This window comes from Robiginitalea rubriflava (assembly GCF_052540725.1).
In genome coordinates this window covers 713,457-1,174,829 of the sequence record NZ_CP199309.1, presented here as the reverse complement: position 1 = coordinate 1,174,829, position 461,373 = coordinate 713,457, and the positions used below count along the sequence as shown (strand labels likewise).

At 46.8% G+C, this 461,373-nt stretch carries 416 protein-coding genes and 8 tRNA genes (1 of these 424 cut by a window edge); 204 read left to right on the top strand and 220 right to left on the bottom strand.

Going from position 1 to position 461,373, the window contains the following annotated elements; all coding sequences use genetic code 11:
• Positions 1-20: 20 nt before the first annotated feature.
• From ACT6NU_RS05410 to ACT6NU_RS05390, 5 genes are all read left to right on the top strand, one after another.
• Complete coding sequence (locus ACT6NU_RS05410) at positions 21-560, top strand: CopD family protein (protein WP_445383444.1); 540 nt, start codon at positions 21-23, stop codon at positions 558-560.
• A gap of 132 nt (positions 561-692) precedes the next feature.
• Positions 693-2,108: a sensor histidine kinase gene (locus ACT6NU_RS05405; RefSeq protein ID WP_445383832.1), complete on the top strand. Its 1,416-nt coding sequence runs from the start codon at positions 693-695 to the stop codon at positions 2,106-2,108.
• Positions 2,109-2,114: 6 nt separating this feature from the next.
• Positions 2,115-2,897, top strand: coding sequence for an enoyl-CoA hydratase/isomerase family protein (locus ACT6NU_RS05400; protein ID WP_445383443.1), 783 nt, complete (start codon positions 2,115-2,117; stop codon positions 2,895-2,897).
• A gap of 18 nt (positions 2,898-2,915) precedes the next feature.
• Positions 2,916-4,466, top strand: a complete 1,551-nt coding sequence (locus ACT6NU_RS05395; protein ID WP_445383442.1) for a hypothetical protein — start codon at positions 2,916-2,918, stop codon at positions 4,464-4,466.
• Positions 4,467-4,516: 50 nt separating this feature from the next.
• Positions 4,517-5,593, top strand: a complete 1,077-nt coding sequence (locus ACT6NU_RS05390) for a PA0069 family radical SAM protein (protein ID WP_445383441.1) — start codon at positions 4,517-4,519, stop codon at positions 5,591-5,593.
• Here ACT6NU_RS05390 and ACT6NU_RS05385 read toward each other — a convergent pair.
• The 4 genes from ACT6NU_RS05385 to ACT6NU_RS05370 form a co-directional block, all read right to left on the bottom strand.
• Entirely contained in the window at positions 5,586-7,004 is a 1,419-nt protein-coding gene (locus ACT6NU_RS05385) for a Gfo/Idh/MocA family protein (protein ID WP_445383440.1), read from the bottom strand. The genes ACT6NU_RS05390 and ACT6NU_RS05385 overlap by 8 nt on opposite strands.
• Positions 7,005-7,085: 81 nt before the next feature.
• A complete protein-coding gene (locus ACT6NU_RS05380) occupies positions 7,086-7,745 on the bottom strand; it encodes an HD domain-containing protein (RefSeq protein ID WP_445383439.1) in 660 nt (219 codons plus the stop codon).
• Positions 7,742-8,482, bottom strand: a complete 741-nt coding sequence (locus ACT6NU_RS05375; protein ID WP_445383438.1) for a lysophospholipid acyltransferase family protein — start codon at positions 8,480-8,482, stop codon at positions 7,742-7,744. Before ACT6NU_RS05375 ends, ACT6NU_RS05380 begins: the two co-directional genes overlap by 4 nt.
• 62 nt (positions 8,483-8,544) lie before the next feature.
• Positions 8,545-8,958, bottom strand: coding sequence for a BrxA/BrxB family bacilliredoxin (locus ACT6NU_RS05370; RefSeq protein WP_445383437.1), 414 nt, complete (start codon positions 8,956-8,958; stop codon positions 8,545-8,547).
• 124 nt (positions 8,959-9,082) lie between these two features.
• Between ACT6NU_RS05370 and ACT6NU_RS05365 the strand changes: the two genes are divergently transcribed.
• The 4 genes from ACT6NU_RS05365 to ACT6NU_RS05350 all read left to right on the top strand — a co-directional run bounded on the left by ACT6NU_RS05365 (position 9,083) and on the right by ACT6NU_RS05350 (position 12,570).
• Positions 9,083-9,808, top strand: coding sequence for a TerB family tellurite resistance protein (locus tag ACT6NU_RS05365; protein WP_445383436.1), 726 nt, complete (start codon positions 9,083-9,085; stop codon positions 9,806-9,808).
• A gap of 10 nt (positions 9,809-9,818) precedes the next feature.
• The gene (locus ACT6NU_RS05360; protein WP_445383435.1) at positions 9,819-10,403 is read left to right on the top strand and encodes a HupE/UreJ family protein; all 585 of its coding nucleotides are present in this window, start codon (positions 9,819-9,821) and stop codon (positions 10,401-10,403) included.
• Positions 10,404-10,508: 105 nt separating this feature from the next.
• Complete coding sequence (locus tag ACT6NU_RS05355; RefSeq protein WP_445383434.1) at positions 10,509-10,961, top strand: deoxycytidylate deaminase; 453 nt, start codon at positions 10,509-10,511, stop codon at positions 10,959-10,961.
• Between the two features lies 1 nt (position 10,962).
• Positions 10,963-12,570, top strand: a complete 1,608-nt coding sequence (locus ACT6NU_RS05350) for a S41 family peptidase (protein WP_445383433.1) — start codon at positions 10,963-10,965, stop codon at positions 12,568-12,570.
• Positions 12,571-12,583: 13 nt separating this feature from the next.
• Here the strand turns inward: ACT6NU_RS05350 and ACT6NU_RS05345 are convergent, their stop codons facing one another.
• Both ACT6NU_RS05345 and ACT6NU_RS05340 read right to left on the bottom strand, forming a co-directional pair.
• Positions 12,584-12,787 carry a hypothetical protein gene (locus tag ACT6NU_RS05345; protein ID WP_445383432.1) on the bottom strand — a complete coding sequence of 68 codons (204 nt, stop codon included), beginning with the start codon at positions 12,785-12,787 and terminating at the stop codon, positions 12,584-12,586.
• A 34-nt stretch (positions 12,788-12,821) separates the two neighbouring features.
• Positions 12,822-13,394 carry a MarC family protein gene (locus ACT6NU_RS05340; RefSeq protein WP_445383431.1) on the bottom strand — a complete coding sequence of 191 codons (573 nt, stop codon included), beginning with the start codon at positions 13,392-13,394 and terminating at the stop codon, positions 12,822-12,824.
• Between the two features lie 120 nt (positions 13,395-13,514).
• Here ACT6NU_RS05340 and ACT6NU_RS05335 point away from each other — a divergent pair, with 120 nt between their 5' ends.
• Positions 13,515-14,087, top strand: coding sequence for a DUF3109 family protein (locus ACT6NU_RS05335; RefSeq protein ID WP_445383430.1), 573 nt, complete (start codon positions 13,515-13,517; stop codon positions 14,085-14,087).
• Here the strand turns inward: ACT6NU_RS05335 and ACT6NU_RS05330 are convergent.
• A complete protein-coding gene (locus ACT6NU_RS05330; RefSeq protein WP_445383429.1) occupies positions 14,084-16,012 on the bottom strand; it encodes a tetratricopeptide repeat-containing sensor histidine kinase in 1,929 nt (642 codons plus the stop codon). The genes ACT6NU_RS05335 and ACT6NU_RS05330 overlap by 4 nt on opposite strands.
• 12 nt (positions 16,013-16,024) lie before the next feature.
• On the bottom strand, positions 16,025-16,759 hold the full coding sequence (locus ACT6NU_RS05325) for a LytR/AlgR family response regulator transcription factor (RefSeq protein WP_445383428.1): 735 nt from the start codon (positions 16,757-16,759) through the stop codon (positions 16,025-16,027).
• Between the two features lie 461 nt (positions 16,760-17,220).
• On the opposite strand from ACT6NU_RS05325, the gene ACT6NU_RS05320 reads away from it, so the two are divergent.
• From ACT6NU_RS05320 to ACT6NU_RS05310, 3 genes are all read left to right on the top strand, one after another.
• On the top strand, positions 17,221-17,796 hold the full coding sequence (locus tag ACT6NU_RS05320; RefSeq protein WP_445383427.1) for a hypothetical protein: 576 nt from the start codon (positions 17,221-17,223) through the stop codon (positions 17,794-17,796).
• Between the two features lie 498 nt (positions 17,797-18,294).
• Positions 18,295-19,281 (top strand): ribonucleotide-diphosphate reductase subunit beta, encoded by a 987-nt coding sequence (locus ACT6NU_RS05315; protein WP_445383426.1) that lies wholly within the window; start codon positions 18,295-18,297, stop codon positions 19,279-19,281.
• 117 nt (positions 19,282-19,398) lie between these two features.
• Positions 19,399-21,873: a ribonucleoside-diphosphate reductase subunit alpha gene (locus ACT6NU_RS05310; protein WP_445383425.1), complete on the top strand. Its 2,475-nt coding sequence runs from the start codon at positions 19,399-19,401 to the stop codon at positions 21,871-21,873.
• A gap of 324 nt (positions 21,874-22,197) precedes the next feature.
• On the opposite strand, the gene ACT6NU_RS05305 is transcribed toward ACT6NU_RS05310, so the two are convergent.
• The 3 genes from ACT6NU_RS05305 to ACT6NU_RS05295 are packed head-to-tail and all read right to left on the bottom strand — an operon-like array spanning position 22,198 to position 25,485.
• Positions 22,198-23,106, bottom strand: a complete 909-nt coding sequence (locus ACT6NU_RS05305; protein WP_445383424.1) for a hydroxypyruvate isomerase family protein — start codon at positions 23,104-23,106, stop codon at positions 22,198-22,200.
• A gap of 10 nt (positions 23,107-23,116) precedes the next feature.
• Positions 23,117-23,773: a gluconate 2-dehydrogenase subunit 3 family protein gene (locus ACT6NU_RS05300; protein WP_445383423.1), complete on the bottom strand. Its 657-nt coding sequence runs from the start codon at positions 23,771-23,773 to the stop codon at positions 23,117-23,119.
• A complete protein-coding gene (locus tag ACT6NU_RS05295; RefSeq protein ID WP_445383422.1) occupies positions 23,773-25,485 on the bottom strand; it encodes a GMC oxidoreductase in 1,713 nt (570 codons plus the stop codon). The genes ACT6NU_RS05300 and ACT6NU_RS05295 overlap by 1 nt, the downstream gene beginning before the upstream one ends.
• Before the next feature lie 204 nt (positions 25,486-25,689).
• On the opposite strand from ACT6NU_RS05295, the gene ACT6NU_RS05290 reads away from it, so the two are divergent.
• The 4 genes from ACT6NU_RS05290 (at position 25,690) to ACT6NU_RS05275 (ending at position 29,538) form a co-directional block, all read left to right on the top strand.
• A complete protein-coding gene (locus tag ACT6NU_RS05290; RefSeq protein ID WP_445383421.1) occupies positions 25,690-26,685 on the top strand; it encodes a sugar phosphate isomerase/epimerase family protein in 996 nt (331 codons plus the stop codon).
• 93 nt (positions 26,686-26,778) lie between these two features.
• Positions 26,779-27,147 (top strand): DinB family protein, encoded by a 369-nt coding sequence (locus ACT6NU_RS05285; protein ID WP_445383420.1) that lies wholly within the window; start codon positions 26,779-26,781, stop codon positions 27,145-27,147.
• A 13-nt stretch (positions 27,148-27,160) separates the two neighbouring features.
• Entirely contained in the window at positions 27,161-28,390 is a 1,230-nt protein-coding gene (locus tag ACT6NU_RS05280) for a nucleoside permease (protein ID WP_445383419.1), read from the top strand.
• A gap of 11 nt (positions 28,391-28,401) precedes the next feature.
• Positions 28,402-29,538: a Gfo/Idh/MocA family protein gene (locus ACT6NU_RS05275; RefSeq protein ID WP_445383418.1), complete on the top strand. Its 1,137-nt coding sequence runs from the start codon at positions 28,402-28,404 to the stop codon at positions 29,536-29,538.
• Between the two features lie 3 nt (positions 29,539-29,541).
• On the opposite strand, the gene ACT6NU_RS05270 is transcribed toward ACT6NU_RS05275, so the two are convergent.
• Together ACT6NU_RS05270 and ACT6NU_RS05265 are read right to left on the bottom strand one after the other, a co-directional pair.
• Positions 29,542-30,006, bottom strand: coding sequence for an ASCH domain-containing protein (locus tag ACT6NU_RS05270; RefSeq protein ID WP_445383417.1), 465 nt, complete (start codon positions 30,004-30,006; stop codon positions 29,542-29,544).
• Positions 30,007-30,020: 14 nt separating this feature from the next.
• The gene (locus ACT6NU_RS05265) at positions 30,021-31,724 is read right to left on the bottom strand and encodes a GMC oxidoreductase (RefSeq protein WP_445383416.1); all 1,704 of its coding nucleotides are present in this window, start codon (positions 31,722-31,724) and stop codon (positions 30,021-30,023) included.
• Positions 31,725-31,948: 224 nt separating this feature from the next.
• Here ACT6NU_RS05265 and ACT6NU_RS05260 point away from each other — a divergent pair, with 224 nt between their 5' ends.
• The 6 genes from ACT6NU_RS05260 to nadD all read left to right on the top strand — a co-directional run bounded on the left by ACT6NU_RS05260 (position 31,949) and on the right by nadD (position 36,763).
• Positions 31,949-33,001 (top strand): sugar phosphate isomerase/epimerase family protein, encoded by a 1,053-nt coding sequence (locus ACT6NU_RS05260; protein ID WP_445383415.1) that lies wholly within the window; start codon positions 31,949-31,951, stop codon positions 32,999-33,001.
• A 4-nt stretch (positions 33,002-33,005) separates the two neighbouring features.
• Complete coding sequence (locus tag ACT6NU_RS05255; protein ID WP_445383414.1) at positions 33,006-33,764, top strand: 3-keto-disaccharide hydrolase; 759 nt, start codon at positions 33,006-33,008, stop codon at positions 33,762-33,764.
• 1 nt (position 33,765) lies between these two features.
• Positions 33,766-34,572 (top strand): 3-keto-disaccharide hydrolase, encoded by an 807-nt coding sequence (locus ACT6NU_RS05250; RefSeq protein ID WP_445383413.1) that lies wholly within the window; start codon positions 33,766-33,768, stop codon positions 34,570-34,572.
• A gap of 118 nt (positions 34,573-34,690) precedes the next feature.
• Positions 34,691-35,548 (top strand): YicC/YloC family endoribonuclease, encoded by an 858-nt coding sequence (locus tag ACT6NU_RS05245; protein ID WP_445383412.1) that lies wholly within the window; start codon positions 34,691-34,693, stop codon positions 35,546-35,548.
• Positions 35,549-36,151, top strand: coding sequence for a guanylate kinase (gmk, locus tag ACT6NU_RS05240; RefSeq protein ID WP_445383411.1), 603 nt, complete (start codon positions 35,549-35,551; stop codon positions 36,149-36,151). It begins immediately after the preceding gene.
• Positions 36,152-36,178: 27 nt separating this feature from the next.
• Positions 36,179-36,763: a nicotinate (nicotinamide) nucleotide adenylyltransferase gene (nadD, locus tag ACT6NU_RS05235; protein ID WP_445383410.1), complete on the top strand. Its 585-nt coding sequence runs from the start codon at positions 36,179-36,181 to the stop codon at positions 36,761-36,763.
• Between the two features lie 2 nt (positions 36,764-36,765).
• Here nadD and ACT6NU_RS05230 read toward each other — a convergent pair whose 3' ends face one another.
• Positions 36,766-37,176, bottom strand: a complete 411-nt coding sequence (locus ACT6NU_RS05230; protein ID WP_445383409.1) for a hypothetical protein — start codon at positions 37,174-37,176, stop codon at positions 36,766-36,768.
• 299 nt (positions 37,177-37,475) lie between these two features.
• Here ACT6NU_RS05230 and ACT6NU_RS05225 point away from each other — a divergent pair, with 299 nt between their 5' ends.
• A complete protein-coding gene (locus ACT6NU_RS05225) occupies positions 37,476-39,953 on the top strand; it encodes a zinc-dependent metalloprotease (RefSeq protein ID WP_445383408.1) in 2,478 nt (825 codons plus the stop codon).
• Positions 39,954-39,956: 3 nt separating this feature from the next.
• On the opposite strand, the gene ACT6NU_RS05220 is transcribed toward ACT6NU_RS05225, so the two are convergent.
• Positions 39,957-40,691, bottom strand: coding sequence for a DUF6503 family protein (locus tag ACT6NU_RS05220; protein WP_445383407.1), 735 nt, complete (start codon positions 40,689-40,691; stop codon positions 39,957-39,959).
• A 100-nt stretch (positions 40,692-40,791) separates the two neighbouring features.
• Here ACT6NU_RS05220 and ACT6NU_RS05215 point away from each other — a divergent pair, with 100 nt between their 5' ends.
• A complete protein-coding gene (locus ACT6NU_RS05215; protein ID WP_445383406.1) occupies positions 40,792-42,147 on the top strand; it encodes a transglutaminase-like domain-containing protein in 1,356 nt (451 codons plus the stop codon).
• A 50-nt stretch (positions 42,148-42,197) separates the two neighbouring features.
• On the opposite strand, the gene ACT6NU_RS05210 is transcribed toward ACT6NU_RS05215, so the two are convergent.
• The gene (locus ACT6NU_RS05210) at positions 42,198-42,461 is read right to left on the bottom strand and encodes a hypothetical protein (protein ID WP_445383405.1); all 264 of its coding nucleotides are present in this window, start codon (positions 42,459-42,461) and stop codon (positions 42,198-42,200) included.
• Between the two features lie 222 nt (positions 42,462-42,683).
• On the opposite strand from ACT6NU_RS05210, the gene ACT6NU_RS05205 reads away from it, so the two are divergent.
• Positions 42,684-44,477 (top strand): Na/Pi cotransporter family protein, encoded by a 1,794-nt coding sequence (locus tag ACT6NU_RS05205; RefSeq protein ID WP_445383404.1) that lies wholly within the window; start codon positions 42,684-42,686, stop codon positions 44,475-44,477.
• Positions 44,478-44,482: 5 nt separating this feature from the next.
• On the opposite strand, the gene ACT6NU_RS05200 is transcribed toward ACT6NU_RS05205, so the two are convergent.
• A complete protein-coding gene (locus tag ACT6NU_RS05200) occupies positions 44,483-46,777 on the bottom strand; it encodes an anion permease (protein WP_445383403.1) in 2,295 nt (764 codons plus the stop codon).
• A gap of 78 nt (positions 46,778-46,855) precedes the next feature.
• Positions 46,856-48,061, bottom strand: coding sequence for a porin (locus tag ACT6NU_RS05195; protein ID WP_445383402.1), 1,206 nt, complete (start codon positions 48,059-48,061; stop codon positions 46,856-46,858).
• A gap of 370 nt (positions 48,062-48,431) precedes the next feature.
• Here ACT6NU_RS05195 and ACT6NU_RS05190 point away from each other — a divergent pair, with 370 nt between their 5' ends.
• Positions 48,432-48,785: a toxin-antitoxin system YwqK family antitoxin gene (locus ACT6NU_RS05190; RefSeq protein ID WP_445383401.1), complete on the top strand. Its 354-nt coding sequence runs from the start codon at positions 48,432-48,434 to the stop codon at positions 48,783-48,785.
• Positions 48,786-48,857: 72 nt separating this feature from the next.
• Here the strand turns inward: ACT6NU_RS05190 and ACT6NU_RS05185 are convergent, their stop codons facing one another.
• Complete coding sequence (locus ACT6NU_RS05185) at positions 48,858-50,030, bottom strand: multidrug transporter (protein ID WP_445383400.1); 1,173 nt, start codon at positions 50,028-50,030, stop codon at positions 48,858-48,860.
• A 21-nt stretch (positions 50,031-50,051) separates the two neighbouring features.
• Positions 50,052-52,877 carry a TonB-dependent receptor domain-containing protein gene (locus tag ACT6NU_RS05180; RefSeq protein WP_445383399.1) on the bottom strand — a complete coding sequence of 942 codons (2,826 nt, stop codon included), beginning with the start codon at positions 52,875-52,877 and terminating at the stop codon, positions 50,052-50,054.
• 189 nt (positions 52,878-53,066) lie between these two features.
• Here ACT6NU_RS05180 and dgt point away from each other — a divergent pair, with 189 nt between their 5' ends.
• Positions 53,067-54,413, top strand: a complete 1,347-nt coding sequence (gene dgt, locus ACT6NU_RS05175) for a dGTP triphosphohydrolase (RefSeq protein WP_445383831.1) — start codon at positions 53,067-53,069, stop codon at positions 54,411-54,413.
• On the opposite strand, the gene ACT6NU_RS05170 is transcribed toward dgt, so the two are convergent.
• Both ACT6NU_RS05170 and ACT6NU_RS05165 read right to left on the bottom strand, forming a co-directional pair.
• Entirely contained in the window at positions 54,414-55,484 is a 1,071-nt protein-coding gene (locus ACT6NU_RS05170) for a DUF3078 domain-containing protein (RefSeq protein WP_445383398.1), read from the bottom strand.
• 19 nt (positions 55,485-55,503) lie between these two features.
• Entirely contained in the window at positions 55,504-57,288 is a 1,785-nt protein-coding gene (locus ACT6NU_RS05165) for a 1-deoxy-D-xylulose-5-phosphate synthase (RefSeq protein ID WP_445383397.1), read from the bottom strand.
• 75 nt (positions 57,289-57,363) lie between these two features.
• On the opposite strand from ACT6NU_RS05165, the gene ACT6NU_RS05160 reads away from it, so the two are divergent.
• The gene (locus tag ACT6NU_RS05160; protein WP_445383396.1) at positions 57,364-57,813 is read left to right on the top strand and encodes a nucleoside deaminase; all 450 of its coding nucleotides are present in this window, start codon (positions 57,364-57,366) and stop codon (positions 57,811-57,813) included.
• Between the two features lie 53 nt (positions 57,814-57,866).
• Here the strand turns inward: ACT6NU_RS05160 and ACT6NU_RS05155 are convergent, their stop codons facing one another.
• The 8 genes from ACT6NU_RS05155 to ACT6NU_RS05120 all read right to left on the bottom strand — a co-directional run bounded on the left by ACT6NU_RS05155 (position 57,867) and on the right by ACT6NU_RS05120 (position 68,773).
• Entirely contained in the window at positions 57,867-58,061 is a 195-nt protein-coding gene (locus tag ACT6NU_RS05155) for a cold-shock protein (RefSeq protein ID WP_445383395.1), read from the bottom strand.
• Positions 58,062-58,151: 90 nt separating this feature from the next.
• The gene (locus ACT6NU_RS05150; protein ID WP_445383394.1) at positions 58,152-58,412 is read right to left on the bottom strand and encodes a hypothetical protein; all 261 of its coding nucleotides are present in this window, start codon (positions 58,410-58,412) and stop codon (positions 58,152-58,154) included.
• A 1-nt stretch (position 58,413) separates the two neighbouring features.
• Positions 58,414-60,198: a chloride channel protein gene (locus ACT6NU_RS05145; protein WP_445383393.1), complete on the bottom strand. Its 1,785-nt coding sequence runs from the start codon at positions 60,196-60,198 to the stop codon at positions 58,414-58,416.
• A gap of 59 nt (positions 60,199-60,257) precedes the next feature.
• Positions 60,258-62,009: an aspartate--tRNA ligase gene (aspS, locus tag ACT6NU_RS05140; RefSeq protein WP_445383392.1), complete on the bottom strand. Its 1,752-nt coding sequence runs from the start codon at positions 62,007-62,009 to the stop codon at positions 60,258-60,260.
• Positions 62,010-62,110: 101 nt separating this feature from the next.
• Entirely contained in the window at positions 62,111-65,617 is a 3,507-nt protein-coding gene (locus ACT6NU_RS05135) for an efflux RND transporter permease subunit (RefSeq protein WP_445383391.1), read from the bottom strand.
• Positions 65,614-66,792, bottom strand: coding sequence for an efflux RND transporter periplasmic adaptor subunit (locus tag ACT6NU_RS05130; RefSeq protein ID WP_445383390.1), 1,179 nt, complete (start codon positions 66,790-66,792; stop codon positions 65,614-65,616). The genes ACT6NU_RS05135 and ACT6NU_RS05130 overlap by 4 nt, the downstream gene beginning before the upstream one ends.
• Positions 66,793-66,811: 19 nt before the next feature.
• Positions 66,812-68,167 (bottom strand): TolC family protein, encoded by a 1,356-nt coding sequence (locus ACT6NU_RS05125; protein WP_445383389.1) that lies wholly within the window; start codon positions 68,165-68,167, stop codon positions 66,812-66,814.
• The gene (locus ACT6NU_RS05120) at positions 68,168-68,773 is read right to left on the bottom strand and encodes a TetR/AcrR family transcriptional regulator (RefSeq protein WP_445383388.1); all 606 of its coding nucleotides are present in this window, start codon (positions 68,771-68,773) and stop codon (positions 68,168-68,170) included. It lies immediately after the preceding gene.
• A gap of 126 nt (positions 68,774-68,899) precedes the next feature.
• Between ACT6NU_RS05120 and ACT6NU_RS05115 the strand changes: the two genes are divergently transcribed.
• Positions 68,900-69,892, top strand: a complete 993-nt coding sequence (locus ACT6NU_RS05115; RefSeq protein WP_445383387.1) for a polyprenyl synthetase family protein — start codon at positions 68,900-68,902, stop codon at positions 69,890-69,892.
• Here ACT6NU_RS05115 and ACT6NU_RS05110 read toward each other — a convergent pair.
• The gene (locus tag ACT6NU_RS05110) at positions 69,876-71,027 is read right to left on the bottom strand and encodes a lycopene cyclase family protein (protein ID WP_445383386.1); all 1,152 of its coding nucleotides are present in this window, start codon (positions 71,025-71,027) and stop codon (positions 69,876-69,878) included. The genes ACT6NU_RS05115 and ACT6NU_RS05110 overlap by 17 nt on opposite strands.
• A 52-nt stretch (positions 71,028-71,079) precedes the next feature.
• Positions 71,080-73,359: a TonB-dependent receptor gene (locus tag ACT6NU_RS05105; RefSeq protein ID WP_445383385.1), complete on the bottom strand. Its 2,280-nt coding sequence runs from the start codon at positions 73,357-73,359 to the stop codon at positions 71,080-71,082.
• A gap of 91 nt (positions 73,360-73,450) precedes the next feature.
• Between ACT6NU_RS05105 and ACT6NU_RS05100 the strand changes: the two genes are divergently transcribed.
• Positions 73,451-74,113 (top strand): metal-dependent transcriptional regulator, encoded by a 663-nt coding sequence (locus ACT6NU_RS05100; protein ID WP_445383384.1) that lies wholly within the window; start codon positions 73,451-73,453, stop codon positions 74,111-74,113.
• The gene (locus ACT6NU_RS05095) at positions 74,110-74,931 is read left to right on the top strand and encodes a ZIP family metal transporter (RefSeq protein ID WP_445383383.1); all 822 of its coding nucleotides are present in this window, start codon (positions 74,110-74,112) and stop codon (positions 74,929-74,931) included. Before ACT6NU_RS05100 ends, ACT6NU_RS05095 begins: the two co-directional genes overlap by 4 nt.
• 42 nt (positions 74,932-74,973) lie before the next feature.
• Here the strand turns inward: ACT6NU_RS05095 and ACT6NU_RS05090 are convergent, their stop codons facing one another.
• Positions 74,974-75,486: a DinB family protein gene (locus ACT6NU_RS05090; protein WP_445383382.1), complete on the bottom strand. Its 513-nt coding sequence runs from the start codon at positions 75,484-75,486 to the stop codon at positions 74,974-74,976.
• Positions 75,487-75,644: 158 nt separating this feature from the next.
• Here ACT6NU_RS05090 and ACT6NU_RS05085 point away from each other — a divergent pair, with 158 nt between their 5' ends.
• The 3 genes from ACT6NU_RS05085 (at position 75,645) to ACT6NU_RS05075 (ending at position 78,616) form a co-directional block, all read left to right on the top strand.
• Positions 75,645-77,693: a S9 family peptidase gene (locus tag ACT6NU_RS05085; RefSeq protein ID WP_445383381.1), complete on the top strand. Its 2,049-nt coding sequence runs from the start codon at positions 75,645-75,647 to the stop codon at positions 77,691-77,693.
• Positions 77,690-78,118 carry a hypothetical protein gene (locus ACT6NU_RS05080; protein ID WP_445383380.1) on the top strand — a complete coding sequence of 143 codons (429 nt, stop codon included), beginning with the start codon at positions 77,690-77,692 and terminating at the stop codon, positions 78,116-78,118. The genes ACT6NU_RS05085 and ACT6NU_RS05080 overlap by 4 nt, the downstream gene beginning before the upstream one ends.
• Positions 78,119-78,202: 84 nt before the next feature.
• Positions 78,203-78,616: a DUF2141 domain-containing protein gene (locus ACT6NU_RS05075; protein WP_445383379.1), complete on the top strand. Its 414-nt coding sequence runs from the start codon at positions 78,203-78,205 to the stop codon at positions 78,614-78,616.
• 11 nt (positions 78,617-78,627) lie between these two features.
• On the opposite strand, the gene ACT6NU_RS05070 is transcribed toward ACT6NU_RS05075, so the two are convergent.
• Both ACT6NU_RS05070 and ACT6NU_RS05065 read right to left on the bottom strand, forming a co-directional pair.
• Positions 78,628-81,891, bottom strand: a complete 3,264-nt coding sequence (locus ACT6NU_RS05070) for a S41 family peptidase (RefSeq protein WP_445383378.1) — start codon at positions 81,889-81,891, stop codon at positions 78,628-78,630.
• A gap of 92 nt (positions 81,892-81,983) precedes the next feature.
• Positions 81,984-82,397 carry a hypothetical protein gene (locus ACT6NU_RS05065; RefSeq protein WP_445383377.1) on the bottom strand — a complete coding sequence of 138 codons (414 nt, stop codon included), beginning with the start codon at positions 82,395-82,397 and terminating at the stop codon, positions 81,984-81,986.
• A 107-nt stretch (positions 82,398-82,504) separates the two neighbouring features.
• Between ACT6NU_RS05065 and ACT6NU_RS05060 the strand changes: the two genes are divergently transcribed.
• Positions 82,505-82,897, top strand: a complete 393-nt coding sequence (locus tag ACT6NU_RS05060; RefSeq protein ID WP_445383376.1) for a DUF423 domain-containing protein — start codon at positions 82,505-82,507, stop codon at positions 82,895-82,897.
• Between the two features lie 149 nt (positions 82,898-83,046).
• Here the strand turns inward: ACT6NU_RS05060 and feoB are convergent, their stop codons facing one another.
• The 3 genes from feoB to ACT6NU_RS05045 all read right to left on the bottom strand — a co-directional run bounded on the left by feoB (position 83,047) and on the right by ACT6NU_RS05045 (position 86,258).
• On the bottom strand, positions 83,047-85,257 hold the full coding sequence (gene feoB / locus ACT6NU_RS05055) for a ferrous iron transport protein B (protein WP_445383375.1): 2,211 nt from the start codon (positions 85,255-85,257) through the stop codon (positions 83,047-83,049).
• Positions 85,254-85,487 carry a FeoA family protein gene (locus tag ACT6NU_RS05050; RefSeq protein WP_445383374.1) on the bottom strand — a complete coding sequence of 78 codons (234 nt, stop codon included), beginning with the start codon at positions 85,485-85,487 and terminating at the stop codon, positions 85,254-85,256. The genes feoB and ACT6NU_RS05050 overlap by 4 nt, the downstream gene beginning before the upstream one ends.
• Positions 85,488-85,583: 96 nt before the next feature.
• Positions 85,584-86,258, bottom strand: coding sequence for an SCO family protein (locus ACT6NU_RS05045; protein WP_445383373.1), 675 nt, complete (start codon positions 86,256-86,258; stop codon positions 85,584-85,586).
• A 167-nt stretch (positions 86,259-86,425) separates the two neighbouring features.
• Between ACT6NU_RS05045 and rseP the strand changes: the two genes are divergently transcribed.
• The 4 genes from rseP (at position 86,426) to ACT6NU_RS05025 (ending at position 89,446) form a co-directional block, all read left to right on the top strand.
• Positions 86,426-87,769: an RIP metalloprotease RseP gene (gene rseP, locus ACT6NU_RS05040; protein ID WP_445383372.1), complete on the top strand. Its 1,344-nt coding sequence runs from the start codon at positions 86,426-86,428 to the stop codon at positions 87,767-87,769.
• Positions 87,770-87,938: 169 nt separating this feature from the next.
• Complete coding sequence (locus tag ACT6NU_RS05035) at positions 87,939-88,799, top strand: DUF4382 domain-containing protein (protein ID WP_445383371.1); 861 nt, start codon at positions 87,939-87,941, stop codon at positions 88,797-88,799.
• Positions 88,800-88,949: 150 nt separating this feature from the next.
• Positions 88,950-89,026 (top strand) — tRNA-Asn (locus tag ACT6NU_RS05030).
• 138 nt (positions 89,027-89,164) lie between these two features.
• Positions 89,165-89,446 (top strand): GIY-YIG nuclease family protein, encoded by a 282-nt coding sequence (locus ACT6NU_RS05025; RefSeq protein ID WP_445383370.1) that lies wholly within the window; start codon positions 89,165-89,167, stop codon positions 89,444-89,446.
• A gap of 426 nt (positions 89,447-89,872) precedes the next feature.
• Here the strand turns inward: ACT6NU_RS05025 and ACT6NU_RS05020 are convergent, their stop codons facing one another.
• From ACT6NU_RS05020 to ACT6NU_RS05010, 3 genes are all read right to left on the bottom strand, one after another.
• The gene (locus ACT6NU_RS05020; protein ID WP_445383369.1) at positions 89,873-91,000 is read right to left on the bottom strand and encodes a hypothetical protein; all 1,128 of its coding nucleotides are present in this window, start codon (positions 90,998-91,000) and stop codon (positions 89,873-89,875) included.
• A 124-nt stretch (positions 91,001-91,124) separates the two neighbouring features.
• Positions 91,125-91,364 (bottom strand): hypothetical protein, encoded by a 240-nt coding sequence (locus ACT6NU_RS05015; RefSeq protein ID WP_445383368.1) that lies wholly within the window; start codon positions 91,362-91,364, stop codon positions 91,125-91,127.
• Between the two features lie 9 nt (positions 91,365-91,373).
• Positions 91,374-91,538: a hypothetical protein gene (locus ACT6NU_RS05010; protein ID WP_445383367.1), complete on the bottom strand. Its 165-nt coding sequence runs from the start codon at positions 91,536-91,538 to the stop codon at positions 91,374-91,376.
• A gap of 239 nt (positions 91,539-91,777) precedes the next feature.
• On the opposite strand from ACT6NU_RS05010, the gene ACT6NU_RS05005 reads away from it, so the two are divergent.
• Positions 91,778-92,251 carry a cupin domain-containing protein gene (locus tag ACT6NU_RS05005; protein ID WP_445383366.1) on the top strand — a complete coding sequence of 158 codons (474 nt, stop codon included), beginning with the start codon at positions 91,778-91,780 and terminating at the stop codon, positions 92,249-92,251.
• Between the two features lie 47 nt (positions 92,252-92,298).
• Here ACT6NU_RS05005 and ACT6NU_RS05000 read toward each other — a convergent pair whose 3' ends face one another.
• Positions 92,299-94,530, bottom strand: a complete 2,232-nt coding sequence (locus ACT6NU_RS05000) for a hypothetical protein (RefSeq protein WP_445383365.1) — start codon at positions 94,528-94,530, stop codon at positions 92,299-92,301.
• Between the two features lie 137 nt (positions 94,531-94,667).
• On the opposite strand from ACT6NU_RS05000, the gene ACT6NU_RS04995 reads away from it, so the two are divergent.
• Positions 94,668-97,919 carry a WD40/YVTN/BNR-like repeat-containing protein gene (locus tag ACT6NU_RS04995; protein ID WP_445383364.1) on the top strand — a complete coding sequence of 1,084 codons (3,252 nt, stop codon included), beginning with the start codon at positions 94,668-94,670 and terminating at the stop codon, positions 97,917-97,919.
• 48 nt (positions 97,920-97,967) lie between these two features.
• Here ACT6NU_RS04995 and ACT6NU_RS04990 read toward each other — a convergent pair whose 3' ends face one another.
• Positions 97,968-100,844 (bottom strand): hybrid sensor histidine kinase/response regulator transcription factor, encoded by a 2,877-nt coding sequence (locus ACT6NU_RS04990; protein ID WP_445383363.1) that lies wholly within the window; start codon positions 100,842-100,844, stop codon positions 97,968-97,970.
• Between the two features lie 238 nt (positions 100,845-101,082).
• On the opposite strand from ACT6NU_RS04990, the gene ACT6NU_RS04985 reads away from it, so the two are divergent.
• From ACT6NU_RS04985 to ACT6NU_RS04975, 3 genes are all read left to right on the top strand, one after another.
• Positions 101,083-101,628 carry a cupin domain-containing protein gene (locus tag ACT6NU_RS04985; protein ID WP_445383362.1) on the top strand — a complete coding sequence of 182 codons (546 nt, stop codon included), beginning with the start codon at positions 101,083-101,085 and terminating at the stop codon, positions 101,626-101,628.
• 33 nt (positions 101,629-101,661) lie between these two features.
• Positions 101,662-102,165 carry a hypothetical protein gene (locus ACT6NU_RS04980; RefSeq protein WP_445383361.1) on the top strand — a complete coding sequence of 168 codons (504 nt, stop codon included), beginning with the start codon at positions 101,662-101,664 and terminating at the stop codon, positions 102,163-102,165.
• Between the two features lie 168 nt (positions 102,166-102,333).
• Positions 102,334-103,218, top strand: a complete 885-nt coding sequence (locus ACT6NU_RS04975) for a glycoside hydrolase family 16 protein (protein ID WP_445383360.1) — start codon at positions 102,334-102,336, stop codon at positions 103,216-103,218.
• A gap of 148 nt (positions 103,219-103,366) precedes the next feature.
• On the opposite strand, the gene ACT6NU_RS04970 is transcribed toward ACT6NU_RS04975, so the two are convergent.
• From ACT6NU_RS04970 to ACT6NU_RS04950, 5 genes are all read right to left on the bottom strand, one after another.
• Complete coding sequence (locus tag ACT6NU_RS04970) at positions 103,367-105,763, bottom strand: DUF2309 domain-containing protein (RefSeq protein WP_445383359.1); 2,397 nt, start codon at positions 105,761-105,763, stop codon at positions 103,367-103,369.
• On the bottom strand, positions 105,760-107,226 hold the full coding sequence (locus tag ACT6NU_RS04965; RefSeq protein ID WP_445383358.1) for a proton-conducting transporter transmembrane domain-containing protein: 1,467 nt from the start codon (positions 107,224-107,226) through the stop codon (positions 105,760-105,762). The genes ACT6NU_RS04970 and ACT6NU_RS04965 overlap by 4 nt, the downstream gene beginning before the upstream one ends.
• A 43-nt stretch (positions 107,227-107,269) precedes the next feature.
• Positions 107,270-107,551 (bottom strand): hypothetical protein, encoded by a 282-nt coding sequence (locus ACT6NU_RS04960; RefSeq protein ID WP_445383357.1) that lies wholly within the window; start codon positions 107,549-107,551, stop codon positions 107,270-107,272.
• Positions 107,548-107,757, bottom strand: coding sequence for a hypothetical protein (locus tag ACT6NU_RS04955; protein ID WP_445383356.1), 210 nt, complete (start codon positions 107,755-107,757; stop codon positions 107,548-107,550). The genes ACT6NU_RS04960 and ACT6NU_RS04955 overlap by 4 nt, the downstream gene beginning before the upstream one ends.
• A 91-nt stretch (positions 107,758-107,848) precedes the next feature.
• Positions 107,849-108,160 (bottom strand): hypothetical protein, encoded by a 312-nt coding sequence (locus ACT6NU_RS04950; RefSeq protein WP_445383355.1) that lies wholly within the window; start codon positions 108,158-108,160, stop codon positions 107,849-107,851.
• A 529-nt stretch (positions 108,161-108,689) separates the two neighbouring features.
• Here ACT6NU_RS04950 and ACT6NU_RS04945 point away from each other — a divergent pair.
• Positions 108,690-109,547, top strand: coding sequence for an aminotransferase class IV (locus ACT6NU_RS04945; RefSeq protein WP_445383354.1), 858 nt, complete (start codon positions 108,690-108,692; stop codon positions 109,545-109,547).
• Between the two features lie 20 nt (positions 109,548-109,567).
• Here ACT6NU_RS04945 and ACT6NU_RS04940 read toward each other — a convergent pair whose 3' ends face one another.
• Positions 109,568-109,915 (bottom strand): hypothetical protein, encoded by a 348-nt coding sequence (locus tag ACT6NU_RS04940; protein WP_445383353.1) that lies wholly within the window; start codon positions 109,913-109,915, stop codon positions 109,568-109,570.
• 282 nt (positions 109,916-110,197) lie between these two features.
• Here ACT6NU_RS04940 and ACT6NU_RS04935 point away from each other — a divergent pair, with 282 nt between their 5' ends.
• From ACT6NU_RS04935 to ACT6NU_RS04920, 4 genes are all read left to right on the top strand, one after another.
• Positions 110,198-110,596, top strand: a complete 399-nt coding sequence (locus ACT6NU_RS04935) for a PAS domain-containing protein (RefSeq protein WP_445383352.1) — start codon at positions 110,198-110,200, stop codon at positions 110,594-110,596.
• The gene (locus ACT6NU_RS04930; RefSeq protein WP_445383351.1) at positions 110,593-111,426 is read left to right on the top strand and encodes an MBL fold metallo-hydrolase; all 834 of its coding nucleotides are present in this window, start codon (positions 110,593-110,595) and stop codon (positions 111,424-111,426) included. Before ACT6NU_RS04935 ends, ACT6NU_RS04930 begins: the two co-directional genes overlap by 4 nt.
• 67 nt (positions 111,427-111,493) lie before the next feature.
• Positions 111,494-113,881 carry a penicillin acylase family protein gene (locus ACT6NU_RS04925; protein WP_445383350.1) on the top strand — a complete coding sequence of 796 codons (2,388 nt, stop codon included), beginning with the start codon at positions 111,494-111,496 and terminating at the stop codon, positions 113,879-113,881.
• Between the two features lie 211 nt (positions 113,882-114,092).
• Complete coding sequence (locus ACT6NU_RS04920; RefSeq protein WP_445383349.1) at positions 114,093-115,730, top strand: amidohydrolase; 1,638 nt, start codon at positions 114,093-114,095, stop codon at positions 115,728-115,730.
• A gap of 59 nt (positions 115,731-115,789) precedes the next feature.
• On the opposite strand, the gene ACT6NU_RS04915 is transcribed toward ACT6NU_RS04920, so the two are convergent.
• Positions 115,790-116,290, bottom strand: a complete 501-nt coding sequence (locus ACT6NU_RS04915; RefSeq protein WP_445383348.1) for a GNAT family N-acetyltransferase — start codon at positions 116,288-116,290, stop codon at positions 115,790-115,792.
• Positions 116,291-116,469: 179 nt separating this feature from the next.
• On the opposite strand from ACT6NU_RS04915, the gene pafA reads away from it, so the two are divergent.
• Entirely contained in the window at positions 116,470-118,149 is a 1,680-nt protein-coding gene (gene pafA, locus ACT6NU_RS04910; RefSeq protein WP_445383347.1) for an alkaline phosphatase PafA, read from the top strand.
• Between the two features lie 13 nt (positions 118,150-118,162).
• On the opposite strand, the gene ACT6NU_RS04905 is transcribed toward pafA, so the two are convergent.
• Positions 118,163-119,227, bottom strand: coding sequence for a hypothetical protein (locus ACT6NU_RS04905; protein WP_445383346.1), 1,065 nt, complete (start codon positions 119,225-119,227; stop codon positions 118,163-118,165).
• Between the two features lie 87 nt (positions 119,228-119,314).
• Between ACT6NU_RS04905 and ACT6NU_RS04900 the strand changes: the two genes are divergently transcribed.
• On the top strand, positions 119,315-120,010 hold the full coding sequence (locus ACT6NU_RS04900) for a hypothetical protein (RefSeq protein WP_445383345.1): 696 nt from the start codon (positions 119,315-119,317) through the stop codon (positions 120,008-120,010).
• A 56-nt stretch (positions 120,011-120,066) separates the two neighbouring features.
• Positions 120,067-121,005 carry a 3-keto-disaccharide hydrolase gene (locus ACT6NU_RS04895; RefSeq protein ID WP_445383344.1) on the top strand — a complete coding sequence of 313 codons (939 nt, stop codon included), beginning with the start codon at positions 120,067-120,069 and terminating at the stop codon, positions 121,003-121,005.
• 15 nt (positions 121,006-121,020) lie between these two features.
• On the opposite strand, the gene ACT6NU_RS04890 is transcribed toward ACT6NU_RS04895, so the two are convergent.
• Positions 121,021-122,526: a serine hydrolase gene (locus tag ACT6NU_RS04890; protein ID WP_445383343.1), complete on the bottom strand. Its 1,506-nt coding sequence runs from the start codon at positions 122,524-122,526 to the stop codon at positions 121,021-121,023.
• A 72-nt stretch (positions 122,527-122,598) separates the two neighbouring features.
• On the opposite strand from ACT6NU_RS04890, the gene ACT6NU_RS04885 reads away from it, so the two are divergent.
• Positions 122,599-125,727 (top strand): VPS10 domain-containing protein, encoded by a 3,129-nt coding sequence (locus ACT6NU_RS04885; RefSeq protein ID WP_445383342.1) that lies wholly within the window; start codon positions 122,599-122,601, stop codon positions 125,725-125,727.
• Between the two features lie 96 nt (positions 125,728-125,823).
• Positions 125,824-126,459: a hypothetical protein gene (locus ACT6NU_RS04880; protein WP_445383341.1), complete on the top strand. Its 636-nt coding sequence runs from the start codon at positions 125,824-125,826 to the stop codon at positions 126,457-126,459.
• 57 nt (positions 126,460-126,516) lie between these two features.
• Here the strand turns inward: ACT6NU_RS04880 and ACT6NU_RS04875 are convergent, their stop codons facing one another.
• The 5 genes from ACT6NU_RS04875 to ACT6NU_RS04855 form a co-directional block, all read right to left on the bottom strand.
• Positions 126,517-127,854: a DUF3570 domain-containing protein gene (locus ACT6NU_RS04875; protein WP_445383340.1), complete on the bottom strand. Its 1,338-nt coding sequence runs from the start codon at positions 127,852-127,854 to the stop codon at positions 126,517-126,519.
• On the bottom strand, positions 127,839-128,054 hold the full coding sequence (locus ACT6NU_RS04870) for a DUF4266 domain-containing protein (RefSeq protein WP_445383339.1): 216 nt from the start codon (positions 128,052-128,054) through the stop codon (positions 127,839-127,841). The genes ACT6NU_RS04875 and ACT6NU_RS04870 overlap by 16 nt, the downstream gene beginning before the upstream one ends.
• Complete coding sequence (locus ACT6NU_RS04865) at positions 128,051-129,031, bottom strand: FAD:protein FMN transferase (RefSeq protein WP_445383338.1); 981 nt, start codon at positions 129,029-129,031, stop codon at positions 128,051-128,053. Before ACT6NU_RS04865 ends, ACT6NU_RS04870 begins: the two co-directional genes overlap by 4 nt.
• On the bottom strand, positions 129,028-129,477 hold the full coding sequence (locus tag ACT6NU_RS04860; protein ID WP_445383337.1) for a thioredoxin family protein: 450 nt from the start codon (positions 129,475-129,477) through the stop codon (positions 129,028-129,030). Before ACT6NU_RS04860 ends, ACT6NU_RS04865 begins: the two co-directional genes overlap by 4 nt.
• A gap of 119 nt (positions 129,478-129,596) precedes the next feature.
• Positions 129,597-130,298 carry a hypothetical protein gene (locus ACT6NU_RS04855; RefSeq protein WP_445383336.1) on the bottom strand — a complete coding sequence of 234 codons (702 nt, stop codon included), beginning with the start codon at positions 130,296-130,298 and terminating at the stop codon, positions 129,597-129,599.
• 279 nt (positions 130,299-130,577) lie between these two features.
• Between ACT6NU_RS04855 and ACT6NU_RS04850 the strand changes: the two genes are divergently transcribed.
• The 3 genes from ACT6NU_RS04850 (at position 130,578) to ACT6NU_RS04840 (ending at position 131,871) form a co-directional block, all read left to right on the top strand.
• A complete protein-coding gene (locus ACT6NU_RS04850; RefSeq protein ID WP_445383335.1) occupies positions 130,578-130,976 on the top strand; it encodes a hypothetical protein in 399 nt (132 codons plus the stop codon).
• 12 nt (positions 130,977-130,988) lie between these two features.
• The gene (locus ACT6NU_RS04845) at positions 130,989-131,192 is read left to right on the top strand and encodes a helix-turn-helix transcriptional regulator (protein WP_445383334.1); all 204 of its coding nucleotides are present in this window, start codon (positions 130,989-130,991) and stop codon (positions 131,190-131,192) included.
• Between the two features lie 103 nt (positions 131,193-131,295).
• Positions 131,296-131,871, top strand: coding sequence for a RidA family protein (locus ACT6NU_RS04840; RefSeq protein WP_445383333.1), 576 nt, complete (start codon positions 131,296-131,298; stop codon positions 131,869-131,871).
• Between the two features lie 685 nt (positions 131,872-132,556).
• On the opposite strand, the gene ACT6NU_RS04835 is transcribed toward ACT6NU_RS04840, so the two are convergent.
• Positions 132,557-132,628, bottom strand: a tRNA-Arg gene (locus tag ACT6NU_RS04835).
• 68 nt (positions 132,629-132,696) lie between these two features.
• Between ACT6NU_RS04835 and ACT6NU_RS04830 the strand changes: the two genes are divergently transcribed.
• Positions 132,697-133,137 (top strand): molybdenum cofactor biosynthesis protein MoaE, encoded by a 441-nt coding sequence (locus tag ACT6NU_RS04830; protein ID WP_445383332.1) that lies wholly within the window; start codon positions 132,697-132,699, stop codon positions 133,135-133,137.
• A 2-nt stretch (positions 133,138-133,139) separates the two neighbouring features.
• On the top strand, positions 133,140-133,577 hold the full coding sequence (gene moaC / locus ACT6NU_RS04825; RefSeq protein WP_445383331.1) for a cyclic pyranopterin monophosphate synthase MoaC: 438 nt from the start codon (positions 133,140-133,142) through the stop codon (positions 133,575-133,577).
• Positions 133,578-133,601: 24 nt separating this feature from the next.
• On the opposite strand, the gene ACT6NU_RS04820 is transcribed toward moaC, so the two are convergent.
• Complete coding sequence (locus ACT6NU_RS04820; RefSeq protein ID WP_445383330.1) at positions 133,602-134,312, bottom strand: hypothetical protein; 711 nt, start codon at positions 134,310-134,312, stop codon at positions 133,602-133,604.
• A 412-nt stretch (positions 134,313-134,724) separates the two neighbouring features.
• Here ACT6NU_RS04820 and ACT6NU_RS04815 point away from each other — a divergent pair, with 412 nt between their 5' ends.
• The 6 genes from ACT6NU_RS04815 to rimK are packed head-to-tail and all read left to right on the top strand — an operon-like array spanning position 134,725 to position 140,273.
• The gene (locus ACT6NU_RS04815; RefSeq protein WP_445383830.1) at positions 134,725-136,140 is read left to right on the top strand and encodes an arginine decarboxylase; all 1,416 of its coding nucleotides are present in this window, start codon (positions 134,725-134,727) and stop codon (positions 136,138-136,140) included.
• Positions 136,141-136,189: 49 nt separating this feature from the next.
• Positions 136,190-137,134, top strand: coding sequence for an agmatinase (speB, locus tag ACT6NU_RS04810; protein ID WP_445383329.1), 945 nt, complete (start codon positions 136,190-136,192; stop codon positions 137,132-137,134).
• Entirely contained in the window at positions 137,124-138,098 is a 975-nt protein-coding gene (locus ACT6NU_RS04805; RefSeq protein WP_445383328.1) for a deoxyhypusine synthase family protein, read from the top strand. Before speB ends, ACT6NU_RS04805 begins: the two co-directional genes overlap by 11 nt.
• A gap of 2 nt (positions 138,099-138,100) precedes the next feature.
• Positions 138,101-138,409, top strand: a complete 309-nt coding sequence (locus ACT6NU_RS04800) for a hypothetical protein (RefSeq protein ID WP_445383327.1) — start codon at positions 138,101-138,103, stop codon at positions 138,407-138,409.
• Positions 138,410-138,424: 15 nt separating this feature from the next.
• The gene (locus ACT6NU_RS04795) at positions 138,425-138,844 is read left to right on the top strand and encodes a VOC family protein (protein WP_445383326.1); all 420 of its coding nucleotides are present in this window, start codon (positions 138,425-138,427) and stop codon (positions 138,842-138,844) included.
• Between the two features lie 55 nt (positions 138,845-138,899).
• Positions 138,900-140,273 carry a 30S ribosomal protein S6--L-glutamate ligase gene (gene rimK, locus ACT6NU_RS04790; RefSeq protein WP_445383325.1) on the top strand — a complete coding sequence of 458 codons (1,374 nt, stop codon included), beginning with the start codon at positions 138,900-138,902 and terminating at the stop codon, positions 140,271-140,273.
• Positions 140,274-140,285: 12 nt separating this feature from the next.
• Here the strand turns inward: rimK and ACT6NU_RS04785 are convergent, their stop codons facing one another.
• Positions 140,286-141,236, bottom strand: coding sequence for an NAD-dependent epimerase/dehydratase family protein (locus ACT6NU_RS04785; protein ID WP_445383324.1), 951 nt, complete (start codon positions 141,234-141,236; stop codon positions 140,286-140,288).
• 66 nt (positions 141,237-141,302) lie between these two features.
• Here ACT6NU_RS04785 and ACT6NU_RS04780 point away from each other — a divergent pair, with 66 nt between their 5' ends.
• Genes ACT6NU_RS04780 through ACT6NU_RS04770 form a run of 3 tightly spaced genes read left to right on the top strand, consistent with a single transcriptional unit; the run spans position 141,303 to position 143,896 of the window.
• Entirely contained in the window at positions 141,303-141,794 is a 492-nt protein-coding gene (locus tag ACT6NU_RS04780) for a hypothetical protein (RefSeq protein WP_445383323.1), read from the top strand.
• Entirely contained in the window at positions 141,787-142,290 is a 504-nt protein-coding gene (locus tag ACT6NU_RS04775) for a nuclear transport factor 2 family protein (protein ID WP_445383322.1), read from the top strand. Before ACT6NU_RS04780 ends, ACT6NU_RS04775 begins: the two co-directional genes overlap by 8 nt.
• Before the next feature lie 4 nt (positions 142,291-142,294).
• A complete protein-coding gene (locus ACT6NU_RS04770) occupies positions 142,295-143,896 on the top strand; it encodes a trehalase family glycosidase (RefSeq protein WP_445383321.1) in 1,602 nt (533 codons plus the stop codon).
• 14 nt (positions 143,897-143,910) lie between these two features.
• Here the strand turns inward: ACT6NU_RS04770 and ACT6NU_RS04765 are convergent, their stop codons facing one another.
• The 3 genes from ACT6NU_RS04765 to ACT6NU_RS04755 all read right to left on the bottom strand — a co-directional run bounded on the left by ACT6NU_RS04765 (position 143,911) and on the right by ACT6NU_RS04755 (position 147,842).
• Positions 143,911-144,615: a hypothetical protein gene (locus ACT6NU_RS04765; protein WP_445383320.1), complete on the bottom strand. Its 705-nt coding sequence runs from the start codon at positions 144,613-144,615 to the stop codon at positions 143,911-143,913.
• Between the two features lie 127 nt (positions 144,616-144,742).
• Positions 144,743-145,564 carry an SDR family NAD(P)-dependent oxidoreductase gene (locus tag ACT6NU_RS04760; RefSeq protein WP_445383319.1) on the bottom strand — a complete coding sequence of 274 codons (822 nt, stop codon included), beginning with the start codon at positions 145,562-145,564 and terminating at the stop codon, positions 144,743-144,745.
• Positions 145,557-147,842 (bottom strand): M28 family peptidase, encoded by a 2,286-nt coding sequence (locus ACT6NU_RS04755; RefSeq protein ID WP_445383318.1) that lies wholly within the window; start codon positions 147,840-147,842, stop codon positions 145,557-145,559. The genes ACT6NU_RS04760 and ACT6NU_RS04755 overlap by 8 nt, the downstream gene beginning before the upstream one ends.
• Before the next feature lie 124 nt (positions 147,843-147,966).
• On the opposite strand from ACT6NU_RS04755, the gene ACT6NU_RS04750 reads away from it, so the two are divergent.
• Positions 147,967-148,437, top strand: a complete 471-nt coding sequence (locus ACT6NU_RS04750) for a CBS domain-containing protein (protein WP_445383317.1) — start codon at positions 147,967-147,969, stop codon at positions 148,435-148,437.
• Here the strand turns inward: ACT6NU_RS04750 and ACT6NU_RS04745 are convergent.
• The 3 genes from ACT6NU_RS04745 to ACT6NU_RS04735 all read right to left on the bottom strand — a co-directional run bounded on the left by ACT6NU_RS04745 (position 148,415) and on the right by ACT6NU_RS04735 (position 153,433).
• The gene (locus ACT6NU_RS04745) at positions 148,415-148,816 is read right to left on the bottom strand and encodes a hypothetical protein (RefSeq protein WP_445383316.1); all 402 of its coding nucleotides are present in this window, start codon (positions 148,814-148,816) and stop codon (positions 148,415-148,417) included. The two genes, ACT6NU_RS04750 and ACT6NU_RS04745, sit on opposite strands and share 23 nt — an antisense overlap.
• A gap of 131 nt (positions 148,817-148,947) precedes the next feature.
• On the bottom strand, positions 148,948-152,088 hold the full coding sequence (locus ACT6NU_RS04740; protein ID WP_445383315.1) for a VPS10 domain-containing protein: 3,141 nt from the start codon (positions 152,086-152,088) through the stop codon (positions 148,948-148,950).
• Between the two features lie 55 nt (positions 152,089-152,143).
• Positions 152,144-153,433 (bottom strand): serine hydrolase domain-containing protein, encoded by a 1,290-nt coding sequence (locus ACT6NU_RS04735; RefSeq protein ID WP_445383314.1) that lies wholly within the window; start codon positions 153,431-153,433, stop codon positions 152,144-152,146.
• 189 nt (positions 153,434-153,622) lie between these two features.
• Here ACT6NU_RS04735 and ACT6NU_RS04730 point away from each other — a divergent pair, with 189 nt between their 5' ends.
• Both ACT6NU_RS04730 and ACT6NU_RS04725 read left to right on the top strand, forming a co-directional pair.
• Positions 153,623-153,955, top strand: coding sequence for a single-stranded DNA-binding protein (locus ACT6NU_RS04730; RefSeq protein ID WP_445383313.1), 333 nt, complete (start codon positions 153,623-153,625; stop codon positions 153,953-153,955).
• A 116-nt stretch (positions 153,956-154,071) separates the two neighbouring features.
• Positions 154,072-154,509, top strand: coding sequence for a hypothetical protein (locus ACT6NU_RS04725; protein WP_445383312.1), 438 nt, complete (start codon positions 154,072-154,074; stop codon positions 154,507-154,509).
• Positions 154,510-154,843: 334 nt separating this feature from the next.
• Here ACT6NU_RS04725 and ACT6NU_RS04720 read toward each other — a convergent pair whose 3' ends face one another.
• The 5 genes from ACT6NU_RS04720 to ACT6NU_RS04700 form a co-directional block, all read right to left on the bottom strand.
• Complete coding sequence (locus ACT6NU_RS04720; protein WP_445383311.1) at positions 154,844-155,362, bottom strand: ferritin; 519 nt, start codon at positions 155,360-155,362, stop codon at positions 154,844-154,846.
• A gap of 82 nt (positions 155,363-155,444) precedes the next feature.
• Entirely contained in the window at positions 155,445-156,347 is a 903-nt protein-coding gene (locus ACT6NU_RS04715) for a histone deacetylase family protein (protein ID WP_445383310.1), read from the bottom strand.
• 56 nt (positions 156,348-156,403) lie between these two features.
• The gene (metG, locus tag ACT6NU_RS04710; protein ID WP_445383309.1) at positions 156,404-158,482 is read right to left on the bottom strand and encodes a methionine--tRNA ligase; all 2,079 of its coding nucleotides are present in this window, start codon (positions 158,480-158,482) and stop codon (positions 156,404-156,406) included.
• A 145-nt stretch (positions 158,483-158,627) separates the two neighbouring features.
• The gene (locus tag ACT6NU_RS04705; RefSeq protein WP_445383308.1) at positions 158,628-160,325 is read right to left on the bottom strand and encodes a DUF1501 domain-containing protein; all 1,698 of its coding nucleotides are present in this window, start codon (positions 160,323-160,325) and stop codon (positions 158,628-158,630) included.
• A gap of 11 nt (positions 160,326-160,336) precedes the next feature.
• Positions 160,337-161,845 carry a DUF1800 domain-containing protein gene (locus ACT6NU_RS04700; RefSeq protein ID WP_445383307.1) on the bottom strand — a complete coding sequence of 503 codons (1,509 nt, stop codon included), beginning with the start codon at positions 161,843-161,845 and terminating at the stop codon, positions 160,337-160,339.
• A gap of 189 nt (positions 161,846-162,034) precedes the next feature.
• Between ACT6NU_RS04700 and ACT6NU_RS04695 the strand changes: the two genes are divergently transcribed.
• Both ACT6NU_RS04695 and ACT6NU_RS04690 read left to right on the top strand, forming a co-directional pair.
• A complete protein-coding gene (locus ACT6NU_RS04695; RefSeq protein ID WP_445383306.1) occupies positions 162,035-162,400 on the top strand; it encodes a YraN family protein in 366 nt (121 codons plus the stop codon).
• 50 nt (positions 162,401-162,450) lie between these two features.
• Positions 162,451-163,110, top strand: coding sequence for an aspartate kinase (locus ACT6NU_RS04690; protein WP_445383305.1), 660 nt, complete (start codon positions 162,451-162,453; stop codon positions 163,108-163,110).
• 18 nt (positions 163,111-163,128) lie between these two features.
• On the opposite strand, the gene mfd is transcribed toward ACT6NU_RS04690, so the two are convergent.
• The 5 genes from mfd to ACT6NU_RS04665 all read right to left on the bottom strand — a co-directional run bounded on the left by mfd (position 163,129) and on the right by ACT6NU_RS04665 (position 172,398).
• Entirely contained in the window at positions 163,129-166,506 is a 3,378-nt protein-coding gene (mfd, locus tag ACT6NU_RS04685; RefSeq protein ID WP_445383304.1) for a transcription-repair coupling factor, read from the bottom strand.
• Positions 166,507-166,578: 72 nt separating this feature from the next.
• Positions 166,579-167,217: a ligase-associated DNA damage response endonuclease PdeM gene (gene pdeM / locus ACT6NU_RS04680; protein WP_445383303.1), complete on the bottom strand. Its 639-nt coding sequence runs from the start codon at positions 167,215-167,217 to the stop codon at positions 166,579-166,581.
• Positions 167,218-167,267: 50 nt separating this feature from the next.
• Positions 167,268-169,766 (bottom strand): ligase-associated DNA damage response DEXH box helicase, encoded by a 2,499-nt coding sequence (locus ACT6NU_RS04675; RefSeq protein WP_445383302.1) that lies wholly within the window; start codon positions 169,764-169,766, stop codon positions 167,268-167,270.
• The gene (locus ACT6NU_RS04670) at positions 169,763-171,376 is read right to left on the bottom strand and encodes an ATP-dependent DNA ligase (RefSeq protein WP_445383301.1); all 1,614 of its coding nucleotides are present in this window, start codon (positions 171,374-171,376) and stop codon (positions 169,763-169,765) included. The genes ACT6NU_RS04675 and ACT6NU_RS04670 overlap by 4 nt, the downstream gene beginning before the upstream one ends.
• Positions 171,373-172,398 carry a ligase-associated DNA damage response exonuclease gene (locus ACT6NU_RS04665; protein ID WP_445383300.1) on the bottom strand — a complete coding sequence of 342 codons (1,026 nt, stop codon included), beginning with the start codon at positions 172,396-172,398 and terminating at the stop codon, positions 171,373-171,375. The genes ACT6NU_RS04670 and ACT6NU_RS04665 overlap by 4 nt, the downstream gene beginning before the upstream one ends.
• 155 nt (positions 172,399-172,553) lie before the next feature.
• Here ACT6NU_RS04665 and ACT6NU_RS04660 point away from each other — a divergent pair, with 155 nt between their 5' ends.
• Positions 172,554-172,982 (top strand): TerB family tellurite resistance protein, encoded by a 429-nt coding sequence (locus ACT6NU_RS04660; RefSeq protein ID WP_445383299.1) that lies wholly within the window; start codon positions 172,554-172,556, stop codon positions 172,980-172,982.
• A 1-nt stretch (position 172,983) separates the two neighbouring features.
• Here the strand turns inward: ACT6NU_RS04660 and fbp are convergent, their stop codons facing one another.
• A complete protein-coding gene (fbp, locus tag ACT6NU_RS04655; protein ID WP_445383298.1) occupies positions 172,984-173,991 on the bottom strand; it encodes a class 1 fructose-bisphosphatase in 1,008 nt (335 codons plus the stop codon).
• Between the two features lie 114 nt (positions 173,992-174,105).
• Here fbp and ACT6NU_RS04650 point away from each other — a divergent pair, with 114 nt between their 5' ends.
• The 3 genes from ACT6NU_RS04650 (at position 174,106) to ACT6NU_RS04640 (ending at position 177,737) form a co-directional block, all read left to right on the top strand.
• Positions 174,106-174,594: a GNAT family N-acetyltransferase gene (locus ACT6NU_RS04650; protein ID WP_445383297.1), complete on the top strand. Its 489-nt coding sequence runs from the start codon at positions 174,106-174,108 to the stop codon at positions 174,592-174,594.
• Entirely contained in the window at positions 174,581-175,831 is a 1,251-nt protein-coding gene (locus ACT6NU_RS04645; RefSeq protein ID WP_445383296.1) for an aspartate kinase, read from the top strand. Before ACT6NU_RS04650 ends, ACT6NU_RS04645 begins: the two co-directional genes overlap by 14 nt.
• Positions 175,832-175,919: 88 nt before the next feature.
• The gene (locus ACT6NU_RS04640; protein ID WP_445383295.1) at positions 175,920-177,737 is read left to right on the top strand and encodes a GNAT family N-acyltransferase; all 1,818 of its coding nucleotides are present in this window, start codon (positions 175,920-175,922) and stop codon (positions 177,735-177,737) included.
• On the opposite strand, the gene ACT6NU_RS04635 is transcribed toward ACT6NU_RS04640, so the two are convergent.
• The 18 genes from ACT6NU_RS04635 to ACT6NU_RS04550 all read right to left on the bottom strand — a co-directional run bounded on the left by ACT6NU_RS04635 (position 177,726) and on the right by ACT6NU_RS04550 (position 191,630).
• Positions 177,726-178,151: an arsenate reductase ArsC gene (locus ACT6NU_RS04635; RefSeq protein WP_445383294.1), complete on the bottom strand. Its 426-nt coding sequence runs from the start codon at positions 178,149-178,151 to the stop codon at positions 177,726-177,728. The two genes, ACT6NU_RS04640 and ACT6NU_RS04635, sit on opposite strands and share 12 nt — an antisense overlap.
• Positions 178,152-178,165: 14 nt before the next feature.
• Positions 178,166-178,657, bottom strand: a complete 492-nt coding sequence (locus tag ACT6NU_RS04630) for a GNAT family N-acetyltransferase (RefSeq protein ID WP_445383293.1) — start codon at positions 178,655-178,657, stop codon at positions 178,166-178,168.
• Positions 178,658-178,667: 10 nt separating this feature from the next.
• Positions 178,668-179,153 (bottom strand): DUF6428 family protein, encoded by a 486-nt coding sequence (locus ACT6NU_RS04625; RefSeq protein ID WP_445383292.1) that lies wholly within the window; start codon positions 179,151-179,153, stop codon positions 178,668-178,670.
• A gap of 9 nt (positions 179,154-179,162) precedes the next feature.
• A complete protein-coding gene (locus ACT6NU_RS04620; protein ID WP_445383291.1) occupies positions 179,163-179,489 on the bottom strand; it encodes an ArsR/SmtB family transcription factor in 327 nt (108 codons plus the stop codon).
• A gap of 77 nt (positions 179,490-179,566) precedes the next feature.
• Complete coding sequence (locus ACT6NU_RS04615) at positions 179,567-180,001, bottom strand: NINE protein (protein ID WP_445383290.1); 435 nt, start codon at positions 179,999-180,001, stop codon at positions 179,567-179,569.
• A gap of 48 nt (positions 180,002-180,049) precedes the next feature.
• Complete coding sequence (locus ACT6NU_RS04610) at positions 180,050-180,439, bottom strand: VOC family protein (protein WP_445383289.1); 390 nt, start codon at positions 180,437-180,439, stop codon at positions 180,050-180,052.
• On the bottom strand, positions 180,436-180,894 hold the full coding sequence (locus ACT6NU_RS04605; protein WP_445383288.1) for a DUF1801 domain-containing protein: 459 nt from the start codon (positions 180,892-180,894) through the stop codon (positions 180,436-180,438). Before ACT6NU_RS04605 ends, ACT6NU_RS04610 begins: the two co-directional genes overlap by 4 nt.
• A 68-nt stretch (positions 180,895-180,962) precedes the next feature.
• Entirely contained in the window at positions 180,963-181,901 is a 939-nt protein-coding gene (locus tag ACT6NU_RS04600) for a 2-hydroxyacid dehydrogenase (RefSeq protein WP_445383287.1), read from the bottom strand.
• 6 nt (positions 181,902-181,907) lie between these two features.
• Positions 181,908-182,273 (bottom strand): cupin domain-containing protein, encoded by a 366-nt coding sequence (locus tag ACT6NU_RS04595; RefSeq protein ID WP_445383286.1) that lies wholly within the window; start codon positions 182,271-182,273, stop codon positions 181,908-181,910.
• A gap of 12 nt (positions 182,274-182,285) precedes the next feature.
• Positions 182,286-183,239, bottom strand: coding sequence for a TolB family protein (locus ACT6NU_RS04590; RefSeq protein WP_445383285.1), 954 nt, complete (start codon positions 183,237-183,239; stop codon positions 182,286-182,288).
• A 63-nt stretch (positions 183,240-183,302) separates the two neighbouring features.
• On the bottom strand, positions 183,303-184,655 hold the full coding sequence (gene mgtE, locus ACT6NU_RS04585) for a magnesium transporter (RefSeq protein ID WP_445383284.1): 1,353 nt from the start codon (positions 184,653-184,655) through the stop codon (positions 183,303-183,305).
• Entirely contained in the window at positions 184,642-185,505 is an 864-nt protein-coding gene (rsmA, locus tag ACT6NU_RS04580; protein WP_445383283.1) for a 16S rRNA (adenine(1518)-N(6)/adenine(1519)-N(6))-dimethyltransferase RsmA, read from the bottom strand. The genes mgtE and rsmA overlap by 14 nt, the downstream gene beginning before the upstream one ends.
• A gap of 6 nt (positions 185,506-185,511) precedes the next feature.
• Positions 185,512-185,835 (bottom strand): gamma-glutamylcyclotransferase family protein, encoded by a 324-nt coding sequence (locus ACT6NU_RS04575; RefSeq protein ID WP_445383282.1) that lies wholly within the window; start codon positions 185,833-185,835, stop codon positions 185,512-185,514.
• Positions 185,832-186,143: a DUF4286 family protein gene (locus tag ACT6NU_RS04570; protein ID WP_445383281.1), complete on the bottom strand. Its 312-nt coding sequence runs from the start codon at positions 186,141-186,143 to the stop codon at positions 185,832-185,834. The genes ACT6NU_RS04575 and ACT6NU_RS04570 overlap by 4 nt, the downstream gene beginning before the upstream one ends.
• Positions 186,144-186,163: 20 nt before the next feature.
• Positions 186,164-187,948, bottom strand: a complete 1,785-nt coding sequence (locus ACT6NU_RS04565) for a tetratricopeptide repeat protein (RefSeq protein WP_445383280.1) — start codon at positions 187,946-187,948, stop codon at positions 186,164-186,166.
• A 66-nt stretch (positions 187,949-188,014) separates the two neighbouring features.
• Entirely contained in the window at positions 188,015-189,286 is a 1,272-nt protein-coding gene (gene serS, locus ACT6NU_RS04560; protein WP_445383279.1) for a serine--tRNA ligase, read from the bottom strand.
• A gap of 92 nt (positions 189,287-189,378) precedes the next feature.
• On the bottom strand, positions 189,379-190,701 hold the full coding sequence (locus ACT6NU_RS04555; protein WP_445383278.1) for an HTTM domain-containing protein: 1,323 nt from the start codon (positions 190,699-190,701) through the stop codon (positions 189,379-189,381).
• Complete coding sequence (locus ACT6NU_RS04550; protein ID WP_445383277.1) at positions 190,701-191,630, bottom strand: bifunctional riboflavin kinase/FAD synthetase; 930 nt, start codon at positions 191,628-191,630, stop codon at positions 190,701-190,703. The genes ACT6NU_RS04555 and ACT6NU_RS04550 overlap by 1 nt, the downstream gene beginning before the upstream one ends.
• Positions 191,631-191,681: 51 nt before the next feature.
• Between ACT6NU_RS04550 and ACT6NU_RS04545 the strand changes: the two genes are divergently transcribed.
• Positions 191,682-195,464, top strand: coding sequence for a zinc-dependent metalloprotease (locus ACT6NU_RS04545; RefSeq protein ID WP_445383276.1), 3,783 nt, complete (start codon positions 191,682-191,684; stop codon positions 195,462-195,464).
• Positions 195,465-195,478: 14 nt separating this feature from the next.
• Here ACT6NU_RS04545 and pth read toward each other — a convergent pair whose 3' ends face one another.
• The 3 genes from pth to ACT6NU_RS04530 all read right to left on the bottom strand — a co-directional run bounded on the left by pth (position 195,479) and on the right by ACT6NU_RS04530 (position 197,812).
• Complete coding sequence (gene pth / locus ACT6NU_RS04540) at positions 195,479-196,108, bottom strand: aminoacyl-tRNA hydrolase (protein ID WP_445383275.1); 630 nt, start codon at positions 196,106-196,108, stop codon at positions 195,479-195,481.
• A gap of 81 nt (positions 196,109-196,189) precedes the next feature.
• Positions 196,190-196,849, bottom strand: coding sequence for a 50S ribosomal protein L25/general stress protein Ctc (locus ACT6NU_RS04535; RefSeq protein WP_445383274.1), 660 nt, complete (start codon positions 196,847-196,849; stop codon positions 196,190-196,192).
• 21 nt (positions 196,850-196,870) lie between these two features.
• On the bottom strand, positions 196,871-197,812 hold the full coding sequence (locus ACT6NU_RS04530) for a ribose-phosphate pyrophosphokinase (protein ID WP_445383273.1): 942 nt from the start codon (positions 197,810-197,812) through the stop codon (positions 196,871-196,873).
• A 198-nt stretch (positions 197,813-198,010) separates the two neighbouring features.
• Between ACT6NU_RS04530 and ACT6NU_RS04525 the strand changes: the two genes are divergently transcribed.
• The 4 genes from ACT6NU_RS04525 (at position 198,011) to ACT6NU_RS04510 (ending at position 201,507) form a co-directional block, all read left to right on the top strand.
• Positions 198,011-198,094, top strand: a tRNA-Leu gene (locus tag ACT6NU_RS04525).
• Between the two features lie 156 nt (positions 198,095-198,250).
• The gene (locus tag ACT6NU_RS04520) at positions 198,251-198,658 is read left to right on the top strand and encodes a hypothetical protein (RefSeq protein ID WP_445383272.1); all 408 of its coding nucleotides are present in this window, start codon (positions 198,251-198,253) and stop codon (positions 198,656-198,658) included.
• A gap of 51 nt (positions 198,659-198,709) precedes the next feature.
• Positions 198,710-199,138 carry a hypothetical protein gene (locus ACT6NU_RS04515; RefSeq protein ID WP_445383271.1) on the top strand — a complete coding sequence of 143 codons (429 nt, stop codon included), beginning with the start codon at positions 198,710-198,712 and terminating at the stop codon, positions 199,136-199,138.
• Positions 199,139-199,464: 326 nt separating this feature from the next.
• A complete protein-coding gene (locus ACT6NU_RS04510; RefSeq protein WP_445383270.1) occupies positions 199,465-201,507 on the top strand; it encodes a hypothetical protein in 2,043 nt (680 codons plus the stop codon).
• A 41-nt stretch (positions 201,508-201,548) separates the two neighbouring features.
• Here the strand turns inward: ACT6NU_RS04510 and ACT6NU_RS04505 are convergent, their stop codons facing one another.
• Positions 201,549-201,938 carry a hypothetical protein gene (locus ACT6NU_RS04505; protein WP_445383269.1) on the bottom strand — a complete coding sequence of 130 codons (390 nt, stop codon included), beginning with the start codon at positions 201,936-201,938 and terminating at the stop codon, positions 201,549-201,551.
• 726 nt (positions 201,939-202,664) lie between these two features.
• Here ACT6NU_RS04505 and ACT6NU_RS04500 point away from each other — a divergent pair.
• Positions 202,665-203,195 carry a YybH family protein gene (locus tag ACT6NU_RS04500; RefSeq protein WP_445383268.1) on the top strand — a complete coding sequence of 177 codons (531 nt, stop codon included), beginning with the start codon at positions 202,665-202,667 and terminating at the stop codon, positions 203,193-203,195.
• 117 nt (positions 203,196-203,312) lie between these two features.
• Here ACT6NU_RS04500 and ACT6NU_RS04495 read toward each other — a convergent pair whose 3' ends face one another.
• A complete protein-coding gene (locus ACT6NU_RS04495; protein ID WP_445383267.1) occupies positions 203,313-204,245 on the bottom strand; it encodes a DUF4382 domain-containing protein in 933 nt (310 codons plus the stop codon).
• A gap of 220 nt (positions 204,246-204,465) precedes the next feature.
• On the opposite strand from ACT6NU_RS04495, the gene ACT6NU_RS04490 reads away from it, so the two are divergent.
• The 3 genes from ACT6NU_RS04490 to ACT6NU_RS04480 all read left to right on the top strand — a co-directional run bounded on the left by ACT6NU_RS04490 (position 204,466) and on the right by ACT6NU_RS04480 (position 208,567).
• On the top strand, positions 204,466-204,636 hold the full coding sequence (locus tag ACT6NU_RS04490) for a DUF6747 family protein (RefSeq protein ID WP_445383266.1): 171 nt from the start codon (positions 204,466-204,468) through the stop codon (positions 204,634-204,636).
• 186 nt (positions 204,637-204,822) lie between these two features.
• Positions 204,823-205,716, top strand: coding sequence for a serine hydrolase (locus tag ACT6NU_RS04485; protein ID WP_445383265.1), 894 nt, complete (start codon positions 204,823-204,825; stop codon positions 205,714-205,716).
• Between the two features lie 34 nt (positions 205,717-205,750).
• Positions 205,751-208,567: an Npt1/Npt2 family nucleotide transporter gene (locus ACT6NU_RS04480; RefSeq protein WP_445383264.1), complete on the top strand. Its 2,817-nt coding sequence runs from the start codon at positions 205,751-205,753 to the stop codon at positions 208,565-208,567.
• Here ACT6NU_RS04480 and ACT6NU_RS04475 read toward each other — a convergent pair.
• The gene (locus ACT6NU_RS04475) at positions 208,551-209,813 is read right to left on the bottom strand and encodes a serine hydrolase (protein ID WP_445383263.1); all 1,263 of its coding nucleotides are present in this window, start codon (positions 209,811-209,813) and stop codon (positions 208,551-208,553) included. The genes ACT6NU_RS04480 and ACT6NU_RS04475 overlap by 17 nt on opposite strands.
• Positions 209,810-212,722, bottom strand: coding sequence for a PEP/pyruvate-binding domain-containing protein (locus ACT6NU_RS04470; protein ID WP_445383262.1), 2,913 nt, complete (start codon positions 212,720-212,722; stop codon positions 209,810-209,812). Before ACT6NU_RS04470 ends, ACT6NU_RS04475 begins: the two co-directional genes overlap by 4 nt.
• Before the next feature lie 178 nt (positions 212,723-212,900).
• Here ACT6NU_RS04470 and dinB point away from each other — a divergent pair, with 178 nt between their 5' ends.
• The 4 genes from dinB (at position 212,901) to upp (ending at position 218,732) form a co-directional block, all read left to right on the top strand.
• Positions 212,901-214,115 (top strand): DNA polymerase IV, encoded by a 1,215-nt coding sequence (gene dinB, locus ACT6NU_RS04465; protein ID WP_445383261.1) that lies wholly within the window; start codon positions 212,901-212,903, stop codon positions 214,113-214,115.
• Positions 214,116-214,517: 402 nt separating this feature from the next.
• Positions 214,518-217,580 carry a DNA polymerase III subunit alpha gene (locus ACT6NU_RS04460; RefSeq protein WP_445383260.1) on the top strand — a complete coding sequence of 1,021 codons (3,063 nt, stop codon included), beginning with the start codon at positions 214,518-214,520 and terminating at the stop codon, positions 217,578-217,580.
• Positions 217,581-217,652: 72 nt separating this feature from the next.
• The gene (locus ACT6NU_RS04455; RefSeq protein WP_445383259.1) at positions 217,653-218,009 is read left to right on the top strand and encodes a TerB family tellurite resistance protein; all 357 of its coding nucleotides are present in this window, start codon (positions 217,653-217,655) and stop codon (positions 218,007-218,009) included.
• A gap of 69 nt (positions 218,010-218,078) precedes the next feature.
• Positions 218,079-218,732, top strand: coding sequence for a uracil phosphoribosyltransferase (gene upp, locus ACT6NU_RS04450; protein WP_445383258.1), 654 nt, complete (start codon positions 218,079-218,081; stop codon positions 218,730-218,732).
• A gap of 8 nt (positions 218,733-218,740) precedes the next feature.
• Here the strand turns inward: upp and ACT6NU_RS04445 are convergent, their stop codons facing one another.
• Complete coding sequence (locus tag ACT6NU_RS04445; protein ID WP_445383257.1) at positions 218,741-219,112, bottom strand: DUF2237 family protein; 372 nt, start codon at positions 219,110-219,112, stop codon at positions 218,741-218,743.
• A gap of 126 nt (positions 219,113-219,238) precedes the next feature.
• Here ACT6NU_RS04445 and ACT6NU_RS04440 point away from each other — a divergent pair, with 126 nt between their 5' ends.
• Together ACT6NU_RS04440 and ACT6NU_RS04435 are read left to right on the top strand one after the other, a co-directional pair.
• On the top strand, positions 219,239-219,616 hold the full coding sequence (locus ACT6NU_RS04440; protein ID WP_445383256.1) for a DoxX family protein: 378 nt from the start codon (positions 219,239-219,241) through the stop codon (positions 219,614-219,616).
• A gap of 36 nt (positions 219,617-219,652) precedes the next feature.
• Positions 219,653-219,979 (top strand): TerB family tellurite resistance protein, encoded by a 327-nt coding sequence (locus tag ACT6NU_RS04435; protein WP_445383255.1) that lies wholly within the window; start codon positions 219,653-219,655, stop codon positions 219,977-219,979.
• Between the two features lie 3 nt (positions 219,980-219,982).
• Here ACT6NU_RS04435 and ACT6NU_RS04430 read toward each other — a convergent pair whose 3' ends face one another.
• A complete protein-coding gene (locus ACT6NU_RS04430) occupies positions 219,983-221,158 on the bottom strand; it encodes a PKD domain-containing protein (RefSeq protein WP_445383254.1) in 1,176 nt (391 codons plus the stop codon).
• A 260-nt stretch (positions 221,159-221,418) separates the two neighbouring features.
• The gene (locus ACT6NU_RS04425; protein WP_445383253.1) at positions 221,419-222,003 is read right to left on the bottom strand and encodes a hypothetical protein; all 585 of its coding nucleotides are present in this window, start codon (positions 222,001-222,003) and stop codon (positions 221,419-221,421) included.
• Positions 222,004-222,409: 406 nt separating this feature from the next.
• Here ACT6NU_RS04425 and ACT6NU_RS04420 point away from each other — a divergent pair, with 406 nt between their 5' ends.
• Together ACT6NU_RS04420 and ACT6NU_RS04415 are read left to right on the top strand one after the other, a co-directional pair.
• Positions 222,410-224,137, top strand: a complete 1,728-nt coding sequence (locus ACT6NU_RS04420; protein WP_445383252.1) for a hypothetical protein — start codon at positions 222,410-222,412, stop codon at positions 224,135-224,137.
• A 154-nt stretch (positions 224,138-224,291) separates the two neighbouring features.
• Positions 224,292-224,756, top strand: a complete 465-nt coding sequence (locus tag ACT6NU_RS04415) for a hypothetical protein (RefSeq protein WP_445383251.1) — start codon at positions 224,292-224,294, stop codon at positions 224,754-224,756.
• A gap of 12 nt (positions 224,757-224,768) precedes the next feature.
• Here ACT6NU_RS04415 and ACT6NU_RS04410 read toward each other — a convergent pair whose 3' ends face one another.
• The 8 genes from ACT6NU_RS04410 to ACT6NU_RS04375 all read right to left on the bottom strand — a co-directional run bounded on the left by ACT6NU_RS04410 (position 224,769) and on the right by ACT6NU_RS04375 (position 235,173).
• Positions 224,769-225,179 carry a hypothetical protein gene (locus ACT6NU_RS04410; protein ID WP_445383250.1) on the bottom strand — a complete coding sequence of 137 codons (411 nt, stop codon included), beginning with the start codon at positions 225,177-225,179 and terminating at the stop codon, positions 224,769-224,771.
• A gap of 216 nt (positions 225,180-225,395) precedes the next feature.
• Positions 225,396-227,360, bottom strand: coding sequence for a hypothetical protein (locus tag ACT6NU_RS04405; RefSeq protein ID WP_445383249.1), 1,965 nt, complete (start codon positions 227,358-227,360; stop codon positions 225,396-225,398).
• A gap of 259 nt (positions 227,361-227,619) precedes the next feature.
• On the bottom strand, positions 227,620-228,150 hold the full coding sequence (locus tag ACT6NU_RS04400) for a hypothetical protein (protein ID WP_445383248.1): 531 nt from the start codon (positions 228,148-228,150) through the stop codon (positions 227,620-227,622).
• Positions 228,151-228,539: 389 nt separating this feature from the next.
• Positions 228,540-228,613, bottom strand: a tRNA-Asp gene (locus ACT6NU_RS04395).
• Between the two features lie 133 nt (positions 228,614-228,746).
• Positions 228,747-229,676 carry a DUF58 domain-containing protein gene (locus ACT6NU_RS04390; RefSeq protein WP_445383247.1) on the bottom strand — a complete coding sequence of 310 codons (930 nt, stop codon included), beginning with the start codon at positions 229,674-229,676 and terminating at the stop codon, positions 228,747-228,749.
• An 84-nt stretch (positions 229,677-229,760) separates the two neighbouring features.
• Complete coding sequence (trxA, locus tag ACT6NU_RS04385) at positions 229,761-230,078, bottom strand: thioredoxin (protein ID WP_445383246.1); 318 nt, start codon at positions 230,076-230,078, stop codon at positions 229,761-229,763.
• Positions 230,079-230,226: 148 nt separating this feature from the next.
• Positions 230,227-234,585, bottom strand: a complete 4,359-nt coding sequence (gene dnaE, locus ACT6NU_RS04380) for a DNA polymerase III subunit alpha (protein ID WP_445383245.1) — start codon at positions 234,583-234,585, stop codon at positions 230,227-230,229.
• A 132-nt stretch (positions 234,586-234,717) separates the two neighbouring features.
• Positions 234,718-235,173, bottom strand: coding sequence for a ferritin-like domain-containing protein (locus tag ACT6NU_RS04375; RefSeq protein ID WP_445383244.1), 456 nt, complete (start codon positions 235,171-235,173; stop codon positions 234,718-234,720).
• 372 nt (positions 235,174-235,545) lie between these two features.
• On the opposite strand from ACT6NU_RS04375, the gene ACT6NU_RS04370 reads away from it, so the two are divergent.
• Genes ACT6NU_RS04370 through ACT6NU_RS04360 form a run of 3 tightly spaced genes read left to right on the top strand, consistent with a single transcriptional unit; the run spans position 235,546 to position 237,453 of the window.
• Complete coding sequence (locus ACT6NU_RS04370; RefSeq protein WP_445383243.1) at positions 235,546-236,172, top strand: 30S ribosomal protein S16; 627 nt, start codon at positions 235,546-235,548, stop codon at positions 236,170-236,172.
• Between the two features lie 4 nt (positions 236,173-236,176).
• The gene (rimM, locus tag ACT6NU_RS04365) at positions 236,177-236,701 is read left to right on the top strand and encodes a ribosome maturation factor RimM (protein WP_445383242.1); all 525 of its coding nucleotides are present in this window, start codon (positions 236,177-236,179) and stop codon (positions 236,699-236,701) included.
• A 38-nt stretch (positions 236,702-236,739) separates the two neighbouring features.
• Positions 236,740-237,453 (top strand): tRNA1(Val) (adenine(37)-N6)-methyltransferase, encoded by a 714-nt coding sequence (locus ACT6NU_RS04360; RefSeq protein ID WP_445383241.1) that lies wholly within the window; start codon positions 236,740-236,742, stop codon positions 237,451-237,453.
• A 2-nt stretch (positions 237,454-237,455) separates the two neighbouring features.
• Here ACT6NU_RS04360 and ACT6NU_RS04355 read toward each other — a convergent pair whose 3' ends face one another.
• Both ACT6NU_RS04355 and ACT6NU_RS04350 read right to left on the bottom strand, forming a co-directional pair.
• A complete protein-coding gene (locus ACT6NU_RS04355; protein ID WP_445383240.1) occupies positions 237,456-238,343 on the bottom strand; it encodes a dimethylarginine dimethylaminohydrolase family protein in 888 nt (295 codons plus the stop codon).
• Positions 238,340-239,659, bottom strand: a complete 1,320-nt coding sequence (locus tag ACT6NU_RS04350; protein WP_445383239.1) for an amino acid permease — start codon at positions 239,657-239,659, stop codon at positions 238,340-238,342. The genes ACT6NU_RS04355 and ACT6NU_RS04350 overlap by 4 nt, the downstream gene beginning before the upstream one ends.
• 60 nt (positions 239,660-239,719) lie before the next feature.
• Here ACT6NU_RS04350 and ACT6NU_RS04345 point away from each other — a divergent pair, with 60 nt between their 5' ends.
• Positions 239,720-240,808 carry an aromatic ring-hydroxylating oxygenase subunit alpha gene (locus ACT6NU_RS04345; RefSeq protein WP_445383238.1) on the top strand — a complete coding sequence of 363 codons (1,089 nt, stop codon included), beginning with the start codon at positions 239,720-239,722 and terminating at the stop codon, positions 240,806-240,808.
• A 104-nt stretch (positions 240,809-240,912) separates the two neighbouring features.
• Positions 240,913-242,091, top strand: coding sequence for an acyl-CoA dehydrogenase family protein (locus ACT6NU_RS04340; protein WP_445383237.1), 1,179 nt, complete (start codon positions 240,913-240,915; stop codon positions 242,089-242,091).
• 5 nt (positions 242,092-242,096) lie between these two features.
• Here the strand turns inward: ACT6NU_RS04340 and ACT6NU_RS04335 are convergent, their stop codons facing one another.
• Complete coding sequence (locus tag ACT6NU_RS04335; protein WP_445383236.1) at positions 242,097-243,143, bottom strand: phosphotransferase enzyme family protein; 1,047 nt, start codon at positions 243,141-243,143, stop codon at positions 242,097-242,099.
• Positions 243,144-243,152: 9 nt separating this feature from the next.
• A complete protein-coding gene (locus tag ACT6NU_RS04330; protein WP_445383235.1) occupies positions 243,153-244,034 on the bottom strand; it encodes a nucleotidyltransferase family protein in 882 nt (293 codons plus the stop codon).
• 102 nt (positions 244,035-244,136) lie between these two features.
• Between ACT6NU_RS04330 and ACT6NU_RS04325 the strand changes: the two genes are divergently transcribed.
• The 3 genes from ACT6NU_RS04325 to ACT6NU_RS04315 all read left to right on the top strand — a co-directional run bounded on the left by ACT6NU_RS04325 (position 244,137) and on the right by ACT6NU_RS04315 (position 247,778).
• Positions 244,137-245,495: a Gfo/Idh/MocA family protein gene (locus ACT6NU_RS04325; protein WP_445383234.1), complete on the top strand. Its 1,359-nt coding sequence runs from the start codon at positions 244,137-244,139 to the stop codon at positions 245,493-245,495.
• A gap of 87 nt (positions 245,496-245,582) precedes the next feature.
• Entirely contained in the window at positions 245,583-246,941 is a 1,359-nt protein-coding gene (gene hemN / locus ACT6NU_RS04320) for an oxygen-independent coproporphyrinogen III oxidase (protein WP_445383233.1), read from the top strand.
• Between the two features lie 15 nt (positions 246,942-246,956).
• On the top strand, positions 246,957-247,778 hold the full coding sequence (locus ACT6NU_RS04315; RefSeq protein WP_445383232.1) for a universal stress protein: 822 nt from the start codon (positions 246,957-246,959) through the stop codon (positions 247,776-247,778).
• 93 nt (positions 247,779-247,871) lie between these two features.
• Here the strand turns inward: ACT6NU_RS04315 and ACT6NU_RS04310 are convergent, their stop codons facing one another.
• The 10 genes from ACT6NU_RS04310 to ACT6NU_RS04265 form a co-directional block, all read right to left on the bottom strand.
• Positions 247,872-249,143 (bottom strand): acetyl-CoA hydrolase/transferase family protein, encoded by a 1,272-nt coding sequence (locus ACT6NU_RS04310; RefSeq protein ID WP_445383231.1) that lies wholly within the window; start codon positions 249,141-249,143, stop codon positions 247,872-247,874.
• A 59-nt stretch (positions 249,144-249,202) separates the two neighbouring features.
• Positions 249,203-250,675: a vanadium-dependent haloperoxidase gene (locus ACT6NU_RS04305; protein ID WP_445383230.1), complete on the bottom strand. Its 1,473-nt coding sequence runs from the start codon at positions 250,673-250,675 to the stop codon at positions 249,203-249,205.
• Positions 250,676-250,714: 39 nt separating this feature from the next.
• A complete protein-coding gene (locus ACT6NU_RS04300) occupies positions 250,715-251,419 on the bottom strand; it encodes a sulfite exporter TauE/SafE family protein (RefSeq protein ID WP_445383229.1) in 705 nt (234 codons plus the stop codon).
• Positions 251,420-251,457: 38 nt separating this feature from the next.
• Positions 251,458-251,904 (bottom strand): FixH family protein, encoded by a 447-nt coding sequence (locus ACT6NU_RS04295; protein ID WP_445383228.1) that lies wholly within the window; start codon positions 251,902-251,904, stop codon positions 251,458-251,460.
• A 5-nt stretch (positions 251,905-251,909) separates the two neighbouring features.
• Entirely contained in the window at positions 251,910-253,328 is a 1,419-nt protein-coding gene (gene ccoG, locus ACT6NU_RS04290; protein WP_445383227.1) for a cytochrome c oxidase accessory protein CcoG, read from the bottom strand.
• A 31-nt stretch (positions 253,329-253,359) separates the two neighbouring features.
• Positions 253,360-254,331, bottom strand: coding sequence for a cbb3-type cytochrome c oxidase N-terminal domain-containing protein (locus tag ACT6NU_RS04285; protein WP_445383226.1), 972 nt, complete (start codon positions 254,329-254,331; stop codon positions 253,360-253,362).
• Positions 254,328-254,519, bottom strand: a complete 192-nt coding sequence (locus ACT6NU_RS04280; RefSeq protein WP_445383225.1) for a CcoQ/FixQ family Cbb3-type cytochrome c oxidase assembly chaperone — start codon at positions 254,517-254,519, stop codon at positions 254,328-254,330. Before ACT6NU_RS04280 ends, ACT6NU_RS04285 begins: the two co-directional genes overlap by 4 nt.
• 6 nt (positions 254,520-254,525) lie before the next feature.
• Positions 254,526-256,724 carry a cytochrome-c oxidase, cbb3-type subunit I gene (gene ccoN, locus ACT6NU_RS04275; protein ID WP_445383224.1) on the bottom strand — a complete coding sequence of 733 codons (2,199 nt, stop codon included), beginning with the start codon at positions 256,722-256,724 and terminating at the stop codon, positions 254,526-254,528.
• Positions 256,725-256,735: 11 nt separating this feature from the next.
• On the bottom strand, positions 256,736-256,930 hold the full coding sequence (gene ccoS / locus ACT6NU_RS04270; protein ID WP_445383223.1) for a cbb3-type cytochrome oxidase assembly protein CcoS: 195 nt from the start codon (positions 256,928-256,930) through the stop codon (positions 256,736-256,738).
• A 74-nt stretch (positions 256,931-257,004) separates the two neighbouring features.
• Entirely contained in the window at positions 257,005-259,386 is a 2,382-nt protein-coding gene (locus ACT6NU_RS04265; RefSeq protein WP_445383222.1) for a heavy metal translocating P-type ATPase, read from the bottom strand.
• Positions 259,387-259,522: 136 nt separating this feature from the next.
• On the opposite strand from ACT6NU_RS04265, the gene ACT6NU_RS04260 reads away from it, so the two are divergent.
• Together ACT6NU_RS04260 and ACT6NU_RS04255 are read left to right on the top strand one after the other, a co-directional pair.
• Positions 259,523-260,212: a Crp/Fnr family transcriptional regulator gene (locus ACT6NU_RS04260; RefSeq protein ID WP_445383221.1), complete on the top strand. Its 690-nt coding sequence runs from the start codon at positions 259,523-259,525 to the stop codon at positions 260,210-260,212.
• 114 nt (positions 260,213-260,326) lie between these two features.
• Positions 260,327-261,178, top strand: a complete 852-nt coding sequence (locus tag ACT6NU_RS04255; RefSeq protein ID WP_445383220.1) for a universal stress protein — start codon at positions 260,327-260,329, stop codon at positions 261,176-261,178.
• A 3-nt stretch (positions 261,179-261,181) separates the two neighbouring features.
• On the opposite strand, the gene ACT6NU_RS04250 is transcribed toward ACT6NU_RS04255, so the two are convergent.
• Both ACT6NU_RS04250 and ACT6NU_RS04245 read right to left on the bottom strand, forming a co-directional pair.
• The gene (locus tag ACT6NU_RS04250; protein WP_445383219.1) at positions 261,182-261,415 is read right to left on the bottom strand and encodes a hypothetical protein; all 234 of its coding nucleotides are present in this window, start codon (positions 261,413-261,415) and stop codon (positions 261,182-261,184) included.
• 69 nt (positions 261,416-261,484) lie between these two features.
• A complete protein-coding gene (locus ACT6NU_RS04245; protein WP_445383218.1) occupies positions 261,485-262,651 on the bottom strand; it encodes a hypothetical protein in 1,167 nt (388 codons plus the stop codon).
• A gap of 210 nt (positions 262,652-262,861) precedes the next feature.
• Between ACT6NU_RS04245 and ACT6NU_RS04240 the strand changes: the two genes are divergently transcribed.
• Together ACT6NU_RS04240 and ACT6NU_RS04235 are read left to right on the top strand one after the other, a co-directional pair.
• Positions 262,862-264,163, top strand: coding sequence for an NAD(P)/FAD-dependent oxidoreductase (locus ACT6NU_RS04240; protein ID WP_445383217.1), 1,302 nt, complete (start codon positions 262,862-262,864; stop codon positions 264,161-264,163).
• 238 nt (positions 264,164-264,401) lie between these two features.
• Positions 264,402-265,559 (top strand): homogentisate 1,2-dioxygenase, encoded by a 1,158-nt coding sequence (locus tag ACT6NU_RS04235; RefSeq protein WP_445383216.1) that lies wholly within the window; start codon positions 264,402-264,404, stop codon positions 265,557-265,559.
• Between the two features lie 4 nt (positions 265,560-265,563).
• On the opposite strand, the gene hutG is transcribed toward ACT6NU_RS04235, so the two are convergent.
• The 4 genes from hutG to hutH are packed head-to-tail and all read right to left on the bottom strand — an operon-like array spanning position 265,564 to position 271,426.
• The gene (gene hutG / locus ACT6NU_RS04230) at positions 265,564-266,523 is read right to left on the bottom strand and encodes a formimidoylglutamase (protein ID WP_445383215.1); all 960 of its coding nucleotides are present in this window, start codon (positions 266,521-266,523) and stop codon (positions 265,564-265,566) included.
• Positions 266,524-266,533: 10 nt separating this feature from the next.
• Complete coding sequence (locus tag ACT6NU_RS04225; protein WP_445383214.1) at positions 266,534-268,555, bottom strand: urocanate hydratase; 2,022 nt, start codon at positions 268,553-268,555, stop codon at positions 266,534-266,536.
• 4 nt (positions 268,556-268,559) lie between these two features.
• Complete coding sequence (gene hutI / locus ACT6NU_RS04220) at positions 268,560-269,837, bottom strand: imidazolonepropionase (RefSeq protein ID WP_445383213.1); 1,278 nt, start codon at positions 269,835-269,837, stop codon at positions 268,560-268,562.
• Positions 269,838-269,845: 8 nt separating this feature from the next.
• Complete coding sequence (hutH, locus tag ACT6NU_RS04215) at positions 269,846-271,426, bottom strand: histidine ammonia-lyase (RefSeq protein ID WP_445383212.1); 1,581 nt, start codon at positions 271,424-271,426, stop codon at positions 269,846-269,848.
• An 80-nt stretch (positions 271,427-271,506) separates the two neighbouring features.
• Between hutH and ACT6NU_RS04210 the strand changes: the two genes are divergently transcribed.
• Both ACT6NU_RS04210 and ACT6NU_RS04205 read left to right on the top strand, forming a co-directional pair.
• Complete coding sequence (locus tag ACT6NU_RS04210; RefSeq protein WP_445383211.1) at positions 271,507-272,406, top strand: LysR substrate-binding domain-containing protein; 900 nt, start codon at positions 271,507-271,509, stop codon at positions 272,404-272,406.
• A 9-nt stretch (positions 272,407-272,415) separates the two neighbouring features.
• Positions 272,416-272,988, top strand: coding sequence for a nitroreductase family protein (locus tag ACT6NU_RS04205; protein WP_445383210.1), 573 nt, complete (start codon positions 272,416-272,418; stop codon positions 272,986-272,988).
• 1 nt (position 272,989) lies between these two features.
• Here the strand turns inward: ACT6NU_RS04205 and ACT6NU_RS04200 are convergent, their stop codons facing one another.
• Positions 272,990-273,505, bottom strand: a complete 516-nt coding sequence (locus ACT6NU_RS04200; RefSeq protein ID WP_445383209.1) for a DUF456 domain-containing protein — start codon at positions 273,503-273,505, stop codon at positions 272,990-272,992.
• A 126-nt stretch (positions 273,506-273,631) separates the two neighbouring features.
• On the opposite strand from ACT6NU_RS04200, the gene ACT6NU_RS04195 reads away from it, so the two are divergent.
• From ACT6NU_RS04195 to ACT6NU_RS04150, 10 genes are all read left to right on the top strand, one after another.
• A complete protein-coding gene (locus ACT6NU_RS04195) occupies positions 273,632-273,994 on the top strand; it encodes a BlaI/MecI/CopY family transcriptional regulator (RefSeq protein ID WP_445383208.1) in 363 nt (120 codons plus the stop codon).
• A complete protein-coding gene (locus tag ACT6NU_RS04190; RefSeq protein ID WP_445383207.1) occupies positions 273,991-275,439 on the top strand; it encodes a TonB family protein in 1,449 nt (482 codons plus the stop codon). Before ACT6NU_RS04195 ends, ACT6NU_RS04190 begins: the two co-directional genes overlap by 4 nt.
• Positions 275,440-275,563: 124 nt before the next feature.
• Positions 275,564-276,052 carry a hypothetical protein gene (locus ACT6NU_RS04185; protein WP_445383206.1) on the top strand — a complete coding sequence of 163 codons (489 nt, stop codon included), beginning with the start codon at positions 275,564-275,566 and terminating at the stop codon, positions 276,050-276,052.
• On the top strand, positions 276,045-276,611 hold the full coding sequence (ruvC, locus tag ACT6NU_RS04180; RefSeq protein ID WP_445383205.1) for a crossover junction endodeoxyribonuclease RuvC: 567 nt from the start codon (positions 276,045-276,047) through the stop codon (positions 276,609-276,611). Before ACT6NU_RS04185 ends, ruvC begins: the two co-directional genes overlap by 8 nt.
• A 56-nt stretch (positions 276,612-276,667) precedes the next feature.
• Complete coding sequence (gene hemW, locus ACT6NU_RS04175; RefSeq protein ID WP_445383204.1) at positions 276,668-277,801, top strand: radical SAM family heme chaperone HemW; 1,134 nt, start codon at positions 276,668-276,670, stop codon at positions 277,799-277,801.
• Between the two features lie 3 nt (positions 277,802-277,804).
• Positions 277,805-278,566 (top strand): cyclase family protein, encoded by a 762-nt coding sequence (locus ACT6NU_RS04170; RefSeq protein WP_445383203.1) that lies wholly within the window; start codon positions 277,805-277,807, stop codon positions 278,564-278,566.
• Positions 278,567-278,681: 115 nt separating this feature from the next.
• A complete protein-coding gene (locus ACT6NU_RS04165; RefSeq protein ID WP_445383202.1) occupies positions 278,682-279,326 on the top strand; it encodes a DUF4230 domain-containing protein in 645 nt (214 codons plus the stop codon).
• Positions 279,323-279,742, top strand: a complete 420-nt coding sequence (locus ACT6NU_RS04160) for a Dabb family protein (RefSeq protein WP_445383201.1) — start codon at positions 279,323-279,325, stop codon at positions 279,740-279,742. Before ACT6NU_RS04165 ends, ACT6NU_RS04160 begins: the two co-directional genes overlap by 4 nt.
• 1 nt (position 279,743) lies before the next feature.
• Positions 279,744-280,103, top strand: a complete 360-nt coding sequence (locus ACT6NU_RS04155; protein WP_445383200.1) for an MmcQ/YjbR family DNA-binding protein — start codon at positions 279,744-279,746, stop codon at positions 280,101-280,103.
• Complete coding sequence (locus ACT6NU_RS04150) at positions 280,100-281,884, top strand: MutS-related protein (RefSeq protein ID WP_445383199.1); 1,785 nt, start codon at positions 280,100-280,102, stop codon at positions 281,882-281,884. The genes ACT6NU_RS04155 and ACT6NU_RS04150 overlap by 4 nt, the downstream gene beginning before the upstream one ends.
• A 114-nt stretch (positions 281,885-281,998) precedes the next feature.
• Here the strand turns inward: ACT6NU_RS04150 and ACT6NU_RS04145 are convergent, their stop codons facing one another.
• Together ACT6NU_RS04145 and ACT6NU_RS04140 are read right to left on the bottom strand one after the other, a co-directional pair.
• Positions 281,999-283,102 (bottom strand): DUF4407 domain-containing protein, encoded by a 1,104-nt coding sequence (locus ACT6NU_RS04145; RefSeq protein WP_445383198.1) that lies wholly within the window; start codon positions 283,100-283,102, stop codon positions 281,999-282,001.
• 142 nt (positions 283,103-283,244) lie between these two features.
• Entirely contained in the window at positions 283,245-284,642 is a 1,398-nt protein-coding gene (locus tag ACT6NU_RS04140) for a dipeptidase (protein ID WP_445383197.1), read from the bottom strand.
• A 140-nt stretch (positions 284,643-284,782) separates the two neighbouring features.
• On the opposite strand from ACT6NU_RS04140, the gene ACT6NU_RS04135 reads away from it, so the two are divergent.
• From ACT6NU_RS04135 to ACT6NU_RS04095, 9 genes are all read left to right on the top strand, one after another.
• Positions 284,783-289,174: a response regulator gene (locus ACT6NU_RS04135; RefSeq protein WP_445383196.1), complete on the top strand. Its 4,392-nt coding sequence runs from the start codon at positions 284,783-284,785 to the stop codon at positions 289,172-289,174.
• A 33-nt stretch (positions 289,175-289,207) separates the two neighbouring features.
• Positions 289,208-289,585 carry a response regulator transcription factor gene (locus ACT6NU_RS04130; protein ID WP_445383195.1) on the top strand — a complete coding sequence of 126 codons (378 nt, stop codon included), beginning with the start codon at positions 289,208-289,210 and terminating at the stop codon, positions 289,583-289,585.
• Between the two features lie 9 nt (positions 289,586-289,594).
• On the top strand, positions 289,595-291,280 hold the full coding sequence (locus ACT6NU_RS04125) for an adenylate/guanylate cyclase domain-containing protein (RefSeq protein ID WP_445383194.1): 1,686 nt from the start codon (positions 289,595-289,597) through the stop codon (positions 291,278-291,280).
• A gap of 168 nt (positions 291,281-291,448) precedes the next feature.
• Positions 291,449-291,530, top strand: a tRNA-Leu gene (locus ACT6NU_RS04120).
• Positions 291,531-291,639: 109 nt separating this feature from the next.
• A tRNA-Leu gene (locus ACT6NU_RS04115) sits at positions 291,640-291,721 on the top strand.
• Positions 291,722-291,846: 125 nt separating this feature from the next.
• Entirely contained in the window at positions 291,847-292,386 is a 540-nt protein-coding gene (locus tag ACT6NU_RS04110) for a DUF4287 domain-containing protein (RefSeq protein ID WP_445383193.1), read from the top strand.
• 75 nt (positions 292,387-292,461) lie between these two features.
• Entirely contained in the window at positions 292,462-292,938 is a 477-nt protein-coding gene (locus ACT6NU_RS04105) for a hypothetical protein (protein WP_445383192.1), read from the top strand.
• Positions 292,939-293,020: 82 nt separating this feature from the next.
• The gene (locus ACT6NU_RS04100) at positions 293,021-293,974 is read left to right on the top strand and encodes an L-threonylcarbamoyladenylate synthase (protein ID WP_445383191.1); all 954 of its coding nucleotides are present in this window, start codon (positions 293,021-293,023) and stop codon (positions 293,972-293,974) included.
• A 91-nt stretch (positions 293,975-294,065) separates the two neighbouring features.
• Positions 294,066-295,532, top strand: coding sequence for a deoxyribodipyrimidine photo-lyase/cryptochrome family protein (locus ACT6NU_RS04095; RefSeq protein ID WP_445383190.1), 1,467 nt, complete (start codon positions 294,066-294,068; stop codon positions 295,530-295,532).
• Between the two features lie 90 nt (positions 295,533-295,622).
• Here ACT6NU_RS04095 and ACT6NU_RS04090 read toward each other — a convergent pair whose 3' ends face one another.
• From ACT6NU_RS04090 to ACT6NU_RS04075, 4 genes are all read right to left on the bottom strand, one after another.
• Positions 295,623-295,751, bottom strand: a complete 129-nt coding sequence (locus ACT6NU_RS04090; RefSeq protein WP_445383189.1) for a hypothetical protein — start codon at positions 295,749-295,751, stop codon at positions 295,623-295,625.
• Between the two features lie 185 nt (positions 295,752-295,936).
• Positions 295,937-297,265: a sugar porter family MFS transporter gene (locus ACT6NU_RS04085; protein WP_445383188.1), complete on the bottom strand. Its 1,329-nt coding sequence runs from the start codon at positions 297,263-297,265 to the stop codon at positions 295,937-295,939.
• A gap of 62 nt (positions 297,266-297,327) precedes the next feature.
• Positions 297,328-297,534 carry a hypothetical protein gene (locus ACT6NU_RS04080; RefSeq protein WP_445383187.1) on the bottom strand — a complete coding sequence of 69 codons (207 nt, stop codon included), beginning with the start codon at positions 297,532-297,534 and terminating at the stop codon, positions 297,328-297,330.
• A 15-nt stretch (positions 297,535-297,549) separates the two neighbouring features.
• Positions 297,550-298,791 (bottom strand): 3-deoxy-D-manno-octulosonic acid transferase, encoded by a 1,242-nt coding sequence (locus ACT6NU_RS04075; protein WP_445383186.1) that lies wholly within the window; start codon positions 298,789-298,791, stop codon positions 297,550-297,552.
• A 93-nt stretch (positions 298,792-298,884) separates the two neighbouring features.
• Between ACT6NU_RS04075 and ACT6NU_RS04070 the strand changes: the two genes are divergently transcribed.
• The 4 genes from ACT6NU_RS04070 to ACT6NU_RS04055 all read left to right on the top strand — a co-directional run bounded on the left by ACT6NU_RS04070 (position 298,885) and on the right by ACT6NU_RS04055 (position 302,834).
• Positions 298,885-300,039, top strand: coding sequence for a DegT/DnrJ/EryC1/StrS family aminotransferase (locus tag ACT6NU_RS04070; RefSeq protein ID WP_445383185.1), 1,155 nt, complete (start codon positions 298,885-298,887; stop codon positions 300,037-300,039).
• A gap of 69 nt (positions 300,040-300,108) precedes the next feature.
• Entirely contained in the window at positions 300,109-301,134 is a 1,026-nt protein-coding gene (gene galE / locus ACT6NU_RS04065) for a UDP-glucose 4-epimerase GalE (protein WP_445383184.1), read from the top strand.
• A gap of 28 nt (positions 301,135-301,162) precedes the next feature.
• A complete protein-coding gene (locus ACT6NU_RS04060; RefSeq protein ID WP_445383183.1) occupies positions 301,163-302,440 on the top strand; it encodes an amidohydrolase family protein in 1,278 nt (425 codons plus the stop codon).
• A 31-nt stretch (positions 302,441-302,471) separates the two neighbouring features.
• The gene (locus ACT6NU_RS04055; protein ID WP_445383182.1) at positions 302,472-302,834 is read left to right on the top strand and encodes a hypothetical protein; all 363 of its coding nucleotides are present in this window, start codon (positions 302,472-302,474) and stop codon (positions 302,832-302,834) included.
• A gap of 2 nt (positions 302,835-302,836) precedes the next feature.
• Here ACT6NU_RS04055 and ACT6NU_RS04050 read toward each other — a convergent pair whose 3' ends face one another.
• Positions 302,837-303,364: an alpha-ketoglutarate decarboxylase gene (locus tag ACT6NU_RS04050; protein ID WP_445383181.1), complete on the bottom strand. Its 528-nt coding sequence runs from the start codon at positions 303,362-303,364 to the stop codon at positions 302,837-302,839.
• 101 nt (positions 303,365-303,465) lie between these two features.
• On the opposite strand from ACT6NU_RS04050, the gene ACT6NU_RS04045 reads away from it, so the two are divergent.
• Both ACT6NU_RS04045 and odhB read left to right on the top strand, forming a co-directional pair.
• Positions 303,466-306,282, top strand: a complete 2,817-nt coding sequence (locus ACT6NU_RS04045; RefSeq protein ID WP_445383180.1) for a 2-oxoglutarate dehydrogenase E1 component — start codon at positions 303,466-303,468, stop codon at positions 306,280-306,282.
• 34 nt (positions 306,283-306,316) lie between these two features.
• The gene (gene odhB, locus ACT6NU_RS04040; RefSeq protein ID WP_445383179.1) at positions 306,317-307,564 is read left to right on the top strand and encodes a 2-oxoglutarate dehydrogenase complex dihydrolipoyllysine-residue succinyltransferase; all 1,248 of its coding nucleotides are present in this window, start codon (positions 306,317-306,319) and stop codon (positions 307,562-307,564) included.
• Positions 307,565-307,590: 26 nt separating this feature from the next.
• Here odhB and ACT6NU_RS04035 read toward each other — a convergent pair whose 3' ends face one another.
• The gene (locus ACT6NU_RS04035; protein WP_445383178.1) at positions 307,591-308,028 is read right to left on the bottom strand and encodes a retropepsin-like aspartic protease; all 438 of its coding nucleotides are present in this window, start codon (positions 308,026-308,028) and stop codon (positions 307,591-307,593) included.
• 36 nt (positions 308,029-308,064) lie between these two features.
• Here ACT6NU_RS04035 and ACT6NU_RS04030 point away from each other — a divergent pair, with 36 nt between their 5' ends.
• The 8 genes from ACT6NU_RS04030 to ACT6NU_RS03995 all read left to right on the top strand — a co-directional run bounded on the left by ACT6NU_RS04030 (position 308,065) and on the right by ACT6NU_RS03995 (position 313,822).
• Positions 308,065-308,832, top strand: a complete 768-nt coding sequence (locus ACT6NU_RS04030; RefSeq protein WP_445383177.1) for a TatD family hydrolase — start codon at positions 308,065-308,067, stop codon at positions 308,830-308,832.
• Between the two features lie 19 nt (positions 308,833-308,851).
• Positions 308,852-309,883, top strand: coding sequence for an asparaginase (locus ACT6NU_RS04025; RefSeq protein WP_445383176.1), 1,032 nt, complete (start codon positions 308,852-308,854; stop codon positions 309,881-309,883).
• Between the two features lie 73 nt (positions 309,884-309,956).
• Positions 309,957-310,044, top strand: a tRNA-Ser gene (locus ACT6NU_RS04020).
• Between the two features lie 646 nt (positions 310,045-310,690).
• Positions 310,691-311,479: a MotA/TolQ/ExbB proton channel family protein gene (locus tag ACT6NU_RS04015; RefSeq protein WP_445383175.1), complete on the top strand. Its 789-nt coding sequence runs from the start codon at positions 310,691-310,693 to the stop codon at positions 311,477-311,479.
• Positions 311,480-311,501: 22 nt separating this feature from the next.
• Positions 311,502-311,945, top strand: a complete 444-nt coding sequence (locus tag ACT6NU_RS04010) for a hypothetical protein (RefSeq protein WP_445383174.1) — start codon at positions 311,502-311,504, stop codon at positions 311,943-311,945.
• An 11-nt stretch (positions 311,946-311,956) separates the two neighbouring features.
• Positions 311,957-312,562, top strand: coding sequence for an ExbD/TolR family protein (locus ACT6NU_RS04005; protein ID WP_445383173.1), 606 nt, complete (start codon positions 311,957-311,959; stop codon positions 312,560-312,562).
• Positions 312,563-312,573: 11 nt separating this feature from the next.
• Complete coding sequence (locus tag ACT6NU_RS04000; RefSeq protein ID WP_445383172.1) at positions 312,574-313,056, top strand: ExbD/TolR family protein; 483 nt, start codon at positions 312,574-312,576, stop codon at positions 313,054-313,056.
• 82 nt (positions 313,057-313,138) lie between these two features.
• Entirely contained in the window at positions 313,139-313,822 is a 684-nt protein-coding gene (locus ACT6NU_RS03995) for a porin family protein (RefSeq protein ID WP_445383171.1), read from the top strand.
• A 78-nt stretch (positions 313,823-313,900) separates the two neighbouring features.
• On the opposite strand, the gene ACT6NU_RS03990 is transcribed toward ACT6NU_RS03995, so the two are convergent.
• The 4 genes from ACT6NU_RS03990 to ACT6NU_RS03975 form a co-directional block, all read right to left on the bottom strand.
• On the bottom strand, positions 313,901-314,509 hold the full coding sequence (locus ACT6NU_RS03990) for a hypothetical protein (protein WP_445383170.1): 609 nt from the start codon (positions 314,507-314,509) through the stop codon (positions 313,901-313,903).
• A complete protein-coding gene (gene rpoN / locus ACT6NU_RS03985) occupies positions 314,506-315,963 on the bottom strand; it encodes an RNA polymerase factor sigma-54 (protein ID WP_445383169.1) in 1,458 nt (485 codons plus the stop codon). The genes ACT6NU_RS03990 and rpoN overlap by 4 nt, the downstream gene beginning before the upstream one ends.
• Before the next feature lie 49 nt (positions 315,964-316,012).
• Positions 316,013-317,446: an asparagine--tRNA ligase gene (asnS, locus tag ACT6NU_RS03980; protein WP_445383168.1), complete on the bottom strand. Its 1,434-nt coding sequence runs from the start codon at positions 317,444-317,446 to the stop codon at positions 316,013-316,015.
• Positions 317,447-317,550: 104 nt separating this feature from the next.
• Positions 317,551-319,950 (bottom strand): efflux RND transporter permease subunit, encoded by a 2,400-nt coding sequence (locus ACT6NU_RS03975; protein WP_445383829.1) that lies wholly within the window; start codon positions 319,948-319,950, stop codon positions 317,551-317,553.
• Positions 319,951-320,085: 135 nt separating this feature from the next.
• Between ACT6NU_RS03975 and ACT6NU_RS03970 the strand changes: the two genes are divergently transcribed.
• Positions 320,086-320,226, top strand: coding sequence for a hypothetical protein (locus tag ACT6NU_RS03970; protein ID WP_445383167.1), 141 nt, complete (start codon positions 320,086-320,088; stop codon positions 320,224-320,226).
• A gap of 49 nt (positions 320,227-320,275) precedes the next feature.
• On the opposite strand, the gene frr is transcribed toward ACT6NU_RS03970, so the two are convergent.
• Both frr and pyrH read right to left on the bottom strand, forming a co-directional pair.
• A complete protein-coding gene (gene frr, locus ACT6NU_RS03965; protein WP_445383166.1) occupies positions 320,276-320,830 on the bottom strand; it encodes a ribosome recycling factor in 555 nt (184 codons plus the stop codon).
• 43 nt (positions 320,831-320,873) lie between these two features.
• On the bottom strand, positions 320,874-321,581 hold the full coding sequence (pyrH, locus tag ACT6NU_RS03960) for a UMP kinase (protein ID WP_445383165.1): 708 nt from the start codon (positions 321,579-321,581) through the stop codon (positions 320,874-320,876).
• 146 nt (positions 321,582-321,727) lie between these two features.
• Between pyrH and ACT6NU_RS03955 the strand changes: the two genes are divergently transcribed.
• Positions 321,728-323,590, top strand: coding sequence for a M61 family metallopeptidase (locus ACT6NU_RS03955; protein ID WP_445383164.1), 1,863 nt, complete (start codon positions 321,728-321,730; stop codon positions 323,588-323,590).
• 52 nt (positions 323,591-323,642) lie between these two features.
• On the opposite strand, the gene tsf is transcribed toward ACT6NU_RS03955, so the two are convergent.
• The 6 genes from tsf to ACT6NU_RS03925 form a co-directional block, all read right to left on the bottom strand.
• The gene (gene tsf / locus ACT6NU_RS03950) at positions 323,643-324,467 is read right to left on the bottom strand and encodes a translation elongation factor Ts (protein ID WP_445383163.1); all 825 of its coding nucleotides are present in this window, start codon (positions 324,465-324,467) and stop codon (positions 323,643-323,645) included.
• Positions 324,468-324,532: 65 nt separating this feature from the next.
• On the bottom strand, positions 324,533-325,684 hold the full coding sequence (rpsB, locus tag ACT6NU_RS03945) for a 30S ribosomal protein S2 (protein ID WP_445383162.1): 1,152 nt from the start codon (positions 325,682-325,684) through the stop codon (positions 324,533-324,535).
• Positions 325,685-325,917: 233 nt separating this feature from the next.
• Complete coding sequence (rpsI, locus tag ACT6NU_RS03940; RefSeq protein WP_445383161.1) at positions 325,918-326,304, bottom strand: 30S ribosomal protein S9; 387 nt, start codon at positions 326,302-326,304, stop codon at positions 325,918-325,920.
• Positions 326,304-326,759, bottom strand: coding sequence for a 50S ribosomal protein L13 (gene rplM, locus ACT6NU_RS03935; protein ID WP_445383160.1), 456 nt, complete (start codon positions 326,757-326,759; stop codon positions 326,304-326,306). Before rplM ends, rpsI begins: the two co-directional genes overlap by 1 nt.
• Before the next feature lie 141 nt (positions 326,760-326,900).
• Positions 326,901-329,732, bottom strand: coding sequence for a DNA polymerase I (gene polA, locus ACT6NU_RS03930; protein ID WP_445383159.1), 2,832 nt, complete (start codon positions 329,730-329,732; stop codon positions 326,901-326,903).
• A gap of 39 nt (positions 329,733-329,771) precedes the next feature.
• On the bottom strand, positions 329,772-330,758 hold the full coding sequence (locus ACT6NU_RS03925; RefSeq protein ID WP_445383158.1) for an isoaspartyl peptidase/L-asparaginase family protein: 987 nt from the start codon (positions 330,756-330,758) through the stop codon (positions 329,772-329,774).
• A 41-nt stretch (positions 330,759-330,799) separates the two neighbouring features.
• On the opposite strand from ACT6NU_RS03925, the gene ACT6NU_RS03920 reads away from it, so the two are divergent.
• The 3 genes from ACT6NU_RS03920 (at position 330,800) to ACT6NU_RS03910 (ending at position 333,191) form a co-directional block, all read left to right on the top strand.
• Complete coding sequence (locus ACT6NU_RS03920) at positions 330,800-331,528, top strand: copper homeostasis protein CutC (RefSeq protein WP_445383157.1); 729 nt, start codon at positions 330,800-330,802, stop codon at positions 331,526-331,528.
• Between the two features lie 45 nt (positions 331,529-331,573).
• Positions 331,574-332,803 (top strand): metallophosphoesterase, encoded by a 1,230-nt coding sequence (locus tag ACT6NU_RS03915; RefSeq protein WP_445383156.1) that lies wholly within the window; start codon positions 331,574-331,576, stop codon positions 332,801-332,803.
• Positions 332,804-332,894: 91 nt separating this feature from the next.
• Entirely contained in the window at positions 332,895-333,191 is a 297-nt protein-coding gene (locus tag ACT6NU_RS03910; RefSeq protein WP_445383155.1) for a thioredoxin family protein, read from the top strand.
• Positions 333,192-333,236: 45 nt separating this feature from the next.
• Here the strand turns inward: ACT6NU_RS03910 and ACT6NU_RS03905 are convergent, their stop codons facing one another.
• Complete coding sequence (locus ACT6NU_RS03905) at positions 333,237-336,560, bottom strand: protein O-mannosyl-transferase family (protein ID WP_445383154.1); 3,324 nt, start codon at positions 336,558-336,560, stop codon at positions 333,237-333,239.
• Between the two features lie 170 nt (positions 336,561-336,730).
• On the opposite strand from ACT6NU_RS03905, the gene ACT6NU_RS03900 reads away from it, so the two are divergent.
• Both ACT6NU_RS03900 and ACT6NU_RS03895 read left to right on the top strand, forming a co-directional pair.
• Positions 336,731-336,802: transfer RNA gene (locus ACT6NU_RS03900), tRNA-Gln, on the top strand.
• Between the two features lie 261 nt (positions 336,803-337,063).
• Positions 337,064-338,320, top strand: coding sequence for a S8 family serine peptidase (locus ACT6NU_RS03895; RefSeq protein ID WP_445383153.1), 1,257 nt, complete (start codon positions 337,064-337,066; stop codon positions 338,318-338,320).
• Positions 338,321-338,500: 180 nt separating this feature from the next.
• On the opposite strand, the gene ACT6NU_RS03890 is transcribed toward ACT6NU_RS03895, so the two are convergent.
• Entirely contained in the window at positions 338,501-339,850 is a 1,350-nt protein-coding gene (locus ACT6NU_RS03890; RefSeq protein WP_445383152.1) for a cation:proton antiporter domain-containing protein, read from the bottom strand.
• Between the two features lie 190 nt (positions 339,851-340,040).
• Between ACT6NU_RS03890 and rimP the strand changes: the two genes are divergently transcribed.
• From rimP to infB, 3 genes are read left to right on the top strand one after another with little or no spacing between them, the layout of a single operon-like run.
• Positions 340,041-340,514, top strand: a complete 474-nt coding sequence (gene rimP, locus ACT6NU_RS03885; protein ID WP_445383151.1) for a ribosome assembly cofactor RimP — start codon at positions 340,041-340,043, stop codon at positions 340,512-340,514.
• 12 nt (positions 340,515-340,526) lie between these two features.
• Positions 340,527-341,759, top strand: coding sequence for a transcription termination factor NusA (nusA, locus tag ACT6NU_RS03880; protein WP_445383150.1), 1,233 nt, complete (start codon positions 340,527-340,529; stop codon positions 341,757-341,759).
• Positions 341,760-341,803: 44 nt separating this feature from the next.
• The gene (infB, locus tag ACT6NU_RS03875) at positions 341,804-344,446 is read left to right on the top strand and encodes a translation initiation factor IF-2 (protein WP_445383149.1); all 2,643 of its coding nucleotides are present in this window, start codon (positions 341,804-341,806) and stop codon (positions 344,444-344,446) included.
• 77 nt (positions 344,447-344,523) lie between these two features.
• On the opposite strand, the gene ACT6NU_RS03870 is transcribed toward infB, so the two are convergent.
• Positions 344,524-344,895: an SPOR domain-containing protein gene (locus ACT6NU_RS03870; protein WP_445383148.1), complete on the bottom strand. Its 372-nt coding sequence runs from the start codon at positions 344,893-344,895 to the stop codon at positions 344,524-344,526.
• 322 nt (positions 344,896-345,217) lie between these two features.
• Here ACT6NU_RS03870 and ACT6NU_RS03865 point away from each other — a divergent pair, with 322 nt between their 5' ends.
• From ACT6NU_RS03865 to ACT6NU_RS03825, 9 genes are all read left to right on the top strand, one after another.
• Entirely contained in the window at positions 345,218-346,612 is a 1,395-nt protein-coding gene (locus ACT6NU_RS03865) for a cytochrome c3 family protein (RefSeq protein ID WP_445383828.1), read from the top strand.
• A 27-nt stretch (positions 346,613-346,639) separates the two neighbouring features.
• Complete coding sequence (locus ACT6NU_RS03860) at positions 346,640-349,756, top strand: TAT-variant-translocated molybdopterin oxidoreductase (RefSeq protein WP_445383147.1); 3,117 nt, start codon at positions 346,640-346,642, stop codon at positions 349,754-349,756.
• A 27-nt stretch (positions 349,757-349,783) separates the two neighbouring features.
• Positions 349,784-351,514 (top strand): NrfD/PsrC family molybdoenzyme membrane anchor subunit, encoded by a 1,731-nt coding sequence (nrfD, locus tag ACT6NU_RS03855; protein WP_445383146.1) that lies wholly within the window; start codon positions 349,784-349,786, stop codon positions 351,512-351,514.
• A 3-nt stretch (positions 351,515-351,517) separates the two neighbouring features.
• Positions 351,518-352,039, top strand: coding sequence for a DUF3341 domain-containing protein (locus tag ACT6NU_RS03850; protein WP_445383145.1), 522 nt, complete (start codon positions 351,518-351,520; stop codon positions 352,037-352,039).
• Positions 352,040-352,048: 9 nt separating this feature from the next.
• Complete coding sequence (locus ACT6NU_RS03845) at positions 352,049-352,609, top strand: c-type cytochrome (RefSeq protein ID WP_445383144.1); 561 nt, start codon at positions 352,049-352,051, stop codon at positions 352,607-352,609.
• A 14-nt stretch (positions 352,610-352,623) separates the two neighbouring features.
• Entirely contained in the window at positions 352,624-353,946 is a 1,323-nt protein-coding gene (locus ACT6NU_RS03840) for a quinol:cytochrome C oxidoreductase (RefSeq protein WP_445383143.1), read from the top strand.
• Positions 353,947-353,979: 33 nt separating this feature from the next.
• Entirely contained in the window at positions 353,980-355,044 is a 1,065-nt protein-coding gene (locus tag ACT6NU_RS03835; RefSeq protein WP_445383142.1) for a cytochrome c oxidase subunit II, read from the top strand.
• 35 nt (positions 355,045-355,079) lie between these two features.
• The gene (locus ACT6NU_RS03830) at positions 355,080-356,903 is read left to right on the top strand and encodes a cytochrome c oxidase subunit I (protein ID WP_445383141.1); all 1,824 of its coding nucleotides are present in this window, start codon (positions 355,080-355,082) and stop codon (positions 356,901-356,903) included.
• 118 nt (positions 356,904-357,021) lie between these two features.
• Positions 357,022-357,861 (top strand): GIN domain-containing protein, encoded by an 840-nt coding sequence (locus ACT6NU_RS03825; RefSeq protein ID WP_445383140.1) that lies wholly within the window; start codon positions 357,022-357,024, stop codon positions 357,859-357,861.
• Between the two features lie 63 nt (positions 357,862-357,924).
• Here the strand turns inward: ACT6NU_RS03825 and pckA are convergent, their stop codons facing one another.
• Positions 357,925-359,508, bottom strand: coding sequence for a phosphoenolpyruvate carboxykinase (ATP) (gene pckA, locus ACT6NU_RS03820; RefSeq protein WP_445383139.1), 1,584 nt, complete (start codon positions 359,506-359,508; stop codon positions 357,925-357,927).
• 184 nt (positions 359,509-359,692) lie between these two features.
• Here pckA and ruvB point away from each other — a divergent pair, with 184 nt between their 5' ends.
• From ruvB to tsaB, 27 genes are all read left to right on the top strand, one after another.
• Positions 359,693-360,736, top strand: a complete 1,044-nt coding sequence (gene ruvB, locus ACT6NU_RS03815; protein ID WP_445383138.1) for a Holliday junction branch migration DNA helicase RuvB — start codon at positions 359,693-359,695, stop codon at positions 360,734-360,736.
• A gap of 4 nt (positions 360,737-360,740) precedes the next feature.
• Entirely contained in the window at positions 360,741-362,126 is a 1,386-nt protein-coding gene (locus ACT6NU_RS03810; protein ID WP_445383137.1) for a cytochrome P450, read from the top strand.
• A gap of 55 nt (positions 362,127-362,181) precedes the next feature.
• Complete coding sequence (queG, locus tag ACT6NU_RS03805; RefSeq protein ID WP_445383136.1) at positions 362,182-363,117, top strand: tRNA epoxyqueuosine(34) reductase QueG; 936 nt, start codon at positions 362,182-362,184, stop codon at positions 363,115-363,117.
• A gap of 183 nt (positions 363,118-363,300) precedes the next feature.
• A complete protein-coding gene (locus ACT6NU_RS03800) occupies positions 363,301-365,613 on the top strand; it encodes an NADP-dependent malic enzyme (RefSeq protein WP_445383135.1) in 2,313 nt (770 codons plus the stop codon).
• A 28-nt stretch (positions 365,614-365,641) separates the two neighbouring features.
• Complete coding sequence (gene ruvA / locus ACT6NU_RS03795) at positions 365,642-366,223, top strand: Holliday junction branch migration protein RuvA (protein WP_445383134.1); 582 nt, start codon at positions 365,642-365,644, stop codon at positions 366,221-366,223.
• A gap of 5 nt (positions 366,224-366,228) precedes the next feature.
• The gene (gene sov / locus ACT6NU_RS03790) at positions 366,229-373,407 is read left to right on the top strand and encodes a T9SS outer membrane translocon Sov/SprA (RefSeq protein WP_445383133.1); all 7,179 of its coding nucleotides are present in this window, start codon (positions 366,229-366,231) and stop codon (positions 373,405-373,407) included.
• 146 nt (positions 373,408-373,553) lie between these two features.
• Positions 373,554-373,934, top strand: a complete 381-nt coding sequence (gcvH, locus tag ACT6NU_RS03785; RefSeq protein ID WP_445383132.1) for a glycine cleavage system protein GcvH — start codon at positions 373,554-373,556, stop codon at positions 373,932-373,934.
• 34 nt (positions 373,935-373,968) lie between these two features.
• A complete protein-coding gene (locus tag ACT6NU_RS03780; RefSeq protein ID WP_445383131.1) occupies positions 373,969-374,328 on the top strand; it encodes a VanZ family protein in 360 nt (119 codons plus the stop codon).
• A gap of 54 nt (positions 374,329-374,382) precedes the next feature.
• The gene (locus ACT6NU_RS03775) at positions 374,383-375,087 is read left to right on the top strand and encodes an energy transducer TonB (RefSeq protein WP_445383130.1); all 705 of its coding nucleotides are present in this window, start codon (positions 374,383-374,385) and stop codon (positions 375,085-375,087) included.
• Positions 375,088-375,313: 226 nt separating this feature from the next.
• On the top strand, positions 375,314-376,216 hold the full coding sequence (gene cyoE / locus ACT6NU_RS03770; RefSeq protein ID WP_445383129.1) for a heme o synthase: 903 nt from the start codon (positions 375,314-375,316) through the stop codon (positions 376,214-376,216).
• A 2-nt stretch (positions 376,217-376,218) separates the two neighbouring features.
• Positions 376,219-376,800 carry a cytochrome c oxidase subunit 3 gene (locus tag ACT6NU_RS03765; RefSeq protein WP_445383827.1) on the top strand — a complete coding sequence of 194 codons (582 nt, stop codon included), beginning with the start codon at positions 376,219-376,221 and terminating at the stop codon, positions 376,798-376,800.
• Positions 376,801-376,894: 94 nt separating this feature from the next.
• Complete coding sequence (locus tag ACT6NU_RS03760) at positions 376,895-377,869, top strand: cytochrome c oxidase subunit 3 (RefSeq protein WP_445383128.1); 975 nt, start codon at positions 376,895-376,897, stop codon at positions 377,867-377,869.
• A 22-nt stretch (positions 377,870-377,891) separates the two neighbouring features.
• Positions 377,892-378,275 carry a cytochrome C oxidase subunit IV family protein gene (locus tag ACT6NU_RS03755; RefSeq protein WP_445383127.1) on the top strand — a complete coding sequence of 128 codons (384 nt, stop codon included), beginning with the start codon at positions 377,892-377,894 and terminating at the stop codon, positions 378,273-378,275.
• A gap of 69 nt (positions 378,276-378,344) precedes the next feature.
• Positions 378,345-378,977, top strand: coding sequence for a hypothetical protein (locus tag ACT6NU_RS03750; RefSeq protein WP_445383126.1), 633 nt, complete (start codon positions 378,345-378,347; stop codon positions 378,975-378,977).
• 21 nt (positions 378,978-378,998) lie between these two features.
• Positions 378,999-379,742, top strand: coding sequence for an SCO family protein (locus ACT6NU_RS03745; RefSeq protein ID WP_445383125.1), 744 nt, complete (start codon positions 378,999-379,001; stop codon positions 379,740-379,742).
• Positions 379,732-380,268 (top strand): DUF420 domain-containing protein, encoded by a 537-nt coding sequence (locus ACT6NU_RS03740; protein ID WP_445383124.1) that lies wholly within the window; start codon positions 379,732-379,734, stop codon positions 380,266-380,268. The genes ACT6NU_RS03745 and ACT6NU_RS03740 overlap by 11 nt, the downstream gene beginning before the upstream one ends.
• A 3-nt stretch (positions 380,269-380,271) precedes the next feature.
• On the top strand, positions 380,272-380,490 hold the full coding sequence (locus tag ACT6NU_RS03735; RefSeq protein ID WP_445383123.1) for a hypothetical protein: 219 nt from the start codon (positions 380,272-380,274) through the stop codon (positions 380,488-380,490).
• Between the two features lie 96 nt (positions 380,491-380,586).
• Entirely contained in the window at positions 380,587-381,831 is a 1,245-nt protein-coding gene (locus ACT6NU_RS03730) for an ABC transporter permease (protein WP_445383122.1), read from the top strand.
• Positions 381,832-381,866: 35 nt separating this feature from the next.
• A complete protein-coding gene (locus tag ACT6NU_RS03725) occupies positions 381,867-383,126 on the top strand; it encodes an ABC transporter permease (protein WP_445383121.1) in 1,260 nt (419 codons plus the stop codon).
• A 40-nt stretch (positions 383,127-383,166) separates the two neighbouring features.
• Entirely contained in the window at positions 383,167-384,276 is a 1,110-nt protein-coding gene (locus ACT6NU_RS03720; RefSeq protein ID WP_445383120.1) for an efflux RND transporter periplasmic adaptor subunit, read from the top strand.
• An 80-nt stretch (positions 384,277-384,356) separates the two neighbouring features.
• Positions 384,357-384,950, top strand: coding sequence for a hypothetical protein (locus ACT6NU_RS03715; protein ID WP_445383119.1), 594 nt, complete (start codon positions 384,357-384,359; stop codon positions 384,948-384,950).
• A gap of 196 nt (positions 384,951-385,146) precedes the next feature.
• Positions 385,147-385,851, top strand: coding sequence for an ABC transporter ATP-binding protein (locus tag ACT6NU_RS03710; protein ID WP_445383118.1), 705 nt, complete (start codon positions 385,147-385,149; stop codon positions 385,849-385,851).
• A complete protein-coding gene (locus ACT6NU_RS03705) occupies positions 385,841-387,070 on the top strand; it encodes an ABC transporter permease (protein ID WP_445383117.1) in 1,230 nt (409 codons plus the stop codon). Before ACT6NU_RS03710 ends, ACT6NU_RS03705 begins: the two co-directional genes overlap by 11 nt.
• Before the next feature lie 2 nt (positions 387,071-387,072).
• Entirely contained in the window at positions 387,073-388,329 is a 1,257-nt protein-coding gene (locus ACT6NU_RS03700; RefSeq protein ID WP_445383116.1) for an ABC transporter permease, read from the top strand.
• 39 nt (positions 388,330-388,368) lie between these two features.
• Entirely contained in the window at positions 388,369-389,487 is a 1,119-nt protein-coding gene (locus ACT6NU_RS03695) for an efflux RND transporter periplasmic adaptor subunit (RefSeq protein ID WP_445383115.1), read from the top strand.
• A 109-nt stretch (positions 389,488-389,596) separates the two neighbouring features.
• Entirely contained in the window at positions 389,597-390,877 is a 1,281-nt protein-coding gene (locus ACT6NU_RS03690; RefSeq protein WP_445383114.1) for a TolC family protein, read from the top strand.
• A gap of 70 nt (positions 390,878-390,947) precedes the next feature.
• The gene (gene tsaB, locus ACT6NU_RS03685) at positions 390,948-391,628 is read left to right on the top strand and encodes a tRNA (adenosine(37)-N6)-threonylcarbamoyltransferase complex dimerization subunit type 1 TsaB (protein WP_445383113.1); all 681 of its coding nucleotides are present in this window, start codon (positions 390,948-390,950) and stop codon (positions 391,626-391,628) included.
• Positions 391,629-391,632: 4 nt separating this feature from the next.
• On the opposite strand, the gene ACT6NU_RS03680 is transcribed toward tsaB, so the two are convergent.
• From ACT6NU_RS03680 to ACT6NU_RS03665, 4 genes are all read right to left on the bottom strand, one after another.
• Complete coding sequence (locus tag ACT6NU_RS03680) at positions 391,633-392,454, bottom strand: mechanosensitive ion channel family protein (protein ID WP_445383112.1); 822 nt, start codon at positions 392,452-392,454, stop codon at positions 391,633-391,635.
• A 78-nt stretch (positions 392,455-392,532) separates the two neighbouring features.
• Complete coding sequence (locus ACT6NU_RS03675; protein ID WP_445383111.1) at positions 392,533-394,584, bottom strand: thioredoxin domain-containing protein; 2,052 nt, start codon at positions 394,582-394,584, stop codon at positions 392,533-392,535.
• 76 nt (positions 394,585-394,660) lie between these two features.
• The gene (locus tag ACT6NU_RS03670) at positions 394,661-394,861 is read right to left on the bottom strand and encodes a dodecin family protein (protein ID WP_445383110.1); all 201 of its coding nucleotides are present in this window, start codon (positions 394,859-394,861) and stop codon (positions 394,661-394,663) included.
• A 70-nt stretch (positions 394,862-394,931) separates the two neighbouring features.
• A complete protein-coding gene (locus ACT6NU_RS03665) occupies positions 394,932-395,834 on the bottom strand; it encodes a NifU family protein (RefSeq protein ID WP_445383109.1) in 903 nt (300 codons plus the stop codon).
• Positions 395,835-395,957: 123 nt separating this feature from the next.
• Between ACT6NU_RS03665 and ACT6NU_RS03660 the strand changes: the two genes are divergently transcribed.
• On the top strand, positions 395,958-396,959 hold the full coding sequence (locus ACT6NU_RS03660; RefSeq protein ID WP_445383108.1) for a PorP/SprF family type IX secretion system membrane protein: 1,002 nt from the start codon (positions 395,958-395,960) through the stop codon (positions 396,957-396,959).
• A gap of 70 nt (positions 396,960-397,029) precedes the next feature.
• On the opposite strand, the gene ACT6NU_RS03655 is transcribed toward ACT6NU_RS03660, so the two are convergent.
• Positions 397,030-398,169 carry a vWA domain-containing protein gene (locus tag ACT6NU_RS03655; RefSeq protein ID WP_445383107.1) on the bottom strand — a complete coding sequence of 380 codons (1,140 nt, stop codon included), beginning with the start codon at positions 398,167-398,169 and terminating at the stop codon, positions 397,030-397,032.
• Positions 398,170-398,376: 207 nt separating this feature from the next.
• Between ACT6NU_RS03655 and ACT6NU_RS03650 the strand changes: the two genes are divergently transcribed.
• The 10 genes from ACT6NU_RS03650 to ACT6NU_RS03605 all read left to right on the top strand — a co-directional run bounded on the left by ACT6NU_RS03650 (position 398,377) and on the right by ACT6NU_RS03605 (position 413,938).
• The gene (locus ACT6NU_RS03650) at positions 398,377-400,563 is read left to right on the top strand and encodes a tetratricopeptide repeat-containing sensor histidine kinase (protein WP_445383106.1); all 2,187 of its coding nucleotides are present in this window, start codon (positions 398,377-398,379) and stop codon (positions 400,561-400,563) included.
• Between the two features lie 4 nt (positions 400,564-400,567).
• Entirely contained in the window at positions 400,568-401,296 is a 729-nt protein-coding gene (locus tag ACT6NU_RS03645) for a LytR/AlgR family response regulator transcription factor (protein ID WP_445383105.1), read from the top strand.
• A 27-nt stretch (positions 401,297-401,323) separates the two neighbouring features.
• On the top strand, positions 401,324-401,851 hold the full coding sequence (locus ACT6NU_RS03640; RefSeq protein WP_445383104.1) for a gamma carbonic anhydrase family protein: 528 nt from the start codon (positions 401,324-401,326) through the stop codon (positions 401,849-401,851).
• A 155-nt stretch (positions 401,852-402,006) separates the two neighbouring features.
• The gene (fdhD, locus tag ACT6NU_RS03635) at positions 402,007-402,840 is read left to right on the top strand and encodes a formate dehydrogenase accessory sulfurtransferase FdhD (protein ID WP_445383103.1); all 834 of its coding nucleotides are present in this window, start codon (positions 402,007-402,009) and stop codon (positions 402,838-402,840) included.
• Positions 402,841-402,843: 3 nt separating this feature from the next.
• Positions 402,844-404,496 (top strand): NADH-ubiquinone oxidoreductase-F iron-sulfur binding region domain-containing protein, encoded by a 1,653-nt coding sequence (locus ACT6NU_RS03630; RefSeq protein ID WP_445383102.1) that lies wholly within the window; start codon positions 402,844-402,846, stop codon positions 404,494-404,496.
• Between the two features lie 9 nt (positions 404,497-404,505).
• A complete protein-coding gene (fdhF, locus tag ACT6NU_RS03625; protein WP_445383101.1) occupies positions 404,506-407,238 on the top strand; it encodes a formate dehydrogenase subunit alpha in 2,733 nt (910 codons plus the stop codon).
• A gap of 125 nt (positions 407,239-407,363) precedes the next feature.
• Positions 407,364-408,245: an ACP S-malonyltransferase gene (gene fabD, locus ACT6NU_RS03620; protein WP_445383100.1), complete on the top strand. Its 882-nt coding sequence runs from the start codon at positions 407,364-407,366 to the stop codon at positions 408,243-408,245.
• Positions 408,246-408,374: 129 nt separating this feature from the next.
• Positions 408,375-411,017 (top strand): T9SS type B sorting domain-containing protein, encoded by a 2,643-nt coding sequence (locus tag ACT6NU_RS03615; RefSeq protein ID WP_445383099.1) that lies wholly within the window; start codon positions 408,375-408,377, stop codon positions 411,015-411,017.
• Positions 411,018-411,028: 11 nt separating this feature from the next.
• Entirely contained in the window at positions 411,029-412,009 is a 981-nt protein-coding gene (locus ACT6NU_RS03610) for a PorP/SprF family type IX secretion system membrane protein (protein ID WP_445383098.1), read from the top strand.
• 9 nt (positions 412,010-412,018) lie between these two features.
• Positions 412,019-413,938 carry an OmpA family protein gene (locus tag ACT6NU_RS03605; RefSeq protein ID WP_445383097.1) on the top strand — a complete coding sequence of 640 codons (1,920 nt, stop codon included), beginning with the start codon at positions 412,019-412,021 and terminating at the stop codon, positions 413,936-413,938.
• Between the two features lies 1 nt (position 413,939).
• Here ACT6NU_RS03605 and ACT6NU_RS03600 read toward each other — a convergent pair whose 3' ends face one another.
• The 5 genes from ACT6NU_RS03600 to ACT6NU_RS03580 all read right to left on the bottom strand — a co-directional run bounded on the left by ACT6NU_RS03600 (position 413,940) and on the right by ACT6NU_RS03580 (position 417,596).
• On the bottom strand, positions 413,940-414,131 hold the full coding sequence (locus ACT6NU_RS03600) for a hypothetical protein (RefSeq protein WP_445383096.1): 192 nt from the start codon (positions 414,129-414,131) through the stop codon (positions 413,940-413,942).
• 104 nt (positions 414,132-414,235) lie between these two features.
• The gene (locus ACT6NU_RS03595; RefSeq protein ID WP_445383095.1) at positions 414,236-415,486 is read right to left on the bottom strand and encodes an NRAMP family divalent metal transporter; all 1,251 of its coding nucleotides are present in this window, start codon (positions 415,484-415,486) and stop codon (positions 414,236-414,238) included.
• 38 nt (positions 415,487-415,524) lie between these two features.
• Entirely contained in the window at positions 415,525-416,160 is a 636-nt protein-coding gene (locus tag ACT6NU_RS03590) for a SanA/YdcF family protein (protein WP_445383094.1), read from the bottom strand.
• A gap of 89 nt (positions 416,161-416,249) precedes the next feature.
• Positions 416,250-417,302, bottom strand: a complete 1,053-nt coding sequence (locus ACT6NU_RS03585) for a hypothetical protein (protein WP_445383093.1) — start codon at positions 417,300-417,302, stop codon at positions 416,250-416,252.
• Positions 417,303-417,428: 126 nt separating this feature from the next.
• Positions 417,429-417,596 carry a hypothetical protein gene (locus ACT6NU_RS03580; RefSeq protein ID WP_445383092.1) on the bottom strand — a complete coding sequence of 56 codons (168 nt, stop codon included), beginning with the start codon at positions 417,594-417,596 and terminating at the stop codon, positions 417,429-417,431.
• 263 nt (positions 417,597-417,859) lie between these two features.
• Here ACT6NU_RS03580 and ACT6NU_RS03575 point away from each other — a divergent pair, with 263 nt between their 5' ends.
• Positions 417,860-418,690, top strand: coding sequence for a GLPGLI family protein (locus tag ACT6NU_RS03575; RefSeq protein ID WP_445383091.1), 831 nt, complete (start codon positions 417,860-417,862; stop codon positions 418,688-418,690).
• Between the two features lie 44 nt (positions 418,691-418,734).
• Positions 418,735-421,449, top strand: a complete 2,715-nt coding sequence (locus tag ACT6NU_RS03570; protein WP_445383090.1) for a carboxypeptidase-like regulatory domain-containing protein — start codon at positions 418,735-418,737, stop codon at positions 421,447-421,449.
• Positions 421,450-421,484: 35 nt separating this feature from the next.
• On the opposite strand, the gene ACT6NU_RS03565 is transcribed toward ACT6NU_RS03570, so the two are convergent.
• The 13 genes from ACT6NU_RS03565 to ACT6NU_RS03505 form a co-directional block, all read right to left on the bottom strand.
• Positions 421,485-421,982: a hypothetical protein gene (locus ACT6NU_RS03565; protein ID WP_445383089.1), complete on the bottom strand. Its 498-nt coding sequence runs from the start codon at positions 421,980-421,982 to the stop codon at positions 421,485-421,487.
• A 179-nt stretch (positions 421,983-422,161) separates the two neighbouring features.
• Positions 422,162-423,076: a DUF5996 family protein gene (locus ACT6NU_RS03560; protein ID WP_445383088.1), complete on the bottom strand. Its 915-nt coding sequence runs from the start codon at positions 423,074-423,076 to the stop codon at positions 422,162-422,164.
• 58 nt (positions 423,077-423,134) lie between these two features.
• The gene (locus ACT6NU_RS03555; protein WP_445383087.1) at positions 423,135-423,446 is read right to left on the bottom strand and encodes a DUF3784 domain-containing protein; all 312 of its coding nucleotides are present in this window, start codon (positions 423,444-423,446) and stop codon (positions 423,135-423,137) included.
• Positions 423,447-423,458: 12 nt separating this feature from the next.
• Positions 423,459-423,812 (bottom strand): DUF2200 domain-containing protein, encoded by a 354-nt coding sequence (locus ACT6NU_RS03550; protein WP_445383086.1) that lies wholly within the window; start codon positions 423,810-423,812, stop codon positions 423,459-423,461.
• 29 nt (positions 423,813-423,841) lie between these two features.
• The gene (locus ACT6NU_RS03545) at positions 423,842-424,414 is read right to left on the bottom strand and encodes a hypothetical protein (protein WP_445383085.1); all 573 of its coding nucleotides are present in this window, start codon (positions 424,412-424,414) and stop codon (positions 423,842-423,844) included.
• Between the two features lie 242 nt (positions 424,415-424,656).
• Positions 424,657-425,145, bottom strand: a complete 489-nt coding sequence (locus ACT6NU_RS03540; protein WP_445383084.1) for a DUF4199 domain-containing protein — start codon at positions 425,143-425,145, stop codon at positions 424,657-424,659.
• Positions 425,146-425,262: 117 nt separating this feature from the next.
• Positions 425,263-426,063, bottom strand: a complete 801-nt coding sequence (locus tag ACT6NU_RS03535; RefSeq protein ID WP_445383083.1) for a peptidylprolyl isomerase — start codon at positions 426,061-426,063, stop codon at positions 425,263-425,265.
• 107 nt (positions 426,064-426,170) lie between these two features.
• A complete protein-coding gene (locus ACT6NU_RS03530) occupies positions 426,171-426,446 on the bottom strand; it encodes an SdpI family protein (RefSeq protein ID WP_445383826.1) in 276 nt (91 codons plus the stop codon).
• A gap of 105 nt (positions 426,447-426,551) precedes the next feature.
• Positions 426,552-426,977: a nucleotidyltransferase domain-containing protein gene (locus ACT6NU_RS03525; protein WP_445383082.1), complete on the bottom strand. Its 426-nt coding sequence runs from the start codon at positions 426,975-426,977 to the stop codon at positions 426,552-426,554.
• Positions 426,946-427,509 carry a GNAT family N-acetyltransferase gene (locus ACT6NU_RS03520; protein ID WP_445383081.1) on the bottom strand — a complete coding sequence of 188 codons (564 nt, stop codon included), beginning with the start codon at positions 427,507-427,509 and terminating at the stop codon, positions 426,946-426,948. The genes ACT6NU_RS03525 and ACT6NU_RS03520 overlap by 32 nt, the downstream gene beginning before the upstream one ends.
• 126 nt (positions 427,510-427,635) lie before the next feature.
• On the bottom strand, positions 427,636-428,424 hold the full coding sequence (locus ACT6NU_RS03515) for a DUF6090 family protein (RefSeq protein WP_445383080.1): 789 nt from the start codon (positions 428,422-428,424) through the stop codon (positions 427,636-427,638).
• 56 nt (positions 428,425-428,480) lie between these two features.
• Positions 428,481-429,368: a hypothetical protein gene (locus tag ACT6NU_RS03510; protein WP_445383079.1), complete on the bottom strand. Its 888-nt coding sequence runs from the start codon at positions 429,366-429,368 to the stop codon at positions 428,481-428,483.
• Positions 429,369-429,485: 117 nt separating this feature from the next.
• Positions 429,486-430,052 (bottom strand): hypothetical protein, encoded by a 567-nt coding sequence (locus tag ACT6NU_RS03505; RefSeq protein WP_445383078.1) that lies wholly within the window; start codon positions 430,050-430,052, stop codon positions 429,486-429,488.
• A 258-nt stretch (positions 430,053-430,310) separates the two neighbouring features.
• On the opposite strand from ACT6NU_RS03505, the gene ACT6NU_RS03500 reads away from it, so the two are divergent.
• Positions 430,311-431,069: a DUF481 domain-containing protein gene (locus ACT6NU_RS03500; RefSeq protein ID WP_445383077.1), complete on the top strand. Its 759-nt coding sequence runs from the start codon at positions 430,311-430,313 to the stop codon at positions 431,067-431,069.
• 37 nt (positions 431,070-431,106) lie between these two features.
• Here the strand turns inward: ACT6NU_RS03500 and ACT6NU_RS03495 are convergent, their stop codons facing one another.
• The 30 genes from ACT6NU_RS03495 to ACT6NU_RS03350 all read right to left on the bottom strand — a co-directional run bounded on the left by ACT6NU_RS03495 (position 431,107) and on the right by ACT6NU_RS03350 (position 454,759).
• Entirely contained in the window at positions 431,107-431,502 is a 396-nt protein-coding gene (locus ACT6NU_RS03495) for a hypothetical protein (RefSeq protein WP_445383076.1), read from the bottom strand.
• An 89-nt stretch (positions 431,503-431,591) separates the two neighbouring features.
• Positions 431,592-432,788: a serine hydrolase domain-containing protein gene (locus ACT6NU_RS03490; protein WP_445383075.1), complete on the bottom strand. Its 1,197-nt coding sequence runs from the start codon at positions 432,786-432,788 to the stop codon at positions 431,592-431,594.
• A gap of 73 nt (positions 432,789-432,861) precedes the next feature.
• Positions 432,862-433,290, bottom strand: a complete 429-nt coding sequence (locus ACT6NU_RS03485) for a hypothetical protein (protein ID WP_445383074.1) — start codon at positions 433,288-433,290, stop codon at positions 432,862-432,864.
• Positions 433,287-434,078 (bottom strand): DUF6090 family protein, encoded by a 792-nt coding sequence (locus tag ACT6NU_RS03480; RefSeq protein WP_445383073.1) that lies wholly within the window; start codon positions 434,076-434,078, stop codon positions 433,287-433,289. Before ACT6NU_RS03480 ends, ACT6NU_RS03485 begins: the two co-directional genes overlap by 4 nt.
• Positions 434,079-434,116: 38 nt before the next feature.
• Positions 434,117-435,007 carry a sugar phosphate isomerase/epimerase family protein gene (locus ACT6NU_RS03475; RefSeq protein WP_445383072.1) on the bottom strand — a complete coding sequence of 297 codons (891 nt, stop codon included), beginning with the start codon at positions 435,005-435,007 and terminating at the stop codon, positions 434,117-434,119.
• Between the two features lie 141 nt (positions 435,008-435,148).
• Positions 435,149-435,406: a hypothetical protein gene (locus ACT6NU_RS03470; RefSeq protein WP_445383071.1), complete on the bottom strand. Its 258-nt coding sequence runs from the start codon at positions 435,404-435,406 to the stop codon at positions 435,149-435,151.
• 176 nt (positions 435,407-435,582) lie between these two features.
• Positions 435,583-436,194 carry a GNAT family N-acetyltransferase gene (locus tag ACT6NU_RS03465; protein WP_445383070.1) on the bottom strand — a complete coding sequence of 204 codons (612 nt, stop codon included), beginning with the start codon at positions 436,192-436,194 and terminating at the stop codon, positions 435,583-435,585.
• Positions 436,195-436,209: 15 nt separating this feature from the next.
• Positions 436,210-436,686, bottom strand: coding sequence for a DinB family protein (locus ACT6NU_RS03460; RefSeq protein WP_445383069.1), 477 nt, complete (start codon positions 436,684-436,686; stop codon positions 436,210-436,212).
• 203 nt (positions 436,687-436,889) lie between these two features.
• Positions 436,890-437,444, bottom strand: coding sequence for a toxin-antitoxin system YwqK family antitoxin (locus ACT6NU_RS03455; protein ID WP_445383068.1), 555 nt, complete (start codon positions 437,442-437,444; stop codon positions 436,890-436,892).
• A gap of 174 nt (positions 437,445-437,618) precedes the next feature.
• Positions 437,619-438,065, bottom strand: coding sequence for a hypothetical protein (locus tag ACT6NU_RS03450; RefSeq protein WP_445383067.1), 447 nt, complete (start codon positions 438,063-438,065; stop codon positions 437,619-437,621).
• Between the two features lie 211 nt (positions 438,066-438,276).
• A complete protein-coding gene (locus ACT6NU_RS03445) occupies positions 438,277-439,152 on the bottom strand; it encodes a glycoside hydrolase family 16 protein (RefSeq protein ID WP_445383066.1) in 876 nt (291 codons plus the stop codon).
• Positions 439,153-439,192: 40 nt separating this feature from the next.
• Positions 439,193-440,092 (bottom strand): GNAT family N-acetyltransferase, encoded by a 900-nt coding sequence (locus tag ACT6NU_RS03440; protein WP_445383065.1) that lies wholly within the window; start codon positions 440,090-440,092, stop codon positions 439,193-439,195.
• Positions 440,093-440,362: 270 nt separating this feature from the next.
• Positions 440,363-440,848, bottom strand: coding sequence for a DUF6265 family protein (locus tag ACT6NU_RS03435; RefSeq protein ID WP_445383064.1), 486 nt, complete (start codon positions 440,846-440,848; stop codon positions 440,363-440,365).
• 54 nt (positions 440,849-440,902) lie between these two features.
• Complete coding sequence (locus tag ACT6NU_RS03430; RefSeq protein WP_445383063.1) at positions 440,903-441,646, bottom strand: DUF6090 family protein; 744 nt, start codon at positions 441,644-441,646, stop codon at positions 440,903-440,905.
• An 85-nt stretch (positions 441,647-441,731) separates the two neighbouring features.
• Positions 441,732-442,451: a DUF6090 family protein gene (locus ACT6NU_RS03425; RefSeq protein ID WP_445383062.1), complete on the bottom strand. Its 720-nt coding sequence runs from the start codon at positions 442,449-442,451 to the stop codon at positions 441,732-441,734.
• Between the two features lie 19 nt (positions 442,452-442,470).
• Positions 442,471-443,076: a hypothetical protein gene (locus ACT6NU_RS03420; protein WP_445383061.1), complete on the bottom strand. Its 606-nt coding sequence runs from the start codon at positions 443,074-443,076 to the stop codon at positions 442,471-442,473.
• Complete coding sequence (locus ACT6NU_RS03415; protein ID WP_445383060.1) at positions 443,066-443,671, bottom strand: short chain dehydrogenase; 606 nt, start codon at positions 443,669-443,671, stop codon at positions 443,066-443,068. Before ACT6NU_RS03415 ends, ACT6NU_RS03420 begins: the two co-directional genes overlap by 11 nt.
• A gap of 24 nt (positions 443,672-443,695) precedes the next feature.
• Positions 443,696-444,691 (bottom strand): zinc-binding alcohol dehydrogenase family protein, encoded by a 996-nt coding sequence (locus ACT6NU_RS03410; protein WP_445383059.1) that lies wholly within the window; start codon positions 444,689-444,691, stop codon positions 443,696-443,698.
• 48 nt (positions 444,692-444,739) lie between these two features.
• On the bottom strand, positions 444,740-445,042 hold the full coding sequence (locus ACT6NU_RS03405) for an EthD family reductase (RefSeq protein ID WP_445383058.1): 303 nt from the start codon (positions 445,040-445,042) through the stop codon (positions 444,740-444,742).
• A gap of 27 nt (positions 445,043-445,069) precedes the next feature.
• Positions 445,070-446,002: a hypothetical protein gene (locus ACT6NU_RS03400; RefSeq protein ID WP_445383057.1), complete on the bottom strand. Its 933-nt coding sequence runs from the start codon at positions 446,000-446,002 to the stop codon at positions 445,070-445,072.
• Positions 446,003-446,054: 52 nt separating this feature from the next.
• The gene (locus ACT6NU_RS03395; protein WP_445383056.1) at positions 446,055-448,343 is read right to left on the bottom strand and encodes a glycoside hydrolase family 3 N-terminal domain-containing protein; all 2,289 of its coding nucleotides are present in this window, start codon (positions 448,341-448,343) and stop codon (positions 446,055-446,057) included.
• A 217-nt stretch (positions 448,344-448,560) separates the two neighbouring features.
• Positions 448,561-449,112 carry a hypothetical protein gene (locus ACT6NU_RS03390; protein ID WP_445383055.1) on the bottom strand — a complete coding sequence of 184 codons (552 nt, stop codon included), beginning with the start codon at positions 449,110-449,112 and terminating at the stop codon, positions 448,561-448,563.
• Positions 449,113-449,262: 150 nt separating this feature from the next.
• Positions 449,263-449,445 carry a hypothetical protein gene (locus ACT6NU_RS03385; protein ID WP_445383054.1) on the bottom strand — a complete coding sequence of 61 codons (183 nt, stop codon included), beginning with the start codon at positions 449,443-449,445 and terminating at the stop codon, positions 449,263-449,265.
• Positions 449,446-449,512: 67 nt separating this feature from the next.
• Positions 449,513-450,070, bottom strand: a complete 558-nt coding sequence (locus ACT6NU_RS03380) for a dihydrofolate reductase family protein (RefSeq protein WP_445383053.1) — start codon at positions 450,068-450,070, stop codon at positions 449,513-449,515.
• 66 nt (positions 450,071-450,136) lie between these two features.
• The gene (locus tag ACT6NU_RS03375) at positions 450,137-450,463 is read right to left on the bottom strand and encodes a gamma-glutamyltransferase (RefSeq protein WP_445383052.1); all 327 of its coding nucleotides are present in this window, start codon (positions 450,461-450,463) and stop codon (positions 450,137-450,139) included.
• 49 nt (positions 450,464-450,512) lie between these two features.
• Entirely contained in the window at positions 450,513-451,226 is a 714-nt protein-coding gene (locus ACT6NU_RS03370) for a DUF6090 family protein (RefSeq protein ID WP_445383051.1), read from the bottom strand.
• A 3-nt stretch (positions 451,227-451,229) separates the two neighbouring features.
• Positions 451,230-452,261: a hypothetical protein gene (locus ACT6NU_RS03365; protein ID WP_445383050.1), complete on the bottom strand. Its 1,032-nt coding sequence runs from the start codon at positions 452,259-452,261 to the stop codon at positions 451,230-451,232.
• A 126-nt stretch (positions 452,262-452,387) separates the two neighbouring features.
• A complete protein-coding gene (locus ACT6NU_RS03360) occupies positions 452,388-452,942 on the bottom strand; it encodes a DUF1572 family protein (RefSeq protein ID WP_445383049.1) in 555 nt (184 codons plus the stop codon).
• Between the two features lie 126 nt (positions 452,943-453,068).
• The gene (locus ACT6NU_RS03355) at positions 453,069-454,040 is read right to left on the bottom strand and encodes a peptidoglycan DD-metalloendopeptidase family protein (protein ID WP_445383048.1); all 972 of its coding nucleotides are present in this window, start codon (positions 454,038-454,040) and stop codon (positions 453,069-453,071) included.
• A 149-nt stretch (positions 454,041-454,189) separates the two neighbouring features.
• Positions 454,190-454,759: a hypothetical protein gene (locus ACT6NU_RS03350; protein WP_445383047.1), complete on the bottom strand. Its 570-nt coding sequence runs from the start codon at positions 454,757-454,759 to the stop codon at positions 454,190-454,192.
• A gap of 240 nt (positions 454,760-454,999) precedes the next feature.
• Here ACT6NU_RS03350 and ACT6NU_RS03345 point away from each other — a divergent pair, with 240 nt between their 5' ends.
• Positions 455,000-455,539 (top strand): helix-turn-helix domain-containing protein, encoded by a 540-nt coding sequence (locus ACT6NU_RS03345; protein ID WP_445383046.1) that lies wholly within the window; start codon positions 455,000-455,002, stop codon positions 455,537-455,539.
• A gap of 96 nt (positions 455,540-455,635) precedes the next feature.
• Complete coding sequence (locus ACT6NU_RS03340) at positions 455,636-455,887, top strand: hypothetical protein (protein ID WP_445383045.1); 252 nt, start codon at positions 455,636-455,638, stop codon at positions 455,885-455,887.
• 131 nt (positions 455,888-456,018) lie between these two features.
• Here ACT6NU_RS03340 and ACT6NU_RS03335 read toward each other — a convergent pair whose 3' ends face one another.
• From ACT6NU_RS03335 to ACT6NU_RS03295, 9 genes are all read right to left on the bottom strand, one after another.
• Positions 456,019-456,225 (bottom strand): hypothetical protein, encoded by a 207-nt coding sequence (locus tag ACT6NU_RS03335; RefSeq protein ID WP_445383044.1) that lies wholly within the window; start codon positions 456,223-456,225, stop codon positions 456,019-456,021.
• 452 nt (positions 456,226-456,677) lie between these two features.
• On the bottom strand, positions 456,678-457,364 hold the full coding sequence (locus tag ACT6NU_RS03330) for a DUF4386 domain-containing protein (protein WP_445383043.1): 687 nt from the start codon (positions 457,362-457,364) through the stop codon (positions 456,678-456,680).
• A 5-nt stretch (positions 457,365-457,369) separates the two neighbouring features.
• Positions 457,370-457,816 carry a DUF6326 family protein gene (locus tag ACT6NU_RS03325; protein ID WP_445383042.1) on the bottom strand — a complete coding sequence of 149 codons (447 nt, stop codon included), beginning with the start codon at positions 457,814-457,816 and terminating at the stop codon, positions 457,370-457,372.
• A 116-nt stretch (positions 457,817-457,932) separates the two neighbouring features.
• Positions 457,933-458,130, bottom strand: a complete 198-nt coding sequence (locus ACT6NU_RS03320) for a hypothetical protein (protein WP_445383041.1) — start codon at positions 458,128-458,130, stop codon at positions 457,933-457,935.
• Positions 458,131-458,243: 113 nt separating this feature from the next.
• Positions 458,244-458,990, bottom strand: a complete 747-nt coding sequence (locus tag ACT6NU_RS03315) for a carbon-nitrogen hydrolase family protein (RefSeq protein ID WP_445383040.1) — start codon at positions 458,988-458,990, stop codon at positions 458,244-458,246.
• Positions 458,991-459,027: 37 nt separating this feature from the next.
• Positions 459,028-459,453 carry a VOC family protein gene (locus ACT6NU_RS03310; RefSeq protein ID WP_445383039.1) on the bottom strand — a complete coding sequence of 142 codons (426 nt, stop codon included), beginning with the start codon at positions 459,451-459,453 and terminating at the stop codon, positions 459,028-459,030.
• A gap of 406 nt (positions 459,454-459,859) precedes the next feature.
• Positions 459,860-460,594 carry a CPBP family intramembrane glutamic endopeptidase gene (locus ACT6NU_RS03305; protein WP_445383038.1) on the bottom strand — a complete coding sequence of 245 codons (735 nt, stop codon included), beginning with the start codon at positions 460,592-460,594 and terminating at the stop codon, positions 459,860-459,862.
• A gap of 49 nt (positions 460,595-460,643) precedes the next feature.
• Positions 460,644-461,060 carry a VOC family protein gene (locus ACT6NU_RS03300; RefSeq protein ID WP_445383037.1) on the bottom strand — a complete coding sequence of 139 codons (417 nt, stop codon included), beginning with the start codon at positions 461,058-461,060 and terminating at the stop codon, positions 460,644-460,646.
• Positions 461,061-461,188: 128 nt separating this feature from the next.
• Positions 461,189-461,373: the 3' portion of a formylglycine-generating enzyme family protein gene (locus ACT6NU_RS03295; protein WP_445383036.1), read on the bottom strand. Its footprint extends 640 nt past the window's final position; the window shows 185 of its 825 coding nt (coding positions 641-825); its start codon lies off the right edge, out of view — the gene reads right to left on this strand; it ends in the stop codon at positions 461,189-461,191.

Below are 461,373 nucleotides of genomic sequence, written 5' to 3'. Positions count from 1 at the left end.
TACAATGTTTAATAGAACTTATGGCAGAGTATTACAATTATATAAAGTCTCTTCACCTCATCTTTGTCGTAACATGGTTTGCCGGTCTTTTTTATATGCCCCGCCTGTTTATCTATCATATTGAGGCAGCCGAAAAACCTGAAGCACAAGCCGGCTTGCTCACATCACAATTCCGAATTATGGAGAAGCGCTTGTGGCAAATCATTACCTGGCCTTCAGCCATACTTTGCACCATAAGCGCCCTGATGCTCTTATGGATTATGCCGGATTGGCTCAGTCAGACCTGGATGCAGATTAAACTTGGGTTTATCCTGCTGCTGTTTGCCTACCACCTGAAAACCCATCAGATGTACCGGCAATTCCAGAAGGAAACCTTCAGTTATACTTCCAGCTTTATGCGGATTTGGAATGAGGGGGCTACCCTGGTCCTTTTTGCCGTAGTATTCCTGGCGGTTCTCAAACACCAGTTTCAATGGGTGTACGGCCTGCTGGGCCTGATTTTACTTGCACTTATACTGATGCTCGGAATACGCTTATACAAGCGGATTCGTCAGCAATAGTAATCTTCCCGCAGATCGTTACCTGAGGCGGGTAAACCTCAGAATACTTTGGTGTGATTATTGCTATCTTTACGGGTAAAACCGACAATATTGTTCTCCAAACTATCCCTTCGGTCCCGGATTTTCTTCTCCATGATCCTTCTGGTGCTGATCGCATCCGTTCTGATAGCCGGGGTAACGGTTTATCAATACAAAGAACAATCAAAGGACTACCATGAGGTTCGCCTGGAGCGCAAGGAGGATCAGATCAAACAGGCCATAATTTATACCCTGCAGCGTACTACCTATCCGGTTACTACAGCCAATCTCGGCCTTATTTTCAAAGACGAGATATACCGGATAGCAGATATCGAAAATGTCAATTTCAATATTTACGATCTGGAGGGTCAGCTTGTTAAAAGTTCCCGCCCCAAATTCAACAACGACTCCATCTCCAAATGCCTGGAATACCATATTCTGGACCGGCTCAAAAACAGTCCTGATAAACGATATGTGGAGGACAATGTAGCTGCCGGGGATAAATACCAGGCCTCCTACATTTATATTACCGATAATCGTTTTAAGCCAATTGGCATACTGAATATCCCGTACTTCCAGGACAATTCCTTTAATGATATGGAACTGAAGGAATTCCTGATGCGCCTGGGCGGGGTATATCTGATCATGTTTATGATCGCGATTTCACTGGCGTATTTTATTTCGAAATATATTACGCGATCTCTGCAGACTATTTCGGATAAACTAAACCAAACCCGTTTGGCCAAAACCAACGAAAAGATTTTTATTGAAGATACCAGCGAGGAAATCTCGAAACTGGTGGAATCCTATAATGGAATGATAGATGAACTGGAGATGAGTGCGGCAAAGCTGGCCAGAAGCGAAAGGGAGCAGGCATGGAGGGAAATGGCCAAACAGGTGGCCCACGAGATCAAAAACCCCCTGACGCCCATGCGCCTGAGCGTGCAGAGTTTCCAGCGAAAATTTGACCCTGCTGATCCCAAAGCTGGCACCAAGATCGAAGAATTTTCAAAAACGCTGATCCAGCAAATCGATACCCTCAGCAGCATCGCATCGGCTTTTTCAAATTTTGCGGAAATGCCGGCTCAGCAGAATGAAACCCTGAATGTGGTGAAGATCGTCAAACTGGCTCTGGAAATATTTAACGAGCCTTATATCCACTTTATGTCGGAAGAAGAGCAGATTATTGTAAAGATGGATCGCACCCAGCTCATTCGCGTCATTACGAATTTGGTTAAAAATGCCATACAGGCCATTCCGGAGGTGAGCAGCCCTCGTATACTCGTTTCGGTTTCAACCGAAGGGGAACTGGCCAAAATCTCGGTTGCGGATAACGGGATCGGGATCGATGATGCTTTCAGGGATAAAATATTTGAACCTAAATTCACCACCAAATCCAGTGGGATGGGCCTAGGCCTGGGGATGGTTAAAACCATTGTGGAAAATTATCAGGGCCGCATTGATGTTACTTCACAATCCGGCAAAGGTTCTGTCTTTACGGTTCGTCTGCCAAAAGTTAAATCCAATTGATATACCATGAAATTAAAGAATGTCCTAGTTGAAGAGGAAGGTGCTGTTGCACTGCTGTCAGTCAATCGCCCGGATAAATTAAATGCCTTAAACCGTTTAACCATACAGGAATTGCGGATGGCACTGGAGGATCTTGATTCCGATAAAGGGATCAGGGCCATAATTCTGAGGGGGAGTGGCCCCAAGGCCTTTGTTGCCGGAGCGGATATAGCTGAATTTGCTGCTTACGGAGAACGGGAAGGACGCGAGTTGGCTCGTCTTGGGCAGGAGGAACTTTTTGATTATATAGAAAACCTGGGTACCCCGGTTATTGCAGCCGTAAATGGTTTTGCACTTGGCGGTGGCCTGGAGCTGGCCATGGCCTGTCATTTCAGGGTGGCCAGCACCAATGCTAAAATGGGCCTGCCGGAAGTTTCCCTGGGGGTTATTCCGGGCTATGGAGGAACTCAGCGCCTGCCTTTGCTGGTAGGAAAAGGGAGGGCCATGGAAATGATCATGACGGCCGGAATGATACCTGCGGAGAAGGCATTGGAATACGGGCTGGTCAACCATCTGTGTGACCCGGACGAATTAGAAGATTTTTGCTTTGAGCTCGCCCGGAAGATCGTAAAAAACTCACCAGTAGCCCTGTCATATGCAATAAAAGCCGTAAATGCAGGTTTAAGGAGTAGCGAGTCCGGCTATCAGGCGGAAATAGACGCCTTTGGCAAATGTTTTGGTACTGCGGATTTCAGGGAAGGGACTACTGCCTTCCTGGAAAAACGCAAACCCGATTTCCCCGGCTCCTGAATCATTAATTTCTGACTTATGAGAAATGCGCTATTGCTCTTTCTGGGTATCCTGAATCTTTTTATGCTCAGCGCTCAGGAAATGCCGCTGGAATACCGTTTCGGAGAAAAATATAACGATCGGTACAGATATTCCAACCTCCTTACGTTTGCAGAAACCCATTCAGGCGATAAGTTATTGGTAAGGGCCTACTACCAGGGTTTGATCCTGCGCCCCAAAGGTTATCTGATTGAGCGTTACAGCCCGGAGCTTGAACTTTTAGATGAATTCAACTATAAACTGAAAGGGAAGGACTTTGTAGATGGGTTTGTGGCTAACGGACAAATATACCTATTGTTCTTGTCTTATGATCCCGAGAAATTTCAATACGATTATACCATTCACCAAAGCCCCGTTGAGAACTATAATTTTCGAAAAAAAACACTTCTGAGCGTCCCCTCAGATTACGTAGACAGTCCGTTGGATAAGAACTATTACAATCGGAAATTTCGATCGGGTTTTTCCACGACGGTTCATTTTAATAAGGCCAGAACAGCATTTGCAATCAGCCTGCATCATAAAAAGGGCAAGGATAACAAGCACCGCATCCTGGTATACAACAATAACCTGGATAAGTTGTTTGATATCGATTTTTCTGCCGAGATTGAAGAAAAAAATTACGCCTTCGAGGAAATGGAGACCTCCCCCGACCTTTCGCGGGTCTATCTGATGGGGAAAGCCTATTTTAAGAAAAGGCGATTTAAGGCAGACGAACGCAAATTCCAGTATGAACTGCTGGCCCTATCCGGTGGGGGATCGCAAACCCAGACCTTTGACCAGCCGGGGAAATTTTCAGAAGCGCTTAAGCCTTTGTGGCATAAGAATAAATTAATCTGTGTCGGGTTTTATGCAGACCGGAAAGACAATCGTTATAATGGCCTGGAATATTTTGAGCTGGATCCTGTATCGCTGAACATTGAAAAAAGCACCTTTAATCCGTTCACGGAACAATTTATGTTTGACAAGTTTGGCAAATCAGACGAAAAGATTATAAAGAATCTGGTCTTTAAAGATGTCCGTTTTACGGATACCGGAGACCTGCTCTTTAATGCCGAGGAATATTTTGTAACCGAGAGTATGCAAACAAATGCCAGTGGTGGCCGGGTAAAGATTGAGCGTTTCCACCACAATGATATTGTAAGTGTAAAGCTCAATAGCCAGGGAAGGCTGGAATGGGCCCGAAACATTAATAAAACCGAGGTCACCCAGGGAGACGGGGCATATGCATCTTACAGTGCCTATACCAAAAATGGCCATACCTACTTCTTTATTTGTACTGCAGCTGAGAATCCGCAATTGCTCAATAAGGAACGACTGATTTTCAAGCAGGGACTTAGCCGCAACCGGAACGTCTTCGCCATAGAGCTCGATCCTCAGGGTAAAATGAGCTACGAGAAAATTATTGACCAGCAGGAAGCCAGGTTACCTTTAATGGTTTCCAAACCCCTGGTGGATACTGCTGAAGAGACCCTTTACTTTTACGCTAAGCGCGGGAGTAAAAAACAATTGGTTGCCGTTGCTGTTAAATAATCCTATTATTTGGTAATAATCCATAAATTTGGAAATATACCATATAATGAATGGAATCAAATAAACGGATCAGGGGCAGGGGTGCCCAATTAAAAGGGGATAATAAATTTGAGGCCTTCAGCGAAGAAGAGCTGGATTCCTTTCTGGAATACTGCAGACAGGAAGGGGAAGAGCCACGGAACAATCAGACCCAATACACAAGGGTTTTTCCAAAATCATTTATCAACAAGGTCAGCAGCCCGGATGTGGGCATGGAATTCAGTGCCAACCCCTATCAGGGGTGCGAACACGGCTGCGTTTACTGTTATGCCCGGAATTCTCATGAGTATTGGGGGTATACGGCCGGGCTCGATTTTGAAACGCGTATTCTCGTAAAGGAAAATGCCCCTCAACTCCTGGAAAGAGAACTCAGGCGAAAATCATGGAAGGCTGCCCCGGTGGTCCTGTCTGGCAATACGGATTGTTATCAGCCGGCCGAAAAACACTACAAGATTACCCGGGCCTGCCTCAAAGTATTTCTCAAATACAGGCACCCGGTTGGTATCATAACCAAGAACGCACTTATTCTGAGGGACCTGGATCTCCTTAAGCAACTTAATGAGCAGGGCTTGGTTGGTGTGCATATTTCGGTTACAACCCTTTCCGAAAATACCAGGAGGCTGCTGGAACCCCGTACGGCCAGTATTGCCAAAAGGCTTAAGACTATAAAGGTACTTTCTTCTGCGGGCATCCCGGTTAATGCCATGCTGGCGCCGATTATCCCGGGAATAAACAGCCATGAACTGATGGCTCTGGCAAAAACCGTTTCAGAGCAGGGCGCACAGTCTTTCGGCTTCACAGTGGTTCGTTTAAACGGCGCAATCGGCCAAATATTCACAGACTGGATTCAAAAAGCAATGCCCTTAAAAGCAGAAAAGGTTTTGGGTCAAATTCGCGCCTGTCACGGAGGGAGCCTGAACGATAGCCGATTTGGGGTGCGGAACAAAGGGGAAGGCGAACTGGCCTCTCAAATACGGCAGCTTGCCACAGTGGCGCGTAAACGCTACTTTTCCGACCGCAGATTTCCCAGTCTGAATTGCGGATTGTTTGAAGAGTACCGCAGCGGACAGTATAAACTCTTTAACTGATTTCCCAGCCTTTACGGTAGCTGCCTTTTACCCATTCATTGGCTTTTTCAAAATTGGTAACCCGCATATTAGCCCCGTCCCACATGATTTTTCGTCGCCCGGGATATTCAAAATAGGAGCGGCCGTTTTGGTTATTAACGCGGTTTTTGTACTGATAGGCACGAATGGCCAGATTTCCCATAAGTACCGCTTCCGTTAGCGGACCGGAACGGCTGAAATCAGAAGAAGTACCAATCCCTTTCAGGCAACCGTCCACAAAATTCTGCTGGTGGCCGGACACATCCCTTTCTATCCTGGGCAGGCGTGGTTTAGGTGAGTTTAGTAAATCCATCATTTCCGATGGGAGCAAGCGTGCATTCCTGGAGTATACATCGCAAACCAGAATTCCTTTGGTACCGTAAAATATACTACCACCTCCATTGGCCCCGATAGTTTCCCCATCTTTTAATTCGTCCGGAAGATCAGGCATAATCCCTCCGTCATACCAGTTAAGGGCAACCTCTCCATGGGCAGGGGTATCAAATTTTAGCCGTACTATGGAAGACGACGGACAGGAGGCGCCGTAGTCTGCCTCTACAAAATCCCCAACCCAGTTGGTCGTACAACTTGCCTCTGCTTCCTTGGGGTACCCCAGGTCCAGTACGCTGAAAGGAGTTTCAATGATGTGGCATCCCATATCTCCCAGGGCCCCGGTTCCGAAGTCCCACCAACCCCGCCATTTAAAGGGCAGGTAGGCATCGTTATAATCGCGCATCTCAGCTGTGCCCAGCCAAAGGTTCCAGTCCAGGCCGTCCGGGATGGGATCTGTGCCTTTGGGCAGCGGAATCCCCTGCGGCCATACCGGCCTGTTGGTCCAGCAATCCACTTTATATACTTCTCCAATTACACCAGATTCAACCCACTCCCGGGCTTCTCGACTGCCGTCACTTGATGCACCCTGATTCCCCATTTGGGTAACTATTCCCTGCTCGCGGGCAACCTGCGTCATCAAACGGGCTTCTGCAATATTGTGGGTAAGGGGCTTTTCAACATAGGCATGCTTTTTTTCCCGCATAAAAGGAAGCGCTATGGGAGCGTGCATATGGTCTGGAGTTGCAACCATAATGGCATCCATATCTTTCAGGTGCTTATCATATACCTGTCTGAAATCCTTGTAACGGGCAACTTTCTTATGTTTTTTGAAGGTACTTGCCGCTCTGCGTTCATCCACATCGCAGAGGGCCACATATTTTACTTTTTTGGTCTTATCCAGGCCGTCCATTACACCGGCACCCCGACCGCCGACCCCAAAAGCTGCAACGTACAGGGTATCGCTTGGGGGTACATGCGTTTTACCCAAAACAAAACTGGGAACGATAGTGAATGCTGCAGAGGAGGCAGCGGTATTCTTGATAAATTTTCTTCTGTGCATGGGGGTTGAAATTTAAGATCAGAAGGAAAGATACGAAATCTGAATATTTTCCGGGAGGATCAGAAGCTACTTACAACCAGTTTAACCTGCCCCGTTCCATTCTTTGTAAAACTGCTCCAGGTATTGGAGCATAAACTGATGCCGTTCTTCAGCAAGGCGTTTGCCTGTGGCGGTGTGCATGCGGTCCCGGAGCAGCAATAATTTTTCGTAAAAGTGGTTTATGGTCGGTCCCTTGCTGGCTTTGTATGCAGCTTTATTCATTTTTAGATTCGGGGCAATTTCGGGGTCGTAAAGCGTTCTGCCTGCATGTCCGCCATAATTGAACGCCCTGGCAATACCTATGGCCCCAATGGCATCCAGCCGGTCTGCATCGCGTACTACCTGCAACTCTTTGGAATTGCAGGATTTCTTTTTCTTTCCTAGGCTGTTTTTAAAAGAAATATGCCTGATAATCCGGACGATTTCTTTTCGTTCCTCCCGGGAGAGCTTAAGCTTCTTAAGGAACTTATTGGCTTTCTTCGGCCCTATTTTTTCATTGCCGTCGTGAAATTTTGAGTCTGCTATATCATGCAAAAGGGCCGCCAGGCTCACAATACGCAAATTGACTTTTTCGTCTTTCGCGATCAGCAACGTATTTCGGAATACACGCTGTATATGGAACCAGTCATGCCCCCCTTCAGCTCCTTTCAGCTGTTTTTTAACATAGGCAATCGTTTTTTCTACGCGCTGGGGATCGGTCATTTGGATGGGATGATTTTAGAGGTGATGAGCGTTTCAATCTCATTGATGGATTCCGGTTTCAGGCTTGAAACAGGAATGGGCGGATGCATATAAAAGTGAATCCGGGCTCCCAGACCATGCGGGAATTTCCCAAAGCGGAGCATTTTCCAGGAATTATTGATAGTTATGGGCAGGATCTGTGCAGAGGGGGCGTATTTGATTAACATGCTCAATCCAAAAGTGCGGAAAGGCTTGGGAGCCCCGTCACGGCTTCTGGTACCTTCCGGAAAAATCACAGCGGAGCGCCCTGTGTTATCAATATATTCTCCCATTTTACGAAGTTCGCCCAGGGCCTGTTTGCGGTCTTTTCGATCAATCAGAACGGATCCGCCATGGCGCAGGTTAAAGGAAACACTAGGAATGCCTTTCCCGAGCTCCTTTTTACTGACAAACTTCGGATGGTATTTCCGCAGGTGCCAGATAATGGGAGGGATATCGTACATGCTCTGGTGATTCGCCACTATAATAAGGGGTCCCTGTTCGGGGAGTTTATCGGGCCAGTGAAAATTATAGGTGGTCCCCAGAAGATGCGTGCAGCGCATAAGGCACCAGTTCAAAAGGCAAACACTGTTTGTATGTGCCTGATATCCGAACACATTCAGGCAAACCCACTGTATCGGATGGAACACCATAAGACAGCATCCGAAACAAATCAGATAAATCAGAGTGAGCGGATATGCCAGAATCTTTTGAAACATTACTACAAAACTAAAAAACCGCACAAAAGAGGCGGTTTTTTATATTAATAAGGTTGCAATTTTCAATTGCAGAATTCATCGTAAGCCTGCGTCAGGTTATCAGCAATCATTTCTGCCGGACGTCCTTCTATATGGTGGCGTTCAATCATATGTACCAACTCTCCGTCTTTAAAAAGGCCCATACTGGGGGAAGAAGGAGGAAATGGCACCATCATATTTCGGGCTGCATCTACCGCTTCCGTATCTACCCCTGCAAAAACGGTTACCAACCGGTCAGGGGTTTTGGGGTGCTGCAGACTAATTTTGGCTGCCGGCCTTGCGTTGGCGGCGGCACATCCGCATACTGAATTTACAACAACCAGGATGGTTCCCGGTTGGGCTATGGCTTCTTTTACTGCCTCTGCGGTGTATAGCTCCTCGAAACCTGCCGAAGCCAGATCTTCCCGCATGGGTTTTATTAATTCTGCTGGATACATAGTAAAATTTTTTATTGGCGGTAGCAAAGGTATAAAACAAAAGGCAGTATACCATAACATATTGGAACATGCCTGCAGGGGATAATCATTATCAAAAAACTATCTTTGGCAAAAATTTTTTGAAATGATCAAATGGTTTGCAGCCATTTTGGGATATATGTTTTTCAGATTGCCCGGGGCACTACTGGGGTTTATCTTAGGAAGCCTTGTGGACGGAGTCGGGGGCCGTGGCCGGCAGGTATTTCAGGATTTCACACGAACCCAGGTATCCCCTGCGGATTTTGAGTTAAACCTCCTTTCACTCTGTTCCATTATAATAAAAGCCGATGGCAGGGTCAGCCAGCAGGAACTCGATTATGTACGGCAATATTTCCTGAGCACTTATGGAAAGGAAAAAGCCAATGCTATTTTCCGCACCTTTAACGAGGTCATTAAAAAAAGGGAAATATCTCCCCAGCGAATATGCTTGTATCTGAACCAGCGCACCCGTTACGAAGTGCGGTTACAACTGCTGCATTTCCTTTTCGGGATCGCCAATGCAGATGGGCATGTAAGTGCAGCAGAAGTTGCAAAGCTCCGTGAAATTGCGGGCTACTTGCGCATTAGCCGAAATGATTTCGAGAGTATTCAGGCCATGTTTGTGGAAGCGGCAGATAATGCATACAAGATCCTTGAAATTGACAGGTCTGCAACCGATGCTGAGCTGAAACGGGCTTACCGGAATATGGCAAAAAAATATCACCCGGACCGGGTCAATACCAAGGATGAGGCAATTAAAAAGGGGGCTGAGGAGAAATTCAAACAGGTACAGAAAGCCTACGAACAAATTCAAAAGGAGCGCGGTCTTTAACTAAGCGATTATGCAGGATTTTTGGTTTTACGGGGAGTTGGGGTTGTTTCACGTGCTGGACCTTCAGGGATACGATCATGTACTGTTCCTCATAGCTTTGGCACTTCCCTTCGGATTCAGACAATGGAAAAAACTATTGGCCCTTGCCACCCTTTTTACAATTGCCCACTGTCTCTCGCTGGGGCTGGCGGCTTTTGGGATAATATCTGTAGATGCAGCGATCGTGGAGTTTCTAATCCCGGTAACCATATTTCTCACTGCCCTTTTCAATCTGTTTCGAAACCTTGGAGAACAAGTTGAACTCGCTTTCCGGGTGCATTTGTTCAGTACGGGATTGTTCGGGCTCATTCATGGCCTGGGATTTTCAAATTACTTCCGTATGCTGATGTCGGGAAGTTCTGAGAAAGCAATCCCCCTGCTGGGTTTTGCGGCAGGGATTGAACTGGCCCAGGTCCTGGTATTGTGTATGGTCCTGTCTGTATCTTTGCTGGCCCTGGACCTTCTGGGGGTACGAAAAAAAGCCTACCTGTGGGGAATCAGCATTCTCATTTTAGGCATTTCCGCCATGCTGGCTTTTCAGGCCTGGCCCGCCTGATTTTCACTTAAAATTAACCTCAATGTGGTTGTCTGGGCCAAAGAAAGCCGGTATCTTAGTAGATCCGTGCACCAAAATGTCCCTTACTCCGTTAATTAGATAAGCGTGAATCCGAAAAAACAAGCAAAATACGACCGGGCCTATTTAAGAATGGCCCATGAATGGGGGAAGCTCTCTTATTGCAAAAGAAAACAGGTGGGAGCCATAATCGTTAAAGACCGGATGATAATTTCCGACGGCTACAACGGGACACCCACTGGCTTTGAAAATTTCTGCGAGGATGATGCCGGATATACTAAATGGTATGTGTTGCATGCCGAGGCAAACGCAATATCAAAGGTAGCATCATCAACCCAGTCTTGTGAAGGGGCGACTTTATACATTACCCTTTCGCCCTGCAGGGAATGCAGTAAACTGATCCACCAGTCCGGAATCAAAAGGGTGGTTTATCAGAAGGCCTACAAGGATGGGTCTGGCTTGCGATTTCTGGAACGGGCTGGGGTTGCCTTGAAACACCTGCCAGTGGATGACGTCTCTATTGCTGTAAATAAAGATTGAATTGAAAAAGAATTATTACTTGGGGCCTCTTGTTGTAGCCATTTCCCTTGCTTTGGGAATTTTGGTAGGGGGAAAACTGAATTTTAACGATACCCCCGAGAAGCTCTTCAGCACCAATTCCAAAAAAGACAAGCTCAACCGGCTTATCGATTATATCGATTATGAGTATGTGGACGATGTGAACACGGATAGCATCGTGGATATAACTGTGAACAATATCCTGGATAAGCTGGATCCGCATTCGGTTTATATCCCCAAATCGGAAATGAAGCGGGTAGCGGAAAACATGAAAGGGGATTTTGTGGGGATAGGGATTAACTTTTACACCTCAAGGGATACTATTACAGTGGCCCGGACCATCAAGGGAGGGCCCAGCTCAAAAATGGGTATCCGGCCCGGAGATAAAATCTTAATAGCAGACCAGGATACGCTTTTTGGGAAGGGCCTAGCCGATGATTTCATTGTGAATCGCCTTAAAGGCAGGGAGGGGAGTTATGTAAGCTTAACGGTTTACAGGAAATCGGAAGACCGCATGTTTACGGTGCGGCTGAAAAGGGATAGGGTTGCCCTAAGGAGCATAGATGCTTATTATATGCTCACTCCTGAAATGGGGTACATCCGCATGAACCGTTTTGCGGAATCCACTTTTGAAGAGTTTAAGGAGGCATTATCAGACCTCAAAAAACAAGGGGCGCAAAAACTGACTCTGGACCTTAGGGATAATCCGGGAGGCTACCTCAATATAGCCGAGCGGATAGCGGATGCCTTTCTCCCTAAAGGCAAGCTGATTTTATTTACCAAAAATAAGAAAGGGCAGATCGATGAAATCTATGCATCCTCCAAAGGAGGTTTCGAAAATAGACCCGTATATGTCCTGATCAATGAAAGATCTGCCTCTGCTTCCGAAATTATTGCAGGCGCCCTGCAGGACAATGATATAGGCACCATTGTGGGCAGGCGTTCCTTTGGAAAAGGACTTGTGCAGCGCGAAATGGAATTGGGGGATGGCTCAGCGGTTCGCCTGACCGTATCGCGTTATTATACACCCACAGGCAGGTCCATACAGCGGACGTACCAGAACGGGACTGAGGATTATTACGAAAAGTTTACACAGCGATACCACAATGGGGAATTGCTTTCTGTGGACAGTATCAAGGTGGCAGACTCCCTGAAGTTTACCACCCCAAAAGGGAAAACCGTCTATGGGGGTGGAGGAATAATCCCTGATGTTTTTGTTCCCATTGGAACAAATGAAGAGGAAGCCATATCCGCTTTGGACGGAAGGGGCTATTTTTCCCGCTTTGCTTTTCTACATCTGGAAAAAGATCGCAGGCGCTATGTGGACTACGATCGGGATTCCTATTACAGGGAATTCAGGGTGGATGATATATTGTTTGACGAGCTCATTGAATTTCTGACCCGTTACAATTTTAAGATCAACTTTTACGATTACGAAGAACGGCTGAAACTGTATATTAAAGCAGCGATTGCGGAGCAGTTGTTTTCCCCTGATTTAAAGGCGAAGATACTGGCACCATCTGACGCCATGCTCGAAACGGTCAAACAACTGGATACCCCGGATATACGGCCGGCTTCCCCCGACGCCTAAACTTCTGGATCAATTAGTCTTCGTCCAGTTTTTTCTGAATCTTTTTTGAGGTGTTGTAGATCAGCAACAGCACAATTGCACTAAGTGAGGCAAAAATGCCAATGAAGGCAATCAGACTATCCCCCTCAAATGGAGCGTCAAAATCTATCAGGGTGGCATTGTAGACCAGAAGGGCCAGGGCCACTATTATCAGAATGCTAAGCAAAATTTTATTCATAAGACAGAATTCAGAGGACTCTTCCGACCTTTAATCAGAAAAGCCCATTTATGTTGGTAGCAAATAGTTTTACAGCTATAGCCAGCAAAATTACCCCAAAAACTTTTCGGATAACCCCCAGACCATTAGGGCCCAGTACCTTCTCAATCTTTACTGATGACTTAAGTACAAGATAAACAAAGATTATGTTAATGATAATGGCCACTATAATATTGACTACCTCAAATTCAGCCCGTAATGATAGCAGGGAAGTCATGGTGCCGGCTCCGGCTATCAAAGGGAAAGCGATAGGCACAACCGATGCAGTTTGTGGTGCATCGTCTCTGTAGAGGGTAATTCCAAGAATCATCTCAATGGCCAGGAAAAACAGGACCAGGGCCCCGGCAACCGCAAAGGAATTCACATCAATGCCAATCAGCTTGAGGATTTCTTCCCCAATAAACAGAAAAGCAACCATTATACAGGCTGCCACAATAGAAGCCTTTTCAGATTGGATATGCCCCACCTTTGACCGCAGATCGATGATAATGGGAATACTGCCTACGATATCGATTACCGCAAAAAGGACCATAGTGGCCGTAGCGATTTCTCTGAGACTAAAATTCATATCACTGGATAAAGCGCTGCAAATGTAAGCGGAAAGCGCTTAGCGTTAAAGGATAGTCCTTGAATTTTTCTTCTTTTTATGCGGTCAAAAGGAATATCTTTGGAGCCCTAAACCGGCAGGATGTTTCAACTTGGGAAAACCATTGTTTCGGAAGAAATAATCAATTCAGATTTTGTCTGCAATCTGCAGGCATGCAAGGGAGCTTGTTGCGTAGATGGGAATGCAGGCGCTCCGCTGGAAGAGGAGGAGACCAAAATCCTCGCAGATATATTCCAGGACCTCAGGCCATTTTTACGACCGGCCGGGATAGCAGCGATCGAGGTCCAGGGGACATATGTAAAAGGAGAGGACGGCGAATGGGAAACACCTTTGGTAAACGAGCAGGAATGCGCCTATGTGATCTATGAGGGAAAAACTGCCAAATGCGGGATTGAAGCCGCTTATAATGCAGGGGCGATTTCGTGGAAAAAACCGGTTTCCTGCCATCTCTACCCTGTGAGGGTACAGGAATATTCTTCCCTTACAGCTGTTAATTACCATCAGTGGCATATTTGCGATCCGGCCTGTTCCCTTGGGGCTGAACTGAAAGTCCCGATATATAAGTTTGTAAAAGAGGCCCTTATACGAAAGTTTGGAGCTGCCTGGTATGCAGAACTGGAGGAAGTAGCCCGGGAATACCAACAGTCTCCCTAGATCACCGGGATTCGGAGATTGACTTCAGTGCCGGCCGGCGCCCCGTCCGCACCATAGAGGTCGTTTATTGAGATTTCATAAGAATTCTGGTAGTCCTTTGCGAAGTTGGCCAGCCTTTCTTCCGTGATATCGATTCCAACGGATTTTCTCTTAACCACCCTCTCATTTTTTAAGCGCTGGGAGGCATTTCTCCCAACCCCATTATCGCGAATAGTCAATGATATATACCCCTTTTTTGGGTTGGTTATTTCTATTTCGATTTTCTTATCTCCTACTTTGGAGGAGAGACCATGCCAGATTGCATTTTCCAAAAAAGGCTGTAATAGCAGTGATGGAATTTTAATATGAGCCGGGTCTACCCCTTCCGAAATGCTGATCTTGTACTCTATTTCATTGTTAAACCGGATGTTTTCTATGTTCATATAGAGTGCAGCCGTATCCAGTTCTTCATCCAGGAAGATTTCCTTTTGTGAGGAAGCCTCCAGTATTTTCCGGACCAGTTTGGAAAATTTGTTGAGGTAGTGAACGGCATTTTTCTTCTCATTATTAATTATATATAACTTAATGGAGTTCAGGGAATTGAACAAAAAATGCGGATTCATCTGACTCCTGAGCCTGCTTTGTTCCAGGGCCATAACCTTTTTCTCGTTAGTCAGTTTGTTCTGCCGGTATACCACATGAAGGATGAGTGAAAAAAGGATAAGGAATAATACTCCAATGAGCAGGGTAGTGCGATTGCGCCTTAATTGCATCCCAAAGATCTCATTTTCTTTTGCCAGTATTTCCATCTGGATATTCCTTTTTTCCTTCTCGGAACGCGAAACGGCATCGTAAACATAACGGAGTATCCTGTTATTGGCGATTTTGTATCGGGCCTCCTGGGCCCTTTTATAGTGTAACAGGGACGTTTCCATGTTTCCACGCGCTTCCCAGAGGTCGTGTAGCCAGGTATTTGCATCATATACATATGCGGTCAGATTCCCCTTTTCGGCCAGCTCCAGGCCTTTTGTCAGATAGGATTCAGCAGTCTGGTAGTTCTTAAGGTTTAGTTCTACCCAGCCGTATTGAATATAGATCAGTGGAATGAGTTCATCATCGGGAAGCCCTTCTATTTTATCCAGTAGTGGTAAAAGTATTTTTTTGGCCTTCGCAGCCTCACCCTCGTGCACCAATACATGAGCTATTCCCGTATTATTGAGTACCTGAAGGCGTCTGGAGTTGAGGTTTTTATTTATCTCTGCGGATATGCCGTAGTACTCCATGGCTTCACCCAGTTTACCAAGGGCTTCCAGGTTTTCGCCAATTTTATTATTGGTAAACCCCAGGCCTTCGGAAAAATTGATTTCCCCATAATACTCCAGGGCGGACTGGTAATAATTGATGGCCAGCTCGTATTGGCCAATACTGCTGTAAATATTTCCTATCCCGTGGTTCGCCTTGCCCATTTCGAGTATAACCTGCCTCGATGGCTCGGAATCTGATGTTGTGAGGTTGATAACTTCCTGATGGTAGTCCAGCGCATTTTTTATAGAGTCTATTCTCAAAGACAGGCTCCCAAGACTGTTCAGGGTAATCAGTCTTACTCCATACGTTTCCTTTCCTGTGGCAGCCTGCAGGGCTTTTGTGTGATATTCAATAGCCTGGTTGTATTCCGTAATATCAGAACTGAGGGCTGCCATTCGGTTATATCCATAGGTGAGGCCCGAAAGCAGACTGTCCTTCTTGCTTTTTTCGATTAATTCCCTAAAGAGTAAGGTGTCCCGATAATCCCTGAAGGTTTTTTCAAATGCTTCGTAGGTGGGGCCCTCCTCAATAATGCTGTCTGATAGCGCATTAAAATCTTTGGGGGTTTGTTGCCCGGAAACACCTCCAGCAATGAAGAGGTAAATGAGTTGCAGGAAAAGGAATTTTGAAAGGCGCAGCATGAACAGTAGAACTTAAATCAGATCCAGGAAATCGGACTTTTTGGTCCTGGAAACCGGGATTTTGTGATTGGATTCTAGTATTACATAACCATCCGTTTTTAGAAATTCCTTGATTTTATTTAAGTTGACAATATAGGAGTTGTGAATTCTGAAAAAAGCATCCTCCGGAAGGATCTCATTTATTTCCTTTAATTTTTTGGTCAGCACCATTTTTTGTCCGTCTGTCAGGAAAATGGTACTGTAGTTCCCATCAGACTCCGCAAAAAGGATGTCTTCATTTTCAAGGAATACCAATTTACCGTCTGTATTTAAAGTTATTTTTTTTCCGGAAGCGGGACTATTACGGCTGACTAGTAATCGTTCCAGTTTTTCGGCATTTAACCTGCGAGACCGGTGTTTCCTGATCTTTGAAATGGTTTGTTTCAGATCATCAGTATCTACAGGCTTTAAAAGGTAATCGATGGCTTCGTTTTTCAGGGCCTTTATGGCATATTGGTTGTAAGCTGTTGTAATAACTATTGCTACAAATTCATTCTGTAGTTTTTGAATAAACTGGAAACCGTCCATAGCAGGCATTTCGATATCCAGAAAAACACAATCAGGTGAGTTTTTCTCCAGGAAATCAAGCCCGTCATACGGATCTGTAAAGGATGCCACTACCTCAATTTCATTTGAGAAATTCGTAAGCTCCCATTTCAAACCCTGAATGGCCTTTTCTTCATCATCTACTATTACCGCTTGCAGCATGCCTTCATTTTACGATAATGAAAATTACTTAAAATTTATGAGCCGGAACCAGGTAAGCACCAAAGATGTGCAAACCGCTGGAAATGGGCCATAAATGAACAGATTTTGACAGATTTTGGTCTGATTCTAAAGAATGAGGACAGGCATAATAGCGGATTATACAGTTTTTAGCTCCATTTACACATCTGACCCTCTCCGCTGTTGGACCTCTTTTTATTTTCATGCCTGGATTGGATGCAGACATTCCTGCAAATGAAATGAATCATGAAAAAATGTTTGTTCTTTTTTTTAGCCCTGATTTGTACAATGGTCTTGTATATCCTTTCAGCTTCCCATACCGCTGCAGAAGATACGGAAGCCTTTCAGGCCGAAATAGCACAGGAAGTAAAGATAAATAAGCCTTCATCTGATTCTTCACAGAGCGACCCAGCCAGATCTTTGTTTCCTACAAACCAGGATAAATGAGCATTAAAAATAATTTGATTCTGCGATGGATGCTGGGAGGGATGATCCCTTTCCTGCTTATTGGCAGTATCTCATATATTGCTCCCGGGTCTAATGATATTGATAAATTGGTGAGCAAGGGCGACTACATACTTCGCACTGAATTGCAAGGGAAAACTATCAAATACCAGGGCCCGGTCTATTTTGAATTTGACAGGCAGCAATCTGGGTTAAGAAATACCAGGGTTTTCAAGCTACATTTTTTAAGTTCAGAAATATCCAGGGGTTATAGTTTTGGTTTTTTGATTCCCATAACTGGAAAGGATATGGTTCTTCAACCGGAGGAGTTTTGGGTGAACGAAGAAAAAAAGAACATCCTGAGCAGAGATGATTCCGTTTTCGGATATGCAGACCTTTTCGATACGAATTCATCCCTGTATTTTACTGAATCCGGGATGATTTCCATAAAAAGTATTGCAGAGGACGCGGTTTCTGGTAACCTGAACATGTTCCTAAAGGACGTGGATGGGAAAGAATTGCATTTGGCCGGCTTTTTTAATGCCTTGCCGCTTAAGACACAGCGCAATTTTTAAAAAGCACGAAACAAAGTATTTGAAATACTGTCAAACGGTAAGTACGGCTCCGGTCTGTTATGTATTTAGCAGCTACTTAAAGGCGTCAATACACCGGAAAACGAGCCGAAACCCTAACGGGAAATAGGCGAGTGTTGGATTTTTAGGTTTCGGGGGAACTACCTAAGTCAACATCCGGTGTTATTTAATTTTGACACGCTGAGGGGCCGTACGTTTGATAGTATCAATACTTTTAAAAATTAAACCAAGGGGTATGTCACAAAAGCTACTGTTTGGTTTATTTTTTTTGTTTAAACCTGCCGATATCCCTCGGATATTTTTTTAAATCCCGGAAGTGCCATGTTAAGGCTGTCTAAGCTAGATTTCAACAACTTGTGTTAAAAACTTTGGGACTTAAAAGGCAAAACACCCTTTCCAAATCGTTCTCAATTTCCAATATTTGTTAGTCCCAACTGGAAGTTATTTCACTCATTTTTTTTAACCTAAAAAAAGCACATAATGTCCGTAGCTGTAGAACCCATATTGCAAGAAAACAAAGACCGTTTCGTAATTTTCCCCATCAAACACCACGATTTATGGGAATGGTATAAGAAATGTGAGGCTTGTTTCTGGACAGCTGAGGAAATTGACCTGCATCAGGATTTGGCTGACTGGAACGGAAAGCTCAATGACGATGAGAAATATTTTATCAAACATATATTAGCCTTTTTCGCTGCTTCAGATGGGATTGTAAATGAAAACCTGGCTGAAAATTTCGTCAACGAGGTACAGTATTCCGAGGCGAAATTCTTTTATGGGTTTCAGATTATGATGGAAAATATCCATTCCGAAACCTATTCCCTGCTGATCGATACCTACGTAAAAGACGAAAAAGAGAAGAATTTACTTTTCCAGGCGATAGAGAATTTTCCAGCCATTAAGAAAAAAGCCGACTGGGCTTTAAAATGGATAGAATCTCCAAGCTTCGCTGAAAGGCTGATCGCTTTTGCAGCAGTGGAAGGGATTTTCTTTTCCGGGGCTTTTTGTTCCATCTTCTGGCTCAAGAAGAGGGGCCTGATGCCGGGATTGACCTTTTCCAACGAATTGATCTCAAGGGACGAAGGGATGCACTGCGACTATGCCGTACACCTGCATAACAAACACCTGGTCAACAAGGTGTCCAAAGAACGCATTACAGACATTATCGTAGACGCCCTTAACATCGAGCGGGAATTTATTACCGAATCACTTCCTGTGAGCCTGATTGGGATGAATGCCAAGCTGATGACGCAGTATCTTGAATTTGTGACCGACCGACTCCTGGTAGAACTGGAATGTGAAAAAGTATATAATTCAACCAATCCATTTGATTTCATGGATATGATTTCCCTGCAGGGCAAAACCAATTTCTTTGAGAAAAGGGTTTCCGAATATCAGAAAGCCGGGGTGTTGAATAAGGAGAAGGACTCAGATGCTCAGAAAATAAGCTTCGACGCAGATTTTTAAGAAGGCCAAGTACAGAAAACCCGTTGTTGCGGGTTTTTTGTGACTAAAACTTAAAATGTTAAGTTTTTTAACATAAATCAAACCAAACCCACATAACAACTTTATAATCCTAAGCAAATGTTTGTAGTAAAAAGAGATGGAAGAAAGGAGCCGGTAATGTTCGACAAGATTACTGCCCGAGTTCGAAAATTATGCTATGGTCTGAATGACCTGGTAGATCCCGTAAAGGTGGCCATGAGGGTCATTGAAGGACTGTACGATGGGGTCACTACATCAGAGCTCGATAATCTGGCTGCAGAAATTGCCGCAACCCTGACCACTTCCCATCCGGATTACGCCAAACTGGCTGCAAGGATTTCTGTCTCCAACCTGCATAAAAACACCAAGAAGTCCTTTTCGGAAACCATGAGGGACCTTTATGAATACGTCAATCCGCGAACGGGCAAAAAGGCACCGCTGCTTTCTGATGAAGTGTACAAGGTGGTCAACGAGAATGCAGACATGCTGGATTCCACCATTATTTACAATCGGGATTTTGGTTACGATTATTTTGGGTTTAAAACGCTGGAACGTTCTTATTTGCTGAAGATAAACGGGAAGATTGCCGAACGGCCGCAACATATGCTGATGCGGGTGGCAGTGGGGATACACCTGAATGATCTGGAGGCGGTTAAAGAGACATATGAGCTGATGTCCAAGAAATATTTTACACACGCTACTCCGACGCTTTTTAATTCGGGTACACCCAAACCCCAAATGTCTTCCTGTTTCCTCCTCGCGATGAAGGATGATAGCATTGACGGTATTTATGACACCCTGAAGCATACGGCCAAAATATCGCAATCTGCCGGTGGGATCGGACTGTCTATCCACAATATCCGGGCAACGGGCTCTTATATAGCCGGCACAAACGGAACTTCCAATGGAATTGTACCCATGCTGCGGGTTTTTAACGATACGGCCCGGTACGTAGATCAGGGTGGGGGAAAACGAAAGGGAAGTTTTGCGATTTACGTGGAACCCTGGCATGCCGATATTTTTGATTTCCTGGAACTGAAAAAGAACCATGGGAAAGAAGAAATGAGGGCCAGAGACCTCTTTTACGCCATGTGGATTCCGGACCTTTTTATGAAGCGTGTAGAAACGGACGGAGAGTGGACACTGATGTGCCCCAATGAATGCCCCGGCCTTTTTACCAGCCATAGTGAGGAATTTGAGGAGCTCTACATGCGCTATGAGGCAGAAGGCAAAGGAAGGAAAACCATTCGGGCCAGGGAACTTTGGGAGAAAATTCTGGAGTCTCAGATAGAGACCGGAACCCCCTATATGCTCTATAAAGACGCAGCCAACAGGAAGAGTAACCAGAAAAATCTGGGAACGATCAGGTCTTCCAACCTCTGCACGGAAATCCTGGAGTATACCTCTCCTGATGAAATCGCGGTCTGTAACCTGGCATCTATTGCCTTACCCATGTTTATAAAGAATGGCGAATTTGACCATAAGGAATTGTTTAAGGTTACTAAAAGGGTCACCAAAAACCTCAACCGTGTTATCGATCGCAATTACTACCCGGTTAAGGAGGCGGAAAATTCAAATATGCGCCACAGGCCTGTAGGTCTTGGGGTACAGGGGCTTGCAGATACTTTTATTGCCTTGCGACTCCCCTTTACTTGCGATGAAGCCAAGAAACTCAACCAGGAAATATTTGAAACCCTGTACTACGCTGCTGCTACCGCTTCTATGGAACTGGCAAAAGATGAGGGGCCTTATTCTACTTACAAGGGTTCCCCAATTTCTGAGGGTCTCTTCCAGCATAACTTGTGGGGAATTAAGGATGAAGAACTTTCCGGCAGGTGGGATTGGGATAAATTGCGTAAATCCATCAAGAAGCACGGGGTCCGGAATTCCCTCCTGGTTGCGCCCATGCCAACTGCATCCACCTCACAGATCCTCGGTAACAACGAGTGTTTTGAACCTTATACCTCAAATATTTATACCCGAAGGGTACTCAGCGGGGAATTTATTGTTGTAAACAAACACCTACTGGAAGACCTGGTAAGCCTTGGCCTGTGGAATGAAGGGCTTAAGCAGGAACTGATGCGAGCCAATGGCTCCGTACAGCATATTGACGGTATTCCGGAAGAGATCAAGGAACTCTACAAGACCGTTTGGGAATTGAGCATGAAGGACATCATTGATATGAGCCGTCAGCGCGGATATTTTATCGACCAGAGCCAGTCACTAAACCTCTTTATGGAAAATGCTAATTATTCCAAACTCACCTCCATGCATTTCTATGCCTGGAAAAGCGGTCTTAAAACGGGGATGTATTACTTGAGGACCAAAGCGGCTGTGGACGCTATTAAATTTACACTTGATAATACCAAGAAGAAGGAACCGGTTGCCGAAGAAGCGGTAGTTGCCGCTCCGGTAACTGCTTCAAAGAAAGCTGAGAACCTCGCTGTAAAAACTACTCCTGTTAAAGGGGAAGATCCGGATGTGGAACCATTGACCCCGGAAGAGATGAAGGCGCTAATTGAACAGGCTAAGCAGGGACAGGCAGACGATGATTGCCTGATGTGCGGCTCTTAAAAGGAGTACAGCCTGTAAATTGAGTGTTTATTATTTGAAAATACCTCAGTACAAGTCACATCCTGGTCTTGGCTGAGGTGTTTTTTTGTAATGGAATGAACACGGTAGTTATTTGCGTAAATTTTCGAGCACATTATAAATGTTTCTGCCAATTAGAAACAACGCCAGATAAAAAAGCAGAAATAAGAGTGAAAAATCCATGTCCCAGGGTTTCGGGTTGTAATTATATACGCATTAAACAGTAGCTTCGGATTACGGGTATAAAGAATAAACCGAATGATTACCCCTCTCAGGATTCCAGCTCAAATGCCCTTAGTACCAGGCCTAACTGTCTACTTCCCGATATGCTGCAATAACGGCTTTTTCCCCTTCTTTCCCGGGAATGGAATTTCCGTGTTCCATCCCAAGGATTCCGCGATAATTCTTTGATTTGAGAAAGCGGAAAATATTCTGATAGTTTATTTCCCCGGTAGTAGGTTCCTTGCGACCCGGGTTATCCCCTATTTGAAAATAGGCAATCTCATCCCAGCAGTGGGTAATATTCGGAATCAGATTCCCTTCCTGTATCTGTTGGTGATAGATATCAAAAAGTATTTTACAGGATGGGGAATTTACAGCTTTGCAGATTTCATAGGCCTGAGGTGATCCACTCAGGAACAGACCGGGATGATTCCTGAAATTCAACGGCTCCAGTACCATAACCAGATTATGCGGCTCCAGGATAGCTGCAGCCTGCCTGAGGCTTTCAATCACATTTGCTGTCTGGTAACCCATGGATAAGGAGAGGTCCAGATGCCCGGGAACCACCGTCATCCATTTCGCCCCCACCCTTTTGGCAACTTCAACCGAAGCTTTAATTTCACCCAAAAACTCGCTCCGCTTCCCGGCATCCCCGGACGCCAGGTTTGGCTCCTTCCAGTAAATGGTATGGGCTACAAAAACACCCATTATCAGATTGCGTTGGCGCATAACGGCAGCCATTGCCTCTTGTTCAGCAACAGTTCGCTTTTTGATCTCGTTGTCTTCAAAAGCAGTAAACCCCTGGTCTGCCATAAAGTGCAACTGTGCCAATGGATCGTCCCCGGCATGATCGCGGAACATCCCAAGGTGGGGGGCGTAATGCAATTTAAAAGCAGGCTGTTTTGCAGCAGCCTGTGAAAAAACAAAAGGGCCTGTTGCAGTTAATGCTCCTGCAACAAGCCCAGAATCACGTATAAATTTTCTCCGATTCAAACGGGATTAACTATCGGGTTATAGACCAATCCTTCCCTCCGGTGAGCTCTTCTACAGGAGCACAACCGATGTATTCGCCCGGTACCGGTAAATAGGCCAGTACTTCTTCCCCGATATATTCCGTGTTTTTGTACGCCCAGATTACGCTGCCCCTCAGGTTGTTTGCAAACATATAACAGGCTATATCCGTGTCCAGCTCGGCAGGGGTACCTGCTTCGACGGATTCCTGGTAGGATCCCAGGGTCTCATAAATAGCACTTTCATCTTCAGGGCTCTTTTTTACAAGGGCTGCAGCTAATACAGGTTCAAGGTCTTCAGAAGTCAGCTCAAGAATCGTTTCCTTTCCGGAAGCAGTCCGGGCTTTCTCCATAAATTTCCCCATGGCCATCCGCATAAAATCCCTTTCTTCCAATTCCATTACCTGGTCCATAAACTGATCCAGAAATTTATGTACCTGCATCTCGGAAGCCGAAGGAAGATCTGTCTTGGGAAGGATAATATCTACCAGCTGTTTTGTTACATGCGCCTCATCGGCGCTGAAATAAACCGGGTTCCAAACCTCTTTTGGTTCGCTCTGGCAACTTTGCAGGATACTGAGCAAGGTTGGAGCGGCTACGGTATAACCCACCGCAATTCCCATATTTTTGAGTGCGAGTCTTCTGTCCATTATAAATTTCCTTTTTTAAGTTCTTCGGCAGCGTGATTTGCAGCCCGCGCCGTAAAGGCCATATAGGTGAGAGATGGATTAACACAGGAAGCAGAGGTCATAAAGGCCCCGTCTGTGACGTACACATTTTTAACGGCGTGAACCTGGTTATATGCATTCAGCACGGATGTTTTGGGATCCCTTCCCATCCTGGCAGTTCCCATTTCGTGTATGCCCAGACCGGGTGCCCCGGGCCGATCAAAGGGTTGTACATCCTTTAGTCCTGATTTTGTAAGCATTTCCACTGCCTGTTCCTTGATGTCTTCCCTCATTTTTAACTCATTCTCCTTAAACTCGGCATCGAAGGTAATGGTGGGCAGCCCCCATTGATCAGTCTTCTCGTAATCCAGGGTCATACGGTTGTCTTCATAGGGCAGCATCTCCCCGAATCCGGACATTCCAAATGTCCAGCCACCAGGTTTAAGGATCGCCTCCTTAAGGGCTGCTCCATGGGAGAGTTCCGCTACAGTCTCGTCCCAGTTACTTCGGGAAGCCCCTCCCTGATAACCGTATCCGCGAATAAAGTCATTGCGGTTAGAGGCCCCTCCCAGGTTTCGGAAACGCGGAACATAGATTCCATTGGGTTTGCGTCCTTTGTAAAATTTATCCTCAAAACCATCATATTTTCCCTGGGCCCCAATGTTCAGGTGGTGGTCCATTATGTTGCGTCCCAGTTGGTCCGAATCGTTCCCCAATCCATCCGGAAAGCGGTCGGATCTGGATTGCATCAGGATGGCCGTGGAAGCCATGGAGGAAGCGCAAAGGAAAATTACTTTTGCCTTAAACTCATAAGCCTCCTTGGTAACCCGGTCTATAACTTTTACACCGGTTGCTTTTTTAGTATCCGGGTCATAAATGACTTCATGTACAATGGAATCTGGTCGCAGCGTCATGTTCCCGGTTCGTTCGGCTGCAGGCAAGGTAGAGGAATTACTGCTGAAATACGCCCCGAAAGGACAACCGCGGATACAGCGGTTGCGGAACTGGCATCGGATGCGCCCCTCGTATTCCTTATCGCTGTTGATATGGGCAACCCGTCCGGCAGTAATGACCCTGCCATCAAAATTTTCTGCAACCTTTTCCCGTATATGCTGTTCCACACAATTCAGTTCCATCATAGGTTCAAATACCCCGTCTGGCAATTGTGGCAGGCCCAACTGCTCGCCACTCACCCCAATAAAGGATTCCACCTTGTCGTACCAGGGCGCAATATCTTTATAGCGCACGGGCCAGTCTACTGCAATGCGGTCCTTTTTATTTGCCTCGAAATCTATATCACTCCAGCGATAACTGTGCCGTCCCCACATGATGGAGCGACCACCCACGTGATACCCCCGCATCCAGTCAAATCGTTTGGTTTCGTTATAGGGGTGATCAATATCGTCCACAAACCAGAAATTATGCGGAGCCCTGGCCGTATATCCGGTTCGTGCCTGTTTTTCCTGCCTGGCCTTTTGTTCCCTGGTCAATTCGCCATTGTTGGGAAAATCCCAGAGGTCCATATTTGCAGTAGGGTAGTCTTCAATATGATTTACCATCCTACCTCTTTCGAGGACCAGTGTTTTAAGCCCCTGTTCACAGAGTTCCTTGGCGGCCCATCCGCCACTGATACCTGTGCCCACCACAATGGCATCGTAGGATTCCTGTTCCTCGTTGTAATAGAATTTACTCATGTAAGAAATTGTTTAGAAGCTAAATGTATTAAATATTAAATTAATTTTCTACATTTAAACACCAATAAATCCTGAGGGTTCGCAATTAAAAGGGCTGTTTGTTAACAATACTGCAACCGGCCTGAATTGCGGAAGATACCGGATGAAAATTCCACATCCCGAACTCCCTGATTAAGGCTGAACCAAACAAGAATCAAAACCCAAATGAAACGCAGGAAATTTATAGAACGGAGTTCTAAGGCAGGAGTGGCTATGTCCATACTGGGTCTGGCCGCCTGCAAGGAACAAAAGAAAACGGCAGTAATGGAAAATAACGAAGGTGAAGCTATCAGCACCGCTCCCTTTTTTAAGTTATCTCTGGCCCAATGGTCCATGCACAGAATGATCTGGAATGAGGGAGTAGATCCGTACAGCTTTGCAGAGCGATCCAAGAACTGGGGTTTTACGGGCCTGGAATATGTAAGCGGCCTATATTATAAAGAACTGGAAGCGGCTGAATTTTCACCAGAAGCCATGAAAAAATTTGTAGACCGCTGTAATGAGGAGGCCTCTAAGCACGGAATGGAAAATGTTCTGATCATGATTGATGGTCAGGGTGATCTGGCCACCACAGATGCTGTAGAGCGCGAAGCGGCGGTCAGAAATCATTACAAATGGGTAGATGCGGCCGCCGCTATGGGATGCCATTCCATACGGGTAAACCTTTCCGGTAGTACCGATCCGCAGGAGTGGATCCCGAATTCTGTTGATGGACTTACCCAGCTGGCAACCTATGCGGGAGAGAAGCAGATCAATATTCTTGTTGAAAACCACGGAGGCCTGTCTTCAAACGCGGAAATGCTCGCAACCGTAATGGAGCAGGTTGGGATGGAGAATTGCGGGACGCTGCCCGATTTTGGAAACTTCTGTATCCGCCGGAATGATCCTTCCGACTACGGCTCGGGCTGTGCAGAAATGTACGATCGCTATCTGGGAGTGGAGCAACTTATGCCGTATGCGAAGGCGGTAAGCGCCAAGTCCCATAATTTTGACGGGCAGGGGAATGAAACGGAAACCGACTTTCTCAAAATGATGCAATTGGTCAAGGATGCAGGCTACTCCGGCTTTGTAGGGGTAGAATACGAGGGGAATGAACTTGGCGAAGAAGCCGGAATCCTCGCAACCCGGGAACTGCTTCTGGAGGTTGCTCAAAAAATATAATAATTGTATCTGAAATTGATGGAGCCTTTTTTTCACCAACTGTTTGACTATAACTTTTTCTGTAATAAAAAACTGATTGAAAGTTGTTCCAAAATGGAGAAGGTTCCGGAAAGGACCCGGCAGCTTTTCAGCCATATCCTGAATGCACACCATATCTGGAACACCAGATTGCAGGAAACAGATCCGCAATTCGGAGTCTGGGATTTACATCCTCTGGAAAAATGGGAGGAATTGCATTACGAAAACCAGCGAACCTCTTTTGAAGTCATAACCAATGCTACTTCCTTTGAAAAGCGCATCAGCTATCAGACCACGGAAGGGGAGAACCATACCAGCAGCCTTCAGGACATCCTTTTTCATATTATCAATCACTCAACCCACCACAGAGCACAAATATCAAACGATGTCCGGGCAGCAGGGCTGCAACCGCTTGCCCTGGACTATATCATTTACAAACGATAATTAACCAAAACAAATGAAAACAAGCATTAAAGTTCAGTTATCCCTGATGATGTTCCTTGAATTTTTTATCTGGGGTGGCTGGTTTGTAACACTGGGTACTTTTTTAGGGGACAACCTCAAGGCCAGTGGGGGGGAAATTGCCATGGCTTTTTCAACCCAATCCTGGGGGGCCATTATTGCGCCATTTATTATCGGGCTTATCGCAGACCGCTATTTTAATGCTGAGCGCATCCTTGCGATCTTACACCTGCTTGGAGCCATCCTGATGTACCAAATGTATTCTTCTGTGGATTTTGCAGGCTTTTACCCGTATGTTCTGGGTTATATGATCATATATATGCCAACCCTGGCACTGGTAAATTCTATTTCCTTTAATCAAATGAAAGACCCGGCCAAAGAATTTTCCTTAGTCAGAGTCTTTGGGACCATTGGCTGGATTGTAGCCGGGCTGATAATCTCTTATGTCTTTCTGTGGGATTCTCCGGAGGCACGGGCAGAAGGGATGTTGAAAAATACCTTTTTGATGGTGGCCATTGCCTCTGCGGTCTTGGGGATATTCAGTTTTACGCTTCCAAAGACGCCCCCAACTGCCGATACCGGTGAGAAAGTGGGTCTTTCTACCATGTTGGGGCTGGACGCTCTAAAGCTTTTGAAAGACCGTAATTTCCTGATCTTTTTTATCTCCTCGGTCCTGATCTGTATCCCCCTGGCTTTCTACTACCAAAACGCCAACCCATTCCTTGCTGAAATTGGAGTGGATAACCCTACCGGAAAAATGACCATTGGCCAGGCCTCAGAGGTATTATTCATGCTTTTATTGCCTTTTTTCTTCAAGCGTTTCGGATTTAAAAAGACCATTATGGCTGGGATGCTGGCCTGGACCATCCGCTACCTGCTTTTTGCATATGGCAATGCGGGCGACCTTGCATTTATGCTTATCCTGGGGATTGCCCTGCACGGCATCTGCTATGACTTCTTTTTCGTTTCCGGGCAGATTTATACCGATTCAAAAGCCGGGGAAAAATATAAAAGTGCCGCACAGGGCCTTATCACCCTGGCGACCTACGGCTTTGGGATGCTGATAGGATTTTGGGTAGCCGGTAAAATTTACGATATGAATCTCCTGGGTGAGAATACTCACGACTGGACTGGAATCTGGACTTTCCCGGCCATTTTTGCGCTTGTGGTTTCCGTACTTTTTGCTATTTTCTTTAAAAACGAAGTAATCGAATACAAAAAATAAAAATCAGGAAGATGCCAAAGAAAATAAGATTAGGAATTTTAGGAGGGGGAGGCGATTCCCTGATTGGGGTACTGCACAGGGTTGCAGCCCATATGTATGACAATTATGAAATTGTTGGGGCGGTTTTCAGCCCGGAGCATCAGGAAAGTCTGGATTTTGCCAAAGAGATCGATATTCCACTCAACCGAATTTATAAGGACTTTGATACCCTGGTGGCCGAAGAAATGAAATTACCGGAATCGGAACGCATACAGGTCTGTTCCATACAGACCCCGAATTTTCTGCATTTTCCCATGGCCAAAAAGTTACTGGACAACGGGTTTCATGTAATCTGTGAAAAACCCATGACCACTACCTACGAGGAGGCAAAAATCCTGCAGGCGGCCCATAAAAAAGCGGGGACCGTGTTCGCGGTAACCCATACCTATACCGGATATCCGATGGTGCGGCAGATGCGCGAGATGATCAAGGCCGGGGAGCTGGGTAAAATTCACAAAGTGGATGCCCGCTATTACCAGGGCTGGATCAATACCATCATACACGATAAGGGAAAGCGGAGTACAGTCTGGCGCCTGGATCCGAAGAAAGCAGGAATCAGTTCCTGCATGGGCGATATTGGTGTTCACGCCTTCAATATGGTTGAATACACTACCGGCCTGAAAGTGAAATCGCTACTTTGTGATTTTAACTACCTCTATTCGGATAACCAGATGGATGTGGACGGGACCGTGCTGATCCGGATGGGGGAACATGTTAAGGGAGTAATTCGGGGCAGCCAGGTGGCTACCGGAGAAGAAAATGGGCTCGCCATTCGTATTTATGGGGAGAAGGCCGGGCTGGTCTGGGAACAGGAGCATCCCAATACGCTTTATAAACTAAGTGATACCGAGCCTCTGCAGGTTTACACGCCAGGGCATGAATACAATTCTAAATTATCGCTGGATGGGACAAAGCTTCCCCCGGGACATCCCGAAGGGATATTTGATTCCATGGGGAACATTTATAAAGGAGTGGCAAAAGCCATTCGTGGCGAGGCATATGATGAAGGAGAATTCCCAACCATGATGGACGGGGTACGCGGGCTGAATTTTATTGAAGCCACGGTAGCTTCGCATAAAGGAGGCAATAACTGGGTAACGCTGGATTAATTCCTAACGCCCAAAGACCTTTTCAAAAACTTCGCAGACTACAATCATACTTTCATTGGGCACACGTCCAAAAGGCTCCAGTTCCCGGCTGTAATATTCCCAGTGCGACTTTTTCCAGTACTCCAGGGAACCATCTCCCTCTCCTTCCAGTTTTGCATAGGAAGCTGAGATACTGAAAAAGGGTTTGAGGCGAACGGCAACCGTGCGGATAATACAGCGCGCTTCCCCCTTCCAGTTGGTTATAATGGTAAAGTCGCCTATTTTGGGAAGGGGCTCTTTCCTGTATTGCAAACCCAAAAGGCTGTGGGTAGTTGCCCTTTTCTTGCCTTTGAGTACCAGTTTTAAACAGTCGTTTGCAATTGCTTCGGTATCTCCAAAGTGATCTATCCGTGGCTCCGGCACAAAGGCGTACTCCAGATGTTTATCGAGATAATCTCCCCAAAGCTGTTTAGCAGAAGCATTTTTCATGTTACGTATTCAAATTAAGAAAATTTACCCTGCCGGAATAAATTGGCGGCATGGTTAGCAGCCCGGGCGGTAAAGGCCATATAGGTCAGGGATGGGTTAACGCAACTTGCAGAGGTCATAAAGGCGCCATCTGTTACGTAGATATTGGGAACTTCGTGAACCTGATTATGCCTGTTTACCACAGAAGTCTTAACATCCCAACCCATGCGTGCCCCGCCCATTTCATGTATGCCCAGGCCGGGTCCGGTTTCATTTTCATAGGGCCGGATATCCGTAAAGCCAGCAGCCTTAAACATGGAAGTAATCTGACGGATAATATCTTCCCGCATATTGTATTCATTTTCCCTGAACTCCACATCGAAATCTAATTGCGGAAGTCCCCATTGATCTTTTTGGGTTGTACTCAACCGGACACGGTTTTCGTGATAGGGCAGCATTTCCCCGAAGCCGGTTGCTCCGATCTGCCAGCCGCCAGGTTTCAATATAGCCTCCTTTAGTCCTTTGCCATAACCCAATTCTGCGATGGATTGGGTCCAGTCATCCCGGCTGGCACCTCCCTGATAGCCAAAGCCCCGAAGATAATTTTTAACCGGCTTCCCGCCCATGTTTACAAACCTGGGAATATAAAAGCCGTTGGGCCTTCTTCCTTTATAAAACTTATCCAGATGTCCTGGCACTTTAGCCGACGCTCCCAGCTGGTAGTGATGGTCCATGATATTTCTGCCCAGCTGGTCATATGTATTTCCGATCCCATCCGGGAAACGCTCGCTTTTTGATTGCAATAAAATGCCAACAGAGGCCATGGCGGAGGCGCATAAAAAAATAATTTTAGCATTAAAGGTCTGTGTTTCCCGGGTTTCGGCGTCGATAATCTTAACTCCTGTCGCACGCTTCTGCTGATCGTCATAGATGATTTCATAAGCAATGGAGTTTGGCCTCAGACTCATGTTTCCGGTCCTTTCGGCCGCAGGCAGGGTGCTCGAATTGCTGCTGAAATACCCGCCAAAAGGACAACCCCTCCAGCAGCGGTTTCTGAACTGGCAGGGATTGCGGCCTTCATGTGGGGCAGTTGTATCGGTAGAATTGGCAACTCTCCCTATGGTGAGCAAGCGTCCGTCATCGAATTGATCCTCCAGTGCCTTTTGCAAATCCTCCTCCGGACACATCAGGTCCATAGCAGGCTCAAACTTACCGTCGGGTAAATGCGCCAGCCCCAATTTCTGACCACTTACGCCAATGTATTCTTCTACTTTATCATACCAGGGAGAAAGGTCTTTATAGCGCACGGGCCAGTCTACGGCAATACCTTCTTTTTTGTTCGCTTCAAAATCCAGATCGCTCCAGCGGTAACTTTGCCGTCCCCAGGTGAGGGATCGCCCGCCAACCTGATAGCCGCGAATCCAGTCAAAACGCTTGGTTTCCTGATAGGGATACTCCAGATCATTAACAAAAAAGTGAGCAATAGCAGGATTCGGGGCCCAACCCACCCGGCTTTGTTTGGGGTATTTTTTCAGTTCTTCCCGGCTCATTCTATTTCCATTTGGAAGATCCCAGTTGTCCAGGTTCATGGTTGGGTAATCTTTTATGTGGGTAACCATTCTGCCCCTTTCCAGAACCAGGGTTTTAAGACCATTCTCACATAGTTCTTTTGCAGCCCAGCCTCCGGTTATACCTGTACCTACAACAATTGCATCGAATTCTTCAGATGGATGTATCAAAATACGGGTTCTTTTATTGTTGGGGTTTTTCTATATTTATAACGGCAGCACTATCAGGCCCACCGCGGATAAAGTTCTCTAAATATAGGGCATAAATCGTAAATCGGGACCGCTTTTTTGCCTGTTGTAAAGCCATTTTAAAAAAGTTGACCCGGAACATTCGGGGACTTCAGTATAATCACTCCCGGACAAATCACATCCGGGCAGCAGAAAAATCAAAAGCGATGAAAACAATAAAAGGCCCTGCGGTATTTCTTGCTCAATTTGTAGACAGCAAGCCCCCTTTTAATAGTCTGGACGGGATGTGCAAATGGGCGGCCGACCTGGGGTACAAAGGAATTCAGATACCCACCTGGGAATCTTTTCTGATAGACCTGGATAAGGCCGCGGAAAGCCAGGGGTACTGTGATGAACTTAAGGGAAAAATCAATTCCTACGGTCTGGAAATCACTGAATTGTCTACCCACCTGCAGGGACAGCTTGTTGCTGTACACCCGGCCTATGACCTGATGTTTGACAATTTTGCCCCGCAGGCAGTTAAAAACAATCCCAAAGCGCGAACTGAGTGGGCAGTAGATGTGGTTAAAAAGGCGGGTACGGCCAGCAGGCGTCTGGGACTGAAGGCGCATGCCACTTTCTCCGGGGCACTCCTCTGGCATACCTGGCATCCCTGGCCTCAACGTCCGGCCGGTCTGGTTGAAATGGGGTTTGAGGAACTCGCCAGGCGCTGGAAGCCCATCCTGGATCATTTTGATAAAGAAGGGGTAGATGTCTGTTATGAGATACACCCAGGGGAAGACCTTCATGACGGGGATACTTTTGAGCGATTTCTTGAGGCCACCGGGAAACACCCCAGGGTTAACATCCTCTATGACCCCAGCCATTTCGTTTTACAGCAACTGGATTACATTACCTATATAGATCATTATCACGAATTTATTAAGTCCTTCCATGTAAAGGATTCGGAGTTCAATCCAACCGGCAAGAAAGGGGCTTTCGGCGGGTATAATGACTGGGGCCAGCGGGCAGGACGCTATCGCTCACTTGGTGACGGACAAATAGATTTCAAAACCATCTTTTCCAAATTAACCCAGTACGGATGCGATGTATGGGCAGTGATGGAATGGGAGTGTTGCATTAAAAGCCCTGAGCAGGGAGCCAGGGAAGGAGCCAGGTTTATAAAGGATCATATTATAGAGGCAACACAAAAGACTTTCGATGATTTTGCCGGGGGAGAGATCGACAAGGATATGTTGCGAAAAATACTGGGATTATAAAGCGATGAGAAAAGGACTTACAGGATTAGTAGCGATAATAGTATTGATTTTTGCGGGCTGCAAAGGCAAGACAAAAACAGAGCAGGCACAAGAGGTTAAACTACAGGCAAACATAATGGAAAGCGACCAGGACAGCGGATGGATTACTCTTTTTGACGGCACAGATCTGGAGGCATGGAAAGGTTATTTACAGGACGAGGTGCCAGAAGGATGGAATATCCGGGATGGAGCCTTGTTTTTTGACCCTCCTGAACAGCGAAGGGAAGGCGTAAATTACAACCTGGTGAGTCGCGATACCTTTACCGATTTTGAGCTTGCCATTGAATGGCAGATTTCCAAAGGGGGCAATAGCGGTATTTTCTGGGGGGTTTACGAAGACCCAAAATACGGGCAACCCTATGAGACCGGTCCGGAGATACAGGTATTGGACAATTCCGGGCACCCGGATGCCAAGAACGGGACAACCCATCAGGCTGGAGCCCTTTACGATATGGTGGCCCCTTCAGAGGATATGACCCTGCCTGTAGGTAAATGGAATCGAACATTGATAACCGTAAACCATAAAACGGGTCAGGGAAGCGTGCAACTGAATGGGAAAACGATTGTGGAATTCCCCCTGGGAAACAGCCAATGGGACGCAATGGTTGCCAAATCCAAGTTTGCCGGCTGGGAAGGCTTTTCAAAATTCAGGACCGGGAAAATTGGTTTGCAGGACCACGGCGATCCGGTAGCCTTCCGCAATATAAAAATCAAACCCCTTTAATATGAAAAATTACACCGCCCTGCTTATGGGGATGCTGGTATTGAGCAGTTGTAAACAGCAGGCCCCCAAGGCAGAAGAAACTACAGCAGATCCGGAGATCGTATACGAGGAATATCAGGGCGAAGAGCCCACAAAGCCGGAGCAGACAGAGGCTTATGAACCAAAACCCCCTAAAGTGGAGCCATTTGGTCAGAACGGCGTTCCCTCTGATGCCATTGTCCTCTTTGACGGTTCAGGATTTGATGAGTGGGTGATGAGCCAGGATAGCACCGCAGTAGTATGGCACCTGAATGATGATAGGAGTATGACCGTAAATGATAAAACGGGCGACATACAAACCAAACGGAACTTTGGCTCTGTACAACTCCACCTGGAATGGCGATCCCCGGCAGAAGTGGAGCGGGATGGGCAGAACCGAGGAAACAGCGGTGTTTTCCTCAACAATTTATACGAGGTTCAGGTGCTGGACAACAATGACAATGCCACCTATGTGAATGGGCAGGTAGCCTCCATTTATAAGCAACATATTCCGCTGGCAATGGCCTCTGTAGCTTCCGGCGATTGGAATACCTATGACATTATTTATCATCAGCCTGTTTTCAACGAGGCGGGTAACAAGATTAAATCCGGGACCTTAACTGTAATCCACAATGGGGTACTGGTTCAGGACCATGCAGAGATAAAAGGGACTACCCCTTATATTGGCTGGCCCAAAAACCCGGCACATGGGGATGGGCCCATCCGCCTTCAGGACCATGGCGATAACAGCAGGGTGAGTTACCGGAATATCTGGGTACGGGAATTATAACCTAACCTGCTTTGTTGGAAAAAGAAAGTGATGTTGGCCTCAGGCCTTTAGTGGCGGGAGTTACCCCTGTTTCCATATTAAATTTTGTTACCTTTGACCCAAATCAGCGTAAAGAGCTATGATCCACTCAATGACCGGTTTCGGGAAGCATGTTGTGCAATTGCCCGGAAAAAAAATTACGGTAGAATTAAAATCCCTCAACAGCAAAAGCCTGGATATCAACGCAAGGGTTCCGCAGGCGTACCGGGAAAAAGAGCTGGTTTTCCGAAACACGATTGCCCAGGCCCTGCAGCGGGGCAAAATTGATTTCAACCTGTTTGTGGAAAAGAACGGGGAAGAGACTAGCACCTCCGTCAATGAGGAGGTTGTGCGAAACTATATGCAGCAGTTAAAAGCCATTGCCCCCGGAGCGGATATCCAGCTACTGGAAATGGCTCTGAGGCTGCCCGATGCCCTGCGCTCTGAACGGGAGGAAATTGACCCAGAGGAATTCAAGGCAATTGAAGCCGTTTTAAACGAAGCCCTGAAAGAACTGGATCAATTCCGCCTGGAAGAAGGAAAAGCGCTGGAGAAAGATTTTAAAGCCCGTATTCTCGCAATTGAAGAATATCTCGAGGAGGTCAGGGAACTTGATAAGGATCGGCTCTCCGCGGTACGCGAAAGACTGGAAAGGGCTGTAAAGGAACTCAGGGAAACGGTAGACGCCAATCGTTTTGAACAGGAGTTGACCTATTATCTGGAAAAATACGATATTACAGAGGAGAAGGTACGCCTGGCCAAACACCTTGAATATTTTAGTCAGACCTTGCTTTCGGCAGACTCCAATGGTAAAAAACTTGGCTTTATTTGTCAGGAAATAGGAAGGGAAATCAACACCATTGGGTCCAAAGCCAATGATGCCCCCATGCAAAGGGTAGTAGTTCAGATGAAGGATGAACTGGAAAAAATTAAAGAACAAATCCTCAATGTGCTCTAGATGAAGGAAGGGAAACTTATCGTATTCTCAGCCCCGTCCGGTAGTGGGAAAACCACCATTGTCAGGCATTTGCTTGCACAACCGGAATTGAACCTGGCATTCTCCGTTTCGGCAACCTCCCGCCCCAGGAGGCCCCGGGAAAAGCAAGGCGAGCATTATTACTTTATGACTATTTCCGAATTTAAGAAGCATATCCGCGACGGAGATTTCCTGGAATGGGAAGAGGTATATCGCGATAACTTTTACGGCACCTTAAAATCCGAAGTGGAGCGCTTGTGGAAAGAAGGCAAAAATGTCATTTTTGACATAGACGTTTCCGGCGGTCTGAGAATCAAGAAAAAGTTTCCCGAACAAACCCTGGCCGTTTTTGTAAAACCGCCCAGTGTGGATGAGTTAAAGATCAGGCTGAAGAAAAGGAGTACAGAAAGCGACGATAAAATAAACATGCGTATTGCAAAGGCCTCCGTTGAGCTGGCAACCGCGCCACAGTTTGACCATATCATCAAAAACTTCGACCTCGATACGGCTTTAAAGGAGGCAGAGGAACTGGTCTCAGATTTTATTGGCCTTAAGAAAGACCGAAAAACGGATAAGGAGAAATAATGGGATCTGGTGGTTAAAGCCCCGCACATGAAAAAAACCGGTTTATTCTTTGGCACCTTTAACCCCATCCATATCGGCCACCTGGTGATCGCGAATCATTTAGTGGAATTTACGGCCCTGGATGAGGTTTGGTTTGTAGTGACCCCCAAGAGCCCCTTTAAACAGAAAAAGAGCCTGTTGGAGAACCATCACCGCTATCAGATGGTTTACGAGGCGGTAAAGGACTATCCAAAACTGGGTGTAAGCGATATTGAATTTGGTCTTTCTGAACCTAATTACACCGTTGACACACTCGCAATTCTGCAGGATAAATACGGAGGGGAAAGGGATTTTTCGCTGATTATGGGCGAAGACAACCTGAAGAGTTTCCATAAATGGAAAAATTATGAGGCCATTTTAGAATACTATCCCATTTATGTCTATCCGCGGATTTCTGAGAATCCGATACCGGAATTACTGAAGGGATATCCCGGGATACAGTTTGTAAAAGCCCCCATAATGCAGATTTCGGCCACCTTTATCCGCAGGGAACACAAAGCCGGCAAGAATATTCGGCCGCTACTCCCGGAAGCGGTGTGGAAGTATATGGATGAAATGAATTTTTATCGCTGAAGCTAAGCCTTATCAGGATGCAACAACTCCCAGGCCCAGTTCATGGCCTCTTCCATAGAGTGGAAGACTCCGGAGGGACAACTCAGGAAACGCTGCTCCAGCCGGGCCACCCTGAAGTTCAGTTCGTCGTAGGTAATTACCCCATAACCCCTTAAATAAGGAAAGAGCTTGTTGACCTCAAAATGCATGGTGGGGTCAAATGAATAGGAATTTTTACGGTTTGAGAGGTAAATAACAGGTTTGTCCTTGTTGTAATATTCAATGCCCAGGGCAAGTAGCGGGAGGGCATTATCCAGGGTGATCTGAACACCTTCCTTTACCTCCCCGATCACCAGATTATTGTAAAACTTAAAAACTCCGATTTCAAGTTTGTGTTCTGTAATATAGCTGATATCGAAGCCGTGTGCTACCATGGGGAATAATTCTATCTATTAAATTACGAATTAACCCCCAAGCGGGGACCCTTTGCTACGACAAACTTTTGTGTATTTCAACAATTATTTTGGGCCTTTTATCGGGGTTTTGACCAATTTTGAGGACTTTTCATGGTTTTGGTCAAAAGGCCAACGAATATCCGGGGGCCAGCTTTCCTTTATTTGAACCCAACACCTTTCCTGAATACCCGAGAGTTGAAAGCATATTTTCATTTTCGGGACTTGGGTTTCTCGGCCTGCTTGAATATGGTTATCTTAGGGCGAAAAATTTTGAAAAAATGAAAAAGAGCCTCTGTTTATTAAGCCTGTTTTGTCTCATCATTTCAATCCCTTTACAGGCACAGCGCTCCAGGAAGAAAAAGGAAACAGAAACAGAAAAAACGACCCCCGGCAAATCCAAGAATGGGATTAAAAAATATACAGAGGTGATCACCAAGGCAACTCTCACAGATCCTGGTATTTTTAAGGTACACCAGGTAGGGGAAGACTTCTATTACGAGATACCTTTTTCGTATCTCGAACGCGATTTGCTATGGGTTAGCCGGATTGCCCAATTACCCAACGGGCTTGGGGGCGGCTATGTAAATGCCGGCTCCAAGACCAATGAGCAGGTAGTACACTGGACCCGGTTCCGAAACAAAATCCTTTTAAAATCGAAGTCCTACGTAAATGTCGCAGACAGCAGCAAGGCCATTAACCGCTCTGTGCAGGTAAATAATTACGAACCAACCCTCTATGCCTTTGATATAGCCGCATTTAATCCGGATTCCACTGCGGCAGTCATCGATGTAACCAAATTTTTCAGTTCAGATGTGCCGGCCATTAGCGGGCTCTCTTCCAGATTGCGGAAAGAATATAAGGTCAAAAAACTGGACGCCTCCAGAAGTTTTATCTCAAATATCCACAGCTACCCTGAGAATATAGAGGTGCGGCAGGATTTCACCTATGAGGCTTCCGAGCCGCCAAGCCTGAGCCGGACAGAATCCATCAGCCTGCAGATGAACCAGTCTATGATACTGTTGCCGGAAAAACCTATGACGCCTCGTATATTCGACCCCAGGGTCGGCTTTTTTACGGTTTCACAATACGACTATGGCAGCGATGCGCTCAAGGCAGACCGCAAGGAATACATCCGGCGGTGGCGTCTGGAACCCAAGGACCCTGAAGCCTATGCGAGAGGGGAATTGGTGGAGCCTGTGAAGCCCATTATTTACTATCTGGACCCCGGGACGCCCGAAAACCTGCAGAAATATATCAAACAGGGAATAGAAGACTGGCAAAAACCCTTTGAAACGGCCGGGTTTAAAAATGCAATAATTGCCCGGGATGCCCCAACCAAAGAAGAAGACCCGGAATTCAGCCCTGAAGATGTGCGTTATTCAGTGGTGCGCTATGTGGCGAGTACTACTCGAAATGCAGTTGGCCCCAGTGTATCAGACCCCAGGAGCGGGGAAATCATCGAAAGCGACATTATCTGGTATCACAACCACCTCAGGTCTTACAGGAATCGCTATTTGCTGGAGACCGCTGCAGCAAACCCTTCGGCCCGTACCTTAAATACCCCTGATGAAGAGATTGGTGAGATGATGCGCATGGTGATTGCACATGAAGTAGGGCATGCCCTGGGCTTTCCGCATAATATGGCAGCCAGTTATGCCTACCCGGTAGATTCGCTGAGGAATGGGGCTTTCACGCAAAAAAACGGTATTGCTGCCAGCATTATGGATTACGCCCGCTATAATTATGTTGCCCAGCCTGGGGACGAAAACATTCGTTTTATTCGCCAGATGGGCCCTTATGACCATTACGCGGTAAACTGGGGGTACCGATGGCTGGGAGAATCCGACCCTGAAGAAGAGCGGCCCACTTTAAACGATTGGATACTGGCTAAGGCAGACAACCCAAGGTTTAAATTCGGCCGGCAATCCAGTCGTTTTGATCCACAGTCCCAGACAGAATGTATTGGAGATAATCCCATCCTGGCAAGTACTTATGGGCTGAAAAATCTCAAGTTCGTGGCGGCCCGTTTGCCGGAATGGACCTCAGAGGTTACGAACGACTATGCGGATTTAGAGGAGCTTTACGGGGAATTACTCGGTGTTTTAAGCCGCTATTCCGGGCATGTTACCAATACTGTGGGGGGTGTTTTCGAAAATATCAGAACCCCTGAACAGTCCGGATATGTTTATACCCATTTTGATGCCGGGGCTCAGAAAGATGCCGTTGAGTGGTTGCACAAAAACCTTTTTGAGACTCCTGACTGGTTACTGCAGGAAAACATCCTGCAAAACATTGACCATGCCGGATATTTTGAAGACATCCGCAGGTTGCAGGCCAGGCAGCTCAACGCTTTGCTGAGTGTAGACCGCCTGGGGCGGCTCTTCGATGGGACAACCTTCAATAAGGATCACTACAGCGCTCTGGAATTGCTTACAGACCTGCGCAAAGGCGTATGGAAAGAGGCTTACAGAGGGGAAAGTGCGGATCTGTTCCGAAGAAACCTTCAAAGGACCTACCTGGAACGGATGGCCTATCTGATGACTGCAGAATCTGAATCGGGCAGGAGCAGACCGGGTTTTGAAGGCCGTTTGCAATACAATACGGCTACTTCAGACCTCAGGGCCCTGGTGCGCGGGGAACTTAAAAGGCTCCGTTCAGATTTAGCGAAAGCGTCAAACAGTCGTATAAGCCGGGAAACCCGCTATCACTATGAGGACATCATGGCCCGTATAGACCATTTGTTCGAGGGAGACTAAGCTTTATTTTCCGGGAGGCATAAGTATATCGGTACCCAGTACTTTTGCTTCTTTATTGGTGTACCACACCCGGGTCTTAGGCATACGGATCCCCTGAATGGTTTCTTCCCCGCTGAGCAGGATGTATTCCCCGTCGTTTTTGGATTCATCGTGGAAGAATTGATAGGCCTGCATGGCGTAGGTTTTGGGGTTGAAATAAAAATACCAGGTGTCTTCACCTACTGCTTTGTCATAGGTGGCCTTTAAAACCAAATACTTTTTCCCTTTGAAAACCCTGGAGGTGACCTTTGGGTCCAGGTTCGTTCCTTTGTCTTTCAACTTCATAGGAAGGCCGTATAGATAAGAGTAGTAATTTTGGTACATACGGGCCCGCTCGCAGCTTAACCTTTCACTTTCGGCAATTGCTTTGGAGAAATCCGGGCTTCCTTTGTAGGTAAGGGAGCAGCTGTCATTTTTAAGCTCGTAGCTTTTACGGCTGTCCCCCCGGCTGACCTGCAGCAGGAAATAGGATTCGGGCTGGTTGAGCCGGATTTTACTTACCCTGTCTGCCTCTCCCGGGCTTTGCATTACCACTGTGAACTGGCCATTAAACTTGCCCCAGACCCCGTCCGGGTCGTGGTATGCAATAGCTTTGTTGAGCACAGTGCCGGCGTCCGGTAACGGATCTGCCTGAGTATTAATAATGAATGGGGGAAAAAGGACAATGCCCAGGAAGCACAGGGAAGTTTTGAAAACCATAGTTGCAAGTCTTTATGGTAAATGTACAACATCGCTGTTTACGGGATTGGGAGAACAGGCCGAATAGTTGTAATTTCAGGATTCCATAACGTTTTTCCATATGAAGTCTTTCCGATACTGCTCTATCTTCCTGATGGCGATACTGGCAGCCTGCCAATCCAAAGAAAAAAAGGAACCCGGATCTGAGATGGTTGGGGCAGAACCTATCCCGAGGGTATTGATTGCAGACATAGAGAAGGGCATAGAAGCTCATGTAGCGCGTGAGGTGGAAAAGGGGAATGGATATTTCCATATGACCTCCGATGATAAGGAGCTGAGGCTGGAACTGGTTCGGGTGCATACTGAATACCTTTCCAATCTGGGCCCGCAACGCCATTTTGCCTGTGTAGACCTGGCCGATGTAAACGGGGATGTTTACGATGTGGATTTCTTCCTGTCTGGCGATCCCGGTGACATGACGGTTACGGAAACAACCCTGCACAAGCTAAATGGAAAACCGTATTACTCCTGGAAGCAACAGGCTGATAAAACCTGGATCCGGGTTCCCATTGAAACAGCCGATAACCAGCTCCTGGGAGTGATCGAGGGGCAGGACCAGTTTGAATTCACTTATGAAGTAACCCTTCCTGAGATGGAGGAGGCAGCAAGAATCTGGATCCCTATCCCCCAAACCGATCGTTTCCAGACGGTGGAGATAATTTCCAGGACGGTTCCGTCCGATCCTGATATTTTAACGGATGAGGGTTTTGGGAATTCTGTCTTATTTATGGAATTGGCCCCTGAAGACAGCGGAACAAAAATAACATTAAGGTATCTTGTCCGGAGACTCGAAAAAATGCCCTATAGGGGAGAAGCCACCCCTGAGGAATACCTGGCACCCAATTTGCTCATGCCGGTTGGAGACCGGTTTGAAACCCTGGCAGATTCCATTATAGGGGACAGGCGAAGCAACGGGACGCTCATGCAGGCCCGGGCCCTGTACGACTATGTTTCGGATAATATGCGTTATGCGAAATGGAAGGATTATGGAACCGGGGATGCCGTATTCGCCTGTGATGCCCTCACCGGAAATTGTACGGAATTCCACTCCCTCTTTATTTCCCTGGCCCGTTCTGCTGGCATCCCTGCACGCTTTGCAGTGGGAGCTGCCATTCCCTCGGATCGGGATGAAGGGGGCATAGACGGGTATCATTGCTGGGCTGAATTTTATGCAGAAGGCAAGTGGTGGCCTGTGGACATCAGCGAAGCAAATAAGTATAAGGCCCTGTCTACCTATTATTTCGGAAGGCATCCGGCCAACCGCATTGAATTTACCCGGGGCAGGGATATTGTATTAAAGCCAGGCCCGCAGACAGGGCCAATTAATTTCCTGGCCTATCCGGTAATGGAAATAGGGGGTGCCCCTGCTATTGCAGATACTTTTTTCTCTTTTAGGCGCAAGGGCGGTCCAGAGTAAAGGAAATCCGATAGCCGAATATATAAAGAACGTCCGTCCTAAACCTTAACCTAATTCTTGGGATGTTCCATTGAAGTAGAGTCATTCCCGGTAGGATGTTCCCCTGCGGTGGAATCCGATTCGCTCGTCGGGTGTTCATCTGCAGACGGATGCTCGCCCCCGGCTGGATGTTCCTCTTCAGCTTCAGCTGCCTTCTGCTGTTCTGTGCTCTCTTTTTTCTTTTGATCCCTGCAGGAAGATACCGCAGTTGCTCCCACAAAACCTGCCAGCAGCAGGACAAGGGTAAGTAGTTTGAATTCTTTTAACCGTTTCATATGATTTATTCTTTGATTTAAGGTGGTCTGTGCACTTTGGTTGCGCAATAAAGATCTCTTAAAGGTACTAAATATTTCAGCTGGATGATATGCAAGGGGTAAACCTAAGGAAGAGTAATGCTTTATGAGCACCATATTCTGCACCAATATGCCATAGGTCAATATTTTCCATTAAATTGATCATTGGAATTTTGATGTTAATGATAAGAATAGCTTAACCACATGGAATACGGCTTGTCCGATATATTGCAGTTGATTGGGGCCCTTGGCCTGTTTCTTTTTGGTATGAAGGTGATGAGTGAGGCCCTGACCGACCTGGCCGGGGACCGGATGCGGGCCATCCTGCAAACCATGACTTCCAACCGGTTCATGGGGATTTTTACAGGTTTTTTAATCACCTCGGTAATACAATCTTCCTCTGCCACTACCCTGATGGTGGTCAGTTTTTCCAATGCTTCCCTGCTGACCCTTACAGAAGCACTTGGGGTGATCATGGGGGCGAATATCGGAACCACCATTACCGCATGGCTGATAACTCTGCTCGGGTTTAAAGTGAGCATGAGTGCCCTGGCCCTTCCCCTGGTTGGATTTGGATTTCTATTTACATTTTCCAAAAGGAAACAATGGCAGTATTGGGGCGGTTTTATAATTGGTTTCGGGTTGCTTTTTGTGGGCCTGCAATTTTTGAAAGATGCCATGCCGGATATACACCAGAACCCGGAAATCCTGGCATTTTTGCAGCGCTATACAGACCTCGGATTTGGTTCTGTCTTGCTCTTCCTGCTTATCGGGACGCTGTTAACGGTAATCATTCAATCTTCTTCTGCTACCATGGCCCTTACCCTGGTTATGACTGCCGAGGGGTGGATCCCCTTTGAACTGGCGGCGGCTATGGTGCTTGGAGAAAATATAGGCACAACCATTACGGCCAATATTGCTGCCTTTGTGGGGAATTTCAGGGCCCGGCAAACCGCTTTTGCTCACTTCATATTCAATGTAATTGGAGTGGTATGGATGCTGCTGTTATTTTATCCTTTTCTGGACGGGATCTCATGGCTGAGCCAGGAGTTGGGATCTGCCTCCCCCTATTTAACAGCAGCTGCAATTCCTGTGGCTATTTCGCTTTTCCATACGAGTTTTAATATCTGCAACAGCCTGCTGCTGGTTTGGTTTATAAACCCTATTGCCCGCCTGGTTAGCCGGGTGATCCCGGAAAAGGAAGCCCCTGAAAAGGCCATAGAAGAACCCAAGTTCCTCAATGAAAAAGTCTTGTTGTTCCCGCAGACAGCCATAGCCTCCCTGGAACAGGAATCCCGTTACCTGTTTGAACATGCGGTTTTTGAAATCGTAGCACATGCTTTAAATCTGCACCGAACCGATATATTATCGGATCTGAAAGCCAAGCATGTGATCCGGATGTCTAAAGAAAACTTGCAGACAGACGTCCGGGCCTTATACCTTTTAAAAGTGAAGCGGATCTACAGCCAGATTATTTCTTATGCCATTCATGCACAAAGCGACCTGGACCTTTCAGAAAAACAGCACAGGCGAATTATGCAGATCAAGTTTGCCAACAGAAAAATGGTGGAGATCATCAGGGACGTAAGCGAACTGAACCGGAACATTTCACTTTATAAGGAAGAAGGCCATCCTGTGATGCAGGCGGAATACGATAAATTTCGCAAAAAGATGGTAAAGGTCCTAAGGGCAATACAGGTGTATCGGGCCGGGGCCAATAAAGAGGTAACCTCCGAAGTCTTGCTAAAATTATCAGAAGAGGCAAAGGCCAATATCCATCAGGGTAATCTGCATATAGATAAGCTGATTCGAAACAATAAGGTAAGTCCGGAAATGGCCTCTTCCCTTTTAAATGACCACGACCATCTGAATGAAATGATCCAGAAACTGATTATTGTGGCAGAACTCTTATATGGGGAAAAGGATGTGATGGAATCCATCACACCCTCTTCTTCCAATTATCAAACTCCTGTCTTTGAGGAAGACCAACTTCTGTAAGTCACCTACTCTGAAGGAGCAGGGAGGGTATTTAAAGTCCCTTCATGCGCTTCGCGATACTGCTCGAGAAGGTTCATTGTAGCGCTAACAAAATCCTTGGTTTCCAAAAGTAAAGAGAAGTACAGGGTCGTGTTTTTAGGGCTTGATTCTTCCGTACGGGTACGGGACACTTGTTTTTCAATTTTCTCGGTAACCATATCAAAAATCTCCTGCTTCGCCCCTAAGACTTCGCTGATTTTGTCAAAAGTCTTCTTATTGAAGATTTCCATGGATTGAGTAAGGATTTGATCAAGCCTCAGGTCAATCTCTTTCAGCTCTTTAATCTGATTGTATTTCAGCTTCTTGTGATTGTTGTTAACGTGCTTATGACTTACTTTACCTATATATTCAAGGGATTGAGCCATGTCCTGAAGGTCTCCCAGAATATTGATATAAAAATTACTCGCACCTACACTGGTCTCATCTAGATTTTTAATGAAGTAGAATATACTGTCGCGTAAATCATCAATTTCAGCAGAAAGCTTGGCGCCTTGTTTTTTATTCTTATTCAGTAAGTCAAGATCCTGTTTGGCCAGTCCATTAATGGAATTGGTATAAATCTTATTGCTGCGCTTCAGTACACTGGAGATGTTGTTGGCACTTTCCAGGATTACCCCATGTAAAGAGCTCGCCTCTGCCCTGCGAAGACCGTCTTCAGCCTTTAGCTCACTGCTTTTCTTTCTATGGGAAATATAATTTCTGGCAAGTAGCAGGATGGCTGCAAAGAGCAGAACCCCAATAGCAGTACCTTTCCCAAAGCTGATAATGGTAAGGATAATACCAGCGGCAAAAAATGCTATTAAAGCAGTCATAAACCAGCCTCCAATAACGTTTAGCACACCGGCAACCCTGTAAACAGCACTTTCACTTCCCCAGGCTTTATCGGCCAGGGAGGTGCCCATAGCCACCATAAAAGTTACGTAGGTGGTAGAGAGGGGTAGTTTATATGAAGTCGCAACAGAAATCAGGATTCCAGCTACCATCAGGTTAACCGCCGCCCGCACCATATCAAAGGCCGGTAATTCGTGAACCTTACCTTTAGTTAATTTGATAACGGGTTTTTTAAAGCGACCATCTATTTTTTTCATCACAGAATCTGGAATAACCGTTCTGGTATACGTATTGATCAGTATGGCAAACCGAACCAGAAACCTGGAAAAGAAATGGGGCTCAAACCGCTCTTTGGTTTCCCCTTCCCTTGCCAGGTTTATTTCAGTATCTGCCACATAACGGGCTTTTTTGGATAACCAAAGTGTGACCACCATGACCATTCCGGAGAGGAACAATAAAATTGTGGGAGTAGGTACTTTGGAAGAAAGTACATTCATACTAAAACTTCCGGCTTCCACACCTGAAGCTACCCAGGCCTCGTAAGACTGGTACGCGGCTATTGGTACACCTATAAAGTTCACCAGGTCATTACCGGCAAATGCAAGGGCAAGGGCAAAAGTTCCCACTCCGATAATCAGTTTATAAATATTGGTTTTGGCCAGGATGATCAGGGCAAAAGATAGAAGTGACCAAAAAACAATACTCAAAGCAATGATAGGGATTACCTGCGCTTCCAGAAAGTCAGATATTTTCATGCCTCCAATAATATCATAAGTCTCTCCTGCAAAAGGAGTGCCTTTAATCCCTTTCATGAAGATGAAATAGGTAATTGCAGACAAGGCGATCCCTCCGAATAAGGCACCCACCCATTTTGCCTTTTTCTGGAAATCATAAGAAAGCAGCAACCGGCTCACCCATTGAACCAAAGCCCCAATGGAAAACGCTACAACCACAGACAATAAAATACCCAGAATAATCTCGGTAGCCTTTGAAGTATTGATATAGTTTAAAGTATCGAAAAAGCTTCCTCCGGCAGATGCAATTTTAATCATGGCCATTGCTACCGCTGCACCCAACAATTCAAACACGATGGATACTGTAGTTGAGGTGGGCATTCCCAGGGTGTTAAAGAAGTCCAACAGGAGAATATCGGTGATCATCACCGCCATGAAAATGAACATTATTTCATCGAAATAGAATTCTCCCGGATTGAAAATCCCCTTTCGGGCCACTTCCATCATTCCGCTGGAAAAAATAGCCCCAAAGGCAATCCCAAGGCTGGCTACAATCATTATTGTCCTGAATGAAATAGCCTTGGAACCAATGGCTGAATTCAGGAAATTTACCGCATCATTACTAACGCCTACCACCAGGTCGGCAACGGCTAGTGCGGCTAGCGCAATAATCATTAAGAGGTAAATATTATCCATAAAAATTATTTAAAAAATCAATTTACAAATATCAATTCAAAGTCTGATGAGCAGGTTACCTAAAAGTTATTTTTTAGATTAAAAATGCAGGTCAAATTGCAGGCGGTACATCAGCTCATCAGCAGCATTCCCTATATTCAGATAGCTGACATCTGTTTGAATTTTTAGCTTGTGGCCCACTATATATCTGGACAAGCCCAGGGTATACTGAGTCTGCTGCCCTCGTCCGGTTATAGCTTCATCCAGATTGATCTGGGTGTAGCGCCCTGAAACCTCCCAGTTATTCTTAAAAAGGTAGCCCGACTGCACATTAATTCCATCCCCAACCTGCACAATGTCTCCCGTAAGCGAACCATCTGCATTTTTCGCAATGGGGTCATCTGCACTTCGGGAAGCGTATTCCACCATTACTGAAAGCCCCTGGTATTTAAACATGGCGTCTACAAACAGAGTCTTTATGGATGTTTCATACAGACCTTCTTCGGTAAACATATAGGAACCCAGGTTACTTCGGGTACGGACAGCATCCTGATTATAGTCATAGGTAGAGGCCAGCAGGAGCTTAGGTTTAGCTTCTCTTCGCAGATCGCTTCCGCTGTAATCTCCCCCCTTGGTAAACTCGCCAAATGGCAATAATTCCAGACGGGCTGTGTATTGATATCCTCCGAGGTTTCCTTCAGTTACGTTTCGCCCTTCACCCTGTGAAAAAGCAATTATTTCACGCATGAGGAAAGTGTCTGAAAGCCATGTGTGGTGCCTTAATTGAAATCCGATATCCCGGTCGATATTAAACCTGGCATTAACCAATGAGCGGTCTACCTGTTGCAGATTCCCGGAAGAAATTACCCGCTCAATATTACCCGGCAATTTGGTTTGGCCTGCCCATAAAACAAAATTCTCATAAAAATTCCATTTTACAACTGCGTCCATAATATATCTCGGACTGTTGCGGGTAAATGGAGAGAGGCCAGACATATCCCTGTTGGAGAGTCCCAGCTCAATCTTGTATTCCAGTTTTGGGGTAAAGGCAAAGCCGTCAAATTTAAGCCTGGACCTTCTGATCAGGAAATTGCTCTGTGGATCTGCCCACCCGCCATTTTGATTTTCGGACCAGTCTGTTACCGTGAGAAACTGCATACGCAGGCCAATCTTCATGGTCCAGGATGAATCCTTTCCAACCAAATTAAACAAGCCTTTACCAAAAGCAGGGGCATTGGCTTCCTGTGATTGCAGAGTAGCAGCAAAAGCAAAAAAAGCCGCTAAAGCTAAAAGATAATTTTTCATTAAAGTTTAGTTTTTTGTCACCGCAAAGAACCGAATACAGTGTTAATAAAAAGTTATCTAAACTTTATATGATGGGCTCAAAAAAAAAGAACTACCCGGGCCCGGGTAGTTCTGCGTATTCATAAAACTAGAGTTGACAAAAACTAAACTTATTATGAAATACTGAGTTGATGTATATATACTCTTCAAAAATCAGATAATCAGGTGACCATACGGTAATCTGAATATTAAGTAATTATCAAATTTCAAAAGATTGAAGAAATACAGAATACTTAAAACCAACAACTTGCGTTCTTATGTAAAGAAAATGTTACCAAAAAGTTCATTTTAGGTTAATAATAATTATCTTTATTTTACAATTACATTGGTTATGAGAGCCTTACTATTTATTTTATTTCTGGCCCCTGCCTTATTTTTTGGGCAGAATGAGAAAAAAGCAACATTCCTGAAAGATCAAAATCTGATTGAAGTGGTTTATTATCACGACAACGGAATAGTAGCCCAGAAAGGAACCTTTAATCTGGACGGTAAACTTCACGGGCAGTGGGAAAGTTTTTCGGAACAAGGGGATAAGATTTGTAAGGGGTTATATGAGAATGGCAGAAAAAACGGGAAGTGGTTTTTCTGGGATAAGGATTTGCTCAGGGAAGTGGATTACAATTATAACGCCATAGCCGCAGTACATGAATGGAAAGAGGCTACTAAAGTGGTATTGCAGAAATAGGACAGAACCTAAGCTTATATACAAAAGGCCGTATCCCCGGGGATACGGCCTTTTTTTTAGAACTGACTTAATTTACCTAATACCTACTGTCCAGCCGGCACCCCAGCTGCTAACATCTGTTCCGCTACCGTTTCCGTCTCCGGAAATAAAGTCACTTTCATCAAAAGTGAAGCCAGTGTCATTCTTTAGCTTTGTGGTCACATTTGTGAAGGTAACGTCGGTTACACTGAGGAAACCATCCAATACGCCCTGTCCGGTAGGATTATCTCCGGTATCTCCGTCCAGGTCAAAAGCCTCATCGAAGTCGATTAAGAGCACGTTGTTAAAAAGACCCTGGGTACCTGCCCTCAGGCGAATCGCTTCGCTACCGTCATTAGCGCCGAGCACAGTGACATTGTTAATGTTTGGCCTTGAGAAATAGCCACCTGCATTGTTGAAATCGACATTATAACCATCGCATTCGAAAGCCTTGTCGTGTGAAACACCGTGCTGTATGTACACATCTGTTAGTGTACCCGTATATCCTTCGGTCCAGTCAACAGAATCGTCTTCTGAATTCACAACGACCAATTGGCTGACGTTTACAGTGCCTCCAAAAAACTCAACTCCATCATCGGAGCCTTCGAAAATCTGGATATGATCAATAACAGTCCCGTTTCCTACTCCATAGAGCGAAAGGCCGTTTAACTCTGCATTCCCGTCAATAGCGCCCCCGGCGTATTCGATTCGGACATATTGCAGGGTCCCGGAATTATCGGCCGGGCTGTTCCCCCCATACGAAAGGTTACCCACTTCTGAGGTAGCCGTATCCGCAGAACCATCTGCCGTAGAATTAATAGGGGCAGTACCGCATATTACCAGGCCTCCCCAGTCTCCCGCACCAGGGCTTGTGGAACTGGAAGTAAAAATAATCGGTTGGGAAGGGGTGCCGCTGGCATTGATTTGTGCCCCTTGCTGAATAGCGATAAAGGCGTTTACGCCAACAGGCTGGAAACGTATTGTCATACCAGCCGGGATGGTCAGGGTAGTTCCACTGGCCATAAGTACAGGACCACTAACCAGATAGTCCGTATTGACATCCAGGGTCAGGTCTTCTGTATAAACCCCGCTTAGGTTAACGGTTTGGTCTCCGGGTTGTTCTCCGTCTTGGATATCGTTGATGATGATCTGTGCGGTATCGTCACTTTCGCAGGAAATTGTAATGCATAAGGCTAAAAATCCAAGAAACAGTAAATATTTTTTCATTGTTCTAAAATTAAAGGTGTATTAAAATTTATAGGCAAGGGACAGCCCCATATTTATTCCCAGGTTGTATTCACGTATTACTACATCACCGATACCCGTGTTTTCTCTAACCAGTGCGATATCCGGATTTAAAAGGTTTTTAGCGCTAAGGTTTACTTCCAGGTGTTCCCCTATGGCATTTTGCCAGACGAAATCCAGGGTAGGTACGGCACTTTCTACAATATTGCCCAGGCTTCCCGCACCCAAAGAAAAGATGCGTTCCGAGAAATAGGAGAACACCAGTGTCGCCTTTGGCTTATAGTTTCCGAAAACCGGGCTATAATTCAGGTCGGTATTGATAATAAAAGGGGAGGCCCCTTCCAGTTCGTCGGAAGTGCGGTCAAAGGTTGTCCCGAAGGTGTTCTGTGTTCCTGCCGGGATATCCTTCAGGTCCTGCTCGGTGTGGGTATAGGCGGCATTTAAGCCCAGGGATACTATCGCGTTATCGTCTGCATCACTAAAAATATTTTTGCGAACTTCCACTTCCATCCCATATATATTGGCCTGCTCCCCGGTACGGAAATAGCGCTGCGTACCGGTAGCATCTGCGGCAACCACCCTGTTAATAGGGTCCTTAATGGTTTTGGCAAAGGCCGACAGGGAGAGGATTTCTCCCCGTTCCATGAACCATTCATATTTAAGGTCGTAATTGAAGACATCCGAATAGGTTGCGCCAGTACCGTCAAGCCCCCCCAGCAGGTCAGGGTTACCACCCACCCTTTGAGTAACCGATTCGTATACAAAAGGAGCCACCTCCTTAAACTCGGGGAAAGAAGCTGTTTTACTAAAGCCGAACCGCAGGTTGGCATCTTCTGTTAGTGCATAGCGTACGTTCAGGGATGGGACAAAAATATTTTCGTAAACATCCCGCCGTCCCGGATCGTCCGGACGAATATTGATTACATCGTATTCAACTTCTTGCGAAAAAGATTCCAGGCGAATGCCGGGCACCACAAGCCACTTCTCACTGGGCGTCCATTGTGCGTTTACAAAAGCGGCGTGTATATTAAGGACCCCTCTATACGTGTTTTCCGGAAGCCCCGGCCTGTTGCGGTTTCCGATTTCATTGCTGATAGGATTGAGAACAAGCAGGTCCCATAAGCCGGTACCGTTCGGGATATCGATATTTTCTACATTAAAAATACTATTGAAATTATTGACATCGGTTACTGGGGTGTTATCCCTGTCCTGGATTTCATACCCGTAGCGGATACTATTGAATTTCCGTTGTTTTCTCCTGCCGTTGTATCCAAAGCCAAGGCTTAGCTTTTCAGATGCCTCGTATCCCAGGTTAAAAAAACTGTTCAGCTCGTCATCATCAATAGTCTGGAAAAAGCGCTGGTTGTCAAAAGGGATGTTGGTATAAAAAACAGGGTTGGTGTTTGGATCATTATCAAGTGCAAACTGATAGTTCTCCAGTGTAATCCGTTTCCGGTCGGGCTCATCGGAAAAGACTTTGTTAAAGCCCACACCCCAGTCCAAAGTAAGCTTATCATCAAAGTTGTGCTGACCATTAAGCTGGTTTACAAAGATCATGTCCTGGTTAAACTGTACGTTCATCACATAAAAGCCCTGGTCTGTATCTATTATCGCATCCCGGTTGGTTCCATTCCCATTTACCCCGTAGTAACCAACAGCATCCTTTGAACTGTTGATAAAAAGGCTGGTATAATTGAGTTTGTGGGAGGGGTCAATCCGGTAGGTAAGATTGGCCATGGCGGTGGTTGTGGTATTGTAAGCGTATTCGTTTACTTCCGGGAAGTCTACTTTTAATACGTTTGTGAAATCGCGTGCAGGACCTTCCCGGTACTCATAGCCACTATCAAAGCTGGCAGAACCAAAGACGCTTATACGCGATTGTTCCCCAACATTCCAGGAGTATCCCCCTTCCAGTGAGCCGTTTAAATTAACAGGTGTCCAGGCCGATTGCGGATCTACCCCATGAGATAAAACCACCGCAAAAGGGTCGTTGTCATATCGATTATAGAATCCATAAGCAGAAGGCCCTTCGGAACGCACAAAATCTTTTCCAGACGCATTGGTGTTCAACCCACTTCCGGTTGAAAGCTTGAAATAACCGTCACCTACATATTCCCTGGAGTCAATATTTACATTCCCGGCGGCAAAGTCCGAATAAAATGCCGAGCTGTAAGCCTTGCTTACCGAAACATTGTCAAGAATTCCAGAAGTAAATAAATTCAGGTCCAGGTTTTTCTTGTTTACGTCATTTGAGGGAAGGGAAAGGCCGTTCATTGTTGTATTCTGGTACCGGTCTCCCAGCCCTCGTACGTATACGTCATTGGACCCTTGTTGTTTGGAGATCCCGGAAATCTGGGATACCGCCACAGCTGCATCATCAATACCTTTTAATTTCAGGGCTTCGGCACTAATGGCTTCCTGAATAACCGTGGCTTTTTTCTGCTGCAGCAAGAGTGCAGCTTCCGAATCTCTGGAAACTGAGGTAGTAACAACAACTTCATCCAAGGAAACCCCTTCGTTGGCAGACATGGGAACATTCACCTCCCTGTCCTTTCCGGCTTCAACAACTACATCCGGAATTTCTACCGTTTCATACCCCAGAAAACTGAAAACCAGAGTATAAGTACCGGCATCCAGGCCGTTTATTTCATATAAACCGTCAAAATCAGAAGTGGTGCCTTTGGTAGTTCCCTTTATCAGTACGTTTGCAAAGGGCAGGGGGTCATCGTTCATTTCGCGATCTATGACCTTCCCCACAATGGCTCCGGTTTGCTGACCGTAAAGTCCGGCACTTATTAAAAACATGATAATAAGTAAATAATCTTTCATTCCAATGAATTGAATTCGGGGGCAAAGGACGCAGGCAGTTGTAAGTTTGGGGTTAGCTCTGTTTTAAACCTTTATTGTTTTATTGTTAGGGAAATGTTAGGAGGTTATCGCAATGTTAAATTGTGGGAAAAGCCTGTGCCGCCTCCCCTGGAAAAAGTACTATCTTGCGCTTTATTTTGATTAGGCATGATGCACTGGGAACAATTGCTCTCCCTAAAGAGACAGGGGGATACTAACAAACGTTTACGCAAGGAACAGGACCCTACCCGCCTGGGGTTTGAGGTAGATTATGACCGGATTATCTTTTCCCCTTTTTTCAGGAGTTTGCAGGATAAGACCCAGGTAATTCCGCTCTCCAAAACAGACTTTGTACATACCCGCCTTACCCACAGCCTGGAAGTTTCTGTTGTGGGACGCAGCCTGGGCAGGCTAGCCGGTACCTGTATCCTGAAACAACATCCCCAATTGGCCGAAATCCATGGCTATGGTTTTAATGATTTTGGGGCCATTGTAGCTGCCGCTGCCCTTGCCCACGATATTGGAAACCCACCATTTGGGCACAGCGGGGAAAAGGCCATAGGAACTTTTTTTTCACATGGTGCCGGTAAACGTTACAGGGAATTACTTAACGAGAAACAGTACGAAGATTTATTGCGTTTTGAAGGCAATGCGCATGGTTTTCATTTACTTACGGCTTCAAGAGAAGGCGTGCCTGGCGGGTTGCGTTTAAGCTATGCCACCCTGGGGGCGTTTATGAAATATCCTAAAGAATCCCTGCCGCATAAACCTTTGGACCATATAGCAACCAAAAAGTTCGGATTATTTCAAAGTGACATTCAGGATTTTACCGAAATAGCTGAAGATCTGGGCCTCAGGCCCATGGAAGGCGTAGACGGGAAAGCGTTTTGCCGGCACCCGCTGGCTTATCTGGTGGAAGCTGCAGACGACATTTGCTACACTATTATCGATTTTGAAGACGGGATCAATCTGGGACTGCTTCCTGAGGATTTTGCACTGGAATATCTGATCAAGCTGGTCAAGGACCAAATTAATACAGAAAAATACCGTGGAATCTCCCAAATGCAGGACCGTCTCGGCTATTTAAGGGCCATTGCGATCAACACCCTGGTGCAGGACGCGATTCGTATTTTTATGGAGCAGGAGGAAGCTATCCTCAAAGGGGATTTTTCAAAATCCCTCCTGGATCACAGCCGGTATAAGGCCCAGATAGAAGATATTCTCAGTGTTAGCGTAGACCGGATATACCGATCTTCAGAAGTTGTTGAAAAGGAAGTGGCCGGATACCGGATCCTGTCGGACATCCTGGAGGTGAGTACCACTGCGATAGTCAATGATTTACGGGGGAACCCCTCGGCCTTTGACAAACTTATCTTGCAGATGTTGCCGCTGCATTCGGTTGAAGACGGGCCGGATGCCGTTTATAAGGGATTATTGCAGGCCAGTTCCTTTGTTGCCAGACTCTCAGATGGGGCAGCGGTGCATATCCACAACAAGATCAGCGGAAAGCAACTCTGATCAAAATTTGTAGTTAATTCCTATCCCCAGCTGCTGGCGGAACTGAATACGGGGCTCCCCCGGGCTGATCACTTCCCCGTTAGGGCCTTCTTCCCGGTCGAAAAGGATATCGTCATCGTAAATGGTCTGAGTAACCACGGTAGCAGTCATAAATTCATTCACCTTGAAGTTAAATTTAAGCTGCCAGTCAATATCGATGTTCCCGAAAGAACGCAGGTAATCACCATATAAGCTGATGTTATGGTTCACCAGTACGTTTTTAGCCAGTTCAAACTCCCATTTGTGCGTTACCAGTAACCCCAGCTCTGCATAAAGATTTCTCCCGGGGGTGATCACATTCCCTTCTGCGTCGAGGGTTGCTTTTTCCACACCGAAGGCTCCCCGGTTGGCCAGTTCCTGATCGAGTACAAAAGTGCCCTTAAAGGTAAAGGGGGATAAATACAAGTTGAATTTTTTACCCTCCGGGATATAGGAAGTACCAGCCCCCAGGAATAAATAACCCGGAGACATAAAACGGGAAATCGGGTTTTCCCGGTTGGGGTATTTAAAACCGTCTGCAAACTGTGTGTTGAAGTTCGCCTTAACGGAGTAATACCAATTGCTGATGGTATCCCTTCTGTATCCTATGGTACTGCTAAAACGGATCGCATCGTCCGTTTTCCGCCACTTGCGCCCTTCCTGGGCGTTCCAGCCAAAGCGGAATTCCAGGTCATTGTCCCACTGGAAATAACGGAATTTATAATTCCGCACAAAGTAAAGTTTGGCAAGTGCAGAGACGGCGTTGTCACCCCCGGCATTCCAGTTCACAAAGGCAACTTCACTGAGTTGGATATCCAGTTCATTTATCCTTTCCCAGAAAGAGGGTACCCTGAACCTTTTCCTTCGTTTGGTAAGCGGGCGTGTAGCATTGAAGGAAATGACCGGATTGGTAAGCGATACGCCTCTTGGAATGAGGCGGAGCGGATCCTGAAAGGCCCTTATAACAACCGTGTCAATAAGGGTGGTATCGGGTTCTGGCTGAAAAGGGAGGGAGTCCTGCCCCCTTCCAATCCAGCAAAGCAGCAAATGCAATGAAACAAGCGCGATTTTTTTAAAACGACTGATTTTCACTGAGGAGTTCATTTAACAATCGGAGCAGGGAACCTGGGTCTGCCCCAATATCGTTATTTAATTCTTCTGTAGTCCCATGCGAAATAAATTCATCGGGAATACCAACCCTGTATAGTTTAACTTGTTTATCCATTTTTCCGATAAGACCGGCAATCAAACTCCCGAAACCGCCCCTGAGTACCCCGTCTTCCACAGTCAGGATTTGGCTGTGTCCGGCAATTATCGTTTCCAGCATCTTTTGATCCAGGGGTTTGATAAAGGGAAAATCGTAATGGCTTATTGCTTCAGGCTCCGTTGTTTTGGGAATTACGGACGCAATGGTTGTTCCCGGGGTACCCGTGCTGAGCACAGCTATTTTGGTTCCTTTTTTTAATTCCCGGGCCCTGCCCCATTCAATTTCCTGAAAAGGCTGCTCCCATTCGGGGTCCTGGCTGTATCCCCTCGGATAGCGGATGGCCACCGGACCTTCCCTGCGATTTTGTACGGTGTACAGCATATTTCTCAGCGTACGGGCATCCATTGGCGACATCAGGGTCATGTTTGGAATACAACTCAGGTAGGCTATATCGAAAACACCATGATGCGTAGCGCCGTCCCGGCCTACCAGCCCGGCACGGTCCAGACAAAAAATTACGGGCAGGTTCTGAAGGGCAACGTCGTGAATGAGCTGGTCATACCCCCTTTGCAGAAAAGTGGAATAGATAGCCAGGTAGGGAACCATCCCTTCGGCTGCCAAACCGGCTGCCAGGGTTACGGCGTGTTGTTCAGCTATACCCACATCAAAAGCCCGGTCCGGGAAAGCCTCCATAAAATACTTCAGGGAACTGCCGGTGGGCATGGCCGGGGTTATGCCGACAATTTTTTCGTTTTTGGCAGCCAGGTCCCTCAGGGTCAACCCAAAGACATCCTGGAATTTTGGGCCCAAAGCCGGGTCTTTTTCCCTTTGCAGGAGGTCTCCGCTCATTTTGTCAAACCTGCCCGGGGCGTGGTAGGTAACCTGTTCTTCTTCCGCCTTCTTTAGTCCTTTTCCCTTGGTGGTAATCAGGTGCAGGAGTTTAGGCCCCTTTATTTTTTTTAGTTCGGACAATTTTTGAATCAGGAGCGGCAGGTCGTGGCCGTCAAGCGGTCCGTCGTACTTAAAATTCAAACATTCGAAGAGGTTTTCTTCTTTGGCTGTTCCGGTTTTTACATTCGTAAGATATTTTTTTAGGGCACCTACGCTGGGGTCTATCCCAATGGCGTTGTCATTGAGGATGACCAGTATATCCGTATCGCTTACTCCTGCATGGTTCAGGGCTTCAAAAGCCATCCCGCTGGCAATGGAGGCATCGCCTATCACGGCAATGTGCTGCCGGTCTGAGTGCCCTTTAAGCCGGGCTGCGATTGCCATGCCCAGCAGGGCGGAAATGGAGGTGGAAGAATGGCCGGTCCCGAAGGCATCGTAAGGACTTTCCGAACGGGAGGGGAAACCGCTCAGCCCGTCCTTTTGCCGATTGGTATGGAAGCGCTGCTTTCGCCCCGTCAGGATTTTATGTCCATACGCCTGGTGGCCGACATCCCAAATCAAACGATCTTCCGGGGTATTGAAAACGTAGTGCAGGGCCAGGGTGAGCTCAACTACTCCAAGGCTGGCCCCTAAATGTCCTTCTTTTACGGAAACAACATCGATGATAAACTCCCGCAGTTCGGCAGCCAGCTGCGGCAATTCACTTTCCGGACAGTTCCTGAGGTCCTCAGGGCTATTGATCTTCTGGAGCAGTTTCATGTCCGGGCAAAGGTACTGTAATTTCCCATTTTCGGGAATGCTTTCGGATACGGGAGAAATTGTATTTTTGAAGCCATGGAATTTATATTGGACGATCGTTATTTCATGCAAAAGGCCCTGCAGGAGGCCGAAGTAGCCTTTGAAAAGGGGGAAGTTCCTGTGGGTGCGGTTATTACGGTAAACGACCGCATCATTGCCAGGGCGCATAACCTCACCGAGCAATTGCACGATGTAACCGCCCATGCTGAAATGCAGGCCATAACAGCAGCCGCTAATTTTCTGGGTGGAAAGTACCTCCACAATTGCAGTTTATATGTGACCCTTGAGCCCTGCCAGATGTGTGCCGGGGCCTTGTACTGGAGTCAGATTTCCAGAATAGTATTTGCGGCCTATGACCCGCAGCGCGGGTTCTCCACCATGGGGGGTAAAATCCACCCCAAAACAGAACTAAAGGGAGGGGTTCTGGAAGAGGAAGCCTCCGATATTCTTAAGCGTTTCTTTATACAGAAGCGGAATTTGAACTAAAAAAAACACCGTACAGTTGTACGGTGTCCAAAATCCTTCAAAATAAAATAAGTTTATCCGATCACCTGCACATCTGCAGCGACCATTCCCTTGCGCCCTTCCGTTTCTGAATATTCTACTTTGTCACCCTGATTCAATTGCAAGCCGTTTAGGGCAGTGGCATGAACAAAGATGTCTCTTCCTGTGTCGTCATTGGTAATGAATCCATAACCTTTGGACTCATTGTAAAATTTAACTGTTCCGGTCATTTAGGTAAAAATTAATGAAATAAATACTCTTACTAATTTAACCGAAATTTTTCAGAAGCGGGAGGGCAGTGGTGTAAAAATCCTCAAAAATTATTGATTTTGAGATGTTTTGCCATTACGGTTGCGCATTTTTTTAAGGTTTTCGTCCGTAAGCATATAGTCTTTCATTTTTTTGCCCCGGCTCTCACTCCAGAGGAAGATGGGCATGGCAACCAAAAACAGGCCAATTACCCCGAAGCCAATATATTTATTGGCCATTACACTGTCTGCATCCAGGGAAAAACCATAGGCGATACTGCCCAGGGAAGCCAGTACAATCAATAAAACCAGATATCGTATTGTTTTGCGCATCTTATCGCGTAAAGTTAATCAACTTTCTGCGGTAGGCCGTAAGCAGTTTGGACTTGGAAACAAAGCCCAGGTACTGGCCATTATGGATCACCGGCAGGTTCCATGCCCCGCTATCCTGAAACTTTTTCATTACCCTTTGCATATTATCCTGTTCGTAGAAGATGTATTCGGGTGGATTCTGCATAAAAGAGGCCACTTTTATTTTGTCGTACATACTTATGTCAAACATAAATTCCCGGATATCGTCTAACAAGACAATGCCCTCAAGCCGCCCTTCTTCAGAAACCACTGGAAAGATATTGCGGGCCGATTTGGCTACCGCCTGGTGCAACATCTCCCCAAGGGTCATCTGCTGACGCAGTTTTTTAAAATCGGTTTCCAGCACCTGGTCCAGTTCCATAAGGGTGAGGACCGTCTGGTCCTTGTTATGTGTAATAAGGGCGCCAATAGCTGCCAGTTCTCGTGTATAAATGGTGTGGGCCATTGTGTTTTTGGTGATCAGATAAGACATGGCCGCAGTAATCATCAGGGGTACAAACAGCTCGTACCCGCCGGTGATCTCGGCAATCAGGAAGATAGCTGTCAGCGGGGCGTGTAACACTCCTGCAATGAGTCCTGCCATGCCAATTAGGGTAAAATTGGATTCACTGACGGAAATACCCAGCCCCAGGTTATTCAATACCTTGGCAAAGACGTTGCCGAGGGCACTTCCCATTACCATGGTTGGGATAAAAATCCCCCCGGCCCCTCCGGCGGCAAAAGTGGTGGTCATGGCTATGGCTTTGAAGAGGGTAATACCAAATAACAGGCCGATCACCACCCAGATATTGTCGATATACGCATCAAATGGAGTGGCTCCCAGTGCTTTCAGGTGATCCCCCTCCAGGAGGTTATTGATAAAACCAAACCCCTCCCCATATAACGGAGGGATAAAATAAAGCATGATCCCTATGGCCAGCCCCCCAACCAGTAATTTGTATTTAGGGCTGCGCAGTTTTTTAAAAACAGACATGATCCCGAAGTACATTTTTGTAAAGTAGATGGAGGCGACGGCTGTTCCCATCCCCAGTAGAATATAGAAGAAACTGTCGGTTACCTGAAAGGAGTCTGTAAGTGCAAAAGTGAACAGCTTCTCATCCCCCAGAAAAAAATAGGAGGTAAGTACCCCTGAGATGGAAGCCAGTAAAAGTGGGAGCATAGACAGCATGGTCAGGTCCAGGCTAAAAACTTCCACGGCAAAGATAATAGCGGCAATGGGGGCCTGAAAGATGGATGCAATCGCTCCTGCCGAGGCACAGGCAATCAAAAGCGTCCGGTTTTTCGAACCGATATGCAACATCCTGGATACATTGGAACTGATGGCGGCCCCGGTTGCAACTGCAGGCCCAAGTAACCCCACAGATCCTCCGAAACCCACGGTAAGTGGGGCAGTTACCAACGGGGCAATGATTTTTTTGGCTTCAATGATCCCTTTTTTTCTGGAGAGGGAATACAGTATGGATGAGATGGCGTGTTCCAGTTTTTCCCTGTGCACGTATTTTACATAAAGATAGACCAGGGTAAGGCCCACCACCGGAAGGATAAAATAGAGTTCATTGCTGAGAAACAAGACACCTTTATCCAGCAGGGATTCTATAAAATAAGTACTGTTCTTTAAGGTAACCGAAGCCAGGCCTGCCAGAAAGCCTACAACCACGCTCATTAATTGCGTAAAGCTCTTATGGGAAATATGCTTATAGCGCCACTTAAGGAATTTTGTAAGCAAGGTCTGTGCTTGTGTAGCCATGTCCCGTTATGATCAACCTAAAGGTAGAAAATTGGATCGGATGTAAGGAAGCCTTCTGCCTATTTCTCCTTTAAGCTGAGATGTAACTCATCCAGCTGGGCCGGGTCTATAGGGGATGGGGCATCTATCATTATATCCCGCCCACTGTTATTTTTAGGAAAGGCTATAAAATCCCGGATGGACTCCTGCCCACCCAAAATGGCCACTAAACGGTCCAGCCCAAAGGCAATCCCGCCATGCGGAGGAGCACCGTATTGAAAAGCATCCATCAGAAAGCCAAACTGTTCCCGTGCTTCTTCAGGGCTGAAACCCAGGTGACGGAACATGACTTCCTGAGTGGGCCTGTCGTAAATTCGGATAGAACCCCCTCCAATTTCGTTCCCGTTTAATACCAGGTCATAGGCATTGGCCCGGACGGCTGCCGGATCTGTATCCAACAAATCTAACTGGCCGGGTTTTGGGGAGGTAAAGGGGTGGTGCATGGCGTGGTAGCGCCCACTTTCCTCATCGAACTCCAGCAATGGAAAATCAACCACCCATAAAGGGGCAAATTCTTTGGGGTTTCGCAATCCCAGACGCTGGGCCAATTCCATCCGCAGCATGCTGAGCTGTGTTCGGGTGGTATGGGTTTCCCCGGAAAGGATACAGATCAGGTCTCCTTTTTGGGCCCCGGTAGCCTCTGCCCATTTTTCCAGGTCTTCTGGCGTATAAAATTTATCTACAGAAGACTTGAATGTCCCGTCTTCATTGCATTTTACATAAACCATTCCTTTGGCACCCACCTGTGGCCGCTTCACCCAGTCTATAAGGGCATCAATTTCTTTTCTGCTGTAGGATGCCGCCCCGGGAACCGCAATTCCCACCACCAGTTCGGCAGTATTGAATACCTGGAAATCCCGGTGCTGGCTTAGCGCATTGAGCTCGCCAAAAGCCATTCCAAACCGGATATCCGGCTTGTCAGAACCATAGGTTTTCATGGCCTCATCGTAGGTCATACGTGGAAATTGCGCCACTTCCACCCCGTTGATTTCCTTAATCAGGTGACGGGTAAGCCCCTCGAAGGTATTCAGGATATCTTCCTGCTCCACAAAAGCCATTTCGCAGTCTATCTGCGTGAATTCCGGCTGGCGGTCGGCCCTGAGGTCCTCATCCCTGAAACATTTTACGATCTGGAAATACTTGTCCAGGCCACCAACCATCAAAAGTTGCTTAAAGGTTTGTGGAGATTGTGGCAGGGCGTAAAATTCACCCTCATTCATGCGGCTGGGTACTACAAAATCGCGGGCCCCTTCAGGGGTCGATTTGATCAGATAGGGAGTCTCCACTTCTATAAACCCTTCTGATGACAAGTACTTGCGTACCTCCATACTGACCCTGGACCTGAAAATGAGCTTTTCCTTTACCGGGTTTCTCCGGATGTCCAGATAGCGGTATTTCATGCGCAATTCTTCTCCGCCGTCGGTCTGGTCCTCAATTGTAAAGGGAGGGGTCAGGGAGGGGTTCAGGACTTTGAGCGCTGTTACCAGCACTTCTATATTTCCGGTGGGCATTTTGGGGTTTTTGGAAGCCCGTTCAATTACGCTGCCCTTAATTTCCAAAACAAATTCACGGCCGCATTCCCGTGCCTGATCCAGCAAGGCTGACGGGCTCCGCTCCTGATCAAATACCAGCTGGGTAATCCCGTACCGGTCCCTTAAATCAATCCATATAACAAAACCCTTGTCCCTTACCTTTTGTACCCATCCGGCAAGGGTAACGTTTTGTCCAATATTTGCTTCGTTGAGTTCCCCACAGGTATGCGATCTGTACATAACTTCAAATTAAGGCCGTAAAGGTACAATGGAAAGGGGGAAGCTCACAACATTTGTTCTAAACTTCCCCCTTTTTTAGGTGCCTGGTCCTGCTGCAACAATCAGGCAGCCTTTTCCAGGACCGACGGCTTTTCTTCCCTGCTTTTTCGTTTCCCCTTAATTGCAATTTTGATGCGGTAGGTGATGTTGAACAATACCGGAACGATGATAAGCGTAAGGAAGGTAGATACCAGCAATCCGAAAATAACGGTCCACGCCAGGGGTCCCCAGAAAATTACGTTATCCCCTCCAATATAAATATTGGGGTCAAAATTGGTAAAAAGGGAAAAGAAGTCGATGTTCAGACCAATGGCCAGGGGGATTAAGCCCAGCACCGTAGTAATAGCCGTAAGTAATACGGGCCGTAACCTTGCCTTTCCACCTTTTATGATGGCTTCGGTAACTTCGGGGAGGGTCAGTAATTCATTATCCGGGATGCCCAGGGCAACCTTCTTTCGGTCTATCAGGATTTGGGTATAGTCCAACAGAACCACCCCATTGTTTACAACTATCCCCGCCAGGGCAATGATTCCCATCATGGTCATCATTATCACGAAGGGCCATCCTGTAAGCATCAGCCCGCCAAATACCCCAATAAAACTCAGGAAGATGGCAGTCATAATAATAGTCGGCTTGGAGATACCCCCAAACTGGAAGACCAGGATAAGCATGATCAGCCCCAGACCGGAGAAAAAGGCTCCCATCAGGAATTGCATCTGTTTGTTTTGCTCTTCTATTTGCCCGGTAAAATCAATGGAAACCCCGGAAGGCAAACCGGTAAACGTATCCATCTCTTCCTGAATCTGGGAAACGATGGCACCTGCATCCGTAAACCCGGGTTCCAGCCCGGAATAAACCGTTACCACCCGTTTGGCATCGCGGTGCTTGATGGCACTAAAGGAAGAGGTATTCCTTTTATAGGCCACGGCCGATACCGGCACCTCCTTGATGCGGCCATTGTAGGGGTCCCTGAAGATGATATTCTGGTTAAAAAGGGCCGAGGTATTGTAGCGGAGGTCTTCATTAAAACGCACGTTGATATCGTAGTCTTCCCCGTCTTTTTTGTAAATCCCGGCCTTGTCTCCAAAGAGGGAACGACGCAGCTGTTGCCCCACCTGACCAACACCTACCCCCAATTCTCCTGCTTTTTCACGGTCTACAACCACTTCCATGGAAGGTTTCCCTTTGTTTACGTCTATCTTCAGTTCCTCTATCCCGGCAATGTTCTTGCTGTTGATAAAAGCCCGCATCCGCTCGGCAACATTGATGAGCGTATCGTAATTCTGCCCTTCCAGCTCTATATTGATCGGGTAACCGGCCGGAGGGCCTACCGCATCTTTTTCAACGGAGATGGCTACGCCAGGATAAATACCGGTAAGGCCATCCTGTATTTCCTTTCGGAGCTGCTCGCTGTCTTTCCCACCCCGGTATTTGAATTCCGGCATGGAAATGGTAATCTTCCCGCGATGGGGCATTTCTGCAGCCGAACCACCCTCCGTAAAAGGGTTTTCAGCGCCTTTCCCTACCTGGGATACAGCCGATTGCACTAGCAAGTTCTCACCATCCCTGATATATTCCGGACTCCTGGCAATCTGGTAGACCCTTTTTTCAATGGCCTTGGTAATCTCGTTGGTTTTCTCAATGGCGGTTCCCTGGGGGTACTCTATGTAGACAATGATCTGGTTGGGGGTATTGTCCGGGAAGAATTCCACCTTGGTCCGGCCACTGCCAAGTGAGGCCCCGAAACTGATAAAGGCTGCTATCAGGATCAGCACGGTAATTCCGAAGAACCAGTAAACATTTTTCCCCTTAAGGGCATGCTTCAGGCGACGCTCGTAGAAATTTTCCAGCTTTCGCAGCGTTCGTCTCTGGAAATTGTTTGCAACCTTTTTTATGGCGTATTTATAGATCCAGAACAAGCCTGCCGTTACAATCATCAGAGAACCCAAACCACGAACGGTTCCTCCAAAAATCAGGATAAAGGTCCCCAGTCCTCCAAGGATCAGGGTCAATCGGATTAATTGCGTTCGTGTAAGTTCTTTCTCCTCGGTTTCCATCAGGGTGGAGACTAGCATGGAATTCATAAAAATGGCCACAAACAATGAAGATCCCAAAACAACGGAAAGCGTTATAGGGAAGAAAATCATGAATTCCCCCATGATCCCAGGCCACAATCCCAATGGGACAAAGGCTGCGACGGTTGTGGCGGTTGATATAATGATGGGTACCGCAATTTCCCCTATTCCTTTTTTGGCTGCCTCAATCCGGCTCATGCCTTCCTCTTCCATGAGGCGGTATACGTTTTCGACAACCACCACCCCGTTATCCACCAGCATTCCCAGCCCCATGATCAGCCCGAAGAGGATCATGGTGTTCAGGGTATATCCCAGGGCCGAAAGGATCATAAAGGACATAAACATGGACATGGGGATCGCAAAGCCAACAAAAAGGGCGTTGCGGAAACCAAGGAAAAACATCAGGACGGTTACCACCAGGATAATCCCGAAAATAATGTTGTTTACCAGGTCGTCTACCTGATTCAGCGTTTTGCTGGAAGAGTCGTTGGAAATGGAAATGTTCAAATCTGCCGGAAAGTAATTCTCCTTCGAATCAGCGATAATTTCGCGGATCTTTTCTGCAGCGGTAATGGCGTTTTTTCCCGAACGCTTTTTCACATCCAGCATTACTACGCTTTCTCCCATTTCACGGGCATAGGTGGTCTTGTCTTCTTCTTCAAAGGAAACCGTCGCAATATCCTTCAGATAGACCGCATCGCCGTTCTCTGATTTGACCACGAAATTTTCAAGCTCCGAAGGCTGCTGGATCTCCCCCAGTATTCGGACCGTCCTTCTTTGCCCGCTATTGATGAGGTTCCCGGCAGACATGGTCATATTGCCGTTTTGTATAGCTCCCAGTACATCATCAAAACTTACCCGGGCTGCCATCATTTTATAGATATCTACAGCCACTTCCACTTCTTTTTCCTGAGCGCCGCGAATGTCTACCTCTTTAATTTCGTCCAGGTCCTCAATTGCATCTTCCAGGTACTCCCCAAATTCCTTTAGTTTATCTACAGGATAATCCCCGGTTAAGTTTACATTCATTATCGGGAAGGACTCCGATAGCTTCAGGTCAAAAACGTTTGGTTCTACCTTGGCCCCGTTAAAAATAGGCCAGTCTTCCCCGGATTTTTCCCCATCCACCTCGTCTTTCACCTTTGTTTTGGCATCCTGGACGGAAATGTCCTCGTCAAACTCCACTACGATCATGGAATAATCTTCCTGGGAGGTAGAGGTCAGTTCCACAAGGTTGCTCACGTTTTTTAAGCGGTCTTCCAGCGGATCGGTAATCAGTCGTTCAATATCCTCAGCGGTGTTCCCCGGGTAAACCGTGCTGATGTAAATCTTGGTTTCCTCTACTTCCGGAAAGTCTTCCCTGGGCATGGAGAAATAAGATGACAGGCCTATAAACAAGAAGATACCTATCATAACATAAATCACCGAAGGGTTGTCTATTGCCCAGGATGAAAGCCGGAATTCCTTATCGGCATTTTTTCGCTGTCTGCTCATAGCTTTTCAATTAGTTGGATTTCCTGACCTTCGCGTACTCTTCGTGCGCCTTCATCAATTATATGGTCTCCCGCCTGTAATCCACTGAGGACCTCTACCCAATCTCCCTGTATCAGCCCGGTGGTGATGATTCTTTTTTCGGCAGTAGCCATTGAGTTTGATCCCATCATGGTTGCGACATAAACGTATTGTTGCCCCTCTGCGTTTTCTGAGATCACTGAAGGCGGGATCAGCAGGGCCTCCGGATTGCTGTAATCGTTGATATTGACCCGGGCAGTCAGGTTCGGTTTTATTTTTCCTTCTGCATTGGGGACCGGTACTTCAACACTGAAAGACCGGTTGTCCGGGTTGATGTAGTTCCCGGTTTGCCGTACCTTGGTTGTAATACTGTCTCCGAGCACCGGCAGGAAAATTATCACTTCCTTTCCGGGCCGGACCCCTGCCAGATGGCTTTCCGGAACGGCTACTTCCACATACATCTCTGCGAGGTTTACAATCCGGAAAACAGGCATTCCCGCTGCCGGGTTTACAGTACTGCCCTCTTCCTGCATGATATCGTCTACAATCCCACTGAAGGGAGCTCTTATGGCCGATTTCGCCAGCTGCGCCTGAGCCTGGTTTACGGCATTCAGGGTAGCCTCGTAATTGGTTTTAGCCTGCAGGTACTGGATTTCAGAACCAATTTTCTGTTCCCACAGCCTTTTTTGACGCTCATAGGTGGTTTCCGCCAGGGCAGCCTGAGTCCGAAGTTGTTCCAGGCCACTGGCCAAACCACCATCGTCTATGCGCCCCAGGAGTTGCCCCTTTTTAACAGCGTCGCCTTCCTTCACATAAACCTTCTCCAGCGTACCGGGCATTTCCGGGAAAAGCAGGATATTCTGTTTGGTCTGAACGTCTCCCTGTAATTCCAGGTAATGATTAAAAGGCCTGGGCTGAACTTCCAATGTGGTTACCAGGGTAATATTGTCATTGCTTTCACGGGAATCGATTACAGAATCCATCCTTCGGATAGCACCCAATAATTCTTTTTGCTGTTCATTAAGCTCTTGCCGTCTTTGCTTGATTTGCTCCAGATTACCTAAACTGATCAGCTCGTCTACTGACTGATTGCCACCCCCGCCACAAGCGGTGAGGAGTATTAAGCTTATTGTAATAGAATAGAATGATTTCTTCATGGTTGTGCTAATGTGATTTTTAGTATTGGATAAGGCCTTCCGGATTCAGGATGGTCTCAAGAGCTGTTTTTTTGTTGATTACATCTATCATGGCCTGCAGGTATTCCTGTTGAGCCGTATATAACTGGGTTTGCGCCTGCCTGAGTTCGAAGCTGCTGGCAATCCCTTCGGAGTATTTGATTTCGTTTTTGGTTTCAATACGCTCGGCCAGGCTGAGGTTTTTCTTGCTGGTTTGATAGCTGTCTATCGCCAGAGTGAATTCACTTTTGGCCTGTTCCAGCTGTAGATTGATTTTCTGGCGCGTCTCTTCCAACTGCGTTTTGGCTTTCTCCATTGCAATTTTGGCCCTTTGCGTACTGGCGCTCCTTCCCATGGAACTGAAAATAGGAATAGACAGGTCAAACCCAAGGATGGAAGATTCAAAACTCTGGGTGCTGCTGTCGAAATAACTGAACGGATCGTCAAAACCGGTCCTGCCGTAATTGATAAAGGCATTCAAGGTTGGCAAGGCACGGCTCCGGGCAAGTTTCCATTCGTAGTAGCGTTGCTGATTCAGGTTTTGGACGAGCTTGAAATCAACGTTATTTTCTATGTCAAAGGATGTATCCAGCAAATCTGGCCTGGATTCCTGGGCTACCAGTTCATCCAGGTCCTGGCTGAGTTCCGTGGGGTGCGCCAGGGGCAGACCCATAACGATATTGAGCATCTGAAGGGTAATTTCTTCAAGGCGTTCATTGCTGCGCAAGACATTTTGCAGGTTCCCCAGGGTAATTTCCAGCTGCTCTACACTTTCTTCCTCCCCAAGGCCGTTTTCGTATAACTTCCGGGTTTCATAAAGGTTTTTTTCAACGGCTTCGATATTCTTTTTCAGGATTGCGACGCTTTCCTTTGCGAGCAATACATTGCCATAGGATTCAACAACCTCCTTCAAAACCATCTGATCCGTTTTTTCCTTGTTGTTTTTACTGTAGCTCAGGAAGGCTTTGGTTGCCTGTACCCCTACAATATAAGACCCGTCAAATATCTGTTGCTTCAGGGTGGCGGTAGCCGAGGTTTGTCGGGGAGGGCCGAAAACCACCGGAACAAAAGTGCCGGGTTCCCCATCCGGAAAAAATTCTCCCGGGATCAGGGAAACGGGCTGTTTAATCTGGTCCTGATAACTGACCAGGCCGCTAATCTGAGGTAATCCGGAAGCAATGGTCTCCCATTTCTGTTTTTGAGCGTCAACCAGGTCCCGACTTGCATTTATAGAACTGTAATTGTGCTCCAGGGCGTATTTGACCGCCTCCTCAAGGCTGAATTGTGTAGGGATGTCCTGTGCGGTTCCTATTTGCAAACCAGCCAGCAGTATTATACCCAATCTTAGGATTCGCATTTATTCTTGATTAGAGTTGATGATATTATTTAGTATTTTTCTTCCCTCTGGTGTTACAATTCCCCTCAGGTGATATTCCAGATAATCATCCATCAATGCAGCAGAGGGAAAGGATTCCGGTGGAAAAAGGGTATGATCCTTTATGCTGCTGACCCCCGTAAAATAGATTCGGGCAACAAAGTCAACATTCAGGTTCTGACGGTATATTCCCTGTGCAACACCTCTTTTGAGGTTGGAAACAACACAATCCTGCATTATTTCAAATTGTTTTTTTCTGAGAGACTTATGAATGATCGGATAGTACTTCTGCAATTGGTACTGCGGGGAGGATTTTTCATCCTTAAGGCGGAGCATCACAAATTTTTTGATGTCGTAAAGTTCTTCGATGGGGTTTTTCTGCAGGTTGCAAATGCAGTCAATCCCCTCCGAAATCGTATTGAAAAGATTCAGGGTGCAGTGTTCAACCAGATCGGTCTTGTTGCTGAAATGGGAATAGATGGTCTTTTTGGATATCCCCATTTCGTGAGCGAGGTCATCCATGGTGACACTTTTGAACCCCAGGCTGAGGAACATTTCCGTTGCTTTGTCTAAAATCTGGTTTTTCATCAGTGTGCAAAAGTATAGCAGGAAACTTTTAATACAAAAAAAGTTTCCTAAGTTTTACGATTTTTTAACAAATACATTTTGATTTCATAAAATTTATCGCTGGCCTTGTAAATCGCCGGAGCTTATATGTACATTTACCTCATGACAGAATCGCTGAAAACCTATAGACTGGCTTTCGATGCCTATATGGATAGTGCCATGCAGTTTGGGGAACCCAGAGAATTGTACAACCCCATATCCTATATACTCGGCCTTGGCGGGAAACGGATACGGCCTATACTGGTCTTACTCGCAGCGGACCTTTATGGCAACCACTCCGGGAAAGCCCTGCCGGCAGCTGCAGCTGTTGAGGTGTTCCATAATTTTTCGCTGATTCACGACGATATCATGGACCAGGCTCCCATCCGCAGGGGGCAACCTACTGTACACAAACGATGGAACACAAACACGGCGATTTTATCGGGTGATGCCATGCTTGTAAAAGCTTATCAACAGCTACAGGCCTTTGAATCTTCCCTCTTTAAACCCCTTGTGGAGATCTTTTCCAAAACGGCCCTGGAAGTATGCGAAGGACAGCAATACGATATGGATTTTGAAAACCGGGAAGATGTAACCATTCCGGAATACCTGCACATGATTGAGTACAAGACAGCCGTTTTAGTCGGATGCGCCCTTAAAATGGGGGCCATGGTTGCCGGAGCCGGGACAACTGACCAGGAAGCCCTTTATGCCTACGGGCTCTATCTGGGGCTGGCCTTCCAGCTACAGGATGACTATCTGGATGTTTTCGGGAATCCGGAGAATTTTGGAAAACAAGTGGGCGGAGACATCATCGAAAATAAAAAGACCTACCTCTATTTGAGGGCCAGGGAATTGGGTTCACAGGAAGTAGCCAGGGAATTACAGGACCTGTACTCCATTCAGCCCCGGAACCCGGCATCAAAAATTAAAAGGGTGTCCGAACTGTTTGATACCACAGGGGCCAAAGGGGACACGCGCAACAAAATTGAGGAATATACCCAGCAGGCCTTCAAACAGCTCGAATTGCTCAATATTCCCCAGGCCAAACGGGAACAACTGCACGAATTCGGAAATTGGCTGCTTAAAAGAGATTATTAACCAGGGCATGCCAGAAGGCGCCGATAAACATTTTTTTAGGGGAAGAATTGATAATCCTGAAATCTTCAGACAGGGAGGTCTGTTCATGCAGAAAGCGCAGGATTATTTCCGGTTCCAAGCTTTTAAAAAGCGCTGAAAAAACTTCACTCCCCCTGTTATTGTTCCTGGCCAGCACGTTTAAAAGCAACATATCGTAATACCAGAACTTATTTTTGGAAGCCATCTGTAATTTCGATCCGTTTTTCAGGGCTTTCACCAGTTTTTGGGCTTTTTGGGAACTGTTCCAGAAGGTATAGCCGGTACTTGCTTTGGCCCAGCCCCCTGCAATCCCGATATGGATTATATGCTCACTGTCTGCAGCTGTAAAATGATTGGAGGTCATCGGGATGCTTCCGCGCTCCGTGTCTACTATTTCATACTCTTCGCAATCCAGGTCATTCTTTATGTAATCCCTGAGGGCTTTTTCGTATTCTGAAGTTTCTAAAAGGTCTTCTGAAAACAGGGTGTATTCCACAATCGCCTCCGATTCACTAAAAGGCAGGATATACATAAATCTGGTATTCCCGCTCTGAGAGATGCTAAAATCCATAAAAGTGGCTGCCTGTGCATCAAAAACGGGGCTTTTGGTTTTTAAGTGCCACCCCAGAAAATGCTGCTTGAGTACTGGATAGGGTTTCATAAGGGGTTCCAGCGGTTGGAAAAGGACACTGCTGAATACCAGATTTGCCCTGAATCGGTTGGTTTGTGTAACAACTTCAGCCCCATCCCCACTTTCCTGTATCTCCAGCACAGCATCCTTTATAAGTTCTATATTGGGATAGGAAGCGATTCGGGCATAATACGCCTTGTAGAAGGCATCTCCCCGTAGCATCTTGTAGCTGAAATCCCCCAACGGTAGTTTTTTTTCAAAATCAGGACCTTTAAAGCGCAGGTAATCCCACTGGCGGAAGAGGATATCGTCAAAAGGCCCGGGCCCGTCTTCCCAAAAACACCAGGTGCGGTCATTACTCGTTTTGGATCCCTTTTCAATCAGGGCAATCCGTTTCTCCCGGAAATACGGATCGCAGCCCAGTGCATCTGCGAGCAGGAGCCCCGAAGCCCCGCCACCTACAATTATAAAGTCAAATCTTTCCATGTATACCGGGCAAGCCTGGCTAAAATACGAATTCTGATTCAGGCTTTGCTCTTTAATTTATCCGGTACCGCATTCCTACAAACCCCCGAATCCCCTGGTTGGGTCCGTATACATATGAAGGGTCAAAGGTTAAGGCGTAAGGATTATCTGGCGTTGGAACGGCATTTCCCTGAGGATCGAAGGTAACATTCCGGTCGAAGGGATCGTTGGCCCGTGCAATAATAAAAGGATTCCCCCGGTTCGGGGTCCAGTCTAGCAGGTTTTTGATGCCGCCGTATATTTCGAAATTCGGGATGCCTTTATAGGTGAACTGAATATTCTGTATACTCCAGTAAGGGGAAAATTCCTCTCTGGGATCCAGCTCTCCCAGAAGGGGAAGCCTCATGGGGCCATAGAGGTTTCCGGTATAGTCCAGGCTCAGTTTAAGGGGCCGGATATCATAAGATACATTCCAGGTAGCCATAAAGCTTTCTGTAAGTATCTGCCGGCGCCTTACTCCATTTTCTTTATTGCTCACATCCTGCAGGGTTGCCCCCAATAGAATCTTGAGGCCGTTTGGAAATACGGCGTCCAGGTTTGCACTGATTCCCCTGGAAACAGAGGTGCCATCCAGGTTATCGTATATGATCTGGTTGGGATTGGTGTCGTAGTCCGGCAGGATCTGATTGGTAAAATAGGTATAGAACAGGGATGCGTCCAGCCCCAGGAACAGACCACTGCTGGCGTAGACTTTTTTCATATAATTCAGGTTGACGTTCCAGGTGCGTTCCGGTTGGAGTTCTTCTGCAATAACCACGTCCCTGGCACCTGTAAGGGCAGCGTGTTCTTCCGTAAACAGGTTTACCACCCGGAAGCCGGTACCGGCATTTAGCCTGAGAATATCAAAATCCGAAAGTTTCCACTTATAGGCCAGGCGGGGGGTAACAATATTACCATGCCTGTTGTCGTAATCGTATCGGAGGCCCAGCAGAAGGGAATGCGATGGGTTAAAGCTGTATTCATCCTGTACGAACAAGCTGGGGATCCATATTTCATCCGGCTTATTCAAGCCGCCGGAAGCCGTGGCAGGGGTGTTATCGTCATAGTAATTATAGCGGAGAGCCGATCCAAACAGCAGGTCGTGCTTGCCAGCCTCTTTATCCCAGGTTAGCTGGCTGAAGCCAATGCGCTGGTCTGCCAGGTAAGGGACATCCCCATAAACCGAATTTTGCCGGTGGTCATTGAAGGAGACCGACAGCATCATCTTTTCAGAAAAGGGGAGCTGATACTTGCCAAGCACTTCCCACCTGCGGGTGTAAATGCTTTCACCGTAAATTTCGTCTCCTCCCCGAAACTCAGGGGTCCATTGCATTTCCCCACCCCAGCGGTCTTCGTAAAAAAATCGGCCTGCCAGACTAAAAATCCGGCTCTTATCCCTACGGACATTTAGTTTCTGAAAAATAGAAACACGATCCTGCAGGGTTAGATCTGTAAAGTTATCACCATTCTGATCTATGGGGGTGTCGTATTTGAAATAGTTTAACCCGATCAGCAGGTCGGTTTTATCGCCCAGGCTGGCCTTCCCGCCCGCATCAATATTGTATTCACCCCAACCGGTTGCGAAGCCATCTGCAAACACTTCAGGAGCGCTGAGGGTGTTTTTGGTGATGACGTTGATCAGGCCACCAACCGCTTCACTGCCATACAAACTGGAGGCCGGGCCTTTTACAATCTCAATTTGCTCAATGATTGCATTGGGAATACCTGAAAGCCCATATACGGTACCCAGGCCGCTCACAATCGGCATCCCGTCAATGAGAACAAGCGTATAGGGTCCTTCAAGGCCGTTAATGTGGATGTCTCCGGTATTGCAAACATTACAATTGATCTGTGGACGGACCCCATTGACGAGTTGCAGGGCTTCGAAGATGTTTGGGGTTGGATTCTTCTTGATAAAAGTGGGGGAATACACCTCTACAGGAACCGGGCTTTCCGAGCGCCTGACGGCTTTTAAGGTCCCGGTTACCACCGTTTCATCCAGGCTTTCCGACTGATCCTCCAGCACTATTGTTAAAGGGGAAGCTGTTTCGCTGTCCAGGCGGACGGGTTTTCGGACGGTTTGATAGCCCAGGGCCGATACAATCAGGGTGTATTTGCCCTCCGGGACATTTTCTATTTCAAACCATCCCGAATTATCTGTAGCTGTGCCCTTTTTTAATTCTTTCAGGTATACATTGGCCAGCGGGACCGGTCCTTCGGGACCTCTAATATACCCGGACAGGTCAAGATCCTGCGCATTTGTAAGAAATGGAAACAGGATTAATATAAGTACTATTCTAAGGGTGTTGGCCACAAGTTTTACCTATTTGTAAATTAAAATTTAGACAAATCTAAAAATATGTTTTTATAAATAAAAATGTAACTTTGGAAATTAAATTCTGGAAGTGACACATTCGGAAGAAAATTACATCAAGGAGATCTACCATATCAGCCGTGCCGGGAAAGAGGTGGTTTCTACTAATGCCATAGCAACCAAGATGGAAACCAAGCCATCTTCGGTTACCGACATGGTTAAAAAGCTTGCCGAAAAAGACCTGCTGAACTACCGCAAATACCAGGGGGTATCCCTTACGGAAAAAGGGAGTCGGCAGGCCCTCAGAATCATTCGCAAACATCGCTTGTGGGAGGTGTTCCTGGTCGAAAAACTGGATTTCACCTGGGATGAGGTCCATGAGGTTGCCGAGCAATTGGAACACATTGAGAGTGAAAAGCTGATAGACCGTCTCGATGCCTTGCTGGAGTATCCGGATTTTGATCCGCACGGCGACCCCATTCCGGATAAAAACGGTCAGTTTAAGTCTCGTGAAAAAACGCTTTTAAGTGCCATGCCCGTAAACATATCCGGTATCTGCGTGGGGGTCAAAGATTCTTCAGCCCCTTTTTTAAAATTCCTTGACAAAAACCATATCGCCCTGGGGCAATCCATAAAAATTCTCGAAAAAGAAGCTTTTGACCAGTCCATGCTGATAGCCATTGGGGAACAAACCCTGCAGATTTCACATCTGATTGCTTCCAACCTTTATGTAAAACCAATACAAGAACCATGAATGAAGTAATCCAGTACTTTGAAAGCATTAACCCCGTGCTTGCGGCGTTTTATGCTACCCTGTTTACCTGGGGGCTAACCGCTTTGGGTGCTGCCCTTGTCTTTTTATTTAAAACGATGAACCGGGCTGTTCTGGACGGAATGCTGGGTTTCACCGGGGGGGTTATGGTTGCCGCGAGTTTCTGGAGCCTTCTGGCCCCTGGCATAGAAATGAGCCCGGGGGAAGGATTTATGAAGGTGATGCCTGCTGCTGTAGGTTTCCTGCTAGGGGCGTTATTTATCTTTGGCCTGGATAAGGTCCTTCCGCATATCCATATCAATTTTAAAGAAAGTGAAAAGGAAGGGATTAAGACTCCGTGGAGAAGAACTACCTTACTCACTCTGGCCATTACCCTGCATAATATCCCGGAAGGGCTGGCAGTAGGGGTCCTTTTTGGGGGAGTAGCTGCTGGTTTTGAAGGGGCTTCCATTGGCGGGGCCGTTGCCCTTGCTTTGGGTATTGGGCTTCAGAATTTTCCGGAAGGTTTTGCCGTTGCCATGCCCTTGAGAAGGCATGGATTAAGCCGCTACAAAAGCTGGTTATATGGCCAGGCCTCGGCGGTGGTGGAGCCGATTGCTGCTGTTCTGGGCGCCTGGGCCGTGATGACCTTTCAACCCATCCTTCCTTATGCCTTATCATTTGCGGCCGGGGCCATGATCTTTGTGGTCGTGGAAGAGGTGATCCCCGAAACCCAGCAGGACAAGTACACCGATATTGCAACTATGGGATTTATTGGAGGCTTTATTATTATGATGGCCCTGGATGTGGGCCTGAGCTAAAAAAAACCCGGCCTTGCGGGCCGGGTCAAACAGATTGTCAGATCAGTTGCTCCAGGGCGGTACCACACCGTTGGAACGGGCGTAGGCAATAAGCTGCCCTTTGTGTTCACCGTTGTGTTCCAATACAATTAAAAGGGCAGAGAGCCGGCTGAGTTTGGCAAAACCGAGATCTACTTCTTCCCCGAGCTTTTCAGCGGATTCCATGTTGATCTTCTCCTTAATGAAATCAGCAGATTTCGAATAAGCTTCAACAATGGCATCTTTGCCTTTTATGGTTTCCATAGACATCATGTCCACATCCTCGGGCGGTGCGTATCCCATTTTCATGGCAATATAGTAGTTGCTTGCTGCGGTGTGCAAGATGGTCTCCCCAACAGATCGGATACCATCTGCCGGGCGCCAGTCCATCTGTTCCTCATCAAAAGCCTGGGCGAGTTGCAGCGTCTGGCCCTGTACGCGCTCCAGCATTCCATTGATGCTGGCCGTTGTCATATCGCCCTGGGCGAAACCTGTATAAGCAAGTATCCCCAGGCAAAAGCACATTAATTTTTTCATAGGGTTGGAATTTAATTGGGTTAAAGTTGATCTATCCTTTTAAAGATAACAATAAGATTTAAGCGATTGGATTTGAGTACCACCTATTTTTTACCTTCAAACATTCTCTTTGCCAGGGATGTAGTATTTTTAGGATCGAATATGAAATACACTATGCTATGAAGCGCAATTGTCTCGTCTTTTTATTATTCCTGTCATTTGCATCAGCGCCTGGGCTTCGGGCACAGGAGTCTGTATTTGAAGCATTGGATGTTTTTGGCCTTCAATATGGCAGCGACCCGCAAATTCACCCTGATGGCGACTGGATTGTTTACAGGAGAATGGGATTTGATATCCTTGAAGACCGCGCAGTGGGAAATTTGTGGCTGCTCAAGACAGATGGCAGCAAGCACCAGAAACTTACATCCAGAGAGGTTTCAGAGTCCAGCCCCAAATGGTCTCCTTCAGGAGATCGGCTGGCATTCGTAAGTAGTACAGATGAGGGTTCTGAAATTTATATTTATTGGAAAGATAGCGGGCGGGTAGCCCGGATATCGCAACTCCCGTTCAGCCCTTCTTCCTTGAGCTGGGCCCCGGATGGATCGCAGCTCGCCTTTAGTATGTTTGTGCCTTCGGACGCTCCGGTCCTCGCCAAGATGCCACCCAGGCCCAAGGGGGCCAACTGGGCCGGTACCCCGCGGATAACGGACAGATTGTATCACGAGGCAGACGGGCGCGGCTATATCGCCCCCGGGTTCAGCCATATTTTTGTGATCCCGGCAGACGGAGGGGTGTACCGTCAGTTAAGTAGCGGAGATTTCAACCACAGGGGTTCTCTTTCCTGGTCTCCGGACGGGAGCAGCATTTATTTTTCTTCCAATCGGAATGAAGACTGGGAATATGACTTTCGCAACAGCGAGGTCTATCGTTTAGACCTGGCAGACGGACGAATTACAGCCCTTACCGATTCCGACGGACCGGACTCGGAACCGGTGGTTTCCCCTGATGGAAAGTATATTGTTTATAGGGGATATACCGATAAAAAGCAGGCACATCAGGTTTCTGCCCTGCGAATCATGAATATTGACGGTAGTGGAAAGGCGAATCTATACCCGGAGCTGGACCGAAGCGTGGGCGATCTAAACTGGGATGCCGGGAGCAAGGGCGTTTATTTTGCATTTGACGATGCCGGCAATACCAAGATCGGATATGTTTCGCTGAAAGGTAATTTCCGGAAAATAGGGGATAACCTGGGAGGAACTTCGATAGGGAGGCCCTATGGCGGCGGGTCCTACAGCCTGGCTCGCGATGGGCAAATAGCCTATACGTTTACGCGTCCGGAATTCCCTGCAGATATCGCGCTGATAGGAAAATCCGGAACCGCTCCAAAACGCCTGACCCAATTGAACAAAGGCCTTTTGGACCAGCGAAACCTGGGAAAGGTAGAAGAAATCTGGTACCGCTCCAGCGTAGATAATTACAATATCCAGGGTTGGATTGTCTATCCCCCCGATTACGATCCCGAAAAAAAATACCCCTTCCTTGTTGAGAACCACGGCGGGCCAATTTCCAATTACGGGGATCGCTTTTCAGCTGAGATGCAGCTATATGCAGCAGCGGGCTATGTGGTATTCTACCCGAACCCAAGGGGGAGTACCAGCTACGGGGAGGCCTTTGCCAACGAGTTGTATAATAACTATCCCGGGGATGATTACCAGGATGTTATGGATGGGGTAGACGCCTGCATTGCAAAAGGTATTGCCCACGAAGACCAGCTCTTTGTAACCGGGGGTAGCGCAGGGGGAATCATGACTGCCTGGATGATTGGGAAAAACAATCGATTTGAGGCTGCGGTAGTGGCAAAGCCTGTGGTGAACTGGATCAGCAAGACCCTGGTAGCCGATAATTACTTCTATTACGCGAATAGCAGGTACCCCGGGCAACCCTGGGAAAATTTTGAAGGGTACTGGAGCTTCTCTCCACTTTCCCTGGTCGGAAATATTGAAACGCCTACCATGGTTATGGTGGGGATGAATGATTTACGCACCCCTCCCAGCGAGGCCAAACAGCTTTATCACGCTCTGAAACTCCGGCAAATCGAAACCGTATTGGTTGAAATACCGGAGGCCAGCCATGGGATAGCCAATCGACCCAGTAATCTGATCAGCAAGATTGCCCATACCCTGGCCTGGATGGATAAATACCGTACGGACAAACAGGCAGAATGAAAAGGAAAAACAAAAAATGGTTTTGGAATGTAGTACTTGGCCTGAGTGTCTTACTCTCTTTACTGGCTTTTATGCTGCATTACCATAACTGGACCCGCCTGGAACCGGATCGTATGCAAATCATCTCCGGCTTTTATTACAAGGAACTGCCTTATAAGGATATCACTGCTGTGGAGTGGAGTCAAAAGTTGCCGCAGATGGAACGTGAGCATGGTTTTTCTGCAGGAAGCAGGGAAAAAGGAGTGTTTAAGGACTCGCTTTACCCGGATCGCAAGGTTTATGTTTATGTGGATGATCTGAGGCAGCGAAAGATAAAGCTCACTTATAGCGATTCTATGTATATCTACATGAATTTCACTGATTCCCTCGAGACTGTATCCATGTACCATTTGCTGCGCGAAAAAATAAAAGTCGGGGAAAACTGAATCTGGTTACCGCTCAGAATTTTATGATAGGGATAAGAATTTTTATAATTCCACGGGTTTATCTTTGCTGCAATTAAAGCGCTGATGAAAAATATCTTTTTCTTGCTTATTTTGATGACCCCCCTGGGAATTTTTTGTCAGAACACCCTGGAAGTAAGGATAGAAGGTGTGCAAAATTCCGAAGGCCTGATTCAGGTGGCCCTTTACAACCAGAAAGATGGATTTCTTAAAATAGAAGGGGTTTTTCGATCAGACAGTACCAAAGCAAAAAAAGGAACTACCCAATTGAAATTTGAGGATTTGCCCGACGGGGAATATGCCCTGGCCATTTTTCACGATGAAAACAGCAACGAAGCCCTGGACACCAACTGGATTGGGATCCCGCGGGAGCCCATGGGCTTTTCAAACTCCCGGATGAGGGCATTCGGCCCTCCCAGTTTTGAAGACTGCAAGCTTCAGATCCCATCCGTTTCAAGCATTTCTGTTCGGATAGAGTAGGGGCAGCAGTATTAACGTTCTCCCTGCGGATTTACCTGAAACCCATGCGGGCGTTTCCAGAGCACGGGTGCCGCCGGTTCTTTTGGTAGTGTAATTTCACCTTCTTTCAGAAGATCAAGGGCGACCTCAATGGCTTTTTCCAATTGCGGGTCTTTCCCTTCAGACACCATGGCAGGATCCTGAATGACCTCAATATCAGGACTAACCCCTTCTCCTTCAACAGCCCACTGGCCGTTCAGGTCAAAGAAACCACCCCTGGGAGCGACCATTCGTCCCCCATCGATAAAGCGGGGTGTATCCCAGGTACCCACCAGACCACCCCAGGTCCGGGTGCCGATGAGCGGACCCAGTTCTTTTGCGTGGAACATATAGGGCAATAAATCCCCACCTGAGCCTGAGCTTTCGTTGATAAGCATAACCTTGGGCCCCCAGATCCCTGCCATTGGAGTAGTCCAGGGGCGGTTGCTTTCGGTCTTGCTGTTAAAGTAGCCAAAGAGTTCCCTGTCCATAATATCTATCATATAATCCGCAGCGTAGCCACCCCCGTTGTTACGCTCATCAATAATTACCCCTTTACGGTCCTGTTGGGCAAAATAATACCGGTTAAAGTATTCAAACCCCCTTCCGGACGTGTTCGGGACATAAACATAGGCCAGTTTTCCGCCGGAGAGGCTGTCTACCTTCCTCCGATTCTCTTCAATCCAGTAAAAAGTACGCAGGCTGTTTTCATTGCTGACCGGCTTTACAAGCACATCTTTGGAAGTGTTCCCGCGGGCATCCTTGCCAATGGTCAGATAGATTTCCCGCCCGGCCGTTTGCTCCAGTAATTCAAAAGGGTTCATTCCTTCGCCTAACTCCCTTCCATTAACCGCCAGCAGATAATCCCCCTCACTGACCCCCAGACCGGGAAGTGCCAATGGGGCATATATTTCAGGGTTCCACTGCTCTCCATCGTATATTTTTTCAATGCGATAACGCCCGTTTTCCAATCTAAAATCACAACCAAGTAATCCTACGGGAACCCGTTCCAGGTCTGGCTGGTCCCCTCCCGAAACAAAAGAATGTCCTATCGCCACTTCACCGCTTAGAATATCTACTACATAGTTGAGGTCAGTGCGATGCCTTACGTGCTTAACCCATGGGGAATACCATGAATAAACGGCATCCCAGGGTGCCCCGTGAACATTATTCACATAGAGGAAGTCTCGCATAAAACGCCAGCCTTCCCGGAATATTTGTTTGTATTCTTCAGTAGGCACTACTTTTAGCCGGATGTCGGTTTTCAGGGATTCGGCACCTGAAAGGTCCTTATCGGCAGTTTTTCCAACTTTCCAGTCACTCCCCTGGTGGACCAGGATTTGTTCCTTGGATGCAGAGACCACAAAATCGGAAATCCCTTCCGCAAAGGTTTCAGGCTTTTGGTCCTCCACCTTGTATTTATGAAGGCGGGTTCCGGCTGAATTGGGAAGCTGCTCACTTATAAAAATGGTATTCTCCGGTCCTGCCTGCAAGCTGGTATAGACCCGTGCCGGAATGTCCAGCGCAATGATACGTTTGCCCAGCCCGCTGGCTTCAATTGTAACTGTTACCTTCTTTTCGGAAGAACCAGAACCTTCTTTGGTATCCGGGATCGTTTTGGCATTCTCCTTCACACCTTCTTCATCGCTCTCCGGAAGGTTCGGGGCTTTCCCATCAGCGGCTAGGACAAGAGCATAAAGGCTTCTGGTATAGGAGACATCAACAGAACTCATATCCAGCCAGCCGGATTGCAGCCCGTAGTCAGTACTGCCCAGAAAGTACAGGTAATTTCCTGAGGCATCCCAGGCAGGGCTGCTGGCGTCTGCCATCCCATCGGTTAGCTGAAGCGTTTTCCCACTCTGAATATTATAAGCAAATAGCGCCTTGAAATGACTATTCAGCTGCCTGCTGTAGGCAATCCATTTTCCATCCGGGGACCAGACAGGAGTCATCTCACGGTTAGGGTGGGCATATTGGTCTGATGCCACCTTGATGCTACTGCCTTTTTCCAGGTTCACTATCCAGATGTTGTAGTCCGTATCCGTAAATGCGATGTTTTTTTCGTCCGGGGACCAGGCAGGGCGAAAAAAGAATGTAGGTTGCGGCAGCGAATAGGTCCTTTCTTTTAGGCCCTTCTGGTCTGAAACCAGCAATTCATACTCGCCGGAAGCATCGCTGAACCAGGCAATTTTATTTCCTTTGGGGGACCATACCGGAAATCGGTCTGCCACCCCTGAGCTATTAGACAGGTTTCTCCAGCTTCCGTTTTCAACGGGAACACTGAAAATTTCACCCCTGTGTTCAAAAAGGGCTCTTTTTCCGTTCGGGGACAATTGCGGGTTGGAAAGTTGATTCCCTTCTACAGACTCCCAGCGCGCTCTTGCAAAATTCATGTCTCCCTGTACCTCAACCTGCAGTTGGCGGGTCTCATCCGAAGAAGGGTTTAGTAAATGCAGGTAGCCCCCCTGCTCATAAATGATTCCGGACGGTCCGGCATCCAAGCTTTTTACATCAAATTGTTTGTGGAAGGTGTGTTGTTTCTCCTCGCCCGACCCGGGGTTAAAAGACCAGATATTAGCTGCGTAATCCCTCTCGGAAATATAGAATACCTTTCCCTGGTACCATACGGGGTCCAGGTGCCTTTCCCTGTCTTTTTGTGGGGTTCGCTGAAGTTCCTTAGTTTCCAAATCTACAATCCAAACCGGCATGGCCTGTCCCCCGCGGTAGTTCCGCCATTCAGGGTCCCAGGGGTCAATGGGTGTGTAGGCGATATGTTCCCCGTCTTCAGAAATTTCACCATAGGCTGCCCTGGGAACGCCAACAGCCTGCGGCCAGCCTCCCTCAACCCCTATGGAATAAAGTTTGTGGATTGCGGTGGGTTGGGATTCCCGGGCGGAACGGAAAACAATTTCACCATCGGGTGTCCAGCCCTGCACAATGTCTGCCCCGGGGTGGAAGGTTAACCTTTTGGGCTCTCCCCCTGATGAAGGAATGATAAAGACATCCGTGTTTCCGTCATATTGTCCTGAGAAAGCGATGCTTTTACCATCAGGGGAAAAATGCGGGTAGGACTCACTCCCTTCATCAGACGTAAGCCTAATGGCGCTGCCTCCTTCAAGGGAGGTTTTCCAGAGGTCGTTTGCATATACAAAAACAACTGACTCTGAAGAAATGGTGGGTTGCCGCAGCAGTTGTGTTCCCTGGGAGTATCCGGCTGAAACAATAGTAAGCAGGAGGCAAACAAATAGTTTTCTCATAATAATTTAAGCGGTTTCAATAGATAAAACATTACACCTATCAAAAAGTGCAGGAGTTTTGACAAATTGGTGAGTGAGCAATGATAAACGGCCTATTCTCCATTGCGGGTTGTGATAACAATTACCCCATTAGAGCCTCTGGATCCATAAAATGAAGCATCTGCTCCGGACAAGGCAACGATTTTATCGACATCTACGGGCTGGACAACATCCCTTACCCGACTGTAGGAATTCCCGATGATTAATCCGTCAACTACATATAGGGGCTCCTGAGTAACCCCGGCCTGAAAGGAATTATTGTTTTTAACAAAAACGGGGACTCCGTTTTCCACAGCAATTCCCGGGATTCTCCTGATCCGGGTTATCAGCGGAATGACCGCACTGTTCTCGCGGTCCAGGCGCTTCTGTATATTTTCGCCATCTCCTGCAGAAGCACTTTTTGTAGAACTGCCACAACTGACGCTAAAAACAAGGGCCAGGCAGAGCAAATAAGGTATAATACGCATCCTTTATGAATTTATTTCAAGATATTTATTTCAGGAGGAAGAATCAAATTAATAATCGGATATCTTTAGAGCCTCCACCTACGGAATTTTTATAAGAAACAGACGCCATGGAACAAATATTAATTAGCCAGCTTTTTGCAGCGCTGTATGGGTTTACAGGGGTTTTACTGGGAGCTTTCGGAGCCCATGTATTGCGCAATAAACTGGAAGCACTGCAATTGCAGAGTTTCGAAACAGCGGTAAGGTATCAGCTTATTCATGCGGTTGTCCTGCTCGTACTCAGTTTTAACCTTAGTTTTACCACGGATCTGGATGTTTATATCAGCCGAGCTTTCATTTTAGGAACCTTCTTTTTTTCATTCAGTATATACGCCCTGGTCTGGAGCAATGCAAAAGGAAAGAAATGGCGTTTTTTAGGGCCTGTGACCCCTGCCGGAGGGTTAATGTTGCTACTTGGTTGGGCGCTGTTGGGATATTCCTTTATTGCGAACCTGTTGTGAATCAGTGGCACCCGCAATCCGGGCCGCAATCGCCTGATTTTTTGCCTCCCTTCCTTTTATTCAAGCCCGACCATACATACTTACGCAGCAAATAGCCAACTGCCAGGATCACAATTATATAAACCAGAATATGCTGCAGGGTCCACATCTCAGCTCAGAATTTGATAAGCGGCAAAAGCAACAACATAGGCAAAGGAACTCATCAGCACTAATTGTAAAATAGGCCACTTCCAGCTATTGGTTTCGCGTTTAACGACCGCCAGGGTACTCATACACTGCATGGCAAAGGCGTAGAACAATAAAAGAGAAATCCCGGAGGCCAGGTTAAACAAGGGTCTTCCGTTTTGTTCATTTACTTCTGCTGCCATACGGTTTTTGATCGTCTCTTCTTCATCACTTCCCACACTGTATATAGTGGCCAGCGTGCCTACAAAGACCTCCCTAGCCGCAAAGGAAGTGAGCACGGCAATACCTATTTTCCAGTCATAGCCCAGGGGTTGTACAAGTGGTTCAATGCTCTTTCCCATTTGCCCGATTAGGGAGTGTTCCAGTCGATAGCTCGATACTTCCTGTCGTACCGCCCTGTTTTCCAGTTCAGACCTGAGTACCTGCAGGGAATCGGCCTCTATCTGAGCTGACTGCGGCAGTGCTGCTTTGTACTGCTCAATTTTATCCTGAATATAGACCTGACTGTTTGCATTTAAACCCTGCCTTTCTACACGTTCTTTTACAATTTCTTCTGCATTGAGGAAATCCTCAGAGAACCCGTTGGATCCTAAAAACCAGAGTACAATAGAGATTGCCAGGATAATTTTTCCTGCACCGTATACGAAGCTCTTGGTCTTTTCTACCACCGTATAGAATACGTTTTTCAACAACGGTAATTTGTAATTGGGCATTTCTACTACAAAAAAGGTCCGGCTTCTGATCTTTAGCACCTTGTTCAATACAGCCGCCGACAGAATTGCCGCCCCAAAACCGATCAGATATAATAGCATCAGAGTTAAGGCCTGGTAGCTCATGCCCAGAAATCGACCCTCCGGAATTACCAGAGCAATGATGATGAGGTAAACCGGGAGCCTGGCGGAACAAGTTGTAAAAGGAGTCACCAGAATGGTGATCAGTCGTTCTTTCCAATTCTCTATATTTCGGGTGGCCATCACCGCCGGGATCGCACAGGCAGTTCCTGAAATAAGGGGCACCACGCTTTTACCACTGAGGCCGAAAGGCCGCATAAGCCGATCCATAAGAAAAACGACCCGGCTCATATAGCCGGATTCCTCCAGTATGGATATAAAGAAAAACAGGAAGGCGATCTGAGGAATAAAAATCACTATTCCGCCAATTCCGGCAATGATTCCTTCCGCAATCAAATTGGTCAGCACTCCAGAAGGGAGTGTATCCTTTACCCATTCACTGGCTGTGGCAAACAGGGCATCTATAAAATCCATCGGGACACTGCTCCAGTCGTAAATAGCCTGGAAAATGGTAAGCAGGATTACAAAAAAGATCAGGTATCCGAATACCTTGTGGGTTAAGATCTTATCAAAACTCGCCCTAAGTCCTTTGGCTGCCGCAAGATCCACCTTATAGGTTTCTTTGAGGATACCGTTTATAAATTGATATCGCAAGATGGTTTCTTTGTGCTGCAGCCGCTTCAGTTCGCTTTTGGATTTGATGCTGAAACTTGCAGTGGAAACGGCCCCATGCTTTTCGATAGGTGTAAAATTGACGTCTTGGGTGATCACGACCCAAAGCTTGTAAAGGTCTTCCTTTGGAAAGGCTTTTTTAAGGCGGTCAAAATAATCCGGAGCAATTACGGAAATATCGGTACAGGGGGCGGCGGGAATTTCCCTGAAGGATTCTATCTGGCGTTTTAGTTGGTCCAGACCCTGATTTTTTCGGGTGCTTACCAGTGAAATTTTGGTGTTCAGTTTCTTTTCCAGGGCCGCTACATCCAGGCTGATACCCTTGCGGGACATCCTGTCTGACATATTGATGACCAACAAAGCGGGGATACGCAAATCTTTAATCTGGGTAAATAATAACAGGTTGCGCTTGAGGTTTTCGACATCGGTAACCACCACGGCCACGTCGGGGAAATCAGGGGCATTCTTGTTTAATAGCAATTCAACTACCACACTCTCATCCAGGGAGGTTGTATTGAGGCTGTAGGTTCCCGGAAGGTCCAGGATATGGGCCTTAATCCCCCTGGAAAGTTTACAGATACCCTGTTTTTTTTCGACTGTAATCCCTGGGTAATTGCCAACCTTTTGTTTGAGGCCGGTAAGGGCATTAAAAACAGATGTTTTACCTGTATTTGGATTTCCAATCAAGGCTACCTTAATGTCCTTGCTCATGATTCTATGGGTTCCAGTTCAATTTGCAAGGCCACCGTGCGTCTTATGGCGATGTGCGATCCGTTCACATTGATATAGATAGGATCCTGTAAGGGGGCTATCTGTATCATCTCTACTTCATTTCCAGGGAGGCATCCCAGTTCCAGAAGTTTGATGGGCAGTAAGTCTTCTGAAAACTCTTTGATAATTCCCTTCTGTCCGCGCTTTAAGTGTGCAATGGTAAGACTCAATTCTTATTTAGATTGATTTTAAGTAAGCACAAAAATAAGGGAAAATACCTAACCCGGCATGCCATTCCGGTAAAAAATAAAGAGCAGGAAAAGGAGCTATTGCCGATACGAGCGCTTTAACATGGCAACGTCTTCAAGTAGTCGCTCCATATCTTCCCGCTTGGTGCCGTCATAGGTTCCGCGGATCCGTTTTTCTTTATCGACCAGGATAAAATTCTCGGTGTGTATCATATCATAGGGCCCGCCATCCCCATCTGTTTTAACTGCCAGATACGATTGACGCGCGAGGCGGTAGATTTGTTTTTTATCTCCGGTAACCAGATTCCATTTCGAATCAATAACCCCTTTTTCCTCTGCGTACCTTTTGAGCTGGGCAACCGAATCCCTGACCGGGGTCACCGAATGGGAGAGCAGTAAAATTTCATCATCTTCCCGGAACTGCTCCTGCAGGTAGCCCATATTTTCTGTCATGATCGGGCAAATAGTAGGGCAGGTGGTAAAAAAGAAGTCTGCAATGTAAATTTTATCCTTGTAATTATCCTGGGTTACGGTATCCCCATTCTGATTGATTAAAGAAAAGTCTGCAACACGATGGTATTTTTTGATATGGTTCATTTCCGCATCTACCAATTCCGGGTTGAAATCTGCCGGCTGGTATACGGGCAGGGTCTTTTTAGGTTGTAAGGCATTGTAAAAGAGATAGATAATAACTGCAGACATCCCCAGCATTACCAGCGCAAACCATTTGAATTTTGAGAAAAAAGAGCGCAACAGAAAAATTTTTTACAAAGGTACGATTCCGGAAATACACGGTCAACCCGCAGAGGCCATGAGTGCTGCTAAATGTTTCTTAAAGTGGGGAGGAGGTCTGGATTTTACTTTTGTAAGCCCTTATAAAAGTGTACTTTTGTGCGTTTTCATAAAAATCAGAGCCAGAAATGTCACCCATCCTGATACAAGCCCTTCAATTCCTGTTAAGCCTGTCGCTTTTGATCGTCTTACACGAAATGGGGCATTTTATTCCCGCCAAAGCCTTTAAGACCAGGGTTGAAAAGTTCTACCTCTTTTTCGATGTAAAATTTTCGCTCTTTAAAAAGAAGATAGGCGAAACCGTGTATGGCATTGGATGGTTGCCTTTGGGAGGCTATGTAAAGATAGCCGGGATGATTGATGAAAGCATGGATACCGAACAGATGTCTGCACCCCCAAAACCCTGGGAGTTCCGCTCCAAACCGGCCTGGCAAAGACTTATCATTATGCTGGGAGGGGTTACGGTGAATTTCCTGATCGCGCTTATTATCTACATTTTCGCTTCTTATTATTACGGGGATTCCGACATTTCCACCGACAGCATCAAAGACGGTTATTGGGTAACCAATCCGGTCTTTACGGACCTGGGAGTTCAAACCGGGGACAAGCTGGTGGCCATAGACGGGCAGAGGTATGAAAACTATTCTGATCTGAGAAGAAACCTGATAACGGCTGAACAATTTACCATTGAGCGGGATGGACAGCCTATGCAGATAGATCTTCCGGAAGACTTTCTGGGAAAACTGAGTACGGGGGAAGATGTCTCTTTCTTTGAACTGCGTATTCCCTTTATGGTTGGCATGGTCCCTGACAGTTCCCATAACAAGGCTGCTGGCCTTGAGAAAGGTGATCTATTTAAAAGGATTGACACCCAGCAGGTAAGGTATTTTGATCAGGTTCCCCCGGTACTTGAGGGCTACAGCGGGCAAACGGTTGAGGCTGTTGTGCTCAGGGATGGAAATGAAGTATCGCTTCCCCTCAAGGTTAATGAAGAAGGAAAGCTGGGAATTTTACCCGGAGGCACTTACAAGCAGTTTGAAGAGATGGGGTATTTCAGCATTCAGCAGAAGAAATACGGTTTCTGGGAAAGTTTCGCAGTTGGCGGGCAAAAATTTGTCAACCAGATTTCGGGCTACTGGCTGCAACTGAAAAAAATATTTACCCCAAGCACAGGTGCCTACAAGGGTGTTGGAGGCTTCAAGGCTATATTCGATATTTTTCCCGATACCTGGAGCTGGCAGGCGTTTTGGGGCATCACTGCCTTTCTTTCCATAATGCTGGCCGTACTGAACTTGCTGCCGATCCCGGCCCTGGACGGTGGGCATGTAATGTTTTTACTGTACGAAATGATATCCGGACGCAAACCCAGTGATAGATTTATGGAGTATGCCCAGATGGTTGGTTTTTTCCTGCTGCTGGCCCTCATCCTTTTTGCTAACGGAAATGATATCTACAAGGCCATTTTTAACTAAGCTAAGTAAGACTTTTTCAGAGTTATAAACACTGTAAAACAAGCCTTTAGCGTTTGCTTTGCTGCATTTCATCGAAATTTCTTTAGAAAACCACTAAGCTTTTATAGTTTTAATAGTTGTTTTGGGGTAAAAACCAAACAATTAGCCCTAATCTTAAAAGTAACGACCTATGAAAATGCTCAAGAATTTTCTTTTGGCCTCTGTGGCCCTCCTTTTCTTTTTTGGATGTTCCAGATACGGAAATGAATTGCAATACGCTCAGGTTGGTTCTATCAAACTACAACTGACCGATGCGCCTTTTCCTTATGAACTAATTACCGAGGCAAACATAACAATCACCAAAGTGGAGGTGCGTCTCAAGGAGGAGGGAACTGAAACCGAGGAAGGCGGTACCAGCTTTGAAACCTTGTTTGAAGGCTCTGAAACCGTTAACATGATGGAGCTTACCAATGGTGTCATGCTCAATATGGGCGAAACAGAAGTACCCGTAGGAATGTATGACCTGGTCCGGGTATATGTTACCGATGCCAGTATCAAACTAACAAATGAATCCGTCTACGAAGTAAAAGTACCCAGCGGCAGCCAAACGGGAATTAAAGTGTTTATCAAGCCTGAACTGGTAGTGGTAAGTGAGTTGAGTGAAGATTTGATGCTGGATGTTGACCTCAGCAGATCTTTTGTGCTTCAAGGAAACCTGGATACCCCCGCAGGAGTTACCGGTTTCAATTTCAAGCCGGTTCTTCGCGCCAAAAATATGAGTAGTACCGGGAGCCTTTCCGGAACCGTTACCGAGTTGGTTGAAACGGTCCCAACTGCGGTTGAAGGAGCAGAAGTAAGTATTTTGGTCGATGGAGAAGTTTATACAACCACATCTACAGATCCCTCAGGTGGCTACACCGTCCCAGGGCTTGATCCGGGTACCTACACAGTAACTGTAAATAAAACCGGTTATGCTGAAACTGAAGCTGAGGTAAGTATTGCAGTAGCAAACCTAACCACCCAGGACTTTGAGATTAGCCTGCAACCGTAGTAGTTGAGAGAATAATATAAACAGACCGGGCCCAGGCCCGGTTTTTTTGTTTTTTATCAGTGTAAAAAACCCCAAGATTCTTTGTTTTCTTAATTGTATAATTTTAAAAAACAATTATATTTGCATCCGCTTTTAATAGCAAGAACATATTCCTCCTTAGCTCAGTTGGTTAGAGCATCTGACTGTTAATCAGAGGGTCCTTGGTTCGAGCCCAAGAGGGGGAGCCATGAAGCAGAGCAGAGCTCGCTTCATGGCGATGAAGTGAACATCCGTTCTACTTCATCGCCAGAACACTTCAAAAGCCCTGTTATTTTCAGGGCTTTTTTTATGCAATTAACTTGCTGAAGCTGGAAGTATATTGGACTATGATACTTCCATTTTGCGTTTATGTTCTTCAAAGTGAAAAAGACCTGCTACTTTATCATGGGTTCACTACGAATCTGCAGGAAAGATTAAAGAACCATAATAAAGGAAGAACCCCAAGTACGTCAGGCAGAATCCCACTTAGATTGATCTTTTGCGAATTTTTCCTTTTGAAAGGCGATGCATTACGCAGGGAAAAATATTTTAAAACTACACAAGGGAAAAGAATGTTGAAAATAATGCTTCGAAATACCCTAGAATTCACAGATTATCCTAATAGATAAATGCGCTATTACATAAAATAAAAAAGTCTTTTATATGATTTTAGGCTGGGCTCTCGCCAGCGCACCACCTGGCCCCTCACTTTTAAAGATCCACCGGATCTTTAAACTTCTTCGAAGACGTTCGGTCCGGTTCGAGCCCAAGGGGGGGAGCCAGGAAGCAGAGCGAAGCTCGCTTCCTGGCCCAGAAGTAAACGTTAGTTCTACTTCAGGGCCAAAAGAGTCTAAAAGTCCTGGTATCGCCAGGACTTTTTTGTTTTGTCCACGCAGAGCGAAGCTCGCTTCCTGGCAGTGAAGTGAACATCCGACTTACTTCATTGCCAGAACACTATAAAGCCCTGAAAATATCAGGGCTTTTATTTATATCCGCAATTCAGGATTGAACTGCCGGAGTCATTGAATAATTAGTTTTCTAACGGTTCCGCGATATTATTCATGCGTGAGTATTTTCTTGGCATATACAACCCTCATCGTAAGGGCTCCATAGGTAATGGCCAGCACCACTATAGAGAGGACGATGCCCGCAAATGGGATCATAGTGAGTGCCCGCAATACAACCACAAAGAACAATGCTAAGAGGGTAACCGTCCAAAAGCCCCAGGCTTTGTCTTTCTTGTTTCGCAAATAATACGCCAGCATCAAGGCGGCGATCATTTGACCCAGTAAAAGGCTGAATATAAAGACAGCAGCTGTAAAGAGCCCTAAAGGGATCCCTATCACCATCAGGAAGGCAATTAAAATGGCTATCGGAATCCCGATCAGGTAGATCAGGCCTACGCCAAAATGTTTCAACCAGTGGTGGTCCAGGTCTCCGACTGCGTTTGAAAAGGCATCTTTAAAGAGTGCGTGTAATACCAGGATAACGAGAAATGAGGACAGAATATAAAATAGCCACATTTTTAAGGACTTGGTGCCCAAGGTGGTCATGGAAAGGTCTGAGGCATCATCTGCCAGGTCTTCATTGAATTGAGCTTCAGTGAGTACCAGTGCCGTATTGAAGTCTATTTCCCCGTCCTCAGAATAATATTGAACTTCATCGAAGAATTTGGCCTCAGGGCCAATGCTCAGGTCTTCGACAATTATTTTTGAAGTTCCTATAATGCTTCCGTCTATCAGGACATCGCCCCCTTTGACAGTCATATCCCCAAATACCTTGCCCATCATGTTGATTTTGCCTCCGGCACACCTGAGGTTACCACGGACTACGGCATTTTCGGTAAGGGTTACTTCCCCTCCGAAGATGATCAGGTCATCTCCTATTTCGGAATCGATGGTAGCCCTGCCAAAAGCCAGTCTGGCGTCATCGGCCACGTATCCGCTCAGATAAAGTTCACCTCCGGCTGCGGTAAGGTCACCATTCACACTGTCATTCACAGTGAGCTTTCCTCCGGCAATAACGAGATCGCCATGTACTACGGCATCAACCTTGATGGTTTCTCCGGCTTGGTAGGTATCATCTGTTTGTGTTTCATTAATCCGAATCTCATCGCTGTTTTCCATTTGGCCAAGGCATGCCATAGCATAAAAAGCGGCAAGTAAAAAAATCTTGGTTTTCATCGGTACTAAGCTTTATAAGTTCAATACCAAAAGTATTGGCTATGAGGTTTTTAGGCAATGATGAAGGTCATCATCATCCATTTAATTCCACCGCTCCCTTAAAGTTGGAACGAAATGGCATTGTTCATTTCAAATCCGCATAACTGCCGCCCCAGTCCAGTCCTCCGCCCATTCCACTGCACCCGCCAGCGACACAAATAATTATGCCAATCACTAATATACCTCCCACAATAATTAGGGTCCAGGCCCACCAGGGTAATCCTTTTTTCATCAGTACGGCCTTCACCTCATCTGTAGTAATTAGCAATTTCACATCTTCTCCGGGATTCTCTTTTACCCCGTAGAACTGGCCGTCCGAGTACATGATATATTTCTACTCATGAGAAGCTTCATCAACGGTAGTTACCTTTACCGCTTTTTCATTTTGCACAGCTTGTTCCAGTGTTACAGGGGTTTTATAGCTGCTACAACTTTGTAACAGGATTAGACCTGAAAGAAACACTGCGATGGCCTTAAGCCTTCTCTTTAGATTTTTCATGGTAATAGGTTTTCTAATAAATGTATCGCTCAGAGGTTATTTGGGCAATGATCTTTATCAAACCAATGAAGTGTGATTTAATATTTCTTATTCGAGCTTTGCCAGACCTGCTTGTTGATTTTAAGAGGATATTAGCGGCTATAGATTCTATAAAAAGGGGTCCAAATGAGATAAAAAATTATGATGGATTTACATTTGTGATATCCGTATTTTAGTACCTTATCTTCAAAACCATTGTAATGAAAAAAACTGTCTTCAGTCTACTATGTTTGCTACCCCTTTTCGGATTTACCCAAAACTCAGAATATCAGGTATCCTCTTATTTGGAGGAAGGCACAAAAGCCCCCAACACCCATTATATAGGGGAGGCCTGGCTCAATGGTTTGCTTCGGGCAGATGAAGATTTAAGCTATAACATCACAAAAGCCACCTTTAAAGCAAATTCAACTCTGGACTGGCATAAACACGCTACGCCGCAGGTGCTCATCATTGTCGAGGGTGTGGGATATTATCAGGAAAGGGGTAAAGAACCAATTCTTATGAAGGTTGGGGACGTTATCAAATGTGATAAGGACACGGAGCACTGGCATGCTTCCTCAAAAGAAAATGATGTTACCTATCTGGCTATTTATGGAGGCTACCAACCGACCACCTGGACCGAAGTGCTTACTCAGGAAGCCTATGACGAAGTAGCTCAAAGCCTCAAAAACTAAATAGGCTAAACCGTTTCTATTTTGTAAATATTCCTGCTGCAGGAACCTTATTTGATATACTTGGAAGTAAGGGTATTAACAAAGAGTATGTTGCCAATACGATCATAGCCTTCAAAGAGCTCAATGCTGTTTTCAGATTTCATCATGCTGCCGTGAAAACCGATCAGGGTAAGGTCTGCATCACTTGAAATATCATTGATTATATCTCTGCGATTTACGCCCAGTTCTATAGGGAGAACCTTGATATTATGAGAAGAAATAGGTAATCTGCCACTGGAGGTCAGCTCGGTCAGGTGGTCCTGTTCTTCTTTCAGGTCTTTTTCGGGGAAGGTTGCAAAAATCTTTATCTCCCCTTTGTTCCAGTCGGGATGCCCGAGAATTATATAAGACAGCAGTATCATCAGGTTGGCATTCTCGTAATCCTCCCTCCGGATCCAGATATGTATGTTTTTTTTGTAGCCAAAACCTTTATCTGAACTTGCCAGAATACACAGGTCGTATTCAACTACTTTGAAAATACTGTAATTCTCAATGACCTCAGCCAACCATTCACGCTCTCCTTTTTTAAATTCAAAAAGCATGGTATTATTGGGCTGCCCCGATATCCCGGGCTGCTGTATGGCCTGTGCAATGGCTCCTGTACTGGAGGGGGAAACAATGGTTTCGATAAAAAGGTTGGATTTACTCGAAGAAGCCACCTCAATGAGCTTGCGTAAATCTTTTTGTGATTTGGCCCGTGTTTTTTTCGACAAATACCCCTGTTCAAAATGGATATAGGTGCCAAAACCATACCGGTAGGAAATCCATTTCATGACCTCCAGGGCGCCGTATCTCTTAAAACTGTCTTTGGAAAGGCATAGGATGGCCGGGCGCCAGTACTCCTCCGTATTCTCCTTTTCTGACTTTTGAAGAAATACCTGTACACTCCTGCTGAATTGGTAGATTACCCCCTGGAATATTTTAGCCATCCCCTTTTGGTTATCCCCCTTGTAGGTGATGTATAAATACAGCAACACCATTACGAAAAGAGCGGTAACGGCGTACCCAGTATTTATTTTAAACATCAGGTAAATGCAAATAATGGCTCCGAATAAGGACAAGTACCATTTGGACTTGAAGGAAGGCCTGTAGGAGGGGTCTGCTGCAAAATGCTGCATAAAGGAAATCAGACAAAGCGAACCATAGGTTACCATAAAGAACATGGTAATGATTTCGGCTACGGCATTTACATCACCCATCAGGACAAAAAGGATGGCAATCAGGCTGGTGATGATTGTTGCATTCCTGGGCTCATTGGTTTTGGTTCCCTTTCCCACCCAGAAATTGACAAACCTGTTTGGGAATACCTTATCCTTCCCGATTGCCTGCAGGGTCCTGGGGGCTACCATAAAAGAACCCAAGGCCGATGAAAGGGTCGCTGCTGCCAAGCCGATGGGGATTATCGGCCCCCATATAGCAATCTTACTCATAATTAACTGGTCGTTTACCAGTGCTTCGGGGCTTGCGGAAGAAGCAAGTTTATACGCTATAAATACGTACACTACCATACCCACGATTGTAGCTGTCAGGGTCCCCAAAGGGATTGATTTCTTAGGGTCCTTCAGGTCGCCGGATAACCCCACCCCTGCTGTCATTCCTGTAAAGGCAGGGAATATTATGGCAAAAACATAGAAAAAGCCATTCCCTTCGGACAGGCTTTCGAAAAGTTTGGAATTGTCAAAAACTTCAGAATAGGGCGTTGAACCTAAAAAGAAGAATATCAGGGATATAATAAGAATACTCACTACTACATATAAGGCCTTCATCCCCAGATTGGCTCCTTTGGATATCATGAGCCAGATCATAAGGACCAGGGCCGGGATACTGAACAATCGATTGTCGTACAATTCATAACCAAATTGGTCCATCACCCAGGGCTTAATGGATTCGAAGGCTTCTGCGAAAGCTATGATATAAAAGGCCACACTAACGGCCTGGGAAAGGTATAGCGTGATTCCAATGGCCGCCCCAATGTTGAGGCCAAAGGATCTGGAGATTATAAAGTATTCACCGCCTCCTTCCACCTTTTGATTGGTGGCGATTTCAGCCAAGGCCATGGCAGTTGGAATGGTAACCATATGGCCAACCAGAACAATAAGCAAGGTTCCCATAAACCCTACAGAACCCACTGCAAATCCAAACCGCAGGAACATTATAGCACCCAATATGGTTGAGATTGCTGTTAGGAAAACAGGCAGGGTTCCGAATTTGGCCTTTTGTATTTTAAGTGTTTCGCTCATACCTGTAATGAAGTTAATCTGCAACGGCTTAAAAACAAAGGAATGATTCAATTTTATGGCCCTTTCTGTTTTGTTTTTAAGATTCCATAATCCATGATTTATTTGCTACATTTAGGGCCCTAAAAAATATCAGCACTATGAAACGCACCACTCCTCTATTACTGGGCGCCCTTATGATTTTCCTTTGCGCCCCACTACAAGCACAACGAAAAAATAGTAAGACCCCCGAAAAAAAGGATGAGTTGCCTCTGCAGGCCTTTTCCTTCCGTAACATCGGGCCCGCCTTTCTTTCAGGAAGGATTGCGGATATTGCGATTCACCCTGAAGACGACAACATATGGTATGTTGCCGTGGGTTCCGGCGGTGTCTGGAAAACCGAAAATGCAGGGACCACCTGGACCCCCTTATTTGACCAGCAGAGTTCCTATTCCACAGGCTGCGTTACTATAGACCCGAATAACCCTTCCACCATTTGGGTAGGATCAGGGGAAGACGTAGGTGGCCGGCATGTTGCCTACGGGGATGGAGTCTACCGCTCAAAAGATGGCGGCAAGAGTTGGGAAAACCTGGGCCTTAAGGGTACAGAACACATTGCCCGCATAGTTGTACACCCAGATAACAGCGACGTGGTCTGGGTTGCTGCTCAGGGACCCCTCTGGAATAAAGGAGGCGAACGCGGGGTTTACAAGACAATTGATGGTGGAAAAAACTGGAAACGGGTTCTGGGGAATTCCGAATGGACCGGAGCCACCGATCTGATCATGGACCCAAGGGACCCAATGGTTTTATACGCGGCCACCTGGGACCGGCACAGGACTGTTGCTGCTCTTATGGGAGGCGGGCCCGGATCGGGGATCCATAAATCCACAGATGGTGGAGAGACCTGGATGGAGCTGACCAATGGGATACCCAAATCCAATAAGGGTAAAATAGGGTTGGCCATTTCCCCTCAGCAACCGGATGTCCTTTACGCCGCTATCGAACTGGACCGAAAAACAGGAGGTGTTTTTCGCTCTGCAGACGGGGGGGCTTCCTGGAAGAAAATGTCCAACACGGTATCCGGAGCCACCGGACCGCATTACTATCAGGAATTGTATGCAAGCCCGCATAAATTTGACCGGCTATACCTGATGAACGTGCGTGTGCTGACCTCAGATGACGGAGGGAAGACCTTTGTGCAGCTTAAAGAGGAGGACAAGCATTCAGATAACCACGCCATAGCGTTCAAAAAAGACGATCCGGATTATCTGATGATAGGTACGGATGCAGGAATATATGAAAGCTTTGACCTGGCGGAAACCTGGAAGTATCATAAAAACCTCCCGCTGACTCAGTTTTATAAGGTTGCCGTGAATAACGCAGAGCCGTTTTATCATATTTTCGGGGGAACACAGGATAATGGTTCTGCCGGTGGCCCATCGGCTACGGATGAAAGGGAGGGAATTGCCAACAAGCACTGGTACAAGACCCTTTTTGCAGACGGGCACCAGTCTGCAACCGACCCGGTTTACAATGATATCATCTATGCCGAAACCCAGCAGGGAGGCCTGCACCGGGTAGACCTCAGCACAGGAGAACAGGTGTTTATCCAGCCCCAGGCCCGCAAGGGCGATCCGCATGAGCGCTTTAACTGGGATGCTCCTATCCTGGTATCTCCCCATAACCCGGCCCGGCTGTATTTTGCCTCTTACCGTGTCTGGAAGTCTGAGAACCGCGGGGATGATTGGACCCCTATTTCTGGAGACCTGACCCGAAACGAGGAACGACTCTCGCTTCCCATTATGGGGCGGCAGCAATCCTGGGACAATGCCTGGGATGTAAACGCCATGTCTAATTACAATACGATTACCTCCCTGAGTGAATCCCCGCTGCAGGAGGGCTTGCTCTACGCAGGAACGGATGATGGATTTATTCAGGTTAGCAGTAATGGCGGCGGGGATTGGACCCGAATCCCGGTAACCCGCCTGGGGCTGCCCGGACGCAGCTTTGTAAACGATATCAAGGCAGATTTGCACGATGTGAACACTGTATATGTGGCCCTGGACAATCATAAGGAAGGCGATTTCAGCCCTTACCTCTTTAAAAGTACAGACCGCGGACAGACCTGGAGGTCCCTTTCAGGTGATTTGCCGGAGCGAACCCTGGTTTGGCGTATTGTTCAGGACCATGTTGATAAAAACCTCTTGTTCGCCGCCACTGAATTTGGGGTGTATGTTTCCCTGAATGGAGGGGTAAATTGGCAAAAACTCCCGGGAACGCCAAACATGGGCTTTCGGGATCTGGTGATCCAAAAACGCGAAAATGACCTGGTGGCTGCCTCTTTCGGACGCGGGTTTTATGTTCTGGATGACTATAGTGCCCTTCGTGAATTTACGCCGGAGAACCTGAAGGCCAGTGGGAAACTGTTTGCGCCACGGACTGCAAAATGGTATATCCCCAGAAGTAATTTGGGGAATACAGGAGCCGATTTTTATCTGGCCAAAAATCCGGAATTCGGAGCGGTATTTACATATCATTTGGCGGATGAATTTACCACTGCAAAAGAGGCTCGTCAGAAAGCTGAAAAAGAAGCCAATAAGAAGCAGGAGGATATTCCATTCCCTGGCTATGAGGTCCTTGATGAAGAAAACAGTGAACAACCCACAAGGGTTTGGATTACCATCAGGGACCAGGCAGGCAATATAATTCGTCACTTGCAGGAAAAAGCCCAAAAGGGAACCCACCGCCTGGCATGGGATTTACGACATGCCAGTACAGGGGCTATTGATCCGGAAACCAGCGGGGGTGGTGGTTGGTTTAGCCGTGGCCCACTGGCGGTTCCGGGGACCTATTCGGCAACCCTGGCCCTGGAGAAAGAGGGAAAAGTAACACAACTGGGAGAACCGGTCTACTTTGAGGTAAAACCCATCCGCGAAGGGGTTCTCGGCGGTATGGATTACGATACTTATAGCCAGTACCGTCAGGAACTGGAATCTGTACAACGGCAATTGGAAATGCTTAGTGACCGCTTTGATGAGGCCGAAACGGCCCTTAAGGGCTTCAAAAAGGCCCTGGGGCTAACCCCGGCTTCGCCAGCCAATTTGGCTGCTGACGTTTTTGAACTGGAAGAAGCCATCCGTGAACTCAAAATCCAAACGGAAGGAAGCCCTGCCAGAGACGAGATAGGGGAACGCAACCCCCCATCCATACAGTCGCATTTCAGCACTGCCTATCGCGGGATGACTACCTCCTATGGCCCTACTGCCCTGCACCGCAGGAGTCTTGAAATAGCCAAGGCGATGCTGGCGGAGGTCGCTCCTGAAATCAATAAAATCTCAGAGCAGATGATACCTGCATTGGCACAGAAATTTAAAGATGCCGGAGCGCCTTATATAAAAGGTCAGGAATAAGTTTAATGGGTACCGATAAGAAAAGCACCGGCAACACCCGGTGCTTTTTTATTTCGAGCTAATCCGGTTATTGTTTTCCTCAGCCACCTTACTGGGAAGAATTCCGAATCGCTCTTTAAAGCTTTTGGTGAAGTAAGACATATTGGAGTAGCCTACCGAATAGGCAATTTCAGAAACGGTTCCGGTTTGGTTCTTTAATAGAATACGCGCCTTGTTCATTCGGATTTCGTTGAGCAGCTGACCGGCAGATTTATTGGTAAGTGCCTTAAGCTTTCGATGCAGTTGTGCCCGGCTGAATCCTACATTAGATGCAATATCCTCTACTGACAGCAAATCGTTGTCTATGTTTTCTTGGATGAATTTTACAACTTTTTGCAGAAAAATATCGTCTACTGCACTAAGCTCCAAATCCTGTACCTCATTTAGGTCCAGAGATTTAAAGTGATCCCATATCTTCTGTCGGGCACGTATCAGGTTTCCGGCCCGCAGCAACAATTCATCTGCATTGAAGGGCTTGGTTAAATAGGCATCGGCACCCTGGCTGAGGCCCGCCATTTTGCTGGATTGCCCTGCTTTGGCAGTAAGCATGATTATTGGGATATGGCTGGTTTTGATATTGTTCTTCAGATTGTTACAAAGCTCAAAGCCATCCTTCTTGGGCATCATTACGTCGCTTATGATCAGATCGGGGATATGCTCAAAAGCCATGCGTTCCCCCTGTAAACCGTCGCTGGCCGTCAAAACTGTGTAGCGGGACAGGAGGATGTCTGAGATAAATTCACGCAGGTCCGCATTATCTTCAATTAATAAAACTACATCAAGATGTTTCGTTTTTTTGGCAGCAGCTGTAAAAGCTTCATCGTCTGAGGATGTCCCTTTTCGTTTTTCAGGGGATGCAGGCTCACTATAGCCAGGACTTTCGACTAATACGGACTCCGGGAGGTCTTTCAGCAGAATGGGTAGCCGTACCTTAAAAGTGGTTCCCCTTCCTTTCTCGCTCTGCACACTGATCTGTCCCTGGTAAAGGTCGATCAATTCCTTGGTCAGCGCCAGGCCAATACCAGAACCCTTAACCTCTGTCCCTTCCACCCTGTAAAAACGCTCAAAGATCCTGTCTACCTCCTTTTTATCCATCCCGTTGCCCGTATCACTGATATCCAGTAGAAGCATATTGTCTTTCTTGCTGAGCGATACGCTTACCGCACCTCCGGCTGGGGTATACTTGAAGGCATTAGACAACAGATTGTTCAATATTTTCTCCAGCTTATCCCGGTCGTAGTAGGCCCTGTCTATTTCTTCAGGAAAATGGGTATTCAGGCTGATGTTTTGCTGCTCTGCGAGGCTCTCAAAGGAAAAAACCTGGGATCTGACAAACTGTACGATGCCCCCCTGCCTCAATTGAAGGTGCACCGCACCGCTTTCAATCCGGGACAGGTCCAGGAGCTGATCTACCAGCATCTGTAAACGGGTCGTATTCTTTTTAATAATGCTGAAAGCCTTGTTATTCAGATAGAAAGACTCATCCCCGTCCCGTATCCCTTTTTTGGCCTGTTGTAATGGGCCATTAATCAGGCTCAGCGGTGTCCGGAACTCGTGGCTGATATTGGCAAAAAATCGTGTTTTGACCTCATCCAAATCCTTCATCCGTTGTATTTCTGCCAGGGATCGCTCCATTTCCAGGTGTTCCTGTTGGCTGCGCTCGTTTAATTTCTGGCTCCTGTAGGACATTCCAAAGGAATAGATCACAATTTGCAGGAATATCCCGGTGGCATATGGATCCAGACGGAAAGGGGGTATGATGACACCCATAGACCAGAGGGTTCCAATAATCAGAAAAATACTGGCTATCAGGGACCCTATCCCGAAATACCTTGCAAAAAGGTCTTTTTTTAAGGTCAGAACCACAGAAACAATCAGGCACAAAAGGGTGTAGATATTTAATAATTGAAAGTGGATTCCCGGACTCATAAACTGAAAATCGGGCTTGAAAAAGAAAACATATAAGGTCATCAAAACCAGTTCCATAAGTATTATTACAGCCATACCTAAAATGAACTTGTCCAGCAGTGGAAATTTGCGCTTGGATTCGATAAAGGAGCGGCCAAAAAACCAAAAACTGAAAAAGATCGCGTTGGAAGTGATCATGCTGAATGGAAAACGGAAGTCCCCCATGTAACCGATAATCAAGCCTATGGTCATCGCCTGGGTAATAGTACAAAAGAACAGCCATATGGAAAACCACATATAAACCTTGTCCCTGAGATAGCAGAATTGCAGAAAAAAGTAGAGGAAAATGATAAAGGTAACCCCAAACATAAAGGTGTTGAAGCCGTGATGAAACTGGTTAAACTGATGGTAATAGGCTTGCTCCGGGCTCCTGGCGCTGAGGTTGAAAAAAGCAGGGTAACCGAAGCTATTCCCATCTGTTTTGATAAGCAGGGTAACCTCCTTTCCTATTGGTATTTCATCCAAAGGAATCCTGTTGAGCATCCAGGCATCGTTGGTTGCCCGCTCTGCTGGTGGTATATCTACTCCAGTCTTTAGCCTGAATACCAGTTTCCCTTCTGAAAAGGCATAAACGGTTGCGCTCCCATTGCTTTTGGTCCAGGCCGGGGGCCCGATCATTTTATCTTCAAAATTCAGATGCCAACCTTTCAGCGAATCTGTAGCCTTGAATTGTAAGCGACCCCAATACGTTTGGTTGGGCTGTAGCAATTTAGGCAATTGCGTGCCAGGCATGAATTCCAATTCTGTAGAAGAGAGCAGCTTTTCCGTGTTTAGCTTTTCCTCCGGGTCTGCAATAACTTCCAATACCTTGTTGAGGTCGTGAACGGGATAATAGGGATCCAGGACATATACCTCCTGGGAGAATAATCCCTGCAGGGCCAGCAGAAAGCATAGAATATGAAAAGACAGGTACTTCATTGTCACAAGGAAAAGGTACTGATTATTTTGTTTTATGAATCGCTGCATCTAAGATCAACAGAATAAAAAAAGCCTGCTAACGCCTGTGTCTCATCAAATAACACTTTCGTCTCAATCCGAATAAAATGATACAATTCAGGCAGCATATGCAACCTGAATGATACATCTCGGAAAGGCCTTTGGATAGCTTTGTACTATCCTCTTGGAACAAAAACTCGGTTAATTAAAAACAATAGCAATGAACAGAAAAACATTTTTAAAAGGTGTTGGAATAGGTGGGATGCTTCTTTCGATACCAGGCAGTAGCCTGATGGCTGCGCTTAAAGACAGTCGGGAATTATTAAAGAAAGCAAAGGAAAAAATCGTGAGAGCCGGTGAGGGGACCAGGATGCACATACTGGGAAACCCACAGCGTCATCTGGTTATTGGAGTTGACACGGAAAATCAGATTTTCGAATGGATAGACGATTTGGCGCCCGGATCGGGGATTCCTCCGCACATCCATAGCAGGGAAGACGAAATTTTCCGGGTATTGGAGGGACAGGTAGAAATTATGGTAGACAATAAAACTACTGTACTTAACTCCGGTGATATGGCATTTGCCCCTAAAAATATCGTCCACTCATGGAAAGTTGTGGGAAATACAAAGGCAAAAATGTGGGTAAGTGCATTTCCGTCTGGTATGGAACATATGTTTGCGGAACTCAATGAACTACCAGCAGGTAAACCGGATTTTACAAAAGTGGCAGCTATCTGCGATTCTTATGGTATACGCTTCGTCTGAAATAAGCGCTAATCAAAATTTAAAGATCAAATTATGAAAACAAACAAAAGATTTTACTGGAAATGGGGTGTTTTGACCTCTCTTATTTTACTTTTTACCGGGTGTAGTGATGATGATCCTGAACTAGCCTCGTGGGAACTTGAAGTGGCAGAACTTAAAAGCGCGGTTTCGCGATATAGCGATATTGAGGCCGCCACCTCAGAGGGTTTTTTTGACGCCTCAGGCTTTGTTCCGAATATGGGACATCATTATATCTTACCTCCGCGGATAGACAACATCTTTAGTCTTAAAGAGCCTGAAATTTTGTTGTATGCGCCTGATGCCAATGGGAACATGGAATTTGTGGCTGTGGAATACGCTGTCCCGGTTGAAGACATAGATAACCCCGGGGTTCCACCAGAAGGGTTTAGCGGCGATGAAGATGTATGGGAACTCAATACAAACCTGAAGCAGTGGCAGTTGCACGTATGGATTATGAAGGAGAACCCGGAGGGAATATTTGTTGCCCATAACCCGGCAATAGGAGACGGAAATTAGGATTGAATTAGCCATTTATGAGTAGTCACTCCTAAAAAACCCAGGGACATCCCTGGGTTTTTTGATAAAGCAGGATGCCGGAATTCTGGTTTTGAATGGCCTTTTGACCGAAAATCGCTTGCACAAACTATCACTGGATTTTTATAACTTACATACAAAACCAAGTTTATGAATGGCAGTGTCTTTAAATCCGGAATCCTTTTTGCATTCTGTTTCCTGATCCTGATGGCCGGATGGGGATGTAAAGAAAAAAAAGAATCAAGTGCCCCGTTGGCAGAGACAACGGAATCAAATCGCGCCTGGGAAACAGATTTTTTTGATGACTTCGATAGTTTTAACCCGGACAACTGGCAGGATCAGATGATCTGGGTCAATAATGAAAAGCAGTGCTATGTGCCTGATAATGCATACGGCACCAGGGAAGTAAGCGACGGCACCCTGAAGATTAAAGTAATCAATATTGGGGAGGAGATAGTCTGCGACAACCTGGATAAGCATGGAAACCAGCATCCAAAAACAAAATATGTAGCCGGGCGCATCGCTTCCAAAAACAAAAAGGAATTTATTAAGGGCCGCTGGACTGCAAAACTACGTATCAGAGGGGAAAGCCAGGCCAGCATGTTCCCTGCCTGGTGGCTCCTGGGCGCGCAAAACAACGAGGCCCCAGTGCAGGAAGCAGATGAAAATGTGTGCTGGCCGCTTACCGGTTCAGGAGAAATAGATATTTTTGAGCACCATGGCGATTACGCCGGAGACCATTACACCACCGGCGCCATAAAAAGTTTGGGAGAGTGTGATAAAGGGGATTGGGAGCACTATCGGACCAACGTGGAGACAACGCTTGGAGAATATCGTGAATACGCCGTGGAATGGGCGGGAAGCGACCTGGTGTACCTGCTGGACGGGGAAGAGGTCTACCGCAACCCCGGAGAAGGGGATAATTACCCGGAACCCATGTTCGCTATCCTGAATTTTGCAAAAATAACCGATGCCCCCATGGAAGGGGAATGGGTGATGGAGGTAGATTGGGTCAGGCACGAGTCTCTGAAATAAAGCCAGTAACCAGACATTGCGTTTTGATCTGGGTAACTAGTCCAAAAAAACAAAGGGAAGCAAGGTTTGGTCTTTGCTTCCCTTTTTCGTGTTTGCATTAATTGGGATATTACCCATTTATAATCTGCCTTTCAGATCCGAAGCTCCGTTAACCTAGAACTTCCTCCAGTTGCTGGCTTTTCTTTTTGTGAGCAACTGATTTTGGCCCTTCCCTTTCGGTTTCTGAAGAGGCCCATTCCAGGTTTTTATTGTATTTCAGAATGCGATTATCCTGAAGCGGATCCATCACCATTAAATAAATCCATTCGTTGTCCAGCAGGGTTTTGAGGTTTTCGTTTCTGCTGAGGATCTCATTGATCCTGGAAAAAGGGCTCTGAATGACCACCGAGAGACGTAAGGGCTGGTGGTAGTATTCGTCATCCGTCTGCAGGAGTGATTGTAAAGGCAGTCCTGATTTCAGGTCGCCTCCGTTCCCCTGTACCACTGCGAATTTACCTGTAATGTTATGGGTGATTTTAGAACCTCCCCCGAAGGTGTCATTGTCAACGGTAGAGAAGTAGTAGTGGTTGTTAATCCATTGGGTAACCACCATAGGGCCCTGCATGATTCCTTCCAGGGCCTTGCCTGTTTTATCTTCTTCCCAGTTGTAGGAATGTAGGAAACAGCGGCCATCCAGCCTGGTGTTTTTTGTGAGCTCCCTGGGACCGACTATAAACCCGGCGTTCTTTGCCAGACCCCACTCAGGCCGTGTCTCAGCCCAGTCATTAGCTTTCTTGATGGCTGCGGCAACACTATTTGCATTTCCTCCCAGTCGCTCCCGGGTAGCCGTTTGTTGGGCGTGAGCAAGATTTGCCTTCAGCTTTTCTACTTCAGAGCGGAAGATATCCGGGATATCGGAGTCGAACAGGACAATCTCATCCGTGGTTGTATTGTGTTCGGCTCCTATAAAGAGTGTGCTTTCCGGAATAACCAACTGGTGCTCCGTGGCCAGGGAATTTCTAACTTCAGGAAGGTTTGCCAGTTTGGCCAGCATTCGGGCATTGTGCCGGCCGGGGCTGGCCGCGCAGGCGCCGCAATCCAGGCTGGACCCAAATGGGTTGTTGGCCGAATGGCTTCCGTGGCCCGCAAAGACTACCAGCGGGGCAAATTTCCGCCAGCCGGTGAGGTCGAAAGCCGATTTTACGATGGCTGTTTTTTCTTCAAGGGAAATCTGCAGGGTAGTATCTTCATTACAGTTCGCAGGTCTGATTTCCGGTTCGCAGGCCTCCTCAAAAGAGGAGGTGTTTTTGCTCCTGACCATGGTGAGGAAACCGGGGATAAGGGTCCGACCTAAAAGCGACAGGCCGTAGAAGAATCCGGCACCTTCCACAAAGCCAAAGGAGGAAGGCAGCATATTTTTCATCCTTTTCAGGAAGTATTCCCTGAATTTCGTGCGCTCGAATTTCCGCTGAAAGGACTTTTGCATTTCAGCCTTGTTCGGTTGGGCCTGCTCCGCAACAGTGTAGGCCGAGGAAACAATTGGCGGGCAGGATTTACGTGTAAACCCATCCTCCGGACTCTTATAATCCATTGCAATTCCGAAAAATCCGGCGTACCCGAAGGTCTCGTAATTTCCGGCTGCTTCCACATGCCTGCGGATCAGCTCAGAGCGGGTGTCTATACAGAATGCAAGTTGGGCATCTGCTATTTCTGCATCTGCCGTATCCGATGAAGGAGCAGATGTGAATTGGCTCAAGGTTTGTTCCAGCTCGTTTTGCCAGCTTTTTTCCCAGGCTTTTAACCAGATGTATTGTATCTCGGCAAGCTGGTTCTCGCGTTCATTGTCTTCCGAGAGCGGGAGTAATTCAATGTTGAGCTGCCTGGCAATCCAAAGGCGTACCGCCAGGTAGTCTTCGAGACTTATGGGGTATTCCTGTTGCCAGGGGGTGCCGGTTTCAGTGCGATAATTTATATAGCCTGTCCATCCGGGAAGAGCGGCCAGCTGGTAGCTTAAGATTTTAGTGAATTCTTCTGCAGAATGGCCTGACAAGGCAATTTCAAGGGCCTGCGATGAGCTGCCGGGTATTTCCCGAAGGGATTTTATCCCCAGCTCTCCGTCGTATGGTGCCAGTTGGCGCCAGGCATTGTAAAAACCTTTTTCCTTGCCGGGCATTTCCCATTCAGCCAGACCTTCATCCATAAAGGCGGCCAGCCACTTGGACATGATTCGGTTCAGTTGCTGATTTTCGGACCCTTGCTCTGTACTTTTCAGAGTTTCCATCTCCTGCAAATAAAATTCAGGGGATTGGTTAAGGCCTTTCGCCTTTAGGGCGTTCAGCAGCTCTTCTTTTTGTATGGCTCCTGTATTCCAGGCTTTCCGATAGAGGGAAGTTTCTGGGAATACTCGGGCATCCAGAAGTTCCCGGGCATTTTTAACAGCCTCTTCGAAGGGCAGTTTTTCGTAGCCGGTTAAAGGATTCGAAGTTACGAAGGAATAGAGAGGCCATGTTTTACCGACCACCTTCGAGGCTTCCCGGATACTGTTTGAAATTTCCTGTTGCATCATGCCGTTTTTGAATTTTCTGTGAATACTGTTGTTCTAAAGGGTTGAGATATGTTCATCAGTTTTACATACAGCCAGGGAGCTTTTCTGTATATCCCGAGTTTCATGATGAAAAAACCGATGAGGAATATCACCCCAAAAATGATTTGTGTCGCTGAAAGCGGTACGGGTCCGGCAGTTAGGGGCATGTCGGACATTAGTACGGTTATGCCGTTATACAAAAAGGCATAGGCCCCGATCCCGGCTGTGAAAAGCAGGGCTGGCAAGATTATCTTCTGCACCGGATTCAGGCTTTTTTGTTTCACAATATTGTAGGTAACCTGCCCTACAGTGATGGAGACAATAAGGGTCAGGAAAATACTGCTGTCTGCCGCCAGTTCTTTGCCGGTGATGCTAATAAAAAGAAAGGCTCCCAGAATCCCGAATACGAGTACCGCCAGAGCCTGCAAAGGCTTGATGCGGATGTGGGGGGGGTTCTGTGGGAGGGAATGTGCAATTTCCTCTCCCGATGAGAGAAACAGGTAAGCCTTGTAAAACCCGTGTAAGATAAGGTGAGCCACTGCTGCATTGAAAAACCCTAACCCACATTGCATGATCATAAACCCCATTTGTGCAATGGTGGAACAGGCCAGTTTTTGCTTTACATTAACCTGCAGCAATTTGGTAAACTGTGCGATAATGGCTGTTAACCCACCAATGATCAGGAGCAGATCCAGGGTATTGGACGCAAAAATCAGGCTCGAAAAAATGGCCAGGATAATCCCGGCCCCATTAACGAATCCAGCATGCATAAGCGCCGATGCCGGTGTAGGTGCGGTCATGGCCGACAGCAACCAGCGATGGAAAGGATAGATTGCCGATTGAATAACAGAGGCTGTAATGATGCACAGGGCAGCAATCAGCAGGACAATTGGATGTAATTCGTTAAAGGACTGTACCAATTCGCTTACCAGAAACTGATCGCTTAAGAAGGCTGGCAACAGCAGCCCGATGCTCAACAGGGATGTGCCAAACAGAAAATAGCGGAGTGCCAGTTTTGAAGCTTCCCGTGCTTCCTTCCAGTCCGAGTTTACACCGATCAGGCGAGACATAAAGAAGCCCATCAGCAACCAGCTCAGGAGTAAGGGGATGAGGTGATCAGACATGACCAGAAGCATTACTGAAAGTGTAAATCCGAGGCAACGGAGCATAAATTGCCCCTGATACCTGAATCCCAGTAGGTATCTGCTGGCGTATGTGCTTACCAGGGCCCCGAAAAAGGAAACCACCGTCCAGATCAGAATGGTAAATCCATGAATCTTAAAGGCAGGCCCCAGCTTCAGGGTGGGAATTGCAGGGTAGTGATATATTAAATACCCACTGCTGACCAGGAATAGACCCCACAATATTGCCGAAACAATTTTAGAGAGCGGATGCGCTTTTGGCTCCTGCTCTTTTTGCAATTGTTGTTTAGCGGCCTTTTGCATTATGTTATTTTGCTTTTGCATTGTTTTTTTCTGTTTATCGCTTTCAGATTTGTTTGTCTGTGAGCTGTATGGCCAAAGTGCTGTTTATTTCCAGGTCCAGGCCTTCTTTATGTGCCATGAGTACCAGTTCTTCCACTTTTTTTTTGGCCTCCCTGAGCGCTCCTATTCGGGCAGCTGAGTGCTCCTCCGATTGGGAACTCCCCGGATTGAGTTTAAGCGATTTTACGGTGTGAAATTTAATTTTGTCGTTTAACAGGGATAAGAGTACGTCTGCGGCTTCTGCCGGGTTGAAGCTACCCTTAATGAAGACAATTTCTTCTGTCATGCTGCGGATCTCCTGTCGCTTTGTTCCTGACGGCTTTTGCGGATACCACCTGTTACTTCCATTTTGGATTTACTAAAGAGTACCATTCCTATAATAAGGCTGGCTACCAGGAGCTGGTTCATAAGTACGAAATCTGTCATATAGGACCAGAGATTCAGTATCAGCAAGCCTGCGAGTGATAATATGCTTGTTTTAGAGAGTGTCATTTAATTTTATTTTTGCGGTTTTGTTTATTCTGTTTCTCTGCCAGTAGCGAGTAAATCCGGGATGTAATGGATCGGTCGCTCAGCTTTGCGGTTATTCTTCTGAAACAGTGATTTCCAGTACCCCATTAATGGATAATTTCTTCCCCTGCGCCCGCAAGCTGTTTATAAACTCCCTCGCAGTTTGCTTTTCGGCGGCCAGTTCTTCAATCCGACCATCCAATTGATTGGTAGAGCAGTTGTGGTCCCCTTCCCATCGTTGCAGCCTTTGGATTTTGTGAAAATTGATTTTTTCATCGATCAAAGCTGAAACGACATCAAAGGCTTCTGAGGGTGTGAAATCTCCTTTTACCAGTTGAATTTTTTGAACTTTAGTCTCGGTTTTCTGCAGTACTTGTGTTTGCATTTGAATTGAATGTTTAAAATTCCGCTGCAAAGATTACACATATAATGCATAAATTATTATTTATATTTATAATTAAATACATAAATAAATTTAATGTTAAAGAATATATATTTTTATTCAATGGACATTTAAAACATTCAAAAACAGTCACTTAAAACCTTTTTCGGAAATAATCTGGCGAGGGAATATTGTAAGTATTTCATAAAAATTTTACCATAAAAAAAGAATGATAATTATTTATTTAAAGGCCGAAATACTAGTAATTGGTATGATATGCAGATTGTTGGGAGGCAGTGGCCTTAATAATTTCTAAGCCACTAAAAGGTATTTTAGGATTTTTATCGCGCGGAAAATCGGGAAAGTCCTTCTTTGGCATTTGACTTTTTTGGTCCGGGCAGTTAGTTGAGCAGCAGGAATCATAAATTTGCCTAATTTACCGGTCTGCAGGCAATTTATCTGGTTTACAGTACAAAATGCCTGCAGGTTTTTATTCGCCAGACCCCAATTATAGAATTTAAATAAAGATCAAATGAAAAAGAAGTCTTACTATCCTTCCAATGTCTACCTCAACGGAGAGATCGTCAGGGCAGAAGCAGCCAAAATATCCGTTTTTGACAGGGGATTTATTTTTGGTGACGGGGTCTACGAAGTGATGGCTTGCATCAAAGGGCATTTTTTTTATAAACAGGCACACATGGACCGTCTTAAACGCAGTATGGCAGCCATCGGACTACAGGCAGATGTTCGGGTACTGGAGGCTGCGATCCCCGGGCTGCTGCAGGAATCGGGTCTGAAAGGGAAGGATTGTTTACTCTATATACAGGTAACCCGGGGTATGGCTCCCCGGCAGCATTCCTATCCCGTTGGGACCCGGCCAACGGTGATGATGTATGCCTGGCCCAAAGTCCTGCCAGACCAAAACCCAAATCCTGTGCCTGTTGTTCTTCGGGAAGATTTTCGATGGAGTCGATGCGATATTAAAATGACCTCCTTACTGGGAAATGTAATGGCCAATCAGAACGCCGCGGAGCAGGGTTGTTATGAAACGATTTTTGAGAGAGCGGGTATAATAACGGAAGCCTCCCATTCAAACGTTTTCTTTGTAAAAGAGGGGGTTGTATACACCCATCCGGCGGATCATCACATATTGGATGGGATCACCCGGCAGGTGGTTCTGGAGCTTTGTGAAAAGCTTGAAATAGATGTACATCTCCAGGGAATACCTGCAGTAGACATTTTTGATATGGATGAAGCTTTTCTTACAGGAACCAGCACGCAGATCACCCCAATTAATAGCATCGATGGCAGGGAGTTGCACACATATCAGCAAGGCCCCGTCACCCAAAAATTGCAGCAGGCATTTTCAGGCGTAAAGAACAGTCTGTAAAAATTTAAATTTTTCCCTAATCAGAAATCCGCATCGTATTCCCCTTCACCTACGGGTTCTTTTCCAGTTCTCAAGAAGCCCTGGTTCAATGCACTATTGTACCTAAAGTAAATAGGTTTTTCATTTCTGAGGATGTCAATTACGTGGGCATACATGGACATTGGATACCTCAGATAAACCAGCTTGTTTCTTTTATCGTAGTGATTGGCCGGAATGCTTTTGCCGTCCTGATAAAAGGTCATTTGCAGTAAAAAATCATCACCGTGATAACACTTTACCAGGGCAATGGGATACACCTTTTTGCCCTTATCTCCGCCCGCCTGGAAATGTATCCAGTACTGGTCTATTTCACTGTCTATAAACTTCATAAATTATAAGGTTAGAATAAGTTATTCAGGATCATAAGTTAAAGAATATTTTTTGACCTTGATAATTCTGGGCCAAATATAATTGTGAGCTCCGGCAGACAAGGCTTTAGAACGGGTATTTCCGAGCATATCGGAAGTCAGAAAATGGTCTTTTTTAGTTCAATTCATAACCGTTCGCTATAATATAATTCACGCTAAAGCCGGAATAAAGCTCGGATCTCTCAATTCCTGTCCTATAATTTAATATATTTAAGAATAGAATACTCCTAACCTCTTCTTCAAATGTCCGGGCATGCTATTGAAGTCATACTGAGCAGGCAGCTGGCAGATTGTCTGTCTGTTCCCGTATTTATTGTCGATCCTGAAGGCAATTTACTTTTTTACAATCCACCGGCCGAAGAAATTCTGGGTAAAAAATTTCAGGATACGGGCCCTATGCCCGTTGGGGACTGGGGGACTTCATTTCTTCCCCACGATGAAAAGGGAAACGCTATACCCCCGGAGGAACTCCCGTTGGTTCAGACCATACATAATCATAAACCCGCACACAAAACCTTTTGGATTAATAGCCTCAATGGTAATTCTACTGAAATATCGGTAACGTCAATCCCCATTATTGGCAGGTCTAAAAAGTTTTCCGGTGCCATGGCCATATTTTGGAACAAGGAGGGTAAATCATGAAAGTTATTCTACATGGAACCCGCGGAGCTTATCCAAGTTCACGGATAGAAAACCAAACCTATGGCGGAAACACTCCCTGTATTGAGGTAGTAGATGGGAAAGACCGTCTTATCGTAGATGCCGGCACGGGTATAGTTGGATTGGATTTTGATCCTATCTACAAGGCCAAAAGCATGAATATTCTCCTGACCCATTTACATATGGACCACATCCAGGGACTGGCTTTTTGTAAACCCCTTTTCAATCCGAAGATGGAAATTAATATTTGGGGGCCCGGAGGCAGTAACGAATCCTTGCAAACCCGCCTTAACCGTTTTATGTCTCCTCCGCTTTTCCCAATCCCGATTCGGGATATTCCTTCCAGCATAGTCATTCAGGAAATACCCGATAAGGAGATGGAAATTGGACCTTTTAAAATTAAGGGAGAATTTATAAGCCACCCCGGGCCTACCCTGGGCTATCGTATTAGCTCTGGCAACAAGTCAATAGCTTACCTTCCCGACCACGAACCGGTGATCGGAAAAAATCACTTATTTCCTGAGGATAACTGGATATCAGGATTTTCTCTGGCCTACAAGAGCGATTTATTGATTCACGATTCCCAATACAGTAGAAAGGAGTATGAGAACAAGGTGGGGTGGGGGCATAGTTCAATTGCAATGGCCGCTGAATTCTGTTCCCGGACGGAAGCTCGCCACCTCGTCCTTTTCCATCACGATCCCGCTCATACGGATGAGCAGCGTACAGAAATGTTCCGGAAATTTATGAAGCGGTCTGAATACGATTTTCCTATTGAACTGGCCGTGCAGGGACAGGAAATTGAATTATAACAGAGCTGCGGCACATGGTTAAAATCATTCCTTCCCTCTTCAAATCAACCCAAAAAATCATTCAAACATGAAGAAAGTTGTTCTGGCAATCGTTTTTCTGCTGCTGTTTTCCTGTAAAGAGAAATCTGAAAATGAGAAGGAATTACCGGGCTTGCAGGAAGTAGTTGAAGTCCTCAGGGATCCCTATGGAATCAATCATATTTATGCGGAAAACGAATACGATCTGTTTTATACCCAGGGGTACCTTGCGGCTCGTGACCGATTATTCCAGTTTGAGATCTGGAGGCGGCAGGCAACCGGGACCGTATCAGAAATTTTGGGGGAAAGGGCCTTAAAAAGGGATATAGGAACCCGATTATTTAAATACAGGGGAGACCTGGATACAGAGTTTAATCAATACCACGAAAATGGGGTGGCCATAATTAATGCCTATACAGAAGGGGTAAATGCCTACATAGACGAAGCATTGAAGGAGCCGGATAGCCTTCCGGTTGAATTCAGGGCCCTGGGGATACTGCCCGGGAAGTGGACGCCGGAAGTTGTGATTTCAAGGCACCAGGGCCTGCTCGGAAACATTGAAGATGAATTGGCAATTGGCAGGGCTGTGGCGGCCCTTGGAGCAGAAAAGGTAAAATCCCTCTTGTGGTTTCACCCCAAAGAACCGGATCTTAGCCTGCAGCCCGGAATTGATTCTGATGCGCTTTCCGAGAACATCCTGGAATTGTATGAAGCCTATCGCACTCCGGTGACCTTCGAGCCCGCAGACCTCTTACCTGAGTATCGCAATACCGGGATGGCTGAAATTTTACCGACAAAGGAGAACCCAGCTCCGGACAGCCTGTCTGTTGGGAGCAATAACTGGGTGGTTAGCGGGTCACTGATGGCTAATGGAAAACCCTTTATGGCCAATGACCCGCACAGGAGTATTAAAGTACCTTCGCTGCGATATATGGCACATCTGGTAGCACCTGGCTGGGACGTTATAGGCGGAGGTGAGCCCGAGATCCCCGGAATTTCTATCGGACACAACCCTTACGGGGCCTGGGGACTGACCGTTTTCAGAACAGACGGGGAAGATTTGTATGTTTATGAAACCAATCCGGCAGATGCAAACCAGTACAAATACAAGGGGGAATGGGTCAACATGGAGATTATTGAGGACAGTATCCCACTAAAAGATGGCAGACAAGTTGGTGTACAGCTAAAATATACCAGGCATGGGCCGGTAGTATTTGAAGATACAAAGCGTAAAAAGGCTTATGCAGTGCGTTGTGCCTGGATGGAACCTGGGGGCTCACCTTACCTGGCTTCCCTCAGGATGGATCAGGCAAAGAACTGGGATGAATTCCGGGCTGCCTGTAATTACAGCAATATCCCCGGAGAGAATATGGTGTGGGCAGATGTGGATGGGAATATTGGCTGGCAGACCGTTGGGATAGCGCCTGTCCGCAGGAATTTCTCCGGACTGGTACCCATTCCGGGAAATGGTAATTTTGAATGGGAGGGTTATCTGCCCATTGTAGAGAAACCCCATATATTAAACCCGGAAAAAGGGTTTATCGAAACGGCGAATCAGAATGTTACCCCGGAGAGTTATTCCAATTGGGATGCTATCGGTTTTACCTGGGCAGATTCCTTCAGAGGTAACCGCATTGAAGAAGTTCTCAGTGCGAGTAAGACACACACCCTGGATGAGATGGCTGCCCTGCAAACGGATTACCTTTCGCTTCCGGCACGGGAGCTCCTTCCTTTCCTATTTGATCTGAGACTTGAAGGCGCGCCATTACAGGCACGTAATTATCTCGAAACCTGGGACTATATCCTCTCTCCGGATTCCAGAGCGGCGGCCATTTATGTTGCCTGGGAAAATGAAATAAAAAAAGAGGCATTCCGGCAATTCGTCCCTGAGGAAGGACAGGCGTATATCCAAAGCCTGCAACTGGAAAAAATTATTGAATGGATCAGGGCTCCTGAAAATTTCTTTGGGAACGAGGCAAATCGGAATGACTTTTTGCAGCAAACCTTCAGCGGGGCGGTAGATGCATTAACTGAGCGCCTGGGTCCTGATATGGAAAATTGGCAGTACGGCCAGGAAAACCTGAAACATATCCTGATAAGACACCCGCTGAGTGCCTCCCTGTCCCCGGATAAAAGGAAAGGGCTGGATTTAGGCCCCCTCCCAAGAGGAGGAAACGGGTATACGCCCGGTTCTACCGGAAATAATTACAGGCAGAGCAGTGGCGCTACCTTTAGGGTACTCATACCTGTTGGCGACTGGGACAATGCCCTGGGGATAAATAGCCCGGGTCAATCCGGAGACCCGGACAGCCCTTACTACGACAACCTTTTTGAAATGTGGGCGCAGGACCGGTATTTCCCCTTGCTCTATTCCAAAGACTCTATTGCGAAATATGCAGATTCGCGCTACCTGCTTCTCCCGGAAAACCGGAAATAAACCTTATATAGATATTAAAGGAGTAAATAATTACCAATAATTTAATATTTCTAGTCTTTAGAGGGATGCATACCTATTTATGATTTCCTGTCAATGGAGATCTCGTCTATTAATTTGAATGAAATTTAAGTCTTAGAAGGTTTAATTTCAGTATTCGCCTGAAGCAATGATTCTTGAATTATTCGTATTTTACCGTTTAAACACATTCCAAATGATATTGAATAAACGCACCTTCGGAAAAGTACTCAGGCTTGGGTTACTACTACTGATTTGTTTAACTGCAAACGCTCAGAAGAAATACGCCAAATCTGCAATTAATAAACAAAAAGAAGCGGCTGCCGAACTGGTTCAGAATGACGCAAAACAAACCCAGGTAATGGTGGATAAAATTTTCAGTTTTGCTGAACTTGGTTTCCATGAAACCGAGTCAAGCAAATACCTCACCAGGATACTGGAAAATGCCGGTTTTGAAATAATTTATGGCGTTTCGGGTATTCCTACGGCCTGGTTTGCCAGCTGGTCTCAGGGGGAAGGCCCGGTTATTGCGCTGGGGAGCGATGTGGATTGTATTCCCAAGGCTTCCCAATATCCTGGAGTTGCCTACCATAAACCGATAGTTGAAGGAGCTCCTGGCCACGGCGAAGGCCATAATTCCGGGATTCCCCTCAATATCACTGCCGCCCTGGCAGTCCAAAAGCTCATGAAGGAAAATAATATAGGAGGGAAGTTGGTTATCTGGCCCGGCATAGCTGAGGAATTGGTAGCTTCAAAAGCCTGGTTTGTGCGTGACGGGCTCTTCGAAGGAATAGACATGTGTATTTTCACGCATGTTAGCAGCAACCTCTCAGTATCTTACGGACAGGCCCGGGGGACCGGCCTGATTTCGGTAGAGTACAGTTTTGAAGGAGAAGCTGCGCATTCTGCTGGCTCTCCCTGGAGGGGACGTTCGGCCCTGGATGCAGCCGAACTGATGAATATCGGCTGGAATTATAAAAGGGAACACCTGCATCCGCTGAAGCGATCACATTCCATTTTTACCGACGCAGGAGACCAGCCCAATGTGGTGCCTTCCAAAGCATCAATCTGGTTTTACCTGAGGGACATTACCTATGAGGGTATTATGGAAATGTATGAAGATGCCAATAATATTGCGAAAGGGGCAGCTCTGATGACAGACACGGAAGTCAGTTCGCGGGTTGTGGGTGCCGCCTGGCCCAGGCATTTTAATAAGGTCATAGCCGAAACCATGTATGAAAACATAAAACAGGTAGGCTTACCACAGTGGTCTGAAGCAGACCAGCAATTGGCTGTGGCAGTCCAAAGGGAAGTGAATTCACGAGACACCACCGGCCTGGCAACAGAATTATCGGAACTTGGCAAGCCGGCAGAGCGGCCCATCAGCGGAGGTTCTGATGATATCGGGGACATTTCATGGACCGTGCCAACGGTTACCCTCAGGTTCCCTTCCAATATCCCCGGGTTGCAGGGTCACCACTGGTCTAATGCGATAGCCATGGCAACCCCTATAGCCCATAAAGGCGCTACGGCCGGTGCCAAGGTAGTGGCCATGACCGTTCTGGATTTCCTTATGCAACCCCAGCTACTGGCCGATGCAAAAGTATATTTCAATGAAGTACAGTCTAAGGAGACCCAGTACAGGCCCATGATTACGGATCAGGACCCACCACCTGTTGAGTTAAACACGGCAATTATGCAAAAATTCAGGCCTGAAATGGAACCGTATTATTTTGACGAAACCAAATACGACACTTATTTAGAGCAATTGGGTATTTCCTACCCAACCCTGCCGGAAAAGAATACAACGGCGGCCGGATCCGGGAAAAACTAAGTTAAAGGATTAATTATTGCCAGGCAGATCTGAATATTTTCCGAGCTAAGTGGAGGAACCTAATTTAAGGTCAGGACCATGAGGTAATCATCCATCACAAACCCCTGCCCGATGTCCTGCACCACTGCTTTTACATTCCTGAAGCCCATCCCTTCATAGGCTTCAATGGCACAGGTGTTGTTCTTGTTGACTGTAAGTCTGATCTCTTTACAGTTTTCCCTTAAGGCGCATTGCTTTACAAAGTCCATGGCGCTGCTGCCGTAGCCCATTCCGCGGAATTCCTGCTTCAGGTATATCTTGCTGAGAAAGAGGTGCTTTTCTTCTATACTGAAAGCGAGGTAGCCTGCTGTCTGATGCGCTGTTTTTAAAAGGTAATAGCGCATCCCCTCATTGATCTGATCTTTTATGGCCTCTGCAGACTGGTATTTCTGCAGCATATAGCCTACCTGATCTGGCCCTATTATAGGGGTGTAATGTCGTTTCCAGATTTGTCCGGCCAGTGCTGCGACTACTTCAATCTGCATTGGCTCGCGTACCCGGATAGCTTCAATTGCCGGCATGATTTCTGCAGGGATTAATTGGGTTCCAATCGATCCGAAATACCCAAAGTGATCTGTTTAGGGGTATTCTTTGGATTTAATTTCTAAATTTATAAAATCGGGAGGACATCAGTGCAGATTGTAATGCCCGATGACGTTTAACGTCAAAACCAATAGAGATTTACTTGATAATTGATACAATGAAGAAATTATTTTTTTATGCGATCCTTGTAATTGTAATGAGCAATCCGATTCACGAACTATATTCCCAGGAAGGAAATCCGAAACTGGTTGTAGGAATAATTGTGGACCAGATGCGGTTCGATATGCTTTACCGCTATCAGGAAAAATTCGGGCAGGGGGGATTTAACCGGCTAATGCGGGAAGGATACAATTTTAAAAATACCATGTTCAACTACGTCCCAACCGTAACGGCTGCCGGACACTCTTCCATTTATACTGGAACCACCCCTGCGGCACATGGGATAATTGGGAACAGCTGGTATGACCGTAACCGAAAACAGGTCATCAGCAATGTAGGGGATCCAAACGTAAGCCTGGTAGGTGCTGAAACCGAAAGCAGCAGCGGGTACTCACCAACAAATTTGATCAGTACAACTATCACAGACCAGTTGCGAATCGGATCTAATTTCAGGTCAAAGGTTATCAGTGTTTCTTTGAAAGACAGAGGGGCAATTTTACCTGGCGGACGGACGGCAAATGCTGCTTATTGGCATGACTGGGAAAACAGCCCCGGGAATTTTGTAAGCAGTACTTACTATATGGAAGAAGTTCCCAAGTGGGTAGAGAAGTTTAACAAGCTGGGAAAAACAGAGGCATACCTCTCGGAAACCTGGCAAACGGCATATGACCTGGATGCATATACAGAAAGCACCCCGGATGACAATAACTACGAAAGGAGTATTGGTAGCAAGAGCAGTCCGACCTTCCCATATAACTTCAAAGAAATGCAGATGGCTTTTGAAGGGCGTCCTGGCTATCACCAATTATTGTGGGGCAGTCCGGCCGGGAATACCATTGTAAAAGATTTTGCCATGGAAGCCCTGAAACAGGAGTCATTGGGCAAGGATAATATTACGGACATGCTATGTATCAGTTTTTCAGCCCCCGATATAGCCGGACACGCCTTTGGCCCGCAATCCGTTGAGGTGGAAGATATTTATATCCGCCTGGACAAAGACATCGAAAACCTGCTGGAAACACTTGACCTGGAAGTAGGGAAAGGGAATTATACACTATTCCTGACCTCTGATCACGGTGTTATGCAAGTTGCCTCATTCCTCAATGACAACCGCCTGCAAACCGGCATTGCCCTGATCAGTAAATTTAAAGTGGATCTTGAATTCTACCTGAACCTGAAGTACGGGGCCTTTCCCTGGGTGGAACGTTTTGAATACGAAAACATTTACCTGGACCATAAACTGATTGCCGAAAAAAAGCAGTCTCTGGAAGAGATACAGCGCGCCGTAGCTGAATTTATGGGAAATCAGAACGGAGTGCGTCATGCCCTCACCGCAACGGACCTAAAAAACCAGGAATTTACCCAGGGGATACCGGCTTTGATTCAGAATGGATTTCACCCCAAACGCTCCGGAGATGTGCTACTGGCTTTCGAACCCGGTTTTATACAGTCTACGGATATACGATTGAAAATCCCCGGTGTGAAGGGTACAACCCACGGCTCCGGTTATGCTTACGACCGGCATGTTCCATTGTTGTGGTTTGGTAAAGGGATTTCACGAGGCAGTTCCGTACGACCCGTTTCCATAACGGATATTGCCCCAACACTTTCCATGATCCTCAACCTGCAAATGCCAAGTGGGGTCAGTGGAAAACCACTTGAAGAATTATTTCGTTAAAGCTGCTGTTGGCCTATTTTGACGTGCGCAGGGAGCTGATGATTTTATCGCGGTAATTTTCCTGATCTTCCAGCACTTCAAAGAATCCCGCAACAAACTCTTGCATCTCTTCAAACTGTTTGGAACTTTTGAATTCGGATTTATAGCTATTTAACAAGGCCATAATTTCCGGTTTTTTGGAGATATAGCGCTGCCGGGTTTCTTCATATAGGGCAGCATCCCGTTGCCATCCGCGGAAAAGTCGCTGTGTGACCCGGGAAATCGGTAATTTTTCATTCTGTATTTCGGAAACTACCGCGTAATTGGCGTTCACCAGTCCGGACATATCAAAATCATAGGGAACCGGAATAGCCTTCATGCCTTCTACAAAAATCAGTTTACCATTATGCTGGTAGGCGGCCGAATAATCTGTATTTCCAATCAGAAATTGAAAAAAGTCATTCTGGATGGAGCAAATATCTTCTTGCTGTAAGGGATGTACAGACCTTTTGAGTTTTTTGCCACCCACCCGGTCTGCTACCCGGCTGATGTCTTCTATCAGAAAACCTTCCAGTTCGTAATCTTTACCTTTTTTACCCCGCTGGTCCGTATAGGCAACAGCCAGGCGCCTGGTCTTAAAGTGATAGGGAGTGATGATCTCATACATTTTATAAGCCAGCAACTCTTTCAGGACCCAATCGTTCCCTATATCGGAATTTGCACAGGGCAGGACCACCTTTAATTCCTTATTGCCTTCAAAAAGGGTGCCCTTGGCTGCCGCTTTGCGGATCCTGATTTTTACCGGTGTCAGAAAACAGTTTTTCATCCGCCAGTTTCCCCTGGCCCTGACGCGGATTTCCATTGAATCCCAGTTGCCGTCCGCTTTCTGATATTGCATTACCGAATTCAGATAGGTGCTGTCATTGGTCTTACGCTTCATTTCCGTATTGGAGTAATTCAGGCGAACGGGCAGCGCCCCTTCATCCGCGAATAGCGGAGTGGTTTCTCTTTCCGCGACACTTTGGGTTTCCTGGGCCGAAAGGCCTGCGAATAGTCCGAAAAATAACAAGTAAAACAGAGGTGTAAGCCGATTTTTCATTATCTTGGTGATAGGTTATTTCCATAAGGTACTAAAAATTAGAATATTAGTCTATATACTGTCATAATAAATTTAAAAACCCTCTGGGTGGCAATTATTTCTGTAATTGTTACATACCTTTCTATTCATTTTAATCTGGATTTTAATGTTGATCTCACCCTGCTGAGCATCGCTATTGTATTTCCCCTGGTTTTCAATATAAGGGGTGCCTTCAAACGTCGGGAAAAAGCCCTTGAACATATGAGCCAGTTCCGGTCGGCCATGAAAACGGTATACTTTTATATTCAGATGAGCTTCAACCTCAATAAGGAAGACAAGGATAAACTGGAAGGGATACTCATTGATATCAGTGATGCGGTAATCCATAATTTGGGAGAAAACGGGACCAAACCCCAGTTGGTGGATGAACAAATCAGCAAACTGCACAATTTTACCCTGGAGCTAACTGAATTTATTCCGATGAAAGTGAAAGACAGGATCTTCCGTTATATGAATGGCTTGCAGGAAGCATTTGAAAATGCCTATGCCATAAATACGCATCGTACCCCTCAGTCCCTGAAGGCCTACTGCCTGATATTTATTTATCTTTTTCCATTGGTATACGCACCCACCATCATTTACAATATAGGAGCCGAAGAAAACGCATGGGTGGTATATTTTATCATCCTCCTGACGGAATTCATCCTGATTTCCCTCTACAACATACAGGACCAGATGGAATACCCCTTTGATAATGACGGTCCGGATGACGTAAAACTGGAGAGTTTCAAAATTAATCGATAATATCAAAAATCCGTAACGCTAACAGATTTCAAACGGAGGAATTAATCAGCCAACAGATGAAGCAAATTATTTTACGGCAGGCAAGCCTGCTAGCATTCCTTTGCCTATTTAGTAGTAGTATTCTGAAAGCCCAGGACGAAATAATCGGTCGCTGGGATTTAAAGGTTTCCAATGGGGAAAGATCAATGCCTTCCTGGCTGGAGGTAAAACAATCGGGCAATAAGGCCCTGGTGGGTTATTACGTCAGTTATGCCGGAAGTGCCCGGCCCATTGCTGAGGTAATGTGGAAAGACGGCTTGTTCTCCTTTAGTATTCCCCCTCAGTGGATAGGAACCCACTATATGCACTTAACAGGCACGGTAAATGCAGACCGGATGGAAGGCAATATTGTGGACCATATGGGGAACGCGCTTTCCTTTACAGGGGAAAGAGCTCCAATTTTGTTGCGGGAAGCTCCCGCTGCCTGGTCCGAACCACGCTCCCTTTTGGATAAAAATAGCTTGAGCGGCTGGATTCCGGTTTCAGAAAATGCAGCCAACCAGTGGTTTGTAAAAGACGGGGTCCTTACCAGCCCGGCATCCGGCGTAAACCTCAGGACGGAGGAGACGTTCGAAGACTTTAAATTGCATATAGAATTTCGCTATCCGGAGCATTCCAACTCCGGGGTTTACCTCAGGGGCCGCTATGAGGTGCAGGTGGAAGACAGCTTTGGCAAGCAGCCTTCATCAGTATACCTTGGCGGGGTTTATGGATTTCTCACGCCCAATGAAAATGTTGCAAAAAAAGCGGGTGAATGGCAGTCTTATGATATTACGCTGGTGGGCAGAAGGGTAACGGTTGTGGCCAACGGAAAGACCATTATCGGCAACCAGATCATTCCTGGGATAACGGGTGGGGCCCTGGACAGCAATGAAGCTGCGCCCGGTCCTATTTACCTGCAGGGAGACCACGGCCCTGTAGAGTACCGCAACATCACTATTTCGGTTCCTGAGTAATAGGCTAAGGCATTACTATTCGGAAACTTTTTTAAAATATTCCCCAAAAGCGCCCAGTTTTGAAACGGTCCCCTCTGGCCCTATCTCAAAGGTAAAGAGCAGGCGGCTTTGCAGCTTGTTTTCCTTGTCAGAGATAAAGGAGTTATAATGCCAATGTTCCGCATTGAAGTTTACAAACCCATTGAAAGTTATCTCCAGCCCTGATTCAGCAACATTAACCATTGCCTCCCCCAACATAGGATGGGTATATCTGCCCCTAAATGCCTGTAATGACTGGCTTGTGGAAGTGCCGGGTATTTGACTCTTATTGAATTTTTCAAGAGCCGCTTCTGCAAGTCCCTTTCTTTTTTCGTAGAGATCAAAAATTTCCCGGTGCCAGTGTCGCTCAGAATCGTTAAAGGCCCAGAGGTCCATTGCTTTATATAAAATAGCATGCCGCAGTTCGGCGTGGTCCCGGTTTGCCAGTACATATACTGCGGTTTTGGTATCGTGAATAACTCCTGCAATGGCCACCAGCCCCGCTATACTGCCGGTATGAAAATCCAGTTTATGTCCGCGGTAGTCATGCTGGAACCAGCCCAACCCATAGGTCATCCAATCCGGTTTGGTAAGTTCCTGAGTCGGATAAAAATTTGTTGCTCCCACAAAAGCATGCGGCTTAAATAAATAGGAGAAGGTTTCCGGACTCAGCAGGCGGTTTCCTTTATAAACGCCTCCCTGGGACAGCATCTGCAAATAATGCTCCATATCAGCCGTACAGGTCCAGATCATCCCTGCGGCCCCAATCTGGTCGGAGCGGTTAAACGGTGCCGGATCCAGGCCTTCGGCTGTATCGTACTGGTAAGGGGTCACATAATTGCCCGAACTAAAAATATCGGATACCCTGGCAACGGTCCGCTCCATTTCCAGCGGCTTGAAGATATGCTCTTCAACAAATTTTGTCCAGTGCACCCCAGAAACAGCCTCTATTACTTCACCCGCTACGGCGTACATCATATTGTTGTAAGCGAATCCTCCCCTAAGCGGGTATGACTTTTCCGAGAGGGCAAAACGCGCCACTGTCTGCTCTGTAGAAACACTGTCTATCACCCAAAGCAGGTCCGCAGGAGCAATTCCCAGGTTATGGGTTAGTAAGTCCTGCACCCTGGCCTCTTCCGTTATATAAGGGTCTGAAAGCCTGAATTCAGGCAAGTGGGAACGAACCTTATCGTCCCACTTTAGTTTTTTTTGATCTACTAATTTCCCAAGGGCCATGCAAACCACAGCCTTGGTTGTAGACCCCATATTGAATAGGGTTTCCCGGTTAACGCCCTTCTGGCTCTCTATGTTTCTGACCCCGTACACTTTACTAAAAACCACTTCCCCCTCCTGAACAACTATGGCGGTCATTCCCGGAATATGCCAGTCCTGAATCCCTTCCCGGATCATGTCATCCAAAAGGGCAACCTTATCCTGTGCTTGATTGCTGGTTAAATAAAACAGACTAAAGAGTGCAATTAAGAGGAATCTGTAGTTTTTCATCGGTCTAGTATTCGGATTTAAAATGTACGAAACTATTCCTACATTTATAAGCCTCTTTAAAAACCAGCTGAAATGAAAAAAATCACCCTTGCGCTTATTTTCTCCTTTTCCGGGATTCTCGGCTTTTCACAGGAACTCAACACCTTTTTAAAGCCTGCAAAATTCCGGAACATAGGTCCTTTCCGCGGAGGCCGGTCTACCGGATCATCCGGGGTGGTGGGCGACCCGCTCACCTATTATATGGGTACCACCGGAGGCGGTTTGTGGAAGACAAGCGATGCCGGACAGAAATGGGAGAATATTTCGGACGGGTATTTTAAGACGGGTTCGGTGGGAACGGTGAGCGTCTCTGAGAGCCATCCAAATGTGGTTTACGTGGGCATGGGCGAGCACGCTCCCCGGGGAGTTATGACCTCGTACGGGGATGGGGTTTACAAATCCCTGGACGCCGGGAAAACCTGGGAACATATGGGGCTGGAACAAACCCGTCATATTTCAAGGATCATAATTCATCCTCTTAACCCAGATATTGTCTGGGTGGCTGCCCAGGGGGCCCTTCATGGCCCCAATGCAGAGCGCGGCGTTTACAAATCCACAGACGGGGGCAAAAGCTGGAAACGGGTACTGTTTGTAAACGAGCTTACCGGATGTAGCGACCTTTCCATAGATTACCAGAATCCACAGGTTTTGTACGCGGGGATGTGGGAGCACCTCAGGACGCCGTGGAAAGTAATCAGTGGGGGTGACGGAAGTGGCATATATAAGTCTACAGATGGGGGTGAAAACTGGGAAAAGATCCATGAAGGCCTGCCGGAAGAAAAAGGGAAGGTTGCAGTGGCCGTTTCCCGGGCCAACCCAAACAGGGTGTATGCCCTGGTCGAAAGCGATACCTATAAGGAAAAAGGAGGATTGTTCACCTCTTCGGATGCCGGGAAAAATTGGAGCCGGGTAAGCGGGGACCACCGCCTATTGCAGCGCGCCTGGTACTATATTGAGGTATTCCCGGACCCTAACGATGAACACACCGTATATGTACTCAGTGCCGACACCTACCGATCCATAGATGGCGGAAAGAGCTGGGAAGAGATCCGCACCCACCATGGAGATTACCACGATTTATGGATCAATCCTGATAATTCAAATAATATGGTTATTTCGGACGACGGAGGGGCAGAAATAACCTTTGACGGGGGAAAGAACTGGTCTCGGCAGGATAATATGCCTACGGCCCAATTCTACCGCGTGGCTACGGACAGCCTTTTTCCCTACAATTTATATGGAGGGCAACAGGATAACAGCTCGGTTAAGATTGCCAGTATTGGTATTGGCAGCCGGAGTATCGGGGAGGAACACTGGGAGGCATCGGCCGGGGGAGAAAGTGCCTTTCTCGCCTTTGACCCCGATAATCCCGAAAAAGTCATGGGGGGGAGTTATCTGGGAACAGTCAACCTTTTGGATGTAAATTCAAAAGCCAGCACCAGGGTGATGATTGAACCCAACCTGTATCTGGGATTGCCGGCCCGGGAAATGAAGTATTTGTTCAATTGGAATGCCCCGATTATAAAATCCATGCATGAACCGAACACCTACTACCACTGTGCCCAATATGTACTGCGTACTCGTGATGAAGGCTATTCCTGGGAAGTGATTTCGCCCGACCTGACCCGTAATCAGGACGATAAACAGGGCAATGGCGGGGGGCCGTATACCAATGAGGCCGTGGGTGCTGAGAACTACGGAACCATCAGTTATATTGCGGAGTCGCCTCACCAAAAGGGAGTATTCTATACAGCCAGTGATGACGGCCTGGTGCATATCAGCAGAGACAACGGGGGCTCCTGGCAAAATATCACCCCAAAGGGAATGCCGGAAACGCTGGTTAATGCCATTGAGGTGTCGCCACACGATCCGGCAACAGTTTATATTGCCACTACCCGTTATAAGTTTAATGACCATGCCCCGGCCCTTTATAAAAGCACGGATTTCGGAAAAAGCTGGAAAAATATCACCGCAAATATCCCCGTTGGGGCTTATACCAGGGTTGTACGGGAAGATCCGGTCCGTAAGGACCTGCTGGTTGCGGGGACGGAGACCGGCCTCTATCTTTCTTTTGACGGGGGATCGAGATGGCAGCTCTTCCAATCCAACCTGCCAGTGGTTCCCATTACTGATTTACAAATCCGGCACGGGGATATGGTCCTGGCCACTCAGGGCAGGTCCTTCTGGATTTTTGACGACATGCATGTATTAAGGGAACATAAGGGCGCGGTCCCCAAAGCACATTTGTACACGCCGGAGCCTGCCACTATTCCCAATTGGGGCAGTTCCATGAATGGGAATGACCCCAGCGGAACCGGGGCGTTCGAAGGAGTAAACCCTGCCAGCGGAATGGTCATTTATTACAACCTGCCTGTACTTGCGGATTCGGCGCCACTGAAGTTGGAAATAAGGGATGCCACAGGCGCACTGGTGCGTTCCTACAGTTCCCTTCCCGATCCGGATTACAAGGCATATGAAGGGGCCCCGCCCAAGGCACCCCTGCTGCCTAAAAAGGCCGGCTTAAATCGTATGGTCTGGGATTTGCGCTACCCCATCCTCCCAGGGGCTCCCGAGGTGTATATTGAAGGAAGTTTTCGGGGGCATCAGGCACAACCCGGGGAGTATACCCTTCAGCTTAGTTTCGAAGGAGAGCGACTTACTTCCAAGGCCCGTTTGTTGCCTAACCCAATGCTGCCTGTCTCTGCCCAGGATTATGCGGAATATCACAGTTTTATGAGTGAGGCTGAGGCCACCTATAAGGAGATGACCAATATGACGAACAAGCTCTTCCGGGCACAAAATCGCCTGGCAGAAGTAATAGAAAAGCTGGATGCAGGAAGCCAAAAAGAATTACATGCAAAAGCAGTGGCTTTGCAGGAACGCATGAAAACCTGGGACTCCATAATGGTGCAAAGGCTTTCCAAGGCTTATGACGATGTAGAGAATTATGTAAATGGATTTACTGCTGAATATATCACGGCCTTTAATCACGCAGACAGCAGCATTCCGAAAGTCAATAAGGGCACGGTGGAATTGGTTGGTCGCTTGAACCAGCGATGGTTGAAATATCGCTCGGATGCTGTGAAAATCCTTGAGGAGGAATTGCCGTCACTGAATAAAGCGCTATATGAAGCCGGGATAGGAGCCATTGATGCAGACTAGCGGGTGGTTGAACGATAATTGAGCTCTTATGGTCTGCTTTTGATTTCAAATCGCCATAAAATGTTTTCTTTTATAGAACATATACTTTAAGACAGTATGCTTAAAAGCTACAGGATTTTTATTCTTTGTTTATCCTTTCAGTTGCTGCTGGGTTGTGGCGGCCTGAAACAACAGGAAGATCCGTATGCCGAAGCATGGCAGGAGGTGATCCGCTCCAGGCAGTGGGAACAGGCAAGTGTTTCTGCAGCTATGGCAGATGAGCGAGATTCACCGGAATTCTACGCCCTCCCTTCTGTAAAAATGACCGAAGTGAGGCCGGAGGCCTCGCCGGTTTTTCTGGATCGTTATCCCAAACTGGTCAGCCGGGCCTATTTTCGTTTGATTGCAGAGGCGATTGAGGCCGACCGTCGCGTTACTATGGCTTTTCAGGAACTATATGCAGAATCCAGCAAAGAAGAAAACAAAAACAAGCGAAGGGTTCAGCGCGATTTTGAAACGGCCCGAAGGCGGTTTGTGGCCCATCGCAAGATGCTCGAAGGGCTGCGGTCCTGGAATGCCTTCCATGATTACGGTTCAGACGACCTTGATTTTTTCCTGAAAGAGCAGTTTCCCGATGCCTATAAATTCTACCAAAAAGGGGCCTCTGAGGAGCGAATAGTGGAATTTCTCATGAACGAACTGGCAGACTTGTATCACGAACAAAATCAGGATGCGCCCCGGCTGAGGTTCTGAGTTGAAAGGCTCCCAGGTTATTTGGGCGAGGTGTTACTAAAATACCATTTCTTCTTTTCAATTATCCAGCACAAAATTAAAGCCGGCGGTTACAATATGAGAGGAGAAAGGGGAGTTCCGGTCGTAATAGTAGTATTTGAGCTGTATGCTCTTAAGCCCGAAATGGAAAAGGCGTAACCCTGTGAAAATATCGGTATACCCCAGGCCCAAACCGTATTGATTGGCGTTGTATGCAGACAGGTCAAAATCCGAGGTGTAGAAGGCTGCTGTTGAGAGATGCTCATTATAGGAGCTAAAATAATCGGTTTCGCCCTGACTGTAATAGCGGTATGAAGGATAAAGGGTAAAGCGGTCTGTAAGCTTCCAGGGAATTTCCAATTGGGCCGTATGTGCAGACAAACCCCAGTCATCCGTATAGTAGCGATAATAGGTACGGATACTCAAAGTAGCATTCAGGAAATAATTTAAGCGACCACCTATGGCAATTTTGAACCGGTTGTCCGGCAGGCGCTCTATGTCCTCGGCAAGGTGGAAACCGTCCATAAAACTATCGGGCACATCCTGGAAATAAACCCTTTGAAAAGGGGTAGAGAGCAGGCCCTGCTGGCTGATCAGGTCCAGGGCGAGGCTTCCCTGCATATTTTTTGAAAGGATTTGGGAAAAACCAAACCCCAGGGTATACGAATTCCGACCCTTATCTGAAAACCCCGTAAAATCAGGGTTGTAGTTGGATTCACCCGTGATGGGAAAAAGGGCAAAGAGTGGGTCGTTCAATCCGCTGCCCCCTGTATCAAAAGGCCTAAGCTCTATGGGGTAAATTGTGGTCCAGCGGTCAAAGTAGGCGTTGGCCCGAATGCTCAGCTCTGTATTTTTCTGGTTGAAAAGCCGGGTATAACTCCCCCCTGCCCCCAGAGAAAAATAGTCGTATTCCGTGGCAACGGAAAAGCGGGCGCCCCAGATTGCGTTCCTGTCGTCAGAACTATGAGAGTAGTTAAAAACGGCGCTGGACCACACATCATTACCAGAGGCCCCGCTACTGGCCACAAAGGGGTCGGCGGGCCCGTCAAATGGATTGACATTGCTAGAGGAAGCCGAGGTATAGGCAGAAACCCCGGCGTCTATACTTAATATATCATTGGCGTTAAGCCGAATGGTTATGATTACATTTCCGGTAACATCAGTGAGTTCTTCCGTCCCAATCCCCCCTGTAACCGCTGCATTTTCCCCGTCTTGTTGGTAGTAACTGCTCAGAAAGTCTATCTCGGTACTTTCCAGCACACGTTTCTGATAGGGTTTCTGAGGATCCTGCTGTTGGGCAAATCCAACCGAGAGCGGTAGCAACATAAAGATGTACAGGACCTTCTGCAGCATGTATTTTCTTAATTGCAACCGCATCCGCCTCCGGTTTTACCGCCGTTTGCCCCGGCTGCTCCTTCCCTGTAGGAATGCATTACAATAAGGTTTCGGTCACACTTCTGATCCGTAAGGGACATGTCGGGGTCATTGAGGTTTACCATTTCGTATTCCTTGATGACCACGCACGATTGGAGTTGCAGCAAACCTGCCATAAGCCCTAAAACAATAAATTTTCTCATCTCGAATAATTTAACGCTATACCCCTGGAAGTATGCAATGCTCCTGAGGAATCCACTATAATACAATCTACCTCCGGGATCTGGTTTATGCGGTCCAGCCCGGCTTCAATCCCCATCACGAAAACAGCTGTAGACAGTGCGTCTGCCAGCTCGGCTTTAGGAGCAAAGACCGTTGTACTGATAATCCCGGTACTCGGATATCCGCTACGCGGGTCAATGATATGGGCATAGCGAACCCCTTCAAAGGTGACGTGTTTTTCATAATCCCCTGAAGTGACCACAGCCCTGCCCTGAAGCGGAAGCATACCGTATGATTTGGTTTTGTACATGGGGTTGGTAATAGCCACTTGCCAGGGTTTGTCATTATTTTGTTTCCCCCAGGAGTTCATGTCGCCGGAGGCATTTATGATCCCGGCTGGTACCCCGGCCCTGACCAGGACCTCTTTTGTCCGGTCTGCAGCATAACCCTTCCCAATACCGCCAAATCCTATTTTCATTCCCTTTTTAACCAGGTAGACAGTTCCTTCCTTTTCATTCAGGAGGATGTTTTTATAACCCACAAGCCTTACGGATTGTTCAATAGCTTTTGGATCGGGAAGGTCCCTCATGCTCCCATCGAACTTCCAGATCCGGTCCATGGCGGCATAGCTGATGTCAAAAGCCCCGTCAGTAAGTGCAGAGATCCCGATGGCCCGCTTTATGAGCTGGTACAACTCCCGGGATACCTTTACAGGTTTAATCCCGGCCTGACGATTGATTTCTGAGGTTTCGGAAGCAGGGTCCCAGGAAGAAATAAGGGCTTCAATCCGGCGGATTTCGGTAACAGCCAATTCAATCCACTGATCGGCCTGGCGAGGGGTATCTGCAACAACTGTAATCTCAAAATTACTACCCATCAGGGTCACGGCTTCCCGGTGGGTTTGTTGTCCAGCCGCAGAGAGCGTAACCATAAATGCACAGAGTAGCAATTTTTTCATGGGTCTGACTGGATAAAGGCTAACAGTTTTGCAATATAGGCCTCCGGGCCGAGTTTCTCATAGCTGGCACGGCCTTTTACCCTTCCTTTGGTATCCATAATAACTACCAGAGGGAAGACGCCATTGGGGTTATAGTGATCGGCCAGGGCAGCATTGGCCTTTGCCTGCTGCTCCGGCAGGGCATTTTTCTTTTTTCTTGGAAAATCCGCTTTTACCATTACAAAGTGGGAAGCAGCAAATTCTTTGAAAATAGCGGTATCCCATACTTCCCGGTCCAGTTTTATACAGGGGGCGCACCAGTCGGAACCCTGAAAAACCAGTACAATGGGTTTATTCTCCTTAGCGGCAACCGCCTGCGCCTTTGGGAAATCGGTATGCCATTGCTGTGCGGAGACTGCAATGCAACTAAAATAAAGGCATATGCTAATTAAATGATGAGACTTCATACCTGAATAAAACGATTTTGGGAACGGATAAGTATGTAAAGGATTAAAAATTTGGGGTATGATAAAACCCGACGCCAAAAGGTGCCGGGTTTACATAATTATTTCAATTCCAAACGGTTTTACCAGCTCTTCAATAATACGCGCATGCCTGAGCGCACCAGAGTGACATCCCCGCTGTTAGCCCTTGATTCCTCCCAGGCCGCATCCATTGTTTTTTTCTGGGCATCAGTCATCAGGGCATCCACTCCACCAATTGCCGCTTTGAAGTCTTTAAAGCCATTAATTACCCAGACATTGGCCCCGTCTGGTCCTCTACCGGCTGAAATGGTGCCCATCATACTCAATCTTCCTGCCGGATTGATTGTGGTAAGTCGCTTGTTGTAGGCATCAGTGAATTTATCCATTTCAGCTACATGTAAAAGGAAGTAGCGTTGTACCGGATGAGGCGTACTGGTATCACCGTGAATAGCACGACGTGACCCCATGGCCGAACTGAAACCTTCCTTGATGTGCTGATTGAGTTTCGTAAGGAATAGGTTCCATGTATCATTCCCCCCGGAATACATATTTCCTAAATTCTCCAAAGACCCCCCAAAAACTACAGAATGAGAAAAGTTATTCTCAGGATCGTTGAAGTGGTTCTCATACAATCCTACGCTAACTCCGGCAGGTTTATTTTTGGAGTAATACGCGTCAAAAAGATTGTAAACCGTTTCCACATTTTGTGGTTCAACCGTAAAATTGTAGGTGGTGAAATAGTACTCTTGTGCACTTAATGTAAAAGCAGTGAACAAGACCAGTAATAGACTTAGTTTTTTCATTGTAATAGGTTTTAGGTTGTTTCCTATAAGATACGGAATAAATAGGAGTTAAAGCACTGATAAACAAACAATAAAGACAAGCCAAAAACAATTGTAGGAAAAGTACTATGTTTTTGACAGAAGTGCAATTTGGGAAGGGCTATGTAACACATATTTAGCGTGTTAGGCTACTATCTACTCACAAAAAGTAAATAAGACTTGACATTTTAAAAATAATGTTTATATTTGTCAAATAAACTTTACATAAAGACAAATAGTATTGACATGAAAACAATAGATATGAATAAAAAAAATCAACGTAAACGGATAACGGGTAATCTGGCCGGATGGACTCTGGCCTGGACTTTGTCCATAGCTCTGGCTACCTTCGGCAATAAGTTCCTTTGGGATGGGAACAAAGCCCTGACCATTGCAGCTATTGCAATCAGCCTGCTGCTAGGAGTAAGAATGATCCTGGCCAACAGGCGGTTTATTGAGCAATCCGATGAACTGGAAAAAAAGATACAGCTGGAATCCATGGGGCTAACCCTTGGCCTTACCCTGGTAGTGGGCCTGGCGTATTCCCTCCTGGATACCACCAATGTCATTCCCTGGGATGCCGAAATCAGTTTTCTGGTAATCTTTATGGGGATTTGTTATATGGCATCCGTAATGGTAAACAACAACAGGTACCGCTAATCCCGAATTGAAATGAAGAATAAAATTCGCGTGTTGCGGGCCGAAAGGCAATGGACGCAGGAGGCCCTGGCTGATTCTGTCGGGGTTTCCCGGCAAACAATAAACGCTATTGAAAAAGGAAAATTTGATCCCAGCCTGCCCACCGCCTTTAAAATATCCAGGTTGTTTGACCTCCCTATTGAGCAATTATTTGAATATGAGGAGGAGGAACTATGAGGGAGTTGCCAGGGGAAACCCGGGCCAATCGTATTAATAAGTTCATTGGGGTTTTAAGGTCAATTCCTTTGTATATTTAAGGCTCATACCAAACCTGTGATCCATGAAAACATCTTTTGCATTATGCTTAGCCTTTCTTGTTATAACTACAACTGCATGTAAAGAAGAGCAATTAAGCAGACCCCTTCCTGAAAGTAATGAACTCGCAAATGCCGATTTTGACCCGGAAGCAAAACTCCAGGAATTGGGGATTCGCCTGCCGGTGGCCGCCACTCCAGTGGCTAACTATGTGAATGCCGTGCGCAGCGGTAAGCTGTTGTTCCTGGCCGGGAAAGGGCCCAAAAAGGAAGATGGGACCTATGTAACCGGAAAACTGGGGGCAGACCTCAGTATCGAAGAGGGGTATGAAGCTGCCCGCCTGGTAGCGCTCAATCAGCTGGCTGTATTAAAAGCTGAGCTGGGAGACCTGTCCAAAGTCAAAAGGATTGTCAAGGTATTGGGGATGGTCAATGCCACTCCCGATTTTACAAACCAGCCGGAAGTGATCAACGGATTTTCTGACCTCATGGTGGAGGTATTCGGGGAACGCGGCAAACATGCGCGTGCCGCTGTTGGAATGGGCTCTCTGCCCAGGGGGATTGCAGTGGAGATTGAGTTGGTTGTGGAGTTAGAAGACTAAATAAATACAAAAGTCTATCCTGCTGACGCAGGCTGGTATTGATCTCGTTTCAGCAGTTGGATGGACAATTTAGCAAGAGATAGCTTCGCTGTTCTTTTGGACCTCGTGTTGAAAATACAAAAGCCCATCCTGCTGACGCAGGCTGGTTCTTTTTTTACTGAAGTGTTTAGTTGGCGATAATGGCAAGAGATAGCTTCGCTGTTCTTTTGGACCTCGTGTTGAAAATACAAAAGCCCATCCTGCTGACGCAGGCTGGTTCTCTTTTTACTGAAGTGTTTAGTTGGCGATAATGGCAAGAAATAGCTTCGCTGTTCTTTTGGGCCTCGCGCTGAAAATACAAAAGGCCATCCTGCTGGCGCAGGCTGGTTTTGATCTCGTTTCAGCAGTTGGATGGACAATTTAGCAAGAGATAGCTTCGCTGTTCTTTTGGACCTCGTGTTGAAAATACAAAAGCCCATCCTGCTGACGCAGGCTGGTTTTGATCTCGTTTCAGCAGTTGGATGGACAATTTAGCAAGAGATAGCTTCGCTGTTCTTTTGGACCTCGTGTTGAAAATACAAAAGCCCATCCTGCTGACGCAGGCTGGTTCTCTTTTCTCGTCCTGTCCTCACTCAAGCCAGCTTGGTGAGGACAGTCCTCAAAAATAGAAGCCTTTGCTTTCGCAAAGGCCTTTTGTGCTTATTCGTAGCCCCGGCAAGAATCGAACTTGCATCTAAAGTTTAGGAAACTTCTATTCTATCCATTGAACTACGGGGCCAAATGGGTCTGCGAATTTATGAATACTTTTTGAAAACTTTGGTACCTTAGTCAACAAAGGCAGCTGTTATGAAAGCAAAGAAGAAGACCCTTTTTGTTTCCGGGGCCATAAGCCCGGAATTTATCGCTAATTCAATAGCCAAACATCAGTCCAAAACCGATATCGGGGCCCACGATATCTTCCTGGGGCAGGTGCGGGCAGATGAATTGGAGGGTAAAAGGGTACGGGCTATAGAATATACAGCCTATGAGGAGATGGCAGAACAAAAAATGCATGAGATACGCGAAGCCTGTTTTGAAAAATATCAGCTGAGTTGCATGCATGTCTACCACAGCCTGGGCGAGGTGAAGGTGGGGGAAATTTGCCTTTTCGTCTTTGTTTCCTCTCCCCATAGGAAAGAAGTATTTGAAGCGCTGCATCATTTGGTTGAACGTATAAAAAAGGAACTTCCTGTTTTTGGGAAAGAGCTGCTGGAAGACAGTTCATACAGCTGGAAGGTCAATACCTGAGTATGGTTGATATTACGAATAAAAAGGTGACCCTTCGGATTGCAACTGCTGAGGCTGTGGTCCTATTGGGAAGTAGGGAAACACTTGATGCCATTGAGCAGGGTAGGGTTCCCAAAGGAGACGTTTTTGAGATGAGCAAGGCGGCCGGGCTGCTGGCAGTTAAGAAGACTCCGGACCTCCTGCCCGATTGCCACCCATTGCCCATTGAAAGTACCCAGATCGAGTATGAGATCAGGGACCTCAGAATCTATATCAGGATTACCGTCAAAACAAATTATAAAACCGGGGTTGAGGTAGAGGCCATGCATGGGGCCAGTGTAGTCGCACTCAATATGTATGATATGCTGAAACCCCTGGATAAGAAGATCGAAATACACTCCATCCGGCTGCTCAGCAAAAGTGGTGGAAAGTCTGATATTGACAATACGAATGGAGGATAAGGCGTTCAGGCCGGCTAAGGCCTATTAACGCAGTTGCCAGATTTCATACATGGGTTCCCCACGGCTATTCTTTCCCCTGTGGTGCCAGTCTGACCCTTTTCGCTCAAAATTGAAATCCAATTCGGCTCCGACCCTGGAATCATCCCTTGAAAAAAACTGTATCACTTCAGTATATTTCCCGTTATCGGCAGCATAACGCCCGCCCCCAGTGCCTCTAAAGTCCATGGTTTCCGTATTATAGGCAATCCACTGGAAATAGCCGTCTTTGAGGAATTTCAGCGTTTTTCTCGGGCCTGAATCTCCCCTTCGCTCCTGGCCGGTGTCCGGCCCGCGGGTTCCGAACAACCAGGTGCCGTCCAGGGTTTGCTCCAAACCCGGTTCTTTTTGGTAGGGCCTGTTATCATTCCCGTTCAGGATCAGTTTCCCGTCTGTATACCCCAAAGTAGTGAGATACTCTCTTTTGCCGGTTTCGCTGAAATCGGAATTGAATTCCAGGGCTACTTTCAGGCTGTCTTCCAAAATCTCATAAAACCCTCCCATTGTTGAAATAAAACGAGCAGGTTCTGAATCATAAATACTGTGAATCAGGTAATCTTCGGATACCAACAACAGGTAATTGCGTTTTCCATTATCCAGTCGCTCAGTGGCCCGGTACACTCCCGTTTCCAATTGAGCATTCATAGCCAGTGGCCCCAGCAGCATCAAATTCAGAATCAGGTAAATAACTGTTCTCATCTGGTTTAGATTGTATTTCTCAAGAATCTAAATTACAATAAATACCGGCTTAAAACAGCTCCTGAGATAAGGGGTTAAAAAAAAAGTGCAAAAAAGATTATTATTAAAAAAAATTGACTTCATTTACACCCGAAAAATGCAAAGTTTTTTAATCCTAACAGCGTATCTAGAAGCGTGGGCCTTTTTACTTTCAAATGGGCGGAAAACCGCAGCCAGCAGCAAGCTGACCGACCGGTTTCCGGAACTCAATTTTCCTCAGTATTATTGAGTGGTTTTTGCAATATATTTCCTGCTTATTTTCTTTCTATTTTAAAATCGCCTTTTAACTTGCAATTTCTATTGTAAATTAAACTTTCATATGGGTAAAAGGGACGCACCCTGCAAACCCGAAACACTTACAACCGAAATTTTAATGAATATCACCTATAAAGATCTGATAGATCAGACCTATTATTTTCCCACCGAGGAGTTTGAGCTGAAGGATTCCAACCTGATGTTTCACGGCATTCCGCTAATGGACCTGGTTGCCAAATACGGAAGTCCGCTGAAATTTACCTATCTGCCAAAAATTTCTGAAAACATCGGAAGAGCGAAGCAGTGGTTCGCCAATGCTATTGAAAAACACAATTACGCCGGGAAGTATTACTATTGTTATTGCACCAAGAGCTCCCACTTTCAGTATGTGTTGCACGAGGCCCTAAAGAATGATATCCATATTGAAACCTCCTCTGCTTTCGACATAAATATTGTTGAAAACCTCAAGGCTGAGGGGCGTATCAGGAACAATACCTATGTGATCTGCAATGGGTTTAAAAGAGCTGCTTATATTGAAAACATCGCCCGGCTGATCAACGGCGGCCACCGGAATTGCATCCCAATAATTGATAATTATGAGGAAATCTCGCTGCTCTCCGAAGCGATTGAGGATCCGTTTAAGGTAGGAATTCGAATCGCATCCGAAGAGGAACCCAAATTTGAGTTTTACACCTCGCGCCTCGGGATTGGCTATAAGGATATTGTACCCTTTTATGAGAGTCAGATCAAGGAAAATGATCAGGTAGAGCTTAAGATGCTACACTTTTTTATCAATACCGGGATTCGGGATAACGCCTATTACTGGAATGAACTCAATAAGTGCCTCAAGGTCTATGTGCGGTTAAAAAAGATATGTCCTTCCCTTGACTGCCTGAATATAGGAGGAGGATTTCCGACTAAAAATTCCCTGGCCTTTGATTACGATTACGTGTATATGATTGATGAGATCATTAATCAGATCAATCTCACCTGTAAAGAAGAAGACATCCCCGTACCCAATATATTTACAGAATTCGGGAGCTTTACCGTTGGAGAAAGCGGTGGGGCCGTCTATCAGGTACTCTATCAGAAACAGCAGAATGACCGGGAGAAGTGGAATATGATTGATTCGTCTTTTATTACCACCCTTCCGGATTCCTGGGCGATCAATAAACGATTCATTATGCTTCCGGTCAACAGATGGAATGAGGCCTATGAGAGAGTGCTGCTGGGCGGGCTTACCTGCGATAGCGATGACTATTACAATAGTCTGCAAGATATGAATGCCATTTACCTGCCGAAATTCCATTCTGAGAAACCCCTGTATATAGGCTTCTTCAATACGGGGGCCTATCAGGAAAGCATAGGTGGGTTTGGGGGCTTGCAACATTGCCTGATCCCACATCCGAAGCACCTGCTGATCAACAGGGATGCCAAAGGAAAATTATCGGTTTCCGTATTCCGGGAGCAACAAACAGCGGAAGATCACCTTGCAATCCTTGGGTATGATCCGGCTAGGAAATCAAAAACGTAAATACACTTTAATCGGAACTAAAAAAGTATAAACCAATAAAAAAGATAAAATGAAGGTATCGGAAAATTATGCGGGAATCCCGGATGAATTTGCGCAACTGGAGAAAGCAAAAATAGTACTCGTACCCGTACCCTATGACGGTACCAGTACCTGGGGGAAAGGGGCAGATAAGGGACCTGAAGCATTCCTGGAAGCTTCTGCCAATATGGAACTCTACGATATTGAAACGGAATCTGAAGTCTATCGCCAGGGCATTTACCTGACGGAACCCATAACCGTTGATGAAAGCCCTGAAGCGGTTGTAAATGAGGTTCATAAAATAACCAAAGACTATATCAAACGGAACAAGTTTGTGACCCTTTTCGGGGGAGAGCACTCCATTTCTATAGGCTCTATCCGGGCCTTTAACGAGTGCTTTGACAACCTGACCGTATTGCAGATCGATGCCCATGCAGATTTGCGCAAGTCTTATGAAGGCAGCCAGTATAACCACGCCTGTGCCGTGCATGAGGCAGCCCAGACAACCAATCTGATACAGGTAGGGATCCGGAGCATGGACGTTTTGGAAAAGACCTATATGGACCCCGAAAAAACCTTTTTTGCACACGAAATGGTGGCCGATGAATTCTGGATGGACAAAGTAGTTGATCTGATGACAGAGAATGTCTTTATTACCTTCGACCTGGATGCACTGGATCCGTCCATAATGCCTTCAACCGGCACTCCGGAACCCGGCGGCCTGCTATGGTATGAGACCCTTGAATTTCTAAAGCAGGTTTTTAATGAAAAGAATGTGGTGGGATTCGATATTGTGGAACTTTGCCCGAACCCGGCAGAACGCTCTTCCGATTTTCTTGCTGCAAAACTTTATTATAAAATGTTAAGTTATAAATTTATGGAGGAAGGCCAAGACGAGTTGCTGGACGACGATGCTGACCTGATGGATAACAAATTGGGTTCTGCCTTCCCTAAATTCGATGACGATGACTACTAAGGGACCGATTTCTGATTTCATTACACATTATTACAAGCACTTCAATGCTGCGGCATTGGTGGATGCAGCCAAAGGCTATGAAGAACAGCTCAACCAGGGGGCCAAGATGCTGGTTTCCCTGGCGGGTGCCATGAGTACTGCAGAACTCGGGAGGATTTTTGCTGAAATGATCCGTCAGGATAAGGTGCATATCATCTCCTGCACGGGTGCCAACCTGGAAGAGGATATTATGAATCTGGTAGCCCATAGCCATTACAAGCGGGTTCCGAACTACAGGGACCTTACCCCTCAGGATGAGTGGGAATTGCTCGAAAAAGGCCTGAACCGGGTAACCGATACCTGTATCCCTGAAGAGGAGGCCTTCAGAAGGCTGCAGGAGCATATATTCAAACTCTGGAAGGAAGCGGAAGAAGCAGGGGAGCGTTACCTGCCTCATGAATATATGTACAAAATGCTCCTCTCAGGGGTACTTGAAGAGTACTATGAAATAGACCTGAAAGATTCCTGGATGTATGCTGCAGCGGAGAAAAACCTGCCCCTGGTTTGCCCGGGATGGGAAGACAGTACTATGGGGAATATTTTTGCCTCCTATGTCCTGAAAGGAGAGCTTTCCGCCAGCACGGTCAAGTCGGGAATTGAATATATGACCTACCTGGCAGACTGGTATACCGAAAATTCCGGAAAGGGGATCGGGTTTTTCCAGATAGGGGGCGGTATCGCAGGGGATTTTCCCATTTGCGTAGTGCCCATGCTGTACCAGGACATGGAACGAACAGACACTCCTTTCTGGAGTTATTTTTGTCAGATCAGTGACAGTACCACCAGCTTTGGCTCTTATTCCGGGGCGGTTCCCAACGAAAAAATAACCTGGGGGAAGCTGGGGATTGAGACCCCGAAATACATTATAGAAAGCGATGCCACTATTGTTGCCCCACTTATTTTTGCTTATCTTTTGAACATGTAATTATGGATAACCTTAAAAGAGTAATAGTAGATTTTAAAAAATTAACCCCTGAGGTGCTCAAACTTCTGGTGGAAAGGTATCCCGATGGATATGATGACGACCATATTATCAGTTTCCGCAACGCCCAGGGAGAACGAATAGAAGCGGTGGAGGTAACCACCGAGGACACCAAATACCTTGTCAAGATCAGTGCCCGCCTCGAAAAAACGATGGCGAATTACGATGAGGAAGATTATGAGGATTTTGACTCGGACGACCCTGAAGCCATTCCGGACATCCCATTAGAGGATGAGGAGGATGACGAAGATTAACTTCAACTGCGAAACATGCACCAGACCCCTTTTCATTTATCGCTTCCCTGTGTAAGCGTATCGGCTACCAAGGCTTTTTATACAGAAACCCTGGGTGCCAGTTTGGGCAGGATGTCCACACAGTGGGTGGATATAAACCTGTTCGGCAACCAGATCACTTTTACCAAGTCCGGGGATTTCAGTTTCCATTATAAATCCTATAAGTTTGAAGAGGCGATATTGCCCGCCTTTCATTTCGGCGTCCTGGTTAGCGATACACAGTGGAATGATTTATTGGAAAAACTAAAAGGGATGTCCCTTGAGTTACCTGTAAACACACTGTTCCTTCAAGGCAGGACCGGGGCACACCGCTCTTTTTTTGTGGAAGATCCCAACGGTTATATGGTGGAGTTCAAACACTTTCTGGACCCGCAACAAACCTTCCTTGCAGACTAACAGCAGGCCTTAAAACTTAACTGCAAATTAAAGCAGGCTTATCTAAAGCTTATCGATGAAAGAATTAAAGATCCTCGGGAGTGAGGAATGGTGCATTTTTGAGGAACTCGGGATCCCGGCCATTAAAGCACGTGTAGATTCGGGAGCCAAAACGTCCTCCATACAGGCGACCAATTTTAAGGTCTTTATGAAGCATGCCGAGGAATGGGTCCGATTTGAAGTGCATCCTTTACAGGATAACCGCAGCATTGCCCTCACTTGTGAAGCCCGGATGGTAGACCGGAGGACGGTTAAAAGTTCCTCCGGGATTTCAGAGGAACGTTTTGTGATACGTACCCCTGTAAAACTGGGAGCTGAAAAATTTGAAATAGAACTAACCCTTGCCAACCGGGATACGATGGAATACCGGATGCTTCTGGGAAGGGAGGCCCTTACAGACAGGTACCTTGTCAACCCTGCTGAAAGCTGTACCCAGTTGGATATTACCGATGAGGAATTGAACCGCAAGTATTCAGCCTATCAGAAGAAAAAAACCGGGCTTAAGATTGCCCTGCTGGCCAGTAACCCACAGTTGTACAGCAACAAGCGTTTAATGGAGGCCGCCCAGGCCCGCGGCCATGAGATCGTTTTTCTCAATGTGGAACTAGCCTACATGAAACTCGATGCCAATTCGCCTCAGATCCGTTACCGGGGTGGGAACATCCTCAATGAATTCGATGCCATTATTCCCAGGATCAAACCGTCGGTAACCTTTTATGGCTGTGCCCTTATCCGGCAATTCGACAACCTGGGGGTGTATTGCCTGAATTCCGCAGAGGCCATTACCCAGTCCCGGGATAAACTCTTTGCCTCCCAGCTATTTGCCAGGCACGACATCCACATCCCCATAACCGGCTTTGCCAAATCCCCCAACGACACCAAAGACCTTATCAAAATGGTCAATGGGGCTCCCCTGATCATTAAACTGCTGGAAAGCACCCAGGGGAAAGGAGTAGTGCTGGCTGAGACAAACAAGGCTGCAGAAAGCGTTATTAATGCCTTCAAAAGTGTTCAGACCAATATCCTGGTCCAGGAATTTATAAAAGAGGCCAATGGGCAGGATATCCGTTGCTTTGTAGTAAATGGTAAAGTTGTGGCATCTATGCAGCGGCAGGCCGAGAAAGGCGAGTTCAGGGCAAACCTGCATCAGGGGGGTAAAGCTTCCATAATCAAAATTACCGCTGAAGAACGCAAGCTTGCCCTTAAGGCGGCCCGGGTTTTAAACCTGGCTGTAGCCGGGGTAGATATCATCCGGTCGAATCGCGGACCCTTACTACTGGAGGTAAATTCCTCCCCGGGGCTGGAGGGAATAGAAAATGCAACCGGAAAAGATATTGCCGGCAGCATGATAATGGCCATTGAGAAAAAGCTGAAATTCCACGCAGATTAGAAGGCCTGAATGCTATTTTATTTGTTCGCGTAGCTGCGCAAGCATGGTTTCTGTGGTTTTATCCAGGTCAAACTCCGGATCCCAACCCCAGTCTTCTCTCGCCCGGGAATCATCGATACTGCTGGGCCAGGAATCTGCAATTTCCTGTCGAAAATCCGGTTCGCAGGTCATCTGAAAATCCGGCAGGTGTTTCTGTATGCTTTTTGCAATATCTGCCGGGCTGAAACTCATGGCCCCCAGGTTATAGGAAGAGCGAATGCTGAGCTGTTCTCCATCGCTTTTCATCAAGTTAATGGTAGCACGGATAGCATCGTCCATATACATCATGGGCAGGCGGGAATCTGCCTTTAAAAAACAAGTATAACGGTTATGGGCCAGGGCTTCGTGGTAAATTTCAACAGCGTAATCGGTGGTGCCCCCTCCGGGTTGGGTTTTCCAACTGATCAGTCCGGGATAGCGGATGCTTCTGACATCAACACCGTACTTCCTGTTATAATACCAGCACCAGCGTTCCCCTGATTGTTTGCTGATCCCGTAAACGGTGCTGGGCTCCATAACGGTAGATTGCGGGGTTTGTTCCTTGGGAGTGTTGGGGCCGAAAACAGCAATGCTGGAAGGCCAGAACAATTTCTCGATCTTACCCTCCTTGGCCAGGTTCAGTACATTGAAGAGGGTATTCATATTCAGATTCCAGGCCCTTGAAGGAAATTTCTCGGAAGTGGCACTCAACATGGCAGCCATCAGGTAAATTTCCTCCACTTCATAATGCATAACGGCCTCCTCCAGGGCATTGTAATCGGTAGCATCCAGTAATTCAAAAGGACCGGACTCCATTAATTCAGAACCTCCCTCCCGGATGTCACTGGCAACTACTTTCTCATCGCCGTGCATCTGCCGGAGGGCCAGAGTTAGTTCAGTCCCGATTTGACCACAGGCTCCCAGAATGAGAATAGTTTTTGCCATTTTTAAAACGCTTCAAATGTTATTGGGTATAAATATAACTGTTCTTAAAATTTGTACATTCGCTATATGTGGAAATTCTTTTGCGCGATGCTCTTGTTGATGCTGTGCGGGGCTTGCCGGGAGACCCCCGGGCAGGAAACGGTTACAATTACAGAACGCACCTTTCAATCAACGGACTGGCCCCGGGCAGTACAGATCAATCCGCAGGCGAGTGCTATTTTGAATTCCTGGCCTGAGTTCAAAACTTTTGAAAATCGCTTTGAACGCTTACGGGAGGTCAGGGGGGAAGAAGAGCTGGGTTTGTTGCTGGAAGAACTCATTGAACTGAGTAAAGAGCTGCAGGCATCCGTATTTCCCAAAGACTTTAACGAGATGTCTGTAAGGAGCCGGCACAAAGTAGTAGATACCTATTTATATAAAGTACAGGCTGCCATTGTTTACAGGCAGGATATAAATGAGGCGCTACAGGAATTAATGGGGGCTTATAATGCCTTGCGGGAGCAGTTTAATGTAATTAAATCCAGTACGCTGGACCCTAAATTATTTGAGAATGATTAGATATTTGATCCTATTCATACTATGGGCTCCCTTGGGCATGAATGCGCAACAAACTGCAGAACAGGAAGTTTCAGAACTCCTGGACCAATGGCATACAGCAGCCGCACAAGCAGATTTTGAAGGGTATTTTAACGCCATGGCAGAGGGGGCTACTTTTATAGGGACGGACGCGACGGAAAATTGGGATAAAAAAGAATTTATGGCCTTCTCCAAACCTTATTTTGACCAGGGGAAAGCCTGGTCCTTTAGAGCTCTGGAAAGAAATATTTACATTGGAGCCTCAGCAGAGGTGGCCTGGTTTGATGAAGTATTGGATACCTGGATGCAACTATGCAGGGGTTCCGGGATTGCCGTCAACCAAAACGGGGAGTGGAAAATTGCACACTACGTACTTTCTCTGACCGTCCCAAATGAAAAAATTGAGGGCGCTATTGCCCTGAAAAAGGAATCGGACAGCTTGTTCATGCAGCAGCTGGCCAGAAGCAAAACAAATTAAAATAATGAACGGATTACCTATGAGGAAATTCAGGTTTTTCCTGCCCCTGGTTTTGGGCGGGCTATTGCTAACGCAATGCAGGGAAGCGCAGCAAACAGAAATTGCAGCAGAATCGTTCTATCAGACCGAATTGTTCAAAGATGTACAGATGCGGGGAATTTTTGAGGATTCGAAGACCTTTGTGGATTTACGCAGGGATCGGTCCTTTCAGGATTTGGAACGCTTATATCTGGAAGAGCGGGACAAGAGTGGATTTGACCTGCAGGCCTTTGTGGAAGAACATTTTAAGGATGCCAGCCGTCAGCCCAGCGGCTTTAAAACGGATACAACCCGCAACATGTATGAACATATTAGCGGAATGTGGGAGATATTACGCCGCGGACCCGATTCTGTAAATGCCTTTTCTTCCAGGATTCCCCTTCCTGAGGAATATATCGTTCCGGGGGGGCGTTTTAAGGAGATTTACTACTGGGACAGTTATTTTACGATGATCGGGCTGATGTCTGATAACAGGATGGACCTTGCAAAAGCCATGCTTGCCAATTTTGGCCACCTCATTGATTCCCTGGGATTTATCCCAAATGGTACCCGAGACTATTACCTGACACGATCGCAACCCCCGTTTTTCTCGAGTATGGTAAACCTTCTCGCTCAGGAAGACAGTATTATAATGGATCAGTACTTCCCGCAGATTGAAAAAGAGTACGCATACTGGATGGAGGGAGCGTCGGATTTAGAGCTCAGTGAAGGCGGCAGGCGTGCCATCCGTACAGGGGAAGAATCATTTATGAATCGTTACTGGGACAGTTCAGAGCGCCCAAGACCGGAGTCGTACAGGGAAGATGTTTTGCTTGCAGAGAATATCCCAACAGAAGAAGGCAAGGCCAAGCTGTATGCCAACTTACGCGCTGCGGCTGCTTCAGGCTGGGATTTCAGCAGCAGGTGGTATGCCAGGGAAGGGGAATTTGCCTCCACCCAGACCAATGAACTGATTCCTGTTGACCTCAATAGCCTGATGTACTTTACCGAACGCCTTATGTCTGACCATTACGCGAAAAAGGGAAATACCGAAGCTTCACTGGAGCTGCAAGAGCGTGCAAATTTACGCTCGGAAATGGTCAACAAAATGCTGTGGAACCGAACCGAAGGATTTTATGTAGACTACAATTTCGTAAGCAACGACCGTTGCAGGGAACTTACCCTGGCAGGGGTGTTTCCTCTGTATTTTAATATAGCGAAACCAGAACAGGCTGAGGAGGTAAAGGACAGAATCATGACTGATTTCCTGAAACCTGGCGGGCTGGTATCTACTCTCAGGTTTACCGGGCAGCAATGGGACGCTCCAAACGGATGGGCGCCACTGCAGTGGGTTGCTGTTAAAGGGCTTCTGAATTATGGATATACGGAGGAAGCCAGGGAGATCATGCAACGCTGGCTGACCTTAAATGAACGCGTGTACAAGGAAACGGGCAAAATGATGGAGAAATACAACGTTCAGGATATAACGCTCCCCTCGGGAGGCGGAGAGTATCCTACCCAGGATGGTTTCGGGTGGAGCAATGGGGTAGCCCTTGGATTCAGAGATTTGCTGAAAGCAACTGAATAGGGGCCAGGCCCTGTTTAATTTTTTTCCTCCGTACCTTCCTTCTCCTTACGAGACTCCAGGGCTTGTTTGCTCAGGCTTGCCAGGTTGAAATTAGGGTCCAGGGCCAAAGCTTCATCAAAGCTTGCAATAGCCTGGTCTATATTATTCTTGTCTATATTGTATTGCACCAGGCCCCTTAAATGGATAAAAGCAGCCTTCAGGGAAACCTCATAGGGTTGTTGCCGCTCATAGAAGGCGTGTTTCATTTCTTCGGTAGCGTTGGCAACTCCGTATTCGATTTCAGCCATGGCCCCTTCATTATCCCCTACCTGGATTTTCAGGTCTGCTACTTCGTAGGCCAGGTACGGATTGCGATTTCGCTCGTATAAAGCCATAAATTGTTCCAGGGCCCTTTTGGGCTGATTCAGCGATTTTAGGGAAACTGCCTTTACCTGAACAGCCAAATCCGAATCATTTGCATTTTTCTCAATCCCAATGGTATTGAGGGCCTGCATATGCATATTATTGTTTGCGTACACATATGCCAGTGTATCCCTTCGCTGTATCGATGGGTCCAGTACGTTCAGATGGGTGAGTGCATTGATGACCCCACGTACATCGCCTTGTATGCGCATTTGTTTGTAGTAGGATTCGTAGTGTTTTTTTAGGGCTTCATTACCGCTTTGTCCCTGAAGGGATAAAGTTGCCAGCCCCAGCATTAAAAACAATATTTTTTTCATTTTCCCGAAATAATTAAGTGCGCAAAATTACATTATTTTTTTGGTTCAAAGGGCATTCCTTTTCTTAAAAGATGGGGCAGGCAGGCCCGTGGGAGGGGCTTTAGTGAAGCGTTTGAGGCTCATATTTTCAGAAGGATTCGTCGGAATACAGGCTTTTGCTAAAATGTATTCCGGCGGCCCCGAAGATTGCGCTGTTGATTATTTTTCCACTGACGGGCCCGGGCGTATCCTGATACAAGGGTGGCTTCAGACCTCTTTTAATAGCTTCTGTGGCATAATAATCCCGTTTGCGCGGATGTTCAGGGCTAACCGCATTAAAAATAGATGCTTCAAATGGTTGTTCCATTAAGGACAGAATGGCAAGGATAGCATCACTCCTGTGGATCAGGTTAATAGCGTCATTTCCCCCTGAACGGATCTTTTTCCCAGATAGTTGGTATGCAGGATGCCGCTCCTGGCCGATAAGCCCACCCAATCGCAAAACCTGAGTATGTGTGCCTTGGAGGCTCAATAACAGCTTTTCTGCTTCCAGAAGCTCTCTGCCCTTAGCGTCCTCCGGGATGGCAGGGACCTTTTCAGTTATAAGCCCTTGCGTATTTCCATAAACGGCTGTACTACTTACATAAATAAGCCTTGGCAGCCCTGCATGCTTAAATGCCTTTATTAAATAACTGAGTTTGCTGAGGTAGCTTCCGGAAGGCCCTGTGCGCAGTCCGGGTGGGATGTTGAGAATAAGGCAATACAACCCATTTAGAAACCCTGTAAGGTCACCCTCTATGCCTGAAGTTTCTGCCTTGAGGAAGAAAGGCTGAATACCGGCTTCCCCGAGGATCTGCAATTTGTCTTCCGAGGTGGTACTGCCTTTGACCATGAAACCCTTCTCCAGCAATCTTTCCGCCAGCGGGAGTCCCAGCCAGCCACACCCCATCACACCTATGGTCTTATTCAAAGCGAATATTTTTGGTAACCAATACCGCATCGTTCAGTACAAAGGGCATAGGGATTTCTGTATCCGGCCTTGGGGGAACCGTGAACAGCGGATTGGATAGCAAGTCATTTGAGGCTTCGTATAACGTAAGTTCCAAAGGCTGGTCGGCAGGAAAAAATAACTCGAGTTCCGTGGATTCGTTATCGCTGATATAATGTGTCAGAAGCTTGGATCCGCGGCGGTTTTTCAGGTAATATTCCGAGAGCTGTACGCCGTTCACAATCGCCTTGTTCAGTCCGATCTTATTGGTGAAAATCTCCAGTCGGTTTACATCTCGCTGAGGGCTGATGCGCAACCGGAGCTGGCGTTGTTTCTCTGAAATGGTATCCACCAAAACTGTAACTTCCGGAGGGGGCACTTCTTTTACCGGGGCCTTACGGACAAAGGAAAAACCGGTGCTGTACTTACTGCTGAGGGTTTGATCTGTCACCGGCCCCGGAGCTGAAGGCTCCGTACCCAGAAAGGCCTGCGTCCAGGAAGAAGGTTCCTTTTCATAGGTTGCCCATAGGGCCTCCGATTTATCAGTATCCAGAACGTATAGTAAACTGCTCGGTTTTGGTTGATCTTTGGTAAAATCACTACTGAAATGAGCTCCCAGCATGCAAATAAGGAATAAGCTGATACCCAGGCCAGCCAATTGTTTCTTTTTTGGAAATTCCAGGAGTACAGGAAGTAATAACAGGAAAATAAGTACGCTCAGTACGCTGCTGGCAAGAATCATTTTCAGGCCAAGGCCAACCGGGAACATTTTTACAAAAGGGGCAAAGATCCAAAGAGCCGGTATTGAAAGAGCCGTTAGCACAAAAGGGTTAGGAGAGACCTGTCTGATGTGGATAAACATGGATATCAACAAGGCATAAACCGGAATCAGAAAAAAGGCCGCTCCGGGGAGATAGGCATTGAGAAAACCGCACAAAACAAGCCAAAGTAGGGCGGGGGCAATTAAAAGATCGGTTGTTCTGACATGCTTATAATAGGAGTAGATCCAGAAGCAACTCCCCACAGCCAGGCTGCTCAGGGCTGTAATATATAAATATCCATTATAGGTAAATCCATGGAGCATGTCTGCATACCCCGGATAGAGATATTTCAGGATAGGCCAGGAGTAGTATCCGGCCAAAGCGTTCAGCAACAGGCAGAACAGGGCCGGAAGGAATCCTGTAAGTACTCCCTTGATCCGTATATCCCCATTTTTAAAGCCCAATGTCAAAAGCACTACAAAAAAGACTGCCGCCAGAAGAAACATTGGCCAGATCCATTCATAAGGATAGGAAAGCAGTTTAAAAAAGGGTACGTTGAAATACACCCTTTCATTCAGGCTTTTTAGTCCACCCAGTTCGGCGTTTGCAAAATAGTTTAGCAACGGCATCAGATAACTTCCCTGATGGGCCAGGGTATTGCGGTCCAGTCGGTCTGCAATATCCAGGGCTGTATGGTAGTCAAAGTGATCGTCTATAAAAGCAAAATTGAAACCTTCTATGTCCGCATCTTCCCTGAAAACGGTAAGGTCTGTATCGTTAGGGAGCATTTTATAAATACTGTAGGCCAGGGAATTGGCAACAGGGTAATCCGGCATTGCCGCCTCAAAGCCTTTGATCAGGTTTTCATTCCCGCGGTTGGTCTCTATGAGCATATAGGACGGACCGCCGCTGCCCCTTGCTTCAAAGTTCAGAACCAGCCGTACATCTTTGACCCAGGGGTGCTGGTTTACAAAGAGATCGGCCCCGTTTAAACCCAGTTCTTCCGCATCTGTAAACAGAATAATCAGGTCATTTTTATGTTTCTTTTTACCTTCGAGATAGGCTCTCACCCCTTCCAGAATGGTTGCCACCCCGCTGCCTGCATCGCTGGCTCCGTAAGAGGAATGCGGACTGCTGTCGTAATGCGATAGTAGCACAAGGGCATTACCCCCTTCACTTCCTGGAATGCGGGCCATAATATTGGTTGCCCGGCTGAAATTACCCCAGTCCCCCGCGGTATAACCCGTCTGAAGCCTTACTTCCAGGCCCATGCTTTCCAAGGCTTTAACAAGATATTCGCGAACGGTACGGTGTTCGGCAAAGCCTACCCCATGGGGTTGTTCTGAGAGGGCCTCCACCTGTTTCATTGCCCTGTCTGTTGAGAAGTTTGCCGGCTCGGAGTCGAAATCGGCCTGGTACCCGGGCATGGCACCCTCAAAGGCCCAGAAAGCAATCAGAAATAAAAGTAAGAGGCAGGTGGCTGCAGTGATCGGTTTCATTAGCTCCAAGACTTTTTTAAATGTATGAAAATATAAGCATCCGGCGGAGAGGCAGTTATTAATTTAAAAAAGTTCTTAAAAAAATGGTATATTTAAGATTAACCTTTCTAAAAACAACAATATTATGGGTATTAAAAGCTTTATGGGCCGCAGGGCCAAGGAAGCATCCAAAAAAGAATACGATGCCCCCATCCTGGTCAGCGATTATATGACCAAGAAACTGATTACATTCAGTCCTGAACAATCCATCCTGGAGGTTATGGAATCCTTTGCAAAGAATCGCATCTCAGGAGGTCCGGTTCTCGACGACAATGGTTTTCTGGTTGGAATCGTCTCAGAGGCGGATTGCATGAAACAGATCTCGGAAAGCCGGTATTTTAACCAGCCAATTCTCGATAAAAGTGTTGAGCGATTCATGACCAAAACAGTGGAGACTATTCCACACGATATGAGCATTTTCGATGCAGCCGGAGTATTTCACAAAAGCCACCGACGCCGCTTGCCGGTTATGAAGGACGGTTTGCTAATTGGCCAGATAAGCCGCAAGGATATTGTAATAGCTGCCCTCAAACTCAATTCCCATAACTGGAAGTAAAAACTTTTTCTGTTTCTTTTTTTGGGCTCTCAGCAGTAGGTATAAACCGGATATGGCACTCGCCTACGGCGTAATAACCTATGTCGTACAGGAAGTACGTTTTAATTCCGTTTACACTGGTGTAATGTCGGGTAACTGACCCAAAGTCAAAACCAATATCGAGCAGGGCCTCTCTGGATATCAATCCATCCTCCTGATGCTTCAGCAACTTTTTAAGGAGGCGGTAATTCCTTCTCAGGCGGTTGTTGGTTTTGAGCAATACGCGGTTTTTCTCACGATTTCTTCTATTGTTGAATGTATTCCTGCAGGAATCACAGCAGAATTTCTTATCTGATCTTCCCACCAGCTTTTCGGCGCATTCCAGACAGGCTTTATGCATGCTAAAAGGTTTTATACAGGACTCGAAGGCTACCGTAAGATGTGAACCAAAGATTAGATTATAAAAAGGCCGGCAGCGCTTTTGTTCAAAGAAAACCTGCCGGCCCGAAAAATCATTTCAGTTATCTACCCCTAATCTTTAAGGATAAGAGCCGGGAGTCCGAGTTCCTGGTATAGCGTATTATAAGCCTGCATTCCCTCATTGACAATGGCATCCCTTTCCCTGGCAAATTGATCCCAGGCAATGTTAAGATCCTTCAGGCGTTCTTTTGCACCCCCTGTCAGTGCCGGCTCCGCCACATCAATAAAACCTTTCAGGTACATCAATTCGGCATTGAGTTGGTTGTTGAAATTTATGACATCCTGGAATGTTTTCTGCTTGGGCTGGATCAGCTGCTCTTCCCATTTCGTAATGCGGTCCAGTAATTCTTTTCCCTTTTCAATCAGGGGAGAGGCCTTTGCATTATCCTTCAACAGGGATTCATAGGCCTGCAACTGTTCTTTAACGGAACGGAGTTGGTTAACCGCCAGGTGCATATCCCTGATAGCATCTTCAATCTGGTCCAGGGCCTGCTGTTGTTCTCTGTACGCAGCAGCTTCTGCCTTGATTTTTGGATGCGCAAGGATAGTGAAAGAGACACTCCTCTCCAGGCTGTCAATTTTCAGCTTTGCCGTATAGTTCCCCGGGGCAACCCTGGAGCCGCTGTAGTCTCCGTAAACAAATACCCCATCAACTGCCGGAAGACTGTTTTTCCTGAAATTCCATGTAAACCTGTTATACCCCATTTTTGCCGGTAAAACCTCGGGTTTAGATGGTCCTCCCGGCCAGGATTTGAATGTTGAAGGCCCTTTACTGCTCAGGCTCCTGATGATTTTGGTACCATTTAAAATTTCCAGGGTTATTTCTGTAGAATCTGACCCCTTAGGCAAATAATAATCCAGGATAACCCCGGATTTTGGGTTGGCTCCCAGGGAAGGTATGGGTTTGTCTGAATACCCCCCTTCAAATAGATAGGTGTCCGAAGGTTTCAGTAACCGTACTTCGGCGGGATTAGCTGGAGCTTGCTGCAATGGGGCCAGTTCATCCAGTATCCAGAAGGACCGCCCAGCGGTAGCCGCAACCAGGTCATTATTGCGAAATGTGAGGTCGTTTATGGGCACAACAGGCAAATTGCGCTGGAAGCGTTGCCAGAAATTTCCTCCGTCAAGAGAAATATAGAGGCCTGTTTCCGTTCCTGCATACAACAGGCCTTTTCGAACGGGATCCTCCCTGACTACCCTTACAAAGCTATGTGGGTCATTCAGACCGTTTACAATGCGGTTCCAGGACTTTCCGTAATCCGTTGTTTTGTATATATAGGAATTCAGGTCCATAAATTTATAGCGCATCAGGGTAATATAGGCTGTGCCTGGGTCGTGCGGTGAAACTTCTATACTGTTTACAATTCCCTGTGGCATTCCAGAGGGGGTAACATTTTCCCAATTAGCTCCCCCATTACGTGTAAGATGAACCAGCCCGTCATCCGACCCTGCCCACAAAACTCCTTTTTCATGTGGCGAGGCTACCAGATACATGATTGTATTGTAATTTTCGCCCCCTGCAGCTTCATTGGTAAAAGGTTGCCCGCCCGGGCCATGCTTCTCCGTTTCATTCCGGGTGAGGTCCGGACTGATAATATCCCAGCTCTGGCCGCCGTCAGCCGATTTAAAAATGACATTTCCAGCGTGATAAATTACCGAACGGTCATGGGGGTCAGAAATAATAGGGGCATTCCAGTTATAACGGAATTTGAAATCTTCAGGGGCGTTGCCCAGAGACAATTCCGGATATTCTTTAATGGGCTTGCCTTCCCTGGATGCACGCACCCATTTTTCAATAATACCCTGGTAACATCCCCCATACACAACTTCGGGATTATCCGGGTCAAAGGCCAGATAGGCGCTTTCACATCCCGCAACGGAGTACCAGTCTTTCCAGTCTATTCCCATGTCATTGGTACGGCTGGCTATGGCTATGGCAGAATTATCCTGCTGTCCGCCATAGACCATGTAAGGAAACTGGTTATCGGTAATAACCCTGTAAAATTGTGCGGTTGGTTGATTTTGCTGGCTGCTCCAGCTTGCGCCTGCATTGTTTGAAATATTTGCTCCCCCGTCGTTGGCGTTGATCATTTTTTGGTTGTCCTTCGGATTTATCCAAAGATCGTGGTTGTCCCCATGGGGTGTGGAAACAGGCTGAAAGGTTTTCCCTCCGTCAATTGATCGTGTAACCGGAGCATTAAGCACATATACCCGTTCCGGATCTACCGGATCTGCAAAGATTTCCATGTAATACCAGGAGCGGGCTACGTTAATGCGGTCTTTATTTACCTGCCGCCAGTTTTTACCCCCATCATCCGATCGGTATACCCCTGCTTTCTCGCCTTCGGCTTCCAAAACGGCATAAACCAGATCGGGTCGGGCGGCTGAGGCAGAGATACCTGCCTTCCCAAAGGCTTCCGGGAGGCCCGATTTTAATTTAGTCCAGCTGTTTCCTCCATCCGCCGACCGATATAAACCGGAATGTTCTCCTCCGGATTTCATGGTCCAGGGATAGCGCTGGTGTTCCCACATGGCCGCATATAAAACAAGTGGGTTGTTTGGATCCATGCTAAGGGAGGACGCCCCTGTAGTATTATTGATAAATAGCACCTTCTTCCAGCTCATGCCGCCATCCGTGCTTTTATAGACACCCCGTTCCGCACTGGGCCCGTATTGGGCACCCTGTACGGCCACAAAAAAGGTTTCAGTATCCGTGGGGTGAATGATCACGTCTGATATGTGCCGGCTCTCATCAAGGCCCAGGTGTTCCCAGCTTTTTCCGGCATCCCTGGAGACGTATACTCCGTCTCCCATGGAAGTCATTACCCCGCGGGCTGCGTGTTCGCCCATTCCGGCCAGTACAATGTTCGGATTGCTCTCAGAAACATCCAGGGCACCTACTGTGCCTGTTTTAAGAAAACCATCGGAAATATTTTTCCAATGGATCCCGTCATCGGTTGTCTTCCAGATACCCCCGCCGGTGCTCCCCATATAGTAAGTGCCGGGTTGGGATACCACTCCGGTAACGGCCACACTCCTTCCGCCGCGGAAAGGACCGATATTACGCCATTGAAGGGAATTATACAGCGAATCGCTTACCCTCTCAGGGTTTTGCTTTTGATTTCTTCTCTGAGCATTGGAAGCCGGGGCTGCTATGAGGCAGGCAACAGCGAGTAATATCCAGTATTTCATTTTAGAGTTTTTAAGGTTGGTTTGTATTTGTTATCGGGGAAATAAGGTTGGTAGCTCAATCATCGATGGCAGCAAAAACCATTTGTCTGAATTTCCAACCTGTGGTATCTCCCTGCAGAGCCTGGGTTTGCTTCATCAGGATTCCGATCAGGTTTTCTCCCGGGTCTGCAAAGTAGGAGGTGTTGAAATACCCTCCCCAATCGAAGGTGCCGATTCCGCCCATACCGCCCATTTGCACTCCTTTTTTATTGAGTACACCAAAGGCAATTCCGTAATCTGCCGTATTGCCGTCCCACAGATCGCCGATCTGGTTTTGCATCATCATATCTATAGTGGTACGGCTCAGCAACCGATTTCCATTATAGACACCTTTATTCAGATACATCTGCAGGAAAGCTGCGTAATCGCTGGCGGTACTGGAGAGGCCCGCACCTCCGGCAAAATAGGATTTGGCCCCGTTTATAGGATAATCAATTTCAAAGACTTCTGTGTCGAAATTTGCCCACCCATTCTCTGTTTTATGCTGCACCTTTACCAGGCGATTAGCTTTGTCATCAGGCAGGTAGAACCAGGTATCGTTCATCCCAAGGGGGTCGAAAATCCGTTCTTTCAGGAATTCATCAAAATCCTGTCCCGAAATGATTTCGACAAAACGTCCCAAAACGTCCAGACCCTCGCTATAGGTCCATTTTTTGCCGGGTTCGTGGTGCAAGGGCATGGCGGCCAACTTGGGAATATTATCTTCCAGCGTAATTGGCTTTGAAGTAAAGGCATCTATAATACCTGCTTTGTTGTATGCTTTGCGGAAGCGCTCGTCACCATCTATCATCCCGTATCCAATTCCGGAGGTATGGGTCAGTAAATGCCTGATAGTGATGGGTTTATTTAATGGTTGAACGGTAAAAGAACTATCTGCTTCGTTAAAGGTTTCAATTACTCCGCTGTTTTCAAATTCGGGTATGTATCTGGAAATCGGGTCTTCGAGCCTGAATTTGCCTTCTTCCCAAAGCATCATTACTGCTGTTGCAGTTATGGCCTTGGTTTGAGAGGCAATTCGAAAAATATCGTCTGTTTGGTAAGGGCGCTTTTTTTCAGCATCTGCATTCCCAAAGGCTTGCAGGAATACGATTTTGCCATTTCTGGCGATCAGGGCTACCCCGCCTGGAATTTCATCAGTGGCAACAGCCTTATTGAGCATATCCTTGATTTTTTCAACTCTGGCAGTAGAGAGGCCGGCAGCTTCCGGCTTGTCCCCTAAAAGTTTTTGAGGATGTTGGGCGGCCAGGAATTGAACGGAAAGTGCAATTAATGTAATACAGGCTAAAAGCCGAAAAACAGGTTTCATTTTGGTTGATTTTAGGTGCTGAGAGTTCCTCTAAAGATAAGCATTCGAAAAAAATAAGGATTATCCGTTTTTAATTAATTAGATCCGAAACTAAACATTTAATAACCGTGTATTTACCCGACAGCCCCATAAGTTTGAAAGACGGATGAAAACCGAAAAATAGAACAGTTAACATCAAACAATGTAAAAATGAATGCACTCAGAAACAAAGTACAACTAATTGGAAATTTAGGTCAGGACCCGGAGGTATTGAATCTGGATGGTGGGAATAAAATGGCAAAATTTTCAATTGCCACCAATGAAACGTACAGAAATACGAAAGGGGAGAAGGTGACGGATACCCAATGGCATCAGGTGGTAGCCTGGGGAAAAACTGCTGAAATTGTTGAAAACTATCTCGGAAAAGGAAAGGAAGTGGCTATTGAAGGCAAACTGATTCATCGAAGTTATGATACCGCTGAAGGGCAGCGGAAATACGTTACCGAGGTCAAATGTACCGAACTGCTGATGCTTGGTAAATAACAACCGGGTTATTTATCGATAAAAGGGGCGGATAGCCCCTTTTTTTATGCCATTGGTACGGGAGTTTGTACCTTATATATGAGTATTTTCTCCCAGAATTCAAAAATGCCGTAGTGATGTTGAGCCGCTGTTTTCTTTGGCTGTTGGTTTTCGGTTTAGGCTGCAATCAGGCTTATGGCCAGCAATTGCTTTCACAACGGGACGATTTCCACTTCTTTGATAATCAGGGCCAGCACGATGCGCTTTACGAACAACAAATTACTTTTGGCGGGGAAACCGAAGAACTGGATTTCTGGAGGGATCAGCGAAGTTATGAGAGCGAACTCTATGCCAAAAGACCCGCGGCTTACAAGATATACCTCCTGGCTAAAGGGAAAGCCTATTCGGCCCACCAGCTCCAGTGCAACGCCGCCTGTGAGCACGGAGACTATTACTACCTGCAGGCGTCCTACTATCTTCAGTTTGGCACTGATGCCGATAAATTAGGGCAGGGATTTGAAAATTCTTCTGCTGAATACAGATTGCTGGCATTGGGCAGCAACCTTCCGAAATAAAGCTCAGGGACTGAAATTATAAAAGGTGGGGGTCCAGCCTTGTAGGTTCAGGCCACTTTTTGAAGCGTTGTATTTTTTTCAAGGAGTTGCAAAAGGTCTGTACAGGGGCACTTCTTACATCGACGACTTTCGCACTTCTTGAATTTTTTACAGCATTTGGACTTGCAATTCTGCAGGTTGCAATCCTTTTCAAGGAGTTTTTCAATCCTTTTATTCCGGATCTTGAGTTGTTTGGAAGGTTTTTTTGGTTTTTTCTTTCCCATGGCCGCTTATCTCCAAAGCAAAAATAAGCAACAGTTTTAATTTTTAATTAATCTAAATAAGATTTAACATTTTAAACCCCGGTATCAGAAGCAGCACTGTCTACTGTGATCTGTTGCACGTCCCTGTCAAACAGGTATAAACCACCCTTGTCATTTCCAATCAGCTTTATCTTGTCCAGAATGGTACGGGCCAGGGCTTCTTCCTCTATTTGTTCTGCAACATACCATTGCAGGAAGTTATGGGTGGCGTAGTCTTTCTCCTGCAGGGTTACATGTACCAATTCATTTATTTGGTTGGAAACAAATATTTCATGCTCGTATAATTCCTGAAAGAGTTTTTGAAAGCTGCCGTATTCCGTTTTTGGAGCACTGAGGTCCGTAACAATGGCATGTCCGCCACGTTCATTTACATACTTTATCAATTTTAGCATGTGCATGCGCTCTTCATCGGAGTGCTTGTACATAAACTGGGCAATTCCTTCCAGTCCTTTAACTTCCGCCCAGGAAGCCATTGAAAGATATACCTGGGAAGATTCTGCCTCCACCCGGATTTGGTCGTTAAGGGCTTTTTCAACTTGTTTGGTAAGCATATAATATTTTCAAATAAAGTTACGAATAAGGCTTCTTAATTTCAAGCTGAAAACTAAGGCTTTTCCATCAGATATAATAAAATCAGAAAAAGACCTGCCCCGCAATCCTGAAAGTGTTGGCATGCGCATCAACAATGGTACTTAATTGGGGGGAATAGCCGCCTCCCATACTGCAAACTACGGGTAAACCGTGGTTGTGGCACCATTCAAAAACCATAATATCCCGCTGCCGGCAACCTTCAGGGGTTAAACCAAGCGTACCCAGTTTATCGGTTTGCAAAACATCAACCCCGGAGAGGAAAAAAACAAAATCAGGTTGCTGTAATTTAAACAATTCATGCAATTGTTCCTGCAGTATTTGCAAATAGGGACCATCTGTTGTACCCTTTTCCAAAGGAATATCGCGATCTGAAATTTCCTTTTTAAAGGGGTAATTGGCCTTACCATGCATGGAAAATGTAAATACTTCCGGAATATTTCTAAAAATCTCTGCTGTACCATTGCCCTGATGTACATCCAGATCCAGAATCAGAATTCTGCGGGCCAGGCCCTTGGCCAGAAGGTAATGCGCGGCAATGGCCTGATCATTCAGCATGCAAAAGGCCTCCCCCCGATCGGAATAGGCATGATGGGTACCTCCGGCAATATTCATGGATACACCGTAATCCAAAGCAAAATGGCAGGCCTGGATAGTGCCTGCAGCAATGATACGTTCCCGCAGTACCAAAGCCTCGCTCCAGGGAAACCCTACTTTACGCATAGCCCGCGCCGGAATCTTTCCCGCCCTGAGGTCCGAGTAGTAGGCCGGGGTATGTGCTCGTAAGATATCGGCATCCTCCGGAAGGCCCGGTTCAAAAAAATTGTCCTCCGTACAGCTGCCTTCATACAACAGTTGTTGGGGCAGCAATTCATACTTCTGCATCGGGAATCGATGCCCTTCCGGGAGAGGATGCTTATAAATGGGGTGGTAGGCTATTTTTAACATCTGATCCCCAATCTGTGGTTCTGTTTGGACACCGGGTTACTGGGATTTAGGATTCATCAGGAAATGATGGCTCCATTTTCTGCTCCCGCCTGCTCCGGACCCACAAAAATCAGTTTTCCTTCGGCATTTTCTGCCAAAAGGATCATCCCTTCGCTTTCTACTCCCCTTAGTGGTCGGGGGGCAAGGTTTATAAGGACGGTGACCTGCTTCCCAATCAATTCTTCGGCGCTGAAGTGCTCCGCTATACCGGAAACAATGGTGCGCTCGTCCAGGCCGGTTGCTACTTTCATCACCATCAGTTTTTTGGTTTTGGGCATTTTTTCGGCTTCCAGGATGGTTCCTACCCTCAGGTCCATCTTTGAAAAATCCTCGTAATTGATAGTTTCCTTTTGGGGGGCTGCAATTGTATTTTCCATTTCGTTTTGTTTTTTGGTCGCTTCCAGTTTCTCGAGCTGCTTTTGTATTTCAACATCTTCTATTTTACGGAAAAGCAGGTTGGTTTCTCCCAGCAGGTGGCCTTCGGGAAGTAAGTATTGATCTTTTGCCACCGCTGCCCAGTCGGGTGCGCTGCCGAGTTGTTCAAAGTTCAGCAGTGATTTGAGTTTTATAGCCGTAAATGGGAGAAAGGGATCGCAAAGTATGGCCAGGCCAGCTGCGACCTCCAGGGCAATACGCAAAATAATACCGGCTCGCTCTGCATCTTCTTTGATGACTTTCCAGGGTTCTTCTTCTGCCAGGTATTTGTTCCCGAGGCGGGCCAGGTTCATCAGTTCCTGTGATCCCTCCCGAAATCGAAAACGGTCCAGACAATCAGATATACGGGAAGGATACTCCCTTAGTTCATTAAGCGTATTCTGGTCAGATTCAGTCAACACACCAACACTTGGGATTTGACCTTTGAGATATTTTTGTGAAAGTACGCCCACACGGTTTATAAAATTCCCGAATATAGCAACCAGTTCATTGTTGTTGCGAGCCTGAAAGTCTTTCCAGGTAAAGTCATTGTCTTTGGTTTCCGGGGCGTTGGCTGTTAAGGTATACCGGAGCACATCCTGCATATCGGGAAAATCCTCCAGGTATTCGTGCAACCATACCGCCCAGTTTTTGGAGGTGGATAATTTCTGGCCCTCCAGGTTGAGGAATTCATTGGCAGGGACGTTTTCGGGCAGGACAAAATCCCCGTGGGCCTTGAGCATGGAAGGGAAAATAATACAATGAAAAACAATATTGTCCTTCCCGATAAAATGCAACAGGCGAGTGTCTTTAGCCTTCCAGTAAGGCTCCCAGTCCTTTCCTTCCCGGGCTGCCCATTCTTTGGTGGAGGAGATATACCCAATGGGCGCATCAAACCATACATAAAGGACCTTGCCTTCGGCGTCTTGCAGAGGGACCGGTATCCCCCAGTCCAGGTCACGGGTTACAGCCCTCGGTTTGAGTCCCTCATCAATCCAGGATTTACACTGCCCGTAAACATTGGGTTTCCAATCGTCTTTGTGGCCTTCCAGTATCCATTCCCGCAGAAAATCTTCAGAGCGATCCAGGGGGAGGAACCAGTGTTTTGTCTTTTTCAGAACCGGGGTTGCCCCGCTGATGACCGAGCGTGGCTGGATCAGGTCGGTAGCGTTAAGGGAAGACCCGCAATTCTCACACTGGTCGCCATAGGCTTCTTCATGCCCGCATCTCGGGCAGGTTCCCACTACAAAACGGTCGGCCAGGAATTGCCCGGCCTCAGGATCGAACAGTTGTTCGGTTATTTCTTCTATAAAATCTCCCTGCTTGTAGAGTTTGGTAAAAAATTCAGCAGCCGTTTGGTGGTGGATCTCCGCAGAAGTCCTGGAGTAATTGTCAAAAGCAATCCCGAACTGCTCAAAAGACTTTTTGATGATTCCGTGGTACTTATCGATGAGCTCCTTTGGGCTGATTCCTTCTTTCTTCGCCTTCATGGGGATGGCCACTCCGTGCTCGTCACTCCCACAGATAAACAAAACTTCTTCCCCCTTGAGCCTCAGGTACCGGCTGTAAATATCCGCAGGAACATAAACCCCGGCCAGATGCCCGATATGAATAGGGCCATTGGTGTAGGGCAGGGCTGCTGTAATAGTGGTTCTCTGATAAGGGCGCCGGGCTGCAGACATAAATTGCTTTATTAAGCCACAAAAATAACCAATTTTACAGGTGGCCTACAAGCAGCTGCAAAAAAGAAAAGCCCTCGGGACACTGGACAGATAAGAATATCCGGGGCGTCCAGTGTCCGAGGGCATTAATCTTAAGGTATTGGGGTCAGGAAACCATGATAGACTTGGCCAGCCTTCGGTCCTGTACATCAATCCTGTAGATGTATTTTCCGGTTGCGAGATGTCTGGGTACGCGTGCACGCACATCCAGATCCAGGCTACCTTCAAACATCATTTCGTTATAAAGGGTAGCAACCTTTTGTCCCAGAATGTTGAAAAGGGTAATATCCACATGACCGCTGAAAGGAAGCTCCACATGTATGAATGGATTTTCCTCAGTGGGGTAAAAAGGCCTGTGTACAATGGCGTCCAGTTCTTCCTGAGTTGGAGGAGCCGCGTTCGGATCGTCCGGATAGACAGGAGGAGTGGGTGGATCATCATTATAGGCAATATCAGGAAAATCGACTCCGCTACAATTGAACCCGAGGTTTACCGGGTTATATGGGTGTCCGAGCAGGTGTTGTTCTACCAGAGGGATAGGGACACAAAGCCATTCAGCCAGAACGGTAGCATAAAGGTCCCTGAAATCCATAGTATATTCGAGGTTTCCACGGCTGTTGGGGTCTTCCAGAGAAGGATGTTCCCCCACAAAGGCACTGCCTTCCAGTCCGGATCCGAAGAACAGGGTAGGTGCTGCCTTTCCGTGATCTGTTCCGTTTGAACCGTTTTCAAAGATTCGCCTTCCGAACTCTGAGAAGGTCATGCTCAATACTTTATCGTCTTGTTGTGTAAAGTTCAGGTCATCGTAGAAATCCTTCACGGCCACAGAAAGGTTGGTCATCAGCCTTTCGTGTGCCAGGGGCTGGTTACCATGAGTATCAAAACCTCCCATGGAGATCATGTATACCTTGGTGCCCAGATTTCCCTTGATGAGTCGTGCCAGCAGGGCCAGTTGCCGGGCAAAGCCGTTGTCCTGGTATTCAACCTGGTTCTGCCCGCGCTCATAGGCTTCATGAATCAGCCCGGAGTATTCGTAGGTTGTATTGGCAACACCTCTGAGGAATTTCACCTGGTCTCCGTACATACAACCATCGAAAAGCATCGGGTCCAGACTGTACTGCTGTCCTGTTTCAGCTATTTCTTCCAGCTGGTTGATGTTGGAGGTAACAAAGGCGTAATTCGTTTCTTCTCCCTGGAATATCAGGTTCCCGAAATTACCGATCTGGATGGCTGCCGGGGCAGCCGGTGGGTTAATCAGGTAATCCGGGTAAATGTTTTCGAAATAGCGACCCATCCATCCGGTATCCAAACCGCTGAAACCGGTAGTGGTCAAATCCGTATTGGCATAGATATCAGAGCCGGTAAAATGGGACAGGCTCTGGTTTTCATATCCGACCCCATGGACAGCCTTAAAGGCACCTTCCCCCCACATTTCCTCAAGGGACTGCATATAGGATGGAATCCCGAACTCATCCGTAAGTTTCAAAACCTTACTCTCCGGAATATAAATGTTGGGCCTGGCATTGGCATAGGTATCGTACTGTTCAATGGGGATAACAGTACTGAGACCGTCATTTCCACCCGAGAGGCGGATCAGGATCAGGATACCATCGCTGGGGGCGTTTGCAATAGCCGCCGTTAGCGGTGAAGGGGCAGAGGCTGTTAGCATATTGCTGCCCAGCATCATGGACCCGGACCCTGCTATACCGAGGGCCTGTAAGAAAGAGCGCCGGCTCCAGAACTTATGTTCCTGATCGTGAATCTCAGAATTATTTTTGGGGAAGTGTATATGATTGTTGCACATAGTCGTAGGGATTATTTTAATTGAAACTCAGGTTGACGGGAAAGATGCATTAAGAGGAGGAATACCTGCTGCGGTACTTCCGGGCTGATGGACAAAATCCATAACCCCAGACCACCGGCTATATAATCCGAGCCGTAGTAATTCTCGGGTATATCCTCAATTTTGAATACATCCATGGCATTTTCGAAATCCTGGGCTGTAAGCAACCCTTTAGGCAAAAATTTGTCTACAAGGGCCCGAACCACAGTTTCCGGGTTGCTGGTGCTGCTGTCTGCTGGCCCCACGGCATCCATAGCGAGGGTTCGGAATTGTTCCGCGTTATCTGCAAAAAATCCCTGAATCATCACCTCGCTGGTGAGCCAGCGGCCAATCATAAAATTCGTATTGATCCAGCTGCGGTCGCGTTGCCAACCTGCCACATCTACGGGGTCGAAAAGTTCCTGACCCAGAAGTCGGGACGACTCTATGGCAAATGAAAGATTTGTATCGTCAAAAGTAAAGTTCGTTTCATTAATAAAATTTAGGTAGATATCAAATGGACTCTTGATGATTACCCCTATGGCATCATCGTCAAAAAAGTGCTGGCTCTTAAAGAGCTGGGATAAAACCGGAGCGATTTCAAAATTATTTGCAATAAAGGTACCGGCCATTTCCGAAATGATTGCCTGGGCGTTCCCGGCATCATCATCTGCATCCGGGTGGACAAAAAACTGGTAGAGTTTCTTACAAATGAATTGTGCTATCTCATTGGGTCGCTGCTGGAATAGGATATTGTGGACATCGTCGTATCCCCAGTTCCCGGTTTGCCCCAGGATCGTCTTGGGTCCGGCATCGAAGGCTGTAGGATCAAAAGTTACCGGGGTCCACTGGACATCCCCGCGTTCTGTGTAGCCGCTCAGGGCCTTGGCCGTTTCAATGATATCCTCTTCAGTATATCCGTTTCCTTCGCCAAGGGTAAAAAGCTCATAGAGCTCACGGGCGTAATTCTCGTTTGGATTATCTCCGTTGTTGTAGGCCCCGTCCAGATAAAATAACATAGCATTGGTAAGGCCTATTTCGCTTACAAATGTCCGGAAATTCCCCAGGGCATTGCGTTGCAGACAATTGATATAATAGTATAGGAAACCGGGACTGTCATAGACATCGAGCTCGGTTACAAAGTGATTGCTCCAGAAAAAACTCAGACGGTCCCTTAGGTTATTGGAAAGCATTTCCCGGGTATAGTCCAGTCTCCAGGTGTCCCTTTGAGTCCGGGCCAGTTGCCTTGCGGCATCATCGTCAGCAGGGTAATTGTCGCGGTTCCAGTCTGCCCAGGCAGGTGCTGCCAGGGGCGGAAGGGTTAATGCCTGGTTAATAATACTGTCTACCAGGGCATTGGCACTCTGTCCGATTCCCTGATTTACGGTAGCTACCGATGCGCTGAACCCCAGGCGCCGGTAAAGATGTTCCACCCTCGTTCGATCTAATGGGGTGATATACAGCGACAAGGGCGCCGTATTACAATTCACGAAGTACTCCATAGTTGTTGTAGGCTTTAAGAACGTTCATGTGTTTAGGGGCAAATTCTTAACGCACTAACAAACCACTTAGTATGGTGTTGAAAGATTTTTCGTTGTACTACATGTTAAATTACGGTCTCTGATCAAAAATTGCGGGAAATACCACTTTTTTTCGATGAATTACCTAAAATTTTCACAATTACCCATTGTATGACTACCGATTCCACTACCATGTTGGGCAATAAAGGGGAAGCCCTGGCAGTGGCGTATCTCAAAGAAAAGGGATATACTATCCTTGCCCGGAATTATCGTTACAGAAAGGCCGAAATTGATGTTATTGCAAGTGGGGAAGGATTTTTGGTCATTTTGGAAGTAAAAACACGTACCGGAGGGTTTTACGAAAGCCTTTCCGAGAGCATTACAGCAATCAAAATCAGGCGACTTATTGCAGCGGCTGATCATTTCGCATTGGAAAATGACTTCAAGATTGAAATCCGCTTCGATATTATACAGGTGATTTTAAAGGCTACGGGCCATCAGATCCATCATATAAAGGATGCCTTCTACTTTTTTTAATAATTTGTTTTATATATAACAACTTGTTAATTTTGACTCAAATTTAAAAGATGAAGACCATATCTTCCGTAGTGGAAGGCTACATAAAAAAGAAACCCTTCTTGCAAACTGCATTGGCCCAGGGGATTATCAACCTGACCTCCCTGTCGCGCCGGATCAAACCTGAGATTGAATCGCATTTGGGGAAGGAAGTTCGCAACGGCGCAATTGTAATGGCCCTCAAAAGGCTTTCCGACGACCTTGAATTTCGGGCTACCCACAGGATTGTGAAGGTGTTGAAAAATATAGGCGAGATTACAGTAAGGTCCTCCCTAACCGATTTTACCTTCCTGGTTTCCGATAGCATCCTGGAAAAGCAAACCCGTTTACTGGAAGAAATCAACAGGCATACGGATATCTTTTATACATCTTCCAGGGGTGTGAATGAATTGAATATTGTGGTCAGCAATAGTCTGGATTCCCTGATTGAAAAGCAGTTTGGGGGAGAACGGCTTACGCAGAAAGCCGAGAACCTGGCGTCTATAACCGTTAAACTACCGGCTGAGAATGTCTCCGTGCCCGGAATCTACTATTTTATTTTTCAGCGACTGGCCTGGGAGGGTATCGTACTATATGAAGTTATCTCCACCACAAATGAGTTTACCATCCTGGTAGATGAATCACAGGTAGATACTGCTTTTACGGTTATCAAGGACTTAAAGTCTTTATAGGTATGTCTTAAGACCTCTTTAAGTTTCTGTTGGTTCTGTTACGGGAATGAGTTCGCGGTATAATGGAGCTACGGCCCTTTGTGCTTTATCTATAGTGGTCACGCCTTCCATGGTGAGTAAAAGCCTGAGCCCGTTACGGGTTTGTTTTTCTTTCATTCGCAGCTTTCCCGGATGCAGCTGGACAAACTGCAGTACCTTGTTAAAACGTGCCGACTGGTAAAAGGGAGATTGCTGATCCGAAATAAAGTACCCTATAAATTTACCCTGTTTCATCACCACTTTTTCCAGCCCTATGGCAGCGGCCATCCATTTAAGCTGAACAGACTTCAGAAGGTCTTCGGCCGGCTCCGGAAGTGGCCCGAAACGATCCTTTAACTGTCGCTCGAATTCGTCCAGTTCATCCTCAGACTTCAGTTCATTCAACTGGGTGTACAAAGACAGACGCTCGGAAATACTATTGATATAAGTATCCGGGAAAAGCAGTTCAAAATCAGTATCTATCTGGGTGTCTTTTACGTATTTCTTATCCTCAGCCTCCTGATCTTTATAGAGATCCCTGAATTCATTATCCTTTAATTCCTCAATGGCCTCCGCCAGTATTTTCTGATAGGTTTCAAAGCCTATTTCATTGATGAAACCGCTCTGTTCGCCACCCAGGAGGTCTCCCGCACCCCGAATCTCGAGGTCTTTCATGGCGATATTAAACCCGCTGCCCAGTTCGGTAAATTGCTCCAGAGCCTGAATCCTTTTGCGGGCCTCAGGGGTCATGACATCGTAGGGTGGGGTAATAAAATAGCAAAAAGCCTTTTTATTACTGCGTCCTACCCGACCCCGCATTTGGTGCAGGTCGCTCAGGCCGAAATTGTTCGCGTTGTTAATCAGTATGGTATTGGCATTGGGTACATCCAGGCCGCTTTCAATGATGGTAGTGGAGACCAAAACATCAAATTCCCCTTTCATAAAGGCCAGCATGAGCTGTTCCAGCTTGCGGCCTTCCATCTGCCCGTGCCCGATGCCGATCCGGGCATCCGGCACCAGCCGTTGTAACATCCCTGTTACCTCTTTTATATTTTCGATGCGGTTGTGTACAAAAAAGACCTGCCCGCCCCTTTGGATTTCATAATGGATGGCATCGCGTATACTGGCTTCGTTAAACCGGATAACTTCACTTTCAATAGGGTACCGATTGGGAGGAGGGGTATTGATCACAGACAAATCCCGGGCCGCCATCAAGCTGAATTGCAGCGTCCTGGGGATAGGGGTGGCCGTAAGGGTCAGTACATCCACATTTTCTTTCAGGGCTTTGAGTTTGTCTTTTACCCCCACCCCGAATTTTTGTTCTTCGTCCACAATCAGCAGCCCCAGGTCTTTAAATACGACTTGTTTATTCACCAGCTGATGGGTGCCGATAACGATGTCAAGCGATCCGCTGCCCAGGCCTTCCAGTACGGTTTTACGTTCTTTAGCCGTTCGGAAGCGGTTCAGGTAGTCTACACTAACGGGCATTTCCTTCAGACGTTCGGTGAAGGTTCGGAAATGCTGGAAGGCCAGGATGGTGGTGGGTACCAGTACGGCCACCTGTTTGCCGTTGTCCACAGCTTTGAACGCTGCACGTATGGCAACTTCTGTTTTCCCAAAGCCCACATCGCCACAAACCAGGCGGTCCATAGGCCTTTCACTTTCCATATCTGCTTTTATGGCTTCTGTAGAGGCGCTCTGGTCCGGAGTATCCTCATAGAGGAAGGAGGCTTCCAGTTCGTGTTGCAGGTAACTGTCCGGTGCGTATTGAAACCCTTTTTGCAGCCGTCTTTTGGCATAAACCTGAATCAGGTCAAAGGCAATCTTTTTGACACGCGACTTGGTTTTCTGCTTGAGTTTCTTCCAGGCTGCGGACCCCAGCTTATAAATTTTTGGAACGGCCCCGTCCTTTCCGTTATACTTGGCAATTTTATGCAGGGAATGGATGCTGACATAGAGGATGTCACGGTCTCCGTAAATCAGTTTAATGGCCTCCTGTTTTTTTCCTTCCACCTCAATTTTCTGCAAACCCCCAAATTTGCCGATCCCATGGTCAATATGGGTCACATAATCGCCTATCTCAAGTTTATTGAGCTCTTTCAGGGTGATCGCCTGCTTTTTGGCATAACCATTCTTAAGGTGGAAGCGGTGGTAGCGTTCGAAGATCTGGTGGTCGGTATAGCAGCAAAGACCCAGTTCTTCTGACTGGAACCCCTGGTACAGGGCCATCACTATTGTAGTGTAGGGGACGCTTTTACCTATTTCATCAAATATGTCGTGAAACCGTTGTGCCTGTTGTTGTGAGGAACAAAACAAGAAGTTTCTGAGGCCTTTTTTGTGGTTTTCCGCCAGTGTCTCCAGAAGGTATTCAAAGCGCTTGTTAAAAGCAGGTTGGGGCTTGACGTCAAATTGCAAATGTGACCCGATATTTGCATTCTCAGTACGGTTTTCCAGTAAAACCCTTGTAAAGGGAGCTAAATCTGCCTGGAACAGGGTGGCATTCATAAAGAGTTTTTCGGGGGTGGCATGTGAGAGCTCCTGCGGTAGTTTGGCAAAGGCCTCTTCTGCCTTTTGGAAAAGCTGGTCCAGAATGCGATAACTAAGGTCTGGATGCTTCAGGAAAACCACGGTGTTTGCTGAGATGTATTTGAGAAAGCTCTCCCGCGATTCGTGAACCACCTTATTAGCCACATTCGGGATAATGGAAATTTTCTTTCCCTTTTCCAAAGACAGCTGTGTCTCTACATCAAAGGTTCGTATACTGTCTACCTCGTCCCCGAAAAATTCAATGCGGTACGGCTCATCGTGGGAGAAGGAGAAGACATCCACTATCCCGCCCCGAACCGAAAACTCTCCTGGTTCGGTAACAAAATCTACCCGTCTGAAATGATACTCAAAAAGGACTTCATTGAGGAAATCCAGGGATATGGCATCCCCGGTTTTAAGTTTCAGGGTGTTTCTTTCCAGTTCCTTGCGGGTAACTACCTTTTCAAACACCGCATCCGGGTAGCTAACGATTAAGGCGGGTTTTTTTCGGGAGTTGATGCGGTTCAGCACTTCGGCCCGCAGCAGTACATTGGCGTTGTCGGTTTCTTCTATTTCATACGGGCGGCGGTAGCTCCCGGGATAAAAAAGCACATCCTTGTCTCCCAGTAATTCTTCCAGGTCGTTCAGGTAATAGGCTGCTTCTTCTTTATCCTCAAGCAGTAATAGAAAGGGGCGTTCAGCCCTTTTAAAACTTTCTGAAATGACAAAGGAAAGGGAAGATCCGGAGAGTCCGTTTAATGTTGCTACTGCTCCATTTTGGGCAATAAGTTCCTGCAGATTTCCAAACTTTGGAACCTGTGAAATCGTCTCCCGGATGAGTGCAATACTCAAGGCAAATTTTTTGTGCAAAAATAGGACTAAGCGAGCGCCCGGGCAATTTTCAAGGGTATTTAATGACTTTTTCTAACTGCTTACGGGGATCACCTCTTCTTCGGCAAGGGCAAATGCGCGATCTGTAGCAGTGAGTTCCAGCACGTGTGAGCCTGTAAAATTTCCAAAGGCGGGCAGGATAAGCTGGTTTTGGCGAAGGAAAAAGCAGGAAAGCCTGAGCCGTTGCCTTCCATGGCCCCCCAGTCTGACCGCCGGATGTATATGTCCTGAAATATTAAAGCCAGCTGTGGAGTCTGTAGGGTGATGGGTAAAAGTAAAAGGTCCTCTTTGCAGTTCTTTGTACAGACGCACACCCAGGGCCTCATACCTGAGAGGGGAAATAATGTCGTGGTTGCCCACTATCAGTTCTAATGCGGCAGGGCAGTTGCTTACCCACTGTTCAAACAGTTCCCATTCTTTATTGATATGGGAGTGAAACAGGTCTCCCAGAAAACAAATAGTCTCGGGCTGGAAGGTCTGATACAACACATCCAGGCGCTTAAAATTCTCATATATGGCTGCCTGTGGTACCGCCGCTCCGTATTTACGGAAGTGCATTATTTTTCCAAGATGTACGTCGCTGATCACCAGCAATTTTCGGTCTTTCCAAAACAAAGCTCCCCATGGATGCAGTTCCATGGCCTCTCCGTTTATGTCTACAGGGTATACCACAGGCGTAAAAGTACCAATTCAAATGAATTGCAAAAAAGGTTCCTGGCCTATTATTTTTTCTTCCTTCGCCCCCGGGTGAGCACCTGGGTCATTTTCCGGATTCGGTCCGCCAGTTTCTCGCTGGAGAGTTTTTCCCGGAGCCGGTCCGTTATGATGGGAAAGGAGAAAGGGGTTGGCTTTTCACATTGCATCCAGCGAATTTGCTGATGGTCTATCCGCTCCAGGGCCTGCCGCAGGCGTCCCTCCTCCAGCTGATGCTCAAAGGTCTCGGTAAAGGCCTGCTGGAAGAGCAGGTGGTCTGGTTCGTAATCCCTGAAAACTTCGAATAACAACTGTGAATTGCTCTGCAGGTGCTTCATCTTTATTCCCTTCTTGGGATATCCCGTAAAAACAAGGCCGCTGATGACGGCAATATCCCGAAACTTGCGTCTGGCCATCTCAGTGGCATTCAAGCTTTTTTCCAAATCTTCGACCAGGTAATCGGTGGTAAATAAGTTGTTATCCAGAATTAGCTGGATATCCGGTTGCTGATCCGAAAGCAGCTCAAAACCATAGTCGTTATAAGCCAGGGAAAAAGTAATGGGAGACAACAGGCTTATCCGATAGCTGAGCAGGCTGGCCATGGCTTCGTGAACAAACCTGCCTTCAAAAGGATAAAAAATAGTGTGATATCCCTCCCGTGTTTTAAAGGTTTCAATCAGGAATTCGCCGGGCTGAGGGACAATGCTCTCCAGCCGTTGCCTTTTAAACAATGGGGCAAGGCAACGGATTTCAATGGCCTGCTGAGCTTCCGGCAGGCTGGCGGAATACAATTCTTCCCGCAGCAACTGGGACATCTGTGCAGATAAGGTAAGCCGTCCTCCCATCCAGCTGGGAACCTTGGAGGTCTTTTTGCTGGAGTTGCGAACCAGCACCTGCATATCGCGGATCCGGATAAATTCCAGGTTCCGCCCCGCAAAGGTAAAAACATCCCCCTGTTGCAATTTTGAAATAAACCACTCTTCAATAGACCCTATATACCCGCCCTTCTGGTAGCGGACACTCAGGTTTGCATCCCCTACAATGGTACCAATCTGAAATCGGTGCCTCATGGCAACCCCCCTGTTGGTGACCTTAAACAACCCGTTGTCCAGAACCTCCACCTTTTTGTATTCGTCATAACTGCTAAGGCTCTGGCTTCCCAGCACCAGAAATTTCAGCAGCCATTCCCACTGTTCTCTGTAGAGTGCCTGATAGCAAAAGGTTTGCTGAACTTCCCTGAAAATCTCATCCGGATTAAAACCATCTGATACGGCAAGGGTAGTAAGATACTGTACCAGAACATCAAAACTGTTGAGGTAGGGGATACGGTCTTCCACTGCCTGATTGCGAACTGCATTTTGCAGTGCTGCTGCTTCGATCAGTTCTATGGCGTGGGTTGGTAAAAAGTAAATCAGGCTTTCTTTCCCCGGCCGGTGACCGCTTCGCCCTGCCCGCTGCATAAATCGGGCCACGCCCTTGGGGCCTCCTATCTGTACAACGGTTTCCACCGGAGCAAAATCTACACCCAGGTCTAAACTGGAGGTACAGACCACTGCCTTGAGGCTTTCGTTGCGGATGGCCTGTTCCACCCACAAGCGGGTCTCCTTTTCGATACTGCCATGGTGCATGGCTATTTCCCCGGCAAATTCGGGATAGCGTTCCAAAATTTTTTGGAACCAGATTTCACATTGGCTGCGGGTGTTGGTAAAGAGCAAAGTGGTCTTGCTTTCCCTGATGATCGGGATAACAGCATCGAGCAGGTGGAGCCCCAGATGTCCCCGCCAGGGAAAGGTTTCCATTTTTTCTGGGATGATACTTCGCACAGTAAGCTTTTTTTTAAGGCTTGCCCTGATCAGGGTGGAGTTTTCAAGTGCCGCTGAATCCGGGCCCAGCAAAACCTGCCGCGCCTGTTCCAGGTTTCCGATGGTGGCGGAGATCCCCCAAATCCGCAGGCCTCCACTGATGGATTTAAGCCGGGACAGGGCCAATTCCATCTGCACCCCCCGTTTACTACCTAAAAGTTCATGCCACTCATCCACTACGATGGCATAACACCCCTTGAAAATATCTTTATAACCCTTTGTGGCCAGCAATAATTGAAGACTTTCCGGGGTAGTGATCAGCAGGTCTGGCATCGTTTTTCGCTGCCGGCTCCTTTCGGCTGTTGAGGTATCCCCGGTGCGGATGCCTACTGTAAAAGGTATTTCCAAGTCTCTGGTGATGCGCTCGGCGGATTGATAGATTTCCTGGGAAAGTGCCCTGAGCGGGGTAATCCAAACCGCCTTAAGGCCTTTTTGGTGCCGTTGTTTATATTCCGGGTTATCCTTAATGTATTGCAAGAGGATGGGAAACCAGAGGGCATAGGTTTTTCCACTGCCTGTAGGCGCATTCAGCAGGCCGTGTTTACCTGCTAAAAAGGCCTTCCAGGTTTTTTCCTGAAAAGGGAAGGGCGTCCAGCCCTGGCTGGCAAACCAATCCCGGGCGAGGCCGATAAGCGCGTAATTTGTAAGTGCTTTGGCTTTCATCATTCAGGGATGAGCTTTTTTAGTTCTTCCAGGCTGTTGGCATCTTCAATTTTCTTGTCTGTCCTCCAGCGCAAGATGCGCGGGAAACGGGTGGCTACACCGCTTTTATGCCTTTTGGAACGCGCAATCCCCTCAAAGGCAATTTCAAAAACATGGTAAGGGGTTACCGAGCGAACCGGCCCGAATCGTTCCAGGGTATTTTTCCGGATCCAGGCATCCAGCCTTCGGAATTCTGCATCGCTTAAGCCGGAATACGCCTTGGCAAAGGTCACCAGCTCAGGGTTTCCTGCTTCATTTCGGTCCCACAGGGCGAAGGTGTAGTCTGTAAAGAGGTTGCTGCGGCGGCCATGCCCTCTCATGGCATAGGTAAGGACGGCATCAATGGTAAAGGGATCTACTTTCCACTTCCACCAATCCCCTTTTTTTCGGCCAACCCTATAGGGGGAAGAGCGCTGTTTGAGCATCAGGCCTTCCGAGCGGACTTCCCTGGCACGGTCCCTTTCTTTTGCAGCCTGTTCCCAGCTTTCAAGCTCGAGTACAGGGGACAACTGCAATGGGATTTCAGCATTCTCTGCATGCGGGCCGACCAGCGCATCCAGTTTCTCTCGTCGCCATTGGAAAGGGCGGGTCCTGATATCATCCCCCTGCCATTCCAGCAGGTCATATGCTTTTAGGATTACCGGGATTTTTTGGAGCAGGTTTTTGGAGATGGTTTTGCGCCCCAGCCTTTTCTGGAGGTCGTTAAAACTTCCTATCCGGCCCTCCGGGTAGGGGAGAATTTCCCCGTCCAGGACGGTTCCATCAGGGAGAATTTCCGTTAAAGCCTGAAATTCCGGATAGGAATCCGTAACCAGTTCTTCCCCCCGGCTCCAGACAAAAAGGGTGTTGTTGCGAATAATGAGTTGGGCCCGTATGCCATCCCACTTGTGTTCCATAAACCAGTCTTCCGGACTGCCTAGTGCTGTTGCTTCTTCTTCCAGAGCATAGGCCAGGTAGAAAGGGTAAGGCTTGGAGAGAAAATCTGCCTGTTTTTGTTTGAGAACCAGATCCTCGAAGCTTATCTCTGCCGGTTTCCAGTTACCCATTAGTTTATATGCCAGCACGTCCTCATCCAGGCCTGTGGCCTGGGCAAGGGCCCGTGTCATCAGTTTCTGACTGATCCCGATACGGAACCCACCGGTTATGAATTTTGTAAAAACAAAGCGTTCGTAATAATCCAACTGTGGCCACAACGCCAATAAATAATCTTTTTTTTGCGCTTCCTCCTTCGGTTTCAGCGCAATGAGTTCTTCCATTACTTCACTCAGGGGCTTTTTGAAGGGGCTTTTATTTTCCTGCTCCGGGATGACCAGGGCGATAGTCTCTGCCAGGTCTCCCACAATGTGATAACTTTCTTCAAACAGCCATAGCGGGATTCCTGCCAGTTCAGAGGCCCACTCTCGCAATAAAGTGGTGTTTACCGGGCGGGAAGGGCGCCTGTGTGAGAGGATGGCAATGGTCCAGACCTTATCCGGATCCGGGGCCTCTTTAAAATAATTACTCAGGGCGGCAACTTTTGTATTGGTCTTATTGGTTGCATCCAAAGTTTTAATAAGATTGGCAAATGCTTTCAAGAATCTTCCTCCTTTCCTTCTTTTGGGTTTAATTCTGCCAGTTCGCCCTCGTATTGTGTATCTTCTGTACGGGCATCATATCCCTCTTCCCGCAAATAGCGGGCAAATATATCTGAATACCCATGGGTGCAAATCACTTTCTCTGCCCCTGTTGCCTGGATACTTTCCAGCAGACCGCTCCAGTCACAGTGATCGCTTAGTACAAATCCCTTGTCTATTGCCCTTCTCCTCCGGGCACCCCGGAAAGTCATCCACCCACTGGCAGAAGCCGTTTGGAAGGGCACCAGTTTTCGGATCCAGGGACTCCCATGAGCACTGGGGGGTGCCAGGACCAGGTTTCCCCGGATAGCCTTTCGGTCCGTTTCCGGAAGGATTTGAACGGTAGGGGGCAGGGGGTGCAAATCCCGGATAACCGAAGTCATTTTTTCAATGGCTCCATGTGTATAAATGGTTCCTATACCGGTATCCAGCATGGAAAGCAATCGCTGGGCTTTCCCAAGGGAATAGGCAAACAGGACCGAGGTAATGCCTGCTCGCTGGTTTTCGGCCCACCAGTTATTGATTTCCCGCATTACTTCATTTTGTGGCTTCCATTTAAAGGCAGGCAGCCCAAAGGTGCATTCCGTGATAAACGTATGGCATTGTACAGCTTCGTAAGGCGTAGCTATGCCATCATTTTCGGTTTTGTAATCTCCCGAGAATACCCATACCTCTCCTTTATGGGCCACTCGTATCTGTGATGAGCCCACAATATGACCGGCCGGATGAAAACTGAATTCCACCCCGTTGATCCTGAAGGACTCTCCCCATTCCCTGCCATCGATCTCAATGGCTCCAAGCCGGTGCTTAACTATGGGAACATTTATTCTGTGCGTAATATATTTTTTGTGCCCCCAGCGACTGTGGTCTGCATGACCGTGTGATATAAGGGCTTTATCAACAGGTTTCCATGGGTCCAGGTACACATCTGCCGCTGCACAATAAATCCCTTTATTCGTAAATTCCAGAAGCGGTTTTTTCATAGCTGCGTGAATTTACGGAATATTCATTTTTCCCGGAGGTTTTTAACGCTTCTTAAGGTTGGTACAGCGGGTAAGTAACCATAAAATATTCTTATTCTTCTTGGGATAAAAATTATCCAAAACGGTATCTTTGTAGTGTAAAATAAAACCAAATCATGCCCATTTTAGATCTTTATAATCACTCTGAGAAGCGACGAAATCTGGCGCATTTTGCTGCATTAGCTTCCCTGGCTGCAATTGATGGGGAAATCAACCCTCCCGAAAGTGAAGTTATCGCACGTTTTCGCTCCAAACTGGATATTTCGGATGCAGAGTATAAGGAAGTGATGAAAAAGGAAAACAAATATCCTATAGAAGCTCCCTTTGAAATTGAAAAGCGATATGAGCGGTTATACGATTTCTTCCGGATTATTTTGGCGGACCACAGCATCGATCAGGAAGAAATTGACCTGGTCAAGAAATATGCTCTGGCAATCGGCTTTTCACCAGCTGTAGCCAAAAAGGTAATCCAAAGTTCCATTGACATCTTCACCGGCAATATTGCCTTTGAGGAGTATATATATTTAATGGACAATCGAAAATAGCCTAGCGGTATTGCTCCATAAACGATTCTGCCTTTTCTACCATTAGCCGGCTCCCGCAGAAAAAGGGTACCCGCTGGTGTAGTTCAGTTGGTTGTATCTCCAGAATCCTTTCATAGCCATTGGAGGCTTTGCCTCCTGCCTGTTCAGCAAGAAAGGCCATGGGGTTGCATTCATATAACAACCGGAGTTTTCCATTGGAAGCCACACTGCTTTTCGGATAAATATAAATCCCGCCTTTAATCATATTTCGGTGAAAGTCCGATACAAGGGAACCGATGTACCGGGAAGTGTAGGGACGGTCTCCTTCCTCCATCTGACAATATTTAATATAGTCTTTCACCCCTTGCGGGAAGTGGATGTAATTTCCCTCATTTACAGAATAGATCTTACCCATTGGGGGAAATTGCATTTCCGGATGGGAGAGGTAAAAAGTTCCAATGGCTGGGTTCAGGGTAAACCCATTTACACCGTGTCCGGTTGTGTATACCAGCATGGTAGAGGTGCCGTAGATTATATAGCCGGCAGCCACCTGCTTCACCCCGGGTTGCAGAAAATCATCCAGGGTAACCGGGCTACCGATAGGAGTAATCCTGCGGTAAATCGAAAAAATGGTTCCAACGGACACATTTACATCAATATTGGATGAGCCATCCAGCGGATCAATCAGCACAACATACTTGTTCTGATGATTTTCGTCCTGGCTGTTGATGCTGATAAAGTCTTCCTCCTCCTCGGAGGCTATGCCACAGACAATTTCCCTGTTCTTGAGGGTCTGTATAAATTTTTCATTGGCCAGGACATCCAGTTTCTGCTGATTCTCACCCTGTATGTTGACATCTCCGGCAGCACCAAGTATATCGATAAGACCGGCCTTGTTAACCTCGTGGTTGACTACCTTTGCAGCCAAACGAATGGCGTTGATCAGTTTTGATAATTCCCCTGAAGAGTACTGGAACTCGGCCTGGTTCTCAATGATAAATTCCCCCAGGGTTTTATTTTTTCTCTGCATTAAGGCTTAGGTTGCGTTACAGAGCACAAATATCGCTTATTTTGTGAAACTACAACGTTTTCGTTTCTGGCTTCTTTTGAAGATATTTAACTTTGTGTTTTATTTGTAACAATTATGAATTACATCATTCGACCCGCGCGTGAAACAGACATGGACCAGGTGCACCAGCTCATCTGTGAATTGGCTGTCTATGAAAAAGAACCTCAGGCCGTTGAAATTAAGGTGGCAGATTTAAAAGTAGACGGCTTTGGAAAAAACCCCAAATTTCAATGCTTTGTGGCCTGCAAAGATGAAGAAGTCCTGGGGATGGCCCTGTGTTACCCGCGATATTCTACATGGAAGGGCCCTGTTATCCACCTGGAAGACCTGATCGTAACAGCGGAGGCTCGCGGTAATGGGTTGGGGGGCAGGTTGCTGACACAGGTGGTGCAGTATGCAAAGGAACAAGGGGCCCGGAGGGTCAGCTGGGAGGTCCTGGACTGGAATGAACCAGCAATCGAATTTTACAAGGCACGTGGGGCCCGTGTGATGAGGGACTGGGACGTAGTACAATTGGATCAAAAGGGGATTAACACGTATTTGGATACTTATGAGAGTATATAAATTTGGAGGAGCTTCCGTAAAGGATGCAGAGGGGGTAAAGAATGTCCTGAAAGTTTTGCAGGAAACGGGTACTGAGCGCACCTTTCTGGTTGTATCGGCCATGGGAAAGACCACTAATGCCATGGAACAGGTAGTGGACGCTTATTTTAAGGATAAAAAATCCCTGTCTGTATCCCTGGCAGCCGTTGAAAGCTTCCATATGGAGATTCTGCATACAATATTTCCTGCTCAAACCCATCCGGTTTACGGCCGGGTAAAGGAACTTTTTGAAGAAATCAGGGGGTTTTTAGCCTGGAATAAATCGCCTAAATACAATTTTGTATATGATCAGGTAGTCTGCTACGGGGAATTGCTTTCCAGCGTTATTTTGAGTGCCTTTTTAAATGAAAATGGTTTTAAAAATACCTGGTTGGATATCCGCCGTTACATCAAAACGGATTCCAATTACAGGGATGTAAAGGTTTTATGGGAAAAGACACAGGAAGCTATTGCTACCATAGACGGAAGGGATGAATTATTCATCACCCAGGGGTTTATAGGGAGTGACGACAATAACTTTTCGACCACCCTGGGGCGGGAGGGGTCGGATTACACCGCAGCCATTGTAGCCTATTGCATGAACGCAAAATCGGTAACCATCTGGAAAGATGTTCCCGGGGTCCTTAATGCGGACCCCCGTTATTTCGGACAGGCAAGCCTGTTGAACCGCATTTCCTACCGCGAAGCCATAGAGCTGGCCTTTTACGGCGCATCTGTTATTCACCCCAAAACCCTGCAACCCTTGCAACGCAAGGAAATCCTGCTTCATGTGAAGTCTTTTATAAGGCCCGCGGATGCCGGGACCGTGGTAGGCAAAGGAAAAGGGATTGAACCTGAAGTACCCTGTTTTATTGTAAAAAAGGACCAGGTGCTGATGAAACTCTCCTCCCTGGATTTTTCCTTTATAGTGGAAGACAATATCAGTGACCTCTTCAAGTTATTGCACGACCATAAAATGAAGGTAGACCTGATTCAGAACTCCGCCATTAGTTTTTCGGTTTGCGTGGACAATCGTTTTGGCAGGCTGCACGACTTATTGCAACAATTAAAAGGGCGGTTTAAAGTGGTTTACCAGGAAGGGGTTTCCCTCTATACCATCAGGCACTTCAATACAGAGGCCATTGAATCCCTGCAGCAGGGGAAGCAGGTAATCCTGGAGCAAAGAGGCCGGGAAACGGTGCAGCTGGTAGTGAAATAGGACGAATTTTCGTCGAAAAATCAAAAAATTGACCCAGCCACAGGTCAATTTTTTATCTTTACCCGCACCCTAACCAAAACTGATTTACATGGGATTAGTTACTGCCAAAGAAGTAGCCAAAGCAATTCATCTGGACAAGTATGGGTTCCTGGGTACTTTTTTTGGCTGGCTTTTGATGCATCTTACCCGTATCAGCAGTATCAACCGATTTTACCGCAAACACAAGGGGCTCTCCGGAACAGCCTTCCTGGATGAGATCATCGACCATTATGAAATTGATTTTGAAATTCCTGAAGAGGATTTTAAGCGCCTGCCAAAGGATGGGGCATATATTACGATAAGCAACCATCCATTGGGAGGCATCGACGGGGTGCTGTTGCTTAAACTTTTATTGAAGGAGCGACCCGATTACAAGATCATTGCAAATTTCCTGCTGCAACGCATTGCCCCGCTGGCCCCATTTATAATGCCTGTAAACCCATTTGAAAACCACAAGGATGCCAAAAGTTCGGTTGCCGGATTTAAGCGGGCCATGGAACACCTCCGGGAGGGTCACCCCCTTGGCATATTCCCGGCCGGGGAGGTTTCTACTTACAAGGACGGAAAACTGATTGTGGATAAACCCTGGGAGGAAGCGGCTCTGAAATTGATCCGTAAAGCCGAAGTGCCAGTAGTTCCAATTTATTTTCACGCGCGCAACAGCCGGATGTTTTACTATCTCTCCCGTATGAATGAGGTCTTTAGGACTGCCAAATTACCCTCTGAACTCACCAGCCAGCGCAACAGGAGCATCAAGGTACGCATCGGGCAGCCCATTAGCGTACAGGTACAAAAAGAACATGAATCTCTGGAAGATTTTACCGACCTGCTCAGAAGGAAGACCTATATCCTCGCGAATGCCTATGAAAAAGAACGGTTAATTGACCAGCTACCAGGAACCCTTAAGATTCCCAAGCCCCCCAAACGAATTGCCACCGCGGTTCGGACCGAAGTAATTGAGGGCGAGATTGAGAAACTACGGGAAAAAGACTGTCGTTTGTTGCAAAGTAAAAATTATGAGGTGTTTCTTGCCCAGAAAAAAGACATGCCCTTTATCCTGCAGGAGATCGGGAGGCAACGCGAAACCACCTTCAGGGCGATTGGGGAAGGAACCAATAATGCCATAGACCTGGATCGTTTTGACGAGTATTACCACCATCTCTTTCTTTGGGATGACCAGGATAAACAAATAGTGGGGGCTTACCGTATGGGGATGGGATCTCAAATTTTTTCAGAGCACGGAATTGACGGGTTTTATTTACAAGACCTGTTCCGCTTTGAACCGGAACTGTACGGGATGATGAAAAGGTCTATTGAAATGGGCCGGGCCTACATCATCAAAGAATACCAGCAGAAGCCCATGCCTTTGTTTTTATTGTGGAAGGGAATCGTACACACCACCCTTCGTTACCCGGAACATAAATATCTGATTGGCGGGGTAAGTATCAGCAATCAGTTTTCCAATTTCTCCAAATCCCTGATGATTGAATTTATGAAATCCAATTACTGGGACCCCTATGTGGCCCAATACATAAGGCCTAAAAAGGAGTTCAAGGTAACGCTTAAAGATGCAGATAAGGAATTTGTCTTTGACGAAACCGAGGCAGACCTCAACAAGTTTGATAAACTCATAGAGGAGGTGGAACCAGGAAGTCTTCGCTTACCGGTGCTTATTAAAAAATATATAAAACAGAACGCCAAGGTGGTTGCTTTTAATGTGGACCCGCTTTTCAATAATTCCGTAGACGGTCTGATGTATATTAAAATTGCAGACCTGCCGGAAAGCACCGTCAAGCCAGTGATGGAAGAATTTCAGGCGGAATTGGAACGCAAACTCAGCGAAGGGAACAGCAACCTAGCCCGCTAATTTCTCAGCGATAAATTTCCTGCAATAATCGCGAATCTCATTGCGGGTATTTTCAAAAGCAGCATGCCGTGCTTCAGGGCTGCCTTTCAATTTAGAAGGATCTGAAAAGTTATGATGTAGTCTTTCAGCCCCATCAGCAGGGATAAAGGGACAGTTTTCCTTTGCGTGATCGCAGACGGTAATGATAAAATCCCAGGAGATGCCGGCGTATTCATCCACATGGTTGGAAGTATGGCCTGAAATATCAATCCCGTCTTCCTCCATGATAGCCACTGCTTCCGGATTGAGGCCATGCGTTTCTATCCCGGCGCTGTATATTTTGGCCAGGGGTTTCGGTTGAAGTGCCTGCAGGTAGCCGTGGGCCATCTGACTACGGCAGGAATTTCCCGTGCAGAGTACGAGTATGTTTTTCATTTTCTACGTAATATTTAGTTAATACCAACCACTTTACTGCGTCTTTCATAAACCACATTATCCTTCCAGACTCCTTTGTATCGCCCTACTTTTTCGCGCGTGCCAAGTAACCTGAATCCGGCCTTTTCATGCAAACGGATGCTGGGGAGGTTTTCGGGGAAGATACCGGATTGAAGGGTCCAGAACCCGGCTGCTTCGCTTTCCTGTATCAGGTGGTGCAGCAATTTTTGTCCCACACCCTGCCCGCGGAACCTCTGCCCGATATAAATGCTGACCTCGGCTACCCCACCATAAACGCAACGACCCGATACAGGTGACAGGGCCGCCCATCCACACACCTCATTTCCTTTCAGGGTAACAAAGCGGCATAACTGCATGTGGCTGCTGTTCCATTGGTCATATTCGGGAACCTCCGTTTCAAAAGTGGCCATACCCGTACTCAGGCCTTCTGCATAAATACGGCTTACTGCCGGCCAGTCCTCAGAAGTCATGGTTCGGATTTCCATGGGGACCATTTTAACAACAACCGGAACCCGGAGTACATTCCTGAACGTCACGGCCGGTTTCTGCAGGAATCCCGCAAAGATCCCTGGCTTTACAGGTGGTATGCTCAACCCCCAGGCTAACTATCAGCTGATCATTCTCCAGCCTGTGACCTGCAATGTTGAGTTGTGCTGTATGGAAATCTCTGTCTCCATATTCGATTTTGACCGGAGTGTTTTTCATCAGCGGCTGCAGGCTGCTTACGCGCTTCAGAATATCCAGGACCTTGTCCGAGCTGAGGCGGTGGTTTGGTTCTTCCCTTTCAGGATTCGCCCACAATTGCACTACGGTTTCCTTCCAGGAATCCTGTCGGCCACCGCAATCCGTGGCTTCTATATGGACGTTCTTCACTTCGGTGACATGGTAGTCTGCCCGGACGTACTTACCGGGGGCATACTCAAAGCATAAGACTCTTTCAGGATGCTTTTCGAGTAACTCAATAAATGCTGCTGTTTGCATATAAAAAAATTAGGTACAACACTGTTTCCCTATACGGGTAAAAAAATTGGTAAAAAGGGTCTGCAGGGCTATCCATCGATCCTTATCAATACAATAACAGAGGTTTTTGCCCTGAAAGTTGCCTTTTAAAAGACCAATTTTCTTTATCTCGGCAAGATGTTGGGAAATGGTGGCCTGTGCCAGGCCGGTTTCTTCCACCAGGTCACTGCAGATACAGGCATCCTGCTGGCTAATATATTGCAGGATGGCCACCCTTGCCGGATGTGCCAGTACCTTAGCTACTGCAGCCAGTTCGTTCTGTTGAGTATTGAATAATTGTGTTTTGGATACACCCATTATTAAATTGTATATCGCAATATTACGATAATAAAAGGAATAATAAAAACCAGGAATAAAAATTCCCGGCTTTGGTCCTAAAACCAGGGCTTACGTCCTGCCTGATAGGTGTTGTAGAAATCGGCATCGGACTTGGTCAGGTAAATGACACCTTCAACAAATCCTACCAGCCACACGGCCCAAACGAGGAAAACCCCTATGCCAATGCAACTTAGCACCAGGCCGATAACTGAAATCACCAGCATGATAATCCCTTCTTTCTGATAGCCCAGTACAAATTTATGGATACCGGCCCAGCCTACCACGAGTGCCAGTATGCCCGAGAGAATCTTTTTATTTTCCCCGCTGGCCTGTTTAAAACCCTCCTTAAATTCTTCGGCAGTCTTTTTGGCTTCCTCACGGAATTCCCCGGCAGCCTCTTTGGCTTCTTCACCCATTTCCCGGGCCTTTTCTTTGGCTTTTTCGAAGCCTTTGCCTTCTTTTTTTTCGCTATTATCCTTTGCTTCCGACATGACTTTTAAATAGGGTTGTTTGTATCTTACAATTTAGAAAAATTATCCCTATTCCTGAAATGCAGAATCAATGGGTTCCCAAAGCTCAATTTTATTGCCTTCCGGGTCTAAAATCCATCCGAACTTGCCATAGTCATAGGTCTCCATTTCACCAACAACCTGTACGCCTTCTTTTCTTAGGGCCTTCAGCAGTTCTTCCAGGTTCTCCACCCTGAAATTCATCATAAAGGGCTTGGTACTCGGATTGAAATAGGACGTGTCTTCTTTAAAAGGGCTCCATTGTGTACTACAAGCGTTCCCGTTTTCATCCTTCCACCAGAAGGTCCAGCCATAGGAATCTGTGGGAATACCCAAATGGGTTTTATACCATTGCTTTACATTATCGGGATCCTTGCACTTAAAGAAGAACCCACCTAAACCTGTTACGCGCTTTTTCATGACTTTCCTATATTTTTCTTATACAAGTCGATGTATTCCTGTACGCTGATTTTGGTGCAAAGTTCCCCTATCAGCTCGTAAGGGATCCGATCAGCCTTCTTAAAACGAATGCAGCTTTTCCCCATATCCGGTTTTCGGCCCATTTGTTCTTTGTACGCCTTTGTAAACCAATCCAACAGCTCCTTACTTGCGTAAACTCCTGAATGGTACAGGCTGATATAATTCTTTTGGGAAGCCAGGTGCATAAAGGGTAGTGGGAGGGTAGGGTCGCAGTGATAGCCGTCTGGGAAGGTACTGTGGGGGACCACATATCCGATCATCCCGTAATTGATGGTTTCCTGAAAACCCTTTGGAAGGTTTTCCCGAATTTTTTTTCGCAGCTCGCGCATTGGGGCTTTACGCTCTTCAGGTATCTGCTCTATATATTCTTCAGGGGTACTGGCTTTGTATTGCATGGTGAACGGCTTTTATTTGATACCCACCTGGGTTGCCTTAATTCCTCAGGAACAGACATACCTTAAATTTAAGAAAAATGTCGCGTTATTTTGTCCAAAATTGTTTGAGCCAGTTTTTCCTTACTCTCAATGGTCCAGCCGGCAATATGTGGGCTCAGCAAAACATTGGGGGCCTCTGTCAGATATTTAAAGGCCTCGGGTAGGGAAGCCTCTTTAAACAGGGACTCAAATGATGATTTTTCATACTCCAGTACATCCAATCCGGCCCCCAGGACCTTGCCACCCTTCAGGGCCTGAACCAGGTCTGCTGTTTTAATGCATTTCCCCCTGGCCGTATTCAGGATCCAGATGGGTTTATGAAAGGCCTCCAGAAAACTCGTGTTAACTATCCCGATAGTAAGTGGTGTCTCGGGGACGTGCAGGCTCACTACATCAGAACGCTGCTGGAATTCCATTATACCCACTTGCCTGGCGTTTTCATCTCCTACGCCTCCAACAATGTCATAACATATTACCTCTACCTCAAACCCGCGCAGTTTTCGGGCAAAGGCCTTCCCCATATTTCCATACCCGATAATCCCCACTGTCTTCCCGTCCAGTTCCACTCCGCGGTTGGCCTCCCGCTGCCAGATGCCCTGTCTGACTTCCCGGTCTGCCGTATGCAACTTGTTGAAAAGGCTTAACAGCATCCCCAGGCTGTGTTCGCCCACAGCATTTCGGTTGCCCTCCGGGGCTGCTGCCAGGAACACTCCCATACTTTTTGCGTGGGCTACATCTATATTTTCCAGGCCGGCACCAACCCGTCCGATAAATTTCAATCGATTTGCTTTCTCCAGGAAGGTCTTATCAACGGGGATGCGACTTCTCAGGATAAGCCCGTCATACTGATCGATTTTAGCAAGAACGGCATCGGCAGGACTGCTATAATCTGTATGGTTTTCATAGCCCAAAGCCGCCAGGCCTTCAAGGAGCAAAGGGTGATTGGGATCCAGGTGGAGCACCTTCATACTGTATTATATTTTTGGATAATGAGTCTGTGTTAACGGGTGGGAAACCCCTCCGGTATGTTCTGTTTGTTGATGTTCAAAGAGCAAGACATGCACCTCCTTCCCCTCTTCGGTACGTGGCCTATGCTCAATTCCTTTTGGCACCACAATGATTTCCCCTTCCCGTACCATTTCCGTGCGGTCCCTGAATTCCATATACAGGGTTCCCCGGATTACCTGGAACAATTCATCCTGATCCGGGTGCTGATGCCACACAAAGGAACCGCTGAGCTTTGCCAGCAATACCTGCATTTGATCAACCACTGCAATTTGCCGGGGGTGCCAATGGTCTTTAAAGCGGGATAATTTTTCCCTTATGTTGATAGGTTTCATTATTATTGCGTTTTAACGGAACGGATTCCAGGAAATGAAATAAATATTCCCCAAGCCGTTTTCGGGTTGCCGTGCGAACTCCCTTATTGACTGAATACTGCCCAGTGTATCTTTTGTAGTTACGATTCTTTCACTGCTAAAATAAAGCACTTTATTCTTTGCATCCCAAAAGGGGGAGTAATCCAGCCACTTCGAATTCACCGGGGATTCCAAATGAACCGCCTCAGACCAGGCGTCATCCGGTCCCTTCAGACTGTAATACAAATCGCCACCTCCAAGCCCATCTGCTCTTCCATAGGAACTAAAAATCAGCAGATTCTCTTTGGGGCTGACATAGGCATTGAATTCATAAGTTGCCGTATTGATAGTGCTGTCCAGTACCCTGGGAGGAAGATACCCGCCTGAGGTATATTCACTCCTGTAAATATCCTCCAAACCGATACCCCCTTCACGGGTGGCTGTAAAATAAAGATCCCCGGATTCTGAAACAGCCGGAAAAAATTCATCGCCTCTGGTATTGATAAGCGTATCAAGGGGGTAGGGCTTTCCCCAATTGCCATTGGAGAACGGAACTTTCCAGATATTGAAATCCGTACGTGTACTGTCTCCGTTAACCGGCCTGTTGGAAGCAAACAACAAGGATTCCCCTTCGGGGCTAAAAAAGGGTTCTATGTCCTGAAAGCGGCCTGAAAAAGGCAGGATCCGGCCCGATGCCCATTCTCCGTTTCGCTGGGCCATCGCCACAAGAACCCATCGGTTCTGGCGAGCATCTGCAAGGGTATAGATCAGGATATTGCCATCCGGACTCAGGGCCAGGTCTCTTTCGTAGAGGTCTGTTGAAATTATCCCTTCGGAAAGGAGTCTGGGATCCTGGGATTTTTTGGAAACGGTCTCCGGCGATGCCCCATCTGGCTTACAGGCTGCAAGCAGCAAGACAGACATCCAGAATAAAAGTGATTTGGCCATTGTATTTTACAAGCGAAAGAAAACAAGATACGTAAGATTGCACTACTTCCCGAAAATTGGGCCTTAAATTCCCAGGATCAGTTTGGCAATCCAGAAGTAGATCAGGATTCCGAAGATATCGTTGCTGGTGGTTATAAAAGGGCCTGTGGCTATAGCCGGGTCAATACCGCGCTTATGCAGGAATAATGGGATAAAGGTGCCTATAATCCCGGCAACGATAATAACGGTTATCAGGGATATGGAAATTGCCAGGGCCGTAGCCAGGCTGCCTTTCCAACTCCAGGTAAAAAACAGTAAAACTACAGAGAGGATAAAGCCGTTCAGGGCAGCCAGCAACATTTCTTTAAACAGGCGGTTTCCGATGCTGCCTTTTAGGTCGTCGTTGGCAAGCCCCTGCACTATTATCGCGCTTGACTGCACCCCTACGTTCCCAGCCATGGCCGCAATGAGGGGCGTAAAAAAGAAAAGGATGGCATGCTGGCTGATCATGGATTCAAAACCTCCCATGATGCCTGCAGCTCCCACCCCGCCAATCAGCCCCAGAAACAGCCAGGGCAGGCGGGCACGGGTTAGATCCCAGATACTGTCGTCTGCTTCAACATCCTGCGAAATACCGGCGGCCAGCTGATAATCCTTATCAGCTTCTTCCCGGATCACATCCACAATATCGTCAATGGTAATCCTGCCCACCAGGCGCCCGATCTCGTCTACAACCGGAATCGCTTCCAGGTCATATTTAGACATAATTTTGGCTACCTCCTCCGGTTTCTCATTAACGTTAACCGAATCCACTTTTGCGATATAGACATCTTTAATGGGGGATTTGGTGGAGGCGGTCAGTAAATCTTTCAGGGACAACCTTCCTTTCAGCAAACCCGCATCGTCCACCACATAAATGGAATGTACCCGGGTAACATTTTCGGCCTGCTGCCGCATTTCCTTCACACAGGTCAGTACCGTCCAGTTTTCGTTAACTTTTACGAGTTCTTTAGCCATCAGCCCCCCGGCAGAATTCTCGTCATAGCGGAGCAGGTCTACAATATCCCGGGCGTGATCCCGGTCGGAGATTTCAGAGATGACCTCCTGTACAATTTCCTTGGGCAATTCCGCAACAATGTCGGCCGCATCATCCGTATCCAGTTCTTCAAGCTCCCCTGCTATTTCCTTTGAGGAGAGGTTTCCCAGGATGGCTTCCCGAACATCCTCATCCAGTTCTGTCAATACATCGGAGGTTTTCTCACTGTCCAGTAACTTGATCAGAAAGGTTGCCTCATCTTCATTTAGTTCATTGATAATTTCCGCAACATCCGCGTAATGGACCTCCTCCATCATTTCACGCAGGGAGGCATTCTGACGGTTTTCTATCAGATGTTCTATCTCGGCAAGAAGTTCCTCTGTAAGTTTAAAGGGTGTCATCCTGGATTTTCTTTGTAAGCGCTATAAAGTCCGAAACCGTAAGCTGTTCGGGGCGCCGCTCAAAGATAGTATCTTCTCGGAGATTATCAGAAAGCTGTAAGCTTTTTAGACTGTTGCGCAGGGTTTTGCGCCTTTGGTTGAATGCAGCCTTAACTACCTTAAAAAATAGTTGTTCGTTGCAGTCCGCAATGGTGTGCTGCTTTCTTAGCAGCCGGATCACCCCCGATTCAACCTTTGGCGGGGGATCAAAGACCTCAGGGGGAACCGTAAAGAGATATTCGGCCTCATAATACGCCTGTACCAAAACGGAAAGGATACCGTAAACCTTACTGCCACCAGTTGAACAGATCCTCTCGGCTACCTCTTTCTGGAACATCCCGCTGAACTCCGGAATACGCTCGCGAAATTCCAGGAGGCGAAAAACAATTTGGGTTGAGATATTATAGGGAAAATTCCCAGTGATCGCGAATTCCTGCCCCTCGAATAAAGACCTGAGGTCCAGAGATAAAAAATCAGCCTCCAGTATTTCCAGGCGGGCTTGCGGGTGTTTTTGATCCTGCACTTCCAGTGGAAATACCTCCCGCAGGTATCGGACCGATTCCCTGTCTAGTTCCACGGCAATAATGTCAAGGGGCCGCTCCATAAGAAAGCGTGTAAGTACCCCTGTACCCGGTCCAATTTCCAGGATCCTGCTGATCTCAGGTTTTTTTATCGTATTGGCAATTTTATACGCCACTTGCGGGTCCTTTAAAAAATGCTGACCCAGGTGTTTTTTGGCAGCTACCCCGGTCTGAGAGTGGGTTGTCCCCTTATGGAAAGATTTCGATCGCGACTTTTTACGGGAACTCATAGGCACTTACAGTGTGTTAGTGGGTAAATATACCCATGCTTTTTTACCAGAAGCCAGCTCCAGTTCCCTTCGGAAATACAAACTGGTTTCGTAGGCATCTGCTTTTTTCAATTCGATGGCCGACAGGCTGTAGCACATTCCAGAGACCTCTGACCCTGCCTGTCCCTTCCAAATGGCCGGGTACCGATCCAAAACCGCCTTATCCTTTAAATAATATCCTGCCAGGGTATCGGTGTGCCCGCTAAGGGTACGCCCGAATACGTAAACCTGTACATGCGGATCGCACAGCGTTCCATAGGCGAATAAGTTCTCCTGGCCTTCTTTTTTCAATGCTGACTGATGATTTCCAGTTCGGTTCGGAAAGCTACGCACTTATCCCCAAAACGTTCCATGGAATCCTTGCGCAAACGTGCCGCGTCTTCCTGATAATAGCGTTGGAGGGTGTCCCTGTCCGGGGCCTGGTACTGAACGGCATAGGTAATGCCCCCGGTTTCTTCTTGCACCAGCACCCTGCAAATTTTGGCCTGGCTGAATTTTCCGGTTGCCAGCATATCCGGGATATGAGTTTTTTGCATCCATTCCAGCCAGCTATGCTGAATAGAAGGATCAATGTTGATGGTTACGTTATAAATGTACATCCGGTATTTGTCTTTGTATGCTAATTAACAGGATCGCCCCTTAACTGCCGGAATTTTTTCCGTGCATCGGGGAAAAAATAACTGTCCTGGTACTGAAAAATGATTTGCTGGTAATGTTCCATAGCTTTTGCAGGTTCATTCAGTTGTGTGCGGTATAACTCAGCGAGTCCGTAATGGGCATCGTCTGCCAGAATACCCTGCCCATAGAACTCAATGATTTTGCGGTAACTGAGTGCCGCTTTGGAAAATTCACCTTTTGCAGTGAGTAATTCTGCCTGCATTAAAAGGGCATCATCTTCAATTTTTTCTCCTTTGTGTTGTTGTAAAAGCTCTTCCAGCGATTCCAGGGCCTCCTCGTTTTTTTGCTGATAGGCCAGCAGGTCTGCCCAGGCGAATTTTTTCAGTGCAGTGCGTGTAGAGTCTTCCACCGAATTATCGGAAATCAAAAGGCTCAATTGCATGGCGTCATTGGCGATTAACTGGGAAGTAGAATTGCGAAGCACCTTTAATTGGGTCAGGGCCCAATCAAAATCTCCCTTGTAAAAACTGGTCTGAGCTACCTTATATCGGGCCTGCTGGCCCATCACATCATTTTTCAAGAGTTTTTGAACCTGTGAAAACAGTATCAGTGCTTCATTAAAGCGCTGGCTGAAAACAAGGATGTCGCCCAGGTTTAATTTAAGGTACCCTTCCGTATAATTGGAAACCGGAAGTTCCAGGCTCTTTTTTAAAATAGCCACAGCGCGCTCCGCCTCCCCCAGGCGGAAGGCCAGGAAGTTGGCGAAGCCTACCTGCAATTGTAGCGTGTTTCCCTGGTAACCATAGGTTTCCATCAGGTCTTCATAGGCTTTTTCTGCTGCTGGCAGAAAGCCGGACGGATCTTCCAACAGGCCTATGTCAATAAGGTGCAGCTCCGCATTAAGCCTGCTTACCGGGTCCGAACTTTCCTTACGGACGTATTCAAAAGCGGCACGGGCTGCTGCCAGGTCCCTTGCATCTTCAGCAAGCCGGCCCAGGTTGATGATCCGCTCCAGGCCTTTGCCCTCAGAGCGCCTGTAAATAGCCTTCTCCTGATTCAGTGCGCTCGCGTATTGTTCCTGTTGGATAAAGAGCCAGCTTAGCAATTCATTCCAGACAGGGTCGGGTTTACGCTGGGCACGGGTCAGTAATGTCTTTCGCAATAACTGATTGTTTTCTGCACTGGCATCCGTCGAAACGAACCCTTCCAGTACCCTGTAGATATTGGATTTGGCAGCCGGACGTTGCTCCAGTTGAACCATGTAGGCTTCGAACATTTCTTCAATACGCCCCTGCTCCCCGTATATCCGGGCAATCTGGAAATTAAAGTCCAGGTCGGGATTCAGTTCCATGGCCCGGTTATAGGCCTTCAGGGCATATTCGAGCAGCGTATACCGCTGAAACTTAAATCCGATACCATAGCCGAAATTGGGATTCTGTTCGATAGTGCCTAAGGCTTCCTCATACCAGATTTCCGCCATCTCCGGCTGCTGCTGCAGGCGGTAGGTGTATCCCAGGTCTATCAGCAGTGTGGGGTAAGCCATTCCCGATTCTATACGTGCCTTCAGGTAGGATATGGCTTTGTCGTACTGTTGCAGTTGCTGGTAACAGCTGATGAGTTTTTCGGAATAATCCGTACGGCGCGGATCTTCGCTGACCAGTTTCTCGTAGAAGACAACGGCTTTTTCAAACTCCCCGTCTTCATAATAACGCTTGGCCAGGAAATCTTCCTGTCCAAAAAGCTCTCCCACGGTAAGGCATAGGAGGAGGATCAGGATTTTTTTCATATCGGCACTTTTTCCAAAGATACAAACTAGAAATACACCCCGGCGTTAAGGAGATGATAAGCCTGCTCAGGAGATACGGTCAAAACCGGTATATGGAACCAATACTTCCGGGATATTGATCCCATCCGCATCCTGGTAATTTTCCAGGATGGCTGCCAGAATGCGTGGAAGTGCCAGGGCACTGCCATTGAGTGTATGTGCCAGTTGTGGTTTGTTGTCTGCATCCCTGTAGCGCAGTTTCAGGCGGTTGGCCTGAAAGGCTTCAAAGTTTGAAACGGAACTCACCTCCAGCCAGCGTTTCTGGGCTGTAGAATACACTTCAAAATCGTAGGTAAGGGCCGAAGTAAAGCCCAGGTCTCCCCCGCAGAGCCTGAGGATGCGGAAAGGCAGTTTCAGCGATTCCAGCAACCCTTTTACATGGCCTACCATTTCTTCCAGGGCCGCATATGAATTTTGGGGCTGCTCTACCCGCACTAGTTCCACTTTGTCAAACTGGTGCAGGCGGTTGAGGCCACGCACATGAGCCCCGTAACTCCCCGCCTCTCTTCTGAAACAAGGGGTGTAAGCCGTATATTTCTGGGGCAGGTCGGCATTATTCAGGATCACATCCCTGAAGAGGTTGGTAACGGGTACCTCAGCCGTGGGGATAAGATACAGGTTTTCTTCCCCTACATGGTACATTTGCCCTTCTTTATCCGGTAGTTGTCCGGTGCCAAAACCGGAAGCTTCATTGACCAGATGGGGTACCTGAACTTCGGTGTATCCGGCCTGCGTGTTGTAATCCAGAAAATAGCTGATCAATGCGCGTTGCAAGCGGGCACCTTTTCCTTTATAGACCGGAAAGCCTGCACCCGTAATTTTTACTCCCAACTCAAAATCGATCAGGTCAAATTTTCCGGCCAGTTCCCAGTGCGGAAGCGCTTCGCCTGATAGCTCTGGAACCTCGCCTGCTTCGAGAATTACTTCGTTATCCTCCTCTGTTTGCCCGGCAGGAACCGATTCATGAGGAACATTGGGGAGTTGATACAGTGCCTGCTGCAGGGCTTCCGCTGCCTGGTTCAGTGAATCAGACAGGCCTTTGGAAGCTTCTTTCAGATCTGCAGACTGCTTTTTCAGAAGATTGGCCTCGTCAGCCTTGCCTGATTTATACAGGGCCCCTATTTCCTTTGAAAGGCTGTTGGATTCGGCAAGGGCGCTGTCCAGCCGGGCCTGCAGGCTCCTTCTTTCCGCATCCAGATCCAGGATTTCCTGTATCATGGAATCGGCATCTATTCCCCTTTTCTTCAATGCTGAAGCGATTAAATCCGTTTTTTCACGAAGGAATTGTAGTGGCAACATATCGGTCTCTAATTGAAGCGCAAATTTAATGTTAATTTGTTGAACCTGCCATAGTCTGGAAACGACCCCGGCGGGCTTTTATGGGCAGGGGTTTACTCTTTATTACCGTAGGCCTCCGGAAGGATCCAGCTATGGTGCCCAAAGGGGTCCCAGGGCTCGGAAGCCAGGTCGGTGGTAGGGTCGATAAAGGGAGCATATGGCCTGCGGTTAATCCGAACCTGGCTTTCGACATAGACGGCAATGTCTTCACCCTTTCTGTTGTATTCGCTTTTCAGGTGTTGTGCAAATTGCCAGATAAAATCCGGATAGGCTGCTACCTTGCCGATCTGTTTTTCACTGAGGTATTCCCGCAGATTGACCCTTTGCTCACGGCCGCTTTGCTTGTTTACAACCCGGAACTGAATCCTGCCGGTTCTGCTGCGCAGCATCATTCTCCAACTCATCCGATGGCCTTCCTCTGTCCACAGTACATCCCCTGCTATAAAATGGTGGCGGAGCGGAAGCGCAAGCTGTATCAGGAAATAGCAGCCCAGGCCAATTAGCAACCATTGGCTGTGACGGGGTTTGGCTGGCTCAGTAGCAGCTATAGGCTTTCGCCTGGGGAAAAACTTGCTGCGGATGGTTTCAGGCGGATAGAAAAAGATAATCAGGGCCAGGGAAAGGTATGGGAAAATCCCGATCTGAAAGACAATTGAGTTAAACAGGTGGAAGAATAAAGACAGCGCCAGGGCTATTCCCCTGCTGGGTTTCCAGAGCAAAAGGGGTACGATGAGCAGGTCAAAACCCAGGCCAAACCAGGCAATCCCGCGGTGCACCTCCGGGTATTGCAAAAACTCCCCGATGAGCGGATACCCTGCCTTGGATTCCATCAAAAGTGATATAAAACTCAGGTCCATCCAGTCTGTGTACATCTTTGCAATGGCCGCGTAGGTGTATACAATGAATAACTGTGCGATAAAGAACCAGCGAACCCAGGCATACATGCTGTTGGATTTAAGGGATGGATTATCCCGGCTGTCCAGGGAAAAGGCGCGTTCAGCAGGTAAAAAACACATAAAGGCGCAAAGGAGTACCAGCAGGTAATAATGGTTGTTATAAGCGGTTTTTTGAAGCAAATACGACCCGGTCCAAAGCAAGGTAAAGAGGATAATGCTCAGGCGGTACCGGAAACCAAGGGCAATAAATACCCCCAATAGCCCCATAAGGGCATAGTAGGCAAACATTTGCGGCCCAACCAGGGGCTGCAGCCAATCAAAACCGATAAAATTAAAAGTGAATTCGGGTAATACCAGAGTCCTGCTAACCCAGCCGGTAAGGATGGCCCCGAAACACTCCAGGGAGAGTAAGATTCCAAAAAAAACTCTGAAGAGAACGAGCGGACTGTTATCTACCCGTTTGAAGAGTGGCCCGGACATCAGCGTTTTGCAATTAATTCCAAAGACTGCAGCCTGTCCTTCTCTAATTGGGCCTTGAGGGCTTCAACGGATTCAAATTTTTGCTCATCCCTAAGGCGATCCAGCAGAGATACCCGAAGGGGTTGGCCGTAGAGGTTTTTATCGAAATCAAAAAAATGGATTTCTATATGCTGACCAGTCCCGTCAACCGTGGGGTTGCTGCCGATATTCATCATGCCGTATGTGGTTTTGCCATCTATGCCGGCTGAAACAAGATAAACGCCCCCTGCCGGAATCAGCTTATAATCTGCTGCTATCTGCAGGTTGGCAGTGGGGAAATCGAGCTGTTTTCCGAGTCCCTTCCCCCGGATTACCTTTCCTGAGAGCATATAGGAATAGCCCAGGTACTCATTAGCCGTTTGCAGGTCACCGGTTTGCAGTGCCTTCCGTATTTTGGTAGAACTTACCGAAACTTCATCGATTTCCTGGGCAGGGATCTCTTCCACTAAAAAGTCTAGCAGGTTGCCAAAGGCCTGCAAGTCCTGTATGTTGGCATTACGGTTCCTCCCGAAGCGGTGGTCATAGCCGATAATTACTTTTTTTGCATGCAGCACCCCTACAAGTTTATCCCTCACAAATTGGGTGGCCGTAAGCCTGGAAAAGGAACGGGTAAAGGGGTGGATCACCAGGCAATCCAATCCTATTTCCCTGAGGATATCGGATTTTTCCTCAATGGTATTGAGCAATTTGAGGTTGCTGTCTTTTTGCAGCACCATCCGGGGATGCGGGAAAAAGGTGAGTAAGGTTGCCTGCATTCCATGGGAGCGCGCATCTGCAATCAGGCGATTCAGAATTATGCGGTGCCCGATGTGCACCCCGTCAAAGGTGCCAATGGTCACCACGGCAGGTGTTTTTATATCGTAATTGGGCAGGCCCTTGATGGTTATCACAGACTCAAAATAATAAAAAAGGCTTACTTTTAGCGCAGGAAATCTTCGTTGATGAAGACAAAATTACGTCTTGTTTTATCAATTCCCATATTCTTTGCCTGCTTTTATGGAACCTCACAGGATTTGCAGGCAATCTGGCAAAGGGCAGACCGGGCTTCAGAACAACTGACCCTGTCTGGCGAAAAAGTAAGGAATACGGGTGGGCAGGCCTTTAAAATGCAGGCTGAGAGGCTGGAGACTGCCCTCAAACCATTGCAACAGGGGCAGGCCAGTATTGTTTTATCTTTTCCGGACGCCTCCGGGACCCTGAGGCGCTACCAAATTGAGGAACGCTCCGTCCTGGCCCCGGCACTGCAGGAGAAATACCCGGGCATCCGATCGTATGTCGGAAGGGGGATAGATGGTTCTGAGCACCGGATACGTTTTAGCCTGACCCATAAAGGATTTCAGGGGATCATACACAAGGTGGGAAGCAACAGTGCCACTTTTATAGAAAAGTCCGGTGTGCAACCCGACAAGTACATACTGTTTAAAAGAGGAGATCTCGAAAAGCAGATGAAAAGCTGGAAATGCGAAACCCTGCCTTTGCTGGAAAAATCTTCCCCGGACTTCTTTACCGCCAAATTAGCTGACGACCAAACCCTGCGCCGGTACCGACTGGCAGTTGCCACTACAGGTGAATACACTCAATTCCACGGAGGGACGGTTCCGGATGCCCTGGCGGCTATTGCAGCCACCCTGACCCGCATTAATGAAGTATTTGAAAGGGATTTGGCCATAAACCTGGAATTAGTTGCCAATAACGACCAGGTTATCTATACCGATCCGGCAAGCGATCCCTTTGGGGGGAATTTCAGTGCCGAGGTACAGACTACCCTGAATACCGTAATCGGCAGCGCCCAATACGATATTGGCCACCTGTTCCATCAGGGAAGCGAAGCCGGGAATGCCGGTTTTGTGGGGGCGGTGTGCCAGGATAACCGCAAAGGCTCCGCTTTTGCGGCAACCCCGTCTCCTCAGGGAGACCGTTTTGACCTGGATTTTGTAGCCCACGAAATGGGGCATCAATTCGGGGCAAACCACACCTGGTCCTTTGATTCCGAAGGAACGGGGGTACAGGCAGAACCTGCAAGCGGTACAACCATTATGGGATATGCCGGGATTGCCCAGGGTAACAATGTGCAACCCGCCGGAGATGATTATTTCCACTATTACAGCATTTCGCAAATTTTCCAGTATATAGCGGGCACCAGCTGTGCAACGGAGGTTTCCCTTTCCAATTCGCCACCACAAATCACTCCTTTACCCGACTACCATATCCCGCAGGGAACGGCATTTGTCCTGGAAGGGCTGGTTTCTGACCCCGATCCTTCAGATGTGCTGACCTATGCATGGGAACAGGTAGACGACGGCCTGGTTACCACCACTTCCTTCGGACCGCAAAACCCCAGTGGTGCTAATTTCCGATCACTGCCACCCGAGTTGACGCCCGGCAGATATTTTCCCAGGCTTGCAAGGGTCGCCAGCGGAAACCTGACCCAGACAGAGCCCCCTATTAATTCGGCATGGGAAACCGTTTCCACTATTGCCCGGGACCTGAACTTTGCCCTTACGGTACGGGATAATGCCGCTGGAGGTGGTCAGGTAGTTTCCGATTTGGTACGGGTAAGCGTGGAGGCAGATCGGGGACCCTTTACAGTCCTTTCACAGGCCAGCCCGCAAACCTATGCGGCAGGGAGCGTACAAACGATTAGCTGGGATGTTGCCGGAACCACGGCTGCCCCCGTAAATGCACAACAGGTAGATATATACTATTCGGATGACGGGGGCCTTGATTTTTCAACCCTCCTGGCAGCTGAGCTTCCGAACAACGGGATGGCATCGGTTCAGGTGCCGGCTACCCCAAGCACTCAGGGCCGCTTTATGGTAAAGGCGAGGGACCAGATATTTTTTGCCGTGAATGCCAGCAATATTACAATTGAAGAGCAGGCCTTTGTGTTGGATTTTCAGGAGTTAGCCCAATCAGTTTGCCAGCCAAACAATGCCCAGTACAGCCTTACGTTTAATACCTTTGGGGGCTTCAATGAGGAAGTTACCCTGAGTACTGTGGGGCTTCCTGCAGGGCTCTCTGCTTCCTTTTCAACCAATACGGTGCAGGCTGACGGAACCCTGGTAAGTCTTACTATTTCCAATACGGCCGCGCTGCCACCCGGGCTGTATACGTTTACAGTGAACGGTACAAATGGCAGTATTTCGGCAGACATTCCGCTGGAACTACAGATCAGCTCCGGGAGTTTTTCGGATGTGGTCCTGACCGCTCCGGCCGATAATTCCCTGGATGTAGCGCTGCGTCCGGTATTCAGCTGGCAGGCCAGTGACAATGCAGAGGCTTATCAGCTGCAATTGGCAACGGATGCGGCCTTTTCCAGTATAGTGGCAGATCAGGTGGTGTATGGTACCTCCTATAGTCCGCAAACCCTCCAACCCGATACCGACTACTTCTGGAGGCTTAAGGCCATCAACTCCTGCGGGGAGGGTGCCTTTGGCAGTGCCTTTACCTTCAGGACGATCAGTACGGAATGCCGTACCCTTGCAGCCCAGGGCTTACCCCTTACTATATCAGCCAGTGGGACTCCTACTGTTGAATCCTCCGTGACCTTTATAGATGACCTGCCCGTAACATCGGTAAGCCTGGACCTGGACCTGGCTCACAGTTTCCTTTCAGATCTGGTGATCACCCTAATTTCGCCATCAGGTACCGAGGTGACCCTTATAGCCAATTCCTGCGGACAGGCCAATGACGTAAATGCCACTTTTGAGCAGGGGGCTGCCCCATTTGTATGTGCCAATAACCCGGCTATTTCCGGAACCGTAAGGCCGCTGGGATCGCTTGATTCTTTTACAGGGGAATCAAGCCTGGGAACCTGGACCCTGCGCATAGAAGACACGATTCCGGCAGACGGAGGCCAGTTAAACGGTTTCTCACTGCAATTATGCGTTGAAGGCGCTTTCCGCCCGGATGCGGACGGGGATGGGGTTTTTGATGATGGAGATGATCTGTGCCTCGGAACCCCTCCGGGAACGGAAGTGGATGAAGACGGTTGTCCGGTATATCGCTTTGCCCCCGATCAGTTTGAGATCAGCACTACAGCGGAAACCTGTACAGGTGCAAATGACGGGAGCATTTTGGTACAGGCCAGTGAACCGCTGGACTACAACATTCGCATCCTCGGTCCGGGAACAAATGTGAACGCCTCTTTTACCACTGTTTTTGCACAACCGGACCTGGCCCCTGGCACTTATCAGCTATGTATCGATGGGACGGATGGCAGCATTGTTTACGAGGAGTACTGCGTGGATGTGGTGATTCAGCCACCACCATTTTTTGAAGTAACCGCCTTACAAAGCCCTGACAGCAAAACGGTGGAGCTGTCCCTGAGTGGCTCGGACAGCTATCTGATCCGTTTGAACGGCCAGGAACAAACCGTCAATGGGCCGGCCTTAACTCTGCAGCTGCCCGACGGGATCAATACCCTGGAAGTAGAAGGCATCCCCATCTGCAAAGGCACATTCCAGGCTACCTTCCTGAGCGGGAGTAAAATTTCTGCCCTCGAGAACCCGGTTACGGATGTACTAGAAATATTCATTACCCGGGCGGATACCCTGGTGGATATCAAAGTCTTTGATACGGCCGGGGCGCTGCTCTTGATGCGGGAAACACAGCCTTCCGGAAATACGGTACAAATATCCCTGGGAGGGCTTCCTACCGGCCTCTATTTTGTTCAGGTAGAAAACGGGAGGCAAAAACGGGTGCTGAAAATCCTTAAAAGATAAAGGGAACAACGTAATCAGGTCCCGTTAAACTGGTTCATGGTTATTTTGGGCCCTGCAAGGACAAAGGACTCAAGCAGTTCAACAGACCGTTTAAGCCGCTCCGGCAGTTTTTCCAACTCGGTTTCATCCCACTCCCCCAGCACATAATCTACCTGCCTTCCCTTGCTGAATTCGTCACCAATTCCGAAACGAAAGCGGGCATAGGCCGTAGTCCCGAGAACCTGCTGAATGTCTTTAAGCCCGTTGTGCCCCCCATCGCTTCCCTTGGTTTTCAGGCGCAGCGTCCCAAATGGGAGGTTGAGGTCATCGGTGATGACCAGCAGGTTTTCCAGCGGGATGTTTTCTTTTTCCATCCAGTACTGTACTGCTTTCCCGCTGCGGTTCATATAGGTGGTTGGCTTTAAACAATAGATGCTGCGACCTTTGATCCGGATATTTCCTAGATCGCCCAGGCGTTTGCTTTCAAAAGTAAACTCCCTGCTATCCGCAAAAGCATCCAGGACCTTAAAACCAATATTGTGGCGGGTTTTGGCGTATTCGGGCCCGATATTTCCGAGTCCTGCGATCAGATATTTTTTCATAGGGGGTATTGCTTCTGCTTCGGAATCTGTTTTCTTAAATATTCTTTGAAATAGGGACCACATGTAACTATTATCCTAAAATACAAAAAGCACCCTTATCGCCTTTGGGAGATAAGGGTGCCTTAATGAATACTTATCTAATACTTATTCTGCAGCTTCAGTAGCCGTTTCTTCGGAAGCAGCAGCCTCAGCTCCTTCAGCAGCTCCTTCTTCTCCTTCAACACCTTCTGCGTCTTCATCTTCCTCAACCACGATAGCCGTACGGGCAGTTTTAACCTGTACTACCACTGTAGTATCCGGGTGGAGGATGGTAAAATCATCGCTCTTCAGGATTCCCACGGTGATGTTATCCCCAATTTTCAATTTGGAAATATCCACATTGAAGAAGTCTGGCAGGTTGTCCGGCAGAGCGCGGATAACCAATTTGCGTTTTCTGAACAACAGACGCCCCCCGTTTCGAACCCCAGGAGAGTTGCCGAGCAGGCGAACCGGGATTTTCAGGGTCACTTCCTTGTCCGGGAAGAGCTGGTAGAAGTCTACGTGCAGGATGGCATCCGTAACCGGATGAAATTGAATATCCTGCATAATGGCGCTGATCTTCTCGCCCTTGTCCATCTCAATTACCACGGTGTGGGCATTGGGAGTGTACACTAAATCTTTGAATGAGATTTCATCGGCTGAAAAGTGCAATGGTTTCTCCCCCCCGTATACCACGCAAGGGACCTTTCCAGCATTACGTAAGGCCTTGGTCGATGCCTTGCCCACGCTTTCTCTTTGTGATCCTTGGATTGTAATTGATTTCATTATCTAAGTTTAATTAATATGCTACATTAAAAATTTGGAAGAGATAGAAGTATTGTGATGTACCCGGTGCATTACATCTGCAAATAAATCGGCACAGCTCAATACCTTTACCTTCTCACTTTTTATTTCGATTGGGATGGAGTCTGTAATGATCAGCTCCTCCAGTTTTGATTTTTCGATGCGTTCATAGGCATTGCCCGAAAGCAGCCCATGGGTGGTGATGGCCCTCACGCTTTTGGCGCCGCGCTCCATCATCAGGTCTGCCGCTTTGGTGAGCGTTCCAGCCGTATCTACCATATCGTCTACCAGTACCACATTCTTATCCTGAACGTCCCCGATGAGTTCCATATGGGAAATAACATTGGCCTTGGCCCGCTGCTTGTAACAAATCACTACATCGCTTTCCAGGGCTTTGGAATAAGCATAAGCCCTTTTAGAACCCCCCATGTCTGGAGAGGCAATCGTTAAATTATCCAGCCCAAGGCTTTTGAGGTAGGGCAGGAAAAGGGTAGAGGCAAATAAATGGTCTACCGGTTTTTCAAAAAAGCCCTGTATCTGGTCTGCGTGCAGGTCCATGGTTACAATTCGGGTAGCTCCTGCGGCCTCCAGCATCTTGGCTACCAATTTGGCAGCAATAGGAACCCTGGGTTTGTCTTTGCGGTCCTGGCGAGCCCAACCGAAATATGGCATCACAGCGGTGATGTGACGGGCCGAGGCCCTTTTTGCAGCATCCAGCATCAACAGCATTTCCATCAGGTTTTCCGGACCGGGATGTGTAGACCCGATTACGAAAATACGGGCCCCGCGAATAGACTCTTCATAAGAGGGTTGAAATTCCCCGTCACTGTAACGGGAAAAAATAACCTTCCCCAAATCCGCCCCATAGGCCTTGGCAATTCGCTCGCCTAGCGCCTTGCTCTGGGTGCAGGCAAAAATCTTGGGTTCCGGTACCGTATACGACATTACAGCAACTTTAAATAATTGGGCTAAGTCCCTCTTTTAAAAGGAGGTGCAAATTTACACATTTATTTGAGTTGCTAAAGTATATTTAAATGGAATTTGAATGCCCGATCAAAAATATTTTATAGTTTTGCGAACCCTTTTGCCTCGGTGGCGGTCCCGATAGTTATCGGGAGGTAGACGCAGACCGAGAAGGCGTACGCCTCGGTGGCGGAATTGGTAGACGCGCTGGATTCAAAATCCAGTGGTAGCAATACCGTGTGGGTTCGATTCCCACCCGAGGTACGGATAAACCACAAAAGAGTGGAAGTATGAGCGAGCTTCAAAAAAGAAGCTCGCTTCTTTTTTTGAAGCGAACGAAGTGCTTCCTTTTGTGGTTTTCAAAACGAGCGCGAAGGGAAGCTTTCCGACAGGAAAGCATTCCTTGCGAGTTTTGAGGGAATGCTACTTTCCACCCAGATCACATTTGAAAGTGTTTCTTTTTGCGGCTTTCAAAACGAGCGCGAAGGGAAGCTTTCCGACAGGAAAGCATTCCTTGCGAGTTTTGAGGGAATGCTACTTTCCACCCAGATCACATTTGAAAGCGTTTCTTTTTGCGGCTTTCAAAACGAGCTCGAAGGGAAGCTTTCCGACAGGAAAGCATTCCTTGCGAGTTTTGAGGGAATGCTACTTTCCACCCAGATCACATTTGAAAGCGTTTCTTTTTGCGGCTTTCAAAACGAGCTCGAAGGGAAGCTTGCCGTTAGGCAAACAATCCCACCGCGAAGTTTTGTTCTCATCCTTTTTGAACAAGCGGCGTGTTTTTTTTTGCGGCTTTCAAAACGAGCTCGAAGGGAAGCTTGCCGTTAGGCAAACAATCCCACCGCGAAGTTTTGTTCTCATCCTTTTTGAACAAGCGGCGTGTTTTTTTTTGCGGCTTTCAAAACGAGCTCGAAGGGAAGCTTGCCGTTAGGCAAACAATCCCACCGCGAAGTTTTGTTCTCATCCTTTTTGAACAAGCGGCGTGTTTTTTTTTGCGGCTTTCAAAACGAGCTCGAAGGGAAGCTTGCCGTTAGGCAAACAATCCCACCGCGAAGTTTTGTTCTCATCCTTTTTGAACAAGCGGCGTGTTTTTTTTGCGGCTTTCAAAACGAGCGCGAAGGGAAGCTTTCCGTCAGGAAAGCATTCCCGGCGAGTTTTGAGGGAATGCTACTTTCCACCCAGATCACATTTGAAAGCGTTTCTTTTTTCGGTTTTCAAAACGAGCTCGAAGGGAAGCTTTCCGTCAGGAAAGCATTCCCGGCGAGTTTTGAGAAGACTCTCGCCCAGATTGCTCGCTTCTTTTTTTGAAGCGAACGAAGTGCTTCCTTTTGTGGCTTTCAAAATGAGCTCGAAGGGAAGTTTTCCGTCAGGAAAGCATTCCCGGCGAGTTTTGACAGATAGCTACTCTTTTTTGGGATCATTATTGAAAGCGTTTCTTTTTGTGGTTTTTTAGCGCGAGATTGAAGAGAAGCTCAAGAGATTTTAAATATTAGAGGATTTATTCAAAATCTCTACTCGTTTTTATTTATTAGTTTTTTTTCTTTTATTGTAAGTCCTCACTTCTTCAAATTGACCTTCCTGCCGCAGTTAGGTGCCTAGTTCCCCCTGAACGAACATTCTAAAAACCAACCAAAATGAGATTCTCATTCAAATTTCTTATTGCCCTTGTATTCCTTTTCGCATTAACCAACTGTTCCAAAGACGAATCAACCTCCAATAGCGTTACGGATATTGACTCCCCGGCTCCTGATCCTGATCCTGATCCAACTCCTGTTCCTTCCAATACGGTATCTATTAATTTAGAAGGTGCTGGTAATTTAATTCTTGAAAACCTTACCTCTTTTTCCTCAAGCGGCACTGCCGAAATAGATGCAGTAGGTAACATTGATAATATTGCAGATCAGGAAAATATTGAGGCCCCGGTTATCTTTTCAAATGATGAAGACGAGATCATCCTGGGATATTTTCCACAAGCAATCACAGAAGATCAGATAACCATCGATGATGTTGTGTATTTCTTCGTTAAGACCTATCCTCGAATTTCTATTCGTGATTTAGAGGACAGTGTATTAAAAGCTTCATTGATGGGGTCCGATATCTACCCTACACTAAAAAGCCAGGTAGAAAAAGCTTTGGATCAAAATGTATCAGTAATAAATAATCCTGATTTTGACGCCAATGTCAGGGTGTTTTTGGCAGAATTAGAAGATAACAATTCTAATTCAGGAAAGGATATCGTTGCCCAATTCAAAGTAAATTACCAAAGAAATGGCACAATTGTATTACCTACTGAAGCGCCCATATTTTCTTCTTATGGTGTTCAGATTTCAAACCAAAATGGCACGCCGGTCTATGGTCCTAAACTACTAACAAGCAAGGAACTTGTACTCTCCCCAGGATCATTTACTAATTGGTTGATTGAAAAGGTTTTTGAAAAGCCAGAAACTGGAACAGAGAACTTCACTCTCAGCAGTGACGGATCCTACACTATATATTTTACAAATGGGAAGGGTGATACAGCGTTAGATGAATTGGTCATTAATCAAAACCAGAGGAATTTTACGGCCATGTTATTGGGATATATTCTTCCTATTGGATCAAAAGAATGGATGACTACTGGTGGTTGTGATGCTATAGTTTTGGATTTAACCCAAGATATTATCAAATGGTTTACCGACGAGGTGATTTTGAGCGATCAGGCTTTTACTGATACTGAGGAAAAATTAACTCTATTAGTAAAAGATATAATTGCCCGTACTGCAGAGCTTACTGCGTGTATTTCAACAGAAACACTTAAACAAAAATACTGGCAGCTTTTATTTAAATCTATAAGCAAAAGATTAGAAATTGCTGAAGATATTGCGGAATTGTTATTTCAAATCCGGGATTTTGACGGCTCAGATCTTCGGATAACAGAAACCCGATTTTTTGACAACAATATTGCATATGGAAACTTACGGTATGGAGATATCACAGAGAGAATATTTAATCAAGCTCCGGGAACCTCTTTCAACTATGAAGGCCTAGTTCAGGAATTAGATATAACTTATGATGTTGATAGAGGATTTTTTAGCACACAGTTTATTGCCCAAAATGAATGGGATGCAGCAACAGACATACCTTTTGGATTTAATTTAACCGGTGATGCAAGTATTGAAGGTAACAGTTCTATTATCTTCACCGATGAAGTCGGTGTACTACAACTTTCAGGTACCGTTGGGAATGAACCTTCAGACCTAAGCTTAACTCCTTTGGTTTTAAATAGAGGTGAGATACCAGAGGAGATTGTCGTGAATATTAATGCTACAGTTGATATTACGGGAATTTGGAATATGACTATCGCAGATGTTTGTGTCACCCCTGATGGGCAAAGTACCCCGGGGGGCTTTAACGGTCCGGTGGAGATAAATCCGGATGGTACATTTGACTGGATCGGAGAAACCGGTATAACCAGCTCTGATTACACCTTTACCGATAATACCTTAACCATTACGTTCTCCTATACGGAGACCGTTTGCGGTGTGACCCTTAACTTCAATGAAACCATCACAGCCCAATACGATCCGGCTACCGAAACATTTAGCGGCACCTATACATCCTTTATTCCGGCTGTTAATGGTCCAGATTGTTCGACACCTGAAGAGGATTGTGAGGGAACAGTTTCCCTGGTCAGGTGATTTGTTTTGGGTTAATAAGGGCTAAGGGATAGATAAAATATTCAATCTTCCAAACTAACCCTCAATGTCAACCCCAGGTAATCCTTCCCGGGCTTCAGCCCTGAACAAGCAACAGGGCTGCATTCTGTGGTAGCGAAAACGCCCGGGACTTTAACCCGAATAAGCAGGTAATCCACATTTCCGGGTACAGTAAAATCCAGGGCAAAAGCCCCTTCCGTGTTCGTGATGGCAGCGGTACTGCCACGTTGCCGGTCCGTACCGAATAAAGAAGTGTCTTCATAACCAATAATATTAACGACACCATCCGCTATAGGTTCATTTGTTGAACTATTTAGCAGGATACCGCTAAAGGAGCTGACGGGCTCCACATCTTCTTTGGAGCAGTTGCAAAGCAGTAATACCAATAGAATTAATTTGAATAGAGATTTCATGACTGACAGGTTTTGAAACTAAATTCCTCTTTTCTTCAGGATAAGATATCCCGGAATCTGCCATGGGCAGGATTTGGGACGAAATCTTTGCAGTGTCGGAGTTTTGAATACCTGGGGTTAAGTAGAACCTATTGATTACTCAAGTCGATCATTACGACCCTTTTATCGAATAAGATGAATCACTTCCAATTCCACTAAACAAAGCACTTCATCGACAAAATGCATTCTTGCTTCCTTTGGTGGGGTAAGAAAAGTCGCTCATCGATATTTCAAATGTAGGAAAAACCTTCAGCCTAATTTTGGGTTTGTAAATGTCCTCTATGTTGTTTAATTCTTTTATCTCCCTATTGATTGGCATTATTTTACAGTATACACCTCTATAGAGGTATCATGGATTTGCCGGAATTGGAAATAAAATAACAGCGGAGGAGACTTTATACCCAAATCAAATAAACACATGAGCTCCCTGAAGAAAAAAGTAAGTGACTTTTTTGAAAAATTTCATGGCAGGATTGAAATTATTGTCGTGCTTATTCTGATAGCCTATTTGCTCATAATGGGGGTGATGCTTTTCTTTAGTTTACAATCATAAGGCTCTTGTCTCTTTAATTATTGTTTGTAATCTTGGGGATTGGAGTATTATACGACCATATCTCTCTAAAAACTTTAGCTGTAAATACATTGCGGGAAAATCGTATCTTTCTGTATAACCTAAACAATATCGTTATGAACAGGATTTTCTTCAGTTTATTTTTGGCTTTAATGGTTCTGCAGGGCTGTAAAGACAATTCCGCTTCTGATACCACCATGGAAGCAGCCTCACCTTCCCCTGAAGAAGAGGTACAGGCAGTCCGAAAGGAAATAGAGGAAATTAATAACAAGGTTACGGCCCTGATGAAGGCCGGGGCGTATGAGGAAGCAGGCCAATATTTTGCCGAAGACCTGGTACAGTATATTTCGGGACAGCCTCCTGTTTTAGGCAGGCAGGCCTGGGTCGAAAGCCGGATGGCAGTAGCGGACATGGGGGAGTGGGATTTACAACTGGAAGTGCTGGACCTTGCCCTTGATGGCGACATAGCCGTGGAGCGGGGCCGTGGCGTGCAGACCTTTACCGCCAACGAAACCAGCCCTATGCCATCATTCCAGCTTACGGGAGACTATATGGTCTATTGGAAACGTAAGGATTCTACCTGGGTAATTCAGTGGGATTACGTGGCTATGCCACCTCAGGAGGGTACAGACGCACCTTCGGAGTAGGCCATTTAACTTTGGGCCAACAACCTAGGGCCCTGTTGCGGTATAAATTATTAATTGATGTTGGGTCAAAAAAAAACCTGGGCTTGAACCCAGGTTTTTCTTTATATAAAAAAAGGTTTAATAGGTACCCACAACAGAGACGTTAGCGCTCAATTGGAGAGAGGAAGAAATACTGATGGCACCCAGGTCAATTCCGGTAGCAGATTGCACTTCCAGGAATGAATTGAATCGCAAACTTCCGTTTTCTTCATTGTAGGAGGCAAAGATAATTTCATACTCTCCTTCTTTAAGGAAGCTAAGATTGAATTCGTTGTTTAACCCACTTGCCGCACTGCTGGTTATAGCGTTGGCAAAGCTTAGCTCGCCGGAAGTTTCAGACTCGGCGTTGAAGGTTCCTTTTTCATAGGCATATGCAATTATTTTATCCGAATTCGATTGCGAATCCTCAATGGTTCCGCGTAAAGATCCGGTTACTTCCTGATTCACGGTACGGATCCCGGTGCTCATCCTGGAGGCACTGGCAAATTTATAATCCGCAGCCAGGTTGCTTTCTTCCTTTACGATGGTCTTACGCAGGTCAAAGTCGATAATCACCCGGTTGCTACTACGGGCCAGGACTTCAAAAGTGCTGTTAACAGGTATCCTGCTAAAGGATCCTTCCAGTTTATCCTTTTCGCCATTGGCCAATTCCACATAACTTCCCGGGCTGTTTCCAGAAGCATCGGTTTCGTTGTCCAGCACCAATTCCAGGGAACTGTAGTTCTGGGCACGCAGATCCAGATTTCCAAGGGATTGCGTCTGTCCGTTCACCAGAGAAGACAGTTCAATGGTAGTCTTGGTGAATCCATCGAGGCTTTTGCCATCTACCTGAACATCAGCTACCGTTACAAAAACTGCCGAAACATTGCTGTCATCGACAGGGGCATCCGTCATCTCGAAATTGGTTTGGTAGGTTTCCTGCGACTCATTAGGTCCTGCGTCGTCCTTGCTGCAGGAAACCAGGGCAAAAATTCCAAAAAATAAAATCAAAGATTGGGACTTAAAATTCATATAAATATTGATTTTGGTTACACGTTATACGTAACGAAGTTTAAAAGGCGAGGGGTGTTAAAAAAGTCTTAAAAAATGAGCTCACCTTGTTAAAACAGGGGAGTCTCCAACGATGTTTATTATTTCATTTTAACCGATATTCTCTGCATTTTATCCAAATTTTAGCTCTTTAATTAATCCTGGCACGGCTTCTGCACTCCAAGAGGTAAAAGTTACTGTTATGAAAACTACATTACTACTTAAGGAAATTTATTTCGAAGCTTTCCGAAATCTTGGAAACTACCTTGTTAAGAACTCATTGAAGGTATTCAGCTGGTTTTGTTTTGTACTCTTCTTTATAGCCTTGTACGCCCTGGTATACCGAATGGCCACAGGTTTTGTCTTTGATTAAGAAGCCAATACCAAGGATATTAGAATCCTGATTGAATTCTGTTCTTTGATTTTTAACAAAACATCTTTGATCAATTCGCAAAAAACCTGAGGAAAAGCGAGCCCTGTCCGCAAGAAGGAGCAGCCGTATTTTTAACACATTAAGCGTATCCGGGTATGCTATTTTTGCCTACTTTTTAATTCAAGGATGAAAATTAAATTATTTGGATTTGTTTTGCTGTGGGTCCTGAATGGATGGGCCCAGGCTGGTTTGCCCCTGAATACTTCAGATTCAGAGATCAGGCCGCTCAGGGAATTGGTTGACAATTCCCTTCAGGCCAAGCTGGCCAGGGAATTGCGTTCCAATCCTAAATGGGAGAAACTGATTGCGGAAAAACGCATGGCAGTGGGGGTAGTAGACCTGAGTAACCCGAATGCGGTCAGGTTTGCACGCCTGAATGGCGATCATATGATGTACGCCGCAAGCCTTCCCAAAATTGCTATCCTGCTGGCGGCCATGGATGCCCTGGAAAAAGGAGAGCTGCGGGAGACTCCCGAAATCAAAACAGACATGCGGCGGATGATCAGCAAATCTGATAATCAGGCCTCTACCCGTCTGATAGACCTTCTGGGATATGACAAGATCGAATCGGTTATGACTGACCCCCGCTACTCCTTTTACGACGCCCAAAAAGGCGGAGGCCTTTGGGTGGGAAAACGCTATGGAAAGGGAGGGGGAACCAACAGAGAGCCCTTAAAAAACCTAAGCCATGCCGCCTCTGTAAACCAGGTTTGCCGCTATTATTATCTGCTGGCGAACGGTAAACTGGTCAATGAAAAAAGATCCCGTCAAATGCTGGACATTTTTGAAAACCCTGAACTGCACCACAAATTTGTGAAAACACTGGATGTTTTGGCCCCTGGAGCCCGTTTGTTCCGCAAATCCGGTACCTGGAAAACCTATCATTCAGACTCCATCCTGGTTTGGGGGAAAGACCCGGCTCGCCGGTACATTCTGGTGGCGCTGATAGATGATCCATCAGGGGAACAGATAATCCGGGACCTGGTCCGGCCCGTGGAAAAGATTCTGAAAAAGTCCTAACTTCAACTGAATTTTAGAAAGGACCAGCGTTACAATGATCCACCAGTTTATAAGGGATTTGTTCAACATCCGGAAAGGGGAATATCAGATTTCCCTTTTAATGTTTTCCTATATTTTTATTGTCATAGCTGTCCTCCTGATCATCAAGCCGGCTGTAAATGCCTTGTTCCTGTCGGAACTGGGCCCGCAGCAGCTTCCGCTGGCGTTTTTGATTGTGGCCGGGGCTGCCCTGCTGGTTTCCAGGGTGTATAACCGCCTGCTGGAAATCTATTCCCTCAAGGCAATCATTAAGGGCAGCCTGGTTTGTTCGGCCGTAGTCCTTTTCCTCCTGTCTGTTTTGTTGTTGTTTGGATGGTTAGAGGGATGGATGCTATATTTTTTCTATACCTGGGTGGCTATCTATGCGGTGCTTACCGCTTCACAGTTCTGGATCCTGGCAAACCTGGTGTACAGTATCCGGGATGCGAAACGCCTTTTTGGTTTCATAGGTTCCGGGGGTATTCTGGGAGGTATTTTTGGCGGATACCTGGCTTCACTGCTGGCGCCCTTTCTGGGAAATGCCCTGGTGCTTGGTTTTGCGGGGCTGCTCTTGTTGGGCATTTTCCCTATTCTTGCGGCCATCTGGAAGCTGCGGGTGGAAGGATTGGGGTTGTACCGCAAGAGCAAAAGGGAACCTGCCGTTCGCGAACAGCCCTGGAAGCTAATTCGTAAGTCCAGACACCTCACTTATATGGCCGCTATTGTCGCAACCAGCGTGCTGGCCGCCAAACTGGTAGACTATCAGTTCAGCGATTTTGCGGCCCGTTCTTTTAATGACCCGGACGAGCTTACTGCCTTCTTTGGCTTTTGGTTTTCCACTTTTAATCTGTTCTCCCTGGCGGTACAGCTGTTCCTGACCCATCGCATTGTTGGGATTTGGGGTGTTGGCCTATCCCTTCTCCTTTTGCCGCTTGGCATCTTATTCGGGAGTATTTTTTTCCTGATCGTCCCTGAATTATCCGCAATTGTGATGATTAAGGCCATGGACGGTATAATGAAGCAATCTGTGAATAAAAGTGCCTTTGAGATGCTGGCACTTCCGTTGTCTGCCGAACTGAAGAAAAAGACCAAGGCCTTTATCGATGTGGTAATTGATAGCCTGGCAACTGGGGTGGCGGGGATATTGCTTATTTTCTTTATTAAGGGGATGGATTTTAAAAGCCTTTATGTTACCTGGCTCATCCTGGGAGTGGTAGGCCTATGGATCTTTTTAATTTATAAGGTTCGGGGGGCTTATTACAAGGTTTTCAGGGAAAACCTGGAGGCGCATACCACGGGCAAACAAGAGCAGAAGCCTGTACGGTATTCAAATGAGTCTGTACTGTCGGGGATGCGCAGGGTTTTTGCCGAAGGCTCCGAATCCCAAATCCTGTTTATGCTCAGCAAACTGCTGGAGATAAATGACAAGCGGTTCACTGAAGATATGTATCGTTTGTTGGAACACCCTTCCGTTCGTGTAAAAACAGAGGCCCTTCGTAATTTATATTACCTGGATCACCAAAGTATGGCGGCGGGTATCCCCTCCCTTTTAGCTGAAAAGGATGAATCCCTTAATATAGCCGTAATGGAGTACCTTTTAATGCATTCCGGTGGAGCCGTTGACGATATTTACAGCCAGTACCTTGATCACGAAGAACTAAGTATACGGGACGCTGCCTTATTTTCTCTGGCGCGTGAATCCCGCGAAAATGCACTTTTAAGGAATCGGTTCCACCTTGCCGGTCGCATTCGGGACCGGATAATGAATCAATCCCGGGAACCCCTTTCCCCCACCTTTATTAAAACCCTTGGGGTTTCGGGGATGCCTGAGTTTTATCCCGAGATCAAAAAAGTTATTGCCTCAAAAGAGCCAGCTGAGGTAACAGCGGCTATTGAGGCTTCCGGGCTCAGCATGGATGAGCGCCTGCTACCCGGCTTATTAGGGCTTTTGCCCTCCAAACCGTACAGGAAGGAGGTGATTGCCGCATTACTGCAGTATGGCCCTCGCCTGATTCCCTATTTGCAAAATGCAGTCAAAAAGCGTTCGCTGCCCATTGAAACTTGCAGAATTCTTCCACAGGTTATCAAACAATTTGGGGATGATCTTGCCGTGAATTCCCTTTTGGAATTATTTGAGGATGTGGATTTAAGCCTGCGGATAGAGGTGGTACGCGCGCTCAGCGAGCTGAGAAGGGATGTTCCCGGCCTCAATTTCCAGCAAAGCAGAATAGTAGCCAAGATATTCGGGGAATGCCAGTTGTACCACAGGACCATGCAGGCTATGCAGACCCAGATCCTGATCTATTATCGCAACCGTAAAAAGAGCAGGGCAGAATTAAAGGAACTTGAAAGGGATGCCCGGGCTTCCCTGATGGACCTGCTGGAACGCCGTCTGGATTCGGGTCTGGAACGTATTTTTAATTTACTGGGCCTGCGTTTTCCACAGCAGGATATGCAGATAGCCTATGAAGGCCTTATGAGCGATCAGCAGGAAGCCCGCAGCAATGCGATTGATTTCCTTGATAACCTGCTAACGGGGAATTTACGTCGTAAGCTGTTGCCCATTATAGAGGAGGCCGCACAAGACTGGAGCCCGGAGGAAGCCGTCCAACGGATCAAGGAGCAGGTAATCTCCGAGAGGGAATGTTTCAGGGAATTACTGGACCTGGAAGACCTCAAGCTGAGGTTGGCCGTTTTATACCTGATAGAAGTAAGCGCAGATCCAAAATATATGGAGCTGGCCCGACCCTTTTTGGAAGATCCGGACCAGAAACTACGGGATTTTGCCAGCCGTGCCTGCCAGGCCATGGAGGCAGCTACTCCTTCCGGATGACCTTGTCAATCGAGGCGGCCAGGTACATGTGGTCGGAAGCAGAATTTTTTCGCAGCACGTTAGACATCAAAACTACTATATACCTGCATTTATTTGGGTGTTCCACAATGGCCACCGAGTTCATGTAGTTCTGTACGTTCCCCATATATTTTCCACAGGCTTCCCCTTTGCTTCTGTCGCATTTATACAAGCTTCCGGATTTAAAATACAGGGCGGCTTCCTTCAGGACCCCCGCCTGGGCGTAGCGGATCCTGCGGTCAGTCATATACATCAGCCGTTTCATTTCCAGGCTTGAGAGGGAATCCACTACCTTTCCCTGTTCCAGTTGAATAAGGAATTTCATCAATCCCAGGGGTGTTCCGATACTACCCCCTTTATCGCCTACGTATGTGTTGGCCCCACGGGTAAAAAATCTGCCCAGGCGCCATTCGTCAGGGCCAATCCCCAATTGGCGCAGGGGAAGGTTGACCACATCGTTGCTGAGGTCAGTTAAATCTTTTTTCGGGGTTTCCTTAAAGTAGGCCGTGGCCTGTTCCTCGCTCAGATCCGGGTAATCCTGGCCAAATGCTGCCATCAGAACGGCTTCCCGCCAGACAATGCTGGCTGCCCCATTGTTGCTTACAGAAAGCATATGGTCTGCCCATTCGTACAGGGAAAACACATCGGAAGCGATCACCTGTCTTTTGACGAGTTGGTCTTTTTCGATGTCGTAGATCGGGATGGTATGTTCATCGGTCAGCCCCCAGACCCCTGCTTTTACATAACGGGTTTTCAGCAATTCGGTGCGCTGCTCCCATGAGTCCGGATAAATTTTTGCCAATTGATCAAAGAGGGCCAATAAGACTGCCAGCTTTCCCACGCTGCCTGGTTGATAACCCAGGCTTTCATTGCGTTGTGCATACCGGGGTTCAAAAGGGTTGGAGATGTCGATAACAGCCAGAGAATAGCTTTTGTCCAGGCCCCGGAACAAGGCGCTGATCTCCTTTTGCAGGGTTTCGTCCACCTGCAAAAAGGTCTGTGCGCTATCCTGGGGCCTATCGGCCAGGGTTAAATCAATTTCACTCCAGGACTTCAGGGCACCTGCCGGCAGGGGAGTGGTAGTTTTGAGCTCTCCTTTCTGGATGCGTTCCAGCCTTTTGAGCCTGCGGATGCCGGTTTTCTCGTATCCATCAATCGGATAGGGCGGGAAAACCAAAAGCATTCCTGCCATAAAAAGACCACCAAGGGTCAGATAAAACTTGATCATGGGTTAATTTTTTTCGTGAGTGATATGGATCGATTCTTATCAAAAGCAGGGCTAATGGATTCCAAATAATCAGAACTGGTGGCTTTTTTATTCTCAACAAAGGGCCGGATCTGGAAAAGCCACAGGCGGTTTTTTAGAAAGCCCAGCTCCACGTCGTAAGCTCCCTGGTAGTCCGACCCGGTTTCCACCGGGATCCTTTGCTGGATTGCAGCGGCCATTTTCCGGATTTCCCTGAGGTTCTCTTTGCTTAGTACCGGCTTTTCGAAGCTGGCCCGGTCTTTTCGGGTACCTCCGCCTGCCGGCAAACGGGTGTAGGTCACTTCCCGTGCCGGGGCCAGGAGTACGTTTTCCCCGTTTCCCCGTAAAAGGTAAGATTCTGCCGCCTGCCCGTCTACCGCCCCGCCGGCTCCGCGGCTAAAGGCAATGGTGAGGTCTGTATCCGAACCGGACACAAGCCCCTTGGTAATCAATACCCCGGAGTACTCCACGTCCACACTGGGGATAACCAGGATGGAAGGATAAACATTTTCCGGGTTCAGGAGGAATTTCTGCCGCCATTTAAAGCTCCTTTCCGTATAAGGGGAGGCCCAGACCGCCCGGATCCCGTCCAAAATCTTCTCTTTGTCCCGGCTGTTGAAGATAGTCAGGTTCAGCCCGGCTCCTGTAAAGTCCTTCAGGTCCTCCATATTGGTGTCACTCCTCAGAAAAACCGCTATCTCGCCCAGGTCTGCTCCCAGTATTTCCCTGAAACCTCTTTCCAATTCATCTGCAAAAAAGTCCTGGAAAGGCATTTTTAAAATGGCTTCCCGTAATACCTTTAGCTGGCGTAACTGAAAGTTTTCAACCTCTGCTTCAGGGATATTTTGGGACCGCATGCGTTCTGCCTCGGCAAAAACGGTTTGCAGGAAGCCCCAGTAACTGCTCTGCTGCCCGGGCATGGGCTGGTCCATATGAGACCTGAAAATCCCGAAGGGTATCACCAGGCCTTCCACCACTTTTTCGGGAAACATTTTTTTCAGCTGCCCCAGGTTGGCTGCCTTGGGCCCGCAGAGCTGCCCGGAATCCCCGGCATCTACCGATCGCAGGTTCAGTACCTTGTTAACATCCAGCTGCATTTGCTCCGTGGGCACGGCCACTCGTTCGTCTCGTCGTTCCCTTTTGGCAAAAAGTGCCTTTTCTTCGGCAGTCATCTCAATGACGGGTTTCATGATCACATTTCCCTGGTTGGAAACGGCATAGAAAACCATGTTTCCATTGTGTTTTCGAAGATCCAGTAAGTTCTGGTCCGAAAGGGCAGCGTTTGGGATGGCCAGGTTCCGGGCCAGCAGCTGTACATGGGAAACCATGTTCCCTTCGGCTACTGTGGCGATCCCGGCCACAGGTTTCAGGTCGGAAGGGGGGCGGCGGAAAATATAGATCTTGTCCGAGGCAACTTCAACGCCTTCCGGAGACCCCTCTATTACTACTAATTCTCCCATGGCAAAGCCTGGGTTAAGCCCGCGGATAGTACTTTGGTTGGGGATTTGCATCATTTTGTTGGTCAGGGAGGTTTCCTGTGCAATAAAATTTCCAAGTTCCCCAATGCTGTGGCCCAGGTGCAGGGCTACCGAGCCGCGGATCCTGTCATCTATAAAGCCAGAGACCAGCGGTTCAAATTCCAGGTAGGTGGCAACTTCTGCCTCGTAATGCGCCTTGATCATACTGGCGCTCCATTCCACCGCACTACGGGATCGCTGCAGTACCCAATCCAGTGCATCCAGCGACAGGGTGCCTTTGTCAAATACCGAAAGCTCAGAGACCAGCTCGTTCCATTCCCATATTTCCAGGTAACCCGCACCGGCAGCAGCCATCCCCAAATGGCAAATTTTTTCAAGCAAGGTGGCCAGGGTAGGCGTCTGCCAGGCAATGGCGTTTTTAAAGGCTATTTTTTCGAGTTCCAGGGAAATATCCAGTAATTCCAGGCGGGCAGCGGCATCCTTTTCTTCAGATAATTTTTCGCGAATCAGCAACAGAAGGCGGGAAACTTCTTTGGTGAGTTCTGCCGGGTTTCCGGACAGGGATTCCCAGGCAGCCAGATTTTCAAGGGCGGCTTTCAGCTCGGGCTGCTTTACCGCAGGCCCCATTTTTGAAATACTGACCAAATCTGCAGGTTTGTGAAATTCCCGCATGGTTTTTAAGAGGGCTTCAAACTGCCTGCGGAGTTCGGGGGTTAATGCCGCATCGTTTTTCCGGCGAAAGGCAAGTACCTTTTCGATATCGGAAGGTTCCGGTTCACTGTGGATCTTTACCCGCAGGTCCATAAAGTTTGGATAGGTATCGGAGATCACTTTGGATTGTATGCGCATTTGCTGGGCCGTATTGCTCTCCTCGCCATGGGGAATGTCTTTAAGCGACTGGCGGATGAGGAAATAACGGGATATCAGCAGGCTGTCCTGCCCCAGTAGCCAGGTATAGAAGCTGCGCCCCCAGGCCTGTTCATCTTCTGCCTGTATGGCGCCCCTGTAGTATTGTCCCTTTTGTAAGATCCAGCCGTTGTCTACCCCTTTCAGGTATTTTTCCAGCTGATATTGTATCAGGCGGGAATGCCCGTTTTCGGCATCCCAGAGGGCCTCCTTATCGGTATAGGCGAGTATCTGTCCAAGATAAAGGTGGTTGCTCTCGCCCAGGGCTACCACAGCATCTTTATAACGGGCATGCTGAACCCCCGGGCCGATGGCTTCCGGACAGGGGTCTTTTGGCGCCCGGATACTGCCGTCTGTACAAAACCAGCGGATGTCTTTGTAGGGACCCCGCAGGTCGTTTTTAAAGGTCTTTACCATGGCCTTTATGGTTTCCGGGTCTTTTTGCTGGGAAAAAAGCGATGCGGAAAAATAAAAAAGGAGCAGGGTCAGGATGCTTAGGGTGCGCATGGGTTTTAATTGTTTATAACACTCCAAAGGTAGGTTCTAAAAGGATTCATCAACATAAATTTTTTTGTAGTTCAGGCTGTTTACGCCTGCCTTTTAAATTAACAATTTTTATATTGGGAAAAATTCCATAAAATAGGAAATAATCCATAAATTAGCTTCCCTCTTTTTGATGTAACAGATGCAAAAAACCATTCTCCATCTCGATCTGGATACCTTCTTCGTTTCGGTGGAACGCAAGCTGGACAGCCGGCTGTGCCGCAGACCCATACTGGTGGGCGGCCTCAGTGACCGTGGGGTGGTAGCTGCCTGCAGTTATGAAACCCGGGGGTATGGGGTGCATTCCGGGATGCCCATGAAAATGGCCCGGGAACTCTGTCCTGAAGCAGTGGTTATCCGTGGCAATGCCGGGACTTACAGCAAGCATTCCGATGAGGTTACGGAAATCATCAAAGAGCAGGTGCCGCTGTTTGAAAAATCCAGTATAGACGAGTTTTATGCAGACCTCTCGGGGATGGACCGCTTTTTTGGCTGTTACCGCTATGCCTCGGAGCTGCGGCAGCGAATTATCCGGGAGGCAGGGCTTCCTATTTCCTTCGGGCTTTCGGTAAACAAGGTAGTTTCCAAGGTAGCTACGGGGGAAGCCAAGCCCAACAGCCAGCTTAAAATTGATTTTGGGTATGAAAAGGCATTCCTGGCCCCGCTGTCGATAAAGAAAATCCCCATGGTGGGCGATAAGACCTACCAGACCTTGCGCAACCTGGGGTTACGGCAGATACGCACCCTGCAGGAAATGCCGATAGACCTGCTCCAACGGGTACTGGGGGCCAACGGGGCGCTTATCTGGAAACGGGCCAACGGTATAGACAACAGCCCGGTGGTGCCTTTTTGCGAACGCAAATCCATCTCTACCGAACGCACTTTTGACCGGGATACCATAGACGTGCACCGCCTTAAGGGCATCCTCATTGCGATGACCGAAAACCTGGCCTTCCAGCTCAGGCGCGGGGGCAAGCTCACGGCCTGTGTAACGGTCAAAATCCGCTATTCCGATTTCAATACCTATTCCAAACAGCTTCGTATCCCCTATACCAGTGCAGATCACAAACTGATCCCGCAGGTACTGGAACAGTTTAAAAAATTATACGACAGGCGGCTGCTGGTACGCCTCATCGGGGTGCGGTTCAGCCACCTGGTCCCCGGGAATTACCAGATCAACCTTTTTGAGGATACCGAGGAAGCCCTCAACCTCTATGCGGCCATGGACCGGATCCGCGAACGCTATGGAGACAAGAGCGTGATCCGGGCTTCCGGCATGGGCGCCCGGACCATCGGGCGCATGCAAAACCCCTTTAACGGACAACCCCCCACGGTGTTAGCTCACCGGAAACAGTAGGCGGTGGCAGTAGTCAGTTTTAGGCTTCCGCTTGTCATTTTGGAGGGTATTGAATATTGGGTTTCTCAGGGATGGCGCATAGGGGAATTGAAATTAGGGAAGAGTTCGAAGGATTTTAGTAATAGCGGGGATGCAAGCGGAAGTGCGTTTCGCGAGAGCGAAAGAAAAGCATGAAGCGACCAGCATCAGCCGCGGTTTTGGCCTTGGCCAAAAATTACCTCAATCCTTCGGGGAAAGCCTTTTTCTTTGCTTCCTTTCTTTTGGGCGAGCAAAAGAAAGGAGGAAAAACAACAGCGAACCACTGCAAGTGGTGAGCAAATAACAGATACTGATGCAATGGGCCCTTGAAGTAGTCATTTTCGATTAGAAAGCTTTGATGTGCACTTTGAACCTTAAAAAAACATGTACATAAACTGTCACACATACTACAGCCTGCGCTACGGTACTTTTTCCGAGGCCGACCTGCTTTCCCTGGCACGGGAAAATGGGCTGCGGCGCCTGGCCCTTACCGATATCAACAATACTTCGGCCGCCCTGAATTTTGTGCGCAGGGCAAAGGAGTTTGATATCCGCCCTATCCTGGGGATTGACTTTCGCAACGGGATAGACCCCTGCTTTGTGGGGATCGCCCGCAACAACGAAGGCTATTATGAACTGAACCGCTTCCTCTCGGAACATTTGCACCGGAAGCTTCCTATTCCGGAACGGGCCCCTGCTTTTCAGAACGCTTTTGTAATATATCCCTTTGAAAAAGTACTGCTGAATGAACTGAAGGATTTCAGGCCGTGGGAATTCATCGGGGTTTCCCTGCGCGATTTGCGGCGGCTGCCCTTTTCCCGGCTCAGGGAGTACAAAGACCGGCTGGTGGTGCTGCAGCCGGTGAGCTTCCGCAACAAGCGCGATTTCAATGCCCACCGATTGCTCCGGGCCATCGATAAGAATGTGCTGCTCAGTAAGCTGCCGGAATCCGAACAGGCCCCGCCCGACGAGATGATGTACCCGGTTGAAAACCTGGCAAAGGCCTTTTCCGAATTCTCTTTTATCCTGGAAAACACCCAGGCCCTGATGGATGGATGCCACATTTTTTTCGATTTTTCAGAAGACCGGAAACCGCAGAACCTGAGTACGTATACCGGGAGCCGGGAGGAAGATGAACAACTGCTGGAACAACTATGCCGGGAAGGCCTGCCCTATCGTTACGCCAAGCCCGGCCCCGAGATATACAAGCGGCTGGAAAAGGAGCTGGACCTGATCAGAAAGAAAGAGTTTGTGGCCTACTTCCTGATTAACTGGGACATTGTAAGCGAGGCGCGCCGCAGGGGGTTTTTCTATGTAGGGCGTGGCAGCGGGGCGAACAGCATCGTGGCCTACCTGCTTCGTATTACGGACGTAGACCCTATAGAGCTGGACCTGTATTTTGAGCGCTTTATCAACCTTTTTCGCGCAAACCCCCCGGATTTTGATATCGATTTTTCCTGGAGGGACCGGGAAGCGGTTACCCGCTATATTTTTGAGCGCTTTGAAAACGTAGCCCTGCTGGGTACCTACGTGACCTTTAAAGACAGGGGCATTATCCGGGAACTGGGGAAGGTTTTCGGTTTGCCCAAGGCTGAAATAGACCAGTTATGTGATGGGCAATACGAGTCTTCCCGCCTGGATGAGGTGGCCCGGCTGGTGCTCCGCTACGGGGAACTGATCCGGGGGATGCCCAATTACCTGAGCGTACATGCCGGGGGTATACTGATCAGCGAAAAACCCCTGCATTATTTTTCAGCCACCCACCTCCCCCCCAAGGGATTTGCCACCACCCAGTTTGATATGGTGATTGCCGAGGATGCAGGCCTTTTTAAGTTTGATATCCTGGGCCAGCGCGGCCTGGCAAAGATCAAGGAAGCCCTGGAAATCGTGCGCTTCAATCAGCCGGAGGCCTTTGAAGGGATCGACATACACGATATCCGCCGGATCAAGGAAGACCCTGTGATCAACAACCTTATCAAAACCGCCCAGTGCATGGGCTGTTTCTATGTGGAATCTCCTGCCATGCGGATGCTGTTGCGCAAGCTGGAGGTAGACAATTACCTGGGCCTGGTTGCTGCCAGTTCCATTATCCGCCCGGGGGTAGCCCAAAGCGGGATGATGCGCGAATACATTCTCAGGCACCGCGACCCGGAGCGGGCTGCCACCGCCCACCCGGTCTTGCTGGATATTATGCCCGACACTTACGGGGTAATGGTCTACCAGGAAGACGTGATAAAGGTGGCGCATTATTTTGCGGGCCTCAGCCTGGGGGAAGCCGATGTGCTCAGGCGTGGGATGAGCGGGAAATACCGTTCCCGGGACGAATTTGAAAGGGTAAAGAAGGCCTTTGTGGATAACTGCCGGAAGAAGGGGTATGCAGAATCCCTGATTTCGGATATATGGAAACAGGTAGCGAGTTTTGCAGGCTATGCCTTTGCCAAGGGGCATTCTGCTTCTTATGCCGTGGAAAGCTATCAGAGCCTTTTTTTAAGGGCCTATTACCCCCTGGAATATATGGTGGCCGTACTCAACAACGGAGGCGGCTTCTATCGCCCAGAAACCTACGTGCATGAGGCCCGGATGCTGGGGGCCGTAATTCACGAACCCTGTATCAACCATTCTGTGGTGCAGACCCGCATAGAAGGCAGGGATATATATCTGGGGTTTATGTACCTGAAGGAACTGGAGGCCCGGGTCATGGACCGTATTGTAAAAGAACGGGATGCCCACGGGAGGTATCACAGCCTGGAGGATTTCCTGGACCGGGTTCCTATTTCCATCGAACAGATCAGTATCCTGATTCGTATAGACGCTTTTCGCAGTACCGGGAAGGAGAAACACAACCTGCTCTGGCAGGCCCATATGCTGCTTTCCGGGGAGAAATTGCCGGAACACCCCAGGTTGTTCCCGCCCCAGCACCGCAAATACAGTATTCCCCGCTTGCACGCCACCCGCCTGGAAACAGCATTTACCCAATTGGAACTGCTGGGGTTCTGCCTCTGCAGTCCTTTTGAATTGCTTGCCCGCCCGGCAGCCAATACCCATGGAAGCAAACACCTGCAGGATTTTCTGGGCCGTTGCATCGATATTTACGGCTACCTGGTTACTGTTAAAAACACCAAAACGCATAAAGGGGACCGCATGCATTTTGCCACGCTTATAGACCGCTACGGAGAGGTGTTCGACACGGTACATTTCCCCCCGGTAGCAGCAAAGTACCGCTTTCGGGGAAAGGGGATTTATCGTTTCTACGGGAAGGTGGTGAGTGAATTCGGATTCCTGAGTATTGAGGTTTTGAAAATGGAAAAGCAGGATTATATCCCGGACCCCCGCTATGCAGATATGAAAACAGGTACCCGCCTGTTGCAGCAGCGTAAAAAAGCCTCCGGACCGGTTGGATACGGGAAATTTAAGACAGATACCAATGAGCCTGACGGCCTCATTTAATACACAATTAATGGCTGTAACTCCAACTTATTTTCGTAAATTTAACATAAGCTACCCCGCGTCGGAAAGGAAATGGAATTACTAAAAAATAAAGCAATGGTGGATTTCAATTTAGCAGAAAAGTTAGCCATTATTAAGGCAATAGATGAGGTGCTCACAATCGACGACCGCATTTATGAAGGAGAGGTTTTTTTTATTCGACAATTATCCAGTATTCTTAAAATAGAAATGGACATGATCCGGGAAGCTCGTAAAATTGATGCGACCCAGGCAATGGGTATTCTCAGGGCCCTTCCGGAACACAAAAAAAACACTCTTGCCCGCTTGTTAAACGAGGCGGCCAATGCGGACGGAAAGGTTGCGGAACAGGAAATCAGGCTCATATACCGTATCCTCTCAGATATAGGGGTTGAAGTCGATTACCTGTAATCCATACAATACCTTGGCAAAAAGCTTATATAGACCCGTTAAAGGGGGCGCGTCCTCCAGTAGTTCAGAATGCAAACCCATCATATAGGCAAACAAAATTCGGTATTGAACCAGTTCATTTACGAACTGCGCGACAGCCGGGTTCAAAAAGATCCTATGCGCTTTCGCAGGAATATTGAACGTATAGGGGAAATCCTTTCTTATGAGCTCAGCAAGACGCTCCGCTATAGCACCCGTGAAGTAAAAACGCCTTTCGGGACCAAATCTATGGCAGTACCCGATAATCCTCTGGTACTATGTTCGGTACTTCGGGCAGGCCTGCCTTTACACCAGGGAATACTCAATTATTTTGACGGAGCTGAAAATGCATTTATCTCTGCCTATCGCAGGCATGAAGAAGCTTCTGATGATTTTGAAGTGATCGTGAAATACTTTGCTGCCCCTGCATTGAGTGGCAAAACCTTGATCCTGACCGACCCCATGCTGGCCACCGGGAAAACGCTTGAAAACGTTTTGAAGGCACTTAGTGCTCACGGGGAGCCGGCCCAGATACATATAATTTCAGTTATAGGGTCACAAGCCGGGGTAGAACGAGTAAGCCGTGTTTTCCCGGAACAAACCCAACTCTGGATTGCAGCCATTGATGAAATACTGGATGCACGGGGCTATATAATTCCTGGGTTGGGCGACGCCGGAGATCTGGCTTACGGAATAAAACTCTGACCGTGTTCTTAATCTACGCTATACTTGTGTTCCAGCAGCCATTCAAATTCCACGAAATCCAGCACATTTTTATGGGTTGCCTCCAGCACAACGGCTGGTGCTACTCCTTGCAAATACGCTTCTTTCCAACGGGAAGCACAGAGGCACCATTTGTCTCCCGCTTTGAGGCCCGGAAAATTAAAATAGGGCATGGGGCTGCTCAGGTCATTTCCGCGGGAGCGAGTAAAATTCAGAAAGCTTTCGGTCATGATTGCGCAGACCACGTGGGTACCCGTATCGGAAGGCCCTGTCCTGCAGAAGCCATCCCTGTAAAAGCCGGTTAGCGGATCTGTGCAACAGGATTGCAGGGTACCGCCCAGCACGTTTTTCTCCAGTTTCATGGGATGAAAATACAAATTAATCCCTCCCGAATGCTCTGTAGGTTCAGAAACAAATTAGAAATAGCAGGGCCCCATCCTTAATTTGCAATCCCGAAGGGAGAATCCTATATTAAGGAAAAAAGTGATATGGAATATTTAATACTGGCTGCGAAAATCATCATATTTATAAGCATCGTCAATGTTTGGCTGATTCGCTTTAACCGGCCCACCGCCTGGCGGGGTGCCAATGCCGCCTCTATGAAGGAAGAATTTGCCGCCTACGGCCTTTCGGAAGCCATGATGTATATGGTTGGGGCTTTGAAACTGATTTGCGCCATCTCCCTGATGGTATCAATTTATATCCCTTTCCTGGCCATCCCTGCTTCAGCCGGGATGGGGTTTTTGATGTTCGGCGCCGTTTGGATGCATTTCCGGGTGAAAGACCCCCTTAAAAAATCACTTCCGGCTTTTATTTTTCTACTGCTTTCTGCCCTAATTTGGCTTGAAGCGACCGGTACTATTTAGTATTTTTGTGACCTGAACAGATAAAGGAAAGTCTTAATGAAATTTAACCTCATAGAAAAACTCGCTGTCATCAAAGCTGTAGATGAAGTTTTCAGGATTGACAATAAGGTTACAACCGAGGAGATCAAATACATGGATAAACTGGCCAAGGTAATGGGTTTTGATGATGAGCTCCTGCAGGCAGCCAGGGACTGTGAACCGGCAGAGGCCATTGCGGTCCTGAAAACCATGCCGGACCCTCAGAAACAAACCCTGGCGCGCTTACTCAATGAGGCCGCCAACGCAGATGGCAAGGTAGATGAGGTTGAAATACAGTTTATTTACCGCCTGTTTACGGCAGCAGGTATCGATATAAGGATATAGAGATTAATTAATTACCCGGTAGGTAACCCTTCTGTTACTGATGATCATCCCGGCCTGTACCGTTAAAGTGGCCGGATTTGAGAAAGTCACCGGGCAACTCCCCCCGGATGCTGTCATCCGCACCCTATAGATATAACCGTCTTTGGCCTGGTCTGCAGCAAGTACTGTCAGGTCTGAGGTTTGGGTACCCGAGTATTCCACTCCATTGGAAATATTGGAATAATTTGTACCCCCGTCTGTGCTGACCTGCCATTGGTAGCTTAAGACACCACTTGCGGTAATACTAAAAAGCGCATTGCTTCCCGGGCTAACCTGCTGGCTGGCTGGCTGGCTGGTGATGGTTACCCCGCTGTTTACAACTACTTCCGTACTCGCGCTATATGAATATCCCCCTCCATCCGTCACAGTTACCGTATAGGTGTAGGTACCTGCTGCCAGGCCTGTTTCCGTCGGGTCCTGGGCTGTTGAACTGAAACTGTAAGTTCCGGGCCCCGTACCCACCCAGCTATAGGAGGCTCCGGAAGAGCCAGCACCGGTCGCATTGGCGAATAAGGTAAGGGTGGTTCCTACACAAATGGGGCTGTTGGAGGAAGGGTTGGCTGCCAGTGATCCTCCTTCGTTTTGCAGGTCTTCAAAACTGTAATCTACCCCGGCACCCCCGTTACAGGTGGAGTATATCTGGGAACCGATAACTAATCTCTTGGCTGCACTACAGGGTTTGCCGTCATCCAGTACTCCTCCTGCAATCCGGAATTGGGCCCCCGAAGGCAGAAACAGGCTTACATTATTGGTCCACACCATAAACCCTCCCGTACGGATTTCCACTAAAGGAGTATTCAGGGTGGCGTTGTTACTTATCTGAAAGGTGTCCGTACCTCCGACGCCGTCACCTATCAAAAGGCTATTGATGGCATTGGGAACAGCGCTGCCAAGATCCACGGTATACCCACCCTGTATATAGACATCATTGGTTCCCGCAAGGGCACCCGGATAATTGGTGGCAGCAACCCAGGTGGTACCATTATAGGTTTGCCAGATAAGCGGGTTAGTCCAGTTTCCGGAACCCACAGAGCGGAAGTCTCCGGCTACCTGGGCAAAAAGGTTGGGCGCCAAAAAAGAACAAAAAACCAGTACGAACAGGCCTTTTCGAATAAAACACTGATAAAGTATGTTGGGCATAGCTGTTGAACACAAAGCAGCTAAAAATAAGAGCTGTTTATTGCACTGCGCAGAAATTGTTGTGAACCTAATGAAAGCTGTGGTTTATGGATCTGTTAAAGTATCTGCAAATAAAAATTAAGGCCCTGGTATTCAAGGCTAACAGGGCCTAAATTTTGAAGGAAGGCTATTTTGGCAAATGCAATACAGAAGCGCAAATAGCCAGATAATCAAAGCTGAGATAGCTACCTTAACAATAGCAAGCGCGCTTGATAAAAAGCTTAATTCTTGCCTTTTTTCATGGTAATGGTACCCTGCCAGTGGTGGCTGGTTTGCTGGATGCCATCCTTATTTATAAAATTATAATCATTGGTGACACCTTCTCCTGAAGCCCCTTCAAACTTTCCGGTCCCGCCAAGGATAACGAAAGGGTCTTTGAAATACGAAATGGCATAATTGGGCATACCTGGAACCCTTCCGGCAAACACTTCCCCGGCCACTTCAATGAAGAGGCGGTCTCCGTTTTCGTCTTCAAAATACGCATTGATGTAACCCTCCGGATAGGAGCCGGATCCCGGGCCGGTTGGCCTGACGCAAAATTCAAAGACAGAAGTGAGTTTTTTAAAATGGGTCCCGGTACCTGCTCCCGCATTTCGTACCGGGAAGGTTCCTTCAGCACATTCTGCGCCATGCGTCGGGAATTCGTAATTGCCTGTAAATACCAGGTTCAATCCGAGGGTACGCATTTGTGATGCCTGGTATTTTAGTGGCGTTGCCTCATCATATACCCTATCGTCGGATTGTTCGCATGATGCCATAAAACCAATTACAGCCATGGCGATCACTGTTGTCAATAGCTTTTTCATAATAGTTGTTTTTAGTGATTAAATAGAATAGAAATAGAGAGGGGTTAGCGAATGGTGGATGCAAATCCAAAGCTTGTGCTTAAAGCTTTTCAAATATATCCACAGGGGTATTTTATCCCAATGATTTGGGTCAGGCTCGGAGACTATCAATGAATTTGGGGTAAGCCCAAAAAAAGCGGGTTATAAACGGAGAGCGGTCCTTCGAGTAGTTGCAGGATTTGTAGCGGTTACCAGGATATAGCGGAGGTCCTTGAAAACAGAGTGTATAACGGGGCTTCGGAATCCCGCAAGGGCGGGCAGGCGGAGGGTTATTAGGTTATCGATACTTAGTAGGCTGATCATTCCAATTAAAATCAACTCAAAGGAAAGGAATCCCTATCTTTAGGAAGCAACCAACCCTCATTAGTTGAAAAACCTAATATTAATTACTACTTTCTTTTTTGCGATCTGCCCGGGATTCGGGCAGGACAGCGCAGGACAGAATACCTACAAAGTCACCCTTTCCTATCAGGAACTGCTGGATAGGATGGCAGCCTGTACCGACTCAGTTTTTCGGCTGGATGGGGCCGTTGTTGCATATGATCCGGTAAAAGATGCCAGGTTTACCAAAGCGAGAGATTCACTGTATATGGCTGAACTCGACACCATCTATGTTCAGGGGCAGGTTTTATTAAAAAACATTGAATTTGGTCCAATCGCCGTAGAAAACCAACAGCCATTTTTTGCAAAGGTAAAGTTTCAAAAAGCAGTTACCATTTCAGATGCAAAGGGCCAGGACGGATTGTATTTTATCAAATGTAAATTTGATTCAGAAACCAGGATTTCCCTGGACCCGGAAGTTGACGACGGCCGGATTGTATTTGTAGAATCTGCCTTTAACAGTTATGTCAATTTTCGTCTTGCCAAAGGGGCGATATACGCATTCAGCTGTGTTTTTGACCCTGTAAACAGAAAAGACTTAAAAAACAATATATTTTTTACTGACCACGAGGAATCTGGGGTATTTCTTCCCAGGAACAAATTTGCTCAGAGGGACAGCCTCGGTAAAACTATAATTTCCGGAAGGCTATATACCTTGCGATTATGGAAGAACACTTTCGAGACGGACCTGGCTTTTTCTGAAATGAGCATTGATGATATTACGATGATCGGGAACGACTTCCAGGGGTTGGTCGATATGACCAATGTTGAATTTGGCAGCTATAAAAGTGAACTCTATTACGATCAGCTCGGAGGGAATATAGGGGTATATAGCAATGAAGACAATGCGGCAAAGACTTGGCGACCAAAGTCTTATGAAGCTTTTCACGACAGCATTGCCGCTGAAAGGTTTTTCAATGTATACAGGAGGGTTACCGAACATTTCAGAAGCAGGGGAAATATCCGGGATTACAACAGGATGTACTCCGAAATGAAGGATTTTGAAACCATGCAGCTTCATTATTATTACAATAAGGAGAGCAGTTTGTCTGCCCTGTTTTCATGGAAAATGAATCAGTTTTTGGGGATTATATCGGATTACGGCACCAGGCCAACCCAATCAATCATTTATTCCCTTTATATAGTCCTGATCTTTGCTCTTTTCTATATGCTCTTTCCCAATTCCTGGGATAGTGAAGGCCGTAAGAGGCTTATTGATCGCTATACTTTTTTCTTGAAATACCTCAGGAAGGATGCTGGTATAGACGAAGTCTTTCTTGAAAACAAGCAAAGGAATTTAATGCAATATGAAGAATTTAAAAACCTGATAAGGGATTCAGGACAAAAGGTGCCTAAATTTTTTATAGCAACCGGCCTCCCTATATACAAGTGGGCCATTTCGGGAACCACCCTGTCAGCCAGGATTCTAAAAAGGTTCGATATCATCAAAGGGCGCTGGGAAGACCTGCCACCGTCCAAAAGGATATGGAAATCCATCCTGATTACAGGGGCATTTATTATGACGGTAATCTATGACCTTTTCATCAAGGCCCTCAATGCGCTGATGCTCTCGGTAAACGCCTTTACTACCCTTGGTTTCGGGGAAATCCCCATCAAAGGCATTCCCCGCTACCTGGCCATTATTCAGGGGTTTGTCGGGTGGTTTATGCTGACTATTTTCAGTGTAGCCCTGATTTCGCAGTTATTGAATTGAGCTCATTTACAGAGTAAAACATATCTTTAGGATAACCTGGACATAACCGTGGTTTAAGTTTTTATTATCTGCAACTTATTATATGAACTCTATTTTGACTTTCTTTCGCTGCCCTTTCAAACAGCTTAAACGCATCCGAACAAACAGCTTGCTATTGGGGTTAATATTGTTAAATAATCTCTTTGTTCTAAAAGCCCAGCAAGCGGAAGACGTGGCCACCATTGACGGGATCATCAAAGCCTATTACGAGGTAGTCTCGGGGCCGGCCGGGGAAGCCGCCGATATTGAGCGGGACCGTAGCCTGCACCACCCGGATGCCTGGGTAGCCATCTCCAACATGGATGAAGAAGGCCATCCCAGGGTAAGAGTGATGCGCCTTGAAGAATTTCACGGGGATAACAAGCCACGTACACAGGGTTTTTGGGAACGGGAAACCAGCAGGGAGGTAAAACGCAAAGGCAATATGGCCCAGGTCTGGAGCCGGAAGGAGATCTCCAGGACGCCGGAGGGAGAAGCTTTTGAAAAAGGGGTGAATAACATCACGCTATTTTATGACGGCAGCCGTTGGTGGATCATGGGGTGGATGATCGATAATACCGTCTTTGGAGAAGGGGAGTAATCGGGCAGGCTGCTAATCGCAGTTATAAAGGCAATCTACCCAGTCTCCGGTAGAAAAATACCAAAACCCAAAAGCCAATAACCCTACTGCGGGTGCCCCTGCAAGAATTACAGACCTCCTGTTCGAGGCTTTCAGGTCTTTTATTTTAACGGTACTGACGGCATTGGAAGGAAGTACTTCATCAATCATGTTTTTGGAGGCTGATTCGGCTGGTTTGACCCCAAAATACTGCTCATCCCTGTAAGTGATGTAGCTGTATTTTTTAACGGTTCCATCAGCCATAGTTATTCTGGTCTTTTTACGTGCTTGTACAGCCTCTTCCAGAGAGACAGCTTGCTTTTTGTAAACCGTACAGCTTTGGAATACCATCAGGAGAGCCAGTAAGAAGGTGAGGGGGATGTGGTAGGTTCGTTTGTTTTTCATGGTGCCTGTATTTATCTGATGACAATTTAAAAACAGGGGCTTTTATGGATATCCGGAATCTTGCCTGGAGTAGGAATTGGGACAGGTTTTAAAATTTTCAGGAGCGATTTGTGAAATTAGCATGGCTTTTCGAAATTGCCACGGGACTCTTTTTTTGCGCTGTCCGGAAAACATCCCCAAGTTGGAATTTAAGGGGAAACCGGAAATGATCAGCAATTAAAGTGCTCCTGCTGCTTCCAGGCGGGTGACCTCGTCCCGCACCGCGCGGATCTCGGCCATACGTTTATTGATGATACCTTGGAAGGCTTCTGCTCCCCGGATATTATCATACATTGGATCTAGCTGTATAAAGTGCAGCTTACCTTCATCCCAGCGGTTGATGCTATCGAACTTATAAAGGGTTTCCAGGGCCTGCTGTTTCTTTCCAAGCATGGCATAAATACCGGCGCTTTCGTATAATACCCCATGGGCGTTTTTATAGTTGACCGACAATTTTTTGTTCAGTTCCAGTTGCTGCTGCATCAACTTCTGCCCTTCCTCATTTCTTCCCAGCGCCAGGAGTACCTGCCCATACCGATGCCAGTCCCTCAGTTCAGACCCGTCCTGTACCCCTCCACCTCCAACCAGTTGCTCCCATGCCTGGTAGTACCCCAAAGCCTTCTCGTAATCCTCCAGAAGCAGGTTAAAAAAGCCCAGGGCTGCCAGGCCGGCTGCTGACTGCTCCCAGCTTTTATCTGCAAGGTTTATGGCCTCCTCGAACCTTCCCAGCTGTAGAAAATACCACGCTTTAAGACCTTCCAGCACGCCCGGGCGCAAATCCATTGCCTGCTCCAGGTACCCCAAACTCTTTTCATGATCCCATAAGTGCCAATAGGTCTGTGATAAAGAGACATAGGACCCGAACTGGCCATCGGGAGACCGGTCCAGTTTTTGCAATTTTTTAAATAACCTCAGGGCAGAGACGATATCATGGGAATGGACTTTCTTTAACCAGGCCAGTTGACCGATCGTTTGTACGTGGTTGGGGTTGAGTTGCAGGGCGCGTTCCAGGTCTTTCCGGGCCTTGGGGATTTCGTACATAAAATCATCATAGAATTTCCCCCGTATCCAGTATGCGTCCGCTAATTGAGGGTCCAGGGCAATGGCTCTGTTACACAGGTAAAGCATGCTGTCCAGAAGTATTTTATTTTCAAAAAATTCAAACTGGTGCTGCTGCTGGAAGACCATCGCCCGGCCTACATAAGCCTGGGCAAAGGTACTGTCACGTTTCAGGGCCATTTGAAACAACCGATCCACTTCTTGCAGGTCCTCCCTGCCACTTCCGCCCAGGTCACCGGTCAGGTATTTCATTCCCTGCAGGTAGTAATCATAAGCCCTGAGGTCTTCTGTTGGTTTCTCTGCTATATGCTCCAGCAACTGTGGTGAAATGGTCGTTTGAAGGGCATTGGCTATGTTGCTGGTTACCTCGGTGAGCACTGTAAAAATATCCTTCAGTTCCCTGTCGTACTGTTCGGACCACAGATGACGGTCCTCCGGGGCGAAGATCAGCCTTGCCCGGATGATGGACCGGTCCTCAAGGCGCAGCACACTTCCCTCCAGGATATAATCTACCCCCAGTGTTTTCGCGATTTCAGTTACGGAAGGGGGATTTTCCCTGAACCGTTCCACGGAGGTTCTGGAGATCACGCTGAGGCCGGGGATCCTGGAGAGATTCTCCCTTACCCCCTCAGTGATCCCATCGCAAAAATAAAGGTTAGAGGCGTCCGGGCTGTCGTTTTGGAAGGGAAGGACGGCTATGGAGGCTTCGGAGTTGCCTGGAGCCATTTCGGATCCGGTAAAAAACACACGCTCCACCAGCATAACACATAGGGCCAAAGCAAGTATCCCGATAATGAATTGATTGAGCCTGCGGCCCACTTTTTTGTTCTCCGGTGTTTCAGCCTGAGAACTCCCTGTCTTTTTAAAGCCCTGGGGAGTTAATTCGTAGATCCAGGCAAGGATAAGGGCTATTGGAAAGCCTACGATAAGGATCCTGATAAGTAAGGGAGTGACCGATTCTGGCCAGCCCAGGCCCGACCCCACAAGATCTGTAACCTGCAATAGCAGCCACGCTGCCACAGCATAGGCTGTGCCCACTTTGTAGACATTTCGCTTTTTAAGCTCTTCAAAAAAATCCTTCATGAAGCCGTTTGCCTTTAGGTGATGGGTCCCTTAAAGTTAATGGGAATATTCCAAGGTAGCTCCTTCAGAATTAATATGATATGATAAAAATCAAGTAATTAGCCCTGGATCCGGCCGTACTTTTGAGGTTTTTTTGGTTCTTTTGTTCTATCTGAATCCCCGTGCTTTTAATGAAATTATAAGTTCGGTATTTCGCTTCTGCCTTCAGGTTTCCATCCAAGTCTGAATAGATTTCTGCAATCTTAAACAGTAAGGAAGTTTATAGGGATGTACTCGCGATAATTGCAAACAAACCAAAAGAAATTGCCGAGCCTATCAATGCATTTCCACCGGATTTTTTCTTTGCACCTCTGGCATAGCCCAATAAATAGTCAGTGTCATCCACAAGGGCTTTGTTTGGGCCCTCAGTGGCTTTGTAGCTGGGCATTTGGTCTGATGATGCGTAGACGACTGCGGTGCCAATGAGGCCGAAAAAAAACCCAACCGCCAGATTGCCGCCTTTGTTCTTTGCATACCTTTTCCCATCCAGGATTCCCAACTTCATTTTTTCCCCTGAGGTAAGCTCCTGACCAATGGCGACCAGGGTAACATCCGCGTTTTTGATCCGGATCAAACCTTTATTGGTTTTAACTTTAAATGCATTGGATCCGAATTTTACGATTTCGCCCGATACAATCTGTCCATCAGTAAGCAAGAAATAGTCTGCGTCCGGGTTTGTTGGATTGCCCCTAAGAACGGGGGTTAGCATCAAAAGAAAGCTTAGCAGGAAAATGGTTTTTTGTTTTTTCATAGCGGTGGAATTTGAGATTAAGTTTATTACAAAAAACTGGGTTTTGCAATTTAGCCTAAAGGGCTATCTCTATTTAATTTTAAACCCGCTTAAAGCTATAAAAGAAGCAGAGTCTTTCCGCCTGCTTCGCAGCCTGTAGCTGTTCTAGAACTTAAGACAATATTAGTACTGCCAACTGCTACTGCGAACTGAATACTGAAATAGACGGGATTCTTTTCTCGGCTCCGCCTCGAAAAGGGCCCTGGGGGTGGTCCTGCAAAGAGGCAGAGCCCTTCCGCCTGCTTCGCAGCCGGTGGTTCTTTTCCATTTCTTCGCGCTGGCAAGCGAGCTTGCGCGCTGCGAAATGAAAAAGCCCCTCACACTCTCGTGCGAAGGGCTCTGCTTCTCTGCGGTCTGGACGGGACTCGAACCCGCGACCCCCTGCGTGACAGGCAGGTATTCTAACCAACTGAACTACCAGACCAATGATTTTATCTTTTAGAAGACTCTGACAACAGTCAGATTCAAATCTTGTTCAACGCCTTTTGCAAAGCGTGTGCAAATATAAGCCACTATTTGAATCCGGCAAACAAAAAAAATAAAAATAGCTGGGGTGATTAGGCAAAGCGCTGCCTTTCCACCAGGAAGGTGTTGAATACCCTGGCAAAGGGTTGGGCGATGTCCACAGCCTGGTATTTAATGTTGTATTTGGCACAAACCAGCCGAATAGACTGCAGGTACTCCTCCAGGGTACTTTGGTACTTTTCACGCACACTTTCCGGATAGAGGTCTATATGTTTGCCAGTTTCCACATCCATAAAACGGCGGGGGCTGTTCTCGAAATTAAAATTCAGTTCGGTGGCCTTGTCGCTGAGGTGGAAAAGTACCACTTCGTGCTTGTTGTATTTCAGGTGTCGCAGGGCCTCAAATAACTGCTCCTCATCCACGGACTCCTGGAACATGTCTGTAAACAAAACCACCAGGCTGCGCCTTTTCAGTTTCTCGGCTATCAGGTGCAGGTGTGCGTGCAACTCCGTTCGCTGTTTAAGTGGCTGTTGGCTGCCCAATTCGCTGAGGGCTGCCAGTAGCATCTGGTAATGCCGTTCACTTCCTTTTTCGGGGGCGTAATATTTATAGCTGTCCGAAAAAACACTGAGGCCTATGGCATCCCGTTGCTTTTTAAGGAGCTGCATGAGTGCCGCCGAAGCCAGGACCGCAAAGCCCATTTTATGCAGGTGGCTGAGGTCCAGTTTTTTTTGTGGCGGGTAGTACATGGAGGAGGAACTGTCCAGGATCAGATGGCAACGCAGGTTGGTTTCCTCTTCATAGCGTTTGGTGTACAATTTATCGGTCTTGGCAAACAGCTTCCAGTCTATATGCTTGGTGCTTTCACCGGTATTGTAAATTTTGTGTTCTGCAAATTCGGCCGAGTAGCCGTGAAAAGGACTTTTGTGAATCCCGCTGATATAGCCTTCAACAACCTGTGCCGCTAAAAGGGAGAGGTTTTCAAATAAGGGGGCTTTGTATAGTTCCGATTGCAGATCCATTCGCTAAAGATACAAAAGTGAGGTTCCTTAAAAACAAAAACCCGGCCACCGGGCCGGGTTTTAATAAATATTTAATAGAGCCGCTTATAGTGCTGCTTCTATAGCCTCAGAATATACTTGTTTAGGGCTAACACCAACCTGACGGTTGACGATTTCTCCTCCTTTGAAGACGAGAACCGTAGGAATGTTTCGCACTCCGTATTTGGCCGCGTATTCCTGATTGGAATCCACATCAACCTTTCCCACAACGGCTTTGCCGTCGTATTCCTGGCTCAATTCGTCAATGATCGGGCCTACCATGCGGCAGGGACCACACCAGGCTGCCCAAAAGTCAACAACTACTGGTTTATCGCTTTTTAAGACTACCTCGTCAAAAGTAGCATCTGTTATTTCTAGTGCCATGATTATTTTTGATTATAATTAGTGCAAAGTTAGTCAATTATTTGCCTGATTCCTTACGGGGCAAAGATTCGTTTTCCCTATGTATGTATCAGTATAATTTATATGTAATTCAGGGTCTTAGCTAAAGGAGGAGCCACTCTTTGGACCCTCAGTTCAGCTTGTAATGGATTTCCTGTTTTTTCAGGGTATCCAGCAGCTCTGAGCTGATGTGTACTTTCTGTTTACGGCTGCTCATGTTTACCTTAATGGCCTCCTCCATCTCATATACAATAAAATTGAGGGGTTGTTTGCCTTTAAAGGATCGGAGGGTATCTTTCAGGGCTGCAATGCGCTTTTCATGCAATTGTGAAATATCCAGCTGTATGGTCAGTTTCCTGGCAAAGGCCTCCATAACATCCTGCAGCAGCATCACCTGGTTGAATTGCATCCTGGGATCTCCCTTTTTACCGCTTTCCCGGTTAACCCAGCCTTCCCTGATAAATACCTTCATATAAACAAAGGCGTTAATGGTGAGGAAATGACGGTATTTCAGGTATTCCTCTCCAAAGATCCTGAATTCAAAGCTGTCTGAATAGTCTTCAACCGTAAAGGCTGCCCAGCCCTTGCCGTTTTTGGAGATCCGATGCTGCACGTCTGTGATTACCCCGGCTACCGCAAGTTCCCGGTTCAGGTAACTTTCCAACTCATTAAAGGCGTGTACTTCGGCATTGCAGAAGGACTTGATTTCCGTTTTGAAATCATCCAGCGGATGGCCGGAAATATAAATACCCACTACTTCCTTTTCCCTTTTAAGGGTTTCCATGGTACCCCAGGGCTCACATGGCGGAATTTCCGGTTCGGCGATCTGTACTTCGCTATTGGCCCCGAACAGGCTTACCTGAGAGGAGTTTTCACTCTCCTGGAAGCGGGCTCCGAAGCGGATTACTTTTTCCAGGAAGGTGATACTATCATTGCCGGCATCGAAAAACTGGGCCCGGTGCGCTTCACACAGCGAGTCAAATCCACCGGCCAGGGCCAGGTTTTCAAAGGCTTTCTTGTTGGCAGCCCGCAAATCAATCCGCTTGGCCAGTTCAAAGATAGAGGAGTAGGGCCCATCCGCTTTCCGGTTCTCAACAATGGTTTCCACAGCAGATTTTCCTACACCTTTGATAGCGCCCATCCCAAAGCGGATCTGGTTCTCTTTGTTGACGGCAAACTTGTAATAGGATTCATTGACATCCGGGCCCAGCACATCCAGGCCCATCCTGCGGCATTCTTCCATAAAGAAGGTAACCTGCTTGATGTCGTTCATGTTGTTGGAAAGGACGGCCGCCATATATTCCGCCGGATAGTGGGCTTTTAAGTAAGCGGTTTGGTAGGCGATATAGGCATAGCAGGTAGAGTGACTCTTGTTAAAGGCATAGGAGGCGAAGGCTTCCCAGTCTTTCCAGATTTTCTCGAGCACCTCACGGGGATGGCCTTTTTCTTCACCCCCGTTCAGGAATTTGGGCTTTAATTTCTGCAGCAGGGCAAAAATCTTTTTCCCCATGGCCTTTCTGAGTACATCTGCCTCGCCCTTGGAGAAGCCTGCCAGCTTCTGGGACAGCAACATCACCTGCTCCTGGTATACCGTAATACCGTAGGTCTCCTGCAGGTTTTCCTCCATTTCGGGAAGGTCATAGGTAATATCTTCCTGCCCGTGTTTTCGGGCAATAAAGCTGGGGATGTACTCCATTGGGCCCGGGCGGTAGAGGGCGTTCATGGCGATGAGGTCATCAAAGACGGTAGGTTTTAAGTCCTTGAGGTGTTTTTGCATGCCGGGGGATTCGTACTGGAAAATCCCCACGGTGTCGCCCCTCTGGAACAATTCGTAGGTTTTTTCATCGTCCAGCGGAAATTCATCCGGGATCAATTCAATCCCCTGCCGGGCTTTTACGATTTTAACGGTATCCTTGATCAGGGTCAGGGTTTTCAGGCCCAGGAAGTCCATTTTTAGCAGGCCGGCACTCTCCACCACCGAGTTGTCGAATTGGGTAACATACAGCTCAGAATCCTTGGCTGTGGCGACCGGGACAAAATTGGTAATGTCGTCCGGGGTAATGATCACCCCGCAGGCATGTATCCCCGTATTTCTCAGGGAACCTTCCAGTACCCTTGCCATATTGACGGTCTGGGCTTCCAGGTCATCCCCTTCAGAAATGTTCAGCAGGTTGTTGACCTTTTCCAGTTCGTCTGAGCGAAATTTCTTTTTAAGATCTGCCTCCGGGACTCCGAAGATTTTGCCCAGTTTGGACATATTGGGGATCAGCTTGGCGATGCGGTCCGCATCGTTCAGTGGCAGGTCCAGTACACGTGCGGTATCCCGGATGGAAGACTTGGCTGCCATGGTCCCGTAGGTGATAATCTGCGCCACCTGGTTGGCCCCGTACTTTTGAATGACGTAATCCATCACCTTGGAGCGCCCTTCATCGTCAAAGTCTATGTCAATATCCGGCATGGATACCCGGTCCGGATTCAGGAAGCGCTCAAAAAGCAAATCGTACTTGAGCGGATCTATATTGGTAATCCCGAGGCAGTAGGCAACCACCGAACCGGCCGCCGAACCCCTGCCGGGGCCTACGGAAACCCCCATATTGCGGGCTTCCCGTATAAAGTCTTCCACGATGAGGAAATAGCCGGGATATCCGGAATTTTCGATGGTCTGCAGCTCAAAATCGATACGTTCGCGGATGGCATCGGTGAGTTCCCCATACCGTTTTTCAGCGCCCTGATAGGTGATATGCCGCAGGTAGGCATTTTCCCCGCGTTTCCCTCCGTCTGCCAGATCTTCCTGTTGTTTGAAGGTATCCGGGATCTCAAATTTGGGCAGCAGTACTTCCCGTGCCAGGTCGAATGGGGTAATTTTGTCAATGATTTCCTGGATGGAGAGTATGCTTTCCGGCAGGTCCCGGAATTGCTCCTTCATGGCCTCAGGCGATTTGAAGTAATACTCTTCATTGGGAAGCCCGTAGCGATAACCTCTTCCCCTGCCTATAGGGGTGGCTTGTTTTTCCCCGTCTTTCACGCAGAGCAGGATGTCGTGCGCTTCGGCATCTTCCTTCTCGCAGTAGTAGGTATTATTGGTGGCCACCAGTGAAACCCCGTGCTTTTGGGCCAGGGGCACCAGCACCTGGTTTGCACGGTCTTCATCTTCCTGTCCATGGCGCATGATTTCTAGGTAGAAATCCGGTCCGAAGACCTCCTTCCACCAAAGTAAGGCCTCTTCGGCCTGCCGTTCTCCTACGTTTAAGATTTTTGAAGGGATTTCCCCATACAGGTTCCCGCTGAGGACGATGATGTCATCCTTGTATTTTTCCACCACTTCCCGGTCTATACGGGGCACGTAATAAAACCCTTCCGTATAGGCGATGGAAGACATCTTGGCCAGGTTGTGGTAGCCGTTCTTGTTTTTGGCAAGCATCACCACCTGATAACCGTAATCCTTTACGGATTTGTTGTGCCGGTCTTCGCAAACGAAAAATTCGCACCCCAGGATGGGAATGATTTCCTGCCCTTCCGCTTCTTCAGACTCCCTTACTTTTTGGTTGTGGGCCTTGATCTCGCGTACGAAATGAAAGGCGCCCATCATATTGGCGTGATCAGTAAGCGCAACGGCAGGCATACTGTATTTGGCGGCCGCAGCAACCAGGTCCTTTACCTTGATGGTAGACTGCAAAACAGAGAATTGTGAGTGATTGTGCAGGTGCACAAATACCGCCCCCTCCAGGGTTTTCTCGTTTTCTATAATTTCAGCCTTGCTCAGGCCCGCATCGGTGTCCTGGTTTTCCGAGGCCAGCTTACCCGATAATTTCTTGAGGTTCGTATGCTTCAGCCCTACAGGTTGAATCAACTGCGGGTTGGCTTCTTTAAAACGGTTGAAATAATCGGCGGTTGTCTGCAGTTCAGAAGCAGAGAACTGTTTTTGGCGAATCAGCTCGAGGAAGCAACGGGCTGTAGATTCCACGTCGGCCGTTGCGTTGTGTGCTTCTTTAAATGCCTCCCCGAAGAGGTGCTGGTGCAGTTCTGTAAGCGTAGGGAGTTTGAACTTCCCGCCCCTTCCGCCCGGGAGCTGGCAGAGTTCAGCAGTGGTTTCGGTACAGGTATCGAGTACGGGGAAAGCTTCCAGCGGGTTTTCCATGCCTGCACGGAGGAACTCGGCACCCATTATATTGATGTCGAACCCCACATTCTGCCCGACCAGGAATTTGGTCCTTTCCAGCGCAAGTTTGAATTTCTCCAGTACTTCCGATAAGGGTAAACCACGTTCGCTGGCAAGCTCCGTGGAAATTCCATGGATTTGCTCGGCATCGTAAGGGATATTGAAGCCTTCAGGCTGTACCAGCGCATCAAATTGCTCAATGAGCTGCCCCATTTCGTCGTGGAGCTGCCAGGCAATCTGCACGCACCTCGGCCAATTATCCGTATCGCTTACGGGGGCATCCCATCTTTTGGGCAATCCTGTGGTCTCAGTATCAAAAATAAAGTACATAGTATCCTGTCGGTCTAAAGCAGGGTTAAAAATACAGTTTAGCCAGCGACTATAAAAAGGTAGTTTTTATGAGTTATTAACCAAAAAAAAATCCGGACGCAAAGTCCGGACTTTCTTCAAAATGCATCTGAATTAGGATACTAATTCTTCGTACATAATGGATGTGTTCAGGGCTGCCTGTATGGCATCTCGCTGTCTGATGAGAATTTTTTCAGTGGATGGTGGCAGCACCATATCCTTGTCATTTAAAATCTCATTATAGGCTTCCAAACTGGCTTTTTCGCCCCGCTCAACTTCTTTGAGCATTTTTTCTGTTCCATTGCTGCTCAGGGTCTCGGTTAAATTCATCCAGAGTCTGTGAAGGTCTCCTTTGACACTTCCACCTTTATCCGGCAATTTTCCGAATTCCTTAATTTCTGATTTCAGCTCGTGTCCAAAGGTATAACGCTGTTTCACTTTATCATTCAGGAAGTTTCGTACTGTTGGGGAGTCTACCTTTTCGGCAGCCAGTTTATACCCCTTCTCTGCATCGTATGTTCGTTCGAGTAATTCGTTTAATTTGTTGGAAATCTTTTCCGTGTATCTCATTCTTCAGTCTTCATTTTAAGATTATATGCTTACTGTCTCTCAGTAATGCATTAAAAACATAACAATTAAAAAGCTGATAATCAAATAATTAGCTTCATTTAACTGGATTTTAACGAAACAGGGTTGAAAATGTTAAAGCCATCTGCCCATCCTGAAAAAACATCAATCGGACAACGGCTCACCGTATCTGGTTTTAGCAAACAGATCGGGAAGGAAATAATTGCGTGAATTTTTGGCTAAAACGGTAAGGCTTAATGAAAAACATCTTATATTTGCACCCGCTTTAGGCAGATTGCCAGGGCAAAACAGCTTTTGATTGCTGTAACAAGAATTAATAACCGGGGTCGGGCACCCCACTTAAATTAATGTGAAATGCCAGTAAAAATCAGATTACAGAGACACGGAAAAAAAGGGAAGCCATTCTATTGGATTGTAGCAGCAGATGTGCGTTCAAAAAGGGACGGGCGTTACCTTGAAAAATTGGGAACCTACAACCCCAACACAAACCCTGCTACCATAGACCTGAATATAGACGGTTCAGTTCAATGGCTGGATAACGGGGCGCAACCTACCGAGACTGCCCGCAGAATTTTATCCTATAAAGGGGTACTGCTGAAGCATCACCTTAAGGCAGGCGTTCGCAAAGGAGCCCTTACCGAAGAGCAGGCCGAAAAGAAATTTGCAGAATGGGTGGATGCCAAGGAGCAAAAAGTAATGACCAAGGCTGAAAGTCTTGAAAAAGCAAAAGCAGAAGCAAAGGCCAAAGCCCTTGAAGCTGAAAAAGAAGCGAATGAGAAGCGTGCCCAGGCTGCAGCCGAAGCAGCTGCCCCGGCTGAAGAAGAAACCGAAGCAGCAGCAGAAGCAGCTCCGGAAGCGACTGAAGAAGTAGCAGCAGAAGCAACTCAGGAAGCAACTGAAGAAGCAGCAGCTCCTGAAGCTGAAGCACCTGAAGCAGAGGCTACTGAAGAGCCTGCAGCAGAAGGCGACAAAAAAGAATAAGCCCGTGCGAAAGGAGGACTGTTTTTACCTCGGTAAGATCGTCTCGAAGCATGGTTTTAAAGGGGATCTGCTTATCAAACTGGATACGGATCAACCCGAATTATACGAAAAACTGGAATCAGTGTTCATTTCAATGGGAAATACACTGGTTCCTTTTTTTATTCACAGGTCTGCCCTTCACAAATCTAACCTCCTAAGGGTTTCCCTGGAAGATGTAAGCGATGAAGCAGCGGCCGATCGGTTAATGGGATTTGAGCTGTATCTGCCCCTGAAATTTTTGCCGAAACTCAGCGGTAATAAATTCTATTATCACGAAGTGATTGGTTTTAGCCTGAATGATAAAGAGCACGGTGATGTGGGTATTATAAAAGGAGTGAATGATCAGGGAGCGCAGGCCCTCTTTATTGCTGAAAAAAAGGGAAAGGAATTATTGATTCCCATTACGGATGATTTCATTAGCAGAGTAGACCGGGAAGCCCGCATCATTTATATCCAAACCCCTGAAGGCCTGATTGACCTTTACCTTTAGCGTTTTTTCAAGTAGAAAAACTCATAAATATCCAAGGTTTGGACAAGCCTTTTCAATTTAAACAGTTCGCTGTAGCCCAGGATCGTACCGCAATGAAAATTGGTTCCGATGGAGTGCTTTTAGGCGCCTGGACCCCACTGGAACCACATCCCGGAAGTATCCTGGACATCGGAGCCGGAACCGGGGTGATTGCCCTGATGCTTGCCCAGCGATCTGAAGCAGAACTAATCGATGCTATTGAATTAGAGGAACAGGCTTTTGAGCAATGTGTGGAAAATTTTGAAGCCTCTCCCTGGAGCGATCGGCTTTTCTGTTTCCATGCCTCCCTGGATGAATTGGTATCGGAACCCGACCAGAAATATGACCTGATCGTATCCAACCCCCCTTTCTTTAGCGAAGACACCACTACCGGAAATCCTTCACGTGACCTGGCTCGCAGAAGCAGTTCCTTGCCCTTTGAGAATCTTCTGGAGGGCATAAAGGTTTTATTGGCCCCAGCTGGTTTGTTTTCGGTAATAATTCCTTTTCGGGAAGAAGAAAAATTTCTGGATCTGGGCAAGCAAGCCGGGCTTTTTGCAAACCGGATTACCCGGGTCAGGGGTCATGCAGCCGCACCTTTAAAACGGTCTTTGATCTGCCTTTCTTTCCGGAAGCAACCTCTGGTGGAAACGGAACTGACCATTGAAATCAGCAGGCATCAGTACAGTGCCGAATACATCCGGCTCACTTCGGAGTTTTACCTGAATATGTAAGTTTAAACCTGCCTTTTAAGAGGTCGTGTCAGGCAGGTAGGCCCGCCACCTCCCTTCAGGCTTATTTCGGTTCCCTTATAGGTATGCACCTGACAACCGGCCTTTTTCAGGGATGCTTCTGTAAGGGGGTTTCCCTCAGCCATAATACAGACCCGCGGGGCCACAGCCAGTACATTGCAGCCCAGGCTGTCGAACTCGCTTTCCGGGACTTCAACCAAGGTATACCCCCTTTTTATAAGGTCTTCCCGGAATGAAATGGGCATTAGCGGGGAATAGACCAGAGCGAGGTCTTTGTCCAGAGGGCTTAAGATGGACATCAGGTGAAAAACATCCGAAGGTCCGCTGAAGTGGGGTAGCTCAGCGACAACTACCTGCACCCCCAGAGGCGCCAGCAATGCCTTGAGCTGTTTAATCCCTTCTGAATTGGTACGGTAACTCCTTCCCACGGCAAGGGTATGCTGGTCCAGCCAGGCCACATCTCCTCCTTCCAGGGTTCCCGGTGCCTCAATTTTCCCGAGAATGGGAATCCCTTCCTTTTGAAACAAGCGGGCCTGCATGTCTGGTTCTTTCTGCCGGGCAGCTTTCCCCATATTGCATAAAATCATCCCGGCATCGGTGGCTACAGAGGCATCCCTGCAGTAGATGGCATCCATGCTAAGACCTTCGCCCGAAGGGAAATGATGTATTTGCGGTGCCCATTGGGCCAGGAGTTCTTCAAATGCTTGATATTCCTGGGTGGCCTCCTTCAGGTCCGGATCTGCAATATAATTTAGCCTACTCCATTCGGAGGTAATTTTGGCCTGGCTTTCAAAGGCTCCGGATGCAGGTGTTATAAACACTGATGCCAGTGGCAGATATTCGGACTGGGCTGTTAAAGTATTCTCTTTCACAATTCAGGGTTTTTATTTTTCCATTTCATCCAGACAAAAACAGGAGTACCAAGCATCAAAAAGAAAAAGCCCCAGAAGACGGATTGTTCACCTGCCCCGAAAATTGCCCATAAGGCAAAACTAAAAGTGAGGCTGCCCAAAATAAATACCGAAACCTGTTCCTTTAATTTCAAGGATTTCTGGAGGGAAAGTATCACATAGGCAGCTGCGGAAAACAGATAGGGAACCAGGCAGCAGGTAGTTGAGAGCAGGATGGTAAACTTAAACTGCTCCACCAGGCTATCGGAATAATTCATCAGCAATAAAAGGGAAGCCAGGCCACTCCCAGCAATCAGTCCCCAAACGGGCACTCCGTTTTTATTTTCTTTCTTAAAAATTCCCGGGAATAACCCGTCATTGGCTGTAGCCTCGGATACCTGGCCAATAATCAGGATCCATCCGTTGAGTGCCCCAAAGGTTGCAACGGCTACCCCGGCTGCGATGATTTCTTCTCCGATTTCTCCGCTCATGATTTTCATGGCATCCGAGAAGGGGGCGGTAGACTCCGATAACTCAGCCATAGGGATCATTCCCATGATGGCCACTGTGCTCAGAACATACAACAGGGTAGTGATAAGGGTTCCAGTCATGGTCGCTTTCGGGATCGTTTTTTCGGGATTCTGTACTTTATTGGCAGGTACGGTCGCACTTTCAAGACCCAGGAAGGCGTAGAGCGTGAGGGTGCCCGTTGCGGCTATGGCCATAATGGAAGAGTCTCCGCTGGCATTAAAAGGAACGAAATTTTCCGGTTGAAAAAAGAAAATACCTCCTAATATGATTGCCAGGACGGGAAGTATTTTGAGGGCGGTGGTGACCATCTGCATTTTCCCTGATGCCCGAACGCCCCTGGAATTAACCCAGGTAAGCAGCCAGATGGCACCCAGTGCGGTGCCCGCAGCCAGTAAGGCATTTTCCTTCAGGCCAGGAAAGAAGACGCCAAGGGCACTTACAAAGGTTACAGCGATAGTGGCAAGGGCTACCCAAATGGAAATCCAGTATCCCCAGGCCACCAGAAAACCAATATAATCTCCAAAACCTTTTCTGGCAAAGGCATACGGCCCCCCTTTCGAATCGGCTACCATCCTGCTGAGCCTGCTGAATACTTTGGCCAGTAGCAGCGCTCCGGCAGAAGAAACCAGCCATCCGACTACACTGATGCCTCCAAAGGCGGCCAGGGCAGAAGGCATCAGAAAAATTCCGGCTCCGATCATATTTCCCACGACCAGGGAAGTACTCATCCACAAGCCCATTTTGGAACCGTGGTCAGTGCTTTCCATATTCCGTATCGGTTATCAAAAAGAAATCCATATTTTTAAAAATACAAATAAGCTGAACGCTTGGCCCATAAATTTTATATCGATCCGAAAATTGAACGGGCATCCACCCTTCCTGCCTCCTTTTACCGGGATCCGTCTGTATTTGAAGCACTAAAAGACAAAATCTTTTATAAATCATGGCAATGGATTGAGACCGAGCTACCGGAAACCAGTGGGTTCACTGTTCCTTTTACAATGCTACCCCAATACCTGGACGAACCCCTTTTATTGACCCGGGATGAAAATGGAAGGCTGCATTGCCTCAGTAATGTATGCACGCACAGGGGAAACCTGCTGTTTACCCAGGCCAAAAAAACAAAAAAATTGACCTGCGGCTACCACGGCAGGCGCTTTGGTCTGAATGGTTCCTTTGAGTTTATGCCGGAGTTTAAGCAGGCCCGGGATTTCCCATCCCCCTGTGATGACCTGCATAAATTTCCGATTGCCAGTTGGGGCCCCCTGAGTTTTGCAGGGCTGGAACCGGCTTTTGATTTTAATGAAATCCTGCATGCTATTGACCAGCGGGTAGGCTTTCTGAAACAGGAAGCATTCAAACTCGATAAAACACTTAACAAAGACTATTTTATTGAGGCGCATTGGGCGCTTTATTGCGATAATTTCCTGGAGGGTTTCCATATCCCGTTTGTGCACAATGACCTGAATGCAGTACTGGATTATGGCAATTACGAAACCGTAGTCGGAAAACACTACAACCTGCAAATTGGCTACGCCGAGGGAAATGAAGATGTTTTTGATTTGCCTGAAGGGCATGTGGATTACGGCAAGGATGTGGCCGCCTATTACTTCTGGGTCTTTCCCAATATGATGTTTAATTTTTACCCCTGGGGGCTTTCCTTTAACTGGGTACAGCCCTTGGAGCCACAGAAAACAAAGGTCAGTTTCAGGAGTTATGTTTATGACGCCTCAAAATTAGGGAAAGGTGCCGGCCACGGTTTACATACAGTTGAAATGGAAGATGAAGCAGTGGTGGAAGGCGTTCAAAAAGGCTTGTTGTCCCGTTACTACAAAAGCGGGCGCTTCTCCCCGAGTCGTGAGGCCGGGGTGCATCATTTCCACTCCCTCCTGGCAGCTTTTCTAAATCGGGAATGATTCTAATTACCAAGCTAATAAAGCCTTTTTCTATCCCTAGAAAGTAGTCTTCCCGTATTGGTTTGTTATGCTGCTTTAAGTACCTTTGGACAAAATTCTCTGGCATGAAACCCGATCTTTTCGAAGCACCTGATTACTACCTTTTAGATGATCTTTTAAGCGATGAACATAAACTGGTTCGGGATGCTGCCCGTTCCTGGGTAAAGCGCGATGTTTCTCCCATAATTGAGGAATATGCTCAGAAAGCCGAATTCCCGGAGCAAATCCTCTCCGGCCTTTCAGAAATAGGTGCCTTTGGGCCTTATATCCCATCAGAATACGGAGGTGCCGGGCTGGACCAGATCAGCTATGGGCTTATCATGCAGGAAATTGAAAGAGGAGACAGCGGGGTACGCTCTACTGCATCTGTACAGTCTTCCCTGGTGATGTATCCTATTTACGCTTACGGCAATGAAGCACAACGTCAAAAATACCTGCCAAAGCTGGCTACAGGGGAAATGATGGGGTGTTTCGGCCTTACCGAGCCGGACTACGGCTCCAACCCCGGAGGCATGGTCACTAACTTTAAGGACAAAGGGGACCATTACCTGCTCAACGGAGCAAAACTCTGGATATCCAATGCACCTTTTGCAGACATAGCCGTTGTCTGGGCCAAAAATGAAGCCGGGCGGATACACGGGCTGATAGTGGAGAGGGGAATGGAAGGCTTCAGTACACCCGAAACGCATAACAAATGGTCTTTGCGGGCATCTGCCACAGGCGAACTGATCTTTGACAATGTAAAAGTGCCCAAAGAAAACCTGTTGGAGGGCAAAACGGGGCTGGGTGCCCCCCTGGGGTGTCTGGATTCGGCCCGTTATGGAATTGCCTGGGGCGCTATTGGAGCGGCTATGGACTGTTATGATACGGCCCTGCGCTATGCAAAGGAGCGCGTTCAATTTGACAAGCCCATTGCGGCTACCCAGCTGCAGCAGAAAAAGCTGGCGGAAATGATCACGGAAATCACCAAAGCGCAGTTGCTAGCATTCAGACTGGGGCAGCTAAAAAACGAGGGCAGGGCAACCACCGCCCAGATTTCCATGGCTAAGCGCAACAACGTGGAAATGGCCATCAACATTGCCAGGGAGGCCCGTCAGGTTTTGGGAGGCATGGGAATTACAGGGGAATACAGCATTATGCGCCATATGATGAACCTGGAATCCGTCATTACCTATGAAGGAACCCACGACATCCATTTATTGATCACCGGACACGATATCACCGGCTTTAGCGCTTTTAAATAATACCTTTATTTTTCGCAGATTAACTGCAGTTGCGGCAGCTTTTTTCGGGAAGCTTCCGAATGCTGTAAAAGCACTGCTGCCCGCCTGAGGTTTTCGCCGGGGAAGCCTGTTTTATAATACAGGTCATTCTGCAGATAATCCGTCAGGGCCCGGACCCCGTGAAGCAGGGGCATCAGTACAAGTCCCCAGGGCAGGCTTTTGCGCTCTGCAGCATTCAACTCCAATCCTGATTGGATAAAGCCTTTATAATAAGCTTCGAATAAATTCAAATCAAAGGACTCCTCGTTTTGTTCCACAGCGGTTGTTTCAGGCCCCAGTACCAGGCACCTGCCGGCATCCCCGAAATCGTAGAGCAGGTAACCCGGCATCAGCGTATCCAGGTCGATCAGGCAAAGCGCTTTTTTGGATGTGGAATCGAAAAGGATATTCGAGAGTTTGGTGTCGTTATGGCAAAGCCTTAACGGCAATTCGTCAAAGGGGATGGCCTCACAGAAACGGGATAGTTTTGCTGCCAGTTCCCGCCATTTAAGCGAATCTGCAAGTCTTTCCGGCCGGGCTGCAGAAAGCGTAGTTTCCAGCTGTTCCATCCGGGTGTTTAAATTGTGGAAGTCAGGCAGGGTAATGTGTATGTCCTTTAAGGGGATATCTGAAACCAGTTGGTGGAATTGTCCGATAATTCGGCCACTTTCCCTCGCAATTGCCATGTCTGATGACTGCTGGAAAGTACTGCTGCCCGGGATGTAATTAAAAGCCCGCCAATAGCTGCCCCCCGTATCCACAAACCATGGATTGCCATCTGTCCCGTTAAGCAATTTTAATTCAGCGTAATCAGCCCCATTCAGTTTTGGGAGCACCCTTGCGATATTTTGCATCAGGGGGAGGGTATTGCTGAATACTTCGGGGTTTATTCGCTGAACGATGAGTCCGTTTCCTGCCGGCAGCAGCACTTTGTAAGTGTCATTAATAAGCCCCTGTTCCAGCAACTGTGCCTGAAACTTTGTGGAGGAAACTCCAAAAGCTTTAAGCGCCAGTTCGGGGCCCGATAGTGCCATGGGTCATTATTATTTCCAAAGCGGGGCCGGGTATTTTCCGGCTGCACTAAGGTCTTTTAAAGCCTGCATGGCTGTATCCTTATCCTCGGCATAGGTCACCCCAAACCATTGACTGTTCGATGGGATTACCTCCACTGAAGTCTTTCCGCTTTGCAGCATATCCTGTATCACAAAGGGCAGGTATATTTCCCCTTTGGAAGCATCTTCAGCCGTTGCCAGGAATTCCCTGAAATCCTTTTCGATCTGAGGGAAGATTTCTGGGCTGCACACCCAAAAATTCATGCTTACCAGTTCTTTCCCGCTGAATTCCATACCGCTGTCTGCATCCCGGATGCCGTCCTCTCCGGCGGCAATTTCCAGGCGTTCGTCTACTGATTTCAACTGCTTCCCATCCTGGCTGCAAACCCCGCGGGAAACCGAACCATAGGGTGAAAGTGTATCTTGGAGCGTATAGGCAACCAATCCAAAATTTCCTTCCTCAGTCTTTTTTATAAATTCCCCTGCCTGTTCGTAGGCATTTTGTCCGTAGTAATCATCTGCGTTGATTACCGCGAAAGGATTGGTGATCACGTTTCGGGCAGTCCAGACCGCATGTGCGGTTCCCCAGGGCTTGGGCCGTTCTCCGGCAAACTGTGTTCCCGCAGGCAGGTCTGTTAGTTCCTGGGCCAAAACATCCAGGGAAATATTGGCCGGAAGCCTTTCGCGAAGATAGTCCCTCAGGAAGGCCACATTGTCTTTTTGGGTAATGACAACTATATGGGTAAAACCATTGTTGATTGCATCGTATATTGAGAACTCCATCAGAAACTCTCCATTGGGTCCCAGATCGTCAAATTGTTTCAGTTTTCCATAGCGGCTTCCTCTTCCCGCCGCCATCAATAGTAAGGTCATACGTTGCTGTTTTTGGCTCGCTAAAATAAGGTTTTCGGTTTGAAATAAAGGCTAAATACCAATATTTCATACCTTTCCGGGAAGAACATACAGTGCTTTAAAATGGAAACCAGAAGGTCTTTTATTACAAAATCAACCCTCGCCGCAACTGCCCTGGGATTAGTTCCCTCGGGCGCCTATTCCTTTACCAAGCCCAAAGAGGATGGTAAGCTCAAAATAGGCCTTATCGGCCTGGGGCTGAGGGGAACCAATCATTTGAAAAACCTCTTGCAAAGGGAAGATGTGGAAATACGCGCACTTTGCGATATTGACCCGGATCGCCTGGATCTTTGCCTGAAGATGATCGCTGAAGCCGGCAGGGAACGTCCAGCTACATTTGGGGAGCATTCCCATTCTTACAGGGATTTGCTCAGTATGGAATCTCTGGAGGCAGTGGTAATATCCACCCCCTGGCTCTGGCACACCCCAATGGCCGTAGATGCGATGAAGGCCGGCAAGTATGCAGGGCTGGAGGTATCTGCTGCAACCAGCCTTCAGGAGTGCTGGGACCTGGTGCAGACACATGAGGCTACCGGGACCCACCTTATGCTGCTCGAAAACGTAAATTACAGGAGGGATATCCTGGCCGTTTTGCATATGGTTCGAAAAGGGGTCTTCGGGGAATTGGTGCATTTCAGATGTGGCTATCAGCACGACCTCAGGGAGGTTAAATTCAACAATGGAAAACAAGCCTACGGCGGCGGGGTGGAATTTGGGGAAAAGGCCATTTCAGAGGCCCGCTGGCGAACTCAGCACTCCCTGAAAAGAAATGCGGATGTTTACCCTACCCACGGCCTGGGCCCGGTGGCCGTTATGGCAGACATCAATCGCGGGAATCGTTTTATGAGCCTTACTTCCCATGCCAGCAAGGGAATAGGCCTGCACAACCATATCGTCAAAGTCGGGGGTGAAGATCACCCCAATGCCTCCCTTAAGTTCAAACAGGGAGACGTGATCACCACTACCCTGGAAACGGCTCGTGGCGAAACCATTATTATCACCCATGACTGCAACTTGCCCCGGCCTTATTCCCTTGGTTTCCGGGTACAGGGTGCTAATGGCTTATGGGAAGTAGACGGGAACCGCATGTACATTGAAGGGGCCTCCCAGCCGCATCGGTGGGACGAGGCTTCTGCCTGGCTGGATCGATACGATCACCCCCTTTGGAAGAAATTCGGCGTATATGCTTCGGGTTCCGGGCACGGGGGAATGGATTTTTTCGTGCTTAATGCCTTTGTAGAGTCGGCCAAAAGGAACCTGGCGCCCCCTATAGATGTTTATGATGCGGCAGCGTGGAGTGCGGTTACTCCCTTATCGGAGCGATCTATAGCCGCCAAGGGAGCACCGCAGCCCTTCCCGGATTTTACCAAAGGTTCCTGGATTAACCGAAAACCCTATGATTGGATGAAGGACAGCTTTTGATTCCTCTTAGGACCCACGCTCGAAGCTGATTTTTATCATATTCTGTCACAGGTCATTACAATAGCTTTGTTAAAAACAGCAACAGCTATGTGTGATTTGGTACAGAAATATAATGTTCCAGGCCCCAGGTATACCAGTTACCCTACGGTTCCCTACTGGGACAAAACCGGATTTTGCGGGAAAACCTGGAAGAAAACGGTTCGCCGGATTTTTACGGAAACCAATTCTGATAAAGGCATCAGCCTTTATATCCACCTTCCTTTTTGTGAAAGCATGTGTACTTTTTGCGGTTGTCACAAGCGGATAACCAAAAGGCACAGTGTGGAGCGTCCTTATATCAAGGCTCTTCTGAAGGAATGGGAACTCTACCGGGAGTTATTTGGAGCCCGTCCGATAATCAGGGAATTGCATCTGGGTGGCGGTACACCAACTTTCTTTTCCCCGGAAAACCTCCGGATGCTGATAAGGGGGATCTTCCGTCATGCAGACAGAAGTCAGGACTGGGAATTCAGCTTTGAAGGCCACCCGGGTAATACCACGCTGGAACACCTGCAGGTTCTGTATGAAGAGGGTTTCCGAAGAGTGTCTTTTGGGATACAGGATTACAATGAGGCCGTGCAACGGGCCATCAATCGCGTTCAGACCTTCAAACAAGTCAGTGAGGTAACTCGTACGGCACGGGAGATAGGATTTACCTCTGTGGGCCATGACATCATTTACGGGCTGCCCTTGCAAACAACAGCCCATATAGGAGAAACCCTCCGAAAGACTATGGATATAATGCCAGACCGTATCGCCTTTTACAGTTATGCGCATGTACCCTGGCTAAAAGGAAATGGTCAGAGGGGGTATAAGAAAAGCGACCTTCCGGATCCGGCAACAAAACAAAAGCAATTTGAGCTTGGGAAACGAACCCTTACCCGTGCAGGATACGCCGCTATAGGCATGGACCACTATTCCCTCCCGTCCGATGGCCTCTACAGGGCCCGTCAAGCGGGAGCTTTGCACCGGAACTTTATGGGGTACACGGTTTCCAATACCCGCCTGATGATTGGCCTGGGGGTTTCCAGTATCAGTGATAGCTGGTATGGTTTTGCACAGAATGTTAAGAGTATAGAAGAATATGAGCACCTGATTTCCTGTGGAATCTTCCCTTTACACAAGGGCCATTTGCTTACGGATGAAGACCTTGTAGTGCGCAAACACGTGCTGGAACTGATGTGTGGTTTTGAAACCCGGTGGGGGAAGGGGTTGGCAGCTTTCAGGGAAGCAGAAATAAAAGAAAGACTTAAAGAACCCGAGAGGGACGGCCTTGTTGAATTAGAGGCAGATCGCCTGATCGTAACAGATACCGGACGCTTGTATATCCGCAATATTTGTATGGCTTTTGACCTGCGGTTGCACAATAAAGCCCCGGAAAATAGGTTATTTTCAATGACCGTTTAACTTAATCCCGAACCCATGAAAACTATTATCGTTCCTGTTGATTTTTCCGAGCAATCGGAATACGCTCTCAAAACCGCGGCATCCCTTGCTGCCAAACACAAGTCTGAGATCATTGTTCTGCATATGCTGGAACTGAATTATGCTATGATTTCTTCTTCTGAGGCCTATCATCCCGAACAGACCGTATTTTTGCTGAAAGCTGCAGAAAAGCGTCTTGGAGACTTCCTGGATAAAAAATACCTCAAGGGAATTTCAATAACCCCTGTAATAAAACACTACAAGGTATTTGCCGAAGTCAATGAGGTAGCCGAAAAGCACAAGGCAGATTTAATTGTAATGGGCTCGCATGGAACAGACGGGTTACAGGAGATATTTATAGGCTCCAATGCCGAAAAAGTAGTGAGGAACTCGGATATCCCAGTGCTGGTTGTAAAAAAGGAATTGCCAGATTTCAAGGTTGATACCTTTGTTTTTGCCTGCGATTTCAAGGAGGAGAATGTGCCTGCTTTTCAAAGGGCCAAGGCCTTTTCTGATAAACTGGGAGCCGGCTTTAAAGCTGTTTACATCAACACCCCGGGGGATCATTTTATGAGCACTTCTGACGCCTATCAGAAAATCTCAAATTTCCTGAATAAGGCAGTTTCAGGAATGGAAGTGGATATTTACAATGATTACAGTGTAGAACGCGGTGTCCTGAATTACAGTGAAAAAATAGGGGCAGACCTGATTGGAATTCCTACCCATGGCCGGAAGGGAATTTCTCATTTCTTCATGGGAAGTATTGGAGAGGATATTGCAAATCATTCGCCCATCCCTGTGATAACTTTTAAAATATAGACAAAGTTGCTGTTTAGTAAAGGGGGTACCCGTTTTCGGGGCCCCTTTTCTTTTTGTGCCACAACGGACTATTAAGAAAGGTTAGCGGTATTTTCACACCCGGCCAAAGCGATCAAAGGCGGCCCTTTCAAGATTTTCCCGATGATCCGGATGTGCAATGGAGATTAGGGCTTTGGCCCGTTGTTGTAAATTTTTCCCAAACAGGTTAACTACCCCGTGCTCGGTTACCACATAGTGAACGTGCGCGCGTGTGGTGGTAACCCCGGCTCCGTTCTTCAGGAATGGGGATATTTTGGATATTCCCTTATTGGTGACGGAACTCAAGGCAATTATAGGTTTTCCGCCCTCGGAAAGGGAGGCCCCCCGGATAAAATCCATCTGCCCCCCGACCCCTGAATACTGGTAACTCCCTATGGTATCTGCGCAAACCTGTCCTGTTAGATCTATCTCAATGGCACTATTAATGGCAGTAACCTTGGGGTTTTTACGGATATTGGCCGTATCGTTGGTGTAACTGGCATCTTTGAAACTCAGCTGGGGATTTTCGTCAATAAAATCATATAGTTTTTGTGATCCGGCTGCAAAACAACTCACGATTTTATGGGCATCAATAGCCTTGTTTTCTCCGGTTATCACCCCTGATTTGACCAGTGGCAGGATCCCATCTGAAAACATTTCGGTATGAATACCTAATTGCCTGTGATTCCCGAGGTTTTTTAATACGGCATTGGGGATATTACCAATGCCCATTTGCAGGGTCGCCCCGTCTTCAATAAGCCCGGCAACGTTTTTCCCGATACTGTGTTCTACTTCAGAGATCTTACCTTCGGGATAGCTGTGTATGGGTTCCGAAACTTCCACAAAAGAATCAATATGGCTCATGTGGATGATCCCATCCCCATGGGTCCTGGGAACTTGTGGATTGAGTTGCGCAATCACTTTTTTGGCGTGCTGTACGGCCGGAAGGGTTATATCTACAGATACCCCAAGGGAGCAATATCCGTGTTTATCCGGTGGGGAAACCTGCACAACTGCCACATCCAGGGGCAGCAATTTACGCCTGAAGAGCTGATGAATTTCAGATAGGAAAATCGGGATATAATCCCCCTGATTGGTGTTTACTGCTTTCCGCACATTGGAGCCCACAAAACAGGAATTGATTTTAAAGGCAATATTATAGGGGGGGATTGCAAAATTGACCGGGCCATCCGTGTGAATGGATATAATCTCCACATTGCTCAACTCCCTGTAATTTTCGCAAATGGCATTGATAAGCGTATTGGGGGTCATTGCTGCTCCCTGTACGAATACGCGGTCACCACTTTTTACAACAGAAGCAGCCTGTTCTAGAGAAACGAGTTTCATCCGGTTTAAATTAGGAATTAAGGATAAGGCTTAAGCCTGTCCTGCAGCCTTTTATTGCTTTAAAGTTTGCCTGTTCCCAGGTGTTTCTGGTAAAATTCCCAGGCCTGCTGCGCAACATCCCTGCCCAGTTGAAGCCCAGCCACGTTATCGGCCTGAATATGATAGCCTCCCATCACCCGGGAAATTCCTGCCATTTCGGCTGTCTGGGTAAAGGTTGGAAATTCCAGTATTACGGTATCCCCGTAATTGGCCGGATCCGTTTCAGTAAGGCTTCCGGGAACCAGTTCAACCGTTTCCCCGAAATAGTCATCCCCGGTAAATAGCCTCAGGGCCTCGGAACAGGCCCCGCTGATAGTACTATGGCCGGAGACATATGAAGGGAAGGGCGGACAGAGGAATTCTTCAGGGGAATAGGGCCTCCATTGTTCTCCCTTCATTTCAATTACGCCTTTGCCGGGGCCTCCCCAGGCTTTGATCAGTTCGCCCTGAAAATAATCGTGGACCAGGGCGTAGGGCCGTGCAAAATCGTAATACATCTTGGACTCCCAGGAGGCGATAAAAGCATCCATGGCGGTTACCTGGTTCAGAAAATACATTTTGACGTCCTGGTCCAGGGTATGCTCATCTCTTCGGGAAACATCCTGTGCAAATTTCAGCCAGTGCCCGGCCTGCTGAACAGATTTTGGCCCATCCCGCATGAATTCCACAAGGGCTTTTTCTTCATCCGTCAGATTGGCCTGCATTTCTATTACCTCCCGAACTTCTTTTTCCATTTGCTCGGAACCTACCATGGGCGGTGGTCCCGGACGGAACTGACTGGCAGAATCCAGACTGATAGGGGTTACTAATTGCCAGTAAGGGGTAAGGCATCCGGGAGCATACTTTCCCCCCTTGCCGTCAGAGAAGTATTTGGGTTGCCAACGGTTGATGTCTACGTTTTCATCCGGGTTATTAACAGGGGTATATCCTGTATAATCAAAATACGCTTCCCCATTTGAACCGGCCTCCTCGCCATACTGGTTGGCACCGTCGTTTTTCCGGGCTTCAATCACCGCCTGTGCGGCCAGATTTCCAATTCCCGCCGGGGTAGTGGGGTCCAGGCTTTTATCATTTGGATCCATCCCAAGGGATCTCATAAAATCTTCAAACAGGGCCTGGTCTGTATAGTAATATTCATTCATAGCCCTCAGGGCCGCATAGCTAATGGCGATTTCCTTGTTTTTCAGATTGTGTTCCCCGGCCGGACGGCGTTCTACTCCCTTGAGATACACGGGAATGGCATTTTCATCGTAACGCGACCAGGCATCAAAAACCGCTGTAAAGATAAGTCCCAGATAACGCGAGGTTATGGTAGGCCTGGGTTTAAAACGTTCGGTATCCAGGGCCGTGGCTTCCAGGGCCATCTCCCCCCATTTATAGGCTATATTTTCAGTCCCGCTGGGCTCAGGTGCGGCCTCGGCATTCCCTTTTTCTGATTTGCAGGCAGTTATCAGTACCAGGATACTGATGGTCAGGCATACTATCTTCTTCATCTTGTTATAGGTTGTTTGTAAAACGGCGAAATTTATAAATTATGGATGACATTCTATATGGGTAGCGGTTATCATTGACGGATCTTTTGGAGAAATATATGGAATCCCAAGGCCCATGCCCCTCAGGATAAATAGAATTCCCAGAATTACCACAAAAACAGGTACCCAATTACGAATGCGCCCCAGCCATTTGCCTTTGGCCATTTTCCCCAGCAATGCAGTGGCACTCATCAGTGGGATAGTTCCCAGGCCAAAGGCCATCATATAAAAAGTACCTGAGGCGGCGGTAGCCATAGCCATTGCCCCAATAAGGGCAATATAAACCAGACCACAGGGTAAAAATCCGTTTAAGAATCCAATACTCAGGAAAGCATCTGCGCTGTTTTCCTTCAAACGTTTCCCCAGGGCTGCCTGCAATTTTCCCAGCACCCTGTACATTGGTTGCAGTACCCGCCATTTCCGGCTAATCCGGGAAGGGAACAAAACCGCTACAATCATGATGACTCCCATGGCAATGGAAATTTTTTGCTGAAACCCAAAAAGGTACAGACCTCTTCCGATCAGTCCAAAAATGAGGCCTATAAGGCCATAAGCCAGCAACCTCCCCACATGGTAGAGACCCAGCTGCCCCCATTGTTTCCAGGAGTTACTCCGGTCCAGCGGCAACATAAAGGCAATAGGGCCGCACATTCCAATGCAGTGCAGGCTCCCCATAATTCCAAGTATCAGGGCGGTGCTTATCAAAACGATTATCGTATTTGGTTCATTTTTTAATCCTCTATTTAAAGTACCATCCGCTTTCTGTACAGGTAGGGTACTTCCTCATACTCCCAGAAGATTCTAATGTCCCAGCGGCCAGCCAGCAAACGACTCCTGGGTATGAGCATTTGAGAGTCGGACAGACGAATGGGCTCGTCAAAGTCCAACTGTTTACTGGATGGCCTGTATAGGGACACTGTTCCTTTTACTTTTTCTTCGAGCATAGATTCCGGGAATTCGATTAACAGCCCTTCCGGCCGTATGTATACCCGCATATTGCTATTTAGCTCATTCAGATTACGGGAGGCATCGAGATCGGCCTGATAGCCCAGCTCTTTTTGATAGTAATCTTCTGTAACCAGATCGTGATTGGTCCTTTCAGTAGTATTGGCAATTACAACGAAATAGCCTATAAATACTATAAAGGCTATAAATACTAAAACAATTGCAGTTCCCCAGTTTATTTTCATCCTTATCAGTTATAATTCCGGGGCGCCAGAAAACGTGCCCGGGTTGTTTCTATTAGTTCTTCCCCGCTGTAGACCCCAATTTTAAGTTGGTCCTTATCCCCGTTCAGGGCAGCATTGTTTATTTCTATAAAGAGCGTTCCCTCGTTTAAATCCTGTGCTGGTACCGTAAAGCCATCGCCTTTTACAAAGATGATGGTCCCCGGATGGGATAATAATTTAAAATGTATGTCTGTCACCGGATGAGTGGTTTTATTGATCAGCTTATAGGTGTAAACATTGCTGATTATGTTGTTTTCCTTATGTTCATAAAGTTGCCCTGGCAGGCGAAGCACGTTCGCTTCCAGGTCATTCCTTAAAAAAAGCATCCCCACAAAAACACATATGAGTATTCCCAGTATCGCAGAATATCCTTTCAGGCGGGGGGTAAATGAAAATCTCGCCTTTTTTACAATATTATCTTCGCTTGCATAGCGGATAAGGCCTTTGGGAAGGCCAACTTTTTCCATAATAGTATTGCATTCATCGATACAGGCTGTACAATTCACACATTCCAGTTGTGTCCCGTTCCGGATGTCAATGCCTGTGGGGCAGACATGTACACATTGGAAACAATCGATACAATCCCCATATCCAAGGGCTGCCCTGTCTTCATTCTTGCGAAATTTCTTGCGACCGTTTTCACTTTCGCCCCTTTTGTGGTCGTAGGCCACCACCACGGATTTATTGTCTAGCAAGACCCCCTGCATGCGGCCATACGGACAGGCTATGATACAAACTTGTTCGCGGAACCACGCAAAGACAAAGTAAAAGACAGCAGTAAAAATAAGCAGGGCGGTAAGGGTTCCCGCATGGCTGCCGGGCCCTTCTTTAATATATTCCAGTAACTGATCGCTCCCGATGAGGTATGCCAGAAAAATATTGGCGATCACAAAAGAGATCAGGAAGAAAATCACCCATTTCAGAAGCCTTTTTCGTATTTTTTCTCCATTCCAGGCTTGTCGGGCAAGTCGCATCTGTGCGCCCCTGTCTCCATCTATCCAATATTCTATCCTGCGAAAAACCATTTCCATAAAAATGGTCTGAGGGCACATCCAGCCGCAGAAAATACGCCCGAAGGCAACGGTAAAAAGGGCTACAAATATCACCCCTATGATCATGGAAATCACAAACAGGTGAAAATCCTGAGGCCAGAAGGGTTGTCCGAAAATATTAAACCGGCGCTCCAGGACATTGAACATCAGGAACTGGTTGCCATCAATCTTAATAAAAGGAGCACTAAACAGGAATAGCAACAAAAAATAGCTAACCCATTTTCGGTACTTGTAAAAAGGACCACTGGGCTTTTTGGGAAAAACCCAGGCCCTTTTACCTTCTTTATCAATGGTGCCAATGGAATCCCTGAAATTTTCTTGTTCCTCTTCCATCCTCTTCATTTAAATGCCTGTCGGCCGTATCCTATTCTTCCTGCAAAGGGTCCGGAGTATCGGTTTCCATAATGATTTCTACGGTAGTCGAATCCCGTATTTCCACAGACACCGAATCTACAGGAGCATTGGGGTCCATCCAGATTTCTCCTTCCGGATCCTTGGCATCCACAGGATTGGTGCCGTGCATGGTGAGCACATAACTGGCTACCTGGGCCATCTCTGCCGGTTTCAGATTCGTTTTCCAGGCTACCATCCCTTTCCCGGCCCGACCGCCTTCCGAAATGGTATTGAATACGTTGCGGATTCCCCCGCCCAGGATCCAGTAGTCATCCGTGAGGTTGGGGCCAATCCCTCCTCCGCCGTCAACTTTGTGGCAAACCGCACAATTGGTGACGAAGATGTTCTCGCCTGCCTGCAGGTCGGCCGCTTCCGTCAGTAAGGTAACCGTATTGACATCAACCAGGTCTTTGGCATTTTTCTTATACTCTTCAATAGCCATTCGGGCCTCGGCAATTTCCATTTCAAATTCCTCATCCTGGGTGTAATCCCCGAAGACGTGGAAACGGGCGAGGTAAACCACTCCAAAGATTATTGTAACATAAAAAAGGTAGACCCACCAGGGGGGTAATTTGTTGTCCAGTTCCCGGATCCCGTCGTAGTTGTGGTCCAGGATAATCTCCGATTCTTCTTCCACCGGTTTGGACCCCAGGAGTTTTTGATACATCCTTTTTCCCCAGGCCCATCCCTTGCTTTCCTGGGAAGCGCTGAGATAGCGTTCCTGGGCTTCCTTGGAGAGTGTCTGGAACATTACCTGCTCAATTGATTTCAGGATCAATTCTATGGCAATGAGCAACAGCAAAATGAGTAACAGGAAATAGCCCGTCATGGGGTATTCTAAAAATGCGGGTTTCTCCCCGGAATCAATAAAGTATTCCATCAGGGCGAATATTGTAAAGAAAAGCAGCGGAACCCGAATCCACCAGGGTGTTGAATTTCTCATTTTTCTGAAGCTTTTGGTTGTTGGTCATCTAAGGGCATTTCGCTCATCTCCCGGATACGCTCTTTTGAGGTGCTAAAAACCCACCAGAAAAGGGCGCTAAAAAACAAAAAGAAGATCAGCAGGGAGATCATAGGATAGGTCGCTATCCCGTCTATAGTCTCCATATGGCTTTTTACAAATTTTAGCATGGTCTGTCAGTTTTGAGTTGCAGCCGTTTCAGCTTGTTCAATTTTAATATCTGTCCCCAGCCTTTGCAGGTAGGCGATGAGCGCTACTATTTCCCGGTCGCGCATCTCAACAAAAGGGAGTCCGTTTTCCGAAGCGTATTGCTTATCTGCTTCGTAAGATTTCGCAAAGTCGGGATCGCTGTAGAGATTCTCTTCTATTTGCGTGGCCTGGGCATCCATGGATGCTGCAGCCCCCGTAATGTCTTCTTCGGTATACGGAACCCCTAGGCTCACCATGGCCCGCATTTTTGCTTCTGTCTGGCTTCTGTCGTGTTCATCGCGAATAAGCCACTGATAGGCCGGCATAATGGAACCGGAAGAAGTGCTTTGTGGGTCGTACATATGGTTCAGGTGCCAGTTATCAGAATACTTCCCGCCTATCCGCAACAGGTCAGGCCCTGTCCGCTTACTGCCCCAGAGGAAGGGGTGGTCGTAAACAAATTCCCCTGCCTTGGCATATTCTCCGTATCGCTCTACTTCCGAGCGGAAAGGGCGAACCATCTGGGAATGGCAACTAACGCAGCCTTCCCTAATATAGAGGTCTCTTCCTTCCAGCTCAAGAGGGGTATAGGGTTTTACACTGGTTATGGTGGGGATGTTGGATTTTACCAGGATGGTGGGGACAATTTGTATGATCCCTCCGATTAATATAGCTACCGTAGCCAGCAGGGTCAGTTGAATGGGCTTGCGCTCCAACCAGGTGTGATAGGTCTCTCCGGCCGTTCTGCGACGCGATACACGGGCTAGGGCGGGGGCTTCTGCAAGATCATCCTCCACACTGCTTCCCGAGCGGATGGTTACCACAATATTGTAAAGCATTACAAACATCCCTATCAGGTACAAACTTCCGCCAATGGCCCGCATCCAGTACATGGGCATGATTTCGTTCACGGTTTCAAGGAAATTCCCGTACACCAGGGTTCCATCCGGATTGAAGTCTTTCCACATCAGCGCCTGGGTAAACCCGGCCACGTACATGGGCAGCGCATAGAGCACAATCCCCAGGGTCCCGATCCAGAAGTGGAAATTTGCCAGTGGGGTAGAGTGCAGGCGGGTTTTGAACATTTTAGGAACCAGCCAGTAAATCATCCCAAAGGTCAGGAAGCCGTTCCAGGCCAGAGCCCCCACATGTACGTGTGCAATGATCCAGTCACTGAAATGCGCAATGGCGTTAATATTTTTGAGGGATAACATAGGGCCTTCAAAAGTGGCCATCCCGTAGCCCGTAATGGCAACTACCATGAATTTCAAAACAGGGCTGGTTCGTACTTTATCCCAGGCCCCCCTTAGCGTTAACAACCCGTTGATCATACCTCCCCAGGAAGGTGCAATCAGCATTACAGAGAAGGCCACCCCCAGGTTTTGGGCCCAGTCCGGAAGGGCGGAATACAACAGGTGGTGTGGCCCAGCCCAGATATATATAAAGATGAGGGACCAGAAATGCACAATAGACAGCCGGTAGGAATAAATAGGCCGGTTGGCTGCCTTGGGGACGAAATAATACATCAGCCCGAGGAAAGGAGTAGTCAGGAAAAAAGCTACCGCGTTGTGGCCGTACCACCATTGTACCAGGGCATCCTGTACCCCTGCATAGACCGAATAACTCTTCAGGGCCCCCACTGGAAGTTCCAGACTGTTGAATATATGCAGCACGGCCACCGTAATTATGGTAGCCAGATAAAACCAAATGGCCACATAAAGATGGCGTTGCCGCCGTTTGAGCAGGGTTCCGATAAAATTCCAACCGAAGGCTACCCAAACCACCGCAATGGCAAGGTCAATGGGCCATTCGAGTTCTGCGTATTCTTTTGAGGTAGTGTACCCCAGCGGCAATGTAATGGCTGCGGCTACGATTATGGCCTGCCAGCCCCAGAAATTAAAGTTGCTCAGCGCATCGCTGAACATGCGTGCTTTAAGCAACCTTTGGGTGGAGTAGTAAACCCCGGCAAACATGGCATTTCCCACAAAGGCGAATATTACTGCATTGGTATGCAGTGGCCGGAGGCGACCGAAACTCAACCAGGAGATTCCGTCTGTCAGGTTGGGAAATAAAAACATAAATGCCAGCAGGAGGCCTACCAGCATGCCAACAATCCCCCATAGCATGGTTGCATAAAGGAATTTCTGAACGATTTTATTGTCGTAGTGAAATTGTTGAACTTCCATAGAAAGCGTATTTAATTGGATGGTTTTTGTGGGTTAGTTTCTTCTTGTTGCGAGGTAGAGGATTTTACTTCGTCCTCAAAAAGCATGCGGACGGAAGGGGTGTAGGAATCGTCATACTGACCATTCCTGACCGAAAAAATAAAGGCTGCAAAAAAAATAAGGGCTACTAAGATGCTAATAGCCAGCAACATATAAATTACGCTCATACCCAAGCAAAATTTAGGTGTAAAACTAATGGCCGGATTTCGCCGAAAACATGATAATTATCATGCTTTGGCGTTTATTTTAACTTCCTGCCAATCCAGGTACTCGCAAGGGTGGTGAAAGCTACAATGCTGATGGAACTCAGTGGCATTAAAATGGCGGCAATAACGGGTTCAAGTTGTCCGGTAACGGCAAAATACAGACCTACGAGATTATACAGCAGGGAAAGCGCAAAGCTCAGGCGGATGACCCCCATGGCCTGCTTGCTTATTTTCAGGAAACTTCCAAGATCAGCAAAGCTGCTGCTGTCCAGGATGGCATCGCAGGCAGGTGTAAATAAGTTCGATTCTTCTGTAACGGCAATCCCCACCTGGCTTTGGGCCAGAGCCCCGGCATCGTTCAGACCGTCTCCTACCATCAGGACTTCTTTGCCTTCCTGATGCAGGGTTTTGACGAATTGTAATTTTTCTTTGGGCCGCTGGTTGAAATACATGGGAGTAAGCGGAGGCACCACCTCTTCCAGTGACTCTTTTTCTGCAGAGTTATCTCCCGATAGCAAGGCCAGGGAATAATCATCAGCGAGTTCAGACAACATGGCTCCCATTCCTTTGCGGTATTTATTCTGTATACTGAAACAACCTTTATATGAATCGTTGGTACTTATATGTACCTCCGTGCCCGAGGCTTCTGAGGTAGTTTCAGCCCCCACAAAATCCCTGGAGCCTATTCGGATACTATCTTCTGCGATGCGCCCTTCCAGACCCTCTCCCACGTATTCCTCAAAACGGTCCAGGGGTACTATATTGTAAGCCGCCAGTTGCTTATACAACATCTGACTCAGCGGATGACCCGATGCCCGCAAAGTATTCTTCAAAAGGGCTACTTCCTTTTGGGTGAGCTCTACTCCATTGTATCGGATACTGTTTTCGCTTCGGGTAGTAAGGGTTCCTGTTTTGTCAAAAATAATGGTGTTGATTTGGGCCATTCTTTCAAGGCTTTCCGTGTCTTTTACATAGAATCCTTTTTTACCAAAAATCCGCAGCAGGTTCCCCAAAGTAAAAGGGGCCGCCAGGGCAATGGCGCAGGGGCAGGCAATAATCAAAACAGCTGTAAAGACGTTCATTGCCAGGGAGGGATCATACCATAGCCAGAAGGCCCCTGAGGTAAATGCAATGCCGAGCACTACCCAGGTAAACCGCTTGCCGATGCGATCTGTGAGGTTTCGGAAAGGAGTGTCGTTGTTTTTGGAAAAAGCCGAATCGCTCCACAGTTCTGTCAGGTAACTTTGGGATACGGGCTTTAGCACTTCAATTTCCAGGGTAGCCCCGAGTTGTTTTCCCCCCGCAAAGAGTTTGTCTCCAGTAGCTTTAAAAACAGGACGCGCTTCCCCGCTTACAAAGCTGTAATCAATTTCACCTTTTCCTTTAAGCAGGACGGAATCTACAGGAATAAGGTCACCGTTTCTAATGAGAAGCCGATCTCCCTTTACAATTTCATGGACCGGTCTGCTTTGCTCGGTTCCATCACTGCTTAGTCGTGTCACAGCAATGGGGAAATAAGAGGTATAGTCCCGTTCAAAGGAGAGATAGGAGTATGTTTTTTGCTGAAAAAACCTCCCGAGCAACAGAAAGAAAACCAGCCCGCTCAGGCTGTCAAAAAATCCGCTGCCCCAATCGAAGGCGATTTCCAGGGTAGAGCGCAGAAAAAGGGTTATGATCCCCAGCGCTATGGGGACATCAATATTGAGAATTCCGGATCGCAATCCTTTATAGGCAGCCGTAAAATATCCCGAGGCGGAGTAAAATACCACTGGCAGGGAAAAGGCAAACATGATCCAGCGAAAGAGCCCTTTGTACTGTTCCAGCCAGTATTCCCCGCTTTCAAAATACTCGGGAAAGGACAGGAACATAATATTGCCGAAGGCAAATCCGGCAACACCCAGCTGATAGATCAGTCTGCGGTTGGAGGTCGTTTTTTTTCCACCGTAATCTTCCAGGGTAATAGAGGGTTCATATCCGATGGCGACCAGCAGGTTAACCAGTTCTTTTAAGCTTATACGGTCTCCGTCAAAGTGGATGCGGGCTTTTTTTTGCGGGAAATCTACCTGACTGCTGAGGACACCCGGGTTCAGTTTTTGTAAATTTTCCAAGATCCAGATACAGGAACTACAGTGGATCCCTGGAATAGAAAGATTTACCACCTTATGGCTGCCATCGTGAAAATCCAGCAAACGTTCAGTAATCTGGCTGTCATCAAGGAAATCGTATTTTCTTCCGGTCTGCTTAGGACTGTTCCCGGCTGCTGCCTCCATTTCGTAATAATACCCCAGGTCATTCTGCTGAAATAGCTGATAAACTGTTTTACACCCCCGGCAACAGAAGTTTTTCTCTTTAAAGATCTGGTGGGAATCTCTGCAGGGATCTCCGCAATGAAAACAGGAATGTTCCTTTTCTGGCATAGGTTGAGGCCGGTTCAGTCAGGTAGAATTAAAATTGGTTCAAAGATGAAATAATCGAGACAGGCAAAAGATGATTATTATCAGTTTTCATAAGAGATGGAATTTAGCTACATTTAGGGTATAGATTACATGGTTTATGGACAATCGCTGTGAGAACTGTATCGTTCGGAAATTCAATGCCCTCAGGGCTATGAGCAAGGAAGAACTCAAGTCTGTTTCCGACTCCAAAACAAGCAAAAAAATAAAAAAGGGCGAGGTAATCTTCGAAGAAGGAGAGAAACTCGGAGGAGTTTATTGCGTGCGCGGAGGCGTTTCCAAACTCTCAAAATTAAGTGCTACAGGCAAAGATCAGATCGTAAAATTGGCCTCAAAGGGAGAAGTATTGGGCCAGCGCTCCGTGGTCGCAGAAGAGTCAGCAAATCTCAGCGCCATTGCCGTGAACGACATGGAAGTTTGTTTTATCCCAAAAGAGGCTATAGTAAGTACGCTGCATAAAAACCCGGACTTTACCTATGAAGTTTTACGGCATATGGCCCATGACCTCAGGGAGGCAGACGATGTTATTGTAAATATGTCCCAGAAAAACGTAAAGCAGCGCATCGCCGAAGCGCTGCTATATTTAAAACACAATTTCGGCACGGATTCGGAGGGGTACCTCGCCCTGGTGTTGTCCAGGGAAGATATCGCCAATGTGGTCGGGACGGCTACCGAGTCCTGTATCCGAATACTCTCGGAGTTCCGTAAAAAAGAGCTTATAAAAACCTCTGGTAAACGCATGATGCTTCTGGAAGAGCGTAAACTTCAGGACCTTGTAGACGGTTTTTGAGCTGTCAGTATTCTTTCCGCAACATTCTTTCCAATTCATTTTAAAACCTGATCGATATCATACTTTAGGCCGGTTCCCGCTTCTACCTTTAACACTTTAAAGAACTGGTTTGGCATGAATCGGATACTGATACCCACTGATTTTTCAGAGACCGCCACAAACGCTGTGGAATACGGCATGAAAATTTTCGAAAAGCAACCGGCGTTATTTTATTTTTTAAATACGTATACCCCGGATTTTATACATAGCCGGGTGATGGCACTTGCCCAGGGCAGCTATCGGGATGCCGACAGGGCTCAGCTTGAATCGGAACAGGGACTTGCTGATTTGGTTCAGGACATTGAGATGAGGTACCCTGAGAGCTCGCAGCAGTTTTCAAGTATTTCGTCCTTTAATCTTTTAACAGAAGAAATTAAGGAACAGATCTGTCTGAAAAATATTGATTTGCTAATTAGCGGTACTACCGGTGCCAGCGGCCTGAGGGAATTGTTTCTGGGTAGCAATACTATCCGTATCCTCAGAACGGCATCGGACATCCCGGTGCTGATTATTCCCCGAGAGGCGAAGTTCAGAAAAGGTATCAGGCTTGCTCTTATTACTGATTATTCCAATTCGTATTCCGATATTCAACTAAAAACGCTCCGTTTTTTTACTAAAAAACTCCGTGCAAAATTGCACATAATGCACATTGGGGAACTGAGTTCGCTCAGCGGAAAACAACATTTTAACAGAAAGCAGTTGCTGACGGAGGCAGAAGCGCTACAACCCTGTTCCGATTGGATCCCCTATTCAGAAGGAAAAGCCAATACTATTGAAGATTATATCGCGGAGCATGATATCGGGTTTCTGATGATGATCCGTAACGAACACAGCCTTATCAGTGACTGGGTCCGGGAACCCGTTGTAAAAAGGATGGCTTTTCACGTTGAGATACCCTTCCTGGTAATGCAACCTTCAAAAGACTAAGCATTATTGCCGGTAATTTTCTCTGGGGATGGGCCGGTCTTCATAGAAATCCTCAAAGGTTTTGTCGGTAGTGTAATTGTCCTTCAGTACCTTATAAACCATTACCAATATCAGCGCCTGGCCAATAAGGGTTCCAAAGAAGATCCAGCTGAATCTGAGGTTTAGCGCTGCTCCCATAGCAAGCAGCACAAGCAGGCTGGTTGTAATACCAATCCATGCCATTGCAGAGATTTTCATAAGCATCTTTTTGGCTGAATATAAAAAGATGTGCCCTGAAGTATTGTTAAAGGAATAATAAACTCCCGTTTATTGCACCAGGAATGAATCCGGGGCTCCCGGGTTTGAAAGTTGCAGCGGGTTGAATCCCGATTTTGCAAACAGGTACCAGGCCGTTGAGGAAACCGCACCTTTTTCGTCTGCATGGTCCCACAGAGGGGTAGCCCCGAAGTTTGTACCATGGTTTGCGGTATAGGGAAGCCCTTGCAAACCGGAACCATCCTGTTTGGAGACAAAGGACTTTTCCAATTCCCCTACAGCCATTTCGTAAGCCTCACTCATTCCTGAATATCTATAGGCCAGTGCCATTTGAGCTGTTCCTTCCAGCCAAACCACATCCAGGTCTTCATCAAAACAAAATCCACCCAGGGTGAGCTGGTTTACCGTATGCTGTTGCACGGTAAAGAAACGGTCTGCCGAATCCAGAAACAGGCTGGCATCAGCCTTAAAGATCATTGCCGGCAGGGAATGCAGGTCCATGGCGTGAGCATAAGGGGCCTCATAACTATGTGTTTTCAGGATTGCCTGTTGCGTATCCCAGCGATGGGTCTGCAAAAACGTCAAAATACCCTGGTGAAAAGCGTCAAAGCCTTCCACTGCTGTAAATGCCGTTAGGATACCTTCGGTAACTTTAGGGATTTCTGAACCGTCTTCGTTTATGCCGCCTGACAATGCACCATCCTCAGTTTGCAGGGTTCTAATCCAGCTATCCAGTATAGTAATCATCTCGTTATAGTCCTGGCTGCCACTTAACTGCTTATAATGCCGCAGTGCAATGAGCAACCAGGCATTATCCCCAAGCCAAACCCTGGAGGCATTGGTACCCTCAGTGTCCCTGAACTGGTAGAACCCTCCTCCGCTGGAGGCAAATTCTGCAGGCTGTATGGCCCTGAAATAGTCAAGAATATTTTTTGCCCTTGGATAGTCACCCATTTCCATAAATGCCAGGGCGGCCAGGGCGTTGTCGTAGAGTGATACAAAATTGGTATTATAGGCACTTTCCACAAGTCCATTGGAATGCTGCATGCTTTTTAACCAATTGTAAGCCTGTGTTTCCGGATCCAGATCAATGGATTCTTCAAAAAGGGAAACTTCAGGCACAGGGTTGTCTGAATAAAGCTCTTCTGAAGAAGGTTCTTCGTTACAGGAGAGTACTAACAACACAGTCAGGGCGTAACACAAGTACTTAATTCGCATAATTTAAGGTCGATTTGGGATTACAAATTAGACTGCATCCGCAAAGTCCTCAAATACTAAGGGTTAAATACCTTTTTGTAGGATAAATAGCAATTCATTTTCCGCTCATCGGCCTTTTTGGCTATTTACAGAAATGGCCCAAGAGTTGATTCCTGCAGCTTTTATCGATAAACGGTTATACTATGCCTATTTTTGAAATAAAGCAGCTTTATGAATTTACCCAGGACCCAGGAACCCAGGATAGTAATTATTGGAGGGGGTTTTGCCGGAATCTCCCTGGCAAAACGGCTCAGCGGGCTAAGGGCACAAATAGTATTGGTAGACCAACACAATTACCATAATTTTCAACCATTGCTCTACCAGGTATCTACCGGAGGCCTGGAGCCTGACAGCATAGCCTACCCCATCAGGAAAATTTTAAAACGGTTGCCGCAGTTCTATTTCCGCTGGGCAGAGGTCTCTTCTGTAAATACTGAAGCCAGGAAAATACATACCGACAAAGGGGATTTCACCTATGATTACCTGATTTTGGCTACCGGGACCCGGACAAATTTCTTCGGGAACGCTCAGATACAAAAAAATGCCATGCCCATGAAGACTATTCCGCAGGCACTCAATATCCGGAGTCTGGCGCTGCAAAATCTCGAAAAAGCGGACTATGTGGAAGACCCTGAGCTCAGAAAGGGCCTGATGACCTTCTGCATCATCGGGGCCGGGCCAACAGGGGTGGAGCTGGCAGGTGCCTTTGCTGAATTAAAGAAGCATGTTTTTCCGAGAGATTACCGGCACCTGGATGTTTCAGGCATGGAGATTTACCTTTTTGAAGGCTCCCATCAGGTATTGCCTCCCATGAGCGAGACCGCTTCTGAAAAGGCCCATTCTTTTCTTGAAAAACTGGGGGTTAAAATTATTTTGAACAGCAGGGTGAGTAGTTATGACGGAGAGTTCTTAGAAACCGAAGACGGGATGGTTCTCAGAACAGCCAATTGTATCTGGGCGGCCGGAGTGACCGGGGCGCTTATTGATGGTTTTTCAAAGGAGATTACGGATAAACGGACGGGACGCCTTGAGGTAGATCGATATAATCGCGTACAAGGGTTTGATGATATTTTTGCCATTGGGGATATTGCATTGATGCGTACAGAGGCGTATCCTGACGGACATCCGCAAATGGCGCAACCGGCCATTCAGCAGGGAGAATTGCTGGCAAAGAATCTTAAAAGGCTTCTCGCCGGAGAGCAGCTTCAGCCCTTTGAGTATAAAAACAAGGGGAACATGGCCACCATTGGGAGGAACAAGGCCGTAGTAGATTTGCCCTGGCTGAGTTTTGGAGGGGCCATGGCCTGGTTTATCTGGATGTTTGTCCACCTGATGTCACTGGTGGGTTTCCGCAACCGGGTGGTGGTGTTTTTTAACTGGGCATATAATTATATCAATTACGACAAGGCGACCCGGCTGATCGTCAGGCCGTTTCCCGCGAAGGTTGAAAAGGACAGGGAAATTGCAGAATAATTCAAAAGCTTTCTTATCTTTGTCATGTTGTGTTGTATTCCCTGAATGCAGGGGATATCGGTCGGCGGCAGCAAGTTTGCCGCTTCCAATGAAAGGCTTTCCGTTAAGGGAGGCTTTTTTTGTTTAGGCCCCTTTCACCTCTTCTGATCAATTTTCAAATTGCGCCCGAACCCTCCTTTTGAATTTCTTTTAAGCTTTAAAAAATCGTAAATTTAAGGCCTATAAAAGGAATTAAATTATGCCACTATATCACCGGCTCGGTAAAATCCCCCACAAACGACATACAACTTTCCGAAAGGAGGACGGAAGCCTGCATTATGAACAACTGTTCGGGACCATCGGCTTTGACGGAATGTCTTCGCTAATGTACCATTTGCACAGACCCACTCAGGTAAAGGAAATCGAAAAAACACTGGATATTGCCCCGAGGGCAGCTGTGGAATACAACATCAAATCCCGCCTGCTAAAGGGCCTTGAGCTTCCTCCAAAAAAAGACTTTCTGGAAAGCCGGACGGTTATCCTGTTCAATTCGGATGTGCACCTGGCCCTGGCGGCTCCCTCGGCTTCACAAACGGATTATTTTTATAAGAATGCCGATGCGGATGAGCTGTTGTTCATTCACAAGGGCTCAGGTGTGTTGAAAACCTTTATGGGGGAAATCCCATTCGAATACGGAGATTATTTACTGATCCCAAGGGGTATGATCTATCAGATACACTTTGATGGCGAGGATAATCGCCTCTTTATTACGGAATCCTATCACCCCATCTATACCCCCAAGCGTTACCGTAATTGGTTTGGACAGCACCTGGAGCATTCCCCTTTCTGCGAGCGGGATTTCAAATTGCCGCAAAACCTCCAGACCCATGATGAAAAAGGGGAATTCCTGATCAAGGTGAAGAAGCAAGGGCAGTTGCACCAGCTGATATATGCCACGCATCCCTTTGATGTGGTCGGATGGGACGGTTATAATTACCCATACGGGTTTTCCATACACGATTTTGAACCCATAACCGGAAGGGTCCACCAACCACCACCTGTGCATCAGACCTTTGAAACTTCAGCCTTTGTGGTTTGTTCTTTCTGTCCGCGCCTTTACGATTACCATCCGGAGGCGATTCCGGCTCCCTATAATCACTCAAACATAGATTCGGATGAGGTCCTGTATTACGTGGACGGGGATTTTATGAGCCGTAAAAATATCGACAAGGGGTACATTTCCCTGCATCCGGCAGGTATACCCCACGGCCCGCATCCGGGCACCTATGAGGCCAGTATCGGCAAAAAAGGCACGGAAGAACTTGCCGTGATGGTAGACACCTTCAAGCCACTGCAGCTAACTCAGGCTGCCTTGAAACTGGACGACGGCAAATACTATCAATCCTGGCTGGAATAAGTACTTAATACTGAAGGGCTCTGTGGCATAAGCTCGCGGCCAGGGTCGCGGTCTGCGCATCCCTGTCCAGTTTCGGACTAAGCTCGGCCAGGTCCATACTGATTACCTTGCCGCAGCGGAGCAGCATCTCATAAAATGGAAGGAAGCTCGCCGGACTGAATCCCATGGGGGAGGCTGCACTTACCCCCGGGGCAAATGCCGATGAAAAGCCATCCAGATCGATACTCAGATATATTTTATCCACTTCCTCTGCAAAGGTCATTAAGCTTTGCAGGCTTTCTGCCCTGTTTGTATCCTCCATCAATTCCCGCTTAAGGCAAAGCACGCCATAGGCTTTTGCGCGATCCATCAGCTCTTTTGTATTTGCATCATCCCTCAGGCCCACACAGGCGTAACGAAAGGCCGTATCCTGCTCCCTGCACAATTCCGCGATCTGATAAAAAGGGCTGCCGGAATGCCCGCGCTCTGCGGGCAGGCGAAGGTCCAGGTGCGCATCAAAATTGACCACCCCCAGTTTAATATCCTTTCCCAAAAAATCCCGTATTCCCCTGTAGTGTGCATAGGCAATATCATGTCCTCCTCCAATGCCAAGCGGGAAATAGCCCTTTTGTAGCAGTTGTGTTACATACATGCTAAAACATTCCTGAGTACCCTCCATGTTGGCATCCGGACAGTGAACATTTCCGGCATCCCATAATTGTCCTTCTTCCCTTCCCGGCCAGGGCATTTTCCCGAGGGAGGTTCGTAAGGCAAGCGGTCCTTTAGCAGCCCCAATGCGCCCCAGGTTCCTTTTGATACCCGCCTCGCAGGCATAGCCGATTAAAGCGGTTTCACGGGAAGCTGCTTTTGGCAGTGCCGGTTCCGACAGGTCTAACAGCCCTATCCTTTCGTGTACGTATGCCCTGTTGTCGGAGGGGCGGCCCTTCCAGGCTCCGGGGTCCGGTTTTTGATAATATTTTTTCATAAGGTACTGGCTAAAACAAATCTTTTAAGACCGCATCATCTACCAATTCCGGGAGGGATACTTTTAGTCCTGGACTTCTTTGCATTTCTGTTTTAAGAGCCTGCATGGCTTCGGCATTCCTGGCCCAGCTCCTGCGGGCAATTCCGTTGTTTACATCGTAAAACAGCATGTTCTGCAGTCGGGCTTCGGCCTGATCTGAACCATCGAGGACCAGTCCGAAGCCCCCGTTGATTACTTCCCCCCAACCAACGCCGCCCCCATTGTGGATGGAAACCCAGCTGGCACCACGGAAGCTGTCGCCAATGACATTGTGGATAGCCATGTCTGCCGTAAAACGACTCCCGTCAAAGATATTACTGGTCTCCCGGAAAGGACTGTCTGTTCCGCTAACATCGTGATGGTCACGGCCCAGGATTACAGGTGCTGAGATTTCCCCTGAAGCTATTGCCCTGTTAAAGGCCTTTGCAATGGCAATGCGTCCAAAGGCATCGGCATAAAGGATACGTGCCTGGGAGCCCACAACCAATTCGTTGTCCGCAGCTTCCGAAATCCATTTGATGTTGTCCCTGAGCTGTTGCCGGATCCAGGCGGGGGCTTCCCGCAACTGCTCCTGCATTACCTGTAAGGCCAGATGGTCTGTGAAATCAAGGTCTTCCTTTTTCCCTGAAGAACAAACCCAGCGAAAGGGGCCAAAGCCGTAATCAAAACACAGTGGCCCCAGTATATCCTGCACATATGAGGGGTAACGAAACGCTATCCCGTCAGCTGCCATTACTGCAGCCCCGGCCCGGGATGCTTCCAGTAAAAAGGCATTCCCGTAATCAAAGAAGTACATGCCTTTTGCGGCATGCCGGTTTATAGCCGCAACCTGTCTTTTAAGTGAAGCCCGGACGGCTTCCCTGAACGCTTTGGGGTCTTCCCGCATTAATTCGTTAGCTTCATCATAGGTAAGGCCAGCAGGGTAATACCCACCTGCCCAGGGATTGTGAAGCGAAGTCTGGTCACTTCCCAGGCTTACCTGAATCCCTTCCAGGTCCAATCGCTCCCACAGCTCCACTACGTTCCCGATATAGGCGAGGGAAACATTTTCTTTGCCTGCGATGGCCGACCGGGTCCGTTCTACAAGTGCATCCAGAGAGTCGTATAATTCATCCACCCATCCCTGTTCGTGCCTTTTTCGGGCAGCCATGGGGTTGACCTCTGCGCAGAGGGTGATGCAGCCTGCAATATTTCCAGCCTTGGGCTGGGCACCACTCATCCCTCCAAGGCCAGAGGTAACAAATACTTTCCCTTCCGGGGATTGATCCGGCCCCAGCACTTTTCTAAAGGCATTCAACACGGTAATGGTGGTTCCGTGGACGATACCCTGAGGCCCGATGTACATGTACGAACCGGCAGTCATTTGCCCATACTGGGTTACCCCCAGGGCATTGAACTTTTCCCAGTCGTCCGGTTTGGAATAGTTGGGGATCATCATCCCATTGGTGACCACCACCCGAGGGGCAGCAGCAGAGGAGGGGAAGAGTCCCATAGGGTGCCCTGAATACACATGAAGCGTCTGGGATTCGCTCATCTCAGAAAGGTATTTCATGGTAAGCAGGTACTGGGCCCAATTTTGAAATACGGCCCCATTCCCGCCGTATGTGATGAGTTCCTCTGGGTGTTGCGCAACCTTGGGGTCCAGGTTATTCTGTATCATCAGCATTATGGCAGCAGCAGTCGTATTTTTGGCAGGGTAATCTGAAATTTTCCTGGCGTATATCTCATAAGCGGGTTTAAACCGATACATATAAATCCTGCCATATTGCTCCAACTCCGCTTTAAATTCCAGGGCCAGTTCGGCGTGCCATGCAGGGGGAAAATATCGCAGGGCATTGCGCAGAGCCAGTCTCTTTTCTGTCGGGCTCAGGATATCTTTTCGGTTTGGGGCATGCGAGTATTCGGGATTTCTTTCCCGGTAAGGGGGTAATTCGGATGGGATCCCCTGCAGGATAGCTTCTTTGAATGTTTTTGTACTTGTCTTAGTTTTCATACCGTTAATTGTCTTTTGAAAATACCAGCTGTCCGCTTTTCCAAACCGCTATTGGTTGCATCTGGCCCTGTTGGTACAGGATTTCATTGAAGTTATCTGTGGGGAAGATTACCAGGTCTGCAAGCAGGCCCGTCATGATTTTACCCCGGTCCTTTAAATTGAGGGCTGCCGCTGCCCTGAAGGTAATCCCGGACAAGACTTCTGCATTGGTGATTTTCTCAAAAGCGCCCAGCAGGGAAGCCTGTGTAAGCAAATCCCCCATAGGGGCCGATCCGGGATTAAAATCGCTGGCGATAGCCAGGCAGGCCCCTGCGTCCAGCAGCGCCCTTGCAGGAGTAAAGCCGCAACCCAGGCCAAGCGTGGCTCCGGGCAGGGCGGTAGCGATAACATTGGATCGCGCCAGGGCCTTAATTTCATCTGGCCCGCTTGCTTCCAGGTGGTCAGCACTGAGGGCACCACATTCTATGGCAACCTGGCTTCCCCCAACCGTGAATTGATCTGCATGAACCGTTAACGAAAACCCCATGGATTTTGCCTTTTTGAAATAAGTGATGATTTCCTCCGGACCAAAAGCACCTGCTTCCACAAAGGCATCCAGCCGGGTGCTCAACTTTTCACTGAGAATTTGGGGGAGGAGTTCCTCCAGGATATTCCGCAGATAGGCCGTACTATTTCCCTTAAAATCCCGGGGTAGCGTATGGGCAGCCAGGCAGGTTGGTATAAGGTCTGAGGCATGGGTTTTATCTATGCTGTTTATGGCCCGAAGCATTTTCAATTCCTCAGCCGTAGATAACCCATATCCGCTTTTTACTTCTAAGGTAGTGATGCCCCTCGAGAGAAAGCGATCGCATTGGGATTCCAGCCGGTTCGCCAGAAATGCTTCCGACACCTTCCGGGTTTGGGTAACGGTATCCCATATTCCGCCGCCAGCTGCTGCTATTTCCTGATAACTGCTCCCGCTATTGCGAAGGGCGTAGTCCGAAGCCCGACTCCCTGTAAAACAGCTATGGGTATGGGAGTCTATAAAACCGGGAAGGCACACAGCTGGTTGCTGCAGGCTGTATATGCGGGCCTTTACCTCCTTTGCCTTGACTTGAAGACTGCTGAAATTTGCTACTGCTTCAATTCTGTTATCCTTAATAAGAATCCCAGCATCCGGGATGGGCTGCAATGACTGGTCAGCAACCGGCCCCCTTAGATCCAGGTTGCTCATAGGAAGCAACTGACTAAAAGGCCCCAGAAGGGAATACTTGTTCTCTGATAAATCCGGTTGTGTCTGCATTTCAGGGCTCAGAATTGTTCAAAAATTTCGTTATAAGGGGTTTGCAGGCTTAGTTTTTCCTGTTCGGACAGATCGTTGAGCATATGGATGAGCATCCGGGAACGAATCAGTTCAATCCCCTTCTCTATATCTTTAGAAAAGACCCGGTCTGCAGCCGCAAAGGAAACCCTGGAGCGAACCAGTTGATGGGCTTCTTCCAGGAACCACCCGGATTTGAGGGGTTTCCTGAATTCAAAAGCCTGGGCTGCAGTCAGCAGCTCTATTGCCAGGATTTTTTCGATATTTTCCAGTACCTGCAACGCCTTGCGGCCACTGATGGAACCCATGCTCACATGGTCTTCCTGCCCCATGGAAGTTGGTATACTGTCTGCACTGGCGGGAAAGCATAGGCTTTTATTTTCGCTGGCCAGGGCAGCCGAAGTGTATTGCAGCATCATATAGCCCGAATTGAGCCCCGTATCTTTCATCAGCAGTTTGGGCAGGCCGGTGTTGTTTCCTTCCAGGGCCAGGTAGATCCTGCGGTCTGATATATTCCCGATCTCCGAGCTGGCCAGGCAGGCGTAATCCAGGGCCATGGCAAGGGGTTGTCCGTGGAAGTTTCCACCGCTGATCGTAAGCGCATCATCAATAATAACCGGATTGTCCGTGACAGCGTTCAATTCTATCTCCAGCAATTCCTTCAGGTGTAACCAGGCATTTCGCGAGGCCCCGTGCACCTGTGGAATACAGCGGAGGGAATAGGGGTCCTGAACCCGCTCGCAGTCTATATGTTCTTCCAGGATTTCGGACCCCCTCAGCAATCGGCGAACGCGCTCCGCCACATGCAGGCATCCCTTAAAGGGCCGGAGGTTGTGCAATTCTTCCTGAAAAGGTTTTACCGAACCCTGAAGACCCTCTATCATCATGGCCCCGATGATATCTGCCTGTGCCAGACAGGAGTGCATTTTTTCCAATACTGCAACTGCATACGCTGCTATGAATTGCGTGCCGTTTATCAGGGCAAGGCCTTCCTTAGGCCCGAGGGGAAGGGGTTTTAGCCCGTTTTCTTCCAGTAGGCGGGAAGCAGGGATGCGTTTTCCCTTTACAAACACCTGCCCTTCACCAATCAGTGGAAGAAATAAATGCGCCAGGGGAGCCAGGTCTCCCGAGGCCCCTACAGATCCTTTTTCGGGCACACAGGGAATGGCATCTTCCTCTATATGCCATAAAATACGGTCCAGTGTTTTTTCGGCAATGCCAGAATATCCTTTTGCCAGCGACTGTAATTTCAGGATAAGCATCAATTTGGCGATTTCCTCGGGAATCGGATCACCCACCCCCACGCTGTGGCTTTTAAGGATATTCAGCTGCAATAAGTTCGTATCGGCTGTGCTAATTCGCGTGGTGCATAAAGGGCCAAAGCCGGTATTGATCCCGTATACCGGTTTGCGTTCCCGCACAATGTTGTGCACGATAGCCTCACTTTTGGCCACTTTTTTCCGGGTCTGTTCGGTAAGGACCCCCTTTATTTTTCTCCGGGCCAGGCCCAGTGCGATACCGGCTGTAAGGCTGTCTTCCCCAAAGGCAAAAACGTTGGTTTTGGTTGTCATTGAAAAGGTGCTTGTCAGAATTAAAAATACATATTATGTTTGATAAGTATTGATATTATTTATATCATAAATTGATAACTATGAATTATCAAATAGAACTCCGGCACCTCAGGTATTTTATGGCAGTAGCCCGGGAACTCAATTTTCACAGGGCTGCAGAATCGCTTTATATTTCTCAGCCGGGCCTGAGCCGGCAAATCCAGCAACTGGAGGGTGAATTGGAGACCTCGCTTTTTGATCGGGATAGAAGGAAGGTGCAGCTAACCCCTGCCGGTAAGTACTTTTATGAACAACTCGGCCCGCACATGAACCGCCTGGAGTACATTTTCCGTCAGACCGGCCGGATAGGACAGGGCCTGGCTGGGGAGATCCGGATCGGTTTTCTGGGGTCAGCCATGCAGAAAGTGATCCCGGATTTGTTGCTGGAGTTACGGGACCGATATCCGGAAATACATACAAGCCTGGAGGAATTGTCGAATCGGGCACAGATCAGGGGGCTGCTTGAAGAACGACTGGATCTTGGTTTTGTGCGCCTTTCGGGAGTACCGCCTGGTTTGGAACTGTATCCGGTGGTTCGTGAAACCTTTTCCATTGTGGTGCCCGAAGACCATCCGGTCCGGGAAGAAAATTTTACTTCCATCGGGCAGTTCCGCGAGGAGCCCTTTATTTTTTTCAGCCCCGCCTACAGTCCTGATTACTACCAGACGGTATTGAGTATCTGCGAGGATGCAGGTTTTCAGCCGGAGGTGTCTCACAAATCGGTTCATGCCCATACCATTTTTAAACTGGTGGCGAATAAACTGGGGATTGCCATTGTTCCTACCTCCCTCAGCCAGGGTTTCCGCCTGGCCGTCCGCTGTCTGGAACTCGGTAATATTCCGCAGCGGGCAGTACTATCTGCGGTCTGGAAAAAAGAACACTCCAGCCCAGTGTTGGACCATTGTATTGAGCAGTTAAAAGTTTCACATCAGGCACCTTAAATTGTAGTTTTGAAAAAAAAATTAAGCAACATGATTTCAGAGATTATCAAAACCCGGCGGTCAGTTTATCCGGATCAATATATTCCTAAACCCATCCCAAGGGAACTCCTTCTGGAAGTGCTTGAAGCGGCTAACTGGGCACCTACCCACCGAAAAACAGAACCCTGGCGTTTTAAGGTGCTGCAGGGAGAATCGCAACAACGCCTGGGCCAGTTCCTAAAGGAAAAATACCTGCAAACTGAGCAGCGTCCGAAAAAGATCAAAATCAGGAAACTGGAGGAGAACCCGACCAAAGCCGGGGCCATCATAGCCATTTGCATGCAGCGGGACCCGGAAGGGCGGATCCCGGAATGGGAAGAAATAGCGGCGACTGCCATGGCGGTTCAGAACATGTGGCTCACTTCCCATTCCCTTGGAATAGGAGCCTACTGGAGTTCTCCCGGTCTGATCCGTTTTATGGATGAGTTTTTTGAATTGGCGGAAGGAGAGCGCTGCCTGGGGTTCTTTTATATGGGGTATTATGACGAGGCATTAGCCTCGTGGGAAAGGGGAGCTATTTCGGAAAAAATCAGCTGGGTTTAGATTATTCAAAATAGGGAAAGAGGGTGGCTTTGTGGTCCCATACCTTTAAGATAAAAATCCCTAGATAGACGATACTGACCATAAACTTCAGGAAGGTCCCGGTAAGGAAACCCAAAAATGAACCAAAGGCTGCCTTCAGCGCGGTTTTACGGTCAGACTTGTTGATGATTTCGCCTACGAGAGCCCCTATAAATGGCCAGATAATGACCCCAACAAGACCTAAAACGGGAAAGACAATGGCCACGAGCAATCCAATTACGGTTCCCAGCATTCCTGCCCGGCTTCCCCCGAACTTTCGGGTCCCCAGGGCCGGGATCCAGTAATCCAGGGCTACGACCACCACGGCCACCACAGCAGTGATTCCGATAAGCCACCAGTCATTGGGAACGCCCTGGGTAAGGATCAGCAATAGCAAGCCCAACCAACTGATGGGAGGGCCGGGCAGGACGGGGAGAAAACTTCCGAGTATCCCCACCAGCATACAGGCCAGCCCCAATAATATCAAGAGAATATCCATGGTTAGTGTTTACAAGTAAGTCAGTAAAGTACTAAAAATGTTACATCCAATAGGAAGGTGCTTTTAACTAAAAAATTAGTTTAAACTAAATATTTAGTTATATTTGTTTTGTCAGAATAAAATGTTATGAAGCAATTGACCAAGGCAGAAGAGGAAGTCATGCAGCTCTTGTGGCAACTCGAAAGAACTAATATCGCAGGAATCCTGGAGGAACTGCCAGATCCAAAACCTGCTTACAATACTGTGTCCACCATAGTGCGTATCCTGGAAAGCAAGGGTTTTGTAGACCATGAACAAAAGGGGAAGGGATATCTATATTATCCACTCATTTCCAAAGCAGACTATAGTCAGCAGTCTATAAACAAACTGGTAGACGGGTATTTTCAGGGTAGCTTTAAAAGCCTGGTTTCCTTTTTTATGAAGCGGGAAGACCTTAGCCTGAGGGAATTGGAGGCAGTGTTAGAGGAGATAAAAAGCAAGGAATCATGATGGGGGATATATTAGAGACCATAGGGTTTCAGGCGGCTTTTCTATTGCTTTACCAGTATGGTTTCAGCAGGAATACCTTTTTTACCTGGAACCGTTTATATCTGCTGGGAAGTTGCCTGCTTTCATTTATACTTCCTTTTGCAGTACTGGAACCTATCCGGACTATTCTGCCGGCTCCTGAATTTTTACAGCCTTTTGAGACAGGCTTAATCGTCTTGCCCGAAATTACCCTGAGGGCTACCGGGGAGGAGTTTTCCGGGCTAAATCTCATCCCCTTTTTCTGGGTCTTGGGTACCCTTGTATGTGGAGTGTTTTTTTGCCTGAAACTTTGGCGAATCCTTAGAAAACGCAAGGAGGGGAACCTGATTCCCGGACCTGGCTTTACTTTAATTCGCATAGAGGATAAGCGCTTAGCTTTTTCTTTTTTCAAATGGGTCTTTGTCGGAAGCGGCTTTGAAAAAAAGGAAGAACAGGTACTACTTACTCATGAAGGGGTACATGTGCGGCAGTGGCACAGCCTGGATATTTTGTTATTGGAATTGCTCCGGATCGTCTTTTGGTTCAACCCACTGCTATGGCTTTACCAGCGCAAGCTCAGTGAAATACACGAATTCCTTGCCGATCGGGCCAGCATAAAAAACGGCAGGAAGCAATACTATCAGCAAATGTTGTCACAGGTTTTTCAGGTAAAGTCCCTGGAGTTGGTAAACCCATTTTATAAGAATTCATCAATCAAAAAACGAATCGTCATGTCATCAAAACAAAACAGTCACAACCGCTTAAAACTAAATTATTTGATTTTACTTCCGGTCCTTGCAGGGATGCTGGTTTATGTTTCCTGTATGGAGCAGCCTAAAGAAGACCCTTCAGTGGAAGACCTTGTAGAAGAAATTGCAACCGCTTCAGAATATGAGCAAATTCAGGAGAAGGTTAGGAATTCCGATATGACTACTGAGAATAAAGAAAAAGTAATGCGTCTGATAGAAGAAGCCCGGCAGGCAGAAGCATCCAATACTGCCAAAAGCGGGTCTACGGATATTATTTTCCTGGAAAACCAAAAGGAAAACAATTCTTCCGTTATCGACAACCAAACCGGAGAAGCCGTTCCCTTTGCCGTAATTGATGAAGTACCGGTGTTTCCGGGATGCGAGGAGGCCGAAGATAAGAGGGCTTGTTTCAATGAGAAGATCATGGAGCACATCATGAAACATTTCAGTTATCCCGAGGAAGCAGAGGAAAAGGGCATTGAAGGACGGGTTGTAGTGATGTTTACAATAGGAAAAGACGGGCAAATCAGGGATATTAAAAAAAGGGGACCGGACCCCCTCCTTGAAGCCGAGGTAGACCGGATTATTTCCACCCTTCCCAAAATGCAGGCTGGGCGCCAGAATGGTCGGGCAGTTGATGTTCCTTTTTCAGTCCCGATAACCTTTAAGCTCGACTAAGACGGGAATAACTATCATGACCCTATCTCCTTAATTTAATCGTTGTATCCGGAAGGCCTTTAAGAGGTACTTACGTCAGGCATTCTTCAAAAAAATCGTAATTTCCCGCCGATTAGCTTTAACCATGTACAGCAGGTCCGGGACCCTTTTACTAGCATTGATATTTTTGCTCTGCGGATGCCAGTGGTTGCCTTCCCGTGAGAAGCGGACCCAAAAACTGGTTGACCAGGAACTGGCTGCCATCAACTGGAATGAGGTGGATCAGTTTCCTTTATTTGAAGCCTGTGATGAAAGCGTTTCAAAAGAAGAGCAACGCCAGTGTTTTGAAAAGACACTGCTGATGCATTTTTCCATGACCCTGCAGGATTTTGAGTTCCAAACCGAGCAGTCACTCAAAGACACCCTGTTTATCGATTTTATGATCGACAACCAGGGGACCATTACGATTCTCGAAATGGAAGAAAATGCAGCCATCCGAAATGAAAATCCGGAGTTTGAAGGGATCGTATCGAGAAGCCTTAAAAGTCTTCCCAGAATACAACCGGCACTCAAGAGGGGGATTCCGGTAGCTACCCAATTCAGAATTCCTTTAGTGATACGAACAGATGAATAAGCAACAGCCCAGTGAGCAGATTATTTTAGGAATCGATCCCGGTACTACCATTATGGGATTTGGTATTATCAGCGTTGTTGGCAAGCAGATGGAATTTGTCCAGATGAACGAATTGCTGCTGCGCAAATACGAAGACCCCTTTACAAAATTAAAACTCATTTTTGACCGCACCCTGGAGCTGATAGACACCTATCACCCCGATGAAATAGCCATTGAAGCTCCCTTTTATGGAAAAAATGTTCAGTCTATGCTCAAGCTGGGGAGGGCACAGGGGGTGGCCATGGCTGCAGGTCTGTCCCGGCAGGTGCCCATCACGGAATATTTGCCGAAAAAGATTAAGATGGCCATTACGGGTAATGGCAACGCCAGCAAAGAACAGGTTGCGCGCATGCTGCAGTCGGTTTTGGGCTTAAAAACACTGCCAAAAAACCTGGACAGCACAGACGGCCTGGCCGCAGCTGTATGCCATTTTTACAATCAGGGGAACCCTACTATCGGAAAAAAATACACAGGCTGGGAGGCCTTTGTCCGGCAGAATGAGGAGCGGATGAAAAAGTAATTTGTAAATTCCATCATCCTCTCGGTCCAGCGGACCCCACTTCAGGATGAAACCATATGAGCGGCATTTATCTCCATATTCCATTTTGCAAGCAGGCCTGTCATTATTGCGACTTTCATTTTTCGACCTCCCTGAAACATCGCCAGCCACTTCTCGAGGCCATGAAACAGGAATTGCAAATGCAAAAAGAGGCCGGATGGCAGCAAACGGTTGAAACCATCTATTTTGGCGGGGGTACCCCCTCCCTGTTATCGGTTCGGGAAATAGAAGAATTTATTGAGTTGATATCCAGTATTTTTAAGGTTGTTCCGGAGCCGGAAATTACCCTGGAGGCCAATCCGGACGACCTCAAACCGGATATTATAAAACAACTGGCAGCCAGCTCGGTTAACCGGCTTAGCATAGGGGTGCAAAGCTTTGATGAAAAGGAACTCCGCTGGATGAACCGGGCCCATACCCACAAAGAGGCGCTGGAATCCCTGAAAGGAATACAGCAGCATTTCCCGAATTATTCCCTGGATCTGATCTATGGTGTCCCGGGCAGTAATTTGGATATTTGGGAGGCAAACCTGAAGCAGGCCCTGGAATTCAACCCACCCCACATTTCTTCCTATGCCCTGACCGTGGAACCGGGTACGGCCCTGAAGTCCTTTATCGAAAAGGGGGTGAGCCCGGATGTGGACGAGGCTTTTTGCGAAGATTCCTTTCAAATGCTGGTTACTGTCCTTGAGTCAGAAGGTTTTGAGCACTATGAGATCAGCAATTTTGGAAAACCGGGATTTTTCTCGAAAAATAATACAGCGTACTGGAAAGGAAAGCCGTATCTGGGGATAGGCCCATCGGCCCATTCCTTTGACGGGCGGAGAAGGATGTGGAATATTTCGAACAATATCCGGTACACCAAAGCGATTGCTGTGGGCAAGCCGCTTCGTGAAATTGAAACCCTCAGCCAAAGAGACCGTTACAATGAGCTGGTTATGATGGGGCTGCGTACACAGTGGGGCGTTTCCCTGCAGCAGATACAGCAAACATTCGGCCCTACCTATAAAGCCTATCTGATGAAACAGGCACAGCAATATCTGGATGAGCACCTGTTGTTTATGGATGGGAAAAGGCTGTACACCACCCGTAAAGGTAAATTCCTGGCCGATGGCATTGCAAGTGATTTATTTATGGTTAATTTAAAATAAAAAATGAGCCCGGAGCGCCTTTCTTTTACGTATCAGCAGACCGAATACCTGGCAGATCTGTCTTCTGGGGTAGACCTTTCAATCCCCGTTCAGAGCGGGAGGCAGGGCCTGACTGCCTGGGGGGCAGTGCCGGCGCGGATAGAACCCCACAGGGAAGGCGATTTTGTCGGTAGCATCCGCCATGGGGCAGCGGTAAATTTCAACGATATTGCTTTTAACCCGCATGCGCATACCACGCATACCGAATGTCTGGGGCATATACGGGAAACATCCGAATCTGTCTATGCAGTTCCGCCTCCTTCCCTGATGCTGGTCGCACTTATAAGTGTGGAACCGGAAAACCGGGAGGCCGACCGCCTGATCAGTCGCAAACAGATCGAGGCGGTTGCAAAATATAAGGGTGTGGCGGCCCTTATAATACGAACGCTTCCCAACAGCCCTGCAAAGAAATCCCTTGATTATTCCGGGAGCAACCCTGCTTACCTGGAAGCGGATGCAGCCGCCTGGATCCGGGAACTGGGGGTGGAACATTTACTGATAGACCTTCCTTCTGTAGACCGGGAGCAGGATGGGGGTGCCCTTGCAGCACATAAGGCATTTTGGGGAATTCCCGATGCCCCGAGGGTACAGGCAACCATAACCGAATTCGTGTTTGTGCCCGACTCGGTACAGGACGGGCTGTATTTACTGAACCTGCAAATGGCAGCCTTTGAAAACGACGCCTGCCCCAGCAGGCCTGTTTTGTTCCCAATCAGACAAAAATGACGAATTTAGAGGCAAAAGGAATTAAGGGATAGATAAGCAGGGTTTAAGCTGATCTTATGGTCGGTTTAATAGCAAAATAAAGAACAAAAGTTGAAACAATAAGAGAGGAGCTATAATGATGGATATATTGGAACTTTTTCTGGGCTTGCTGGCCGGGGCTGTACTCATGTACTGGATCTATAGCTTTTTTACCCGAAAACGATCCCGTGAGATCACTACCCACCAATCTACCGTTTTGCTCGAGAAAATCCGGGCGGTTTGCAAGCTGATTTCTGTTGAGGGGGATTTTGCCGAAATCTACCGTTACGAGAACAGGCGGGATCACTTTATGAAATTATTCAGCAGCAAAAAGAAAGCCCTGATAGTGATCAATGCCCGGGCACATATCGGCTATGATTTTAAAAAACTTCAAATAAGTTCGGATCCGGAACGCAAGACGATTTTCCTGACCCATTTTCCGGAACCCGAAATACTATCCATAGAGCCTGAGCTGGAATTCTACGATATTAAAAACGGCCTCTTTAATGCCTTTACCCCTGAGGATATGACCAGCCTCAACAAGGAAGCGAAATCCCATATACGGGATAAAATCCCGGAAAGCGGACTAATGGAAAGTGCACGGAAGGAAGCCCTGGAAGCGGTATTGCTTATCGAAAAAATAGTAGAAACCATTGGCTGGAAATTGAATTACGAGGCACTTTCTCTTGAGGAGCATCAACTGAAAATCGACAAAACAAAATCCAAAGAAAGACCGGAATGAAAAGACTTTTCACTACCATCCTGCTACTATTCCTCATGACTGCTGCCCAGGGGGTAACCGCACAGGAAAATAAAGCGGTTCTGGAGTTCAACCCTGCTTTTTCACACACCGTTTATTTCTGGCTGCATCACCCGGATAAGCCAGAAGACCGGGCCAGATTTGAGAATGCCCTGCGGAGTTTTCTGACTGAATCCAGATATGCCCGCACAAAATTTATTGGAACTCCTCCAAAGGCAAGCCGTGAGGTGGTGGACGATTCTTTTACCTATGCCCTTATCCTGAGTTTTGAATCTGCAGCAGACCAGGAGGCCTATCAGCAGGAGGAGGTACATTTAAAATTTATAGAAGAGGCCGGTCCGCTTTGGAAGAAAGTAGTGGTCTATGATGCCACAGGATTGGAAAAATTACCCGACTAGCATGCATATTGATCAGTTCAGGGAGTATTGTTTATCAAAAAAGGGCGTTACGGAAGGCTTTCCTTTTGATGAGGTCACTCTGGTCTTTAAAGTGATGAATAAGATGTTTGCCCTGGCCTCCCTGGATGCCATTCCGCCAAAGGTCAGCTTAAAATGCGAACCGGAAAGGGCTATTGAGTTGCGTGAGCAGTTTGACGGCCGGGTCATTCCAGGCTATCACTTAAACAAGCAACACTGGAACACTATTTTTATGGAACAGATCCCGGCAAAACTTTTGCTGGAACTAACCGACCATTCCTATGAACTGATTGTAGCCTCCCTCCCAAAGAAGGTACAGCAAACCCTCAGCGAACTCTTGTGAATTCCCCCGAAGCCACCTACCAAAAAAGGGTATCGAACCTGGAGCTGTCCTTAAGCCTTCAGAAAAGGCGTATACAGCTCTCTTCCCTCATGCGGCTGTTGGTATTTGGGGTTTTGGCCGGATGCCTGTATTATGCCTTTGCTGAGTCCCAGGGTTATTTGCTGGGAGTCGTTGTTCTTTTGGCCCTTTTTCTGTTCCTGGTCTCCCGGCATCAGGAATTAAAATACCAATGGGATAAAACCAGGCATTTGATCGACCTGAATAAAACGGAGCTGGAGGTCCTGCAAGGCAATTTCTCCCATTTGCCAGATGGAATGGAATTTCGGGATATCACCCATGGATACAGCGAAGATCTTGACCTTTTCGGTAAGGGTTCCTTTTTTCAATACATCAACCGAACGGGCCTGGAATCGGGTAAGAAAGAATTAGCCCGGCGCCTCACATCGAATGATATCACAAAAATATCCTGGAAACAGGCTGCCATACAGGAACTCGCAGGGCAAATGGAATGGCGGCAGGAATACACGGTTACTTCCGAGTTGCTAAAGTCTGAAATGCCCTTTACTACCATAGCCGAATGGTTTAAAGGGTATCAGGCCTTTATCCCGTCCAGGATCCGCTGGCTTCCTCTGATATACAGCAGCGTATCCATCCTGGTTTCGATAATGCTCCTGCTTGGGTTTATCTCATTTTGGTGGCTGGTGCTGCTTTTTTTTGGCGGCCTGCTGCTAAACCTGCCCTATTTGAAAAGGATACAACGGCTCTCCGGGCAAACGGCAAAAATTCAGAATACCTTCCTGCAGCTGAAGTGGCTGGTTGCCCTTGTGGAATCTATGGAATACGAGTCTGCATTACTTGCAGAAGAACAGCAAAAGATGCAGCATGATCAAAATAAAGTTTCAAAAATCTTAAGAGAATTTGACCGGCTCCTTGCGGCCCTTGATCAGCGAAATAACCTCCTGGTCGCGGTTATTGGCAATGGTTTTTTCCTTTGGGATTTACGGCAGGTTTGGGCCATAGAGAAATGGATAGCGAATTACGGAAAACACGTGCCTGTTTGGTTCAGCGGTCTCGCCGCTTTTGATGCCTGGAACAGTCAGGCAAATTTTGCCTACAACCATCCTGCTTTTTCTTTTCCGGAGCCAAAGGAAAACGGACTGGCTATGAAGGTTGAAGGCTTGGCCCATCCATTACTGCCCGAAACTTCCAGGGTAGCCAATGATCTGAATATCGGGCAGGAGACATTTTTTATCATCACCGGGGCAAACATGGCCGGGAAAAGCACTTTTTTAAGGACCCTTGGGCTGGCCCTGCTAATGGCGAATACCGGGCTTCCGGTATGTGCCGCTACTATGCAATACAAGCCCATCCCGCTTATCAGTTCCATGCGGACTACCGACTCACTAAGCAGGAGCGAGTCCTACTTTTTTGCTGAACTCAAAAGATTGAAACAAATTGTGCAGGCCCTGGAAAGCAGGCCTTATTTTGTGATTCTGGACGAGATCCTAAAGGGCACCAACAGCAAGGATAAAGCCGCTGGTTCCAGGCAATTTGTCAAACGTCTTCTCAAACTGAAGGCTGTTGGGGTAATTGCAACACATGACCTCAGTTTGTGCGAGTTGGCGGATGAAATGCCACAGGTGGAAAACTACTTCTTTGATGTGCAGATCCGGGAAGGAGAACTCTTTTTTGATTACCGTTTGCACCAGGGGATTTGTACCAATATGAACGCCTCCTATCTCTTGCGGAAAATGGGGATTATTTCCGACGATAAAACCTGAATGGTTTAAGCCGGTTTTCCAATAAGTTGGCAAGGATCTGTGCTTGCTCGTTGCAGATTGGAACGGTATTTTAGTAACAGGGGGTTTAGGGGGTGCCCCAAAGGAAATGCGGTTTTATGAAATGCCCTTTATCTGAGCTTGCTGAAAACGATCTGCCTGCAACCGCAATAACTCTTCAGCCTTTTGTTTTTTGTAGGCATATACTGCTTCCTCTTCGGCGATTTCTCCGTATATCCTTTCGTTCAGGATGCGATCCGTTTCCGTGATCCGCCTGCGCTGGTCCACCTTTTGAGTGACCCATTCGGCAATGGTAGATTCTTCATCCTGTAGTTTCAAATCATAAGGGCCTTTAGGGCTCATGAGTTTTACCAGGATAGGCGCGGTTTCAATGGCCAGGAACAATAAAAAGATAAAAAAACTGGGAAACCAGGCCAGTTCCCCCAGCGCATTGATGCGGGCCATCAGCCCGTCAAAACCATCTATAATGGGTTGTGAATTCTTTACCGCGGCTTCATAGCTGGTTTCAAGGCCCGCTATTTCGGTCTCTACAGCCGCAATTTTTGCATTGTTCTGTTCACGCAAGGCTAGCAGTTCGGACAGGGAAGCATCGTGTTTCTCCCTTTTTTCCTTATAAACGGGCCCCTTGCCAATAAGCAGGGTTCCCTCACGCCCTTCTGCCTCCGCAATATAGGTGCTGTACAAAGCATTGGTTTCTGCCTCTTTCTCCGTAATCTCTCTTTTGAGGCCATCTATTTCGGCCTGCTTCTCGGCAATTTCAGGTGTGAACTGTAAAGCTATTTGATCCTGGTTTGCCAGGGTCATTTCATTTTTTTGTTCCAGCAGGACCTGATTGATCTCCTTTTCAAAAATTTTGAGTTCCAGGGGTTTTGAGATGACCACTGCGATGATCAGGGCCAGTACAATCCTGGGGCAGGCTTGTAAAAGCTCTTTCCAGAATTTGTCCCGTTTTCGCATGGTCGAGACAATATAGCGGTCCAAATTAAAGATCAGTAAGCCCCAGACCAAGCCAAAAGGCAAAGCCAGCCAAACATTGTCAAAAACGGTGTAAAGGGCATAACCGCTGGCAATAAAGGCCATTACTGCGGTAAAAAAGACTGTGGCGCCAATCCCGGCGTATTTATTTTTTTCCCCTTCAGAGCAGGAATCCAGGATCGCCCTGTCCGCCCCGGAACAGAGGATAAAAAAGCTGCGTATCATAATAGTGTTCTTTGTTGATGTACCTATTAGAACGCAGCCTTGTGGTTTTTGTTACTCAAATTTCGAAAGAAATTTTACATCCCTTCTCAGGGGAGAACCTTTATTTGAAAAAAGCTTGGAGTAAATTCAGTTATTAATTCAATCAGTTCTCCAGAGCCTTCAAGCGTGTAAAAGACTGGTAAAAATAAGGGATGGTTTCTATACCCTTGAGATAATTCCATACCCCGAAATGTTCATTGGGTGAATGGATGGCATCACTGTCCAGCCCAAATCCCATCAGGATGGTTTTGCTGTTCAATTCATTCTCAAAAAGGGATACAATGGGTATACTCCCGCCACTGCGTTGGGGCACCGGGGTTTTTCCGAAGGTTTTCTCATACGCTTCACTGGCTGCCTGGTACCCGATATGGTCTATCGGGGTGACGTATCCCTGCCCGCCATGATGCGGTCTTACGCTCACCCGAACGCCTTCCGGCGCAATTGCTTCAAAGTGCTTGCAGAATAATTCCGTTATTTCTTTCCAGTCCTGGTTGGGGACCAGTCGCATGGAAATCTTGGCATGCGCCTGGGAAGGGATCACAGTTTTTGCTCCTTCCCCTGTATATCCTCCCCAGATCCCATTTACATCCAGGGTCGGGCGTATTGCGTTTCGCTCGTTGGTAACATAACCTATTTCGCCATGAACGGCATTTATATCCAAAGATTTCTTGTAGGCATCCAGATCAAAAGGGGCCTCCGCCATCAGCTTCCTTTCTTCATCGCTGAGTTCAATGACTTTGTCGTAAAAACCAGGGATGGTAATGTGGTTGTTTTCATCGTGCAGGGAGGCGATCATTTTAGCCAGGATATTTATGGGGTTGGCTACCGCCCCACCGTATAAACCGGAATGTAAATCCCGATTGGGCCCGGTAACGGTTACCTCCACATAGCTCAGCCCACGCAGCCCGGTGGTAATGGACGGGATCTCGTTTGAAATCATCCCGGTATCTGAAATAAGGATGATATCGTTGGATAACTTTTCGCGGTTGGACCTGACGAATTCAACCAGGCTGTTACTACCCACTTCTTCCTCTCCTTCTATCATAAACTTTACGTTACATGGAAGCTGGTTTTGGCGCACCATAAATTCAAAGGCCTTTACATGCATATACATCTGGCCCTTATCATCACAGGCGCCCCTTGCAAAAATCGCTCCTTCCGGATGGATTTCCGTCTGCTGAATAACCGGCTCAAAAGGAGGGGAGTTCCAGAGGTTCAGCGGGTCTGGCGGCTGTACGTCGTAATGCCCGTAGACCAATACGGTCGGGAGGGATGGATCTTTTATTTTTTCACCATATACTATGGGGTAGCCCTCGGTTTCACAGATCTCCACTTTATCGCAACCGGCGTCTGCCAAGGCCTTGTAAACGGCGTCTGCGGTATCCAGCACATCCTGGGAAAAAGCCGGGTCTGCGCTAACGGAGGGGATTTTCAGAAGATCTATAAGCTCATTGATCAATCGTTCTTTGTGCTCAGATAGATACGCCTGTATGTCTTCCATGAAAAAAGTTTTGCAAAAATCAAACATACAAAAAAGAACTATTTCCGCAGGCATTAAAACAAATCTGCCGGGTGTATTGCTTTTTTTGTATTTTTAGTAACAGCAGGTCATCTCCCCAGGCCTTAATAATACCAACCAACATGCAAAAACAACCTTTCCTCTCCTCGGCAGTACATAACTGTGCGCTGTTGTTAGTCTTCTGTCTCTTATTTGCGCCCCTCAACGCCCAGGAACAGATTGGCAGGCCGCTGATCAATAATTATGCCTACCGGGATTATGAGGGGGCTCCCATTAATTGGTGGGCTCTGGAAGACGAAGACGGTATCATGTATTTTGCCAATAACGCTGGCATACTTCAATATGATGGGGTTAACTGGAGGAACATAGAATTACCCGTGGGCGGAACGCGTTGCCTGACAAAGGATGATAAAGGTACCATATATGTAGGTAGTAATGGGGAATTTGGCTATCTCGAACCCAACGAGGTTGGGGAATTGAAATATGTGTCACTCGTCGACAAAATCCCCGAGGAACATCGTGTTTTCAGTGATGTTTGGGAGGTGGATTATTTTAAAGGCCGCGTAATCTTCAGAACTCAATTCAAACTCTATTGTTGGGATGGCTCCACCATGAAAGTGATTACATCCGAACAGGGATACCATGTGGGGGCAATTGTACGCGATACGTATTACCTCAGGATATGGGGTCGCGGACTATGCTATCTCACAGAAGAAGATACTTTCGAATTAGTTCCCGAAGGAGAACAATTTGCAAATGAAAGGATCTATGTTATCCTGCCTTATGATGAAAACAATATACTGATTGGCACAAGGAACTTGGGGTATTTTCTATTTGACGGAAATACGTTTACGCCATTTGATACGGAAGTGGACGAGTACACCAAAGGAGATATTTACCTGCCCGGAGTGGCCATGGATGATGGTCGTTTTGTGATTAATTCCTTTAGTGATGGTGCCTTTCTGATGGGGCATGATGGCCGGCTGATTCAAAAATACACAGTGGAAAACGGCCTTCAGGATGGGGCTGTGGACTATACCTATGTTGATTCCAGGGGAATACTCTGGCTGGCCTTATTCAATGGGATTTCAAGCGTAAACCTTAAAAACAATTTTACATTCCTTGATAAGAACATGGGATTACCAACTAATGTGGTATTCTCGGTTTACAGGTTTAAGGACATACTTTATCTAAGCACAAATGACGGGATAGCCTATCTGGATGAGGAGAATAAACGAATTATACCTATTGAGGGAACCTTTGGGCAAGGTGGTAACTTTGTGGAATTCAAGGATCGTTTGTTTGTTGGGACAGGGGATATGGGGTTACTGGAAATAAAGGACAAACGATTCGAATATGTTCGACAAAGCCGTAATTATGATCTAAGAGTTGGCAATATTTATCAATCCAAAATTGATGAAAACAGAATTATTGTTCCTCATCAACAAGGGATAGCCTTTTTTTATTTCGATACCCAAGCCAATAATTTTGTGTTGGAACATAATATAGAGGGATATTCCTTTAGCGGGGGAGCAGATGTTATAGCTGAGCGCGAAGACGGAAACATCTGGCTTAACAGCGATGAAAAGGGCGTGGTATTGTTGTTAAAACTTAATTATAAGGACGATAAAATTATCCCGGAAGCTGTGGAGGAGATTGTATATGGTGAGGACAAGGGGTTGCCGGACTATCGAATTTACTTTTCCGATATCGACGGGGAAATCCATTTTTATTCAACGAGGGAAGGAAAAGGCACTTATATATTCAATCAGGAGGAGGATAGGTTTGAAAAAGCGAAGTTTTTTTATAATGACCTCATTAATTGGGAGCGTGGCGGGACCTGGACTCCTTTTACTGCAAAAGATAGTGAGGGGCGTACCTGGCTCAATAAAGGATCTGGTGTTTTCTTTGCACAAAAAGATTCAGCCGGAAAATGGGTAGTAAATACTGAAGTCTTCCGTGAATTGAAGAACTATATTCTTTGGGACATTTATCCCGAAGATCCTGCTCCGGATGGAACTCAGGTAGTTTGGATATCCGGGCCCGACGGGGTTGTTCGATATGAGGGAAAATTAGAGGATCCTTCCAACCCAAATTTTGAAGTGAAAATCCGGAACCTTTCCGTTTCCGGCGACTCTTTGCTATACGCGGGGAATATTGATTTCCCGGAAAATTTTGAAATACCTTACGAAAGTAACTCAGTTTCCCTGAGCTATGCAGCACCCTTCTACATCGGACAAAAGGAAATGCAGTACAGTACCCAGCTTCAGGGGATTGACGACGACTGGTCTGACTGGACAAAACAGACTACCAGGGAATACATAAATCTGCCTTTTGGGAATTACACCTTTAAGGTAAAGGCGCAGAACATATATGGGGACATTAGTACAGAAAGTTCTGTCTCCTTTAAAATTTCAACTCCCTGGTACCGTACCTGGTGGGCCTATATGCTTTACCTTTTGTTGTTTATGGCCATCGTCTATTTTGTGGTAAAGGTCCGGACCGGGCTTTTGATCGCCCAACGCGAGATGCTGGAGGATAAAGTAGAGCTCCGTACCCGTGAAGTACAACAGCGCCTGAATGAACTGGCCACGGTAAATTCCGTCAGCCAGGCCCTGAACGATAAATTGGAACTGGACAAACTGATCAATCTGGTGGGAGACAAGATGAAGGAGGTCTTTAAATCAGACATTACCTATCTGGCCATTCTGGACAAGGAAACGAACATTATCAATTTTCCCTATCAGGACGGGGATAATATGCCTCCCATGAAATTAGGGGAAGGGCTTACCTCTCGCATCATACAAACCGGGGAACCTCTTTTGATCAACAGAGACAAGGATATAGTAGCCGAATATGACAAATACGGCTTAAAGCAAACCGGGAAACAGGCCGTTTCCTACCTGGGGGTTCCCATCTCTGTTGAGGATGATATTATTGGCGTCCTCAGTGTGCAGAGCATGACACAGGAAGGACGCTTTAACGAAGAGGACAAGAACCTGCTGGGCACTATCGCCATAAATGTGGGGGTGGCCCTGCACAATGCGGAACTCTATGAAGAAGCCAAAGAAGCCAAGGCCCGGGCAGAAGATGCCAACGAGGCAAAAAGTGCTTTCCTCTCTACAGTAAGCCATGAGTTGCGAACACCCCTCACTTCTGTGCTGGGCTTCGCCAAAATTATCCGCAAACGGTTGGAAGACAAAATTTTCCCGGTGGTGAGCGTTAATGACCAGAAGATCAAGAAGACCATGAAACAGGTAAGCGAAAACCTGGAAGTGGTGGTCTCGGAAGGAGAGCGGCTTACCAGCCTGATAAACGACGTGCTGGATCTGGCGAAGATCGAATCCGGGCGGATGGACTGGAACATGAAACCCATTTTTATTCAGGATATCCTGAGCAGGGCTATGTCGGCCACCTCTTCCCTGTTCGAGAACAAGAAGCTGGCGCTTAAGAAAAAAATACCCAAGGACCTGCCCCTGATCAGCGGGGATGAGGATAAACTGATTCAGGTGGTTATCAACCTCCTCTCAAATGCCGTCAAATTTACGGAAAAGGGGACGGTTACTATTGAGGCCTACCAGGATAAGGGGCAAATCATCGTTGAGGTTCAGGATACCGGTATCGGTATTGCTGAGACAGACAAGCATAAGGTATTCGAGCGCTTCCGGCAGGCCGGCGACACCCTAACAGATAAGCCCCAGGGAACCGGGCTGGGACTTCCCATTTGCAGGGAAATCATAGAGCATCACGGCGGGATTATCTGGATGAATAGTGAATTGAATGTAGGCAGTACCTTCTTTTTCTCTGTCCCGACACTGGGCGAAAGCAATGAGCAACCCATCCAACTGGAGCGCATCCTGAAGAGCCTGAAAAAGCAGATAAAACACAGTTCCAAAAAGACCCTGGAGGACATCCCTACTATCCTGGTGGTTGATGATGACACCCCCATCCGTTCCCTGCTGCGGCAGGAGCTCTCAGATGCAGGGTACAACGTAAAGGAAGCTGCAGACGGGAAGGCAGCCCTGGATATGGTAAGGGTCAGCAAACCCGACCTGATTATACTGGATGTGATGATGCCCGAAATCAATGGCTTTGATGTTGCTGCCGTTCTGAAAAACGACCCGGCCACCATGGATATCCCCATCATAATCCTCTCCATTGTACAGGATAAGGAACGCGGCCTCAGGATTGGGGTAGACCGCTACCTGACCAAGCCCATCGATACCGAGAAGCTTTTTCACGAAGTGGATGAACTCTTGGAGCAGGGGGTTTCCAAAAAAAGGGTATTGGTGGTGGACGAAGACGCCTCTACCGTTAAATCGCTAACAGATGTGCTTACGGCACGGGGATACAAGGTGGTTGAAGCCAATCCCGACAAGTTGCTGGAAACGGCTTCCGAAATCAAACCGGATATCATTATGCTGAACTCCCTGCACGAAAACGGAGACAAATCCATCAAGGAACTCAAATTCCAGAAGGGGATGGAAAATGTGATGTTTTTTGTTTACCAGTAGCCTAGTATTCATTTAAAAACCTTAGAAAATAACATGGATAAAAAATTGCTAATTGTAGATGATGAAGCCCATATCAGGATGCTGATCGAACAAACCCTGGAAGACCTGGAGGATGAAGGGGTTGAATTGCTTTTTGCTGAAAATGGGGAAGAAGCCCTCAGCCTGATCCAGAAGGAACGGCCCAACCTGGTATTCCTGGATGTAATGATGCCAAAAATGAACGGGATGCAGGTTTGCCAGAAGGTAAAAAAGGAGCTGAACCTGTCTGACATTTATATTGTTTTATTAACTGCCAAGGGGCAGGAGGTAGATCGGCAGAAAGGTCTTGAGATGGGGGCGGACAAATACATGACCAAACCCTTTGACCCGGATGAAATGTTATCTGTTGCCGAATCCATATTAAGAGGTTAAGACCCGACAATGATCCAGAAAGCCGCATTAAGAACTCTCAAGTATATCTTGAAACGCGATGAAGCCTCAATAAAAATATTAGGGGATATTTCTCGTAACTCAGGATACGAGTTTAGCGTTAAAGATAGTAGTGGGGCAGTTTTATGGGGAGAACCGGAGCACCTGGAGCACTCTTCTCCTTTAAAGTTTGAAGAAACATTTTTGGGAAGCTTTTATTACCGGCAGGAGAAAGCTGTTCTTATCAGGGATACCATTTTGTTACTATTTCAAAAGGAATGGGATAAGAAGAATATCGGGAAGGAAGTACTTGGGCTTTATCGGGAAATCAATATGATTTATGGGCTGAGTGAGATGATTTCTGAAAAGATTGACGCCGAATCCATTGCACAGGTGGCGCTGCAGGAGGCTTCCCAGATCATAGAAATGACCCACGGGCTTTTCCTGATGTACGAGGCCGAACAGGACAGGGTGATCAGTATAGCCCAGTTCGGACAAAATCCCAGGCGACAGGATTTTATAGACAGCCAGAACAATATGCTGAAGGAGCTGATCAAGAGGGGGACTTCCTCAATCGTTCCTGCTGAGCGCATAGCCAGTAATCCGGCACTGCAACATTTAAAGACCGTCATGTACGCCCCTTTGAAAGTAAAGCACCGCACCCTCGGAATGGTCCTGCTGGGGCATGAGGACTCAATTGAATACACGGCTGCCGAATTAAAATTACTGACCACCATTGCACTGCAGTCTGCTACTGCAATAGAAAGTGCCCATCTGTATCAAAAAGGACTAAAGGAAGTGCAGGAGCGGGAGGAGGCTATTCGAAAAATACACGATGTAAGCCAGAAGTTTGTCCCATCAGAATTTATAAAGTCGCTTGGAAAGGCTAAAATCACGGAAGTTTTCCTCGGGGACCAGGTGGAACGTGAGGTTACTGTGGTCTTTGTGGATATCCGGGACTTTACCAGTATCTCAGAAAACCTGAGCCCAACAGACAATTTCTTGTTTGTGAATTCTTTTAATAATCGGATGGGGCCTATAATCAGAAAAAACGGCGGCTTTATTATGCAGTATCTGGGAGATGGCTTTATGGCTTTGTTTACAGAAGGGTCGCAGGGAGCCCTGAATGCATCGGTGGAAATGCAGGCTGCGCTAAGGGAATACAACAACGAAAGGGCATTGAAAGACAGGCAGGCTGTTAGGGTTGGTGTAGGAATGCAGAGCGGCAAGTTAATCCTGGGGATCACTGGCGATCGCGAAAGGCTGGATGCAGCCATCATTTCAGATACCGTAAATACGGCTGCCCGGATTGAAGGGCTTTCCAAACATTATGGGACCACTATCTTACTCACACAGGAGTGTTTGGACAATATGATTGCGCCAGAAGAATTTGATTTCAGGTACCTGGGAAAGGTACAGTTAAAAGGAAAACAGAAACCGATCAAATTGTACGAGTGCATCAATGGGGATGAACAGGGGCTCCAGGATCATAAACTGGAAAACCTGAAGAATTTTGACAGGGCGATGGAACTTTTCTTTAAAAAGGAGTTTGCCATGGCTGCCGTAAGTTTTCAGGAAATTTTTAAGAAAAATACCAGCGACCAACCGGCAAAATTATTCTTAAACAGGTCTGCCCATCTTATTACCCAGGAAATAGAGGATAACTGGAAAGGGGTGGAGACTATGACTTTCAAGTAGCCCTTAACCCTTTAAAGGATTTTAACAGCTTGCCAATACTCATAACTGAGTATTTGATATTCCATATGGTCAGAAGTATTAATTATGGAAGCTCTGGTAAATATTGAAAATTGAATTATATTTGCAATCCCTTTGAGGAAAACCATTTTCCGTTCCGGGAATTTAGTTGCAGGCGTGGTGGAATTGGTAGACACGCTAGACTTAGGATCTAGTGCCGAAAGGTGTGAGAGTTCGAGTCTCTCCGCCTGTACAACTCAAAAAAAGCTGTCCAGTATGGGATGGCTTTTTTTATTTTCTTTTTGTAGGGGACGCCGAAAAATTACTACATTTGTCGCCCAATTGGCAGCCAATGTCAAAATGCAGGTGTGGTGGAATTGGTAGACACGCTAGTTTCAGGTACTAGTGCCGCAAGGCGTGAAGGTTCGAGTCCTTTCACCTGTACGTTCAAAACCCGTCCCTTTAGGACGGGTTTTTTGTTTGTGTCTTTCGCATATCTCCAAAAATCGTAACTTACTGTAGTTAAATCTGCATCCCTGATCCTCCGGGGAGCCATAATACTAAAAAGCATGGACCAGGCCCTCCAAACTATGATAGCCAACATGCCTGAAAAAACAGGGAAATCCCTGGAAGGGTGGAAAGCAGTTCTTAAAAAGAAGTCTTTCGCAAAACATTCTGAGGCAGTCAATTATCTAAAGAAAGAACACGGAATAACCCATGGTTTTGCAAATACCATTGTAAGTTTATCCAAATCTGAAGACAGTTCACCCGAAGATTTGGTAGCCGCTCAATATAAAGGGAAAGAACAACTGTACCCAATTTATGAAATACTTAAATCCGGCATTCTCAAGCTTGGGGAGGATATCACGGTTAGCCCCAAAAAAGGAAGTGTAAGTTTTATCCGCAAACGCCAGTTTGCCCTTGTTAAGCCAGCCACAAAATCCAGGATTGATCTGGGGTTGAAATTGCCCGGGAAGGCTACAAGCAATAGGCTGGGGGATTCCGGTCCATTTGGCAGCATGTGCACCCACAGGGTGCAACTCCACAGCACAGAAGAAGTGGATAAGGAACTGCTGGCCTGGATAAAGGAGGCATATGAAGGTTCCTGAAAGGAATCTGTAAGATACCAATAATAAGAAGCTGAATGGTGTATTCAAACAACTTTAGCATAGTTAAATAGCATTGTGAAAAAAATCATCAGCCATCCGGAGTATTTTTTCTGGCTAATAGCCTTTGTTTTCCTGCTCTCTGTTTTCCTGTTTCGGCAGGAATCCGTAGACTTTGACCTGGCAGGTACCTATTTTGTTGTTGCGTACCCCCTCTTTGCTTTGTTTCTGGCACTTACTACCGTTTTGACCGGCTTGGTTTACTGGTTCTTTAGACGCAGGAAGATACCACTATCAGATATTTTGACTGTGGTTCATGTATTGTTAATGGCTTTAGGCCTCAGTGCCCTTTTCGTGTTTTTTCTTTACGGAAATTCCAGGCCCGTACCGGAAGGCCCTGAATTTTTCGAAAACGTCGAGCAACAAATGCAGGCCTATTTTATGAATAGGAGGATTAACTGGCTGGTACTCGCTGTTTTTATGCTTACGGCCCTTGCACAACTTGTCTTTGTACTGAATATGCTTTTTTCCTATTTAAAAGGAAGGAAACAATAAGTACCTTCTTGCCAATACCCATTTAATAATTTAATAGTTTTGCTGCCATAAACTGTATTGGGGCTATAACTCCATGGTTACTATGGCATTGTCAGAAACAGATTCCATAAAAAAAGCAGCCAGTTGCATCCAGAAAGGCGGGGTAGTTGCATTTCCGACTGAAACCGTTTACGGCCTGGGCGCAGACGCCCTGAACCCTTTGGCAGTTGCCCGTATCTTCGAGCTAAAGGAACGGCCTTCTTTTGATCCGCTCATTGTTCATATTGCAGATATCGGCATGCTGCCGAAACTGGCAGCTTCAGATGATGACCGGATTGGATTACTTGCCGAAGCTTTCTGGCCTGGCCCCCTGACCCTGGTATTGCCCAAAATGGAAGTCATTCCTGATATAGTTACCTCGGGTTTGCCAACCGTGGGAATCCGCATGCCCAACCACCCGGTAGCCCTGCAGCTCATCCGGGAAGCCGGATGCCCGATTGCTGCTCCCAGCGCCAATAAATTCGGAAGGATCAGCCCTACCGAAGCCCATCATGTTCAGAGGAATTTGCCTGAGGCAGATTTTATTTTGGAGGGAGGACCCACCCGGGTGGGGATAGAATCTACCATCATCCGTCTCAATGCGGATGGTTTTCAGATTCTTAGGCCGGGGGTAATTACTGCTTCCGATCTTGCCGAGGTACTCCCTGAATCCCGGGAGCCCCTGGCAGAAGGCCTGCCTGCTCCCGGCATGCTGGAATCACACTACAGCCCAGAGACCCCTTTTTATCTGTACAGCCCTGAACTGGCAGATACGCTGGATTGGTCCAAAGCCGGGCTAATCAGCTATTCCCTGCCGGAGGATAAACGCTATGCGAAATATATCCGACTGACCAAAACGGCAGACCTCACAGAATATGCGTCCAGGATGTTTGGGGCCATGCATGAAATGGAAAATGCAGGGCTGGATTGTATTGTAGCTGAAGCCGTACCGGAGGAGGGGATAGGAAAAGCCATTATGGACCGGCTCAGGAAGGCTGCCCACAATTATCGGAGGTAACAAACAGGCACGGGCCTGTATTCTTTACTGGAGACTTGTCCCGGTTTGTTTGGCCTCCCAGACCTCCTGCCTTATTTTTGTATTTCTACAGATGAATAAACCCAGTTGCAATATTTTTTGGTTTAAGCGGGACCTCCGTCTGGAAGACAATGAGGGGCTCGCCAGTGCGGTTGCCTCCGGGGAAAAATTATTGCTCCTCTACCTGCTGGAACCCAGCCTGGAGGCGGACCCTCATTACAGCCAGCGGCATTGGGATTTTGTGCGGGAAAGCCTGTTGGATCTGCAGGAGCAATTGGCCTCATACAATACGGCCATTTTAGCAGTACGTGCCGAGGCAATTCCTTTTTTCAAAGACTTTAGCCGTTCATATAAAATCAAGACCATCTTTAGCCATATGGAAACAGGTATCGACCTGACCTACAGAAGAGACCTGGAATTTGCAACTTATTGCCGTGAACAGGGAATAAGCTGGAAGGAATTTCAAAACAATGGGGTTCGTCGTGGCAGTACCGACAGGGAAGATTGGGTAGCAAACTGGAACACTTACATGAGCAGTCCATTGCAAATGGCTCGCTGGGAACAGGCATTTTTATTTAATCCTTCAGAAATCAATCGGATGGGAACCAGCTGGGAGTCTATAGGCCGGCCCACCCGAAACCACGGTTTCCAGAAAGGTGGCCGGAAAGCAGCCCTTAAGTACCTTAAGAGTTTTCTTCAGAGTCGCATTGCAAATTATTCATCTGCCATATCCAAACCGGAGGCTTCCCGCAGCGGTTGCAGCCGGCTGTCTCCCTATATCGCCTGGGGGAACCTTTCCATCCGGGAAATTTATCAGCAATTGCAGGAGTGCAAAGGCCGTGGGAAATGGCTAAGGCAAACCAGGGCGTTTGGCTCCCGGCTAAGATGGCAGAGCCACTTTATACAAAAATTTGAAGCCGAGCCCCGGATGCAGTTCGAAGCGGTCAACAGGGCCTTCCTGTCTTTAGAACAGCCTGTAAATACTGAATATATAAAGGCCTGGGAAAAGGGCCAGACTGGTTACCCGCTTATCGACGCCGCGATGCGCTGTGTACATCAGACCGGATACATTAATTTCCGACTCAGGGCCATGGTAGTTTCCTTCCTTACCCATCACCTCTTTCAGCATTTCAGCCAGGGGAGCCACTGGCTGGCCCGTCAATTCCTGGATTTTGAGCCCGGGATACACTACGGTCAATTGCAAATGCAGGCTGGATTTACAGGGACCAATACACTAAGGGTATACAATCCGACAAAAAATGCCATAGAACACGACCCGGAAGCCATCTTTATAAAAAAATACGTTCCGGAATTGAGGACTCTGCCCCCGGCTTTGGCAATAGAACCCTGGAGGATCCAGCCACTGGAAATGCAATTTTATGATTTTAAGTATACAGTAGACTATCCCGGACGAATTGTGGATATCGCGAAAATCCGCAGCAGGGCGCTGGATGCACTTTACAGGCAAAGGAAGTCCCCCATTGGGGAAAAAGAAAAGATTCGCATCTTAAAAAAGCACAGTATTCCGCCATCCCATTAAACAAAAAACCCTCCAAAGGAGGGATGTTTTTGCTGAGGTTAGAAGTCACTCAAAACTTCATAAGATTTGTAATGTTTGGGGAAAAACCGTCTAAAATACGCCAAAAGCGGCCAGGATCAGGCACACCACAACGGCGGCCAGCACCAGTATCAGAACCACGACCATAACACTTAGAAACCCATTCAGAAAACGGGTGCCTATGGATATTTCATTTCCCATAATTCATATAATTTCATACAATATACTAAAAAGCAAGGCAATAAAAGCCGTATTCTGTCAGGATTTTGATCAATGTATAGGGGTATGTCGGGGCCCAGGACAAAACACCCATTTCTTTCGATTAACGTCTGTAGAATGCTCCCGGAAAGCCTGATGGTCCTTTTTTTTGAGGAATTAGAGGGTTTTCAGGATGCATTCCTGCCAGTAAGTTTTTTGCTTAATTCCTCCAGGGAAACCCCTTTGGTTTCCGGCATCATAAAATGAACAAACAGCAATTGAAGGACCATCATAAAGGCAAAGAATCCAAATACCGGCCCGGGTCCGATCCAAGCAAACAAAACCGGGATAGAGGAGGGGATCAGCCAGGCAAGGATCCAGTGAATGGAACTTCCGAATGCCTGTCCGGAGGCGCGCAGGTGATTTGGGAAAACTTCACTGATAAAGACCCAGATTACGGCCCCCTGCCCAATGGCGTGGGCTGCAATAAAGAGGAACAGGAAGGTGGGTACCATCAGGCCGGTCCAGTTGAGCAGAAATGCCATGGCTACAAGGGTCAGGGAAATAATATATCCAAAAGATCCGAAATACATGAGTTGCCGGCGTCCGAGCCGATCAATCAGGTAGATCCCAAAAAGGGTAAAGACCAGGTTGGTAAAACCAATGCCGATGCTGCTGAGCAGGGCCGTATCCTCCCCAAGGCCCGCCGCCTCAAAAATCCTTGGGGCGTAATACAGAAAGGCATTAATGCCTGAGAATTGGTTAAAGAACGCTATCAGGAAAGCGAGGATCAGGGGGAAGCGGTATTTTTTAATAAAGATGGTTTCAGACTTTTTACTGGCCATTTGACTTTGCAACATATCTTCCTTTATCTGCTCTATGGTTACTTCCAGCCCCAGCCGGTCCAGAATGGCAGAAGCCTCGGATTCCTTTCCATGGGTTAATAACCATCTGGGACTTTTCGGGATGCCAAAAGCAAAAACCGTATAGATAAAGGCCGGGATGGCTTCTACACCAACCATCCATCTCCAGTCATTCTCACTGATTCCGTTGAGCAGATAATTCGAGAAAAATGCTATAAGGATACCAAAAACGATATTGAATTGGTACATGCCAACCAATTTTCCCCTGTTACGGGCCGGGGCGATCTCAGAAATATAGGATGGGGCTGCCACAGTTGATGCCCCGATGCCTATCCCGCCTATAAAGCGGAAGATTCCGAAAGTTACGGGGTCATTTGAAAGGGCAGAGCCCAAAGCGGAAGCTGTATACAATAGCCCGATCAGAATCAGCGTTTTTTTTCGGCCCAGCTTATTGGTGGGGATCCCGCCAAAAATAGCCCCCAAAACGGTTCCGAAAAGGGCCATGCCAATAACCACAGTTCCATGGAAGGCATCAGATGTCTCCCATAACAATTGCAATTTCTTTTCTGCCCCACTGATTACCACGGTATCAAATCCGAAAAGGAAGCCGGCTAAAGCTGCAATAAGGGAAATACGAAAGATCTTGGCGCTCATAAGCGGGAATGGTTTGGTCCCGTTAAAGCTAGCCAAAAAAAACTAATGGATTCTTACTTGCTTTAATCGCGCAGCGCCAGTATTGGACGAAGTGTGTCCTGCTTCTTTTTGGTATCCGGGATTTGCGGTCTGGGATATTGTCGGAGTTTTGCTGTGTCCGGAATGGGTTTGGAATCCAGAGCAGGTGCCTGGCTTTTCTCCCGTTGCAGACAACTACTGAAGACCAGGCAAAAAAGGATGGAAGCCATCAGGCAAAAGGTGGGTTTCATGAATTTGGGGGCTAATCATTTTAATAATGTACGAATCCCGTCCAGGATTTGGATGCTGGCCCCCTTGTTTTCTGTAATATATTTGAGATTTATGCTACCGATTTCTACCTTTTTTGCCGGACTATTTAAAAATTCCAGTACAGTCTCTTTAAATTCCGAAGCATGGCCTGTGACCCGGACACCCCCAAGCCTTACCAGGTCTTCAGCCTCTTTAAAACCCTCGTATTGAGGTCCGCAAAGAACGGGAATGCCATAAACTGCAGGTTCCAGGGTGTTGTGCAGACCTGTGGCAAACCCACCTCCCACATAAGCAAGGTCTGCATAACCGTAGATTTTTGTAAGCAGGCCAATGGTATCAACAATGAGTATTCTGGCAGTATCTAAATCCATTTCTTCTCTTTGGGAATACCGGACTGCCTGCTCACCCAAAATACGATGTAGTTTCTCAATGGTTTTTGAATCCGTTTTATGCGGGGCAATAACCAGGCAAAGCTTTTCTTTTTCAGAGTCTTCCAACAATGGGGGTAACAGGGCTTCATCTTCCGGCCAGCTGCTGCCCATTACAAGGCAAAAGCGATTGCCTTTAAAGTGCTCCATGAAGTCAAGGGAAGATTGCTGGTTACGGATTTTATAAACCCGGTCAAAACGGGTATCCCCGCTTACACTCAGGTTTTGAATGCCAATTCCCAGCAGTAATTCCTCAGACCGTTTATCCTGCAGGTAAAAATGAGACACGCTATCCAGAACTTTACGCATAAAGGAGCCGTACCATTTAAAATATATCTGCTTTTCCCGGAATATGGCAGAAACCATAATGAGCGGAATTTGCCTGTGCTTTAATTCCCGAAAATAATTGGGCCAGATCTCATATTTGACAAAGATGGCTATCTCCGGGTTTAGCGTATCCAGAAACTGTTTCACTTTATTTCTCTGGTCCAGGGGCAGATAACAGGTATGAGCTCCCTTGACCTTACCCTTTTTTACTTCATAGCCCGAGGGAGAGAAAAAACTGACTAAAAACTGGTAGTGAGGGTATTCCTGCTGGAGTTGTTCCAGAACGGGCAATCCCTGTTCGAATTCCCCAAGGGAGGCCGTATGCATCCAGATAAGTTTTTTTCCCGGTTCCCTGAAGTTTTTCAATATGCCAGCTGTCTGCTGCCTGCCCCTGACAAACAAGTTTATTTTTGGGGAAAAGAATGCGAGAATTCTCAGGATAAATGCGGAGAATTGGACGGCCAGATCGTATAGGAAAAACAACGGTACAGGGTTTTGCGCTAAAATACGCTTCTTTGATTAATTCATTGTTGAGGGCTCCTTTATTTTGTAAGTTTGTGAGAAGAATCTTCTGCTATGCGAAAAATCCAAATGGTGGACCTGGTGAATCAATATCAGGACATTAAAGATCAGATAAGGAATTCCTTTGACAACATTTTAGAAAGTGCTGCCTTTATTAACGGGCCTGAGGTTCAAAATTTCCAGAAAGACCTCGAAACGTATCTGGGCGTTAAACACGTGATTCCCTGTGCCAATGGTACAGATGCCCTGCAGATCGCCATGATGGGTCTGGGGCTTAAACCCGGAGACGAGGTAATTACAGCCGATTTCACTTTTGCCGCGACCGTGGAGGTTATTGGCCTTTTGCAATTAACCCCTGTTTTGGTCGATGTAGATCCGGAAACCTTCAATATTGATCCCAAGGCCATTGAAAAAGCCATTACTCCAAAGACCAGGGCCATTGTGCCGGTGCATCTTTTCGGACAGTGTGCAGATATGGATGCGATTCTGAAGATCGCCAAAAAACACGATCTCTTGGTCATAGAAGATAATGCACAGGCCATTGGTGCAGATTATCAGTTTCCCGATGGCAGCAAAAAGAAAGCTGGGACACTAGGCCATGTGGGGGCCACTTCTTTTTTTCCTTCCAAGAATCTCGGATGCTATGGTGATGGAGGAGCAATATTTACTAATGATTACGACCTGGCTCATTATATCAGGGGAATCGTGAATCACGGAATGTACGAGCGTTACCACCACGATGTAATAGGGGTTAACTCCCGTTTGGATTCCCTGCAGGCAGCAGTATTGCGAGCGAAACTACCCCACCTGGACCGCTATTGTGAGCGGCGGCGGGATGCTGCCCGGTATTACAATAAGGCTTTCAGGGCGCACCCCCTGCTAACGGTTCCCAAGACGGTCCGCAGCTGCGAGGGGATTTGCGACACCTGTGATTGCCACGTATTCCACCAGTACACCCTCAAAGTTGGAGCAGGCAAGCGAGACGGGCTGGCCACAGAACTTGGGGCAAAAGGGATCCCCTTTGGGATCTATTATCCCATCCCCCTGCACCGACAGAAAGCGTACCAGGATTCCCGCTACAGGGAGGCCGATTTTCCAGTAACCAACCAGCTGAGTGAGGAGGTCATTTCCCTTCCCATGCATACTGAACTGGACGAGGAACAATTGAACCATATTACTCAAACAGTGTTGCATTATCTGGATCAATAGCAACTTTGTCTAAAGTTTTTGGGATTTTCTGCCGCCTGGCGTAACATGCAGGCGCTTTAATAAAATACTATGCAAATACTCGTTACGGGAGGACTGGGGTTTATAGGATCCCATACCGTTGTGGAATTACAGGAGGCAGGACATGATGTGGTCATTATCGACGATTGTTCAAACGCCTCGGAAGAGGTGCTGGACCGGATTACGGCCATAACCGGCAAACGGCCCGCTTTTGAAAAGATGGATTTAAGGGATCGCACTGCTGTGGAGAGCTTCTTTAAGGCCTATCCGGAGGTTTGTGGGGTAATCCATTTTGCAGCCTCCAAGGCGGTTGGAGAAAGTGTGGAACAACCCCTGAAATATTACGAAAACAACCTGAGTTCCCTGGTTTATCTGCTGCAGCAGCTGGTTAAAAAAGAGCAGGCGCATTTTATTTTCAGTTCCTCCTGTACCGTGTACGGGCAGGCAGACGAGATGCCCATCACCGAGCAGGCTCCGGTAAAGCCAGCAGAATCACCTTACGGGAATACCAAGCAGATAGGGGAGGAGATCATTCGGGATACCTGCCGCGTTCAGGATAATTTCAGGGCGATTGCTCTGAGGTATTTTAACCCGATAGGGGCGCATCCCTCAACTGAGATTGGTGAGTTGCCGATTGGGGTACCCCAGAACCTGGTACCTTTTATAACCCAGACCGCTGCGGGGCTTCGCAAGGAGTTATCCGTGTTTGGAAATGACTATCCTACCCCTGACGGTACCTGCATACGAGATTATATCCATGTGGTAGATCTTGCAAAAGCACATGTGGTAGCCCTTGAACGCTTGCTTCAGGAGAAGCAACAAGGGAATTATGAGGTATTTAATATTGGTACGGGCACCGGAAGTTCCGTTTTGGAAGTTATTCAGAGTTTTGAACGGGTTTCCGGAAAAAAGCTGAACTACAAAATAGTGGGCAGGAGGCCAGGGGATATAACAACTGCCTATGCAGACACTTCAAAGGCAAACAACGTGCTCGGATGGAAGGCTAAATCCACCCTTGACGAGGCAATGAAATCGGCCTGGCAGTGGGAACAAAAGATCAGACGGGTAACCACCTGAAATTGAGAAGAACCTAAATGAGAACACTATGAAAAAATACAGCGTACTATTCTTGATCTTATGGGCAGGCATTTTGTCCTTCGGACAGCAAACCTACCTACAGTGCGGCAGCCTGCTGGATGTGGCCAGTGGAAAACTGCAAAACGAAAAAACCCTGGTAATTTCAGATAACCGAATTGTTGCAGTAGAAAATGGTTTTACACAAGGCTCCGGTCAGGACCAGGTGATAGATCTGAGGGCCTTAACAGTGCTGCCCGGCCTTATCGATATGCATGTTCACATAGAAGGCCAATCCAGCCCTGATCGCTATATCAAACAGTTTACGGCTAATCCGGCAGATGTTGCCTTTGAAGCTGCAGTCTATGCCGAACGCACGCTGATGGCCGGCTTTACAACCGTCCGTGACCTGGGAGGATCCGGGGTAAACATTGCCCTGCGAAAAGCGATAGGCAGGGGACTGACTCCCGGCCCAAGGATCTTTACAGCCGGAAAAGCTATCGCCACTACAGGCGGGCATGCAGACCCGACCAATGGCCGCAGTTATGATTTAATGGGAGATCCCGGACCCAAGGAAGGGGTCGTTAATTCGCCGGAGGACGGAAGAAAAGCGGTGCGGCAACGCTACAAGGAAGGAGCAGATGTGATTAAAATCACAGCTACGGGAGGAGTGCTCAGCGTGGCTAAAAACGGGCAAAACCCGCAATTTACCATAGAGGAAATCAAGGCGATCACACAGACGGCAAAGGATTACGGAATGCTTTCTGCCGCCCACGCTCATGGGGATGAAGGAATGCAGCGCGCAATAAAAGGCGGGATCAATACTATTGAGCACGGGACCATGATGAGTGAAGAAACCATGGAACTGATGAAGCAATATGGCGTATACATGGTACCTACCATCTCTGCCGGCAAAGAAGCGGCCCGCAATGCTGAAATCCCAGGGTATTTTCCTGAGGTAGTTGCCAAAAAGGCCAAAGAAATTGGACCGCTCATTCAGGACACCTTTTCCAGGGCCTATAAAAAAGGAGTCCCGATTGCTTTTGGAACCGACGCGGGTGTATTCCCGCATGGTGAAAACGCTGGGGAATTCGTCTATATGGTTGAGGCTGGAATGCCTGTAGAGGCCGCTATCCGGGCTGCCACCGTCACCAATGCAAAGCTGTTGGGAATGGGGGATTCCCTCGGACAACTTAAATCCGGCTTTTTAGCGGATATCATTGCAGTTGAAGGTAACCCGCTGGACGATGCAGGCCTGCTGGCAAAGGTAGCGTTCGTCATGAAAGACGGAAAGGTTTACAAGAACTGAGCCTAAAGGGTTACAGGCAGCCACTTATCTAATGAGAAAGGAGTTTGACAATAGTGCAGAGTTGCTGGCCTATGCCGGGCAACAGCAAATGTACACAGAACTCCTGTTGCAGTTGGAAAAAGACGTAAACCGGGCCGGAATTTCATTTAGCCTGCAGCTAAAGCCCGAACCAACCGCCGCTGAATTGACGGACTACCTTAAGGAGCTCATTTACCGTTTGTTGCTCGAAAACTTTGACCAATACCTGACCCTGATGTATGCCATGGATATTTCCGAACGGGCATTCAGGAATTTCACACCCTCAGATGCCGTAGAGGCCTCAGAGCAAATTACCTTTAAAATACTGCAAAGGGAATGGTTAAAGGTATGGACCCGACGGCATTACAAACCCTGACCTTAGAAATAAAACCTGAGGAAAGGGGCCCACGGATCCGCATACAGACTCCGATTTTCATTGAATAAAAGGTCGTATCGAATACCAACAGTCACGTTCCCGGAGCGGTATCCAAGCCCGGCATATAAGGCAGGCAGCCAGTACTTTTCCCGTACCCCGTCATTGTTGTAATCAAAACGTACGCGCAACTGTTCAAACTCCAGGGAGGTTTGTAATTGCGGAATGGGATTAAAAAGGCTAATCAGGCTCCCTCCGTAAGCGAGCAGTTTGTCATCACCAAATTTCGAGCTTGAAAAACTGATCCCCAATCCAATTGCTATTTGCTCACTGGCCGGATAGATAGCACTTGGAGCGAGGTTTACAGAATAGGCATCGCGTCCAAAGCTGAGGCCCAATCCGCCCCCATACTGCAGTTTGGAACCGAAAGATGCTCTTTGGGACTGAAGCAGGGCTGGGGCAGTCAGGCAAATGAGCCAGAAAAACACAATAAAGCACCGATATTTTGGAAGAATGGTCTTAAATGAGGCCATACTGCAACAGTTTTGCGTAAAATACCCTCCCAAGTTACTCTATACATCTGAAAAATTGTATTTTTGATAAATTATTTTAAGCGAGATTTACCAGCTTTTCGATGGACAAATATTCCTTTTTAAACGCGGCTCACACCGCTTTTTTTTCAGACCTATACGACCGTTACCGAACGCATCCGGACAGTGTAGAGCCCAGTTGGAGGGCTTTTTTCCAGGGATTTGATTTCGGGACCGAAAGTGCCCTGGAAGATCTGGACATCGATGCCCTTTCCGGGCTGGTACGACATGGTGACGGGGCAGTAAGCTCTATGCCGGAGACCCTGCAAAAAGAATTCCAGGTTGTCCGCCTGATTGATGGCTATCGCAGCCGGGGGCATTTATTTACAAAAACAAACCCGGTAAGGGAAAGGAGAAGTTATTCCCCAACTCTGGACATCGAGAATTTCGGCCTGGATGAATCCGATATGGATGCTACCTTCAGCGCAGGGGAGATCATAGGGATTGGTCCGAATACCTTAAGGGAAATCATTGACCACCTGCAGCGGATCTACTGTGAGGCTATAGGGGTTGAATATATGTATATCCGAAGCCCCGAGCGGGTTCAGTGGATTCAGGATTGGCTGAACGTAAATGACAACCATCCAAAATTCAGTGCAGATACCCAGAAGCACATCCTGAGGAAATTAAATGAAGCCGTTTCGTTCGAAGCCTTCCTGCACACCAAGTATGTGGGGCAAAAACGGTTCTCTCTGGAAGGGAACGAATCCCTGATTCCGGCCCTTGATACCATTGTGGAACGGGCTGCTGAAATGGGGGTAAAGGAATTTGTTATGGGAATGGCCCACCGGGGTCGTTTAAATGTGCTTACCAATATTTTTGGGAAATCAGCCAAGGATATTTTCAGTGAATTTGACGGCAAGGATTATGAACAGGAGATCTTTGACGGGGATGTAAAATATCATTTGGGCTGGACTTCCGAGCGTAAAACCGATTCCGGGGCCCGCATCAATATGAATATCGCCCCAAACCCTTCGCACCTGGAAACGGTAGGTGCCGTAGTGGAAGGAATAACCAGGGCCAAACAGGATGCGCATTGCCCGGATAATGTAAGCAATGTTCTGCCCATTGTAGTACACGGAGACGCTGCCATTGCCGGACAGGGGATTGCCTATGAGGTGGTCCAGATGGCCAGTCTGGATGGCTATGGAACCGGGGGTACCATCCATATGGTTGTCAATAATCAGATAGGGTTCACTACCAATTACCTGGACGGCCGCTCATCCACTTACTGTACGGATGTGGGAAAAGTTACCCTTAGCCCGGTACTGCATGTCAATGCGGATGATGCGGAAGCAGTGGTGCATGCCGCGCTCTTTGCCCTGGAATACCGAATGCGGTTTCAGAGGGACGTTTTCCTGGATTTATTGGGCTACCGAAAATATGGGCACAACGAAGGCGATGAACCGCGCTTTACACAACCCAAGCTTTACAAGGCCATATCAAAGCATAAAAACCCCAGGGATATCTATGCGGAAAAGCTGATTTCCGAAGGGGTTATCGATGAGGATTTCGTGGAGAAATTGGAGGCCGATTACCGCGCCAGCCTGGAAGAAAAACTCGAAGATTCCCGAAAAGAAGATAAAACCGTGATTACTCCTTTTATGGAGGATGAATGGAAAGGTTTTGAGAATGTAAGGGAATGGGAAATGATGGAACGGGTAGACACCAGCATCCCCAGGGAGAAGCTGGAAAAAATTGCCAGTGTGATCACCGAATTGCCCAAGAATAAAAAGTTTCTTCGCAAGGTTGAAAAACTGGTGGCCGACCGTCGCAAAATGTTTTATGAAACCGATAAGCTGGACTGGGCCATGGGGGAATTACTCGCCTATGGTTCCCTGTTGCAGGCTGGCTTTGACGTGCGTATGTCCGGACAGGATGTGGAACGGGGAACCTTCTCCCACCGCCACGCGGTAATGAAGGTGGAGGAAAGTGAAGAGGAAGTGTTGCTTTTGAACCACCTCTCTGAAGATCAGGGCAAATTCCAGATATACAATTCCCTGCTTTCAGAATACGGGGTGGTAGGATTCGATTATGGGTATGCGATGGCCAGCCCGGGGACCCTTACCATTTGGGAGGCTCAGTTCGGGGACTTTAGCAACGGGGCGCAGATCATGATCGATCAATATATTTCTGCCGCTGAGGACAAGTGGAAAATACAGAATGGACTGGTGATGTTACTTCCCCATGGTTACGAAGGACAGGGGGCGGAACATTCCTCTGCGCGTATGGAGCGTTATCTGCAGCTCTGCGCACGCGATAATATGTTTGTGGCAGATTGCAGTACCCCTGCAAGCTTATTCCACCTCTTGCGTCGGCAAATGTTGGTAAACTATCGTAAACCCCTTATTGTGTTCACCCCAAAAAGCCTGTTGCGTCACCCCAAATGTGTGTCATCAGTACAGGAATTGGCAGAAGGACACTTCCAGGAAGTCATAGATGATGCAGAAGCGCAAGTTGATAAAATTAAGACGCTTGTCTTTTGTACCGGAAAATTCTATTACGATTTGCTGGCTGCCAGAGAAGAACTGAGCCGGGATGATGTGGCCCTGGTGCGCATCGAACAATTATTCCCCTTGCCTTCAGAGCAAATGAAGGCGATTATGGAAAAATACAAAAAGGCGGATGACATCGTATGGGCACAGGAAGAACCCCGAAATATGGGAGCCTGGAGCCATATGATGATGCATTTCAGCGAAGCATCCCGCTTGCGGGTTGCCTCCAGAAGGTTCTATGCGTCTCCAGCTGCCGGAAGCGCGGTTCGTTCAAAAATGCGTCACCAGCAGGTCATTGACTATGTATTTGACAAGAGTAAAGACAATATGACCAGGCCGAAACAGCCTGCGGAAGCATCGAAATAAAAACAAGAGTTAGAATAACTATAACCCAGAGTGCATGATTTTAGAGATGAAAGTTCCCTCACCCGGGGAATCCATTACAGAAGTTGAAATTGCCGAATGGCTGGTAGCCGATGGAGATTATGTTGAAAAGGACCAGGCCATAGCGGAGGTAGATTCAGATAAAGCCACCCTGGAACTTCCTGCTGAGGAGAGCGGAATTATTACCCTTAAGGCGGAAGTGGGAGATGCAGTTGGCGTAGGGGAAGTAGTTTGCCTTATCGATACCAGCGCGGAGAAGCCTGAAGGAGATTCTAAGTCCGGGAAGGCTTCAGAAGAAAAGAAAGAAGCCAAAAAAGAAGAAAAGAAAGATGTTTCCGGGGATACTGAAAAAAGTAAACCGAAACAGGAGGAAAAGAAAAAAACCTACGCCAGCGGAACGGCCTCCCCGGCAGCTCGTAAAATAATGGATGAAAAAGGGGTAGATGCCTCTGAAGTATCCGGATCGGGCAAAGATGGGCGAATAACCAAGGAAGATGCTGTAAAGGCTGTTCCTTCAATGGGCAGCCCTGGGTCAGGATCCAGGGGGGAGACCCGCACCAAGCTTTCCATGTTGCGTCGCAAGGTAGCAGAGCGACTCGTTTCCGCGAAAAACGAAACGGCCATGCTCACCACCTTCAACGAGGTGGATATGTCTGCCGTTTTTGAAATAAGGGAAGCGCATAAAGAGGCCTTCAAGGAAAAACACGGCGTAAGTCTGGGCTTTATGTCTTTCTTTACCAAAGCGGTCATCAGGGCCCTTCAGATGTATCCGGCAGTGAACTCCATGATTGACGGCAAAGAGATGATCAGCTACGATTACTGCGATATCAGTATAGCCGTATCCGGTCCGAAAGGCCTTATGGTTCCGGTAATCCGAAACGCAGAGAACCTGAGTTTCCGGGGAATCGAAGCTGAGGTAAAACGGCTGGCACTGCGCGCAAGGGATGGGCAGATTACAGTTGATGAAATGACCGGAGGAACCTTTACAATTTCAAACGGCGGGGTATTCGGATCGATGCTTTCGACGCCAATAATCAACCCGCCCCAGAGTGGTATCCTTGGAATGCATAATATTGTGGATCGCCCTATTGTCAGGAATGATGCCATTGCAATAGCCCCTGTTATGTACGTGGCGCTTTCCTATGACCATCGAATTATAGACGGAAAGGAGTCTGTAGGATTCCTGGTGGCGGTTAAGGAAGCGGTAGAAAATCCTGTAGAGCACCTGATGGATGGGAACCTGGAAAAGGCACTGGAGTTATAGCGTTTGAATAAATATTAATTGTTTTGCTACTTCAGAAATAGCCGGCATTTTTTGCAGTCTATAACTGCTTTGCCTTTCCTGAGGATGTCTGCTCCAATGATACCGTCAACGGCAACCGCCTTATGCGCGGTCAGGGCCTGATTGACATGGCTGAGGTCGAAAAGCACAATCTTTAGTTTTTTCTTTTTCCAACTGGCTACTTCCAGGGTGTTTTTGGTGGAAATCAGTGTCTCCATATCCACTGCCCCGGCTCCTGCAGCCTTAATTTCAGAGGTTTCGGACTGCAACCCGAAGGTTTCAATGCCCTCAAAACCAACACAGGTATTTGAAGCTCCTGTATCCAGAATAAATCTTCCAGCAACCCCATTGAGGACAACATCCAATTCAAAATGTTCTGTATTGGTACGCCTGAGGGGTATGGCGGTATACCCTTTTTTCAGCAAGTGCTTTTTCAGCGATGCCATATTATTTTTTGACAAAGATAGTTCTATTTTTGCGGCATGAATCTTACAGATACACATGCCCATCTTTATGTAGAGGCTTTTGATGAGGACAGGGACGAAATGATTGAACGGGCAATGGCAGCGGGGGTTAAGCGATTTTTTATCCCGGCCATAGATGCGTCTTATACCAACGATATGCTGGCCCTAAAAAGAAAATACCCGCAACTTATGCATCTGATGTGCGGCCTGCATCCAACCCATGTAAAAGCCGATTACGAAAAGGAATTGGAACACGTATCCCAACAGTTGGCCAAGAGCGAATATGTAGCGGTAGGCGAAATCGGCATTGATCTGTACTGGGATAAAAGCCACTTGCAGGAACAAACCGATGCTTTCAGGAGGCAGATCCGAATGGCGAAAGCCCATAAGCTGCCCATCGTAATCCATTGCAGGGAAGCCTTCGATGAGATATTTGAAGTGCTCGAATCTGAAAAAGGCCCTGAATTACGAGGTATATTCCATTGTTTTACCGGGAGCTATGAGCAGGCGCAGCAAGCAATATCTTACAATATGAAACTGGGAATTGGGGGAGTGGTCACTTTTAAAAATGGAAAAATTGACCAGTTTTTGAATAAAATCCCAATAGACCACATTGTTCTGGAAACCGATTCCCCATATCTTGCTCCTGTGCCATACAGGGGAAAAAGAAATGAAAGTTCCTATCTTCGGGAGGTCTTAAAGAAACTTTCAGAAATTTATGGAAGTACACAAGAAACGATAGCTTCCGCAACCACCACAAATTCCAAAGAGGTATTTGGCATTTAGTGTAAAACAGTCTGAACCCGTGAAAAACAAGCCGCCACAAATTTTACTGATCTACACCGGAGGTACCATAGGGATGGTTCGGGAATACGATTCGGGATCGTTACGGGCCTTTAATTTTAAAAACCTGGTACAACAAATCCCTGAATTGCATCAGTTGGATTGTACTATACATTCGGTGTCCTTTTCCAAACCAATAGATTCGTCCAATATGAATCTCTCACACTGGAAACAGATTGCCTCCATTATTGAAAAACAATACAATGATTACGATGGCTTTGTTGTTTTGCACGGAAGCGATACGATGAGCTATACAGCCTCTGCCCTGAGTTTTATGCTGGAAAACCTGGCTAAACCGATAATTCTTACGGGATCTCAGTTACCGATAGGCGACCTGAGGACTGATGCCAAAGAAAACCTCATTACCTCTATTCAGTTCGCTTCCCTCAGGGAGGGAGGGAAGGCAGTAATACAGGAAGTATGCCTCTACTTCGAGAATAAATTATTCCGTGGCAACCGGACCACCAAGATGAATGCGGAACAGTTTGAGGCTTTTGATTCCCCAAACTACCCTGCTCTGGCTTATTCAGGGGTACACCTGAATGTTCAGCGCGAATTCCTGTTAAAGCAGCAAAACCGAAAGGCACTGAAAGTACATCTGAAACTGGATAACCGAATTGGTATTCTCAAACTGTTTCCCGGCATACACGAGCACTGGGTGAGTGCCCTTTTGCAAACCCCTGGATTGAAAGCACTTATACTGGAAACCTATGGAGCGGGAAACGCCCCTACGGAACCCTGGCTGATCCATGCCTTAAAGGAGGCAGTGAACAGGGGGCTGCATATTGTAAACGTTACCCAGTGTAGGGGTGGCAGTGTTCTGATGGGCCAATATGAAACCAGTGTTGAACTGGCTCAGATCCCTTTGATTGACGGGAAGGATATCACAACGGAGGCCGCCCTGGCCAAGTTAATGTACCTTCTGGGTAGCAGGGTTTCCTCAAATTCATTTAAAACGATCTTTGAGGCTTCCCTAAGGGGAGAAATGGCCTAAAATTAAAGCGGCAAAATTTTACGGATTGCTAAAAATTTCGTTTCTTGGGCACCCCTGTATGGGATCAATTTTTAGAGAGGTGGCCGAGTGGTCGAAGGCGCACGCCTGGAAAGTGTGTATACACCAAAAGTGTATCGAGGGTTCGAATCCCTTCCTCTCTGCTCAAAAGGGAATCGTGCGCGAAGCGCACATTTCTTTGAAAAGAAGCGCGTCAAAAGCTTGCTTTTGCAAGCGCTGAAATTTCGAAGAAAAAAGACCGGCGCAGCCGGGCTATGATTCCCATGCTTGTCCGGCCCCATGATAGAGGTTGAGGGATCAGCGAAAGCTAATCCCCACAGGTGGGTTTGAAAAACTGAATTGGGAACAGACCGGCGCAGCCGGGCTATGATTCCCATGCTTGTCCGGCCCCATGATAGAGGTTGAGGGATCAGCGACAGCTAATCCCAGTGACAGGCTTGAAAAACTGAATTGGGAACAGCAAGAAACAGCCGGGCTGTTGATACCTGAGACCGATAAGATTACAGGGGTTATAGCAGCACTTTTAACAAACAAGTTTTGCTGCAATTGACTTTAAATGGGAGAAAAAGTGAATAATCCAGTCTCTCAATTTCCCATCCCGGGAACTGCCTGGGTCAAACCCCTTTTTATGGAATATTCAAGGATATTCAATTTATTGGATCAAAAGCTTTAGAATATCCCGTGAATTTTGGGAAAATAGGGGCTAAGGCCCCCTAATTTTAATTTTTTAATTCTATTTTTTTTTTATCTTTAACCCTAATAACTAATCTAAATTTAAGTTTGAAAGAAATGAAAAAATTATTCTCTATCCTGGCAATGGCTGGGCTATTTGTCCTTAGTACAAATACGGTAAGCGCAAAAGCGAATGTAATGGTTTCGAATCTGTCTTCAACCTTGGCCACAGCGTCATTAATGCTTCAGGATGAGGCCGCAGCAGCTTCAGAGGATCGAGGGTTTACCCAAGTCTTAAAAGAGCAGTTTATTCAGGGGGGTGCCGGATTCATGGGAATTGTACTTCTCTGTTTAATTTTAGGACTGGCTGTTGCCATCGAAAGGATTATTTATCTGAATATGGCCAGCACCAATACCACCAAATTAAAGCAACAGGTTGAAGATGCCCTTGCTTCTGGTGGAATTGAAGCCGCAAAAGAAGTATGCCGTAATACCAAAGGCCCCGTTGCCTCTATTTACTATCAAGGCCTTGACCGTGCCGGTGAGAGTATAGAGTCTGCTGAAAAAGCAGTAGTTGCCTACGGTGGTGTTCAAATGGGACAGCTTGAAAAGAATGTATCCTGGTTGTCGCTCTTTATCGCAATTGCCCCCATGCTTGGATTCATGGGAACGGTAATTGGTATGATTCAGGCCTTCCAGAAAATTAGCGCTGTAGGTAACCTGAGTGCATCCCTGATTGCAGGAGATATCCAGGTAGCACTTTTGACTACGGTTTTCGGTCTTATTACTGCGATCATTCTGCAGATCTTCTACAACTATATCATTGCGAAAATTGACAGCATCGTTAATGATATGGAAGATTCATCGATCTCCTTGATCGATATGCTTGTTGATCACAAGAAATAAGTCGGACTCTTAAAACAAAAGCATGCATAAAATTGTAAAAATAGTATTGATTGTATTGGGAGCTATCGGAGCGATACTCTGGTTCCAGCTGCCTGATAAGAATGTACCGGTAGGGGAAGCCGTTGAAAACGGTGCGATGAATTTTATGTTCATCATTACCTATCTGCTGTTGGCAATAGCAGTGTTGTTTAGCCTGGTATTTGCGCTGAAGAACTTGTTTTCCAATCCGGAAAGCCTCAAGAAATCCTTGTTTGTAATTATTGGATTTGCACTTGTGGTTATTCTGTCCTACGCCCTGTCCAATGGGGCAGACGGTACAGTAGAGGCAATGGCCAGCAGAAATGTTTCTACCACTGAAAGCACAGTTAAGAATATTGGTGCAGGATTGAATGTATTTTTCATCCTGGTGATTATTGCCGTGGTTGCCATGGCATGGGGAGGAATTAAGAAAATGTCGAACAAGTAAATCTTTAGACAATGCCTAGAAGAGGAGCACCACCAGAAGTTAACGCAGGATCCATGGCGGATATCGCCTTCCTGTTGTTGATCTTCTTTCTGGTAACCACTACCATTGAAACGGATTCAGGGCTGGACCGTATGTTGCCGCCCATTGAACCGCCGGATCAGGACGTGGTTATTAAGCAAAAAAACATCTTTACGGTGAATATCAACAAGAATGGCCAGTTACTGGCTGAGGAAGAGTTGATTGAACTGACCCAATTGCGGGAGCGGGCGATTGCCTTTCTCGATAACGGAGGAGATGGTAGCTGTAATTATTGTAAAGGGAGGAAAGATGAATCTTCATCAGATAACCCTACAAAAGCAATTATATCCCTGAAAAACGATCGGGAAACGCGGTACGGCACCTATATTACCGTTCAGAACGAACTGGTGGGAGCCTATAATGACCTGAGAAACCGGGAGTCACAAAGGCTTTACGGGAGGGATTTTACAGAGATGGAAGCGGAATACCTGAACCCCGAAACCCCGACAGAAATTCGGGACGATTTAAAGGATAAGGTAAAACGGATCCAGGATTTGTTTCCACAGAAACTTTCAGAGGCTGAGACTTCTACTAATTAAAAAGACGAAAAATGGCTAAGTTTAATAAGAAAAAAGACGGAGACGTACCAGCTGTATCTACGGCCTCGCTTCCCGATATTGTATTTATGCTGTTGTTCTTCTTTATGACGGTTACCACCATGAAAGACAGTACGCTGATGGTGGAAAATACCTTGCCCAATGCAAGTGAGACCAAAAAATTAGAGAAGAAGGATAGAGTAATCTACATTTTTGTAGGAGCCCCTACCAGTCAGTATCAGAAGGTTTTTGGTTCTGAGCCAAAAATCCAGTTGAATGACAAGTTTGCCGATGTGTCAGAGGTAGGCGATTTCATTCTTCAGGAAAGGGCCAAGAAACCACAGGAACTTCAGAATGTACTGACAACAGCTCTTAAAGTTGATAAAGAGGCTAATATGGGGCTAATATCCGATATTAAGCAGGAACTTAGAAAAGTGAATGCCCTAAAGGTAAATTATACCACCTTCGAGGGTGATGCATTCCGAAATCTGCAGTAAAGCAGGTTTCTTTTCAAACCTAAATAGATGCTTGAAAGCGCTTCAGTTACTGGGGCGCTTTTTTGCTAAACCACCCCTTTAGATGCGGTTGTTCATTGTGCTTTTAATCAGTATCACGGGAGCCAATCTGATGGCGCAGATGCCAGACGAACCGGCAGATCCGCGCTATTTTGAAGACCAGTTTTACCTGGGGTTGAACTACAACCTTTTACAGGATAAGCCCAGTGCTGTATCACAAAATAATTTGTCATATGGGATACATCTGGGTTTTATCAAAGATCTACCGCTAAACAGCAATAGGACTTTTGCTGCCGGGCTGGGCCTTGGGTATGGGGTAAATTCTTATTATTCCAATTTAAGAGCTATTCGAAATGGTTCTTCATTTCAATATCTGTTTCTGGACAACACAACATCTTATCGCAGGAATAAATTGGAAACCCACTTAATTGAGCTGCCTGTGCAATTGAGATGGCGGAACTCAACTGCAAGTGAGTTTAAATTCTGGAGGATTTATGCAGGAATGAAGTTTGGATATATTGTAGGAAGCCGATCTAAATTTGTTACTTCAGATTTTATCGACAGCTTTTATAATACAGATACCGAAAATTTTCAATATGGCCTTACCCTGGATGTGGGCTATAATACTTTCAACCTGCATGTATACTACGGGCTAAATGGCTTATTTGAAGCTGGAGTAGTGGGCCCGGACGGGCAATCCCTGCAATTGACCCCTTTAAGGATTGGGTTGATTTTTTATATACTCTGAAACGGGTTATAGAGGCAGAACTTCATACCCCCTAAAGTTTTGTTATCTCCACCTGCTTATGGATCATCTTAAATAGTGCTAGATCCAGAATTGTATAAGGATTAATTGAGAGATCACCCCTAAGAGCCATCCCGTAAGCAGGCTTGCCCGACCGTGTATATTGGAATACAAACGCGATGAAGCGATAAGCCCGCTTACCAGGGTGCAGAGGCTTACAGCAACGATAATGTTTTTTTCAAAATGCAGGCTCAGGTTGATCAGAAACATGAGCAAACTGCCAATGCCCACCATATGCAGGCTGATCACTTTTTTAAATATCGCCATTAGCAGTGCGGCTGTATTGGCAAGGACAAGCCCCATAAAAAAATAGTAGATCTCCGGGCTGTAATGGTTGGGGATAATCCTGGAAAATATAAGTAGTAAAAGCGCCAAATTGATCAGCAGTGGATAAACCCTTTCTTCTGAGGAAAGCAGCTTATAGGTGCGCAGCATTCCAAGATTTCGCAAGATGAGCAGGCTAATCGAAGGTATAACCACACTTAGTATAAAAATGGGCAACAGGCTTCCGGTTTTCATCCCTTCCGGACTGTATTTGGGAGTGATTTCAAAGTAGAGGAAAGTACCGTAAAACGGAATTAGCAGCGGATGAAAGGCATAGGAGATAAGTTTACTCAGCCAATGTATCATATCTCTTTACGAAGTCTGGCAACCGGTATTCCCAGTTGTTCGCGGTATTTAGCTACTGTTCTCCTGGCTATGGGATATCCCTTTTCCTTCAGGATCTTAGCCAGTTTATCGTCAGTGAGGGGTTTGCGCTTTTCTTCATCCCGAATGACGGTTTCCAGGATTTTCTTGATTTCCTTGGTCGAGACATCCTCCCCCTGCTCATTCTTCATGGACTCTGAGAAGTAATCCTTGATCAATTTGGTCCCGTAGGGAGTGTCTACGTATTTGCTATTGGCAACCCTGGATACCGTAGATACATCCATCCCGATCAGATCGGCAATATCTTTCAGAATCATGGGCCTCAGGTTGCGTTCATCCCCCGTAAGGAAGTATTCCTGCTGGTAATTCATTATCGCATCCATGGTGACGTAAAGGGTCTGTTGCCGCTGTTTTATAGCGTCAATAAACCATTTGGCTGCATCCAGTTTCTGCTTGATGAACATTACAGCGTCTTTCTGCGATTTTGATTTGTCTCTCGCATTTTTATAACCGGCCAGCATATTGCTGTATTCCTTGGATACATGTAGTTCGGGGGCATTGCGTCCATTCAGGGATAGTTCCAGTTCTCCGTCAACAATCCTGATGGAGAAGTCCGGAACAATATGCTCCACAATTTTATTGCTTCCGGAATAGGATCCTCCCGGCTTGGGGTTTAACTTTTCAATTTCCCCAATAGCTTCCTTCAGTTCCTCTTCGCTGATGTCGTGCTTCTGCAATAATTTCTGATAGTGCTTTTTGCTGAAATGCTCAAATGACTTTTTAAGGATTTCCATCGCCATTTCGATGGAGGGGCTGCTCTCTTTCCTCTCAAGCTGGAGCAACAGGCATTCGTCCAGGGAACGGGCTCCTACCCCAGGGGGGTCCAGTTGCTGGACTTTTTTAAGCACCTGCCGGATAGTTTGCTCATCTGTAAAAATGTTCTGGGTAAAGGCGAGGTCATCCATAATGTCCGAGATTGGACGCCGGATATAACCACTTTCGTCTACACTACCCACCAGGAATTCGGCAATACTCCATTCTTCATCACTCAGATATTCCGTATTAAGCTGGTTTAAGAGGTATTGGTTAAAAGAGATGCCTGCTGCATACGGAATCTGCTTTTCCTCATCATCTCCACTATAATTATTGGCACGGGTGCGATAGTCAGGGATTTCGTCATCACTGAGGTAATCGTCAATGTTGATCTCATCTGCATTGATCACTTCACCTTCATCCCCTTCATCGTAGGAATCCTGATAATCGTCCTCTACGGAAACGGGGTCCTCCTTGCCCGGTTCAAGGGCCGGATTCTCTTCCAACTCCTGCTTGAGCCGCTGCTCAAAAGCCTGTGTGGGTAACTGAATCAGCTTCATAAGCTGAATCTGTTGCGGAGAGAGCTTTTGTGATAATTTAAATTGCAGGTGTTGTTTCAGCATAATCTTAAGCGGAAAGCCGTTCTTTAAACATAAATTTAATCAATTAGGCTTAAAACTCGGCGTTTTGCGGGGTTCTTGGAAAAGGGATTACATCCCTGATGTTCCCCATTCCGGTAGCGAACTGCACCAGCCTTTCGAAGCCCAGGCCAAAACCAGAATGCACAGCTGTTCCAAACCTGCGCAGATCCAGATACCACCAGAGTTCCTTTTCATCTATCCCAAGGGCTTTCATTTTATCAGTCAGTACATCCAGGCGTTCCTCTCTTTGGGAGCCTCCCACAATTTCTCCAATGCCCGGAAAAAGGATATCCATGGCACGTACGGTTTTACCGTCTTCATTCAGGCGCATGTAAAAAGCCTTGATCTCTGCAGGGTAATTGAAAAGGATTACAGGACATTTAAAATGCTTTTCTACCAGGTACCGTTCATGTTCGCTTTGTAAATCCGTACCCCAGCCTTCAATCGGATATTGAAATTTTTTCTTCTTGTTGGGTTTGCTGTTCTTAAGGATATCGATGGCTTCTGTGTAACTAACCCTTTTAAAGGGCTGGTCGGTTACAAAACGCAATTTCTCCATCAGGGGCATGTCGCTTCGCTCGGTCTGTGGCTTGGATTTTTCTTCATCAAGTAAGCGCTTTTCAAGAAATTCAAGGTCTTCTTGGCAGTGCTCTAGTATATAACGAATAACCTGTTGTATAAAGTCTTCTGCCAGATCCATATTGGCATCCAGGTCGTAGAAAGCCATTTCCGGTTCTATCATCCAGAATTCAGCCAAATGCCTGGAGGTATTTGAGTTTTCGGCCCTGAAGGTTGGCCCGAAGGTATAAACCTTGCCAAGCCCCATGGCGTATGCCTCTGCTTCCAGCTGCCCCGAAACGGTCAGGTTGGTCTCCTTGCCGAAAAAATCCTCTTTAAAATCTACAGTCCCCTCCGGGGTCAAAGGGGGTGATTTCGGGTCAAGCACACTAACGCGAAACATTTCCCCGGCCCCTTCAGCATCCGAACCGGTTATAATGGGAGCGTGGAAATAATAGAACCCCTCTGATGTAAAATACTGGTGAACTGCAAAGGCCAGGGCAGAGCGGACCCTCATTACGGCACTAAAAGTGTTGGTTCGTACCCTCAAATGTGCCTGCTCCCTTAAAAACTCCATACTGTGTTTTTTGGGCTGAATCGGATACTGTTCCGGGTTGGCTTCACCCAATACCTGCAAGGAGCTCACCTGTAATTCAATTTTTTGTCCTCTCCCCTGGCTGGGAACCACTTCCCCAACTACGCGCAGGGCCGCTCCGGTATTGATTTTGCGCAAGACCTCGGGATCCATTTTTTCAAAATCCACCACACATTGCAGGTTCTGAAGCGTTGAGCCGTCATTCAGGGCAATAAAACGGTTGCTCCGAAAAGTTCGTACCCATCCGGATACAGTAAGTTCCTGGTGTAAAGTGGCTTCTTCAAGCAGTGATTTGATACTAGAGGATTTCATGGTATTATTAAACTGGTTTGAATGGGCAAAGATACGCTATTGAAGGAAATTGCTGAGCGCTGCCGTCCTTTAAAAAACCTGAATAAGAGCAGGTGGTACTTCTTTTAATCTATCGCATTTCCATTGTCCTCTGCCTCGGGTAAAATATCGATTTGTGGCTTTTTCAGTACCTGTTTGTTGGCGATGTTTCGCTCCAGGGAAAGCAGTAGGGAAGGAAGCAGGATCAGGTTGGCCAGCATTGCAAAAAGCAAGGTAGCCGAAACCAGGGCGCCCAGGGCTACGGTTCCCCCGAAATTAGAAATCGTGAAGACCGAAAAACCAAAAAAGAGCACTATGGAAGTGTAAAACATGCTTACCCCGGTCTCCCGCAGGGCTGCATATACGGATTTGCGAATGCGCCAGTGATGTGTGGCCAGTTCCTGCCGGTATTTTGCCAGAAAATGAATGGTATCATCTACGGATATTCCAAATGCGATACTGAATACCAGGATGGTAGATGGTTTAATAGGGACCCCTGCAAAACCCATCACACCGGCTGTAACTACCAATGGCAAAATATTGGGTATCAGGGAAATGACGATCATTCGGAACGACCGAAAAAGATAGGCCATAAAGAGCGCAATCAGGCCAATGGCCAGGGCCAGCGACATGACCAGGTTGCGAACCAGGTATTTGGTGCCTTTCAGGAAAAGCAGCGCTTTACCCGTCAGGAAAACCTCATAGCGTTCTTCCGGGAAAGTTCTGGCAATTTCCTGCTTGAGTTCGCGTTCAATTTCTTCCATGCGGTCTGTCTTTACATCGCGCATGTAGGTGGTCATCCGGGCTACCTGCCCGCTGCTGTCCACAAAACTTTTCAGAAGATCTCCGTTTTCTTTTGATTTCCGGGCAACATCCAGGATAAAGTTGCTTTCCTGGGAAGTAGGCAACTGGTAGTATTTTGGAATCCCGTTATAAAAGGCCTGCTTGGAATATTTGACCAGGTTCACTACCGATATCGAACGGGAAAGCTCCGGGGTTTCCTCAATGAAATTTCCCAGTTCATCCATTCGCCTTAAGGTTGCAGGTTTTAAAATGCCGTTCCGCCTTTTGGAGTCTACCACGATCTCAACAGGCATGATCCCGTCAAACTCCTCTTCGAAAAAACGTATGTCCTGGAAGAATTCAGCTTTCTTTGGCATGTCTTCAATAGGGCTGCCTGAAATATCTATTTGGTAGATCCCGATTATACTAACTACCAGCAGGCTGATTGAGACCGCATATACCGTAATACGGCGATGCCGCACCATGCGTTCCATCCAATTGACAAAGCCATCAATCCATCGTTTATTGAGGTGTTTGAGATGCTTGGTTTTGGGCAGCGGCATAAAACTGTACAGAATGGGAATGATCAGCAGGGAGAGCACAAAGATCCCAAGGATATTGAGGGATGCCACGATTCCAAATTCGGTCAGCAATTTACTGTCCGTGATAATAAAAGTTGCGAAGCCCGAGGCCGTGGTGACATTTGTCATCAGGGTGGCATTTCCTATTTTGGATATAACGCGCTGCAGGGAAAGCGCCTGATTCCCATGTTTATTAACTTCCTGCTGGTATTTATTGATCAGGAAAATGCAATTGGGTATCCCGATTACGATAATAACAGGAGGTATCAGGGCAGTGAGTACCGTAATTTCATATTGTAGCAGCCCGAGGGTTCCGAAAGCCCACATCACTCCTATGATCACCACGCAGATCGAAATGAAGGTGGCGCGAAAAGAACGGAAAAAGAAGAAGAAAATCAGAGAGGTAACAGCCAGGGCGGCGAAGATAAATTTCCCGATTTCATCGATGATGTTCTGCGAGTTCATCGTTCGGATATACGGCATCCCGGATACCCGCACCTTTAGCCCGGTTTCTTTTTGGAAATCGGTTACCAGGTTCTGCAAATCATTAAGGACAAAATCTTTGCGGACAGGGGTGTTTACGAGATCCTTGTCCAGATATACTACTGTTCTGAGCGTCTGGGATTCCTTGTTGAAAAGCAACTTTTCATAAAAGGGGAGCTGGGTAAAAAGCTCATTTTTCAGCTGGTCCATTTCGGCCTGGTCCTCAACAGGTCCTTTTAACCAGGGTTCCAACACGAATTCCTGTTTGACAGAATCTTTTACAAGCCGTTGCAGGTTATCAGTTGAAAGCACAAAGTCTACTTCCGGAAAGGCCGCAAGTTGTTCACTGAAGATATTCCAGCGATTAAATTGTTCAGGGGTATAGAGGCTGCTATCGCGAATAGCCAGGACGATGGTATTTCCTTCTTCCCCGAATTTCTTTAAGAATTCCTGATACTCAAGATTGATGGGGTGGTCATCAGGAAGCAGGTTTGCTTCTGAATTCGAGAAGCGCATGTGCTTCCACTGTGTAGCCAGTAAGACGGTTGCCAGGACAATGAGCAGCAGGATCAGGATCCGGTTCCTCAGAATAATCCTGGCCGTTTTTGCCCAAAAACCTTGTGTTAGTTTCGCTACCATCCCTACAGTCGGGCGCAAAGGTAGAAAATGATTGTCAGTGTACCCAACTTTTGCCGCTTTTGAACGCTTTGTGTATTACCTTTTAACAGTTGGTAGGCGAATAGTGGTCTGTTTAAAAAACGTATCTTTTGTGGTATGGCCTCAAAAGAAGAATATTCAAAACAGCGCAGGTATCGCAAGCTGGCACGCAGAGCCTACAGGGGGGTTATCCTGGTATGTATCCTGGCTTTGATTTGTGCCGTTCTGATCTGGTATGTTGCCGATGCCTCGCAGTAGGAGGATCTGTAGAATAGCAGTTTGCTAGTAAACTGGAAAAAAGGCTTTTTTACACTTTCATGATTTCAGCCTCCTTCACTTCCAGAATTTTATCTATCTGTGAAATATATTTATCTGTGAGTTCCTGAATATCTATTTCGGCATTTTTTTCCAGGTCTTCGGAAATATCCAGGGCTTTGATTTCCTTATTTGCTTCCTGACGGGCAGAACGTACGCCTACTTTTGCATCTTCGGCTTCTGCCTTAGCCTGTTTTACAAGTTGCTTGCGTCTTTCCTCTGTTAAAGGGGGTACATTGATGATTACCATCTCCCCATTGTTCATAGGGTTAAAGCCCAGGTTGGCATTCATGATAGCGCTTTCAATTTCGGGGATCAAATTTTTTTCCCAGGGTTGCACTGAGATAGTTCGCCCATCCGGAGTGTTGATATTGGACACTTGAGAGAGCGGGGTCTGACTCCCGTAATATTCTACCATAACAGAAGAAAGCATGGAAGGGCTGGCCTTGCCTGCACGGATTTTAACCAATTCCTTTTCCAGGTGTGAAATAGCTTTTTGCATACTGTCCCTGGTTGCCTCTAAAATAAAACTTACATCCTCATTCATAAGTGCTGTTGCTTAGCAGATAGAAATAATTTATTGTTTAATATCAAAGATTTACCACAGTTCCGATATTTTCTCCGGCCACGATTTTCAGTAAATTCCCCTTTTTATTCATGTCAAAGACAACGATGGGCAATTCATTTTCCTGGCTGAGCGTAAAGGCTGTGGTATCCATAACCTTTAGACCCTTGCTGAGTACATCTTTAAAGCTGATGCTGTCAAATTTTGTCGCGCTTTTGTCCTTTTCCGGATCGCTGCTGTAAATGCCATCCACTCGGGTACCCTTCAGAATTACATCTGCCTCGATTTCAATAGCCCGGAGAACTGCTGCGGAATCTGTAGTAAAATAAGGATTCCCGGTACCACCGCCAAAAATCACCACTCTTCCTTTTTCAAGGTGGCGCATGGCCCTGCGGCGAATAAAAGGTTCTGCAACCTCATTGATTTTGATTGCCGACTGCAAACGGGTATCCACCCCGGCATCTTCCAGGGCAGCCTGCAGCGCCAGCCCGTTGATTATGGTTGCCAGCATCCCCATATGATCGCCCTGCACCCGGTCCATTCCGTTACTGGCACCAGCCAGACCGCGGAATATATTACCTCCTCCTATCACTATAGCCACTTCTATACCCTTGTTAACCACTTCTTTGATTTCCTGGGCATATTCGGCCAGCCTTGAGGGGTCAATCCCGTATTGTCTTTCACCCATCAGGGCTTCACCGCTCAATTTAAGGAGTATGCGCTTGTATTGCATGAATTAGCTGTCTAGAATTCGAACAAAAATAATCAAAAATATTTAGCATTGCCTTTGTAATGGCAGGGCTTATAATTCCTAATTTTTTCTAAAAAAAAGCAGCGAAACATTTTAAATCGATAATCTTGTAGGTGTAAACCAGTATTATGAGAAATTACATTGTCTTCCTTTTTGTAAGTGTGCTTTTGGCAGGCTGCGGTTCCCTCAAACAAAACAACAGTATTACGGATGTCCCTGTTTTGGTAACTATAGATCTGGTCGGGGTGGAGGCAGACCGTGTGGAAGTCTTGCTGGACCCGGGAAGCATCCCGGGATCACAGTTGCGTTTTTTTATTCCCAAAACGGTACCCGGCACATATAGTGAAGATAATTACGGGCGTTTTGTGGAAGATTTACAAGCCCTTGACGCCGCTGGTAAACCACTGCAGGTAAAAAGGGACGACATGAACAGCTGGACCATCTACGGGGCACAGCATATGGATAAAATACGCTATTTCGTCAATGATACTTTTGACACGGAAAGTGAACAGGACGAAGCTGTATTCTCCCCGGCCGGAAGCAATATCCTGAAAAATCAGAACTACCTGCTAAACCTGCATGGGTTTGTGGGGTATTTCGAAGGCTTAAAAGAACTCCCTTACCGTTTGGAATTCATTGTCCCGGCTGAAATGCGGCCGGTTACTTCCCTCAGGGAATTGCCCCTGGAAAACGGGAACTTCGGTTTCAGTGCAGATCGTTATTTCGAGGTAATTGATAACCCGGTTCAATTTACGTCACAACCTACTGCGAGTTTTCAGGTTGGGGATATCCGGGTACGACTCAGCGTTTATTCCCCTAATGAAACCTACTCGGCAGCAGACCTGAAACCCTCCATGGAACGGATGATGAAAGCTCAGAAAGCCTTCCTTGGCGAAATAGACGGGACCCGCGAATACAATATCCTGCTTTATTTGTCTACACTGAACCCGGACGATGCTGCCGGTTTTGGGGCTCTTGAACACCATACTTCCACAGTAGTGGTATTGCCTGAACAAATGTCCAGGGAACAATTGGAACAAACGATGACGGATGTGGTTTCTCATGAATTTTTTCATATTGTTACACCGCTTAACGTGCATTCGGAGGAGATACAGTATTTTGATTACAACAACCCCAGCATGTCCCAGCATCTCTGGATGTATGAGGGTACTACAGAGTATTTTGCCAACCTATTTCAAATACAGCAGGAGCTGATTGGCGAGGAAGAATTTTATGGCCGTATGGCTGCCAAGATACAGAACGCAAGCGGTTACAATGATTCCCTTTCTTTTATGGAGATGAGCAAAAATGTCCTTAAAGATCCCTACGCAGCCCAATATGCAAATGTTTATGAGAAAGGAGCCCTGATCAACATGGCCCTGGACCTTCGCCTGAGGGAACTCAGCAAAGGAGAAATGGGGGTGCTTGACCTGATGAAAGCACTTTCTGAAAAATACGACGTAGATACACCCTTCCGCGATGATATCCTGATTGATGAAATAGTGAGGCTTACCTTTCCGGAGGTTCGGCTATTCTTTGAGAAACACGTAATGGGCGGGCAACCCATCCCTTATGAGGAGTACTTTGCAAAGGCCGGCCTCGGTACACGGGACGTGGCAGTTGAATGCGGCTTCTTTCTCAACGGACAGATTCCCTTCATTGATGTGGATCCATCCAATACAGATAAAATATTTATCCGCAAGGGGATCCGCCTGAACACCTTCTTTACCGAATTAGGAGCAGAAGGAGGGGATGTAATCCAACAGATAAACGGGGTGCCCATTACCCTTGAGTCTGTCAGGAATATTGTAGGCGAAAGTTTCGGATGGAATGCAGAAACACCCATTGAGATGGTTGTTGAGCGGGAAGGGGAGCAGATTATCCTGAAAGGAACCGCTGGAAAACCTACTGTAGTTCAAAACCGTTTGGCTCCGCTACCGGACGCGACTGAACAACAAAAAACCCTGCGGGAAGCATGGTTGCGTGGTTAAAATAAAAAACGCCCCGTTGAGGGGCGTTTTTTTATGATCTTTTGGAAGTTAATTATCCAAGGGCAACACGTTCAAAACCGGTTACTTCCAGATTGGCTCCGGCAGTTTTGACATATTGGGAAACGCTAATTTTACTGTCTTTAATAAAATCCTGGTTAACCAGGGTATTGTCTTTAAAGAAACGCTTCAGTTTTCCCTGTGCAATTTTATCCAGCATGGCCTCGGGCTTGCCTTCCTCACGAAGCTGATCTTTTGCAATTTCAATTTCCTTATCGATGGTTGCCTGATCTACCTGCTCCTCATTCAGGGCTACAGGGTTCATGGCAGCTGCCTGCATGGCAACGTCTTTAGCTACCACTGCAGCATCGTCTACCACTTCAGACAAACCAACCAGGGTTGCAATCTTATTTCCTGCATGGATGTAAGACCCAACAAAGGGGGCACTTAACTTGCGGAATCCGCCGATTTCAATTTTTTCTCCAATAACTCCGGTTTGTTCGATCAGTTTCTCCGAAACGCTTAAACCGTTATAATCGGCATTCATAAAGGCATCCAGGGAATTAAAAGACAGGGCCAGGTCTGCCAATTCATTGGCGAGGGTTACAAAACTTTCGTTTTTGGCTACAAAGTCCGTTTCACAGTTAAGTGAAATAATAACCCCTTCAGTATTGGCATCATTTACTTTGGCGATGGCCGCCCCTTCCGAAGAATCGCGGTCTGCACGCTTTGCAGCTACCTTTTGTCCTTTTTTCCTAAGGATTTCGATGGCTTTTTCAAAATCGCCTTCTGCTTCTACCAGGGCATTTTTGCAATCCATCATTCCGGCCCCGGTGCTCTTCCTTAATTTATTTACCTCTGCTGCGGTAATTTTTACCATTGTTACAATTTTTATGGGACCCTGAGAGATCCCGTTTCGTTATTGATAATTCTGAATTAAAGGATTTATTCTACGCCTCCCTTGGCATTGTCCTGCCATTCTTTCAAGGCATCCCAATCTCCATCTGCAGCCATTTTCGCCTGCTTCGGCCAGCTGGTTGGATCCAGGTGGGCCATCCTTGAACTCGCTTCGGTAAGGATTTCCTTAATTGCATCCGGTTTTGCTTTGGAAAGGGCTTCATATCCTGCAATTCCTGCCTTGGTTAAGGCCTCGGCTGCTTTGGGGCCAATACCTTCAATTTTGGTCAGGTCTTCGGCAGCTGCCTTTTTGGTTTCCTTTTTTGGGGCTTTTTCTTCTTTAGCCGGAGCTGCTTCAGTTTTTACTTCTTCAACAGCGGCTTTTTCAGCCTTTTCAGCTTTCTTCACCTCTGTTTTTTCTTGCTTGGCAGGGGCTTCTGCTGTGGTTGTTTCAGTCTTTTTGGAAACCGCCTTTTCTTCTTTCCCTTCCTTTTCCGCAGCTTTTTCAGACTTCCTTTCGGCAAGACCGGCAGCAACTGCTTCTGTTACATGAGACATGATAACCTCGATAGATTTGGATGCATCGTCATTGGATGGGATCACGAAATCTATAGGCCGCGGATCTGAGTTGGTATCCACCATAGCGAAAATAGGGATGTTCAGCTTTTGGGCTTCTTTAACAGCGATGTGCTCCCGCATGGTATCTACAATGAACAGGGCCCCGGGTAAACGGGTCATCTCTGAAATAGATCCGAGGTTTTTTTCCAGCTTGGCACGCAGGCGTTCCACCTGCAGGCGCTCTTTCTTGGAAAGCGTGTTGAAGGTTCCGTCTTTCTTCATCCTGTCGATAGACGCCATCTTCTTTACAGCTTTTCGGATGGTTACAAAGTTTGTAAGCATCCCTCCCGGCCAGCGTTCGGTAATGTAAGGCATGTTGACCGCAGACACTTTGTCTGAAACAATGTCCTTAGCTTGTTTTTTGGTTGCTACAAAGAGAATTTTGCGGCCGGAGGCAGCGATTTTCTTCAATGCTTCACTGGCTTCATCCAGTTTTGCAACGGTTTTGTAAAGGTTGATTACGTGAATCCCATTTCGCTCCATGTAGATGTAAGGAGCCATGTTCGGATTCCATTTACGGGTGAGGTGCCCAAAATGCACCCCTGCTTCCAATAATTCTTTAACTGCAGCGTTTGTCGCCATTTTAAAATTTAGTTTACGTTCTTTGAATGAGCAATGGTTAAGTGGTCGCCCGCAATAGGGTTCGCCTTCACCATTTAGATGCTAAACTAAAAGGTATTCAGAGGCATAAAATATGCTTCCGAATGTTAACTAGTTTCTCCGAAGAGAACTTTTCAAGGAACTAGGGTTAATATTAACCTGCCAGGCAGGCTTAAAACATATATAATCGGTCCATGGTTTCCCATGGAAAAATTTTATCGCTTGGAGAACTGGAACTTCTTACGGGCTTTCTTCTGACCGAATTTCTTACGTTCCACCATTCTCGGGTCTCTGGTAAGCAGCCCTTCAGGCTTCAATACAGAGCGGTTTTCCTCATCTATTTCACATAAGGCTCGAGATACAGCCAGGCGAATGGCTTCTGCCTGTCCTGTAATACCACCCCCGTAAACGTTGATGCTCAGATCATAATTAGAATCTGTATCCGTAAGGGTAAGGGGTTGTCTTACCTTGTATTGAAGTGTCGCTGTTGGAAAATATTCCTTGAACTCTTTTTTGTTCACGGTTATGTTTCCTTTTCCTTCTGACAGATATACACGGGCCACAGCGGTTTTCCTTCTGCCTATTTTATGAATTACCTCCATTATTTAAGGTCATTTAAGTTGATTGCCTTCGGTTTTTGTGCTTCCTGGTCGTGAGTAGCTCCTGCATATACCCTTAGGTTGCGGAATAGGTCAGCTCCCAATCGGTTCTTTGGCAGCATCCCTTTAACAGCTCTTTCAACAAGCGCTGCCGGATTTTTAGCCAGCAGGTCACGGGCCGTTTCAGACCTTTGCCCACCTGGATAACCTGTGTATCTGATATACTCCTTGGAATCCCATTTTTTTCCGGAAAGGGATACCTTCTCAGCATTGATAATCACAACATTATCCCCGCAATCCACATGTGGAGTGAAATTGGGTTTGTATTTTCCCCTCAGTATTTTAGCAACCTTGGAAGACAATCTTCCCAGGGTTTGCCCTTCCGCATCAACCAGTACCCATTCCTTCTGAACGGTATTCTTGTTGGCTGATATCGTTTTGTAGCTTAATGTATCCACTACCAGTTTTTTAAATATTAAACACTTCAATCCCGAATAACGGGCTGCAAATGTACAATTATTAAGTTGAAATACAAACCACTGACGGGCAATATTTTTTTTGCTTTTAACGAATTATTAGCTCAATATCCCCAGTAACATTTAATGTGCCTCCAGCCAGTTGTCTCCCACACCGATGTCTACCACCAGGGGTACCGACAGTTCATAGGCCTGTTCCATTTCAGATTTGATCATGTCCTTTACCCTCTCCAACTCTGGTTTATATACGTCAAATACGAGTTCATCATGAACCTGAAGCAGCATTTTGGTCTTCAGGTTACTTTCCCTGAGCTTTTCGTGAATACGGATCATGGCGATTTTGATAATATCGGCAGCACTTCCCTGAATAGGCGCATTTACGGCATTTCTTTCAGCAGCACCCCTAACCACTGCATTACTTCCGTTGATATCCTTCAGGTACCTCCTGCGTCCGAGTACGGTTTGAACGTAACCGTGTTCCCTGGCAAAGTCTATTTGCTCGCTGATGTAATTGCGCAGCTTGGGATAGGTTTTATAATAAGTATCTATCAGCTCCTTGGCCTCTGTACGACTCAGTTCGGTCTGATTACTGAGCCCGAAAGCCGACACCCCGTAAATAATCCCGAAGTTTACGGTTTTTGCATTGGAACGCTGTTCCCGGGTTACCTCCTCTAGGGGTACCTGAAAAACCTTGGCTGCTGTAGAAGCGTGAATGTCTTCCCCGCGCTTAAAGGAATCAATCATATTGGTTTCCTCACTCAGGGCGGCAATAATACGCAGCTCAATCTGTGAGTAGTCTGCCGCGAGCAGGCAGTATTCTTCATTTCTTGGAATGAAGGCTTTTCGGATTTGTCTGCCCCTTTCGGTTCGAATGGGGATATTTTGCAAGTTGGGGTTGTTACTGCTCAGCCTTCCGGTGGCTGCAACCGTTTGCATATAATCTGTATGCACCCGGCCGGTAACCCTGGAGACCTGGTCTGGAAGGGCATCCACATAGGTGCTTTTGAGTTTGCTAAGCCCACGGTAGTCCAGTACTGCCCTAACGATTTTGTGGTCTTTGGCCAGGTCTGAGAGTACGTCTTCTGCTGTGGAATACTGGCCAGTTTTTGTCTTCTTCGGTTTATCGACCAGTTTTAGTTTGTCGAATAAAATTTCCCCCAGCTGTTTGGGAGATCCTATATTAAATTCTGCCCCGGCCTCTTTATATATCTGAGCTTCCAGGGCTGCAATGTCCTCTTCAAGTGCCCCGGAAAGACCGTTTAGAAACGCGGTATCCAGATTTATGCCTTCCAATTCCATATCTGCAAGTACCCTTAGCAGTGGAATTTCTATGTCCGTAAAAAGTTCACGTGTATTGGCATCCTGTAATTCCGGCGCAAATTTCTGCGCAAGTTGCAGGGTGATATCTGCATCTTCAACAGCGTATTCGGTTTGCTCCTCCAGCGGTACCTCCCGCATGCTCAATTGATTCTTCCCTTTTTTCCCGATCAGCTCTGTAATGGAGATAGGGGTATAGTTCAGATAGGTCTCGGATAGTACATCCATATTATGGCGCATATCCGGGTTGATCAGGTAATGCGCCAGCATGGTATCAAACAGCCTGCCATGGACCTGAATACCATAGGTACTCAAAACCTTAATATCATACTTCAGGTTTTGCCCGACTTTCTCAATTTTTTCCGATTCAAAAAAAGGTTTTAATAATTCCAGTAACTCCAGGGCTTCCTCCTTCTCAGGGGGAAAAGGAATGTAAAAACCCTTATGCGCCTCCCAGCTGAAGGCAATCCCGACCAACTCTGCCTCCAAGGGATCCAGGGAAGTAGTTTCCGTGTCAAAGCATACGGTAGTCTGTTCCATCAGGCTTTTTATAAAGAGCTTTTGTGCCATACCCGGCTGAACCAGCTGATACAGATGGGGTACATCTTTAATGGTTTTCCTCCCGCTGAAAGCAACCACTTCAGAGGTGTCCGCATCGGATCCGAAAAGGGAGAATTGACCACTACCGGCTTCCCGCTGTTGCTTGCGAGCCGTTTCAGTACTGCTTACCTGGGTGGTCTGGGTATCGTCTTTTTCTGAGAATATCTTGAGGAACTGATCCCTGAGACGGCGAAATTCCAGTTCTTCAAATATTTCCTGCACCTTTTGACTGTCGGGAACGCTTAACTCGTAATCTTTTTCATCGAAAGTCACATCGCAGGTAATACAGATGGTGGCCAGCTGTTTGGATAATTTTCCGAGCTCTGCATTCTCGATAATTCGTTCCTTCATTTTTCCTTTAAGCTGGTCCGTATTTTCCAGCAAGTTTTCAAGGGAACCGAACTCATCTATAAACTTCTTTGCGGTTTTATCTCCAACCCCGGGAAAGCCAGGGATATTATCACTGCTGTCTCCCATCATCCCCAGGTAATCTATTACCTGTTCCGGGCGCTGTACCCCAAATCTTTTCTGCACTTCAGGGATGCCCCAAATCTCAATGCCGTTACCCATACGCGCCGGCCGGTACATGAATATATTTTCGGAAACCAATTGTCCGAAGTCTTTGTCCGGGGTCACCATAAATACCTGGTAGTCCTGTTTTTCAGCCTGTTTGGCAAGCGTACCGATTATATCGTCTGCCTCCAGGCCAGACACCTCAATACAAGGAATATGCATGGCCTTCAGGATTTTTTGAATCCAGGGGATGGCTATCCTGATGGCATCAGGGGTTTCATCCCGGTTGGCCTTGTATTCAGGATACAACTCGGTTCGCTCGGTGCTTCCGTCTTTGTCAAAGCAGACGGCCAGGTGGTCCGGTTTCTCCCTTCGGATCACGTCGAAAAGCGAATTCATGAACCCCATAATTGCTGAGGTATCCATCCCCTTGGAGTTGATTCTGGGATTCTTGATCAGGGCGTAATACCCCCTGAAGATAAGCGCATAGGCATCGAGTAAAAAAAGGCGTTTTTTTTCAGACATATCTGTGGGTTTCTCAGCGTTTCAAAGCTAAGAAGAATCTCATGATTTCAGGTAACTCTCAGAGGGGATATTGCGATGCCCCTGCGTATCGTATTTCCGATAGCTGAACCCCGGGTGAATGCAAAAGGCCCCGGTTTCCCCCTTTTTATTCAGGGCGAGAAATCCGATCTGAAAATCCAGTTTTCCATTATTTTTAGCAATAATACGGGCTACACCTTCTTCACAGGCTTTTTGCGGAGACATACCCTGCCGCATTAATTCAACAATCAGGAAACTACCCACGGTACGGACTACTTCTTCTCCCACCCCGGTTGCTGTAGCACCCCCCACTTCATTATCAATATAAAGGCCGGCACCAATAACCGGGGAATCTCCAACGCGCCCGCGCATCTTATACGCCATGCCACTGGTAGTGCAGGCCCCGGCAAGATTTCCGTTTTTGTCCCTGGCGAGCATTCCGATGGTATCGTGGTTTTCAATATTAATTATAGGGTTATAACGGGAGGTTTTCTGCCATTCCAGCCACTGATTTTTTGATTTCTCAGTAAGCAGATCTTTGAGCTTAAAACCGGATTCCAATGCAAACTGCTGGGCACCGGCCCCTGCAAGGATTACATGCGGAGTGTCCTCCATTACTTTTCGTGCCACAGAAACGGGGTGAACAATCCCTTCCAGGGCCATTACGGAGCCACATCTCCCCTCGGAATCCATAATACAGGCATCCAGGCTTACGACCCCGTCCCGGTCGGGTCGCCCCCCGTAACCAACAGTCTGGTTTTCGGGGTCTGCTTCCTCAACCATTACGCCCTGCTCTACAGCATCCAGGACGCTGCCATTTTGATTGAGCACTTCCCAGGCCCTGGCGGTGGCATTTGCAAAGTCCCAGGTGCAAACGGCAATTGGGCCACCCGATTCAGCGGCGACGGCTGCCTTTGTGGTTTCCCCTTCGCAGGACAACAACGAACTGCCACTGAGCAGTCCGGCAGATCCCAAAGATGAATTTCTGATAAATTTCCTTCTGTCCATACCCGGAAGCGATTACTTTTAGTGAAATAAATATACATAATATGATTCTGGAAGTTTGTGCACATTCACTCGAATCTGCCCTTATTGCCCAGCAGGCCGGCGCAGACCGGCTTGAATTCTGTTCGGAACTGGCAATAGGGGGTATAACGCCTTCTCAAGGGATGCTAGAGCAAGTACGGGAGAAAATTCAGATTCCGGTCCATGTGCTGATCCGTCCGCGTTCCGGGAATTTCACCTATTCAGAGGCGGAAACCGCAGCCATGCTTCGGGATATTGAACTTTGTCGTTCCCTTGGTTTTGAAGGTGTCGTTAGCGGGTGTCTGACCCCTGAGCACCGGCCAGACCTGGCTAAGTTGAAAGTTTTAAGGAATGCTGCCAGGGGGATGCATTTTACCTTTCACCGTGCTTTTGATTGGGTTGCGGATCCTGAACTCGCTTTCGGTGAACTCGTTGCGCATGAAATGGATGGCCTGCTTAGCAGCGGGCAAAGGAATACGGCAGTACAGGGCCTTGAATTGCTGAAAAGATTACAGGGGTTTGCTGCGGAGCCGATTATTGTAGCAGGAGGGGGTATCAACGCTTCCAATATCGGGGATTTTTCAGGTACCGGTTTTCAGGCGGTACATCTTTCAGGAATACCCAGGCAAACTGTGCCATCAGAAAGGGTTCCCCTTACTATGAATAACCTGCAATTGTTGCGGGAAGACTTTCCGCTGCAGAGTGACCAAAAAACTCTGGAAGCCATCCGTGAACATCTGGATAATACTTAACAGCAGACTGTGTAAGCCCTAAAAGAGATATATTTGTAAAGCCATATGATCCGTTGGATTCTTTTTATTATCGTCTATCTGGCGATGGGCCTGTACACCTTACAGGCGCTTCGCTCAGGGACCCGTTTTCCCTGGGTGTATTTTCTGTATATGGCAGTGGCGCTTCTGATCCTTGGAAATTTTATCTATCAATTCAGTTGGGCGGAAGAAGGGGGCAGGGTCCTGAGCCGGCCTAAGAGTTATGCTGTCGGATTTCTTCTGGCTATACTTACTTTTAACCTGATCACCATTCTCTTTCTCTTTTCGGAAGACATCTTCAGGCTTATTTTTGCCGCCTACCACAAAATAGGAGGAAAGTCGGATGAATTTACACTGCCTACCCGGAGAAGGTTTTTAAGCCTGATGGCCCTTGGCATTGCTTCTATCCCTTTCGGGGCGTTGTTATACGGCATGTACCGGGGCAAATACCGGTTCAGGGTTCTTAAATACAACCTGGAGTTTAAAGAATTACCGGAAGCTTTTCACAATTATACCATAACGCAAATTTCGGATATCCATAGTGGCAGTTTTGACAATCGTGAAAAAATTGAATACGGCGTCTCGCTGATCAATGAGCAAAAAAGCGATGTGCTATTTTTTACCGGGGATATGGTAAATAACAAGGCTGAGGAGATGTTGCCCTGGAAGGAACTTTTTGGAACACTCGATGCCCCGGATGGGAAGTATTCCATTTTGGGAAACCATGATTACGGAGACTACTATAACTGGGAGACCGAAGAGGCGAAGGTTCAGAACCTTGAAGACCTCAAACGAATGCAGAAAGAAATGGGATTCGATCTGCTCTTAAACGAACACCGTTATCTGCAAAAGGGGAATGATAAGATAGCCCTGATAGGGGTTGAAAACTGGGGCAGGGGGGGCTTCAAGAAAGCCGGCGATCTCAGAATGGCCACCGCGGGCCTGGAGAAGGATGTTTTCAGAATTCTCCTGAGCCACGACCCTTCCCATTGGGAAGACCGGGTAATCGAGGATGAATTACACTATCACCTTACCCTGAGCGGGCATACCCATGGGATGCAATTTGGGATAGAGATTCCCGGTTGGGTAAAATGGAGCCCGGTAAAATGGCGCTATAAGTACTGGGCCGGGATTTATGAAGAATTAGGACAGTATATTAATGTAAACAGGGGCTTTGGGTTTCTGGGGTATCCCGGAAGGGTTGGGATATGGCCCGAAATAACAGTAATTACCCTTAAGAAAAAGGGAATGGCCTGAAGCGGTTTGTGTGATTCCAGCTAAAACAGGCAGTTTCCGTTAGGATTTAACAATTTTTCTTACTTTTGATTTGTAACCCAATCATTGCTATATGTCTAAATTCGGTGAACTTATAGATCAGAGTATCCCGGTGCTTTTGGATTTCTACGCCGAGTGGAACGAACAATCTACTTCTATGCATCCTGTTCTAAGGGATGTAGCCGCTGCCCTTGGTGATAAAGGCAAGGTAATTAAAATAGATGTTGACAAGAACAAGGAGCTCTCGCAGGCCCTGCGCATTAAAGGCCTTCCGACCCTTATGATTTATAAGAAGGGGGAGATGGTCTGGAGGCAAAGCGGGGAACAGGATGCCAACACCCTTATCGGTATTCTCAACGAGTATATATAGCAGCCTGAAAGTTTTTTTACTGCTTTAGCTGCCTATCTCCGGCTTTTAATTTTCTATAACCGTATCCCTTAGCGAGCTGCTATCTGGCACGATAGTGCTGTCTGGCAGATCCGGATCGGGTGCCGTTACTTCCGGAATCTCGGGCAGGCTTTCTTCCAGGGGATTTTCGGTAAACTGGAAACGATCCAGCTGCTCATTAAAAATAAGGGTTTCCTTTTCGGCCAGCTCCCTCAGGTCATTTTCTATAAGAATATCGATAATACGCCTGTAGGCTTCCATATCTCCCAGGATTTCTTCAATATTGTCGTATTGCTCGTCAAGGGGAATGCCTGCATAATAATCCAGGCGGTCCAGGTAGATGTCTTTTAGCTGATTGAACAACTCCCGCGCCTTTTCCGTTTCCCCCACCTGGTAATAGCCATCCACAAAGGGTTCCACAAAGGTGTAGAATTCAAAATATTTAACGGGCAGGTGGGTCATTGCCAATTCAATGACATTTTTGGCCTTTTCAATTTTGTTCTCGGCAATGAGTGCTTCCATTAGCCGCGCAAGGTTACTCCTGAAGGAAAGGCCCTGTGAGCGGGTTTGAGTGTCGTGATAAATTTCAGAACTTCCGGAATTGCCCCATTCCCAATTCATGACTACTTCATACATGCGATCGGTATCGATGCGACCCAGTTCAAAAGCGGAGCGGTTTTGGGTTTTTATAGGAACCAGTTTATAAGCAAGCCCTTCCAGTTGCAGGTAATCCTTCATCCATAAATATTCGGCATCATCAAAACTACCCCCGGAGAAATATATGGGACGCTTCCAGTCATTATTTGCAAGGATATCGAGCATCATAATCCGGTTTTTGGCCATAGCGTTGGGGAGGTCTATATCGATATAATCTACTATAAGGGCAGAATCTCTGGGCTTTACAATTCCGTACTTCAGTACATTTTCCTTATTTACCGGCACCCTGATCTTATTGGTGGGATAATAAACAAGGTCCAGAGTGCTTTCGGGATACTCGTTGATATCCCCGCCATTTTTTTCAAGGTAATAACGCAATTTAGTCTCCGGCCGGTCACTCCCGATCCAGTTCATAAAATCCTTGATATTCCAGCGGTTTTCCGTAATCTGCTGATAATAGATAACATCCCTGTTGCCATAACGATAAAGGTTATGGGTGAGTTGAGAAGGGATGGGCTCGCTTTCATAAGCCTTTCGTTTCATCTGGTCTACATACCAGTCTGTCGCAAAAAGGCTGGTGCAAATAACACGCACATCCGTTCGGTATTTCTCTATTTCCTGTGCATACCACAGTGGGAAAGTATCGTTATCCCCAATGGTAAATAACATGGCTCCGGCATCTTCCACGCAGCTATCCAGATAAGCTTTGGCACTGGAGCGGGCCGTATACCTTCCCGAGCGATCGTGATCGTCCCAGTTCTGGTAAGCCATCAGGGTAGGCACAGCCAATAAGCAAACCAGGCTGATAACGGGAGCCCAGATTTTAGGACTGATCCATTTCTTGAATTCTTCGTACAGACCGAGTACTCCCATCCCTATCCAGATAGAAAAAATATAGAAGGACCCTACCAGGGAATAATCCCTTTCCCGGGGTTGGAAGACATAGGGATTGGTGTAAAATTGAATGGCGATCCCGGTAAACATAAAGAAGACAAACAAAACCCAGAATTGCTTCGGGTTCCTGGAGATCTGGAAAATTATTCCAATTATCCCCAACAGCAAGGGCAAAAAGAAGTAGGTATTGCGCCCTTTGTTATCCAGTTTGTCCTGTGGCAGGTTATCCTGACTCCCCAGGCGTATCGCGTCAATAAATTTGATTCCGCTGAGCCATTCGCCCTGCCCGTTATAACGACCTTGCTTATCGTCCTGTTTCCCTACAAAATTCCACATAAAGTACCGCCAGTACATGTAACCAAACTGGAACTGGAACATAAAGCGGATATTATCCCACACAGAAGGCGGCTGTACTTCCAGTTCTTCCCCGAAGCGTCTTAAAAATGTAATATACTGGCCCTCATCAATTTCCCCGTTGGCAAGTGCCGCACGCAACTGTGAGGTGGCTCTGCGCAACTCTTCATTATTCTTTTTCAGGCTGAAGTCCAGCGGCCCAAAATACTTCATGTAGTTTTCGGCGTGCTGGCTGCTCCACATTCGTGGGAGCGGGCCAATGTGTTTTTCATTGGGGCCGGGCAGGGCTTCCTTATAATGGTTAACTATAATGTACTTCCCGGTTTTTTCATCTCTTTCATATTTGGGCTTATCATCCCGGTTGGGTCCGGCAGGTGCAAAGAGATCGGAATAATAGGCGCCGTAAACCGGACTATCTGTACCCGGGTACTGCTCCCGGTTGTAATAGGCCAGAAGGGCCCGGGCATCGGCCGGGTTGTTCTCGTTGATAATAACGTTTGCATTGGCACGAATGGGCAGCATAAGCCAGGAAGAGAATCCGAGAAATAAAAACATGCCACAGAGTACCAGGGTGTTGGCTTTCCTGTAATTATTGCGGCGGGTATAATTCAGGCCAAAATAAAAAGCGGAAGCGAACAATATCCCGATAATAATGGTTCCGGAATTGAAAGGTAGCCCTACTTCATTGATAAAGAATACCTCGCCCCATCCGAATAATTTAAGGACATAGGTGAGGGAGAATTTATAAACGAGGATAAGGACCGCCACAACCGCCACATTGGCCAGGAGGAAGTTTTTAACGGTTGTAGTTTTATATCTTTTAAAGTAGTACAACAGCCCGATGGAAGGGATGGCCAAAAAGCCCATAAACTGTATCCCGAAGGTCAGGCCCACAACGAAACAGATCAGTACCAGCCATCGATTACCCCTGGGGCTGTCCAGATTATCTGTCCATTTCAGGCCCATCCAAAGCAAGACAGACATAATAAAGCTGGCCATGGCGTAAACTTCGGTTTCAACAGCGTTGAACCAGAAACTATCTGAATAGGTTAGTGTGAGACATCCAACCAGGCCAGCACCCAGCATGGCCATTGCTTTCCCGCTGCTCATTTTCTCTCCTGCCCCAAGGAGCTTGCCACTGAGATTGGTAATTGTCCAGAACATAAACAGTATGGTTAAAGCGGCCGAAACTCCGGAAACATAGTTGACCATTTTTGCCACCTGGTCTGCTTCCAGTGCAAATAGCGAAAAGAAGGCCCCTATCATCTGAAGCAAGGGGGCTCCCGGGGGGTGGGCCACCTGAAGTTTGGCAGAAGTGGCGATATATTCCCCGGCGTCCCAGAAACTGCCGGTGGGTTCTACTGTAATACCATAGGTTATCAGGGCAATAAAAAAAACAAACCACCCCATCAGAGTGTTGATCTTCTCGAAGTTCTTAACTAGCATGTAGTAGTCCTTTTGCGGGTACGGGGCGAATTTAGTAATTAATGCCCAGAAGCTATGGCATTTTTTATAAACGTTTAACAGCCATCCGCGCACAAAAGGTTTCGATAAATCTGATGTAAATTGTTTGTGCAAATCAACATTTGTATTAAATTTGCACGCTCAAGAAACACTGGCCTATGGTGTAATTGGCAACACTACTGGTTTTGGTCCAGTCATTCTAGGTTCGAGTCCTAGTAGGCCAACTTAAGACCCATCCCGCAAGGAGATGGGTTTTTTGTTTCTATTAATCTAATCATTTCCTTTTATAACCATTCCCTGGCTTTTCCTTCTCTTCTCTGCATACCTCCAGTTTAATGACGAATTCAGTTCTATCGGTGTAATGGGGAATGCTTCTTACAGGCAGGGTATGGCGCCTGGATCAACCCTTGAAAAAAAAATTCCGTCCGCTTTGCAATTCTTAAAATTTTCTTAAATTCAGCCAAAACATTAAGACCATTAACATTATGAAGCACTCTTTTTTTAAGCGCATGGCTGTCTGTGCCGGCGCCGGAATCGTATTGTTTGCCTGTACAGACGATACATTAAACAACGATGAAACCCTTGATCTGCAGAACGTCCTGGAAGAAACTGTAGACCCCGCTGTCTTTAATCAGGGCAGTTATGTCATCGAAGGATCTTATATCGTGGTTTTTAACCGAAAGTTAACCGGGGATGTCGGGGCACGTTACGGCAATGATTACAAGGCGGCCAATGCGGCCGTGAAGGATTTGGCAACCAAAATACTGGGAGGCCTTCAATTGAAAGGAGAGGCCATTGAACACGTGTATAGCAAGACCCTTACCGGGGTTTCGGTTAGCATGAGCGAAAAGCAGGCCGCTGAACTGGCTACAGATGAGCGAGTGGCCTATATTGAAAAGGACCAGATGTTTACCCTGGCTCCCCCACCTGGAAAAGGCCCGGGAGGTGGAGGTAATGATGGGGGAGGCTCTGCCGGCCAGGAAACCCCATGGGGGATCACCCGGGTTAACGGAGGTGTAGCTTATACGGGTAGCAATGTTGCCTGGATCATTGATTCTGGTATTGATGCCACCCACGAGGATCTCAATGTAGATGTGTCCAGGGGCTTCAATGCATTTACCAAAGGCCGGGATGCTGACCTTTCAGCCGATGGAAATGGGCACGGAACCCATGTGGCCGGGACAGTAGCTGCTAAAGATAATAATGTAGGCGTTATAGGTGTTGCCGCCGGGGCCACAGTGATACCGGTGAAGGTGCTGGATAGCCGCGGCAGTGGGTCCTATTCCGGTGTGATTGCAGGCGTAGACCATGTTGCTGCTAACGGCAGTACCGGCGATGTTGCCAACATGAGCCTGGGCGGTGGCTTTTCACAGGCCGTCAACGATGCAGTAATTGCAGCATCTGCCAAGGTTAAATTTGCTCTGGCTGCCGGGAATGAAAGTACGAATGCCGCAACGAAATCCCCGGCTTCTGCCAATGGAAATAATATTTACACCATCTCTGCCATGTCCGAAGGGGATGTCTGGGCTTCTTTTTCCAATTACAACAACCCTCCTGTTGATTATTGCGAGCCGGGAGTGGCTATCAAATCTACCTGGAAGGGGGGTGGTTACAATACCATCAGTGGTACGTCAATGGCTGCGCCACACGCCTGCGGACTCCTGCTTCTGGGAAATATCAGCAGCTTTGATACCGTGATCGGAGACCCCGATGGTAGTCCGGATCCAATTGGAGTTAATTAATACAACAAAGATTTATCATAAATAAGTGAAGGCCCCTGAAAAGGGGCTTTCCTTTTTCTGACAGGCCACCGCAGAACTTTGCTTTATCTGTCAGTTGCCGGAAAACCTTCTTTAAGGGAGCTTAATGGCCCCTAAAAAGTATATCCCGCAAGGAGATGTTTTTTGTTTTTGTAAATATCCCTAAGGTATAGGGTCACCCGGATGGGTATCCCCTTCATACTCCTCTGGATCTTGTGGCCTGAGGGGCGCTTGCGGATCCAGTTCTACAGGTCGCGTAGGGAGTTCCTCTTCATAAGCCAGCTCAGGCTTCTGAAATTCCTTGTCCGGCTCATCCAGCGGAACTGCTGTTTGCTGTTTGTTCCGAATCATGGCCCAGGTCATGATAAGGCTGGTTCCGATGATTATAAATAAAAGGATACCCGGTTCAAAACCGGCCACAACAGCATCTGAAGGGATTGCATAAAACAGTAAAACGGTTATAAGCCCGCGGGGAGCCACAAATAGCTGCGGGAGGATATCCTTGCCAAAGAAAATCCGAAGTATCAGAAAGCGTATCCCGTAAATGGATGCCAGGATCAGAACGCTTATCAACAAAACTTTCAGGCTGAACAAGGAGGAAAGCACAATGGTCAGTCCGAAGACTACAAAGAAGAAAGTGCGGACCACAAATGCAGTTTCCAAGGTAATTATATGCAATTCGTGATATATTTGATCAGCTCTTTCGACCTTTAGGTACTTCCTTAATTTTCCCCCGAAAAACAGTTTCATATTGGCGATGACCAGTCCGAATATAAGGATGATGATGAGGGAAGACAGGTGTAATTTTTTCCCGATGGCATACAGCAACAAAAGCACAGCAATAAGAAGGAACTGCTTGGCCTGGCTCTTGATTTCCTGAAAAATAAGGATGATGGCATAACTGGCAATTACTGCGACCACTATAGTCAGGAAAATACTTCCGGTAAAACCAGCCGCGCCCATCGCCTCGGCAGGATTCATCTGACCGGCCAGATAATAGAATAGTATGATCCCTGCGATGTCGGAAAAGGTACTTTCATAGATATGGAATTCTTTTTTTTCAGCTTTGAGGCCTCCTACACTCGGAATGATAATGGCACTTGAAAGGATGGAAAGGGGGGTTGCATATATCCAGGCCGCACTCAGGCTCATCCCCGGAACGAGCGAGTGCAGGATCCAGGCTGCCGCCCAGGCTGATAACAGCAAACCGACCAGGGCTATTAATAAGGATTTGAGAATAGCCCATGTCTTTTCCTTTCGAAGCTCCAGTTCCAGTGCTGCCTCCAGGACAATCATAATAAGGCCTACGATTCCGAGGATTTCGAGGGCGGGGAAAAGGTCGGGAAGGCTGCTTACAAAAAACTTGGCAACATACTGCAAGATCACGCCCAAACCGATAAGCATCAATACGGACGGGATATTGGTCTTTTTCGAGAGCCCGTTAAACCAGAAAGACAGGATCAGGATAAGGGAGGCTTCAATAATAAGGTTGTAAGAAGAGAAAATTTCCATAGGGAGATTTTGGCATTTGCCCTTAAAGGTAAGTTGTATTGGGCATATGGGCTAAAACATTTATTTTAAAAGCATTCTTAAGTTTTCCGAAAATGTTCGTATATTTGCCGCACTGAAAGAATAGAAGGTATTCATGAGGGGACAATTTGTCCCCTCTTTTATTACCGGTATTTAAATGCAGACAGGCAATATGGCAGGGACGCAGCTCGAAGAAAAAGTTAAGGAATTACTGGATGATGCATTTGCAGAAAAGCCAAATTTATTCCTTTTAGAGCTAACCATCCTGCCGGATCAGACGATAAGGGTAATCATTGACGGAGATGAAGGGGTTAACCTGCAGGATTGCATGGATGTCAGCAGGGCCATTGAACATTCACTGGACCGGGATGAGTATGATTTCTCCCTGGAAGTAAGTTCGGCAGGGGCAACCCAGCCACTGGAACTGCCCAGGCAATACCCTAAACATATCGGAAGAACACTGGAAGTACAGACAGCGGTCAAAACGGTTAAAGGAACCCTGACAGCAACGAGCGAATCAGGAATAACCCTGAACTGGAAGACAAGAGAGCCAAAGCCGGTAGGCAAAGGCAAACATACCGTAAAGAAGGAGGCTAAAATCCCCTTTGCGGATATTGAACAGGCAAAAGTAGTTTTAAAATTCTAATGGCAGCGTAAAATGGAAAATCTCGCGTTAATTGAATCATTCTCAGAATTTAAGGATGATAAATTTATCGACAGGGTAACCTTGATGGCAATTCTGGAAGAAGTCTTCCGAAGTGCTTTGAAGCGAAAATTCGGATCGGATGATAATTTCGATATCATTATTAACCCGGACAAAGGAGACCTTGAAATTTGGAGGAACCGGGTTGTTGTGCCCGATGGGGAGGTAGAAGAGCCCAACGAGGAGATTTCTCTGAGCGAAGCCAGGAAAATTGAGCCGGATTTTGAAGTGGGGGAAGATGTATCTGAGGAGGTGAAGCTTAAAGATCTTGGCCGTAGGGCTATTCTGGCGCTTCGTCAGAACCTGATTGCAAAAATCCACGAGCACGACAACACGACTATCTACAAGCAGTTCAAGGACCTTGAAGGGGAGATCTATACGGCGGAAGTTCACCATATCCGTCATAAGGCAATTATACTGCTGGACGACGAGGGAAATGAAATTCTTATGCCAAAGGAAAAACAGATCCCGTCAGACTTTTTCCGCAAGGGAGATAACGTCAGAGGAATTATCGAGAGCGTTGAGCTGAAAGGCAACAAGCCCCTTATAATAATGTCCAGAACTTCTCCTGTATTCCTCGAGCAGTTGTTCCATCAGGAAATCCCTGAAGTATTTGACGGCCTGATCACCATTAAGAAGGCCGTGCGGATCCCAGGGGAAAAGGCAAAGGTTGCTGTAGACTCCTATGATGACAGGATTGATCCGGTAGGGGCCTGTGTGGGGATGAAAGGTTCCCGTATTCATGGGATTGTCCGGGAGTTGGGCAATGAGAATATCGATGTCATAAACTGGACCAATAATCCGCAGTTGATGGTAACGCGCGCCCTGAGTCCTGCCCGGGTAACCCAGGTAAAACTCAATGATGAGAACATGACGGCGCAGGTATATCTGAAACCGGAAGAAGTTTCCAAGGCTATCGGAAGAGGCGGGCATAATATCCGCCTGGCAGGACAGTTAACGGGATACGAGATCGATGTATTCAGGGAAGGTGTGGAGGAAGACGTAGAACTCAGAGAGTTTTCCGATGAGATTGAAGCCTGGATCATTGAAGAGTTTAAGAAAATTGGCCTGGATACGGCTCGTAGCGTCCTTGAACAGGACGTTGAGGATCTGGTGAAAAGAACCGATCTGGAAGAAGAGACGATTTTGGATGTGATTCGCATCCTCAAAGAAGAATTTGAAGATTAAGCTATATATTAGCAACGTAATAGCGCAAAACGAAGGAATTTTTTATGGCAGATAATGCAACCATAAGGCTTAACAAAGTCTTGAGAGAACTCAATATTTCACTGGATAGGGCAGTGGACTATCTGGCGTCCCAGGGGCACCAGGTGGATGCACGTCCAACCACCAAGATATCCAATGAAGTATACCAGGTATTGCTGGATGAGTTCCAGACCGATATGAGCAAAAAGGTTGCTTCCAAGGAAGTAGGAGAGGAAAAGCGAAAGGAAAAAGAAGCCATCCGGCTTCAATTAGAACAGGAACAGGAAGAGCGAAGGCTAGCCAGGGAAAAGCGCGCAGCCGCCAAAGAGGTTGTAAAAGCAAAAGCGGAACTGAGCGGGCCTAAAACCGTTGGAAAAATAGACCTGGATGCCCCTGCCAAAAAGGAAGTTAAGCCAGTAGCTGAGGAACAACCTGCCGAAAAAGAGGAGGAAGCTGAGGTAAAAGCACCTGAAAAGGCAGTTGAAAAGACTAAAGAAGAAGCGCCTAAGGAAGTTGCCAAGGAGGAAAAGGAAAAGCCTGATACTATAGAAACCCAGTACCAGAAGCTTAGCGGACCGAAGATTACCGATAAAATTGACCTGTCCAAATTTGAAAAACCCAAAAAGAAGAAAGAGGAAAAGAGTTCTTCAGGGGATGATCGCAAACGCAGGCGCAAGCGAATTGTAAGCAAGGCAGATTCCCCGGGTGGACGTTCCAGAGGAACGGGTCGCAGAGGTCAGGGAGCTGCAACAGCTAAAGTAGAGCCTACCGAAGAAGAAGTTCAGAAGCAGGTAAGGGAAACCCTGGAAAAATTACAGGGTAAATCCAAAAAAGGCAAGGGAGCCAAGTACCGCAGAGACAAGCGGGACCAGCACCGTCAGCAAACCGAAAAGGATCTTGAGCAGCAGGAACTGGATAGTAAAATCCTGAAGGTAACTGAATTCGTTACCGTAGGAGAGGTTGCTGTCATGATGGATATTCCCACCACCAGTATTATATCAGCATGTATGTCCCTGGGGATCATGGTGACCATGAACCAGCGCCTGGATGCCGAAACCCTGTCTATAGTAGCCGATGAATTCGGATATGAAGTGGAATTCGTTACTGCAGACATTGAGGAAACTATAGAAGAGGAGGAAGATGCCCCTGAAGACCTGAAATCAAGAGCCCCCATCGTTACGGTTATGGGGCACGTAGATCACGGGAAAACATCCCTTCTTGACCATATAAGAAATGAAAATGTAATCGCGGGAGAAAGCGGGGGTATCACCCAGCACATAGGTGCATACGGGGTAACCCTCAAGAATGGCCAGCGTATAACCTTCCTGGATACCCCGGGTCACGAAGCCTTTACCGCAATGCGGGCAAGGGGTGCCCAGGTTACGGATATTGCGATTATCGTAATCGCTGCAGATGACGACATCATGCCCCAAACCAAGGAGGCGATCAGCCATGCACAGGCAGCGGGAGTACCAATCGTCTTTGCGATCAATAAAATAGACCGCCCAACAGCCAATCCGGATAAAATCAAGGAGGGGCTGGCCAATATGAACTTACTGGTTGAAGATTGGGGAGGTAAAATTCAATCCCATGACATTTCGGCCAAAACCGGAGCAGGCGTCAAGGAATTGCTTGAAAAAGTATTGCTTGAAGCAGAATTGCTGGAGTTACAGGCCAACCCGGATAAACTTGCCAGTGGAACGGTAGTTGAGGCGTTCCTTGACAAAGGAAGAGGGTATGTCTCTACTGTATTGGTACAGGGGGGAACTCTGACCATCGGCGATTATGTGCTGGCAGGGACCTGCAGCGGAAAAGTTAAAGCCATGCAGGATGAGCGTGGGAAAAATATCAAAAAGGCCGGACCTTCTACCCCTATCTCCATATTGGGGCTGGACGGAGCTCCTCAGGCGGGGGATAAATTCAACGTCCTGGAAGACGAAAGGGAAGCCAAACAAATAGCTGCCAAGCGCAGCCAGTTGTTAAGGGAGCAATCCGTACGCACACAAAGACATATTACCCTGGATGAAATCGGAAGACGAATTGCACTGGGTGACTTTAAAGAACTCAACATTATCCTTAAAGGGGATGTGGACGGTTCGGTGGAAGCGCTGTCGGATTCTTTCCAGAAACTTTCTACGGATGAGATCCAGGTAAATATTATCCATAAAGGTGTTGGCGCCATCACGGAATCTGATGTGCTGCTGGCCTCAGCTTCGGATGCGATCGTAATCGGCTTTAATGTAAGGCCTATGGGTAACGCACGTGAACTGGCAGACAAAGAAGAAATAGATATCCGACTCTACTCGATTATCTACGACGCTATCAATGACCTGAAAGACGCCATGGAGGGAATGCTTTCGCCTGAAATTAAGGAGGAGATAACCGGAACTGCCGAGATCCGCGAAACCTTCAAGATTTCCAAGATCGGAACCATTGCCGGGTGTATGGTAACCAGCGGTAAGGTTTACAGAAACTCCAATATCCGTCTTATAAGGGACGGAGTTGTAATCTTCACCGGGGAACTGGCTTCCTTAAAGCGTTTTAAAGACGACGTCAAAGAAGTTTCCAAAGGATATGACTGTGGTCTTCAGATCAAAAATTACAATGACATCAAAGAAGGGGACGTTGTGGAAGCCTTCCAGGAAGTCGCAGTAAAGAAGACCCTTTAAGAGATATAACAGCAGTGTTAAAGAAAAAAGCCCGGATGCTATTGCTTCCGGGCTTTTTTAGTGGTTTTCTTTAGTTATTAATTCTCTGTGCCGGGCCGCAAAATAAGTGCCCCGGGATATTTTTTGCGAACTTCCTGATATTGCTTTTCGGCTTCCAGCTTTGTCTTAAAGCGGCCGAGCTGAACGCGGTAGGTGGGAGAATCAAAAACAATTTTTGACCTCCATTGCGGAAATTCATCAGAAGCCTCGGCCTTCAGCTTTTCGGCCAACTCGTAATTTCCAAAACCTATCTGAATGGTATAGTAGGAGGAACTGGATACGCCTTTTTTGTAAATATCCATAAGTTTCCCAATTTTGGGATCTTGTTCTATGGAAACCTGTCCGGTCTGGGCATGTAATTCGGAAAGGCTGATAACCAGACATGCCAGGATGATCATTGCATTTTTCATAGGATACATCATTGATCGAATTGAGCCATTAAAGGTACTTGATTTCGGCTATTTCAGGAATAATTTTCACCTTATTTAGAATAATTATAAATTATAAATTATAAAACCTTTAAGATTTCCAAAATAAAGTCTATGTCGTATTTTTGACGACAATTTGAACCCTGCAAAATCCCAGTAAAATCGGTAAGAAATTATGGGAATTTTGTTTGGCCAAACGAAACAAAAAGCCTTAAAAGACGGTCATTCAAATGTTAGAATGCACAAAGCGTGCCAGCTTGAATACAGCATCGTCAGGGCTAAGGAAAATATTGAACAGCAACACATGAAAAAGGTTTCCAACCGCCATCCGTTGACAGCGATTTTTGGTTTTTCCCTAGTAGTTTCCCTACTTTTTTCACCCGCACTTTCGGCTCAGGACGAGGCAGCTGCCCAGGCGGCAGCCAATACCGAGGCCGTTGCAGCAAGTGGTGACGAAGGGCCTTGTGGCCCGGGAGACCCGGAAAAAGGAAAGCAATTATTTAACCAGAATTGTGCTGCCTGCCACAATTTAAATCGAAAAATGACGGGCCCGGCCCTTGCCAATGTGGCTACCCGCCTGATTGAGGAGGAAGGCTTGGATTGTGAATGGATCTATTCCTGGATCAAGAACAGCGCTGGGATGATTAGTTCCGGTGACGCTTACGCCAATAGTATTTACAACGAATACAACCAGGCGGCCATGACTGCCTTTCCAACACTTTCCAATCAGGATATAAACGATATCCTGGCTTATACGGAAGCACCGCCTCCGGCTCCGGCAGCGGCAGTGGCTGTTACTGCAGCGGGAGAAGTTCCGGCTGCTTCGGGAGGGGTTTCCAATGAATTGATCCTGGGGGCGCTGGCCTTGGTTTTTGCCTTGCTGGTAATGATGCTTATTCTGGTAAACAAAACCCTAAGGCGAATTGCCGAAGCCAATGGCGTGGTTATGGAAAAGGCAAAAGCCGAAAAGCGTACGCCGATCTGGAAAGCCTTTGCTCAAAATCAATTTTTAGTATTGGTTACAGCTATATTCTTTCTGCTGGGGTCTGCTTATTTTGCCTATGGGTGGATGATGCAGGTGGGGGTAGACCAGGGATATGCACCCATACAGCCAATCCATTATTCCCACAGAATACACGCGGGAGTGAACAAGATTGAGTGTAAATATTGCCACTCATCGGCCCGTGTGTCCAAGCATTCGGGGATCCCATCCCTAAATGTTTGTATGAACTGTCATAAATCTATCTACGAATACAAAGGAGATGGCACGCCACCTTCAGCTGAAGATCTGGCAAACGGGTATACCAATGAATTTTATACCGGTGAGATAAAGAAATTGTACAAGGCCGTGGGCTGGGATGAAGAAAACCAACAATATACAGGAGAGACACAGCCTGTTGAGTGGGTCCGAATCCACAACCTGCCTGACTTCGCCTATTTCAATCACTCCCAGCACGTAACGGTAGGGCAGATTGAATGTCAGACCTGTCACGGGCCGGTCGAAGAAATGGAAATCATGTACCAGTACTCCCCGCTCACCATGGGGTGGTGTATCAACTGCCACCGTGAGACCAACGTAAAGATGGAAGGCAACGAGTACTACGAGCAAATTCATGAAGAGCTTGCCAAGAAATACGGAGTAGATAAAGTAACGGCAGCCCAGATGGGTGGGCTGGAATGCGGCAAGTGTCATTATTAATCATAAGGAGATAATTGTAAAGATCGTATGGCATCAAACAAAAAATATTGGAAAAGTGAAGCGGAACTCTCCGCAGACAATTCCATTGTTGAGACGCTTAGACAGAACGAGTTCCCTGAGGAAGTACCCGTAGATGAATTTCTGGGGGATAAAGAGCAACTGGCTTCCAGTCAGACCAGTCGCAGGGATTTTCTCAAATACGTCGGCTTTAGTACGGCAGCGGCTTCCCTGGCAGCCTGTGAAGGTCCTGTTCATAAATCCATTCCTTATGTATTTCAGCCGGAACGAATTATCCCAGGTGTAGCCAACTATTACGCTACCACTATGGCAGATGGTTACGACTTTGCCAGTATTTTGGTGAAGACACGTGAGGGACGTCCTATAAAAATAGAGAACAACAAGGAGGCCGGCGTATTGGGAAGTGCCAATGCAAGGGTTCAGGCTTCAGTCCTCTCTTTGTATGACAGCACCCGCTTACAGGGTCCTACTGCTCAGGGAAACCCTGTGGAATGGGATGTATTGGATGCCACTGTAAAGGCAAAACTGGCAGGCTTGCAGGCTTCCGGAAAAGAGGTGGCCATACTGACGCAAACCTATGCCAGCCCATCAACAAGCCGTCTGGTAAATGCCTTTAAAGAGGCATATGGGAATGTAAGGCACATATCATACGATGCTATATCTGAAGACGCAGCCTTAGCTGCTTTTGAGACAAAATATGGGGAACGCGCCCTTGCAGATTATCATCTGGATAAGGCAGAACTGATCATCTCTTTTGGGGCAGACTTCCTGGGAGACTGGCAGGGAGGCGGATTCGACAGCGGTTATAGTAAAGGCCGTGTGCCCAAAAATGGGAAGATGTCACGCCACGTGCAGTTCGAATCAAATATGTCACTGACCGGGGCAAATGCCGATAAGCGCATTCCACTGAGCCCGGCAAAGCAAAAAGTAGCTCTGGCACATCTCTATGCCAAACTAAATGGCAGTAACGTTGGAGGCGAGTTACCGGAGCGCGTAGATGCTGAGCTCGATAAACTGGTTGCCGGTATCGGAAAAAACAAACGGAAGGCAGTAGTGCTGACCGGACTGGACGATGCAGATGCCCAGGCAGTAGTGCTGGCGATTAATGAAATGCTGGGCAGTGAGGCCTTCGATACGCAAAATCCCCGATATGTCAGACAGGGTAGCACAGCAGCCCTTCAGGCCATGATCGGCGATATGCAGGCAGGGAAGATAGGCATGTTGCTAATAGACGGGGTAAACCCGGCCTATTCGCTGCCCAATGCGGCAGACTTTGCTGAAGCCGTCGGAAAGGTGGAATTATCCGTTGCCTTTTCAATGAATAAAAACGAAACTACAGAACTTACCACCTATACGGCAGCAGCCAATCATTACCTGGAATCATGGGGTGATCTCTCTCCCAAAAAAGGACATTACAGCCTTACCCAGCCGGTGATAAGGGAACTTTTTGACACGCGTCAGTTCCAGCACTGTTTGCTTAAGTGGATGGGGTCTGAACAGACCTATTACGAATTTATACGCGAAACCTGGGAGACCGAAATCCTTTCCGGAGCAGACTGGAACCAGGCCCTTCACGACGGGGTTTATACAATGTCCGAGGGTGATCCGGTTGAAATGCGAGGGATGCAAACCGATAAAGAATCATCAGACAGCATGCCGGAATCTGCAACTGTATTACCTATTGCTGCCTCAGTCAGAAAGCTGGCCTCAGCTTCTGAAAACGGAATGAGTCTGGTACTGTACCCGAAGATCGGGATGGGAGACGGAAGGCAGGCAGGAAACCCATGGCTACAGGAGTTCCCGGATCCGATCAGCAGGGTATCCTGGGATAACTACCTCACCGTTTCCAAGAAAGACGCTATGGAAATGGGACTGGTTAATGAGCATGTTGCCAACGGAGGCCTGGATGGAAGCTATGTAAATATTACTGCCAACGGCAAAACCCTTAACAATGTACCTGTAATTATTCAACCCGGGCAGGCGGAAGGAACAGTTGGTTTATCCTTCGGTTACGGGAAGAAAACAGGAATGAAATCTGAAATGCAGGTTGGGGTAAACGCCTTTAGTCTGTATCAGAATTTCAGCAGTATCCAGTCAGTAAGCCTTGAAAAAGCAGCTGGCATGCATGAGTTTGCTTGTGTGCAACTGCATAAAACCTTAATGGGTCGCGGGGATATTATTAAGGAAACCACTCTGGAGATTTTCAATACAAAGGATCATTCTGAGTGGAACCATGTGCCTCAGGTTTCTCTGGACCATCAGGAAGTACCTGCTACCACCGTAGACCTTTGGGATAGCTTTGACCGGTCTATAGGTCATCACTTTAATATGTCCATAGACCTGAATGCCTGTACCGGTTGCGGGGCCTGCGTTATTGCCTGCCATGCAGAAAACAACGTTCCGGTGGTTGGAAAACAGGAAATCCGCAAATCGCGGGATATGCACTGGTTGCGTATAGACCGATATTATTCCTCTGAAGATACTTTTGAAGCCGATAACATCAAAAAAGACGAGATGTCAGGAGCATTTGAGTCCAAGTCTGGCTTCGAGGAAATGGAAGACCCTGCTGCTAACCCGCAGGTGGCTTTCCAGCCGGTTATGTGCCAACATTGTAACCATGCTCCCTGTGAAACAGTATGTCCGGTAGCTGCAACTGCGCACAGCCGTCAGGGTCATAACCACATGGCCTATAACCGCTGCGTTGGTACCCGTTACTGTGCGAACAACTGTCCTTATAAGGTACGTCGTTTTAACTGGTTCCTTTACAATAACAACGATGAGTTTGATTACCATATGAACAATGATTTGGGTAAAATGGTACTCAACCCAGATGTAAACGTGCGCTCACGCGGGGTAATGGAAAAGTGCTCCTGGTGTATTCAGATGACTCAGAAATCGATTCTGGATGCCAAGCGGGAAGGGCGCAAAGTTACCGATGAGGAATTCCAGACAGCCTGTTCCAATGCATGTAGCAGCGGAGCGATTGTATTTGGAGATATAAATGATGCTGAAAGCGAAGTTTCCAAACTTAAAGAAAGTGACAGGATGTATCACCTCCTGGAGCATGTGGGTACCAAACCCAATGTGTTCTACCATGTGAAGGTCCGCAATACAGACGAAGCATAACAAACCAAGAAACGAAAACAAGATTATATGGCGTCGCATTACGAAGCACCAATACGGAAACCCCTTGTTCTAGGCGATAAAGGTTACCACGACGTTTCTGTAGATATTGCAGCCCCCGTAGAGGGAAGGGCCAACAAGCAGTGGTGGATAGTGTTTTCCATCGCTCTGGCTGCCTTTCTTTGGGGAGTCGGGTGTATCATTTACACTATTTCCACCGGTATCGGAACCTGGGGACTGAACCGCACCGTAAACTGGGCCTGGGATATTACCAACTTTGTATGGTGGGTGGGTATTGGTCACGCAGGAACCCTTATTTCTGCTGTTCTCCTGCTGTTCCGTCAGAAATGGAGAATGGCAATTAACCGTTCGGCGGAAGCCATGACAATTTTTTCGGTTATACAGGCCGGATTATTCCCGATTATCCACATGGGGCGACCCTGGCTGGCGTACTGGGTATTGCCCATCCCGAACCAGTTCGGTTCCCTGTGGGTAAACTTCAACTCCCCGCTCTTATGGGACGTATTTGCGATTTCGACCTATTTATCGGTTTCTTTGGTGTTCTGGTGGACGGGATTATTACCTGATTTTGCAATGATCCGGGACCGCGCTGTGAAACCATTCCAGAAAAAGATTTACAGCCTGGTCTCCTTCGGCTGGACCGGAAGGGCTAAAGACTGGCAGCGTTTTGAGGAAGTATCCCTGGTTCTGGCCGGATTGGCTACCCCCCTGGTACTTTCTGTACACACCATTGTATCTTTTGACTTTGCGACTTCTGTTATTCCGGGATGGCATACCACCATCTTCCCGCCCTACTTTGTTGCTGGGGCAATCTTTTCAGGTTTTGCCATGGTACAAACCCTGCTCATTATCATGAGAAAGGTCTGTAACCTTGAAGCCTATATTACCGTACAGCACATCGAACTGATGAATATCGTGATTATGATCACGGGGTCCATCGTAGGGTGTGCCTATATCACCGAATTGTTTATTGCCTGGTATTCCGGAGTGGAGTACGAGCAATATGCCTTCCTGAACCGTGCAACCGGACCTTACTGGTGGGCCTACACCCTGATGATGACCTGTAATGTGGTTTCCCCTCAGGTAATGTGGTTTAAGAAAATCCGGACCAGTATCCTGGTATCCTTTATAATCTCAATTGTGGTAAATATAGGGATGTGGTTCGAGCGATTTGTGATTATCGTAACCTCCCTTCACAGGGATTACCTGCCGTCTTCCTGGACGATGTTTTCACCCACCTTTGTGGATATCGGGATATTTATAGGTACCATCGGATTTTTCTTCGTATTGTTCCTGTTATACGCCCGCACATTCCCGGTAATCGCTCAGGCAGAAGTGAAATCCATCCTGAAATCTTCAGGAGAGCGTTATAAAAAACTCCGGGATGCAGGTAAGCCTCTTTATCAGGTAACCCCACTTTCTGGCGGAACAGTAAAAAGCATTAAAACCGAGAAGGCCCCTCCTGCAGAGGAAGGCACTGCCCAGGTCAGCAGCCTGATGGATAGCCTCGGCACTTTTGATCCGGATACTCAAACTCCCGATGACCTTAAAAAGGTTAAGGGAATTGGCCCTCAAATGGAAAAAACCCTTAACGGGATAGGAATTTATTCTTATGCGCAGCTCAGCAAAATGAGTCAGCGGGAATACGACTTGCTGGATTCAATCACCGGTTCCTTCCCGGGAAGGGCGCAACGGGATGATTGGGCCGGGCAGGCAAAACGTTTAAACGAAAATAAATAGAGAATGGCATCTAAAGTGATTCACGCCTATTACAACGACGATGACGTCCTGATGCATGCAGTTAAGAAGGTAAAAGCTGCTAAGCACCATATTGAAGAGGTTTATTGCCCGTTTCCCGTCCACGGACTGGATAAGGCGATGGGCCTGGCACCTACAAGGATTGCCATCACCTCATTTATGTATGGGTGTCTGGGATTGATTGTAGCCATCGTTATGATGAATTATATAATGATTGAAGACTGGCCCCAGGATATAGGGGGGAAACCCAGTTTCAGTTATCTGGAGAACATGCCCGCCTTTGTGCCGATCATGTTCGAGATGACCGTGTTTTTTGCAGCTCACCTTATGGTAATCACTTTCTACCTCAGAAGCAGGTTATGGCCATTTAAGAAGGCTGAAAACCCGGATGTTCGCTCTACGGATGACCACTTTATAATGGAAATTGAGCCACATGGCGATACAGATGGCCTGATTGCTATGCTGAGAGAAAGCGGAGCAGTTGAAATTAACAGTATTGAAAAGTAAGATCGTACGATGAAAAATACGCTTATAAAAATTGGGTCCATGTTACTGGTTTTCGGGATTTTCTCCTGCAAGGATGATAAAAGCCCCAATTATCAGTATATGCCCAATATGTATGAATCCGTTGGCTATGAAACCTATGAAAAAGTGGAATGGCTTCCAGCGGGTACAGAAGCTATGTTGCCGGCAGATCATACCATTGCACGTGGAATGGTACCCTATCCGTTCGAGGATACCCCGGAAGGCAAGGAGCTATCCAGGGCCGCAATGAGTCCGCTGGATTCGCTGCAGACAGAAGAAAACCTGGCAGTGGGAAAGGAATTATACGATATCAATTGCGCCATTTGCCATGGGGCAAAAGGAAACGGTCAGGGATGGCTTGTGCAACAGGAAAAAATTCTCGGTGTACCCTCCTATTCCGATCAGGCAAGGAATATTACAGTGGGTAGTACCTATCACGTGATATATTACGGACTTAATTCCATGGGCTCATATGCCAATCAGTTAAACCATACCGAGCGCTGGCAGGTTTCTGAGTACGTTATGAAACTTAAAGAAGACCTAACAAAATAAGATACCGATTGCAGATGTATACCTTCTCAAACAGATTAAAAATTGGATCCCTAATTCTGATGGCCCTGGGGCTTTTTGGAATGGGAATAGGATTTGTATCCGTACCTTCTTCAATTGAAGAGGCCAAGGAAATGGTTGCTGCACACGACGATGGTCATGGTGGCGGTCATGAAACGGCTGCAACAGAACAGGCGCATGCAGAGTCCGGGCATGCAGAGGCCGGCCATGCCTCGGAGCACGATGAGCATGTATACCACCAGCTGAGGAACCGGCCATGGTCCGCAATGTATGTAGCCGCATTCTTCTTCTTTATGATCGCGTTGGGGGTATTGGCTTTTTATGCAGTACAGCGCGCTTCCCAGGCGGGGTGGTCTCCGCTACTGTTCAGGGTCATGGAAGGCATAACGGCCTATCTGGTACCCGGTGGAATCATCATTTTTGTTATCCTGATCTTGTCGGTGCTTCATATGAATCATATGTTTGTCTGGATGGATTCTGAGGTAGTGGCCCACGATGAATTATTACAGGGGAAGGCCGGATACCTGAACCCGACATTTTTCCTGATACGGGCGGCTTTCTTTTTAGGAGGTTGGATCCTTTACAGGGAAGTCTCCAGAAAATTATCTCTTGCTCAGGACGCATCAAACGACAATGCGAGTTTCAAAAAGAATTTCAGATGGTCTGCGGGCTTCCTGGTATTTTACCTGGTTACCGAATCCATGATGTCCTGGGACTGGATTATGAGCGTTGATCCTCACTGGTTCAGTACGCTTTTTGGCTGGTATGTTTTTGCCAGTATGTTTGTTTCCGGGATCACTGTGATCGCCATGATTACCATTTACCTCAAGTCCAGGGGGTACCTGCCGGATGTAAACGACAGCCACATCCACGACCTGGCAAAATTTATGTTCGGGATCAGTATTTTCTGGACCTATCTCTGGTTCGGGCAGTTTATGCTTATCTGGTATGCCAACATTCCGGAGGAAGTGACTTATTTTGTCCAGCGGATAGATCAGTACAGGTTACCATTTTTTGGGATGATAGCTATGAACTTTATCTTTCCCCTCTTACTTTTGATGAACAGTGATTACAAGAGGGTAAATTGGTTTGTGGTTATGACTGGGATCGTAGTACTTTTGGGCCATTATTTGGATGTTTTCATTATGATCATGCCCGCCACAGTCGGGGAGCAGTGGTCTATTGGTATTCCTGAAATAGGAGCTGTCCTCTTTTTTGGAGGAGCCTTTATTTTCTGGGTTTTCCGGGCGCTTACCAAGGCACCTTTGCAACCTAGCAGGAATCCGTTTATTGAAGAAAGCAGACAATTTCATTATTAGAAGAATTATTAGCGAAAAATATCAGATCATACAATGACAGCATTATTGACGATCACCGTTTTAGTTTTAGTGGCCATCGCTATCTGGCAGATGACCAAGATTTTTGAATTGTCTCAGGTTAAGGCTAAAGCAGGAAGTTCAGAAGTAGCTACAGATGAGGATAATAAGAACAACGGGTACCTGATGTTCATATTCCTTATTTTTATATACGGGATTACCATTTTTAGTTTCTGGAAATACGGCAAGTTTATCTTACCGGAAGCAGCCTCTGAGCACGGAGCAGAGTACGACGAACTCATGGTTTGGACCTTTGTGGTGATTTTTATCACACAAATCTTTACCCAGTTTCTGCTGCATTACTTCGCCTTCAAATACAGGGGGAAAAAAGGACAGAAGGCCTTGTTTTATGCCGATAACGATCGATTGGAATTTATCTGGACCATAATTCCGGTAATCGTTCTGGCCGGTCTTATATTATATGGGTTATATACCTGGACCAATATAATGGACATTAATGAAGATGACGATCCCCTAATAGTGGAACTCTACGCCCAACAATTCAACTGGACCGCCCGTTATGGGGGAGCCGACAACGTTTTGGGTGAAGCTAACGTACGGATGATTGACATCAACAGAGCGAATGTTATGGGGCTGGACGAGTCTGATCCCAATGCCTCAGATGACATTATTGTTAAAGAGTTACACCTACCGGTGGGACGGAAGGTGAATTTTAAATTCCGGTCTCAGGACGTTTTGCACTCGGCTTATATGCCCCATTTCCGGGCACAAATGAACTGCGTTCCCGGAATGATCACTGAATTTTCATTTACTCCTACCAAAACCACTGCCGAAATGCGGCAAAATCCGGATATTATCGACAAGGTTAGGAGAACCAACGTCATTCGGGCAGAACGAGCAGCAAAGGGAGAGCCGAATTCCGAACCATGGGAGTTCGATTACATCCTGCTTTGTAATAAGATTTGTGGAAAATCACATTACAATATGCAAATGAAAATAATTGTGGAAACCGAAGAAGAATACAATGCCTGGATGGAAAGCCAGCAGACCTTTTCCCAGACTGTTGCCTCCGTTCAATAATTAAAATGCTATAAAAAGAAAAAAAGAAAAAGATTATGTCAGCACAAGCAACTGCAGTAGTCGATGATCATGCTCACGATCACGGACATCATCACAAAGAAACTTTTGTAACGAAATATATTTTTAGCCAGGATCATAAGATGATCTCTAAACAGTATCTGATAACAGGTCTGATCATGGGATTCATCGGTATCGCTATGTCACTTTTATTCAGGATGCAATTGGCCTGGCCAGGCGAATCTTTCCCGATTTTTGAGGCTGTTCTCGGAAAATGGGCTCCTGATGGCGTAATGGATGCAGACATTTACCTGGCACTTGTAACCATTCACGGGACCATTATGGTATTCTTTGTTCTGACTGCGGGATTAAGCGGTACTTTCAGTAACCTGCTTATCCCCTTGCAGATTGGAGCAAGAGATATGGCCTCTGGCTTTTTGAATATGCTCTCATACTGGATGTTCTTTACCTCCAGTGTGGTAATGGTTATCTCACTCTTTGTAGAAGCCGGACCCGCAGCAGCCGGGTGGACCATCTACCCGCCTTTAAGTGCCCTGCCTATGGCACAACCAGGCTCTGGAATGGGAATGACCCTCTGGCTGGTTTCTATGGCTATTTTCATTGCCTCTTCGTTTCTCGGGTCGCTTAACTATATAGTTACCGTATTGAATCTCAGAACCAAGGGTATGTCCATGACAAGACTTCCCTTAACGATCTGGGCATTTTTTGTTACTGCAGTAATTGGGGTTATTTCATTCCCAGTATTGTTGTCCGCAGCATTACTGCTAATCATGGACCGTAGTTTTGGGACTTCTTTCTTCCTTTCAGATATTTTTATTCAGGGCGAGGTCTTACACTATCAGGGGGGATCACCTGTATTGTTCGAACACCTTTTCTGGTTCCTCGGACACCCGGAGGTTTACATCGTTATTTTACCCGCTATGGGGATTGTATCTGAAGTTATGTCTGTTGGTGCGCGAAAGCCTATTTTCGGATATAGGGCAATGATCGCTTCCATATTGGCTATCGCCTTCCTTTCAACCATTGTTTGGGGCCACCATATGTTTATATCGGGAATGAACCCGTTTTTGGGCTCAGTATTTACCTTCACGACTTTGCTGATTGCGATACCTTCGGGAGTTAAGGCGTTTAACTGGATAACAACCCTCTGGAAGGGTAATCTGCAGTTAAGTCCGGGCATGCTCTTTTCAATTGGTATGGTATCTACTTTTATTACAGGGGGTCTTACCGGGATCATCCTGGGAGACAGTACCCTGGACATCAATGTACACGACACCTATTTTGTGGTTGCTCACTTCCACCTGGTAATGGGTATTTCTGCCCTTTACGGATTATTTGCCGGGGTGTATCACTGGTTCCCGAAAATGTTCCAGGGAAGGATGATGAGCAAAAACCTGGGCTATGTCCACTTCTGGATAACCGCCGTAGGGTCTTATGGCGTATTCTTCCCGATGCATTTTGTTGGGATGGCCGGGGTACCGAGACGCTACTATCAGAATACAGCCTTCCCCATGTTCGATGAACTGGTGGATGTACAGGTACTAATGACAGTATTTGCGATAATTACGGCAGGAGCCCAGCTGATTTTTGCCTATAACTTTATCCGTAGTATTTTTTACGGAGAAAGGGGCCCGCAGAATCCATGGAAGGCCACTACCCTCGAATGGACCGCTCCGCAGGAACATATTCACGGAAACTGGCCTGGTGAAATTCCTGAGGTACACCGCTGGGCATATGATTTCTCTAAAACCTATGAGAATGGCGAATACATTATTCCAGGTCAGGATTTTGTAATGCAGCACATTCCATTGCAGGAAGGGGAAGAAGAATTACAGCACTAAGGCAAAATTAATTCACATTCAGCCCATCTTTACGGATGGGCTTTTTTTATCGCTTAATAGTAAAGAGTATTGTTTTGGGGGATTTGTAATATCTTTAAACAACCCAAATGCACATCTTATGTTTCGCAATACCTTATTTCGTATTCTTGGCCTTACGGTCCTTTTATGCTCGGTAGGCCTGGTAAACGCTCAGCGTAAACCAAAAATTAAAGGCAGCAGGAACGTTGTTGTAGTGGAGAATCCGCTTCCTGAATTTCGCCACCTGGTGCTTGTGGATGATCTTGAGATAAAGCTGGAACAGGGAGCAGAAGGCTATCGTATTGAGGCCGATGACAACCTCATAGACATATTAAAATTAGAAGTACAGGACAGTACGCTTCGAATAAGTTCCTTCTATGATATTACCGCCAAAAAGAAATTGGATATAACCCTTTATATCAGGGACCTGCAATCCATCCGGATGGATGAGGGATATGTGGAAACCCCTGAACTCATCAATCTGGACCAGACCGAAATAAAATCAGGGGGGTATTCTCGCTTGAAGCTGTTTTTGAAAACAGCTGTCTTCAAAATGGAGATGTCAGAAAATAGTGTTGCAGACCTTAACATAAGTTCGGATTCCCTGTACCTGAAGATGGGTGACCGGACCGATGCCCTTCTCTTTTCAGTCAATAATGCAATGGGGGTAAACTTAAGCGAATCTGCTTCTTTAAAACTGGAAGGCATTAGCGAACGCTTTTATGTAAATGCAGCGGAGAACACGGAAGTGAAAGGCGATCGGATGGAGGCTGCCAGGGTAGAGGCAACCCTTTCTGAATCGACCACTGCAAGACTACAGGCCACCACAAATATCGAAGTAAGAGCAGGAGGCAGTTCCCGTTTGTTTCTCTATGGACAGCCTGAAATTCGCATTCTCAGTTTCACTGAAAATGCAACCCTTAAAAAGGTGCCGGACTAGGACCTGAAAAGTAAAGCCCTGCTTCCATAAAAAAACAGGGCTTTTATAATTTGGTTACTAAGGTTAAACTTTGGGTCCTGCGGCAATAATGTCCTTATTTACCCCAGCTTCAAATTTCTTGAAGTTTTTATTAAATAACCCGATCAATTTAGACTTGGTTGTTTCAAAGGCGTTCTTATCCTTCCAGGTGTTTTTCGGGCTAAGGACCTCAGCTGGCACTCCCGGACAGGATTCAGGAATTCGGAAGCCGAATGCAGCATCTTCCTTAAATGCAACCTTATCGAAATCTCCATGATGTATGGCGTCGATCATGGCGCGGGTATATTTCAATTTGATTCTGGATCCCTCTCCATGCGGTCCGCCGGTCCATCCGGTATTAACCAACCAGGCTGTAACCTGGTGTTTTTTGATCTTTTCGGCAAGCAACTCTGCATACCGGTTGGGATGCCACATCATAAAGGCGGCCCCAAAGCAGGCACTGAAAGTGGCCTGTGGTTCTGTCACCCCCATTTCGGTACCGGCTACTTTGGCCGTATAGCCTGAAATAAAATGGTAGCTGGCCTGTTCCGGGGTGAGTTTGCTAACCGGGGGTAGAACCCCAAAGGCATCACAGGTTAGGAAAATAATGTGCTTGGGATGCCCTGCTATACATGGCATCTGTATATTGTCTATAAACTCAATAGGATAAGAGGCTCTGGTATTCTGGGTGATACTTGTATCTGTGTAATCTACCTCTCTTGTCTGCTTGTTGTAAACCACATTTTCCAGTACCGTACCAAAGCGGATCGCATTGAAGATATCCGGCTCATTTTCTTCTGACAGGTTTATGGCCTTGGCATAACAACCACCTTCAATATTGAAGGTGCCTTCATCCGTCCAGCAATGTTCGTCATCTCCAATGAGTTTGCGTTTCGGATCCGCACTCAGTGTGGTTTTACCTGTTCCCGAAAGTCCGAATAGGATGGTAACATCTCCCTTATCTCCCACATTGGCGGAGCAGTGCATTGGAAGCACCCCTTCCAAAGGCATGAGATAATTCATTACCCCGAAAATACCTTTTTTCATTTCGCCGGCATACTGTGTCCCCAGAATCACGATTTCCTTTCGCTCCAGATGTACGTCAACAGAGGTTTTGGAAGTCATTTCCGAGGTATACATATTGGCCGGGAAGCCACCTGCATTGAAAATGACATAATCCGGTTCCCCAAAATTTTCCAGCTCTTCTGCAGTAGGCATAATCAGCATGTTCTGCATGAAGAGGGAGTGGTAAGCACGGGTACAGATAATTCGAACCTTAAGTCGGTATTTGGGATCCCATCCCGCGAAGGCGTCTACAACAAACAGTCTCTCGCATATATTTAAGTAGTCGATGGCCCTTTCGTGATTTACCATATAGGTGTGCTCGTCCAGGCCAATATTGATATCTCCCCAGTCTATGTTTTTTTCTGATTCCGGGTGGCGCACTATCCTTTTATCTTTTGGACTTCGGCCAGTCTTTTCACCTGAGTAAACCAATAGGGCCCCAACATCTGAGATGGCCGTCCCGGCCTCTTTTCTAAGGCCTATTTCATAAAGTACCGGCACACTGCTGTTGCGGTGTATCGTTTCCACCCTGATTCCGTATTTTTTGAGATCGATTGCTGTCATGTTGTAAATGGCTTTTGCTGTTTAGGATTATTTTACTTCTCTCTTATTCCTTTAAATACATTAAGAGAGTACAAAGTAGCAGAACTTTCTGTTTGAAAAATATGATAAATATCAAGGAATATAAAGGAAATACCGTCTATGCGAATAAAAATTCCCACTGCAGTTTTCCTATCTTTGTTTGTATATGAATGAAAACCTCGATCCTACGGCAGATCGTTTTTCTCAGGAAGAACTTGATATTGAAAGGGCACTGCGGCCGGTAACGTTTGATGATTTTACCGGACAGGCACAGGTGCTTGAAAACCTGAAAATTTTCGTACAGGCTGCCAATCAAAGGGAAGAAGCCCTGGACCATACTTTGTTGCACGGCCCACCGGGCCTGGGGAAAACCACCCTGGCGCACATCCTGGCGAACGAATTAGGGGTGGGGCTGAAGGTGACTTCCGGCCCGGTACTGGATAAGCCAGGAGACCTGGCGGGTTTACTGACCAACCTCGAACCCAGGGATGTCTTATTTATAGACGAGATTCACAGACTTAGTCCTATTGTGGAAGAATACCTGTATTCGGCAATGGAAGACTACAAGATCGATATTATGATTGAGACCGGGCCCAACGCCAGGTCTGTACAAATCCACTTAAACCCTTTTACCCTGGTGGGTGCCACCACTAGATCCGGTTTGCTCACAGCACCCATGCGGGCGCGATTCGGTATTTCCAGCCGCCTGGAGTATTACAACACGGAACTGCTCTCAACCATAGTACAGCGAAGTGCAGAGATACTAAAGGTGCCCATAACCGAAGATGCTGCTATAGAAATTGCTGGCAGAAGCCGGGGAACCCCGAGGATCTGTAATGCCCTGCTGAGACGGATTCGGGATTTTGCACAAATCAAGGGAAACGGAAATATCGACATGGAGATTTCCAGATTTGGCCTGAAAGCATTACATGTGGACGCCTACGGGCTGGATGAAATGGACAATAAAATTCTGGCAACCATTATCGATAAATTCAAGGGCGGCCCCGTAGGGATTACGACCCTGGCAACAGCAGTATCCGAAAATGCAGAGACCATTGAAGAGGTTTATGAACCCTTCCTGATTCAACAGGGATTTATTATGAGAACGCCCAGGGGGAGGGAAGTAACTGAACTGGCGTACAAACACCTGGGGAGGATCCCGGGCGGTTCCCAGAAGGGCCTTTTTAGTGGAGAAGGACTAGCAAACTGATACTGTGAACTCCAAATCACCAAAAACGAAATCAGACTCCGCAAATAGCGTCGGAAACCTAAGATCACTTCAAAGTGTTTCGTTGCTCACCGTTTTCAGGAACCGTAAAAGGATCCTGGCCAACCCGCTGCCTTTTCACCATGAAAATTTTGAAAAATTCGGGAATACATTCAAGGTGGATATCGGACCTAAAAACAAGGTCATTTTTACCAGGGATGCGGGGATTATACAGCACATTCTGCAAAAGAACCATCGCAATTACTCCAAATCCAAACTACAGACCCGGGATGTTGCCAAATATATAGGGAACGGCCTTTTGACAAGTGAAGGAGATTTCTGGAGGAGGCACCGCAAGATGATACAGCCGGCCTTCCACAAACAAAAGCTGCAACTGCTCTTTGATCGGATGTTGGATGCTATTACAAATGAGCTAGGCCGTATCCCGGAAAACCAGATGGTGGACATCTTTCCATATATGAGCCAGTTGGCTTTTCAGGTAGTGGCCCAGTCCCTGTTTCAGACCCCTAACCTGAGGGAAGATATGAACCGGCTGCAGGATATAGCTCAGGAAAACCAGCAGATGCTGATTCAGGAAATGCGTCAACCCTATTTTAAGTGGTGGTTCCGGCTGTCCGGGAAAATATCCAGCCAACTCAAAATGACTGCTGAAGCCCGCAATATCCTGAAGCGGTTGATCGAAAACCGGATGCAGACAGAGCAGCGAAAAGGAGACTTGCTTGATATGCTGCTGGAGGCCCGCTATGAAGATGGAACCGGGATGAGTATTACGCAGTTAATTGATGAAGTGTTTATTCTTTTTACGGCAGGCCATGAAACCACAGCCAATGCCTTAAGTTTTACCTTTCACCTTATTGCAACACACCCGGAGGTCCAGCAACAGGTATACGATGAGGTTTCCCAACAGGAGTTTGAGCGCGGAAACCTGATACAGACCCTCCAGGGCCTGAGCTACACCCAGCAATGTATAGAGGAAGCCCTGCGCCTATATCCGCCGGCATATGTAATTGACAGGGTTTCACTTTCGGAAGACACCATAGGGGGTAATTCATTTAAAAAAGGGACGACCTGGTTAATGAGCCTTTACGAATTACACCGCCACGAGGATTTATGGGAGAATCCTCAGCAGTTTGACCCTGCTCGTTTTGAAAAAAACCAGGCAAAGCAGTATTCGCATCAGTATTTTCCCTTTGGGGCAGGTCCGAGGATGTGTATCGGGAATAATTTTGCTATGTACGAAATGGTGTTGACAGTGGGTTGGCTCATTCGTAAATATCACATACATGCCGAACATAATACTCTAAAAATAAACCCTTTGATATCCCTTAAGCCGGGAGTGGTAAGGCTGCGAATGGAACCGAGAAATTCCTGATACTCACTTGCGCTTAAATTAAATTGGCAGACCAGACCACCAAAAAGTAAATGTTGTGAAATCCATTGACAGGCATACCCGGATTATCAAGGAAGAGGCAAAACGTCTGGGTTTTCTTTCCTGTGGTATTTCCAGGGCAGAATTTCTTGAAGAGGAAGCACCCCGTCTTGAGGCCTGGCTCAAGCAGGGTATGCATGGCGAAATGGCCTATATGGAAAATCATTTTGATAAACGGCTGGATCCGCGCAAACTGGTACCCGGAGCCCGTTCGGTGGTTTCCCTTTTGCTGAACTACTATCCGGAAGAACAACAGGACTCCGAATCTTATAAAATCTCAAAATATGCCTATGGAACGGATTATCATTTTGTGATTAAAGCAAAATTAAAGGAAATGCTGGCCACCCTTCAGGATGAAATCGGGCAGGTACACGGCAGGGCATTTGTAGACTCCGCTCCGGTTCTCGACAAAGCCTGGGCCGCCCGCGGTGGACTTGGGTGGATGGGTAAACACTCTAATTTGCTTACCCGGCGGGTAGGGTCATTTTATTTTATTGCCGAATTGATCCTGGACCTTGAATTGGTATATGACCATCCAGTAACCGATCATTGTGGTAGTTGTACCGCCTGTATCGATGCCTGTCCCACACAGGCTATAGTCGCTCCTTATGTAGTAGACGGAAGCAAATGTATTTCGTATTTCACCATTGAATTAAAAAATGAAATCCCAAAGGCGGTACAAGGTCAATTTGACGATTGGATTTTTGGATGCGATGTTTGCCAGGATGTGTGCCCGTGGAACCGTTTCTCAAAACCGCACCGAGAGCCTTTGTTTAATGCCAGTCCGGAATTACTGGAGATGGACAAAAAGGACTGGGAGGAGATAACAGAAGAAGTTTTTAGGAGGGTTTTTCGTAAATCTGCGGTCAAAAGGACCAAATGGAGCGGCCTTAAAAGAAATATAGACTTTGTAAAAGAAAAGGGTTCAGGTTAATTCAATTGCAATATAATGGCGATTACACCCACCCCAGTGGCTGAACCTACCCAACAATCCCGCAAACTCCCATCAGCACTTAATATTAATTGTTTCAATGTTCGGATCTTCTCTGGTATTTTAGGGAACATCTGATTACAAATTCAAGAAACCCATTACTTTTGTGATACAAACCCACTTGCCATGAGCAAAGAGAAAAAAAGAAGAGAGGCGTTAATCTACCACGCCAAACCGCAGCCCGGAAAAATAAAAATTGTTCCTACCAAACCCTACGCCACCCAGCGCGATCTGGCACTGGCCTATTCCCCGGGAGTGGCAGAACCCTGCCTGGAAATCAAAAAGGACATCGAACAGGTATATAAGTATACCGCTAAGGGAAATATAGTTGCGGTAATTTCAAACGGTACTGCTGTTCTGGGCCTGGGGGACATTGGTCCCGAGGCCTCCAAGCCGGTGATGGAGGGGAAGAGCCTTTTATTTAAAATTTTTGCCGATATAGATGGGATAGACATTGAGTTGGACACCAAGGATGTAGACAAATTTGTGGAGACCGTCAAGATAATGGCTCCTACCTTCGGCGGGATCAACCTGGAAGACATCAAGGCGCCAGAAGCTTTTGAAATTGAGCGCCGGTTAAAGGAAGAACTGGACATCCCGGTAATGCACGACGATCAGCACGGCACGGCCATCATTTCTGCCGCTGCACTGCTCAATGCCCTGGAGCTGGCCGATAAGAAAATGGAAAAAGTGCGCATTGTGATCAGTGGCGCCGGGGCGGCAGCTGTTTCCTGTACACGCCTGTATAAGGCGTTCGGGGCCCGTGATGAAAATATAGTGATGCTGGACAGTAAAGGGGTTATCCGATCGGACCGGGAGAATTTATCCACAGAGAAAAAAGAGTTCGCTACGGATCGAAAAATTGACACCCTTGAAGAAGCTGTAAAAGGCGCCGATGTGTTTATCGGGCTTTCGATTGCCGATATCCTCTCTGCCGAAATGCTGAAGAGCATGGCTAAAAAACCGATTGTCTTTGCCATGGCCAACCCGGACCCGGAAATCAACTACCAGTTAGCGGTAGAAACCCGTAAAGACATAATCATGGCCACTGGCAGGTCTGACCATCCCAACCAGGTGAATAACGTACTCGGTTTCCCCTTTATTTTCAGGGGAGCGCTGGATGTGCGGGCCACAAAAATAAATGAAGCCATGAAGATGGCGGCCGTAAAGGCACTGGCCAACCTCGCCAAACAACCGGTACCCGAACAGGTAAATATCGCCTATGGAGAAACCCGGCTCACCTTTGGGAAGGAGTACATTATTCCAAAGCCTTTTGACCCCAGGCTGATAGCAGAAATTCCCCCGGCTGTTGCCAGGGCGGCCATGGAAAGTGGTGTAGCCAAGGCACCGATTACCGATTGGAAACGCTACAGGGAGGAATTGCTGGCGCGTTCCGGGGACGACAAGAAGGTGATGCGCCTGCTGATGAGTCGCGCAAAGGCCCGGCCCAAAAAGATCGTTTTTGCTGAGGCAGACCAACTGGATGTTTTAAAAGCGGCACAGATCGCCTATGAAGAAAAAATTGCCCATCCGATCTTGCTTGGAAATCGCGTCATAATCGAAACCATGATGAAGGAGCTGGAGTTTGACGCAGATATACCCATCATTGATCAATATGAAACGGCATCCCTTAAAAAACGCGAGCATTATGCCCAGCGCTACTGGGAGGGTCGCAGGCGTAAGGGATCTACCCTCTACAGTGCAAAAAGCCGTATGCGGGAACGCAATTATTTCGGGGCCATGATGGTACTCGAAGGAGATGCAGACGGGATGATCTCCGGATATTCCCGTTCCTATTCTTCCGTGGTTAAGCCCATCTTTGAAGTCATTGGCCGGGCCGGGGAAGTTTCCAAAGCGGCCACAGTGCATATTATGATTACCTCCCGCGGACCCCTGTTTTTGGCAGATACTTCTATAAATATAGACCCCACGGCAGAGGAACTGGCTGAAATCAGCAGGATGACCGCAAACCTGGCACATGCCTTTGGTTTTGACCCCGTTATCGCATTGCTGTCTTATGCCAACTTTGGGGCATCTAACCACCCGCATGCCCGGAAGGTACGGGATGCCATCAGCATATTACACGAAAAGCACCCAGAGATGGTAGTTGATGGGGAAATCCAGACCGATTACGCTCTAAACCGGGAATTACACCAGAGCCAGTTTCCGTTTTCAAAACTGGCCGGGAAAAAAGTGAATACGCTTATCTTTCCGAACCTGGAATCTGCAAATATCACCTATAAGCTGTTGAAGGAATTGCATGCTGCCGATACCATTGGTCCTATAATGTTGGGGCTGCGAAAAGCAGTGCACATTCTGCAAATGGGAGCAAGTGTGGAGGAAATGGTCAATATGACTGCGGTTGCCGTAATTGATGCACAGGAACGGGAAAAGCGTAAATTGGCCAAAAGCAAAGGTAAATCCGGATTTCGGGCTTAAAGGGGATTTAATATTTTAAAGGGAATATATGATACATCACCTCAGAGGAAAGCTCATTGAAAAACACCCTACTCATGTGGTGTTGGAATGTTCCGGTGTTGGCTATTTTATTAATATATCCCTCAATACGTATTCTGCCATCCCGGACCAGGAATCCCTCGCGCTGTACACCCATCTGCAAATACGGGAAGATGCCCACACCCTTTACGGGTTTTATACCTCAGCCGAACGGGAGATTTTCCGCTTGCTGCTTTCTGTATCCGGGGTAGGGGCCAGCACGGCCAGGACCATGCTTTCCTCCATGAGCCCACAACAGGTGCGGGATGCCATAGCCACTGAAAATGTCCCTGCTATACAGGCGGTTAAAGGCATCGGAGCCAAAACGGCACAACGGGTCATTTTGGACCTGAAAGACAAAATTTTCAAAATCTATGACCTGGGAGAAGTTTCCCACAAATCAGACAATACAAATAAAGAAGAAGCGTTATCTGCATTAGAGGTTCTTGGTTTTACCCGCAAGCAGTCTGAAAAGGCGGTCGATACGGTGCTGAAACAAGACCCGACCTTAAGCGTGGAGGGCATTATTAAAAACACGCTTAAAAATTTGTAGAAAGTTTGAAAACAGGGGCGTTAGCATTTTTCACATCCTTTTGCAAACCGTTATTTTTCATTTTTTTCCTGCTCTGTTGCTCCCTTTGGAGTGCCCGGGCTCAGGAAACGGAACTTCCTGAAACCGATTCGGTGCAATCCGGAATCGCTTTGGGGAGGCTTAAACTGGAAAATCCGGCAAGCATCGTATCCAAATACTCCTATGATCCGGAATTAGATAGGTATATCTACACGGAGAAGGTTGGGGAATACGATATCCGCTACCCGGTAATCCTTACCCCGGAACAGTACATGGAACTGGTCCGTAAGGAAGATATGAAATCCTACTTCAAGGATAAGATTGATGCCTTCTCCGGTAAAAAAGAAGGTAGTGAAGAGGCCCGGAAAAACCTGCTCCCCAACTTTTACGTCAACAACAGTTTTTTCGAGAGTATTTTTGGGGGAAACACCATAGAAGTGATCCCGCAGGGGTCGGTGGCAATGGATCTTGGGGTTATCTGGCAAAAAAATGACAACCCGGCCCTATCTCCCCGGAACCGCACCAACCTGGCTTTTGATTTTGACCAGCGAATCAGTCTCAGTATGCTGGGAAAGGTTGGGGAGCGCCTGCAGGTTACAGCCCAATACGATACGGAAGCTACCTTTGACTTTCAAAACCTTATCAAATTAGATTATACTCCAACCGAGGACGATATCATACAGAAAATCGAAATCGGAAACGTTAACATGCCCTTAAACAGCTCCCTGATTACGGGAGCTCAGAGCCTCTTTGGGGTAAAGACCCAATTGCAGTTTGGCAAAACCACAGTTACGGCGGTATTCTCCGAACAACGTTCTCAAAACAATACGGTGGTAGCCCAGGGGGGTGGAACCCTCAATGAATTTGAACTCACCGCACTGGACTACGACGAAGACCGGCACTTTTTCCTCTCACAGTATTTCAGGGACCGCTATGACCAGGCGCTGGAAGACTACCCCTATATCAGAAGCCAGGTACAAATTACCCGGCTGGAGGTTTGGGTTACCAACCGAAGCCAGCAGACCCTTAACGTTCGGAATATTGTTGGGATACAGGATTTGGGGGAGGCCATTGCTGCGCAGACCCGTATCGGACGCAATGGGGGTGATCCGGCAGGGTTCTTCAATATTTCAGGGGCCAACCCGGAACTTCCGAGGAACGGGGCCAATGATTACGACCCGGCCCTTATAGGAAATGGCGGGGTACTTACGGACGATATACGTGACATAGCCACGGTTGATAATGCCTTTCAGATCCCGGGGGGCTACGTGGCCAACCAGGGCTTTGACTATGCATTTCTGGAAAACGCAAGAAAACTGGAACAGGGGCGGGACTACAGTTTCAATTCACAGCTGGGCTATATTTCTCTCAACCAGCGATTGAGCAATGATGAGGTCCTGGCTGTAGCCTTCCAGTATACTTTCAACGGAAATGTATACCAGGTAGGGGAATTCGCCAATGGAGGCCTGGATGCAACCACGGTATCGGGAGGGGTTACCCCCATTCTTGAGAACAACACCCTGATTCTGAAATTGCTTAAAAGCAACATAACCAATGTCACAGACCCAATCTGGGACCTGATGATGAAAAATATTTACGCTACCGGCGCCTTTCAGCTGTCTGAGGAGGACTTTAAAATGAACATCCTCTATACAGACCCCACCCCGAGGAACTATATTACCCCGGTTAACCCCAATAACGGCTGGCCGGATATTCCCAAGCCATTAGAAGAACGTATCCTTATCGATGTCTTTAACCTGGACCGACTCAATGTATACAAAGATGTACAGCCGGGAGGGGACGGGTTCTTTGATTTTATACCGGGTATAACCGTGAATACCCAGGGCGGGCAGATCATTTTTACCAAGGTGGAACCTTTTGGGGAATATTTGTTTGAACTGCTGGGTGGCGGGGTTTATGATGTGGCTGAAGATCAGGGATACAATGAAAACCAGCAGAAATACGTATTCCGCAACATGTATGCCCAGACCAAGGCCGCTTCCCTCCAGGATGCTGAGAAAAACCGCTTCCGTATACGCGGTCGCTACAAATCCCAAAGTGGTAGTGGGATCCCTATCGGGGCCTTCAATGTCCCGCAGGGGTCTGTACGGGTTACTGCCGGGGGAAGACAATTACAGGAAGGGATTGATTATACGGTGAATTACCAGGCTGGTACTGTACAGATACTGGACCCAAGCCTGCAGGCTTCGAACACCCCCATCAATATTTCGGTAGAAAACAATGCGGTATTCGGGCAGCAAACCCGAAGGTTTACAGGAGTGAATATAGAACATCAGTTCAATGAGAAATTCGTGCTGGGAGCAACCCTGCTGAACCTTAATGAACGCCCACTTACTCAGAAGGCCAATTTTGGGGTGGAACCTGTTAACAATACAATATTTGGCTTAAACGGGAACTTTTCAACTGAGGTGCCATTCCTGACACGGCTTGCCAACATGTTGCCCAACATAGATACCGACGTGCCCTCCAATGTGTCTCTGAGGGGGGAAGTTGCTTTTTTAAGCCCTAATTCCCCCAAGAACGCGAACTTCCGGGGAGAAACCACCACCTACCTGGACGATTTTGAAGGCGCGCAGGCGCTGATCGATATCCGGTCTTCCCTGGGATGGACCCTGGCCAGCACCCCGCTGGAATTCCTGGATGAGGGAGAGGTGGATCTGGAAACCGGTTACGAACGCGCCAAGATGGCCTGGTATACGATAGACCCTATTTTTTACACCAACCAACGCCCACCTGGCGTATCCGATAGTGATATTTCACAGAATGCCACGCGACGGATTTTTATAGATGAAGTATTCCCGAGGATCGATATCGCACAGGGGCAAACTACGGTACAAAACACCCTGGATATTGCCTACTACCCCAATCAGAAAGGTCCGTATAACGCAAACCCAGCCTTTGGTTCAGAAACCCCTCAGGAAAAGTGGGGCGGGATCATGAGGTCGCTCAGCAGTACTAATTTTGAACAATCCAACGTGGAGTTTGTTCAGTTCTGGGTGCTGGATCCTTATGTGGACGGAGAGGCAACCGGCCCGGGGGAGCTGGTAATCAACCTGGGAAATATCAGTGAAGACATCCTGCAAGACGGAAGGAAACAGTATGAAAACGGGCTTCCCGGACTTAATACTAACGATCTGGTAGCCCCTACCGTATGGGGTCAGGTCCCGGCAACCCAGGCACTTGTTTATGCTTTCGATGCCAATGAGACTAACCGGACCCTTCAGGATATAGGATTTGACGGGCTTGATGATTCGCAGGAAGCAGCTTCGGGTTACAACGGCCCAGCTGAAGATCCCGCTTTGGATAACTACACCTACTACCTGAATCGCGATGGAGGTATCCTGGAGCGCTATCTGGATTTTAACAATACCGATGGAAATTCTCCGGTGGCGGTTACCAATACCAACAGGGGGAGTACCACCCTGCCGGATGTGGAAGATGTAGACCGGGACCTTACCATGAATACGGTAAACAGCTATTACGAATACCGCATCCCAATCCGCCCGGGTATTTCGGTGGATGATCCTTATGTAACGGACATTAAAGAGGGCGTTACCCCAGACCTCCCCAACGGCTCTCAGCTCAATAGGCGCTGGATACAATATAAAATCCCCCTGACCGATTTTACAGATGCCATCGGGGGTATTACTGATTTTCGTTCCATCAGCTTTATGCGGATGTACCTTACCGGTTTCAGCGATCCGGTAGTATTGCGTTTTGCTACCCTGGACCTGGTCCGTGGCGACTGGCGGGCGTATACCAAAACCCTGCAAACGGATAATGACAATCCGCAGGATGATGTTACCACTATCGATGTTAACGCTGTCAATATAGAAGAGAACAATGCCCGTATCCCTATCCCGTATGTTTTGCCTCCTGGGGTGTTTCGGGAACAACTCAACAACAACAATACTATTGTCCGGCAAAATGAACAGTCCCTTTCATTTGTAGTGAACAATCTGGAGCCTCAGGATTCCCGGGGGGTGTTTAAAAATGTCAATATAGACATGCGGCAGTATGAGCGGATCAAAATGTTTATGCATGCCGAAAAGATTGCAGCAACCGATGCCTTTGCGGACGGGCAGTCTACCGTAGGATTCCTCAGGATAGGAACGGATTTTTCGGAAAACTTTTACCAGATTGAGGTGCCGCTGGAATACACAGATTTTTCTGCTATAAGTGCAGAACAGGTCTGGCCGGCCATCAATGAACTGGATATAGCCCTTGCCGATCTCAATAAGGTAAAGTCTGAAGGGATTTCTTCACAGACTTTAGGAAACATTACCTTTTATGAGATCATTGATGGAGTAGCCGTTCAGGTAAATGAATTTGACCCGCGACAGTTGGGGCAGATCCGGATTGGGATTCGCGGAAATCCTTCCCTGGGGAGTATCCGGGCCATGATGGTGGGAATCAAAAACATAGACAACGTCCCTCTGCGAACCGAAGTCTGGTTCAATGAGTTGCGGCTCGCAGGGCTCGACAATAAAGGAGGATGGGCGGCCGTTGCGGCCATTGATGCGAATATGGCAGATTTTGCCAATGTTTCTGCTACCGGTGCCACCAGTACCTCAGGCTTCGGGGCTATAGACCAGATGCCCAATGAGCGCAGCCGGGAAGATGCTATTTCCTATGATGTGGTTACCAATGTGGAACTCGGGCAATTATTACCCAATAAATGGAATTTGCAGATTCCTTTTAATTACGGAATATCCGAACAATTGATTACCCCGGAATTCGACCCGGTTTACGATGACCTGAAATTACAGGACAGGATTGATGCTGCAACCACTCAGGCAGAGGCAGATGAAATCCTGGAACAGGCCGAAGACTACACCAAGCGTACCAGTATAAATTTTATAGGGGTGCGCAAGAACAGAGGAGAAGAAGCTGAGGCGAATTTCTTTGACGTGGAGAACTTCACTTTTAATTACTCTTACAATGAAACAGATCACCGGGATTTTGAAATTGCAAACCTGAGGGATCAGAATGTGCAGGCCGGAGTGGTGTACAACCATAATTTCAGGCCTGCCAGTGTTGCCCCGTTTGCCCGAAAAGATTCGTTGTTCATGGGGAAATACTGGCGCTGGCTTAAAGAATTGAATTTCAACCTGCTTCCAACCAGCATTTCACTTCAGTCCAATATTAACAGGCAACTGAATCAACAGCGATTCAGGGATGTGCTGGAACCGGGAGTGGAAAGACTGGAACTCCCGCTTTTACAACAGCGCAACTACCTGTTCAACTGGCAATACGCCCTGAACTACGCTCTTACCAAATCCCTGAGGATCAACCTGACCGCATCGAATAACAATATTATTAGGAATTATTACGAGGAGGAAGGGAACCCTTTTTCGAATATCCTAACCGATCAAACCCTATGGGAAGGCTTCTTTGACGTCGGCGAGCCCAACCGACATGCCCAGCAGATGCAGCTCAATTATGAATTGCCCCTGAATAAAATCCCCATTTTCGATTTTATAAATGCCCAGTATACCTATACCAGTAACTTTGACTGGCAAAGGGGAGGTGACGCCCTGAACCTGGCTGTAGCTAAGGCCCAGAACCCTGGCGTGCCGGATAACCAGCTTACTTTGCCTACGATTAATACCATACAGAATGCCAATACCCATTCCATAACGGCTGCCCTCAGTATGCAACGCCTTTACGATCGGCTGGGGCTGCGCAAACGCGACGGGAAGGTTACCAACCAGATTGCTGCGCCCCGCAGGGACAAGGCGGGCAATACCAAAGGGGAGGCCTCCGGAAAAAGCCCCGGAAAGTCCAGCGGCCTTTTCAATACAGCTGTGGATGTGCTTACCATGGTCAAACGGGTGAATGTGAATTACAGTGAAAATAACGGAACGGTTTTGCCCGGTTATACCCAGTCTATTGGATTTATTGGTACCACGCGTCCCAGCCTTGGCTTTGTATTCGGAAGCCAGGCAGATATTCGCTATGAGGCGGCCCGGAACGGTTGGCTTACCAGCTTTAATGAGTTTAACGAGCAGTTTATTCGCAGGACCAATAAGCAGCTCAACCTTACTGCCACGGCCCAGCCTGTTCCGGAACTGACGATAGACCTGATCGCAGACCGGCAGTTTTCCAGCAGCCTGCAGGAAAATTTCCGGATTGAAGATGGGGAGTACATCCCCCAAACCCCCAATACTTTTGGCAATTTCAGCATCTCAACCCTGATGATTGGAACGGCCTTTGGCAAGAGCGATGAGTTTGACTCCGAAACCTTCGAAACCTTAAAGGAAAACCGGCTGATTATCGCTAACAGGCTGCTGTCTGACCGGGGTGGGCAGGATGAAGGCCTGGATGCAGACGGCTTCCCGCTTCGATATGGGAAAACCAGCCAGGATGTTTTGTTACCCGCTTTCTTTGCAGCGTATACCGGGCAGAGTGCAGACCGGGTAAATCTGGATGCCTTCAGGGATATCCCCATTCCCAACTGGAATATCAAGTATACTGGGCTGATGAAAAATAAATGGTTTAAAAAGAAATTTAAGCGGTTCTCCCTCAGTCATGGTTACCGTGCAGCCTACAGCATCAATTCCTTCCAAACCAACCTGGAACGGGATCAGTTGCTGCAGGACGGGCAGGCACCCATCAAGGCAGAAACCCTGGACCTGATGCCCGAAAACATTATTAACAACGTGGTGCTTAACGACCAGTTCAATCCTTTGATCCGGGTAGATTTTGAAATGATGAACTCCCTGAGCATACTGGCAGAAGTTCGAACAGACAGGGCACTCTCCCTGAGTTTTGACAATAACCTGCTTACCGAGATTAACGGAAAGGAATACACCCTGGGACTGGGGTACCGCTTTAAAGATGTGAAGCTGGTTACCAATATTGGAGGGGAAAAACAACGCCTTAAAGGAGACCTGAATTTAAAGGCAGACATCAGCCTTAGAGACAATATCACCATAATCCGTAATCTGGATATCGATAACAACCAGATTACCTCCGGGCAGAACCTGCTCTCCATTAAATTCACGGCAGACTACGCCCTGAGCAAAAACTTAAATGCCCTTTTCTTCTTTGACCATTCCTTTTCACAATTTGCGGTTTCAACGGCCTTCCCGCAAACCACTATCAACACCGGGTTTACTCTCCGCTATAATTTCGGTAATTAAGAAGTCTCCACTATTTATTTGCTAAACTGATAGCCCTATTGCCTCCAATTCTAAGGTAGTCTCTGTGGCAATCGAATTTTTTATCCCGGCTTTGGTATCTCAGGCGGGAAAAAGTTACATTTGCGGGACAGAAAAATTTAAATCCTATGAATATACCGGCCGAATTAAAGTACACCAAAGACCACGAATGGGTTCGCTTGGAAGGTGACATCGCTACTGTGGGAATCACAGATTTCGCACAGGGCGAACTCGGAGATATTGTCTATGTAGAAGTAGAGACTCTGGATGAAACCCTGGAGCGGGAAGAGGTGTTTGGCACTGTGGAAGCCGTAAAAACGGTTTCCGACCTGTTTTTGCCTTTAAGCGGGGAAATAATTGCCTTCAATGAACTGCTCGAAGAAGAGCCCGAAAAAGTCAATGCCGACCCTTACGGAGAAGGCTGGATGGTTCAGATTAAAATCAGTGACCCGGCGGAAGTGGAAGACCTGATGGATGATTCCCAGTACAAGGAATTAATAGGTGCTTAAAGGGTACGTATTCACAATATTGTTTTTCGGCTGGATGGCGGCCATAACCCTTGCCAGCCTGATGTCTCTTTCAGGAATGGCTAAACCGCCCATAGAGATCCCTCACATGGACAAACTGGTGCATTTTGTATTCTATTCCACCGCAATGGTTTTGGGCAGTTTGTTTGTCTGGGAACAATTCCGGCAACACATCACCCTGGGTCGAACATTTTTACTCGCATTCGCAGGACTTTTGCTATACGGCATGCTTATTGAAGTACTTCAGGAGGTACTCGGGATGCAACGCAGCGGGGAATGGTGGGATATACTTGCAAATGCGGCGGGCCTGGCAGCAGGGCTGTTGTTTCTGAGATATCTCTTTTACTGGCGAAAGGCGTTAAAATGGAATGATTAATTGCGTTTTTGACAAATTATTAGTTAAATTAGCGAATATTAAATTCATAAAATCATGGAAATCAAAAAGAACCCGAAGGCCGACCTGAGCAGAAATAGCGGTTTGTATTTCGTTCTGGGATTGGCATTGGTAATGTTGTTGGTGTTTGTCGCTTTTGAGTGGAAAACATATGACGAGGTAAATGATTATGACATCTCCCTGAATGTGGAGGATGCATTGGATGAGGAAGTGCCGATGACGGAGCAGATAAAAACTCCGCCACCGCCACCACCGCCTGCTGCCCCTGAAGTAATCGAGGTGGTAGAGGATGAAGAAGAGGTAGAGGAAACCGTTATCGAGTCTACAGAGACCAGTCAGGAAGAGGAAATTATTGAAGTGGACGATGTGGAGGTAGACGAAATGGATGAAGACATTGACGTTCCTTTTGCTGTAATTGAAGATGTACCGGTCTTCCCGGGATGTGAAAGTGAATCTGACAAAAGAGCTTGCTTTAACGAAATGATGCAGAAGCACATCCGCAAGAATTTCCGCTATCCTGAAATTGCTCAGGAAATGGGAATACAGGGAAGGGTAGCCGTAATGTTTACCATTCAGAAAGATGGAAGTATCGGAAACATCCGTATGAGAGGCCCGGATAAAAACCTGGAAGCCGAAGCGATGCGTATTATTCAGAAGCTTCCCAAAATGACCCCCGGGAAACAGAGGGGTCGTCCGGTAAGGGTTCCTTTCAGTATCCCGATTACCTTTAAGCTTCAATAAAATTTTATCCCGACCACTGGTCGGGTTTTTTTTTGCGCTTTTTTAAAAAGTCCTCCCTCATTAAAACTCTGGTTTGCCTGTAAGGATACAGCATGCCTGTTTCTGTCCAATTGGAATCAGAAACTCAGGCAGAATGTACTGATGAGGCAAAGGTGTATTTTATGCATCCGGGTTGGATTGCAAGTCGTTGCTGCGTATCTTTGCGGGCCCAAGAAAGGTCAATTTGATGAAATCCGCAGCAGGGACCGTAAAGCCGTCAACTTTTCAAATGGTAATCACCGATTTTAAGGAGATCACCAAAGCCAGGTTAGCCCTGAGTGTGGTCTTTTCGGCCGTGGCCGGATATTTTCTGGGAACTACTGAAATTCAACTTTCTGCCCTCGTACTGCTGGTGTTGGGGGGGTATGCTATGGTAGGGGCTTCCAATGCCTTCAATCAGGTAATTGAGAAAGACCTGGACGCCAGAATGCATCGAACCAAGAGCCGGCCGCTGCCCTCAGGAAGAATGACAGTTGCGCAGGCAATGGCCATTGCTATCGTTCTTACCCTTACAGGCATCATCTTACTGTATCTGCTAAACCCAAAAACTGCCCTCTTCGGGGCAATTTCCATATTTCTGTATACCTGTGTTTACACTCCACTGAAGACCATTACTCCGCTCTCAGTTTTTGTGGGGGCCTTTCCCGGGGCCATTCCTTTTATGCTGGGATGGGTTTCGGCCACAAATGATTTCGGAATAGAACCCGGAACACTGTTTATGATACAGTTTTTCTGGCAGTTCCCTCATTTTTGGGCACTGGGCTGGATGCTGGATGAAGATTATCGAAGGGGAGGCTTTAAAATGTTGCCTACCGGTAAAAAGGATACCGGCACGGCAGTACAGATCATTATGTATACTATTTGGATGATTGTCATTTCCATTATTCCGGTTTTTGGGATAACAGGCCGTTTGCAATTATCCGTTCCGTCAGCAGTCTTGATCTTTTTAATGGGATTGGTTATGCTGTGGTTTGCCCTGAAATTGTATGAAAAAAGGGACCGGAAATCTGCCCGATCCCTGATGCTTAGCAGTGTAACTTATATTAGCCTGATACAAATCATTTACGTAGCCGATAAATACCTTTCATGAATATGAAGATAGATGAATTAAGTCCTTTAGAAAAAAAACAGCGGGCCAAAAAGATGATGCTGTGGTTTGGGATTGCGAGCTTACTGATGAGCTTTGCTGGCTGGACCAGTGCCTATATTGTGAGTAGTTCCCGGGAAGACTGGATGGAAAATTTTCAGCTTCCGCAGGCTTTCTGGATCAGCACCGTCATTATCCTTTGCAGTAGCCTGACCTACTGGCTGGCCAGGAACAGTGTGCAAAAAGAGCAACAAAAACAGGCCACAATTTGGCTGGGGTTAACCCTCCTTCTTGGGATTTCGTTTATTATCGCCCAGTTTTTCGGGTTTTCAGAGATGATTGCACTGGGGTACTATTTTACAGGCCCCACCAGTAATATTACCCTTTCCTATGTATTCCTTATCGCCGTTGTGCATATTTTACACGTGGTAGCAGGATTAATAAGCCTGATTGTGGTTTTGGTACAACAACTAAAGGGCCGCTACTTTCCCGGAAATATGCTGGGAATGGAATTAGGGATGACTTTCTGGAATTTTGTAGATTTTCTCTGGATTTATCTGGTGTTATTTTTCTATTTCTACAACTAAAACGCCAGGTGCGGATTTTGTAAGCGCATCTGCTTTTCTTACAACTAAAAAAATGTATTTTTGCTAAAATTCTCTTAATACGAATAGCTGATTTATGGATACTACGGTTACAACACCTTCGGAGGAAAACGTTTGGGGTGGAGGCAACAGGCCACTGGGAGCCAGCTATGGGAAACTGATGATGTGGTTTTTCATCGTTTCCGATGCCCTTACCTTTTCTGGCTTTCTCGCGTCTTATGGTTTCTCGAGATTTAAGTTTATTGAAACCTGGCCTATAGCTGACGAGGTATTTACCCACGTGCCTTTCTTTCACGGGAACTACCCCATGTACTATGTTGCCTTTATGACTTTTATCCTTATTATGTCTTCGGTAACCATGGTACTGGCTGTGGATGCCGGACACCGCATGATGAAAAACAAGGTGGTTATCTACATGTTCCTGACCATTATCGGAGGAGGGATCTTTGTGGGTTCACAGGCCTGGGAATGGGCAACCTTTATCCGTGGTGATTACGGGGCCCTGGAAACCAATGGCGGCCGGATCCTTCAATTTGTAAAAGCAGACACCGGAGAGCGCGCTGCCCTGGCAGATTTTGCGGCTACTATTCCGGAAGAAAGGGTAGACCACGAAAAGCGTAACGGAGTGTGGTACTACGAGGGAGAGGCATTGCCCAGCTACTCGGTAAACGAAGTGGCCGAAGGGCTGCGTACCAACCCCAATATTCTGATCCGAACCGAACAGATTAACGAGGAAGGGGAGAAAACGGTCCTGAACCGGGAAGAATCCCTTCAGAAAATAAAGGATGCCAAATTAGTGGTGGAAGGGGCAAACCTGATCCGCAATGAATACGGAAGCAGGCTTTTTGCGGATTTCTTCTTTTTCATAACAGGCTTCCACGGCTTCCACGTATTTTCAGGGGTAGTGATCAATATCATTATTTTCTTTAATATAATCCTGGGCACCTATGAGCGCAGGGGACATTATGAAATGGTCGAAAAAGTCGGGTTGTACTGGCACTTCGTAGACCTTGTTTGGGTATTTGTATTTACCTTCTTTTATCTTGTATAAGCGCCAAAAATCATAAATAAAGATGGCACACGAACATAAATTAGAAATTTTCAGAGGGCTTTTAAAATTCAAGTCCAACACCCAGAAAATCTGGGGAGTATTAATATTCCTTTCCCTGGTTACGGCCGTAGAGGTGGCTTTGGGGATTACCAAGCCAGCTGTACTCACCTCCAACACTTTTGTTGGGATGAAACTGCTGAACTGGATCTTTATCATCCTCACCCTGGTAAAGGCCTATTACATTGCCTGGGACTTTATGCACCTTCGGGATGAAAAAAGTTCGCTCAGAAGGGCCATAGTATGGACCCCTATCTTCCTTGTTTCTTACCTTATATTTATTCTCCTGTTCGAAGCAGATTATATTTATACGGTTTTTAAAGAAGGGTTTGTTGCCTGGGACTTTTAAAAGGAATTAACAGAATCTAAAGACGGTTTCACAACCGTCTTTTTTATTTTTGTAATCCTTTTGTAGCTGATGAAAAAGACTTTTGTTTTAACCGTACTCTTTATCCTTCCCCTGGTAGTTTATATGTTCTTTGCATCCGGGGTTACCAATTTTGGCAGATTACCCGTTCTGACGGAAAATGTCATGGAACTGCAAGCGTTTAATACACCGGAGCGTTTGTCTGATAAAATAAGCGTAGTAGGATTTCTGGGCACGGATCCGGAACTGAAAAAAGGGATAGCCTTTAATCTGAACCAGAAGATTTACAAGCCCTTTTACGAGTTTAACGATTTTCAGATGGTAATGCTGGTTCCGGAAGGGAATCAGGAGGCTGTTGAGGAAATAAAAAAGGAATTGTCGGGCTTTACCGACTTGCGGAACTGGCGCTTTGTTTTTGGTTCCCCAGCGCAGATCCGATCATTTTTCGACTCCCTGCAATCCGATCTGCAACTGGATGCGGATTACTCCAGCCCCTATGTCTTTATAATTGACAAAGACAGAAACCTTCGAGGACGCAAAAAAGATGAGGATGAAGGGACCAAATACGGGTTTAATGCCATTTCAGTGGCAGATCTTAACAACAAGATGAAAGACGATGTTAAGATCATACTGGCGGAATATCGTCTGGCTTTGAAAAAGAACAATGCAGAAAGATCCAACTAAGGACAGCGAAAACTAGCAAACTTGAAAAAAGGAAAATACTATTATATCTGGGTAGGAGCAGTGATCCTGATATTCGGGATCATCTTTGTACCCAGGATCGTAGAGCGGCTCCAAAATGACGATGTGGTAGACATCAACCGCATGAACACCGATCCTGAAGATGCACCGCTTTCCTATGTTTACCTCAATGGGGAAAAGCGAAAAGTTCCCGAGTTTACACTGCTTAACCAGGACAGCTTGCTGATCACAGACCAGGATTACCTGGGAAAGGTGTATGTGGCGGAATTCTTTTTTACAACCTGCCCCAGTATCTGCCCCATAATGAACCGCAACCTGGTGGAATTACAGCAGGAATTCAAAGACTATGAGAATTTTGGGGTGGCTTCCTTTACAATAAACCCTGAATATGATACGCCATCCGTATTAAAGGAGTATGCAGAAGCATACGGGATTACGGATATGGACTGGCACCTGCTTACAGGAAATTCAGATACGATCTATGCCCTTGCCAATTCCGGCTTTAACATCTTTGCGGCAGAAATGCCGGATGTCCCCGGAGGCTTTGAGCACTCAGGCCTCTTTGCGCTTATTGACCAGCAGGGCTATATCCGTTCACGTAAGGATTCCTTTGGTAATCCTATTATTTATTACCGGGGTGCGATCAGCCTGGATCAGGAAGTAAATGCCCAGGGAGAAACAGAACAAATCAGCCTCCTGAAAGAGGATATTGAAAAACTTTTAAAAGAAAATACAAGTGGAAAGTAGCCTTCAAAAGAACGCCCCTAACCTCAATCGCTGGATCAATATCATCTCCATAGCCATCCCTGTGGTGGTAGCTATTCTATTTGGGGTACGCCTGCCCAACGTGGAACCCCTTAGTTTTCTTCCCCCGATCTATGCCGGGATTAACGGGCTTACAGCGGTCCTGTTACTGGTTGCCCTCTGGGCCATCCGAAGTGGAAAAAGAACACTGCATCAAAATTTAATGACAACCTGTATTGTCCTTTCCCTGTTGTTCTTACTAATGTATGTGGCTTACCATATGACCTCGGATTCCACTCCTTTTGGGGGAGAAGGCTGGGTGAGATACCTGTATTACGCCATCCTGATATCCCATATTTTGTTATCGATAGCTGTAATACCCCTTGTTTTGCGCACCTATGCCCGGGCCTATCTGAAAGATTTTGCAGCGCACCGTAAAATAGCCCGGATTACCTTTCCCATCTGGCTGTATGTTGCCGTTACCGGGGTAATTGTATACCTGATGATCTCACCTTATTACGTATATTAGGGTATGTCAAAAAAAGGCTTGCTATTCTGTGTTACCTTACTTCTGATCGTCCTGCCAATAGACCTTCAGGGACAGTGTGCCATGTGCAGGGCTGTTCTGGAAAGCAATGGGGACCAGTCTGTGGCAGAGGGGATCAACAATGGCATTGTTTACCTGATGGCCATACCTTACATCCTGGTAGGGTCCCTTATTTTTATTGTTTACCGCAAGCTTAAATCCTGAAGATTTATTTTCAGCCCCTGAAACTGTAACAATTTCTCCCGCTCTAAGTCTTATTAGTACCCTTTGGGTACATCATCAATCAAAAGTACTAACCTCATGTTCGATTTGGAGCGGTGGCAGGAAATCTTTGAGACCATCCGCAAAAACAAGCTCAGAACTTTTCTTACCGGATTATCCGTTGCCTCGGGTATTTTTATCCTGGTAATACTGCTGGGGTTTGGACAGGGGATGCGCAACGGGATAGCCTATGAATTTGAGGAAGATGCCGCTACCTCCGTCTGGGTTTGGCCAGGGGTAACTTCAAAAGAATTCAAAGGGCTCAACCCGGGCAGGCGGGTACAACTCAGAAATGAGAACTACGATAATTGGGTGGCTCTAAACCGGGATCGTATAGAGTATGACGCCGCCCGTAATTTCGTAAATGGGGTTTCCGTCACCTACGGCAATCAGGCATTGGTTTACAGCATTCAGGGTGTTCATGACAATTTTCAGTTTATTGAAAATGCTAAAATGCTGCAGGGGCGTTTTATCAATTATTCGGACCTGGAAAACACAGCAAAAGTTGTAGTGATCGGGGATAAAATAAGGAAAGACGTATTTGGGGATTTGGATACTCCCCTGGGAGCCTACATAGATTTTTCGGGCATCCCCTTTAAAGTAATTGGTGTCTACCATGAACGCGAAGACCGGGAGGAGGAGCGCTTGTTTATTCCCATAAGTACCGCTCAGCAAGTATTCAACGGAGGAGACCGCGTCAATAATATGGCCTTTACGCTTCCACCTGCTGAGAATTTTGAGCAGGCCGTGAGCGAGGCAGTGGCCTTTAAAGACCAGCTGCGGCAATACCTTTCCCAGATACATACTATTGCACCTGATGATACCAGTGCCCTTGAGGTGTGGTCTGCCCTGGAGGAGGCCAAACGCTATTACAGTCTTACCAATAACATAAAACTGTTTTTCTGGTTCGTGGGAATCTGTACTATTATTGCCGGGGTAGTAGGCGTAAGCAATATTATGCTGATAGTGGTAAAAGAGCGCACCCGGGAAATAGGAATACGAAAAGCCCTTGGTGCAAAGCCTTGGGAAATTGTGGGTATGATCCTGCATGAGGCCATTTTTGTTACCGCCATTTCCGGTTTCCTCGGGCTGATTTTCAGTATGGGGCTACTGGAACTGCTAGGCCCTTATGTGGAGGTGGATTATGTCAAGAATCCCTCGGTAAACCTCAATGTTGCCCTTACCACTGTATTTGTGCTGATCCTGGCCGGAGCCGTTGCCGGTTTTTTTCCAGCCTGGCGAGCCGCCAATATTCAGGTAATCAATGCACTCAAAGATGAATAGGGAGTTGGCATATCGCTTATTAAAACCTGGCTGCCATGTTTAACAAAGACCGGTGGAAGGAAATCCTGGAGGTGCTTACCAGCAACTGGTTTCGCACGGTCCTGACGGCATTCGGGGTGTTTTGGGGTATCCTGATCCTGATCATCCTGCTGGCAGCCGGTAAAGGGCTGGAAAACGGGATTAAGGCAGACTTTGGAGATATCGCCACCAATACCATGTTTATCTGGACCCGCAGCACAACCAAGGCCTACAAAGGACTTCCGAAAGACCGGGAATTTCGATTTAAACTGGAGGATGTAACACTGCTCAATCAGCGTTTTCCGCAATTGCGTTTTGTTTCTGCCAGAAACCAGCTCGGAGGTTTTCGAGGGGGCAGTAATACGGTCCGAGGGATCAAAACGGGGGCTTACAATATTTATGGAGATTATCCGGAGATCATCAACCAGGACCCGATGAGCATTACCTCCGGGCGATTTCTGAATCAGAATGATATTGTTGAGAAACGCAAAATTGCCATAATAGGAGAGGGGGTTGTCCGGGAATTATACGAGAAGGGAGAAGAAGTTCTGGGTACCTATATAAAAATCCAGGGGGTGAACTTTATGGTGGTGGGGACCTATAAAAAACGCTCCAACGACGGCGACGGGGAAGAAGGGCAAAAGCAGATATTCATTCCTTTTTCTACTTTCTCCCAGGCCTTTAACCGGGCCGACAATGTTGGCTGGATGGCCATTACTGCCAATGGTGGCACTTCCATCACCTCCATAAAGGAAAATATCGTGAGCGTTTTGAAAGAAAAGCACAAGGTGCATCCTGAAGACCCCAGGGCCATTGGGTATTTCGACCTTTATGAGCAGTATAACCGCGTAGAAAGCCTTTTTGGGGCTATGCGCTTTATCGCCTATTTCGTGGGGATTCTGGTACTGCTTTCCGGTATTATCGGGGTGAGCAATATTATGCTGATTGTGGTAAAGGAGCGCACCAAGGAAATAGGAATCCGTCGTGCACTGGGTGAACAACCGGGAAGCATACGGAAACAGATCCTGTTTGAATCACTCTTTTTAACCATTATCTCCGGAATGGCCGGAATCGCTTTTGGCGCCTTATTTATATATGGAATCAATTCCCTGCTGGATGCAAGCGGGCCGGTGGATATGTTTATGAGTCCAAGTGTGAGCGTGGGGGTGGTTTTAACTGCCTTGCTTATACTCACCATCTCCGGCTTGTTGGCGGGCTTAATCCCCGCCCAGAGCGCCATAAGGGTAAAACCCATAGACGCCCTTAGAACCGAATAATAAATTGAAACATAAATCCCTGTTATAATTAGGAACGAAAATGAAAAAATCAGTTACCGTAATCATTTTAGTAGCCATTGTACTGACCTTTTCAACGGCCATGTATTACCTGTACCAGAAAAATGCGGAAGACCCTGTGGTATATCAGACCGAAAAACCCAGCCGCCAGAATATTGTCAAGAAAACGGTGGCTACCGGGAGTATCCTCCCGCTGGAAGAGGTGCTTATCAAGCCCAATATTTCAGGTGTGATCGAAGAAATCTATGTGGAAGGGGGAGACTATGTCAAATCTGGTGATATGATTGCCAAAATCAAAGTGGTTCCCAACCTGAATGCCCTGAACGATGCTAAAAACGGCATTGAGGACGCCAGAATTACCCTGGACGACCAAAAGCGCAATTTCCAGCGCCAGCAAAACCTATTTTCCAAAGGGGTCATTTCGCAGGTAGACCTGGAGCGGGCCCAGGTCAGTTATGACCAGGCCAAACAGGCCTATGCAGCTGCCAATGAACGCTATGACATCGTTAAAACCGGTACTACCCGAGGCCTGAGCAATGCTGCCAATACATTGATACGGGCCACTGTGAGCGGGATGGTGCTGGAGGTTCCCGTTGAAGTGGGCAACCAGGTAATTGAAAGCAATACCTTTAATGAGGGTACCACCATTGCTTCCATTGCCGATGTGGATAAGATGATTTTCGAAGGGAAGGTAGATGAATCCGAGGTCGGTAAAATCAAGGAAGACCTGCCCCTTGAAATCACCGTTGGGGCCCTTGAGGGTCAGGTCTTTGAGGCAGTGCTGGACTACATAGCCCCAAAAGGAAATGCGGAAAACGGGGCCATACAGTTTGAAATCAAAGGGACCCTTAAAAAGCAACAGGATATTTTTATCCGGGCTGGCCTGAGTGCCAACGCCTCCATTATTCTGGGCAGAGCCGATAGCGTACTGGCGTTAAAGGAAGCTTTGGTTCAGTTTGATCCGGAAACCAAAAAGCCCTTTGTGGAAGTTTCAACAGGCGATCAGCAATTCGAACGCAGAGATCTTGAATTGGGATTGAGTGACGGCATCTATGTGGAAGTCAAATCAGGTATAGACGAGAAGGATTCTGTTAAGGTCTGGAATACTTTGGTACAAGGTGTTGATATATAGTTTTTTAATAATAATTTAATAAGAAAATACCTATATTTAAATAGAGGGTATCGCCTTAACAAACCATTAAATTTTAAACTATGAAATCAACTTTAATTTTATTACTCGTTTTTTTTACTGCCTTTGAGATAGGGGAAGTAAATACCATGGACCTAAACTCTATCTTGAATAATTCAGAGAATTTTAAAACGATACAGGCGATTCAAAAGGATTTCTCTGAAAGGCTTAAGGGGATTGACAATTTCTCGGAAATTTATAAGACAAATAACTTTGATGAGCTGGCTTCTGAAGACATGAATATTTTGATGTCTGAGCTTCTGGGGTTTAGCAGTATTGACGAATTTCTATCCTACAATGAAAAGTATCAGCAAGCTTATTCTGAACTAATGAAAGAATTTGGGGACCAAACATTCGAACAGAAAACGAGGGTGGATCGTCAGATTGAAGAAAGTTTGTTTAATTATTTGACAAATGGGCCTGATATTGAAGGTTGTATCAGTCATTGTAAGGATGAGCGAGGGGATTGCTATCGAAAAGCAGCCTCGACTATAAATATTCCTGGGGCTGGACTCGTTTTTTTTGCTGCGGCTGCGGGTCAGGCGATCGTATGTGAGTATGATTATGGTATCTGCGGCGGAAAATGTTCTACTGGTAGTCACCCTTATTATAACTAGGCTACTGGCGGAGAATCTAATCCAATCAGTTTTAATCTAGCGATACCCTTTTTAATAAATTAGATTACAACTATACTTCATCTCTATTAATTCAATAGAAATTCACCATTTCATAAAATATTAGACAGAATTTTGTAACAAAATTGCTATTCGTAGGTCTAACACTTAGAATTGGTTTTAAAACACTCAACCAAACATGATTGAAATTAAAGATTTACATAAATCCTATAAGATGGGGAGCAACTCCCTGCACGTTCTTAAAGGGATTAATTTCACAGCAGAAGATGGAGAATTAGTGGCTATTATGGGATCTTCCGGTTCCGGTAAATCCACCTTGCTCAATATCCTGGGAATGCTGGATGAAGCAAATTCGGGCGAATACAACCTGGACGGGGTTCCCATCAAAAACCTAAGTGAAACCAAGGCGGCCAAATACCGCAATAAATTCCTCGGATTCGTATTCCAGTCATTCAACCTGATCAATTATAAAAGTGCCCTAGAAAACGTGGCCCTGCCCCTCTATTATCAGAAAGTTGGCCGAAAGGAAAGGGAAGCACGTGCCCTAAAATATCTGGAACAGGTTGGGCTTAAGGAGTGGGCACACCACCTGCCCAACGAGCTGTCCGGGGGTCAGAAACAGCGGGTGGCTATCGCAAGGGCCATGGCTGCAGAACCAAAAGTGTTGCTGGCAGACGAACCCACCGGGGCCCTGGACAGTACCACCTCTTATGAAGTGATGGACCTGATCCAGAAGATAAATGACCTGGGCAATACCATTTTGGTGGTTACACACGAAGAGGACATTGCACACATGTGCAAACGCATCATACACCTCAGGGACGGGGTGATAGTTGAAGATAAAAAAATAAAGCAGGTAAGAGCTTCGGAGTATGTTCAATAAAGACACCTGGCAGGAAATCTGGCACAGCATCAAGAGCAATAAGCTGAGGACCTTTTTAACGGGTTTCTCGGTAGCCTGGGGTATCCTTATCCTGGTATTATTACTTGCGTCCATTAACGGGATGCAGAACGGGTTTGCCAAGCAATTCAATGACGATGCCACCAACTCCATTTTTATATATCCCAACGCTACTTCCAAACCCTACGGCGGGTTTGAAGCCGGCCGTCGCATCGTTTTTCGCAATGACGACTTGAATTTTATCCGCAGGAGCTACGAGGGATTTTACGAGTACATCTCCCCGCGTTTCTCCCGTACGGCGGTCACTAAATTTCAAAAGGAGACCGGATCCTACAACGTGATAGGGGTTAGTCCGGACCATAAGGAAATTGAGAGAACTGTTATCAATAAGGGCCGATATCTGAACACCAATGACCTTAACAACAAACTCAAGGTGGTCGTGATTGGCCGGCAGATACAAAAAGAACTTTTTAAGGATGAAGACCCCATAGGCCAGAACATTATCCTGAATGGCCTGGTATTCAAGGTTATCGGTTTATTCTCTGACGATGGAAACGAAAGGGAGGAGAGCAATATGTACGCTCCCTACACGACCATGCAGCAGATTTACGGGAATTCCGATGAGATCAATACCATCGCATTGACCTACAATCCGAATTTCGATTTCACCAAGGCACTTAATTTTTCCAACACCATGGAAGTGGTGCTCAAACGCAGGCTGGTGATCCATCCGGACGACCAAAGCGCATTCTTTATCAATAATTATGCAGAAGGCTTTTCCAACGTACAGACCTTTACCAACTTCCTGAAGTTTGTGGCCATTGGCGTGGGGGCACTCATCCTGATTGCCGGGATCGTGGGGATCGGGAACATCCTGATCTTTATTATCAAGGAACGTACCAAGGAAATTGGGATCCGAAAGGCCCTGGGGGCACGGCCCATAGAAGTGATAAAGCTTATTTTGATGGAATCCATAGTCATTACCACCCTTGCCGGTTTCGGAGGGATGTTATTCGCAATGGGGCTGGTAGCCATAATATCCCCGCTGGTGGATGCGCCTGCCTTCTCCAATCCGAATGTGGACAATGCCACAGTCATTACCTGTACGATCGTTTTGATCATAGCGGGTGTATTTGCCGGCCTGATCCCCTCGATCAAGGCGGCGCATATCAAACCTATTGACGCACTTAGAGCAGACTAACCATGGGAATATTTGACAGAGACTTATGGAGTGAGGTATTCACCACCCTGACCAAGAACATGCTGAGGACTTTTCTCACTACTCTGGGGGTGATCTTTGCCATCATTATCTTAATTGGCCTGCTGGGCGCTACCAACGGCATGAAGAATGGCTTTAACCAGATTTTTGCGGGTACAGCCACAAACAGCATGTTCCTATGGACCCAGCGTACCTCTATGCCCTATAAAGGCTTTGAAAGAGGACGCTCTCTGGATCTCAGTCTGGATGATGTGGAACTCATAAAAAGCCAAGTGCCGGAGGTAAATACCATTTCTCCGAGAATCCAGTTGGGCAACTTCCGCGGAACGGTAACGGTACTCCGCCAGGGAAAATCGAGTGGTTCCAGCGTATATGGAGATTACCCCACAATAGACCTGATGTCCAAAAAGAAGATTGTTGAGGGGCGCTTTATCAATCAGAACGATATTGAACAGGCCCGTAAGGTTTGTGTAATCGGGATTGATGCCTATAAGTTGCTCTTTGAAAAAGGAGAGGATCCCATAGGGGAAAGTATAAAAATCAACGGGATATACTTTACGGTTATAGGTACTTTTAAACGAAACGACAACATAAACTTTGAGGGGGAAAACGCCGTTTTTGTACCCTTCACTACCTTCCAGACCGCTTTCAATAGCGGGGATGAGGTTGGCTGGATGGCCATCCTGGTAGATGAGGATAAATCAGTGGCCCTTGCTGAGAAAAAGATTAAAGACCTCCTTAAACGAAAATACAATGTACATCCCGATGATCCGAGGGCGTTTGGCTCCTTTGATTTTTCCAAAATCTTTGAAGGAATCAATGCCTTTACGCTGGTGCTCTCGGGATTTTCCTTCTTTGTGGGGATATTCACCCTGCTTGCCGGGGTAATTGCCGTAAGTAACATTCTGCTGATTACCGTGAAGGAACGCACCAATGAAATAGGAATCAGACGTGCCCTGGGCGCCACTCCGCGCGTTATCCGAAGGCAGATCATTATGGAATCCATCGTCCTGACGTTCTTTGCAGGGCTGATTGGTTTTATCATTTCCATCGGGATCCTGCACGGCCTGGACGAAGCATTCGGACAGAGCGATGATGCCCCCTTTACCAATCCAACGGTAAGTATGCTGCAGGTAATTGTCTCTTTTGTGCTGATGGTTGGCCTGAGCATCCTTATTGGCCTGATCCCGGCAAACAGGGCGGTTAAAATCAAACCCATAGACGCATTACGAGAAGAATAATAATTAGCTATATAACAAGAAAACTAACACTAAGTAACCATGAATAAATACGTAAAATACGGACTGATCACTGTTTTGGCTCTTGGAACGCTCTACGCAGTTGCCAGGGTGCTGAAAACCAATAGCAAGCCTGCCGTAGTATTTGAAACGACCACTCCGAGCAAACAGACCATCGTCAACAAGGTGGTGGCAACAGGAAAGGTCATCCCGCAGGACGAAATTGAGATCAAGCCTCAGATATCCGGAATTATAGATAAAATTTACCTGGAAGAAGGAGCCAAAGTAGCGGCAGGAGACCTGATTGCAGTAATCAAGGTTGTTCCTAACGAGCAGGCCCTGTATCAGGCACGTGGTCGTGTACGCAATGCGGAAATCGCATTGAATAATACCAAGATCGAATACGACCGGAACAAGAAATTGTTTGACCGTGGTGTTATCTCCAGCCAGACCTTTAACAACCTGCAGCTGCAGTATGACCAGGCAATGCTGGAAGTGGAAAATGCAAAGAATGACTATCAGATCATTCAACGCGGCTCTGCCGGGGGGTCCAGCTCGGCCAATACCAATATCCGGGCAACCGTTGCCGGAACCATCCTGGAAATACCAGTTGAGGAAGGAGACCAGGTTATACAGTCCAATAACTTTAATGACGGGACAACCATTGCCACCATTGCAGACCTGACTAAGATGATTTTTGAAGGGCAGGTAGATGAGGCTGAGGTAGGGAAATTAAAACTGAACATGCCTTTGAAAATTAGCCTTGGGGCCATTCAGGATAAGGAGTTTGACGCCAACCTTAAGTTCATTGCCCCCAAAGGAGTGGAAGATCAGGGAGCTGTGCAGTTTCGCATAGAGGGGGATGTAGCCCTGAACGAAGACTTTTTCATCCGCGCGGGTTATAGTGCCAACGCCTCTTTGGTACTCGAACAAAAGGATAGTGTTCTGGCGGTAAAGGAGGCCATTCTGCAGTTTGACAAGGAAACTGAAAAACCTTTTGTGGAAGTTGAGGTAGGCGAAAATAAATATGAAAGAAGGGATATTGAAACAGGAATTTCTGACGGAATATATGTGGAGATTCTCTCCGGTCTCAAAGAGGAAGATAAAATCAAGATTTGGAATAAGACGGAACCTGTTGACGATGACGCGGACAATAACTAATTCATCAAAGCTTCAAAAAATGAACGAATTGAATCAATTGAAATTAACACGCTGGTTGCCTATAGGGATTCTAATCTGTATCCTGAATGTAGCAGTAACCCAGGGTCAAATGAAAAAATGGACCCTGGAGGAATGCGTAACCTATGCCGTGGAAAATAATATTACCATACAGCAATTTGAACTGGACCTGATGAACGATAAAATCGATCGTTCCGATGCCATCGGTGGCTTGCTGCCCAGTTTTAATGCACAAATTCAGGGAGGTGGAAATACCGGTCTTACCTTTGACCCTACCACTAATGCCCCGGTAACCACTACCATTATAACGGCTACTGGTAACGCTACGGCTGCCCTTACGCTCTTTGATGGTCTCAGGAATATCAACCGCGTCCGACGTGCAGAAATGCTGGCACTTTCCTCCCAGTACCGCCTGGATGACCTGGTAGACGATATCCGGCTGAATGTTGCGAACGCTTACCTGCAGGTGTTATCCGACAAAGAATCCCTTAAGGTTTTCCGTGCCCAGTACGCCGTAACCGAGCAGGACTTGTTCCGTACACGCGAACAGGTAGAAGCCGGGGTTTTGCCCAGAGGAGACCTTTTGGAAATTGAGTCTACTGCTGCCGGGCAGGAACAACAGATCATCAATGGGGAAAACCGGGTATTGCTTTCGCGTATTGCCCTGGCCCAATTGCTGCAAATTACGGATTACGTAAATTTTGATATAGCCGATGAAGATTTTGAAATCCCCCCATCCGATATCCTGAACTACAGTCCCAAAGAAATCTTTGGCAAGGCTCTTACCTTCCGAAACGATATTAAAAATTCAGAGGCCAATGTTGAATTGGCCCAGAAGGACCTGCAAATTGCCAAGGGGGCATATTACCCCACCCTGAGTGCCTTTTTCAACTATAATACACGGTATTCAGACCAGACCAGAGACCCGCTTACCGGAGGGGAAATCAGTTTTGCAGATCAGCTATGGATCAACGATGGTATCTCGTACGGGGCCCGGATCAATATTCCTATTTTTAATGGGTTTAGTACCCGTAACAGTGTGAGGCGGGCTGAAATTTCCATGAAGAGGCAGGAATTGCAACTGGAACAGGACAAACTGGATCTGGAAACTACTGTAAACCAGTCTTATGTGGATGTTCAGAATGCTGCAAAAACCTATGAAGCGGCTCAAAAGACACTTTCTGCAAGGCGACTGGCCTATGAATATGCAAAGGAACGTTATGAGGTAGGCCTGATGAACGCCTTTGATTTTAGTCAGGCGCAGTCCCGTCTGGATAATGCCGAAGCTGAAGTAGTACGTTCGAAATACGATTATATATTCAGGATTAAAGTTCTGGAATTCTTCTACGGGATTCCGATTTCCCTGGACTGAGAATGAATCGCTAACGGTTAATGGCCCCGGGTTTGCTTTTGCATGGCCCGGGGCCTTATCTTTGCTGGCTATGGCATGGATACTGAATCTGGAAACCGCCGGAACAAATTGTTCGGTAAGTCTGTATAAAGCCGAGGAGCTGGTGGCGATACGTGAAGACAACAGCCCTGGCTATTCACATGCGGAATTGCTGCACCTGTTTATTGAGGAAGTGGTTGCTGAAGCTGGTATTGTTCTTGCCGATTTGCAGGCAATTGCCGTAAGCAAAGGCCCGGGTTCCTATACCGGCCTGAGAATTGGAGTTGCCTCGGCCAAAGGGCTTTGTTTTGCCCTGGATATTCCGCTAATCAGTATCCCCACCCTGGAATCCCTCGCCAGGCAAATAACACCAGCAGAGGGCCTGATCGTTCCGCTGATGGATGCCCGGCGCATGGAAGTCTATACCGCCGTTTTTGACAGTGACCACAAGCAAATGGCGCCTACAGTTGCAAAAGTTGTTGAGCCGGATTCTTTTCTGGAGCTGGCCCAAAAAGGGAAGGTACATTTCCTGGGTACCGGAACTTCTAAATGTGCTGATGTCCTGGAACACCCCAATTTTATCTTTTATCCCGGGCTTTTTCCATCGTCCCGTGAAATGGGAAAGCTTGCCTTTGATAAATATCAGCGGCAAGCTTTCGAAAACCTGGCTTATTTTGAGCCATATTACCTTAAGGATTTTATCGCACATGGCGGTAAAAATCCTGGAAAATAACACCCTAGTTTTTCATATGAATGTCCCTCTGTGGGAATGGGATTTCAATTCCTTCCTTGTCAAAGCGGAGCTTCAGGGTCTCCATAACATGGAAATGCGCTTTCCAGAAATCAGGATTATTTGCCCAAAAGCGCAGCGTAAGGTTTACGGAACTGTCTGCAAGTGCTCCCACATACACCTCGGGGGCAGGTTCCTTTAGGATGCGTTCGTCCTCAGCGCAAATTTCAAGCAGGATATCCTTTGCTTTTTTGATGTTGGACCCATAGCCGATTCCTACATCAATTTTGTTCCTTCGGGTATCTTCCGCATTGTAATTAATTATGTTGTTATTGGATAGCTGTCCGTTGGGAATGATGGCTACCTGATTACCAAAGGTATTGAGTTTGGTAGTAAAGATCGAAATCTCCTTGACGGTACCGTCTACTCCCTGGGCAGAAATAAAATCCCCCACTTTAAAGGGCTTAAAGAGCAGTATCAATACTCCCCCGGCGAAGTTGGCCAGAGACCCCTGTAAGGCCAGCCCCACCGCAAGTCCGGCGGCACCCACCATGGCTACCAAGGAGGAGGACTGTACCCCTAACTGGGTAATTACCAATACAAAGAGAAGGAGTTTTAATGCTATTTTAATAAAGCTCATCAAAAAGGATTCCAGGGCCTCATCGTAATCCTTTTTATCAAAAAAGCGTTTCACCAGGCGGTTGATAAAGCGGATGATCCAGGAACCCACCACCAAAATGATCAGTGCCGTGATAAGATTGGGTAAGAACTCCCACATCAGCCTCAGACCATCTTCAATATAACTTTCGTAATTCTTTAATTCGTCCATTGTTGTAGTTAATTAATTTTAGCTTCTCAGTATACAAAAATTGAAAGAGGTTCCCAATTTAATAAATCTAAAAATCTGTTAAGTCTTAAAGGTTTTTTGGAGAACTGATAGGGCTTTATCCGGTGAATTGAGTGGGTGAAGGCAGTGCCCCTTTTTGCAAATAAAAATACGTGTTTGGTCAGCAGTGTATCGATTGCGGAATAAAGGCAGGTCCGATGCCTGAGGGGAAGCAGCAAATAAGGTATTGGGCAGATAATGCCGGAACATAGCTTCCAGATAATCCGAGGCCTCCGGCCCTGTAATGACCACTTCAGAAAAGTCTTCTGTAAGCCAGAGGGCCAGCTGCATCCAGTTGCTGTATTGTGAAGAGTATTTCTCTATAGCCGGAGTCATGGCCGAGAGCATCTTCTCGGCCTGAACGATGTAGGATTCCTTCCCGAAAAACAAGCCCAGCCGAAACAGGTTTTTGCCCATAATGGAATTTGAGGCCGGGATTACGTTGTCATTAACTTCTTTGCTTCTGCGGATCAGGGGTTCATCAAAATCGGACACAAAGTAAAGCAGGGGGCTCTCACCGTCTGAAAAGTGATCCAGGCAAAATTCCAAAAGTTCTCTTGCGGCTTCCATAAAGCGCAAATCCTGTCCGGCTTCATACAGGTCAATATATCCCTGGATGACGGTGGCGTAATCTTCAAGAAAGCCGTTGATGGAAGCAGTTGTTCCCGGCATGGTATGATAAAGCCCGCCATCCGGGCTGCTAAGGCCCGATCTGATAAACTCCGCCAGCGTGGTGGCCGCTTCCAGACTTTCATGAAGCCCGCAATAGCGGTATGAATCTGCCAGGCCACTGAGCAACAGGCCATTCCAGGAGGTAATTATTTTATGATCCAGCCCGGGCCGGGGGCGTTGGTTACGGATTTCAAGCAGTTTGCCCCGGGTTATTTGGACACGCTCGCGAAATTCCTCAAGGGTCATCTGATGGGCTGTGGCGACCTCCTTTTCAGTCAAACTCCGGCAGAGGACGTATTTTTCTTCTTCCCAGAGTCCTTTAGAGTTCAGGTTGTAATAATCACTGAACCAATCAAAGTCTTTTTTCAGAATGGATTTTAATTCGGCTACAGTCCAGACATAGAAAGCTCCTTCTTCGGATACTCCATTCACATTAAGGCTGTCTGCATCCAGGGAAGCCTGGTAGCCACCTGCTTCGGATTTTAATTCCCTTTCTAAAAAGGCCAGGGTGTGGCGTACTACATTTTTGTAATCATCATTATTGAAAGCTGCATAGGCTCTGGAATACAGGGAAAGCAATTGTGCATTGTCATACAACATTTTCTCGAAGTGGGGAATATGCCAGCGTTCATCCACCGAATACCTGGAAAACCCTCCACCAATCTGGTCGTAAAGCCCGCCCGCAGACATAGCATCAAGGGTTCTCCTTGTGTGGCTGATGATTTGCTCATCCCCCGTTTTAAAACCCCAATGCAGCAATAGCTCCATCGAAACAGGCATCATAAATTTCGGGGCTCCCCTGTTCCCTCCGTATTGCGGGTCAAACCGCGGCTTCCAGTCCTGAATCATCCCGGATAGTCTTTGCCTGTCCAGATCTGGTCCGGATGCTTGACCGGGAACTATTTCATTGATACGGTGCAGGGCCCCCGTGAGGTCGTCTGCGTATTCCCGGATCTTATCCGGATCTTCCCTGTAGAGTCTGGACAACTGGCTCAGCACTCGTATCCAATCCGGCTTTCGCACATAGGTAGCCCCCCAGAAGGGACGTCCGTCAGGCAAAGCCACTATGTTTAAGGGCCAGCCACCGCTTCCGGTCATGATCTGCAGGGCATCCATATAGATCTGGTCTACATCCGGTCGTTCTTCCCGGTCTACCTTAACCGGGATAAAACGTGTATTCATGACCTCCGCTACTTCGGGGTCTTCAAAACACTCGTGTTCCATTACATGGCACCAGTGGCAGGCGGCATAGCCAATACTGATAATCATCAATTTTCCAGACTCCCTGGCTGCCTGAAGCGTTTGTTCATTCCAGGCCTCCCATCTGACCGGGTTGTGGGCATGCTGCAACAGGTATGGGCTGCTTTCGTGTATCAGATTATTCGGTTCCCGGGTATTCAAAATTGATTGTTAAATGGTGTTTGTATAAAAAAAGCGCCCGCAAGATACGGGCGCCAGTCTTTTTCAAGGGAATTGCCTATTTAACCTCAAAGGTGATTTTTACATTAACCCGGTAATCATGAATTTTCCCGTCCTTAACGGTAGCGCTTTGTTCATTGATATAAACGGAACGGATGTGCTCTACTGAGCGCGAGGCCTGATCCAGTGCTTTTTGTGCCGCGTCTTCCCAACTTTTATCTGAGTTCGCGAGCAGTTCAATTACTTTTAATATTGCCATAATCTTGAATTTTTAAGTGTCCCTTCAAGATACTAAATAATGGCAGAATACTCAAGTGATTTCAATCAAATCATCCGTTGATAGCCACTACCTCTTCAACCTTGTCTCCCATCATGTTCTGCAGCATGGTCTGTATACCATTTTTGAGGGTGAAGGTAGAAGATGGACAACCACTGCAGGCACCCTGTAGAATGACGTGTACGGTTTTGCTTTCGGCCTCATAAGACTGAAAAACAATATTGCCGCCATCACTGGCAACAGCCGGTTTTACGTACTCTTCCAGAATATTCACAATCTCCTGTGAGGTTTCATCAAGGTTCTGATCCCCGGTTGCAGAGCCCGTTTGCTGTGCTCCCGAAGATCTGGGGGTATCCGCGCTGATAACTTCCCCGCCCTGTGCGAGGTATTCCCGTATAAATTCCCTGAGTTCCATGGTTACCTCGTTCCAGTCTGCCACCTCGTATTTAGTGACTGAGATGTAGTTGAGGTCCATAAAAACCTCTTTTACGAAAGGGAATTCGAATAATTTGCGCGCCAGGGGAGAAGTGGCGGCCTCATCTATATTTTTAAACTCGAATACGTCAGGCACCAATTTCTTATTGGCGACAAATTTCATTACCGCAGGATTGGGGGTCACCTCTGCATAGACGGTAACAGCCACCTTATCTTTTTTGGGTTCCTCAGTAACCACAGGTTCGCCTGCATTCAGGTATTCTACCAGTTGCTGGGCCACCTCGTCTTTTACGTCTTCCCACTGCACGATATCAAAGCGTTCCATGGCAATAAAATTCCCGGATATATAAACCGTTTTGATAAAAGGCAGGTAAAACAACTGCTGGGCCAACGGGGCATTTTTTGCCTCATCGATGTTCCGGTACTCATAGTGACCGGCTTCCACCAGGGGATGATTGGCTTCAAACTTCAAAATGCTCGGATTGTTCGTTTCCTTTACGGTGATCACATATTCTTTCATGAAATCCTGTATTTGATGCAAAAATAGGGTATTTTCAAGGGATACGTCAACATAATAATGTCTCTTTTCTGCCGTTATACTCTATATTTAACCCAATGACCAACCTGCTCCCAGTCTGATTAGATGAAACGAATCACCTTGTTGTTCCTTTTTGTTTTTGGCCTTGCTATTCACGCGATCAGAGGACAGGAGGGTATACCGGTTTACTTTGACTATTTATCCGATAACTATTACCTGGTCCACCCTGCCATGGCAGGAGTAGGGGAAGGGGGTAAAATCCGTCTGACAGCCCGAAAACAGTGGTTTAGCGTAGACGAGGCCCCTAATTTACAAACCCTTAGTTTCCATTATCGGATTCCACAGACCAGCAGCGGGGTAGGTGCCATTGTTTTTAACGATGCCAACGGATACCATTCGCAGACGGGTCTGAAACTCACCTATGCCCATCACTTGCAATTCAGCCCGGATTACAGGGTGCTTAATCAGCTATCTTTCGGTATGAGTGCCGGTTACATCCAAAGCAGCCTGGACGAAACTGAATTTCGCTCCGTGATTGCGGACCCTATTATTACCGGCGGCCGTAACAGTGTGGGTTATTTCAATGTGGATTTTGGGATGTCCTATAATTTCCTTGAATTTTATGCACATGTTTCCGTATTGAATGCCCTGGGTACAGGCAGGGATTTGTATACAGCCATAGAATTTGACAATCTGAGGAGATACCTCTTATCTGCCGGCTATGTTTTTGGCAGGGGGAAGTGGCAATACGAACCATCCGTTTTATTGCAGCTTACGGATTTTACCAAAGAAAAGACCATTGATATCAACGCCAAAGTGTACAGGGAAGTCGGGTTCGGAACCCTTTGGGGCGGTTTGTCTTACCGCCGCAGTTTTGACGGCGCCCAATTTCTCGCCAATGGAAATTTTGGGGAACAGCGACTGCAGTTGTTTACTCCCATTGTGGGCGTAAATGTGGGTCAGTTTATGTTTTCCTACAATTATTCATATCAATCAGGAGACATTCGCCTGGATAACGGCGGCTTCCACCAAATCACGCTGGGGTATGACTTCGGCCAGTTATCCGCAAAAAGATACGATTGCAACTGCCCGGCGGTGAACTACTAAATGAAAAACCCGACCTGAATAAACAAGCCGGGTCTTTCTCTATCAACACCATCCTCCTGCTATCGATTAATCACTTGATCCAGTGATAATTCTTATTTGAAACCTGTTTTCTTATTGCAGCTTTCAATGCACTTTCAAGCGCATCTGATGCGTCTGTCCTTTGTTCTGACAGATAGGCTTCCCTTTTTTGGTTTACTTCCCTGATCTCCTTTTGAATGCGCCTGCGCTCACTGAGTTGGGTTTGCAGGTGTTTTTCCAGGGTGGGCTCATCCATAGACCGAACACTGGCCGGCAGGGAGGTTTTGTCAACACTGGATAGCTTTATTTGGTTTTCGGCATAGGCATCTACCAGGTCCCACTCGCTGTTGCGATAATATCCGGAACTCTTACTGACTGCCCTTTCCGCCAGTACCGCCTCTTCCATTTCCATGGCATTTGCGTCCTGTGTAGCCTGCATTTGCTTTTTGGCCGCCCCTTTGGCCCCATAACCGATATAGGTCTGGTTCAGTTTCCGGTTTAATTCAATGATAACTTCATCATAAGGGGTCTTTATGTGTACGATTTCCCGCAGGTGATCTATGGCTGAGTACTGTCCTCCGCCCCGTTTGGCCCCGTCTTCCCATAGGGTACGGATTCCAAGCTGGTAATCTCCGCAAAAAATGGTATTGACGATCAGGCCTTTTTCACAGCTGTCCTCAAGGACGCTTTTATAGCTTATTTCCCCCTGATTAAAAGGCTCATTTCCGGCAATAAAAACAAACTTAAGGTCCTTTTTATCCCGGCTCCAATCCAATTGTCGCAGGGCTGTGGCGATCACCTGCCCGCAATACTCATCCCCCCCCTGCGTACTCAGCGAAAACAATTTCTCTGATATTTCATCCAGGTCGCTGCTGAAGGGTAACACCTGCCGGATGTACCCGCCCCTCGGGCTCAGGCGGCTGTTGCCATATTCGTAAAGGGCGATTTCCAAAGACGGGGCCATATCTTCAGAACAACGCACATAGGCAAATTCATTTACCAGCTCCCATAGGGTGGCCTTGGCCTGATTGATCAGGCCATCCATACTGTTACTGGTATCCAGAAGCAGCGCAATCTGAACCCTGGACCTGTGGTATGCTGTTTCGGGTGACTCCTTTTCAGGCCTGGCATACACAGAGCAGGCAAAGGCCAAAAAGAGGCTAACGGTTGTAGTAAACATTTTTGTTTTCATAATCTTTCCAACTTTTAAGGGCAATCTACCCGCATATTCCCAAACAAAAAACGGGTGATGAGCGAACCGGCCTTTTGGATGAGTTAAGCCGGCAAAAGCATTAGGGATCTCCTGAAAAGGCAGCTTATATAGCTGGTTTTCGGCTTCAGGGTGTTTTACGGACTGAGGGAAATGGATTAAGTTTATACTTCTCTAAGCGTGTTCCTGATGAAAAGCCGGCTGGCCCTCATACTGATTCTATTACTGCCAATGGCATGGCTTTATAGCCAGGCACCGGGGATGCGGCAGGAATTTACGCTGAAGGGAAGAGTGGTTTCAGAAACCGGGGAAGTACCCTTATCCGGAATTGAGGTAAGTACAGACCAGGGGGTCTTTACACTTACTGATGGTATGGGCGAATTTCGTTTGAAGGCGGCTGCAGGAGATGTGCTGATCGTAAGGGGAGCTGATATCCAGACGGTCCGTTACAGGATTAAGGATAATGAGGATATCAAGGTAGTTGTTTCGGGGCCGGATACGGTTTCGGCAACTAACCGGGAGGAGGTTTCTTTAACGCCTTCCGAACAACACCGGGTCTTGCTGGATTCAGCCAATTGGTTTAAGCGCAAAGATTTAGGCAAAAGCCTGGATTTTATTTCCCGCTCCATTGAAATCCTGGACGGGCGAAGCAGCAGGCGGGAGCTCGCCCTCTCCCTGACTACCCTGGGCGAGATTTACCAGTTTCACGGGCAGCTGGACCTGGCCATTTCCAATTATGAAGAAGCCCTGGAAACCTTTGATAACCCCAGAACACTTTTACTTCTGGGGAAGGCTTATGTCCTGCACAAGGATAATGACAAGGCCATTGCCCTGTTATCCCCAAGAGTGGATCAGGCCGGGCTGATTCCCTACCAAAAACTGGAATTGTACGAAACCCTGGGAGACGCCTATCGCAACCGTGTCCAGGCCAATACGGCTGTTTCGTATTACCAGCAGGCGCTAACCATTGCCAGCAAAAACCAGATTGCCCCCAAGATCCCGGATCTGAATTCTAAAATAGCAGATGCCTATCAGCGGGCCAACCGGTCTACGGAGGCCGAAACCTATTACGGGAATTCCCTGAAGCAGGCCAGGGCACAGAACCCAAGGCGTGCTGTTCAGGAATTTGAAAAAGTGGCAGATTTCTATAACCAGCAAAGCAGGTATCCGGAAGAAATTGCCCTTAGAAAACAAAGCCTGGAACAACTTAAATCCCTCAATGTGGGGGTGCCGGAATCTCAGCCAGATTCCATCAGCACACAAGGGGTGAACTATAAAATTGCCAGTGCTTATATAGCCCAGGACCAGAACGACCTGGCCATTCCCTTTCTTTCCGAAAGCATTAAGGAGGCCGATAACCAGGGAGACCTGGTAGTTCAGAAAGATGCTACCCGCAAATTATCGGAGGTTTATCGGGACAGGGGCGATTTCAAGAAAGCCCTGGACCTGTACCAGCAATACGTCACCCTTGTAGATACCCTCTATATCAGAAAGGAACAGGAGCTCTCACAGGCAGCACGCTTTAGCAGGGAAATTTCAGAGAGTCAGAGCCGGATCAACAGCCTGGAGCAGGAGCGGGAACTCTCCCGCAGCAAATACGAGCTGGCCCTTACCGAACAGCGGCTCACCGAAGAGATCAATAAACGCCAGCAGTGGATCATCTATTCCCTGATCTTTGGATTACTGCTTACCGGCCTGGCGGCCTTCTTTTACTACCGCAGTAATCGCCAGCAACAACTGGCCAATTACCTTTTGGCACTGAAAGGCCTGCGGACCCAGATGAATCCCCACTTTATTTTCAATGCGCTGAATTCGGTAAACAACTACATCGCCAAAAATGACGAACGGGCTGCCAATCGGTACCTGAGCGATTTTTCGGTTTTAATGCGGCGGGTACTCGAAAATTCAGAAAAAGACCTTATCCCGTTATCAGAGGAAATCGAATTGCTTGAACTCTACCTGAAATTGGAGCATACCCGTTTCCCGGATAAATTCGACTACAGCATTGAGGTGGATCCTGCCCTGCATGTTGAGGCTTTTGAGATTCCCCCCATGTTGCTGCAGCCCTTTCTGGAAAACGCTGTCTGGCACGGGCTTCGCTATAAGGATGACAAAGGACTTCTCAAGGTACAGATAAGACCCTTGCTGGCCGATGCAATTAGTATAGAAGTAACAGACAACGGGATTGGCCGTAAACAGTCGGCCCGCCTGAAAACCAAAAACCAGCGTCAGCAAAAATCCCGGGGGATGGGGAATATTGCTAAGCGTATTAGCATCCTGAACCAGATGTACGGAGACAGGATCTCGGTGGAAGTTAGCGACCTCCATGCGGATGGCTCCGGTACACGGGTGCTTTTAAAAATCAGAAAAAAATAAGCATATGGAATTAAAAGCGGTACTGGTAGATGATGAAGCGCAAAGCCGTGAAATCCTGGAAAATTATCTCCTGAAATACTGCAAGGGGGTACAGGTAGCGGGGCAGGCCTCAAATATCAATGAGGCTATGGAGGTGATTGGTAAAACAGATCCCGACCTGCTGTTTCTCGATGTGGAAATGCCTTTCGGGAATGCCTTTGATTTGCTTGAAAAATTACCCGATCGAAATTTTGAGATCATTTTTGTTACCGCCTATCAGCAGTACGCAATGGATGCCCTGAATCAGCATGCAGCCTACTACCTGATGAAGCCTATTTCCATAGATGCCCTGCTCAGTGCGGTGGATTACGTCAGGGAAATCAAAGCGCGGGAAACGGCCCTGAATGATAAAGTACTTCAGGGGGTTAAAAAGGTTGAGGGGAAGATTACAATCCCCATGCAGGATGGTTTTGAGGTACTGGAAGTAAGCCAGATCCACTATTGCCAGGCAGATGATAATTATACGAGGATCTTCCTGGCCAACCGAAAGATTTTAGTTAGCAAAACCCTAAAATATTTCGAGGAGGCACTAAGCGCCTTCCCCTTTGCCCGCGTTCATAAATCGTATCTGGTAAATGTGAGTGAAGTGGTGCGCTACCGCAAAGGGAAAGGGGGCAGCGTTTTGCTGAACAGCGGAAAGGAAATCATGGTCGCTCCTTCCCGAAAAAGAGAATTATTGCGCTTTTTTGAATAAATTTAAACGAATCATTACAAGTATTCAATGGCATATATTCAGGCCGTTTTGGGCAAATCCCCGCAAATGGGGCAGGATTGTTTTGTAGCTGCAAATGCTACCCTGGTGGGAGATGTGGTCATGGGGGAGCAGTGCAGTATCTGGTTTAACGCCGTTATCAGGGGAGATGTTCATTACATCAGAATGGGGGACCGCGTAAATGTACAGGATGGGGCGGTAATCCACTGTACGTATCAAAAGGCCCCTACCAATATCGGGAATGATGTCTCCATAGGACACAATGCCATTGTCCATGGCTGTACCCTGAAGGACAATGTGCTGGTGGGCATGGGTAGCATAATAATGGATGATTGTGTAGTGGGCAGTAATTCCATCATCGCTGCAGGGGCCGTCTTAACGGCAGGCACCATAGTGCCGGAAGGATCCGTTTATGCCGGGGTACCCGCCCGGAAAATTAAGGATATAAGCCCCGAACTAAGGGAGGGGGAGATCCGCAGGATTGCCCGCAACTATATTGAATACGCTTCCTGGTTTAAACCCTCTGAAGGGCATTGAAAGCAATTAAATCAAAATATTCTTATTGATATACCGCCTGAGCACGTCGGCTTTAACAGCATGAGACCCTGCTGATCCGGGAGAATTATAAGAAAAACCAGTATCTTTATTAGAGTAAGGGTTTGCCTTAAGGGCATACCCCATACTTATTCATTATGGCCACACGGATTTATCAGGGAATTAAATTCGACCTGGACGGAGCGGTTCCTGTAGGGGACCCCCTGACCGTTGAAGAAGCGCTGCAGATCAATATCAATGGAAAAGCCTTTACCCTTTCCATGCGAACCCCGGGTTCCGATAGAGAATTGGTCCGTGGTTTGCTGCATTCCGAGGCCATCATTTCGGATAGCGGCTACCACCCATCCATGGTTTTGAAAAAGGAAAATGAGGAAGGGATCGTAAGCGTTGTGGATCTGGATATCCCTAAAAACCTTTTGGGGAGTGGGTATTCCAATAGCAGAAGCCTTTTATCCGTCTCTTCCTGTGGAATATGCGGGAAAACGGAATTGGGGGAACAGGCATTTTTGGGAAAATCCATTGAGGCGGCCATTCAGTTCCCTGCAGGGAGCTTTAGCGAAATGTTTGAGCAGATGAATCGCGGGCAGCACGATTTCAAGCAATCAGGAGGCACCCATGCGGCTGCAGCCTTTGATTCTGAGGGGCAGCTGCTGGTGGTACGCGAAGATATAGGCAGACATAATGCCGTAGATAAGGTGATCGGCTGGTTATTGCTCGAAGAGCGTTTAAAGGAAGCCATGGCCATGACGGTCAGCGGAAGGATTTCCTATGAAATAACCATTAAGGCATTTAAGGCCGGCATCCCCTTTCTGGCGGCGGTTTCAGCCCCCTCATCCCTGGCTGTCGATTTTGCGAAGGAACTGGGGATCACGCTGCTGGGATTTTGCCGGCAGGGCCGGGCAACCTGCTACTCTCATCCGCACCGCATCAACAATAATCGGGAATTGGTAAAAAAACCTAAAGTAAGTTAGCCCATGTCAGAAAATTTAAGTGAACTTCTCGGTCGCAAAGGCTTGCATGACAATCTCTTTGACAAAATGGGACAACTGTCCAGGCCTTCGGGCAGTCCGGACGAGGAAGCCCTCGCCCTGCTCGCGGAGGAATTCCTTATTGGCAAGGCGAACACCTTCGGGACGGCTTCTTTTTACGACTTTATGAAGCCTGAAAACCGCGGAAAGCAGGTTTATGTCTGCAACGGGTCTGCCTGCGAATGTGCCGGAACCCAGGAAGGCGTTCTGGATAAGCTAAAGGAACATTTTGAGGCAGAGCAGCTCGGGCACATGACCTGTCTGGGGAGGTGCCATGAAAATGCCGCTTTTCACTATAAAGGGAAGAATTATTCAGGGGATGATATAGCAGCGCTGAAGGCCATCATAGACGATGAAGCCGAGATTGCAGCCGACAGCTATAACACGGCAAGCAGTGGAGTTGAAATTCTCATCAAGGCCTTCCCCGGAATCGAAGAATATTACAGCCCCTGGTTAGAAATTTTAAAGGGACCTCCGGAAAAGGCCCTGCAGGAGATTAAAGATTCAGGTCTCAGGGGAAGGGGAGGAGCCGGTTTTCCCATGGGCAGCAAACTGGATTTCTGCCGGAAAGCAGCAGGCACTGTCAAGTTTATAATCTGCAATGCAGATGAGGGGGATCCGGGAGCCTATTCCGATCGGTATTTGCTGGAACAGCGACCGCATTCTGTCCTTTTTGGGATGCTGGTTAGCGGTTACATAACAGGGGCCCATCACGGTATCGTTTATATCCGGGCGGAATACCCGGAAGCTGTGGAACTCATGAAAAATGCTATTGATTCCCTGAACACTGCCGGTCTGGCCGGGAAAAATATTGCCAACAGCGGATTTGATTTTGAGTTTAAAATCATACAGGCACAGGGTTCCTATATCTGCGGGGAGGAAACAGCGCTGATCAATTCAATTGAAGGGCAACGCCCCGAGGTACGGGTACGCCCGCCTTATCCTGCCCAAAAAGGCTTGTTTAACAAGCCAACCGTTGTAAATAATGTTGAAACGCTGGCAGCCCTTCATTTTATAATTACTGAAGGCGGGAAAAGCTGGAAGGCGATCGGGACCCCAAAGTCTTCCGGGACGAAACTGGTTTGCCTGGACAGCTTTTTTAACCGGCCGGGACTTTATGAAGTGGAGATGGGAACCCCGCTAAGGGAAGTTTTCGATACTTTGGGAGGTGGTTTTAAGTCTCCCGTAAAAGCGGTTCAGATTGGTGGCCCGCTTGGGGGGGTGGTCCCGGTTTCCAAAATTGGAGACCTTACATTGGATTTCGAGTCTTTTGCAAGCCAGGGCTTTTTACTGGGGCATGCCTCCGTGGTTAGTATCCCGGAAGACTACCCAATGATGCGCTATATCGAACACCTATTTGATTTCGCGGCCTATGAAAGTTGTGGGAAATGCTTTCCCTGCCGTCTGGGGACCAAAAGAGCCCATGAATTGGCAGGCAAAGCCCTGAAAGGAGACTACACAATAGACAGGGAGCTTTTTGACGATCTGCTCACCACCCTTGAAAAGGGTTCTCTGTGCGCGCATGGCGGAGGCATTCCCCTGCCAGTCAGAAATATACTGCAGTATTTTGATTCCGAATTAAAAGCTTTTTTTAACTGATTGATGCCCATGAAAACTGCTTATATAAACGATGTTGCCCATCCTTATAAGGAAGGAGATACACTTTTGTCCTTTATCCGCAGGCATGCCGATGGAAATCTGGTGCCGACCCTCTGCGATGCCCCTAATCTGGATCCCTTTGGGGCGTGTCGGGTTTGCAGTGTGGAGATCAGCCAGGAAAAAAATGGTGCCGTCAAAACAGTAGCGGCCTGTCATACCCCTGTTGCAGAAGGCCAGTTTATCTACACCAGCAGCCAGCGCATTCAGAAGTTGCGTAAGAACATCATCGAACTCGTATTGACGGACCATCCCCTGGATTGCCTTACCTGCGAGGTAAACGGGAATTGTGAATTACAGACAGTGGCGGCACAGGTAGGGATCAGGGAGGTGCGCTACCCGGAAGGAGATAATCACCTCGAGCGGGAAAAAGACCTCAGCCACCCCTATATGACCTCGGACCTCAGTAAATGCATTAATTGCTACAGATGCGTCCGGGCCTGCGATGAGGTTCAGGGGGAGTTTGTGCTGAGCATGGCGGGCCGCGGCTTCGATGCCCATATAGTCAAGGGCCTGGACCAGAGCTTTATGGACTCGGATTGCGTGAGTTGCGGGGCCTGCTCACAGGCCTGCCCCACCTCCGCCATTTCGGATATATTTCAATCCAAAGCCATTCAGGCCACCGAAACAACTCGTACGGTTTGTACGTATTGCGGGGTGGGTTGTAATCTGGACATTGCTACCAATTCAGGGGAAATCCTCAGTATTACGGCCCCGTACGATGCCGAGGTGAACCAGGGACACACCTGCCTGAAGGGTCGGTTCGCATTTAAGTTTTACAATCATCCGGACCGTTTGGATTCCCCGATGATCAAAAGGAACGGGCATTTTGAAAAAGTTGGCTGGGATGAGGTGTACGATTTTATTACCGAAAAGTTTAAGCATTACAAGGAAACCTTTGGCCCGGACAGCCTGGCCGGAATCAGTTCTTCCCGTTGCACCAACGAGGAGAATTACCTGATGCAGAAATTTTTCAGGGCTGTAATCCAGACAAACAATATTGATGGCTGCGCCCGCGTCTGTCATTCGCCAACCGCCCTCGGGATGCAGCGTACATTCGGCACCGGGGCTGCTACCAATTCCATTGAGGACCTGAAACACACCAACTGCATCCTGGTGATCGGGGCGAACCCTACCGATGCCCACCCGGTTACCGGGGCCAAGCTCAAGCAATTTGCCATGAAATCTGATTCGGTAACCATCGTTATAGACCCCAGGCGGACCGAACTTGCCCGTTATGCCACCCACCACCTGGCACTGCGACCCGGCACCAATGTGGCGGTCCTGAACATGATGATGTATTACATTATTACAGAAGGCCTGGTGGATGAAGGCTTTATTTCGAAGCGTACGGAGGGGTACCTGGATTTTAAGGAGGAATTGATGAAAATAGACCTCAATAAGCTGGAAGCCGTTTCAGGGGTACCCAAAGAACAGGTGCGCGAGGCGGCTATCGCCTATGCCACGACCCCTAATGCCATGTCTTTCCACGGCCTGGGGGTTACGGAACATTCCCAGGGGACCTTTACGGTTATGCAAATTGCCGACCTTGCCATGCTAACCGGCAACATAGGCCGCAAAGGGGTAGGGGTAAACCCGCTACGGGGGCAAAACAATGTCCAGGGCAGTGCAGATATGGGGGTCCAGCCCCATCAGGGAGCCGGCTACCTGGATGTGACCAAGGATGAGGTTAACGAGCGCTACAATACATTTTACGGTACCACGGTGCCCAAGCACATAGGGTACAAAATCCCGGAGATGTTCCAGGCTGCCCTGGAGGGCAAACTAAAGGCTATCTGGATCATTGGGGAAGACGTGGTACAAACCGACCCGAATACCCAAAAGGTTATACGGGCCCTGGAAGCTACCGAACTGGTAATTGTACAGGAGTTGTTTATGACTGAAACCGCCAAATATGCCGATGTTATACTGCCGGGAGCCTCATTTTTGGAAAAGAGCGGCACCTTTACCAATGGAGAGCGAAGGGTACAGGCCGTACGGCAGGTAGTGGAACCTATAGAAGGGTCCAAGCCAGACGGGCAGATCATTGTGGAGCTGATGAACCGGATGGGATATGCCCAGCCCGATTATACCCCGGATGGGATGCTGGAGGAAATTTCGCAAATCGTGCCCTTCTTTGAAGGAATACGCTGGGAGCGCCTTGGCAAAAACGGCCTGCAATGGCCGGTGGCAGCCAACGGCACGGATACTAAAATTCTGCACCAGCAGCAGTTCAAACGCGGTTTGGGGTATTTTGAATTCCACAATTGGGAGGAAACCCAGGAAATCACGGCACATGGAAAAGATTATCCATACATCCTTACAACCAACAGGGAGCTGGAACACTATAACTGCGGGGCTATGACACGCCGTACCGCCAATGAGAAAATCCTTAAAAGCGATTACCTGATGATACATCCTGAAGATGCCGCCGCCAACCTGATCCGGGAAGGGGACTTTGTCTGTCTGGAATCTCCGAGGGGGAAGGTAGACGTAAGGGCGCGCATTACCGACGAGGTAAAACCCGGAATCCTCAGTACCACCTTCCATTTCCCGGATATCATGGTGAATAATATTACCAGCGATATACATGATTCCGAAGCCATGTGTCCTGAATACAAAGTGGTTGCGGTCAGGATCCGAAAGAGCAAGGGGAAGTACAAAAAACAGTTGCAGGATCGCTAGTAGGTGTTTTCAAGGCAAATTAACCTCAGGAATTTCTGAGGTACTTTTCAGGTGTTCTGCGTTTTATGAGCATTTACTAAATCAACCTATTTCCATATCTTTGGGGTCCTAAAAACCATCAGCATATGAAAGCCTATATATTCCCAGGACAGGGAGCACAATTTTCCGGAATGGGACTGGATCTATACCAAAATCATCCTGTGGCCCAGGAGTTATTTGAACAAGCCAATGAGATCCTCGGTTTCTCTATTACCGATATTATGTTCGAGGGATCGGCCGAAGATTTAAAACAAACCAAGGTAACCCAGCCGGCCATTTTCCTGCACTCTGTAATACTGAGCAAGGTGCTGGGAGATACTTTTAGTCCGGATATGGTTGCCGGTCACTCCCTTGGGGAATTCTCCGCTTTGGTGGCCAATGGAACCCTTTCCTTTGAAGATGGGTTAAAGCTGGTTTCCAAGCGGGCAATGGCCATGCAAAAAGCCTGTGAAGTCGCACCAAGTACCATGGCTGCAGTGCTGGGTCTGGAAGATGCGGTGGTGGAGTCGGTTTGCCAGGAAACCCCAGGTATTGTGGTTGCTGCCAACTACAATTGCCCTGGTCAACTGGTAATCTCGGGGGAGGTTGATGCGGTTACGGCCGCCTGCGAAAGGCTAAAAGAGGCAGGTGCCAGACGGGCTTTACTCCTGCCAGTTGGGGGAGCTTTCCATTCCCCTATGATGGAGCCGGCCCGGGAAGAGCTGGCCGCCGCCATAGAGGCTACCACTTTCAATGCGCCTAGTTGCCCTATTTATCAAAATGTTACCACCACGGCTGTTTCGGATACGGCTGAAATACAAAAAAACTTAATGGCCCAGCTTACCGCTCCGGTGAAGTGGACCCAGAGTGTCAGACAGATGGTTGCCGATGGCGCAACCAGCTTTCTGGAGGTTGGTCCGGGCAAGGTTTTACAGGGGCTGGTCAAAAAGATCGAACCTACCGCAGAGGCCAGTTCTGCAGACTTGTAAGCCGGGATTCAAAACCTGCCTGTACTTTATCCGAAAAAGTGCTATTTAGGTAGTAAAATTCGGTCAGGCCCTTCTTTTTTTCGTATTATTGATTCCCTTATTCAGAAAATGCAAAAGCGGGATATTGCTATGGTAGTCCGATTATTTCAAAAGCTGGTTTTCGGGGCATTTTTTTTGCTCTGTTTCCCCCTTTTTGCACAACAGGTGAATGTTGCCGTGGATGATGGTGATGCCTCTGAAGAGGGGTCCAATCCGGGGACATTTCGAGTCACCCTTTCCCTTCCGGCCGTGGGGAATACAAATATTACGTATAGTGTGGCGGGTACGGCCACCGGAGGAGTAGATTACACAGCGCTTTCCGGGAACCTTACCATCCCTTTGGGTTCCACTATCGGATTTATCCCGGTTGACGGCATTGTTGATGATACAGATATTGAGGGACCTGAATCGGTTATCGTGACCCTGACCGGAACCTCAATTGGAACCCTTGGCCCCAATAACAGTGCTACGATTTTTATTTTGGACAATGATTGCCCGGCTGGGAACAGTCCGCCCGAACTGGATACCAACGTTGAAAGGATTTATTGCACAGACGATACCATCCCCAGTCTCAATGATTTTACCCAGAGTATTCCTCCAGCGGGCACGGAACTGATCTGGAGCCGAAACCCCGATCCACTGGTACTCGCCGGACATTTAAGCGATGCAGAAGTGGCCAGCCCCATTGCCGGGACCTATTATGGGTTCTTTTATGACGCTGATGTTGATTGTGCCAGCCCCACCCTGGAACTGACCATTGTTGAGAACCAAACTCCCGTAATCGACTCCACAACAGAGGCTTCCCGCTGTGGCCCCGGTTCTGTAACCCTTTTGGCGGAAGCCAGTATCCCCAATAGCGGTACGGCCCCGGAAATTAATTGGTACGATGCCCCAACGGGCGAAACGATAGTTGGTACCGGCCCCAGCTTTACAACCGATATTCTTAATGCTACCACTTCATTTTACGTGCAGGCCAACGCCAATGGGTGCTTTAGCCCGCGAATAGAAGTAGTCGCCACCATTATCCCCACGGTAACTGCCGGAACTCCTTCAAACGGAACGGCCTGTAATGTGGCAGCAAATGGACCGGTTAGGGTGGATCTGGATAACCTGCTGACAGGGGAAGATGCGGGTACCTGGCAAATACTGACAGATCCCTCTTCCAGCCTGGTAATTGAAGCCGGGAACATTGTAAATTTTGAAGGACTCGCATCTGGGGAATACCAGTTTCGGTATACTACTACCGGCGCCGAAGCCCCCTGCACCAATGAATCTGCAGATGTCAGTATCACAGTTTCGAATTGTGACCAGGACACAGATGGGGATGGCCTATTTGACGGGGAAGAACTTCGGCTGGGGACGGATGTAAACAACCCCGATACCGATGGGGATGGCATTGATGATGGTACAGAAGTAGGGAGCGACAGCCTGAATCCCCTGGACGAAGATAATGACGGGATCATAGATGCCCTCGATTCCAATATACTGGATTCCGACAGTGATGGGGTAAACGACCAGCAGGATCCCGCCAATGACAACCCCTGTATTCCGGACAATACCAATAACCTCTGTGATACGGATGGTGACGGAATAACAGACGGCGATGAAATCAGAGACGGGTCTGACCCGCTGGACCCCTGTGACCCGAATTTAACTCCGGACTGTCAGCCAGACCCAATTGATCTGGAGGTTGTAAAATCAGTAGACACAGATCAGGCAGCCGTAGGGCAGGAACTGCTGTTTACCATTACCCTTACAAACCTCTCGGACCAAACCGCCAAGGCCATTGAGGTGGGTGATTTGCTGGAAACCAGCTTTGAGTTTTTAAGTGCTGTTGCCACACTGGGAACCTACGACGATCAAACCGGGATCTGGAGTAATTTTCAGCTGGTATCAGGTCAATCAGCCACCTTGGAACTTACCGTTGAGGTATTGGAAAGCGGGGTCTTTACCAATACGGCAGTCTTGTTGGAATCCTTCCCAATTGACAATAATGCCAGTAACAACCAGTCAACCGTTAGCATAAATGTGGCCGTTCCGGAAGGCCTGGATCTGGCAATAGAAAAAGCCGCTGCTATTTCTGGCAGTAATTTTCAGAATGAAAGAATTAATCCTTTAGTGGGCCAAGAAGTCGTATTCAGGATTTTAGCAAGGAATGAATCCAGGGAATTACGGCTTAGCAATATTGAAATTGAAGACATCATAGGCCCTGCAGATGCGAGCGGCTTTGAATACGTCTCACATACTACCACTCTTGGAAATTACAATCCGGGAAGTGGCTTGTGGGTTATTCCGGGCCTGGAACTCGGACAGGAAGCCGAACTGCTTATCAATGTACGGGTACCTGTCGCAGGAACCTTTTTAAATACCGCCCGTTTGCTGGATGTCTCCCCCGGAGACGGCAATGCCGATAATGACCAGGATTCGGTAGAGGTAAGGGTCAGCAATCCTACAGAAGCAGATCCTGGTTTTGTTTTTAATCAGTTCTCACCCAATGGAGACGGCACCAACGATTTTCTGGTCATCCGTGATATCGATTCGTTCCCGAATAGTTTTATTCAGATATTCAATCGTTCCGGGCAATTGGTATTTGAAGACCGGAACATGCAGGATGAGAAAGTTTGGGATGGGTTTTATGAAAACAAACAGGCTCCGGAGGGCACCTATTTTTATATCCTGGAATTGGGTGCAGATCGTGAGGTTCAAAGAGGATGGATACAGCTGATACGCTGATAAAAAGAATTATGAGGGCATTGACGAATTGTAGCGGAAAACTAAGGAACGTCCTTTTTGGGGTGCTGTCCCTGACTGCCCTGTTTGCGACAGCCCAGAGGGAGCCGGTATATACCCAGTATATGTATAATATCGGCAGTTTTAACCCTGCGTATGTGGGTAGCGTTGAACACACAGACCTGTCACTGCTGTACCGCTCTCAATGGATTGATTTCCCGGGGGCACCGAGGACCATCCGGTTTGGGGCTAATATTCCCCTTGGAAACCAAAAACACGGTATAGGATTCAATGCCATTAACGACCAACTCGGGCCAAGCAGCCAGACTTTTATAGATGTTTCCTACTCCTTCCAGGTACGCCTCGGGGAGGAAAGCTTTATTTCTTTTGGCGTGGATGCCGGGGGTAGCATCCTGGATGTGGACTTCAGCAAAGGCAGTTTTGAAAACCCGGGAGAACCCATTCTGGACCAGCAATCGGTAAATGAGTTCTACCCCACAGTAGGGGCGGGGATATTTATTTACGGAAGTGACTGGTACCTTGGGGCATCCACCCCGAACCTTCTGACCGATGGGCTCTACAACAATGAAGTGGCCACGATAACCGCAGATGTATTGCAGTACAATTTTATCGCCGGGGTCGTTTTCAATATTTCGGACGGGCTTAAATTCAAGCCAGCCGTTCTACTGAACTACCTGGAAGGAAACCCCTTAACCTTTAATGGCTCAGCGAATTTCCTGATCAGTGATTTGGTGACTGTTGGCGCGTCCTACCGGGTAAATGAATCGGTTAGCGGGCTGGCCGGCTTTCAAATTTCAAATTCGTTATTCCTCGGGTATTCGTATGATTACAATACCAACGGCTTGGGAGCCTTTAACAATGGTTCACACGAGGCCATACTTAAGTTTTACTTCGGAAGGGAAAAACGGACGAAGAATACCAAAATCAAGGGTAAAAAGGAACCCAAACAAATCGATTCACCCAGATTCTTTTAAAGTGACAGCATGCGTTTGAGATCAATTTTTATCGTTTTTCTAATCTTCGCTACTATAGGAGTTGTGGCCCAACAATCCAATGGTGACCGGCTGTTCTATGCTTATAATTACAAGGAGGCAGCAGAGGCGTACCGGCTGGAAGAGATGAGGGAGCCGCTTAATGCGACCCAACAATTGAATTTCGCCGAAAGTTATTTTAAGGTTGGGCAGTATACCAAGGCCATGGAAGGATTCCTGGATATTTTCAAAAAGGATTCAACCATGTCCAATTATCACTTCAATACCATGTTACAGGCCATGTCTAAGTCGTCAGGCCTGGACCGGGTAAAAGCTTTCCTCTCCACAAGGACCGATAAGCTTTCCGGGGAATTACTGGAAAGTGCCTCCTTTAATTTTGAACTCCTGGAAAACCAGCTGGCACCCAGGCTGAATTATAAGGTCTTTCAGTTGTACTGCAACAGTAACCAGTCCGATTTTTCAGCCAGTTTCTACGAAGATGACCAACTGTTGTTTTCCAGTGCCAGGCCGCAGCCTGATAAAGAAACCTATTATCCTACCGGGGAAGGATACCTGGATATATACGTTTCCCGTATCACAGAAGGAGGTCAGACCCAGGGAGTACAATTATTCGAGGAGCTTCCACCCTCAGATTACCATAAGGCAACCCCCTATTACGATCCCGGAATCCAAAGAGTATTTTATGTGCTTTCCAATACCAATTCCGGCAAACTGGCATTTGATAAACGCGGAAAAAATGCCCTGGCAATTGCTATGGCAGCCTCGGGAAAAGAGAACACTTTTCTTTTAAAAGACCTTAGTACGTCCTTTTATTACCCGTTTTACGACAGGGCTAACGATCGTTTATATTTTGCGGCGGACCTGCCCGGAGGCTTTGGTGGCACAGACCTGTATTATGTAAATACAAATGGCGGGGTTATCATGTCGAGCCCGGTCAACCTGGGGCCCAGAATAAATACCCCCGGCAATGAAGTGTCTCCTTATATTTTTGAAGGCAGTTTATTTTTTGCCTCCGACGTATTCTACGGTCTTGGGGGAATGGATTTGTATAAAGCACAACTCCAGGCAGACAATTCCCTGACAACGCCTATCAATCTCGGACCGGAAATTAATACACAGCACGACGAATTTGGCCTGATCATTAAAGAAATTGAATCCGGATATATGGGGTATTTTTCTTCTAATCGTCCAGGGGGCCTTGGGGGCGATGATCTTTACGGGTTTAGTGTGGACGACCTTCCAGGACTCCGAACTTTGGTTTTTCGTGGACGTGTAATTAAGCAAGGGACGCAGAGAGGGATTGAGAAGGTTGCCGTGCAGCTAAAAGATAACAAGGGAAGTGTGATCCGGGAATATTACACAGGTGAAGAAGGCGAATTCTGGATGGAGATTCCCTGGCGTGAGCAGGTAGGGATGAACATTTCCAAAGAAAAATATGAGCAGCTAACAATAACAGATGCTTCGCAACTCGCCGATCAGGGCCAGGAAGTGAAAATTGAACTGTTTGCCCTTGAAGACCTGGTGCGGCGCAGAAATAACCAGACGCTATTAAAAATAGAACCTTTTTATTTTGCTGCGAACCGGGCGGAACTGACAGATGAAATTGCTATGGAGCTCGATAAGGCAGCGGCAGCCCTCGTAAAATTTCCGGGGATGAAGCTGCGAATTGAAGCGCATACTGATAGCCGTGGCAGTGCCAGTACAAACCTGAGTCTTTCAAAGAGAAGGGCCCAGGCTATCAAAAATTATCTGATATCCAAAGGCGCATCCCCGGAAAGCATTCAGGAGGCCATGGGATACGGGGAGGAGCAAATCATCAATAATTGTACAGATGGGGTGTATTGCCTTGAAATGCTGCACCGGCAGAACGAGCGCTACCCAATGATTATCCTTAACTACGAGGAGCTCTGATCTATTTTGCGATCAGGCAGTCTTCACAGTCCTTTACTTCACCGTAATAGGTTTCCCGATATTTGTGAAGGGTACGAACAGGGATTCCAAGGAGGAATTTGCGAATGTAGGTAACACGGGTGTGTAAGCGTCCCATTTCAGGACTGTAGCGTTTTTCGGTTTTGGTTTTTCGGTCTACTCTTATCAGCTTCATAATGCTCAAAATGAAGTGCAAAACTCCGAAAAGCAGTGGCCAATGTCAAGTTCAAAGCGTTAAACCTATGTTATTTATAATATAAGTAACAGATATACAATTAGTTACAATAATATTATCCAGCAATAATAAATGGCAAAGCAGGAAAGGAACAGGATGCCGGCATAGGTGAGCCATCTCATGGCTTTGCCGGGATGCGTGTTTTGAGGGAGGTCGTCACTGGTAACATTCCTGAGGTTCATATATCCAACCACCGGGGCCAGGACGAAAGAAATAAAAGTGGCGAGTGCTACCAATACCCCCATATTTGCAGAAAAGGCGGTGAGGACTATGAAATTTACGCCCGTGAGTACCAGCACGGCAACGGCGTAATACCACGGTTTTTCATAGCGCTTTTTCCTGGGTTGCAGATACTCCAGTACATCTATACTAACCCGGGAGATAGCATCATGTGCCGTCATGCAGGTGCTGAACATGGTGGCGAAGGCAGAAACTGCAATAAAAATATAGGCCCAGTCTCCAATGTGGGTTGTGAAAAGTTCTACCACCTGATCGGCAAAGGTCACCGCATTGCCGCTGAGTTCGGTGCCGGTTCCAAAGAGGGTCCGGTAACCGATCAGCAGGAAAAAAACAGCCAGCAGGGCAGTGGTAATATACCCGACATTGAACTCCTTCAGGGCATCTTTAAGGGGCGGTTTTCCTGTGGTTTTATATTTTTCCAGGCTCCACAGGCTTATCCAGCTGCTGGCTTCTACCGCAGTGGGCATCCATCCGATCAGACTGATCAAGAACAGTATCCCGACTTCATTGAAAATAACTGGTCTTTCAAATCCGGAAACCGCCTCAACCGGGGCTTTATAAAGCACAAGTATGGTAGTCACCAACAGTGCGATAAATAGTATACTCACCACAAATTTCAGGGAAGTCTCCAACAGGCGATACCTCCCCACAATCAGTAACAAGCTGATAAAGGCAAACAACCCCAGGGCAATGACGCTCACCGACACACCTTTAATTCCGAATAAATTGGCGAACAGCCCTGCTGTAACCACATAAAGCGCAGCCAGGATGGTAAAGGTAGTTACCAGGGTGATAACTGCATACATCCAGATATAGGCCTTACCCCTGCGGGAATAGCCTTCAACCAGGCTCCGTCCCGAAACGTTTGTATAGCGGATGCCAAATTCAAAGAAGGGATACTTAAAGAGGTTCGCCAGCAGGATGGGAATGATCATCAGCCATCCATAGGTGGCCCCGGCTTTGGTAGAGAGGACCAGGTGGGAGGTGCCAATTGCCATACTGGCAAAGAGCAGGCCCGGCCCCAGGTTTTTTAAGAGCGTTCTGAATTGGTTCATACCGTTTGGTCTGAAACTAAAATACAAAAGTTTTGGACTTACTCAATCCGGATACGGTTGCCATAAAAACGGGGTTGTGTATTAAAAATCAGATCCAGGAAAACCTTAACACGTGCAAAGTATTCACGTGTATGTACACGAATACCCTGGCTTCCCTCAACATCCCGGGCATTGAAGCCCACTGCGGCAAGGCCCTTTTTTCGGGCGATAAAAATAGCCCTTTCATTGTGGAATTCCTGAGAAATTACGGTTGCCGAGTCCAGGCCAAAAATTATTTTGGCCCGCACCATGGAATCAAGGGTTCGGAACCCGGCATAATCAAGAAAAATACGGCCTTCGGGAATCCCCCCCTCCATCAGATCTTTTTTGATGGTATTGGGTTCATTATAATAGACACTGCCATTGTCCCCGCTAACGAGGATATAGGATATTTTCCCGGCCTTATACAACCGAAGGGCTGCATCAATTCGGTGCTGATAATAGGGATTAATACCGCCCTCTACCCGATGCCTTGCCGTACCCAGCACTATACCTACCTTGTTGTAGGGAACCGTGTTCAGGCTGTCGAAGACGCTGTTCTTGCTTGAAATTTCTATAACCCAATAACATCCCAGAATAATTAAGAGGGGTAAAAGAGCCAGTAACAAAAACCGGAATTTAAATTTTTTCAGCATGGGTATACTACAGGAAATTAAAGGTACAAACTCCACTTAAAACCGCGCTTTGATCCCGGTAATATTTTCCTATGTACACCTCCAGAGAATTAATCAGTCCGCAGATACTTTATAAAATAACGCTCAAACTGTTGGTCATCCCTTAGGATTTCAAAAAAAGATTCCAGAAAACTTCGCGCACTGCGATACTCCCGTGGGTCCTCGAACCGGTTTTGCAGGCTGTCGGCCACCGCCAGCAGTTCTGCCTCCTTATCCAGATAAAAGCTGCGTAGCTGTTCCCTCAAGGCAGCTCCGCGGTCATATCCCTTGTAGGCCCGCTCGGTTACACTACCGATGTCCCTGGGCAGGCGCTGGGTGTTGGATACGGTGGCATAGGGAGCATTAACCAGACCAGACATATCAAAATCATAGGGGACGGGAAGGATCTTTTCATCTATATAAAAGAGTTTTTCATTGTGCAATTTGCTGGTGGAATAATCGGTATTCCCGATCATAAATTGAAAAAAATCCTGTAGCACAGAGTGATAATCATCCTGTTGACGCGGGTGGACTTCCCTCTTTACTTCTTTGCCTCCGCTTCGGTCTTCCAGGTTGTCCATATCTTCTATCAAAAAGCCGGTTAGCTGGTGGTCCCGCGTGCGTTTTCCCCTGACTTCGGAATAGGTAATTTGGGCGAGCTTCGTTTTTAAGTGATAGGGGGTCACTACCTCATAAAGCTTGTATGCCATATATTCCTTAAGGACCAGGTCGTCCTTGCCCCGTTCCAATTTACAGGGCAGCACTACTTTTGTTTTTTTGATATCTGCAAATAAGGTCTCTTTTACCCGCCGCTTTTTAAACTTTATCCGGATGGGCGTAAAATAACACTGGCTTCTACGAAAAATACCCCTTGCCCGTATTTTTACCTGCATAGAGTCCCAGGGGGCATCTGCTATTTTATACCAGAGGTCTGATTTTAGGTAGGTGCTGTCATTCGTCTCCCGTTTCAATTCTTTTCCGGAAAATTGAAATTTCAGGGCCAGGGGATCTTCCGTTTGAAAAAGGGGGGCGGCCGGGACGTATAACGCCGTTTCCTGAGCCTTACAAAGGCCAAGTGAACAGAAGGAAAGGACCAGAACATAAAGAAATATAGATGAACGCATCGGCTGGTATTCGGTCTCTTAAATATACCAAATTTATTTCCGCTCTTCTGTTGTCAAACCAAAGTTGATGCGACAAATAAAAAACCTCAGGATTTCCGGGGGTTTTATATGAATGCCAAACAGCGCTTACCACTTATATTGGGCTCCGAACATGATCACAGAGGTGATCCTTTCGCAGCAGAACTCACTTCCCGCAATGCTTCCGTATGGAGTGAAGTTCCCGATAAATTGGGGAACGTAAAGCAGGACTGTAGTTGCATCTATGCTGAATCCATTATGGATTACTCCGTCCATTTAAAAATAAGAACCGGCTGCATTGCCAGCAATATGTTGCTAAGGGCGGATGGATTTGTCCGTTTGCAAAGTATTCTTTTATCCCAGCCCTGAAGGGTATTTTAATAAAAGCAGGGATAATTTGCTATTCGTGAAACGGGGTTTTGACAGTTATTCTAGAAATATGGGTTGCTTATTGGGATGTTAATCTTTTGATAAACAAGGGTTAATAATGTTTAATCTTTAATTATATTCGTTGAACATCGTTTAAACCAGCTACTTCCATGAAAGCTATACTATTTAAATTCAGTTTTTTCGTTTTGATTCTGCTTTTTTCCCTCAAACCTGAAACCCAGGAATTTCAGGGAAGGGCAGTATACTACTCCAAATCCACCATGGAACTGGGTAGCTGGGGAGCCCGTATGAGTGAGGCGCAGAAAAAACAGGTCTATGCGCGACTGAAAAACAGACTGGAGAAGACCTATACCCTGAATTTCAATAAGGAGGCTTCTGTCTTTAAAGAAGAAGACAAACTGGACGCCATGTCTGGTGCTACGGATTCCTGGGGAAAAAATTTCGCCAGAGGGGAACAGTACAAAAATGTGAAGGAGAATCAACTGGTACAGAGTCAGGAATTTTACGGGAAGCGATTTCTGGTTAAGGATGAATTACAGAAGATCAACTGGGTAATGGGCAGTGAAACAAAGCAGATTGGCAAATACATGTGCTTTAAGGCAACTGCGGTGGTCCCAACAGAAGAATTGACCTGGTTTGACTTCTCCTGGGGCGATCTGAGGCAAAATGAGCAGACGGAAAGTGAAGGGGAAACCTCGGAGCCTGCTGTAGATCTCACGCAAATAATAGCCTGGTATACCCCACAAATCCCTGTTTCTCATGGCCCGGCCGAATACTGGGGCTTACCCGGTTTGATTCTTGAAGTAAGTGCCGGTAACACCACAATGTTATGCTCAGAAATTGCCCTGAATCCGCAGGAGAAAATCGTAATTGAAGCTCCGGACAAAGGCAAAGAGATAACCAAAAAAGACTACCGGGTCACCATCATTTCCAAAATGCAGGAAATGCGGGATAACAGAGGCAGAAGGCGCAGCCGTTAATCTTCCCTCAACATATTCCTTAAACAGACTACCTCCCTACCCTCATGAAACAGCTTATTTTTATTTCGCTGCTCCTTGCCACTATTAGCAGCCAGGCGCAAATAAAGTTTGAGGGGGTAGTTCAGGACAGCTTAAATACTCCGCTGGAACTCGCCAACGTAATCGCAATCAATCAACAGAGCAAAGCGCTGGAATCCTATGGTATTACTGATGAGAACGGCAGATTTAAATTACAACTGGCCAAGAACGGGACTTTCGAAATCCAGATCAGTTACGTGGGGATGCAGACCTTTAAGGAAATCATTACGGTGGCTGAGAGTGATATAGACAGGGAGTTTACCCTGAGGGCAGAAAACATGCTGGACGAGGTGGAACTGGTCTACAAAATGCCCGTAACCGTAAACGGAGACACCATTGTCTATGATGCAGACTCTTTTCAGAATGGTACGGAGCGGAAACTGGAAGATGTCCTGGAAAAACTCCCGGGGGTAGAGATAAATGAAGACGGGCAAATTGAAGTGGAAGGGAAGGTGGTAAACAAGCTGATGGTAAACGGGAAGGATTTCTTCGATGGAGATACTAAACTGGCAACTAAGAATATTCCTTCAAAGGCGGTCGACAAAATCCAGGTGCTGAGAAATTATTCAGAAGTAGGCCAGCTCAGAAGCGTTACCAACAACCAGGATAACGTGGCCATGAACATTAAGCTCAAGGAAGGAAAGGAAAATTTCTGGTTTGGCAATGTGACGGCAGGGGCGGGGAGTTCGCCTGAAAAGGCCCTTTACTTGGTGCAGCCGAAGCTTTTTTATTACAGCCCGAAATACAGCCTCAATTTTATAGGGGATTTCAACAACACCGGCGAAGTAGCCCTCACCCGAAGGGATATCCGGAATTTTGGCGGGGGTTTTCGATCTCCCAGCCGCGGTAGCGGTACCAGCCTCAACCTGGGGGATAACAGCCTTAGTTTCCTGACGAATCAGGCCAACGCCCTTGAAATAGAGAACAAACTGGGCACGGCCAATTTTAGCTATTCCCCGAATCCCGCCCTGGATTTAAGCGGGTTCCTTATTTACAACAGCAGCAGGATCCTTTCCAGGGAAACCAGTTTTATCCAGTACACTGATCCGGATCTGGGCATTCCCGACGAAGCTACTGAGCAGACCAGCAATGAGCGTTCCAACCAGGGCTTGTTAAAATTAAGCGCCTCTTACCAGCCCAACCTGAACAATCAAATGGATTACGACATCCTGGCCCGTATCTCTAACGACGGCCAAAATCAAAACGTGTTTTCATCGGTTATTGGAAACACCCGGCAACTGGATGAAGTAACCCCATACAGTATCAATCAAAACCTGAATTACTACTACACCCTGGATGAGGATAACATTTTTGCCCTGGAGGCGCAACACCTGATCAGAAATGAAGACCCTTTCTACAATGCGGTTCTTGTGAATGACCCCGCAGGGCCTGATGCGTTCGATACCACGGCTGAGGCCCTTGGATTGGATACAAGCCAGAATGCATACGACCTGGGGCAGAACAGAAAGATTAAATCCAATCAGTTGGATGCGAAACTGGATTATTATCATATCCTGAACACCAAAAGCAATTTAAACCTGACCCTGGGAACCATATTGAGCAGGCAGGAATTCAATTCGGATATTTTCCAGTTCCTGGAGGACGGGTCTTCCCTTGAACCCACACCCACATTTAATGACGGGCTGGCCGTTAATGATACCGAATACAATTTCAGCGATATATACCTGGGGGTACACTATCGCGTAAAAACCGGAATCTTTACCATAACCCCGGGCTTTTCCGTCCATGCTTACGGCAATAAGAATATACAGTTCGGAGAAACGTATACAGATAACTTTTTCAGGTTTTTACCCGATTTCGAGACTCGTCTGCAGCTGAAAAAAAGTGAGGCGCTTACCCTTAGATATGAAATGCGCAATCAGTTTACCGACGTTACCCGTCTGGCCAGGGGGCTGGTTTTAAATAATTTCAATAGTATCCAGTTCGGGGAACCCGACCTGCAGAATGCGCTTTCCCATAATGTAAGCTTGTTTTACAGTAGTTTTAACCTGTTTAATTACACCAATGTATTTGCCAGGGCCGCTTATTCCAGCAATATTGACCAGATCAGGAGCCTGACCAATTTTGAAAGTGTTATCCGTACCAGTACCTTTTTCAATTCCAGTTTTGCGGACGAAAACTTCAATTTCTTCGGACGGATACAGCGAACCTTTGGCAAGGTACGGGCAACCCTCAACGCAAGTTTTAACTACAGTAAAATCAACCAGTTTATTCAGGGCCAGCGGTCCCTTAATGAAGGCTTTACACAGACCTACACGCCAGGGCTTCGGACGAATTTCAAGATTGCCCCCAATATCAGCCTGCGTTACCGCTACAGCGTTACCAACAACAACCAGGGTGGTGGCGAAACCACCTTTATCACCAATGCCCCTTCCATTGATTTTGATGCCTATATCTGGAAAAAAGTTACGCTGCGCAGCGATTACACTTATACCAACCAGGACCTGGGCAACGGGAATTCACAGTCCTTTCAGACCTGGAATGCCACCCTTTCCTATCGCAAGGACCGGGATGCCAAATGGGAATACGAAATCAGGGCTACCAACATCCTGGATATAGATTCACAGGTCCGTAACAGCGCAAACAACCTGTCTGTATTCAGTTCGGAGACCTTTATACAACCTCGCTTCGTAACCTTCAGGCTGGTGTATACCCTCTAAGCTTATAACAAATTAAATGTATCTGCAGTCTGAGCTTAATTTATTGGCTTCAGGACCATCGTACGTACACCATCTTCCGTTGTAAGGGTAAAATAAATAGAATCCTGTTCAATGGTGAGATGCTCTGCCCTGCGGGGGTTGTCGTTCATGTTATTGGGGTATTTGGCAACGATGATATTTCTAACCAAAGAATCCCCAACTATTTCATACCGGCCAGAATTGGACCAAAAGCCCTGATAGGCATTTTTAATGTCGTCCATACTGCGCTTTTCACCTTCGGCTAAATCAGCCCAGGAAGGCCGGTCTTCCATGGCTATTTCCTCACTGTAAAAAGAATCGGTATAGATAATAATACTTTTGTAGGGCTTCCAGTATACAGTTGTATCCGGGCTTTCCCATTTTATATGGGACATTTCCCAGGCCCCTTCAATGGAGGGGGCTTCTTCCATGGCAACTTCAGCTGGTTTTTCTTTTTTTTCTGCGCAGGCTATAATCAGTAATGCTGCAGCTAATACTGTAAATGTAGTTTTCATATTTGTTTATTAATTGGTTTTCAGTAAGGTACAAAAATTAAGTGCAGCTATGGTCAATAAGATAGCTTTGTCGGAAAGCATATAAATGTTCTCTAACCCAATGAGGTCAGCCTCTTTCCCATTCAGCCTTACTGTTTTGGCCATTTTTTGATTTGGTAGTATATGTATCCTTAAATACGCTACAGTTCTTTCTCCAGCTTTATCCGGTTCCAATTGCCCGTAATGGCAGCCGCTTTATAAGTGCTCTGCAAAAAGGACATAAGGGTCTTGTCCGGATTTTTTGTGGCCACAACATCACTGTACTTTAAAAGAAATTCACCCAGGTCTTCACTGTAAAAAGCGCTTTCCGGTGAAACTTTTTGCCCGGCGAATCGCTCGCCGGCCGGATAGGCATATGAATAGAAAACGGGTTCCGGAAAGTCTTTGGAGCCCGGCCAGAACCCGGCACTGCTAACCTCCTGTGAGTAGGCCTCCTGCATGACTTCTGAAGGCATGTTGGGCATACTTCCCTGATGCAGGGGGGCAGGGTTCCCGGAAAAACGCGTTACCGCCAGGTCAAAGGCGCCCCAGAACAAATGGACAGGGCTCGCCTTACCGATAAATTGGGACCGAAACTGGTTGAATACCTCGTTGGTCTTTAGCATGGCCTGCCAGATAGTATAGGCAGCTTCCGGGTCGTAAATTTTATTGACGGTATTTTCTGCAAAAGGAATGGCCGGCTCCATTTCATTGGGGTGGGGGTGGATGCTTACATCTATACCCAATTGAGACAGGCGCTCAAAAAGCTCCCGGTAAAAATCGGCAACAGTCCGGGGGCACAATGCCATCTCGGTGGCTCCGGCATTGGAACATTGTATATACAGCCTGTGTTTGAGAAAATCAAAATCGATCTGAAAAATGCGCCCTTTATAGGGAATCCCATGGGTAGAAAAACCAGTGGGGGTAACATAGAGGGTAACATGCCAGGAATGGTTTCGCCAGGGCATGGTCTTCAACCGGACCTTACCGACAATTTGTATCCATTGATGCAGGGTCTCCAAAGTGTCGTGTATTTTGGAGAATTCCAGTTCCGGCCATTTTTTTAACTGATCCATCTTGTTTTTTTATAAAGATCAGGCATCAAAAAACTGCCATTACTTCGGTTTAATCTTATTATTTTTCCGGCCGTTTGTATCGATCTGAGTTAACGCGGATCAGCAAATAGGGAAGCCCCAGCAGGGTAGACGCAAAAAGGCTGATCCACTCCAGGTCTGGCATATTCAGGTAACGGGCCAAAAAATACCCGGCAATGATTATAAGGGCCATCCCAAAAAAGGTATTTCGGAAAACCGTCGCGATCCCGGCTATGTCATATTTTTCTTTCTCTTCCTTTGGGAGGGTATTGTAACCTGCAATCAGGAAATACATTTTACCGTATTTAACCAGGATTCCTATCAGAATAAAAATAAAGGCTACTGCAAGCATGGGTTATACCGCTTAACTCCTTAAAATTTTCTCCATAGCCTTTCCCCTGGCGAGCTCATCCACTATTTTGTCCATATACCGGATTTTTTGCATCAGAGGTTCTTTTATTTCCTCTACCCGATGCCCGCAGATGACCCCTGTTATTTTGGAAGCATTGGGGTTGAGTTCCGGTGCCTCCTCAAAAAAGGTTTCCATACTGACCTTTTTGTCAATTTGTGAATGCAGCTGCCCTGTGTCATAACCGGTGAGCCAGCAGATTACCCGGTCTACTTCCTCCTGAGACCGGCCTTTTTTCTCGGCCTTGGTTATATAATGCGGATACACCCCTGCAAATGACATTTTGTATACCCTGCTATAGTCCGCCATACTTTTGTAATCTTAGGTTTATAAGGTATTTATACTATTGCGTTGTCAAAGCCAGCTTCGTCTTTGGCAACTTTATGAAACAATCGCCCGGAGACTGCAAAAAGAAATGCAAAAAAACCGCTGAAAACAAATACTCCGAGAATCCCGGGTGACCACGAAATTTCCGATGGCGGCCATATCATCAGGCCTATCACCGGAATAAGCATCTGTGCTGCGGCCATGGCATACAAGGTGTTGCGCATTCCGAGGGGCTTTAAACCAGAAATGGCTGCTCCGCTCAGGCCAATCAGTAAAACCCCAGCAAAAAGCAGGTTTACATCCTGGTTTTCACTTCCAATGATCCCAACGGCAGCGTTGACCCAGAAAAGCAAAAAAGCTCCTGCCAGGCCTATGGTGCATGCGATCCGGAATAATCGATGTTTGGATTTCCGGGAAATAAATTCGTAGGCAAAAGCCATTAAGGCAAGGACTCCGCCCATTATCAGGAAATCCGATACGGACCATTGCACTTCCTCGGTAAATTGCATGGCCAACAGGGGAATACTTAACGCAGCCAGAATAAAGGCCATCCAACTTATAATTCTTTTGCTATTGATTGACATTCCAAATAGTTTTTCAGGCCCGAATTACCTTTCTGTTATAATATATTGTGCTGTTAGTGAAACAGATACCTATTAAAGATACGAAGAATCCCTCTTTACGGCAATACCAAAGGACGATTCGGAAGCTTGAGTTTACCGGAAAGGACCTATTTACACGTGTTATATTTTGTCCGAAGCAGCAGGTTGCCATTTTGTAAACATAAACGTGAGGGCAGCTTACCTCTGACGCTACTCCCGGGGTGTTACGTTTGTGATTTCGTTCGTACAAAGATGGCAACCACTGCGGTGGTAACCACCCCCATCACAAAGGTGAAAATGGTGCTTTGTATCATGTAGCTTTTAAGGTTGAAAAAGGCTTCAGCTTCTTCCAGGTTTGCATAATAGCCCGTTTCAACGGAATGTGCGATCACATTCGGGAAGTATTCCGGGGTAATGACGGTTGAGATAATCCACTGTGTTAAGGGGGCAAATACCGTGATGATGAGGGTTGTAATAAGACCGAAAACAAAACCCTGTTTGTAGCTCATCTGCCCTTTGTAATCTGTTTTCTTTTTGTCTTTTAGGGCCAGGACATAAACAATAATAGCCGGAATGGCAAAGAGGTTGGTCAGGTACAGGTGCATATCAATATGCGTACTGTGCAGGCCGCTGAGTTTTTCGAGTAGCATCCAGAGCAGGGACATGACAATGAAGATCACGGCCCATTTAAATTCGAGACGGAGAGATTTCATACTTTGATCATTAAATGGTTAGCGATGTTGTTTGGTATTGAATTTAGGAAATTTTCCGATACCCAGGGCTTCTGTTCTATAATAGGGGCAATGCTTTGCACGCCCCTACAGCTGTAATCACTCGCTTTCAGAGATAACCCGAGCCTTGAGAATGTACAGGTTTTTTGCCGGCCTCCCGGCTTCATTAACGGGAACCCTGGCAATGGAATCCACCACCTCCATTCCACTGATTACCTCCCCGAAAACCGTGTAATTCTGGTCCAGGTGGGGGGTACCCCCAAGGGTTCGGTATACTTCCCGATGTGCTTCCGGTATTCGGTAAGGGCTAAATTCAAAGGATTCAGCCAGGGTGTTGATGGTGTCTGTAAGCGCCAAAAACAATTCCCGGTCTTCATCAGCCTCTGCCTGGGTCAGGGAATCTTTCCATTGTTTATTTTCAGGTGCATTGAGAAAAAAATGCTGCTGCAACCAGGTGTTGATCCGTTCTTCATCGCGCTTGATCAGGCTATCGGGGCGCGGCCCCCGTTGAACAATGTAGAAGGATAAGGGGGAAGAAGCCCGTTCAGGATTGGCTGTTCGGGCCGCTCCCATGGCACCGCGTTTATGGAAAAGCGAGCTGTCGATTTCTGCTGGGATACGATAATTGAGGGCCTGTAGTTGCGTACTGTCCATACGGGCCATTCGGAGGCTGTCGTATTCCCCGGCCTGGGCGACAAAGCCCTCCAGCACCCTGTGAAACAGCATGCTGTCCAGCCGGCCTTCCCGTGTTATTTTTATAAAATTATCCCGGTGCAGCGGGGTTTTGTCTGAAAGTTCCAAAACAATGATGCCTTTTTCCGTCTGCAGCTCTACCTGTATGGGATCTGCTGTTTCTTTGGAGGCTTCTTCGGTTTGCTGCCGACAAGAAGTGGCAAACAAAAAAAAAATAGTAATAGCGGAATGTACTTCATAAGGCTGTTTACGGTTTGGTTCAGGAGGTTTAGGTTTAAAAGTATTGCATTATTATTAAATCCGGGCTATTCCGGTTATTTTCCAAATTTCTTTTTGATTGCTCTTTCCACCCGATAGATTGAGATAAGGGAGGCTATCAACATTAAAAAGATAGCAGCAAATGCTCCAGTGGGTGAGTTCGGTAGCATAAAAGTTCCGGGAAAACCCAATAGTAGTATTACGATTCCAGCTTTTATAAATTCATTGGCCGAATATATTTGGGCAAAATCCCATCTTTCCTGGCTCTTCTGGGAGGCCGGTGTCCGATAACCGTACCAGTGGTTGATCTTTTTTGGGGGATACTTCCGCATAATAATACCTGCCAGGATAAAAATGCTGCCCGTTAAGAGGTTAATAATAAAAAAAGGGCTGGTGAGAATAGGAACAGACATTTATTGGTTATTTCTACTGCTTTTTCAGTTAAGGAGGACTTTCTTTAAGAGTTGCTCCAGGAGGTGATGCGGGTCATAAAGTATTTGAAATCCATCCCTGACGACCTTTATAGTTCCCGGGTCTGTTGGATCTGTGGCAGCCCAACATTGTTCTGCAAAGGTAAATTCAATTTTTGATCCACTGCGCAGGCTTACATGCCGCGACCAGACATTTCCATAAGTAACATCTCTGTGGCTGATAATGGCATCATCCATACCATGCAGGTTCAGTTCCTGCAGCCATTCGGAATTTTTTAAAAGGACTTTTGAAGAAACCAGAAACAATAAATCTATATCAGAATGCGGGCCGGCTGCTCCCCTTGCATAGGATCCGCATAATGCCAGTGCAAGTACATCCTCCCTTTTAGAGACAAAATGCTTAACCCTTGAAATGATTGGCTGAATATCCATAGCAGACACAATTCTCAAGATCGGGATAATCTTTTAAACCGGGATGCCTGAAGGTGCCTCTTTTTTCCATTCCAATCTTCTTCATGACGTTTTCGGATCGGAGATTGACAACAGGACAGACAGCAATGATGTCTGTAAGGCCGATCTGCTTAAAGCCATATTCCAGGCAGCGCATGGCGCCTTCAGTGGCATAGCCCTGCCCCCAGGCTTCTTTTTTTAATCGCCAGCCGATATCTGTAGCCGGGGTGAAGGGGGAAGTGTAATCCTGATGCGAAAGCCCGATAAAGCCAATAAATTCCCCGGACTGGAGTATGTCAGTTGCGAAATAGCAATAGCCATGGGTGAGCATTTGGATTTGCTGTTTCGCCACAAAGGCAGTGGTCTGTATCTCGGTAAGGGGTTCCGGAAAGTACTCCATTACTGATTTATCCGCATTGATTGCTGCGAATTCTGTAAGGTCGGCATCTGTCCATTGACGGAAGCCCAGCCTTTCGGAATTGAAGAGGTAGTCTATAGTGTCGTTTCCGGACAAAAGTATTGGTGTTTCATTAATTATAAGATGCCATTTGCAAAGATCCCATTGTAAACCAGTAAATATGTATTGTGGGTATGTAGCTGTTTGCAACCCGTAAAATAATCCTTTTGCGCAGTATATACCTTAACGGTTTATCTCCTCTTCAATCATTTGTATAAGGCCCTTCACGTATGCCGTCAGGTTTTTGTGCAAGCCCGATATATAACTGTTATTCATAAAGGCCAGTCGCAGGCCATTGGTAAAGGTTTGGTTGTTGTGTTGCCATTGTGCATCTGCAATCAATTTACCGTGCAGGGATTTGGGAATATCGTCTATGCCTATTCGTCCTGGCAGGCCATAAGCAGGTTCGCTGAGGTCAAAGAAGGTCAGGGCCAGGGTGTTCTCTATATTAATGTCATAGAGGTAGACTTCGTATTCTCTGCGCATATGGAATTCTCCTGTGGCTATTTCGGCGTATAATTTTTCCAGTTCCAGCAGGCCATTTTTGATGGAGTCGTTTTTGATCAGGCTGAGGTTTCCTGAACTCAAGAGTTCCTTAAAGGTATTGTTATTGGGGACGAATGTATCCCAAATAAAGACTTGCTCATATCTGTCTGTATACAACTGTACTTCCTCAATGGTCTGGGGGGCTGCAGAATTAAGTAAATGGGAGCAGGCTTCTGCTTTTCCGAAATGGTATGCGGCAAATTCTGCACTGTTGGCCAGCTCGCTCTGCAGGTCAGTTTTCACGTTTTTCAGATAATTTACCTCCTTTGCTCGTTCTTTCCGGGCCTCATTCTGGTTATTGATTTGCAGGGCAATGAGTATACCTATAACCACCAGCACAATTTCGCCTATAGCGTACAAAAGGTATTTGCTGAGTTTGTTTTCGCTTAGCAATTTCTGGCGGATGCTCCTGAAGAATTTAATCATCTTTTCGCATGGTGTTAATTAGGTAGTGAGGGTGCTTTCCGGGAGTACAGAAAAGGTCAAATAGAATCGGACAGCGCATTTTTTTCGTACTGGTTGTGAATTAAAATGATAATTAGGCCAAAAAGGGCGGCTACTACAATCAAAATGGTACTGATTAACCCACTCACCCCAAAAGACATTCGGATCAGAATAGTGGAAACCACGAAACCTGAATTCCGGATGATCTTGTGAAATTTATCTGTATAAAAAAAGGAGATCAATAACAGAATGACATCAACCAATATCAGCACCGTAAAGAATTCATCAAAAAACAGGTTGTTGATGCTTTCAAAGGAAGGTAAATTATTGGTTGTAAAGCTGATTCCGGCAGACCAGTCAATTAGCGTATAGAGGGCCATAACAAAAAACAGGGGCACCAAAATAAGGGCTATTACCTTTTTTTTGCGGATAAACCCTTCAATTCTGGACGAAAGTTCTTTTTGTGCCCGGCCCTTTCGTTTGCCCTGTTTTTGAAATTGAAAAATCAAATAAAACAGGATGAGAGATGCCAGCAGGTCATAGGTGAATTGCAGGTCTCCTTTTATATCAAACCAATTCGCCGTCAATTCAAGAGCCGATAAGTCCTTGAATAGTTTCCTGATTATAATAAGGGTGATGATCTCGTATTGTTTTGTTATGTAGGTGGTAAAGGACTTGGGCAGGTAATAAATAAGCAGGTAAACCTCGTAAATAAGGATAAAGGAAAACGGGGTGTAGATAGCAGAAATGGGGTTTTTGAGCAGATCCGATCCGGCCATGAAATCAATCCACCCGAATTTTGACAGGTAAATGAGCAGCAGATGGATGAAAAAGCTAACCAGGGCAATGTAGAGGATGCTTTTTTCAATGCGTTTCTGGGTTTTTTCGGACAGGAATATTTGATATAATGTACTCAGCAAAACCAATTTTTTTATTAAATTCCTTATGCTACAGATGAGTGCGGGGTTGAGCAATCATTAGCGAAATCCGGAACATAACTAATATAGGCAATTCATATTAGCCTTTAACCGGATGTGAGGATTTTACAACTGGTCATTTTCCAGTAAATACCTAATGGCCTTTGTACAAACACCCGGCAAATCTTCAGATGTATCGAAATACGCGATCTGGTTTTTGACACAAGACTTTTTTATTCGCTTACTGTAGTTAATCATATTTTGGATGTGGTCATGGATATAGGTATCCGGCTCTTCAAGGAGCCAATCGTTTCCTTCTGGTTTATAAGTTTTCAGTTCACGGACTTTTTCCGCCACGGCAATTTCTGCAAAGCCCAGAAAGCAAACCTTCAGTTTATCCGGGTAACGGTCTTTGAGTTCCACTATTAATTCAGGAAGCACAGCCTCTCCTTCAATTACACAATCCGCACCTACATAGATCATACTTTCCATCATGGCCTTCAAAAATGGCCAGGCGCGTTCGGCAATCTCATCAGGCATCAGCTTATCGTGTATACCGTACTCAGGGATGCCATTGGTAAAGCCCATCACCAGCCAGTCCAGGGATAAATAAGTAAGTCCCTTTTTGACAAGTAATTCCTTTGCAATAAGGGTTTTCCCGGAGCGGGAGGCACCGCTGATTATATATAACATGGTCTCAGTTGATTGGAATCCATTCAGGAATCGGAAGGGCTTTGTATGCTTATCAGTTGACTATCGATAAAACTACAATTAATTTATTCGAATTTTAAATTATTAAAGCAGGTTGGGATGTCAGGACCTTTGGTAAAATGCTTTGTTCACGCTGCTGAGAACAAGGGTATTTGAAAAAATTCATAAACTTGCAGACAACTCAGGGTATTAAGGGGGGACGGCTGCCGGAATTCCATAAATATCCTTTTAGAATGCCAGATGAGAAAACTACTGTATTTTTTCCTTCTTTTCCCCTTCCTGCTTAGTGCTCAAATCAATGAGAGCGACACCCTGAAATTTAAAGGCCGGCTTTCGCTAACGGGTTTCTGGCAGGGCGGGAATGTGGAAACGCTGATCTTCAGGGCGAAATCCGACCTAAGCTTTGTACCCTGGAAAAAGTGGGTCTTTAAAACCCAGAACTCTTATGTTTATCAGGAGTTCGGGAAATCCAAGGCAGATGAGGACATCCTGAGTTTGAATTTCCTGTATCTGAATCCGGACCGCAAGGTCTATCCGCTGGCACTGGGTTTTATCAGCACCAATTTCAGGAGGAAAATTGATTTGCGTTCCCTGGTGGGGGCCGGGGTGACCTTTCAATTATGGGAAAAAGATAAGAACTGGCTCAAATGTTCCCTCACCAGCGAATACGAACAAACCAGCTTTAATGAAACCGATTTTAACCGTTCTGCTTATGACGGCAGTGAATCCATAAACACCTGGCGGGCCACCCTCTGGGTAAACGGGCGCTACCAGTTATTAAAGAAACGGGTCATTGTCACCCACGAAAGTTATTTCCAGCCTTCCCTGGAAGCAGGAGACAATTACCGCTGGCAAATGGACCTGGGCCTGGAACTGCCGGTCTGGAAGTTTTTAAATTTCAAGATCAATTATCTGCATACTTTTGAGAGTGTCGTCATTGCCAACCAGAAAGAGGAAGACCAGTTCCTGACTTTTGGGTTTACCCTGAAGAGTTATTAACCTGCCAAAAAACCTAAAGGAAGTCCTTATATGCTTATCAGGGAAGTAATTCTTCTTCTGTTATCCGCAGCGTGTATTCGAACCTATTCTGTGATGGCTCATCAAACTCCCAGAGTCCATCATCGAGGGGGTTTTGCTCATAAACCAGGATAAAATCCTGATTTTCCATCTGGTATAGCCTAATCTGACTGATTGAAGGGTTTTGCGATGGTGGAATGGCCTGGGTTTCTGGATTGAGTTCGCTGCCAATATCCAGTTGAGACTGATCAGGAATAAGTGTAAAATTTCCGGAATCACTCAGAAAATATAAGTCCGTTCCGGCTTCGTTCTGAATAAGGTAGGTGGTTACAAAGCCCGAGTTATCATAATCGTCATCACACTGCATAGCCATCAGCAAAGGGGCAACCAACAATAAATAAAATACTTTTTTCATGCTAATTTTTATATCTAAGTTATAAAAAGCTGATTACGCAAATGTGAATCTTGTGTTATTCTTCAGTTGAAAAAGAAAAGGACGCTGAACTATTCCTTATCCGCATGCGATGCGTAAACTTGCTTTTCATACAATTTGTAAAATTCATATGATTCCTTATCGTTAAAAGGCAGGAATTGGGTAAAGTAGACAATAGCGATGTCTGTTTCCGGATCTATTGTATAATAAGAATTGGCAATACCTGCCCAATAGGCAGCGCCTTTGGTCCTTACAGTCTCATCTGCATTGTTTTCAAGTGCCCAGGCCAGTCCGTACACGTCTTTTTCATCCGGGAAGCGGCCTACTGAATCGGGTAGCCCTTCTTCCGGTAAATCGTAATTAAGGGACATCCCCTGAGGAAGCTGATTTGTAAAAAGCATCTGTACGCTTTCTGGCTTCAGGATATGACCGCCTTCGAATTGGCCGTTGTTTAAAAGGCATTTCAAAAATCTCAGGTAATCCTTGGGGGAAGCGTGCAAGCCACCCCCGGCACTGTAGGAAGTTGCTCGCTGAGGGACCCTTTGGTTTTCCACAAAACCTGTGGAGTCACGCACGCCCCAGGAAACAATGTACTGCTGCAGGCTGTCTGGTACATTAAACCAGGTGCGTTCCATTTCAAGGGGGCCTGTAATATTTTGCCTGAAATAATCTTCCAGGCTTTGCTCAGTCACTTTTTCAACCAGCTTCCCCACCCAATCTGTATTGGTACCATAGTGCCAACGTTCCCCGGGCTCAAAAAGCCTTGGTTGGTCTTCATAGTCCCATTTTTCAGGCCTAAATCCTGCCAACCTTGTGGAGGTGAAATCGTAGCCGAAACCTGCCGTATGTGTGAGTAACTGCCTCAGAGTAATTGTTGCATCACTGGTGTAGAGTTCTCCTTCGGCAGTGAGGATGGGGATGACTGCCATTTCCGGCATAAGGTCATTTAACGGATCGTCCAGGCCAATTTTCCCGGCTTCTACCAGTTGCAAGGCTGCCACTGAGGCAATGGCTTTTGTCATGGAAAAAATCCGGAAAATATGGTCTTCACTGATACTATCTGTACCATCCCAGATGGACGGGCCGAAACTCTGCCACTCAAAGCTCCCGTCAGGTTTTACATGCCCCATGACCACAGCTGGGAGCCCGCTGTCAATATAATAGTCCGAAAGCCATTCTGAGGAAGTGGGTTGCGGGGGTTGCTCTTTATTGGTTTTACATCCGAAGAAGGCGGTAGTCAGAAAAACAGCTAGAATTAATTTTTTCATAAGGTTGATATTTTTATAGCGTTGGTCTTACAGGGGAATCTACTAAGAAAACCCCAGCGGTTATAATTGTGGTTCATTCTTTCTTCATTTCGATCCCCTTTATCCAGAAAACCTTGGACTCAAAGAATTTAAGGCGAGTTTTTACGGGGCGAGCCGTAATGACCCTGGGGGATTGGCTTATAAAATGAGCCCTGGAGTTACCTAAATCCAGGGTAAATTTTTCATTCAGGTCTGCTTCCGGTTTTGTAAGGAAAGCCACCTGCTTATCCCGAAATTCCCATTTACCCTTCCCGTACTGATGTGCTGCTTTGGGCTCGCTTATTTTGCTTTCGGTATAGGCATAAAAAAGGAAGGTGCTGTCCGCATTTAAACTGAGCTGGTATTCAATGAAATGACTATCCTTGCTCCCCATTTGTAAAGAATAGTCCCCAACAGCCTCATTTATCTGGGAAAAGGCCTGAAGGCCACCAAGGAGCAGAAAAATGGTTTGGAAAGTCTTCATAATCTATTTAACTCCTTTTGAATCAACTCCAGAATTTCAACGATTCGCTTTCTTAAGCTGATAGACTGGCTATTGGTCAGTTCATTTAAGGAAGCACATTGAGCCGCATAGGCTTCAAATTCCACATCATTCAGTACTGCTGAAAAATCGATCCGGGCTTTTGAGCTCCCTAAATTAAAATCGTACTGGCTTTCCCTGTCTAACTGAAAGCTGCTTAGCGTGTTATTTTTCCAGAACAGATCTGTAACACTCCTGCTCAGGCCCCGTCGTACCAGATAGGGAGAATACCCGCTGGATCTGACTTCAACCCAGACTTCTTCTTCTTCCGTAACCTGCACGATTTCACTGGTCCAAAGGGATAGCTTTCGCTTCAGTTCTGCATTTCTAAGGAATTGGATCCTGCCCGAGCTGCTGAGGTCGTTGCGGATCGGATCAAAGGTAGGGGTGGTCTGGTTCCGGGATATATACAACAGGAGGCTATCTGGCTTGAGTTTTTCGGGATGGTCGATAATGTCGAGAATTTTAAAGGAAGCGCGGATCATCGTATTTCTCATGGAGATCTTCTCGTCCAGTTGTTTCAGGTTGCTTTCAAATTCTGATTGAAGTTGTGTCAATAGCTCCTTTTCCTGTTCCCGGTCTTTGTTGAACTCGTTCCAGTTGTTGATTTGAAGGGCTATCAAAATCCCGATCACCACCAGTATGATTTCCCCTAATGCATAGAACAGGTATTTGCTGAACTTGTTTTGGGTAAAGAGCTTTTGGCGAATCCTCCGGAAGAATCGTATCATAGTCGTTAGATGGGGCTTTTTGTATTTCTAAATAAGTATTACAGGAACAACTGCAGCTTATCCTTAAAATAAGCAGCACTAAAGGCGGCACTTTTCATAGAGTCTTCCGTGTAATTTCCCCCCTGTTCAATATAGTAATATTCCAGGCCGGAAGTTTCAGGATCCGGCAGAATATTCAGGTAATTGACAGAGCCGTTTCCCAGTTCGGTATAGTCCCTAGTTACCGGGTGCATGTCCTTCAGGTGCCACATCACAAAACGGCCCGGATGTTCTTTTACCAGTGAAATGGGGGTTGTTTTGGCCTGGTACATAATCCAGTACATGTCCATCTGCAGTTTTACAAGGGACGGATCGGTTTCCCGGGTGATGATATCAAAGCCGGTAACCCCGTCAAAACCCTCAAATTCATAGCCGTGGTTGTGATAGGCAAAACCAAGGCTGGCTCCAGAAACCATTTCCCCCATACGATTGAGGAGCAACGCGAGTTTTTTATAGTCTTCCGGGTTTCGGTGGGATTCTTCAACCAGAGGCCAGACAATGTATTTGCTGCCCATGGTCAGCGCCCCTTCAATACATTGTTCCAGATATCGGAACATCTCCGTCTCCGGACCTTTGAAAAAGGTTGCAAAGGGGTAATGGCCGCTGCTGATCCCCAACTGCATATCATCCAGAATCGATTTGAATTCACTCGTCTCAATACCGTAATAGGTGCCCGCCTGCGCATCAAAGCCATAGTGCTCGAAATCCTCATACCCCATTTTCTTTAGGGCCTCCAGGGTTGCAATCGGGTCTTTTGCCATTTCGTCCCGGATGGAAAAGAGCTGATAACCCAATTTGTAGCGGGGTTCTGGCGATTTTAAACAGGAGTAGGGCAGCAGGCTAAGGGCTCCGAGGGCACCCCCGGATGCCAGGAAGTTTCTGCGTTTCATTTGGATTGCGCTTGTTTGCTCCTAAAAGGTACTTAAATTTTAAAGACCTCCGGAGCCGCTGACAATATAGTATGGACTTTTATCAAATGTTCTGATCTCATACTCCCTACATTTATGATGGTTATTAGACTAAAAACTTTGCTATTTAACTATCCTCCTCTGTATAAACAGAAGGACAGTTGCAATAGAGAGGGCAATATGAGGAGTGTAAGATGGATTACCGTCAATTAACATCCTTATTAGGAGGTAAATGCTGAAGGTATTCAGGCTGATGATTAAAAAACCCAGAAGTGCATTTGCAGGGACGGGTTTGGCAAGTAGGAACTTAATGGTAACTACCACTTCAATTAGAGCAATAAGCAAGGGAAAATACCCCCAGATAATTTCTTCCAAATCCATTTCAGCTTTTTATACAATCATTTTCTAAATTGCAATATCCGAAATACTCCCCGCATTACCAGTACAAATACCAAAGTTCCGAAAACAAACCATTTGTTGGATATCAAAGCTGATTTTGTATATGGAAACTATTGTGGTTTTTGTAATTACCGTATCAAGCGTATTTGCCGCTCGAATTACTTAATTTCTTGGCCTATTTTATTGAATACAGTAAGCTCAAACTTTGAGCCCGGGCTTTTGGGATAAGTTTCCCGATTAATCTCCCAAATCATGGTATCCCTGGTTCCCCCTGTTGCAGGGAAGGGTTTATTTCTTATAACTTTAACCAGCGTATAGCCTAACTTCTCGGGAACTTTCCGGCTTCTTACATTTAAGGGGTCACAGTGGATTTCAATACGCTCGAGCTTTTCATATTCAAAACCGACTTTTGTGAGGGCACCTGCCGCCTCCGTTGCCAGCCCCTGGTTCAGGAATTCAGCATGGATCCAGTATCCGATTTCCCTTTCATTTTCCCCCAGGCGTGTATGCAGGCCGGTCCCGCCTAACACCCGGTCTTCCTTCTTGTTGAAAATCCCGAAAGTATAATCAATGCCGCTTTCAAATTCTTCCCGGAATTTTTTAAGGAGATCCCTTTTGGCTTTAAGGCTACTGGGCTCTTGCGCTGCCCATGGCATCCAGGGTTTGAGGTGCTCCAGGCTTTCCGTTATGGCTGATAAAAGCTTTTTGGCGTCTGCGGGGGCATAACAGCGAATAACAAGGCGGTTGGTCTCTATTCGGTAGGTTTTCAATGAATTGTGATTTGACTACAACTTATTCCATTCCCAGATTCCGTATTTTAATTCGTTTGGGAGTTTAAATTCACAGCGCTTAAGTGTGAGCAGTATATTTCCCCTGTGATGCGCTTCGTGGTGGATAAAATATCCCAACAAGGGTACAACTCCCCGTTTAAACCCTTTTACACGCCCGTTGTTTTCAATACCGCTCTGCAACATTTCGGCAACCAGGGAAGCCGTGAGAGTGTGGCAGTCTCTTAAGAGGCTGAGGGTTTTAAGGTCTGTGGCTCTTATGGTGGTCAGATCGGCAATCAACGCCTTGTTAAATCGCTCCAATTTCCAATACCGAACGTTGTACATGTGTGCCAGCTGATGCCCCACAGTGCCCCCGCCACGGGGAGAAGTGGTAAGTAAAAGTGCATCGACTGTTAGATGCTTTATCAGCATAAGATTCGTACGGTGGTTAATAAACCAGGTATCCAGAATCTGTTTTTCAATGGGAGTCATAAGTTGCACTTTATCCAAAGTAATACAGGCCTGGTCCTGCTTGATGGGAAATCTGCCAAATATTGTAGAACCTGCCCGAAGCCCATTAAAGATAGCATTTTTTCAAAAAGTTGCTCCCTTAAGTCTTGAAAGGTACAAGGGGTTATTCTGCCAGTTCCGATATGAGCCTAGCTGTCAAAACTCTCCGCCGAATCAATCCGGAATCAATCCAACCTGAAGCCGTTCTTCCTTAAAATACTGGCATACCAGTTATAGGAGATATCGCCTCTCTGATAATATTCCTCTACTTCCTCAATAGATCCTTTTTCGCCGTAATCCACAGTTTTTTTAAGGCTGCCATCGGTATTGAAATACTTCCATTCCCCTATTTTGACGCGCCAGTCTTTATAGGTGCCCTCAGCTTTGAGGCTGCCGTCTTCATAGAATTTGCGGATGGGGCCTTCTACCCGGTTCTGGTTGTAGAATCCTATTTCCTTGTAATTCCCGTTATCGTAATAATTAATCCACTGGCCCTGTCCAACACCATCAACGTATTCCTGCCAGGAGGAAACCTGCCCATTCGGGTGTTTGCCGTAGAGAATGCCTGTGTAGGGGGTATCTTCCCCTTTCAGGTAATAGCGATAAACCCCATTGTTGTTTTTCCCGTCAACATCGGCCATGGAATACTCCATCCTGCCTGTAACTTCACCCATGGAGCGGGGTTCCTGTGCAGAAAGTGCTGCGCAGCCTAGAAGGAAGAAAATAAAAAATCTTTTCATTGCAATTGTTTAGTTTGAAGATACGGATTGGTCGGCACAGATCGTACACCTTCCGGAGTTAAAGTATTCATAAATAGATGTATAGATCGCTAAAAGCACGTAAAAACAGCTGGGGTTTTTATTGAATTTTGAGATTGAAAAACCTGGGTATAAGACCTTATATTCCTGATGGATTTATAAACAGCTATTTTTCCTGATTCGTTTTAACGCTTTGGGGAAGGTTTCCTCCATAAACGCGCGGTGTTCCTCAAGCACATCAATTTCAACAGTTAGTTTAAGGCCCCCCTCGCTTTCGGATAATCGGTAAATCTCATTGGTCCCAGACCACTTTCTGGTAGGTGCATCCATGGGCTGTTCTTTTCCGTTTTTAACAAGTCCAAGATGTCGGAAATGCATGATCTCATTTGGCACATGTTTCACAATGGTACTGTAGATTCCGGATTTGTCAGGAGATAGGAAAAAAACCCGGCTGCCTTCCTTCCAGTGGTCGGTTATGACATGGGATCCTTCCTGAAAAACACTCACCCAATCCCGGTAGGCTGCCTCGTCCCAAAGTACGCTCCAGATGGTTTCTCTGGCAGCCGGGATGTTGATTGAAAATTCAAGATGGTGTATAGTCATTGGTTTTAAATTTCGCGTTGCATAGCTCTACTATTTATTCCGCCCGGAAGCTGAGCGATCCTTATCAAATTGACTGTAAATATTCCCTGAACAAAAAATTAGAAGGACTAGCAGAAATGTCTTTTTCATAGAAGCTAAATGCGTTTATGCCTGACAACCATTTAATCCCTTCCGTTTTGAAGGCAGTTGTTAATTGATTATCTGCTGAAAGCTACTGATAAACCCTTATATAATCTACCTCCATGGCACTTTCGGTGAATTCCGGATCAATGCCGGGCTCAATGGCGATGTTTAAAATGAAATAATAATCATTGTCATAAGGCCAGGTTTCTGAATTCTTAAGCGCTGGTTCATAAGTAAAATGGGCAACCCCATCCACGCTAAAGACCATTTTCTCTGCAGTCCATTCCAGACCGTAGATGTGAAAGCTGCTGGAGGCCCCATCTATTTCCTGGCCTCCTACATTTTGGACATTGTAGCCGTAACTGGAGGCATTGTGCACGGCACTTGAAACATAATCCTGGTTTTTACCCCAGTGTTCGAGAATATCAATTTCCCCACAGAAAGGCCACTTTACAGTGCCATATCCGTTGTTGTCCCAGTAGGCACCATCTTCGTCAATGTTGGTATTGAGCATCCATATGGCCGGCCAGGTACCCTTGCCTTCCGGGAGTTTAGCTCTGACTTCCACACGCCCGTGTGTGAAGGCAAATTTTGAATTCAAACGGGCAGAGGTATAGTCTTTGACCTCCCCCTGCTCTTCCAACCGTTCTTTCCTCGCTACCAGGTATAACCTCCCATCTTTGAGATAGGTATTGGCGGGCCGGTCTGTATAATGCTGGATGATGCCTCCCCACCAGCTGCCCCCCGGGGGTAACTGGGTTTGATGGAACCATTTCTCAGGATCCGGAGCGCCAGAGCCGTCAAATTCATCGGACCAGACCAGGGTTGTGAAAGAGGTTTCCCCGGATTCCAGGTTCGGCTCTGCAGAATAGCTTTGGGCGAAAAGTACCCCGCTGTTTCCCAGAACAAAGGAATATGCAATTACAAAGTATTTGCAGCTATTTCGGATAAAAAATTTAGTCATTTTGTAGTATTATTAAGTGCATACTGAGGTTCCATTTTTATCAGGCATGTGATAATACCGGAAACCGCAATTGCCATTGCCTGAAATTAGCAGCCTGCTCCTTAAAAACAAAAAGCGTATCGTCTGGCACTAACAGGCATTTCTCGAAACCGCTGTCATCTTTCGGGCTAAAGCCCAGCACCAATTTGCGGATAGCCCGGTGTGCCATAGAGTCTATAATTTCTTCCAGGGCAACTGCCTCTGGCGAAAATACATCATTCAGGTATAAGGTATCCCCATCAAAAGAGGCAATTACCACGGCCTGCTTATTTGGAAGATGGTAAACGTCATTTTTCATAAAAGACAGGCAATAAAACATGATCAATGCTTCGTTCTGTAACACGGATAGCCGTGCGATGGGTACAGCAGTCCGTATAGCCCTCACCAATAACTCCACATCATTGCTGTCATCCATATTCAGCTTCCGGATATCTTCCGCCGTTTTCTGTTTGCCATTTAACAGTTTAAAGTGTTGATATTCATCCATTTTTTCAAAATTGAACTTAGGATAGAAATCCAGAACGGTCGGATTGGCAAACAGGAATATAAAATCAGTTTTTTCCTTCCACTCCCCAACGAGGTGTTCGGTCAGGAACCTGCTCAGGCCCCTTCCGCGATGCGTCTCTGCCGTCATTACCGTACCGATTTGAATGGCAGACAATTTCTGATCATCAAGGAGAAATTCCATCGTGCTTGCCGATACGTTGGCGATTAATTCCCCATTATCCAATAAAGAATAGGGGATATACTGCTCCCCCCAGTACCCACTCTGATACCAGTTTTCCAAACTGAACCCGAAGATTGCCTGCCCAAGTTTATCCAGGCCCTGCCAAAGTTTCGGATCGTTTCGGTAATCACTTACAAATTCATAGGCTTGCTGCCCTATCTTAATTTTTTTCATCTGTTTTCTGATAGCGGTGTTTGCCTGAGTTTGAGGAAGAATTGAATCATTGCTAAGGGTTGGGTTTACGTATGCTCCAAGGCCTCCATGCTCAATGGCAACTTAAGTCATACGTATTTTAAACATAATAAAAATAGGCAATTTGATTATTGGAAAGGGTAAAGGCACTGAGTGATTATGTACAATCTCTAAGTTAATGATCAGGTTTTCATATTTCATAATCTCCTCCAGATCCTAATCGATGCTTTCATCAAATAACAAACGGAATCCCTATTCTTGAAGCCTCCTGAATGCAAAAGGTATCTCCATCCCATCACCGGATACAGATGCCTGAATGCCCTCTTCGCTTTTCCAGTACCGAATTTTCTTGGGGAAATCCCATTCCGGATTTTCGAAGGTAGCCTCCTGATGATTTTTCTCTGTCAGGCGGAAAATTACCGGCTCGGGATCATCCGGACTATTGATAACCAGCGCCCAGCCGCTGTTCTCTTTTTTTAAAAGCATGTGTTCCTCCCAGATCGTGTCGGACGCCTGTAAGGTAAAACCAAAGCCGGAGTATTCGTTTTTACTGGTCCTCGTCCAGAATTCAAAAGTTGCTTTTCCTTCTTCTTCATTGGTCCGCTGCCAATTTCCCAAAAGCCAGTCAAATGTCTCTTCGGTTTGGGAGACCGCCGGGCTGTCTGCTTCCGGTGATGCTGGTTCCGTTGGGTTTTGCTTACAACAGCAAAGGATCCCAATGAGAGATATAAGAATCATTTTTTTCATCAGTTGCATCAAATTATAAGTTTAGAAGCAGTGTACGGCCCTAAGTTATCGTTTCAATTCTTTGTCAATTAAGGCTTTTATAGTGTCAATTTCCACAAGCATATGCTCCAACCGGCCAAGCGCTTCCCGTTCCGTAATGCTCTTCCATCTGTGGATCCCTTCATACACCAGTATCATCTGCCTCAGGTTCTGCTCGATATTTAAGAATACTGCCAATTCATTTTGCTCTTGAAGCCTGGCCGGTAAGGTTGTAGAACCAATCAGCAGGCTTATATTCTGAGTAATTTCGCTTTTTCCGTCATCGGTATCTTCAAAGCGTTGGATGGTCAGGTTTTGCAGGCGCCTCAGGTCGATCAGGCGGTTGCGGATATTTGAGGGGATCAGCCCGATCTCCCCGCTGTTCTGCAGTGATTCTATAGTGCTGGTGTTGAAGGTCAGGGGTTTTGATATCATATTCAGCTTAAAAAGCTCCCGATAAACCTGCTCAGGTGAAAGCTTTTCTTTATGGTAGGAATCCGTGTAGGCCTCGTATGCTTTTATGTCCTTGCTGTATTCTTCTATGGTGGTTCTGGCAAAGCTGGTGTCGCTGTTCAGGTCTTCTAACAAGAGTGCATAATAGTCCTGTACTTTTGATTCTGTTTTTTGCTCTTCGTTCCAGTTATTGATTTTGAGGGCAATCAAAATCCCGATAACCACTAAAACAATCTCGCCTACAGCATACAGAAAATAGTTCCTGAACTTGTTTTCGGATAAAAGTCTTTGTCTGATACGCCTGAAAAATTTAATCATAGGGTTTTAATTGGTCACAAAAGGTTATAGTGGTTAAAGCGAATCCCAAAGGAACTAACTAAATAAGCCTATCAGCCCCTTAATTCTACCTCTTTTTTAATTCCCGGTCAATCATTTCAGACAAGGCCAAAGATTCTTCGATTAGTTCCCTATAGGTACTTATAATATCGATTTTCCATATCCGCCTGCTGCTTAACATATTGGTAAAGGTTTTATCCTTAAAAAGATCTTCAGAATCAACCACAATGGCTTTTCCCTGTTCGTCAAATTCAATATACTTAAGGTACAGGGTATTCAGCTGGCTGTGTTCCGTCATACTTACTTTTTGTATTACGTCTGAAATTCGGGTATACCTGATATTGAACAATTGGATAATATTATCCCGCAAAGGGTCTGAGGAGATTAAATCGAAACCCTGTGTCTTCAGGGTTTCAAAGGCAGAATTTGCAAAATTGAACTCCTCGGTCCAGGCAATGGCAGCATATTTCACCCCCAGGGAATCGTGATAGGGCACCTCGTTTTTGATCTGATCCATAATAAGGCTAATACTCTCCACAATAGACCCCTGCATCTTTGCTTCTGTTGTAAACTGCATCACATTGGTTTCCAGGTTTCGCTGTATTTCCTTTAAAATAGTAATTTCTTTCTGCCTGTTGTCCCTTTCATTATTCCAGTTGTTGACCTGTAGGGCGATCAGGATCCCAATGACCACCAGTAAAATCTCGCCTATTGCGTACAAGAGATACTTGCTGAATTTGTTTTCAGTCAGGAATTTATGCCTGAGTTTACGGAAAAATTGAATCATGGAAAGGCAGTTTATTTAGTTAGCTGTTGGGTTCCCCGGGCTTCGAATATTCAGTCGGGTTGCTCTGCTTCAGGCCTTCCAATGCCGTTTCCATACTCCTGAGGAGCTGTTCCTCCTTTATCACGATATCTGTCATGGAAATAGATAAAAAACGGGCAATTTTTCGAATCGATTCTGCATCTTCTTTAAAGTCCAAAGAAATCAGACCGGATAATAAGACGGTAGAAAAATCTTCATAATTGCGTTGTTTGGTATATACCTCATTGATGGCCTGTATGTTTTCCAAATCCAGTTTATTGAATAGGCCGGTTTGAATACCCGTTTGGTAGGCGCTGTTAGAAAAGGAAAGGGTGTTGACCCCCCTGAAAAAAGTGGGTTTAATATTTTTCTTTTCCTTCTGGATGAGCAGGTAGCGGGTGCTGTCGCGCAGCATCCTGTGGTAATCGATAATTTGTTCTGTTTTCTGTTGGTTTGCCTGTATTTCTGAGGTCATATTGGTCATAAGGGCATCAAACTTTGCCTTCTCTTTTTGGCTTTCAGACCAATCCGAAATCGCAAAGCCAAGGAATACACCCAGCATAACAGAAAAAACTTCAATAACTAATGCACCTATTTTATTTTTCATAAACCCTTATAATTTCACCAGAATTTTTCCCTCTTACACTGCGAACATAAGCATTTACTACCTTTTCCATTGGGACAGGATTATGGCCCGGAAAAAAGCTCCTGTATTTTTCATAGGCGTCTGCCACTACCCCAGACGACACTGCATTTACCCGAATCCCTCCTTTAATTTCCAGGGCAACGGCTTTTACAAAACTGTGAAGGGCACCATTAACCAGGGCTGCACTGCTGGTCTTGACCACCGGGTCATCTGCCAGGATGCCCGTGGTGAGGGTAATGGACCCACCGGGGTTCAGATATTTCTGGCCGATGCGCACCAGGTTGACCTGCCCCATCAGCTTGCTTTTTAGACCGATGTAGTAATCTGTTTCAGAAAGTTCCTCAAAGGGCGCCCATTTGGCTTCTCCGGCAATACAGATAAGGGCATCCAGTTTGCCCGCCTCTTTAAACATCTTTTCTATGGAGGTGCTATCGGCTATATCAACCCTGAAATTGCCGCTATTCCTGCCAGCGGTAAAAACTTCACAGGTTCGTTTAAAGTGGGAAACTACTATTTTGCCAATGGTTCCATTGCCCCCGATAACTACTATTCTCATATCTTTTTTGGTCTGGTCCATTCTTCAGGTTGTAACAATAATCTTTCCTTTGGCCCTGTTGGCTTCCATATACTCATGCGCGCCGGCAACCTCATGAAGCGAAAAGACAGAATCTATATTCAAGTGGATATTTCCCGCCTCCACATGGTCTATAAATTCCTGAAGCAATGGCTGTGAAAGGTTGCTGGCCTCTCCCATGTAAACGGTCAGCCTGCCTAAAGAAGGGATGTCTCCCATGGGGGTAAACTCTTTTAAAGTCCATTCATTCCCGAGGATACCCGTCATACAGACGATTCCTCTGGGTGCAATGCACTGAAGTGAATCCTTCAGGGTCCGGGTCCCCACCAGCTCCAGCACTTTATGAACTCCTTCGGGAAATAATTTTCGAACCTCCTTTTGAATACTTCCCGTATCGATAACTACCTGATCCGCACCATTGTCCAGCAAGGCTTGTTTTTTATCCGGGTTCCGGGTGGTTGCAAGGACCGTTACCCCTTTTGTTTTGGCGAGCTGGCAGGCTAGCATCCCGATGGAAGAAGTGCCACCACGGATAAGCAAGGTTTCCCCTTCGCGTATTTCCAGGGCCTGGTTCAGGGAGCCGGAGACCGTTTGGAACATCTCCGGGATGGCCCCAAGAGTTTTCCAGGGAAGGTCGCTTTGAAAGGGAAATACGATTTCAAGGGGAACAAGGGTATACTCGGCATAGCTCCCGTCAAAAAACCGGCCCATCCCTCCCATAAGTGCGGCAACCTGCTGCCCTGGGGGATAAGTCTTGGAAGGATCTGAGGCCACTACTCCCACGCATTCAATTCCCTGAATACGCGGGAATACCACCCCGGGTGAATCCCCTCTGCGGGTAAAGAGCTCCGATCGGTTTAAGCCAAATGCTTTTACCTTAATGAGCACCCAATCCGTTTTGGGTTTCGGGATTTCAACTTCCTGAAGTTCGATCACCTCTGGATTTCCGGCTTTTGTGGTTACGGCTGCTTTCATTTCTTCAATTCGCGTTCTTGGATTCAAGAAACCTCTGGTCTGAATTTAAACAGTACTTTTATCTGTTTGCACACCTTAGTTTCCGATAAGAATCAGGGGTGCGCCACCCGTTGATATCCTGTTTGCATCTGCTGCCACTTCCTGCATCCCGGCGGAGGTCATGGTCTCATTTAAGGCTTCGGCCGATTCAAAAGGCATGGTAAACATTTGAAAATAGGGTGGATCCCCGGCCGGGCCCGGTACAAAACGGGTTAACGTATAGGGTTTCTGATCCGGCGGAATCCCGGTTTTATCATGCAGCAGTGCAATATGTGCATCATAAGCTTTTTTGAAGGCTTCCACGTCTGTGGGTTGTGGGTAGAGGACAATTAGTTTCATAATTGATGGCGTTTGATTGTTTATACTTTAATTTCTGTTTCTCATCACAATCATGTGGGTTCCGGCAATCTTTCTATGGTAATACATGATTTGTTTATCCACTGTGAGGGTTGGGGCCTCAATGATGTCTGCTACCACATCGGAGAACAACACCCGGGGTTCAGAAAAGACATCAGCCAGGTCGGTACGGACTGCCACGCAAATTTCGATCTGTGTTTCAGGGGTAATTTGTCCTTTCCGGTATCGTGTAAAATACAACTCCAGTCCGTCACTGCTAATACAGGGTGCATAATAGATATAGTTGGAATCATTGATGTTTTGGAGGATAGAAGCCTCATTGGAGAGGACCCGGAATTCAAAATCATTTACCCTTTCGGCAATCCCCAGTTCCGTTTCACAGGGTCCCTGGCAGGCAGAGCTGTCAAAGCGGGCATTGTTGTAATACAGGAATTGCCCATCCGTGCTGATACCATGATCCATAACCAGCCAACCGGAAGTATTTTTGTAAAAATCTCCCTGAACCCGGCCGATGTTATTTACCACCCCATTGGTGAATGAGCCGCGGAATAGGTTGTTCAATTCAGCCGGATAATTGCGGGTTGAGGTCCAGTAAAAATTTCCGTCGGCATCCAGATCCGGCACAGCATCCAGGTGGGGCGGATTGGTCTGATTCGGCCCATTGAGTTCCCCTGCAAAATCGAATACCGAATCATTGACCCGTACTGCATAATACAGCCGGGTGTTGGTACCATCGTTTAAATTATTGAATAGGAGGTAGGTACCGTCAGGTGAAATAAAAGGTTCCATCGCATCAAATGTGAGGCCGTTAATGCTTACAACTCTTTCCGCTCCAAATGAGGGGAAGTTGAAATTCTCCCCTGTGTTTTTGTCATCCGAGGCACAGGAAATTCCAAGAATGATAAAAAAGAGGCCAAGTAGCGGGAAGTATATTTTATTCATTTTAGTTTGATTAACCTGCAGTGGGCATTTATTCCATACAAATTAGATTATTTTATCTATACTTTTTTACCCGTTCATCATTGATGACCCCCTTCCAATTCAGGCCATAGGCAAAATCATAGGAATTGCCTTCTGCATCGGTATATGGGGTCATATCCCGGGGGACATCCTCAAGCTGGGCCTCTACTGTCAGCATATCGGCTGGCATCTGAAAGGGCAATAGCCCCGATGGTTCAGCCCTGCCGGATATCAGTTCCATCAGAGCCTGGTCCTGAACACCCATATGAATCAAAATAGCTGAGGCACTTTTTTCAATTTCAGAAAAAACCATGGGCTTGGATGCTTTCACAACTACAATGACGGGTTTATCGCCCATTTCTGTTTTGGTATCAATGACCAGATCCATATCCGAATTGTTTACCGTCTGCACGTTTTTACCTTTATAAGATCTGTTTGTAAAGCCTTCCAACGGACTTCCGCCAGCCAGACTCACCTCACGGGCCGTTATAGCGATATAAGGGCCATACTGTAAATTTATAGGCACGTAACCATTGCCGCCATTCTCCAGGTCAGAATCATCATAACCAACCCCTCCGTTCGGGCTTTGAATCCCCACCAGGGCAAAGTCTGCATCTCTGGGATCTCCAACTACTTCATAATACCTGGCTATAACCTCCATATTAAATGGAGATTCGGTTTTCTCGGGAGTCACATTGCCAAACCAATTGGTAGTTGGAGCTATGTAGCGCTGGGGTACAAAGACTTTTTGCTTCTCTTCCAATGGAAGCGTACTGTTCTGATTTTTTAGCAGCACCACCGAGCGCAATTGAGCCTCAAACCCGGCCTTCATATAATCGGGATTCCCTACAAGGGTTGTGGTCTCTTCAATATCCAGATAGGGGTTTTCGAAAAGGCCAACCCGGAAAATGTTCTTTAACAGGCGGACGGCTGAGATTTCAAAGCGCTGGCGCATATACTCCTCGCCGTGCTCCTCCACCCCTAATTCGTAGGCCGCTATCACCGGTTTCATATCGTTGTTGCCGCCAAACTGGTCCATGCCTGCTGCTATTGCCTTATAATGCCGTTCGGCTTCCGTGAGGTTCTCTACCCCCCAGGGCTTGCCCTGGAAGGTACTGATGGAAGAAACATCCCGCGTTATGCCCCAATCCGTGCATAGTACGCCGTCGTAGCCGTATTTGCCACGGAGCAGGTCGGTAATCAGGTATTTGTTAAACCCATTGGCCACAGCCTCCCCCTGCCCGTCGGAAATGGTGTAATACGGCATCACGGCAGCTGCTTTTTCGGTGACCCCATCCAGTTTAAAAGCCCCTTCGGTGAAAGGCTGTAAATGGTCTTTAATATTCTTACCGGGATAGACGGCATAGGCCCCGTAGCCAAAGTGCCCGTCCCGGCCACCTTCCTCAGGGCCACCTCCCGGCCAGTGTTTTACCATGGTGTTGACGCTTTCAAAACCCCAGCCCCCGCCTTCGGAGGATTGGAACCCATCTACATAGGCCCTGGCTAAATCCGTTGCCAGGTCGGGGTCTTCCCCCATGGTACCGTCAAAACGGCTCCATCTGGGCTCCGTGGCCAGATCAATTTGCGGTGACAGGGCAGTGGCAATTCCGAGCGCACGGTACTCTTTGGAAGCGATCTCCCCGAATTGTTTCATCAGTTCCGGGTCAAAGGAGGCGGCAATACCCAGGGTTCCCGGCCACAAGGAAATGTCACCCCCGGCCCCTTCATTGAATTCGGCATAGGTGTCGCTTCCGTGTCTCGGATCCGAACTGGTGTTAACAGGTATTCCCAGGCCAATGCCTTCCACATGGGCCTGTGCATTGTTATTCCATTGGGCTGATATGGCCGCGCTTTCAACACTGGTAATCAAAACGTGCCTGAGGTTATCCTCGGTAAGGAACTTCTTTTGGTCATCTGAAAGGTCGCTTGCCTGGGCCCCGCTTTCCCTAAAGGGTTTCCCTCCGTAGGCAGACCCTCTCCGGCCTGTAGCAGGAATAGCCTGATGCCCGCTATAGAGCATGAGCCCCGCAATTTGTTCCACAGACATTTTGGAAGCCAGATCTGAAGCCCTTTGCTCAACCGGCAAACGCCAGTCTTCGTAATCATCCAGGGTACCGTTTTTGTTGAGGTCTTTAAAGGCATATCTGTCAACGGTCAGCAGGCTTACTCCGGAATTGGCATTATACCCCAGGGTACTGCCGTTTTCGTTTGAAACGACAATAAAGCCGTCTTTAGATTCGGTGGTGAATTTATCACCACAATTCAAAAACAAAAAGGAAAGTGCAATAGCACCAACGGTTTGCATTGTTTTAGTTGTTTTCATTATTATTTGTTTAGTCGGGTAATTTGTAACCAGATCGATTGCCCATTCTATTGTTTATTATTTTGATCAGATAAAGCAAGGCCACGAAAAAAAACAACCCACTTTCCCAAAATTTTCCTTCCAGATAAAAATAGATCCCCCCGGCCATGCCAAATCCCAGCCAAATGATGTCAGTTAAAAGGTTACCCTTAAGTATTTTAAGTATCATAGAACGGTTTTAATTTGAGCGGGATGTGTCGTTTACAGGATTTCCGGGCGTTATTTCTGTTCCCTCATATCCGTAAATACCATCAGATTTAATGTCTGTGGACATCAGCAGCGCATCTACATAATCCCGGTATTCCTCAAAGAAAATAGATTTTCGCGACTTCCAGTACAACTTAAATCCCGGTTGGTCTTTTACCCCGTAAATAACCTGCATTAGGGATTTCGGGATCCGCTTATCCAGGGTGCCTTCCAGAGAAAGGTAATAGCTATTCTGAAAGGCCAGGAAAAGGCCATGAAAGTTAAAGATGTGTTGCAGGCGTTCCTCTTTGGTCATGGATTCCGGGTCGGCAAGGAACCTGAAAAAAGAGGCGCTGGCCTCCTTGTTGGTACCCATGGCAGCATACCAGTTGGTCATGGTATCTATGGTGGCCGTTGCCGTGGCCGATCGGGTAGCTTTGGTATTTTCCCTTAACTGGATACTAACAAATACCAGGGAAATCAGGATGGCAACGCCCCCCAGTACTTCCACCAGGAGGGCTACTTTTTTGAGTTTGATTTTCATTTACGGGAATCTTAGTAGTACACAGCGGTTCTTTTAAAAGTAGGGATTTTATTCTTATAAGGATTAACAAGGGTCCTCGTAATCCAGGGATTCTATTTCACACTGGTAATGGTAGCTTTCTTCAGAAAAAAGAGTTGATAATAATCTCTCTTACCTGGATTGCTTCTTTAGCCTTTTGCGCATAAATACACCCAGTGCAATAAATACAACTACTAAATGTATTCGGTACTCCCCCAATGGGCCCTCTGGCCATAGGTCTAGCAGTGCGATAAGTAGGGCCAAAGAAACAGGGATCAGTATTACCCAGAGTACTATTGTGATGAGTCGGTTCATGGTTTGGAGGGTTTTTAAATTGTCGCTTTTAAGCATTATTGTAGCTAACTTAGCATGTGTTTTATAATCAGAGCTCATTCCTGATCTGGTATAACAGCTCAACCATTCCATCTTTAAAGGCGGTTACGTTTTTTAATTGTAATCTTTGTTCTTTTCCTATATAGTCAAAGAAAAGTGTACCGTTTCCCAAAAGGATGGGCATGATTGAGATGTTTATTTCATCGGCCAATCCTAGACGTAAGAGTTCCTTTGCTAAACTGGGGCCTCCACCCATCCAGATAGAATTGAATTTAGGCCTGAGCTGATCAGAAATGATCTTTGCGAGATCTCCGGATACGAAATGCACAGATTTGTTGAATGGCTTTAGTTTCCTGCTGGTGAGTACAAAAACTGGTTTTTCTCCGTAGGGCCAGCCGAGCTCCACCGCCTGCGCGTAGGTATGCGAACCCAAAAGGTAACAGTCTATCGACTGGAGAAAATCTAAGACATAGGTTTTACTAAGCTCCACCCCGTCTTCGTATGTATCTTCAGAGCGCATCCACGAAAGATCACCGTCCTTTTTGGCAACAAAGCCGTCAAGACTGGAAACCATGTGGATGGTCACCGTTGAGGAACCCGTGTTCATTGTAATATTTGTGCAATGGCCCGCATCGCAGCTTATATAGGATTATATTTTCTTCAATTTAGGAAATTAAACCAGTCTTTCTTCATCGGCAGACCAGAAAATGGCAAACATGTCCCCGCCTAAGCCTGACATAAAAGGTTCCACGACCCCAAGGACGGCTGCTGCAGTTACCGCTGCATCTACGGCATTACCACCTCTCTGCAGAACCGCCAAACCGGCCTGACTGTCCAGGTCATTGCTGCTTACTACAGCCCCATTTGGGGCATAAGCTGCACGGGCAGGATACTGCTCAGCAGCTGCGCCCAGGGCGACCCGAAAACTGAGCCCGGCAACAATCGCTGCAATAGTGCTTATTAATAAAACCAATAAAGACGAAACTAAAATTCGTTTCATTTTTTTATAGTTTTAACGAACAGTACGCCCGTGTTCTTTACTCATGCGGTTAAGGGCTCGAGGTAAGCCTTACAATCTCCCTTAAATAGTATTCAATAGGCTCTTCCTCAATTGCGCTGGTGATATTGCTTACATAATGTATCCTCCGTGCAATTAAAGATTTGTGAACTGGAGACTTAAGTATGCCCAGGGCTTTGTCCATATCCTCAATAGAGAAAACGGCCTGCGCTATTAAAAATGGTTCATATCGGGTATTCCAGAAATCAGATGCAGACACTTCTTCTTCCGTGTAATCCTGAAGCACATCGTTCCAGGAGATAATCAGACTTTGTAAGGTATCATTTTGCAAAAGCTGGTAATTTCCGGAACTGATCAGGGAATGTACTACCCCATTGGAAGGGTTATAGGTATGACCCTGCAACGCCTCTTTTATCATTGCAATGTTTTCTTCCGTAAAAAAGTTTTCTTCCTCCGGGCTGTTGAGAAGGTCCAGCAACTTTTCTGCATTCTCCCTGGCGGTATAATGGATTTCCTTTGCTGTTTCAAACAGTTCCAGGTTCTTTGTGAAGTCCTTATGGAGAGCAGCAAGAATCTGTTGTTCTTCCTGCCGGTCCTTCCTTCCTTCATTCCAGGTATTTACCTGCAAGGCAACCAAAATCCCGATTACCACAAGGATGATCTCACCAACAGCATATAGAAAGTACCTGGAAAAACGATTCTCTGCCAAAAGGGTTTTTCGGATTTTGCGGAAGAATTGGATCACGGCTTACAGTTTATTTGATTTGTTGGAGCACAGGGCACGGTCAACCTTTTCTTTGAATTCAGCCGGCGCATCCAGATGCAGCCCGAGTACTTTGTATTTCCTGGAGATCCCGTAGAGCCCGGTAATGGTGTTTTCATTTTTAAGGTGGATTATAATATTGTGACCTTCCAGGTCCCCCAGAAAGGAGAGTTTCCGAACTTCCTTACCGAAGTCAAGTTCCCTTGAGGAAACTTCTATGCTTTCAATATTGTTCAGGGCCAGTGTGGTTTCATTCAGGATACCATATCGCAGCTGCAGTGTTTCGGGCCCAAGTATGATCGGTCTTTTACCAAGGGCCCTGGCAAACCCAAAGAGTTGAAGGGCAGTATACAGGCTCAGGCCCGTGAAAATCCAGGCTGCTACTACGCTCCACTTTGCGAGTAAAAAATGGACGGCAATGGTTTCTACCACGATAATCAGCAGGATTCCACCCAATATGGACAGGGATCCGCTTTTTTTATGGTAGGTAAATTCATTTTTCCTGACCTCCCTTTTTTTCCAGGCTACAAAACCGTAGTAAAAAACGGCTATTTCCGTTGCCACCGCTGCAGCCAGTTTTGAAGGAAGCATTTTGCCACAGACGTCTTTGAGTGTGTCGTAGAAATCGGGGGTGGTATTTTTTAGTTTTTTATAGGTTTGAACAGCCTTCCTGACGTGGATCACAACATAGGTCACAACCGCTAGTTCTATTAGCGGTAAGCCCCAGGTTTTAAACAGGTCCAGATAGTCCTGATGTTCTGCCGGCAGGAAGCTGTAACCAACCAACAGGCCCAACAGCATTATTGGGACCACGGTTGTTTTAGGAATTTTGGATTTGCGGATAAGCAGGAAGTAGACCATTGGGACGGTGAGCAGCAGATCTGCGGTTATTGCCAGGGCCATGCTATTGCTCGTAAGGAGGGCGGGGGATCTCATCAGCAATATCAGTATTCCCAGGAGCCCGAGAGGGATTCCGAAATAGAGGGAGTACTGTTTAAATCCAAGGGCTTTGTCCAAAATCTTTATTTTAAGGCTAAGGGACTGATGACTCCCTATGAAATTAGTCCTTTTGATCGGATTTTCGTTACATTTTTAAAGTTTGAATGTCAGGTGAGTAACCCACTGTAGATATTTATGGACTATCTATATCTCATCAGAGAAATGCCCTTTGTGTTTTCCTTTGGCAAATTTCACTTTGTTGAATTCATCAGATTTTCCTTTGGGGATGGTTAAGCTCTTCCAATTAGGTCCCAAAACCATCCTGCCGATATAGGCAATTTGCCCTGTGTGGTAGGCGTAATGCGCGAGTTGCCGGTTTATGGCTTCAACAATAGAGTGTTCCTGATTCCGGATATAAACTTTGGTATCGAAATTACCCTCATTAATCGTGCTTAGGGCATCAAATAAACAGGCCCATCCCTCATTCCATTTTTGAAGCAGTTCCGCTTTGGATTGTATTACCGGCTCAAATTCCATATCCCTGTTGCGCCACTTTTTTTCGCCATCCGAACTCAAAAAATCAGTCCATCGGGATTTCATGTTTCCCCATAGATGGTTTACAATAATTGCAATGGAATTAGACTCCGGGTTATACTGCCAGAAGAGATCCGCTTCGCTCAGTTGGTCAAAAGTCTTATCACCCACTGATTTGTAATATTCAAATTGTTTTTTGGCGCTTTCCAAATATGCTTTTTTCATTGCAATAAAGTTTTTTGAGTGGAGCCCGTCTTCTTTCTTTTCCTGGGAAATAGCGGGGTTCTTTTTCTGGCATCGCGAAAAATTTCCCGCTAAAAGCAGCCCCGTTATTTTGATCCTTAACCCGGGCTATTTAAAGCTCCCCGTGTTTTTTACGAAATCTTCTTTAACCGGCATATAGTCCTTTCTAATTTCGCCATTGACCTGTATTTCTTTAAAATACAGTTTTGCACCTATGGTATTATATAAATCTGGGGTATTCTGCAATTGTAAATGCAAATGTGCCTGGGTTGTATTCCCGGAGTTGCCGCACTGGGCTATGACCTGGCCCTGCTTAACAAGCTCTCCTTCTTTTACCTGAATGGAGTTGTGTTTGATATGTGCAAATAGCAGGTATTCGTTTTTTACCGTTTGAAGGATAATGGTATTTCCCGTCAGATTCTCCGTATTTACTTCCCCTGGCCGGTTGTCCTGTATCCCATCAATTACCTTATAAACACGGGCATCACACGGAGCCATAATATCCTTGCCAAAAACAAAAAAACTTTCATTTTTTTCCGGATCCCCGTTGTAAGGTGCTCCATTGGCTACCATCAGGATGTCATAGGCGTATTGCTGGTTTAAATCTTCCATATGATAGTTAATGTCCCTCTTTTCTCCGCCCCAATAGACAAATGCTTCTTCCTTAAATGGAAAAATCATTTCGGTGGTGTTTCTTTCCAGCCTCGGGGCATTTTCAGCCCTATTTCTGGGGATAAACCAGCTACCAATTTGATTCTGGCTACTTAAGTTGAAGTAAATGTCGCTTTTGCCTTTTTCAAAAGTGGTGCTGTACACATGTGCTGAATTGTATGTGCCAGAATACTTCATCTTCTCAATCAACCCAAAACCGGACCTCACTTCATCCATAAATTCAGATGTATTTTCGGGTGACAGGAAGGTTTTCATAACCTTGTCAAACATGTTATAAATTCCCCTGTCATCTGTATTATTATAACAGTTTTGAAATTCTGTGGCTACGGCCCTGATATTTTCAGGCTCGTATTGTGAATAACTGAAAAAGGAGGAAGCCAGAAATAGGGTTAGTAGTAAATATCTCATTTTATAATTTAAATGTTCCTCAAAAATTCCCAAACACTTTGTTATTTAAGACCAAGGCTACACTCAATGGAATTAGGTTAAAATTCTGAAACCGGCTGTCCATTCCTGAAATGTCAGGCAAATAGATTTTGACTGAATATGCACATAAATTAATTATTTGGATTTTGAATTGCAATGTCCTTTTTAAAGGCCAACATAAGGATACCCCAACTAAGGATAATATGCCCTATGATAATTGTTAACCTGCTGTTGTAAATAAAAGAACCTGTACCGATTATGATAACTCCGGCGATGGCTAATAGGGCCCATATTGCAGCTCTCCGTATTAATTTACCTGCATGGGTTGCCAACCCCAGGTAAAACAATGCAGGGCCTATAGTTATAAAAGGGATGCGGATAGACGGCCTTTCCATAACCTGATTTATTAATTGATCCATTCCGCCATAATCGGTTCCATAACTCCACCATAAAAAATCAATGGTTGCCTGTCCGATAAGGGCTACTACCCCCAGGGATGTTAAAACAGTGGCGGTATTACTAAAAAGAGAATCTGAAAAAATGTAATTCAGAGACAAACAGAACAGAACCCCAATAAACAGTAGCCAATGCGCATAATCTATGGGCTGTTGGTTTTGGATGAACTCGTTCCCACCCAAAAGCATTACCTGATTCAGTATTAAAAAGACAAGGCCTGTTATGGCGAATACTTTTAATTTCATAGGTCTTCAATATAAAACGTGCTGATAGAACTGGGCCTGCAGACAGATGTAGTCCTGCCTCTAACAGTAATCCACTCCATTTTAAGGCCTGAGGGGATATTCTTTTTTTGGCAATACGATCTTATTTTACGCTTTACTTTTAAATTACTTTCAATTTCAAATTCATTCTCCAAATAAGGCTTACTTTTAATACAAAAGGTTCCTTTTCCTGCTCCCGATATGAAAATCTACATCAAATATATGGTAAGTCTAAGATGTAAGCTGATGGTAAAGCATGAGTTGGAAAAACTGGACATCCATTATATAAGTATTGAATTGGGGATGGTAGAATTAAAAGAAGCTATTCCCGATAAAATCCTGCAGGAACTAAAAACAAACCTGGCAAAATCCGGCCTGGAATTACTGGATGATAAAAAGAGTATCCTGGTCGATAAGATCAAAAACATCATTATCAAAATGATCCATTATTCCGATGAAATTCCAGAGATAAATTTTTCAGATTATTTAGCCGAGAAATTAGACTATGATTACACCTACCTATCCAATCTGTTTTCCGAAGTAAAAGGGATCACCATACAGCATTTTATCATTAAGCACAAAATAGAAAAAGCCAAAGAATTGATCCTCTACAACGAGCTCAATCTCACTGAGATCGCTTATAAATTAAATTACAGCAGTGTGGCGCACCTGTCCAACCAATTTAAGAAAGTAACGGGCCATACCCCAACCTATTATAAAAAAATAGGAGAAAAAAGGAAGCGCAATCTTGAAAACCTGTAAGATGTATAAACATGCGTTCCCCATGTGTAAGGCTATTGGATGAGTTATTCGGCATCTTTGTAATGGTACAATTAAGTACCGTTAAACAATACAATAATGGAAGCCAAGAGTAAAGAAGGTGAAAGAAAGTCGAATGAACTCTTTAAGTTTACTGGAGATTGGGAGAAACAGTCTCAGGCCCTGAAAGTCAAATACCCAAAACTAACCTCAGAAGATGTAAAATTTGAGAGTGGAAAGGAATTGGAGCTGATTAAGCGATTGGAAAATAAATTAGCCAAAGACCGCCATGAAGTGGTGGGGATTTTAAAATCCAACCAGGCCAAAGTAGCTCAGGCGGCTCATTCATAGAACACCATTTGTTAAATCACAGGGCAGGCTATTTACAGTCTGCCCTATTTTCATGTTCGGCATAAGCAGCATATAGGGCACAAAAAAAAGCAGACTTTTTAAGTCTGCTTTTTTTTTGGTTCAATTTGCGTTTATTTCCATATCATGGGTTCTATTTTCCTGGTAAACTGTATTTGTTTCCTTCCGTTTCCGGCCACACATAAAAGGACGGGCTTCTCTTGGAAGACCCTGAGTATTCCCTGGATTACCGGTTTAAGTTCTATCCTGTATTTCGTAAACATGCTTTTTTGATTTGCATTTTCAGTAATGGTCTTGTAATCTATTTTTAAAGGGCTCATAAGCTTTTTTTTGTTCTGCAAAGTTGAGGCTCTTCTACAGGATTTATGTTACAGTCTACTTTTGAAAGCTTATATAAGTTACAGATTTTTTGTGGGTGGAATAAAAGACCAGGCTGGCAGGCTTTTCCGAAAAAGGCCTGAATACCTGTGAAATATGTAACTCATGGATTTTTTATTGCAAATGCATTGGTCATAAAGGCAGTATCTTAAAGGAAATCTAATTAAATACCTGCACGGCATGTCAAAAGAGAAAAAAGGAAAACTAAAAAACGATAAAACGCCTGCCGCCAAAACGGCAAAGGAGAAAAGAGCAGATAAAAAATTGAAGCGGAATCAAAAGCCCCACGCGGAGTAGACATTAAATTGCGGGATGCTAAGGCTGAGTGGTCTTTTACTTATCACCGACTACCGCAGTGTACACCATCCCTAATGGTATTTCCCTTTACGAAATATTATTCCTGCTTTGCCTGCCGTATCCCAAAAACCAATAAATAGCCAATCATCCAGAACTCCCCGACCGTGGCAGGAAGGGTTAAGTATCTTGCCCAGGAAATTTCAAGCCCTGAATAATTAATTGCAGTGCTTATCAGGTATCCGAAACCACCCGCAACAAGTGTACGGCCCAGCCAGACGGGCATCCTTTTTGAGCTGATTAAAATATACCCCAAAGGGATCAGCCACAGCCCGAAGAAAAGCCCGCCAACTCCCCAGGCATTTCCGAGTAAACCAGTCAAAAGTTGAATGGACATCAATATATCCTCAGGGGGGGAGGAGGCGCCTGCCATCTCAATGGCGGTCCCCATGGCAATTGCGCTAACCATTATGGCAACGGCATTGACAATACCCCAAATACCTACAGTCCACGCTGCCCATTCGTTTATACCCCTGAATAATTTATAAAACCATACTGCAGTGAGGGCCTGTGAAACGATAATGGCAAATTCCAGCAGCAGGCGGGTTCGTGCCAGGGAGTCCTGTTCAATAAGGTTGGTCAGCGTTTTTTGAGGGTCCGATGAGTCAAATATCTGAGGATGGATTATCAGAAATCCCACAATGCCTGAAATGGCCATCAGCAGGTACCAGACTCCTGCCGTTCTTGCCGTGGTTACCAATTGACTTTGGTTGTTGTATGTGTTCATGTTTTTCATGAATTTTCTGTTCTCGGCCATTTCCATGCCTGAGCTATGATGAGGATAAAGACGAGCAGTTCTATCAGGTTAAATAAAACATAGAAAGTATACCATTCAGACCCGAAACTGGTAATGACAATCAAAAGGGAGATACAGGCATATAAAAAAGCCATGAGAATATTCAGCCATTTGTTGATCTGCGGCCTTAGAAAAACAGAAAGAAAGATCATCAGGGCCGGGATAATCAAAATTGTTGAAAAAATCACCAAAAGCCCTGGTGAGGTAGGCCCCATGGGTGTTTCAAGGGCTATAATGCGTTCCAACTTCCCGGGAGTCATCAGCTGGAAGTAGTCGGCATAGATGTATAGGAACATCAGGCTTGTCCAGAGTAAGGCCAGTTTTATTTTTGTGTTGATTGTGTAATGCGTCAGGGGTCTGGGAGGGGTCTTTTCTCTGCTCAATTTGGTTGGATATAATCGGTTAATGTTTGTATAAGACGTCCCATCGGTAATCTTGTTACATGGTATTTCAAAATGTTCTCAGGCAGGTATTTTTCCAGGATCATGGATATTATAACCTAACTGGTAATAATCGCGGTATTGTAAAGATCGTACAGGTCATTGTCTTTGGTAACCTGGTAGCCTTCAAACATGCTGGTGATTGAGGCCACATCCTCTTTAAGTTGTAACAAATAATCCAGATGCCTCCAATAATCCTCTTTGTATATTCCTGCCTCTTTTAGATCAACTTTTTGAGTATGCTCCCTACAGGACATACAGAATAAGGAATATCAGAAATAAGTTTTCCTTCATTTGTTTTAAATTTTGAAACAGAATGGGCGACCTTATTTCACGACGGATCAATACCTATTCAATTCAGGGAAAATCTTTAAGAATGATTGGTTCTGTCAAGTACCATTTTGGCGACCTGCATCGATTCTGTATCGAAGAAGAGCATTCCCTCTTGGTCAGATTTGAGTTGCCCCAGCAGGCTTCCCTGAGCACTCCAAATAGCAGATTGCCCTGCGCTCCGAAAGGTATCGCAAAACCCAATACAATTACACATCAATACCGGCATATGGAACTCCCGGGCCATTGCAGGGTAGTGGGCAAAGGCTTTTTCAAGCCCGTTTTGTGCCTTGGCTACACTGGCCAAGTAAATGTCGGCCCCCAGATTTTTTGCCTTCGCTGCGTGCGGCCGCTGCAGGGACTCATAGCAAATGCCCGGGGCAATCTTTGTACTGCCAAGGGTTAAAAGCAGTTGTTGGTCCCCTTCCTCAAAATAGGGCAACTCGTCCGGATGCAAGCGTTGTTTCGAATATATTTTCCGGCCTTGCTTGGGTTGAAAAATAATCATGCTTATCCGTATCCCGGTCGCAGATTTGGTGGGTGCACCCAGCCCGATTGCGATATTGTTCCGGTCACTTAGTTTCTGAAATACGTCCAGACGTGAATCAGAGGGGTTTATTGCCAGCTCCCCGGCAAGTGCAGGTTCGTAAGCGGTAAGCGACAATTCTGGAAAGGCAAGCAGGTCTGCATTTTTGGCCACCGCCTGCTTAACCCATATTTTATGGATTTCAATATTATTCTGAATATCCCCCTTAATCGGTTTTAGCTGGGCTAAGCCTATCTTCATCTGCTTATTTCAAATTGGGCCAAAGGTTTCTCAGTATTTAGTCAGAAAGCAGGAATTGCCAGGAAATGCCGTATTTGTCTTCGCACCATCCGAATTTTTTACCAAAGCCATAATCGCCGGTTTCGTAGGCATCCAACGGGACCATTATCTGACCACCATTTGAAGCAAGCGTTTCGAATGCGCTTTGTATTTCCGCTTCAGAATCACTTTCAACAAAAAGTGATACCCCCGGCGTAAAAGACCAGGGGTGATTGAAATTACTTTCGGAGACCCTGTATTCCGTGCCATTAAGCGTAAAAACCCCGTATTTGATGAGCTCCGGGGTTCCTCCGGCCTCACCTTCGTCGTATTTTACAATGCTTTTAATTTCCGAATTCGGAAAAATGGAAGTGTACAAATCCAGGGCCTTTTTGGCCTTCCCGCATTGCTCTCCCACAAAGGTCAGAAATGTTGTTGTTTTCATATTTCGGGTATTGGTTCAGATATTATTTTCAAAAAATGCGTAATCTGCTTTTTCTTATAGTAGCTCTGGCAACAGAGTGGCTACCCGGAACAGCTTGAAACTTAACTTCAGGTTATCTGTGGTATATGCCCTGTTTAACGCCCGGTTAAATAAAATTAGTGATTTTTCTTCTTGGCAGGGAGCTATGACGGGGCATAGACCATATGGACGGATGGTTATATCTATATAGCTAGTTCAAAGGTTAACAGGTTATGGTCAGGGTCTATTATTGAATTTTTTTGGTCCCAAGGGCTTGATTACCGGTTTTCGGTTCCGTTTTAATAGGTTTAATAAATCCACCATATTTGATAAATGGACAACTGTCCAACCTATTACAAAAACGTCACGGCCCGTTTTGCAAGTATTTTCAGTTAATAGAATAAACATAAGCCAGCCAGGGCTGTACAAGCACAATGACCAATATATGCGATACCATTACGGGCATAAGTTTATAATTGCTCTGCCTATAGGCAAATGCCCAGGCAGCCCCTAAGCTAAATGTTCCGGCAAATGGCATCAGAGTGGTCCAAACAGTATTGGCCAGGTCCGGTCCCGGATAGGAAATATACGGTATGTGAATGGCCGCAAACAAAGCGCCTGAAAGGATAATTTGCCACAAGGACGAAACACCGGACCTTGCCAGCCTGAGTATTACATACCCCCGAAACAGGACCTCTTGTGAGATGCCATCCACAGCAGGCACAATGGACATGCTAATGCCAAAAGTGCTGCTGTCTGTTAGTTTAGAAAAGTCTTTGATCCATCCTAAATAAAGCACTAATACTTGTATAAGCAACACGGAAATAGCTATTTTCCAACCCTTTGATGAAGCGGGCTCACGCAAGCTCAATAATGCCTTTCGGGCATCTGGAAAAAAAGGGAACAATACCAAAAGGAGCATTAGCAAAAATTGAGTTAGAGCGCCGGTGGTAAAACCTCCTGCTATAGCCGATTCGACCGCAGAGAATTCAGAGAACCACTGGGTAGCCCCAAATATATCTTTAGCAACAGCCGCGTTTGAGACCACTATATAGACGCCACAAACAAGGATGGATTCCAGGAATGCAGTGGTTTTTGAATCTGTAAGATGTCTCTGTTGCATTTATTGGTTTATGCGGATTCGTGAATCAAGTACGGGGCCAGCCATTTCTTTATTCTTCGTACCTTTTTTTTACAAGTCGTTTTGAGATCCACCAGTAATTTCCGCAGGGGTCAATAATTCCGGACTGCCGGTCCTGATAATCCATATCTGCAGGTTCAAATTCCACTTTCGCCCCGTTTTCTACAGCCCTCAGATGCATCTCATCTACATTTTCAACGTATAAATAAAATGAGCTACGCATATTTGAGAATTGATCTCTGGCCTGGCTAATCATAAAACAGGAATTGCCAATCTTTAAAATGACATTAGCAATTTCTCCATTTTTGGGGTTAACAGAACGATTGATTTCCTGGGCAAAGAAGGCTTTTTTCAGAAAATCGATTAACTCCAGCGGTTTTTCGGCGAATAGGTAGGCGGTTACCGTTCCAAATCCCTCCGGTCTGTAAGTGTCAAATATCCTGTTCATTATCCTGGTTTTTTGTCTGGTTAACTGTAATTGTTCAAATATGTATTTTCATAATCCCTGCAAATAGCCGAAGAATTGCACCTTCAATTTGTCAGGCAATGGTCGAAAATAAAGCGGGTTTGAGATTGCTAGATCTCTATATCTCTTGCCAATCGAAAACCCGGTCTTTTAAAGGTTGGTTCAACAAATGCACGGCTTGCCGAACGGGAGTGCCAGGGGTCGGCATCGTAACTTCCTCCCCTGCCAACCTTGGCTTTTCCGGAAACAGCGCCCTGAGGGTTTACTGTTTTTTGATTAGGATAAGATGCGTACC

Excerpts from the sequence above, each read along its gene's own strand:
- ACT6NU_RS04605 (WP_445383288.1), bottom strand. The coding sequence starts at position 180,894 with ATGCAATACAAAGCCAGTACCCCTGAAGAATATATAGAGCAGATACCT.
- ACT6NU_RS03545 (WP_445383085.1), bottom strand. The coding sequence starts at position 424,414 with ATGTCAATCAATAGCAAAAGAATTATAAGTTGGATGGCCTTTATTCTG.
- asnS (WP_445383168.1), bottom strand. The coding sequence starts at position 317,446 with ATGAAATCCTCTAGTATCAAATCACTGCTTGAAGAAGCCACTTTACAC.
- ACT6NU_RS03360 (WP_445383049.1), bottom strand. The coding sequence starts at position 452,942 with ATGAAAAAAGCATATTTGGAAAGCGCCAAAAAACAATTTGAATATTAC.
- ACT6NU_RS05220 (WP_445383407.1), bottom strand. The coding sequence starts at position 40,691 with ATGGTTTTCAAAACTTCCCTGTGCTTCCTGGGCATTGTCCTTTTTCCC.
- ACT6NU_RS03375 (WP_445383052.1), bottom strand. The coding sequence starts at position 450,463 with ATGAAACGAATTTTAGTTTCGTCTTTATTGGTTTTATTAATAAGCACT.
- pyrH (WP_445383165.1), bottom strand. The coding sequence starts at position 321,581 with ATGCAATACAAGCGCATACTCCTTAAATTGAGCGGTGAAGCCCTGATG.
- ACT6NU_RS04430 (WP_445383254.1), bottom strand. The coding sequence starts at position 221,158 with ATGCCCAACATACTTTATCAGTGTTTTATTCGAAAAGGCCTGTTCGTA.
- ACT6NU_RS04475 (WP_445383263.1), bottom strand. The coding sequence starts at position 209,813 with ATGATCAAGTTTTATCTGACCCTTGGTGGTCTTTTTATGGCAGGAATG.
- ACT6NU_RS05035 (WP_445383371.1), top strand. The coding sequence starts at position 87,939 with ATGAAAATGCTCAAGAATTTTCTTTTGGCCTCTGTGGCCCTCCTTTTC.
- ACT6NU_RS05135 (WP_445383391.1), bottom strand. The coding sequence starts at position 65,617 with ATGAGCAGACAGCGAAAAAATGCCGATAAGGAATTCCGGCTTTCATCC.
- ACT6NU_RS05020 (WP_445383369.1), bottom strand. The coding sequence starts at position 91,000 with ATGAAAACCAAGATTTTTTTACTTGCCGCTTTTTATGCTATGGCATGC.
- ACT6NU_RS05335 (WP_445383430.1), top strand. The coding sequence starts at position 13,515 with ATGTTTCAACTTGGGAAAACCATTGTTTCGGAAGAAATAATCAATTCA.
- ACT6NU_RS03735 (WP_445383123.1), top strand. The coding sequence starts at position 380,272 with ATGTCAAAAAAAGGCTTGCTATTCTGTGTTACCTTACTTCTGATCGTC.
- ACT6NU_RS04870 (WP_445383339.1), bottom strand. The coding sequence starts at position 128,054 with ATGAGAAAATTTATTGTTTTAGGGCTTATGGCAGGTTTGCTGCAACTC.
- hemW (WP_445383204.1), top strand. The coding sequence starts at position 276,668 with ATGAGCGGCATTTATCTCCATATTCCATTTTGCAAGCAGGCCTGTCAT.
- ACT6NU_RS03340 (WP_445383045.1), top strand. The coding sequence starts at position 455,636 with ATGGAAGCCAAGAGTAAAGAAGGTGAAAGAAAGTCGAATGAACTCTTT.
- ACT6NU_RS05250 (WP_445383413.1), top strand. The coding sequence starts at position 33,766 with ATGAAAAATTACACCGCCCTGCTTATGGGGATGCTGGTATTGAGCAGT.
- ACT6NU_RS05290 (WP_445383421.1), top strand. The coding sequence starts at position 25,690 with ATGAAACGCAGGAAATTTATAGAACGGAGTTCTAAGGCAGGAGTGGCT.
- ACT6NU_RS03910 (WP_445383155.1), top strand. The coding sequence starts at position 332,895 with ATGTCTAAATTCGGTGAACTTATAGATCAGAGTATCCCGGTGCTTTTG.
- speB (WP_445383329.1), top strand. The coding sequence starts at position 136,190 with ATGAAGGTATCGGAAAATTATGCGGGAATCCCGGATGAATTTGCGCAA.
- ACT6NU_RS04000 (WP_445383172.1), top strand. The coding sequence starts at position 312,574 with ATGGCTAAGTTTAATAAGAAAAAAGACGGAGACGTACCAGCTGTATCT.
- ACT6NU_RS04405 (WP_445383249.1), bottom strand. The coding sequence starts at position 227,360 with ATGAAGGATTTTTTTGAAGAGCTTAAAAAGCGAAATGTCTACAAAGTG.
- ACT6NU_RS03845 (WP_445383144.1), top strand. The coding sequence starts at position 352,049 with ATGAAAAATACGCTTATAAAAATTGGGTCCATGTTACTGGTTTTCGGG.
- ACT6NU_RS03850 (WP_445383145.1), top strand. The coding sequence starts at position 351,518 with ATGGCATCTAAAGTGATTCACGCCTATTACAACGACGATGACGTCCTG.
- ACT6NU_RS04940 (WP_445383353.1), bottom strand. The coding sequence starts at position 109,915 with ATGAAGTTTATAGACAGTGAAATAGACCAGTACTGGATACATTTCCAG.
- ACT6NU_RS04885 (WP_445383342.1), top strand. The coding sequence starts at position 122,599 with ATGAAAAAAATCACCCTTGCGCTTATTTTCTCCTTTTCCGGGATTCTC.
- gmk (WP_445383411.1), top strand. The coding sequence starts at position 35,549 with ATGAAGGAAGGGAAACTTATCGTATTCTCAGCCCCGTCCGGTAGTGGG.
- ACT6NU_RS05090 (WP_445383382.1), bottom strand. The coding sequence starts at position 75,486 with ATGAAAAAATTAATGTGCTTTTGCCTGGGGATACTTGCTTATACAGGT.
- ACT6NU_RS03485 (WP_445383074.1), bottom strand. The coding sequence starts at position 433,290 with ATGAAGACTTTCCAAACCATTTTTCTGCTCCTTGGTGGCCTTCAGGCC.
- ACT6NU_RS04490 (WP_445383266.1), top strand. The coding sequence starts at position 204,466 with ATGAAAACTACATTACTACTTAAGGAAATTTATTTCGAAGCTTTCCGA.
- ACT6NU_RS05340 (WP_445383431.1), bottom strand. The coding sequence starts at position 13,394 with ATGAATTTTAGTCTCAGAGAAATCGCTACGGCCACTATGGTCCTTTTT.
- ACT6NU_RS05300 (WP_445383423.1), bottom strand. The coding sequence starts at position 23,773 with ATGGACAGAAGACTCGCACTCAAAAATATGGGAATTGCGGTGGGTTAT.
- ACT6NU_RS04650 (WP_445383297.1), top strand. The coding sequence starts at position 174,106 with ATGAATTACATCATTCGACCCGCGCGTGAAACAGACATGGACCAGGTG.
- ACT6NU_RS04630 (WP_445383293.1), bottom strand. The coding sequence starts at position 178,657 with ATGGAAATCCGAACCATGACTTCTGAGGACTGGCCGGCAGTAAGCCGT.
- ACT6NU_RS03405 (WP_445383058.1), bottom strand. The coding sequence starts at position 445,042 with ATGAAACTAATTGTCCTCTACCCACAACCCACAGACGTGGAAGCCTTC.
- ACT6NU_RS04625 (WP_445383292.1), bottom strand. The coding sequence starts at position 179,153 with ATGCAAACAGCAGCATTTATTGAGTTACTCGAAAAGCATCCTGAAAGA.
- ruvC (WP_445383205.1), top strand. The coding sequence starts at position 276,045 with ATGAATAAGCAACAGCCCAGTGAGCAGATTATTTTAGGAATCGATCCC.
- ACT6NU_RS04635 (WP_445383294.1), bottom strand. The coding sequence starts at position 178,151 with ATGAAAAACATACTCGTACTCTGCACGGGAAATTCCTGCCGTAGTCAG.
- ACT6NU_RS04995 (WP_445383364.1), top strand. The coding sequence starts at position 94,668 with ATGAAACGCACCACTCCTCTATTACTGGGCGCCCTTATGATTTTCCTT.
- ACT6NU_RS04915 (WP_445383348.1), bottom strand. The coding sequence starts at position 116,290 with ATGCCGGCAATTGAAGCTATCCGGGTACGCGAGCCAATGCAGATTGAA.
- ACT6NU_RS05200 (WP_445383403.1), bottom strand. The coding sequence starts at position 46,777 with ATGGATAATATTTACCTCTTAATGATTATTGCGCTAGCCGCACTAGCC.
- ACT6NU_RS04080 (WP_445383187.1), bottom strand. The coding sequence starts at position 297,534 with ATGAAACCCACCTTTTGCCTGATGGCTTCCATCCTTTTTTGCCTGGTC.
- ACT6NU_RS04615 (WP_445383290.1), bottom strand. The coding sequence starts at position 180,001 with ATGTCGGAAGCAAAGGATAATAGCGAAAAAAAAGAAGGCAAAGGCTTC.
- ACT6NU_RS04245 (WP_445383218.1), bottom strand. The coding sequence starts at position 262,651 with ATGCGAATTAAGTACTTGTGTTACGCCCTGACTGTGTTGTTAGTACTC.
- ACT6NU_RS04135 (WP_445383196.1), top strand. The coding sequence starts at position 284,783 with ATGCAAAAACAACCTTTCCTCTCCTCGGCAGTACATAACTGTGCGCTG.
- ACT6NU_RS05315 (WP_445383426.1), top strand. The coding sequence starts at position 18,295 with ATGTCCGTAGCTGTAGAACCCATATTGCAAGAAAACAAAGACCGTTTC.
- fdhF (WP_445383101.1), top strand. The coding sequence starts at position 404,506 with ATGAAAACTGCTTATATAAACGATGTTGCCCATCCTTATAAGGAAGGA.
- ACT6NU_RS04165 (WP_445383202.1), top strand. The coding sequence starts at position 278,682 with ATGATGGATATATTGGAACTTTTTCTGGGCTTGCTGGCCGGGGCTGTA.
- ACT6NU_RS03825 (WP_445383140.1), top strand. The coding sequence starts at position 357,022 with ATGTTTCGCAATACCTTATTTCGTATTCTTGGCCTTACGGTCCTTTTA.
- moaC (WP_445383331.1), top strand. The coding sequence starts at position 133,140 with ATGGTTGATATTACGAATAAAAAGGTGACCCTTCGGATTGCAACTGCT.
- feoB (WP_445383375.1), bottom strand. The coding sequence starts at position 85,257 with ATGAGCAAGGACATTAAGGTAGCCTTGATTGGAAATCCAAATACAGGT.
- ACT6NU_RS04095 (WP_445383190.1), top strand. The coding sequence starts at position 294,066 with ATGAATAAACCCAGTTGCAATATTTTTTGGTTTAAGCGGGACCTCCGT.
- ACT6NU_RS04110 (WP_445383193.1), top strand. The coding sequence starts at position 291,847 with ATGGACCAGGCCCTCCAAACTATGATAGCCAACATGCCTGAAAAAACA.
- ACT6NU_RS05255 (WP_445383414.1), top strand. The coding sequence starts at position 33,006 with ATGAGAAAAGGACTTACAGGATTAGTAGCGATAATAGTATTGATTTTT.
- ACT6NU_RS03800 (WP_445383135.1), top strand. The coding sequence starts at position 363,301 with ATGAGCAAAGAGAAAAAAAGAAGAGAGGCGTTAATCTACCACGCCAAA.
- ACT6NU_RS04485 (WP_445383265.1), top strand. The coding sequence starts at position 204,823 with ATGAAAATTAAATTATTTGGATTTGTTTTGCTGTGGGTCCTGAATGGA.
- ACT6NU_RS05330 (WP_445383429.1), bottom strand. The coding sequence starts at position 16,012 with ATGCTGCGCCTTTCAAAATTCCTTTTCCTGCAACTCATTTACCTCTTC.
- ACT6NU_RS04440 (WP_445383256.1), top strand. The coding sequence starts at position 219,239 with ATGGAATATTTAATACTGGCTGCGAAAATCATCATATTTATAAGCATC.
- ACT6NU_RS04875 (WP_445383340.1), bottom strand. The coding sequence starts at position 127,854 with ATGCGGTTGCAATTAAGAAAATACATGCTGCAGAAGGTCCTGTACATC.
- ACT6NU_RS03700 (WP_445383116.1), top strand. The coding sequence starts at position 387,073 with ATGGGAATATTTGACAGAGACTTATGGAGTGAGGTATTCACCACCCTG.
- ACT6NU_RS05110 (WP_445383386.1), bottom strand. The coding sequence starts at position 71,027 with ATGGAAAGATTTGACTTTATAATTGTAGGTGGCGGGGCTTCGGGGCTC.
- ACT6NU_RS04145 (WP_445383198.1), bottom strand. The coding sequence starts at position 283,102 with ATGATACGCAGCTTTTTTATCCTCTGTTCCGGGGCGGACAGGGCGATC.
- ACT6NU_RS05070 (WP_445383378.1), bottom strand. The coding sequence starts at position 81,891 with ATGAGAAAACTATTTGTTTGCCTCCTGCTTACTATTGTTTCAGCCGGA.
- ACT6NU_RS04495 (WP_445383267.1), bottom strand. The coding sequence starts at position 204,245 with ATGAATTTTAAGTCCCAATCTTTGATTTTATTTTTTGGAATTTTTGCC.
- ACT6NU_RS04015 (WP_445383175.1), top strand. The coding sequence starts at position 310,691 with ATGAAAAAATTATTCTCTATCCTGGCAATGGCTGGGCTATTTGTCCTT.
- ACT6NU_RS05210 (WP_445383405.1), bottom strand. The coding sequence starts at position 42,461 with ATGAAACGGTTAAAAGAATTCAAACTACTTACCCTTGTCCTGCTGCTG.
- ACT6NU_RS04645 (WP_445383296.1), top strand. The coding sequence starts at position 174,581 with ATGAGAGTATATAAATTTGGAGGAGCTTCCGTAAAGGATGCAGAGGGG.
- ACT6NU_RS03610 (WP_445383098.1), top strand. The coding sequence starts at position 411,029 with ATGAGGGCATTGACGAATTGTAGCGGAAAACTAAGGAACGTCCTTTTT.
- ACT6NU_RS03430 (WP_445383063.1), bottom strand. The coding sequence starts at position 441,646 with ATGATTAAATTTTTCAGGCGTATCAGACAAAGACTTTTATCCGAAAAC.
- ACT6NU_RS04590 (WP_445383285.1), bottom strand. The coding sequence starts at position 183,239 with ATGGCCAAATCACTTTTATTCTGGATGTCTGTCTTGCTGCTTGCAGCC.
- ACT6NU_RS05015 (WP_445383368.1), bottom strand. The coding sequence starts at position 91,364 with ATGTACTCGGACGGCCAGTTCTACGGGGTAAAAGAGAATCCCGGAGAA.
- ACT6NU_RS04920 (WP_445383349.1), top strand. The coding sequence starts at position 114,093 with ATGATATTGAATAAACGCACCTTCGGAAAAGTACTCAGGCTTGGGTTA.
- ACT6NU_RS03600 (WP_445383096.1), bottom strand. The coding sequence starts at position 414,131 with ATGAAGCTGATAAGAGTAGACCGAAAAACCAAAACCGAAAAACGCTAC.
- ACT6NU_RS05115 (WP_445383387.1), top strand. The coding sequence starts at position 68,900 with ATGTACATTTACCTCATGACAGAATCGCTGAAAACCTATAGACTGGCT.
- ACT6NU_RS04460 (WP_445383260.1), top strand. The coding sequence starts at position 214,518 with ATGTACATAAACTGTCACACATACTACAGCCTGCGCTACGGTACTTTT.
- ACT6NU_RS04955 (WP_445383356.1), bottom strand. The coding sequence starts at position 107,757 with ATGACACTCTCTAAAACAAGCATATTATCACTCGCAGGCTTGCTGATA.
- ACT6NU_RS05150 (WP_445383394.1), bottom strand. The coding sequence starts at position 58,412 with ATGCGCAAAACAATACGATATCTGGTTTTATTGATTGTACTGGCTTCC.
- hutG (WP_445383215.1), bottom strand. The coding sequence starts at position 266,523 with ATGAAAAAATATTATCAAAAACCGGACCCCGGAGCCTGGAAGGGCCGC.
- ACT6NU_RS04665 (WP_445383300.1), bottom strand. The coding sequence starts at position 172,398 with ATGAAAAAACCGCTTCTGGAATTTACGAATAAAGGGATTTATTGTGCA.
- hemN (WP_445383233.1), top strand. The coding sequence starts at position 245,583 with ATGTGTGATTTGGTACAGAAATATAATGTTCCAGGCCCCAGGTATACC.
- ACT6NU_RS05295 (WP_445383422.1), bottom strand. The coding sequence starts at position 25,485 with ATGAGTAAATTCTATTACAACGAGGAACAGGAATCCTACGATGCCATT.
- metG (WP_445383309.1), bottom strand. The coding sequence starts at position 158,482 with ATGTCTGCAGCCCGGCGCCCTTATCAGAGAACCACTATTACAGCAGCC.
- ACT6NU_RS04210 (WP_445383211.1), top strand. The coding sequence starts at position 271,507 with ATGAATTATCAAATAGAACTCCGGCACCTCAGGTATTTTATGGCAGTA.
- ACT6NU_RS04725 (WP_445383312.1), top strand. The coding sequence starts at position 154,072 with ATGTTGAGCCGCTGTTTTCTTTGGCTGTTGGTTTTCGGTTTAGGCTGC.
- pth (WP_445383275.1), bottom strand. The coding sequence starts at position 196,108 with ATGTGGTCCCTATTTCAAAGAATATTTAAGAAAACAGATTCCGAAGCA.
- ACT6NU_RS03725 (WP_445383121.1), top strand. The coding sequence starts at position 381,867 with ATGTTTAACAAAGACCGGTGGAAGGAAATCCTGGAGGTGCTTACCAGC.
- ACT6NU_RS03695 (WP_445383115.1), top strand. The coding sequence starts at position 388,369 with ATGAATAAATACGTAAAATACGGACTGATCACTGTTTTGGCTCTTGGA.
- ACT6NU_RS03440 (WP_445383065.1), bottom strand. The coding sequence starts at position 440,092 with ATGAAAAAAATTAAGATAGGGCAGCAAGCCTATGAATTTGTAAGTGAT.
- upp (WP_445383258.1), top strand. The coding sequence starts at position 218,079 with ATGCAAACCCATCATATAGGCAAACAAAATTCGGTATTGAACCAGTTC.
- ACT6NU_RS03730 (WP_445383122.1), top strand. The coding sequence starts at position 380,587 with ATGTTCGATTTGGAGCGGTGGCAGGAAATCTTTGAGACCATCCGCAAA.
- ACT6NU_RS04340 (WP_445383237.1), top strand. The coding sequence starts at position 240,913 with ATGAAACCCGATCTTTTCGAAGCACCTGATTACTACCTTTTAGATGAT.
- ACT6NU_RS03920 (WP_445383157.1), top strand. The coding sequence starts at position 330,800 with ATGATTCTGGAAGTTTGTGCACATTCACTCGAATCTGCCCTTATTGCC.
- nrfD (WP_445383146.1), top strand. The coding sequence starts at position 349,784 with ATGGCGTCGCATTACGAAGCACCAATACGGAAACCCCTTGTTCTAGGC.
- ACT6NU_RS03425 (WP_445383062.1), bottom strand. The coding sequence starts at position 442,451 with ATGATTCAATTTTTCCGTAAACTCAGGCATAAATTCCTGACTGAAAAC.
- ACT6NU_RS05120 (WP_445383388.1), bottom strand. The coding sequence starts at position 68,773 with ATGAAAAACCAGATTTTAGACAAAGCAACGGAAATGTTCCTCAGCCTG.
- rpoN (WP_445383169.1), bottom strand. The coding sequence starts at position 315,963 with ATGCTGAAACAACACCTGCAATTTAAATTATCACAAAAGCTCTCTCCG.
- ACT6NU_RS04435 (WP_445383255.1), top strand. The coding sequence starts at position 219,653 with ATGAAATTTAACCTCATAGAAAAACTCGCTGTCATCAAAGCTGTAGAT.
- ACT6NU_RS04865 (WP_445383338.1), bottom strand. The coding sequence starts at position 129,031 with ATGAAAAAATTGCTACTCTGTGCATTTATGGTTACGCTCTCTGCGGCT.
- ACT6NU_RS05185 (WP_445383400.1), bottom strand. The coding sequence starts at position 50,030 with ATGAAAAAATATTTACTGTTTCTTGGATTTTTAGCCTTATGCATTACA.
- ACT6NU_RS03480 (WP_445383073.1), bottom strand. The coding sequence starts at position 434,078 with ATGATACGATTCTTCCGGAGGATTCGCCAAAAGCTCTTTACCCAAAAC.
- ACT6NU_RS05085 (WP_445383381.1), top strand. The coding sequence starts at position 75,645 with ATGAAGCGCAATTGTCTCGTCTTTTTATTATTCCTGTCATTTGCATCA.
- ACT6NU_RS04285 (WP_445383226.1), bottom strand. The coding sequence starts at position 254,331 with ATGAGAAATTCAACACCCTGGTGGATTCGGGTTCCGCTGCTTTTCTTT.
- ACT6NU_RS03455 (WP_445383068.1), bottom strand. The coding sequence starts at position 437,444 with ATGAAAAGATTTTTTATTTTCTTCCTTCTAGGCTGCGCAGCACTTTCT.
- ACT6NU_RS03565 (WP_445383089.1), bottom strand. The coding sequence starts at position 421,982 with ATGAAAACTACATTTACAGTATTAGCTGCAGCATTACTGATTATAGCC.
- ACT6NU_RS04155 (WP_445383200.1), top strand. The coding sequence starts at position 279,744 with ATGCATATTGATCAGTTCAGGGAGTATTGTTTATCAAAAAAGGGCGTT.
- ACT6NU_RS05025 (WP_445383370.1), top strand. The coding sequence starts at position 89,165 with ATGATACTTCCATTTTGCGTTTATGTTCTTCAAAGTGAAAAAGACCTG.
- ACT6NU_RS04005 (WP_445383173.1), top strand. The coding sequence starts at position 311,957 with ATGCCTAGAAGAGGAGCACCACCAGAAGTTAACGCAGGATCCATGGCG.
- ACT6NU_RS03925 (WP_445383158.1), bottom strand. The coding sequence starts at position 330,758 with ATGGACAGAAGGAAATTTATCAGAAATTCATCTTTGGGATCTGCCGGA.
- ACT6NU_RS04730 (WP_445383313.1), top strand. The coding sequence starts at position 153,623 with ATGAATGCACTCAGAAACAAAGTACAACTAATTGGAAATTTAGGTCAG.
- ACT6NU_RS03835 (WP_445383142.1), top strand. The coding sequence starts at position 353,980 with ATGACAGCATTATTGACGATCACCGTTTTAGTTTTAGTGGCCATCGCT.
- ACT6NU_RS03680 (WP_445383112.1), bottom strand. The coding sequence starts at position 392,454 with ATGGACGAATTAAAGAATTACGAAAGTTATATTGAAGATGGTCTGAGG.
- ACT6NU_RS04705 (WP_445383308.1), bottom strand. The coding sequence starts at position 160,325 with ATGTGCAACAATCATATACACTTCCCCAAAAATAATTCTGAGATTCAC.
- ACT6NU_RS04170 (WP_445383203.1), top strand. The coding sequence starts at position 277,805 with ATGAGCCCGGAGCGCCTTTCTTTTACGTATCAGCAGACCGAATACCTG.
- ACT6NU_RS03515 (WP_445383080.1), bottom strand. The coding sequence starts at position 428,424 with ATGATTAAATTCTTCAGGAGCATCCGCCAGAAATTGCTAAGCGAAAAC.
- ACT6NU_RS04600 (WP_445383287.1), bottom strand. The coding sequence starts at position 181,901 with ATGAAGGTGCTCCACCTGGATCCCAATCACCCTTTGCTCCTTGAAGGC.
- ACT6NU_RS04750 (WP_445383317.1), top strand. The coding sequence starts at position 147,967 with ATGGGTATTAAAAGCTTTATGGGCCGCAGGGCCAAGGAAGCATCCAAA.
- ACT6NU_RS05375 (WP_445383438.1), bottom strand. The coding sequence starts at position 8,482 with ATGTTTCAAAAGATTCTGGCATATCCGCTCACTCTGATTTATCTGATT.
- ACT6NU_RS04935 (WP_445383352.1), top strand. The coding sequence starts at position 110,198 with ATGTCCGGGCATGCTATTGAAGTCATACTGAGCAGGCAGCTGGCAGAT.
- ACT6NU_RS05095 (WP_445383383.1), top strand. The coding sequence starts at position 74,110 with ATGAATGAAGTAATCCAGTACTTTGAAAGCATTAACCCCGTGCTTGCG.
- gcvH (WP_445383132.1), top strand. The coding sequence starts at position 373,554 with ATGAATATACCGGCCGAATTAAAGTACACCAAAGACCACGAATGGGTT.
- ACT6NU_RS04925 (WP_445383350.1), top strand. The coding sequence starts at position 111,494 with ATGAAGAAAGTTGTTCTGGCAATCGTTTTTCTGCTGCTGTTTTCCTGT.
- ACT6NU_RS03445 (WP_445383066.1), bottom strand. The coding sequence starts at position 439,152 with ATGACTAAATTTTTTATCCGAAATAGCTGCAAATACTTTGTAATTGCA.
- ACT6NU_RS05345 (WP_445383432.1), bottom strand. The coding sequence starts at position 12,787 with ATGAATAAAATTTTGCTTAGCATTCTGATAATAGTGGCCCTGGCCCTT.
- pckA (WP_445383139.1), bottom strand. The coding sequence starts at position 359,508 with ATGACAGCAATCGATCTCAAAAAATACGGAATCAGGGTGGAAACGATA.
- ACT6NU_RS04510 (WP_445383270.1), top strand. The coding sequence starts at position 199,465 with ATGAGATTCTCATTCAAATTTCTTATTGCCCTTGTATTCCTTTTCGCA.
- ACT6NU_RS04195 (WP_445383208.1), top strand. The coding sequence starts at position 273,632 with ATGAAGCAATTGACCAAGGCAGAAGAGGAAGTCATGCAGCTCTTGTGG.
- ACT6NU_RS05215 (WP_445383406.1), top strand. The coding sequence starts at position 40,792 with ATGAAGTCTTTCCGATACTGCTCTATCTTCCTGATGGCGATACTGGCA.
- ACT6NU_RS04295 (WP_445383228.1), bottom strand. The coding sequence starts at position 251,904 with ATGAAAATAAACTGGGGAACTGCAATTGTTTTAGTATTTATAGCCTTT.
- rpsB (WP_445383162.1), bottom strand. The coding sequence starts at position 325,684 with ATGGCGACAAACGCTGCAGTTAAAGAATTATTGGAAGCAGGGGTGCAT.
- ACT6NU_RS03595 (WP_445383095.1), bottom strand. The coding sequence starts at position 415,486 with ATGAACCAATTCAGAACGCTCTTAAAAAACCTGGGGCCGGGCCTGCTC.
- ACT6NU_RS04570 (WP_445383281.1), bottom strand. The coding sequence starts at position 186,143 with ATGTACATTTATAACGTAACCATCAACATTGATCCTTCTATTCAGCAT.
- fbp (WP_445383298.1), bottom strand. The coding sequence starts at position 173,991 with ATGCAGAGAAAAAATAAAACCCTGGGGGAATTTATCATTGAGAACCAG.
- ACT6NU_RS03420 (WP_445383061.1), bottom strand. The coding sequence starts at position 443,076 with ATGAAAAATAAAATAGGTGCATTAGTTATTGAAGTTTTTTCTGTTATG.
- ACT6NU_RS05160 (WP_445383396.1), top strand. The coding sequence starts at position 57,364 with ATGGAATTTATATTGGACGATCGTTATTTCATGCAAAAGGCCCTGCAG.
- ACT6NU_RS03715 (WP_445383119.1), top strand. The coding sequence starts at position 384,357 with ATGAAATCAACTTTAATTTTATTACTCGTTTTTTTTACTGCCTTTGAG.
- ACT6NU_RS04335 (WP_445383236.1), bottom strand. The coding sequence starts at position 243,143 with ATGGCACTATCGGGCCCCGAACTGGCGCTTAAAGCTTTTGGAGTTTCC.
- ACT6NU_RS03385 (WP_445383054.1), bottom strand. The coding sequence starts at position 449,445 with ATGAACCGACTCATCACAATAGTACTCTGGGTAATACTGATCCCTGTT.
- ACT6NU_RS04390 (WP_445383247.1), bottom strand. The coding sequence starts at position 229,676 with ATGGATCTGCAATCGGAACTATACAAAGCCCCCTTATTTGAAAACCTC.
- ACT6NU_RS04350 (WP_445383239.1), bottom strand. The coding sequence starts at position 239,659 with ATGGAAAGCACTGACCACGGTTCCAAAATGGGCTTGTGGATGAGTACT.
- ccoN (WP_445383224.1), bottom strand. The coding sequence starts at position 256,724 with ATGGAAGTTCAACAATTTCACTACGACAATAAAATCGTTCAGAAATTC.
- ccoS (WP_445383223.1), bottom strand. The coding sequence starts at position 256,930 with ATGAGCGTAATTTATATGTTGCTGGCTATTAGCATCTTAGTAGCCCTT.
- ACT6NU_RS03660 (WP_445383108.1), top strand. The coding sequence starts at position 395,958 with ATGAAACGAATCACCTTGTTGTTCCTTTTTGTTTTTGGCCTTGCTATT.
- ACT6NU_RS03560 (WP_445383088.1), bottom strand. The coding sequence starts at position 423,076 with ATGGATCAGTTAAAAAAATGGCCGGAACTGGAATTCTCCAAAATACAC.
- ACT6NU_RS05320 (WP_445383427.1), top strand. The coding sequence starts at position 17,221 with ATGAGCATTAAAAATAATTTGATTCTGCGATGGATGCTGGGAGGGATG.
- dnaE (WP_445383245.1), bottom strand. The coding sequence starts at position 234,585 with ATGTACTTTATTTTTGATACTGAGACCACAGGATTGCCCAAAAGATGG.
- dinB (WP_445383261.1), top strand. The coding sequence starts at position 212,901 with ATGCAAAAAACCATTCTCCATCTCGATCTGGATACCTTCTTCGTTTCG.
- ACT6NU_RS04695 (WP_445383306.1), top strand. The coding sequence starts at position 162,035 with ATGACTACCGATTCCACTACCATGTTGGGCAATAAAGGGGAAGCCCTG.
- ACT6NU_RS05270 (WP_445383417.1), bottom strand. The coding sequence starts at position 30,006 with ATGAAAAATGCTTCTGCTAAACAGCTTTGGGGAGATTATCTCGATAAA.
- ACT6NU_RS03540 (WP_445383084.1), bottom strand. The coding sequence starts at position 425,145 with ATGAAATCTCTCCGTCTCGAATTTAAATGGGCCGTGATCTTCATTGTC.
- ACT6NU_RS04235 (WP_445383216.1), top strand. The coding sequence starts at position 264,402 with ATGCCACTATATCACCGGCTCGGTAAAATCCCCCACAAACGACATACA.
- ACT6NU_RS05245 (WP_445383412.1), top strand. The coding sequence starts at position 34,691 with ATGATCCACTCAATGACCGGTTTCGGGAAGCATGTTGTGCAATTGCCC.
- ACT6NU_RS04775 (WP_445383322.1), top strand. The coding sequence starts at position 141,787 with ATGATTAGATATTTGATCCTATTCATACTATGGGCTCCCTTGGGCATG.
- ACT6NU_RS04305 (WP_445383230.1), bottom strand. The coding sequence starts at position 250,675 with ATGAAGAAGATAGTATGCCTGACCATCAGTATCCTGGTACTGATAACT.
- ACT6NU_RS03500 (WP_445383077.1), top strand. The coding sequence starts at position 430,311 with ATGAGAAAACTACTGTATTTTTTCCTTCTTTTCCCCTTCCTGCTTAGT.
- ACT6NU_RS04160 (WP_445383201.1), top strand. The coding sequence starts at position 279,323 with ATGAAAAGACTTTTCACTACCATCCTGCTACTATTCCTCATGACTGCT.
- ACT6NU_RS04310 (WP_445383231.1), bottom strand. The coding sequence starts at position 249,143 with ATGAAACTCGTTTCTCTAGAACAGGCTGCTTCTGTTGTAAAAAGTGGT.
- ACT6NU_RS04595 (WP_445383286.1), bottom strand. The coding sequence starts at position 182,273 with ATGAAACCTATCAACATAAGGGAAAAATTATCCCGCTTTAAAGACCAT.
- ACT6NU_RS04945 (WP_445383354.1), top strand. The coding sequence starts at position 108,690 with ATGAAAAAGAAGTCTTACTATCCTTCCAATGTCTACCTCAACGGAGAG.
- hutH (WP_445383212.1), bottom strand. The coding sequence starts at position 271,426 with ATGACAACCAAAACCAACGTTTTTGCCTTTGGGGAAGACAGCCTTACA.
- ACT6NU_RS04840 (WP_445383333.1), top strand. The coding sequence starts at position 131,296 with ATGAAAACATCTTTTGCATTATGCTTAGCCTTTCTTGTTATAACTACA.
- ACT6NU_RS04820 (WP_445383330.1), bottom strand. The coding sequence starts at position 134,312 with ATGAGAACAGTTATTTACCTGATTCTGAATTTGATGCTGCTGGGGCCA.
- ACT6NU_RS04240 (WP_445383217.1), top strand. The coding sequence starts at position 262,862 with ATGAATTTACCCAGGACCCAGGAACCCAGGATAGTAATTATTGGAGGG.
- ACT6NU_RS04815 (WP_445383830.1), top strand. The coding sequence starts at position 134,725 with ATGAATATCACCTATAAAGATCTGATAGATCAGACCTATTATTTTCCC.
- ACT6NU_RS03710 (WP_445383118.1), top strand. The coding sequence starts at position 385,147 with ATGATTGAAATTAAAGATTTACATAAATCCTATAAGATGGGGAGCAAC.
- ACT6NU_RS03530 (WP_445383826.1), bottom strand. The coding sequence starts at position 426,446 with ATGCGGAAGTATCCCCCAAAAAAGATCAACCACTGGTACGGTTATCGG.
- ACT6NU_RS03615 (WP_445383099.1), top strand. The coding sequence starts at position 408,375 with ATGGTAGTCCGATTATTTCAAAAGCTGGTTTTCGGGGCATTTTTTTTG.
- ACT6NU_RS04265 (WP_445383222.1), bottom strand. The coding sequence starts at position 259,386 with ATGCCAGAAAAGGAACATTCCTGTTTTCATTGCGGAGATCCCTGCAGA.
- ACT6NU_RS03570 (WP_445383090.1), top strand. The coding sequence starts at position 418,735 with ATGAAACAGCTTATTTTTATTTCGCTGCTCCTTGCCACTATTAGCAGC.
- ACT6NU_RS03895 (WP_445383153.1), top strand. The coding sequence starts at position 337,064 with ATGAAGCACTCTTTTTTTAAGCGCATGGCTGTCTGTGCCGGCGCCGGA.
- ACT6NU_RS04770 (WP_445383321.1), top strand. The coding sequence starts at position 142,295 with ATGAACGGATTACCTATGAGGAAATTCAGGTTTTTCCTGCCCCTGGTT.
- ACT6NU_RS05365 (WP_445383436.1), top strand. The coding sequence starts at position 9,083 with ATGATCAAATGGTTTGCAGCCATTTTGGGATATATGTTTTTCAGATTG.
- ACT6NU_RS04500 (WP_445383268.1), top strand. The coding sequence starts at position 202,665 with ATGAACAGGATTTTCTTCAGTTTATTTTTGGCTTTAATGGTTCTGCAG.
- ACT6NU_RS03350 (WP_445383047.1), bottom strand. The coding sequence starts at position 454,759 with ATGAAATTAAAAGTATTCGCCATAACAGGCCTTGTCTTTTTAATACTG.
- ACT6NU_RS04085 (WP_445383188.1), bottom strand. The coding sequence starts at position 297,265 with ATGAGCGCCAAGATCTTTCGTATTTCCCTTATTGCAGCTTTAGCCGGC.
- ACT6NU_RS05275 (WP_445383418.1), top strand. The coding sequence starts at position 28,402 with ATGCCAAAGAAAATAAGATTAGGAATTTTAGGAGGGGGAGGCGATTCC.
- ACT6NU_RS04280 (WP_445383225.1), bottom strand. The coding sequence starts at position 254,519 with ATGCTAAAATTTGTAAAAAGCCATATGGAGACTATAGACGGGATAGCG.
- ACT6NU_RS04470 (WP_445383262.1), bottom strand. The coding sequence starts at position 212,722 with ATGCGCACCCTAAGCATCCTGACCCTGCTCCTTTTTTATTTTTCCGCA.
- galE (WP_445383184.1), top strand. The coding sequence starts at position 300,109 with ATGCAAATACTCGTTACGGGAGGACTGGGGTTTATAGGATCCCATACC.
- polA (WP_445383159.1), bottom strand. The coding sequence starts at position 329,732 with ATGTCTGAAAAAAAACGCCTTTTTTTACTCGATGCCTATGCGCTTATC.
- ACT6NU_RS04960 (WP_445383357.1), bottom strand. The coding sequence starts at position 107,551 with ATGACAGAAGAAATTGTCTTCATTAAGGGTAGCTTCAACCCGGCAGAA.
- ACT6NU_RS04735 (WP_445383314.1), bottom strand. The coding sequence starts at position 153,433 with ATGAAACCTGTTTTTCGGCTTTTAGCCTGTATTACATTAATTGCACTT.
- ACT6NU_RS04035 (WP_445383178.1), bottom strand. The coding sequence starts at position 308,028 with ATGGCATCGCTGAAAAAGCACTTGCTGAAAAAAGGGTATACCGCCATA.
- ACT6NU_RS04745 (WP_445383316.1), bottom strand. The coding sequence starts at position 148,816 with ATGCATAAAGCCTGTCTGGAATGCGCCGAAAAGCTGGTGGGAAGATCA.
- ACT6NU_RS04755 (WP_445383318.1), bottom strand. The coding sequence starts at position 147,842 with ATGAAACCGATCACTGCAGCCACCTGCCTCTTACTTTTATTTCTGATT.
- rimP (WP_445383151.1), top strand. The coding sequence starts at position 340,041 with ATGGCAGGGACGCAGCTCGAAGAAAAAGTTAAGGAATTACTGGATGAT.
- ACT6NU_RS03670 (WP_445383110.1), bottom strand. The coding sequence starts at position 394,861 with ATGGCAATATTAAAAGTAATTGAACTGCTCGCGAACTCAGATAAAAGT.
- ACT6NU_RS04990 (WP_445383363.1), bottom strand. The coding sequence starts at position 100,844 with ATGAAGTACCTGTCTTTTCATATTCTATGCTTTCTGCTGGCCCTGCAG.
- ACT6NU_RS04785 (WP_445383324.1), bottom strand. The coding sequence starts at position 141,236 with ATGGCAAAAACTATTCTCATTCTGGGAGCCTGTGGTCAAATCGGGACT.
- ACT6NU_RS03655 (WP_445383107.1), bottom strand. The coding sequence starts at position 398,169 with ATGAAAACAAAAATGTTTACTACAACCGTTAGCCTCTTTTTGGCCTTT.
- ACT6NU_RS04805 (WP_445383328.1), top strand. The coding sequence starts at position 137,124 with ATGACTACTAAGGGACCGATTTCTGATTTCATTACACATTATTACAAG.
- ACT6NU_RS04315 (WP_445383232.1), top strand. The coding sequence starts at position 246,957 with ATGAAAACTATTATCGTTCCTGTTGATTTTTCCGAGCAATCGGAATAC.
- ACT6NU_RS04780 (WP_445383323.1), top strand. The coding sequence starts at position 141,303 with ATGTGGAAATTCTTTTGCGCGATGCTCTTGTTGATGCTGTGCGGGGCT.
- ACT6NU_RS03990 (WP_445383170.1), bottom strand. The coding sequence starts at position 314,509 with ATGATACATTGGCTGAGTAAACTTATCTCCTATGCCTTTCATCCGCTG.
- ACT6NU_RS04520 (WP_445383272.1), top strand. The coding sequence starts at position 198,251 with ATGCTACTTTCCACCCAGATCACATTTGAAAGTGTTTCTTTTTGCGGC.
- nadD (WP_445383410.1), top strand. The coding sequence starts at position 36,179 with ATGAAAAAAACCGGTTTATTCTTTGGCACCTTTAACCCCATCCATATC.
- rseP (WP_445383372.1), top strand. The coding sequence starts at position 86,426 with ATGTCACCCATCCTGATACAAGCCCTTCAATTCCTGTTAAGCCTGTCG.
- ACT6NU_RS04330 (WP_445383235.1), bottom strand. The coding sequence starts at position 244,034 with ATGACCTTACTATTGATGGCGGCGGGAAGAGGAAGCCGCTATGGAAAA.
- ACT6NU_RS03970 (WP_445383167.1), top strand. The coding sequence starts at position 320,086 with ATGGCCTCAAAAGAAGAATATTCAAAACAGCGCAGGTATCGCAAGCTG.
- tsaB (WP_445383113.1), top strand. The coding sequence starts at position 390,948 with ATGGCATGGATACTGAATCTGGAAACCGCCGGAACAAATTGTTCGGTA.
- ACT6NU_RS04640 (WP_445383295.1), top strand. The coding sequence starts at position 175,920 with ATGGGATTAGTTACTGCCAAAGAAGTAGCCAAAGCAATTCATCTGGAC.
- ACT6NU_RS03435 (WP_445383064.1), bottom strand. The coding sequence starts at position 440,848 with ATGATTCTTATATCTCTCATTGGGATCCTTTGCTGTTGTAAGCAAAAC.
- ACT6NU_RS03475 (WP_445383072.1), bottom strand. The coding sequence starts at position 435,007 with ATGAAACGCAGAAACTTCCTGGCATCCGGGGGTGCCCTCGGAGCCCTT.
- ACT6NU_RS04010 (WP_445383174.1), top strand. The coding sequence starts at position 311,502 with ATGCATAAAATTGTAAAAATAGTATTGATTGTATTGGGAGCTATCGGA.
- ACT6NU_RS03775 (WP_445383130.1), top strand. The coding sequence starts at position 374,383 with ATGGAAATCAAAAAGAACCCGAAGGCCGACCTGAGCAGAAATAGCGGT.
- trxA (WP_445383246.1), bottom strand. The coding sequence starts at position 230,078 with ATGGCACTAGAAATAACAGATGCTACTTTTGACGAGGTAGTCTTAAAA.
- ACT6NU_RS03905 (WP_445383154.1), bottom strand. The coding sequence starts at position 336,560 with ATGCTAGTTAAGAACTTCGAGAAGATCAACACTCTGATGGGGTGGTTT.
- aspS (WP_445383392.1), bottom strand. The coding sequence starts at position 62,009 with ATGTACAGATCGCATACCTGTGGGGAACTCAACGAAGCAAATATTGGA.
- ACT6NU_RS04055 (WP_445383182.1), top strand. The coding sequence starts at position 302,472 with ATGAGAAAGGAGTTTGACAATAGTGCAGAGTTGCTGGCCTATGCCGGG.
- ACT6NU_RS03495 (WP_445383076.1), bottom strand. The coding sequence starts at position 431,502 with ATGAAAAAAGTATTTTATTTATTGTTGGTTGCCCCTTTGCTGATGGCT.
- ACT6NU_RS03755 (WP_445383127.1), top strand. The coding sequence starts at position 377,892 with ATGGCACACGAACATAAATTAGAAATTTTCAGAGGGCTTTTAAAATTC.
- ACT6NU_RS04140 (WP_445383197.1), bottom strand. The coding sequence starts at position 284,642 with ATGGAAGACATACAGGCGTATCTATCTGAGCACAAAGAACGATTGATC.
- odhB (WP_445383179.1), top strand. The coding sequence starts at position 306,317 with ATGATTTTAGAGATGAAAGTTCCCTCACCCGGGGAATCCATTACAGAA.
- ACT6NU_RS05230 (WP_445383409.1), bottom strand. The coding sequence starts at position 37,176 with ATGGTAGCACACGGCTTCGATATCAGCTATATTACAGAACACAAACTT.
- ACT6NU_RS05065 (WP_445383377.1), bottom strand. The coding sequence starts at position 82,397 with ATGCGTATTATACCTTATTTGCTCTGCCTGGCCCTTGTTTTTAGCGTC.
- ACT6NU_RS04660 (WP_445383299.1), top strand. The coding sequence starts at position 172,554 with ATGCCCATTTTAGATCTTTATAATCACTCTGAGAAGCGACGAAATCTG.
- ACT6NU_RS04855 (WP_445383336.1), bottom strand. The coding sequence starts at position 130,298 with ATGAAAAAACTAAGTCTATTACTGGTCTTGTTCACTGCTTTTACATTA.
- ACT6NU_RS03975 (WP_445383829.1), bottom strand. The coding sequence starts at position 319,950 with ATGGTAGCGAAACTAACACAAGGTTTTTGGGCAAAAACGGCCAGGATT.
- ACT6NU_RS04700 (WP_445383307.1), bottom strand. The coding sequence starts at position 161,845 with ATGGAGTACTTCGTGAATTGTAATACGGCGCCCTTGTCGCTGTATATC.
- ruvB (WP_445383138.1), top strand. The coding sequence starts at position 359,693 with ATGAATGAAAACCTCGATCCTACGGCAGATCGTTTTTCTCAGGAAGAA.
- ACT6NU_RS03860 (WP_445383147.1), top strand. The coding sequence starts at position 346,640 with ATGGCATCAAACAAAAAATATTGGAAAAGTGAAGCGGAACTCTCCGCA.
- ACT6NU_RS04250 (WP_445383219.1), bottom strand. The coding sequence starts at position 261,415 with ATGAAAATCTCTGCAATGGCATGGATTGGTATTACAACCAGCCTGCTT.
- ACT6NU_RS04060 (WP_445383183.1), top strand. The coding sequence starts at position 301,163 with ATGAAAAAATACAGCGTACTATTCTTGATCTTATGGGCAGGCATTTTG.
- ACT6NU_RS03650 (WP_445383106.1), top strand. The coding sequence starts at position 398,377 with ATGAAAAGCCGGCTGGCCCTCATACTGATTCTATTACTGCCAATGGCA.
- ACT6NU_RS04765 (WP_445383320.1), bottom strand. The coding sequence starts at position 144,615 with ATGAAAAAAATATTGTTTTTAATGCTGGGGCTGGCAACTTTATCCCTT.
- ACT6NU_RS04845 (WP_445383334.1), top strand. The coding sequence starts at position 130,989 with ATGAAGAATAAAATTCGCGTGTTGCGGGCCGAAAGGCAATGGACGCAG.
- ACT6NU_RS05360 (WP_445383435.1), top strand. The coding sequence starts at position 9,819 with ATGCAGGATTTTTGGTTTTACGGGGAGTTGGGGTTGTTTCACGTGCTG.
- ACT6NU_RS05060 (WP_445383376.1), top strand. The coding sequence starts at position 82,505 with ATGGAACAAATATTAATTAGCCAGCTTTTTGCAGCGCTGTATGGGTTT.
- ACT6NU_RS04610 (WP_445383289.1), bottom strand. The coding sequence starts at position 180,439 with ATGAAAAAGCGCGTAACAGGTTTAGGTGGGTTCTTCTTTAAGTGCAAG.
- ACT6NU_RS03400 (WP_445383057.1), bottom strand. The coding sequence starts at position 446,002 with ATGAATAAAATATACTTCCCGCTACTTGGCCTCTTTTTTATCATTCTT.
- ACT6NU_RS03720 (WP_445383120.1), top strand. The coding sequence starts at position 383,167 with ATGAAAAAATCAGTTACCGTAATCATTTTAGTAGCCATTGTACTGACC.
- frr (WP_445383166.1), bottom strand. The coding sequence starts at position 320,830 with ATGAATGAGGATGTAAGTTTTATTTTAGAGGCAACCAGGGACAGTATG.
- fabD (WP_445383100.1), top strand. The coding sequence starts at position 407,364 with ATGAAAGCCTATATATTCCCAGGACAGGGAGCACAATTTTCCGGAATG.
- ACT6NU_RS04890 (WP_445383343.1), bottom strand. The coding sequence starts at position 122,526 with ATGAAAAACTACAGATTCCTCTTAATTGCACTCTTTAGTCTGTTTTAT.
- mgtE (WP_445383284.1), bottom strand. The coding sequence starts at position 184,655 with ATGACACCCTTTAAACTTACAGAGGAACTTCTTGCCGAGATAGAACAT.
- tsf (WP_445383163.1), bottom strand. The coding sequence starts at position 324,467 with ATGGTAAAAATTACCGCAGCAGAGGTAAATAAATTAAGGAAGAGCACC.
- ACT6NU_RS04260 (WP_445383221.1), top strand. The coding sequence starts at position 259,523 with ATGGACAATCGCTGTGAGAACTGTATCGTTCGGAAATTCAATGCCCTC.
- ACT6NU_RS05405 (WP_445383832.1), top strand. The coding sequence starts at position 693 with ATGATCCTTCTGGTGCTGATCGCATCCGTTCTGATAGCCGGGGTAACG.
- ACT6NU_RS05260 (WP_445383415.1), top strand. The coding sequence starts at position 31,949 with ATGAAAACAATAAAAGGCCCTGCGGTATTTCTTGCTCAATTTGTAGAC.
- ACT6NU_RS04445 (WP_445383257.1), bottom strand. The coding sequence starts at position 219,112 with ATGAAACTGGAGAAAAACGTGCTGGGCGGTACCCTGCAATCCTGTTGC.
- dgt (WP_445383831.1), top strand. The coding sequence starts at position 53,067 with ATGCACTGGGAACAATTGCTCTCCCTAAAGAGACAGGGGGATACTAAC.
- rimK (WP_445383325.1), top strand. The coding sequence starts at position 138,900 with ATGAAAGAATTAAAGATCCTCGGGAGTGAGGAATGGTGCATTTTTGAG.
- ACT6NU_RS04860 (WP_445383337.1), bottom strand. The coding sequence starts at position 129,477 with ATGAAGTCTCATCATTTAATTAGCATATGCCTTTATTTTAGTTGCATT.
- ACT6NU_RS04545 (WP_445383276.1), top strand. The coding sequence starts at position 191,682 with ATGAAGACAAAATTACGTCTTGTTTTATCAATTCCCATATTCTTTGCC.
- ACT6NU_RS03460 (WP_445383069.1), bottom strand. The coding sequence starts at position 436,686 with ATGACTCCCATTGAAAAACAGATTCTGGATACCTGGTTTATTAACCAC.
- ACT6NU_RS04185 (WP_445383206.1), top strand. The coding sequence starts at position 275,564 with ATGTACAGCAGGTCCGGGACCCTTTTACTAGCATTGATATTTTTGCTC.
- cyoE (WP_445383129.1), top strand. The coding sequence starts at position 375,314 with ATGAAATCCGCAGCAGGGACCGTAAAGCCGTCAACTTTTCAAATGGTA.
- ACT6NU_RS03470 (WP_445383071.1), bottom strand. The coding sequence starts at position 435,406 with ATGGATTTGGAAGAAATTATCTGGGGGTATTTTCCCTTGCTTATTGCT.
- ACT6NU_RS04130 (WP_445383195.1), top strand. The coding sequence starts at position 289,208 with ATGGATAAAAAATTGCTAATTGTAGATGATGAAGCCCATATCAGGATG.
- ACT6NU_RS04100 (WP_445383191.1), top strand. The coding sequence starts at position 293,021 with ATGGCATTGTCAGAAACAGATTCCATAAAAAAAGCAGCCAGTTGCATC.
- ACT6NU_RS05190 (WP_445383401.1), top strand. The coding sequence starts at position 48,432 with ATGAGAGCCTTACTATTTATTTTATTTCTGGCCCCTGCCTTATTTTTT.
- ACT6NU_RS04800 (WP_445383327.1), top strand. The coding sequence starts at position 138,101 with ATGGATAACCTTAAAAGAGTAATAGTAGATTTTAAAAAATTAACCCCT.
- ACT6NU_RS03645 (WP_445383105.1), top strand. The coding sequence starts at position 400,568 with ATGGAATTAAAAGCGGTACTGGTAGATGATGAAGCGCAAAGCCGTGAA.
- ACT6NU_RS04905 (WP_445383346.1), bottom strand. The coding sequence starts at position 119,227 with ATGAAAAATCGGCTTACACCTCTGTTTTACTTGTTATTTTTCGGACTA.
- ACT6NU_RS03505 (WP_445383078.1), bottom strand. The coding sequence starts at position 430,052 with ATGTTATATATAATCAGCGGTGCCTCCCGCTCCGGGAAAACCCTTATT.
- ACT6NU_RS05165 (WP_445383397.1), bottom strand. The coding sequence starts at position 57,288 with ATGAAACTGCTCCAGAAGATCAATAGCCCTGAGGACCTCAGGAACTGT.
- ACT6NU_RS04480 (WP_445383264.1), top strand. The coding sequence starts at position 205,751 with ATGATCCACCAGTTTATAAGGGATTTGTTCAACATCCGGAAAGGGGAA.
- ACT6NU_RS05400 (WP_445383443.1), top strand. The coding sequence starts at position 2,115 with ATGAAATTAAAGAATGTCCTAGTTGAAGAGGAAGGTGCTGTTGCACTG.
- ACT6NU_RS04715 (WP_445383310.1), bottom strand. The coding sequence starts at position 156,347 with ATGTTAAAAATAGCCTACCACCCCATTTATAAGCATCCTCTCCCGGAA.
- ACT6NU_RS04950 (WP_445383355.1), bottom strand. The coding sequence starts at position 108,160 with ATGCAAACACAAGTACTGCAGAAAACCGAGACTAAAGTTCAAAAAATT.
- ACT6NU_RS03590 (WP_445383094.1), bottom strand. The coding sequence starts at position 416,160 with ATGCTGAAAAAATTTAAATTCCGGTTTTTGTTACTGGCTCTTTTACCC.
- ACT6NU_RS04190 (WP_445383207.1), top strand. The coding sequence starts at position 273,991 with ATGATGGGGGATATATTAGAGACCATAGGGTTTCAGGCGGCTTTTCTA.
- ACT6NU_RS04255 (WP_445383220.1), top strand. The coding sequence starts at position 260,327 with ATGAATCGGATACTGATACCCACTGATTTTTCAGAGACCGCCACAAAC.
- ACT6NU_RS05205 (WP_445383404.1), top strand. The coding sequence starts at position 42,684 with ATGGAATACGGCTTGTCCGATATATTGCAGTTGATTGGGGCCCTTGGC.
- ACT6NU_RS04620 (WP_445383291.1), bottom strand. The coding sequence starts at position 179,489 with ATGGGTGTATCCAAAACACAATTATTCAATACTCAACAGAACGAACTG.
- ACT6NU_RS03995 (WP_445383171.1), top strand. The coding sequence starts at position 313,139 with ATGCGGTTGTTCATTGTGCTTTTAATCAGTATCACGGGAGCCAATCTG.
- ACT6NU_RS04225 (WP_445383214.1), bottom strand. The coding sequence starts at position 268,555 with ATGAAAACTAAGACAAGTACAAAAACATTCAAAGAAGCTATCCTGCAG.
- ACT6NU_RS05285 (WP_445383420.1), top strand. The coding sequence starts at position 26,779 with ATGGAGAAGGTTCCGGAAAGGACCCGGCAGCTTTTCAGCCATATCCTG.
- serS (WP_445383279.1), bottom strand. The coding sequence starts at position 189,286 with ATGTTGCCACTACAATTCCTTCGTGAAAAAACGGATTTAATCGCTTCA.
- ACT6NU_RS05385 (WP_445383440.1), bottom strand. The coding sequence starts at position 7,004 with ATGCACAGAAGAAAATTTATCAAGAATACCGCTGCCTCCTCTGCAGCA.
- ACT6NU_RS05180 (WP_445383399.1), bottom strand. The coding sequence starts at position 52,877 with ATGAAAGATTATTTACTTATTATCATGTTTTTAATAAGTGCCGGACTT.
- ACT6NU_RS04795 (WP_445383326.1), top strand. The coding sequence starts at position 138,425 with ATGCACCAGACCCCTTTTCATTTATCGCTTCCCTGTGTAAGCGTATCG.
- ACT6NU_RS03780 (WP_445383131.1), top strand. The coding sequence starts at position 373,969 with ATGGCGGCCATAACCCTTGCCAGCCTGATGTCTCTTTCAGGAATGGCT.
- ACT6NU_RS04045 (WP_445383180.1), top strand. The coding sequence starts at position 303,466 with ATGGACAAATATTCCTTTTTAAACGCGGCTCACACCGCTTTTTTTTCA.
- ACT6NU_RS03585 (WP_445383093.1), bottom strand. The coding sequence starts at position 417,302 with ATGCGTTCATCTATATTTCTTTATGTTCTGGTCCTTTCCTTCTGTTCA.
- ACT6NU_RS03550 (WP_445383086.1), bottom strand. The coding sequence starts at position 423,812 with ATGGCGGACTATAGCAGGGTATACAAAATGTCATTTGCAGGGGTGTAT.
- ACT6NU_RS05145 (WP_445383393.1), bottom strand. The coding sequence starts at position 60,198 with ATGGCTACACAAGCACAGACCTTGCTTACAAAATTCCTTAAGTGGCGC.
- ACT6NU_RS03310 (WP_445383039.1), bottom strand. The coding sequence starts at position 459,453 with ATGAAAACAACAACATTTCTGACCTTTGTGGGAGAGCAATGCGGGAAG.
- ACT6NU_RS04370 (WP_445383243.1), top strand. The coding sequence starts at position 235,546 with ATGCCAGTAAAAATCAGATTACAGAGACACGGAAAAAAAGGGAAGCCA.
- ACT6NU_RS03525 (WP_445383082.1), bottom strand. The coding sequence starts at position 426,977 with ATGGATATTCAGCCAATCATTTCAAGGGTTAAGCATTTTGTCTCTAAA.
- ACT6NU_RS04565 (WP_445383280.1), bottom strand. The coding sequence starts at position 187,948 with ATGAAAAAAATCCTGATCCTCCTCCTATGCCTTACCGTGGGAGAGCTT.
- pafA (WP_445383347.1), top strand. The coding sequence starts at position 116,470 with ATGAAGAAATTATTTTTTTATGCGATCCTTGTAATTGTAATGAGCAAT.
- ACT6NU_RS04690 (WP_445383305.1), top strand. The coding sequence starts at position 162,451 with ATGAAGACCATATCTTCCGTAGTGGAAGGCTACATAAAAAAGAAACCC.
- ACT6NU_RS05005 (WP_445383366.1), top strand. The coding sequence starts at position 91,778 with ATGAAAAAAACTGTCTTCAGTCTACTATGTTTGCTACCCCTTTTCGGA.
- ACT6NU_RS04555 (WP_445383278.1), bottom strand. The coding sequence starts at position 190,701 with ATGTCCGGGCCACTCTTCAAACGGGTAGATAACAGTCCGCTCGTTCTC.
- ACT6NU_RS03390 (WP_445383055.1), bottom strand. The coding sequence starts at position 449,112 with ATGAAAATCAAACTCAAAAAAGTAGCCCTCCTGGTGGAAGTACTGGGG.
- ACT6NU_RS05075 (WP_445383379.1), top strand. The coding sequence starts at position 78,203 with ATGAAAAATATCTTTTTCTTGCTTATTTTGATGACCCCCCTGGGAATT.
- ACT6NU_RS03450 (WP_445383067.1), bottom strand. The coding sequence starts at position 438,065 with ATGACTATACACCATCTTGAATTTTCAATCAACATCCCGGCTGCCAGA.
- ACT6NU_RS04505 (WP_445383269.1), bottom strand. The coding sequence starts at position 201,938 with ATGAAATCTCTATTCAAATTAATTCTATTGGTATTACTGCTTTGCAAC.
- ACT6NU_RS04830 (WP_445383332.1), top strand. The coding sequence starts at position 132,697 with ATGAAAGCAAAGAAGAAGACCCTTTTTGTTTCCGGGGCCATAAGCCCG.
- ACT6NU_RS03580 (WP_445383092.1), bottom strand. The coding sequence starts at position 417,596 with ATGGACGGAGTAATCCATAATGGATTCAGCATAGATGCAACTACAGTC.
- ACT6NU_RS03705 (WP_445383117.1), top strand. The coding sequence starts at position 385,841 with ATGTTCAATAAAGACACCTGGCAGGAAATCTGGCACAGCATCAAGAGC.
- ACT6NU_RS04070 (WP_445383185.1), top strand. The coding sequence starts at position 298,885 with ATGCGAAAAATCCAAATGGTGGACCTGGTGAATCAATATCAGGACATT.
- ruvA (WP_445383134.1), top strand. The coding sequence starts at position 365,642 with ATGATACATCACCTCAGAGGAAAGCTCATTGAAAAACACCCTACTCAT.
- ACT6NU_RS04970 (WP_445383359.1), bottom strand. The coding sequence starts at position 105,763 with ATGATGCAACAGGAAATTTCAAACAGTATCCGGGAAGCCTCGAAGGTG.
- fdhD (WP_445383103.1), top strand. The coding sequence starts at position 402,007 with ATGGCCACACGGATTTATCAGGGAATTAAATTCGACCTGGACGGAGCG.
- ACT6NU_RS05080 (WP_445383380.1), top strand. The coding sequence starts at position 77,690 with ATGAAAAGGAAAAACAAAAAATGGTTTTGGAATGTAGTACTTGGCCTG.
- ACT6NU_RS03330 (WP_445383043.1), bottom strand. The coding sequence starts at position 457,364 with ATGAACACATACAACAACCAAAGTCAATTGGTAACCACGGCAAGAACG.
- ACT6NU_RS03690 (WP_445383114.1), top strand. The coding sequence starts at position 389,597 with ATGAAAAAATGGACCCTGGAGGAATGCGTAACCTATGCCGTGGAAAAT.
- ACT6NU_RS03665 (WP_445383109.1), bottom strand. The coding sequence starts at position 395,834 with ATGAAAGAATATGTGATCACCGTAAAGGAAACGAACAATCCGAGCATT.
- ACT6NU_RS03915 (WP_445383156.1), top strand. The coding sequence starts at position 331,574 with ATGATCCGTTGGATTCTTTTTATTATCGTCTATCTGGCGATGGGCCTG.
- ACT6NU_RS03320 (WP_445383041.1), bottom strand. The coding sequence starts at position 458,130 with ATGTCCTGTAGGGAGCATACTCAAAAAGTTGATCTAAAAGAGGCAGGA.
- nusA (WP_445383150.1), top strand. The coding sequence starts at position 340,527 with ATGGAAAATCTCGCGTTAATTGAATCATTCTCAGAATTTAAGGATGAT.
- ACT6NU_RS03335 (WP_445383044.1), bottom strand. The coding sequence starts at position 456,225 with ATGAGCCCTTTAAAAATAGATTACAAGACCATTACTGAAAATGCAAAT.
- ACT6NU_RS04125 (WP_445383194.1), top strand. The coding sequence starts at position 289,595 with ATGATCCAGAAAGCCGCATTAAGAACTCTCAAGTATATCTTGAAACGC.
- ACT6NU_RS04720 (WP_445383311.1), bottom strand. The coding sequence starts at position 155,362 with ATGCTTACCAAACAAGTTGAAAAAGCCCTTAACGACCAAATCCGGGTG.
- ACT6NU_RS03640 (WP_445383104.1), top strand. The coding sequence starts at position 401,324 with ATGGCATATATTCAGGCCGTTTTGGGCAAATCCCCGCAAATGGGGCAG.
- ACT6NU_RS05325 (WP_445383428.1), bottom strand. The coding sequence starts at position 16,759 with ATGCTGCAAGCGGTAATAGTAGATGATGAAGAAAAGGCCATTCAGGGT.
- ACT6NU_RS03555 (WP_445383087.1), bottom strand. The coding sequence starts at position 423,446 with ATGCTTGCAGTAGCCTTTATTTTTATTCTGATAGGAATCCTGGTTAAA.
- ACT6NU_RS03750 (WP_445383126.1), top strand. The coding sequence starts at position 378,345 with ATGAAAAAGACTTTTGTTTTAACCGTACTCTTTATCCTTCCCCTGGTA.
- ACT6NU_RS04050 (WP_445383181.1), bottom strand. The coding sequence starts at position 303,364 with ATGGCCTCATTTAAGACCATTCTTCCAAAATATCGGTGCTTTATTGTG.
- ACT6NU_RS04410 (WP_445383250.1), bottom strand. The coding sequence starts at position 225,179 with ATGAAAAACAAACGAACCTACCACATCCCCCTCACCTTCTTACTGGCT.
- ACT6NU_RS04985 (WP_445383362.1), top strand. The coding sequence starts at position 101,083 with ATGAACAGAAAAACATTTTTAAAAGGTGTTGGAATAGGTGGGATGCTT.
- ACT6NU_RS03830 (WP_445383141.1), top strand. The coding sequence starts at position 355,080 with ATGTCAGCACAAGCAACTGCAGTAGTCGATGATCATGCTCACGATCAC.
- ACT6NU_RS05155 (WP_445383395.1), bottom strand. The coding sequence starts at position 58,061 with ATGACCGGAACAGTTAAATTTTACAATGAGTCCAAAGGTTATGGATTC.
- ACT6NU_RS05125 (WP_445383389.1), bottom strand. The coding sequence starts at position 68,167 with ATGCGAATCCTAAGATTGGGTATAATACTGCTGGCTGGTTTGCAAATA.
- ACT6NU_RS05410 (WP_445383444.1), top strand. The coding sequence starts at position 21 with ATGGCAGAGTATTACAATTATATAAAGTCTCTTCACCTCATCTTTGTC.
- ACT6NU_RS03765 (WP_445383827.1), top strand. The coding sequence starts at position 376,219 with ATGAAGATAGATGAATTAAGTCCTTTAGAAAAAAAACAGCGGGCCAAA.
- ACT6NU_RS05225 (WP_445383408.1), top strand. The coding sequence starts at position 37,476 with ATGAAAAAGAGCCTCTGTTTATTAAGCCTGTTTTGTCTCATCATTTCA.
- ACT6NU_RS05380 (WP_445383439.1), bottom strand. The coding sequence starts at position 7,745 with ATGACCGATCCCCAGCGCGTAGAAAAAACGATTGCCTATGTTAAAAAA.
- ACT6NU_RS04740 (WP_445383315.1), bottom strand. The coding sequence starts at position 152,088 with ATGAAATACTGGATATTACTCGCTGTTGCCTGCCTCATAGCAGCCCCG.
- ACT6NU_RS03840 (WP_445383143.1), top strand. The coding sequence starts at position 352,624 with ATGTATACCTTCTCAAACAGATTAAAAATTGGATCCCTAATTCTGATG.
- ACT6NU_RS04895 (WP_445383344.1), top strand. The coding sequence starts at position 120,067 with ATGAAGCAAATTATTTTACGGCAGGCAAGCCTGCTAGCATTCCTTTGC.
- infB (WP_445383149.1), top strand. The coding sequence starts at position 341,804 with ATGGCAGATAATGCAACCATAAGGCTTAACAAAGTCTTGAGAGAACTC.
- ACT6NU_RS03870 (WP_445383148.1), bottom strand. The coding sequence starts at position 344,895 with ATGAAAAATGCAATGATCATCCTGGCATGTCTGGTTATCAGCCTTTCC.
- ACT6NU_RS04535 (WP_445383274.1), bottom strand. The coding sequence starts at position 196,849 with ATGAAATCAATTACAATCCAAGGATCACAAAGAGAAAGCGTGGGCAAG.
- ACT6NU_RS03300 (WP_445383037.1), bottom strand. The coding sequence starts at position 461,060 with ATGAACAGGATATTTGACACTTACAGACCGGAGGGATTTGGAACGGTA.
- ACT6NU_RS05010 (WP_445383367.1), bottom strand. The coding sequence starts at position 91,538 with ATGAAAAATCTAAAGAGAAGGCTTAAGGCCATCGCAGTGTTTCTTTCA.
- ACT6NU_RS03395 (WP_445383056.1), bottom strand. The coding sequence starts at position 448,343 with ATGAAAACAACTAAAACAATGCAAACCGTTGGTGCTATTGCACTTTCC.
- ACT6NU_RS05395 (WP_445383442.1), top strand. The coding sequence starts at position 2,916 with ATGAGAAATGCGCTATTGCTCTTTCTGGGTATCCTGAATCTTTTTATG.
- rpsI (WP_445383161.1), bottom strand. The coding sequence starts at position 326,304 with ATGGAGGTAATTCATAAAATAGGCAGAAGGAAAACCGCTGTGGCCCGT.
- ACT6NU_RS03380 (WP_445383053.1), bottom strand. The coding sequence starts at position 450,070 with ATGAACACGGGTTCCTCAACGGTGACCATCCACATGGTTTCCAGTCTT.
- ACT6NU_RS03630 (WP_445383102.1), top strand. The coding sequence starts at position 402,844 with ATGTCAGAAAATTTAAGTGAACTTCTCGGTCGCAAAGGCTTGCATGAC.
- ACT6NU_RS03890 (WP_445383152.1), bottom strand. The coding sequence starts at position 339,850 with ATGGAAATTTTCTCTTCTTACAACCTTATTATTGAAGCCTCCCTTATC.
- ACT6NU_RS04530 (WP_445383273.1), bottom strand. The coding sequence starts at position 197,812 with ATGTCGTATACGGTACCGGAACCCAAGATTTTTGCCTGCACCCAGAGC.
- ACT6NU_RS03315 (WP_445383040.1), bottom strand. The coding sequence starts at position 458,990 with ATGAAGATAGGCTTAGCCCAGCTAAAACCGATTAAGGGGGATATTCAG.
- ACT6NU_RS04425 (WP_445383253.1), bottom strand. The coding sequence starts at position 222,003 with ATGAAAAAGCTATTGACAACAGTGATCGCCATGGCTGTAATTGGTTTT.
- ACT6NU_RS04980 (WP_445383361.1), top strand. The coding sequence starts at position 101,662 with ATGAAAACAAACAAAAGATTTTACTGGAAATGGGGTGTTTTGACCTCT.
- ACT6NU_RS03355 (WP_445383048.1), bottom strand. The coding sequence starts at position 454,040 with ATGAGATATTTACTACTAACCCTATTTCTGGCTTCCTCCTTTTTCAGT.
- ACT6NU_RS03865 (WP_445383828.1), top strand. The coding sequence starts at position 345,218 with ATGAAAAAGGTTTCCAACCGCCATCCGTTGACAGCGATTTTTGGTTTT.
- hutI (WP_445383213.1), bottom strand. The coding sequence starts at position 269,837 with ATGCAGACACAACCGGATTTATCAGAGAACAAGTATTCCCTTCTGGGG.
- ACT6NU_RS04930 (WP_445383351.1), top strand. The coding sequence starts at position 110,593 with ATGAAAGTTATTCTACATGGAACCCGCGGAGCTTATCCAAGTTCACGG.
- ccoG (WP_445383227.1), bottom strand. The coding sequence starts at position 253,328 with ATGGAAGAGGAACAAGAAAATTTCAGGGATTCCATTGGCACCATTGAT.
- ACT6NU_RS05280 (WP_445383419.1), top strand. The coding sequence starts at position 27,161 with ATGAAAACAAGCATTAAAGTTCAGTTATCCCTGATGATGTTCCTTGAA.
- ACT6NU_RS04455 (WP_445383259.1), top strand. The coding sequence starts at position 217,653 with ATGGAATTACTAAAAAATAAAGCAATGGTGGATTTCAATTTAGCAGAA.
- ACT6NU_RS04880 (WP_445383341.1), top strand. The coding sequence starts at position 125,824 with ATGCTTAAAAGCTACAGGATTTTTATTCTTTGTTTATCCTTTCAGTTG.
- ACT6NU_RS04200 (WP_445383209.1), bottom strand. The coding sequence starts at position 273,505 with ATGGATATTCTCTTGATATTATTGGGGCTGGCCTGTATGCTGGTGGGG.
- ACT6NU_RS03760 (WP_445383128.1), top strand. The coding sequence starts at position 376,895 with ATGGATACTACGGTTACAACACCTTCGGAGGAAAACGTTTGGGGTGGA.
- ACT6NU_RS04850 (WP_445383335.1), top strand. The coding sequence starts at position 130,578 with ATGAATAAAAAAAATCAACGTAAACGGATAACGGGTAATCTGGCCGGA.
- ACT6NU_RS03955 (WP_445383164.1), top strand. The coding sequence starts at position 321,728 with ATGAGAAATTACATTGTCTTCCTTTTTGTAAGTGTGCTTTTGGCAGGC.
- ACT6NU_RS05370 (WP_445383437.1), bottom strand. The coding sequence starts at position 8,958 with ATGTATCCAGCAGAATTAATAAAACCCATGCGGGAAGATCTGGCTTCG.
- ACT6NU_RS04965 (WP_445383358.1), bottom strand. The coding sequence starts at position 107,226 with ATGCAAAAGGCCGCTAAACAACAATTGCAAAAAGAGCAGGAGCCAAAA.
- ACT6NU_RS05130 (WP_445383390.1), bottom strand. The coding sequence starts at position 66,792 with ATGAAGAAATCATTCTATTCTATTACAATAAGCTTAATACTCCTCACC.
- ACT6NU_RS05195 (WP_445383402.1), bottom strand. The coding sequence starts at position 48,061 with ATGAAAAATTATCTTTTAGCTTTAGCGGCTTTTTTTGCTTTTGCTGCT.
- ACT6NU_RS03345 (WP_445383046.1), top strand. The coding sequence starts at position 455,000 with ATGGTAAGTCTAAGATGTAAGCTGATGGTAAAGCATGAGTTGGAAAAA.
- ACT6NU_RS03415 (WP_445383060.1), bottom strand. The coding sequence starts at position 443,671 with ATGAGAATAGTAGTTATCGGGGGCAATGGAACCATTGGCAAAATAGTA.
- ACT6NU_RS05310 (WP_445383425.1), top strand. The coding sequence starts at position 19,399 with ATGTTTGTAGTAAAAAGAGATGGAAGAAAGGAGCCGGTAATGTTCGAC.
- ACT6NU_RS04375 (WP_445383244.1), bottom strand. The coding sequence starts at position 235,173 with ATGAGATACACGGAAAAGATTTCCAACAAATTAAACGAATTACTCGAA.
- ACT6NU_RS04400 (WP_445383248.1), bottom strand. The coding sequence starts at position 228,150 with ATGAAAAAACAAAAAACCATTTTCCTGCTAAGCTTTCTTTTGATGCTA.
- ACT6NU_RS03490 (WP_445383075.1), bottom strand. The coding sequence starts at position 432,788 with ATGAAAAAATTAATTCTAGCTGTTTTTCTGACTACCGCCTTCTTCGGA.
- ACT6NU_RS03605 (WP_445383097.1), top strand. The coding sequence starts at position 412,019 with ATGCGTTTGAGATCAATTTTTATCGTTTTTCTAATCTTCGCTACTATA.
- ACT6NU_RS05390 (WP_445383441.1), top strand. The coding sequence starts at position 4,517 with ATGGAATCAAATAAACGGATCAGGGGCAGGGGTGCCCAATTAAAAGGG.
- ACT6NU_RS04675 (WP_445383302.1), bottom strand. The coding sequence starts at position 169,766 with ATGATGAAAGCCAAAGCACTTACAAATTACGCGCTTATCGGCCTCGCC.
- ACT6NU_RS05000 (WP_445383365.1), bottom strand. The coding sequence starts at position 94,530 with ATGAGCGAAACACTTAAAATACAAAAGGCCAAATTCGGAACCCTGCCT.
- ACT6NU_RS04975 (WP_445383360.1), top strand. The coding sequence starts at position 102,334 with ATGAATGGCAGTGTCTTTAAATCCGGAATCCTTTTTGCATTCTGTTTC.
- ACT6NU_RS04325 (WP_445383234.1), top strand. The coding sequence starts at position 244,137 with ATGGAAACCAGAAGGTCTTTTATTACAAAATCAACCCTCGCCGCAACT.
- ACT6NU_RS04030 (WP_445383177.1), top strand. The coding sequence starts at position 308,065 with ATGAATCTTACAGATACACATGCCCATCTTTATGTAGAGGCTTTTGAT.
- ACT6NU_RS03575 (WP_445383091.1), top strand. The coding sequence starts at position 417,860 with ATGAAAGCTATACTATTTAAATTCAGTTTTTTCGTTTTGATTCTGCTT.
- ACT6NU_RS03305 (WP_445383038.1), bottom strand. The coding sequence starts at position 460,594 with ATGCAACAGAGACATCTTACAGATTCAAAAACCACTGCATTCCTGGAA.
- ACT6NU_RS04090 (WP_445383189.1), bottom strand. The coding sequence starts at position 295,751 with ATGGGAAATGAAATATCCATAGGCACCCGTTTTCTGAATGGGTTTCTA.
- rsmA (WP_445383283.1), bottom strand. The coding sequence starts at position 185,505 with ATGAGTTCCCGTAAAAAGTCGCGATCGAAATCTTTCCATAAGGGGACA.